At 46.0% G+C, this 461373-nt stretch carries 449 protein-coding genes, 1 tRNA gene, 11 pseudogenes, 1 riboswitch and 1 other annotated feature (1 of these 463 cut by a window edge); of the genes and pseudogenes, 61 read left to right on the top strand and 400 right to left on the bottom strand.

Annotation, left to right across the window (positions count from 1 at the left end; all coding sequences use genetic code 11):
• Positions 1-152 precede the first annotated feature (152 nt).
• The 64 genes from VSQ62_RS14285 to VSQ62_RS13970 all read right to left on the bottom strand — a co-directional run bounded on the left by VSQ62_RS14285 (position 153) and on the right by VSQ62_RS13970 (position 43152).
• Positions 153-1517: a phage tail tip lysozyme gene (locus tag VSQ62_RS14285; RefSeq protein WP_334635502.1), complete on the bottom strand. Its 1365-nt coding sequence runs from the start codon at positions 1515-1517 to the stop codon at positions 153-155.
• 55 nt (positions 1518-1572) lie between these two features.
• A complete protein-coding gene (locus tag VSQ62_RS14280; RefSeq protein WP_016301298.1) occupies positions 1573-1941 on the bottom strand; it encodes a hypothetical protein in 369 nt (122 codons plus the stop codon).
• A 16-nt stretch (positions 1942-1957) separates the two neighbouring features.
• On the bottom strand, positions 1958-2275 hold the full coding sequence (locus tag VSQ62_RS14275) for a hypothetical protein (protein WP_160260732.1): 318 nt from the start codon (positions 2273-2275) through the stop codon (positions 1958-1960).
• 17 nt (positions 2276-2292) lie between these two features.
• On the bottom strand, positions 2293-2559 hold the full coding sequence (locus VSQ62_RS14270) for a hemolysin XhlA family protein (protein ID WP_160260733.1): 267 nt from the start codon (positions 2557-2559) through the stop codon (positions 2293-2295).
• Between the two features lie 54 nt (positions 2560-2613).
• Positions 2614-3738: a reverse transcriptase/maturase family protein gene (locus VSQ62_RS14265; protein ID WP_334635501.1), complete on the bottom strand. Its 1125-nt coding sequence runs from the start codon at positions 3736-3738 to the stop codon at positions 2614-2616.
• Positions 3739-4138: 400 nt separating this feature from the next.
• Positions 4139-4564 carry a diversity-generating retroelement protein Avd gene (avd, locus tag VSQ62_RS14260; protein ID WP_334635500.1) on the bottom strand — a complete coding sequence of 142 codons (426 nt, stop codon included), beginning with the start codon at positions 4562-4564 and terminating at the stop codon, positions 4139-4141.
• A gap of 69 nt (positions 4565-4633) precedes the next feature.
• Positions 4634-5692, bottom strand: a complete 1059-nt coding sequence (locus VSQ62_RS14255; protein ID WP_334635499.1) for a hypothetical protein — start codon at positions 5690-5692, stop codon at positions 4634-4636.
• Between the two features lies 1 nt (position 5693).
• Positions 5694-6068, bottom strand: coding sequence for a hypothetical protein (locus tag VSQ62_RS14250; RefSeq protein ID WP_334635498.1), 375 nt, complete (start codon positions 6066-6068; stop codon positions 5694-5696).
• Positions 6065-6235 (bottom strand): hypothetical protein, encoded by a 171-nt coding sequence (locus VSQ62_RS14245; RefSeq protein ID WP_016301290.1) that lies wholly within the window; start codon positions 6233-6235, stop codon positions 6065-6067. The genes VSQ62_RS14250 and VSQ62_RS14245 overlap by 4 nt, the downstream gene beginning before the upstream one ends.
• Positions 6235-6726 carry a hypothetical protein gene (locus VSQ62_RS14240; RefSeq protein WP_334635497.1) on the bottom strand — a complete coding sequence of 164 codons (492 nt, stop codon included), beginning with the start codon at positions 6724-6726 and terminating at the stop codon, positions 6235-6237. Before VSQ62_RS14240 ends, VSQ62_RS14245 begins: the two co-directional genes overlap by 1 nt.
• Positions 6727-6744: 18 nt before the next feature.
• Positions 6745-7077, bottom strand: a complete 333-nt coding sequence (locus VSQ62_RS14235) for a hypothetical protein (protein WP_016301288.1) — start codon at positions 7075-7077, stop codon at positions 6745-6747.
• 16 nt (positions 7078-7093) lie between these two features.
• Positions 7094-8260 carry a phage tail protein gene (locus VSQ62_RS14230; protein ID WP_334635496.1) on the bottom strand — a complete coding sequence of 389 codons (1167 nt, stop codon included), beginning with the start codon at positions 8258-8260 and terminating at the stop codon, positions 7094-7096.
• Between the two features lie 40 nt (positions 8261-8300).
• Positions 8301-9458, bottom strand: a complete 1158-nt coding sequence (locus tag VSQ62_RS14225) for a baseplate assembly protein (protein WP_334635495.1) — start codon at positions 9456-9458, stop codon at positions 8301-8303.
• Positions 9448-9762, bottom strand: a complete 315-nt coding sequence (locus VSQ62_RS14220) for a hypothetical protein (protein ID WP_016301285.1) — start codon at positions 9760-9762, stop codon at positions 9448-9450. Before VSQ62_RS14220 ends, VSQ62_RS14225 begins: the two co-directional genes overlap by 11 nt.
• Positions 9763-9774: 12 nt before the next feature.
• Complete coding sequence (locus tag VSQ62_RS14215; RefSeq protein WP_031276528.1) at positions 9775-10164, bottom strand: phage tail protein; 390 nt, start codon at positions 10162-10164, stop codon at positions 9775-9777.
• A gap of 17 nt (positions 10165-10181) precedes the next feature.
• Positions 10182-10640 (bottom strand): phage baseplate assembly protein V, encoded by a 459-nt coding sequence (locus VSQ62_RS14210; RefSeq protein ID WP_016301283.1) that lies wholly within the window; start codon positions 10638-10640, stop codon positions 10182-10184.
• Between the two features lie 16 nt (positions 10641-10656).
• Positions 10657-11922: a LysM peptidoglycan-binding domain-containing protein gene (locus VSQ62_RS14205; RefSeq protein WP_016301282.1), complete on the bottom strand. Its 1266-nt coding sequence runs from the start codon at positions 11920-11922 to the stop codon at positions 10657-10659.
• Between the two features lie 3 nt (positions 11923-11925).
• A complete protein-coding gene (locus tag VSQ62_RS14200) occupies positions 11926-12135 on the bottom strand; it encodes a tail protein X (RefSeq protein ID WP_016301281.1) in 210 nt (69 codons plus the stop codon).
• 15 nt (positions 12136-12150) lie between these two features.
• Complete coding sequence (locus VSQ62_RS14195) at positions 12151-15708, bottom strand: phage tail tape measure protein (RefSeq protein WP_334635494.1); 3558 nt, start codon at positions 15706-15708, stop codon at positions 12151-12153.
• 129 nt (positions 15709-15837) lie between these two features.
• Positions 15838-16272 carry a phage tail assembly protein gene (locus VSQ62_RS14190; RefSeq protein ID WP_016301279.1) on the bottom strand — a complete coding sequence of 145 codons (435 nt, stop codon included), beginning with the start codon at positions 16270-16272 and terminating at the stop codon, positions 15838-15840.
• Between the two features lie 74 nt (positions 16273-16346).
• A complete protein-coding gene (locus tag VSQ62_RS14185; protein ID WP_016301278.1) occupies positions 16347-16862 on the bottom strand; it encodes a phage major tail tube protein in 516 nt (171 codons plus the stop codon).
• Positions 16862-18337, bottom strand: coding sequence for a phage tail sheath family protein (locus VSQ62_RS14180; RefSeq protein ID WP_334635493.1), 1476 nt, complete (start codon positions 18335-18337; stop codon positions 16862-16864). Before VSQ62_RS14180 ends, VSQ62_RS14185 begins: the two co-directional genes overlap by 1 nt.
• 6 nt (positions 18338-18343) lie before the next feature.
• Positions 18344-18613, bottom strand: a complete 270-nt coding sequence (locus VSQ62_RS14175; RefSeq protein ID WP_334635492.1) for a hypothetical protein — start codon at positions 18611-18613, stop codon at positions 18344-18346.
• Positions 18606-19076, bottom strand: a complete 471-nt coding sequence (locus VSQ62_RS14170) for a hypothetical protein (RefSeq protein WP_334635491.1) — start codon at positions 19074-19076, stop codon at positions 18606-18608. The genes VSQ62_RS14175 and VSQ62_RS14170 overlap by 8 nt, the downstream gene beginning before the upstream one ends.
• 7 nt (positions 19077-19083) lie before the next feature.
• Positions 19084-19671: a phage tail protein gene (locus tag VSQ62_RS14165; protein WP_016301274.1), complete on the bottom strand. Its 588-nt coding sequence runs from the start codon at positions 19669-19671 to the stop codon at positions 19084-19086.
• Positions 19668-19994 carry a hypothetical protein gene (locus VSQ62_RS14160; protein ID WP_334635490.1) on the bottom strand — a complete coding sequence of 109 codons (327 nt, stop codon included), beginning with the start codon at positions 19992-19994 and terminating at the stop codon, positions 19668-19670. The genes VSQ62_RS14165 and VSQ62_RS14160 overlap by 4 nt, the downstream gene beginning before the upstream one ends.
• Before the next feature lies 1 nt (position 19995).
• Positions 19996-20415 carry a hypothetical protein gene (locus VSQ62_RS14155; RefSeq protein ID WP_334635489.1) on the bottom strand — a complete coding sequence of 140 codons (420 nt, stop codon included), beginning with the start codon at positions 20413-20415 and terminating at the stop codon, positions 19996-19998.
• A gap of 3 nt (positions 20416-20418) precedes the next feature.
• On the bottom strand, positions 20419-21453 hold the full coding sequence (locus VSQ62_RS14150; RefSeq protein WP_016301271.1) for a major capsid protein: 1035 nt from the start codon (positions 21451-21453) through the stop codon (positions 20419-20421).
• A 16-nt stretch (positions 21454-21469) separates the two neighbouring features.
• Positions 21470-21847, bottom strand: a complete 378-nt coding sequence (locus tag VSQ62_RS14145; protein WP_334635488.1) for a hypothetical protein — start codon at positions 21845-21847, stop codon at positions 21470-21472.
• Positions 21844-23070, bottom strand: a complete 1227-nt coding sequence (locus VSQ62_RS14140) for a head maturation protease, ClpP-related (protein ID WP_334635487.1) — start codon at positions 23068-23070, stop codon at positions 21844-21846. Before VSQ62_RS14140 ends, VSQ62_RS14145 begins: the two co-directional genes overlap by 4 nt.
• Entirely contained in the window at positions 23000-24685 is a 1686-nt protein-coding gene (locus tag VSQ62_RS14135; protein WP_334635486.1) for a phage portal protein, read from the bottom strand. Before VSQ62_RS14135 ends, VSQ62_RS14140 begins: the two co-directional genes overlap by 71 nt.
• Before the next feature lie 17 nt (positions 24686-24702).
• Positions 24703-24939 carry a DUF6148 family protein gene (locus tag VSQ62_RS14130; RefSeq protein ID WP_016301267.1) on the bottom strand — a complete coding sequence of 79 codons (237 nt, stop codon included), beginning with the start codon at positions 24937-24939 and terminating at the stop codon, positions 24703-24705.
• A 12-nt stretch (positions 24940-24951) separates the two neighbouring features.
• Entirely contained in the window at positions 24952-26877 is a 1926-nt protein-coding gene (locus VSQ62_RS14125; protein ID WP_016301266.1) for a phage terminase large subunit family protein, read from the bottom strand.
• Positions 26867-27427 (bottom strand): hypothetical protein, encoded by a 561-nt coding sequence (locus VSQ62_RS14120; protein WP_016301265.1) that lies wholly within the window; start codon positions 27425-27427, stop codon positions 26867-26869. Before VSQ62_RS14120 ends, VSQ62_RS14125 begins: the two co-directional genes overlap by 11 nt.
• A 370-nt stretch (positions 27428-27797) precedes the next feature.
• A complete protein-coding gene (locus tag VSQ62_RS14115; RefSeq protein ID WP_022741264.1) occupies positions 27798-28361 on the bottom strand; it encodes a site-specific integrase in 564 nt (187 codons plus the stop codon).
• Complete coding sequence (locus tag VSQ62_RS14110; protein ID WP_155886877.1) at positions 28288-28752, bottom strand: hypothetical protein; 465 nt, start codon at positions 28750-28752, stop codon at positions 28288-28290. The genes VSQ62_RS14115 and VSQ62_RS14110 overlap by 74 nt, the downstream gene beginning before the upstream one ends.
• A 238-nt stretch (positions 28753-28990) precedes the next feature.
• On the bottom strand, positions 28991-29443 hold the full coding sequence (locus VSQ62_RS14105; RefSeq protein WP_016301262.1) for a hypothetical protein: 453 nt from the start codon (positions 29441-29443) through the stop codon (positions 28991-28993).
• A 112-nt stretch (positions 29444-29555) separates the two neighbouring features.
• Positions 29556-29972 carry a hypothetical protein gene (locus tag VSQ62_RS14100; protein ID WP_016301261.1) on the bottom strand — a complete coding sequence of 139 codons (417 nt, stop codon included), beginning with the start codon at positions 29970-29972 and terminating at the stop codon, positions 29556-29558.
• 11 nt (positions 29973-29983) lie between these two features.
• Positions 29984-30292 carry a hypothetical protein gene (locus VSQ62_RS14095; protein WP_016301260.1) on the bottom strand — a complete coding sequence of 103 codons (309 nt, stop codon included), beginning with the start codon at positions 30290-30292 and terminating at the stop codon, positions 29984-29986.
• On the bottom strand, positions 30279-30635 hold the full coding sequence (locus VSQ62_RS14090) for a hypothetical protein (RefSeq protein ID WP_016301259.1): 357 nt from the start codon (positions 30633-30635) through the stop codon (positions 30279-30281). Before VSQ62_RS14090 ends, VSQ62_RS14095 begins: the two co-directional genes overlap by 14 nt.
• Entirely contained in the window at positions 30632-30943 is a 312-nt protein-coding gene (locus VSQ62_RS14085) for a hypothetical protein (protein ID WP_022741262.1), read from the bottom strand. Before VSQ62_RS14085 ends, VSQ62_RS14090 begins: the two co-directional genes overlap by 4 nt.
• Positions 30930-31226 (bottom strand): hypothetical protein, encoded by a 297-nt coding sequence (locus tag VSQ62_RS14080; RefSeq protein ID WP_016301258.1) that lies wholly within the window; start codon positions 31224-31226, stop codon positions 30930-30932. Before VSQ62_RS14080 ends, VSQ62_RS14085 begins: the two co-directional genes overlap by 14 nt.
• Positions 31195-31449 (bottom strand): DNA N-6-adenine-methyltransferase, encoded by a 255-nt coding sequence (locus VSQ62_RS14075; protein WP_334637665.1) that lies wholly within the window; start codon positions 31447-31449, stop codon positions 31195-31197. The genes VSQ62_RS14080 and VSQ62_RS14075 overlap by 32 nt, the downstream gene beginning before the upstream one ends.
• Positions 31433-31654, bottom strand: coding sequence for a DNA N-6-adenine-methyltransferase (locus VSQ62_RS14070; protein WP_334637663.1), 222 nt, complete (start codon positions 31652-31654; stop codon positions 31433-31435). The genes VSQ62_RS14075 and VSQ62_RS14070 overlap by 17 nt, the downstream gene beginning before the upstream one ends.
• A gap of 39 nt (positions 31655-31693) precedes the next feature.
• Positions 31694-31876 (bottom strand): hypothetical protein, encoded by a 183-nt coding sequence (locus tag VSQ62_RS14065; protein WP_334635485.1) that lies wholly within the window; start codon positions 31874-31876, stop codon positions 31694-31696.
• Positions 31869-32690, bottom strand: coding sequence for a hypothetical protein (locus tag VSQ62_RS14060; RefSeq protein ID WP_334635484.1), 822 nt, complete (start codon positions 32688-32690; stop codon positions 31869-31871). The genes VSQ62_RS14065 and VSQ62_RS14060 overlap by 8 nt, the downstream gene beginning before the upstream one ends.
• Positions 32656-32979, bottom strand: a complete 324-nt coding sequence (locus VSQ62_RS14055) for a hypothetical protein (RefSeq protein ID WP_334635483.1) — start codon at positions 32977-32979, stop codon at positions 32656-32658. The genes VSQ62_RS14060 and VSQ62_RS14055 overlap by 35 nt, the downstream gene beginning before the upstream one ends.
• Positions 32980-32989: 10 nt before the next feature.
• Positions 32990-33190, bottom strand: coding sequence for a hypothetical protein (locus tag VSQ62_RS14050; RefSeq protein ID WP_016301252.1), 201 nt, complete (start codon positions 33188-33190; stop codon positions 32990-32992).
• Positions 33191-33201: 11 nt separating this feature from the next.
• Complete coding sequence (locus VSQ62_RS14045; protein ID WP_334635482.1) at positions 33202-33624, bottom strand: single-stranded DNA-binding protein; 423 nt, start codon at positions 33622-33624, stop codon at positions 33202-33204.
• Positions 33569-34099 carry a hypothetical protein gene (locus VSQ62_RS14040; protein WP_334635481.1) on the bottom strand — a complete coding sequence of 177 codons (531 nt, stop codon included), beginning with the start codon at positions 34097-34099 and terminating at the stop codon, positions 33569-33571. The genes VSQ62_RS14045 and VSQ62_RS14040 overlap by 56 nt, the downstream gene beginning before the upstream one ends.
• Positions 34100-34124: 25 nt before the next feature.
• Positions 34125-34289 carry a hypothetical protein gene (locus VSQ62_RS14035; RefSeq protein WP_016301249.1) on the bottom strand — a complete coding sequence of 55 codons (165 nt, stop codon included), beginning with the start codon at positions 34287-34289 and terminating at the stop codon, positions 34125-34127.
• Positions 34290-34308: 19 nt separating this feature from the next.
• The gene (locus VSQ62_RS14030) at positions 34309-35001 is read right to left on the bottom strand and encodes a DUF2786 domain-containing protein (protein WP_016301248.1); all 693 of its coding nucleotides are present in this window, start codon (positions 34999-35001) and stop codon (positions 34309-34311) included.
• Positions 34973-35329, bottom strand: a complete 357-nt coding sequence (locus VSQ62_RS14025) for an HAD family hydrolase (protein WP_051149615.1) — start codon at positions 35327-35329, stop codon at positions 34973-34975. The genes VSQ62_RS14030 and VSQ62_RS14025 overlap by 29 nt, the downstream gene beginning before the upstream one ends.
• Positions 35326-36150: an ATP-binding protein gene (locus VSQ62_RS14020; protein ID WP_334635480.1), complete on the bottom strand. Its 825-nt coding sequence runs from the start codon at positions 36148-36150 to the stop codon at positions 35326-35328. The genes VSQ62_RS14025 and VSQ62_RS14020 overlap by 4 nt, the downstream gene beginning before the upstream one ends.
• A complete protein-coding gene (locus VSQ62_RS14015) occupies positions 36086-37111 on the bottom strand; it encodes a phage replisome organizer N-terminal domain-containing protein (RefSeq protein ID WP_022741258.1) in 1026 nt (341 codons plus the stop codon). The genes VSQ62_RS14020 and VSQ62_RS14015 overlap by 65 nt, the downstream gene beginning before the upstream one ends.
• Before the next feature lie 16 nt (positions 37112-37127).
• The gene (locus tag VSQ62_RS14010; RefSeq protein WP_016301244.1) at positions 37128-38159 is read right to left on the bottom strand and encodes an FtsZ/tubulin family protein; all 1032 of its coding nucleotides are present in this window, start codon (positions 38157-38159) and stop codon (positions 37128-37130) included.
• The gene (locus VSQ62_RS14005; protein WP_016301243.1) at positions 38156-38404 is read right to left on the bottom strand and encodes a LexA family transcriptional regulator; all 249 of its coding nucleotides are present in this window, start codon (positions 38402-38404) and stop codon (positions 38156-38158) included. The genes VSQ62_RS14010 and VSQ62_RS14005 overlap by 4 nt, the downstream gene beginning before the upstream one ends.
• 413 nt (positions 38405-38817) lie before the next feature.
• Entirely contained in the window at positions 38818-38985 is a 168-nt protein-coding gene (locus tag VSQ62_RS14000; protein WP_160260773.1) for a hypothetical protein, read from the bottom strand.
• Positions 38986-39000: 15 nt separating this feature from the next.
• Positions 39001-39507 carry a hypothetical protein gene (locus VSQ62_RS13995; protein WP_016301240.1) on the bottom strand — a complete coding sequence of 169 codons (507 nt, stop codon included), beginning with the start codon at positions 39505-39507 and terminating at the stop codon, positions 39001-39003.
• A 67-nt stretch (positions 39508-39574) separates the two neighbouring features.
• Positions 39575-40531, bottom strand: coding sequence for a hypothetical protein (locus tag VSQ62_RS13990; protein WP_334635479.1), 957 nt, complete (start codon positions 40529-40531; stop codon positions 39575-39577).
• 23 nt (positions 40532-40554) lie between these two features.
• Positions 40555-41538 carry a phosphoadenosine phosphosulfate reductase family protein gene (locus VSQ62_RS13985; protein ID WP_334635478.1) on the bottom strand — a complete coding sequence of 328 codons (984 nt, stop codon included), beginning with the start codon at positions 41536-41538 and terminating at the stop codon, positions 40555-40557.
• A 14-nt stretch (positions 41539-41552) separates the two neighbouring features.
• The gene (locus VSQ62_RS13980; protein WP_334635477.1) at positions 41553-41987 is read right to left on the bottom strand and encodes a hypothetical protein; all 435 of its coding nucleotides are present in this window, start codon (positions 41985-41987) and stop codon (positions 41553-41555) included.
• 3 nt (positions 41988-41990) lie between these two features.
• Positions 41991-42848: a hypothetical protein gene (locus tag VSQ62_RS13975; protein ID WP_016301237.1), complete on the bottom strand. Its 858-nt coding sequence runs from the start codon at positions 42846-42848 to the stop codon at positions 41991-41993.
• Positions 42849-42981: 133 nt separating this feature from the next.
• The gene (locus VSQ62_RS13970; RefSeq protein WP_016301236.1) at positions 42982-43152 is read right to left on the bottom strand and encodes a hypothetical protein; all 171 of its coding nucleotides are present in this window, start codon (positions 43150-43152) and stop codon (positions 42982-42984) included.
• A 167-nt stretch (positions 43153-43319) separates the two neighbouring features.
• Between VSQ62_RS13970 and VSQ62_RS13965 the strand changes: the two genes are divergently transcribed.
• The 4 genes from VSQ62_RS13965 to VSQ62_RS13950 all read left to right on the top strand — a co-directional run bounded on the left by VSQ62_RS13965 (position 43320) and on the right by VSQ62_RS13950 (position 47317).
• The gene (locus VSQ62_RS13965; protein ID WP_016301235.1) at positions 43320-43772 is read left to right on the top strand and encodes a helix-turn-helix domain-containing protein; all 453 of its coding nucleotides are present in this window, start codon (positions 43320-43322) and stop codon (positions 43770-43772) included.
• Between the two features lie 246 nt (positions 43773-44018).
• Positions 44019-44381 (top strand): SWIM zinc finger family protein, encoded by a 363-nt coding sequence (locus VSQ62_RS13960; RefSeq protein ID WP_016301234.1) that lies wholly within the window; start codon positions 44019-44021, stop codon positions 44379-44381.
• Positions 44378-44968: a hypothetical protein gene (locus tag VSQ62_RS13955; RefSeq protein WP_016301233.1), complete on the top strand. Its 591-nt coding sequence runs from the start codon at positions 44378-44380 to the stop codon at positions 44966-44968. The genes VSQ62_RS13960 and VSQ62_RS13955 overlap by 4 nt, the downstream gene beginning before the upstream one ends.
• Positions 44969-45319: 351 nt before the next feature.
• Complete coding sequence (locus VSQ62_RS13950) at positions 45320-47317, top strand: recombinase family protein (RefSeq protein WP_022741254.1); 1998 nt, start codon at positions 45320-45322, stop codon at positions 47315-47317.
• A 30-nt stretch (positions 47318-47347) separates the two neighbouring features.
• Here VSQ62_RS13950 and VSQ62_RS13945 read toward each other — a convergent pair whose 3' ends face one another.
• The 49 genes and pseudogenes from VSQ62_RS13945 to VSQ62_RS32460 form a co-directional block, all read right to left on the bottom strand.
• Positions 47348-47605, bottom strand: coding sequence for a hypothetical protein (locus tag VSQ62_RS13945; RefSeq protein ID WP_016301231.1), 258 nt, complete (start codon positions 47603-47605; stop codon positions 47348-47350).
• Positions 47606-47775: 170 nt separating this feature from the next.
• Complete coding sequence (locus VSQ62_RS13940; RefSeq protein ID WP_334635476.1) at positions 47776-48912, bottom strand: hypothetical protein; 1137 nt, start codon at positions 48910-48912, stop codon at positions 47776-47778.
• The gene (locus VSQ62_RS13935; RefSeq protein ID WP_334635475.1) at positions 48900-49142 is read right to left on the bottom strand and encodes a hypothetical protein; all 243 of its coding nucleotides are present in this window, start codon (positions 49140-49142) and stop codon (positions 48900-48902) included. The genes VSQ62_RS13940 and VSQ62_RS13935 overlap by 13 nt, the downstream gene beginning before the upstream one ends.
• 230 nt (positions 49143-49372) lie before the next feature.
• Positions 49373-49555: a DUF4250 domain-containing protein gene (locus VSQ62_RS13930; protein WP_334637662.1), complete on the bottom strand. Its 183-nt coding sequence runs from the start codon at positions 49553-49555 to the stop codon at positions 49373-49375.
• Between the two features lie 105 nt (positions 49556-49660).
• Positions 49661-50071, bottom strand: a pseudogene (locus tag VSQ62_RS13925) (5-formyltetrahydrofolate cyclo-ligase); the annotation flags it as partial.
• 40 nt (positions 50072-50111) lie between these two features.
• Positions 50112-50333, bottom strand: coding sequence for a DUF896 domain-containing protein (locus tag VSQ62_RS13920; protein WP_334635474.1), 222 nt, complete (start codon positions 50331-50333; stop codon positions 50112-50114).
• Positions 50334-50496: 163 nt separating this feature from the next.
• Entirely contained in the window at positions 50497-50889 is a 393-nt protein-coding gene (locus VSQ62_RS13915; protein ID WP_334635473.1) for a hypothetical protein, read from the bottom strand.
• A 61-nt stretch (positions 50890-50950) separates the two neighbouring features.
• A complete protein-coding gene (locus VSQ62_RS13910; RefSeq protein WP_334635472.1) occupies positions 50951-52612 on the bottom strand; it encodes a putative polysaccharide biosynthesis protein in 1662 nt (553 codons plus the stop codon).
• 41 nt (positions 52613-52653) lie between these two features.
• Positions 52654-53148, bottom strand: a complete 495-nt coding sequence (gene ybeY / locus VSQ62_RS13905; RefSeq protein WP_334635471.1) for an rRNA maturation RNase YbeY — start codon at positions 53146-53148, stop codon at positions 52654-52656.
• A gap of 12 nt (positions 53149-53160) precedes the next feature.
• Positions 53161-54177, bottom strand: coding sequence for a PhoH family protein (locus tag VSQ62_RS13900; protein WP_334635470.1), 1017 nt, complete (start codon positions 54175-54177; stop codon positions 53161-53163).
• Positions 54178-54180: 3 nt separating this feature from the next.
• Complete coding sequence (locus VSQ62_RS13895) at positions 54181-55458, bottom strand: sporulation protein YqfD (RefSeq protein ID WP_334635469.1); 1278 nt, start codon at positions 55456-55458, stop codon at positions 54181-54183.
• Between the two features lie 13 nt (positions 55459-55471).
• Positions 55472-55777 (bottom strand): sporulation protein YqfC, encoded by a 306-nt coding sequence (gene yqfC / locus VSQ62_RS13890; RefSeq protein WP_334635468.1) that lies wholly within the window; start codon positions 55775-55777, stop codon positions 55472-55474.
• Positions 55778-55844: 67 nt separating this feature from the next.
• Entirely contained in the window at positions 55845-56171 is a 327-nt protein-coding gene (locus VSQ62_RS13885; RefSeq protein ID WP_334635467.1) for a hypothetical protein, read from the bottom strand.
• A gap of 206 nt (positions 56172-56377) precedes the next feature.
• A complete protein-coding gene (locus VSQ62_RS13880; RefSeq protein ID WP_334635466.1) occupies positions 56378-56575 on the bottom strand; it encodes a YjfB family protein in 198 nt (65 codons plus the stop codon).
• 38 nt (positions 56576-56613) lie between these two features.
• Positions 56614-56796, bottom strand: coding sequence for a hypothetical protein (locus tag VSQ62_RS13875; RefSeq protein WP_334635465.1), 183 nt, complete (start codon positions 56794-56796; stop codon positions 56614-56616).
• Positions 56797-56963: 167 nt separating this feature from the next.
• A complete protein-coding gene (locus VSQ62_RS13870) occupies positions 56964-58682 on the bottom strand; it encodes an IS66 family transposase (RefSeq protein WP_334632907.1) in 1719 nt (572 codons plus the stop codon).
• 20 nt (positions 58683-58702) lie between these two features.
• On the bottom strand, positions 58703-58930 hold the full coding sequence (locus VSQ62_RS13865; protein ID WP_334632908.1) for a hypothetical protein: 228 nt from the start codon (positions 58928-58930) through the stop codon (positions 58703-58705).
• Positions 58931-59462: 532 nt separating this feature from the next.
• Complete coding sequence (locus VSQ62_RS13860; RefSeq protein ID WP_334635464.1) at positions 59463-61478, bottom strand: bifunctional metallophosphatase/5'-nucleotidase; 2016 nt, start codon at positions 61476-61478, stop codon at positions 59463-59465.
• A 173-nt stretch (positions 61479-61651) separates the two neighbouring features.
• On the bottom strand, positions 61652-62065 hold the full coding sequence (locus VSQ62_RS13855; RefSeq protein WP_334635463.1) for a DUF3788 domain-containing protein: 414 nt from the start codon (positions 62063-62065) through the stop codon (positions 61652-61654).
• 20 nt (positions 62066-62085) lie between these two features.
• On the bottom strand, positions 62086-62406 hold the full coding sequence (locus VSQ62_RS13850) for a PD-(D/E)XK nuclease domain-containing protein (protein ID WP_334635462.1): 321 nt from the start codon (positions 62404-62406) through the stop codon (positions 62086-62088).
• Between the two features lie 32 nt (positions 62407-62438).
• Complete coding sequence (locus VSQ62_RS13845) at positions 62439-63338, bottom strand: P-loop NTPase family protein (protein ID WP_334635461.1); 900 nt, start codon at positions 63336-63338, stop codon at positions 62439-62441.
• A gap of 57 nt (positions 63339-63395) precedes the next feature.
• Positions 63396-63848 (bottom strand): DUF1648 domain-containing protein, encoded by a 453-nt coding sequence (locus tag VSQ62_RS13840; RefSeq protein WP_334635460.1) that lies wholly within the window; start codon positions 63846-63848, stop codon positions 63396-63398.
• 160 nt (positions 63849-64008) lie between these two features.
• Positions 64009-65055: a ketol-acid reductoisomerase gene (gene ilvC / locus VSQ62_RS13835; RefSeq protein WP_334637661.1), complete on the bottom strand. Its 1047-nt coding sequence runs from the start codon at positions 65053-65055 to the stop codon at positions 64009-64011.
• A 64-nt stretch (positions 65056-65119) separates the two neighbouring features.
• Positions 65120-65617 carry an acetolactate synthase small subunit gene (gene ilvN, locus VSQ62_RS13830; RefSeq protein ID WP_502957753.1) on the bottom strand — a complete coding sequence of 166 codons (498 nt, stop codon included), beginning with the start codon at positions 65615-65617 and terminating at the stop codon, positions 65120-65122.
• A gap of 102 nt (positions 65618-65719) precedes the next feature.
• On the bottom strand, positions 65720-66376 hold the full coding sequence (locus VSQ62_RS13825) for an HAD family hydrolase (protein ID WP_334635459.1): 657 nt from the start codon (positions 66374-66376) through the stop codon (positions 65720-65722).
• Positions 66377-66566: 190 nt separating this feature from the next.
• Entirely contained in the window at positions 66567-69197 is a 2631-nt protein-coding gene (locus VSQ62_RS13820; RefSeq protein ID WP_334635458.1) for an ABC transporter permease, read from the bottom strand.
• Positions 69194-69877 (bottom strand): ABC transporter ATP-binding protein, encoded by a 684-nt coding sequence (locus VSQ62_RS13815; RefSeq protein ID WP_334635457.1) that lies wholly within the window; start codon positions 69875-69877, stop codon positions 69194-69196. The genes VSQ62_RS13820 and VSQ62_RS13815 overlap by 4 nt, the downstream gene beginning before the upstream one ends.
• Before the next feature lie 207 nt (positions 69878-70084).
• Positions 70085-71437: a hemerythrin domain-containing protein gene (locus tag VSQ62_RS13810; RefSeq protein WP_334635456.1), complete on the bottom strand. Its 1353-nt coding sequence runs from the start codon at positions 71435-71437 to the stop codon at positions 70085-70087.
• Positions 71438-71567: 130 nt separating this feature from the next.
• Positions 71568-73067, bottom strand: a complete 1500-nt coding sequence (cobA, locus tag VSQ62_RS13805) for a uroporphyrinogen-III C-methyltransferase (protein ID WP_334635455.1) — start codon at positions 73065-73067, stop codon at positions 71568-71570.
• Between the two features lie 15 nt (positions 73068-73082).
• Positions 73083-73976, bottom strand: a complete 894-nt coding sequence (gene hemC, locus VSQ62_RS13800) for a hydroxymethylbilane synthase (RefSeq protein WP_334635454.1) — start codon at positions 73974-73976, stop codon at positions 73083-73085.
• 39 nt (positions 73977-74015) lie between these two features.
• Positions 74016-74576 carry a biotin transporter BioY gene (locus VSQ62_RS13795; protein ID WP_334635453.1) on the bottom strand — a complete coding sequence of 187 codons (561 nt, stop codon included), beginning with the start codon at positions 74574-74576 and terminating at the stop codon, positions 74016-74018.
• A gap of 156 nt (positions 74577-74732) precedes the next feature.
• Positions 74733-76877, bottom strand: a complete 2145-nt coding sequence (locus VSQ62_RS13790; RefSeq protein WP_334635452.1) for an FtsX-like permease family protein — start codon at positions 76875-76877, stop codon at positions 74733-74735.
• Positions 76867-77634, bottom strand: coding sequence for an ABC transporter ATP-binding protein (locus VSQ62_RS13785; protein WP_334635451.1), 768 nt, complete (start codon positions 77632-77634; stop codon positions 76867-76869). Before VSQ62_RS13785 ends, VSQ62_RS13790 begins: the two co-directional genes overlap by 11 nt.
• Positions 77635-77757: 123 nt before the next feature.
• On the bottom strand, positions 77758-78771 hold the full coding sequence (locus VSQ62_RS13780; RefSeq protein ID WP_334635450.1) for a sensor histidine kinase: 1014 nt from the start codon (positions 78769-78771) through the stop codon (positions 77758-77760).
• Positions 78768-79436 (bottom strand): response regulator transcription factor, encoded by a 669-nt coding sequence (locus VSQ62_RS13775; protein WP_334635449.1) that lies wholly within the window; start codon positions 79434-79436, stop codon positions 78768-78770. The genes VSQ62_RS13780 and VSQ62_RS13775 overlap by 4 nt, the downstream gene beginning before the upstream one ends.
• Positions 79437-79458: 22 nt before the next feature.
• On the bottom strand, positions 79459-80997 hold the full coding sequence (gpmI, locus tag VSQ62_RS13770) for a 2,3-bisphosphoglycerate-independent phosphoglycerate mutase (RefSeq protein ID WP_334635448.1): 1539 nt from the start codon (positions 80995-80997) through the stop codon (positions 79459-79461).
• 42 nt (positions 80998-81039) lie between these two features.
• Positions 81040-81864, bottom strand: coding sequence for an alpha/beta hydrolase (locus tag VSQ62_RS13765; RefSeq protein WP_334635447.1), 825 nt, complete (start codon positions 81862-81864; stop codon positions 81040-81042).
• Between the two features lie 77 nt (positions 81865-81941).
• Positions 81942-82790: a 4Fe-4S binding protein gene (locus tag VSQ62_RS13760; protein WP_334635446.1), complete on the bottom strand. Its 849-nt coding sequence runs from the start codon at positions 82788-82790 to the stop codon at positions 81942-81944.
• A 1-nt stretch (position 82791) separates the two neighbouring features.
• Positions 82792-82890: pseudogene (locus VSQ62_RS13755) on the bottom strand (SEC-C metal-binding domain-containing protein); the annotation flags it as partial.
• Positions 82891-84039: 1149 nt separating this feature from the next.
• Positions 84040-84183 (bottom strand): annotated as a pseudogene (locus tag VSQ62_RS13750) (DnaJ domain-containing protein); the annotation flags it as partial.
• 23 nt (positions 84184-84206) lie between these two features.
• Complete coding sequence (locus VSQ62_RS13745; RefSeq protein ID WP_334635445.1) at positions 84207-85907, bottom strand: Hsp70 family protein; 1701 nt, start codon at positions 85905-85907, stop codon at positions 84207-84209.
• A gap of 89 nt (positions 85908-85996) precedes the next feature.
• Positions 85997-86632, bottom strand: coding sequence for a nucleotide exchange factor GrpE (gene grpE / locus VSQ62_RS13740; RefSeq protein WP_334635444.1), 636 nt, complete (start codon positions 86630-86632; stop codon positions 85997-85999).
• 212 nt (positions 86633-86844) lie between these two features.
• Positions 86845-87594, bottom strand: a complete 750-nt coding sequence (tpiA, locus tag VSQ62_RS13735) for a triose-phosphate isomerase (RefSeq protein WP_334635443.1) — start codon at positions 87592-87594, stop codon at positions 86845-86847.
• Positions 87595-87848: 254 nt separating this feature from the next.
• Complete coding sequence (locus VSQ62_RS13730; RefSeq protein ID WP_334635442.1) at positions 87849-89042, bottom strand: phosphoglycerate kinase; 1194 nt, start codon at positions 89040-89042, stop codon at positions 87849-87851.
• 86 nt (positions 89043-89128) lie between these two features.
• Positions 89129-90142 (bottom strand): type I glyceraldehyde-3-phosphate dehydrogenase, encoded by a 1014-nt coding sequence (gene gap / locus VSQ62_RS13725; protein WP_334635441.1) that lies wholly within the window; start codon positions 90140-90142, stop codon positions 89129-89131.
• 268 nt (positions 90143-90410) lie between these two features.
• The gene (locus tag VSQ62_RS13720; protein WP_334635440.1) at positions 90411-92156 is read right to left on the bottom strand and encodes an AAA family ATPase; all 1746 of its coding nucleotides are present in this window, start codon (positions 92154-92156) and stop codon (positions 90411-90413) included.
• 77 nt (positions 92157-92233) lie between these two features.
• Entirely contained in the window at positions 92234-94342 is a 2109-nt protein-coding gene (locus VSQ62_RS13715) for a molybdopterin-containing oxidoreductase family protein (protein ID WP_334635439.1), read from the bottom strand.
• A 141-nt stretch (positions 94343-94483) separates the two neighbouring features.
• Positions 94484-94738, bottom strand: a pseudogene (locus VSQ62_RS13710) (fluoroacetate reductase selenoprotein subunit FarB); the annotation flags it as partial.
• 12 nt (positions 94739-94750) lie between these two features.
• Positions 94751-94837: a glycine/sarcosine/betaine reductase selenoprotein B family protein gene (locus tag VSQ62_RS32460; RefSeq protein WP_350339925.1), complete on the bottom strand. Its 87-nt coding sequence runs from the start codon at positions 94835-94837 to the stop codon at positions 94751-94753.
• A 265-nt stretch (positions 94838-95102) separates the two neighbouring features.
• Here VSQ62_RS32460 and VSQ62_RS13705 point away from each other — a divergent pair, with 265 nt between their 5' ends.
• From VSQ62_RS13705 to VSQ62_RS13695, 3 genes are all read left to right on the top strand, one after another.
• On the top strand, positions 95103-95402 hold the full coding sequence (locus tag VSQ62_RS13705; RefSeq protein ID WP_334635438.1) for a hypothetical protein: 300 nt from the start codon (positions 95103-95105) through the stop codon (positions 95400-95402).
• Positions 95403-95494: 92 nt separating this feature from the next.
• Positions 95495-95665, top strand: coding sequence for a type II toxin-antitoxin system HicA family toxin (locus VSQ62_RS13700; protein WP_334635437.1), 171 nt, complete (start codon positions 95495-95497; stop codon positions 95663-95665).
• A 13-nt stretch (positions 95666-95678) separates the two neighbouring features.
• Entirely contained in the window at positions 95679-96122 is a 444-nt protein-coding gene (locus VSQ62_RS13695; RefSeq protein WP_334635436.1) for a type II toxin-antitoxin system HicB family antitoxin, read from the top strand.
• On the opposite strand, the gene VSQ62_RS13690 is transcribed toward VSQ62_RS13695, so the two are convergent.
• Both VSQ62_RS13690 and VSQ62_RS13685 read right to left on the bottom strand, forming a co-directional pair.
• Entirely contained in the window at positions 96119-96628 is a 510-nt protein-coding gene (locus VSQ62_RS13690) for a helix-turn-helix transcriptional regulator (RefSeq protein ID WP_334635435.1), read from the bottom strand. The genes VSQ62_RS13695 and VSQ62_RS13690 overlap by 4 nt on opposite strands.
• A gap of 272 nt (positions 96629-96900) precedes the next feature.
• On the bottom strand, positions 96901-97638 hold the full coding sequence (locus tag VSQ62_RS13685; RefSeq protein WP_334635434.1) for an AraC family transcriptional regulator: 738 nt from the start codon (positions 97636-97638) through the stop codon (positions 96901-96903).
• A gap of 173 nt (positions 97639-97811) precedes the next feature.
• Here VSQ62_RS13685 and VSQ62_RS13680 point away from each other — a divergent pair, with 173 nt between their 5' ends.
• Positions 97812-100076, top strand: coding sequence for a glycoside hydrolase family 3 C-terminal domain-containing protein (locus VSQ62_RS13680; RefSeq protein WP_334635433.1), 2265 nt, complete (start codon positions 97812-97814; stop codon positions 100074-100076).
• 162 nt (positions 100077-100238) lie between these two features.
• Here the strand turns inward: VSQ62_RS13680 and VSQ62_RS13675 are convergent, their stop codons facing one another.
• The 9 genes from VSQ62_RS13675 to VSQ62_RS13635 form a co-directional block, all read right to left on the bottom strand.
• Positions 100239-101717, bottom strand: a complete 1479-nt coding sequence (locus VSQ62_RS13675; RefSeq protein WP_334635432.1) for an FGGY-family carbohydrate kinase — start codon at positions 101715-101717, stop codon at positions 100239-100241.
• 223 nt (positions 101718-101940) lie between these two features.
• Positions 101941-102873 (bottom strand): transketolase family protein, encoded by a 933-nt coding sequence (locus VSQ62_RS13670; RefSeq protein WP_334635431.1) that lies wholly within the window; start codon positions 102871-102873, stop codon positions 101941-101943.
• Positions 102866-103699 (bottom strand): transketolase, encoded by an 834-nt coding sequence (locus VSQ62_RS13665; RefSeq protein WP_334635430.1) that lies wholly within the window; start codon positions 103697-103699, stop codon positions 102866-102868. Before VSQ62_RS13665 ends, VSQ62_RS13670 begins: the two co-directional genes overlap by 8 nt.
• Complete coding sequence (locus tag VSQ62_RS13660; RefSeq protein WP_334635429.1) at positions 103696-105108, bottom strand: L-fucose/L-arabinose isomerase family protein; 1413 nt, start codon at positions 105106-105108, stop codon at positions 103696-103698. Before VSQ62_RS13660 ends, VSQ62_RS13665 begins: the two co-directional genes overlap by 4 nt.
• Before the next feature lie 45 nt (positions 105109-105153).
• Positions 105154-105849 (bottom strand): YesL family protein, encoded by a 696-nt coding sequence (locus tag VSQ62_RS13655; protein WP_334635428.1) that lies wholly within the window; start codon positions 105847-105849, stop codon positions 105154-105156.
• Positions 105850-105866: 17 nt separating this feature from the next.
• A complete protein-coding gene (locus tag VSQ62_RS13650) occupies positions 105867-107408 on the bottom strand; it encodes a DUF5605 domain-containing protein (protein ID WP_334635427.1) in 1542 nt (513 codons plus the stop codon).
• A 144-nt stretch (positions 107409-107552) separates the two neighbouring features.
• Positions 107553-108389: a carbohydrate ABC transporter permease gene (locus VSQ62_RS13645; RefSeq protein WP_334635426.1), complete on the bottom strand. Its 837-nt coding sequence runs from the start codon at positions 108387-108389 to the stop codon at positions 107553-107555.
• 12 nt (positions 108390-108401) lie between these two features.
• Positions 108402-109262, bottom strand: a complete 861-nt coding sequence (locus VSQ62_RS13640; protein WP_334635425.1) for a carbohydrate ABC transporter permease — start codon at positions 109260-109262, stop codon at positions 108402-108404.
• An 86-nt stretch (positions 109263-109348) separates the two neighbouring features.
• Positions 109349-110719, bottom strand: a complete 1371-nt coding sequence (locus tag VSQ62_RS13635; protein WP_334635424.1) for an ABC transporter substrate-binding protein — start codon at positions 110717-110719, stop codon at positions 109349-109351.
• Between the two features lie 173 nt (positions 110720-110892).
• Here VSQ62_RS13635 and VSQ62_RS13630 point away from each other — a divergent pair, with 173 nt between their 5' ends.
• The gene (locus VSQ62_RS13630) at positions 110893-112365 is read left to right on the top strand and encodes a DDE-type integrase/transposase/recombinase (protein ID WP_334633522.1); all 1473 of its coding nucleotides are present in this window, start codon (positions 110893-110895) and stop codon (positions 112363-112365) included.
• Between the two features lie 316 nt (positions 112366-112681).
• Here VSQ62_RS13630 and VSQ62_RS13625 read toward each other — a convergent pair whose 3' ends face one another.
• Positions 112682-113410 (bottom strand): hypothetical protein, encoded by a 729-nt coding sequence (locus VSQ62_RS13625; RefSeq protein WP_334635423.1) that lies wholly within the window; start codon positions 113408-113410, stop codon positions 112682-112684.
• A gap of 347 nt (positions 113411-113757) precedes the next feature.
• Between VSQ62_RS13625 and VSQ62_RS13620 the strand changes: the two genes are divergently transcribed.
• Positions 113758-115311, top strand: coding sequence for an apiosidase-like domain-containing protein (locus VSQ62_RS13620; RefSeq protein WP_334635422.1), 1554 nt, complete (start codon positions 113758-113760; stop codon positions 115309-115311).
• A 53-nt stretch (positions 115312-115364) separates the two neighbouring features.
• Here VSQ62_RS13620 and VSQ62_RS13615 read toward each other — a convergent pair whose 3' ends face one another.
• The 20 genes from VSQ62_RS13615 to VSQ62_RS13520 all read right to left on the bottom strand — a co-directional run bounded on the left by VSQ62_RS13615 (position 115365) and on the right by VSQ62_RS13520 (position 137436).
• Positions 115365-116393, bottom strand: a complete 1029-nt coding sequence (locus VSQ62_RS13615) for a LacI family DNA-binding transcriptional regulator (protein ID WP_334635421.1) — start codon at positions 116391-116393, stop codon at positions 115365-115367.
• Positions 116394-116594: 201 nt separating this feature from the next.
• Complete coding sequence (locus tag VSQ62_RS13610) at positions 116595-117950, bottom strand: TldD/PmbA family protein (RefSeq protein WP_334635420.1); 1356 nt, start codon at positions 117948-117950, stop codon at positions 116595-116597.
• Positions 117947-119332 (bottom strand): TldD/PmbA family protein, encoded by a 1386-nt coding sequence (locus VSQ62_RS13605; RefSeq protein ID WP_334635419.1) that lies wholly within the window; start codon positions 119330-119332, stop codon positions 117947-117949. The genes VSQ62_RS13610 and VSQ62_RS13605 overlap by 4 nt, the downstream gene beginning before the upstream one ends.
• 79 nt (positions 119333-119411) lie before the next feature.
• Positions 119412-120380: an ABC transporter ATP-binding protein gene (locus VSQ62_RS13600; protein WP_334635418.1), complete on the bottom strand. Its 969-nt coding sequence runs from the start codon at positions 120378-120380 to the stop codon at positions 119412-119414.
• The gene (locus VSQ62_RS13595; protein WP_016217269.1) at positions 120380-121402 is read right to left on the bottom strand and encodes an ABC transporter ATP-binding protein; all 1023 of its coding nucleotides are present in this window, start codon (positions 121400-121402) and stop codon (positions 120380-120382) included. Before VSQ62_RS13595 ends, VSQ62_RS13600 begins: the two co-directional genes overlap by 1 nt.
• 11 nt (positions 121403-121413) lie before the next feature.
• Entirely contained in the window at positions 121414-122361 is a 948-nt protein-coding gene (locus tag VSQ62_RS13590; protein ID WP_334635417.1) for an ABC transporter permease, read from the bottom strand.
• A 12-nt stretch (positions 122362-122373) separates the two neighbouring features.
• A complete protein-coding gene (locus tag VSQ62_RS13585; RefSeq protein WP_334635416.1) occupies positions 122374-123297 on the bottom strand; it encodes an ABC transporter permease in 924 nt (307 codons plus the stop codon).
• A gap of 117 nt (positions 123298-123414) precedes the next feature.
• Positions 123415-125088, bottom strand: coding sequence for a peptide ABC transporter substrate-binding protein (locus tag VSQ62_RS13580; RefSeq protein ID WP_334635415.1), 1674 nt, complete (start codon positions 125086-125088; stop codon positions 123415-123417).
• Positions 125089-125324: 236 nt separating this feature from the next.
• A complete protein-coding gene (locus VSQ62_RS13575) occupies positions 125325-126179 on the bottom strand; it encodes a MurR/RpiR family transcriptional regulator (protein ID WP_334635414.1) in 855 nt (284 codons plus the stop codon).
• Positions 126180-126397: 218 nt separating this feature from the next.
• On the bottom strand, positions 126398-127201 hold the full coding sequence (locus VSQ62_RS13570; RefSeq protein ID WP_334635413.1) for a histidinol-phosphatase HisJ family protein: 804 nt from the start codon (positions 127199-127201) through the stop codon (positions 126398-126400).
• A 105-nt stretch (positions 127202-127306) separates the two neighbouring features.
• On the bottom strand, positions 127307-127660 hold the full coding sequence (locus VSQ62_RS13565; protein WP_334635412.1) for a DUF1667 domain-containing protein: 354 nt from the start codon (positions 127658-127660) through the stop codon (positions 127307-127309).
• Positions 127661-127665: 5 nt separating this feature from the next.
• On the bottom strand, positions 127666-128928 hold the full coding sequence (locus tag VSQ62_RS13560; protein WP_334635411.1) for an NAD(P)/FAD-dependent oxidoreductase: 1263 nt from the start codon (positions 128926-128928) through the stop codon (positions 127666-127668).
• A complete protein-coding gene (locus VSQ62_RS13555) occupies positions 128921-130384 on the bottom strand; it encodes an NAD(P)/FAD-dependent oxidoreductase (RefSeq protein ID WP_334635410.1) in 1464 nt (487 codons plus the stop codon). Before VSQ62_RS13555 ends, VSQ62_RS13560 begins: the two co-directional genes overlap by 8 nt.
• Positions 130385-130449: 65 nt before the next feature.
• The gene (gene glpK / locus VSQ62_RS13550; protein WP_334635409.1) at positions 130450-131946 is read right to left on the bottom strand and encodes a glycerol kinase GlpK; all 1497 of its coding nucleotides are present in this window, start codon (positions 131944-131946) and stop codon (positions 130450-130452) included.
• Positions 131939-133030: an ethanolamine utilization protein EutH gene (locus tag VSQ62_RS13545; RefSeq protein ID WP_334635408.1), complete on the bottom strand. Its 1092-nt coding sequence runs from the start codon at positions 133028-133030 to the stop codon at positions 131939-131941. Before VSQ62_RS13545 ends, glpK begins: the two co-directional genes overlap by 8 nt.
• A gap of 181 nt (positions 133031-133211) precedes the next feature.
• Positions 133212-133970 (bottom strand): DeoR/GlpR family DNA-binding transcription regulator, encoded by a 759-nt coding sequence (locus VSQ62_RS13540; protein WP_334635407.1) that lies wholly within the window; start codon positions 133968-133970, stop codon positions 133212-133214.
• 192 nt (positions 133971-134162) lie between these two features.
• Positions 134163-135254, bottom strand: a complete 1092-nt coding sequence (mnmA, locus tag VSQ62_RS13535; RefSeq protein ID WP_334635406.1) for a tRNA 2-thiouridine(34) synthase MnmA — start codon at positions 135252-135254, stop codon at positions 134163-134165.
• Between the two features lie 5 nt (positions 135255-135259).
• On the bottom strand, positions 135260-135700 hold the full coding sequence (nifU, locus tag VSQ62_RS13530) for a Fe-S cluster assembly scaffold protein NifU (RefSeq protein WP_334635405.1): 441 nt from the start codon (positions 135698-135700) through the stop codon (positions 135260-135262).
• 66 nt (positions 135701-135766) lie between these two features.
• Positions 135767-136951, bottom strand: a complete 1185-nt coding sequence (gene nifS, locus VSQ62_RS13525) for a cysteine desulfurase NifS (RefSeq protein ID WP_334635404.1) — start codon at positions 136949-136951, stop codon at positions 135767-135769.
• Positions 136952-136977: 26 nt separating this feature from the next.
• On the bottom strand, positions 136978-137436 hold the full coding sequence (locus VSQ62_RS13520) for an RrF2 family transcriptional regulator (protein WP_334635403.1): 459 nt from the start codon (positions 137434-137436) through the stop codon (positions 136978-136980).
• Positions 137437-137582: 146 nt separating this feature from the next.
• Between VSQ62_RS13520 and VSQ62_RS13515 the strand changes: the two genes are divergently transcribed.
• Together VSQ62_RS13515 and VSQ62_RS13510 are read left to right on the top strand one after the other, a co-directional pair.
• A complete protein-coding gene (locus VSQ62_RS13515; protein ID WP_334635402.1) occupies positions 137583-138908 on the top strand; it encodes a polysaccharide biosynthesis protein in 1326 nt (441 codons plus the stop codon).
• 133 nt (positions 138909-139041) lie between these two features.
• Positions 139042-139776, top strand: coding sequence for a hypothetical protein (locus VSQ62_RS13510; protein WP_334635401.1), 735 nt, complete (start codon positions 139042-139044; stop codon positions 139774-139776).
• Positions 139777-139800: 24 nt separating this feature from the next.
• Here the strand turns inward: VSQ62_RS13510 and VSQ62_RS13505 are convergent, their stop codons facing one another.
• From VSQ62_RS13505 to glyA, 6 genes are all read right to left on the bottom strand, one after another.
• Positions 139801-140346 (bottom strand): stage II sporulation protein M, encoded by a 546-nt coding sequence (locus VSQ62_RS13505; protein ID WP_334635400.1) that lies wholly within the window; start codon positions 140344-140346, stop codon positions 139801-139803.
• A 58-nt stretch (positions 140347-140404) separates the two neighbouring features.
• Positions 140405-140944 (bottom strand): NUDIX hydrolase, encoded by a 540-nt coding sequence (locus VSQ62_RS13500; RefSeq protein WP_334635399.1) that lies wholly within the window; start codon positions 140942-140944, stop codon positions 140405-140407.
• Positions 140945-140961: 17 nt separating this feature from the next.
• Positions 140962-142347 (bottom strand): alanine/glycine:cation symporter family protein, encoded by a 1386-nt coding sequence (locus VSQ62_RS13495; protein WP_334635398.1) that lies wholly within the window; start codon positions 142345-142347, stop codon positions 140962-140964.
• Between the two features lie 97 nt (positions 142348-142444).
• Positions 142445-143329, bottom strand: a complete 885-nt coding sequence (locus VSQ62_RS13490) for a bifunctional 5,10-methylenetetrahydrofolate dehydrogenase/5,10-methenyltetrahydrofolate cyclohydrolase (RefSeq protein ID WP_334635397.1) — start codon at positions 143327-143329, stop codon at positions 142445-142447.
• Positions 143330-143381: 52 nt separating this feature from the next.
• The gene (locus tag VSQ62_RS13485) at positions 143382-144008 is read right to left on the bottom strand and encodes a cyclodeaminase/cyclohydrolase family protein (RefSeq protein WP_334637658.1); all 627 of its coding nucleotides are present in this window, start codon (positions 144006-144008) and stop codon (positions 143382-143384) included.
• A 41-nt stretch (positions 144009-144049) separates the two neighbouring features.
• A complete protein-coding gene (glyA, locus tag VSQ62_RS13480) occupies positions 144050-145291 on the bottom strand; it encodes a serine hydroxymethyltransferase (protein WP_334637657.1) in 1242 nt (413 codons plus the stop codon).
• 362 nt (positions 145292-145653) lie between these two features.
• On the opposite strand from glyA, the gene VSQ62_RS13475 reads away from it, so the two are divergent.
• The 4 genes from VSQ62_RS13475 (at position 145654) to VSQ62_RS13460 (ending at position 147399) form a co-directional block, all read left to right on the top strand.
• Complete coding sequence (locus VSQ62_RS13475) at positions 145654-145866, top strand: helix-turn-helix transcriptional regulator (RefSeq protein ID WP_334635396.1); 213 nt, start codon at positions 145654-145656, stop codon at positions 145864-145866.
• A complete protein-coding gene (locus VSQ62_RS13470) occupies positions 145863-146660 on the top strand; it encodes a DUF3169 family protein (RefSeq protein ID WP_334635395.1) in 798 nt (265 codons plus the stop codon). The genes VSQ62_RS13475 and VSQ62_RS13470 overlap by 4 nt, the downstream gene beginning before the upstream one ends.
• Before the next feature lie 66 nt (positions 146661-146726).
• A complete protein-coding gene (locus tag VSQ62_RS13465) occupies positions 146727-146918 on the top strand; it encodes a type II toxin-antitoxin system HicA family toxin (protein WP_334635394.1) in 192 nt (63 codons plus the stop codon).
• 43 nt (positions 146919-146961) lie between these two features.
• A complete protein-coding gene (locus VSQ62_RS13460; RefSeq protein WP_334635393.1) occupies positions 146962-147399 on the top strand; it encodes a type II toxin-antitoxin system HicB family antitoxin in 438 nt (145 codons plus the stop codon).
• Positions 147400-147430: 31 nt separating this feature from the next.
• Here VSQ62_RS13460 and VSQ62_RS13455 read toward each other — a convergent pair whose 3' ends face one another.
• The 3 genes from VSQ62_RS13455 to VSQ62_RS13445 all read right to left on the bottom strand — a co-directional run bounded on the left by VSQ62_RS13455 (position 147431) and on the right by VSQ62_RS13445 (position 149348).
• Complete coding sequence (locus tag VSQ62_RS13455) at positions 147431-148255, bottom strand: anti-sigma-I factor RsgI family protein (protein WP_334635392.1); 825 nt, start codon at positions 148253-148255, stop codon at positions 147431-147433.
• On the bottom strand, positions 148245-148730 hold the full coding sequence (locus VSQ62_RS13450) for a sigma-70 family RNA polymerase sigma factor (protein WP_334635391.1): 486 nt from the start codon (positions 148728-148730) through the stop codon (positions 148245-148247). Before VSQ62_RS13450 ends, VSQ62_RS13455 begins: the two co-directional genes overlap by 11 nt.
• A gap of 87 nt (positions 148731-148817) precedes the next feature.
• Positions 148818-149348 (bottom strand): hypothetical protein, encoded by a 531-nt coding sequence (locus tag VSQ62_RS13445; protein WP_334635390.1) that lies wholly within the window; start codon positions 149346-149348, stop codon positions 148818-148820.
• 246 nt (positions 149349-149594) lie between these two features.
• Here VSQ62_RS13445 and VSQ62_RS13440 point away from each other — a divergent pair, with 246 nt between their 5' ends.
• The 4 genes from VSQ62_RS13440 to VSQ62_RS13425 are packed head-to-tail and all read left to right on the top strand — an operon-like array spanning position 149595 to position 152913.
• Positions 149595-150383 (top strand): ABC transporter ATP-binding protein, encoded by a 789-nt coding sequence (locus VSQ62_RS13440; RefSeq protein WP_334635389.1) that lies wholly within the window; start codon positions 149595-149597, stop codon positions 150381-150383.
• A gap of 28 nt (positions 150384-150411) precedes the next feature.
• Positions 150412-151215: an ABC transporter permease gene (locus VSQ62_RS13435; RefSeq protein WP_334635388.1), complete on the top strand. Its 804-nt coding sequence runs from the start codon at positions 150412-150414 to the stop codon at positions 151213-151215.
• 3 nt (positions 151216-151218) lie between these two features.
• Positions 151219-152004 carry an ABC transporter permease gene (locus tag VSQ62_RS13430; protein ID WP_334635387.1) on the top strand — a complete coding sequence of 262 codons (786 nt, stop codon included), beginning with the start codon at positions 151219-151221 and terminating at the stop codon, positions 152002-152004.
• A 21-nt stretch (positions 152005-152025) separates the two neighbouring features.
• Positions 152026-152913 (top strand): AraC family transcriptional regulator, encoded by an 888-nt coding sequence (locus VSQ62_RS13425; protein WP_334635386.1) that lies wholly within the window; start codon positions 152026-152028, stop codon positions 152911-152913.
• A 4-nt stretch (positions 152914-152917) separates the two neighbouring features.
• Here VSQ62_RS13425 and VSQ62_RS13420 read toward each other — a convergent pair whose 3' ends face one another.
• From VSQ62_RS13420 to VSQ62_RS13400, 5 genes are all read right to left on the bottom strand, one after another.
• A complete protein-coding gene (locus tag VSQ62_RS13420) occupies positions 152918-153961 on the bottom strand; it encodes a DUF8462 domain-containing protein (RefSeq protein WP_334635385.1) in 1044 nt (347 codons plus the stop codon).
• 88 nt (positions 153962-154049) lie between these two features.
• Positions 154050-155384, bottom strand: a complete 1335-nt coding sequence (locus tag VSQ62_RS13415; protein WP_334635384.1) for an ATP-binding protein — start codon at positions 155382-155384, stop codon at positions 154050-154052.
• An 84-nt stretch (positions 155385-155468) separates the two neighbouring features.
• Positions 155469-156269 carry an ABC transporter permease gene (locus tag VSQ62_RS13410; protein WP_334635383.1) on the bottom strand — a complete coding sequence of 267 codons (801 nt, stop codon included), beginning with the start codon at positions 156267-156269 and terminating at the stop codon, positions 155469-155471.
• Positions 156270-156272: 3 nt separating this feature from the next.
• Entirely contained in the window at positions 156273-157061 is a 789-nt protein-coding gene (locus VSQ62_RS13405) for an ABC transporter permease (RefSeq protein ID WP_334635382.1), read from the bottom strand.
• Between the two features lie 26 nt (positions 157062-157087).
• On the bottom strand, positions 157088-157936 hold the full coding sequence (locus VSQ62_RS13400; RefSeq protein WP_334635381.1) for an ABC transporter ATP-binding protein: 849 nt from the start codon (positions 157934-157936) through the stop codon (positions 157088-157090).
• Positions 157937-158144: 208 nt separating this feature from the next.
• Here VSQ62_RS13400 and VSQ62_RS13395 point away from each other — a divergent pair, with 208 nt between their 5' ends.
• The 4 genes from VSQ62_RS13395 (at position 158145) to VSQ62_RS13380 (ending at position 161016) form a co-directional block, all read left to right on the top strand.
• Positions 158145-158783, top strand: a complete 639-nt coding sequence (locus tag VSQ62_RS13395) for a hypothetical protein (RefSeq protein ID WP_334635380.1) — start codon at positions 158145-158147, stop codon at positions 158781-158783.
• 143 nt (positions 158784-158926) lie between these two features.
• Positions 158927-159835, top strand: a complete 909-nt coding sequence (locus VSQ62_RS13390; RefSeq protein ID WP_334635379.1) for a helix-turn-helix transcriptional regulator — start codon at positions 158927-158929, stop codon at positions 159833-159835.
• Positions 159836-159902: 67 nt separating this feature from the next.
• Positions 159903-160364, top strand: coding sequence for a GyrI-like domain-containing protein (locus VSQ62_RS13385; RefSeq protein WP_334635378.1), 462 nt, complete (start codon positions 159903-159905; stop codon positions 160362-160364).
• 19 nt (positions 160365-160383) lie between these two features.
• Positions 160384-161016: a GyrI-like domain-containing protein gene (locus tag VSQ62_RS13380; protein WP_334635377.1), complete on the top strand. Its 633-nt coding sequence runs from the start codon at positions 160384-160386 to the stop codon at positions 161014-161016.
• Here the strand turns inward: VSQ62_RS13380 and VSQ62_RS13375 are convergent.
• Entirely contained in the window at positions 160978-161880 is a 903-nt protein-coding gene (locus VSQ62_RS13375) for a LysR family transcriptional regulator (protein WP_334635376.1), read from the bottom strand. The two genes, VSQ62_RS13380 and VSQ62_RS13375, sit on opposite strands and share 39 nt — an antisense overlap.
• Before the next feature lie 154 nt (positions 161881-162034).
• Here VSQ62_RS13375 and VSQ62_RS13370 point away from each other — a divergent pair, with 154 nt between their 5' ends.
• Complete coding sequence (locus VSQ62_RS13370; RefSeq protein ID WP_334635375.1) at positions 162035-163021, top strand: ornithine cyclodeaminase family protein; 987 nt, start codon at positions 162035-162037, stop codon at positions 163019-163021.
• Positions 163022-163088: 67 nt separating this feature from the next.
• Here the strand turns inward: VSQ62_RS13370 and VSQ62_RS13365 are convergent, their stop codons facing one another.
• The 16 genes and pseudogenes from VSQ62_RS13365 to VSQ62_RS13290 all read right to left on the bottom strand — a co-directional run bounded on the left by VSQ62_RS13365 (position 163089) and on the right by VSQ62_RS13290 (position 184321).
• On the bottom strand, positions 163089-164876 hold the full coding sequence (locus VSQ62_RS13365) for an aminopeptidase P family N-terminal domain-containing protein (protein ID WP_334635374.1): 1788 nt from the start codon (positions 164874-164876) through the stop codon (positions 163089-163091).
• Positions 164877-164918: 42 nt separating this feature from the next.
• A complete protein-coding gene (ilvD, locus tag VSQ62_RS13360) occupies positions 164919-166577 on the bottom strand; it encodes a dihydroxy-acid dehydratase (RefSeq protein ID WP_334635373.1) in 1659 nt (552 codons plus the stop codon).
• A gap of 105 nt (positions 166578-166682) precedes the next feature.
• Positions 166683-168047 (bottom strand): MATE family efflux transporter, encoded by a 1365-nt coding sequence (locus tag VSQ62_RS13355; RefSeq protein WP_334635372.1) that lies wholly within the window; start codon positions 168045-168047, stop codon positions 166683-166685.
• A 258-nt stretch (positions 168048-168305) separates the two neighbouring features.
• Positions 168306-169298, bottom strand: a pseudogene (locus VSQ62_RS13350) (M24 family metallopeptidase); the annotation flags it as partial.
• A 135-nt stretch (positions 169299-169433) separates the two neighbouring features.
• On the bottom strand, positions 169434-170834 hold the full coding sequence (locus VSQ62_RS13345; RefSeq protein ID WP_334635371.1) for an aminopeptidase: 1401 nt from the start codon (positions 170832-170834) through the stop codon (positions 169434-169436).
• A gap of 187 nt (positions 170835-171021) precedes the next feature.
• On the bottom strand, positions 171022-172044 hold the full coding sequence (locus VSQ62_RS13340) for an asparaginase (RefSeq protein ID WP_334635370.1): 1023 nt from the start codon (positions 172042-172044) through the stop codon (positions 171022-171024).
• A 23-nt stretch (positions 172045-172067) separates the two neighbouring features.
• Complete coding sequence (locus VSQ62_RS13335; RefSeq protein WP_334635369.1) at positions 172068-172916, bottom strand: YitT family protein; 849 nt, start codon at positions 172914-172916, stop codon at positions 172068-172070.
• 25 nt (positions 172917-172941) lie between these two features.
• Positions 172942-174252, bottom strand: a complete 1311-nt coding sequence (locus VSQ62_RS13330; protein WP_334635368.1) for a M18 family aminopeptidase — start codon at positions 174250-174252, stop codon at positions 172942-172944.
• 136 nt (positions 174253-174388) lie between these two features.
• Positions 174389-175261, bottom strand: a complete 873-nt coding sequence (locus VSQ62_RS13325) for a LysR family transcriptional regulator (protein WP_334635367.1) — start codon at positions 175259-175261, stop codon at positions 174389-174391.
• A gap of 213 nt (positions 175262-175474) precedes the next feature.
• Positions 175475-176788 carry an MFS transporter gene (locus VSQ62_RS13320; protein WP_334635366.1) on the bottom strand — a complete coding sequence of 438 codons (1314 nt, stop codon included), beginning with the start codon at positions 176786-176788 and terminating at the stop codon, positions 175475-175477.
• An 18-nt stretch (positions 176789-176806) separates the two neighbouring features.
• A complete protein-coding gene (locus VSQ62_RS13315; RefSeq protein ID WP_334635365.1) occupies positions 176807-177178 on the bottom strand; it encodes a hypothetical protein in 372 nt (123 codons plus the stop codon).
• 4 nt (positions 177179-177182) lie between these two features.
• Positions 177183-178859: a rhodanese-like domain-containing protein gene (locus VSQ62_RS13310; RefSeq protein ID WP_334635364.1), complete on the bottom strand. Its 1677-nt coding sequence runs from the start codon at positions 178857-178859 to the stop codon at positions 177183-177185.
• A gap of 164 nt (positions 178860-179023) precedes the next feature.
• A complete protein-coding gene (locus VSQ62_RS13305) occupies positions 179024-179509 on the bottom strand; it encodes a peptidylprolyl isomerase (protein WP_334635363.1) in 486 nt (161 codons plus the stop codon).
• A 9-nt stretch (positions 179510-179518) separates the two neighbouring features.
• The gene (locus VSQ62_RS13300; RefSeq protein WP_334635362.1) at positions 179519-180739 is read right to left on the bottom strand and encodes a peptide ABC transporter substrate-binding protein; all 1221 of its coding nucleotides are present in this window, start codon (positions 180737-180739) and stop codon (positions 179519-179521) included.
• A gap of 31 nt (positions 180740-180770) precedes the next feature.
• Positions 180771-182069 (bottom strand): group II intron reverse transcriptase/maturase, encoded by a 1299-nt coding sequence (ltrA, locus tag VSQ62_RS13295; protein ID WP_004070134.1) that lies wholly within the window; start codon positions 182067-182069, stop codon positions 180771-180773.
• A gap of 701 nt (positions 182070-182770) precedes the next feature.
• On the bottom strand, positions 182771-184321 hold the full coding sequence (locus VSQ62_RS13290; protein WP_334634052.1) for an IS1634 family transposase: 1551 nt from the start codon (positions 184319-184321) through the stop codon (positions 182771-182773).
• A 390-nt stretch (positions 184322-184711) separates the two neighbouring features.
• Between VSQ62_RS13290 and VSQ62_RS13285 the strand changes: the two genes are divergently transcribed.
• From VSQ62_RS13285 to VSQ62_RS13265, 5 genes are all read left to right on the top strand, one after another.
• Entirely contained in the window at positions 184712-186049 is a 1338-nt protein-coding gene (locus tag VSQ62_RS13285) for an AI-2E family transporter (protein ID WP_334635361.1), read from the top strand.
• A 20-nt stretch (positions 186050-186069) separates the two neighbouring features.
• A complete protein-coding gene (gene metA / locus VSQ62_RS13280; RefSeq protein ID WP_334635360.1) occupies positions 186070-186990 on the top strand; it encodes a homoserine O-acetyltransferase MetA in 921 nt (306 codons plus the stop codon).
• Between the two features lie 365 nt (positions 186991-187355).
• Positions 187356-187583 (top strand): hypothetical protein, encoded by a 228-nt coding sequence (locus VSQ62_RS13275; protein ID WP_120397181.1) that lies wholly within the window; start codon positions 187356-187358, stop codon positions 187581-187583.
• A 20-nt stretch (positions 187584-187603) separates the two neighbouring features.
• Positions 187604-189322, top strand: coding sequence for an IS66 family transposase (locus tag VSQ62_RS13270; RefSeq protein ID WP_334635359.1), 1719 nt, complete (start codon positions 187604-187606; stop codon positions 189320-189322).
• Positions 189323-189510: 188 nt separating this feature from the next.
• Positions 189511-190317 carry a hypothetical protein gene (locus VSQ62_RS13265; protein WP_334635358.1) on the top strand — a complete coding sequence of 269 codons (807 nt, stop codon included), beginning with the start codon at positions 189511-189513 and terminating at the stop codon, positions 190315-190317.
• 174 nt (positions 190318-190491) lie between these two features.
• Here VSQ62_RS13265 and VSQ62_RS13260 read toward each other — a convergent pair whose 3' ends face one another.
• From VSQ62_RS13260 to VSQ62_RS13245, 4 genes are all read right to left on the bottom strand, one after another.
• Positions 190492-190791, bottom strand: coding sequence for a hypothetical protein (locus tag VSQ62_RS13260; protein ID WP_334635357.1), 300 nt, complete (start codon positions 190789-190791; stop codon positions 190492-190494).
• A 249-nt stretch (positions 190792-191040) separates the two neighbouring features.
• Positions 191041-191547, bottom strand: a complete 507-nt coding sequence (locus tag VSQ62_RS13255) for a hypothetical protein (RefSeq protein ID WP_334635356.1) — start codon at positions 191545-191547, stop codon at positions 191041-191043.
• Positions 191547-191783 (bottom strand): LytR/AlgR family response regulator transcription factor, encoded by a 237-nt coding sequence (locus VSQ62_RS13250; protein ID WP_334637656.1) that lies wholly within the window; start codon positions 191781-191783, stop codon positions 191547-191549. Before VSQ62_RS13250 ends, VSQ62_RS13255 begins: the two co-directional genes overlap by 1 nt.
• A 50-nt stretch (positions 191784-191833) precedes the next feature.
• A complete protein-coding gene (locus VSQ62_RS13245) occupies positions 191834-192154 on the bottom strand; it encodes a LytR/AlgR family response regulator transcription factor (protein ID WP_334635355.1) in 321 nt (106 codons plus the stop codon).
• A gap of 299 nt (positions 192155-192453) precedes the next feature.
• On the opposite strand from VSQ62_RS13245, the gene VSQ62_RS13240 reads away from it, so the two are divergent.
• A complete protein-coding gene (locus VSQ62_RS13240) occupies positions 192454-193926 on the top strand; it encodes a transposase (RefSeq protein ID WP_334635354.1) in 1473 nt (490 codons plus the stop codon).
• A 1156-nt stretch (positions 193927-195082) separates the two neighbouring features.
• On the opposite strand, the gene VSQ62_RS13235 is transcribed toward VSQ62_RS13240, so the two are convergent.
• The 15 genes from VSQ62_RS13235 to VSQ62_RS13165 form a co-directional block, all read right to left on the bottom strand.
• Entirely contained in the window at positions 195083-195850 is a 768-nt protein-coding gene (locus VSQ62_RS13235) for a hypothetical protein (RefSeq protein WP_334635353.1), read from the bottom strand.
• A complete protein-coding gene (locus VSQ62_RS13230; protein ID WP_334635352.1) occupies positions 195847-196299 on the bottom strand; it encodes a hypothetical protein in 453 nt (150 codons plus the stop codon). The genes VSQ62_RS13235 and VSQ62_RS13230 overlap by 4 nt, the downstream gene beginning before the upstream one ends.
• Positions 196300-196470: 171 nt before the next feature.
• Positions 196471-196974, bottom strand: coding sequence for a hypothetical protein (locus VSQ62_RS13225; protein ID WP_334635351.1), 504 nt, complete (start codon positions 196972-196974; stop codon positions 196471-196473).
• A gap of 17 nt (positions 196975-196991) precedes the next feature.
• On the bottom strand, positions 196992-197711 hold the full coding sequence (locus tag VSQ62_RS13220) for a hypothetical protein (protein WP_334635350.1): 720 nt from the start codon (positions 197709-197711) through the stop codon (positions 196992-196994).
• A gap of 273 nt (positions 197712-197984) precedes the next feature.
• Positions 197985-198374, bottom strand: a complete 390-nt coding sequence (locus tag VSQ62_RS13215; protein WP_159757979.1) for a hypothetical protein — start codon at positions 198372-198374, stop codon at positions 197985-197987.
• Positions 198375-198392: 18 nt separating this feature from the next.
• Positions 198393-198878: a DUF4879 domain-containing protein gene (locus VSQ62_RS13210; protein ID WP_334635349.1), complete on the bottom strand. Its 486-nt coding sequence runs from the start codon at positions 198876-198878 to the stop codon at positions 198393-198395.
• Between the two features lie 208 nt (positions 198879-199086).
• On the bottom strand, positions 199087-201867 hold the full coding sequence (locus VSQ62_RS13205; protein WP_334635348.1) for a type 2 lanthipeptide synthetase LanM family protein: 2781 nt from the start codon (positions 201865-201867) through the stop codon (positions 199087-199089).
• 365 nt (positions 201868-202232) lie between these two features.
• Positions 202233-203162 carry a sensor histidine kinase gene (locus VSQ62_RS13200; protein WP_334635347.1) on the bottom strand — a complete coding sequence of 310 codons (930 nt, stop codon included), beginning with the start codon at positions 203160-203162 and terminating at the stop codon, positions 202233-202235.
• A 379-nt stretch (positions 203163-203541) separates the two neighbouring features.
• Positions 203542-204258 carry a LytR/AlgR family response regulator transcription factor gene (locus VSQ62_RS13195; protein WP_334635346.1) on the bottom strand — a complete coding sequence of 239 codons (717 nt, stop codon included), beginning with the start codon at positions 204256-204258 and terminating at the stop codon, positions 203542-203544.
• A 124-nt stretch (positions 204259-204382) separates the two neighbouring features.
• On the bottom strand, positions 204383-204943 hold the full coding sequence (locus VSQ62_RS13190; protein ID WP_334635345.1) for a hypothetical protein: 561 nt from the start codon (positions 204941-204943) through the stop codon (positions 204383-204385).
• A 373-nt stretch (positions 204944-205316) separates the two neighbouring features.
• Positions 205317-205637, bottom strand: coding sequence for a DUF1540 domain-containing protein (locus VSQ62_RS13185; RefSeq protein ID WP_334635344.1), 321 nt, complete (start codon positions 205635-205637; stop codon positions 205317-205319).
• Between the two features lie 78 nt (positions 205638-205715).
• The gene (thrS, locus tag VSQ62_RS13180) at positions 205716-207641 is read right to left on the bottom strand and encodes a threonine--tRNA ligase (RefSeq protein WP_334635343.1); all 1926 of its coding nucleotides are present in this window, start codon (positions 207639-207641) and stop codon (positions 205716-205718) included.
• Positions 207642-207658: 17 nt separating this feature from the next.
• Positions 207659-208093 (bottom strand): acyl-CoA thioesterase, encoded by a 435-nt coding sequence (locus tag VSQ62_RS13175; RefSeq protein ID WP_334635342.1) that lies wholly within the window; start codon positions 208091-208093, stop codon positions 207659-207661.
• A gap of 451 nt (positions 208094-208544) precedes the next feature.
• Positions 208545-209297 (bottom strand): YdcF family protein, encoded by a 753-nt coding sequence (locus VSQ62_RS13170; protein WP_334635341.1) that lies wholly within the window; start codon positions 209295-209297, stop codon positions 208545-208547.
• Entirely contained in the window at positions 209282-209788 is a 507-nt protein-coding gene (locus tag VSQ62_RS13165) for an SEC-C metal-binding domain-containing protein (RefSeq protein ID WP_334635340.1), read from the bottom strand. The genes VSQ62_RS13170 and VSQ62_RS13165 overlap by 16 nt, the downstream gene beginning before the upstream one ends.
• A gap of 106 nt (positions 209789-209894) precedes the next feature.
• Here VSQ62_RS13165 and VSQ62_RS13160 point away from each other — a divergent pair, with 106 nt between their 5' ends.
• Positions 209895-210143 (top strand): hypothetical protein, encoded by a 249-nt coding sequence (locus tag VSQ62_RS13160; protein WP_334635339.1) that lies wholly within the window; start codon positions 209895-209897, stop codon positions 210141-210143.
• A gap of 17 nt (positions 210144-210160) precedes the next feature.
• Here VSQ62_RS13160 and VSQ62_RS13155 read toward each other — a convergent pair whose 3' ends face one another.
• The 7 genes from VSQ62_RS13155 to cls form a co-directional block, all read right to left on the bottom strand.
• A complete protein-coding gene (locus VSQ62_RS13155; RefSeq protein ID WP_334635338.1) occupies positions 210161-210316 on the bottom strand; it encodes a hypothetical protein in 156 nt (51 codons plus the stop codon).
• 288 nt (positions 210317-210604) lie between these two features.
• A complete protein-coding gene (locus tag VSQ62_RS13150; RefSeq protein ID WP_334635337.1) occupies positions 210605-211840 on the bottom strand; it encodes a hypothetical protein in 1236 nt (411 codons plus the stop codon).
• Positions 211841-211943: 103 nt separating this feature from the next.
• Positions 211944-213443, bottom strand: coding sequence for a sensor histidine kinase (locus VSQ62_RS13145; RefSeq protein WP_334637654.1), 1500 nt, complete (start codon positions 213441-213443; stop codon positions 211944-211946).
• Between the two features lie 13 nt (positions 213444-213456).
• On the bottom strand, positions 213457-214152 hold the full coding sequence (locus VSQ62_RS13140) for a response regulator transcription factor (protein ID WP_334635336.1): 696 nt from the start codon (positions 214150-214152) through the stop codon (positions 213457-213459).
• A gap of 48 nt (positions 214153-214200) precedes the next feature.
• Positions 214201-216048 (bottom strand): asparagine synthase (glutamine-hydrolyzing), encoded by a 1848-nt coding sequence (asnB, locus tag VSQ62_RS13135; RefSeq protein ID WP_334635335.1) that lies wholly within the window; start codon positions 216046-216048, stop codon positions 214201-214203.
• Positions 216049-216193: 145 nt separating this feature from the next.
• The gene (locus tag VSQ62_RS13130) at positions 216194-217471 is read right to left on the bottom strand and encodes an adenylosuccinate synthase (RefSeq protein ID WP_334635334.1); all 1278 of its coding nucleotides are present in this window, start codon (positions 217469-217471) and stop codon (positions 216194-216196) included.
• 103 nt (positions 217472-217574) lie between these two features.
• Complete coding sequence (gene cls / locus VSQ62_RS13125) at positions 217575-219137, bottom strand: cardiolipin synthase (RefSeq protein ID WP_334635333.1); 1563 nt, start codon at positions 219135-219137, stop codon at positions 217575-217577.
• Between the two features lie 172 nt (positions 219138-219309).
• Here cls and VSQ62_RS13120 point away from each other — a divergent pair, with 172 nt between their 5' ends.
• The 3 genes from VSQ62_RS13120 (at position 219310) to VSQ62_RS13110 (ending at position 223135) form a co-directional block, all read left to right on the top strand.
• Entirely contained in the window at positions 219310-219603 is a 294-nt protein-coding gene (locus VSQ62_RS13120; protein WP_334635332.1) for a hypothetical protein, read from the top strand.
• Between the two features lie 137 nt (positions 219604-219740).
• Positions 219741-222728 (top strand): response regulator, encoded by a 2988-nt coding sequence (locus tag VSQ62_RS13115; RefSeq protein WP_334635331.1) that lies wholly within the window; start codon positions 219741-219743, stop codon positions 222726-222728.
• 20 nt (positions 222729-222748) lie between these two features.
• On the top strand, positions 222749-223135 hold the full coding sequence (locus VSQ62_RS13110) for an ATP-binding protein (protein WP_334635330.1): 387 nt from the start codon (positions 222749-222751) through the stop codon (positions 223133-223135).
• Positions 223136-223167: 32 nt separating this feature from the next.
• Here VSQ62_RS13110 and VSQ62_RS13105 read toward each other — a convergent pair whose 3' ends face one another.
• From VSQ62_RS13105 to VSQ62_RS13075, 7 genes are read right to left on the bottom strand one after another with little or no spacing between them, the layout of a single operon-like run.
• A complete protein-coding gene (locus tag VSQ62_RS13105; protein WP_334635329.1) occupies positions 223168-224982 on the bottom strand; it encodes an MATE family efflux transporter in 1815 nt (604 codons plus the stop codon).
• 14 nt (positions 224983-224996) lie between these two features.
• Positions 224997-231719, bottom strand: a complete 6723-nt coding sequence (locus tag VSQ62_RS13100) for a non-ribosomal peptide synthetase (protein ID WP_334635328.1) — start codon at positions 231717-231719, stop codon at positions 224997-224999.
• Positions 231716-232036 (bottom strand): STAS domain-containing protein, encoded by a 321-nt coding sequence (locus VSQ62_RS13095; RefSeq protein WP_334635327.1) that lies wholly within the window; start codon positions 232034-232036, stop codon positions 231716-231718. The genes VSQ62_RS13100 and VSQ62_RS13095 overlap by 4 nt, the downstream gene beginning before the upstream one ends.
• A 23-nt stretch (positions 232037-232059) precedes the next feature.
• Entirely contained in the window at positions 232060-233619 is a 1560-nt protein-coding gene (locus tag VSQ62_RS13090) for a PP2C family protein-serine/threonine phosphatase (protein ID WP_334635326.1), read from the bottom strand.
• A gap of 4 nt (positions 233620-233623) precedes the next feature.
• Positions 233624-234880 carry a cation:proton antiporter gene (locus VSQ62_RS13085; protein WP_334635325.1) on the bottom strand — a complete coding sequence of 419 codons (1257 nt, stop codon included), beginning with the start codon at positions 234878-234880 and terminating at the stop codon, positions 233624-233626.
• Between the two features lie 29 nt (positions 234881-234909).
• A complete protein-coding gene (locus VSQ62_RS13080) occupies positions 234910-236244 on the bottom strand; it encodes an ATP-binding protein (protein WP_334635324.1) in 1335 nt (444 codons plus the stop codon).
• Positions 236245-236255: 11 nt separating this feature from the next.
• Complete coding sequence (locus tag VSQ62_RS13075) at positions 236256-236981, bottom strand: LytR/AlgR family response regulator transcription factor (protein ID WP_334635323.1); 726 nt, start codon at positions 236979-236981, stop codon at positions 236256-236258.
• Positions 236982-237154: 173 nt separating this feature from the next.
• Between VSQ62_RS13075 and VSQ62_RS13070 the strand changes: the two genes are divergently transcribed.
• Positions 237155-238375 carry a chloride channel protein gene (locus tag VSQ62_RS13070; RefSeq protein WP_334635322.1) on the top strand — a complete coding sequence of 407 codons (1221 nt, stop codon included), beginning with the start codon at positions 237155-237157 and terminating at the stop codon, positions 238373-238375.
• 36 nt (positions 238376-238411) lie between these two features.
• Here the strand turns inward: VSQ62_RS13070 and VSQ62_RS13065 are convergent, their stop codons facing one another.
• From VSQ62_RS13065 to VSQ62_RS13050, 4 genes are all read right to left on the bottom strand, one after another.
• The gene (locus tag VSQ62_RS13065) at positions 238412-239617 is read right to left on the bottom strand and encodes a molybdopterin molybdotransferase MoeA (protein ID WP_334635321.1); all 1206 of its coding nucleotides are present in this window, start codon (positions 239615-239617) and stop codon (positions 238412-238414) included.
• Between the two features lie 87 nt (positions 239618-239704).
• Positions 239705-240619, bottom strand: a complete 915-nt coding sequence (locus tag VSQ62_RS13060; protein ID WP_334635320.1) for a formate dehydrogenase accessory sulfurtransferase FdhD — start codon at positions 240617-240619, stop codon at positions 239705-239707.
• Positions 240592-243294 carry a formate dehydrogenase subunit alpha gene (gene fdhF, locus VSQ62_RS13055; RefSeq protein WP_334635319.1) on the bottom strand — a complete coding sequence of 901 codons (2703 nt, stop codon included), beginning with the start codon at positions 243292-243294 and terminating at the stop codon, positions 240592-240594. The genes VSQ62_RS13060 and fdhF overlap by 28 nt, the downstream gene beginning before the upstream one ends.
• Positions 243295-243304: 10 nt before the next feature.
• Positions 243305-245143, bottom strand: a complete 1839-nt coding sequence (locus tag VSQ62_RS13050; protein WP_334635318.1) for an NAD(P)-binding protein — start codon at positions 245141-245143, stop codon at positions 243305-243307.
• 389 nt (positions 245144-245532) lie between these two features.
• Here VSQ62_RS13050 and VSQ62_RS13045 point away from each other — a divergent pair, with 389 nt between their 5' ends.
• Positions 245533-246867, top strand: coding sequence for an IS110 family RNA-guided transposase (locus tag VSQ62_RS13045; RefSeq protein WP_334632994.1), 1335 nt, complete (start codon positions 245533-245535; stop codon positions 246865-246867).
• 178 nt (positions 246868-247045) lie between these two features.
• Here the strand turns inward: VSQ62_RS13045 and VSQ62_RS13040 are convergent, their stop codons facing one another.
• Entirely contained in the window at positions 247046-247873 is an 828-nt protein-coding gene (locus VSQ62_RS13040; protein WP_334635317.1) for a formate/nitrite transporter family protein, read from the bottom strand.
• A gap of 232 nt (positions 247874-248105) precedes the next feature.
• Between VSQ62_RS13040 and VSQ62_RS13035 the strand changes: the two genes are divergently transcribed.
• Complete coding sequence (locus VSQ62_RS13035) at positions 248106-249665, top strand: PucR family transcriptional regulator (RefSeq protein ID WP_334635316.1); 1560 nt, start codon at positions 248106-248108, stop codon at positions 249663-249665.
• A gap of 157 nt (positions 249666-249822) precedes the next feature.
• Complete coding sequence (locus VSQ62_RS13030; RefSeq protein ID WP_334635315.1) at positions 249823-252027, top strand: PT domain-containing protein; 2205 nt, start codon at positions 249823-249825, stop codon at positions 252025-252027.
• A gap of 116 nt (positions 252028-252143) precedes the next feature.
• On the opposite strand, the gene VSQ62_RS13025 is transcribed toward VSQ62_RS13030, so the two are convergent.
• The 8 genes from VSQ62_RS13025 to VSQ62_RS12990 form a co-directional block, all read right to left on the bottom strand.
• Positions 252144-253274, bottom strand: a complete 1131-nt coding sequence (locus VSQ62_RS13025; RefSeq protein ID WP_334635314.1) for a glycerate kinase family protein — start codon at positions 253272-253274, stop codon at positions 252144-252146.
• 5 nt (positions 253275-253279) lie between these two features.
• Positions 253280-255295, bottom strand: coding sequence for a TRAP transporter substrate-binding protein DctP (gene dctP, locus VSQ62_RS13020; protein WP_334635313.1), 2016 nt, complete (start codon positions 255293-255295; stop codon positions 253280-253282).
• 75 nt (positions 255296-255370) lie between these two features.
• Complete coding sequence (gene larA / locus VSQ62_RS13015) at positions 255371-256654, bottom strand: nickel-dependent lactate racemase (protein WP_334635312.1); 1284 nt, start codon at positions 256652-256654, stop codon at positions 255371-255373.
• Between the two features lie 18 nt (positions 256655-256672).
• Positions 256673-257425, bottom strand: coding sequence for an alpha/beta hydrolase family protein (locus tag VSQ62_RS13010; RefSeq protein ID WP_334635311.1), 753 nt, complete (start codon positions 257423-257425; stop codon positions 256673-256675).
• Between the two features lie 12 nt (positions 257426-257437).
• Positions 257438-258727 carry a TRAP transporter large permease gene (locus tag VSQ62_RS13005; RefSeq protein WP_334635310.1) on the bottom strand — a complete coding sequence of 430 codons (1290 nt, stop codon included), beginning with the start codon at positions 258725-258727 and terminating at the stop codon, positions 257438-257440.
• Positions 258724-259218, bottom strand: coding sequence for a TRAP transporter small permease (locus tag VSQ62_RS13000; protein WP_334635309.1), 495 nt, complete (start codon positions 259216-259218; stop codon positions 258724-258726). The genes VSQ62_RS13005 and VSQ62_RS13000 overlap by 4 nt, the downstream gene beginning before the upstream one ends.
• A 59-nt stretch (positions 259219-259277) precedes the next feature.
• On the bottom strand, positions 259278-260354 hold the full coding sequence (locus VSQ62_RS12995; RefSeq protein WP_334635308.1) for a DctP family TRAP transporter solute-binding subunit: 1077 nt from the start codon (positions 260352-260354) through the stop codon (positions 259278-259280).
• Positions 260355-260558: 204 nt separating this feature from the next.
• The gene (locus VSQ62_RS12990) at positions 260559-261656 is read right to left on the bottom strand and encodes a PucR family transcriptional regulator (RefSeq protein WP_334635307.1); all 1098 of its coding nucleotides are present in this window, start codon (positions 261654-261656) and stop codon (positions 260559-260561) included.
• Positions 261657-261795: 139 nt separating this feature from the next.
• Between VSQ62_RS12990 and VSQ62_RS12985 the strand changes: the two genes are divergently transcribed.
• Complete coding sequence (locus tag VSQ62_RS12985; RefSeq protein ID WP_334635306.1) at positions 261796-263478, top strand: AAA family ATPase; 1683 nt, start codon at positions 261796-261798, stop codon at positions 263476-263478.
• Positions 263479-263599: 121 nt separating this feature from the next.
• On the opposite strand, the gene VSQ62_RS12980 is transcribed toward VSQ62_RS12985, so the two are convergent.
• The 43 genes and pseudogenes from VSQ62_RS12980 to VSQ62_RS12770 all read right to left on the bottom strand — a co-directional run bounded on the left by VSQ62_RS12980 (position 263600) and on the right by VSQ62_RS12770 (position 317958).
• Entirely contained in the window at positions 263600-264541 is a 942-nt protein-coding gene (locus VSQ62_RS12980) for a sugar phosphate isomerase/epimerase family protein (protein ID WP_334635305.1), read from the bottom strand.
• A 7-nt stretch (positions 264542-264548) separates the two neighbouring features.
• Positions 264549-265826 carry a sugar phosphate isomerase/epimerase family protein gene (locus tag VSQ62_RS12975; protein WP_334637652.1) on the bottom strand — a complete coding sequence of 426 codons (1278 nt, stop codon included), beginning with the start codon at positions 265824-265826 and terminating at the stop codon, positions 264549-264551.
• A 32-nt stretch (positions 265827-265858) separates the two neighbouring features.
• Positions 265859-268111, bottom strand: coding sequence for an adenylyltransferase/cytidyltransferase family protein (locus VSQ62_RS12970; protein WP_334635304.1), 2253 nt, complete (start codon positions 268109-268111; stop codon positions 265859-265861).
• Entirely contained in the window at positions 268086-269036 is a 951-nt protein-coding gene (locus tag VSQ62_RS12965; protein ID WP_334635303.1) for an FkbM family methyltransferase, read from the bottom strand. The genes VSQ62_RS12970 and VSQ62_RS12965 overlap by 26 nt, the downstream gene beginning before the upstream one ends.
• A gap of 3 nt (positions 269037-269039) precedes the next feature.
• Positions 269040-270209, bottom strand: a complete 1170-nt coding sequence (locus tag VSQ62_RS12960) for a capsular polysaccharide synthesis protein (protein WP_334635302.1) — start codon at positions 270207-270209, stop codon at positions 269040-269042.
• The gene (locus VSQ62_RS12955; protein ID WP_334635301.1) at positions 270199-271590 is read right to left on the bottom strand and encodes a glycosyltransferase family 2 protein; all 1392 of its coding nucleotides are present in this window, start codon (positions 271588-271590) and stop codon (positions 270199-270201) included. Before VSQ62_RS12955 ends, VSQ62_RS12960 begins: the two co-directional genes overlap by 11 nt.
• 11 nt (positions 271591-271601) lie before the next feature.
• A complete protein-coding gene (locus VSQ62_RS12950; RefSeq protein ID WP_334635300.1) occupies positions 271602-272903 on the bottom strand; it encodes a DUF4422 domain-containing protein in 1302 nt (433 codons plus the stop codon).
• Positions 272904-272906: 3 nt separating this feature from the next.
• Positions 272907-274298 carry a glycosyltransferase family 2 protein gene (locus VSQ62_RS12945; protein ID WP_334635299.1) on the bottom strand — a complete coding sequence of 464 codons (1392 nt, stop codon included), beginning with the start codon at positions 274296-274298 and terminating at the stop codon, positions 272907-272909.
• 22 nt (positions 274299-274320) lie between these two features.
• Entirely contained in the window at positions 274321-275721 is a 1401-nt protein-coding gene (locus tag VSQ62_RS12940; protein ID WP_334635298.1) for a glycosyltransferase family 2 protein, read from the bottom strand.
• A complete protein-coding gene (locus tag VSQ62_RS12935) occupies positions 275700-276884 on the bottom strand; it encodes a glycosyltransferase (protein ID WP_334635297.1) in 1185 nt (394 codons plus the stop codon). The genes VSQ62_RS12940 and VSQ62_RS12935 overlap by 22 nt, the downstream gene beginning before the upstream one ends.
• Positions 276885-276921: 37 nt before the next feature.
• Positions 276922-278094 carry a glycosyltransferase gene (locus VSQ62_RS12930; RefSeq protein ID WP_334635296.1) on the bottom strand — a complete coding sequence of 391 codons (1173 nt, stop codon included), beginning with the start codon at positions 278092-278094 and terminating at the stop codon, positions 276922-276924.
• A gap of 57 nt (positions 278095-278151) precedes the next feature.
• Positions 278152-279948 (bottom strand): rhamnan synthesis F family protein, encoded by a 1797-nt coding sequence (locus VSQ62_RS12925; protein WP_334635295.1) that lies wholly within the window; start codon positions 279946-279948, stop codon positions 278152-278154.
• 17 nt (positions 279949-279965) lie between these two features.
• Positions 279966-281192 (bottom strand): glycosyltransferase family 2 protein, encoded by a 1227-nt coding sequence (locus VSQ62_RS12920; RefSeq protein ID WP_334635294.1) that lies wholly within the window; start codon positions 281190-281192, stop codon positions 279966-279968.
• A gap of 254 nt (positions 281193-281446) precedes the next feature.
• Positions 281447-282067 (bottom strand): hypothetical protein, encoded by a 621-nt coding sequence (locus VSQ62_RS12915; protein WP_334635293.1) that lies wholly within the window; start codon positions 282065-282067, stop codon positions 281447-281449.
• On the bottom strand, positions 282048-282653 hold the full coding sequence (locus VSQ62_RS12910) for a YdcF family protein (RefSeq protein ID WP_334635292.1): 606 nt from the start codon (positions 282651-282653) through the stop codon (positions 282048-282050). Before VSQ62_RS12910 ends, VSQ62_RS12915 begins: the two co-directional genes overlap by 20 nt.
• A 1-nt stretch (position 282654) precedes the next feature.
• Positions 282655-283716: an N-acetylneuraminate synthase family protein gene (locus tag VSQ62_RS12905; protein WP_334635291.1), complete on the bottom strand. Its 1062-nt coding sequence runs from the start codon at positions 283714-283716 to the stop codon at positions 282655-282657.
• A gap of 20 nt (positions 283717-283736) precedes the next feature.
• Entirely contained in the window at positions 283737-284492 is a 756-nt protein-coding gene (locus VSQ62_RS12900; protein ID WP_334635290.1) for a cytidylyltransferase domain-containing protein, read from the bottom strand.
• A gap of 44 nt (positions 284493-284536) precedes the next feature.
• The gene (locus VSQ62_RS12895) at positions 284537-285724 is read right to left on the bottom strand and encodes a DegT/DnrJ/EryC1/StrS family aminotransferase (RefSeq protein WP_334635289.1); all 1188 of its coding nucleotides are present in this window, start codon (positions 285722-285724) and stop codon (positions 284537-284539) included.
• Between the two features lie 501 nt (positions 285725-286225).
• On the bottom strand, positions 286226-287212 hold the full coding sequence (gene pseB / locus VSQ62_RS12890; protein ID WP_334635288.1) for a UDP-N-acetylglucosamine 4,6-dehydratase (inverting): 987 nt from the start codon (positions 287210-287212) through the stop codon (positions 286226-286228).
• A gap of 30 nt (positions 287213-287242) precedes the next feature.
• Positions 287243-287734, bottom strand: coding sequence for a glycosyltransferase (locus tag VSQ62_RS12885; RefSeq protein WP_334637651.1), 492 nt, complete (start codon positions 287732-287734; stop codon positions 287243-287245).
• The gene (locus VSQ62_RS12880) at positions 287632-288411 is read right to left on the bottom strand and encodes a glycosyltransferase (protein WP_334635287.1); all 780 of its coding nucleotides are present in this window, start codon (positions 288409-288411) and stop codon (positions 287632-287634) included. Before VSQ62_RS12880 ends, VSQ62_RS12885 begins: the two co-directional genes overlap by 103 nt.
• A 490-nt stretch (positions 288412-288901) precedes the next feature.
• Complete coding sequence (locus VSQ62_RS12875) at positions 288902-290218, bottom strand: 6-hydroxymethylpterin diphosphokinase MptE-like protein (protein WP_334635286.1); 1317 nt, start codon at positions 290216-290218, stop codon at positions 288902-288904.
• 206 nt (positions 290219-290424) lie between these two features.
• Positions 290425-291525: a 3-phosphoserine/phosphohydroxythreonine transaminase gene (gene serC, locus VSQ62_RS12870; RefSeq protein ID WP_334637650.1), complete on the bottom strand. Its 1101-nt coding sequence runs from the start codon at positions 291523-291525 to the stop codon at positions 290425-290427.
• Positions 291509-292684 carry a radical SAM protein gene (locus tag VSQ62_RS12865; RefSeq protein ID WP_334635285.1) on the bottom strand — a complete coding sequence of 392 codons (1176 nt, stop codon included), beginning with the start codon at positions 292682-292684 and terminating at the stop codon, positions 291509-291511. The genes serC and VSQ62_RS12865 overlap by 17 nt, the downstream gene beginning before the upstream one ends.
• A gap of 20 nt (positions 292685-292704) precedes the next feature.
• The gene (locus tag VSQ62_RS12860; RefSeq protein WP_334635284.1) at positions 292705-293712 is read right to left on the bottom strand and encodes a class I SAM-dependent methyltransferase; all 1008 of its coding nucleotides are present in this window, start codon (positions 293710-293712) and stop codon (positions 292705-292707) included.
• A 20-nt stretch (positions 293713-293732) separates the two neighbouring features.
• Positions 293733-294692: a TylF/MycF/NovP-related O-methyltransferase gene (locus VSQ62_RS12855; RefSeq protein WP_334635283.1), complete on the bottom strand. Its 960-nt coding sequence runs from the start codon at positions 294690-294692 to the stop codon at positions 293733-293735.
• Between the two features lie 32 nt (positions 294693-294724).
• Entirely contained in the window at positions 294725-295756 is a 1032-nt protein-coding gene (pdxA, locus tag VSQ62_RS12850; protein WP_334635282.1) for a 4-hydroxythreonine-4-phosphate dehydrogenase PdxA, read from the bottom strand.
• A 22-nt stretch (positions 295757-295778) separates the two neighbouring features.
• A complete protein-coding gene (locus VSQ62_RS12845) occupies positions 295779-296213 on the bottom strand; it encodes an FAD synthase family protein (RefSeq protein ID WP_016218106.1) in 435 nt (144 codons plus the stop codon).
• Position 296214: 1 nt separating this feature from the next.
• Positions 296215-297054 carry a LicD family protein gene (locus VSQ62_RS12840; RefSeq protein WP_334635281.1) on the bottom strand — a complete coding sequence of 280 codons (840 nt, stop codon included), beginning with the start codon at positions 297052-297054 and terminating at the stop codon, positions 296215-296217.
• A gap of 18 nt (positions 297055-297072) precedes the next feature.
• Positions 297073-297798: a glycerophosphodiester phosphodiesterase family protein gene (locus VSQ62_RS12835; protein ID WP_334635280.1), complete on the bottom strand. Its 726-nt coding sequence runs from the start codon at positions 297796-297798 to the stop codon at positions 297073-297075.
• A 31-nt stretch (positions 297799-297829) separates the two neighbouring features.
• The gene (locus VSQ62_RS12830) at positions 297830-299188 is read right to left on the bottom strand and encodes a Gfo/Idh/MocA family oxidoreductase (protein WP_334635279.1); all 1359 of its coding nucleotides are present in this window, start codon (positions 299186-299188) and stop codon (positions 297830-297832) included.
• 25 nt (positions 299189-299213) lie between these two features.
• Positions 299214-301775 carry a hypothetical protein gene (locus VSQ62_RS12825; RefSeq protein ID WP_334635278.1) on the bottom strand — a complete coding sequence of 854 codons (2562 nt, stop codon included), beginning with the start codon at positions 301773-301775 and terminating at the stop codon, positions 299214-299216.
• Between the two features lie 587 nt (positions 301776-302362).
• Entirely contained in the window at positions 302363-303688 is a 1326-nt protein-coding gene (locus VSQ62_RS12820; RefSeq protein WP_334635277.1) for a zinc ribbon domain-containing protein, read from the bottom strand.
• A 571-nt stretch (positions 303689-304259) separates the two neighbouring features.
• Complete coding sequence (gene pdxR, locus VSQ62_RS12815; protein ID WP_334635276.1) at positions 304260-305654, bottom strand: MocR-like pyridoxine biosynthesis transcription factor PdxR; 1395 nt, start codon at positions 305652-305654, stop codon at positions 304260-304262.
• Positions 305655-305670: 16 nt separating this feature from the next.
• A complete protein-coding gene (locus VSQ62_RS12810; RefSeq protein ID WP_502957819.1) occupies positions 305671-307464 on the bottom strand; it encodes a glutamine--tRNA ligase/YqeY domain fusion protein in 1794 nt (597 codons plus the stop codon).
• Positions 307465-308517 (bottom strand): annotated as a pseudogene (locus VSQ62_RS12805) (helicase associated domain-containing protein); the annotation flags it as partial. It lies immediately after the preceding gene.
• Positions 308495-309391 carry a DEAD/DEAH box helicase gene (locus VSQ62_RS12800; protein WP_334635275.1) on the bottom strand — a complete coding sequence of 299 codons (897 nt, stop codon included), beginning with the start codon at positions 309389-309391 and terminating at the stop codon, positions 308495-308497. The pseudogene VSQ62_RS12805 and the gene VSQ62_RS12800, both read right to left, overlap by 23 nt.
• A 267-nt stretch (positions 309392-309658) precedes the next feature.
• Positions 309659-310411: a DUF2238 domain-containing protein gene (locus VSQ62_RS12795; RefSeq protein ID WP_334635274.1), complete on the bottom strand. Its 753-nt coding sequence runs from the start codon at positions 310409-310411 to the stop codon at positions 309659-309661.
• A gap of 136 nt (positions 310412-310547) precedes the next feature.
• A complete protein-coding gene (gene pdxR / locus VSQ62_RS12790) occupies positions 310548-311942 on the bottom strand; it encodes a MocR-like pyridoxine biosynthesis transcription factor PdxR (protein WP_334635273.1) in 1395 nt (464 codons plus the stop codon).
• Positions 311943-312019: 77 nt separating this feature from the next.
• Entirely contained in the window at positions 312020-313687 is a 1668-nt protein-coding gene (locus VSQ62_RS12785; RefSeq protein WP_334635272.1) for a glutamine--tRNA ligase/YqeY domain fusion protein, read from the bottom strand.
• A gap of 143 nt (positions 313688-313830) precedes the next feature.
• Positions 313831-315963 (bottom strand): glycogen debranching protein, encoded by a 2133-nt coding sequence (locus VSQ62_RS12780; RefSeq protein ID WP_334635271.1) that lies wholly within the window; start codon positions 315961-315963, stop codon positions 313831-313833.
• Between the two features lie 133 nt (positions 315964-316096).
• Positions 316097-316169, bottom strand: a tRNA-Thr gene (locus VSQ62_RS12775).
• An 82-nt stretch (positions 316170-316251) separates the two neighbouring features.
• Positions 316252-317958 carry a M3 family oligoendopeptidase gene (locus VSQ62_RS12770; protein ID WP_334635270.1) on the bottom strand — a complete coding sequence of 569 codons (1707 nt, stop codon included), beginning with the start codon at positions 317956-317958 and terminating at the stop codon, positions 316252-316254.
• A gap of 238 nt (positions 317959-318196) precedes the next feature.
• On the opposite strand from VSQ62_RS12770, the gene VSQ62_RS12765 reads away from it, so the two are divergent.
• Entirely contained in the window at positions 318197-318403 is a 207-nt protein-coding gene (locus VSQ62_RS12765) for a hypothetical protein (RefSeq protein WP_334635269.1), read from the top strand.
• Positions 318404-318455: 52 nt separating this feature from the next.
• On the opposite strand, the gene VSQ62_RS12760 is transcribed toward VSQ62_RS12765, so the two are convergent.
• The 28 genes from VSQ62_RS12760 to VSQ62_RS12620 all read right to left on the bottom strand — a co-directional run bounded on the left by VSQ62_RS12760 (position 318456) and on the right by VSQ62_RS12620 (position 340377).
• A complete protein-coding gene (locus VSQ62_RS12760; protein WP_334635268.1) occupies positions 318456-318878 on the bottom strand; it encodes a HipA domain-containing protein in 423 nt (140 codons plus the stop codon).
• Complete coding sequence (locus VSQ62_RS12755) at positions 318859-319674, bottom strand: type II toxin-antitoxin system HipA family toxin (RefSeq protein ID WP_334635267.1); 816 nt, start codon at positions 319672-319674, stop codon at positions 318859-318861. The genes VSQ62_RS12760 and VSQ62_RS12755 overlap by 20 nt, the downstream gene beginning before the upstream one ends.
• Complete coding sequence (locus VSQ62_RS12750) at positions 319674-320000, bottom strand: helix-turn-helix domain-containing protein (protein WP_334635266.1); 327 nt, start codon at positions 319998-320000, stop codon at positions 319674-319676. Before VSQ62_RS12750 ends, VSQ62_RS12755 begins: the two co-directional genes overlap by 1 nt.
• 183 nt (positions 320001-320183) lie before the next feature.
• The gene (locus tag VSQ62_RS12745; RefSeq protein ID WP_334635265.1) at positions 320184-320789 is read right to left on the bottom strand and encodes a sigma-70 family RNA polymerase sigma factor; all 606 of its coding nucleotides are present in this window, start codon (positions 320787-320789) and stop codon (positions 320184-320186) included.
• Positions 320790-320806: 17 nt separating this feature from the next.
• Entirely contained in the window at positions 320807-321565 is a 759-nt protein-coding gene (gene rlmB, locus VSQ62_RS12740) for a 23S rRNA (guanosine(2251)-2'-O)-methyltransferase RlmB (RefSeq protein ID WP_502957749.1), read from the bottom strand.
• Between the two features lie 47 nt (positions 321566-321612).
• A complete protein-coding gene (locus VSQ62_RS12735) occupies positions 321613-322029 on the bottom strand; it encodes a Mini-ribonuclease 3 (protein ID WP_334635263.1) in 417 nt (138 codons plus the stop codon).
• Entirely contained in the window at positions 322014-323420 is a 1407-nt protein-coding gene (gene cysS, locus VSQ62_RS12730; RefSeq protein WP_334635262.1) for a cysteine--tRNA ligase, read from the bottom strand. Before cysS ends, VSQ62_RS12735 begins: the two co-directional genes overlap by 16 nt.
• Positions 323421-323451: 31 nt before the next feature.
• Positions 323452-324177, bottom strand: coding sequence for a serine O-acetyltransferase EpsC (gene epsC, locus VSQ62_RS12725; protein WP_334635261.1), 726 nt, complete (start codon positions 324175-324177; stop codon positions 323452-323454).
• Positions 324178-324272: 95 nt separating this feature from the next.
• Positions 324273-324513 (bottom strand) — a binding site (T-box leader).
• A 63-nt stretch (positions 324514-324576) separates the two neighbouring features.
• Complete coding sequence (locus VSQ62_RS12720) at positions 324577-325395, bottom strand: MBL fold metallo-hydrolase (protein WP_334635260.1); 819 nt, start codon at positions 325393-325395, stop codon at positions 324577-324579.
• 139 nt (positions 325396-325534) lie between these two features.
• Positions 325535-326299, bottom strand: coding sequence for a HipA domain-containing protein (locus VSQ62_RS12710; RefSeq protein WP_334635259.1), 765 nt, complete (start codon positions 326297-326299; stop codon positions 325535-325537).
• Positions 326300-326301: 2 nt separating this feature from the next.
• On the bottom strand, positions 326302-326691 hold the full coding sequence (locus VSQ62_RS12705; RefSeq protein ID WP_334635258.1) for a hypothetical protein: 390 nt from the start codon (positions 326689-326691) through the stop codon (positions 326302-326304).
• A gap of 6 nt (positions 326692-326697) precedes the next feature.
• Positions 326698-327036, bottom strand: coding sequence for an STAS-like domain-containing protein (locus tag VSQ62_RS12700; RefSeq protein ID WP_334635257.1), 339 nt, complete (start codon positions 327034-327036; stop codon positions 326698-326700).
• Positions 327037-327067: 31 nt separating this feature from the next.
• Positions 327068-327616, bottom strand: coding sequence for a GNAT family N-acetyltransferase (locus VSQ62_RS12695; RefSeq protein WP_334635256.1), 549 nt, complete (start codon positions 327614-327616; stop codon positions 327068-327070).
• 55 nt (positions 327617-327671) lie between these two features.
• Positions 327672-328112 carry a hypothetical protein gene (locus tag VSQ62_RS12690; RefSeq protein WP_334635255.1) on the bottom strand — a complete coding sequence of 147 codons (441 nt, stop codon included), beginning with the start codon at positions 328110-328112 and terminating at the stop codon, positions 327672-327674.
• A gap of 1 nt (position 328113) precedes the next feature.
• The gene (locus VSQ62_RS12685) at positions 328114-328800 is read right to left on the bottom strand and encodes a DUF3990 domain-containing protein (protein WP_334635254.1); all 687 of its coding nucleotides are present in this window, start codon (positions 328798-328800) and stop codon (positions 328114-328116) included.
• Positions 328801-328839: 39 nt separating this feature from the next.
• The gene (locus VSQ62_RS12680) at positions 328840-329232 is read right to left on the bottom strand and encodes a 4Fe-4S binding protein (RefSeq protein ID WP_334635253.1); all 393 of its coding nucleotides are present in this window, start codon (positions 329230-329232) and stop codon (positions 328840-328842) included.
• 165 nt (positions 329233-329397) lie between these two features.
• Complete coding sequence (locus VSQ62_RS12675; protein ID WP_334635252.1) at positions 329398-330408, bottom strand: ABC transporter permease; 1011 nt, start codon at positions 330406-330408, stop codon at positions 329398-329400.
• Positions 330409-330414: 6 nt separating this feature from the next.
• Positions 330415-331434 (bottom strand): ABC transporter permease, encoded by a 1020-nt coding sequence (locus VSQ62_RS12670; RefSeq protein ID WP_334635251.1) that lies wholly within the window; start codon positions 331432-331434, stop codon positions 330415-330417.
• The gene (locus VSQ62_RS12665) at positions 331431-332171 is read right to left on the bottom strand and encodes an ABC transporter ATP-binding protein (RefSeq protein ID WP_334635250.1); all 741 of its coding nucleotides are present in this window, start codon (positions 332169-332171) and stop codon (positions 331431-331433) included. Before VSQ62_RS12665 ends, VSQ62_RS12670 begins: the two co-directional genes overlap by 4 nt.
• Entirely contained in the window at positions 332168-332320 is a 153-nt protein-coding gene (locus tag VSQ62_RS12660; RefSeq protein ID WP_334635249.1) for a hypothetical protein, read from the bottom strand. The genes VSQ62_RS12665 and VSQ62_RS12660 overlap by 4 nt, the downstream gene beginning before the upstream one ends.
• Before the next feature lie 125 nt (positions 332321-332445).
• A complete protein-coding gene (locus VSQ62_RS12655; RefSeq protein ID WP_334635248.1) occupies positions 332446-333522 on the bottom strand; it encodes a sensor histidine kinase in 1077 nt (358 codons plus the stop codon).
• A 3-nt stretch (positions 333523-333525) separates the two neighbouring features.
• The gene (locus VSQ62_RS12650; RefSeq protein ID WP_334635247.1) at positions 333526-334188 is read right to left on the bottom strand and encodes a response regulator transcription factor; all 663 of its coding nucleotides are present in this window, start codon (positions 334186-334188) and stop codon (positions 333526-333528) included.
• Positions 334189-334192: 4 nt separating this feature from the next.
• Positions 334193-335566 (bottom strand): hemerythrin domain-containing protein, encoded by a 1374-nt coding sequence (locus tag VSQ62_RS12645; RefSeq protein WP_334635246.1) that lies wholly within the window; start codon positions 335564-335566, stop codon positions 334193-334195.
• A gap of 71 nt (positions 335567-335637) precedes the next feature.
• Positions 335638-336993 carry an esterase/lipase family protein gene (locus tag VSQ62_RS12640; RefSeq protein WP_334635245.1) on the bottom strand — a complete coding sequence of 452 codons (1356 nt, stop codon included), beginning with the start codon at positions 336991-336993 and terminating at the stop codon, positions 335638-335640.
• A 34-nt stretch (positions 336994-337027) separates the two neighbouring features.
• Positions 337028-337612, bottom strand: coding sequence for a signal peptidase I (gene lepB, locus VSQ62_RS12635; RefSeq protein WP_334635244.1), 585 nt, complete (start codon positions 337610-337612; stop codon positions 337028-337030).
• 156 nt (positions 337613-337768) lie between these two features.
• A complete protein-coding gene (locus tag VSQ62_RS12630) occupies positions 337769-338257 on the bottom strand; it encodes a deoxycytidylate deaminase (RefSeq protein WP_334635243.1) in 489 nt (162 codons plus the stop codon).
• A 129-nt stretch (positions 338258-338386) separates the two neighbouring features.
• Positions 338387-339316: a sugar kinase gene (locus VSQ62_RS12625; RefSeq protein ID WP_334635242.1), complete on the bottom strand. Its 930-nt coding sequence runs from the start codon at positions 339314-339316 to the stop codon at positions 338387-338389.
• A gap of 26 nt (positions 339317-339342) precedes the next feature.
• Positions 339343-340377, bottom strand: coding sequence for a S66 family peptidase (locus tag VSQ62_RS12620; RefSeq protein ID WP_334635241.1), 1035 nt, complete (start codon positions 340375-340377; stop codon positions 339343-339345).
• A 251-nt stretch (positions 340378-340628) separates the two neighbouring features.
• Between VSQ62_RS12620 and VSQ62_RS12615 the strand changes: the two genes are divergently transcribed.
• Positions 340629-341945, top strand: a complete 1317-nt coding sequence (locus VSQ62_RS12615; protein WP_288091876.1) for an IS4 family transposase — start codon at positions 340629-340631, stop codon at positions 341943-341945.
• A 259-nt stretch (positions 341946-342204) separates the two neighbouring features.
• On the opposite strand, the gene VSQ62_RS12610 is transcribed toward VSQ62_RS12615, so the two are convergent.
• The 26 genes and pseudogenes from VSQ62_RS12610 to VSQ62_RS12485 form a co-directional block, all read right to left on the bottom strand.
• On the bottom strand, positions 342205-342363 hold the full coding sequence (locus VSQ62_RS12610; protein ID WP_334635240.1) for a hypothetical protein: 159 nt from the start codon (positions 342361-342363) through the stop codon (positions 342205-342207).
• Between the two features lie 4 nt (positions 342364-342367).
• The gene (locus VSQ62_RS12605; protein ID WP_334635239.1) at positions 342368-342676 is read right to left on the bottom strand and encodes a hypothetical protein; all 309 of its coding nucleotides are present in this window, start codon (positions 342674-342676) and stop codon (positions 342368-342370) included.
• Between the two features lie 121 nt (positions 342677-342797).
• Positions 342798-342938 (bottom strand): annotated as a pseudogene (locus VSQ62_RS12600) (ATP-binding cassette domain-containing protein); the annotation flags it as partial.
• Between the two features lie 243 nt (positions 342939-343181).
• Positions 343182-344564 (bottom strand): IS1380 family transposase, encoded by a 1383-nt coding sequence (locus VSQ62_RS12595; RefSeq protein WP_334637649.1) that lies wholly within the window; start codon positions 344562-344564, stop codon positions 343182-343184.
• A gap of 472 nt (positions 344565-345036) precedes the next feature.
• On the bottom strand, positions 345037-345273 hold the full coding sequence (locus VSQ62_RS12590) for a cysteine-rich small domain-containing protein (protein ID WP_016281672.1): 237 nt from the start codon (positions 345271-345273) through the stop codon (positions 345037-345039).
• A gap of 24 nt (positions 345274-345297) precedes the next feature.
• Positions 345298-346704, bottom strand: coding sequence for a cobyrinic acid a,c-diamide synthase CobB (locus VSQ62_RS12585; protein ID WP_334635238.1), 1407 nt, complete (start codon positions 346702-346704; stop codon positions 345298-345300).
• A 7-nt stretch (positions 346705-346711) separates the two neighbouring features.
• The gene (gene cobK / locus VSQ62_RS12580; RefSeq protein WP_334635237.1) at positions 346712-348835 is read right to left on the bottom strand and encodes a precorrin-6A reductase; all 2124 of its coding nucleotides are present in this window, start codon (positions 348833-348835) and stop codon (positions 346712-346714) included.
• Complete coding sequence (cobJ, locus tag VSQ62_RS12575) at positions 348801-349562, bottom strand: precorrin-3B C(17)-methyltransferase (protein ID WP_172507825.1); 762 nt, start codon at positions 349560-349562, stop codon at positions 348801-348803. Before cobJ ends, cobK begins: the two co-directional genes overlap by 35 nt.
• On the bottom strand, positions 349552-350616 hold the full coding sequence (locus VSQ62_RS12570) for a cobalt-precorrin 5A hydrolase (RefSeq protein ID WP_334635236.1): 1065 nt from the start codon (positions 350614-350616) through the stop codon (positions 349552-349554). The genes cobJ and VSQ62_RS12570 overlap by 11 nt, the downstream gene beginning before the upstream one ends.
• Positions 350613-351377: a precorrin-4 C(11)-methyltransferase gene (gene cobM / locus VSQ62_RS12565; RefSeq protein ID WP_172508185.1), complete on the bottom strand. Its 765-nt coding sequence runs from the start codon at positions 351375-351377 to the stop codon at positions 350613-350615. Before cobM ends, VSQ62_RS12570 begins: the two co-directional genes overlap by 4 nt.
• A complete protein-coding gene (cbiD, locus tag VSQ62_RS12560) occupies positions 351341-352456 on the bottom strand; it encodes a cobalt-precorrin-5B (C(1))-methyltransferase CbiD (protein WP_334635235.1) in 1116 nt (371 codons plus the stop codon). The genes cobM and cbiD overlap by 37 nt, the downstream gene beginning before the upstream one ends.
• Before the next feature lie 15 nt (positions 352457-352471).
• Entirely contained in the window at positions 352472-353107 is a 636-nt protein-coding gene (locus VSQ62_RS12555) for a precorrin-8X methylmutase (protein WP_334635234.1), read from the bottom strand.
• A gap of 17 nt (positions 353108-353124) precedes the next feature.
• On the bottom strand, positions 353125-354138 hold the full coding sequence (locus tag VSQ62_RS12550) for a pyridoxal phosphate-dependent aminotransferase (RefSeq protein WP_334635233.1): 1014 nt from the start codon (positions 354136-354138) through the stop codon (positions 353125-353127).
• 112 nt (positions 354139-354250) lie between these two features.
• Positions 354251-355267, bottom strand: coding sequence for an adenosylcobinamide-phosphate synthase CbiB (gene cbiB, locus VSQ62_RS12545; protein WP_172508189.1), 1017 nt, complete (start codon positions 355265-355267; stop codon positions 354251-354253).
• On the bottom strand, positions 355264-355953 hold the full coding sequence (locus tag VSQ62_RS12540) for a histidine phosphatase family protein (protein WP_334635232.1): 690 nt from the start codon (positions 355951-355953) through the stop codon (positions 355264-355266). The genes cbiB and VSQ62_RS12540 overlap by 4 nt, the downstream gene beginning before the upstream one ends.
• A complete protein-coding gene (locus VSQ62_RS12535) occupies positions 355926-356309 on the bottom strand; it encodes a bifunctional adenosylcobinamide kinase/adenosylcobinamide-phosphate guanylyltransferase (protein ID WP_172498375.1) in 384 nt (127 codons plus the stop codon). The genes VSQ62_RS12540 and VSQ62_RS12535 overlap by 28 nt, the downstream gene beginning before the upstream one ends.
• A 23-nt stretch (positions 356310-356332) precedes the next feature.
• The gene (locus VSQ62_RS12530; protein ID WP_334635231.1) at positions 356333-357103 is read right to left on the bottom strand and encodes an adenosylcobinamide-GDP ribazoletransferase; all 771 of its coding nucleotides are present in this window, start codon (positions 357101-357103) and stop codon (positions 356333-356335) included.
• Positions 357104-357207: 104 nt separating this feature from the next.
• Positions 357208-357798 (bottom strand): bifunctional adenosylcobinamide kinase/adenosylcobinamide-phosphate guanylyltransferase, encoded by a 591-nt coding sequence (locus tag VSQ62_RS12525; RefSeq protein ID WP_172508192.1) that lies wholly within the window; start codon positions 357796-357798, stop codon positions 357208-357210.
• Entirely contained in the window at positions 357798-358895 is a 1098-nt protein-coding gene (locus tag VSQ62_RS12520) for a nicotinate-nucleotide--dimethylbenzimidazole phosphoribosyltransferase (RefSeq protein WP_172508193.1), read from the bottom strand. Before VSQ62_RS12520 ends, VSQ62_RS12525 begins: the two co-directional genes overlap by 1 nt.
• Positions 358864-360348, bottom strand: coding sequence for a cobyric acid synthase (locus VSQ62_RS12515; RefSeq protein WP_334635230.1), 1485 nt, complete (start codon positions 360346-360348; stop codon positions 358864-358866). The genes VSQ62_RS12520 and VSQ62_RS12515 overlap by 32 nt, the downstream gene beginning before the upstream one ends.
• A 2-nt stretch (positions 360349-360350) precedes the next feature.
• The gene (locus VSQ62_RS12510; protein ID WP_172508195.1) at positions 360351-361145 is read right to left on the bottom strand and encodes an ABC transporter ATP-binding protein; all 795 of its coding nucleotides are present in this window, start codon (positions 361143-361145) and stop codon (positions 360351-360353) included.
• Between the two features lie 44 nt (positions 361146-361189).
• Positions 361190-362209: a FecCD family ABC transporter permease gene (locus VSQ62_RS12505; RefSeq protein ID WP_334637647.1), complete on the bottom strand. Its 1020-nt coding sequence runs from the start codon at positions 362207-362209 to the stop codon at positions 361190-361192.
• A gap of 15 nt (positions 362210-362224) precedes the next feature.
• Complete coding sequence (locus tag VSQ62_RS12500) at positions 362225-363400, bottom strand: ABC transporter substrate-binding protein (protein ID WP_016281654.1); 1176 nt, start codon at positions 363398-363400, stop codon at positions 362225-362227.
• 53 nt (positions 363401-363453) lie between these two features.
• Positions 363454-364395 (bottom strand): iron transporter, encoded by a 942-nt coding sequence (locus VSQ62_RS12495; RefSeq protein WP_162226502.1) that lies wholly within the window; start codon positions 364393-364395, stop codon positions 363454-363456.
• A gap of 16 nt (positions 364396-364411) precedes the next feature.
• Entirely contained in the window at positions 364412-365686 is a 1275-nt protein-coding gene (locus VSQ62_RS12490) for a sirohydrochlorin cobaltochelatase (protein WP_016281652.1), read from the bottom strand.
• 289 nt (positions 365687-365975) lie between these two features.
• A riboswitch (cobalamin riboswitch) is annotated at positions 365976-366188 on the bottom strand.
• A gap of 72 nt (positions 366189-366260) precedes the next feature.
• Positions 366261-366953 (bottom strand): hypothetical protein, encoded by a 693-nt coding sequence (locus tag VSQ62_RS12485; RefSeq protein WP_016281651.1) that lies wholly within the window; start codon positions 366951-366953, stop codon positions 366261-366263.
• Between the two features lie 430 nt (positions 366954-367383).
• Between VSQ62_RS12485 and VSQ62_RS32455 the strand changes: the two genes are divergently transcribed.
• From VSQ62_RS32455 to VSQ62_RS12465, 4 genes are all read left to right on the top strand, one after another.
• Positions 367384-367977 (top strand): DUF6431 domain-containing protein, encoded by a 594-nt coding sequence (locus VSQ62_RS32455; RefSeq protein WP_350339916.1) that lies wholly within the window; start codon positions 367384-367386, stop codon positions 367975-367977.
• An 89-nt stretch (positions 367978-368066) separates the two neighbouring features.
• A complete protein-coding gene (locus VSQ62_RS12475) occupies positions 368067-369335 on the top strand; it encodes a DDE-type integrase/transposase/recombinase (RefSeq protein ID WP_120397163.1) in 1269 nt (422 codons plus the stop codon).
• Positions 369335-370141, top strand: a complete 807-nt coding sequence (locus tag VSQ62_RS12470; RefSeq protein ID WP_120397164.1) for an ExeA family protein — start codon at positions 369335-369337, stop codon at positions 370139-370141. The genes VSQ62_RS12475 and VSQ62_RS12470 overlap by 1 nt, the downstream gene beginning before the upstream one ends.
• 12 nt (positions 370142-370153) lie before the next feature.
• The gene (locus tag VSQ62_RS12465) at positions 370154-370468 is read left to right on the top strand and encodes a DUF6618 family protein (RefSeq protein WP_016217795.1); all 315 of its coding nucleotides are present in this window, start codon (positions 370154-370156) and stop codon (positions 370466-370468) included.
• Positions 370469-370695: 227 nt separating this feature from the next.
• Here the strand turns inward: VSQ62_RS12465 and VSQ62_RS12460 are convergent, their stop codons facing one another.
• The 5 genes from VSQ62_RS12460 to VSQ62_RS12440 form a co-directional block, all read right to left on the bottom strand.
• Positions 370696-372393: a MobA/MobL family protein gene (locus VSQ62_RS12460; RefSeq protein WP_334635228.1), complete on the bottom strand. Its 1698-nt coding sequence runs from the start codon at positions 372391-372393 to the stop codon at positions 370696-370698.
• Between the two features lie 753 nt (positions 372394-373146).
• Positions 373147-373686 carry a hypothetical protein gene (locus VSQ62_RS12455; protein WP_016301066.1) on the bottom strand — a complete coding sequence of 180 codons (540 nt, stop codon included), beginning with the start codon at positions 373684-373686 and terminating at the stop codon, positions 373147-373149.
• A 14-nt stretch (positions 373687-373700) separates the two neighbouring features.
• Entirely contained in the window at positions 373701-374651 is a 951-nt protein-coding gene (locus VSQ62_RS12450) for a ParM/StbA family protein (RefSeq protein ID WP_016301065.1), read from the bottom strand.
• A gap of 39 nt (positions 374652-374690) precedes the next feature.
• On the bottom strand, positions 374691-376664 hold the full coding sequence (locus tag VSQ62_RS12445; protein WP_334635227.1) for a recombinase family protein: 1974 nt from the start codon (positions 376662-376664) through the stop codon (positions 374691-374693).
• Positions 376661-376906, bottom strand: coding sequence for a hypothetical protein (locus VSQ62_RS12440; protein ID WP_016281646.1), 246 nt, complete (start codon positions 376904-376906; stop codon positions 376661-376663). Before VSQ62_RS12440 ends, VSQ62_RS12445 begins: the two co-directional genes overlap by 4 nt.
• Before the next feature lie 256 nt (positions 376907-377162).
• Here VSQ62_RS12440 and VSQ62_RS12435 point away from each other — a divergent pair, with 256 nt between their 5' ends.
• The 3 genes from VSQ62_RS12435 (at position 377163) to VSQ62_RS12425 (ending at position 379311) form a co-directional block, all read left to right on the top strand.
• Positions 377163-377810: a sigma-70 family RNA polymerase sigma factor gene (locus VSQ62_RS12435; protein ID WP_334635226.1), complete on the top strand. Its 648-nt coding sequence runs from the start codon at positions 377163-377165 to the stop codon at positions 377808-377810.
• 75 nt (positions 377811-377885) lie between these two features.
• Positions 377886-378800 carry a hypothetical protein gene (locus VSQ62_RS12430; RefSeq protein ID WP_334635225.1) on the top strand — a complete coding sequence of 305 codons (915 nt, stop codon included), beginning with the start codon at positions 377886-377888 and terminating at the stop codon, positions 378798-378800.
• On the top strand, positions 378793-379311 hold the full coding sequence (locus VSQ62_RS12425) for a hypothetical protein (RefSeq protein ID WP_016301062.1): 519 nt from the start codon (positions 378793-378795) through the stop codon (positions 379309-379311). Before VSQ62_RS12430 ends, VSQ62_RS12425 begins: the two co-directional genes overlap by 8 nt.
• A gap of 68 nt (positions 379312-379379) precedes the next feature.
• Here VSQ62_RS12425 and VSQ62_RS12420 read toward each other — a convergent pair whose 3' ends face one another.
• The 4 genes from VSQ62_RS12420 to VSQ62_RS12405 form a co-directional block, all read right to left on the bottom strand.
• The gene (locus VSQ62_RS12420) at positions 379380-379520 is read right to left on the bottom strand and encodes a hypothetical protein (RefSeq protein WP_157496365.1); all 141 of its coding nucleotides are present in this window, start codon (positions 379518-379520) and stop codon (positions 379380-379382) included.
• A gap of 41 nt (positions 379521-379561) precedes the next feature.
• A complete protein-coding gene (locus VSQ62_RS12415; RefSeq protein WP_016301061.1) occupies positions 379562-379915 on the bottom strand; it encodes a TnpV protein in 354 nt (117 codons plus the stop codon).
• Between the two features lie 198 nt (positions 379916-380113).
• Positions 380114-380875: a hypothetical protein gene (locus VSQ62_RS12410; RefSeq protein ID WP_334635224.1), complete on the bottom strand. Its 762-nt coding sequence runs from the start codon at positions 380873-380875 to the stop codon at positions 380114-380116.
• Positions 380872-381399 carry an RNA polymerase sigma factor gene (locus VSQ62_RS12405; RefSeq protein ID WP_334635223.1) on the bottom strand — a complete coding sequence of 176 codons (528 nt, stop codon included), beginning with the start codon at positions 381397-381399 and terminating at the stop codon, positions 380872-380874. Before VSQ62_RS12405 ends, VSQ62_RS12410 begins: the two co-directional genes overlap by 4 nt.
• Positions 381400-381570: 171 nt before the next feature.
• Between VSQ62_RS12405 and VSQ62_RS12400 the strand changes: the two genes are divergently transcribed.
• Positions 381571-381966: a helix-turn-helix transcriptional regulator gene (locus VSQ62_RS12400; RefSeq protein WP_334635222.1), complete on the top strand. Its 396-nt coding sequence runs from the start codon at positions 381571-381573 to the stop codon at positions 381964-381966.
• Positions 381963-382568, top strand: coding sequence for an ATP-dependent Clp protease proteolytic subunit (locus VSQ62_RS12395; protein ID WP_334635221.1), 606 nt, complete (start codon positions 381963-381965; stop codon positions 382566-382568). Before VSQ62_RS12400 ends, VSQ62_RS12395 begins: the two co-directional genes overlap by 4 nt.
• A 347-nt stretch (positions 382569-382915) precedes the next feature.
• On the opposite strand, the gene VSQ62_RS12390 is transcribed toward VSQ62_RS12395, so the two are convergent.
• Positions 382916-384361 carry an IS5 family transposase gene (locus tag VSQ62_RS12390; protein ID WP_334635220.1) on the bottom strand — a complete coding sequence of 482 codons (1446 nt, stop codon included), beginning with the start codon at positions 384359-384361 and terminating at the stop codon, positions 382916-382918.
• Between the two features lie 276 nt (positions 384362-384637).
• On the opposite strand from VSQ62_RS12390, the gene VSQ62_RS32450 reads away from it, so the two are divergent.
• A complete protein-coding gene (locus tag VSQ62_RS32450; RefSeq protein ID WP_350339915.1) occupies positions 384638-384892 on the top strand; it encodes an AraC family transcriptional regulator in 255 nt (84 codons plus the stop codon).
• On the opposite strand, the gene VSQ62_RS12385 is transcribed toward VSQ62_RS32450, so the two are convergent.
• From VSQ62_RS12385 to VSQ62_RS12375, 3 genes are all read right to left on the bottom strand, one after another.
• Positions 384779-385273, bottom strand: coding sequence for a Rossmann-fold NAD(P)-binding domain-containing protein (locus VSQ62_RS12385; RefSeq protein WP_334635219.1), 495 nt, complete (start codon positions 385271-385273; stop codon positions 384779-384781). The genes VSQ62_RS32450 and VSQ62_RS12385 overlap by 114 nt on opposite strands.
• A 435-nt stretch (positions 385274-385708) precedes the next feature.
• Positions 385709-387427, bottom strand: a complete 1719-nt coding sequence (locus VSQ62_RS12380) for an IS66 family transposase (protein ID WP_334635218.1) — start codon at positions 387425-387427, stop codon at positions 385709-385711.
• Between the two features lie 20 nt (positions 387428-387447).
• Positions 387448-387675 (bottom strand): hypothetical protein, encoded by a 228-nt coding sequence (locus VSQ62_RS12375; protein WP_120397181.1) that lies wholly within the window; start codon positions 387673-387675, stop codon positions 387448-387450.
• Positions 387676-388058: 383 nt separating this feature from the next.
• On the opposite strand from VSQ62_RS12375, the gene VSQ62_RS12370 reads away from it, so the two are divergent.
• Positions 388059-389432 carry an IS4 family transposase gene (locus VSQ62_RS12370; RefSeq protein WP_334635217.1) on the top strand — a complete coding sequence of 458 codons (1374 nt, stop codon included), beginning with the start codon at positions 388059-388061 and terminating at the stop codon, positions 389430-389432.
• A 117-nt stretch (positions 389433-389549) separates the two neighbouring features.
• On the opposite strand, the gene VSQ62_RS12365 is transcribed toward VSQ62_RS12370, so the two are convergent.
• From VSQ62_RS12365 to VSQ62_RS12310, 12 genes are all read right to left on the bottom strand, one after another.
• Positions 389550-390020 carry a hypothetical protein gene (locus VSQ62_RS12365; protein WP_334635216.1) on the bottom strand — a complete coding sequence of 157 codons (471 nt, stop codon included), beginning with the start codon at positions 390018-390020 and terminating at the stop codon, positions 389550-389552.
• A 77-nt stretch (positions 390021-390097) separates the two neighbouring features.
• On the bottom strand, positions 390098-390469 hold the full coding sequence (locus tag VSQ62_RS12360; protein WP_334635215.1) for a hypothetical protein: 372 nt from the start codon (positions 390467-390469) through the stop codon (positions 390098-390100).
• Positions 390470-390540: 71 nt separating this feature from the next.
• A complete protein-coding gene (locus VSQ62_RS12355) occupies positions 390541-390687 on the bottom strand; it encodes a hypothetical protein (RefSeq protein WP_334635214.1) in 147 nt (48 codons plus the stop codon).
• Positions 390688-390713: 26 nt separating this feature from the next.
• Positions 390714-391193 carry a 23S rRNA (pseudouridine(1915)-N(3))-methyltransferase RlmH gene (gene rlmH, locus VSQ62_RS12350; protein ID WP_334637646.1) on the bottom strand — a complete coding sequence of 160 codons (480 nt, stop codon included), beginning with the start codon at positions 391191-391193 and terminating at the stop codon, positions 390714-390716.
• Between the two features lie 34 nt (positions 391194-391227).
• Positions 391228-392004 carry a ZIP family metal transporter gene (locus VSQ62_RS12345; protein ID WP_334635213.1) on the bottom strand — a complete coding sequence of 259 codons (777 nt, stop codon included), beginning with the start codon at positions 392002-392004 and terminating at the stop codon, positions 391228-391230.
• Positions 392001-392477, bottom strand: a complete 477-nt coding sequence (locus VSQ62_RS12340; protein WP_334635212.1) for a hypothetical protein — start codon at positions 392475-392477, stop codon at positions 392001-392003. The genes VSQ62_RS12345 and VSQ62_RS12340 overlap by 4 nt, the downstream gene beginning before the upstream one ends.
• Positions 392474-394003: a Y-family DNA polymerase gene (locus VSQ62_RS12335; RefSeq protein WP_334635211.1), complete on the bottom strand. Its 1530-nt coding sequence runs from the start codon at positions 394001-394003 to the stop codon at positions 392474-392476. The genes VSQ62_RS12340 and VSQ62_RS12335 overlap by 4 nt, the downstream gene beginning before the upstream one ends.
• A 108-nt stretch (positions 394004-394111) precedes the next feature.
• On the bottom strand, positions 394112-395329 hold the full coding sequence (locus VSQ62_RS12330; protein ID WP_334635210.1) for a metallophosphoesterase: 1218 nt from the start codon (positions 395327-395329) through the stop codon (positions 394112-394114).
• On the bottom strand, positions 395317-397206 hold the full coding sequence (locus VSQ62_RS12325) for a DUF975 family protein (RefSeq protein ID WP_334635209.1): 1890 nt from the start codon (positions 397204-397206) through the stop codon (positions 395317-395319). Before VSQ62_RS12325 ends, VSQ62_RS12330 begins: the two co-directional genes overlap by 13 nt.
• Before the next feature lie 130 nt (positions 397207-397336).
• Positions 397337-398485 (bottom strand): M20 family metallopeptidase, encoded by a 1149-nt coding sequence (locus tag VSQ62_RS12320; RefSeq protein WP_334635208.1) that lies wholly within the window; start codon positions 398483-398485, stop codon positions 397337-397339.
• Positions 398486-398514: 29 nt separating this feature from the next.
• Entirely contained in the window at positions 398515-399006 is a 492-nt protein-coding gene (locus VSQ62_RS12315) for a hypothetical protein (RefSeq protein WP_334635207.1), read from the bottom strand.
• A 4-nt stretch (positions 399007-399010) separates the two neighbouring features.
• Complete coding sequence (locus VSQ62_RS12310; RefSeq protein ID WP_334635206.1) at positions 399011-399856, bottom strand: DUF3100 domain-containing protein; 846 nt, start codon at positions 399854-399856, stop codon at positions 399011-399013.
• A 259-nt stretch (positions 399857-400115) separates the two neighbouring features.
• Between VSQ62_RS12310 and VSQ62_RS12305 the strand changes: the two genes are divergently transcribed.
• Complete coding sequence (locus VSQ62_RS12305; RefSeq protein ID WP_334635205.1) at positions 400116-401060, top strand: DUF1177 domain-containing protein; 945 nt, start codon at positions 400116-400118, stop codon at positions 401058-401060.
• A gap of 163 nt (positions 401061-401223) precedes the next feature.
• Here the strand turns inward: VSQ62_RS12305 and VSQ62_RS12300 are convergent, their stop codons facing one another.
• The 11 genes and pseudogenes from VSQ62_RS12300 to pglX all read right to left on the bottom strand — a co-directional run bounded on the left by VSQ62_RS12300 (position 401224) and on the right by pglX (position 411180).
• On the bottom strand, positions 401224-402441 hold the full coding sequence (locus tag VSQ62_RS12300; RefSeq protein WP_334635204.1) for a PucR family transcriptional regulator: 1218 nt from the start codon (positions 402439-402441) through the stop codon (positions 401224-401226).
• Positions 402442-402539: 98 nt separating this feature from the next.
• The gene (locus VSQ62_RS12295; RefSeq protein ID WP_334635203.1) at positions 402540-403727 is read right to left on the bottom strand and encodes an MFS transporter; all 1188 of its coding nucleotides are present in this window, start codon (positions 403725-403727) and stop codon (positions 402540-402542) included.
• Positions 403728-403745: 18 nt separating this feature from the next.
• Complete coding sequence (locus VSQ62_RS12290) at positions 403746-404564, bottom strand: GNAT family N-acetyltransferase (RefSeq protein WP_334635202.1); 819 nt, start codon at positions 404562-404564, stop codon at positions 403746-403748.
• 54 nt (positions 404565-404618) lie between these two features.
• Positions 404619-405091 (bottom strand): annotated as a pseudogene (locus VSQ62_RS12285) (anti-phage BREX system Lon protease BrxL); the annotation flags it as partial.
• Between the two features lie 22 nt (positions 405092-405113).
• A complete protein-coding gene (locus VSQ62_RS12280; protein WP_502957747.1) occupies positions 405114-405608 on the bottom strand; it encodes a PglZ domain-containing protein in 495 nt (164 codons plus the stop codon).
• A gap of 21 nt (positions 405609-405629) precedes the next feature.
• On the bottom strand, positions 405630-407138 hold the full coding sequence (gene pglZ / locus VSQ62_RS12275) for a BREX-1 system phosphatase PglZ type A (RefSeq protein ID WP_334635200.1): 1509 nt from the start codon (positions 407136-407138) through the stop codon (positions 405630-405632).
• A 205-nt stretch (positions 407139-407343) separates the two neighbouring features.
• Positions 407344-407517: pseudogene (locus VSQ62_RS12270) on the bottom strand (ATP-binding protein); the annotation flags it as partial.
• A 219-nt stretch (positions 407518-407736) separates the two neighbouring features.
• Entirely contained in the window at positions 407737-407952 is a 216-nt protein-coding gene (locus tag VSQ62_RS12265; RefSeq protein ID WP_334635199.1) for a DUF3791 domain-containing protein, read from the bottom strand.
• On the bottom strand, positions 407949-408419 hold the full coding sequence (locus tag VSQ62_RS12260; RefSeq protein WP_334635198.1) for a DUF3990 domain-containing protein: 471 nt from the start codon (positions 408417-408419) through the stop codon (positions 407949-407951). Before VSQ62_RS12260 ends, VSQ62_RS12265 begins: the two co-directional genes overlap by 4 nt.
• Positions 408416-408655, bottom strand: a complete 240-nt coding sequence (locus VSQ62_RS12255; RefSeq protein ID WP_125126256.1) for a DUF3791 domain-containing protein — start codon at positions 408653-408655, stop codon at positions 408416-408418. Before VSQ62_RS12255 ends, VSQ62_RS12260 begins: the two co-directional genes overlap by 4 nt.
• 14 nt (positions 408656-408669) lie before the next feature.
• On the bottom strand, positions 408670-411180 hold the full coding sequence (gene pglX, locus VSQ62_RS12250; RefSeq protein ID WP_502957746.1) for a BREX-1 system adenine-specific DNA-methyltransferase PglX: 2511 nt from the start codon (positions 411178-411180) through the stop codon (positions 408670-408672).
• A gap of 439 nt (positions 411181-411619) precedes the next feature.
• Between pglX and VSQ62_RS12245 the strand changes: the two genes are divergently transcribed.
• The gene (locus VSQ62_RS12245) at positions 411620-412936 is read left to right on the top strand and encodes an IS4 family transposase (protein WP_288091876.1); all 1317 of its coding nucleotides are present in this window, start codon (positions 411620-411622) and stop codon (positions 412934-412936) included.
• A gap of 383 nt (positions 412937-413319) precedes the next feature.
• On the opposite strand, the pseudogene VSQ62_RS12240 reads toward VSQ62_RS12245, so the two are convergent.
• From VSQ62_RS12240 to VSQ62_RS12220, 5 genes and pseudogenes are all read right to left on the bottom strand, one after another.
• Positions 413320-413735: pseudogene (locus VSQ62_RS12240) on the bottom strand (YjdF family protein).
• Between the two features lie 164 nt (positions 413736-413899).
• Positions 413900-416290, bottom strand: a complete 2391-nt coding sequence (locus VSQ62_RS12235) for a DUF4357 domain-containing protein (RefSeq protein ID WP_334635197.1) — start codon at positions 416288-416290, stop codon at positions 413900-413902.
• Between the two features lie 12 nt (positions 416291-416302).
• Complete coding sequence (locus VSQ62_RS12230; protein ID WP_334635196.1) at positions 416303-416518, bottom strand: helix-turn-helix domain-containing protein; 216 nt, start codon at positions 416516-416518, stop codon at positions 416303-416305.
• Between the two features lie 128 nt (positions 416519-416646).
• Entirely contained in the window at positions 416647-417636 is a 990-nt protein-coding gene (locus VSQ62_RS12225; RefSeq protein ID WP_334635195.1) for a recombinase family protein, read from the bottom strand.
• Positions 417630-417806, bottom strand: a complete 177-nt coding sequence (locus VSQ62_RS12220) for a hypothetical protein (protein ID WP_334635194.1) — start codon at positions 417804-417806, stop codon at positions 417630-417632. The genes VSQ62_RS12225 and VSQ62_RS12220 overlap by 7 nt, the downstream gene beginning before the upstream one ends.
• Positions 417807-418198: 392 nt before the next feature.
• Between VSQ62_RS12220 and VSQ62_RS12215 the strand changes: the two genes are divergently transcribed.
• The 3 genes from VSQ62_RS12215 (at position 418199) to VSQ62_RS32445 (ending at position 419517) form a co-directional block, all read left to right on the top strand.
• Positions 418199-418639 carry a helix-turn-helix domain-containing protein gene (locus VSQ62_RS12215; RefSeq protein ID WP_334635193.1) on the top strand — a complete coding sequence of 147 codons (441 nt, stop codon included), beginning with the start codon at positions 418199-418201 and terminating at the stop codon, positions 418637-418639.
• A 72-nt stretch (positions 418640-418711) separates the two neighbouring features.
• Positions 418712-419005 (top strand): DUF3239 domain-containing protein, encoded by a 294-nt coding sequence (locus VSQ62_RS12210; protein WP_334635192.1) that lies wholly within the window; start codon positions 418712-418714, stop codon positions 419003-419005.
• Positions 419006-419067: 62 nt separating this feature from the next.
• A complete protein-coding gene (locus VSQ62_RS32445) occupies positions 419068-419517 on the top strand; it encodes a CPBP family intramembrane glutamic endopeptidase (protein ID WP_350339914.1) in 450 nt (149 codons plus the stop codon).
• A gap of 330 nt (positions 419518-419847) precedes the next feature.
• Here VSQ62_RS32445 and VSQ62_RS12205 read toward each other — a convergent pair.
• A pseudogene (locus VSQ62_RS12205) lies at positions 419848-420567 on the bottom strand (IS91 family transposase); the annotation flags it as partial.
• Between the two features lies 1 nt (position 420568).
• Positions 420569-422437, bottom strand: a complete 1869-nt coding sequence (locus VSQ62_RS12200; RefSeq protein ID WP_334635191.1) for a heavy metal translocating P-type ATPase — start codon at positions 422435-422437, stop codon at positions 420569-420571.
• 183 nt (positions 422438-422620) lie between these two features.
• On the opposite strand from VSQ62_RS12200, the gene VSQ62_RS12195 reads away from it, so the two are divergent.
• Positions 422621-423184 carry a TetR/AcrR family transcriptional regulator gene (locus VSQ62_RS12195; RefSeq protein WP_334635190.1) on the top strand — a complete coding sequence of 188 codons (564 nt, stop codon included), beginning with the start codon at positions 422621-422623 and terminating at the stop codon, positions 423182-423184.
• A 405-nt stretch (positions 423185-423589) separates the two neighbouring features.
• Here the strand turns inward: VSQ62_RS12195 and VSQ62_RS12190 are convergent, their stop codons facing one another.
• From VSQ62_RS12190 to VSQ62_RS12130, 13 genes are all read right to left on the bottom strand, one after another.
• Positions 423590-423916, bottom strand: a complete 327-nt coding sequence (locus tag VSQ62_RS12190; protein ID WP_334635189.1) for a TnpV protein — start codon at positions 423914-423916, stop codon at positions 423590-423592.
• A 723-nt stretch (positions 423917-424639) separates the two neighbouring features.
• Positions 424640-424891 (bottom strand): helix-turn-helix domain-containing protein, encoded by a 252-nt coding sequence (locus VSQ62_RS12185; RefSeq protein WP_334635188.1) that lies wholly within the window; start codon positions 424889-424891, stop codon positions 424640-424642.
• Positions 424892-425030: 139 nt separating this feature from the next.
• Positions 425031-427637, bottom strand: a complete 2607-nt coding sequence (locus VSQ62_RS12180) for an ABC transporter permease (RefSeq protein WP_334635187.1) — start codon at positions 427635-427637, stop codon at positions 425031-425033.
• A gap of 3 nt (positions 427638-427640) precedes the next feature.
• Entirely contained in the window at positions 427641-428312 is a 672-nt protein-coding gene (locus VSQ62_RS12175) for an ABC transporter ATP-binding protein (protein ID WP_334635186.1), read from the bottom strand.
• 282 nt (positions 428313-428594) lie between these two features.
• Complete coding sequence (locus VSQ62_RS12170; protein WP_334635185.1) at positions 428595-429893, bottom strand: ATP-binding protein; 1299 nt, start codon at positions 429891-429893, stop codon at positions 428595-428597.
• Entirely contained in the window at positions 429890-430597 is a 708-nt protein-coding gene (locus VSQ62_RS12165; RefSeq protein WP_334635184.1) for a LytR/AlgR family response regulator transcription factor, read from the bottom strand. Before VSQ62_RS12165 ends, VSQ62_RS12170 begins: the two co-directional genes overlap by 4 nt.
• Before the next feature lie 79 nt (positions 430598-430676).
• Positions 430677-431948, bottom strand: coding sequence for an ABC transporter permease (locus VSQ62_RS12160; protein WP_334635183.1), 1272 nt, complete (start codon positions 431946-431948; stop codon positions 430677-430679).
• Position 431949: 1 nt separating this feature from the next.
• Positions 431950-432645, bottom strand: a complete 696-nt coding sequence (locus tag VSQ62_RS12155; protein ID WP_016216846.1) for an ABC transporter ATP-binding protein — start codon at positions 432643-432645, stop codon at positions 431950-431952.
• Positions 432636-433346: a hypothetical protein gene (locus tag VSQ62_RS12150; protein WP_334635182.1), complete on the bottom strand. Its 711-nt coding sequence runs from the start codon at positions 433344-433346 to the stop codon at positions 432636-432638. Before VSQ62_RS12150 ends, VSQ62_RS12155 begins: the two co-directional genes overlap by 10 nt.
• Positions 433343-433795: an RNA polymerase sigma factor gene (locus VSQ62_RS12145; RefSeq protein ID WP_334635181.1), complete on the bottom strand. Its 453-nt coding sequence runs from the start codon at positions 433793-433795 to the stop codon at positions 433343-433345. Before VSQ62_RS12145 ends, VSQ62_RS12150 begins: the two co-directional genes overlap by 4 nt.
• Before the next feature lie 158 nt (positions 433796-433953).
• Complete coding sequence (locus tag VSQ62_RS12140) at positions 433954-434583, bottom strand: DUF3267 domain-containing protein (protein WP_334635180.1); 630 nt, start codon at positions 434581-434583, stop codon at positions 433954-433956.
• 109 nt (positions 434584-434692) lie between these two features.
• A complete protein-coding gene (locus VSQ62_RS12135; RefSeq protein WP_334635179.1) occupies positions 434693-435295 on the bottom strand; it encodes a DNA-binding protein in 603 nt (200 codons plus the stop codon).
• A 501-nt stretch (positions 435296-435796) separates the two neighbouring features.
• Positions 435797-437167: an MATE family efflux transporter gene (locus tag VSQ62_RS12130; RefSeq protein ID WP_334635178.1), complete on the bottom strand. Its 1371-nt coding sequence runs from the start codon at positions 437165-437167 to the stop codon at positions 435797-435799.
• 208 nt (positions 437168-437375) lie between these two features.
• Here VSQ62_RS12130 and VSQ62_RS12125 point away from each other — a divergent pair, with 208 nt between their 5' ends.
• Complete coding sequence (locus tag VSQ62_RS12125) at positions 437376-437915, top strand: PadR family transcriptional regulator (protein ID WP_334635177.1); 540 nt, start codon at positions 437376-437378, stop codon at positions 437913-437915.
• 60 nt (positions 437916-437975) lie between these two features.
• Here VSQ62_RS12125 and VSQ62_RS12120 read toward each other — a convergent pair whose 3' ends face one another.
• The 8 genes from VSQ62_RS12120 to VSQ62_RS12090 form a co-directional block, all read right to left on the bottom strand.
• Positions 437976-438233 (bottom strand): winged helix-turn-helix domain-containing protein, encoded by a 258-nt coding sequence (locus tag VSQ62_RS12120; protein WP_502957818.1) that lies wholly within the window; start codon positions 438231-438233, stop codon positions 437976-437978.
• Between the two features lie 63 nt (positions 438234-438296).
• Positions 438297-438659, bottom strand: a complete 363-nt coding sequence (locus VSQ62_RS12115) for a RidA family protein (protein ID WP_334635176.1) — start codon at positions 438657-438659, stop codon at positions 438297-438299.
• Between the two features lie 4 nt (positions 438660-438663).
• Positions 438664-439071 (bottom strand): DNA glycosylase AlkZ-like family protein, encoded by a 408-nt coding sequence (locus tag VSQ62_RS12110; RefSeq protein WP_334637643.1) that lies wholly within the window; start codon positions 439069-439071, stop codon positions 438664-438666.
• A 77-nt stretch (positions 439072-439148) separates the two neighbouring features.
• Complete coding sequence (locus VSQ62_RS12105; RefSeq protein WP_334635175.1) at positions 439149-439451, bottom strand: DNA glycosylase AlkZ-like family protein; 303 nt, start codon at positions 439449-439451, stop codon at positions 439149-439151.
• Positions 439452-439453: 2 nt separating this feature from the next.
• Positions 439454-440101, bottom strand: coding sequence for a WYL domain-containing protein (locus VSQ62_RS12100; RefSeq protein ID WP_334635174.1), 648 nt, complete (start codon positions 440099-440101; stop codon positions 439454-439456).
• 31 nt (positions 440102-440132) lie between these two features.
• Positions 440133-440240, bottom strand: a complete 108-nt coding sequence (locus VSQ62_RS32440; RefSeq protein ID WP_350339924.1) for an HTH domain-containing protein — start codon at positions 440238-440240, stop codon at positions 440133-440135.
• A 97-nt stretch (positions 440241-440337) separates the two neighbouring features.
• Positions 440338-440583, bottom strand: coding sequence for a hypothetical protein (locus VSQ62_RS12095; RefSeq protein ID WP_334635173.1), 246 nt, complete (start codon positions 440581-440583; stop codon positions 440338-440340).
• Positions 440584-440751: 168 nt separating this feature from the next.
• Positions 440752-442512 (bottom strand): IS1634 family transposase, encoded by a 1761-nt coding sequence (locus VSQ62_RS12090; protein WP_293741083.1) that lies wholly within the window; start codon positions 442510-442512, stop codon positions 440752-440754.
• Positions 442513-442830: 318 nt separating this feature from the next.
• Between VSQ62_RS12090 and VSQ62_RS12085 the strand changes: the two genes are divergently transcribed.
• Entirely contained in the window at positions 442831-443088 is a 258-nt protein-coding gene (locus VSQ62_RS12085; protein WP_334637642.1) for a helix-turn-helix domain-containing protein, read from the top strand.
• A 19-nt stretch (positions 443089-443107) separates the two neighbouring features.
• On the opposite strand, the gene VSQ62_RS12080 is transcribed toward VSQ62_RS12085, so the two are convergent.
• From VSQ62_RS12080 to VSQ62_RS12000, 17 genes are all read right to left on the bottom strand, one after another.
• Positions 443108-443530, bottom strand: coding sequence for a winged helix-turn-helix domain-containing protein (locus VSQ62_RS12080; RefSeq protein ID WP_334635172.1), 423 nt, complete (start codon positions 443528-443530; stop codon positions 443108-443110).
• Between the two features lie 193 nt (positions 443531-443723).
• Positions 443724-444974 carry an MFS transporter gene (locus VSQ62_RS12075; protein WP_334635171.1) on the bottom strand — a complete coding sequence of 417 codons (1251 nt, stop codon included), beginning with the start codon at positions 444972-444974 and terminating at the stop codon, positions 443724-443726.
• 64 nt (positions 444975-445038) lie between these two features.
• Positions 445039-445635 (bottom strand): uracil-DNA glycosylase family protein, encoded by a 597-nt coding sequence (locus VSQ62_RS12070; RefSeq protein ID WP_125128845.1) that lies wholly within the window; start codon positions 445633-445635, stop codon positions 445039-445041.
• Positions 445632-446549 carry a helix-turn-helix transcriptional regulator gene (locus tag VSQ62_RS12065; RefSeq protein ID WP_334635170.1) on the bottom strand — a complete coding sequence of 306 codons (918 nt, stop codon included), beginning with the start codon at positions 446547-446549 and terminating at the stop codon, positions 445632-445634. Before VSQ62_RS12065 ends, VSQ62_RS12070 begins: the two co-directional genes overlap by 4 nt.
• 703 nt (positions 446550-447252) lie before the next feature.
• Positions 447253-447732 (bottom strand): hypothetical protein, encoded by a 480-nt coding sequence (locus VSQ62_RS12060; protein ID WP_334635169.1) that lies wholly within the window; start codon positions 447730-447732, stop codon positions 447253-447255.
• Positions 447650-447949 carry a hypothetical protein gene (locus VSQ62_RS12055; protein WP_334635168.1) on the bottom strand — a complete coding sequence of 100 codons (300 nt, stop codon included), beginning with the start codon at positions 447947-447949 and terminating at the stop codon, positions 447650-447652. Before VSQ62_RS12055 ends, VSQ62_RS12060 begins: the two co-directional genes overlap by 83 nt.
• Positions 447946-448428 carry a helix-turn-helix domain-containing protein gene (locus VSQ62_RS12050; protein ID WP_334635167.1) on the bottom strand — a complete coding sequence of 161 codons (483 nt, stop codon included), beginning with the start codon at positions 448426-448428 and terminating at the stop codon, positions 447946-447948. Before VSQ62_RS12050 ends, VSQ62_RS12055 begins: the two co-directional genes overlap by 4 nt.
• A 178-nt stretch (positions 448429-448606) precedes the next feature.
• Complete coding sequence (locus tag VSQ62_RS12045) at positions 448607-448984, bottom strand: type II toxin-antitoxin system death-on-curing family toxin (protein ID WP_334635166.1); 378 nt, start codon at positions 448982-448984, stop codon at positions 448607-448609.
• Complete coding sequence (locus VSQ62_RS12040) at positions 448981-449223, bottom strand: hypothetical protein (protein ID WP_016215006.1); 243 nt, start codon at positions 449221-449223, stop codon at positions 448981-448983. The genes VSQ62_RS12045 and VSQ62_RS12040 overlap by 4 nt, the downstream gene beginning before the upstream one ends.
• A gap of 133 nt (positions 449224-449356) precedes the next feature.
• Positions 449357-450028 (bottom strand): hypothetical protein, encoded by a 672-nt coding sequence (locus VSQ62_RS12035; protein WP_334635165.1) that lies wholly within the window; start codon positions 450026-450028, stop codon positions 449357-449359.
• Positions 450029-450245: 217 nt separating this feature from the next.
• Positions 450246-451181, bottom strand: a complete 936-nt coding sequence (gene tsf, locus VSQ62_RS12030) for a translation elongation factor Ts (RefSeq protein WP_334081975.1) — start codon at positions 451179-451181, stop codon at positions 450246-450248.
• A gap of 80 nt (positions 451182-451261) precedes the next feature.
• The gene (gene rpsB, locus VSQ62_RS12025) at positions 451262-452014 is read right to left on the bottom strand and encodes a 30S ribosomal protein S2 (protein WP_334635164.1); all 753 of its coding nucleotides are present in this window, start codon (positions 452012-452014) and stop codon (positions 451262-451264) included.
• Between the two features lie 328 nt (positions 452015-452342).
• A complete protein-coding gene (locus tag VSQ62_RS12020) occupies positions 452343-453494 on the bottom strand; it encodes a C40 family peptidase (RefSeq protein WP_334635163.1) in 1152 nt (383 codons plus the stop codon).
• Between the two features lie 87 nt (positions 453495-453581).
• Complete coding sequence (locus VSQ62_RS12015; RefSeq protein ID WP_334635162.1) at positions 453582-454820, bottom strand: C40 family peptidase; 1239 nt, start codon at positions 454818-454820, stop codon at positions 453582-453584.
• A gap of 166 nt (positions 454821-454986) precedes the next feature.
• Positions 454987-456486, bottom strand: a complete 1500-nt coding sequence (locus tag VSQ62_RS12010; RefSeq protein ID WP_334635161.1) for a glutamate synthase subunit beta — start codon at positions 456484-456486, stop codon at positions 454987-454989.
• 12 nt (positions 456487-456498) lie between these two features.
• Positions 456499-461034: a glutamate synthase large subunit gene (gltB, locus tag VSQ62_RS12005; RefSeq protein WP_334635160.1), complete on the bottom strand. Its 4536-nt coding sequence runs from the start codon at positions 461032-461034 to the stop codon at positions 456499-456501.
• Positions 461035-461234: 200 nt separating this feature from the next.
• Positions 461235-461373: the final stretch of a CPBP family intramembrane glutamic endopeptidase gene (locus VSQ62_RS12000; protein ID WP_334635159.1), read on the bottom strand. It continues 812 nt past the right edge of the window; the window shows 139 of its 951 coding nt (coding positions 813-951); its start codon lies beyond the right edge, outside the window; the stop codon is at positions 461235-461237.

Genomic DNA, 461373 nt, shown 5'->3' with positions numbered 1-461373 from the left:
AGACGGCCGGAATTTTGCTTCGCATAGCGACGGCCTGGCGTCCTGGGATTGTACCCCCTTTAAAACCCCCTTCGCCGCCCATTTTATCACACATTATTTAAACGGTCAAGTGTAGTTTTTAAAACATTATTTTACATTTTGAAAACGGCGCTTTACTGTTTAGCAAGATATTTTGTGTTACTACTGCAAAAACCGGTATATGTAACGCCCTTGATCGTCGTCTGCACATAAAGCCACTTTGTACCGTCAACAAGGGTATAATATCCGTAATTTCTCACGGTTGTATTATTCGGCATGACGACAAGTTCCGGCTTTCCTTTCCCGGCTCCGGCCCTTAAATAAAGGCTTCCGATCGTCTTATATGCGCCGGCAAGCGTTTTGTCAAACCCTTTCGCGCTTTCAATCTTCGCCGTAGAAACGGACGGCGCCGGCGCACTGGAAGAACCGGAAGCGGCCTTTCTTGCGTTTCCGCTTACGACAATCACGGTATGACCTTTTGCTTTCGTGACTAACACGTCCCCGTCATATACCGGCGTCGCGCTCTGCGATACATAGGAACGCTTGCTTTCAAAAAGGCCGGTTGCTTCCAGGGACGCCGCTTCGTTTGCCGTGGTAAAGTTTCCGGGATCCTTTCCGGTTGCTTCCTTCACCACTTCACGGACAAGCGAAGAACAATCACATTCAGTTTTAACGGCTGTCATAATGCCGTGTTGCACAACCCCCAGGCGGTTGCCCTGATCGTAGCCGATATTTGCATTGTTACACGCGGCCTTCATCAGATCCGCCATTTTTACCGCGTGCGCCGCGGACTTCGGCCGCAAAATATACCACCCTTTAGAGTGGGAATACATTTTCTGCATACTTACTTCACCGGTCAGATCGTTTGTTGCGGACGTCTGCTTCTGATCTCCGGCGGCGCCGCCGCTGGCGTTTCCTCTTTCGTCAATTCTTGCACTTCCTACCATGATAGACATATTGATTTCCCCTTTCTTTTCTCCGGCTCCTGAAAACCGGTTAAAATATTCCTGGCCGTATTCGGCCCGTTTCCTTTTCACCGCGTCGGACTGATCCTTCGGTGCTTCGTATTTTTTTAGCACAAGATCCGAAGCCGTCTTCACATCGGACGCCGTTTTCAATGCCGAATATACAGACTTGAAATCTTTCTTCATTTCCTTAACCATGAAAAGAAGTTGTGTTTCCAGATCGCCGATCGACTTCCCGACGTCTTTTGCATATTTATAAAACGCTTCTTTCCTTGAAGGGAATGTGAATTGTGGAAGCCCATATCCGGCGCCGTCGTATGCAAAATTTTTATATGTTCCATTATCAACGGCGGTCGTATATTCGGTGTCGGTATAGTTCAGGCGCTTTTCACATGAATTTTGAAGATTCTTCGGATCAAGGCCGCTTTCCGCGAAAAGATTTCCCATAAGCGCGGCGATTCCGTAAATACTGAATCTTTCATCAAGAAAAAAGTTCCAGATTTTTTCCGCGTTGTCTTTTCCTCTTAATGCCATAAAATACCTTCTTTCAGAAAAAGGCGGCCGCCCGTGAAAAGGCGCCGCCCGGTTATTAGCTGTTAATTCTCTTATTCTCTTTACAAGCCGCTTCGATCTTCGATACGATCCACGCTTCAACGTCGTTGAACTCCCTTTCAAGGATCTTCAACGTGCGTTCGTTCATCATGGAAAGCGCGGTCTTGACGGATTTTTCCATCGCTTCACGCTGTTTTTCTTCCGTGAAGGTTCCGTCTTTCCGCAACTGATCCGCGAACGTCTGGTTCGTCTGATCCACGGCGTCCAGGACGATTCCGACGGCTTCTTCAATCTTGCTTCCTTCCGTCTTCGTGCGGACATACTGAACCGCGGCGCCGACGACGATCGGGATCGCCGGAATCAGTACGGTATTGACAATAGTTTCAAGCAAATTCTGTAAATCCATTTTTAAAATCTCCCTTCTAATACGTTTCCTGAATGTCTTCATTCATCGCGCTTTCAAACTGTTCTTCCGCCGGCGCCGCGTCAAGTCCGGCTTTCTGGTATGCCTTGCGAAGTTTGATCGCATTTTCTGCCTTCGCCTTGTTGTAGTAAAACGCCCTGGCGATTGCATAGCCGCCCCAGCATACCGGAATTACATAACAGAAGAACGTCACGTCAAGCCCCTTCCAGGTGAAAAACAGTCCGAAGGCGGTAATGATCCAACATTCGATTTTTGCTTCCGTCAGGATTTTCTTTGAAAACTCCGGCGGCCGCTTCCTTCTGCGTCTTCTTCTCACGTTTCCCGGCTCCTTTCTTAAACTCCGGCGCCCATGCGAATAGCGAAGACGACGGCGCCGACGACGATTGTTATAATAGTGGCGGCAATCGTCCGCGTCAGCCACTTATTCGCGTCTTCCAGATCTGAAATTCTCTTTTCCGCGTCCTGAACGTCGTCTTTTAACTGAATGATGTCTTTTTCGTTTTCATAGGTCTTCGCTTTCGCGTTGTTGTAGCCGTCAAGTTTTCCTTCAATCGCAATCAGACGATCAAGAACTTCCCTTTCAAAAGATAATTCCGACATAGACAAGCCCCCTTTCTTAAAATTTAGACAATAAAAAATAACCGGCCTATCCGGTTACAAATTGTTGAATATTCGGAAGGAAAATTCGTCTATAATTTTTCTTAACAGATTTCCGGCCGTGAAATGCTGTATCAGGCCGAAATAACTTTGCATTGTATTGTTGACCTTTTCAAAGGTTATCTTCCCAGCTTCAAAAAGTCCTTTTATAAACTTCATGCGGCGGAACATACGCTTTCGCGTACTCTTTCGCATAACGATCTTTTTCGCCGTGATCTGCGCCCCGACGAACGTAACCGGAAGCCAGGCCGGGCGAATACAGGTCTTTTTATTTAATTCAAGGTGAAGTTCTTCGTCAAGGAACCGTTCGATCTCTGCCAGTATTTGAAACAATTCGTTTTTATCCGGCCAAAGAATAATAATGTCGTCCATGTACCGGATATAATAACGGATATGTAAATCATGTTTGCAAAACTGATCTAATTCGTTTAAGTAAATATTAGCGAACATTTGAGAAGTCAAGTTCCCGATCGGCATACCCCTATTGTAAATCCAGTCTTCTTGTTTGCATAATTCCGGTTGCACGCCAGCCGGAAGGCCGAAGGCCGTGTCTTCACAATTTATCAGTTTATACAGATCCCGAAGAATAAGTTCGTCTTTTATGTGCCTTGAAAGAATCTTCATCAGGACTTCATGATCCACGCGGTAAAAATATTTTGCTATATCCAATTTAAGCACATACCACTTTTTAGAACTCCTGGAAGCCTTACGAAGCCACGTTTGAAGCTGTTCCCTCGCCTTTGTGGTTCCCTTCCCGACGCGGCAACCGTAACTATGCGTTATGAACTGCCGGTCAAACAACGGGTTTAATTTCTGGTAATACGCCCATTGTACGACGCGATCGGGATATGATAAAGCCATGACGATCCGCGGCTTCGGTTCAAAGATTTTCTTCTTTCGGTACTTCCCTACATGATAGGACGATTCCAGGGGATTTCCCGGAACCCCGTCTTTCGGGAAATAGGTTAATTTGTTATGAAGATCGATCAATTCGTCTTCCCTATGCGCTTCAAAGGCAAGATTTTCGTCGCGGTAATGTTTACTTTGCGAAGCGTTTTTATGCCCTTCCAGCAAGTTTCCGAAGTCGATCACTTCTTCGTGTGTCACATCGAAAGTTTTCAATAGCCTTTTCCCTTTCTATGTTTTACCGTCTGTATGCCAGTACAGACGGGACTTGCGCCCAGGCTTTCGGCCGAAGGCGCGGCGCTATCCGTTACACCCTTCTAGCCCTTCCCTTTCAGCCCTGGCCGGCTTCTAGTTCGGTACTAACTGCATTGATAGCGGCGTCAATTTTTCTGGCTTCGCCAGAACGGGGATAGATCCCTTTCCCTTTCATGCACTGTGAAAAGTCCGTAAACTTTCCCGTCTGGCTCAAAGGGTAAGCGGAAAAGAAGCCGATGTTCGTGTTCACGTTCGACCGGACGTTGTTCAAATTCAACGCGGAAGGCCCAGAGTTCGACGTGTTGTTGAAGCTGGCGCCCACGATCGGCAAGCGTTATTTGACCTATTCCCACCGGGAATATTATTTCCCGTTTGTTGTGTTGGTTTCCTTTTGTGACTTGATCCAGCCGCCCAGAAGCCGTCCTATTTCATTAAGCCTTTCGGAAATCAACTGATAACGCTTTTCATCAATAAATCTCATATCATACGAAAGATCGTTAAAAAGCCGAAGAAGTTCAAGCTGGACGTCGGCGTCTTGAAGCGTAGTCTTTTTGTAATACTTCTTCTGCGCCGTGATAATGTAAATCAGGAATTGAAATAAACATTTCTTATAGTCCGAAACGAACCCTAGCTTTTCACTCCTGGGATATTTCACCCACGAAGTATATAAATATTTCATAGCGTCTTTCGTTTTCTGCAATATAATCAAGCCGCTTCTTTGATCCCGTCCTTCGTCGGTTTCAGGATTGCCGCGCGGCCGATCATCATATCTTCTTTGTTGTCCCACTTGTCAGGTTCCTTTCTGTTTCCAAAAACAAAGGGGCTACTATCGTAGCCCCTAACAGATTTACAGTTTTCAGATTACAGATTCCAACTCCATAAAAGCGGAAAAGAAGCCGAGGTTCGCGTGCACGCGCGACCGGACGTTGTACAAACTCAACGCGGAAGGCCCAGAGTCCGACGTGTCGTGGAAGCCGGCGCCCACGATCGGCAAGCGTTCGCCTTCGGTATTGATCCAGAATCCGCCGCTATGCGTTACGCCAGTTTTTGGTGCAAGCATTAACTCATACAGAATTTCGGGGATCGTCACGCCGGAAGCGGCGGCCAGGCTTCCGAAATTCGACGTGCTGTTTGTTCCGGCGCCGCCCGTTGCGGTTGCGATCTTTAAGTCCTTTGTATATTTCAGCGTTCCGGACGTCCCAGGCTCCACAAGTGCGCCCGTGGGAAGAATAGCCTTCCAGTAAGTGCTTGCGTCCGTGTGTGCGACCTGTTTTGCGGCCAGGTTCCCGACGAAGATCTGAATTTCTCCGTCCTTAATACGCATACCGGAACCCCATTTCCAGACGTTTCCCACCCAGTCGGCGATTCCGTTCCTTGTCCCGTCATGGAACCACGTCGCCGGGCCGGATCCCGTCGCCGTCCTGGTTGTGCGCCGTCCGCCGCTTCCGTCGCTTTCGTCTGCGGTCTGCTCTCCGGCTTCGTATGTGTGGGAATGACTTTTCCCGTACTGCGTATTTCCGCGCGGAACAAAACCGCTTTTATAGATTAAGTGGTTAATGACAGCGCGTTCGGGAATACTCATCAGGTGGAAGCCGGCGCCCTTTGCATTACAAGCCGCGTGTGAAGCGTCATAGTCAATCACCGCCGCCGGATCCATGCCGGGCCAGGAATAAGCGCGGCCGTTGATGATACAGTTTAAAAACTTACTCATAAAGAACCGCTTGTATTCCACATCATCGACAACGAAGGCGGAATGTGTCTTCTGGCTTCCGCCTTCGTACAACTGCGCGTTTGTGCGCTTGTTGATCGGGATCATGAAGGAAGGAAGATTCGCGTTATCCTGGATCACGGTACACCCGAAGCCGGTCAACCCTTCCGTTGCAAATTTTAAGCTGTCAAAATTGTAACTTTTCATTTTAGAATACACCTTCTTTCAGGGCGAACAAAGTCACTGTCACATTCTCCATAGAAAACGGAAGCGGTTCGCGTTTTGTGATTGTTTTGTTGAAATATCCGGCGCCGGTGTCGTCGTCCTCTGCCGGCTCCACATAATCAGGATTCGGAACTTCCGTTTCGTCGTATTTCCTGGCCGGAATGTCTACCTGGGCCACGTAATAAGCGCCGGCGCCGGTATTCAGGCGCCCGAAGGCGTCCGAAGTAATGTCGATATGGACGTCGTGATCCGCTTCACTCTTTTTCAGATTCAGCATGATCTGATCGTCGAAATTGATCCAGGTTCCCGATTCTTCATAGTGAATCTTCGGGCCTTCGTTTGCTTCGATAATTTTCATCGCGTTATACCTACCTCTCTTTTTACTTCGTTCATTCTGGCGTTGATTTCCTCTGCATACTCCCGATTCAGCCGATCGGAATTTTCAGGGGAACCGCCGCCAAACTGCCGTAAAATATTAGCTTCCTGGGCGCGTCGTTCGTCTGATTTAACAATTATGCCAACCATTAGTACAAGCCCCCTATCACATGAAGTTTCAAGGTCACGTTTTTAGCGCTCCCTGAATAGCATACCTTGAAGGCGTTCAAGGCTTTTCCGTACACTTCGACGTTTTCGACCGGGCCGTCAGCTTCGATAATCTCCGTTTCGACCGTATAATCGGAATTATTCGCCGGGCGCGGAAGTGTAACCGTTTTTTCGGCGCTTGTCGCCGGATATTTCATTGTGTTTTTAAGATCGACCGTCAAAATCTGGCCGCGCACATCGTCAAGCGATTCCTGGACTAACCGAAGATTCATTGACACGAACCCAACAATCAGGGCATTTTCCAGAACTCCGAAATCCATGTTTCCGAAGTTCCTTTTGCTCTGTTGTGTGCCTTTTTTCTCGACTTCGCCAGGCGCCGGCGCCCAGTTATACAGACCGTTCCCCAGGCTTTCAACGGATACGCGCCGGGGATACTGGACGATACGATCTTCCCAAAATACCGGGATATACATTTTTCTTCACCTTCCCTTCTAACTCTTTGCCGAAGTCTGGACGATTTTCAGGGTATAGCGGTACTGAATCCCTTCGTCAAATTCCGCCTTGTTTAAATTCTCATTTCCGCCGGCCCACATAAAGCCGTCCCGATGATAAAAGCGGATCCCGTTGATTTCGTCCGGCGCTTCGTGATCGAACATTACATAGATAGCGACGCGGCCGTCCGGTAATGTTTCCACCTTTTCGATCGGGATTTTCGACCAGGTTTCGCCGGATCTGTACTCCGCATAAGCGATAACTTTTTTAATATATTCCTTTATGTCTTCCAGCGCTTCGGCCGTCAAAGGAATATAGCTTGCTTCTGTCATGCTTCCAAACTCCTTTCTATTCTTCCGCGGCGTATTTGTCCGCGTCAGTGTTATAATATAAGTCATAGCCGGTACTTTCCCCAGCCGCGGAAACGCCGCTTTCCGTGCCGGAAAATCCGACCGAAGGATCGGGAATTGTCCCGGTTTCGGTGTAGACGGTTGAACCCGTCCCGGATTCGCCTTCAAGCCCGACTTGAACTTCGTTAAATTGTGCGCCGACGGAAATATCCGGCGTGGTTCCGGTTTCCTGATAAACCGTTGAACCCGTCCCGGATTCGCCTTCAATATCGACTTCGGCTTCGGCAAACTGGCCGCCGACGGAAATATCCGGCGCCGTCCCCGATTCTGCTTCGCTGTCCGAAGAATAGACAGAAAAGCCTTCTTCGGAAGCGGCCTGAATGTCGATCTGGCCGTCGGTAAATGCCGCGCCGACGGAAATATCCGGCGCGGTTCCTGATTCTGTTTCGCTGTCCGAAGAATAGACAGAAAAGCCTTCTTCGGAAGCGGCCTGAAAATCAATCTGGTTTTCTACAAGCGCGGCGCCGACGGAAATATCCGGCGTGGTTCCAGCGTTTGTATATACTGTATTTGCGCTATCGCTGGCACCTTCCAGCGTGATATTCACTTCGGAAGGCAAGAATCCGACTTCTGTATTCGGATAAGTGCCACATTCAAATTCGCCGCAAAACGTATAAACAAAAGATTGAAATTCCGAAATCTGCTTGAATATCAGTTTTATTCCATTTTGAAAAACCATGTAATCGAAGCGCGAACGCGCATTTTTTACCTGGTTTAAATATTTCAAAAATTCCTTGATTGACGTCTGCGTGACTTCGGTTCCGACGGCGATCCGAAAATGAAAAGGTTCGCCGGCATAGGTGAACCATTCTTCGACGGAAGTATTTTCATTTCCGAATACCGTGTCAATCATTTCTTCCATCGCCTGGCGCGTCCCAAGTTTCATATACCAATAAATAGAATTTCGGATCATGTTTCGCTTTACGCTGGGCGCAAGGGAAGGACTGTAAAATAAAACACGGTTTTCGACCGCCAGAAAGTCAAGTTTATCGTCAGACACGGATTCCAGATCCGCCCATATATAAACACGCCGCACGCGGTCAAAATATTTCTTTTTCTGCACGTCGAAGGCATATGAAAGGGCGATTCTTTCAGGCGTCTTCATTTCGGACGGAAGCGCGTTTTCTGTCCGGTAATCTGCAAGTTTAATCATCTTCTATTCCGCCATATGTAAATTCAACCGTTTTTTCCATAGCGATCGACGTTTCGGGAATCGGCGTAAATACCGGCGAAGTTATCACAACGCGCTTTCCGCCGGCGGCGCGAACAAATTCCGTCAATGCGTCCGGGTTTATGTCCCGGCCGATCTTCGTCCTCTGCCAGTTTAAGTATGTTTCTTTTGCGGCTTCAATGGATTCCTGAATCACCTTGATATTGTTCAAGTCGCTTCGTGCGATATAGTAAACCGCTTTCAGGTTATAATTCACCACATCAGGCGCCGCCACAAGATCATTGTCTGTTAGCGGTATGATCGGATTTTCCCGTAAATATTCCAGGCAACCGGAACAAAACGTCTTGCTGGGAAGGGCGCCGCCAACCAGAAGGATCCGAATATCAACGACCGCTTCCGTCGGTTCATATATTTTCACATCTTCAATCGCGGCGCTGTTGTACTGCTTTACCCAGTATTCGTAAGCGTCCGCCGGGCCGGCCACGGAATAAGAAGAAGGCGCTAGGAAGATTCTTTCCCGGAAGCTGTCTTCGGATTCTTCGCCGGTTCCGCCGTCTGATTTTGTAATATTCGATACACTGGAAACATAAGGAACCGGATCGACGATCGTTTCAATCTGTCCAACAATATATTCATTCCCGACTTCCCCGACGGTTTCACACGTACAGTCAACATCGACGAAGGAATCGCCAGCTTTTACTTCCGCGTAATCATCAGTAGCAAAATACACGCCATCGCCGGCCGTGATTCTGGTTCCTTGCGGAATATAGATCACGTCCTTTCTTATCTCCGAAAGTGTGAACCGCGCCGTCACAACTGCCGGTTTCGGCTCCTGAATAAAGGTTTTCTTGAAGGCGCCTAAATGCCGCAAGAAATTCCCCTTTGAGTATTTCAAAAGATTCATTTTCGCCGCATTATCTAATATTTGATACATTTGAAAGTATTGACCGGCTTCTATCCTTAAATGGATATGTTCTTTGTCGCCAGGGCGAAGCGTAACCTTCCGGCCGGTTGCTTCCTGATACTTCTTTTCATAGTCGGCGATCATTTCATTCAAAATTTTTTCGTATGATATATCATCGACAAAGGAAATATCAGGCAAATTATAAAGTTTTGAAATTTCATTCTGCATTGTATGTAAGCACCACCTTCGGAATCATATTTCCGGCGCCGCCGGAAGCTATAAATGATACTTCTTCCACGCTTGCGCGTGGTTCAAATTCTTCTATTAGTTCAATCGCACTTATTGTATAAAGATTCTGCGCGATATAGGCCGGGCTTGAAATAATATCAGGATCCAGCCCGATTTCCCGGTTATTCGGGATTGTGCCTTTTATACAAGTCAAAAGAAAAAGGGCCTTTTCAAGAATTTCTTCCCGAAGTTCCCTTTCATAGACACTATTTATAATAATCTGAACGTCGTCTATTATTAACACAATATCACCGCCTTACAGATATTCTTTCGCCGTGACTGTAATCGCAACGGAAACAAGTTCGCCGTGATTCCAGACTTCTTTATAATCTTCGTCTATTCCGGTTATAACCCATTTTCCGCCGCCGACTTTGTGTCCGCCCAGGACGAAAGAATTTACAACCCCTTGTTCACACATCAAGGTTATTTTGTGAACCATGCTCCAGGGCCGGACGCCGTGACCGGCGATAAATTTCATTTCAAAAGTTACGCCCTGGTTCTGCGGCCCTTCAAACTCCAATTCGGATTTTTTTCTATATCGCTTGTGTTCAGAATATGACGCCGAAATTGTCCTTTTTAAATTGTTAAATGTGCAAATTCTTCTATCGTTTGTTTCAAATATCACTTCGCCGAAATAGCCTATCAAACAGAATCACCCCATTTCTACCCCGGATAACTGCCGTCAACGGTCAAATTTCCGCCCACATGGACGTTTCCGGTTGTTTTTATCGACTTTGCTTCAATAGCGCCGTCAACGGTCAAATCACCGGCTATATTCAGCGATTCCACGTGTACAGAATCGCTTACAATGTCAAGCCGCTTTTCTTCTCGATCGTATCTGATATAGCTTCCGTCGCCGAAGTCTTTCCGCCAGATCCCGGCCACGCCTTCGACGGGCCGGTTTCCGGTTGTGTAAGGCGGAACAAGTATCATTCCGCGCGTTCCGCCGTTCTGTAAGTGAATAACATAAACCATTGTGTCAATCTCTGGCGGATTCCATTCATTAGACCATAAAGGCATGAAGGGTGACAAAGAATTATCCCGATCCTTATAAACGACCTGGGCCGTTCCCTCTGCATGGTTCACGGCCGATATATAGCCGACGCGCACAACGTCAGACATTTTCTTGTCCCCCTCTCTATCCTGGTATGGTTAGTGTCGTCCCCGGATAAATCCAATGTCCGTTACTGGACGAAGATTTCCCGTGTGATTTTGCCGCGGATTCGATAACGCTTGAATTTGCGTTGTAAATCTGCATATACTTTGCGCCGGATCCTAAATGGTTTGTGCTGATTTTCCAAAGGGTATCACCCGATACAATCGTATAGGTTTTAGCCTTCGTCGAAGGATCCGCCGCCTTCTTTGTAGTGCTTCCAGAAGCGACCGTCGCAACCGTAACGCCTTTTACAATAATACACAAGTGCATATCCAGCGAACAAAAATAACCGCCGCCGGCGTTCTTTTCGTGCGTGACGGTATCAATATAATATTTCCCGTCCAGCTTCCCGAAGCCGGTCATTTTTACGCACTTGCTGGATATATATTTCGTGTCCCCCTTGACTTTTACATTCATCGTCTGGCATTGTCTGTTATGTTCAAGCAATTTCGCCTTTGCCTTGACTTCGGCGTCTTGAAGGCTTTCGGCTGTTTCGTTCAGCTTCAGGATCCGGCTTCCGTCTTGCAACATGAATTTATATGTCAAGGTCTGATTCTTCTTTGAATCGGTATAAGAAATCGAAACGCCGTCATAAGCGCGTGTCATTCCTTTTTTTGCCGACCATGATTCGGTTTCCGTCCGGTCAATCGAAAGGGACGTCCCCTTCTTCTCATACTCCACACTATCAAAGACAACTATTTTCCGGTTGTATAATTTCATTGCCAGATTGTAGGAAGAACAAAGATTAAAGGCGAATGAAATATCTTCCTGATTCGATTGTTCCAGTTCATCGACCGGATAATCTTGACCGGAAAAGAAAAGCCCGACGCCGGCTTTTTTTGCGATTTCTGAAAGGATTCCTTTCACCGACGTTTTCTTCCAGGTCTTCGATTTCTTTGTGACGTTGAAGTCTGTATTGATCGGCGTCGTTATGCCGCCGACGGAAGCCGTTGAAGGCGGCCCCGAAAAACTCAAATCATCAATCAGGAAATATCCACAATTAAATTTCCGGTTGTCGCCTTCCTTCTTCCAGTTTGTCAGTTTGATAATTGTTTCGACATAATCCCCCTGAACGGGGATCCAGCTTCCCGACCACTTTCCGCTTCTGTTATTCAGCTTCAAAGTCACCGTGTCGGCCGTTCCACTGGCATGATCCACATACTGAAAACTTTCGATATAGTCAGTAATTGTCTTTGTTATGTCGTTACCGTTATATAATACAGTTACGGAAGATTGACGCGCCTTCATGCTTTACAATCTCCATTCCGGGACGTCTTCTTCGTCTTCTTCCGGCAATTTCGGGATATAAACCTTCGTTCCGGCCGAAAAGACGTAAATTTCCAGCAAATCGGCGTTATTTTGAAGAAGAAGGCCGATATATTTCACGTCCCCGTAAAACTGATAGGCGATTGAATCCCACATATCGCCTTGTACCGTGGTATATATCCGGTTTTCGTCCATATATCAGGCCCCCTTTCATGCCGGCGCGAACGAAGTCCGCTGATTCTGCCGGTTGTATTCCGCCATCATTTGATTAAATTTCTCCTGGGACATATCAAGCGCCGACTGAACGTCTTCTTTGCTCGCGTTCCCCTGGATAATCACTTGCGGCGAATAGACGATCCGTTGTGAATCGTCCGTTGAACTCGTTTCGCTGGTTCTGTTCACGGTGTTATTATTGTTTATTGTGTTATAAAGTTCTTTTGTGACGGATCCGCCTTCCTGGCCTACCGCCTGGCCGCCTTCGACTAACTGTTTGATTCTTCCGAACATATCCGCGGCGCCGCTTGCTTCCGGCTGGCTCCCGACCACGCCGGCGACGACCGATTTCATGTTTGACCATAATTCAGAAAGAGGAAGGACAGCTTCTTTTCCAGCTTCGCCGCCGCCCAAAAGGGAACCGCCGTTCGCGCCAAAGATCGTCGGCCCCGTCAGGATTCCGCCGTCTTTGTACCACTCGACGCCGATTTTCGGAATCGAAGGCGGCGAAAGTGAGAAGGAACCGCTTATTGAAAAATGCGGCAACTTAATTTTCGGAAGCGATAAGTGGCAACCAGAAAAGAAATTCTTGATCGCGTTCAGCCCGTTTTGTACGGTCTGTTTTGCCGCTTCCAGTTTCGACGATATTCCGCTTTTGATTTCTTCAAATTTTGAAGTTGCGGCTTGCTTCGCCGCGTCCAGTTTTGAAGCAAAGGCGGATCTGATAGATTCCAGTTTTCCGCCAGTTAATGTGTTCACGGCCGACATAGCATTTGAAAAAGTTCCTTGTACGCCGGCCATCGTGCCGGCGACAATTCCTTTTATTCCGCCGCCGGCGTTCGTGTATGCTGTTTTCATGCTTTCCAGGTTTGAAGATACGTTTGAAACGACCTGGGACATAAAATTCCCTATTGTAGACTTCACGCTGTTAAAAGCGTTTGAAACGTTCGTTCCCACCGCGGACAATTTTTCACTGAATTTTGACCGCATTTCTTCCAATTTTCCGCCGGTCAAGTTGTTTATAAAGGAATATCCGGCTGTATAATAGCCCTTCACTCCCTCCATAGCGGCCGCGGCTATTCCCTTTATTCCGCCGCCGTGTTGCTCGTATGCCGACTTTATATTTGAAAGTTTTTCCGTGATTGTATCTTTCGCGGCCGAAAGAACGGTTCCGGCCTTCTCCTTGATCGAAGTCCAGGCGGCGGACGCCTTTTCTTTGATCGCCGTCAATTTTCCGCCCGTCGCGGTATCTATCGCATTGAACGCGCCGACAACAACGCCTTTCAGCGCATTAAGCGGCGCCAGCGCCAGCGAAGAAAGAGCCTTGAAGGCGCCAGAAAAGATATTTTTCAGCCCGTCAAGCGCTTTCGACCAATCGCCAGAAAAAACGCCGGTCACAAACTGAATGATCCCCTGGAATACCTGTTTCACGCCGTCGAATACGCCCGTCACGGTCTGCTTCCAACTCTCGAAAATTGAGGATATGAAAGCGAACGCGGCCGGAAATTTGTCGGCGAACGCCTGAATCGCGGCCGTGGCCTTCTCTTTCAGGTTGTTAAATACGCCGACGATCCATTGTCCCAACTGCGACGCTTTTTCTTTCACCGTGTCCCAGTTTTTATAAAGCAAAACGCCAATCGCCACAACCGCGGCAATCGCCAGGATAACAAGGCCGATCGGGCTTGTCAGGAAGGTAAAAGCGGCGCCAAGTGCCGAAGTGACGGCTGTTCCTACCGTACAAATCGCGTTCCATGCTGTCATAGCGGCCGTTTGCGCCCAGGTTGCGGCCGTGCTGGCTCCTTTCAAAATTGCGTCTTTCGCATATAAGGCGTGCAAATACAAAGTTTCCGCCTTATCCTTTACTTTCAGGGCGATATTTGCCAGCATAGCCTTCTTTTCTGCTATAAACACGGTTACAAGGGCCTTGACCGCCTTCGCCGCGTTCATGGTATCTTTTGCCAGCCCGACTATTTTCATGGACGCTATCGCGCCGGCAACGCCTATAATAATAGGTTTCAGCGCCCCCCATTCATTTAACTTCTGGTAGACCGTGGCCGCGGCTCCGATCACTTTCATAATAGCGCCAACAACCGACGGAAGGGCCGTTGTTGCAATAAAAGAAATGACGGGCTTCGCCTTTTCAAACGCTTCAAAAAATTTATCTTTCAGATCCAGGGCGACCGCGATCACCTTATCAATAGCCGGCTTGTTTTCCTCGATTTTTGCCTTGATATTTTCAAAGGCTGTTCTTCCGGTATTTGCCAGGAATTGAAACGCCGCGACGCCTTTATTTTTCACATCTTCCAGAATCGGACGAACCATTCCAAAGAAAGCGACGGCCTTATCCTTGAATGAAGCAATCGCCGGAACGGCCCTTTCTGATAGCGCCTGAATAAATCCGGTCACTTTTTCCGTGATTTTCGGTATATGATCGGCAACTGCGAAAATTGCGTCCTTCGCCATGGGCGCGAAGATTTTACACAATCGGATCTTCGCGTCGTCTACCGCGGAACCGAAAACCGCCATCGCGCCCGGTAAAGTGTCCGTCACTTTTCCGGCCATATCCATCATAGCGCCTTCCGCGTTGTATAGTTCATCGTTTAGGGCTTGCCACTCCGAACGGCCGTCCGCTGTTGTGGTATTCAATCCAGACAGAAGATCGTTCAGCGTGTCGATCTGCGTCTTTCCTCCGATAGCCGCAAGCGCGGCGTTCCGTTCTTCTTCTGTCAGGTCTTTTGTTGCTTCATTGACAAGTTGAAGGGTTTCTTGAAGCCCGATGAACTTCCCTTCGCTGTCAAAGGCGGAAATACCTAACTTCTTCATCATCGCGCCGGCCTGGCCGGTTCCCGATGTTAGGTTAATTAAAACAGTATTTAATTTGTTTCCGGCTTCTGATCCTTTGATTCCGCGGTTCGCCAGCACTCCAAGCGCCGTCGCGCTATCTTCCACGGATACGCCTAAATTGTTCAGGACGCCGCCACAACCGATATATGCTTCCATAAGCTGTTGCGCCGTCTGGTTTGATTTATTATTCGCCTTACACGCCACATCAAGATAGCCTGATAGTTCATCGACGGTAAGGCCCAACGCACTCATTGAATCAGTTACCAAATCGGAACACGTCGCCAGATCCATTCCAGTAGCTTCCGACAATCGAAGAACCGGTTCCAGGGCCGAAATAGAAGTGTTCACGTCCCAGCCGGCAAGGGCCATATATCCCAGGGCTTCGCTTGCTTCCGTTGCTGTTTTGGTTGTCTTTTTCCCCATTTCCAGGGCGGCGGCTTCCAGTTTTGCATATTCTTCGCCCGTTGCGCCGGCCGTGGCGGCCGTGTTCGCCATCGCTTGATCGAAATCTGCATAGACGGAAACGGCGTCTTTTACGAAATCGCCTATCTTTACCGCCGCAAACGCGGCCGTGGCAATTTTCGCGGCCGTTTTCGCGGCTTTTCCGATAGAATCCAGCTTCTTATTGACGCCGCCGACCGACTTTTCAAGGGAACTCTGTATTTTACCGCCGATTTCTAGCGCCAGTTCGTAAGTTGTTTTGTTTGCCAATTTCGCCCACTTCCTTTGCTATGTCGATAAAATCATCGACCGGAAGATCGGTAAAAAAGTCCATTCCGGTATTTGTCGCCATAGACAGATAAACCGAAGTTTTCTGAATGTCGCGGCCGGAATCATGCCTTATTCGTCTTTGTAGAAAAAACCCACGACAGCATTTTTGATCTTTTCCACCTCTCCGACCGGAAGATCCTCGAAGTATTCGGCCGGAAGGCCGGTGACTTTTGTTGCGACGATCTTTGCGTAAGTCGTCGTCGATTCAGGAACAAAGGAAGAAACGCCGGTCTTGTTGAAGGCTTTTTCGATCGCTGTCAAATCGCGGCCGCGAAGGTCTTCCAGGCCGTGAAGATCAAGTTCCGTGAAGGTTTCCCCGTCAAAGACATAGGGCTTTCTGAACTTGATAATAAGTTCGTCGTCGTCACCCTCTTTCGCCGGAAGAAGGGACGCGCCAGACGCGGCCGGGGACTGCGCGACCGGGATTTCCTGATTGTTCATTCCCTGGTTTTCGCCTTCGGCTCCGTTATAGTCTTCTCTGTTCATTTCCTGATAGTTTTCCATTTGCTCATTTCCTCGCTTTCTTTTTTGCATGATGAAGGCGGCGCCATGCCCGAAAGCATTTCGCCGCCTTTTGTTTAAATCTGGCTTCTAACCTTCTGTAAACGGTCAACGCCGTTTAACTTCCAGATCAGATTGAATTTATCCAGTTCAAGGACTGTCGCGCCGCCTATTGTGATTTTGCAATAGGTGATCTCCCGGACGACTTTCGGTTCGCCCTTGCCGCCTTTTTTCAGGGAACCAAGTTCAAACGATTTCACTTTTCCCTTCGTGGTGACGACAATCCCTTCATAGTCGTTTGTCTGCGTCGCCGTGTTCAAAACTTGCATAGATCCGCGATAGGTAATCATTCCGGTCTGGCATACAAAATCAAAGTATTCGCGGCCGATATTCTGGAAGGACGTTTCCGTTTCCAGGGAACCGAAGGAACCTTCGACCGCTTCTTCGATTTCTCCGCCAATGCCGGCGCCGTCGATCGTTTCGGTTAAATACTCGAAGCTGGGAAGCGCCACTTCGGAAGTCAGGCCGACGTATTTGTGACCGGAACCGTAGGCGTTAAAATTGTTTAATACCGTAGGAATTTTATATCCCATTATTCAGCACCCCCTTCAAGCGCGGCTTCGGTAATCGTGGGATCGAACTCGAAGACGTTTTCAATATCTTCCGCCGGCGCATATCCACCGATCCGCGTATGGAATTTGATATGTCCGTTCAGAATTTCATTGATCGGGTTTTCGTCGTGATCGAAGACGATTTCGCCGCCGGCTATATCGTCCGAACCCTGTAATCCGTTCAACTGCATATTGAAGCCAGACACAACTTCGTCGATCAGCCGATAATTTGTCAGGTCATCGACATTCTGGAAGAAGGACAACTTGAAATTATTTTCGATATAATCGAAAATCGTCACAATGTTGATCCACCGGTCAAGCGGATCCGTGGAAGACGGATAAGCCGCCGTATTATTCCCCCAGCACTTCCAGCCGTTGACATTGATCGCCGTCACGACGCCGCAAGCGTTCAGATAGTCGTTTGCTTCGTCCATTTCAAGGACGACTTCTTCCCCGTCTGCCGTATAAAGCCCGGTGATTTTAATATCCTTGTTTGACGGGGAACGGGACGGAACGCCGCCGTTATTTGCGGCCAAATACTCCATATGGGCCGCCATCTGCGCGGAATAGTAATATTTATAGTCCCCTACCCCTACAAGCGGCCACATGGGAATAGTGTCGCGGTCAGAACACGCGCTTTTATCCTTGTATTCCTTCACTTCTTCCATGCTGTCAGCCTTGCCTTCTGCGGTATCAAGATCAACAACGACCTTCGCCGTGAAAAGACTTGATATAAGCTGGGATTTTGCCGCAAGCGCCAGTTTTACGGCCGGAATATGCGACCAGCCAGGCGCAAGAAGAAGCGACGGAACGATCCCGAATTTCGGATATACGCGGCCGATCAGTTCCATTCCGGTTTTCTTCTTCGTTTCCACGTCATAGGAACCGATAATGTCTTCGTATGTTACCAGGGACGGATCAAGCTGGGCGAAGGTTGCTTTCAGGTTTTTTTCTGCCGCCGCGGCGCCCGTGGCTACAATCGCAACCGTGACGGTTCCGTCCGTGTTAAAGGACGCGATATAGTCTTCATCAGGTTTATACACTGTTTCGGACTCTCCGATCGAAGCGATCGAAAGTTTATCAAGCAAAATCCCCGTTTCGGGAATCTTCACTTTTCCGCCCTCGACGGCGTATTCCTTCGATAACTCCGCTTTCACGTGCTTTTCGGGATCCAGCACGTTAATCATAATCAGCGGCGCAACTCCGAACACATCAAAAGTCGCATACATGGACTGGCAAAGGGTATAATTTTTGAAGTCGGTACAATACCCCAGTCCGGCAATCGCGGCCGCTTTATTATGAAAAACAAACGGCTTGTTTACCGTGTCGTAAGGATCCGCGGCCAGGTTGACCGGCGCCGTTCCTATTACGCACTGTAAGCAACCGTCAGACGTAATCGGAACTGCTAATTGGGTGGGCCGGCGGCTCGTGCGGATTCCATGCTTATAATTAGACATACTCTTTTATTCTCCTTCCGTAATTTTTTTGACTTCCGCTTCTGAAAGTGCTTCGATCTTGTCGTAAGCGACCGCTTCGACCGTCCCTTCGGTGTCGATTGCGGTTTTAGCTTTCACAATATCAGAAAGCGGAACGATTAACTGTTTCACAATAGGCTTCTTCCCGGCCAGCTTTTCAAGCCTTTTGGGGATTCTGCCACTAAAAACGGCGCCGTATTTCACGACGCCGCGGATCGTAGGCCCTAAGTACATAACGGGCGATTCACTTTTAGTCATATTCTGTTTCCTCGATTTCTGGTTTTTCTAATGTCCATAATGTAGACATACCGCCGATAAACTTCGGATATGTGTCTTCTTCCTGGAATTTTTTTGTGAGTGGAAAGGCGATTCTGTACCGGCCATCAACAAGGCGTTTTTCCAGGAAGCGCTTTGAAAGACGGTTCAAAACGTTTGCAATATCAAAGTGGCCTTGTTTATTCGGGTTTTTATCATTTATGCCGACAAGGAAATAAATCGAACATATCAGATCATCGTCTTCCCCGTTGATCTGTTCTTCGTCCAGGCATACCAGGACATAGGGGAAATGTTCATCGTCATTTTTCCCTTTCTTCGCCGGTAAGTTCTGCGGATAGACATTGAATTTCATATATTCCCCGTCGTTATTGACCGAAGTATAATTTTTCAATTCTTCCTTCACTTCTTCGACAAGCGCCTTTTGAAGAAGAACGTCCGTCTGCAAGGTTCAATCACCCCTTCCGTAAAATATTATTGATTTCCGCGTCGATTCTCTTTTGAAGCGTTTCAGACGCTTCTTTGTTGATTTTAGACATAATGTCTTCATTCTTCACAATCTGCGGAACCGACGGGCCGTAAAGCTGTTTTATCGGAAGACTTTTTCCGTTTTTCCTGGTAAACACTCCGACGTGTCCCGATTTCATCACGGCGACAAAAGACTTCGGATCTCCGTCAAGCGGTTTTATTCCGCCGTCCTTTTTTACCCCGGCTTTATACACCCTGGGCGAACGTGATTTTCCGCGGTATCTTACCGGCGTTTTCGGTGATACTTTGTACTTTGACAGTTCTATTCCGCCGCCGGCGGAAATTGCCGCGGCTTTCAGGCTCCCTTTCGACGCTTTTGTGATTCTCACGGTTTTTTTTACATCAGAACTTGAAATATAGTATAGCTGGGAAGTTTCCTTCCCCATGTTCTTCTTCACGTTCTGAATCGCCCGATTGATCGCCCTGGATAATACAAGCGGCGTTTTGCTTTTAAAATTCCCCAGCCGCTTTTGTACTTCTTCAACGCTTGTAACTTTGATTTCGGAATAAATCAACTTTCATTCCCCCTCAAAATAATAGTGTAGCCGCCGAAGTCTTCCAGAATGTTTCCGATCGGATATGATTCACCGTCAAAGTCCATGATCTGCCCGATAACTGGTTCGGAATCCAGATACTTTTTCAGGATAAAAAATAGTTTTGCGTCTTCAAATATCCCGTCAGAATCAGCATTTTTCCCCAGGTTCAGCGCTAAAAGCGTGTCGTTATCAACAACAACCGGTACTTCTTTCCCGTCTATGTTGTGTAACTCGGCGAACTCATTCATGTTAAAGAATGTACTGTCAAAATCCTTTTCTAACTGATCTTTGAATGAACGCATTTCAAACGCCCTCGCCTTCTCCGTCTTCCTGGCTTTCCCCGGCTTCCTGGCTGTCTTCTCTCTCTCCGATCTGTTCTTCCTGGTAGTTGATGATTTCTTCCTGAAGGATCTTGACGCTTTTTTCCTTCCATTCTCTCAGGTCATAGCCGATAGACGCGGCATAGGCGACCAGTTCTTTTTTTGTTCGGATCTTCCTGATTTCGTCTTCGCTCTTTACCGCGCCGGGATCCATTTCGTCGAAGCCTTCAAATTCTTCTTCGTCTTCATCGGTAACGACTTCCGGCACGTCTGCCAGTTCGACAAACTTCTTTTCTTTCAGGAACGCCAGATCAACCGAAGAAATATCGGCCGGAAGGATAGAACCCGGCCGATACTCTTTTCCATTTGTCATAACAGTAACTTTTACTTTATATGCCGTCATAAATTAAGCCCCCTTTCTCGCATAAATGACAACCCAGGAAGCCACGTCAAACGGGCGCGGAAGCGGCCGGGAAGTAAGCCGAAGTTTTTCCACTTCGTCGTTTTCGTCCGCCCATTTCTTCGGGACAAGTTTTCCTTCGTAACTCTGCCACTTTTTATCTTCCATCTGCGTAACAAGGCCATATTCGATCTGGCCTTCTCCCGTGGAATGTCCCATAAGAACGGTTCCTTCTGGGATCATCGCTTCTTCTTCGCCTTCATCATTCAGGAACCATTCATCATAACTATAAATATCAAGATCCAGTTCTGCGATTCTCCCGTAAAACGTCAGGGCCGGATCAATGACGCGCGGTTCGATCACAATGTTTTTATACTTCAACATATTCATAGCTTTTTCGATGAACGGATTCGTGGTAAAATCTTCTATAACATCAGAAGAAAAAACCATAATGTCGGGCGCTCTTCCGGTGTCCTTAATGATCCGTTTCCGAAGTTTCCGAAGAAGAATCATAGGATCCACCGTGGCAATCGTCCACTGTTCATCAGCCGCCAGGACGACAATATTATCAAAACCAAAGTCGATCTGAACGTCAACGCCTTCTTCTTCGTCCACGACGTCGATTTTTCCTTCAAAAAGAATCTGCCGGCACATCCACTCTTTTCTTCTGGCGATAGATTCTTCCAAGTCTGTCATATCCTTCGCCAAAAGTTCGTTTTCGCGTTCTTCCGGCGTCCTCTGCGAATAGATATTTTCTCCGATCGCGCGTTTGGTAATATCGTCGATTGTCAGCACTCTTTCCGGCGCGATCTTCGGCGTAGTGAACTGATTCGTCCTGAATCCCTGGCGCGTGATAACCTTTCCGCCTTTTCTGGGACTTACAAAAGGCGCCATGATTCTTTTCCCTTTGCGGACGTCAAATTCCACCTTTTCGGTTATGTGCGTCTGTTCGCCAGGGAAAAAGGTTTTCTGTAAAAAAGTTCTTACGGGCGGCGTCTGATCGATCGCTTCCATCATTTCACGTGTTGTTAAGTCAGGCATTTTAAAACCCCCTTTTTTATTCATATTTCTGGACGTTACGAAGGAACAAAGAAACGGCCTTCATATCGTCTTCGTAAGTGTCAACAGTTGCACTTTCCGCAACGATCACCGCGGCGCGGTTAAAATTCCCCGTCTGATAGCACACGGCCGGGATATTGTCGCCGGCGGCGTCGGCTCCGGTGTCGGTATCGTCCGTAAGGATTCCGAAGATCTTCCCTTCAATATCTGCCGTCCCGGCAAGATAGCCGGCTTTTTCAGACTTGACAATCAGGGATCCGCGCTTCAAAACGCCCTGGCCGGCTTTCAACCCGATCCCCTCTTTCAGAATCGAGAAATCTTCGGAAGTAATTAAGGAATCCGGCGTAAACTCTCCGATCTGCTCAAACATTTTCATTCTCTTTTCCCCCTTCTTTTATCTTTTCCAAGAAACGAAGCGAAATTATTGACTTTTGCTTCGCTCTCCGCTTTTTTGTCTTCTTCTCCGCCGGATCCGGCGTTCGGCGTAGTCCCGACAGAAGAAGCGCCGGAATTTGTCAGATCATCGACTATATTATTTAACGTCTGCTGTCCGGCCTTGTTGTTTGCCTTCATCTGGGCCAGCGCAAGATCAGCGGCGGAAATCGGTTCATCATACTTCGCCCGTGTCAGCACGTCGTCAGGAATCCCGGCCGCGATTTCGTCGATCGCTTTCAGGCGTTCCCGTTCCGCTTTCACCGCGTCCGCCACGATCTGATCGACAAATTCGGGATAAACGCTTTTTAAATGCGCGGCGTCAGTAATAACCGGCGTCGTGTTTTTGGTTGATTCTTCACCCATGTTTTCATTTCCTTTCTGAATTGTTTTATTTGAAAAAGTTCCTTTGTCTTTCGGCGGCGTTATCGAAAGAGCCTGAACCTTTTTCCGAATGTTTTCAGGGACGGCAACTTCCAGATAGTTTTTAAAACTACACGGAACCCCGTTCACCGTGAACCGGTTAGAAAAAATATTGTCCTGGAATCCGGTTTCTATCACTTCATCGCAAAAACCGGCGTCAACTGCTTCCTGGCCCACATACCACGATTCGGCGTCCATTAACTGATTGATTTCTTCTTCCGTCTTATCAAGGCGATCCATATACGCGGTTGCTATGCTTTTCTTTACCTGATCCGTCACGTCTGCCAGTTTCAAAAGGTCTTCCGACGTATAGGAACCCCAAAGGGATATTGACGGATTGTGCGCCATAAGGATCGCATTTTTAGCGATTTTCCGCTTGTCGCAAGCCATTAAAATAATAGTTGCGGCGCTGGCACAAATCCCGATAATCGTTCCGGTGATCGTTGCTTTATTAAGAATCAGCGCGTTATATATCGCATTTGCCGCGAAAACATCACCGCCGCCGGACTGAATCAGTACGTTTATATTCTTCTTTTCCCCTAATGCGTTCAATTCGGCGATAAAGTCGCGGTATGTAACACAATCTTCATTCCACCAACTTTCCTCACTGGATATTTCGCCGAAAAGCTGTAATTCTGCCGTTTCATCGTCTTTATTGATGAAATTCCAGAATTTATTGATCCTCTGATTCTTCGGCGCCGTCGGTGTCGCTGTCTGATTCAGGATCCTTGTCTTCTTCTTCATCGGGTTTTTCACTCTCCTTTTCCCTGTTTTCTTCCGCGCTCCCAGGCGGCGCGGCGGCCGAAACAAGTCCGGCTTCTTTCATTAACTGATTTTCCCTGGCAAGCTGGGCGACGTTCGCGTCAAAATCCGTCCCCGTCATTTCGATAGATTCGCGCTGGCGCGTTGATACTCCGATCGCGATTCTCTTTTCTGCCGCGGTTGCTTCCTTCACCGGATCCAGCATACCTGGCGCCGGCCCGTTCCACTGGGCGCGGCAATACGCTTTCTTAATCGCCGGATCTAAAAAGAATCCCGGCGCCTTAATTCTTCCGTTTGCGATCGCTTCCGTCAGAAATATTTCATAAAGCGGTTGACAGAAATCAGCGGCCAGCCATTTTCTTTTCATTCTGAAAGCCTTCCACGCTTCCAGAAGGGCGGCGCGTGACGCCGAATAACTGGAATTGAACGATTTTATCAGTAATTCGACCGGTATTTCCAGCGCGGCGCCGACATACTTTGCAAGCGCTGTTGTGAAGGCGTCAAAATTGCTTGAAGGCCGCTTTGAATCTGCAATATCAATCTTTTCCCCAGGCTTTAAGACATTAACCATTCCAGGGCCTAATTCATAGTTAAGATCATCATCGGAAACGCGGTCTTCGTCGTCCAGAACCCCGGTAAACCCCATTTCGCCGGTGTTTCCTTCGGAAGTAATGAAGACAGTAAAAAAACCGTTGATAACGGCCGCCATCATTTCGGCTTCACCGTATCTTGTAAGCTGTTTTAATGATTCAATCACCGGCGCCAGATACGGAACCCCTCTGTATTGTTCCGCGCGTTCCGCTTCAAAAATCATTAAAACGTTCGGCGTTCCCGTCTTATCCCCGAAGGCTTTCACCCTCTGCCACTTTTTCGCCGCCCGAAGCTGGCTGTTCGGATATGTAGAACAAATATGATACGCGACCACGCGCCCAGCGTCCGTCACTTCAACGCCGTTAAATATCCGGTTCCCCGTCGTGCTTTCCGTCGCGTACAGATTGACCGCCGTTCCGCTTGTGTGCGGCGTTGATACACGGTCAGCTTCTATCAGGTGGACGCGCAAGCCATAAGGGAACGCCGGCGTCGGCCGTTCATACTCCACAAGGGCGCAAGCGTCGCCGTTCATCAGCCAGGACAGACACGCGACTTGCTGGATCTCATAAAAATTATTAACCCGTGTTGAATCACAAAATTTTGAATCCGCCCATAACTCAAATTCGCGTTCCGTGTTGCGTTGCCACTCTGCCGCCGCTTCCGGTGTCATTCTCAGGAAGGCCGCGTCGATTGTGCTTTTCAGCCGCAACCCTTCACCGACAATATTTGTTCGATTCGTCTTTATTGCCGATACTGCAAGCGGCGCCGACATATAAAGGCTTCTGGATCTCTGCCGAAGGATCGGAATGTTCCGGTCTATGTCTTCTTGTGGGGATTTACTCGACGCCAGCCAGCCGCGCATGGAATTTTTATTCCTGGACGCGCCGCTTTCATCATACCCAGAATTTTTAAATGACCGGATCAGTTCCAGCTTGATTCGGTCATTTTGACGCCGCAAGGCGGCCGAAGGATTGACGGCTTCGACAAACTTGTCTATGATATTCAATTTTCTTCACCGCCTTTCTAAATGTCACGCGGAAGAAATCGCGCCGCCTTGTTTTTTCCGCCGGTACTTTCCAGCGCTTCGATCTGCCCTTCCAGTTCCTTAATTGCCGCCCGTATGGTAGACAAATCGGCCCGTTTCAGGCTCTTTGTTCCGATCGTGTATTCCTGATTCAGAAGGACGGCTTCTTCGGCTTCATAATACATTTCAAGCCGCTTTTTATATCTTTCCAGGCGTTCTTTCTGCAATTTTCCCATATTATCACCGCCTTATAGTTGAACTCCGCGGCTTACTGCCCCGGTTTTTCTTTTCTTCCCGGTCTTCGCCGGCGCTTTTTTCATGTAATTTATCCCGGCTTTTACCTTCTTTTCCAGGATTTCAAAGTTCGGACGAAGGATTTCCGCCGCGGCCGTCGAATAATTCCGAAGATCCAGCGGTTCGTTTCTGGTTCCAGCCTTCTTTTTCCACTTAATCACGGGCCGCCCGTCCTTCAATTCAACGACGCGCTGTTCGCTGTTTAGCCCCTTGATATAAGTTTCGTTATATCCCAATTCGGAATTGCTCGGAAAGTGGCAATATCCAGGGCCTTCTTCTTCGATTTTTAACCGCGTCATAAGAATTTCTTTTCCTGAATCCACGCCCAGGATAAAGATTTTCACTTTGTATTCATTATTCTTTGAAACTTTATGTATTAAAGGAATCCCAGGGCCGCCCATTCCCTTTATACCGTAAATTTTTTTATTCTTCGCTTCCATTTTTTTCAGCCACTTATAACATTCCGTCGTATAGTGGCCGCCGGTATCTATGCAAGTACAAGCAATCAGAAGGCCGGAACCGGACGCAAAGTATAATTCCCGGTCAAGGTATTCTTCTAGTTTGTCCCAGGTTTCGTCTTTTTCCATATCGCCGAAAATCTTATCATACCGGACGCCCCACGATTCATAACCACGGCCCCAGCCGGTTATTTCTATCTCGAAGCGATCGTCCTGAACGTCAACGCCGGCCGTCAGAAGAAGAACGCCGTCGGGGATCTCCGCTTCGTATTTTTCGCGGCGGCCTATCAATGAATCATCGTCCGCGCTGGCTCCGCGTTCTTCCCATGTTTCGCCAAGCGTGGTATTGATCCACGTTTTCATTTTGTTAATATCGCCGTTTACCTTTAGTTCATGCTGGGCTTCCTTAAATTCCCGGATAATTTCTTCCCAGTGTTTCCAGGGCGACGCTAATTCGTTCAGGTGAAAAGAACGCTTCCGGCGGCGCTCCGGGAATTTTGCGATATATTTCCCGGTCTGCTGTTTCCAGTCAATTTCCGGGATATGTTCGCCGCAAAATTTACATTCCATTGTCACATCTGAAAAGTGGATCCGCGGCCATTCATACGGTTGATACTTTCCGCATACCGGACAAGGAACACACCATTCTTCTTGTGAACCTGATTCAAATTCTTTTTCAACCTGGCTTATTCCTTTGATCGTCGGCGTCGATACTTTTATCTTCTTCCGGTTCCAGAAGGCCGTTGTCCTCTTTTCAACAAGTTTTATCGGATTTCCTTCGCTTCCGGCGCTGGCCGGATAGCGGTCTATTTCGTCCATAAGCACGATTCGGACGGGCCTTGACGCAAGGCTTGACGGCGAATTTGCGCCGGCAAGCGTTATATGACCGCCAGGAAATGTCTTGTGAAGAATCGTATTCCCGGAAGTGCGCGACTTTACGTCCCGGACTTTCCCGTTCAATGACGGCGTGTCGCGGATCATCGGCGACAACCTATCTTTTGAAAAATCTTCCGCCATCGGTTTGACTGTCGGTTGAACAACTAACATCGGCGCCGGATCATAGGCTATAAAATAACCGATGATATTCAATATAAGTTCTGTTTTCCCCACCTGGGCCGAAGACATTATCACGATTTCTTCACATTCTGGATCGTTTATCGCGTCCATGATTTCGCGTTGATACGGCGCCCGGTCAGTGTTCCATTGTCCCGGTTCTGCCGAAGATTCAGCGGACAATTTGCGATAACGATCCGCCCATTGACTAACCGTCAGAATCGGCGGCGGCGCAACTACTTTTGCAATATCCCGGAATAGTTTAATTGTTTTGTAGTCTATTCCTAAATCTTTATGACGCTTTTTCACGACGACGGTATCAGGGGAAACAAGCGGCGATTCTTCCACCGTAATTTTTTTATTCCTCATAATCTTCTTCCCCTTCGACGTATTCGTCGGAATAGAACGCCTTCGGATCGTAGTCCTTCAACTCATTCAGCGCTTCGACGACTTCGTTTGTCAGCCGGTCTTTGATATAGCCAGCGTCGCGGTCTTCCAGAATCGGCGCCACCTTCGACGGGATATTCATAACCCTTGTCTTAAAGGCGGACAGCATATCGGACATAACCTTTTCGACGTCTTCCGCCTTGTGAAGTTCCCCTCTCATGGTTTGAAGTTTCAGTTCTGAAATGTGGCGCTTCACTCTTTCGTGAAGGGCCTTTTCTTCGTCAATGTCGATTTCTCCGTCTGGCCCGTCGATTGTCGCGCCTTCGGCGGCCAGCTTTAAAGACAGTATGTAATTCTTTAGTGATTCAACAAGATTATAGCGGCCCTTTGCGGCCCGAACGATGATTCCTTCTTCCGCCATCTGGCGGACGCGGCGATCTGTCACGCCGAAGATTCCCCCCAGGACGGCCGCCGAAACGGTAAGGCTGTCAATGTCAGTAACCTTCGTTGAATCCGTGTCAGCCTTCGCCATGCTCTCACTTCCTTTCTGGCCGGAAAAGCGGAAACGGCAACTTTTATATTTTTTTCTTTGTAGCTAGACAGATTTTGGGCTTCGCTTACCCGCAAGCCTTGTCAGGGCGCCGAAAGAACCTATCCGACCGGCGGCGCTTTTCTTGCGAATGTTCGTTCGCCCTGGCGGCTCTCTCTTTGCCTTCCTTCTCTTGACATATCTTGTAATTGTGTCAAGTCGTGCCGTGACTGTTTTCTTTCAATTAAGTGCGAATGAAAGTGACATATATCATTTGTCATAGGCTCATTGTGTCAAGTACAAGGCATAAGAAAGAAAGCGCTTCCCATTCTTCGGCCCATACATAGGCGCATATACACACATAAAGACAAGGCTATTTGTGGGCCTTCTTCCTGAATGATAGCCCCTTGATAGCCTTGTCTTTATTGTCCTGGTTTATCCCTATATAGCGAAGCGTGACGGATATATCCGAATGATTCAGTATTTCCTTGATAGTCACGGCGTCGTGTGTCTGCTGGTACATATGATAGCCGAACGTCTTCCGTAATGTGTGAGTGCCGATAGAATCCAGCCCAAACGCGGCGGCCGCCTGGCTTAATATGTTATAGGCTTGCTGTCTGGTGATAGGCTTATTCGGGAAATTCGGGGACTTGAACAAATATTCATAGTCCTTTTTCCCACGAATAAATTCCTGGATAATAGGTTTTAATTCGGAATTTATCGGGAAGCGTTTTTCCTTACCCGTTTTTTCTTCCCGTATATAAACGGCGTCTTTTTCCTTCACATCGCGGACACGGAATTTCAGAATGTCCGAAATGCGAAGCCCCGTATATATGCCGAACATGAACATTAAATAATCGCGGTCATTCCTCGCTTTCAGGAAATCCGCGACGTCCATCACAAGATCCATGTCCCGGATCGGCTCGACTGTATTCATCAGGCACACCCCCTTTTTCGTCCCCCTCTGAATCGTCGTCCGCTAAATGTCCCATAAGCGAAGGGAAGCGCTCCGCGATTTCCGTCAAAAATAGCACTCCGAAAAATGCAAGCGGAATCACCGGCCATAATACGGCGCATAAAACCGAAAGAAAAAGCGATACAATTATCACTCTTGCGGTATTCTTCCAGCCTTCCGGGGGATAGTCATAATCGAAATCAGGAAAATTTTCTTTGTCATAATCGGCCCATTTTGCCAATAGGCGCATGAACACAAGCGACAAAATGAAAACAACCGTTCCGCCGATTGCATAAACAAGGGCAAAAATCCGCCAGTTTCTAAAGATAAAATCTGCAATTTTAATCATTTCATCATTCCTTCTTTCTGGCATACAAAAAGCGCCGCCCTTCGGCGACGCCTTTCAAGTCCTTCTTCATACACTTTTCAGCATATCTAGTATAACACATATTGACACGACATTTCCACGACATATTTCACGACAAAAACACGACATAAAACACGACATTCAAATTCGTCTGAAAGCCGCATAAAATCAGGCTTTTTTGAAAAAATGTGTGTTCAAATTTTAGAAAAATTTTAGAATTAAAAAATTTTCATTTTTGAACCCGTCAGATCAGCCCCTTTTCCTTCATATCGCTTTCAATCCTCTGGAATTGCCTTACAGAAATTGACATTTCATCAGCCGCGGCCGCTTGTGTCATTTCCCGAATAATTCTGTAATAGTAAACCTGGGATTCATAGCCGGCCAGGCTTTCATAAATCCTTTTGATCCGCTTTTTGCTTTTCCGAAGGTCTTTTCGTTCTTCTTCCAGTTCCCGGATCCGCCTTTCGTCCAGTTCGATCATTCGCAAGCCGTCAATAAAGGCAATATGAACGCCTTTTGACTGCTCTTTTGAGTAATCGACGCCGCCGACCGCGGAAGGCCCATTCCAGCCACATTCCCGTTTCGCTTTTTCGATTGATCGGCGATGATTTTTGATCTGTTCATTGATTAACATGATTTTCAGGTCAATTTCATCAAAAAGATTCCTTTCCTTGACAGTTTTAACCGGTTTCGCCATATTTCCAGCTTCCCCTTGCAATCATACCGCGAATATGGTATGATTATTAAAGGTTGAAGATTCGGGCCGCTGGAAAAGCGGTTCGTTCTTTTATTTTACAGAATATTTTTTGTCAAGTCAACTGCTTTCTTCCTTTCTTTGCCCGGCGCCTGGCGCGTTCTTCGGCGCGGCGTTGTTTCCGGTTTCCTGAATGTCCCTGAACGGCCGGAAGCCTGTCTTTATTCGTCACCGCGCAACTCACAAACGAAGAACAATCTTTTTCCGCCGTGTCTATAACTTTTATAAATTCAGGCGCCCCGGAACCGCACGACGGGGACGGATTGAAAGAAATAATCAGATCATCAGGGACGCTTTCATTTTCAGCAATCATTTCGTCATACTCTGCCGAACCCCTGAACACTTTTTCTTTTGTCTTCCGGTTCATTGTAAAAAACCGCTGGGCCGCGATCGCTTCTTTAGCCTTCATAATATCGAAAATAATATCAGACGCCGACGTTCCGTTCCATTCTGAATTGAAATCAAAAGACATATTCTCCCCCCCTAATCATTATAATATTTCAGAAAGTCCGCGCCACTCTCCCGTAACTCCTGAAATATTTTTTCAAACATATGTCCCCAGCGTGTATCATTTCCATTTTCCGGCGCTTCGTCCATCAGCATTTGAACAAATTCTTCTGTAAACGCCTGATTCTCTCCCTTTTTCACGCGACAAAATTCATGTTCTCCGTCGTCTGCCACGTTATCAGGCGAATTTCTGAATAGCCAGACCAGATCCGACAATTTGATTTCCATTTTCAATTTATTATTTGTGATTGCAAATTTCAAAAGTTGATCGTCATATTTTTTCATTCTTTTTTATTCCTTTCAGCATGATTTCACATTCTTCTTTCACCTTTGCGGCTTTCTTAAATGCCTTAAACATTTTAGCTTTTATCTGATATTCTTCCGTCTTCCGTCGTTCTGCCAGATCTTCGATTCTGTATTCTGTTATGTATAGCGGCGCGTCTTCGACGGAACAACATTCACTTGTAAGGGATAACCCCGTCGGCGGATCAATAATAAAAATAGTCCCTACTCTGTTCTGATATACATATAGTTTTATTCCGTTTTTCTCAAACTGGAATCCTTCGTGTTTTACGGCTCCCGTCACTTCGCTTTTTTGATACAGCGAATAAAAGGTTTTCTTTTTCATTCTTCTTCTCCCTTCCCGAAGGTTTTCACATATCCGAAGGCGCCGCCGGACAGAAAGAAAGCCCGTGTCGCCACTTCGTCGATATTTCCTTCGTCAATGTGTTTTTGATAGCACTTCCGCGCCATTTCTGCCGCCCTGGCGGCGCCCCAGGCGTTAGAATACCAACCTTCGCCGCATATACTGCAATAACAAACTTCCTTCGACCTGATTGTGTGCGTCTTATAATGACTTTCTATCGCTTTTCTGTCGGAAGAACTTTTTCCGCATACCGGACATTCGTAAAATACGACTTTTTTAATCTTTTTCAAGTTCAATCCCCAGTTCGACAATTCGCTTGTTATTTTTAATTGACATTGTTTCGATCTGTTTCTTCCATACGGCGCCGTAAACCTGATAATCTTTTTTCAATGTCAGAAAATACCGCTTGTGCGGATCCCGTAAGTGCATTTTGATTAAATTATCTAATAAGTGATCCGTAACGCCGGAATCTATAACGGATATTTCGATTCTGCCGGCGTCCCGGTTGAACTCCCGGCATATAACGACGTATTCCGGGCGCTTATTCTTTTTCTTCCCCTTTACTTTTCCCATTGTCAGCACCTTCTTTCTTTTTGTAAATGACAACCATCGAAGGGAACGGCGCACTGTTTTTACTATCGCCGAATTTCAGGCGGCCGCGCACAAAACGGACTTCCGCTTTTTGATAAATAAATTCATGGAACCATTTCGTATCTGTCCGGGCCGGTAATAACATAACAACAAGATTCCCGTGTTCCTGATTCGTGCGATAGGCTTTTTCAACCCACTTTCCTATTTCGCGTCCATAAGGGGGATTGCAAAAAACAGAAGAACCCCCCCCCCCAGTCTTGCGAAAGGCCGTTTTCTTTAACGGTGAAATATCTATCGCATTTATGATTAAATTCATCAGCACACGGATCAAGGTTGAAATGAAATTCTTCGTCCAGTTCCCGGAAAAATGCCTTCGGCGTGGCCCAGGCGTCAGTTTTACTTGAAAACATAACATCGGTATTCATATTTCTTCCTTCTTTCTGAAGCATTTATGTATCTACATTTGACCGGTCAAAAGTTGTGATTGACGTCCGCCCGTCTTTCTTTACAACTTCCGTTCCGACCGTGATTTCCAGTTCAACCGGATCATTGTTCCAAACATCGAAAACGACCATATTCCGGCCAGCTTCCACGGCGTAGGTTATGCCGGTTTTCTCTGTCATTTCAGACATACCCTTCATAAATTCCTTGATTCTTTCTTCCTGGCTTTTCATTCTTTCCCCTTTCCCGAAAATTCTTTTTTGCGCGGCGGCTATAATATATTTCAGGCGTCACAAATTCGCCTTCCGCCTTGTCAAACAAATATTCACTATATGAATTTATCTTATAGAATCCAGCGTGAAGGCCATTCTTTTCAATCCACGCATTGAACACGGCGTCAAGCTGTTCTTCCAACTCCTGATACTGTTCTTTTGTTACGTCCGATAAGTAATCGTCGGCCCATTCTCCGAAGCCTTCGTCGTCTGCCTGGCAAATAACGGATTCCACCGCGTCGAAGGCACACGCCGAAAGGCAAGGCTTGAAAAATTCACAAGTTCCGACATATATTTTCTTTCCGTCTGTCTGATAATAAGGCGCCCAGCTTTTCAGATCCGCGGCGGCGTCTTTCAGCGCTTCGGCCGTGTTTGCATACGTGCAACCGTAAGTTTCATTGTCGAAGCTATATGATACCAGGTTCGCCCGGTAATTCGGAATATAGCACCAACTTTGCGGCGGCCGCGTCTGGCCGGACGTTTCAACGGGAAGCGGATTGTCAAATTCCACCGGCGATCCCTTTTCAATCAGCCAGCCGCAAACCTTACCGCCGCCAGCATATTTTGAAATCTGTTCAGCCGTCAAACAGCTTCTTTCCGCCAGGGAATCATAAAGATTCGTCCGCGTTATTCCTTCACAGTCAAACAGACCGACGATTCCAACCTTCGGAACATAGACGATCGCGCGGAAGGGGAAGTCAATTTCCGCCGGCGCCGTCTTCCTGATCTCCACCGTCTTTTTCCCCGAAATTATTAGTTTCCACCATTTCGCCCTTATGCTTATCAATACAGTTTTCATCATTTACACCTTCTTTCTTTTTCATAAATTCTTTAATTTCAGAAACACATTCCGGGCAATAGTCACGCGATACCGGAAGGGGAAACAAAGCCATTATCATATCAACTATTTTTGATCCGGCATTTTCTTTTTCCGGTAAAGAACTTTCAAAAATAATTCGTTTTGCCTTTTTAGCCGGAAATTCGTTCTTGCAACGATTGCATATACATATTGTTTTCATCATTTTTCAGACCTCACTTGTAAATCATATTTGTTTTCTTACACCTGAACGCAATCCGGCCTTCCACATCATAGCCATAGGCGCCAGAAATCTTTTTAATCACGTCAACAAGTTCCGTTATTTCCGGCGGCGTTCGGTCTGCCTTCCTGATTGCTGTTTCCGCCACTTTGTCACGATAGCCGGAAGCATTGTATTTTATATCATTCTGATTCATAGCCGCGCCCCCTATTGAAACGGTAAGCCGTCGTCATTGTCGGGAATCTCCATAAAGTCGGAACCGTATTTCGGCGGTCTCTCGTCTTTCTTCGCCAGAAGACGCGCTTCTTCTTCAAGTTTCGATTCCGCAAAGGACAAATCTTCAACAAATACCGTCTTCGTGTAAACCTTCCGTCCGTCTTTTGCTGTATAACTGCCGGATTGCAACGGGCCGCATACTTCAATTTTCTTTCCCTTGCGAAGAAAATCCTGGGCCAGCTTCGCGTTCTGTCCGACGCACACACAATCAATAAAATCTACCGGTTGATCGCCTTCTTTTATTCTCCGGTTCCTTTTACACATCATGGTAAACGCAACAAAAGACGCTTTATCGCCGTCATATCTGATAACCGGTTCTTCTGTTATTTTTCCGCTTCCGATCCATTTGTTCACTTTTTCTTTTCCCCTTTCCTTTTCTCCGCATAGGGAAGCCGTGTATTTTCAGCCAGTTATTCGGAACCGGTGCCGGCTCCTGGGCCTTCTCTCTGTATGCCGCGGCAAAATCAGCCAGGGATCCGGCCGCGTCCTGGGCGGCTATTCCGAAAGAACTTAATTGTCCCAGGGCGGCGGCCGCGTCATTTATTGACAAGCCACCTATTCTGAACGGCTTCAAGGTTGCTTCAAAATCCTTAAATTCAATTAAGAAAAACAAATAATCATTCAATGAATACGGTAATTCCTGAACGCGCCCTTTTATCCTCTCTTCCGCTTCTTCCGGTATGTAGAATATAATTGTCCCGAAGTTTTCCGTAAGTGCTATAACGTATATCTGTCCGCGCTCCATGCCTATTTCATAAGCGAACATCAATCCGGCTTCGCCCACTTTATAGGTTTTGCCGCCGAAATTAAAATCCAGGGATTCAAGCATTTTATAAATTTTCTTATCCTGGGATTCAGTTTCTTTCCGTCGCCTTGAAAATAAATATCTTCTTTCCCTGGCTATATTTCGCCAGCTTTTTTCTTTTCTTCTCCGCCGCCGCCAGGGATTCACGGATTGTCGCGCGTTCTTCGCCTTCCACAATGACGAAATACTTTTCCTTGCATTTATCAAAGTTCATTCAACCACCTTCCCGTTTTTTAGTTTGCGATTCTTTCTTTGTCGCCGGCGTTCTGAAAATTCTTTCCGTCAATATAGCCAGTCTTCCGAAGAAGCGCGTGTTCCTTGTTTGATTCATATTTCCGGCCGGCGGATTCTGTAAGCCCCGGAATATTATCAACGTATTCACACACGGCCGGCGGAACAATCAACGCCAGGGCGAAAGATTCACTTTGCGCCTTTTGATCTTCAAAATTTCTTTCCAGGCCATAACAAAATCCCTCGACATAATTCATTTTTTCATTTCTTCCAAATTCGCGGCCGGCGTCTGCATAGATAGCGCGTAACGTGGCGAAGCGGTTCCTGATAACCTTCACGGCATAGTTGAAAATATTGATACATATTTCCGCGTCTTCATCATATCCGAAAAATTTCAGACGGTAAGCGCCGCCGGAACCGCGCCGCGAACTTGAAATCACGCGGCTTCTAAAATTATCCGCAATTACAGAAGCAATCATTTTACACCAATCATCGCGGAACGGCGGCGAAGTATAGTGAACGATCGCCCGTTCTTCCTCCTGGCCTTCGCGAAGCTGTTCGCGCTTGATTTCATACTTTGCCATAAGTTCACGGGCCTTCATCATAGCGGATTTCGCTTCGTTCTCATTATCGGAACCGGCCAGCGCTAACAGTTTTTCGATTTTATCAATAACTTTGTTTTGCGATTCGTTCATTGATTGCTTCAACCCCCTTTTCATGCCTGATACATACGGCGCGATCGTCGATATATACATTCGCGTACACTTTCCGGCTATTTGAACCGAAGTATTCCGTGATTTCTGGAAGATTGTCGTTCACCGCGTCGAAATAAAGTCCGTGTTCTGCACAAAGCGAAACGGCCAGATCCAGCGCTTCGTCAACGCGATTCGTCCACAAAATCAATTTGTTTCCAGCTTCACGAAGTTCTTTCAGCCATTCGATCAACGCCGTGTTCACTTCTCCAACTCCGGGCCAGCACCCGGCCGGGATAATAACCCCGTCAAAATCTACTGCAATAATCATTTACCCAGCAAGCGATCCAGAAGATCGCTATTCTCCTTTCTGGCAAGCGATACCCGGATAGATTCGGCCGGGAACTCTATCGGTAATGCCATTTTTATAATTCGATTGACGATTCTTTCGTCAAGTTTCAAGTCTTCAATCCGGCAATTTGAAGTAAAAATTGTTATGCGTTTCTCTATCATGCGGCCATTCAGGATATTATAAAATCTCTCGTTTACCCAGTCTTTCACATTCTCGGCGCCTATATCATCAATAATCAGGACGGGAACGGAAATAATGTCATTGACAAGCTGTTGTTCCGATCCGCCTTCTTCCGGGCCGGCCTTTTTAATTTCTCCCCAGGTTGCTTTTATCTGATCCAGAATTTGAAGCGTAGTCGCAAACTTCGCGGAAATCATTTTCTGGCGTATTAGATCGTTTGCGATTGAAACGGCAAGCCGCGTCTTTCCTGAACCTTTGACGGAAGAATAAAAATACAACCCTTTTCCGGTTTCCTGGATTTCCTCGAATTGTTCGACATACCTTTTCGCGATAATCTTTGCCATTTGCGCCAGTTCTCTATTTTGCGGCGTAGAATAACAATCCGTCATAAAACTTTCGACTGTCTGATTCTGAAATTCCTTCGGAATAGCCGCAAACTTTAATTTCCGATCCATTTTTTGACGTTGCAACAAGCCACACGAACATTCGCGCATAAAAGTATAATCGTTTTCGCCCTTGACTTCTTCCCAGCCAGTATCACGGCATTTCGGGCATTTATAGACCGGCTCCGCCGTTGTTTCGCCGGAACCGTTCAAGCGCGTCCGACGTAGTGTTTCCAACCTCTGCCGCGTCAGGGCTGTTATATCCAGGTTGTGTAATTCTTGTGTCGTGTCCATCGAAGCCCCCCTTGTTTTTATAATTTCCTTCAAGCACCTTCAAGGCGTTAGATTTATTCATCAGCCAATCAAACGAACAACCGTCCCATTTTTTATTTCTGCCGGACAGAAAATCGCTTTCCTGGGCCATTGTGAAAATCTGGTGTAATTTCTCATACGGCGTGAAGCCAGGGAAAAATTTCAGATTTTCAAGTTCATTCAGAAGCGCCCGGACGCTTCTTTTCCTGGCGTCTGAAATAGCCCGTATTTTAGGCAAATCAGCGCACGTCTTGTTATAATCGTCCATAATCAGGTTATAAACCAGGCGTTCCGCCTTCTGTTCAGGAAGGGCGGCCGGCGGCGCTTCGCCGACAATATCTTCGCTAGAAGATATATTATTTATTTCTTTCTCTATCTCTTTATCTTCTCTCTGTTCCGTGACTTCGCGTGAAGTGTCACGTGACGTTTGTGTGACGTCGCGTGAACCGTCACCGCCAAAATCAGGAAGGGACGGAACCTTCGATTCTTCCAGGCGAAGCGCCTTTTTCCGTTCCCGTTCGCGCTGTTTTCGGATCCGGTTTTGTTCCCGGATCCGATCCATTCCTTCGACGTTCTGGTGTTTCTCAAAATTCGTTATGTAGATTCCCTTTTGCGTAGTTTCTACCATGCGGAATTTTTCAAAGGTTTTTAATGCAAGTCTAACCGTTGATAATGGTTTCCCGAAAATAACGGATAACATTTCGTCGCTATACGGAAATTCGTCTTCAACCAGGACAAGGCCGTTCGCGTTGCATTTGCCGGCCAGGGCGATCAGGCGGATCCAGATAACAAGAAGCGCGTCGCCTTCCGGCATGGACTGAATGATCTTGATTTTTTCATCGTCGAACATATCAATCCGAAGTTTTATCCAGCTAATTTCAGACAATAGAATCACCGCCAATCTACAAATATTTGCTCATAATATCGCGCCTTGTTTTGGGCTTCGGCGCTTCGCTCTTTTTCTTCGGCGGCTCTGATTCCGAAAGGAAATTCACATCGTTTTTCATTCTGGTTTCGTGTGTTGCCGCCAGATTTTTCTTGATCGTGTCCTTGTTTTCAGATACCTTGTTATAGATTTCATCAAGCCGCGTTTGAGGATATGAAAGCCCGGACACACAACAAATCGTTTCTTCATCGTTGAACGTCTGGAAGTTGTCAAGCGGCGTCCCGATTGCCTTTTCAATGTCTGCCATGCTTACATTCCCGGCCATTGACGCGGTAATGTATTTAACGGCCCGATCGGCTTCCAGGGGCGCGAAGGCGTTATCTTTTATAGCCTGAATCACTCCGGCGCTGTCCTGGGCCTTCTGGCGCACGACAACGGCCATTCCATGCGCTTTCAATGTTTCTTCGATTTCTGCCTTGTCGATATTCCCCTTTACGCTCTTATGTTTCGACGGGATTTCAAGAAACGCCGTGAAGGCTTCCACGAAGCCGGAATTTAAGTTCAGCTTTTCCCCGTTCGCATTGTCAAGGATAAAACAAGCGCCCGTCCCGGAAATCTCCGTCAGTTCCGAAAAACATTCGTAAGAATTTATATGTGACTTCGGGCTTTCATCAGGCGCCGGAAGAATCGTAATCATGCCGATCGTTTTTCCTTCGTCGATTAACAGATCCGACAACATCGGCCCAGCGCCCGAACCGGTTCCGCCGCCGCTGGCGAAGATAACAAAAATCATGCCGGCCTTGATCTTTGATTCGATTTCCGCGGCGATATTGTCGAAATCATCGACGACAAGCTGTTTCGCCTTCCTTCTGTCCTTATTGCAACCTTCGCCGCCCGTGATATGGTGTTTGAACTTCGCGTGATCCAGCGTGTCAAGATCTTCCTGGGACGTGTTCACGTAAAGGACGGAAAAGCCCTTCTGTTCAAAAAGTCTTCCAATGTTGCCGCCGGCCTGGCCGACTGCCACAAAAGCAATTTTATTTTTCATTGTTTTTCCCTTTCCAGACATTCGCAACCTTCCGGCGTTATGTAAAATGTGGCGGCGCGGCCCTCTTTCAGACCGCGGCATATATAGCCGGATTGTTCAAAGTCCTTTATTTTTTTAAATATTGTGTTTTCTTTTATTCCAAATTCTTCCGCCGAAGCGATTTCACGAACCGTCATAGACGAAAGTTTGTTCGTGGCTCCTTCCTGGCGAAGAATCGAAAGAATAATAAAACCTAACCGATTCAAGATTCACCGCCTTTCTAACCCTGTTAAACTCTGATTTATTCTGATAAACTCTGATTAACTCTGATATTCTCTGATTTAATCGGATTTAATCGGAAAACCACGTTCGGCCACAACTTGATCGAAGGGAATGTCGCCCAGGCGCCGATCCGCTTCGTTGCTTCCGCATACCGGACAACTGGAAGTCGCCAGGCAAGCAAGAAACACGTGTCCGCATTTCTTACAGACCGACCGCCAGAACGGATCCGTCACTTTTGTTATTCCATCGCTATAAAATGGGTGTCTTTTCTCGTATTCCCCTATTGACATTTTCCTTTCCAGCCCTTAATATTATTAAAGGCTTCGGCGCTTTTCGCGCGTGGCCGTTTAGGCGCAACGTGTCAGGGTTCCAATCTTTCCACGTTGCGCCGCTTTTATTATGCCGAATTTTTCTGAACCGGTCTTTCTGTCATAATGCCGATCGTCATAGCGCCCAGGGCGCCGGACAACGCTTCGTCAAGGTCTTTAGCTGTCTTTATTCCGAAGCCTTTCAGAATATCTTTCAGGCGCTCCGCCTTGCTGGCCGTGTTCTGGCTCTCTTTCATCGCTTCACCGCCTTTCTAGTAATAGCTTAATTCCTTTGAAACGTGGAACCATTCGCGGCCGGTTCCGTACTTCCAATCGACGCGAAGAAATTCCGTTTCGCGCCTGGAATCAACTTTGTTTTCAGTTCCTTCTTCGTAGAAGAATTTTTTCCACTTTTTCGTTTTGCCGTTCGCCTTCACAATCAGATATTCCCGGCCCAGTTCTTCGCGGTAATTTCTTTGATCTTCTTCACACCATGTTTCGGCGCTTAAAAGACTGATTTCCCGTACATAGTGGACGGAATACGGAAACATTGTAATTCTTGTGTTCATGCCGACACTGTTCAAGTGTTTCAGGACATAGGCGACGAAGGTTTCCTTCTGTTCTTCCGTCAAATCTTCATAGCCGGTTGTTTCCAGAATGTCGAAGCCGTGAATGACTTTAATATCATTGACCGTCTGCAAGCGGTAGTCAGTGCGCCCCGTGGCTTCGTATAAGGCGCATACTTCCTTGTAGGAAGTGCGGTTCGTTGCTTTTCTCATGGTTCCACCTTTCCGGCCCTTCCTGGGCCTATTAGCCGCCCTATCGGGCGGATATACAGATTTACAGTTATCGGATCACAGGTTCCCCCAATAAAGCGGAAAAGAAGCCGATGTCCGTGTCCACGTACGACCGGACGTTGAGCAAAGCCAACGCGGAAGGCCCAGAGTTCGACGTGTAGTAGAAGCTGGCGCCCACGTAACAGACACATTCTTCCAGTTCAGGATCCGCGGCCAGCCATTCGCGGCTTTCTTCCATGTTGTCAGTGACGATCCCTAAATCCTTCAAAATCTCCGGCACGTTTACAAGGTCAACTTCGACATTCCGTCTTTCGCCCCAGTCATATTCCGATACTTCGTCTGTGGTAATCTTCAAACCGTCGCCGTCGGATCCGATTCTTACCGGAAGGCCGTCAATCATAATCTGTAAAAATTCCTTGCTATCCGCCGACAAATCAGCGTCAGGCGCCGCGGCGTCATTGTCCTTCATGTATTCCAGGACGCCATTTTTCAAGCGAAGGCCGGAGACAGCCTTCCAGACAAGGCCGACAACATCGGCGATCCCGGTTTCCTTGTCGCCATTATGGAACCAGGACGCCGGGCCGGAACCGGTCAGCGTCAGGCCATAATTCCCCTTGATTCCGCGTTCGCTGGCGTCTTTGTGGGAACTTCCGAAAGAAGTATTCCCGTGAAGCCCTTCGATCGCCCGGTCAATTATGTACCGCCATTCACGGATAGTCAGCAAGTGCCACTTTTCGCCCTTCGCCTTGCAAGCGGCGATCATTTCGTCCATATCCAGGGAAACGGCCGGATTCATAAAGGGAAGGCTTACCGCGTGGCCGTCCATAATGGAATTGACGAAACGGGAAAGATAAACGGAATCGTATTCCTGGCCCTTTACAATGAAAATCGGATCCGCTTCTTCCTTCGACGGCGCCGTGTTTTCAAGTTTCAACATCATAGACGGGAACCCGTCTTTGTCGTAGATAACGACCGGCGTTTCTTTTACAAATTTGTGTTCTTTCATGTGCTTATTTCCTTTCTTTCTCTTTATTCGATCCCAGCGATATAATCTTCCATTTCTATTTGACCTGGGATTGTTGCGTCTTCCATCCACCACGCGAAGACTTCTTCTCCATTCTTCCAGCGCGGCTTTTTATTTCCGCTTGCCCTCATAGCTTCTAACATTTTATCGAAGGCGTGAATATACGCTATTTTGTAAGTCGGGAATACTTCAAATTCAAAATACCGCCCTTTGTCCGCCATAGGGCAACCAATACAACCCACACGGGAAAATCCCATTTTATAAAGGGGATTCGTTTGAATCTTTTCGGATTCCAGGAAATCCCATATTTCGCGTTCGTCCCATTCAATAATGGGATTGCAGACGGTTTTTGCCTTTAATACACAACGTTCAATAAATTTCCGTCTTTTACTGTTATCATTCATCAGCATTATTTCGCCGACTTCTTCTTCCAGGCCAGGGATAGCTATTTGTTGATATTCTTTTTCTTCTTCCTTTCCGGTCATTTCCGCGTCGGTGATTGTAATTCGATCAGCTTTTGTCTTTCCTAAAATCTCATATTCGCCGCGCGAAGCCCTGGCGTTACTTTCCTTCCATCTAACGCCCGTTGCAATCATTCTTTCGCGGCAAGAACCTTCTTTCAAAATTGAACAACAATATCTTTTTAACCGCGTCGGCGGAAATTTCTTCTTTACAATTAAACTCCACATAGTAAAGCGCCGTTTTTGGGGATCCGATTTATTGACCGGTGGAAGTTCGATTTCGCATTTTATCCCCTGATTTTCTAATTTTTTGAATCTATCGCGGATATGGTAAACCGTATGCGGCGCGTCAACTGTCGTGTGGCTGTTATGTACTTCAAAAGGAACGCCGCTTCGCCTGAATAGTTCAAGCATTACGTCAGAATCCTTTCCGCCTGAATAAGTACATACAATCGGTTTTCCGTAATGTGCAAGTGCTATCTCACTAGCCATTTTGATCCGTTCGATTGATCTATGTTCTAAATCCATTTGTCACCCCCCCATTAAATCATTCCCAGCTTAACGCCCAACTGGACGCAACCAAGAACGATCGTTTCCAGATCGCGGCCGGCACAATTCGCCATGATGAAGGACAAGACGCTTTCTCCGTTTTCTTCTTCCTTGATTTCGCAGAAGAAGCCCTTGTCAATGATCCGTTGTGTGCCATCGCTATAATTGACGATGAAGTTTTCAACTTCCGGTTCCTGGCCGTCAGAACCTTCTTTCTTTTCTGCCGGCGGCGCCTGGCCGGTTAATCGTGCATATTCGCGAAATAACCGGTTTACAACGCAATTTTCACAACCGCCTTCGGCTCCGGTAGGATCATTAAAGCAACAACCGCAACCGTCGAAATCATCAGCGCCGCCTTCCCGGTCAATCGTGCATAATTCAGCCGGAACCATTTCGCCCAAAAATTCAACCATTTTTATTTTTTCCATGTTTCACCCTACTTTCACGCCGCGCCGGCGAAGTTCGTTCATAAGTTCCTTTGTCTTCGTGTCTTCGATTGCCTGGCGCCGCTTCTGGTACGCTTCCGGGATCCGCGGCCGGGCCTGGCGCCGCCGGTTGTCTTCCGGCTTCAAGTCGAATAATTCAAACGACGCCACGTTTTTAACCGTGAACCGGTCAACGATAACCCACCACATATTATTGATATTGTGATAGACGCGGCCGCGGTAAATGCGGCCGTTCCAAGCCCTGAAATACTTTATATCGCCATTGTGAAGCGTCAGCCCTTCCCGATCGCGGCCGTTATATTCCGGTTGCGTCTGGCCGTCCAGGTCAGACAGAAGAAAATTTGTGTCCGTCTGTTCGTGATGCCATTCTTCCGCATATCTGGCCTTGATCCATTCTTCCGCAAGCCGCGGACTTTGTTTCGTGTCGTCTTCCAGTTCTTCAACGGATTTCAGAAGGGCGATGATCTTATCCCGGTACTTTATAAACCGAAGGCGGATCATATAGGGCATTTTCTGAAATTTATCGAAATCATACCTTCCGCCGTTCCGGTTCTCTATGACGATATTCTGAAAGAACATGATTTCAAACCCGGCCGGGTAACGGTGCGCGTAAAGTTCCAGATCGCCGCGGCGGCCTATGTAATAATCGTCCCTGATACACTTTGCGACTTCGGCGTCGTTTTCAATCGTGAATCCTTCAGCGCGAAGCATATTGAACAACCGGTGAAGCGTTCCGAAATGTGGATATTTGAACCGCCAGGAATCAGCGTTCTTCGGTGCCTTTACGGTATTGTTCCGATAATAAATAGTAGTGTCGTGGATTCGATAACTATTTTTATTCATTTTCCTTTCTTCCTTTTTTGCTTATTTCCAGTTACATTTTCACTATTCAGTTTTCAATGTGCGCTTATTTCCAAAATCAGCCGCCCGATTGCAGTCGGTTTCCTGGGCTGTATTTTCAACGTCCGGCCCGTGACTATCGGGCCGCGACGGTTGCCGGCTTCTCCTGTAAATCCATTCCGATCAAGATTCCCTTGACAAGAATCTTCTTTTCAGGGGAAAGTGACATCAAGGAACGAATGAATGTTCTGTCCGCTTCATTTACGGTTGTGACATTCGCTTCCTTTATAGCCATTTTGTCAGCCATTCAAAGGCCCCCTTTCTTTTGGTTTGTCAACAAGTCATTGCTAACTTGTAAGCATATAATAGCACTGAAAATATTACTTGTCAACACTTTTTCAAAAATAATCAAAATATTTTTGTTGACAAGTAAGCATTTAGGCGTTATGATAATGTCAGAAAGAAGGTGATCCAATGAACGGAAGAATCAAAGAACTTCGTGAAACATTGAAGTTAAGTCAATCAGACTTTGCGGAAATGTTAAATTTAAAACGAAATTCTATTTCTTTGATCGAAGTCGGAAAGCGAAATCCTTCCGATAGGACAATATTAGATATATGTCAAAAGTTTAGTGTATCGGAAGATTGGCTCCGAACCGGCGCCGGGGAAATGTTTTCAAAAACGCCTTCCGGCACTATGGAACAATTAAAGAAGGAATTTGACCTTGACGATTTTAGTTTCAATCTGGTATATGAATATTTGAAACTTGCCCCAGCACAACGGGAAAAGGTTCGTGATTTCTTCTATCGTGTGATTGATTCAGAAGAAAGCATTGACTACATAGCGGAAGCGCCCAGGACGCCCGGCGACCTGGAAAAGCAATTTCCGCCGGCAAAGAAGCCCGATGAAGGAACGAAAACCGGTTAGGCGTTAAAATACGCCCGACCGCGTGTTTCAATCTACCAGATTAAAAGATATAGTTTGGTTTTTCCTTCAAAATTCAAATTGTAGTATATTTTTCTGTAAGACGCATAACACAACGCGAAGACTTTCCTTCGGTGATAATAAATATAATGTTTTTCCATAGTATCGCCACCTTTCCAGGGCCGGGCGCAAGTTATATTATATAGTCACTGGAAAATCTTACCTGAACTATTCAGAAAGGGGGAAAGAATGAAAATCTTAATTGTGGCCCTGGCGCTTTTCTTCGGCGTGTGGGCCTGGAAAATCAGAATCTATTTGAAATGGGAACGGAAGAAGAAAGAAAACGTCCGGCCGTTTTACCGCTGGGACGAAAGCGTTCATCGGGAACCGGAACAAATAGAGCGCCGGCGCCAGGCGTCCGAAGAATCGTTTTCTATCCAGTATCAGGACGAAGAAAAGGGCCTTGCGCGGATCCGCGGCGCCAGCGATCCGGCCGTGTACTGGTGTAACCTGGGAATGTGCCAGTGTGAAGAATTTAAAAGGACACATAAACCATGTAAACATATTTATAAAATCGCCATCGAAAAAAGGTTGATAGAAAGGACGCTATGAAAAGTAAAAAGGGAAGAAGTATGATCGCCATTATTTTATTGTTAATTATTGCCGTGTGCATTTATTTCATTATGAAGCCGGAAGAAAAGAAGCCGGAAGAATCAGAACAAAAAGTCCAGGAAGAAACGGCGGCGGAATCATCGGAACCGGAAAAGGCGGCGGAAGTGGCGGACGGAACTGAATCAGAAGAAGCGGCGGCGCCAGAAGTTGAACATCGAACCGGTGAAGAAATAATCGGCGTCAGCGACAAGGATATTTCAGATCTTCATATTGTTTTTTATGACAATGTGAATAATGACGTGACGGGAAACTGGCGGCTGGCTGTCATTTCCGAAGACGTGGAAATTCAGGACTATATTTTTTCATACTATCAGGAATATATAAAGTCAGAAGACGAAATTCACGGAATCGTGAACCTGGGCCGGAATATCACGGCGCGGATCAACATGATCGGCGGCTGGCTCATGGTTTCGGAATATGATTATGTGGAAGGTGAAGAACACGACGCGAAGTTGTTATATTCAGGAACGCCGATTCAAAGTTATATCGTTTATACAGATAACGGCGATGTCGAAGCCGGGGAATGAATCATGTGTGAATACTCCGATAAATGCCCGTCAAAGACGGCTGTTTGTTTAACTGAAAAGCCTTCTGGCGAATGTGTCCCGTTTATCCTGGCCGCTTATGAGAAATTAAAGAACGGCGAAACGCACACATTCAGGAAAGAGAATCTTGAAGTAGTGATTCCGCGACGTTGAAAACAAAATAAAAATCCGGCCGACGTCTGCAAACGCCAACCGGATTTAATACCAGGCAACCGACAAGCGGCTTCTGATATTGGAAATAAGCAATCCTATTATATCATTGAAAGCCGTAAAAATCAACGGGCTTTCTTTTTTGCGCCCTTTTTTCTGGTCTGCCTGGAGAAAGGGGACATTTTGAGATCAAAAAGAAATAAGCCCGTCCGGCTATGGACGAAAAAGAAGGCGGCGTTATACGTCCGCGTGTCTACACGTTACCAGGTAGACAAAGACAGTCTTCCATTCCAGCGGAAGAAGCTAAAAGAATATTGTAAACTTATGGGAATAGACGCCTTCCAGATATTCGAGGACGACGGCTATTCGGCGAAGAATACCGATCGGCCGCATTTTCAAGATATGATGAACCGCGTCCGGGCCGGCGAATTTTCACATATCATCGTTTGGAAGGTTGACAGAATTTCAAGGAACCTTCTGGATTTCGCGGCCATGTATGAGGAATTAAAGGATCACCGCGTCACTTTTATTTCTATGAATGAACAATTCGACACTTCAACCGCCATCGGCGAAGCTATGTTGAAGATCATTTTAATTTTCGCAGAACTTGAAAGGAACATGACGTCGGAACGTGTCACCGGGATCATGCTTGACCGGGCGGAAAATGGATTGTGGAACGGCGCCCGTATGCCGATCGGCTTCCGCTGGAATGATGAAACGAAATATCCTGAACCAGATCCCGAAGAAGTGAAAATTGTTCAATTTATTTTCGATGAATACGAAAAGACACGTTCGGCCTTGCAAGTGACGCGGTACTTGAATAACAATCACGTGAAATCGAAGCGCGGCGGAATGTGGTCTTCAAAATTAGTCCATGACATAATCAGGAACCCTTTCTATATAGGGACATACCGCTATAATCTCCGGGAATCCGGCCGCGGCCCCTTGAAGCCTGAAAGCGAATGGATCATCAGGGAAAATAATCACCCGGCAATCATTGACAAGGAACAATTTGACCGGTGTAATAGAATCATGGACGAAAACGGAACTTCGCGCGACGTGTCAGAAATACGGGAAACGGTACACACTCACGTTTTCGCCGGAAAAATAATTTGCGCCGTGTGCGGCTCCGGCATGATAGCGACAAAGGATCGGGCTAGGGAAAACGGATTCCGGCCTTCAAATTATCGGTGCGGCCGCCGGGCGAAAATGCTTGATTGTGAGAATAAAAAGATTGTAAGCGATTTATATATCGGCCCTTTTATTTTTAACTATGTTGCTAACCTGGCGCGTGTTCAGAAGGAATTTAAAAACAAAAAGATTGATTCCCTTGAAAAGCTGGAAGCGGCCCTTCTAAAAGGCGATGAATACAACGGCGCCAGATTGACGGAATCAAGCCTTAAAGCGACTTTTTCGGCCCTGGCATATAGCGGACTGGGGAAGGGCGCCTATTTGCCCGATTTAGGGCTTGCAGAAGGCGAAGACGATATTTCTATCGCAGAACGCCGTTCTATCCTGGAAAAAGAACGTGAGAAGTGCCAGAACGCCATTTCAAGGCTTACTGAACTATATCTTTATGATTCCGAAGCCTTGACAAAAGAAGAATTTTCAAAAAAGAAAAAGGAACTTACAAAGAAGATCCGCGATATTGAAGGCCAGATTTCAGAAATCACGGAATCCGGCGACGGCTCCGACCTGGCGGATCTGTCATTCATCAAGAAAGCGTCCGCCTTCCTTGTTGCCCAGCGGATAGTTTCAAAAAAGCACATTGATTATATTCAAATGTGCCTTGACCTGGATAATGAAATATTAAAAGATTTTGTCGATCAGGTTGTCGATCAGATCGTCGCCCTGGACGGCCGCGTCCAGAAGATCCGGTTCGTGAATGGGCTTGAACATGAATTTGTATATTCGGCGCCGGCGGAACTTCCGAAATGCCGCGCGTGTGGTTATACCATCGGGAAAACGGTAAGCTGTCGGATCCGAACAATCAGCTATAAAGGAAAAAACTATCGCCGTGTGAAAGTCGGTGATCCTGGGGATCCATACGAAGGGAAGAAAGTCGCGGCGTGTGCGGCTTGCGGCGTCAGCTTCGGCCGCTTTCATCATGCCGATTGTGAAAAAGAAGTGTGTCCGATATGCGGCGGCCAGCTTGCCACGTGTGAACATCGGAAGAAATAACCAGGGCGGCCAGCCGGCCGCCCGTTTTAATTATTCAGCTTCAAACATATCTTTTAATTCCGTGTCGCGGCGTGTGCATATCGAACACGGAAACGCCGGCGAATTAAAGAATCTTGATCCTATATTTTTACACCCGGCGCAAGCTGTCCCAGCCGCCATTTCCTGAAAGACAATTTTACTAACTGCCTTTGTTGATATTTTGAGAGAATCGGCAAGATCGAATAAGTCGCTGTCGGTTCTTATTTCTCCGCGCCGGTATGCCGCTATTACACTATCTTTTATTGTCATACTGCACACCCCCCATTAAATCGGACTAATATAAAACATTTTCACTACATTGTCATATCGGAAGACATTTTTCATTCCTTTTCTATATTTTTCAGCGTATTCCATAGCGTCTTTTAAATATTTAAAGTACATTGTACATTCTCCATTCTGTTGTATTTTCGTCTGGCACCTTAATCTTCAAGATACTTTTCGATTCCCGGAAGCGTCGGTTCGTTAAATTTGATTATATGCGTAAATGCGGCGTCAATCTGTTTCTTTGTCGGCCGCCGATCTCCCCTAAAATCGAAGAAGACGGAACCGCGCGGATCTGGATTCCTGATAATAGCCCAGTTTTCAGAATATAATATGTCAAGCGCCTTGTCGAAATCGCCGGGGTATATGTCGGGATTCTTGCCTTCTCTTTTTGCGATAATGTGGAACGCCTTCGCATGATGACCGGCGAACTTGCAACTGTAATAATTCCCGGAAGGATCAATCAAGCCGTATTCGGAAAGAAAATCATCGGGATCCGTCCTTTTGTTCAATTCGTCTTCGGCCAACTCTTTTTCTTCCGGCTTCGGAATCCGGCACCGCTTTTCTTCCTGGGCCGCGGCAAATTTTTTGTTCCGGTGAATGATTTCCAGGGCGGCGGCCTGATTCACTCCTTTTTTATCGACAAGCGCTTGAAGGAAGTCCCCAAGCAATAACATCAATTTGTCAGTGTCCTTTACCGGGCCGCCGATCAGTTCAAAAACCAGACGCGGCCGTTCGATTAAATAAAGCCCCTGATCCAGATACGGGCGATCTTCCGCGCTCCAAAAGCCAGGAAGAAGGCGCCGGCCATAAAAATAACTATCCGAAGAATAGGCCCACAACCTTAAATCTTCATACGGCGTTAAATATTTCCCGTATATCTCCCGGATCTCTTTTCTGTCGTCATAGTTCAAATCATCGCTAATCGGTTCAAAATCTGCCGGATCCTGATCGCATGAATACGGATCCAGATATGCCAGCGGCCGGCGCTGAATGTCTTCTTCAATTTTGCGAATGATTTCATTCTTCCGGTATTCTTCGATTTTATCAGTCAGCGGCCGGATTCTGGCGCCATCGTCCACAAGTGACAAACTGTTCACGCCGACAAGTTTCTTCCGCCCTTCCAGGATTTCGACGACAATCTTCTTCTTTTCTTCCAGGGTAATTTGATCCGTCACAAGGCACGAAAGAAGAAGTTCTTCGCACTTTGAATATTCGCGGCCTTCGTCCCAAAACCAAACACGGGCCAGATCACAAACAAATTCGCCTTCTATCTGAAAATTTACGCTCCCCATTGTGCCACCCCATTTCCCGAACAAGAAAAATCGTTCAATATTCCAGCCAGCTTTTCAAGACAATTCTGGCAAAGAAAATTTGTTGATGATCCAATGTGGATATGATACAAGGTTCCTATCCGAAGATCCGCGCCTTCTACAACTGATTTTTTGTTTGCTACTTTGTGGCAAGCGCTACATTCTGAATACGGATAATTGCGCCCCACAACATCAATTTTTAACCCTTCCATAGAACTTTTCCTTTCCAGGAAAAGCCTTGTATTTATCAATAGATTTCTAATTCCTGTTTACTCACACTTTCGGACAGCCAAATGTGGTGACACAGGCTGTGGGAACGCGCCCTTTTTTTTGTTCAAAGTCTTTTATCCACTCCCGGCATTTTGCTATGAAATAGTATTGCCTGGCCGGTTCCTCTGTGGGCGGCTCCAAATTAATATCTATATTATCTAACCCAAATTCATTATACAAATTGCTTTCTCCCCTCGTCATACTCATATCCAATTTCCCGAAGCGTATCTATGATCTCATCCCTGTCCGCGCCCATATCTTCACACAACGCATCCAATGCCGGATAATAATCCCGAAGCTTCGTATTGACAACACTCAGCAAAAGCATCGGATCCTTTGGCAGTCCTGTCGGCATATCCGATTCCCCCTCTCTTTCACAACAATTCCTTATCATTCTCTTCTCAGTAATCACGATCTCCGGTCGTATATCGTATTCCTCGTACGGCACCGACCGTAAGATCTGGAATTCAAACGCCAGCGCCATCTTACGCAGCCCCGGATGCGACACCAGATACCGGTCATAATATCCGCCCCCGTAACCGACTCTATGACACTTTTCATCAAATGCTACCCCCGGCATCAGCATCAAGCCCGCGCCGCTGCCGTCCATCGGCCCGTCGCCCGCCGGTTCCGGTATTCCACACGTCCCCGGCCTAAGCTTGCTAAGACTCTCAATACGGTAAAAATGCATGGTCCTCCCCGTCACCTTGGGTACCCATACATTCTTGCCCTGTGCGAAAGCCGTCTCAATGATCTTACGCGTCCCTGCCTCCCGGTTGTAATCCACATATGTATAGATCTCCTCTGCCCCAGTAAACCAGGGGTGCGAGACAACCGCGGCCGCAATATCCCCGCTGGCATTGCGCCACACATCCTCTTCAAGCTCCCGCCGCTTTTGGCGAATCCATTGTCTAATTTCCCTTTTTGTTTCCAAATTTCTCACCCAGATTCGTAATGCTTCCGTCCGTCTCCTGAATGGAGATCTGATCCAACTGGCTCCGTAGATTCTGCCGGAAAGAGTCAATATACTCCCTCCTTAAGATCTGCTGCTCCTTTTGCTCTGCCTCTGTCAGCCCTTCTGCCTTTGATTTATGATACAATTCATTGATCCTTGCAATCTTCTGTTCGTTCATTGCCCTCTTCCTTCCTGAAATGCTTATGCCTGTCCGCATAAATCTTATCTTACACTATCTTTGCCGAGAAGTCCACCGCCAAAAAACAAATACCCCTCTGCAAGCTGTCCGGCACCCGGTACCACAAGCAGAGAGGTCTCATCTGGACTTTTGTTTCAACGCATTAACTGGAGTAATTCTCAAGGAATCCATACAGTGCCTTCGCATCCTCCATATACTTCCCATTCCTGATCTCATTTTGCATCTCGGAAGGCAGTCCGTCACACTTGATATCCGTGTACTCATAAGGGGTCTTCTTATCACTCAGATATACGACCACATATCCGTTGACCTCCATCAGATAATAGCAATCCTCCTTCAATGCCTGGCCGTCCGCCGCGATCGTCACAGGCTCCTGTTCCGTCACCGTCAGCTCCTTAGGCTCCGTGTCCCTGGCAATCTCTACTTTAGCCGCACGCTCCTGTGCTTTCTTGAAGCTTAATTGATAAGCTCCCGCCATCAGCGTCATCGCCACGATCATTACTGCAAAAAAACCGATACCATACTTCGTTCTCATAAGAACAACTCCTTTTTTAGTACAGTATCGGTAAATATTTTATATTTTATGCATTCAAAATTCAATTCCTGAACAAGTGCAGCCGATGGCACACAGACAAAATCATCCTTCCCTTTGGCATACTGCGTACCTCATCTTCCGTAACTCCGCCTAAGAGCACCAGCGCCGCTCCATATACGAATACCGCGGCAAATAACGCAACCACCGTCGCAATCTTCTCCCCTGCAAATAATTCAAAAATCAGGTGGACAACCACCGTCACGGCTCCCATGATTCCCGACGCAAGGAGGGGAATGATAAATGTCTGCCTGCGCTCCTGCACATATCCGATCCGCTCGCGGAGTGCATGGGCGTTCAGAATACAGATTGCACCGGAGAAAACGATCTTGCTGATTACCACCGCATAGATGTTCCATTTGAAGACCACCAGCATCAAGAACAATGACAGCGTATGGATCAGAAGCGAGATCCCCGCATTCTTGACCGGCGTCATCATATCATCCAACCCCTGGAGAACAGAATTCGTCACGGTAGAGAGACAGAAGAATATCACGGATACCGCTCCTAACTGCAGCATCAGCGCCGCCATCCGGTTGTCTCCTTCATAGAACAGAAGATCCATAATTGGTTTGGCAAGGATCAGAAAGCCCATGGCACAAGGAATCGCAATCATCATATTGAATCTTGTCACCATGCTGATCTTGTTATGTACCTGCTTCCTGCTTCCGGTCTGCACAGTCGTCACAAGGCTTGGGATCAAAGACGCCGCCAGCGCGCTTGATACGGATAACGGCACGTTAACCAGCGTATTATACTGGCTGTTAAAGATCCCCATGAAACTGGCATACTCGGTCTTCTGATAGCCCTGGGCCGCCATAATATTGTTAAATATCGCCGTATCCAGAAAATCACTGATATTATATACCGTCGCACTCAATATGACCGGCGCGATGGTCAGGAACAGGATCTGATAGATCCTGCTGTAGCTCTCCTTCTTGCGGCTCCTGTCCTTCCACATCTTCCGCTTAAACACCCGCTGATAGACGATAAAAACGAACACTACCGTTATCAGTGCGAATGCTGCCCCGGCAACCGTTCCCACCGTTCCTCCCGCCGCGGCATACGCCGGACCGTAGGACGCGTCTCCCCTTGTCTCGGCAAGGTCTCTTCCTGTATTCAAGAGCAGATAAGCCCCGATAATAGATGCCGCCGCATTGACCACCTGTTCTAAGACCTGGGACAATGCCGTCGGCATCATGGAACCATTTCCCTGAAAGAACCCTCTCAGAACACCAAGGATCGCAACGACCAGGATACAGGGCGCCAGTACCCGCAAGGCATATACGCTCATATCCATCTTCATTACAGACGTCGCTATGAAGTCTGCACCCAGGAAGATCGCCAAAGCAACCAGTCCTCCTGCCGCGAAAGCAAACATCATCGCACAGCGGAACACCTTATAAGCATTCTTGTACTGCCCTACCGCAACCCTTGCAGAGACTAATTTGGACACAGCGAGAGGAAGGCTGTAAGAAGTGAGCATCAACGCGATCGTATAGATCGAAAAAGCCACACTGTAATAGCCCATCCCTTCGTTACCTACAATATTCGTAAGCGGGATCCTGTAGACAACCCCGATAATCTTCGTAATCACTCCTGCGATCGCAAGAATAGAACCCTGTAACAGGAAATTCTTATCTCTCTTTTTTCGTCGTTTCGCCATATATTACTCCATCTTATCGTAAAATATATTATCCGGAAATATCAGCGCAAGATACAAAGGCTCTCCATGATCTTCCTCTGCATTGCCTCCATCTCCTGCCGTTCTTCCTCTTCCATATGGTCATATCCAGTCAGGTGCAGCACGGAATGCACGATCAGAAACGCATACTCTCTCAGCACAGAATGTCCGTATTCCTGCGCCTGCGCGATTACCTTCTCTTTGGATATCACAATATCTCCCAGTGAGAGCTCTCCCGATTCCGGGTCAAAGCAGTCCTCCCTCTCATCAAGGAATCCGAACTCTCCGGGTCCGGGATAGTCGATCATCGGAAATGACAGCACATCCGTAGAGCGTTCTATCCCCCTGAATTCCGTATTCATCTTCTGTATCTGTTCGTCCATGGTAAGCAGAAGGCTCACCTCTGCCTCATAGGGACAGCCTATCACATCAAGCGCCCTCTCAATGACCGCTTCCGCCGTCTTCTGACCTTCAAGCGGAAGCAAAAGAGCCCCTTCCTCCTCATAGTAAAGTGTCATATCCTTCTCCCTCTATATCTGCCGATTCCGCCGTTTCTTATATCTGTCATTCCTGTCATGGCTCTTCGTTTTCTCACGGTTCTCGTAATCTTCATATGCTTTCACGATCTTCTGAACCAGCGGATGACGCACCACGTCCTTGCTGGTCAGATGGCAGATACCGATATCATCAATATTCTTAAGGACGGAAATGGCAATATCCAGACCGGATACCTGCCCCGGCGCAAGATCCTTCTGGGTAATATCACCCGTAACAGCTACTTTAGAACCAAAACCGATTCTTGTCAAGAACATCTTCATCTGAGCCGGCGTCGTATTCTGCGCTTCATCCAGTATGATAAATGCATTGTCAAGCGTCCGTCCTCTCATATATGCCAGCGGCGCCACCTCGATCAGCCCCTTCTCCGAATTCTTAAGAAAGCTCTCCGCACCCATGATCTGGTACAGGGCATCATAAAGCGGCCTCAGATACGGGTCGATCTTGCTCTGCAGATCCCCCGGCAGAAATCCAAGTTTCTCGCCTGCCTCGATGGCAGGACGCGTCAGTATGATACGCCCCACCTCATTATTGCGGAATGCCGTAATCGCCATAGCCATCGCAAGATAGGTCTTCCCGGTCCCGGCAGGGCCAAGGCCGAATACAATCATCTTCTTACGCATCGCATCCACATACTTCTTCTGTCCCAGAGTCTTAGGCTTGATCGGCTTACCCTGCAGGGTATTACAGATAATATCCGAATCGATCTCCAGTACGCTTCCCTCGCTGTCCTCCATCACAAGGGCAAGCGTGTAATCCACATTCTGTTCCTGGATCGTATTGCCTCTCCTGGAAAGCTCCACGAGCTGTTCTAAGACCTTCTTCGCCTTCTCTACGTTCGCGGCCTCTCCCATGATCTTCATATTCTCGCCTCTAGCGATCAGTGTCACATGAAGCGTGCGTTCTATCTTCTTAGCATAAGCATCAAACTGGCCGAACACATTACTCTCATGCTCTGCCGGTATATTCATGACTGCTTCCATTAATCCCATCCGCTATTCTCCTGTCTCGTCTTGTTCTTCGGTTACCGGAATCTCCCGTAACCGGGACTCAGCCTGCCTGCCGATCGGCATCTGTACTGTGAGCCGCCCCTTTGCCTCGGCCTTTTGAGACCCTGTGTATATTTTAACATCATTCTCAATAATTTCTACCCCTTTTTTCTCCAAATCTTTACAATATTGCTGAAATTTTCTGCTCAGCCGCTGTTGAAGCTCCTTTTTCGAATATTTTATCTCCCCGGATTCATAAGGTCTGGCCGTCTTTTTCCCATAAGATATGGGCAGGTAGAAGTTCTCGGCGATGCATAACTGCTTCTCATATCCGTACATTTCCCATGCCCGGTATTGATTCCGGATATTGCCGAATTCCAGTGTATAACGCCCGAGCTTCAAAAAGTATTCATTCTTCTCCAAAGGCAGATGTGTCTTCTTATCATAGTAATATTCCTTTTCTTCATAACCAAGATCCATCTCATCCTGGTATTCTATCACGGTCCTCCCCTGGATATCGGCGTCCGACTCGTGGTACTGGTAGGCGATCACGGTACCTGCGTCATCCATCACCGGAACCTGGCCGGATACCAGCACGTCTCCCGTCTTGACCTCGGCGCCCTCGCTGACCATGGGAATCCCGTTGCGCGGAACGATCCTGGTGATCACGCAATCCCTGTCGGCTACAATGTCTGTCGGTTTCTCCTGATCCGGATTCTCTGACGCCTCGTCCATGGCCGGTATGGTGTCCTCATTCTCCTTCACCTGAATGATCAGGCGGGTTCCCTGAATCGACGCCGAAACCCAGATAATATCGTCATATTCCTTGCGGATATCCTTAACGATCCTTGCACAATCCACCTCCGAGACCCGCATCCCATTTTCCACCTCGCAGGTCTTAAGGAACTTAAGCAGAGTCTCATCCGTATAAGTCAGATTGCCCCTGATATCAATATTCCATATGTATCTGGACATCAGGAAGATCAATGCGGCAAATAACAGCGCTCCTGCGAAGAACATCTTCCGTTTGCGGTATTTGTGTAAAAAAAAAGGAAGACCGAACCGCTCTACAATGCTCACTTTTGTTCCTGTCTTCCTGATGATCGGTTTTAATTTACGGAAGCCCGGGATTGAGATATTCATCTCATAGGCCCGTCCTTTTGGCTCAAGTCCCCACAATATGATCCCCCTATGACTGCATGCATTTAAGAATCTCTCCGTAGAATATCCTGTGATCCGGATCCGGATATATCCTTTGACATATCGGATAATCTTTAACAGCAATATGGTACCCCCTTCAATTCTGGTATTCGATAGATTTTATATGTCCGTTCACCTTCATCTCGTCATTGGTATAATATACGACCTGCAGCCGTTGGCCGATGATGCGGATCTGCCCCGTCTTCGTCTGGATCCGCACCAGAGAATCTGTGTACTCTAAGATCCCTCTGTAGTTCTCCAGGCACAGCTCCATCTGGCCGGTGACGGTAAGTACAGGCATGCCAAGCGCCACGTCCTTGGGAAGCTCTGATAACTCTGCAATTTTATTTCGGAAAGAATGACTTTCTTCATCCTGTCTCTGATTCTGTCTTTTCGCTCTCATAGAAACGCCATTCATGGATTTTATAGTAATCTATGCGGCACGCCGGCTGGTTATGCTTGATTTTTCATTACTGCCCTAACAGGCGCACCGGCACCACCTTGAATACCGCCGAAGACAAGACCAGCCCCCACAGGAAGCCTCGTTTCTTTTCTCTGTTACCCTTCAATTTATCCAGGCTTCTGTAGCTTTCTTCCAGTCTTGATCTTCCGGTTTGCAGATCTGCCAATATCTTAAGCCCTGCCCATGACTGGAATGTTGTAAGCAAGAATATGACGCAACTTCTGAAAAGATTCTGCCTGCCCTTCGCCAGATAATAGATTCCTTCCCATATCCCCAAAAATGTTGCTATATGATGAATCCCTATACAGATAGATAATTCTTTTTCCCGCATCATCCATACCTCCCCTTTTCTTCCTACATACCTATTGTACAAGATTTCACAGTCGGAATATAGTAAAAGAGTTCGCAAGTTTTTACATTTTTCGCGCCCTGATTACTGCTCATACCTACAGTGCTCACAGCATACACATCAAAAAAGGAGCATAACTGAACAATATTCCCTGCTCAGATATACTCCTTTTGCCTAACGTACATATATGCTTATACTAATATATCAATATTCTCTCCAAGTCCCGGTATCGCAGCTCCCCCTGAGATCTGCGCCGCCGCGTCCATCATCTCAGCCATCGCCTCTGTCGACATCTCCATCGTATCCATAACCTTCGACATCATGGCATAGCTTACATTCAAATGCAATTGTTGCATCGACATAGCAGTTGATAATGCAGCAATATCCATACTTTCCACTCCTTCCTTTTATCAGAATAACAAACCGATCATTCGTTGATCATGTCAAGCTCTGTCAGATTGATCCCCGATGCCGCCAGAATGACTTTCAATTCTATATACCGCCTTTTCATCTTCTTGTAGACAATAGAATCCTTCTCGCACTCTACCATGTAATCCTGCAATCTGGAAAATTCTTCGACAGATACCTTTAACATCTCCTGATCTGACATATATTCACCCACTTTCACAAGAATTCTGTTTCTGTGATGCCTTTATTATAACAATAAGTGACCGGAGTGTAAAGTCTTAATTCTGCAAACCATTTTATTTCACCGGCATCTGTTACTTTTCACACCCACGCCATCTGTATAATAAAGAAAAGGTTGCTGCTTTGGCGTTAAGCTTTAGCAACAACCTTTTCCTGTTTTAGTTTGGGCGGGCGTTTCCGTTCATATATTTCTGTTATCTTCTGATATACATCTACATTTTGTGCGCGTAACAAATAGACTATGCTTAAGCCATTACAAATATCGTTTAAACTTTCTTGGCTCCGCAGAGTAATTGCCTGCTTCTGTTTTCGTTTATAGACTCTTGCCAATCTTTCACATAGGGAATTATTGGCTGGAACCCGTTTATCATGCAGGAACAATAATTCACTTTCTTTATATTCCCTTAACCGGAGAAATAGATTATACCCTTCCCTATAATACTCAGTCGGCGGCTCATCCTGATATTCTTTCTCCGCCTTGTTCAGGATTTCGTCATACCTTTTCTCGAATCCCTCAACAATTATCGGATCAAGTTCTTTCTCCCCCAACCCATTTCGGTAATGCAGCATCTCCTGGAACAATCCGTGCATCTCCTTGTTCCATTCCAGCTGCGGCTCATTCTGCTCGCTTCCGATCAGATAGCGGCAGTCATGCTGGGTACACTCCTGATGTTTTGTTCCATAACGGTAAAATGTCTTGTCATGGTCATGCAAGACAATCCCAACATAATTCTCAAGCGGCGTTCCTTCTATTCCTTTATGCCCTTTTTTCTCCCTGCCTATATAAAGTGCCACATCTGCGATCGGGGATGCAAGTATAAGGACCTGCGCACTGTGCCCATTTACAGATGCGTTTGTAAAATCTGCATTCATGACCGGAGACTGCATTAGTTTCTTTATAATCTCTTTTTTCTCTTCCGCTGTTTTCGCTGAAAATTCCCTGGTAAGACCATTGATCATGCCGTCGGACAGTTCGATCTCGCCTTTTGTCAATTCTGAGATTAGCTTTCTTATTTTTCCATGGGATACGTTGCATTCATTGCTCAGGAGAAAGGCAAGTGCCTTCACCGTCCCGTCATAGTTCACTTCATTAATATATCCTTCTGGAAATGGAGCATGTACACGGGCTCCGGTTCTTTTGTCACGGTATTCCTTTGTCGTATATTCCATGACCGCTACAGACATCTGGATGACCACTTTCTGTTTCCGAATGATTTTTCCTGTCTCATAATAATTCTCTTTATCCAGGTATTTTGCAGGCGCAGGGATTTCATGTGTCTCTGTTACGGCATGGAGCTTCCTGCGGTGTCCGGCATGGCCTGGCTGTCCGCCTGGTTTCCGGTCAGTTTTTACCCGGCTGTTCGGGATTTTTTTCCTGCCGGGTTTCTGCTGGGAAGAGGGGATGGATGAATTCTCAAAATCCATATTGACCTGCGCAGTCAGTTTTTGGTTCAGGCCTTTTTCTTCCTCCAGTTCAGCCCCTACCCTGTAGAATTCCTGTCTTATATCACGGCATTTATCTAATGCTTCATCTCTCTGGCGAACAACTTCCAGATTCTCTTTTTTGAGCTTTGCAATGAGACGGTCCTTCCTGTCAAGTTCTTTCTGGCATTCGTGGTAAAGATCATCATTTGCTTCCATCCATTGATTCCGGACAGACCGGATCTCCTTACGTGCCTGTGCTAATTCTTGTTTTAATTCCCGGATATTTTTTTCAAGTTTCCGAATAATGCTCTTATATTCTTCTTCTAATTTCCGGTATCTCTCGCCGGATTTAAATTCGGCGATCTGCTGTGCCAGTGATTTCACTTTGTACTGTAATGCACTTGTATATTCAAATGGATTCATCTGTACTCTCCTTTGATGAATTAGGGGCGGGAATCTAATACCTGTGCCATCGTTCTGCTTAATTCTATTGTCTCTTCCAGTTGTAATGTCAGCATGGAAATATATTCTTCTTTCTGTTCAAGAAGCTCTTCCGAAGTCCGAATGCATTTTTCCTGGATTCGGATTACATTTTCTGCTTCTTTAAGAGCATTCTCCAATTTAGAGATCTGTAATTTATATTTTTTTATAAGTGATGTTTCTTTACTCATTGCTGCCTCCGCACTTGTAATAAAAAAAGTATAGCAGAAATCTGGAAAAAAAGCGAATGAAGGAAATCTGGTATTCGTCATTTTGCCAGGGATAAATCGTTGATTTTTCAAGACAAATGGATATCAAACCACGCAGAAAAAGATGTGAGAAGGGGATTTTAAGACGAAAAACAGAAAGGAGAAAATGTTATCCACAAGAAATACCTGAGGACAAAATATTATTAACATTTTGTCCTCAAACGTATCATTTACTGTGGATAAAAATTTTTTCAATTTCAGCACATTTACCAACACTTTCTAAAAAGCCTATTACTGGCGTGGGTGTGAAAAGTAACCGGCATCTCGATATTGACAAAATACGCTCCCTCACTGGCTGATGCTGTACTCTTCAATCATACAAGTATGCTCCAGTCTACCAATAACACAAGGCGGGCAACGGCTACCCGGCCATCCTCCGCTTCAAAATGTATCCGGGCAGACTGCATAGACTCCTTTGTTTCTCCTGTATCATTCTACCATACTTGCTTCTCTATCACAATTGCTGACTACATTTTTTCCTCAATATGACAAATACCCCACCGGCCCCGGCAAGCGCAAGCAACAGGTACCATTCTATATTTACGTTATCACCGGTCTTTACACTGGTTTTTGCACCCGGATTTTTAGCATCCGTTGATGCAGACTCCGCCGGTTTCGGCTTACTGTCCTCCTGCTTATCATTTTCGCCTTGTCCCGGTTTCCCGTTGTTGTCCGGCTGGCCGTTATGATCCGGTTTCCCGTCATCGTCCGGCTGACTGCCATCATCTGGTTTCTCTCCATTGCCCGGTTTCTCGTCAGTTGCTATCAGACGCGCACGGCTGATTCCCTCAAGCACCACATTCTCAGGCTGCCCTAAGTATGCTGCCAACGCATCCTCACATGCCTGATATTCATGCAGATTGACCTTCCCTTCGAACTGGGGATAGTCACTGATGTCATTGGGAAGGTAATTGTTCATCGCAACCGTATACATTTTATCTTCCTGTATTGCTTTTCCCTGAACGAGCGCATGTAAGATTCTGCTTCCCTTTTTAAGAGACAAGTTATACCTGACCTCTATCCCGCCTGCCTGCAGCATATTTCCACTGTTATCCGGCCAGCCGTCATAGTCTCCTCTTTCATTCGCTTCTATATTCGCTTTCATGATATCCAGCGATGTTTCGAGTATCTCTAAGATCTCTTTGCCGCTCAATTCTTTTGTCACAATATAATTCCCATAAGGTGATACATCTAGCACATTCTGATATGTAACCGTCCCCTTTTCTATGGAAGCACGGATACCGCCCGCATTTTCAAATGCGATGTCTGCTCCGGTCGCCAGAAGATATGCATCTGTAACAGCCCGGCCCATGGTTGTCTCGCCAATCCGGATATGCTCCCATATTCCATCCAGATCTTCCGGGGTATAACCTACCGGCTGAGAAAGTATCGCTTTCTGCTCTTCCGTAATGCCGTCTAAGAGAGCCTGCACATTCGGATCCGCATTCACTGCCTTGCCTGTGTCATAGTCCACCAGATTTTCTGTCATTTGGATGTCTTCTACAAGATTTCCATCTTGATCTAATGTACAGGTCATATCTACATTTCCAAAATTCCACAGATTATATCCCGTCTCAACCACCAGAGCCGTCCCGCCGTCCGGTCTTGTAACCGTCTCATTCACCGTTGTATGTTCGTGTCCTGCGATCCACAGATTCACACTCTCCACAGAAGAAGCCAGGCCTTTCGGGTCAATACCGTGCGCCATACCAACTACGATCTGACATCCCTGTGCTTTCAGTTCCAAAGCTGCTTTCCGGGCATAGACTGTCATATCTGTAAACTTTAGTCCTTCTACATTTCCCGGGGCAGTTGCATGATAAATCGCCGGATCGATCACTCCGAATACCCCTATTTTTAATGTTTTTCCGTCTTTTACAACTTCCTTCGTAAGATAATGCTGATCAAAAAAATTACTTCCGTCTTCCTTGACTACATTTCCGGCGAGAATGAGAAATTGTGGACTTCCATTTTGTCTGACGATCTCTTCCAGCTCTTTCAGACGGTCTTTCCCATAATTCCAGTCATGGTTTCCCGCCGCCATCGCATCATATCCGCAGGCGCCCAGTACCTTCGCTACGGACTCACCCCGCACGAGAGTGGCAATGGACTGCCCGTGGAAGGTATCTCCCCCGTCCAGTACCAGTGATAAATCTTTTCCCTGCGATGCCTGATCAACATAGGTCTTCACTTTCGGAAGTCCGATCACCTGATTCCAGTCATCTTCCAGAATTCTTGCATGGATATCATTCGTATGAACCACATTTATCTGAAATTCTGTGGTATCATTCCCCATTACCGGTTCCGGTTCGGCGGCGTCATTCACCACTGACGCTTCCGGTCCTGTGATGCCATTTTCTGTTACTTCTGTCTGCGGCACTGTACCTGCCGCTAAGGCCGTTCCTGTCATCATGATAAGCGCCATGCACAATGAACTGAAAATGCTTAGTATTCTCTTTTCTAATCTCATATTTTTCCCTCTTTCTATATTACTGCTCGCAGCAGCGAATGATTGTCATTATTATAAGTCACAGCAAATAAAAGACAATGACTCTGACATAAAAAGCACATTTCTGGTGTAAAATGTAACAAAAACCCCCAGCTGAAGGAATGATAACATTCTTCAACCGGGGGTTCTGTCTTTTACTTCCGATTCGGTTTTCTTTTAATCGCCAGTAATTTCATATAGTCATCAAATTCCGTTGTGTCAGTCGGCTCAAACATGACCCATTTCCCATCATGATAGGTTTGGGCTTCATCATATTGCCTGCAGACGGCATCAGAAAGTGTATCCCTTATGGCTTCAAATTTTGCTCTCTCATTCTTCCCAAAAATAATCATGAAACCAACACAGCTGCTTTTCGCATATAGACTGCAAAGGGTTTTCCCGCCTCTGCGATACTTGTACTCGTAAGTCCAATTCTTACCGCCAGTATTCCATAACCGTTCCATATCGTATTTTTCATCAATGGCCGAACACAACGCTTGCCAGACTCCATACAAGGATTGTCCCAGCAATTCTGTCATAATTGACTGAGACGGTTTGTTTTCAAGCATAATATTACCCCCTATATTTTTTATGAAATTCTATCCCGTAAAACTTCTATTTTACAGGCATGTATCTTTGTTCCTTTATCATAACTAATTCCTACACCAAGCACACGCCCCGTATACTTGGGACGTTCTCCCAGCTTACCTTCAAATCTAAGCACATATTTCCTGTCCTTAATCTGCTGCAGCGCCTTCTTTGGCGTATCATTCACCTTCAATTCCAGAATGATCCCATCAGCCGTATGATCGACCTCCGGATAGAATATAAAATCTACGTATCCGATCCCGCCCTTATCTTCCCGCTCCACCCGATAAGTATCTCTTGCCGCAAGATAGATAAGATTCACTACAGCCGTAAGATCGGTCTCGTTACTGTAATTTAACAGCGGAACTTCTGTATTATGTGCAAATTCCAGTATTTCATCAGCATATCCCTGAAACGATCCATCAATTCCTTATTCGGAATCCGCACACATCCCTTCTCAAAGCTCAGGAATCCATAAACTACCATAGCTGAGAGAATCTCATCCCTTGTCGTCAGATCCATAGAGGATGCCGCATATTCACACACATTTGCCTCGACCGGAATATCTGATATCATTTTAACCAAGTCCTCACGTACCTGCGCGGTATTTTGCTCGATATAATAGAATATCTCATCATAAGGTCCTGAACTGGTCCAGTAATTTCCCAGATTATTATTGGTAAGTGCCGCAACTACGGAGCGTGGATTATATACCCGCTCTCCTTGCCTGATATGATACCCGTCATACCAGAGCCTTAACCCCTCTCTGGTGACTCGCGGATTCTTCTGATTCAGAAGAAATCTTTCATACAGTTCATCGACTTCGGCTTCCGTAAACCCAAAATATTCCCCGTACAGTTCTTCCGATACCATCGTATATTCAAGAAACATATTCAATTCAGAACCGCTGGAATACTTGGCGATCGGCAGGATACCCGTCATATACGCTAACGAGACATAAGCCTTCCCCTTTAAGAGATTACTCAAAAAATCGATATACTCTTCCCTGTCTTTCTGTGTTACAAAATCTCTGTGGAAAATAAAATCCCATTCATCTAAAATAAATACAAACCGTTTCGAATCATAGGAATTATACACAGCAGAAAATGCGTCCCATACGGCATCATCTTCCTGAATACCGGCCTTCGGATATGCGTCCTTCAAATCCTTGATCAGCCCGTTCTCGATCCGTTCGATATACTGCCCGTAACTTCTGCACTTCCTCGGCAATTCATTAAGGGATATGAATATCACATCATATCGTCCTATAATTTAAGTGTGATCATTGTTTCCGCTTCATTGCGACATCCCCTATCTGGCTCTCCACAACTGAATCAAGAAAAATAACATCGGCCCAAATGTTAGCAGCATCGCCGCTGTAAAAAACCAGGATGGCATATAGTTTTCATGCCAGACGGTCATAAAAGAAAAGATCAGCACTACAGACAATTTCATGCTGACGATCATGTGATACAGAACCCGATACACTCTTTCTCGATTCTGCGCAGTGATCTCTACGCCGGTATTCCACACCTGCGGGAAGTGCTCCAGTGCGGATATTCCCAGATACATCAGCCAATTCATGACAGGTATAAGGATCAAAGTCCCCTTTCCTGTCATAGAGTCCGCCTCTCCCGCAAAATTATAATGCCCCGGCACCTTTTCCGGTATCTGATTCCATCCGGCTGCTAAGAATAAAGTAGATGCTGTCAGACATAACACACTTAAAATCTGCATCGTCTTTCCGAACTTTGTTTTTATCATCCTTTCTTAAGCCTCCCCTTGGGTTTTTCTTGTATTATTCTATCATACTCATGCACATTTTTCTATTCCTTTCGTTCGATTCAGCAAAGTGTTCGTCAAAGCAGCACGCAAAAAAACACACATCCCCCTTAACACTCGGGATGTGCGTTTCTTATCATGATTAATTATTTACCAGCTTATCCTCATCGCTCCAGCTATACAGCTTACGAAGCTCCTCGCCGATCTTCTCGCACTCATGCTCTGCAGCATTTCTTCTCATAGCGCGGAAATGAGGCGCGCCGACCTTGTTCTCTGTCAGCCATTCCTTCGCGAAGCTTCCGTCCTGGATATCGGAAAGGATCTTCTTCATCGCCTTCTTGGTATCCTCTGTGATGATCTTCGGTCCTGTGATATAATCGCCGTACTCCGCTGTATTGGAGATGGAATATCTCATTCCTGCGAAACCGGACTGATAGATGAGGTCAACGATCAGCTTCATCTCATGGATACACTCGAAGTACGCGTTTCTCGGATCATATCCTGCCTCAACCAACGTCTCGAAGCCTGCCTGCATCAGTGCGCACACGCCGCCGCATAGAACTGCCTGCTCACCGAAGAGGTCTGTCTCCGTCTCTGTCCTGAAATCCGTCTCAAGAACGCCCGCTCTTGCTCCGCCGATCGCCAGAGCATATGCAAGAGCCTTGTCAAGAGCCTTGCCGGAAGCGTCCTGCTCTACCGCTACCAGACAAGGAACGCCCTTGCCGGCCTGATACTCGCTTCTTACGGTATGTCCAGGTCCCTTAGGCGCGATCATCGTAACGTCCACGCCTGCCGGCGGAACGATCTGTCCGAAGTGGATCGCGAAGCCGTGAGCGAACATCAGCATATTGCCTTCCTCAAGGTTCGGAGCGATATCCTTCTGATACATAGCTGCCTGCAGTTCGTCATTGATCAGGATCATGATGATGTCGGCCTTCTTAGCAGCCTCAGCAGCCGTATAAACCTCGAATCCCTGCGCCTCAGCCTTAGCCCAGGACTTGCTGCCCTCATACAGGCCAATGATCACATGGCATCCTGACTCCTTCGCATTCAGGGCATGAGCATGTCCCTGGCTTCCGTATCCGATCACCGCGATCGTCTTTCCTTCCAGTAATGACAGATTACAATCTTCCTGGTAATAAATTTTTGCCATTTTAGCATTCCTCCTACATTTAAATAAATTAAAAATATGTGTAATTAATATTTGTGAAACAGAAAACGGTTACTGCAAAAATCCGTTCTCCGTTTTACAGTCAGTCAATATATGTAACATCCTTGCTTCCGCGGGACAATCCTGTGATTCCCGTTCTTGCAAGCTCTAAGATCTCATAGCCGTCCAACAGGTTCAGAAAAGCCTCCAGCTTCGACTGGTTACCTGTAAGCTCGATCATCAGCGAACCCGTCTCCACGTCTACGATCTTGGCACGGAAAATATCCGCGACCGAGATGATCTCCGCCCTCTCCGCTGCGTTGGCGCGGACCTTGATCATGATCAGTTCACGGTAAACCGATTCCTCTGGCTTTAACACCTTGATCTGTATCACATCCTCCAGCTTCCTGACCTGCTTCTCGATCTGAGATAAGATCAGCTCGTCCCCGGACGCGACGATCGTGATCCTTGTGAATCTGGGATCGGCCGTCACACCGGCGGTAATGCTGTCAATACTGTATCCGCGCCGGCTGAACAAACCGGATATCCGGCTTAACACACCGGTGGTGTTATCAACGATCAATGAATAAACTCTTTGCATAATGCACCTCTTTCTTACCTAATAAAATAATATTATCCAAAAAACAGAGTGCGTTCTGTTTTTTAATCATAACAATATCTTTTGCCTTTGTCAAGTAAAATATCAGGAATACTTAAGAATTCCCTCCGCCGTCTCTTCTATGTAATCGGCCCCGGCTTCAAGAAGCTCCTCCCGGGATCCGAATCCATACAAGATCCCCAGACAGTCGATCCCCGCGGCTTTCGCCCCGATCACATCATGCTCCCGGTCTCCTATCATCAGCACCTTAGACTTATCCGTGATCCTGCAGGCGTCAAGCGCATAGCGGATCACTGCTTCCTTCGTCCCGCGTCCGCCGTCCATCTCCATGCCCGCCACATAGTCAAAATACGAATTCAGTCCGAAATGTTCGATGATCTTCCTGGCAAACGGTTCCGGCTTGGAGGTCGCAACAACCAGCGTCCTTCCTCTTCTCTTCAATTCTTCAAGCACGGGCACAAGTCCGTCGTAGACCCGGTTCTCGAAGAGTCCTTTCTCCCGGTAGTACTCCCTATAGTAACCAACAGCTTCTATAGACTGCTCCTTTGAAAACCCATAATATCTCTCAAAAGACACCGTAAGCGGCGGCCCGATAAAAGGATAGAGCTTCGTGCGGTCCGTCTCCTCGATACCGTATTTCTTCAGAGCGTAGATCACCGAATTCGTGATACCAAGAGATGAGTCCGTCAATGTCCCGTCCAGATCGAAGAAAAATGTATCATAGCTTCTCTTATCATTCATATTCTCTGTACCTGCCTTCACATACTATACTGCAATGCCTAACATGCATTCTATCACAGAGGACTCTCAATAACAAGAATCATGTGAAAAATATAATGAAAGAAAGAATGCACACCGGCGAGCTGTATCTGCCGGGAGACGACGAGATTATGGAGGCACAGGCGTACCGGTTCGTCCTGTCTGATTCGTTTTAATTCATTTTCAATTCATCCACGATATTATTCCTGCGGATCACACGCATCGTATACAGCATCGTCACAAACACAACTCCGAAGACTCCGGCTGCCGCCGCCGCAAGATATCCCCAGGGTATCAGATACTTCACATCCGCTCCCGCACCGAGCACATGGTACAGCGCCGCGCTGATAAGAAGCGTGATCACGAACCCGTAGATCAGGGATCGGATCCCATAGATCAGACACTCATAGTTCATCATCTTCCCAAATCCTTTGGGAGACATACCCATGGAGCGCAGCATGGCAAATTCCTTGCGGCGGAGCATCAGATTCGTGGAGATCGTATGGAATACATTCGCCACCGCAATCAGCGATATCAGTATCACGAATCCATAAGTCAACACCTTGACTGCAACGATCGTATTCCGGTCCGTCTCATATGCTTCCCTCTTATTCTCCAGATAACCGATCTCATCCAACTGACGCTCATTAAACTTCGTTTCCAGCTCTTGAAGCGTCTCCGACGCATCCTCGCACTGTATTCCATAGACCGCGCTTAACCCTTCTTCCCTGAATTCCCCTTCGAATTTATGATACATACTCTCCGGCAGGAACATTACCGGATTATTCCGGTAGCCTGTAAAATCCTCCGGCACATCCTCTGCGGCATCCAGGAATTCTATCTCAAGCGTCTTCTTGAAAAAGACGCTTTCGCCGTCTTCACTGAACTCCATGAACCCGCCTTCTATCATCCCGTTTGCATCACTGGGATAAAGCGGCTTCTTCTCATAACGCTCCGTATCCTCATTATAATGCTTTGCAGAATTCAGATACAGCACCCTGATATGATCGGCGTCCTGGTAATCGGACAGATCCGCCTTCTGCTCCTTCGCATACCGGGCGAAGTCCTCATCCGGCAGAACGATCATCGTACCGTCGATCCATACCTTCCCGTCCGTATCCAAGTCTGTAACCATGTCTATTCCGTCCGCAAAGCTCTCTGCATAGTACCCCAGGACCTCTTCCTGCGCCCACTCCTCGGGAACCAGAAAATCAAAAGATTCCTTATAATAACCGGATACCGACAAGACGCCCTGCGTATTTCCGATGATCTTCTTCACATCCTCATTACGCTCCTTCACCTCTGCATAGAGCGTATATTCCAAATCTGACTTCGGAGCATCCAGAACGAAGGCTCCTGTATCCATCAGATACCGATTGAAAAGCCCCGCCGCCGTAAACAGCCCGATACTCATGGTCAGGGAGACCACTGTTGCACGGTATTTCCTGCGGTCACGTTTATAATTCTTCTGTGCCATCATCCCTTCAAGTCCGAACAAAGAGACGATCCATCCTCCTGTCTTCACCTCGCCCGGTCTGATACGGATCTCATTGCTTGCGCGGATCACCTCCATAGGCGTGATCTTCTTGATCCGTCTTGAAGGAATCCACACCGATATCATGATCGTCACGAACGCCGTCACCGCAGCCGCGGCTGCCGCCCACACCGGCACATACAGCGGGATTCCCATCTTCGTCCCATGGATCCAGTTTGTAAGGTTCTCTCCGATAAAATGAAGCGTCACGCCTATGCCGCCGACACCTGCCAGGATACCCAGCGGGATACCCACTATACTGACGAAGAACGCTTCATACCGCATTACACGGCGAAGCTGCTTCTTCGTCGCCCCGATGGAGGATAACAGTCCGAACTGCACGGTTCTCTCCCGAAGCGAGATGGAGAACGCATTATAGATCAGCGTGATCGAACCTGCCATGATCACAACGACCAGTATCGCCATTAGCCCCGCCAATATAGTAATCAGATTCGAATTATCTGCGATTCCAAGCCACCTTAAGAGGGACTCGTTAAACATGACCTGCGTATCTCCATCCGTAATCTTCTCTTTTGCAAAATCAAACACCTGACGCGGTTTCTTCATCTCTATGAATACATCCTGATACTCGGTCTTCTCTGCCGTCGGTCCGGCCAGCACATCATATCCCGCTCCCGAATAAGAAGTATCCGGCCATCTGTCGTAGATGCCGACCACCGTATATGTCCTGCTTTCCTTTGGGGTAAATGTCTCCATATCGCCGGAGTCCCCGTTCATATAGCAATTGTTCTGTCCCAGTCTCTCGCCGTTCAAAGTCCGTTCCCCAAGTTCCAGAGTAAACGTATCCCCGATCTTCGTCTCCTGCCCCTGCGTTTCATTTGCCAGAAGATAAGACGGGACTGCAATCTCATTATCCTTCTTCGGAAGCCTTCCCTCCTTCATCAAGGCCGGAAGCATCTCCAAAGCCTCTTCCGACAAGGCCCGCACATAGAGATACGGCATACTGGGAGAATTATCAAGCACCGGTTCAAACCGGGCATATCCCATTACCTTAAGCCTGGCTGCTTTGGCAACATCCTGATCTTCTGCAAGCTTATCTGCACTGTCCTTGTCTGTTCCCGAGACAGCCACATGCCAGTTGCCGTACATGGCGATACTGTAATCCAAAAGGAATCTCTGGAAGCTGGTGCCGAAGGTCGCCACTGCCGTGATCATAGAAGTCGACAGAATAACGCCGATGATGGTCACGATCGTCCTGACACGGTTTGCCCGCATCGTCTTTGCCGTAATTCTGGAGAAAATATTCATCGCCTGATCACCTCGTCTTTCACGATCCGCCCGTCCTCCAGCGCAATGATCCGATCCGCCTGCAGAGCGATATTCTCATCATGCGTGATTACGATCACCGTCTGATGATAGACCTCGTTGGAGTAGCGCAGAAGCTTCATAATCTCCCGGCTGTTCTCACTGTCAAGATTCCCGGTAGGCTCGTCGGCAAGAAGGAGCGCCGGCGCATTGAGAAGCGCTCTTCCGATGGAGACCCTCTGCTGCTGACCGCCGGAGAGCTGATTTGGCAGATGTCCCTCTCTGCCCTTAAGCTTAAGAAGCATAATCAGTTCTTCCATTCTCTTCTCATTGACCTCTCTTCCATCCATCAACACCGGAAGCATCATGTTCTCCCGCACATTCAGAACCGGGATCAGATTATAGAACTGATAGATCAGACCCACCTGACGTCTCCGAAATATCGCCAGCTCCTCCTCGTCCTGCGAATAGACATTGATTCCTCCTACCGTCACCTTCCCGGATGTGGGCCTGTCTACTCCGCCGATCATGTGCAGAAGCGTTGATTTGCCCGAACCGGACGAACCGACGATCGATATGAATTCTCCGCGGTTCGCTGTAAAAGATACGTCATCCAGCGCATGTACCGCATTCTCTCCTTCCCCGTATACCTTGCAAAGGTTTTCGACTCTTAATATTTCCATATTGTTCACCCTTTATAACCAGACTCTCAGGAAGAAGTATTCTCCGTCCTGATGTATTTTTAGTATACACCGTGCGCATGACCCTTCCATGACTATTCCATAACAATTCTGTCACATTTCAGTATGCACCGATTTTCCGCGTACATATACCAAAACAGCGTGCAATTCCTACCCGGGAACTACACGCTAAAGAAATCATAACTATATTCAAACTTTCTTTTCGAAATAATCGTCTATCTTCTTCTTAATCTCCGCAGGCTTCAGATATTTCGCCAGATATCCGTCCGGCCTTAAGGCGATCACCCTTCTCACCGTATCAGGATCCGTCCTTCCAGTCAGGAAGATGACTGAAATATCCGACAGAGAATTCTCCGAGCGGATCATCTCCAATACCTGTTTCCCGTCGCAGACCGGCATCTCATAATCAAGCAGAAGAAGATCCGGTTTGTCAAGGATGACACACCGAAGCGCTTCCACCCCGGAGCTTGCCATAGCCACCTCATAATCTTCCTCCAGCAGATTCTTCATACTCTGCCGTATAGTCATAGAGTCGTCTACTATAAGTACCTTCTTCTTCGGAACCGCTTCCTCCTCCCGCCTCGTCAGATATTCTTCAATCTCTGCCATAGCGTTATTCTCCGCCCCGATCGGAGTTCCGATCCCATTCTGGAGCAGATGCGGCGCGATAGCGCAGTATGCAAAATATCCTGCCCCTGTATCTAACAAGAGACTGACCTGCAGTCTTTCCTTTTCATACATCTCACGGAACTGCTCGTATGTAAGAAGATTCTCTTCCTTCACCTCGTACAATTCCGAATCCGGCAGATGTTCCCTGACACGCCCGACAAATTGACGCGCCGTATATCTGGCAGCATTGAGCAGCATCGCATCCAGCTTGTTCGTCTCGATCCCCATGACCTTTCCGACCGTGTTGATGAGCAGCTTCTCCTCAAATACCAGGAAGATCTCACACTCCTCTTCCTGATCCTTCCTGCTGTAAACCAGACGGTAATATACCCCTTTGCCGAATTTCTCACCGCTGTAGGTATCGCTGATCACATGCGATTCCAACTGGAACATATCGAAGATCAACTGTACGATTACTTTTTTCATCGCTTCGAGCTCTTCTTCCGGCAGCAAGTCTACCCACTTGCTCAGGCCTTCTCCGGTGATCGCACGGTCCTCTGTCAGCGTATGTCCGATCAGCCACCCCGCGCAGACGCCGAGGAAATGCCTCACCGCTTCCGGAGAATAATTGTTCTTCTCCAGCTCTTCTTCAAGCGCAGGAAGCGTCTTCTTCCGAAATCCCTGATGAATTTGCCTGTGTGTCTTAAGACCCTCGTAATTAACAGACATCATGTATCTTTCTTCTTCCCCAAAATGCTGCATTGCATGGTCTTTAAAAAATTTGATTCCCTCCTGACATGCCCATTGACTCTTCTTTTCTTCTTCCCCAAATGCGAAAAGTTTGTTAATGATCTTAAAAAGCCTTTTATGCTCTTTATCGATAATGTCTACTCCGATATTGTACTCTTCCTTCCATACTAATTGACTTTCCATACAGATCCTCCTTCTCCACAGCTAATATCATACTCTCTGTGTATTTTTCATAAAAGTCCATCTCCGGATTGCAGACAACATCTGCCAATAAATACTATATCACATACATATAAAAAAAGGAACTACTTCATTAACACTGCAAAACTAACTCTTCTATTGAGGCATTGCGCGCCGCAACCGTCCGCATGCCCGCCGCCTTTGCCGCCTCTTCGGTCTTACCGCCCATGCACACCGCCTGCACCGTTTCATAAGGGTATTCCCCCAACAGCCTGCAGAATCCTTCCACGGCAGAACTGCTGGTAAATATCACCTTCGTAACGCTCCCATCCTTCATAAACAGACGCAGCCGCTCTCTTTGGTTTTCCATGAATACCGTATCGTAGACGGCCAGATCCGTGTAAGAAAGAGCCTGGTTTTTACTGATCTCTTCAAGAATCTCCGGCCCGCCCATAGAAGACCTGGCAAGCAGGATTCCCGTTCCGTCCTTAAGCTCCTTCGCAAGCAGTCTGCCAAGAGACCTCCCGTCATAATGCCCGGGCATATAGTCCGCCCGGATCCCCTTATCCTTCAATGCATTGGCCGTGCCCTCTCCGATCACGGCGAATCTCATATGCGACACATCCCTGACGTCCATCCCCGCATCCGGCAGCATCTCAAAAAAGCACTGTACTCCATAGGGAGAAGTGAACGCCAATACCTGGTATTCCCTGAGCCTTTTTAACTCCTTACGGATTCTTTTCAGACGCTTTTGGCCGTCTGCGGGGACCGTTCGGATAACGGGGACCGTAAGCACCTCCGCCCCCAGCGCTCTCAAATACTCCTGCAGCTTATCTCCCCGCTCTGCCGGACGCGTCACAAGAATCCTCTCTCCCGACAACGGAAGCTGCTCATGCCATGCAAACTCCTCTGCAAGCTTCACGACCTCTCCCACAATAATAACAGAAGGCGGCCCGATCTGCCGCTTTCTTGCCTCCTCTGCCAGGGTAGCGACTGTTGCTGTGACCCTTCTCTGATCCGCGGTCGTCCCCTGCTGCAGGATGGCGGCCGGCATACTGCCCGCTATCCCCGCGAGCATAAGATTCTCCATGATCTCTTCCAACGCCTGCACGCCCATGAGAAATACCAGCGTCCCTTTCGTCCGCACAAGGGCCTCATAGTCTGTCTGCCTGTCTCTTCCTTTTCTGCGGTGTCCTGTAATAATATGCACGCTCGACACATAATCCCTGTGGGTCACCGGAATCCCGTTATAAGCCGGAACCGCGGCGCAGGAAGATACTCCCGGCACCACTTCGAAGGGGATCCCTTCCCGGCGCAAGGCCTCTATCTCTTCGCCTCCCCTTCCAAACAAAAAAGGATCTCCGCCTTTTAACCGTATCACTTTTTTGCCAAGCTTTGCCTCCCGGATCAAGATCTGATTGATCTCCGTCTGCGGGATCGCGTGATGTCCTGAAGATTTACCCACATTGATCAGTTCTGTGTCCGCCGGAATCATGGACAGGATCTCATTACCGACAAGCCTGTCATATACGATACAATCTCCCGCCTTAATAAGCTTCCAGGCCTTCACGGTCAGAAGCTCTACAGAGCCCGGACCGGCCCCGGCCAGCCATACTTTTCCTGTCTGCATCATCTCTTCACCTCTGTATCATCCGAGCGATTCTCTGCCTTCCTTAAGCTGCCTTGCAAGTTCTCTGCCCAGGGCTTCGGGCCGTCTTCGATCTCCCGTTATACACATCCTTCGGGAACGCTTAGACGCCTCGTTATAATATAATCCCTGAACCTTCATCCGTTCTTTGTCGAGAATCCTGGCGTACACGCCGGCGGGTATGGAACAGCCGCCGCTTAAGTACTCCATAAAAGCCCTCTCACAGCGGGCGCATATCTCTGCCTCTCTGTCAAAAAAGCCGTTAAGATAGCTGTAGTCCTCCCCGGCGCGCCCCTGAATCCCCAGGATTCCCTGACCGGCTGCAGGTATCATCTCCTCCGCAGAGAAATACCTGCTGATGCGCTCTGACAGCCCCAGCCTTAAGAGCCCGGCCGCTGCCAGAACCAGGGCGCCGTACTCTCCGTCATCCAGTTTTTGAAGCCTTGTGAGGACATTGCCGCGCACGGTCCTGATCTCGGCATCCGGATACAGCTCCTTAAGCTGCAGGATCCGCCTGTTGCTGGAACAGCCGATCGGCCTTCGGTAATCATATTCCGTACTTCCTCTTGGCAGCACAAGGACATCCCTTGCGTCCTCCCGGCGTGAGAAGCCGATGATCGGAAGTTCTCCCGGAACCTCCATCGGCATATCCTTAAGGGAGTGTACCGACAGATCCGTCGCCCCCTCCTTCAATGCAAGATCCAGCTCTTTGACAAACAGCCCTTTCTGCCCGATCTCATCCAGTTTTTTTGACAGAATCTTATCTCCGGCCGTGACGATCTTTACAAGCTCCGTCTCATACCCCTCGCAATTACGGCGGATGTATCCAGCCACGATCTGTGCCTGGATACACGCAAGCCTGCTTTCTCTTGTACCTATCCTGATCTTCCTCATATCTTCATCCTTCTTCCGTCACTCTTGCCATCCGTACAGCTATCCGTACAGCGAAGCCCTGACCGTTCCCCGAAGCCTTGCTGCTGTGCATACGGCGGCTGCGCAGAGGGCAAAGTCCGCTCCCGCAGTCACCAGAAAACCATTTACCAGCAAGATCTTCCACGTCACCTCCTGGAAGATCAGAAAACGGCATACGGCATAATAATATACCATACCGACGGCATAATATACCAGCAGGCCTGCAGCGGAAACAAAAAGAAGCTTCGAAAACCGCAGTGTTCCAAGCCATTCACACAACCATGCCATAATATATGCAGCCGCGGCAAATCCCAGGAGATAGCCGAAGCCCGGCCGAAGCAGATACGCCGGACCGCCGCCGGAAGCAAATACCGGCACTCCGGCTAACCCGATCAGCAGATACGCCCCCACGCTGAATCCCGCAAGCCTTCTGTCAAGCATAAGCCCTGCAAGCAGCACAAAGAACCACTGCAGGGTAAAATGCATAGGTATCGGCTCTGTCGGCAGCGTGATCTTAATGAATGCCCCGACTGCGATCAACGCCGCAAACAGACCGCCAACCGTCAATTCCCGAATACTCATAAACTGTTTTTCACTCTTTATGATCCCACAGAGTATTTCCTCCTATTGTCCTCTATTCGACTTATATAAAATACGCCATATGACCTGCTGTTGTCAACCCTAAACTGTCAGCCATTCCAGACCGACAGACTGTTTTATGTTGTATGTTAGCAGCGTCTACACCTCCACATTCCTCCTGAAGCTTACATAAGTCGTAATAAAATACAGAGCATAGATTCCGAAGAACAGTAAGAACGATAACCCGAAATAATTGATCACCGCCGTGCGGATCCCCGTATAAAAGATAAATTTCCCGCTCATGAACACCGATACACTCCCGCCGATCACCGCCGCAAGGAATACCGGGCACAGATAATAGCACACAAGCTGTTTGAGGATCACCATCCCGATCTCCTGCCTGTTCATCCCAAGCTTCTTAAGCACCGAATACCGGAACTTATACTTTGCAGAATCACTGAGCTGCTGCACAGACAGCACCGTCAAAGCAACGCATAAAAACACCAGCCCTATATAGAAGCACGGGAAGATCAGGCTGGACAGCATATACTTCGTCTCCGGTATCAGATTGTCCCGCACCATATTCTCCACTGACATAACGACGATCGTATCCGAACCGCAGCAGATATTTCCCTGCAATGCCTTATGCCCTGCAAAGTCCTCATCGACCCCGGTATCGTCCCGGGATTTCGGCCCGCCGATATTATCCAGCTTATTCCCCAGTCCAAGCGGCGCTTCTCCCTCAATATCCACAGCCAGCTCCGAATAATAAGGAGTCAGCAGCGCCTCCTGCGAATCAGGAACAACGATCACATAGTCTCCGCCGTTATGTCCGTCCTGTGAAAATGGTTCCGCATAATATCCTGCGAATTGAAGTTCCCCCTCGTTCCCCCGGATCGTAATATCATCCTTCAGATTCCCGGCTTCTTTCCGTATCCTTTCTTTCAGATGAATGAGATATTCATGCTCTCCAAGAGAAACTGCAGGATATCCAAGCATACTGCGGAGACGGTTATAATCCGACAGCTTCATATAGGTATCATACTTACAATAGAACGCACCTTGCCCGCTGTCTTTCGCGATCTTCTTAAGGTTCGGGCTTCCATCCTCATTCAGATACGTCCTGCCGAAGGTCTTCAAATGGGTGCTGAGCCAGATATTGACCTGGCTTTCCTCCGGGATGCGCCCATCTGCCTGTGCACCGTTTGCACTGCCTTGCTCGCCTTTTGGGAGCCTTGCATAGATATGATATGGATAAGCCTCTGATATCTTCGCCGATTCCTCTATGACCTCCAGCTCATCCGCGAAATCATCCTCCGTGTCCGCACTGTTGATCTGCACGTCAAATGGGAACTTCGTTTCAAGGATCTTATTCTGATAGTCGCTGAACATCATCGCCACCGTACATCCTAAGAATGCTACGGTAAACAGAGCCGTCAGCGTCCCCATGGTAAAGCTCATGGTCTTAAGCTTCGAGGAAAACTGCCGCAGCAGGAAGAGATTCTGTCCGCGGTACACCGCATCCCCCCTTCTTCTCACATAACAGACTAGCCAGGAAGATAAACCTATATAGAAGAAATAAATGACCAGGACGATCCCCACCAGAAAGAACAACACATGCCCCCCGTTCTGAATCCCGCCTAAGAAGATAAACGCCGCAAATAATCCCAGAAACAGGACAGACGCAGGGAACAGCCATCTCTTCAACTGCTCATGCGATTCCCGCACCTCCTCATTCTTCTTCTGAGCCTCCATCAGGTCGCGGATATTCATCTTCTTGAACCGCCTCTTGCACCGAAACAGAGCCAGAAGATAACACCCCCCGTAGCAAGCGGCAGTCATCAAGATACAATCTCTGTTGAATTCCATGTGAAGGTCGTATTTCATCCGAATCATGCTGTACAGGATCGCCATGATCACCTGCTGCAAAAGGACTCCAAACACCATCCCTATAAGGAATGCACATATCCCAAGCAGGATATTCTCCCGCTGATACAGACGGGCGATCTCCTTCTTCTTCATACCGATCAGAAGATAGATCCCGAATTCACGGCTCCGCTTTTCAAGCATGAACCGTACCATGTAATTGATCAGCCACGCCACGATCAATACAATGAAGAAGGTTGCAAGTCCCACAAGCGCCATCATCAGACCGGCCACCTGAAACATCTCTTCAATGTCCCTGGTGAAGATCAGGCTGTTAAATGCGAACATCAGTGCCGTCACGAAGGTCATAGTCAGGAAATACACCAGATAATCCCTGGCAGAACGCCTGACATTCCGAAATGCAAGTTTACCTAGCATCGCTCGCTTCACCTCCCGTCAGGGCCAGAACATCCAGGATCTCATTTAAGAAATCCCGCCTGTTCTTCGAACCGCGTATCAGCTCATGGAATATCTTCCCGTCCTTCAAGAACAAGATCCGGCTGCTGTAGCTTGCCGAAAATGCATCGTGGGTGACCATAAGTATCGTTGCTCGCATCCTCCGGTTCATATCGGTAAACGTCTCAAGAAGCGTCTGGGCGGACCGGGAATCCAACGCCCCCGTAGGTTCGTCCGCAAGAATCAGACGCGGATCATTGACCAAGGCTCTCGCACAGGCACACCGCTGCTTCTGGCCGCCTGATACCTGATAGGGGAATTTGTCCCGGATATCCTTAATCCCAAGGACGCCCAGTATCTCCTCGCATCTGCCGCAGATCTCCTTCTTCCCGCGCCCATGCAGCGTCATGGCAAGGATGATATTCTCCTCGATCGTCAGCGTATCCAGAAGATTGTAATCCTGGAATACAAACCCCAGATTCTCCTTCCTGAATTCGGCAAGCGCATTCTCTTTCATCTCCGCAATGTCCGTATCCCCGTACCATATATGCCCCGCCGTTACTCTGTCGATGGTGGAAAGTATGTTCAGAAGCGTCGTCTTGCCGGAACCGGACGCCCCCATCACTCCCACGAATTCTCCCTGCGCTACGGTAAAACTGACACGGTCAATGGCCTTCGTCACATTCGAGGCACTGCCGTAGTATTTCTCAACATCACACACCCGGATATAATCCTTCATGTACCGTCTCTCCCTTCTAATGCTGAATATTTTCGTCAGTTTTACTTTAGCAGATTTTTATAAAATGTAGTATCGCCCCGTCTTGCAGTAATCTTACAATTTTGAAAGATTAAAAATCAAGCCTTATAACTCCTTTGCAAGATAGCTGCTCACCGGGAATTCTAAGATCATCTCCGTCCCTTCCTGTTCACGGGACTTCACATCTATCACAATCCCCAATTTCTGACACATCCTTTCGCATAGATAGAGTCCCATCCCCGTGGAACGCTCCCTCTTGCGCCCGTTGCTCCCTGTAAATCCCTTCTCGAAGATGCGGTCAAGTTCTTCTTCCCTGATGCCGATACCGTTATCCCTCACAGTCAGACGCACTCCATGCCCGTACTTAGCCGTGCTGATCCAGATCCGGGCGCCTTCCTCTCTCCGGTATTTCATACTGTTCAGTACAAGCTGATTCAGGATAAATGTGATCCACTTCCGGTCCGTATACGCAGAATCCCTGCAGTCTATCTCGGCCTGCACCCGGCTCTGAATCAGACAGAGCTTATTCTTTTTCAGCACCTCTGCAGCAATTTCCTGCAGATCCGTCTTACGGATCACATAATCCTTGTACACCTCATCCGACCTGGCATAGTAGAGCGCCATATCCACGTAATTCTCGATCTTCTGGTTCTCCAGACGGATCCGCCGCGTACTGTCATTCTTATCATTCTCACACATCAGGTCAATGCCCGTGATCGGCGCCTTGATCTCATGCACCCAGCTCTCGATATATTCCCGGTATTCCTTCTGTTCATCTTCGATCTGCCGGATCCGTTCAATGACCGACTTGTTGGAGATCCGAATCAGATCTCTGTACAGCTGATCCTCAAGCCTGTGGGACGCCGGCATCAGTTCTCCCAGAAGATACCGCTGATCCATCTTCGCAAGAACCGTCTCTAATTCCTCAAAATAACATTTTCTGTTATAATACCCATATCCAAGCCACGCAGTCAGAATCAGGAACCAGAAGATGACGATCAGCAGGTAATATTCCGTCTCATATCCCGTAGCAGATAAAAATCCTGCTAAAAGCAGCATACAGGTCATATGCAGCACTATAAGCAGGATTTTATCTCTTAAATATTCTGTAAGCTTCATATCCGATACCCCATTCCCCGCTTCGTCTCAATCAGGCCACAGACTCCGATCTCCCGAAGCTTTCCGCGGATACGCGTAATATTGACGCTCAGTGTATTATCATCAATGAACACCTGGTTATCCCACAGATACTCGATCATATCCGCCCGGGGGACGATCTCACCCTTCTTCCGAAACAAATAATGCAGGATCTTCAACTCGTTCTTAGTAAGCTCCGTCTGATGTGTGCCGCAGCTTACCATTCCTCTTGCAATATCAAGCTCCACACCCTTATACACAAGCTTTTGCTCTTCTTCCCTTGTATCCCGGTGTGTTCTCTTAAGAACTGCCGCGATCCTTGCCAGAAGGATCGGCGCCTGAAAGGGCTTGGTGATATAATCGTCTCCCCCTTTCAGCATTCCGTTCAGCTCATCCATCGAATCCGTCCGGCTGGTCACGAAGATCACCGGGACCTCGGATTCTGCCCGTATCTTCGTACAGATACCGAAGCCGGACTCTCCTGGAAGATTCAGATCCAGCAGCACAAGGTCCGGCTTCTCTGCCAGCACGGCAGAAGCAACGTCCGAGAAGTCTTCAAGGGCAGTCACCTGATACAACGCATTCTCCAGGAGCACTCTAAGCTCCTGACGGATGACAGCATCATCCTCCGCAATCATAATATTCATAAGAATCTATTTCACAAGCAGGCTATTTCACAAGCAGGCTCTTCCCGGTCATCTCTTTCGGCTGTTCCATTCCCATAAGCTCGATCAGAGTCGGCGCAATATCTGCCAGGCAGCCGCCCTCCCGAAGCTTATAAGCAGGATCGGCATTTACCAGGATGAACGGCACCGGATTCGTAGTGTGCGCGGTAAACGGCTCGCCCGTCTCCTCGTCGATCAACTGCTCCGCATTCCCATGATCCGCACAGATAAACATCTGGCCGTCCACATCCTTGATCGCTTCCACTGCCTTCCCAACGCATTCGTCCACAGCCTCGATCGCCTTGACCGCCGCAGCCTCTACGCCGGTATGGCCTACCATATCCGGGTTCGCGAAGTTAATGATGATCACGTCATATTCTTTGGAGCGGATCGCGCCCGTCAGCTTATCGCATACCTCGTACGCGCTCATCTCCGGCTTCAGATCATAGGTTGCTACCTTCGGTGAGTTCACAAGGATCCTGTCCTCGCCTGCATTCGGCTCTTCCACACCGCCGTTGAAGAAGAAGGTCACATGGGCATACTTCTCTGTCTCAGCGATACGCGCCTGCTTCTTCCCGTTGGAGGCAAGGAATTCCCCGAACGTATTGGTGATCTCTTCCTTGACGAATGCCACCTGCTTATTCTCGATGGTCACGTCATACTCCGTGAAGCACACATAACAGGTCTTCACCCTCTCGCCTCTGTCGAAGCCTGTGAATCCGTCGTCGCAGAAGGTCCTGGTGATCTCTCTTGCACGGTCCGGACGGAAGTTGAAGAAGATGATCGAATCGTTATCCTTAATGGTCGCAGCCGGAGCGCCGTCCTTCATCACAACGGTCGGAAGCACGAATTCATCCGTCGTATCCTTATCGTAGGAAGCCTGGATGCCTTCCGGCCCGCTTACCGCCTTCTCGCCCTCGCCGTATACCATGGCGCGGTATGCCTTTTCCACACGGTCCCAGCGGTTGTCGCGGTCCATCGCATAGTAGCGTCCCATTACCGTCGCGATCTCGCCTACACCGATCTCTTCCATCTTCGCCGCAAGCTGTTCTACATATTCCTTCCCGGAAGCCGGAGGCGTATCACGTCCGTCTAAGAAGCAGTGTACATATACCTTCTCGATGCCCTGACGCTTCGCCAGCTCCAGAAGACCATAGATATGTGTATTGTGGCTGTGCACGCCGCCGTCGGACACCAGACCGAACATATGGAGCGCGCTGTTGTTCTTCTTCACATTCTCACATGCAGCAAGAAGCGCCGGATTCTCGAAGAAATCCCCGTCCTGGATCGCCTTCGTGATCTTGGTAAGATCCTGATATACGATGCGTCCCGCGCCCATATTCAGATGCCCTACCTCGGAATTGCCCATCTGTCCGTCAGGAAGCCCTACCGCCATGCCGCTTGCATTGCCCCTGACAAACGGACACTCGGCCATAAGCCCGTCCATAACCGGAGTTCTGCCCTCTAAGACGGCGTTGCCCTCTTTCTTCTCATTCAGTCCGTAGCCATCCAATATCATCAGTACCGTTGGTTTCTTGTTCATAATAACGTAACACTCCTTTGCTCAACATTTTTCATATTCCATCTACCCAAATAACCTCTCAAGCCATGCGTCTGCCAGATCGATCCACCTTGCACACTCTGCCTGCACGCCTTCCCCGTTCTCCCGTTCCACAACAGGGCTTGCAAGGCTTAAGCCGTGCGCTCCCTCAGGGAATATATGCAGCTCTGCCGGAATATTCTCCCTGCGAAGCGCCATGGTAAACAGCAGTGAATTCTCTACCGGCACCGTCTCATCCTCCATCGTATGCCAGAGGAAACAAGGAGGCGTCGACTTTGTCACCTGCTTCTCCAGAGATACCTTCTCTGACGACGATTCGTACTCATCACCCAACAGCATCTCGAAGCTCTCTGTATGCGCATACTTCGGATCCGCAGTAATGACCGGGTAACTCAGCATGATCCCCCTTGGCCTTAACTCCTCTGTCTCTGCCCGAAGCCTTGAAGCAAGAAAGTCCTGATCCCAGAAAACGCCGTAGCTTGCCGCAAGATGTCCTCCCGCCGACGAGCCCTGCACGACGATCCGATCCGCATCTACATTCCACTCTGCGGCATGATCCCGAATGAGCTTCACTGACCGGCCGACTTCTAAGACCTGTGTCGGGAAATGGACCGGAGCCACCGAATAACGCAGCACGCAGGCATGGTAGCCCTTGCTTAAGAAATGCAGCGCCGTCGGCTCGCCCTCTCTGTAACTGGTCCGCATATACGCGCCGCCCGGACAGATCAGGATCAGCGGGCGTCTCTTCACCTTAAGGCTCCCGTCGTAGGGCGTATCCTGGATATAAACCTGAAGTCTCGCATACTCGGCAGAACCTTCCTCCCGTATCGGTATCTCTTCATAAATCATGTCAAAACCCCTTTCGGTCTTATATTATACAATACTTTGTCCTATTTTAAAATAAATTTCGTTAAAAAATTATTGAATTATAAATTATGGAATCTCTGTCCGGCATCCCCCGGTATGCCGCACTCGCAAGGCACTGCCGTCTGACACTTCCCGCATCCCAAACGTGGCGCATGATGCTTCTTTACATGCAGCAGCCAATTGTGGCAGGGCAGATGCTCCTTCCCTTCTGCCGAGATCGCATGAACCGGACAGCGCTCTATACATTGGCCGCACTGGATACAGTAATCATAGAGTCCCTGATACGGCCGCACATCCGCCTCTAATTCAAGGGATGTCACAAGACTGGCGAACCGGCCCGCCATCCCCTTGCGCGTAATGATTCCCTTAGACAGGCCGAACGTACCAAGCCCGCAGATATACGCCGCATGCCTTTCCGACCACATGCTCCCGTATACCTCCGTCTCAGAACCCGTATCCGGCTTCTGATTCATGAAGGCACAGAACCTTTCATCCAGCGCCGGAGCGCAGGCCGAATACCCCTCCTGGCGCAGACTGTCCCGCAGTCCTGCAATAAACGTCCGCAGATATTCATTCCCCTCTATCCTGCAGTAAAGCCATTCAAGCGACGGCTCTTCGGGGCATCCCCGATTGCTCTTCCTCGCTTCTTCACTGATCGGAAAGAACAGAGATATCACCGTCTGCGCTTCTGCAAGCCACTCCTTTGGCGAGCGGTGCCAGGGTCCGACCGCTTCCGGCTTCTTATACTCGTCAAACAGCGGATCAGCGGCAGAGCCGATTCCAACCAGCGGCTCGTCGAACATCCTCAATGGTCTTCCTGCCCCATCCGCTTCTTCTACAATGACCCGATTGCCCTCCATCCCGGCATATAATCTCTGAACCAGAGCTTCAAGCTGTGCGCGTTCCATTTTAATTCCCTTCTTTCTTTTTCATACAGCAGTGTTTGTATTTCTTCCCGCTTCCGCACGGACACGGGGCGTTACGCCCAATCTTCTTTTCTCTTCTCACATACGGCGTGTCATCCTCGTAGACTACTGTTCCCTCAATTCTCGTCCTTTCCTGCGGATACCGTTCAAAATATATACCGCCTCCTATATATGGCTCCAGACGGCAGTATTGCTTCAGCAGGCTGTCTTTCAGATATTCCAGGTTCTTCCCTTCTCTTAACCGCCTTGCGAAGTCTTCGAGCCTCTTAAAATATTCCGGATATTCTGCCTCGACTATATCAAGCTGGGGCAAAATATCCTGCCGTTCTTCGATCATACACAGCTTCATATCCAATTCTTCAAATGTCCGGATGTGCGAAGGCATATCATCCACCATAAAATATATATCCGAACAGATTCGCATGGTCTCGCTGAGTCTGGAATCTTCACGGAAAAGATTATCCCGTCTCCTTCCTTCAAGCTCTTCTACCAGGTTTTTCCCGAATCCCGAACGGCTGGCAGCCGAAAAAAGCTCTATAATCTCCTGGATCATAGGATGGTTCTGTCTATCATTCAATGCCGGATGAAGAATCATCACTGTCACGATCTGAGACAGAATATCCATATTCTCCTCTACATAGATACTGTATTGCTCAAGAAAAGCCTTAAAAGGCTTAAGCACAGCCGACAGATCCCCACCGGTGACCATATACATTGCCATCAGCCCTGAAAATCCTTCCAAGACCTGCGGGATCTCTTCTCTCTTCCATCGCTTGCCGCTGCCGATAAATTCTGTCAGCACATGGATTCCCCTGTCATATTGTTCGTAAGAGTTGCAGGACACGGAGAATTCCAGAACAAAATCATTGTCCCGGCATCCCAGCTCATACGCCTTGTCAAACGCTCCAAACGCCTTTCGCGTATATCCGCGTTCCTGATAGGAAACAGCCAGTTCCCGCCAGAACCACTTATTGTCCGGCTCTTTTGCCACCAACTCTTCACCGCTTTTTACTGCTTTTCCTGTATTACCGGCTCTCCGGCGCGCATATGTCATCAGATACAGAAACTGTATCTCCTCCGGGAAAATCCTGTAGGCCTCTTCACACGCATCCCGAAACCGTTCATCATCTCCGGCTTTTTGATAGATCTGAATCTGTTCTAAGAATTTTGCGGCCCCTGGATCTTTCGGCGGAGCAAATACAGGCCCCTGATCTTCCGGCGCATCCTTCAAGTGTTCATAAGCCTCTCTGATCTCCCGGAATTTCTCCGGGTCCTTCTCCGGCGAATGCTGCCTGACCAGCGAGAAATATGCTTTCTTAATCTCGGCCTGCGCCGCCCCCTGCTTGACTCCTAATATCTCATAATAAGTGCTCATTGCTCTTTTCCTCTTTTCTAATGTTATCCTTCCAGCATATCCAGGAGCTCTTCTTCCAGCTCTTCCGCCGATTCCAGATCCTCTTCGATCAGCGCGCACTTCAGCTCATACAAGGTGTCTTCCAGGTCTATGCGGTACAGGACATCCAGAGTATCTGCATTCTTAAGCCTGCGCTCAGCCCGCCGTATAACCGTTCTGAACTGCTTGGCATAAGAAGAGTCCTTCCATCTGCTTACATCCGTTATCTCATGATCTTTTGCCGTCTGTTCCATCATATTGATCTCAACTGCCGCCTCTTCTCCCGTACTTACGATCTTCGCTTTGACCTCCAGCATTCCGTTCAGATTGTAGGCAAACTCCACTTCCACCTTCTCCTCTCCGGCCTCCTTCCATGGAATGCCGGATACCACAAACTCTCCCAGGAAATGATTCTTGCGCACATCATCTGCTTCTCCCTGGTACACTTCTATCTTAGCCGCCGACTGACCGTCCCAGCTTGTAAAATAGGTATTCTTCCTGGATGTGGGTATCGTTACATTCCTTGGAATGACCACGCTCATATAATTCAGATCAAAACCGGACAGTGCGCGGACTCCCAATGTATATGGATTTACATCCGTCATGATCAGACTGTCTTCCCCGCTTATGGTTCCCTCGATGATACCCGCCTGAATGGCAGACCCTTCCGCAACCGCATAATCCGGATTCAGGGCCTGCGACGGCTTCTTCTTGAGATAACGCTCAAGATCCCTGCTGATCATCGGTATACGTGTAGAACCGCCCACCAGAAGGATCCTGTCAATATCTTCCGGCAGGATCTCGCTGTCAGCTAACACGATATCGATCGGGTTATGCGTCCTCTCCACCAGATCCTTAACCATCTCTTCGAACTCACTGACCGTTATAGTCTCATCCAGTGCAATAGGATTCCCGGCTTTCTGAGCAATGAACGGGATCACGATCCTGCAGGAATCCTGCGTGCTCAATTCCTTCTTACACCATTCTGCCTGCTCCTTTAACTTCACCATTGCCGCCGTGTTCTTCTCAAGGTCGATACCTTCCTTCTTCCGGAACTGTCTGAGCATCCATTGGATCAGACGTTCATCGAAATCCTTGCCGCCAAGCTTATTATCCCCGCTGCTGGCCTTTACCTCCAGCACGCCGCCAAACATCTCCAATAATGTCACATCAAATGTCCCGCCGCCAAGATCATAGACCAGGATATGGCTCTCTTCCTCCATATGCCCGATCCCATAACTAAGCGCCGCCGCCGTGGGCTCATTGATGATTCGCTCAACGGTAAATCCCGCGAGCTTCCCTGCCTCCACTGTCTCTTGCCTCTGCAGGTCATCAAAATACGCCGGAACAGAGATCACAGCACGCGAAACCTCTTCCTTCAGATATTCTGATACATAATCTTTGATATGAGAAAGAAGCATGGCAGAGATCTCCACCGGAGTGAACTCCTTACCGCCCATATGTATCTTCTCTTTCGTGCCGATCTTGCGCTTTACCTCTATTACCGTATCTTCCGGGGCCATAAGATACTGCGCTTTTGCCTTGTCCCCAAATACAAAATTCTTATCCTGATCTATTCCAACTGCAGAAGGTGTGATCACCTCTCCGTCATAATTCAATATCATCTCCGGCTTTCCGTCTCGGATAATGGCTGCCTCCGATGTAGATGTCCCCAGATCTATTCCTATAATCGTATCCGTACTCATATGCCCTGCTCCCGCTTTCTTTTGTATTCTTATTTAGTCGCTGCCTTTTGACAGGCTGCTTTCATACTTCACTCTATGTAATCCTGTCTTTATATACCTCTCTCCAGGCCCGTTCCTTGTTCCTGACCGTCTGTCTGTACATAACGATAGGCGGCCACCTTCGCTTTCTTCTTTACCACTCCCATATATACATATCCTGGATGATAGATCTCTGCGACAACCTGCGCCCTTTCCTCTTCCGCTGTATCTATGATCTCGATCACCTCATGAAGTGCATAGTCCACCCTGACTCCTGTCTCTTCGATCAGGCTGATCCCGCCGGAGATCTGCTTCCCTCTCACAGCATTTCTGATCAGATCTATCTGCACCACCCATGCCGGGTCATGCTCTGCGGCATACCGCATCATATTCCACACCTGCTCCTGGTACGCATCCAATACCTGCAGCAGTTTCTCCTGACCAGACTCTAACTCGGCAATCCTCTTCTGACTCTGTGCCTCTTCCTCGCGCTGCTCTTCTAATGCATCCAGACAATCCTCCAGCGCCATATCATGTTTACGGACATCTGTTCCTATCTGCCGGATCTCCTTAGACAATGTATCCAGAGATTCCTGTCCCTTCGAATTCTTATCCAGGACCTCCCTAAGCATTCCCTCCATTCCGAACCGATACTTCTTCTCTTCTGCCTCTTTTTCATTCTTATTACGAAATGAAAATATTCCCATGTTCCTTCTCCTTTTGCCTGACGGCTCCTGCAAACATCCCGCCAGCGCTTTCTTATCTTATCTCTTTACTAATTGTATCACACGAGCATCTGTATTAAAAGAAATATTTCCAATTGTTCAAGAAACCAAAAAAGGGGTATCAAAGGAAATACATTCCTTCAATATCCCCATTTTCATCGTATTATTAACAATCAGTGTTCACAGACGTGCGCTTATTTATAGTTAACGATCTTACCGAAGTCAGCCTTCAAAGAAGCGCCGCCTACAAGGCCGCCGTCAATATCAGCCTGTGCGAACAGATCTGCCGCTGTAGTTGCATTGACAGATCCGCCGTACTGGATACGGATCTCTGCTGCTGTGGCATCATCATACACTTCTGCGATACATGCACGGATTCCTGCACAAACCTCCTGAGCCTGCTCTGTTGTAGCTGTCTTGCCTGTTCCGATCGCCCAGATCGGCTCATAAGCGATCACTGCTGTCTTAGCCTGATCTGCCGTTACATTCTGGAAGCCAACCTTAACCTGCTGACGGATGAAGTCCATGGTCACGCCCTGCTCTCTCTGCTCCAATGTCTCGCCGCAGCACATGATCGGTGTGATACCATGCTCGAATGCCTTCAGGACCTTCTTATTCACATCCTCATTAGTCTCGCCGAAATACTCTCTTCTCTCGGAATGGCCAAGAACAACGTATTTAACACCTGCATCTACCAGCATGTTAGGAGAAATCTCGCCTGTATAAGCGCCGCTCTCCTCGAAATACATATTCTCTGCTCCAACCTGGATATTAGTGCCTTTTGCAGCCTCTACGACCGGAACGATATCGATTGCCGGCACGCAGAATACTACGTCGACTTCGTCGTTCGCTACTAATGGTTTTAATTCCTCTACTAATGCAACTGCCTCGCTTGGAGTCTTGTTCATCTTCCAGTTGCCTGCTATAATTTTCTTCCTTGCCATGTTTGTTGGTCTCCTGTTCTGTATTATTGTTGAAAGGTAATGTAACTTCACCTTACTAAGTTCATCCTTCACTGGGGGGGATGTTCACTTCTCTAGGCTCGTAAAAAACCTCGCCAAGTGCTTACTTTAAGTAACTTCACCTTACTAAGTTCATCCTTCGCCGGGGGATGTTCACTTCTCTAGGCTCGTAAAAAACCTCGCCAAGTTCAGTGAACTAGGTAAACGCTAGGCTCGATAAAACCTCGCCAAGCTTTTTACCTATCATTAGCAGCCGCTACGCCTGGTAACTCTTTGCCTTCCAGGAATTCGAGGGATGCGCCGCCGCCGGTTGAGATGTGGGTCATCTTATCTCCGTAACCTAACTGGTTTACTGCCGCTGCGGAGTCGCCGCCGCCGATGATGGTCGTAGCTTCTGTATCTGCCAGCGCTTTCGCAACCGCTTCCGTACCGTTTGCGAACTTCGGCATCTCGAAGCAGCCCATCGGTCCGTTCCATACAACCGTCTTGGCATCCTGTACGGCGTCACAGAAGATCTTCACGGTATCCGGCCCGATATCAAGCCCCTGCCATCCGTCCGGAATCTCGCCTGCCTTAACCACCTTGCTGTTTGCGTCATTGGAGAAATCATCCGCGATCACAGTATCAACAGGGAGCAGCAGCTTCACGCCCTTCTCCTCTGCCTTCTTAAGCATATTCAGCGCATATTCGCAATAATCTGCCTCCAGAAGGGATCCGCCTACGCTTCCGCCCTGCGCCTTTGAGAATGTATAAGACATTCCGCCGCCGATGATCAGAGTATCCACCTTGTCAAGAAGATTCTCGATCACAGAGATCTTGCTGGAAACCTTCGCTCCGCCGAGAATCGCTACGAACGGTCTCTCCGGGTTATTGACTGCATTGCCGAGGAAATCAATCTCTTTCTGCATTAAGTAACCTACTGCCGCCGTATCTACGAACTGTGTCACGCCTACGTTAGAGCAGTGTGCGCGGTGCGCGGTTCCGAATGCATCATTCACAAATACATCGCACAGAGAAGCAAGATCCTTGCTGAATGCTTCGCCGTTCTTCGTCTCTTCTATTCTGTAACGGGTATTCTCAAGAAGAACCACTTCGCCGTCCTGCATAGCCTCTACCGCTGCCTTTGCGTTGGCGCCGACAACCTCCGGATCTGCCGCGAATTTTACTTCCTGATCAAGAAGCTCTGACAGACGCTTTGCTACCGGTGCAAGAGATAATTCCGGCTTTGGCTCTCCCTTTGGCTTGCCAAGGTGTGAGCACAGAATAATCTTCCCTCCGTCAGCGATCAGCTTCTTAATAGTCGGAAGCGCTGCCACCAGACGATTCTCATCCGTGATCTTCCCATCGATAAGCGGTACGTTAAAGTCACATCTTACCAACACTTTTTTGCCTTTTACATTAATGTCATCTACTGATTTTTTATTGAGCATGTAAATTGCCTCCTAGATATTAATTGTCATCATGTTGAAAAAGGATCCGGTCCTATATCAGACCGGACCCTTTGGGTATTCCAGAATTATGCTAATTCAGAGAAGTATTTGATTGTTCTTACCATCTGGCTTGTGTAAGAATTCTCATTGTCATACCATGATACAACCTGAACCTCTGTTGTTCCGTTGTCTAACGGGCATACCATTGTCTGTGTAGCATCGAACAATGAACCATATCTCATACCAACGATATCGCTGGATACGATCTCGTCTGTGTTGTATCCGAAGGACTCGTTAGAAGCAGCCTTCATAGCCTCGTTGATCTGATCAACTGTTACATTACCTTCAACAACTGCTGTCAGGATTGTGGTTGATCCTGTAGGTGTAGGAATTCTCTGAGCAGCTCCGATCAGCTTGCCGTTCAGTTCAGGAATAACAAGACCGATAGCCTTAGCTGCACCTGTGCTGTTAGGAACGATATTCACTGCTGCTGCACGTGATCTTCTCAAGTCACCCTTTCTCTGCGGTCCGTCAAGAGTCATCTGATCACCTGTGTAAGCGTGGATCGTGCACATAATACCAGACTTGATCGTTGCAAGATCATTCAGAGCCTTAGCCATTGGCGCCAGACAGTTTGTTGTACAGGAAGCTGCGGAGATAACGGTATCCTCTGCTGTCAATTTGTCATGATTTACATTGTAAACGATAGTAGGAAGGTCATTTCCTGCCGGTGCGGAGATAACAACTTTTCTTGCACCTGCCTTAACATGTGCGGAAGCTTTCTCTTTAGATGTGTAGAAACCTGTACACTCCAGAACAACGTCTACGTTCAGGTCTCCCCATGGAAGCTCTTCAGCGTTAGCCTTTGCATAAATCTTAATCTCTTTGCCGTCAACAATGATAGAATCCTCTGTTGCCTCTACCTTGTCGCATAAAGCGTATCTGCCCTGTGAAGAGTCATACTTTAACAGATGTGCAAGCATCTTAGGTGATGTCAGATCGTTGATCGCTACAACCTCATACCCTTCTGCCCCAAACATCTGTCTGAATGCAAGACGTCCGATACGTCCGAATCCATTGATCGCTACTTTTACTGCCATGATTAATTCCTCCTAAAGTTTTATTAACTGTTTACGCAGTCCTTTGATCGTGAAGCTTTTAACCTGTTACTTTGTTAAATAATCCTCAACTGGTAATAATTGTACTAAATCTGGTAATAAAATTCAAGTGCTTTTCCCATTTTTATGTAACTTGTTCAAAAAGATATCATCTTCCTATATAAACTGCATAATACAGCCACACAGGGCTCTGTAAATTGTTCTTGATTACAAAAAATTACCAGATAAGCCTGAGTAAGAAACACATAGCTTACTCAAGCTTAAATACCGACCCTTTTCCCGCTCCCGGCACTGTAACCTTCCGGATCAGACATTTCTTCTGAAAAAATGCTGCTCCGTAACACTGTACTGCCTTATACCCGTTCAGATACCTGGAAGCGTATTTTTTCAGATCAATCTGCTGCAAAGCTTTCCGGCAATCCTTCTCCATCTCATCTTCCGAATCAGAATGCTTTACCTCAACAATAATTACCTTCCGGGTCTTCCGGTCTTTTACAACTACATCTGCTCTGCCAAGTCCATTTTCATCATTGAAAGTGACCAGATATCCTGCCCCTGAAAATAATCCCGCCACAAACGCATGATAGTAATCTTCTTTATAATCGTAATAACTGATGGCATCATTCAGAATAATGGAAACGGCATCCGCCACCGTTTTGTCGTCACCATCCCACCAGGCAGCAAACATCTCTCTCCGTTCTGCCGCCTTAATCCCAATTGTCTCCTGAAACCATTCCACAATCGTATCTCCAAAGATCGTTTTTATCTCCTTATTGGGAATCTTAAGAATGACTTCACCGCTATCACTTTTTCCTCTACTCCTGTCGATTGTCAGATATCCAGTAAAATAAAGAATACTCCAAAAATCTTCTTCTGCAGCATTTTCAAAACAGTAAGTAGAATCTTCCGTTAGCCTTGATCTGATACTTCCTCCTGACAACAGTTTCTCAAACTTATCATTGACATCCATGCCGTCCTTCCCGACAAATTGCCTGATGATATTGTTATGGCTCGTATCCTTCCAGTAATTCCCCAGTATCTTGTCTGGTTCACGCAATACATCCGACACATAATTCGACACATCCCACGGACAATAGATATCATACTTACCAAAATGATATCCGTCGTACCACTGTTTTATCCTTGAAAGCCGTGTCAACTGCCCCGTATCCTCAAGCATCTGCTCCACTTCCCTCTCCGTGAATCCAAAGCTGTCCAGATAGTGGCTCCCTGCGATAGAATTAGATTTAAAATTATTCGCACCGGTAAAGATGCTCTCCTTCGCAATACGCAGGCACCCGGTAACTACCGCAAACTGCAGAAATCTATTTGTCTTAAAGGAAGTACTCATCATGCTCCGGATCACATTCAGCATCTTCGGATAATAGCCATATTCACTGGCCTTCGCCAGAGGAACGTCATATTCATCGATCAAAAGAATGACCGGCTTGCCATAATGAGCATACATCATCCGCGCAATAATAAAAAGGCTGTTCCGAAGCTCCGCTTCTGTCGCTTTCCCTGCTTTCAATCTTGCAAAACGATCCTTATCGTCTGCATCTGTGTGCACACTCTCAAGCAGATAGGCATGCTCCACGCACAGACCGGCCAGATCAAGCGCCATCTGCTCATAGGAATCCTCAAAATTGTCATTCGCAACATCCTTAAAAGAGATAGAAATCACCGGCCACTGATTCATCCACTCTGCACACAATTCCTCATATCCCATGATCTCAAGGCCTTCAAAAATATCCTTACTATCCTTACGGATATCAAAGAAAGCTTCCAGCATACTCATATTCAGTGTCTTCCCGAAACGGCGCGGACGCGTGATCAGATTGACCTTAAAATCTTCTTCTAATAATTCCACAATAAATCTCGTCTTATCTACATAGTAGCTCTTCTTTTTCCTCAGGAGTTCAAAATTCTCCTCCCCGACAGGAATCCTGGCCTTCTCCATATCACACACTCCTTCCGGAAAAAGCAAATCTTCCATAAAAATGTACCGCTTGGTTTATAAGTAGTATACTTATCTTTCCCAAATCTTTCAACCATAATTTCTTTCTCCCATATTCAAATACTCTTTTCCATAGTCATCTCTGATTTTTCAACCCTGCACGGCACAGATTTCATGGTAACAAACCCGGTGATCGGGTCATTATAGTCAAGGCTCGTCAGCTCATTGACATTACCTATCCTCCACGCCTCCGGCATATACGCGCTTCCGCCGCCATGGGGGATATGGATACAATGCCGAGCCATACCGCATACACGGGTCTTGAAGGTCCCTGTACCAAAGGGAGTCGTCACCTTCGCCCAGTCACCGTCCTTAATCCCAAGTTCTTCGGCATCCTCCGGATCAAGATCCATGTACGGATACGGTTCTGCCTTCGCCACACCGGGAAGATTCGCGCCAAACACTCCCATCCTGTGCATGCTTCTTGCCCCTGTTGTCATGGTAAATGGGAATTCCGGCCTGTTAAGCTCCGGGATCGAGCGGATATCGCGATATTCCGGATAAGGCGTAAACCCATTCTCCTCCAGAAGAACAGAGCAGATCTCGAATTTGCCGGATGGTGTCGGGAAGCCCGGCTGTCCGTCAGCCCTCAGTCCGCCCGTTTTATATTTCTGATAGACTCTCGGTGCCTGTTTTCCTCCTGTTGCAAAGTCTCCCGCATACGGCGGTATCATCTGGCAGAGCCATTCTTTTAGTTCTTCTTCAGATCCGGGATAATCATCTCCAACTCCCAGCTTCTTCGCGATCCCGGAGAGGATCAGCACATCATCCCTGCTCTCTCCTACCGGTTCGATCACCGGCTCGATCAACGTAACCTTCCCGTCTGCCCCCATTACCGGCTTATAGGTCTCGAACACCGTACACGCCGGGAACACCACATCCGCATAACGGCTGTCCTCTGTCGGATAGCGGTCTGACACGATAAAACACTCCAACTTCTCATAGACTTCCCGCCACTTCTTGCTGTCCGGGAAGGTCAGCACCGGAGAACCGCCTGCCAGGATAAGCCCCCGCACCGGATAAGGGTCATCCTCAAGAACTGCTTTGGGGAAACGGCAAAACTGTCCGCCTCCGATGAATTTGTAGAACAACGGGAATTCATCCAGTCCAATCGGTTTATTTTCTGTCGGCAGCTCCTTAAGAGAAAATGTCGGTACATTCTGGCAGTTCAGATAGATCCCGCCCTCTACATCAAGCTTCCCGGTGATCGCCCAGAGTGTAAATATCGCGCGGTTATTCTGTATCGCGCTGAGCTGATATTCAAGTCCTGTATAGGCAACCAGGGAAATCTTCTCTGTGGAACAGAAGATATCCGTCACCTGTGCGATCATCTCTTCCGATACGCCGCACCACTTGGAAAGCTGTTCCATCGAAAGTGTCCCAAGATATGTCTTAAAATCTTCAAACCCTCGTGTATAATCCCGGACAAACTCTTTATCATATCGCTCGCTGTCAATGATCAGCTTCAGCATGGCAAGCGCCAGCGCGCCGTCTGCTCCCGGTATCACAGATACCCACAGGTCGGCCATTTCCCCGATTCCGTTTTTCCTCGGATCGATGACAATCAACTTGGCGCCTCTCTCCTTGGCCGCTTTGATGCTCTTGATCGCCATCTGCGGTCCGTCGTCTGTCACCGGGTTCTTCCCCCACGAGAATATATAATCGCTGTTCGGGATATCCTGCACCATCATACGGGTATTCAGACCCGACGTTGTAACCGGAGTGACTGTACTGGACGCCATATTACAGATGGACGCCGCATTAAAATCATTGGGCGAACCAAGCCTCTTCATCAGACAGGGCTTCTGATTATTAGAAAGAATCCTTCCCACCGGCATCCCTAAGACTCCTCTTCCCTGATAAGATGCCATAGCGCGCTCGCCGTATTGATCCATTGTCTTTCTGATCAGCTCCGCCGCATATTCATAGGCTTCCTCCCAGGTGGCGCGGCGGAACCTGCCTTCGCCTCTCTTCCCCTCCCGGATAAGCGGAGAGGTCAGACGATCCTCGCTGTACAGCAGCTGAGGCGTAAGCGCCCCTCTGATACATAACCTTCCTTTCGGCGAATTCTTATCCGGTTCAACCTTCACGATCTTTCCGTCTTCTACTGTAACATTCACCTGGCATCCGCCCTGACACATGCCGCATACCCTGTTTACAACCATACTGTAATTCCTCCTATCAATTCGATGTACTTTATACCTTTTTACACTTAGATATTTTCTGATATTAAGTGTACCTTCTATATATAAGCAAGTCCAATCGAATTTCCCGATAAACAAGAGCCTTTATGCTATTTTTCTATATCATTCTTCAATAAGGCTATATTCTCCCTGGGCCGGCTCTTTTGCCAACATATCGATTGCATGTGAAAGAAGATTTTTACGGTATGTAAGTTCCTGAGCCTGTGGAAGTGATGGATTCCCGAACACATGGAGCACGCTGTTACCGCGAAGAATACGGCGTGCTCCGATACCTTCGGATATTTTCGTAAGGTTTGTAACATGGACGATCGGAATACCTGCCCGTTCGATTTCTTTGGTCATTACTGCACCGCAGCGCGAAGAAGTACCTCAGGTAGATGTAAGGATAACTGCATCAACACCATTCGCCTTCATATCTTCTGCAATGCCTTTTCCAAATTCTTTTGGATGTGCAATTTACTTGTTCTGCACAACGGGATTTCTGGCAATTAACATGGCGGGATATTCCTTATTTCCGGAAACATATGGTACTGATGTTTCATTGGTAAGTACGGCATTAAGTACACAACTTATGCCACAATGTACTTTGGAATGGCTGGTATTGATCTATCAGTAAGCGCCACGATCGTAAGCATTATGAACTTGGGATCTGCCCTCTTCTCATTATTCAGCGGCAAGGTTCTGGGCGCCTTAAAGACGAAAGGATTTCATACTTTTTGGTATGTATCCTTCATTGTTGATGATCATATTAATTATTTTGGGTTATAGTGTAGGAAATGCGAGCGGAAGCATCAATAATCTGGTCGTTGATAAAATGTTTATGCCTGCGGATATCGGTAACGCAAATTCTAAATTCCTGGGTGTATTGTATGCCGGAAACATCGTATACCTCCCGCTGACAGGAATTATAATCGTTAATCTGGGATATACAGTTTTATGGAGCATAATGGCTGCAATAAATATAATTTCGCTTTTCATGTACCTGATTGCATTAAAATTCGCCAAAAACAGAACGTCATAAATCCTGTCTTAATCTATTTCCTGCTATTTTCAATAAACACATTGATTATTGTGTAATAAGTGTGTATAATATAACTATCAGGAGAAACTATAATGAAACAAAGAGATTTAATAAAAAAACTTGAAGACAGCGGCTTTGTCTTTGAAAGACATGGAGGAAATCATGATATATACAGAAGAGGCCATGATATAGAAAAAGTTCCCCGACATAAGGAAATCAATGAACAATTAGCTAAAATGATACTTAGAAAATGGCAACTATAAGGGAGAGAATTTTATGAAACAGGCATATCCAACTTTTATTGTAAATACAAATGACGAATCAGAACATCCTTTTCTTGTATGTGTTCCTGACATGGATGTTCTTACAGAAGGCAGCAGCTTTACAGATGCTATAGAGATGGCCAGAGATGCTATCGGATTGGCTGGCATTTCAATGGAAGATCACAAACAGGAGATTCCTATGCCTTCTGAACAAACCATAGCGATAGCTAAAGTGCAACAAGATGCAGAATATATCGACTTTTCAAAAGGCATTCTCACATATGTAGATGTGGATTTTTCTGAATACCGAAGAAAAATTGATACAAAAACAGTAAGAAGGAATGTTGCTCTTCCAAGCTGGCTTAATTATGAAGCTGAACACGCCGGTATCAATGTATCACGTGTATTGCAGGAAGCATTGATGAATGTATTGAATGTAAAAGGGCTGCCAAACTAAGCGCAGCCCTCCATCTTCTTATCCGCTCTCCAGATCAGTATCCGTATAGCCCCGACAATCACAAACCCTGTAGCCGTAAACCATACAGGAACCTTCATATCCAGATACAGTAGAAAAATCATTATCACAAGAAATACTGAACCAAAGATATCCAAAACTCTACATAACCTGCTCTTATATTCCTTTAAACTCTGTCTTTCCTTCCACTGCGGTCCCCGCCACAAATACAGGTTCTTCATATCTTCCATGCTCCTGATCTCTTCATCCGAGATCAGCTCATCCAGAGATATCTGAAGTTCCATTGCAAGCTTCTTCGCCGTGATCAGATCCGGACACCTCGTCCCGCTCTCCCAGCGCGAGACCGTCTGCCTGGAAACATACAACCGGTCCGCTAACTGTTGCTGGGTAAGCTGTGCCTCTTCCCGCAGCTTCCGTATATTCTCGCCTAATGCCATCTCATCGTCTCCCTTCTCTAATACAATGCCGTACCAGAAACCCTTACTCACATTTCGGACTTCTGCACACTTAGAGTATAGCATTTTCAATATAATATAGAAAGCACCTCTCCGGTTTCTTCCTGTTTCCAATCTGGTAACCAGTACATCATTGCATTAATTCTCGAGTAATAAGCACTTGCTATCCATGCCATCTGCACGCCTTCGAACCTAGATGTAGCCCGCTACACCGTCGGTTCGTAGACGCACAGCTGACACGAATATCAAGCACTATTACTTCAAGATTAATGCAATGATGTACTAGCTTGATTCTATCTTAACAGTCATCTGTTTCCATAATCTCTCCTGTACTTTCCCGGAGTCATCCCCGTATATTTCCTGAATATCCTGATAAAATAGCTCTGTGTTGAAAAGTATAGATACTGGCTGATTGCCGCCAATGTCTCATCAGAATTCACCAACATATGCTTTGCCGCTTCTATCCTCTCTTTCTGCACATAATCAACCATAGACATACCCACTTCTTTCTTGAAAATCCGGGATAGATGGCAGTCGCTTAAGCCCACCGCCTCTGCCACAGCTTCCAATGTGATCTTCTCATGTATATGAATCGTAATATAGTGCAGAGCCGCCTCGATCTTACCGCTGTAATGTCGTTTTTTTCTTGCCGCAACCGCATAAGTATATTCTCTGAACGCCCGGTCACTTAGCTCGTTCAGTTCCATAGCGGAAGTACACTCTTCTCCCAGCAGAATATAACTGTCACTCATCGCATATGCCAGTTCCTCGGGCAGACCGCCGTCCATAGCGGATCGGGTAAATACTGTAACAGTGGCGATCAGCATATTCTTCCGGTGGCGCAGTGCATCTTTTGATAAGACGCCTTCTGTTCCATCCGGCAGAAGCCGGCTCACAGAATCCAGCAAGTCTACTCGTCCATCCCGGATAACCCGGTATTTTTCTTTTTCAAATGCATATGACATATGAGGCTGCGCCAATTCTCTCCTCTCAAACAGGCTATGTCCTCTATATGCCTCCAGAAAATCCTGTTTCTTTTCCATTAAATCTCTCACACTCTTTCTTCATGGTATTCTCGGATCACAGTTCCTTACAATCAGAAAACTTTCACCATAGCAAGATTTTAACATTTTTCGCAAGAAATTACTATAAATTTTCAACTACAACTGATACATTAATATCATAAAATAATATCTTAGAAAAGGAGACAGCAACCATGAAACGAAATATCAAAGAGCTGATCAGCCAAATGACTCTGGAAGAAAAAGCCGGTATGTGCTCCGGTCTCGATTTCTGGCATCTCAAAGGCGTGGAACGTCTGGTAATCCCAAGCGTGATGGTAAGCGACGGACCTCACGGGCTGCGTAAACAGGAAGAAGGAGGCGATCATCTGGGTATCAATGACAGCATCAAAGCCGTATGTTTTCCTCCCGCCGTATTAAGCGCATGCTCTTTCGACCGTGATCTTATGCATGAATTTGGAGACGCCATCGGAAGGGAAGCTCAGGCCAACGACCTGTCTGTGGTCCTTGGACCGGCAGTTAACATCAAGCGCTCCCCTTTATGCGGACGTAATTTTGAGTATTATTCTGAAGACCCCTACCTTGCCGGAGAAACTGCCGCCGCATTCATAAACGGTGTGCAGGAGCACCACGTCGGAACCTCAATCAAGCATTTTGCTGCAAATAACCAGGAATTCAACCGTATGAGCTGCTCGTCCGACGCGGATGAACGCACCTTGCGTGAGATCTATTTCCCGGCATTCGAGACCGCCGTCAAGAAGGCTCAGCCTTACACCGTCATGTGCTCCTACAACCGCATCAACGGGACCTTCGCCTCCGAGAACCCATGGCTTCTGACAGAGGTTCTGCGCGATGAGTGGGGTTTCAAGGGATACGTGATGTCCGATTGGGGTGCCGTCAACGAACGCGTACCAGGACTGAAAGCCGGACTGGAGCTTGAGATGCCTTCCTCCGGCGGCGTTTACGACAAAGAAATTATCGCCGCAGTCAAAGACGGTTCACTGGATGAAGCGATTCTTGACCAGGCCGTGGAACGCATTCTGAACATTGTATTCGAATACACGGATCACCGGGAGACACAGGAGTTCACACTGGAAGCAGACCATGCGCTTGCCAAGAAAATTGCCACGGAATCCATGGTCCTTCTGAAAAACGATTCCGTACTTCCGCTAAAGGAGACAGAGAAGGTCGCATTTATCGGTGAATTTGCTAAAAAACCGCGTTTTCAGGGCGGCGGAAGTTCCCATATCAACAGCTTTCGCATAAGCAACGTCATCGACAGCATTTCCCCGGATGCAACGGTCCGCTATGCCAAAGGATTTTCGGCTGACGACGACGTTTACGACGAAACGCTTGCCAAAGAAGCGCTGGAAACGGCCAAATGCGCGGATAAGGTGGTTGTCTTTGCGGGGCTGCCCGACAGCTTCGAATCCGAGGGCTACGACCGTTCCCATATGTGCCTGCCAGGGTGTCAGAACCGTCTGATCGAAGAGATCCTCTCCGTGCAGTCCGAGGTAATTATCGTCCTGCATAACGGTTCTCCGGTTGAAATGCCCTGGCTTTCCAAAGTAAAAGGTGTTCTGGAAGCATACTTAGGCGGACAGGCCGTAGGAGAAGCCGTGGCAGACCTCCTCTACGGAAGGGCATGTCCCTGCGGGAAGCTGGCGGAATCCATGCCTTACAAGCTGTCCGACAATCCGTCCCATCTTTCTTTTGGCGACGGGGAAAATGTCAGGTATCAGGAGGGTATTTTCGTGGGATACCGGTACTACGATGCAAAGGAGATGCCGGTAGCATTTCCATTCGGATACGGGCTTTCTTATACAACCTTTGCCTATGATCATCTGCGGATGGATAAGTCTGACATCACGAATTCGGATATGGTCAAGGTTTCCGTGGATGTGACGAATACCGGCGATGTGGAAGGAAAAGAGATTGTACAGTTATATGTCGGCGACCTGACCGACGCGGCGCGACGCCCTGTCCGGGAATTGAAAGGATATGAGAAGGTTTCTCTGCTGCCCGGCGAGACAAAGACAGTGAACTTCACCTTAGATTACAGAAGCTTTGCGTGGTACAACGAGGCAATCCATGACTGGTATGCCGCTTCCGGTGATTATGAGATTCTGATCGGAGCTTCTTCCCGTGACCTGAGACTGTCCGGGAAAATACATCTGACCTCTCAGAGAACGCTTCCGTATAAAGTGCACATGAATACTACCCTCGGAGAGTTACTGACAGACCAACGGACTGCAGGATATGTGGAAGATTTTAAAAAGAAATTAAGTACAATCTTCGCTGCGCCTTCCGCTGACGGGCGTAGGGATGAAGATGTTGCGATCACCGAGGAAATGAATACTGCCATGGTTGCATGTATGCCTCTTCGGAATGTTGTATCCTATGGCTTCTGCAGTAAAGAAGAACTTCTGGAAATGATCGATAAGATGAACGGACGATAAGTTTCCATCCGTGCAATCGGAATATCGTTCAAGAGACAGTTCCTTAGAATGCCCCCTCCTCTAAGGAACTGTAAGAAAATATCCTGCGCAATCTGCACAAATTATCTCTCTACAGTTCCTTAGAGGAGGGGGCATTCCAAATTGCCTTATAATGGATATCAATCAGGCAAGAACTTTCCCTACAGCCTGTTTCCACCCTTCATACTTCTTCTGTCTCAGGCTTTTTTCCATCTGCGGCGTATACTTTCTGCGATCCAGCTTTCCAAAGATTCCCTCGTCCCAGAGCCCCAGGGCCATCCCTGCCGCATACGCGGGACCCATACCTGACAATTCATCCGTATCCGGTACTTGTACGGCGATACCGGCGATATCGCTCTGGAACTGCATCAGATAATCATTCTTCGTAGGACCTCCGTCCACACGCAGTTCACTGATCCCCACACCGGCGTCTTTACTCATGGCTTCCATCACATCCTGAATCTGATAGGCAATGCACTCAAGAGAGGCTCTTACCATCTCCGCCCGGCCGGTTGTTCTGGTCATTCCCGTAAACATTCCTGTCGCACGGCTATCCCAATAAGGCGCTCCCAGGCCTGAAAATGCCGGAACAAGATACAGACAGTCGTCTGATGCAGCCTGTCTGGCCAGTTCTTCTGTCTCCGCCGGACTTCCGATCATCTGCAGATCGTTCTTAAGCCAGGTGATCACGGCTCCCGTATAATTCAGATTACCTTCCAGCACATAATTCACCCTTCCGTCCATACTCCAGGCAAGAGAGGTAACGACTCCATGTGTACTTAAGACCGGATCATCACCGATATTCATCATGATAGAAGAACCCGTGCCGTAAGTCGATTTTATCATACCAGACTTTAAACAGCCCTGTCCGAAAAGGGCTCCATGAGAATCTCCCATCACTGCATGGATCGGAACTTTATGGGGAAGTACTCCTTCAAAATCTGTTTCCCCGAAATCTGCGTTCGAATCACATACTGTCGCAAGATTCGCCGGATCGATCCCAAACACCTTACAGATCTCATCATCCCAGGTAAGATCAAATATATTAAAAAGCTGTGTGCGGGAAGCATTAGAATAGTCGGTCTTATAAGATTTTCCTCCGGTCAGTTTATAGACCAGCCAGCTGTCGATCGTTCCATGGCATAGCTCTCCCGCGTCTGCCAGTTCCTTCGCACCTTCTACATTCTTAAGGATCCAGGCAATCTTCGAAGCAGGGAAATACGGAGACAGCTCCATTCCTGTCTTCTCGCGGATCTTTTCCGCCCAGCCCGCGCAGACCAGCTGATCACAGATATCGGCAGCCCGGGCACACTGCCACACCACAGCTTTGCCCACCGGCTCCCCTGTGACTCGGTTCCATGCAAGCGACGTCTCCCTCTGATTACTGATCCCGACTCCTGCCACTTTACTCTTATCAATCCCGGATTCCTCAAGTAATCTGGCTGTCACCTCGATCACCTTACGATAGATCTCGGCAGGATCATGGGAAACCCATCCCTTCTCATTAATAATCTGTTCATGGGCTTCATCCGTTCTCTTGATCAGACTCCCGGAAGAATCAAATAAGAGTGCTTTCGTTCCCTGGGTACTCTGATCTATACTAATAATATACTGCCTGGGCATTCGTCATTCCTCCTCTGTTCCTATTCTCATGCGCAATCTGTATAAGGAACTGTCTCAAAATAACTTGCAATATTCCTTGCCTTTTTCTCCGATAGCACCAGCCAAAAATCAGTTACATAGCCCGCTATGCGCCTAATTTTTGGCTGGTACTCTCGAAGAAAAATTCTGCGGACTATTTGCAAGTTATTTCGGGACAGTTCCTAAGGACTTGTCCTGCAGTTCCTTAACCCAGCGCTTCCAACGCCGCCTTCGCGATTCCTTCTGCATTCAGTCCATAATGATCGAACACTTCTTTTGACGTCCCTGTAATCACCGGTGCGTCCGGCAACGCCAGATTCACTACTTTCTTCGGGCACTCGCCGGCAACTACCTGACTGACCATGGAACCCAGACCGCCGAAAGGTGAATGCTCTTCTGCCGTGATGACTGCTCTGGCATTTCCCGCAGCCTTTACAATTGCCCCTTTATCCAACGGTTTCACACAGTACATATCCACAACTGACGCGTGTATACCCTTAATCTCCAGAAGCTGCGCCGCCTCCACGGCAGGCTTCACCATCTCGCCGCAGGCAATGATAGCTACGTCCGTTCCTTCCCTTATCACAGTTGCCCTGTCCATCTCAAACGGAACATTCCCTTCTTCATAGACGTCTTCCACGGCATTCCTGCCTACCCGGATATACGCCGCCTTCTCATCACTAAGCAGCGCCTTTATCAGACATTCTGTCTGCAGCCGGTCGCTTGGGATATAAACTCTCATATTAGGAATGGCGCACATTGCCGCAATATCCTGGGCGGAGTGGTGGCTCATGCCAAGAGCGCCGTAGCTGACGCCGCCGCTTATCCCGATCAGTTTTACATTCGTATTCGAATATGCCGCATCAACCTTGCATTGCTCATAACTTCTGGTACTTAAGAAGCTTGCCGGAGACGCTGCATAAGGCTTCTTGCCGCATTTGGCAAGCCCTGCAGAGATACTGACCAGATTCTGCTCTGCAATCCCTACTTCTATGAACTGTTCCGGGAAATTATCTGCGAATTTTGCCAGGGATGCACTTCCTCTGGAATCACTGCACAGCACCACGATATCCTTATCTTCCCTTGCATTCTCCATTAACACATCACAGATCACCTGTCTGTTCGCAATTTTACTCACCTTGAAGCGCCTCCTTTCTCTCCTTCAGATCCCTTCTGATCTGCGCCAGTTCATCCTCACTTGGAACCTTATGATGCCAGTTGGCTTTGTTCTCCATTACAGGGGAACCCTTCCCCTTTACCGTATTGGCGATCAATACGCTTGGCTTTCCTTTTGTCTCCTTCGCTTCCTCAAACGCAGCCTTTAACTGATCGATGTCATTTCCGTCTTTCACATCGATCACATGCCAGTTAAACGCACGGAATCTCTCATACAGGTCATCATGGGCCATGACATCCTCTGTATTCCCGGATATCTGCAGCCGGTTCCTGTCAACCACGGCACATAGATTGTCAAGCTTGTAGTGGGCTGCCGCCATAGCGCCTTCCCATACAGAACCTTCTGCCAGTTCTCCGTCGCCCATAACGGTATAAACCCTGCATTTCTGCCCGTTCATCCTTGATGCCAGAGCCATACCCACACAGACCGGAAGCCCGTGTCCCAGAGAACCGGAGTTCATCTCGATTCCCGGCAGCTTATTATTCGGATGTCCGATGTATTGTGAATCAAATTTACTGAACTTCTCCACAACCTCTTCCTGCGGGAAGAATCCTTTCTTGGCAAGTACCGCATAATAAGCTTCCATGGAATGTCCCTTGCTCATGACAAATTTGTCGCGGTCCGGATCCTCCATGTTCTCCGGACTGATATTCATCTGATCAAAATAAAGTTCTGTAAGGATCTCCATGACACTCATGTCGCCGCCGATGTGTCCGGCCTTTCCGCTCATGATGATATCCATGGTATTTTCACGCAGTTCATAGGCAAGCGCTTTCAGATTACTCATAATATAACATCCTCCCCTCTCAGATATGCTTTTACGTCTTCTTCTACCGGGTCGTACAGATCCGGCGTAATCCCCAGATATTTGCAAGCTTCATACAGCACAGGCACAACATTCCCATGGATTCCCACACAGTGATGGATATATGGACCCTCCACCAGTTTTGCCTCAAGCCGTTTGATATTCTCCACTTCTACCCAGAGATAGGTTCCCATCCCTTTAGGTCCTTCAATTCCTTTGGCGTTGCCAAGTAACATGGAATATTCCCCATGGTCTCCGTCAAATCTTACCAGAGTCACCTCTCCGTGCCGCGCCTCCGCCGTAATACTGCCCGGATGATCGAATGCCAGAGGATAAGTAAGCTTCGGAGTCTCCTTTGCCACGGAAATCGGCCACGGTCCGCAGTGCTGCAACAGCTCTCCGTTGGCAACATCCGGATGACGGATGGTCCAGTCCGCGAAGAAACTCCGTTTCTCTCCCATCCCGGCTGCTTCCGTAAGCAGAGCCGTAATTGCACCATGGATATCCGTCTCGCACACCACGGGAATCCCCTCCTCATTCAGCAGGGCATTCGCCGCACAGGGCATGATCCCAATCTCCGTCTGGAGCTGGTTCCAGCACTGGATTGCCGCAGCCTGGCAGCCATATTTCGTAATCAGCCGCTTCATCGCAACCTTTAAGGCGGCAACATTCTCAAGCTCATCATCCTTAACGCATATCTCCATGTTTTCACGGCAGTATTTTACTACTTCCGCCACTTCTACGCCTTCTTCTTTCGCTTTCTTCATCTCGTCCGTCAGTTCCGGCATAGGAACCGGTGCAAGCTGAATGTTGAATTTCTCCAGAAGCTCCCCTTCGTTGCACATCGTAGACCAGAACTCAAAAGGTCTTGTTGAGATCTGTAAGATCCGGATGTTACGGAATGTCTTTACCACGTTGCAGACGGCAAGGAAATCCCGAATCCCCCTTTCAAAGACAGGGTCGTCCAGACGGCAGTTGGTCATATAGGTAAACGGCACGTTAAACCTGCGCAGAACCTTTCCTGTAGCAAACAGCCCGCACTGGGTATCCCTAAGCCTGGTTCCGTCCGCCTCCGGTCTCTCATCCAGCGGTCCCCACAGCAGTACAGGTACGTTCAGATCCTTCGCAAGCCTTGCGCACTCGAATTCCGTCCCGAAATTACAGTGAGGAAGGAACAGCCCGTCTACCTGTTCTTTCTTGAATTTCTCCGTAATCCGGATTCGATCCCCATCATCATAGAGCAGCCCCTCCTCATTGATATCCGTGATATCCACAAAATCTATATTCAGTTCACCCAAACGCTTTGCCGTCAGTCCGCGGTATTTTACAGCGTCCGGCGCACTGAAGATACTTCTCCTCGTAGGCGCGTAACCAATCTTAATATTCGCCATAGCTTTCTTCCTCCTTTTCCTGTTTTATATCTGTAAAATAATCTCTCATCTGTGTTTTTTCAGCATTTTCTCCTTCCTGTACTGTTCCCGCAGCGTATACATCGCCTCATCCACCGTATCCTCAGACAGATCCTCTTTCCGTGTAAACCTGCGGAACGCACGGTAGAACATGGCGCTGCACAGATGGCCAGTCAACGCAAACCCAATCAGCAGCCAGACGGCCAGAGCCGCCATGATCGACGCATAGGTCTGGATACTGGCAATCACCGCCGCCGTCAGAACCAGAAAGATGACAACCGTATAAGGAAAACTCAGGATACCGATGACAAACGCCTTGATCACTGTATCCAGCCAACTGTTTTCAAATCTTGCCAGAACGGCAAAACTATACAGAACCGTCATCACCATTACCGCCAGTACGGCTCCGAATCCAACCATGATCTGATTCCTGTAAGTTAGGTCTGTTTGGGAAACAATGGCAAGATTCAACCCGCAGGCAAACAGGAACACCAGAAAAATAACCCAGATGATCGTACTGTTCTTGAAATTCGCTTTAAAATCACGGATATACTCTCTCTTTACATCGTCTGCTCTTTTTTCTTTTCTTTTAAAAAGAACAGAATTCAACGCCGTAACCGACGCCCCAATGGTCACGACCGGGAGGCAGGTCACGATGAACAACAGGTTCAGCGCGGCCATATCTCCCACATAGTCGAAAAAGCGCCATAACTTTGAATCCATACTGAAAGAAACTTTCATCAAATCAATCCCTTTTCATATATTCTCACGGCAATATACTGTTTTGCCGGAAGCTGTACCTTGAATTTTCCTCGGAATGTACCGCATTTTGTAACCGTCATTTCCCAGGTATCCAGAACCTCAACCTCATATTCCTTCTCGTCGTCAAAATAATACTCTTTGAAAGCCGGACAGCGGAACCCGTAATAGAACAGATAATACGGTACGGGGATCAGGCTGTCCACAGTCGCCATCAGATCTTCCGTGTATGGATTAAGCTGAGTTTCTTTTAGTCCCAAACCCGGCGTTTCTTTTAGAATCTTAAGAAGAAACTGAAACCGCCTGGGGCTTGTTCCCTTCAATACGCCGCCATGGGACCACCAGAGGATCTGATCCTCGGACAAGTATGTCTCCCCATGTCCCGGATAGCCGCCGCGAACGGCTCCTTCCCAGAATCTTCGGTTCATCTCTTCTCCGGGGATATTGCCCCAGTTCAGTTCAATGTTCCCCTCATATACGATCTCGTCCAACACGACCGGCTTCTGATAACGTTCCCGCCATTTGGTCACCAGTTCTCCAGACAGATAAGGATCTATCCGCTGCACGGAACAGTGTGTCACCCATGGCCTGGTGAAATCGTAGATCTTTTTACAGTTATGTATAGAGCGCAGATGTCCGTACACATCTTTTTCACACAGAATAGAAGCATAGCGTTCCCAGTCCGCGATGGATTTCTGCGGCATAAGATCATACTCATTTGCCAGAGACCACCACACATTCCGGAAAGCCGAACATCTTGCCACCAGATACTTCCAGTACAGGTCATCCTCCTCTTTGGACATCAGTGAGAAGCCCCACCGGTCGTAAGGGTGCATGACGATGATATCCGCCTCAATCCCAAGGTCCATCAAATCCCGGATGCGCTTTTCCAGATGTTCAAAATGCTTCGGATTGAATTTTGTATAATCCCAGTGGTTCCCGTCAGGACATCCGTTGTACTCCATAAAATTATTCCTGGTAAGACCTGAACTGTCCACAGGCGTCCCCTCATACGGATAACTATACGGCTCATTAAAATTGTAATCATAATGTTTGGGAAATACACAGAAACGGATCTTGTTGAAAGCGCTTTCCTTCAAAGTCTGCAAAGTCTGTTCCTGCAGTTCCTCTGACTGTAATGTCCATACGTAACAGGTGGTTCCTATGGAATAATACGGCGTTCCGTCTTCGTAAGCAAAATGACAGGTATTTGCTACTCTTACCGGCCCGTGATTCCCCTCTGAGACCGGTTCCACTTCAAAAGTCCCCTCACATCCGTCCTCCTTTGCATAAGTTCCATATATACGGAACTTATATATTCCCTCAAAAGACGGCATAAACCGGACCTTGTAGATCCCATTACCGTCATAGAATCCATCTACGGTCTTTTTCTCATTCTCGCCGGTAAATTCTGCCTTAATCTCATAATCCGTAAATGGATTGCCATCGCCCTTTCCTTCCAGCGCAATCTCAAAAATTCCCCATTTTTCTACTTTCTGCATACAGTGTATGACTTTACTCATTCTGCCTATCCCTCTCTTCCTGAATGTTACGACGGCATGAACTTCTGCTTCTCAAGCAGACTTGCCTATAGTCCCTGTCTTCTTTACGGACAAAACTTATACCCGCCTGTACTTGCCGCCATATGAATCATTCTTAATTTCCGTCTATTTTACCGCACCGGCCATACCTTCCACAAAGTATCTCTGGAAGATCAGATATACCGCCATAACCGGGATTACCGATATCAGTACCCCCGCGCACAAATAGCCATAATCCGTTCCATGCTCGCCTACGAAAGTCATCAATCCCACCGGCACCGTCTTAAGTTTGTTGTCATTGATAATGACGGAAGCCAGCAGATATTCGTTCCAGGTAGATAAAAAGTCTGTAATAAACAAAGTTGCTATCGCCGGCTTACAGATGGGCAGGATAATGTGGAAAAAGTTCTGCCACTTATTCGCACCGTCAATATAAGCCGCTTCATCAATTGCAAAATCGATTCCCTTCATAAATCCATGCATGATCAGAATCATAAAAGAGACTCCGAAACCTATATAGATATAGAACAGTCCAAAATAAGTATTGATTAGTCCCAGCTTGTTATAGATAATGCTGATAGGAACCAGCGCAATCTGCATAGGAAGCATCATACCAAGGAGCAGAAACACAAACCACGCCGTAGCGTGCTTAAGCTTTGTCCTTGTCAGGGCAAACGCCGCCATAGAAGAAATAAATATTCCAAGAGGCACCTTCAAAAGGCAGATAATCAAGTCATTCTTCATATACAAGAATAATCGTCCCTGAGTCATGGCATTTGTAAAGTTTTCCCATGCAAGCCTCTCTGGCATCTCAAACAGCCCCAGTCCACTGATAAAATCAGACTTGGCTTTAATTGCCGTCAGGAATAGTGTCACAATTGGAACGATCCAGAGAAGAGCCAGGATGATCAATACGAGATAACGCAACGCTGATTTTGCATTTTTCTTTGCTTTTCCTTCCATATTATCGTCCTCCTATTCTTTCTTTGCAGTAAATGACATATACGGGATGATGACGATCAGCATCATCAGCACCATGATAATAGCGATTGCAGTGCCATATCCAACATTGTTATACTGGAATACCTGATTATACATATAGGAAGCCAGTACCTGGGTCGCATTGTTCGGTCCTCCGTCCGTAAGACCTTTCACGATATCATAAACCTTCATTGCAGCAATCAGCAATGTGGAGATTACCATAATAAAGGTATCCTTCATCAACGGGATCGTAATATGGAAAAACGTCTGCACTCCATTGGCTCCGTCAATAGACGCGGCCTCCAGGACATCCGGGGAAATACCGCCAAGACCTGCAAGAAACAGAATCATAGGCTGCCCGATAGCCTGCCACAGCGCGGCGACAAACAGAGCAATCAACGCCGTATTCGGCGTGGAAATCCAGGTCTGCGTAAAATCAAGCCCCAACATCTTCGCAAACTGATTGATAAATCCGATCTGCGGATTATAGATCCACCTCCAGATGATCGCTACCGCAATTGCAGAGATGACGCTTGGGAAATAGAAAAACGCACGAAAAAACGTTCTTCCTCTGAACTTCTGATTCATTAAAACAGCCAGCATCAGGGATACCGTCGTAGTAACGAAAACCGTAAGTACGATCCAGATGATCGTATGCTTGAACGACATCCAGAACACTTCATCATGTATAAGCTTCGTGTAATTCTTCAGACCGACAAATTCCATGCTGCCAATACCCGTACCGCTCTGAAAACTGATCCACAACGAATAGAATACCGGAAAAATAATCACAGACAGGTATATAATTAGTGCTGGAAGCATAAAAAGATATGGCACCGTCTTATTTTCTTTCATTCTTTGTCAACCTCCTCGTTTCTTTATCTCAAAAAAATTTCCACCTGTGTGGTTTGCTGCCCCACAGGTGGAAACCAACTTTTTGTCTATTTCGACTGATATGATTCGATTGCTTTCTGGATTGCCGCCGCTGCTTTTTCCGGCGTTGTCTCGCCGTTCGCGATGGCATCCTGGTTATTAAAGAGAACATCCGCAACCTCTGTCGGGAACGCCTGGTCTGTAATGGTGAACGTACCGTTCTCAGATGACGTATCTAACATATCCTGTACATTCGGATTTACAGCCGGATCTACCGGATCTGCGTCTGTCCTTGGTAACGGAAGATTATAATATGTGGGATATATTTTAGCCGCTTCATTGCTGAACAAGAAATTAGTATAAGCAATAGCCGCTTCAAGTTCCTCATCGGACAGATCTTTATTAAACTGATTCATCTCGGCAAATGCGGACATTCTGCCCGTCTCATTTGGGAACGGGAACCAACTTACATTCTCAAGCGTCACCTCATTATTCTGAAGCGTACTGTCATACCACTGTCCCTGAATATCCATAGCGGCCGACCCCATACCAAACGCCATATAGGTATCATCCGGGCTTGCCGTGATGAATCCATCCGGGAAATAGCCTTCTTTACAATATCTCTCATATCTTTCCAGACCCTTTTTAACAGCGTCACAATCCCAGCTTGTACTTAAGGATTGTAACTCATCATGCATATCCGCGCCCGCTTCATACTCAATAAACTGCTCAATCCAACGCATTACATGCCATCCATTCAACCCTGCCGTATCCATCGGAGTAATACCGTTCTCCTTTAATGTAGCACAGACAGACTCAAACTCTTCTATCGTCTTTGGCACTTCCAGATTATACTGTTTGAAAAGATCCGTACGGTAATAGACGCCGATTACATTGTAAGAAGTAGGAATACCGGAGACCTGACCGCCCAGAGTCACAAGATTCATAGCGCCTGGCGTATAAAGGTCTGCCCATCCATTTGCTTCACCATATTCTGACAGATCATAGGTGACGTCATTGTCGACATAATATTGTCCCAAAGCGCCTCCCCAGTTAAACCACATACTTGGCATAGAACCAGACTGTGCCGCTGTCTTGCAGGCATCCTTAATTCCATCCGTATCATAATAAGATACCGTCACATTGATGTTAGGATTCGCTTTATTGAAGACCTCTGTCAACACATCCGTACCCTCCTGCCTGGTCTGCAGATACCAGAAAGACAGTTCGATCGGATCTCCCTCATAGCCGATATCCGCGATCGCCTCCACCCCGGACAGATCCACTCCGCTGTCACTGGCCGCCTTGTCAGATTCTGAGTCTTTGGAATCCTCCGAACCGCCGCCTCCAGAAGAACCGCCGCAGCCTGCAAGCAGGCTTGCCGTCATTGTTCCAACCAGAACTGCTGACAAAAACTTTTTCACTGATTTTCCTTTCATTTTTTGCTCCTCCTTATTTTTTTTGGTAGTGTCAAATCTACCACTATATTTTTTGTTGCAAACCTTATAATTCCAAGGATTACACCACTTTTTCAAGAAAAAAAGCAATGACCTCCCTTTTTTGTGTCAATACTATTACTAACCCACAAACACTGAAAGGAAAATCATTGCTTATGGATATTATTACCTATTTACTCTCTCTCATTCAATCTCTTTACCAGCAAAACTGCTGGTTGATCAACTTTATCTGCAGATACATCCCTCTGAAACAGTGGGCCTTTGATGATTCCCATTCTCCAAAATACCAGAAGTTCAAGATTGATGAACTCCCTCTTATCACCGACTTCCGCCAGGACTGGACTTATAAAGAATTAATCCCTTACTTTGAAAAACGTTATGGTAAAAAGATCCGCCCTGTCAGCCGCCGGTCAGAATGCGATATCCCGGATGAATGCACCTGCCCCCGCTGTAATGCGCCGAAACCTTTCCTTTACAAAAATAATGGTTCCAAAGGGCAGCTTCTCTGCAAGGTCTGCAGCGCAAGGTTCTCACCCCATGAAAGCCGCTTCTCCTCTGTAAAACTACGCTGCCCGCACTGCGGCAATGCCCTGGTTCCCAAGAAAGAACGCAAACACTTTATCATCCATAAGTGCGTCAATCCCAAATGCCCTTATTATCTCTACAACCTCAAAAAAGTGGATAAAGAAGACCTCCGAGAGGATTACGGCAAAAACAAATATAAACTCCACTATATCTACCGTGAGTTCACGATGGATTTTTTCAGCATGGATCTAAATACCCTTCCTAAAAATGCCTCATCCCTGAAATTTAGCAAACATAATGCCCACGTAATGTCCCTGTGTCTGACCCTCCATGTCAACCTCGGCCTCTCTCTGCGAAAAACCTCGCAGGCCCTGAAAGACCTGTACAACATCAACATTTCCCACCAGCAGATCGCCAACTACTGCAAGACTGCCGCTGTCTGCATTAAGCCCTTTGTTGACCAATACCCTTACGAAAAAGGGGATGTATTTACTGCCGATGAAACTTATATAAAAATCCGTGGTATCAAAACCTATGTCTGGCTTATTATGAACGCTGCGTCCCGATCCATCATCGGCTATCAGGTATCGGATAACCGTGGTGTCGGTCCCTGTATCCTCGCCATGCGTATGGCTTTCCGGGGACTGACAAAGCTGCCGGAAAACTTCAAGTTCATTGCCGACGGTTACAGCGCCTACCCACTCGCCGCAATGGAATTTGTAAAAAAGTTGGGGAAAGATTTTACCTTCAAAATCACCCAGGTGATTGGGCTTACCAACGACGATGCCGTTTCTACAGAACATCGTCCGTTCAAACAGATGATTGAACGCCTCAACCGCACCTATAAGGCCTCTTACCGTCACACAAACGGCTTTGACAACATCGACGGTGCTAATTACGATCTTGCCCTCTGGGTCGCATACTATAACTTTCTCCGTCCGCATAAACACAAGAAATACAAAGTACTCAACGAAGTAGAAATGCTACAGAGTGCCGACAACATGCCGGGTAAATGGCAGCTTCTCATCTTCCTCGGTCAGCAGACTATCCTGAACATGCAGAAAAATGGAAACCCTGCATCGGAGCGGAGCTGTTGTCAATAGAACCGTGGAATACCGGAGCAGACGGTAGCGCCGTCTGTGAGGATATGCCGCGAAAGTCTATTGACATAAGGCTCACGGATTATCCTGTTTAGCAGAAAAGGGGCAACTGCGCCCTTTTCCTGCCTTCCGGCGAGGACGGGTTCGGGCAGAGCCCGAAAATGGGTCAAGGGACTGGTCCCTTGTGGGTTCTTAGGGCAACGCCCTAAGCCTCGGAGAGCTTTTCGGAATCAATATCTGCAGTTTTCAAGGTTCATTTGAGCCTATTTTTTTCAGCTCGTTTTTTCATAGATTACTTGACACTACCTTTTTTTTTATATCAAGGCTCTCTTCGCCCGATATTCCCATTGTTCAGGAAATATTCCATTCCTGCCCGGATATGCTTCCGGTTCGGACAGTTTACCATTACCCCTGCCACATAACCGCCAAATACCTCATCCTGCAGATATACCCCATAACATTTACTGTCCTCTGAGATCTCATGAGGGCGGAAGGGAACGTCTCTGACCGCTCTGGCCTCACTGTAATTTACAGCCTCTGCATAAAACAGTTCTTCTGTTCTGCACTCCTCATAAAGCTCATCTAATCCACATTCCATCAGAGGCGACAGATACCCAGTAGACGCATATCTGTTAAATTCTTCCTCCGGTGCAATGAGTAAGTCAACTCGTCCGGAACGCATACAAGCTGAGACCGTTGCCTCATTCTGCATATTCCTCCCGCTGGAATGTCCGGCCTCAATCCTGCATCTATATATCCTGGTATCTAACCCCAAGCCTTCTGCCAGTCCCTGCTCCAGGTTCTTAAGGACCTCCTCCGTAAGTTCCATATCGAGCGCCATGACAGAAAAGGCATCCCTTGGTTCATCCTTACAGATATCTCTGACCAGAAAAACTACCATAACGATCACAATGATAACAACTGCAATAACTATCCCATAATAAGATACTATGTATTTTCCTTTCTCGGCCAATGACAGTTCCGGCCACCTCTGACAGATAATCTCTCTGTCTTTGTCCCTTTCGGAATACCCCTGTTTTTTCTCCATTTGCTTCATCCTTTAAGACGGATTTAAATTAATTTAAATAATATTTGAATTTTATTCTAATTATCACGCTTATATATGTCAATACTTTTGAATAATTTAAAAAATATTTAGTGATAATTTACAAACCAACGGCTTCCATATTTTTGTTAAATTAATATCAAACCTGTATTAACCCTTTAAATTCCTATAATTTGATTAGTTTCACTAATATCCTCATTTTATATTTCTTTCTTGATTTTTTGTTTAATTTGACAGTTTAATTTTTCTTGACATTTATATATATTCTTTTGTAGAATCTAAAATATATATTTAAACATAATTCAAATCCATACTGAAGGAGGGCCTTTATGATAATTGAAAAATGGGGAATTTTTGAACAGGCATTCCAGGGAAGAAGCGATGGGAATCCTTTTATTGATTATGAAATCCATGGTACATTTTCACATGAGAAGGAATTATTGACCATAGATGGTTTTTATGATGGGGATGGCATCTACAAGATACGTTTTATGCCTTCTTTTGAAGGAGAATATCATTATGAGATTACAGGCACCTTCTCCGACAAAATTCATACCGGTACCTTCACTGCTGCAGCGCCTTCCGGGAATAACCATGGACCTGTGTCAGTCTACGGGCAGCATCAGCTAGCTTATGCCGACGGCACGCCTCACTATTCCCTTGGCACTACCTGCTATACTTTTGATCTGCAGAAAGAGCCGATCATTAATGAAACTTTTGAGGAGCTTAAAAAAGGATATTTTAACAAGCTGCGTTTCTGTATCATGCCTAAGCACTATGACTTCTGTCTCCATGACCCGGAAGCATTCCCCTATGAGGGGACGCCGGTGGACATAAGTGCGCTGACAAGAGAGAATTTCAGCCAGTATAACGGCTGTCCCAAAGGAAATGACTGGGATTTTACCCGATTCAATCCCGCGTTCTTCCGTATCCATGACCGAACGATAGAACGGCTGATGGAACTGGGGTTAGAGGCGGATCTAATCCTCTTTCACGCCTATGACCGCTGGGGATTCTCCCAGATGCCCATGGAAGATAACCTGAGGTATATCCGGTATATTACCGCCAGATACAGCGCCTACCGCAATGTATGGTGGTCGTTGGCGAATGAATATGAGCTTTTGCGCCATTTATCTGTGGATGACTGGGAACAGATGGCCGCTGTCCTGACAGCAGCCGACCGTTATGGTCATCTGCGGTCCATCCATAATTGCGAAATCTTCTACGATTATTCCAAACCATGGATCACGCATTGCAGCTGCCAGCGCTGCGACCACTACAAGACTACCGAGACTACCGCTGAACTCCGGAAACTCTACGGCAAGCCTGTCATCTGGGACGAAGTAGGATATGAAGGAAATTTCCCTCACTGCTGGGGCAATTTTACTGCAGAAGAGCTGACGCGCCGTGCTTGGGAAGCCTTGATACGCGGCGGATACTGCGGACACGGTGAGACTTTCTTAAGTGATGACAACATTATCTGGTGGTGCCACGGCGGCAGATTGAAAGGACTTAGCGGACCGCGTTTTCGGTTTATGATGGATTTTCTAAAGGATGTGCCCGGACACGGATTGAAGGAAGGGGAAGTACGGGATGATATCCATTTTCAATGGGACGACAAGGTAGCCGTTCCCGAAGAAGAAGCATATGAGGGAGAATACTATTTCTTCTATTTCAGTATCTGGCGTCCGCCTTTCAGACAGATCTATATTGATGATGACACCTGGTATGATGCGGAGATTATCGATACCTGGAACATGACCGTCACACCTGCAGGACGGCATAAAGGCAGATATGAACTTAAGCTGCCCGGTACACAGTACATCGGCATCCGTCTCAGAAAATGTGCGGATCAGAGAATAAATGACGAGTATATCGGATAATAAAGACAGGGTTATTAGTAAATATATCATTTCCTAATAACCCTGTCTTTTTCTCAGATACTTTCTTCGCATGTTCTCATATCCAGCACGCTCTCTCTGCAGATCAGAGAAGTCTGCAGTGCAATTTTCAACTTTCCGTGCTTCGTGCCGTTCATTCGAGACAACAGACATTCTACCGCCCAACGGCCTAACTGCCTCTTATCCACACGCATCGTAGAAAGAGGAGGATTCATGATATCGCACAACGGCATATCATCAAATCCGACAATAGAGATATCTTCCGGAACTCTGTATCCATATTCCTGAAACGCTTTCATGGCTGCCGCCGCAATGATGTCATTATCCGCGAAATATGCATCTGCAAGCTCCGGCTTCCCCTCCAGGATCCGAACCATATCCTGATAACCCTGTGCGGACATTGAAGACAGGCAGTGCACATACTTTGGATTCACCGGAATACCATGCGCCTCTAATGCCTTCTGATATCCGGCCGCACGTTCTGCAAAATTACTGATCGAAACCGACGAATGTAAATAACCTATCCTTCTGTGCCCCATCCTGACAAGATAATCCGTGGCACAGTACGCCCCCTGGCTGTTATTGATCACGACGCAGTCATAATCCAGATCATCATAATAGCAATCCAAGACGATCACAGGAATCCCAACTTCCCGTAAAATTCCAAAATCCCCTCTGTTCATCTCTGTTGCCAGCAGAATCATACCTTCACCGGACATCGAACTGATATTCTTAATCTGTTGCTGTACATCCGACGAACCGGTCAGATAACTGATGTTCACCATGCCGTTCTTCTCACTGCATTCCTGGATAACCCCTTCGATCACCTGCAGAAAAAAAGGTGTATCTGACACCACCATTGCGTGCTTCTGGTAAACCACCAATTGAATCGTCCATTTTCCCAAGGCAGAAGACTTTGACGGAACATAGTCATATTTTTTCGCTGCTTCTAACACAAGCCTTTTTGTTGCTTCACTGACGCCGGATCTGTTATTGAACACCATGGAAACCGTCGCTGGCGACAAGTGGATCTTTGCCGCCAACTCCTTTGCTGAAATACTCATATTGCAATCCCTTTTCCGCTTTTCGTTAATTTCTGTCCGTTTACAGACAGAAAATCTGTCTGTATTCTAACAAAATATATACCATGTGTCAATAAACCTGTTAAATTCATTTGAATTCATTTGAAGAAATATCTTAGATTCAATTACCGGTTTCTTTGCCATGATCAAATCCAGGCCTCCTCCCGTTCTCCCAACGCATCTTCATTCCCCGGACACCATAAGGCTTTTCACCCTGACTGTCGGGCTCACGACACACGCCGCGCCTGTCATCCGGTACACCGGATCATCACCGATCATTTCAATATCCTTCCACAATTCACAGATATTTCCCGATATCGTAAATTGACAGACCGCTGTGCACACCTGTCCGTTCTCGATCCGGTTTCCGCTGGCCAGCAGAGAGAAATCTCCGCTCTCCGTATCTGCTCCCGCGAACATCCCCTCAACCTTTGTAATATAGACTCCGCCTTCCGAAGCCCTGATCATCTCTTTTATCGCAAATACATCTTTCTCCGATGAGAGGATGACGTTCGTAACTCCCGTTCCGATATCCGCCGTAGCATCCGGCTTAAATCCATTCCCGGTACTTTTACACCCCGCCTCGGCCGCGCTCTTCTTATTATATAATGAAGCTTCGAATACACCTTCTTTGATCAGGATTTTCTCGGAAACCGGCGTCCCCTCATCATCGATCCTCCGTCTGCGCGTCCCTTTCACGCTGAAAGGATCTTCTTCTATTCTGAGAAACCGGCATCCTGCCTGTTTCTTCTCTTTACCTGTCAGCGCACTGCTGTTCTGCCTGATATTCTCTGCATAGAATATAGGCAGATAGTGTCCGATAAACTCTGCCATCACACAGTTTTCTAACACGATAGGATAACTTCCCGATAGAAGTTTCTCCCCATGAAGACCGAATCTGGCATGCTTAGCCGCCCGTCTCGCCAGATCCTGTACGGTTCTTAAGAATTCTTCCCGTTCCTTTATATCCACTACCGCAAGCTTCGTCGCAGCCGACACAGAGTCGCCGTCTCTTGCCGACACCCGGATCGTAAATGTACAATCCCCGTCGTCGTCCGCCAGATAATTCAGATCCTCATCCAGCAAGGTTATAGTTTCTTCATACTGCTGATATTCACATCGCTCCACAAAATCTGCCTTCTCACAGGAAAGCGCCTCCCGTTCCGCGTACCTTAAGCACTCTGCGATCTCCTCTTTTTCAATCGTGCGCCACCGCTGCCCCCTGTAATCTCTGCTCTCTCTTATCTTATCCGGAAACTCCCGGCTGCCGAAGATTCCCGCCGTCTCCTTAAGTCTGCAGATCATCTCGTCTCCCTCATCCAGGGAATTCGCAGACGCACAGCAGTACTCTCCGTCCCATACCGCTTCCGCAGCATACATCCTGCTGTTTCCACATTCATATGTCTTCACCTTCTGGCACTGTACCGCAAGAAACAGTGTTTTTCTGGAATTAACCGACAGCCTTATATGCTCAAATCCTTCTTCCTTAAGCCGCCTGATGAAATTTCTGACATTCGTCTCTTCCCATACACCTGTCATAATTCTTTTCCTCCCACTGTCATCTCCGTGATCCGCACTGCAGGCTGGCCGGCTCCGATCGGGATCTGACCGCTTCCTGCATAGCAATATCCCTGACCCAGCGCGAAATCATCCGACACCATATCGACCTTCGGCAGGATCTCTCTTCCTGTGCCGATCAGAGTTGCACTCTTAAGCGGCACAGTGATCTCTCCTTTTTCGATCAGATATGTCTCTCCCGTATTAAAGTTAAATTCCCCTGTCAGAGGATCCACTGATCCGGCATTAATATCCTTCACGAACACCCCCTTATCTACCGAATCCAACATATCTGAGAGCTTGTCCGTCCCCGGGGCGATATATGTATTCGTCATACGGGAAACCGGGGCAAACCGGTAATTCTCTCTCCTTGCCGAACCGGTTGGTTTAAGTCCCATCCGCTTTGCTTCCATCCTGTCTAAAAGGTATCCCTTCAAGATACCACTCTCAATCAGCACATTTTTCCGGGTCAGTATCCCTTCGTCATCAATCCCAAGAGACCCCCATTCCCCGGCCATAGAACCGTCATCCACCAGTGTTACTTTCTCTGAAGCGATCCTGGTCCCGATCTTGCCTGCGAATTCAGAGCACCCGTTGGCAACCGAGGTCCCCTCCAACGAATGTCCGCACGCCTCATGGAAGAATAATCCCCCGAACCCATTGGCAATGATCACCGGCATCCGGCCCACCGGACAAGGCCTGGCCCCAAGCATGTTCTTCGCATTCCGGGCAATCTTCCTTGCATGTTCTTCCAGTCTGCCGTCTTCAAGAAACTCTGGTCCGCACATGGCTCCAGGTCCTGTAAAACATGTCTGACGATCTCCTTGTCTGTCGTCTTTTGCCGTCATAAGCAGACGCACTCTTGTCCGTAACCTGCGTTCTTGTGCATATATTCCCTCTGTATTGGCGATCTGTACCCGCTGATCTGTATCCAGATAACCTGCCCGTCCCTGTACGATACAGCTTTCTTCGCTTTTCCCGGTTTTGACGATTCCCTTTAATAACCCGATCTTCTTTTGCAGCGCCATACGGCCCGGAGCCATCCGGTACATCGTGACCTCATGAGGTGTCATTGCGGAAAGAGGCGTTCTCTTACCGAAAACGCCTCCTGTGCCAAGGTACTCCTTCAAAAGCCTGAGCACTTTCTCTTCTCTTGTATCTGCACTATACAGATATTCACATTCTAATCCCCGGAACATACGGATTCCGATCCCGCTCTCCCTTGTGCAGGAACATTTGGAAACTTCCGAATCCACGAGATCAACCCTTGTCCGCTCCGCATCCTCAAAGAACACCTCGGCATAATCCACTTTGCATGAAACCGCATAATCCAGTATCTTCTCTATATATGCCTGTGTCAGCATTCTTATTGCACTCCTTTTCTCTATTCTGAATTCTTCTCTTACAGCAACAATGCCCTTGTATGTCCTTGCCAGGATATCTTCACCAATCTTTCTTTCCGCACATGTGGCAGGCCACATAATGGTTTGGTTCTACCTCTTTTAACTCAGGCATCTCCTGTCCGCAGATTTCCTTCGCGTACTTACATCTTCCCTTGAACCGGCATCCGGCAGGAGGATTGATCGGACTTGGCACCTCGCCTTCCAGATGCACTCTTGACTTTCCTTCTTCTTCATCCGGATCTGCCTCCGGAATAGCCGAGATCAACGCCTGTGTATACGGATGGACCGGATGATCATACAACGCATGATTACCGGCAAGTTCTACCATAACCCCCAGATACATAACGCCCACCCTGTCGGAAATGTGCTTTACCATAGACAGGTCGTGGGAGATAAACAGGTACGTCAGTCCCATCTCTCGCTGCAGCTTGATCAGCAGGTTTACGATCTGTGCCTGGATCGATACGTCAAGAGCAGAGATCGGCTCGTCACAGACAATGAATTTCGGTTCCACGGCAAGCGCCCTCGCGATTCCCACGCGCTGCCGCTGTCCGCCGGAGAGCTCATGGGCAAACCGATTGGCATACTCCGCATTCAGTCCCACCTTGTGAAGCAGATCGTTCACCTTCGCCTCTTTCTCCTTCTCCGACATATGGAAATGCACATTCATTCCCTCGGTAATGATCTCTCCGATAGTCATACGGGGATCCAGAGATGCATACGGATCCTGGAAGATGATCTGGGCATCCTTGCGGAATCCGAGCAGTTCCTTTCCCTTAAGCTTCGATACGTCTTTTCCCTCAAACAGCACCGTACCGCCTGTGGCTTCATATAGCTTCACCAGTGTACGTCCGCAGGTCGTCTTACCGCACCCGGACTCACCAACCAGCCCGAGAGTCTCGCCCTTCTTAAGCTGGATATTTACGCCGTCTACCGCTTTTAACGTCTGGTTCTTGCCTGCCTTGAAATATTTACACAGATTCTTCGCCTCTACGATATATTCACCCATTATTTATCCCTCCTATCATAAAACGACTCTACCTTCGGAGCCTTCTCATGCATCAGCCAGCAGGATACCTTGTGTGTATCGCTAAGAACCGTCTCCTTAGGCTTACATTCTTTACAGATAGGCATACAGTACTCGCATCTGTCTGCAAATGGACAGTGATTCAGCGGAAGCAGCAGATCCGGCGGCGTCCCGCCAAGGGCGTAGAGTTCTTCTTTGGATTCGCTGCCAAGCCTCGGCACAGACCGAAGCAGCGCCCAGGTATATGGATGCTTGCTCTCGTTAAAGATCTCTTTCGTCGTTCCCCGCTCTACTACCTCTCCGGCATACATCACCTGGATACGGTCCGCAAAATTAGCCACAACGCCCAGGTCATGGGTAACCAGGATGATCGCTGTGTTCATCTTGGTCTTTAACTCCATCATCAGATCCATGATCTGCGCCTGGATCGTTACATCCAGCGCCGTCGTAGGTTCATCTGCAATCAACACATTCGGGTTACATGCCAGGGCAATGGCGATCATGACTCTCTGGCGCATACCGCCGGACATCTCATGGGGATAATTATCAATACGTTTCTCCGGGCTTGGGATATTGACCAGCTTGAGCATATTGACGGCTTCTTCCTTTGCCGCCTTCTTATCAAGCTTCTTATGGATCATCAGACTCTCCATGATCTGGTTGCCCACCGTCATCGTCGGATTCAGGGAAGTCATTGGATCCTGGAAGATCATGCCCACTTCATCCCCGCGGAACTCACACAACTCCTTCTCACTCATCTTCAGTACGTCTTTTCCGTTACAGATGATCTTCGACTCCGGCTTGATCACTGCAAAAGGCGGTTTCAAGAGACGGAGGATCGACTTGGCAGTTACTGTCTTCCCGCATCCGGACTCTCCTACGAACGCAAGCGTCTCTCCTTTACTAAGTTCAAAGCTTACGCCGCGCACAGCCTTTACCTCTCCGGCATATGTATTAAAGGAAACATTCAAATTGTCAACTTCTAATATTTTATCTTTTTCCATATCCGTCTCTCCTATTTTCGTAATTTCGGATCCAGTGCATCCCGAAGGCCGTCGCCCAGCAGCGTGAATGACAGCATAGTAAGGGCGATCATCAGCGCCGGGAACAAAAGCTGGTAAGGGTAGAACATGAAGTTCTGCTGTGCTGCCGAAGCGAGCGCGCCCCAGCTTGTTGACGGCGGCTGGATTCCAAGTCCTACATAACTTAAGAATGCTTCTGAGAAAATATATCCCGGAATATCAAAGGTAATGGCAACGATGATCATTCCGATCGTATTCGGTATCATATGCTTTAATATGATCTTAATAGGAGCAACACCCAGCGCATTGGCTGCCAGTACATATTCCTGCGACTTAAGCTGCAGCATCTGGCCGCGTACAAGCCTTGCTATTCCGCACCACCCGGTAAGCGTCAGGGCGACCAGCATGGTTCCAAGGCTCTTGCTGTCTGTTACGACCGAGATCAGGATAACGATGATCAGGTACGGAATACTTAAGAGTACCTCTACGATACGCATCATGATATCGTCCACCGCTCCTCCGAAATATGCGGCGATTCCGCCGTAAATACTCCCCACAACACTGGCGATCACGGCGCCTAAGATACCGATGATGATAGAGACACGTCCCGCCTGCCATACTCTGGCAAAAAGATCTCTGCCCAGATCATCTGTTCCAAACCAGTGCTCCGCGCTTGGCCCCTGATTGATCGCATCTGAATCTATCTGTTCAAATTCATAACCGCTGATCGCAGGGCCGAAGATAATGAAAAAGATCAGTATCAGAAGAATGATCAGCGCCACAAACGCTACTTTATTCTCCCGAAGCCTTCTCCACGCGTCTCTCCAGTAACCGATCCGAGGCCTTGACGGTGCTTCCGCATCTTTATCAATTCCGATGATCTTGAATTTCTCATCAGGTATATTTTCCATCATATTTGTCACATCATGGTTCACCAACATCTGCTCTTCCTCCTACTTCACACGAATTCTCGGGTCCATAAGACTATACGCGATATCCACTGCAAGCTGTACGAATACGAACAGCGCGGCCGCAAAGATCGTTGTACCGATGATCATCGTATAGTCTCTGTCATTGATTGAATTGATATAGTAGAAACCAAGTCCCGGGATACCGAAGATCTTCTCCACTACGAAAGAACCGGTGAAGATACCGGACACCTGTCCCACCAGAAGTGTCATACATGGAAGGAATGCATTCTTAAGGACATGCTTTTTGACCACGTTAAATCTGCTGACGCCCTTTGCCTCTGCCGTGAGGATGTAATCCTGTCCCATGACATCCAGCATGTTGGATTTCACATATCGTGCATATGTCGCTATAGTTCCAAAACTCAGTACAATGATCGGGAGCACGATATTCTTCCAGCTTCCCCATCCCGTTGTCGGAAGCACCATCAGCTTCACGCTGAAGATGTACTGAAGGACGGATGCCAGAACAAAGACAGGCACCGTGATCCCAAGGATCGCAATAAACATGACAATATAGTCCGGCCACTTATTCTTATTAAGGGCAGCGACGATCCCCAGAAGGATACCGATGATAAGACCTACAACCAGCGCCATTCCGCCGGGTTTTGCAGATACCGCCGAATTGGTCATCAGCGTGTCTGTAACCTCGCGCCCCGGATATCTTAAAGACTCCCCCATCTCTCCTTTGGTGAGCAGATTCTTCATGAAGATCACATACTGCTCAGGAGTCGATTTATCCAGTCCATATTTTTCATAATAATTCTCTCTCGTCTGTTCCGGGAGATTCCTGGCCATATGCGCAAGGGGATCTCCGGGGATACTGTGCATCAGAAAGAATGTTGCCGTAATGACGATAAACAGCGTGATCAGCATATATCCGATACGCTTTATGATAAATTTTGCCATCTCTTCTCTCCCTTTTTCGTTCTGATTTCTTCTGTGCCCTTTCGGACGGGCTTTGCCCGGCAAAGTACAAAAAAAGATACCATCGCCTGGAAGCAGGCGACGGTATCTTCATGCTACCTATCTTCCTTCAATATATACATACTTCAATCCAGAAGTAGATGTGAACTTCTCGTCCACATTCTTTACATAGCTGTAGCGGAATATATGCTGCATCTCATTGACAAGCGGACAGATATTGCATCCCTCGTTGAACAGGATCTGCTCTGCCTGGGAATAAAGGTCTACTCTCTTCGCCTCATCCATCTCTTTTCCTGCCTGATCGATCAATGCATCGAACTCCTCGTTCGACCAGCCTGTCGGGATATTACTGGAATTCTCTGTGGTAAACAGGGAGATCATGGACATTGGGTCGTCATAATCCGTACTCCAGGTCATGTTAGCCATCTGGTACTCACCGCTGTTAGTCTTCTGCTGGAAAGTGGACCACTCGTTGAAATCCAGTTCAATATTGACGCCCAGGACGTCTTTGTACTTCTGCTGAACATATTCTCCGTAATTACGCGCCCACTGGGTTGTCGCGCTCAGAGAATATTTTACCGTGATCTTGGAAGGATCGCTTCCCAGTCCCAACTCGTCCATTCCTTTAAGAAGCAGCTCTTTTGCGTCCTCTTCCTTCGCTATCTTCTCAAGCGGAGCCTCTACCTGATCCCGGTAATCGCCAAGCTCTCCTGTGGAAACTGCCTGCGGAACCCACCAGTACGCCGGGATATGCATATCCTGATAGATCGTCTTCGCCATATCCTCTCTGTCAACGGCAAGTACGAATGCCTTGCGCACATTCAGGTTGCTGAACAGTTCGTCATTCACATTGAAGAAATCATAACGCATGGAAGGAATCACTGCATCGATTCTGTCCACACCTTCCTTTTTGTCAAAACGGTTCACCCATTCCTCCGTACCCGTAGAACACCAATCCAACTGACCGCTGTCAAAGGAGTTGAACACAGCCGTCTCATCATTGATGATCGCATAATTAATCTTATCAAGCTTCACATTTTCAGCGTCCCAGTAATTCTCATTCTTCACCAGCTTAATCTCAGAATTATGTGTCCAGCTCTCAATCTTAAAAGGTCCGTTTCCAACGAAATTCTCAGCCTCTGATCCATAAGTCTCTCCGTACTGCTCCGCGAAATCCTGACGTACCGGATAACATGCCCTCGTATCGGTCAGCGACATAAAATACGGGGTTGGAGCTTCCAGTGTGATCTCCAGCGTCTTGTCATCGACTGCTTTCACACCAAGTTCCTCCACAGAAGCTTCTCCGTTCACTACCTTGCTTCCGTTCTTGATGAAGCTGGCTGTAAAGAATGAGTTCGGGGAACCTGCGTCCGGGTTCAATGTCTGTGTAATACCATAAGCATAGTCTGCCGCTGTTACTTCCTGACCGTCAGACCACTTATTGTCACGGATCTTGAATGTCCATACGGTGCCGTCTTCATTAGACTCCCAACTCTCGGCGCCCGCCGCCTCCCTTACCTGCTCTCCGTCCTTTTCAACCAGACGTGTCAGCGGCTCCATGGTGTTGATCAGGATGCCTCGGCTGTAATTGTCATTTCCTTTGATGGAATCGAGTGTGGAAGGCTCTGTCTGAAGATAAGTATTATAATACTGCTCCTCTCCGCCTCCGGATCCTCCGGACCCTCCGGATGATCCTCCGTCGCCTTTTCCACATGCCGCAAGCGATAATGTCATTGTCGCCATAAGCAGTGATGCAATCAATTTCTTTTTCATAAATTGACCTCCTTTATGCTTTTGGTTTATTTAGATATATACATTGTCTATATCTAATATATCTTTTGTCTATTATAGCAAATACTATAGTTTTTGAATATAGATATTCAAAAAAATATGCAATTTTGTACAAATTGCATATTTTAAACTATAGTATTTATTATATTTTACCAAAAAACTAATCCATCACTAATTAGGCAACCCTGTCCGCATATCCGGCGATCCGGGAACAGATATTAAAAAAGTTCGCCAAACTCCTTTCCCACTACACCCTCTTCCATACCGCCCTCGATCTTAACCGCTGACACCAGCATATTGATCATGGCCATAGGCGCAGAAGCCGTATTCAGAAACATCCTGGTCGTACTGCGGACTGTCAGAAGCTTATCCGCATATTTCGCTACTCCCGCTCCCGGACTGTCCGTAATGCCGACTATCTTCGCTCCCTTCATCTTCGCATACTTTGTCATCTGTTCTGTCATAAAGTAATAATCTGGAAATGAAATCGCCACAAACAATGTATCTGCATCCAAAGCGGGGAGGACAGAGTAGACACTTTCATTCAACTCAGTATTAACGATCATAGACGGAATCTGTGATCCTGCAAGATCTGAGGCAAGCCACTGACAGAGGATATGGGATAACCCTCTCCCGCATAATATGATCTTATGGTATTCAATGAAAAGCCTTGCCGTCTCCATAACCTGACGGCAGTCAAAATTCTTAATGTACTCTTCTATAAGGCACCGTTCTTCCATACATATCTCTGTTAGCAGACGCTCTTTATCACTCAGCTCATATTCGGGCAGCGCAGTATTAAAATAGTCGTTCTGTTTATATATATCCATCCGCCGGTTGACATTGATATACTTACGTACTTCATATTTCATTTCATTGAAGCTCTTATATCCCAGAACCTTACAGGTATTTAAGATGGTTATCTCTGTGATTCCCAGTTCCTTATTCAACTCCTTTAACGTGACAAATGCCATTGTGTCAATATTTTTTCTCATATAATCGGCAATCCGTCTTTGTTTCTTTGTCATAGAAGGATATGTTTCTTCTATCCGCATCATAATATCCTTGTTCATTACTTTGTCCCATCCTAATATGCTAAACACTTTAGTTCGTTATCGTGTTATTATACTATCAATTTAAAATTTGCGCAATAGATAAAAACCATATGAACAAACCATGAACAAACCACAGTGATAACTAAGCAAAAAGGCTGCGCATGCTAAGCGCAGCCCCTCATTTTCACCGCCCGTGTCGCGATAAAGCTTGGCGCTCTGTCAGGATGAATCCCACCTTACGGCAGCTTCTTAAACTCTGCCTTGCGCCCAACAAACTCTGTATAATACCGAAATCCGCAGCTCTTCAAGATCTCCGGCACCTTCTGGAAGTCATAGGCGACGTGCTCCGGCTTATGGGCATCTGCCCCGATCGTCAAGATCTCCCCGCCAAGCTCCCGATAACGCCTAAGCACATCCTTATGCGGATGTGCGTAAGGAAGGCCGTATTTTAGCCCCGCGGTATTCAGTTCGATCCCTTTCCCGTGCTCGATCAGATACCGCAGGATCTGATCGATGATATCTCCAAATCTTCTATAAGAATATTCCTCTTCCTTATGCCTTCCATAGCGGGTCACATAGTCCAGGTGTCCCAGCACATCGAAGTCCTCCACCTTCCGGATATTCTCATAGGTCTCCAAGAAAGTCTCTTCATATGCATCCGCATCACTGCGCCCTTCAAAGAACTCCTTATAGTACGGATCCCTGGAACCAATCAGATGGACGGATCCAATCACGAAATCAAACGGATTCTGCCCCACATACTCCAGGTAATAGGCACCAAGATGCGGCTGCAATCCGATCTCCACACCGATCCGCACCGGAATCCTAGTCCGGTATTGCTCCTGCAATACCCTCATCCGGTCAAAATATTCCTTCACGTCGAAGGTCCACTGGTTCCCTTCACTTATATAGTCCTTATCCTCATGGTCCGTAAAACAGACCGCATCTAATCCCTTCGCAAGGGCGCTTTCTATCATATCCTCCGGATTCGCATCAGAATCCAAGGAAAATCCTGTGTGCATGTGGCAATCTGACAGCATAATCTCACCTTCTCAACTCTTTAATATCGTGCCGGATTCAGTATAACATAACCGGATACCAAAGTCTATGCTATTTGACGAAGGAAAGAAGGCTATGGAATACCTCTACGCTTCCCCGGTTGCCACGATATCGACACCGGTGCCGCACACATTCTCAATCAGTACATCATACACCCTAACCGGCGCTTCTGCCGCACTTCCCCGAATCGCCTCCATACAATCCATGATCTTCTCCTTCGGCACCGGTTTGGCGGAGCGCACCGGAATCACCGGATTCTTCCCGCCCTCAAGCCTCATCGTAGTCGTAAGGATCCTGACCGGATGTGCGAATTCAGCGGATGCGTACTGCTCCCCTCTCTTACAGGTATGCCCGGTGATACTTTCGATCTTCTCACCCTCTCCTTCCACGGTGATCCTGCATCCCATCGGGCATACAGTACAGATGATCTCCTTCTTCATAACGGTTATCCCTCCTTTACCACCTCAACGGTCACTTCATTCTCTTCAATATCCTTCGTATGGATCTCTATATGCTCCATCTCACCCGGGTTCACCCGCGCCGCTTTTTTTGACGATAATATCTTATCCCCTGACTTTGCCCGGATGATCACCTTCTCATCGGGATGAAGCACACGGAAGTAGAGGCTCACCGTCTCGTCCTCATCTGCAGCGCTGACCGACTGGGGACACAGATAACGGACATTCCCACCCGGCATATTTTCCACTCTATTTGTTTCCCTGGCAAGACATCCCATCGCATATCTTGCGGCATAAGCTCCGGCCCTTCGGCTCTCCACGCTTACATTGTCCGCTAAATCGTTGACATGCACCACATTGCCGCAGGCAAATATATTCTCTGCGGAGGTCTGCATATACTGGTTCACCTTCGGTCCATTGGTGACCGGGGAGATCTCTATATCAGCCTTCCTGGTAAGTTCATTTTCCGGGATCAGCCCTACAGACAGCAAGAGCGTATCACATTCCAGATATTTCTCGGTTTCTTTTACCGGCTTTTTATCCGCGCCCACCTGCGCGAAATGGACTCCTTCCACCCTCTGATAACCGTCGATCTTCGTGATGGTATGGGACAGATACAACGGTATGCCGAAATCATCCAGACATTGTACCTTATTCCTCGTAAGCCCCGCCAGATAGTCCATCAGCTCGATCACCGCCAGAACCTCCGCGCCCTCAAGTGTCATCCTGCGCGCCATGATCATCCCGATATCCCCGGAACCAAGGATCACGACCCGTTTTCCCACCATCTGGTTCTGGCGGTTTACGAGCCTCTGGGCGGCCCCGGCCGTGTAGACTCCTGCCGGACGACTTCCCGGTATCATAATATTGGCCCTCGTCCGTTCTCTGCATCCCATGGCAAGGATGATGCTTGCCGCATGGACCGTCGTCAGACCATGCTCCCGGTTCACACAGAGAATCTCTCCTTCCTCCTTCCTGATCTCAAGAACCATAGAATTCAGCAGGAATTCTACGCCCCTTTCGGCCGCTTCCTTGGCGAATCTTGCCGCATACTCTGGTCCCGTAAGCTCTTCCTTGAAATATGTAAGTCCGAATCCGGGATGGATACACTGCTGCAGGATCCCTCCGATACTCTCATCCCGTTCGATCACCAGAACTTCCCCGGATCCCTCTTTCTTTGCTGCAACGGCTGCCGATAAACCTGCCGGGCCGCCGCCGATCACCGCTACGTCACATTCTACTCTATACATATCCATTCTCCCTCTGCTTTTTGTTCCTTCCGGTTACCATATAAGATCCTTTCAGATTCTTCTCCACCTGGTCTGCCGGAATCTCCAACTCCCTTGCCAGGATCTCGATCACCTTCGGACCGCAGAAGCCTCCCTGGCACCGTCCCATTCCGGCTCTTACTCGTCTTTTCACCGCATCCACGGTTCTCGCTCCAAGCGGCCGGCGGATCGCATCTACGATCTCGCCTTCCGTAATAGTCTCACAACGGCAGATGATCGTTCCGTACAGAGGATTCTCCCGAATGACGGCCTCCTGTTCTTCCTCCGTCATCTTGTGGAAACACGGAATTCCCTTCCTCGTCTTCTTGAAATCATCCTTTAAAATGAGATTTAGCCCGATCTCTTTTAATTTTTCCGTCACATATTTGCCCATGGCTACGGACAGGGTAAGCCCCGTTGAACGCACGCCCGACAGGTTCACATAGCCTTTCAGGTCGTCATAGACATCCACATGAAGCCCCTCCGGATTCCGGTTAGGGCGAAGTCCGCTGTACTGTGTGATGGTATCCCGGATATTGACACTAGGGATCATCTTCCTTACATCCTCATATATGCTGTCAAGCCCCTCGGCCGTCACGGACACATCCACCTTGTTATCCAAATCCTCAGCCGTAGGTCCCACCAGCATATTGCCGTGGATGGTCGGCGTCATTAATTTCCCCTTTGTGATCTTCGTCGGGATCGGCAGTACGATATTCTTTACCTTACAATTCGTATTCTTATCCAAGATATAGAACTGGCCTCTTCTTGCCACCACCTTATAATCCGCCTTCCCGACCATTGCCGCGATGTCGTCGCAGTGGAGGGCAGCGGCATTTACCACATAAGAAGTCTCGATCTCCCCCTGTGTTGTCACTACCGCAGTCACAGATCCCTCCGCAGTCCTGATATCGGTTACTTCCGTGTTCAGCATAAAGTCTACGCCGTTTTCATTTGCATTTTCCGCAAGGGCCTGCACGAGGATGAACGGGTCGATAATGCTCTCACGCGGGATATATAACCCCCCTTTGACTTCCGGGTTCAGCTCCGGCTCTTTCAGAAGAAGTTCCTCTCTGGACAAATACTCCACGTCATACACATGGTTCTGGAATGCCTTCTCCTTGATCGCCGGAAGCTTCTCGAACTGTTCCCCGGTAAATGCCGGCAGCACCGCGCCGATCCGTTCAAACGGGATGTCCAGATCCTTGGTCAGTTCATCATACATGGGATTGGCAGCCACCACAAGCTGAGACTCCAGCGTACCCGGCGCGGCGTCATACCCAGTATGGATGATGGCGCTGTTGGACTTAGACGCGTCTCCGCCGATATCATCCCTCTTATCTACCACCGTTACATGGACTTGATATTTGGACAATTCCCTTGCGACGGCGCAGCCCACTGCGCCTGCTCCTATCACTACTACATCTGTCTTCTGCATGTTTCTCCCTCCTGTTTTCTGCCTGCGTCCAATCTGCACAGCAAACCGGCCGCAGGCCATCAAGCTTAATTCTCTTCCCAGTCCTTGGCACGCTCCACCGCCTTGTGCCATTTATCCAGAAGCTTCTTCCTGGTCTTCTCATCCATGGACGGCTCATAGCGCTTCCTTAATCTCCATTTGCCCTTGATATCATTCAGGCTCTTGAACTCACCGACACCATAGGCAGCCAAGTACGCCGCCCCAAGCGCCGTCGTCTCCGTGATCTCCGGAACATCCACCGGAATTCCCAGGATATCCGCCTGGAACTGCATCAGGAATTCATTCACGGAGGCTCCGCCGTCCACCCGCATCACTTCGATCTCAATACCGGAATCCCCAATCATCACATCCAGGTTATCCTTCACCTGATACGCCATACTCTCAAGCGTCGCCCTCACAATATGCTCTCTCGTGGTTCCTCCAGTCACACCAACCATCGTTCCTCTCGCATACTGATCCCAATGGGGCGCCGCAAGACCGGAGAATGCCGGCACGAAGAACACTCCGCCCGTATCCTCCACACTTTCTGCCATCGCTTCCGTATCCTTCGCATGCTCGATAATCCGAAGCTTATCCCTAAGCCACTGGACTGCCGCCCCAGCGATATAGATCCCGCCATCCAGAGCGAAGGTCATATGCCCCTGATCCAATCCCCAGCCTACCGTAGTCAGCAGCCCGTTTGCCGAATAAATAGGCTTATCTCCTGTATTCATCAGCATGAAACAGCCGGTTCCATATGTGGTCTTAACCGTTCCCGGTTCAAAACACGCCTGCCCGAATAGCGCTGCCTGCTGATCCACCACAGAGCCGGAGATGGGGATACCCGCGCCGAAGAAATCCAGCGGATCCGTATATCCATATACCTCGGCGCTGTCCCTGATCTCTGGAAGAATGGATCTTGGAATCCCTAGGATATCAAGGATCTCCTGATCCCATTCACCCGTGTGTACGTTAAAGAGCATGGTTCTCGACGCCGTAGACTGATCCGTCACAAATACCTTCCCGTGAGTCATCTTCCAGATCATCCAAGTATCCAGAGTTCCCGCATTGATCCTGCGAGCCTCTATCTTCTTCTTCACACCGGGTACATGGTCGATGATCCATCTGATCTTCGTCGCGCTGAAATACGCATCCACCACAAGCCCTGTCTTCTCGCGTATCATATCTCCGTGCTTCTCGCCGATCACATCGGCTTCCCTTGCCGTCCGCTTATCCTGCCATACGATTGCATTATAGACCGGCACTCCCGTCACATTATCCCACAGCACCACGGTCTCCCCCTGATTGTCAAGGCCGATACAGGTAACCTCTTCCATATTGATATCGGCCTCCTTTGCCGCCATATCTATGGATTCCAGTATCTTCTCCCAGATCTCCATAGGATCATGCTCTACCCATCCCGGCTGCGGGAAATGCTGTGTGTGCTCCTTATATCCCCTTGAGAGGCAGTTCCACTCTTCGTCAAGGACCAATACTGTCGTCCCGGTCGTTCCCTGGTCGATCCCCATATAATATTTACTCATTCTTCTCCTCCTCATTCATATTATTCGTCATCCAATATGCAAACACGATCGCGGCTGCACCCGCCGCAAGCTTTCCAACCACTACCGGTGTGATCATGGACGGCTGTACTCCCGCCGTGAATCCTAGATGGTCCCCAAGCGCCGCTGTTGCCGGAACCAGCCATGCCGTGTTGATAATAATCCCCCGTTTCTTCATATCTTTCATCATAGTATATACCGGTACGGAATTCGCAAGGGTGAATACGATTCCCGCCGCGCTGACCGCGTCCATTCCCATCTTCCTTCCTACAGCGTTCAACGGCTTGTCCAGAAGCTTCACCAGGATGGAAAGCACCGGGAAAGTTCCAAGGAGTATGATGGCGATCCCTGCGATCGCATCCATCCCTTCCATGATCGGCGCCATCCCCGGGATCAGGACAATCCCTGTAATGTGCTCGAATGCCGCTGCCGCCAAGCCGATATAGATGACAATCGTGATAAACTGCCCGAATATCGTACACCCCTTGATCATTTTCTCCGGGATCACCTTAAGCCCCAACGCAAGCAGTACGGAGATGATCAAGATTGGCAGCGTATTCATCAGAATCATCCCTAGAGCAAACCCTGCGATGAATCCGCCGATGATACAGCCGATCGGGATCGTGATCAGTCCAATCAGCAGTCCCTTGGAAAAATACTGCCGGTCGTCCTTCTCAATCAGTCCTAAGCCCACCGGAATCGAGAATACCAGCGTACATCCAAGCATGGACGCCACAATATTTCCTGCAAATAAACCTGCCTCTTGATTCTGCGCCAGCTCCATGGCCAGTGAATAGCCGCCCATATCGTTGGCAAGGATCGAACCAAACAGCGCCGGATCCGCTCCGATCGCCTGACACGCCGGTATGATCACCGGACCAAGCGCCTTAGAGATTACCGGAGCCAGACACACGATCCCTACCATCCCAAGCGCCAGGGAACCCATCGCCTGAAATCCTTCGTCGAACTTCTCGCCCAACCCAAACCGGTTCCCGATGATCTTGTCCGCTGCGCCGATCAGTGCGCCGAACGCCATCACCCATAAAATAATCTGATCAAATGACATCTTGTATCCTCCTTCATTTTTTTCACGGCCGTTTTTCTATTTCACAATCTATCACAATTATTATTTTTGTGCAAATCCACAATAATCAGATTTTTTGTGCATTTTATATTATTTTCAGCAAATAAAAATGTGGGAAAGTTACTTAATCGCAACTTATCCCACATATGTGTTACCTATATATCTATGTGACGATGATCTCAATCCCCCGCTCTCTTAACTCCTTTAAGATCTTCTTATCCGCCTTCTCATCCGTGATCAGACAGTCGATCCGATCCGGTGTGCAGACCTCGTTGAGCGCCTTGATGCCGAACTTGCTGTAATCCGCCATAGCGATCACCTTCTTGCTGTGCGTAATGTAATGCCGCCTCAGATTCGTCTCTTCGATATGATAATCCATGATCCCGCTCCTAGCGTCCAACGCCCCGACGCCCAGAAATAACTTCTCCGCATAGAACCGGTCCACCATATCCTCCGCCCAGAAGCCAGAACTTGTACCTTCCCCGTATCTCACCACGCCGCCAAGGATGATCACCGTAATGTCTGCGTCATCCATCAGCTCCAGAGCTATCTTAAGAGAATTGGTCAATACCGTGATCTTCTTCTTACCCTTAAGGAATCTTGCGAATTCCAGCGCCGTCGTCCCGATATCAATGATGATTGTCTCCCCGTCCTCCACAAGCGATGCAGCCCTTCTGCCGATCAGCAGCTTTTCCTCATAATTCTTAATCTCCCGGTAAGAATAATCCGGCTCGATGCTGTTCGCAACATTTAGGACGGCGCCTCCATGTATCCGCCTGATCACACCGCTTTTTTCCAGATCCGTCAAATCCCTGCGTATGGTTTCCATCGAAACCTGAAAAAGCTCCGACAATTCATTCGCCTTTATCACCCGGTTCTCTGCGGCCAGACGGATGATCTCATCTTTTCTCTGTAATTTCATGGACGGAATTTCCTCCTGATTTATCGTGCCAAACGCCAAAATACCACATCTTATCCACATATATTTTGTAACTTTCTCACAAAAATATATGGCTATAGAAATTTCTCCAACCTGCCGCTAGTACATCATTGCATTAATCTTGAAGTAATAGTGCTTATTACTCGAGAATTAATGCAATGATGTACTAGAAGCTTACGCTGCTCCGGTGATCGTTCCCCCGCCCAGCACGTGTTCTCCATCATACAGCACCACCGCCTGTCCCGGAGTGACCGCACGCTGAGGCTCCTCGAACACACACCGAATCTCGTCCGCACCTGTCTTACACACCCTGCACCAGGCGCCTTTGTGATTATAACGGATCTTAGCCCAGACTCTTCTCTCCTCTGTCAGATCCTCCACCGACATGAAATTCACCCGGTTTGCCCGTACCTCGTAAGCCAGAGATTCCTCATGCGTCCCGATTACGACCTCGTTGGTCTCAGGACGGATCTCAAGGACGAATACCGGATGTCCAAGAGCAAGTCCTAATCCCTTCCTCTGTCCCACCGTGTAGTGAATGATCCCCTTGTGCCGTCCGACGACCGTTCCGTCAGACAAGACAAAATTCCCCGGTTCTATTCTCCTGCTCGTTCCAACACATCTCACAATATAAGACGCATAATCCCCGTCCGGTACGAAGCAGATATCCTGGCTGTCCGGCTTATCCGCTACCCTAAGGCCGATGTCGTTCGCCATCTTGCGGATCTCCTCCTTGGTATACTCTCCCACCGGCATCAGGGTATGCGCAAGCTGCTCCTGCGTCAGATTATAGAGCGCGTAGGTCTGATCCTTGGCGACGTTACTGGAGGTTCTAAGCGCATATCTGCCGCCTGGCAGACGATCGATCCTGCCGTAATGCCCGGTCGCGATATAATCCGCGCCGATCTCCATACTTCTCCTTAGAAGTGACTCCCACTTCACATAACGGTTACAGGCAATACAGGGATTCGGCGTTCTTCCATGAAGATATTCGTCTATAAAGTAATCGGTCACGTTCGCCTTGAATTCCTCCCTGAAGTTCATCACATAATACGGGATCCCAAGGGAAGCCGCCACTCTTCTGGCATCCTCCACCGCGCTGAAACCGCAGCATCCGCCCTGTTCCTCCTGAGCCTCTTCCCCTTCCTTCTCCCAGATCTGCATCGTGACCCCTGTCACGTCATAGCCCTGTTCCTTTAACAGCCAGGCTGCCACAGAGGAATCCACCCCTCCGGACAGCCCGACTACCACTTTCTTCTTATCCATAAAAATTAATATTCCTCTTCTTCCTCCTCATCCTCATGAATATCCGACTTCGGCTTCTCAAGCCCTTCGATCTTGATCCCATGCTTCTCTGCATAATCCCACAGCGCCGCATGGATCGCTTCTTCCGCAAGCAGCGAACAGTGCACCTTCACCGGCGGCAGCCCATCAAGCGCCTCCATCACCGCCTTATTCGTCACCTGAAGCGCATCATAGATAGATTTGCCCTTCACAAGCTCCGTCGCCATGCTGCTCGTCGCCACGGCGGCGCCGCACCCAAAGGTCTTAAATTTCACATCCTGTATGATCTGATCATCATCAATATCCAGATAGATACGCATGATATCACCGCATTTTGCATTGCCTACCGTACCTACCCCGCTGGCATCCTCGATCTCTCCTACATTCCTTGGATGCTGAAAATGATCCATTACCTTCTCTGTATACATTCCTGATTCCTCCTAAAAAATCTTTTTTATCGTAACAATTCGGATACCTTCACTGTTACAGGCATCTTACTTCTTCTCTTTCTTAAGAAAATCCTCATAGAGCGGCGACATATTCCTAAGCGTACCCACGATCTCTTTTAAGCAGTCCACTACATAATCAATCTCTTCCTCCGTCGTCTCGTCGCTAAGCGTCATCCTAAGAGACCCATGGGCGATCTCATGGGGAAGCCCGATGGCAAGAAGCACATGGGACGGATCTAACGACCCGGAAGTACACGCTGAACCGCTGGACGCACAGATCCCCTTGCCGTCAAGCAGGATCAGAAGCGACTCGCCCTCCACGAACCGGAAGCTTACATTCACATTATTCGGAAGCCTGTCCGTCTTATGTCCGTTCAGCCGGCAATACGGGATCTCCTCCAGGATCCGGCTGATCATATGGTCGCGCAGCCCGCTCTCCTTCTCTGCCCTCGCTTCCATCGTCGCCGCAGCCCGCCGTACTGCCGTACCAAGTCCGATGATCCCCGGCACATTCTCCGTACCGGCACGGCGCTTCCGCTCCTGGGCTCCGCCGTGTACGAAAGAACGGATCTTCACACCCTTGCGGATATATAAGAAGCCGATCCCCTTCGGTCCGTTCAGCTTGTGTCCGCTGGCGCTCAGCATATCGATATGGCACTCATCCACATGGATCGGAACTTGGCCAAATGCCTGGACCGCATCGGTGTGGAACAGAATCCCCTTCTCATGGGCGATCTTGCCGATCTCACGAATCGGCTGAATGGTTCCGATCTCGTTATTGGCATACATCACCGAGATCAGGATCGTGGTCGGCCGGATCGCTTTCTTCAGATCATCAAGCCGCACCTTCCCGTCCTCGTCCACATCCAGATAAGTGACCTCATAGCCCCTCTTCTCCAGATATTCTGCCGTATGGAGGATCGCATGGTGCTCGATCTTCGTCGTGATAATGTGATTCCCCTTATCTCCGTAAGCTTCCGCAGCCGCCTTAAGCGCCCAGTTGTCGGATTCTGATCCCCCCGCTGTGAAATAGATCTCGTTGCTCTTCGCGCCAAGCACTTCCGCGATCACGTCCCTCTGCTCGCTGATCGCCTCCTTATTGCCGGAAGCAAATGTGTATACGCTGGACGGATTGCCGTAATTCTCTGTAAAATACGGAAGCATCGCTTCCACTACCTCCGGCGCTGTCTTCGTCGTCGCCGCATTATCCAGGTAAATGAATTTTCCCATCTCTATTCTCCTCTTCTCTATTGAATTTATACATTACACTTCGGATTCTCCAGTTCACCCTCCGGATTCAGCCGTCTGCTCTCCCGGACCAGTTCATCTAACATCATCCGATCCACCGTCTCGTTAATGCTGTCATTGATCTTCTGCCATACATACTTGGTCACACAGCCGTCCGAAGCCATACATCCCTCTTCGGAATAGAACGCCGCGCATTTGACCGGCTCAAGGCTCCCTTCCAGCGCACGCAGCACATCTCCCACGGAGATCTCGCATGCGCCTCTTGCCAGGATATATCCCCCCGCCGCACCGCGGATACTGCACACCAGCCCCGCCTTCTTAAGAAGCCCGACCAACTGCTCCAGATACCGCTCCGAGATATCCTGCCTTGCCGCAATACTGCTGATGGAGACCGGCTCCTTCTCACTGTATCTGGCAAGATCTATCATGGCCCGAAGGCCGTATCTTCCCTTTGTAGAAAGCTTCACTCACTCACCTTCATTCCAGTTAAACATTTTTAATTCCTAGCAAATTGCTAGGATATTTCCATATGTAGAATAGCACTGCTTTTTTGTTCTGTCAAGTCCCCTTTTGGAATATGCTGTAATAATACGATAAATCAAAGGAGCCCGCCATGTCACGAAAACGTGCAATCATCAAAGGGACTTTTATCTTAACACTGACCGGATTCGCTACCCGGTTTATGGGATTCTTCTACCGCATTTTCCTGAGCCACACCTTCGGAGAGGAAGGAGTCGGCCTGTACCAGCTTGTATTTCCTATCTACGCACTCTGCTTTTCCCTAACCTCCGCCGGCATTGAGCTTGCTCTGTCCCGCTGTGTTGCCGCCCGGATCACACAGGGAAAACGCCGGGAAGCAAGGGAGATCCTATATACAAGCCTTCTCCTGTCCGTCTCCCTCTCTGTTATCGTCACTCTTCTTTTACAGAAATACGCCGTTCCCATATCCGAAGTTTTTCTTAAGGAACCGCGGTGCGAAAACCTGCTCATCATCCTCTCCTATGCATTTCCGTTTGCATCTGTTCATAGCTGTATCTGCGGCTACTACTTCGGGCTGAAGCAGACCGGAATCCCCGCCATATCCCAGTTCATAGAGCAGACCGTACGGATCTTCAGCGTCTGCCTGCTCTATCTGTACGGAATCAACCACGGGATCCGTTTTGGCGTCGCTATCGCCGTTACAGGCCTGATCGCGGGAGAGATCGCTTCTTCCGTCTTCTGTCTCAGGGCTTTGACCGGCAAAAAAGTCTTAAAGACCCTAGCGCGGTTCCGCCTGCGCGGTTCCTTAAGGCACAGCCGCGAACTGCTTACGCTCTCCGTCCCCTTAACCGCAAGCCGGGTGCTCTTAAATGTCCTGCAGAGCATCGAGGCCGTATCCATCCCTGTAAGGCTTCAAGCCCACGGAATGCCGCTCTCGGAAGCGCTTGGTACCTACGGGGTACTGACCGGCATGGCCCTGCCCTGCATCCTTTTTCCATCCGCGATCACCAATTCCGTATCCACCATGCTTCTCCCCACGGTGGCAGAGATACAGACACTCAACAACCGCCGGGAACTGTCCAATCTGGTAGGCAAGGTCACCTACTCCTGCATCTTTCTTGGAAGCATCTGCTGTGTAAGTCTTCTTACCTTTGGAGAATGGATCGGAGCCTTTCTGTTCCACAGCTCCATGGCAGGGGATTATATCATTACCCTAGCCTGGATCTGCCCGTTCCTGTACACCAACAACACCCTGATCAGCATGATCAACGGAATCGGAAAGACAACGCTTTCCTTCAGCATTAATTCTGCAAGTCTCGGCATACGGATCGCGAGCGTCTTCCTCCTGATCCCAATCTTCGGGATCGAAGGATATCTGTGGGGGCTTCTGGCAAGCCAGATCCTGATCTTCCTGTTCTGCCTGCTGTACCTGCAATATTATCTGCGGAAATCCAGCTGAAAGATCAGCAGCCTGCTCATTCATCCGCATAATTTTGAAATGTTTGTGAACATTCGGTATTCTCTGGACAGAAACCGCCAAATCCTTTAAAATAATTTCGTATAAGAATTTGGGAGGTTCCATAAAGACATCTATGAAGACACAGGAAAAGAATAAAAACGGACTCATATATTTCCTCCTGCTGCTGATCATCATCCTCACAGCTTTCGTTGCTCTGGGGATCCGGCAGCAGAAGGAAGCGGCCGAAGCTTCCGTCCGCGCCGCGAAGCTTAACCCTAAGCAGGTACAGGACATCGCATTTGGACCGGATCATGTGGACGACCCCCTATCCTCCATCCAATGCCAGAAGGACGGCAATGCAGACGACGGGATCGTAGCGATTGTCAACCAGCAGCTCGCGTTACTGCCGCCGTATCTCCAGGATGCATTTGTAAGAGAGGGCTGGGGTATCTATGTGACGGATAAGAATATCGGACAGACCTACTACAAAGGGAAATACAACCAGGTCATGGCGACCACAAACTACGAAGAGCAGCGTATCCTGATCGAATCACGGTCAGACGCTGCTTCTCAGTCACCCATCCACGAGATTGGGCATTGGTTTGATTTCTATGTAGGCCTTCCTTCCTATACTGACACATTCAAGTCCATCTACCAGTCAGAGAGCGCTTCCTTTATCCGGACATACGGATCGGACTGCGTAAGAGACGAGATGGAATTCTTCGCCGAGGGATTCTGGCAGTATATCATCGATCCCGGCAGGCTTAAGGCCGCAAGCCCCGGGCTGTATCAGATCATCCATGCCGAATACTGCCTGTCCCGGGTATTGCGGACATGGTATGAATACGGACTTCCGTCTGCATTATAGGCCATATATAATGCAGACAATACACTAAAGCGTCTTTAAGAACAATTCCATGATGATCGGGTTCACATAACACTCCAGCAGAATACCGACGATGATAAATAACACCATACTGATCATCTTAGACGGATTCCATTTGGCTTCCGGATAGGTAAACAGATACCACAGCAGAACCATGAACCCCGCCGCATAGAATACAAAATGCGGCGTCAACGCAATCAGGCACAGGATCAGCCCCTTAAGTCCCATCTTAAGGACAGCCGAAGTCATGATCATTCCGCCGCCAAAGCCTGTCCATGCCAGGAATCCGGCCGCAATCCCTTTCCTGAGCCTGGTACATCCAAGCGCCGCCACCAATATAAGAGGTACAGCACGGACTCTCACCACATACCACAGGTATTCTGTCATATCAATCTCCGCCTGACTGTACTGATTCAGGAAAAATTCACTGAAGATACCCATACCCGCGATCGTATCCTCTGACATCAGATTCGCATAGATGATTCCGGCAAAAAACCCCAGCATACAAAAAATGATCAAGAACTTCTTGTTCTCATGTATCCTCACAAGCATTCCTCCCACTGTTACAGATACTTCATTATATGCCGGGGAAATAAATATATTCGTTATACTATCTCAGATATTTCGATTCGTAAGCCAGAATCGCCGCAATGGTCTTGGAATCCTCGATCTTCCCTGTGAAGATCATCTCTTTCAGCTCCTGGACAGAATACGCCTTCACATCCACGAATTCATCCTCATCCAGATTTTGATGGGACGGGATCAGATCCTTCGCCACGAAGATCTCCACCCGTTCATTACAGAATGCAACCGTCGTCCGAAGCGTGATAAGCCATTCCAGATTCTCGGACCGGTATCCGGTCTCCTCCTCCAGCTCCCGGCTTGCACACTCAAGTCCCGGTTCTCCCGGCGCGTCCAGCTTCCCTGCCGGAATCTCCAGAGTATCCCTCTCCAGCGCGTTCCGATACTGCTTCACCATCAGGAGACGTCCATCATCCATTACTGGTACGACAGCCGCCGCACCGTCATGATGAATGTAATCCCACACCGCATGATTGCCGTTCGCAAATTCCATATAATCCCGATACACATTGAGAATCGTCCCCTCATAGGCCAATTCCCGCTTTATACGTCTCACTTCATCACTCATACTATTCTTCCCTTTCTTTATCGCCTGACTACCGGAATCTGCGTGTCATCCTTCGCATCCAGATCCCTGATATATTTCCTTGTATCCCTGACGATCACATTCGACAGCAGCAATACAGCCACCAGATTGGGGATTGCCATCAGCGCGTTCAGCGTATCCGCAATCAGCCACACAAGATCAAGCGCTACCACCGGAGCGATCACTGCCACCGCGATATACAGGATACGGTACGGAAGCAGACCTGCCTTGCCCGAGAAATATTCCACGCACCGCTCGCCGTAATATGCCCATCCAAGAATCGTCGAATATGCAAATGTAATAATACCAAGTGTCAGTATGATCGGCCCGAGATACGGGATCTGTCCGAATGCCAATGTGGTAAGCTGCCCGCCGTTATCGATAGAATCCGCATTGATCCCCGGGTTCTTCATGATCGTCGTCACCAGCACCAGTCCTGTCATCAGACATACCACGACCGTATCCCAGAACGTTCCCGTGGAGGACACCAGCGCCTGGCGCACCGGATTCCTGGTCTGTGCCGCCGCTGCCGCGATCGGTGCAGAACCAAGACCCGACTCATTGGAGAACAGGCCCCTTGCTACTCCATACTGGATCGCCATCCGGATACCGCTTCCCACAAGACCGCCTGCCGCCGCGCCCGGTGCGAATGCAAGCTTGCAGATCACACGGAGTGCCGGGATTATGTAATCATAATTCATACACAGGATAATGATACAGCCAAGGACATAGAATACCGCCATAAACGGAACCAGTCTCTCGCAGACCCGTGCGATGGATTTGATGCCGCCAAAGATCACGATCGCCGTCAGCACGCCGATCGCGACACCGACAATGGTTCTTGGAATATGGAAGTTCGTATCACAAATCTCCGCAATGGCATTGACCTGAGTCGCACATCCGATCCCAAAGGATGCAAACGCTGCAAAGAAGGCAAATAACATTCCAAGCCACTTCATATTAAGCCCGCGCTCTAACGCGTACATGGCTCCTCCCTGCATACGGCCGTCTTCCGTCTTCACCCTGTATTTTACCGCGATGAAGGACTCCGCATACTTCGTCGCGATGCCGAACACACCGGTAAGCCAGCACCATAAGACTGCTCCCGGCCCGCCAAGTGCGATTGCCGTACCGACGCCGACGATATTACCGGTACCTATAGTCGCCGCCAGCGCCGTCGTAAGCGCTCCGAACTGTGATACTTCGCCCTCCGCATCCGGATCCTTCGCAACCGACAGCCTAATACCCTTGCTGACCGTGAATCTCTGGATGAATCCTGTACGGACCGTCATGAATACATGTGTTCCAAGCAGCAGGATGATCATCCCCCAGCCCCACACAACGCTGTTCACACTTTTTACTATTGCATTGATAGTATCATACATACTATTCCCCCTTTATGAATTCTTTATTAATTTAGAAAAACTCCAAGTATTTCCTTCCTTGGAGTTTTCTATCCGAAATTATTGCCAAATATATGCTTTATACTACCACACCTCTGCAGTGCTTGCAAGCATTCTTTGCAAAATAATCTGCGCTCCTTATCACATGCTTCGCCAGCACCGAAGAAGTGACGCTTCCCACCCCGCCCGGAACCGGACTTAAGTAAGCGGCCTTCGTCTCTGCCGCCTCGTAATCCACATCGCCGCAGAGCTTCCCGTTCTCATCCACATTGATACCCACGTCCGCCACGACCGCTCCTTCTCTAATCATCTCTCCCGAGATCATCCTTGCCTTCCCGGCTGCCGCCACCAGAATCTCGGCGTTTTGGCACTCTGCCTCAAGTTCGGCTGTCCGCGTATGGCAGATCGTAACCGTCGCATGCTCCCGAAGCAGCAGCATAGCCAACGGCCTTCCCACCACCATGCTCCTTCCTACCACGGTTACCCGCTTCCCCTCAAGTCCGATACCGTAATACCGAAGTATCTCCACAACAGCCTCCGCCGTACATGGGGCGAATCCGGTCTCATCTCCTGCGAATACCTTCGCGATATTCACAGGGCTCATGCCGTCTACATCCTTTAATGGATCAATCATCACCTTTACAGGATTCGCGTCCAGATGCCCGGGAAGCGGCTGGAATAACAGGATGCCGTGAATATTAGGGTCTGCGTTTACCCGGGAAAATGCCCGTTCAAATTCCTCCTGGCCGATATCCTCCGGCAGTTCCATTACCTTGCAGGTGATCCCCACAAGCTCCATCCGTTTCCTTGCTCCCCGTTCATAAGCCAGGTCTTCCGGACGCGCGCCCACTCTCACGATTGCAAGCGCGGGAATCACTCCTTTCTGCTTCAGCTCCTCCGCTTTCAAGATCAATTCTTCCTTCATAGCCTTCGCTACGTCTGTCCCCTGCATGATCTTACTCATTTTAACCTCTTTTCTGCCGACTGCTCCGTCCGCTTTCCGTCCAAACGGAACATTATCGGATCTGCGACATTACCGTTGAATAAATTCTGTCTTTGTATTCCTGCCCCTGCCGTATCATATCCTCTGCCTTCTTATCGATTCTCTGCGCTGTGATTTGATCCTTCATAAGCTTCGTATTGATAAATACATTCAGGGACGCTCCGTCAAGCGCGGCCTGCGCAAAGAGCACACCCACGCCGGCATCACTGATCACGATCCGGCTGCCCTTCTTACTCAAGATCTCCAGATCCCCCATTGCTTCCAGGATCCTCTCCATGATCTCAATAGGAACCATGCTCGCCTCGTACAGCGCTGCTTCCAGAACACGCTCCTTCTCTTCCCGCTGCTCTGGCGTCTCCCTGGGAAGCCCGTACGCCCTTGAGAGTGGTTCAAAGGCCTCGGCATCCTTATCGATCAGTTCTAACAACTGATCTCTCAATACTCCGAGACGAATCAGGATCTCCTTCATCTCCTCTTCCACTTCCGCATACCGCTTCTTTCCCACCGTCAGATTCGCCACCATCATTCCGAGCGCTGCCGCAAATGCTCCCGCCGCCGCACAGGCTCCGCCGCCGCCCGGAACAGGCTTTGCCGAAGACAGGCCGCCGGCAAATTCCTCTATACTGTTCTTACTCATCATGATATCCGCCGCTCCTTCCGCTTCTGAACCTTTACACCGTATCATATATACAGCGGATATCTCTCGCAGATTCGGTTGACTTCGCCGCGAATCTCCTCCGCCTTCGTATCATAATCCGTCACCGTCATCCTGATCAGCCTTGCGATCGTCTTCATATCCTCTTCCTTAAGTCCTCTTGTGGTAACCGCCGGTGTGCCGACACGGATACCGCTGGTCACGAACGGGCTTGCCGGATCGTTCGGCACCGCATTCTTGTTGACCGTGATATAGACCTCATCCAGGCGGTTCTGCAGTTCCTTGCCGGTAATCCCCATATTCCTAAGGTCAACCAGCATCAGATGATTGTCCGTGCCGCCGCTGACAAGATCGAAGCCTTCTGCTATCATCGCGTCTGCAAGCGCCCCGGCATTTTTCACAACCTGCTCCTGGTACAGCTTAAACTCCGGCTTTAACGCCTCCCCGAAACAGACGGCCTTTGCCGCTATGATATGCATCAGCGGCCCGCCCTGGGTTCCCGGGAAGATCGCCTTATCGATAGCCTTCGCATGCTCGTCCTTACACAGGATGATGCCGCCTCTTGGTCCCCTTAAGGTCTTATGGGTCGTGCTTGACACCACGTCCGCATAGGGAACCGGGCTCTGGTGAAGCCCTGCCGCGACCAGTCCGGCAATATGCGCCATATCTACGAACAAATATGCCCCAACCTCTTTTGCGATATCCGCAAATATATCAAAACGTATCTCCCTTGGGTAGGCAGACGCGCCTGCGACGATCATCTTCGGCTTACATTCCCTGGCAATCCTTCTGATCTCGTCATAATCCAGGAATCCCTCATCATTTACATTATACGGTACAAAATGATACAGAAGCCCCGACATATTAACCGGAGAGCCATGGGTGAGGTGCCCGCCGTGCGCCAGGTTCATCCCCATCACCGTATCTTTCGGCTGCAGCAATGCCTGATAGACCGCATTGTTGGCATTCGCCCCGGAATGAGGCTGTACGCACGCATGGTCGCAGCCAAACAGTTCCTTCACTCTCTTGATCGCCAGCTCTTCCAGGATATCCACATGTTCGCAGCCTCCGTAATAACGCTTCGACGGATATCCTTCCGCATATTTATTCGTCGGAACCGTACCCATCGCCAGCATTACCGCCGGGCTTACGATATTCTCCGAAGCAATCAGCTCCAGGTTCCTTCTCTGCCGGTTCAGTTCCAGATCAAGCGCGTTTCCTATTTCTTCATCATAACCTCTGATGTAATCCATCACATCCTGAATCATGTTCATTCTGTTATCCTCCTCTTTTTCGTATTCCAATCCTAAAACAACACCTCAAATCCATATTTTTCATGCAAGCATGAAACGCATGACCTTGGGACGCTTGTATCATATTATATATCCATCACTGTCATTTATGCAACGTTTTTTGCAGCTAATATGTGTACTGGTACTCCACCCGGCTAGAGCACCAGCCTATCCTCTTGACCTTCCAGATTTCATTTTGACAAAAAAAGTTGTCAAAATTTCATTCAGCTTGTTGACAACTATATTTGTCAATGCTATACTGTATTTGACAAACAAAGTTGTCAAATACAAAAATCACAAAACGGCGTCGAAATACCAAACAGACAGGAGATGATGGATTGGCACTATTGAACTATCTGAAGGAATACCGCTCCCGGATGGGAATCAACCAGACGGAGCTTGGCAAGCTTGCCGGAGTGTCCCGACAGACGATCAGCCTGATCGAAAGAGGCGATTATTCGCCGTCAGTAACCCTGGCATTGAAGCTTGCGAAGATCTGCCAGGTAACAGTAGAAGATATCTTTGAATATAAGGAGGACGAAGAATCATGACAAGAGATAACCAAGAACCAAAGAAGACGAATTCATACAAGAAAACGGGGCTCATCATGCTGGCAGCCGCATTGTTCGGCGCAGTCCTGGGATTGCTGTCGATGCTCCTGTTAGGAGGCAGGACTGATGATATCCAGACAGGAATGACAGATATCCTGTCCTTCATCCAGCGTATTATGCTGCCCGCCCTGCTGATCATCACTATAGCAACCATTATCTTAGGAGAACGCAGCATCCGAAGGCTCCGTGCTATCGGTGAGAAGATCCGTGAGACGGAGGACGAAGAATGCGACCGCTGGGAGTACGAGGAGGAGAAGACCGGGGCCTTTGGAGTTATGTCCAATATCTTGTCCCAGGTATTCTGTGTCCTGATATTATCCGCCGGATATTCCGTCAAATACATTACCGACGGCAACCATAAGAATATGCTGGCAGCCTGTCTGGTATTCCTTGGATGCTATGCCTACAACGGCTTCTACCAGACACGCTACATCAAGACAGTTCAGGCCATCCATCCCGACCAAAAGGGCGACCCGTCATCCAGGAAATTCCGCCAGCAATGGCTCGACAGCTGTGATGAAGCACAAAAGGAGCTGATCTACCAGAGTGCATATAAAACCTATTCCGCTATAAACACCTGGATCCCTATCCTGCTTGTGTTCACCATGCTCGGGCACCTGTTCTTCGATACCGGGATCATGGCGATCGTGGTGGTAGCCGTCATCTGGATCGTGGTGACCGGTTCTTACCTGCATTCCTGCGTGAATATGAAAGGGGCGAAGCTTCGGGAATAAGTTTATAATGCGCATTGACATCATGCGCATTATAAGATAATATATAAATGCAAGGAGGATCACACTATGCCAATGAAACCAAGAGAGATGGAGAAGCTAATCCTTGCGGACGGATGGATTTTTAAGAACCAGGTAGGCTCCCATAAGAATTACATACATCCGATAAAACCTGGCAAGGTCACCATACCCTTTCATAAAGGCAAAGACCTTAACAGGAAGACAGAATATTCAATAAAAAAACAGGCTGGGATATCGTAGGCTCCCATTCCTTGTTCCCGAAGTAATCTAGGAGGTGAATATTATGCTATCCATGTACCCTGCTTGCTTCTTTCATGAAGAAGGCAGCTACTCTGTTGTGTTTCCTGATTTGAATTGGCTGGCCACACAAGGAGATACTTTTGAAGAAGCAATGGAGATGGCGGTGGACTGTCTGGCTGGATATCTCCATACATGCCAGATGGACGGAGATCCCATTCCTACCCCTTCCAGCTTATCTGATATTGATCCCATAGCAGTTGCTAAAGAGATCGATCCGGATACCCCCATGTGTGAAGCATTTGTCAATATAGTTTCCGTTGATGTTGACACATACGCGAAACAACATTTTGAAAAGGCCGTCAGAAAAACTCTTACCATTCCAGCCTGGCTTAATACTGCCGCTTTAGAAATGAACATCAATTTTTCACAGGTTTTGCAAGAAGCTCTGCTTGCAAAAGTAAAAGCCAGACAATCAAATTAGAGGCCTCGAAAGAGGCCTCTGTTATGTTATCTTATTCATGTCCCCCATTCCGGTGATGGTGTCTCCTCTGATGAGACGGCATTCCCCCGCCGTTCCCGTCACAGGAATCCAGATTACATCCGCCCGTATTCTCATCATACCCAGATTCATTGTCCGTATTCCCGGCATCTTCTTCATCATCCGTCTGCTCATACTCGCTGATCCTTGCATTGATCTCGGCCATGCTCATTTCCCTGCAGTCATCTACAGTCACAGAACTGTCATACTGGGATAACTGGAGATACGCATAATATTTGCCGACCGACAGGTCACTGTGATGCGCCTGAGACGCCATGTCAAGATCCACGCTGACATTCTGACAATGATGCCTCATATGCCCCGAACAGCGCCTTACTCCCTGCTCCAATTCCTGCCCACGCGTCTGATCCGCAGCCACCGCAAGGACCGGTTCCTCACCGTCCGCCAGATACGCGCGCATACCCTCACACTCTATCACCGCATGCAGCGCATCCGTATACCTTTTCCATTTCAGAGACAATTCATCTAAGATCGCCTCTCCTTCCGCATTATACGCTTTGGCCGACACAACTCGGTCAAAACGGTTCAGCCCCAGCTCAATGGACGGATTGACATCGATACTTACATAAGAAACCGGCATCCGCACCCAGGAATACCCTGCCGCGCCTGCTGCGAGAATCAATACCGCACAGATCATTGAGACCGCATACCGCATCGCCGGACGGCGCCGCGGATATCTGTTGCCAGTCCGTTTGTCATACAAGAACTGCTTTGTCGATTCCTTAAGACTTGCATCTGCCCTGATATGATCAAATGCATCCTGTATTCTATTGGTCAAATCCATCACCTCCCAGCTTATCTCTTAACATCATCCGCCCCCTGGAAAGCAGAGAATATACCGTATTCTCCTTTTTCCCGATTATGTTCCCAATCTCAGCCGCCGAGTATCCCTCATAATAATGCAGGTATATTGCGTCCTTATATTTCACCGGAAGAGACAGCACCGCCTCTAAAACCTCGTGGTCATCCCCGCTCTCCTTTGCCTCCGTCTCACTAAGCAGCTCCAGCGGAACCACATTGCGTCTGAAGAAATTCTTCAGATAATCTTTGCAGGCGTTGATGGATACGCGGAGCAGCCATGCCTTTTCATGTTCGCTGTCGTAAAAGGATTCATTAGACAGCATGTATTTTAAGAAAACATTCTGGAACACGTCTTCCGTATCCGATTGATTCTTCAGATGATAGAAGCAGACCCGCCGGATCATATCGGCATACGTCTCCACGGCATGGTTGATCTCTGCCTCACTCCGCATGACGCATCACCTCCTCATTTCTATAGAACGGCAAACAAGGCAGCGGCCATCACTGCCGCTGCCCCTTCCTTCACTCTGTACCATTGACTAACGGCGGCATCCGTGTCCGCCCCCATGATGGCCTCCGCCATAGCCTCCGCCATAGCCCTGACCGTTATAGCCTCCGCCGCAGTAACCCTGGTTCCCATAATTGCCCGTATCATTGTAGACCGGCTCATTGTATACTGGTTCCGTATATACCGGTTCTGTGTATACCGGCTCCGTATAATTATTCGCCGCACCAGAGCCTCCGCCGTAACCAGCACCAGAACCCGCGCCGTTGCCCTGACCTGTGTAATTATCACATACGCCGTTCTGGTCTTCATCTACATAATTGCCGCAAGATCCAACCCAGTTGCCGTCTATGAAATTACAGTTCCCGAAATCACACCTGTCCGCCAAGCAGATCCCCGATGCCGGGCGCATATAATTCCTCGATACATCCACATATGGGCATGCCCTGAAATTGTGCAGCGGCATCCTACCCATGTACCCAGTCGAGAAATCTGACGCGAACACTGTCGTTCCCATTACCAACGATAATACTCCTGCTACTCCTAATATGGCCTTTTTCTTCATTTGCTTTATAACCCTCCTGGCAATTGCTTATTACTTTGTTCTACTTATAATACGATTGTCTTACGCAAATCCTTGCATGATCTGTAAATTATTTTCTAAATTTTCCATAACTATTCTACAATGCCTCCGACTAAAAAAGCAAGGCAAATTATATACTTTACCAGACAGCGCCTGTGTGATATAATCAGAATGCAACCAAACCGACTTGGCAAGATATGCGAATATAACTACCAGGAGGAAGCAAGAATGATTACGATGGAACATGTATGCAAATCGTACAAGATTGCAAAAAGAAACGCCGGCTTCGGCGAAGCTTTGAAAGCTCTTTTCCACCGGGAATATGAAGTGATCCGTGCACTGGATAATGTGACCTTTACCATCGGCGACGGCGAGATGGTCGGCTACATCGGACCCAACGGAGCCGGTAAGAGCTCTACTATCAAGATTCTAAGCGGAATATTAACCCCCGATCACGGAACAGTCCTTGTAGACGGCAGAGTTCCGTATAAGGACCGGATCAGGCACGTACAGGAGATCGGCGTCGTGTTTGGTCAGCGTTCCCAACTGTGGTGGGATGTTCCGGTCATAGATTCCTTTGAATTATTAAAGGACATCTATTCTATTACTGAACCCCTGTACAGACAGAGCCTTGAAGAATTAACCGAATTACTGAATCTGACGGAGTTACTGCGCTCTCCTGCAAGACAGCTTTCCCTTGGTCAACGGATGCGCTGTGAGATCGCTGCTTCTCTTCTGCACCGCCCGCGGATCCTGTTCCTTGACGAACCCACGATCGGACTGGACGCCGTGTCGAAGCTTGCCGTCCGCGACTTCATATTAAAGCAGAATCAGACCCACGGCACCACCGTGATACTCACTACCCACGACATGCAGGACATCGAAGCACTGGCAAGCCGTATCATCCTGATCGGAAAGGGACGGATCCTTATGGACGGTACACTTAATGATATCAAAAGAGGCGGTGAGAATATTGACGAGACGGTAGCCGAGCTGTACCGTACATACGATATCTGATATATTGGTATCATAGAGGACTACGAACATGAAAAAATATTTATCTTTCTTTCGATTGAGATTCACCATGGGCCTGCAATACAGAGCGGCCGCCCTTGGCGGAATCACAACCCAGTTTGCGTGGGGATTCATGGAGATCATGATATTCGCCGCCTTCTACCGGGCGGACGCAGGCGCCTTCCCCATGAGCTTTTCCGCTACTGCATCATACTTGTGGCTGCAGCAGGCATTTCTCGCCCTGTTCGCGGTATGGATGATGGAGAATGAGATCTTTGATGCCATCGTAAACGGAGATATCGCCTACGAGATGTGCCGGCCGGTCAGCGTCTACCGCATGTGGTTTGCAAGAAGTATCGCAACACGTCTGTCAAGAGCCGTATTAAGGAGCTTTCCCATCCTGATCGTGGCCGCCTTCCTGCCGCACCCTTACGGTCTTGCGGCGCCGGCAAGCCTTAAGCACTTTATCCTGTTTCTGATCACACTGGTTCTCGGACTGCTGATGACCGTATCGCTCTGTATGCTGGTCTATATCCTGGCATTTTTTACCATATCACCTGCAGGACTCCGGCTGATATTCGATTCCGCTTCAGATTTCTTTGCAGGGGCATTGATCCCGCTGCCGTTCTTTCCGGAGAAAATGCAGCGGATCATGGAACTTCTGCCGTTCGCATCCATGCAGAATGTTCCTCTTAGAATCTACGGAGGAAGCATGAGCAGCTATGAGATGAAAAGGGCTGTATTCCTGCAGGTATTCTGGCTTACAGCTATCACATTTGCCGGGAACGCACTCTGCCGTCTGGCACAGAAGCGGGTTACCGTTCAAGGAGGTTAATATATGAGATCCATCCGCCTTTATCTTCATTATGTGTCCATCAATATCCGGTGTGTAATGCAGTACAAGACTTCCTTTTTCCTGACTGCCGCAGGGCAGTTCCTGGTCTCTTTCACCGCATTTCTGGGCGTGTTCTTCATGTTCCAGAGATTCTCCAAGGTGGAAGGCTTCACCTACAGCGAAGTGCTTCTGTGCTTCTCCGTCATGTTGATGGAATTCTCCCTTGCGGAAATGTTCGCCAGAGGGTTCGATCAATTCTCCGGTATGGTAAGAAGCGGAGAATTCGACAGAGTTCTGGTGCGCCCTCAGAATGAGATCATCCAGGTATTGGGGAGCAAATTCGAACTCACCCGGTTCGGCAGAATGCTGCAGGCTGTTGTGATGTTCATATACGGAATTATTCAGAGTGACATTGCCTGGAGCTTTTCCAAAGCGCTTACCGTAATCTTTATGCTGATCGGAGGCACGGCTGTCTTTACCGCACTGTTCCTGATCTATGCCGCATTCTGCTTCTTCACATTAGAGAGCCTGGAATTCATGAATATATTCACGGACGGCGCCAGAGAATTCGGCAAGTATCCCGTTGGCGTATATGGGGAGAAGATGCTTCTGTTCGCCACATTCATCGTACCTTATGCGTTGATACAGTATTATCCCCTGCTCTATATACTGGGGCGGAGGAAGGAACTGATCTTCATGTTCCTTCCCCTTCTGGCATGCTGGTTCCTGATTCCGGCTATACTATTCTGGAAGTTCGGCGTGCGGCACTACAAATCAAGCGGATCCTAATCATTCAGAAAGGAGACAGCCATGATCGGCAACAGAGACATTTTCCTGGATAGAACAGACGTGAGCAGATTCTCACTTCAATTGAACCACTGCGGAATACAGGAGTGCGCACCCGGCTATTCTTATCATATCGACTCGCGTCCCTATCATCTGATCCATTTCATATTGGGCGGAAATGGTTTCTTCGAGACAGGACATAAGCTCTCCAACCTGCATGCAGGACAGGCATTCTATATCCCGGCAGGCGTATCCGCCAGATACTACGCCTCCCTGACGGATCCATGGACATACGGATGGGTCGGATTCTATACCAATACCGCCAATCCCTTTCTCTCCCTTTTATTCGGCGATGAGAACGTAATTGAATTCAAGATGCCTCTCAATGAGGTCGAGCAGAATCTCTTATCCATTATCTCCGTAACAGACAGGAGGGTCGCCGGCTACTCCCAATATGACAAAGACGTCTTCCCGGGCGAACAATTCACCGCGATTCTCGGACTCTCTGATTCCCTGAAAGCAAACAGCCGGATGCTGAACTTCTTCTCTGATCTGTTGAGATCCCAGATTCCGGAGGATACGATCAACCCTAAGAAGAATTCCCCGGCACTCCTGGCAAAAGCATTCATGGATACCCATTACACCGAACCGATCAAGATGCAGGATGTTGCCGCATCCTTGAATATTCATCCCAATTACCTGTGCGCCGTATTCAAGAAAACATACGGACAGACGCCCAGTGATTATCTGCGCTCTATCCGTATGTCTCAGGCTTCTATGCTGTTGGATCTGACGGATTATTCTGTATCCATGATCGCCGGATCACTGGGATATGCCAATCCATTTCAGTTCTCGGCCGCTTTTAAGTCCTATTATGGGATGCCGCCTTCTGCTTACAGGAAGAAGATGTAAGCATCTATATCTGCTGCAGCTTTACGAATTCTGCAAATCGCGGCAGCAACAGACGGATCTTCCCATATTCCCGGGTATCTATTACCCCCTTTCTCTTCAGCCGCTCACGGTATACCGCGAACAATTCTGACTTCATCTGCAATCGTTCTCTGATACAGAGTACCCTGCTCTCCTGATTTACCGAAATCTCAAGAAGCACCTTCTTATCCAGTTCAGAGAGTTCCGACCATATTTTCCCATAAACATATTCTTCCAGGTATTGGTCATATTCCGGCAGTATATCATCAATGTCTTTTTCACGGTTTTCCCAATAAAGATACCCTAATACCTGAAATGCAAAAGGATACCCCTTTGTCAAAACTGTCATCTTCTCTGCCGTCTCCATATCCAGACCGAATATATCCATGTAATGCTTTCGTACAGCCGTGTAATTCAAAGGCTCCAGCATAAGCTTGGGAGCCCGGTATAAGAATGTGAGAGACTTATCATTCTGCAGATCATATAGATTCTCATACAACCCTGTCATCAGCAGATATATGGGATAATCACGCCTAATGAAAATCTGGAAAGAACTTGCAAAAATCCTTATATTCTCTGAGTTAGCTGCTTCATCAATGGTGATCAGCAATCGTTTCCCATCCTGTTGGATCTGCTCCAGCATCCGTTCGATGACACTCTCTATATCTGTAACCGGAACAGCATCTTCAATGGACACTCCAAGCCCAAACGCCGAAAAATCCAATCTGGCCTTTAAAAATCTCGCATGCATCTCGGGAATGCCGTATATCTTTGCTGCCAGACTTTGCAGCAAATCCCGCATAGGATTAAGTTCAACCACTATCCAGCTTTCATCTGCCCGTATTTCATCTGCTATATTCGTCATCATAACGGTCTTTCCAGATCCCCTGACGCCTGTGATCATAAAGATCTGATTAGAAGGAATCTCCGCATTAAAACTCTCTATAATCTGATTCGTCTGCATGATACGGGAAATGTACTGTAATGGCTTTTTCCCAAATGACAATGTAAAAGGATTATTCACCGGCATCACCTCTTATATAACTCTATATAACCCTATATAACTTTTCATTTATTATATAACTTTATATAACTTTTTTCAACCGCATTCAATCGAATTACCTTTGTTTCAAATACCGCTTCAACAAAAAAGCGCAGAAATACGGGAAAGAATAGATCTTATCGCTATACCCTATATTTCCCGATGTAAATTTTATCCCACAAGAGATATCTGGATATTTCTCGCTCTCGATCAGCGTGCGGAGTGATTTTGACCTTCCGTTCGTTGATTTCACTTCAACCGGAATCAACCCGGACATTGTCCGTACAAAAAAATCTTCTTCCAAAGTGGAATCTTCGCGTTTATAATAATAAAGTTCATACCCGCTTTTGACAAGCGCTTCACCGACCACATTTTCATAAAGAGCGCCTTTATAAACCCCCATATTCTTATTCGCCCGCAGATCATCCTGTGATTCGTCGTCCAACATAGAGACTAGCAGACCACTGTCTGCAAAATACAGCTTATATTTCATTTCGTCATAATTCCCTCTCAGCGGTAATTCCGGGAAATGAAGGCAATAACAGAGATTGATAATTCCTGAATCATGCAGCCACTCGATACATCCTCTGTAATCCTTGAATCTCGCTTCCTTTGCAACCTTCGATATCTGGAACTTCTTGTTCTCTCTCGCAAGCTGAACCGGAATCTGGTTAAACACATTCAATATCCGTGTCTGATCCATTCCCTCCGCGTATTTGCGGATATCCTCCTTGTAATCTTCAATAAGCTGCCGCTGCGTAACCAGTGATCCCTCGAACGTATTCTTCAAAATGTAATCTCTCACGACTGCCGGCATTCCCCCCAATATACAGTAATCAAGAAACGCCCCGCTGCAAACCGACATCATTAGCTCACTTAAGGCTTTTTGCTCAGTCATATATTCTAAAAGTTCATCTATAAAAGAATCCTTATACCCCTTTGCCCATAAGAACTCTTCAAAATCCATCGAATACATCTGATAGTCCGTCTTGTAACCAACACTGTTACTTTCAATTCTTTTGTATTGTATCCCAAGCATAGAACCGCTGCATATCACATCAAATCTTCCGTCAATACTAAAAAACTTAAGCGACGTGACGATCTCAGGAAATTCTTGCAGCTCATCAAAAAAAATCAATGTATTTCCCTCTGCGAATTCCTTTGACGGATCTATCCTGGATATATTCTTGATAATATCTTCTGCTTTGAATCCATCTTCAATGATCATCTTGTACTTCGGCTCTTCAACAAAATTAATCTCAATAAGATGTTCATAACTCCTTTCCCCAAAATGCCTGATGGATTCCGTCTTCCCTACCTGGCGCGCCCCTTTCAGTATCAACGGCTTCCTGGACTCATCTGCTTTCCATTCTTCCAGAAAATAATCTACCTTTCTTCGTAAATATGCCATTCCCCCACCTCATTTCTATCTTCTCTCTATTATAGTATATGCATTTGATAATAAAGACAAGTAGAAATGCAAAAATCCCACAGCTTAATAGCTGCTGCTCTCATAATTCGCAAGCCCGCGTTTCAGCACCATGCAGGACACTGCAAGCATAAGCACGCAGAAGAACGAGATCCCAAGCGCCCCCGCCCTGGTTCCTTCTTTGCCCAACAGATAACCGACCGGATAGAAGCTGACGAACGCATAGGGAATCAGATATCCGAAGATTCCCTGGAAAATGGGCGGATAGATCACCATCGGATACTTCGCCATCTCTCCCAATGAGATCACGAAATAATTCAGGCTGTTCTTCTTCCCTTCCATCCAGAAGGATATACAGCTCGCAATCCAGATCATGCACACTCTTATCACACACGCCTCCGCCAGGAAGATACAGAATACTGTAGCCTTAAGCACATTCCACTCCATCCCGCATCGCCCAAATCCAACCGCCATTACCGCTATGGCAATGATCATCTTATTCAGTCCGTCAAAATCAATCTTCGCCGTCAGAAGTTGCAGCCCTACCGGCACCGGCCTTACCAGGAACCGGTCTAGTTCTGCCATATGTATCATATTCGTGATCTTCCACGCCCCCTGGAAGAAGAAATTAATAAACCCTTCCGAGAACAGCAGGAATCCGTAGAGAAGAAAGATCTCCCACATCGTCCATCCACCTACCTGCGGGATATTACTGTATATGATACAGATCAGCCCCAGATTACACCCCTGGGAAAACAGCGTAAAGAAGACCATCATCAGAAAGTCTGTCCGATACTGCGCCAGAGACTTGATATTCTGTACCTGAAACATAATATATAATTGTATATAAGCTCCGAACTTTTTCATCACCTAACCTCCATACATAGAGATCACACCAAATGCTTTCTTCCCGAATAAGGTTCCCAGAAGACCTAATACAGCAATCCACACAATCTGCAGAAGTATACTCATCATACTCTCTCCGGCCGAGAACGTCCCGATAAAAATGCAGCAAGGCGTATAGATGATCCCCTGGAAAGGCAAAACATTCACAACGTCTCTTAAGACGCCCGGAAACATCGCCAACGGAATCAACGCTCCCGAGAAGAAATTGGTAAGGATCTCCCTTGCCTTCGTCACTCCATAAGAATTATCCGTATAAAAGCACAGCAGCGAGAAGAGATACTGGATACAGAATTTCACCCCCATGCCAAGAAAAAGCGAGATCAGAAAAAGCGCCGTCCGCATCCCGCTCAGATATTGCAGGCCATTCACCGCCAGATAGACACTCCCGATCAGCACAAAAGTCGCCGCAAATTCCAGTCCCGCCGTTCCAAGCATCCGAAAGAAAAGCATTCCCCGATAAGACAAGGGCTTCAAGAGGTCTAATATAATATCACCCTTCACGATACGCTCCGCTATGCTCATCTCAAACCCCATAGAGAAGACGCTGTTGCACAGAAACGCGACGAATACATACTGCTTCATAATCTCCCATGTATAGCCATTTACTACATCCTGATATGTGAAAATACTTTTCCAGACATAGTACAATACCACCGCCTGGATGAAATTCGCCAGCATACCGGTGATAAATGTGCTCCGGTATGCACATCCCTCCAAAAATCCGCACCTTATGTAAGCCAAATATTTCTTCATATATTCATCTCCATCCCATTCCCTTATCAATTACAGACAGTTTCCTCTGAATAATCAGATACATGGCCAACGTTCTCTGTATCATGCCCAAACAGCCGAATGATGATCTCTTCCAAAGTCACACCGCCGCCGTATCGAAGAAGCAATTGGTCAATCGGATCATCAAACAGGATCTTCCCCTTCTCCAGTATGATCAACCTCTGGCAAATAGATTCCAGATCCTTCATATCATGGCTGGTGAGCAGAATCGTAGTCTTCTTCTCTCTATTCGTCTCTCTCAAGAATTCATAGATCTTCTGCTTCGCCGCCACATCCACTCCGATCGTAGGCTCATCCAGGAACAATATGGGAGGCTCATGCAGAAGCGAAGCCGCCAGATCCGCCCTCACCCGCTGTCCCAGAGATAATTTCCTTGCCGGCTGTGACAGGAACTCATGAAGCCCCAGGATCTCGCCGAACTTCTCCATGTTCCGGGTATAATGCTCCTCTGGTATACCGTAGATATTCTTGAGAAGGCGGAAGGACTCGATGACCGGAATATCCCACCAGAGCTGTGACTTCTGACCAAACACAACGCCGATTCTCCTGGCATTCTCGATCCGGTTTAAGAAGGGATCCTTCCCCATGATCCTGACCGTTCCGTCACTTGGCTTCATGATCCCGGTCAGCATCTTAATGGTCGTCGATTTCCCCGCGCCGTTTAGCCCCAGGAATGCCACGCTCTCCCCCTCGTTGATCCGAAAGGAAATCCCTTTCACAGCTTCCAAGGTCTCATATTGGGGCATGATCAGATGCTTTAGACTGCCCATCATCCCTGTACTCTTCTTTGCGATCCTGTATCCCTTCTTCAGATTCCGAACCTCTATCATCTCCATATGCGCCCACCTTTCCTATCGCAGAGTCTCTCATTAAAATGAGAATATCACATAGAAACTCAATAAAACATATCAATTTCAAATATTTTTCTCAGCAAAATTAATATCGGCAAAATTAATATCAACAAATTCAATAGACAGTCTTCCTAAAGCGTGATATAATACAAACTGTCAAAACAATCCGTATAATCGTGAAAGAGGTGATAATATGGCATTAACAAATGATGATCTGCAAGCAATTGCTAATTTATTCAAACCTATTCAAGACGATATACAGATGATAAAAGAAGAGATTCATACTCTGAAAAAAGATACTACAGAACTCAAGGGTGACATCCAGAATCTTAAACAAGATGTTCAGATTCTCAAGCAAGAGACTCAGGAACTCAAACAGGATGTTCAGATTCTCAAGCAAGAGACTCAGGAGCTCAAACAGGATGTTCAGATTCTCAAGCAAGAGACTCAGGAACTCAAACAGGATGTTCAGATTCTCAAGCAAGAGACTCAAGAACTCAAACAGGATGTTCAGATTCTCAAGCAAGAGACTCAAGAACTCAAACAGGATGTTCAATTTCTCAAGCAAGAGACTCAGGAACTCAAACAGGATGTTCAATTTCTCAAGCAGAATGTTCAAGATCTTAAGAATCGGGTAACAAGCATTGAAATCACTTTAGAAAATGAGACGAACCGTGGTATTAAGGTCATTGCCGAAGGACACCTTAACTTGGACCGCAAGTTAAGCGAGGCTTTAAAAGTTGAGAATGAAAAGGAACTTCTACTCCTCAGGGTCAGCCATCTCGAGAATGAGATGCGCAAAGTCAAGGACCGGCTCAATCAGATTGCATAATTACATAAGAAAATCGCTGTATACTCCACGAATTCGAGAATTCTACAGCGATTTTTGTTTTATAGTAATTTCCAAAACTATCGTAGCCAATTCCCCGCTGATCTGATACAATAACAATATCTTAACCAGAGAGGTGATTCCATATGAAGCTTGACCGAATGATCGGCATACTGTCCATTCTGTTGCAGAAAGAGAAGGTAACAGCCCCCTACCTTGCGGAGAAGTTCGAAGTCTCCCGCCGCACCATCAACCGGGATATCGAAGCCCTGTGCATGGCAGGAATCCCGCTGGTGACAGAACCTGGACAGAACGGCGGAGTCTCTATCATGGAAGGATATAAGATCGACCGTACCCTGCTTACCACTTCGGATATGCAGGCGATCCTGTCCGGGCTTCGAAGCCTGGACAGTGTAAGCGGATCCAGCCAATACTCGCAATTGATGGAGAAGCTGTCCGCAGGTTCCTCCAATCTCCTTGCGGGGGATACCCATATCCTGATCGACCTCTCCTCCTGGTACAAGGAATCCCTCTCCCCCAAGATCGAATTACTGCACAGTGCTATCCTCTCCGGACGGAAGGTGTCTTTTCTCTATTTTGCGCCGAAGGGCGAATCTGCACGGACGATCGAACCCTATGACCTGATCTTCCAGTGGGCAGGCTGGTATGTCTGGGGCTGGTGCGAATCCAGAGAAGACTTCCGGCTGTTCAAGCTCAGGCGAATGACCGATCTTATCATGGGCGATCCCTTTGAAAAGCGTCCTGTCCCGCCACTTGATTTCTCCCCGGAACATATATTCCCCTATGCCTATCAGGTAACGGCTATTATACAGCCCGAATATAAATGGCGGCTGATCGAAGAATTCGGACCCGAGAGCTTCACCGTCCGGCCGGACGGCACGCTGCTCTTTCGCTTTGGCTTCACGGATAAGACCAGTATCATCGGCTGGATCGTTTCTTTCGGCGGCAGTGCGAATCTCTTAGAGCCCGCCGAACTTCGCCAGGAGATTCTTGCATTCGCAGAAGGAATCTGCAAAAATTATCTGCAAACATGACATACAGTTGTCCTGTTTCATCTGATAGAATAAGCCCATCATTTAACCAGAAAGGATGGTCTAAACTATGAAGTATGAAATCGTAACACTAGAAGAGAAAATCGCAGTGGGGATATCTGCACGCACGAACAACCTGTCTCCCGATATGGGCGCCGTGATCGGCGGGCTTTGGAACCGTTTTTATAATGAAGGCATCTACGCCTCCATTCCGAAGAAGACGAACGAGAAGGCTCTCGGAATCTATACGGATTTTACTGCGGATGAGAAAGCCGACTATACCACGGTCGTTGCATGTGAGACATCAGAGGAACCGCCGCAGGAGATGCGCGGACAATATACCGTCTGCCGGATCCCGGCCGGACGGTACGCCAGATTCATAGTGCACGGAGATATGGTCCAGGCGGTTGCAGCGGCATGGCAGGAGATCTGGCAGATGGATCTTCCAAGGACTTTCCGGTGTGATTTTGAAGAATATCAAAATGACTGTATGGATCAGGCGGAGATCCATATCTATGTGGGACTAAAATAATACGGGAAGGAGCTCAAAGATGGCTTTTGATTACAAGAAAGAATATAAGGAATTCTATCTTCCGAAGAATAAACCGGGGATCGTCACGATCCCCCCTATGAACTTCATCGCAGTACGAGGAACCGGCGATCCAAACATAGAAGGCGGAGCATACAAGCAGTCCATTGGCCTGCTCTACGGTATCGCATTCACGATTAAGATGAGCAAACGGGGCAGCCGTCAGATTGAAGGATATTTCGATTATGTCGTCCCTCCGCTGGAAGGGCTCTGGCGGCAGTCCGGCACGGAATCCATTGACTACTCCAGGAAAGAAGATTTCCAATGGATCTCCATGATCCGTCTTCCGGAATTCGTGACAAAGAAGGATTTTGAATGGGCAGTGTCCGAAGCCGGTGCGAAGAAGAACACCGATTATTCCAAAGTAGAATTTTTTACCTATGATGAAGGCTTATGCGTACAATGCATGCATATCGGTCCTTATGACGATGAACCGGCAACGATTGCTTCCATGGATGCATTTGCCGGGGAACAGGGATATGCGTTGGACATAAACGAAACCCGCCGCCACCACGAGATCTATCTGAGCGACGCGCGCAGGTGTAAGCCGGAAAACTTAAAAACCGTGATCCGGCATCCCATTAGAATTGGATAAATTCTGTATGTTCCACTCTCTCACAAAGGCTAAGAACCTTATTACTGCCGGCGACAACTGCTTACCCGGCAGATGTGCAGCGCCTAACACACGGGAATAATGTTCGCCAAAAGACCGCACACAGACGTCAAACGGCGCGTCACTTAGGAGCAGCCGGGGCAGGATCGTAATCCCAAATCCCTGCTCTACCATTTTAAGAGCGGCAAAATCTTCCATCACCTGATACCGGATCTTCGGACGTATGCCATTCATTCTGAATATCTCCCCGGTCTCATAATCCAGGCGGTCACAGGTCAGTATAAAGTCTCTTTTGTCTACATCCGCCAACGAAACCTCTGGCTTTCTGGCCAGGGGATGTTCTTTGGGCGTTACCAGCATAAGCTCATCCTCCCCCAGCGGAATGAAGGGATGATCCGGAACTGAATAACGTGACACAAAGATACAGTCAAGCTTGTCATTCTCCAGATTATCGATCAAAGGACGAAACCCTTCGATACACAGCTCGAACGTAATCTTGGGATATACTTCCGAAAATCTCCGCAATATACCCGGAAGCCAGTGATATGAAATACTCTGGATCGATCCGATACGGATAACTCCGCTGTCAAGACTATTCAGATCATCAACAATCTGCCGGATCTTCTTCTCTTCGCTGCTGATGTTCTCCAGACAATGGACGATCTCCCGGGCATCCGGCAGAAGCTGTACGCCCTGCTTAGTGCGCCTGAACAGCGCAACTCCCAGCTCCTTTTCATAATTTTTGATCAACTGGCTGACGGCAGACTGTGTATAGTTGAACTTCACCGCAGTCTTAGATATGCTGCCTGTCCTGCACACGTCTAATATGATCTCATACTTACTCACTTCGTTTACCCCTGTATTTATCGAAGGTATAAGCAAAACTTATACGTCCGATAAAGAATTTTAAGTTTATTTATCTGTCCGTTTTATTTATTATTAACATAGACGATGAAGTGTTGTCAAGAATTACCAGTGAAAAACAAGTAGGAGGAAAACTATGTTACTTTTATCAAGACAAGATATCAAGAAGGTATTTTCCATTCTGGATGCTGTGGAAGCAGATAAGGAGGCGTTCACGCTCGTTGCAGACGGGAAATGTGACATGCCTCTTCGGACGAATATCCCGGCGCCCAAATATGACGGCTGTTTCCTGTTCATGCCTGCTTATGCAGAAGAACTTAACACAGCAGCGCTAAAGACCGTCAATATCTTCCCGCACAATATTGATAACGGACTGCCGTCATCACCGGCTCAAGTCCTGTTGATCGACGGAAAGACCGGGATCGTCACCGCAATCTTAGACGGAACCTACGTGACGCAGCTTCGTACCGGTGCATCCTCCGGCGCAGCGTTCGATGTACTTGCCAAAAAGAACTGCCGGATCGGCGCGCTGATCGGAACCGGAGGACAGGCTGCCACGCAGTTAGAGGCAATGATCGCTGTCCGCAAATTAGAAGAAGTACGTGTATATGACCTGAATTACGAACGGACTGCCATCTTTGCCAAACAAATGCAGGAAGAATTACAATCCTACGGTACCAGGATCATCCCCGTATCCTCTTCCGATGAAGCGATCGGCGACGCCGATCTTCTGATCACGGTCACGCCGTCCTCCAAACCGGTATTTGACGGAACGAAGATCAAAAAGGGCTGCACGATCAGTTGTGTGGGTGCCTATCAGCACCATATGCAGGAGATGGATCCGGCGATCCTTCCACGGGCGTCGAAGATCTATTTTGACTCCCGGGAGGCTGTTCTCTCTGAATCCGGCGATATCTTGATCCCATTAGAGAAAGGTATCATCACCGAAGATGATTTTACCGGCGATATCGGCAATGTGATCAAGGGAGAACTGACCGGCAGGGAAAATGACGACGAGATTATCGTCTATGAGACGGTGGGCGTCGGCGCACAGGATCTCGTGACCGCCAAAATCATCTATGAGAAGGCAGTCAAAGCAGGCGTCGGTACACAGTGGAATTAGGAAGTTTCATAAAGGGGCTAAAGTTGGTGTGAACCAACCGCCCCTTTTACTTTACTGCAAATACTGTCTATACTGCCCTGGTATATTTCTTAAGCCATTCTTTCTCTTCATCATTCAGATAAGGAGAGATCTTCTCATATACGGTTCTGTGATAATCATTCAGCTGAATTCTGGTTTCCTCTGGCAGCATCTCTGTCTTTACCGCATCCAGATCCATAGGGATATATGTGATCGTCTCAAAATACATGAATTGTCCGTATTCATTCTGTTCGCCTTTGCGCACAAGGATCTCATTTTCCAGGCGTATTCCGTGGGACCCTTCTATATAGATCCCCGGTTCGTCGGTAAGGACCATCCCCTCTTCCAGAACGGCCGTCTCGCCAGCGCGGTAACGCCAGCGGAAACCTGCCGGCGACTCATGGATACTCAGCAGATATCCCATACCGTGCCCGGTTCCGCATTTGAAATCAAGCCCTCTGTCCCAGAGCGGCTTTCTCGCCATCAGATCAAGATTCATTCCGGTACATCCATATAAGAACCTTGCGTTCGCCAACCCCATATGCCCCATGAGAGTCAGTGTGAAATGCTCCTTCATAATGTCCGGAATCTCCCCTAACGCATACGTTCTGGTGATATCTGTAGAGCCTTCATAGAATCCGGCGCCCGTATCGGTCAGGAACACATTGCCCTCTTTCAATTCTACATCCGTCTCCTGCGAAGAGGTATAATGCATCAGCGCACAATGCTCGCCGTAGGATGAGATCGGCTCAAAACTCGGACGGATGAAATTCCCCATCTCCATACGGAACTCATCCAGCTTCTCAGAAGCGCTCATCTCCGTGATCCTGATCTTGCCTACGTTCTCTTTCAGCCATTTCATGAATCTTACATGCGCCACACTGTCCTTGAGCTGTGCTTTGCGGATATTTTCGATCTCCACCGGATTCTTGACTGCCTTGAACAGAACCTCCGGATTGCGCTGTTCTATTTTCTTCACCCCATCCGGGATATTACTGTAAAGTGCATAATTAAGCCTTGCCGGATCTATTAACACCGACTCTTCTTCTGCGATCATCTTCACATCCTCATAGATGTCATTATACGGGTGCAGTAATATATTATCCTTTGCAAACTGCGCCTTCATCTCTTCGCTTAACTTGGCCTCATTGATATAGAGATGCATCTGGCTCATCGTGATGATCCCATAAGAGAGCACCAGCGGGAAGAATTCAATATCATTTCCCCGCATATTAAGCGTCCAGCAGATATCATCAAGCGTAGTCAGAACGTGTACCGACGCTCCGTTTTCCTTCATGTATTCCCGGATTCTGGACAGCTTGCCTGCCGCCGTCTCTCCGGCATACTTCTCTTCCAGTATCCACGCCGGTTCTGCAGAAAGAGCTGGTCTCTCTTCCCATATCTCATCGATCAGATCGCAGGCATAGATGACCCTTCCGTTCTTCTCCTTTGCGATCTCTTCATAGGCAAGACCTTCGCTCATAGCCACCGCGCGTCCGTCAAATCCGATATTGCCGCCCGCTTTCAGCGTATCGGCCAGATACTCCTTAATCGTCGGAACTCCCGGCTCACCCATCTTCATCAACTCTACCGTCGTTCCCGCGATCTGCTCGGCCGCCTGTATGAAATATCTTCCGTCTGTCCACAGTCTCGCCTCATCTGCCGTAATGACCGCCGTTCCCGCCGAACCGGAGAAATTGGTGATATATTTCCTTGCCTTAAAATACTCGCCCACATACTCCGTCTGATGGAAATCCGCAGTCGGAACAATGTAGATATCGATCTTCTTTTCCTTCATCTGCTCACGCAGAGCCTTAAGTCTTTCCTGTATACTCATATCAATGATCTCCTCTTATCCTTTCCAGTTCTTTCTATCTGCCTATGCATCCAGACTCCAGGGCTGCATCGCACCGCCTTCCTCCGCCGGGCGGCACATCCTTGCGTATATGTTAAGACACCCTTTCGTCTCTTTTAGCGGCGGGCATACCCACGCCTCTCTTCTCCTTGCGATCTCTTCTTCCGGCACCAGAAGAGAGATCTCGCCGCCGTTAATATCCATCACGATCTCATCTCCGTTCTCTACCAGGGCGATCACTCCTCCGTCATAAGCCTCCGGAGATACATGCCCCACGATCGCGCCGTAATTGAACCCTGAGAATCTGGCGTCTGAGATCAGTCCCACGCTCTTGTGCAGCCCCTTGCCGATCAGCGCGTCTATGCTGAGCATCAGCTCCTTCATGCCGGGCGCCCCCTTACATCCCTCATAGCGGATCACGATGATATCCCCGGGCACGATCTCTCCTGCCTGAATCGCCTCAAATGCAGGCCTGTCTCCATCGAACACCTTCGCCTTCCCTCTCAGATATTTCACCTCTTCATACACCGCCGTTGGCCGGACGATGGCGCCGTTCGGCGACAGGTTCCCTCTTAAGATCTTAAGTCCCGGCTCGTTAAATAACGGCTTCTCAAGGGAATGAATCACCTTGTTCTCCCTGGCCGTCACCTTCGAGAGCATCTCCTTCCAAGTAGTTCCATACATCCCCGGTACATCGGTATAAAGCCTGCTCTCCAACTGCTTCATCACATTCATTACACCGCCCGCATAGTGGAAATCAACCACCGTATAAGGGCCGCTTGGAACTACTGCATTGATACACGGGATCTGCTCTGCATATTTCTCGAAATCCGCAAGCGTCATCTTGATCCCAAGCTCATAGGCATAAGACAATAAGTGCAGCACTGCGTTGGTCGACCCGGCCACCGCCATATCGAACATAACCGCGTTCATCAGCACTTCCCTGGTGATCAGCTCAGACGGCTTCCGTCCCGCCTTCACAAGCTCCACCGCATATGCTCCTGCCTCCCTCGCCTTCCTAAGCTTCGCATTATCAGACGCAGGGATCGTTGATGTCCCCGGTAGTACCAGATTCAGTACCTCTCCCAGCATCTGCATGGTGTTGGCCGTTCCCATGGACGGGCAGGCCCCGAAAGAAGGGCATACACTGTCCTCAAGTCCGAACAATTCCTCCTCTGCCGCACCTGAGAACCGCGCCGTATCCAGATCCGCCTCCACGACCGTCTTCCCGCAGTACTGCCCGGGCTGCATGGAACCGCCCGTCACCACCATGGACGGAATATCAAGCCGCATGGCCGCCAGATAACAGCCGGCGATAATATTATCACAGGACGCCACCATAACAAGTCCGTCGAAATTATGTACCCTCGTGACGAATTCAACGGACATGGCAACAATATCCCTTCCCACCTGTTCGTACTTGAGTTCTTCCGCCCCGTTGGCGATATTCCCGCAGGTCGCCGGAATCCCGAATTCCACCGGGACGCCGCCTGCCGCCCAGATTCCTTCCTTTACGGCTTCTGTGATCTGGCGCAGATGCGCCGACCCCGGCGAACCGGCCATATATGAATCAGGCACGCCGATATGCGGCTTCCTCCTGATATCCTTATCCGAATATCCTGCCGCTTTCATCATCACACGTCTGTGGGCTGCTTCCGCCCCATTCCAATATTCTGTACTCATAGTTCTCCTCCTGGTAAAATTTCTCTATCTCTATAATAAATAAAAACGGCAGATAAATAAACTTAAAATTATTTATCTGCCATATAAGTTTTGCTTATAAGACTGTTATTTTGTCGGCTGTCTGGATGCCGTCACCCGGTTAAATGCTATCACGAATAGAACACCCTTGACCATCGACGACAGCGTCAATGCCCACCAGATCCCGTTTAAGGCCAGAGGCGTCGCACATAGAGCGACCGCAAGCGGTATCCTGGCTCCGGTGAACACAATACTGATCATACTGCAAAGCTTCGTCCTTCCAAGCCCGGACAGCGCGCCCACTGTCATCAGCTCCACACTCATGAAAGCTTCGCTGAGCCCAACGATCCTCATGTAGTCCACCGATATCCCGATCACATCCGCCTCGTGGAAGAAGATCCGTGAGATCGGCCCCGGAAGCAGGACGAAAGCCAACGTGATCAGTGTTCCCCATATAGCGATCGAAAAGAACGAGATCCGGTATCCCTTCCGTACCCGATCCATCTGCCCGGCTCCGTAATTCTGCGCGGCAAACGCGTTGATCGCCGCGGCGAATCCATCCGCCGTATTCCAGGAAACCGCCTCTACCTGACCGCCCACACGCTGCACTGCTACGGCCCCCGGCCCAAAGACCGCCACCATCCTTGTCAGCACCATGGAGATCATACAGTACACCGTCCCCTGTACCGCCGTTGGAAAGCCGATCCGGAAGACTCCCCTGTAGAACCTGCCTTCTGTCCGACTATGCAGTCTGATACCATGCAGCACATTATCCGTATTATGCTTCTTAACGGCGCCCAAGATCATCACGAGCATCACGATAAACTGAGCCGACACCGTTGCGAGCGCAGCCCCGGTCACCTCCAGCTTCGGAAACGGACCGATCCCAAGGATCAATACCGGATCCATGATCATATTGATGACAAGCCCGATCAGATTGGCATAAAGAGGCGTCTTAGAATCCCCCTGCGCCGTATAGATCCCCGTCAGCACGACCGTCATATAGGAAAATATCACGCAGCCGCAGGTAATCCTCATATAGTTCTCGGCATAGCGGACCGTCTCTGCATCTCCCAGATGGAACGCCGCCACCAGCTCTTCCGTAAATACCACGCTGACCAGCGCAAATAATGCTCCGAACAGCAATGTAAGATGGAGAGCTGCACGGGCATATTCTCCGGCCTCATCCTTCCTGCCGCGCCCGAAAGACTGCGCCACATTCACCTGTGCCCCCATCCGCGCAAGCGACGATAGTCCCTGGGAAAGCCACACATACATACCGCCCACACCTACTCCGGCCACTGCTTTAGAACCAAGCAGCCCAATCCACGCCATATCCGTAATACTGTAAACGGTGTTTAAAAAAGACGACGCCATGATCGGCACCGCCAGTGTAACCAGAGACTTAAGGATCGGTCCCTCCGTTAAACACACCTGTCTGTTTCTGCTCATCTCATCACTCTCTCTAAAAATATTGTCTGACCGTAAATCACACTTCCTCTATTCTAACATATGTTTTCGTTGAATTCTACTTGTATTTTCCCCATTTTAAATCCATAATGATATCCATTGAACGAAAAAAAGATTCTGGAAGTTGTTGTGTGACAGACAAACTCCTCCTGTGAGCGTTCAGGAGGAGTTTGTCTAATCTGGGGGGTAATGAACTGAAAAGAATAATTTCTTTTCAGTTCTCAAATCGAAACAGAGATCTTAACCAATCTCTCTGGTATACGTCTTAAGCCATTCCTTCTCTTCTTCATTCAGATAAGGAGAAACCTTCTCATAAACGGTCTTATGATAGGTATTCAATAACTTTTTGTCTTCCTCGGACATAATATCCGGATTCACAGCATCTAAGTCCATCGGAATGTATGTGATCGGCTCAAAATACATGAACTGTCCGTATTCATTCTGTTCGCCCTTGCACACAAGAAGCTCATTTTCAAGCCTCACTCCGTGAGAGCCTTCGATATAGATTCCCGGCTCGTCGGTCACGATCATGCCTTCCTCGAAAGCATGTGAATCATCGGCACGGTACCGCCACCGGATTCCTGCAGGACCTTCGTGTATGTTCAGAAGGTAGCCTACTCCATGCCCCGTACCATGGTTGAAATTCAGCCCTCTGTCCCAGAACGGTTTTCTTGCCAGGATATCCAGGTTCATTCCGATACAGCCTTCAAGGAATCTCGCGCTTGCAAGCTGAAGGTTGCTGATCGCAACCAGGGTAAAATGATCCTTCATCACCTGCGGGATCTCTCCTAACGCATAGGTTCTGGTAATATCCGTAGAACCTTCATAGAATCCTGCCCCCGTATCCGTAAGGAATAAGCTTCCCTCACAGAGTTCCACGTCCGTCTCAGGGGATGAGGAATAATGACACATGGCGCTATGCTCCCCGAATGATGATATCGGCTCGAAACTGGGACGGATGAAGTTCCCCATTTCTTTACGGAATTCATCGAGCTTATCTGACGCGCTCATCTCCGTGATCTTGATCTTTCCTATGTTTTCCTTCAGCCATTTCATGAACCTGACATGTGCAACACTGTCTTTGATCTCTGCTTTGCGGATATTCTCGATCTCTGCCGGATTCTTCATCGCCTTGAACAAAATCTCCGGATTCGCACGCTCCGCCTTCTTCACATTCTCTGGAATGTTGCTGTAGAGCGCATAATTCAGTTTCGCAGGATCGATCAGTACCGTCTCTTCTTTGCCAAACGTCCCAGATAATAGGACAGACGTTCAAAAATCTCTGTACATGCACATGCCCAAAATGCCTTGGGATATCCTTTTCTCTTTGCTGTTGCATCCATGTTTCTCTTTCCTCCTTTCCCCTTCTTATTCCATTTCCTTTAAGAATGCCTTATAGCCTTTGTATACTTCATAGATGTCTGACTTGCTCGTCACTTCATGCGGTGCGTGCATAGATAATACGGCTACACCGCTGTCGATCACGTTCATTCCGTAGTTGGCCATGATATATGCGATTGTTCCGCCGCCGCCAAGGTCAACCTTCCCCATCTCGGCCGTCTGGAATCCGATCTCATTGTCGTCAAATACCTTCCGAAGCTTTGCAACATACTCCGCGTTCGCGTCGCTGGTGCCGTTCTTTCCTCTGCTTCCCGTGTATTTGTTCAGCACAAGCCCTTTCCCAAAGTACGCCGTATTCTTCTTCTCGAATGCATCTGCATAGAGCGGATCGTACGCGGCGCTCACATCGGAAGACAGCATATAAGAATTATGTAAGGTACGTCTTACCTTCACCAGTTCGCCTTCGCCGGTAAGCGCACACAGCTCCGCCACCGCGTCCTCGAAGAATCTGGACTGCATACCAGTCGCTCCCATGCTGCCGATCTCCTCCTTGTCCACAAGGATACAGCAGCTTGTCCTCTTAAGGTTCTCGGCTTCTAGCATAGCAAAAAGAGAAGTAAATGCACATACTCTGTCATCCTGTCCATAGCCGATGACCATGCTTCTGTCCAGACCGCAGTCCCTTGCTTTTCCGGCCGGAACCACCTCAAGCTCTGCAGACAAGAAGTCTTCTTCTTCCATATCACAGTTTTCTTTCAGATACTCAAGGATCGCTGCCTTCACCTTCTCTTTCTCATCTTCCTGTCCTTCTTCTGACTTACCGGCCGGCCTTGTACCAACGAGAAGATCTAAGCCCTCTCCCTCGATCACCACATTGGCCTTCTTCTCGATCTGCTTCTGTGACAGATGAACCAGCAGATCTGAGATCACAAGCACCGGATCCTCTTCCTTCTCACCGATCACGATCTCCTTCACTGTCCCGTCCTTCTTCACTACGCTTCCGTGGATCGCCATAGGAAGCGTTACCCACTGATACTTCTTGATTCCGCCGTAATAGTGAGTATCCAGATATGCCATACCCGTATCCTCATACAATGGATTCTGCTTGATATCCAGTCTTGGGGAATCCACATGCGCGCCCAGGATATTCATTCCTTCCTCTAACGGCTTCTCACCGATCTGGAAGAGAACAAGCGCCTTCCCCATACAGTTGGCATAGATCTTGTCGCCGGTCTTAAGCGCAGTATTCTCGGCGATACATTCGCTGAGATCTCTGTAACCATGCTCCTTCGCCATCCGAATTCCTAAGGTCACGCACTCCCTCTCTGTCTTCGCAGCATCAAGGCACTCTTTGTACCTGTTACAGAGGGATTCTAATTCCGCGTGCTGTTCCTCCGTGTACTGCTCCCACATGTTTTTCCTTTCCATCGTTCATCCTCCTAGTTTTCTGATGTATTCGCTATATGCAATTGTACATCTGTATTCTCAGAATTTCCAACAAGAAAAACGAATGGCCTATAAGAAAAACTTATACCCTATTCAGACGCAAAAAAGGTGCAAAGTCTTGCTTATAAACCTAAGACTTTACACCTTCCAAGCGCTGTTTTACTCAACTCTATCCTTCGCTCTCCAACCGCTTCGTAAACAGTATATCATGATTCACTTCCGTATAGAATTCCTGCTTCATCTCCTCATATTCTGCCGTTCCTCTTCCCATCAGCCACATCATCTTCGTGATCACGGCCTCCAGCGTCATGTCATACGCCTCGAACAGCTTGAAATCCTGCTTCACACGCTTGCCGACCTCATAGACAGTCATATTGCTTCCCTCATTCGCAACTTGAGTCGTCATCACGACATACTTACCCTTGCCTTCCCATTTCTTCATCTCTGTGTAGAATTCCTGCACCAGCGTATTGGGAATTCCTCCTACCCCGAAGCTCTCGATCACAAGGCAGTCGTAATGCTCGAACAGATACGGCAGGATGCTGGCATGCATCCCCGGGATCAGCTTCAGCACATATACGCTGTCCTTCATATCATAGCTGAAATGCACCGGCGTATTGCACTGCGGCTCTCTGATATAGCGCACGATCATTCCCTCCTGGATCACCGCCAGATAGGGGAAGTTAATACTGGAAAATGCATCGTAGCTCTTCGCACGTTCCTTTTTCGCACGTGTACCGGCAATCACCTTCCCGTCGAACACAATATTGACGTTCTGCGATTCGTCATCCGCAGCATAGATGAAGCTGTCCAGAAGGTTCGTCCTTGCATCGGTAACATCCATCTGGATGGGCTTCTGCGCCCCTGTGATCACAATCGGTTTGGAAGAATTCCGAATCATATAAGAAAGCGCTGCCGCTGTGTATGCCAAGGTGTCTGTCCCGTGACAGATCACAAATCCGTCATACTCTTCGTAATGTTCCTCAACAGTTCCCGCAAGCAGCTTCCAGTGCTTGGGCGTCACATTGGTACTGTCCAGATTGCAGACCTGTATACTGTCCACCTCACAGACCCGACGCACCGCCGGGATATAAGACAGGATATCAGCCGGTGTAAGCCCCGGCGCCAGTCCGTATTCTGTCGGTGTGGAAGCGATCGTGCCTCCGGTTCCTATCATCAATATTTTTTTCATATGTTGTCTCCTTTTTAATAACTCTACCGTCTCCGATTCCACTCGCCGATCACCTCGTTGACCGTGCTGACCGTCACGAACGCGGCCGGATCCGCCTGATGGATATAAGCAAGCAATTTCCCATATTCGCTCTTTTCAAGAATGGTCACTACCTCCATACGCTCCGTAAGTCCCATTCCTCCGTATGCGTGATAGAGCGTCGCCCCGCGGTGAAGCTCCCTTACGATATACTCCTGGATCTCCTGATATTTCACGGACAGGATACACACCTTCTTGCGGATTCTGAACCCGTCACAATAGCGGTCTAACACAAGTCCGTAGATATACGTCCCGATCAAGCTGACCACCATAGTCTCGCGGTCATAGACGAAGATCGACGTACAAGCTATGATGAATCCCGCGATCGTAAGGCTCTCCCCGATCTTGAAGCCCAGATATTTGTTGAGCAGCTTCGCAACCACATCCAGCCCTCCTGAAGATGCATTCATGTTAAACAGTAAAGCCTGTCCCATACTGATCACAACCATAAAACACGCAAGGTCTATCACGGTATTGCCGGATAAGGAACTTACGTCAGGCGTAACGATCTCAAAAATCCAGAGATAGACCGGAAGCAGCAGAGAAGTCACTACCGTCTTCGCTCCGAATTCCTTTCCGATAAATATGTACCCGCACACCAGCAGAACAGCGTTCAGAATGAACGTCAGAGTCGATACCTTCAAAGGTATAAAATTCACAAGCACAAGCACAAGACCGGACAGACTCCCAAGCACAAGATTCGCAGGCATCATAATATAATATACTGCCGCAGATATCAGGAACATACCCGCCAGCATTGTCAAAAAAGATTTTAAATTAAACTCCTTTTTCATAGCGTACTCCTATATCAGAATAAATCTATTGCTGCGGCCGGACCGATATAGCCTCTATAGGGCTGTCAAAGAATTTCCCGACTGCTCGGACCATATAATAGCTGTCCTTCACTCCGGCAGTCTCGAAGGAGGAATGCATCGCAAGCTGCGGCAGGCCTATGTCAATGCTGTTCATAGACACCTGCGACATCGCGATATTGCCAAGCGTACTCCCGCCTGCCATATCCGAACGGTTCGCAAAAAACTGCAGAGGCACGTCCGCCTCTTCACAGATTCCTCTGAACACAGCAATGCTTACGGCGTCACTGGTATATTTCTGTCCGGCGTGTGATTTCACTACGATCCCCTCGTTGATATACACACAGTTGCCCTCGTCTGTCTTCTCCGGATGATTCGGATGCACCGCATGGGCATTATCACAGCTGAGCATGAAGCTCTTCGAAGCCGCGCGGTAGAACTCCTCTTCTCCTTTTCCGAGACAGAGATTCGTGCGGTAAAGAGTATCATGAAGAAATGTAGACGCCGCGCCCTGTTTGGTCCCTGACCCTACTTCTTCATTATCAAAGCATGCAAATACATTGACGGCGTGATCATCCGCTCCCGCGAGGAAACCAGTCAGAGAAGTATACGCACATTGAAGATCGTCTAACTGCGGACAAGAGATAAACTCCTTGTCTGCCCCCCACACCGACGGCTTCATACGGTTATAGAGGTACAGATCCATCCCGCAGACGGCGTCTTCCTCTACACCGAGTTCTTCTGCAATCAGCCGCTTAAAGTCGCCCTTCCTGCATCCGCTCCCGCCGAACAAAGGAAGCATATCAACCTGATTGTTATAAGAATAGCCCTTGTTGACTTCCCGGTTCATATGGATCGCCATATTCGGGATCAACAGAAGGTCTCTGTCCGCATTCACAAGCTTCGCGGCATACTCCTTCCCTTCTCTTACTACGACACGGCCGGCAACCGACAACGGACGGTCAAACCATGTCGCGCACAGCATCCCTCCGTAGCCTTCCGTATTCAGCTTCATATACTTATCCCTCACCTGGATCTCGGCATTCTCCTTGATCTTAAAGGTAGGGGAATCACTGTGGGAAGCCGCGATCTTAAAACAATAATCTTCAAGCTGTTCTCCCACGTTCATTGCAATGATACTGGAATCATTGCGGGTCACATAGTATCTTCCCCCCGGCTTGATCTCCCACTTCTCTCCTTCGTCCAATTTCTGATAACCATTCTCATAAAGAATAGCTCCAAGATTCGCCGCCGCGTGAAATGCCGTTGGACTCTTCCCTATAAATGATGTGAGCCCGGATACAATCTCCTCATACATCCCAATTTACCTCATACTTTTCAAATATTTTCCAACCGTACAGTTGCAATGTTCTCACGTTATACTGAGCGGTTTTATCTGACGCTCAGTATAACACTAAACTTTCGATCCTTCAAGCCCTCTCAGGTAACTTCTCTCACAGCTCTTCTGCAATCTGCCTAAGCCTCGCCAGTACGCCGCACAGCTTCTTTTTCTCTCTGTTTCTTCTATAATATACCTTCATCTGCTGCGAACATCTCCAGTTTGAAATCGGATACACATTTCCCGAATATTTAGAGAAATAATAACTGTCCACGAACGCATAACCATCATTAAACTCTACCTTGATCTTCATAGTCTCTGCATTGTCCACATGACAGATCTTCCCGCACGAATTGCGGAACTTGTCGCTGATATCTTCCACAATGCTGCATGGATACATGACCGTTCCATACCTGGTATATCCCTTCAAATCCTCAAAGCTGACCATTCCGGCTGTTTGAAGCGTTGTCTTCTCGCCCACATAGACTCCGATCGGATGCTCGCTCAGTGCAAATTCCCCAAGATCTTCTGTTCTATGCTCCTCGTCCACTCCATATCCAATATAGATATCAAGGGCATGCTCCGCCAACATCTGATTCCCGACAGCGCCGTCAATCCTGCTGAACTGAAAATCCTCCTCAGAATAATATGTATCGATCAATTCCTGCATCTTACCCCATACCAACTTATTGATGGTAATATCAATCCCTATCCGGATAACATCTTTCCTCTGGATCTGCTCAATCTCTTTCTCCATCTGCTTATAGATCTTAAGCATCTCCCTCGCCTTGTCATACACAACCTTTCCAAGCTCCGTGACCTCCAGAGACCCGGACTCTCTGCTGATCAGCTTCCCGCCTACTTCTTTCTCAAGCTTCGCGATCTGCTGACTGATTGCCGTCTGCGTTACATAATTCTTCTTCCCGGCTTTCGTGAAGCTCTTCATATCTACCACATCAACAAAATATTTGTATTTCCAAAGACTCATCTCTCCATCTTCTTTCATAGATTGTAGACAATCAACCAGTATATTGCCAAATATATTAAACCACATTTTACCTTAAAAAACAATGGATATACCCCTCTGCCATCTACAGAAATACTTATAACAGTTATAACAAATTATTATATCTTTCATTTATCAGCAAAAAAGAAGATACCACAGGACTTTAGCATCCCATGATATCTTCTCTCATATTATTTATACATACTGTTTCAAATCTTCCATAGCTTTCTCGTCGAACTTGGACTTATCAATCTTCGCATGCTTCAGATATGCCCTCCACACCAGGATCAGCACAAGCCCTGCCGCGATCACTGCCGTCAGGAAATAGAAGAAATATCTGAATCCCGGTACTCCCGGATTATTATCGATAATATTTCCTGCAAGGATCGACACGAATGTCTCCGGGATTGCTCCCGCCGTACAGATCAGCCCTGCGGCAGTACCGGAATATTCAACCGGTACTGCTCCCTCGCTCATCATCGTCCACGCCATCGCATAATTCATATGGAAGAAGACCAGAATCGTAACGAATAATACCGCCACGATAATAACGCTGGACTCCTTTGCCGGTGTCAAAAGCATCAGAATCTGTCCTCCAAGCATCACTACGAATGCCAGCATCATCAGGCGCGCCGTACCGAACTTATCTGCCATATAACCGCCTGCAATATTACCGCCGATGGAACCGAATTTCCTGGCCACACCGAGCATCGCGCCGAATGCAACCGTCGCTCCCAGTATATCCGTCACATACGGAATATAATAATAGATCGACAGACAGAATACATGATTACAGAAAGATACCAGGCAAATGATCCACACAGCCGGGTTCTTGATCACCTTCGCAAGTCCCTTGAAGGATACCCGGTCTGCGCTCAGCCGCATCTTCTCATCCTTTACCGCAAACAGGGCAAACAGGCCCATCGCAATATTTACAAAGGAATAGAATAAGATCACGTACTTCATCGCCAGGACCTCGTTTGTCATACTGGAGGCTCCCCAGTTGAAGAGCGCGACGGCAACCAGCGCCACCAGCGCACCGCCGATACTCTGCGTTCCCTCAAAGAATCCATAGGCTTTCCCCTGGCTCTCTTCATCCGACATCACACGCACAGCCTTGACGCAGGCGGGCCAGAATGCAAATGTGGTTGACACGCCCCACAGAGCATAGACGCACAACAGCCCCTTGAAACTCAGCGGCAGAAGATGCAGCAAGCCTCCTATCCCTGTTCCGAACAGGGAGATCACGATAATCTTCCTGACAGACATGCCGTCCGCGACTACTCCGCCAAACAGGTAGGACACGATCCCAAATACTCCGATCACCGTTCCGAATACCCCCATCTGTGTATTCGTGAGATTATATGTGGTGATATAGGCGTCATAATAATCGAATCGGAAGAACGGAAGCGCGAAGATGACCGAACCGCTGAACGCCAGTATCACGATCGCCCCGAAATTCTCTCTAAGCCTGCCCTTGATTCCAAGCATCTTTAATAAACTATTCATCCTTACCGTCTCCCTCAATCACTCATTTACAGACATAATATGGAATGTCTCGCCTTTGTCATAAGTTCTGGAATAGATTGTAAAGTCCCCATAGTAGAACTTGCCGGCATAGACGCCGCGCTCGCATCCATTGCCGTCCATCTCGAATCTGTCCCACTCTCCGACGTTCTCTTTAACCTCGTCCCTTGAGACGGTCTTATCGATCAGCGTTTCCGCCGCTTCTTTCCCGCCGCCCTCTGATGTCTGACCGCTCTTTTCCGTATCCTCGGATGCATCCGCCTTGGCCTGGGTATTCGTCTCGGAATTCGTGATCGTTACGGCGATCACGCCAAAGATTCCGACAAGCAGAAGCATAGATACCACAAGGATTACTAATTTCTTTTTTTCCATATGTCTACTCTTCCTCTGTGGCATCGTCAAGGATGTTCACGCCATCTCTCATATCGTTGCCGTCCTTATCCACAACGGTATCCAGATACTTGTCGTAGTGAACCTTATCGCCGTTATGGTCGATAAACTCGTTGCCTTCATTGGACCATGGAATCCAGCCATTGCCCCATTCCTTCACGTTGTTAAGATCAACAGACTGGCACCAGTAAGAGATCTTTGCAGCGCCCCAGCTGTCTCCGCAGAAGAACGCGATCGTCTTCGTGGTATCAAGGTCACTGCTCTCAAGATAGGCCTTAAGCTCTGCCTGAGTCCTTGGCGTCTCATCCACATTATTGAAGAATTCTCCTTCTTCCTCATTCCCCTGCTCACACCATACAGAGCCTTCAATCATTCCTGCCAGATCATGATAACCATATCCGGAATACTCGCCCTTCCATTCGTCTTCGCCGCGATTATCCGCAACCTGTCCTTCCTTCTCACCCTTCAGGATCGCCTTAATATCGTCCATCCAGAGGATCTCATCCGGATTGGCGATAGTATCGGAACCAAAGCTCTTGACTGACTCCGGAATCACCAGGGTATCCGCATCCGTATCCAGTTCATACCCGTTGTAGGTCCATGCCGTCAGCGCTCCGCTCATGGCATATACTTTCACTCCCAGTGATCTGAGCATGAACGCAAGACGTCCCTGCGGGGATGTAGATGTTCCTGTCAGGATAACTGTAGAATCCTTCGTGATCCCGTACTGTGTACACACGCTGTCGCGGAACTCTTCCAGCGAGATCAGACGCCACTCCTTCGCGTAATCAGATCTCTTCTCCGGTACATACACACGCGGTCTCTCATAGGAATCCGTATTGATATGAACTGCACCCGGAACATGGCCCGGTGAGAAATAAGAAGAGCTTCTCGCATTGCCCCAGCTTACGTCTACCAGCACAACCTTGCTTAAATCACCGCCGATCACCGCTTTTGCTTCCTCGCTCAGTTCCTTCTCCTTACCGGATTTTACATCGGAAATACTTTTTACGATCTCTGTTGGAAGGAATCTGTCATAATTCTTATAAGACTCCAGGTCTTTGCCTGCATCGATCAATTCATCTGCCTGAAATACCAGCACATCCTCAATCCCCTGCTCGATAAAATATCCTGCCACATCGGAAGCCTGTTCTCCCGTATAATCATAGACGATAACTTCCTTGCCTTCCGTAATGCCCTGATCCTCCATCGCTCTCTCGAGATAGGCTTCACGGGGAGCTGCCGCTGCATACTCACAGTCTAACCACCGCGCGGAGAAGAGCGCCGCATTCTTCAAGTGTCCTCCGTTTGCCGCACCTTCCAGCGCCCATCCAGAATAGCTCTCCTGCGGACGGGCGTCAACCAGTACCGTATTCTCGTCGGAATCCTTCATGAATTCCTGTACCTGTTCGGCAGTCGCAGATTCTACCTCTGCTTTCTCTGCCGGCTTCACCGTATCCTTGGACTCTTCCGTACCGTCGGACTCTTCTTCTGATTCCTTCTCTTCTTCTGCTCCTTCACCAGACTCTTCTTCGTCCCCGGACTCTTGCGCGCTCCCGGATTCGGATGCACTGTCCGCCTGCTGCGACGTGTTGCCGCAGGCGGATGCCAGTGAAGCCGCCATTGCAGCACATAATAAGGAAACTACTAATCTTTTCTTCATATGTATACCTCATTTCTTTAGATTCGAAATTAGGATATCACGCCCTTCTTTTAAGCGTCAAATTCATTATTACAATAAAAAAGTTCTCTTATTGATATTTCCAATAAACCGCAGCCAAAAACACCGCAGACCCTCCTCAGATCTGCGGTGTTCCCTTATATGCCCTATTCTTCAATTACAATCCGTGTGATTACCGGCATCTCTACAGGCTTGTTCCAGGTCTCGGCCCCGTAGGTCGGAAGCTTCGCAATAGCATCCAGTACCTCGAACCCGGCGCTCATCTCCCCGAAAGCCGCATACCGGCCGTCCAGCTTATGAGCATCCTTATGAACGACAAAAAACTGCGTTCCCGCCGTATCAGGATCGTCGTCCCTCGCCATGGACAGCGCGCCTCTCTTGTGCTGGATCGGATTGGGAATTCCGTTCTCCTCAAATTCCCCTTTGATATGCCATTCACTGTCCGTCATGATATCATTATCCGGGGAGCCTGACTGGATCACATAATCCTCCACGATCCGGCACCACGCAAGTCCGTCATAGAACCCGCTTTTAGCCGTATCCACAAAATTCTTGACCGTGATCGGCGCAAGGTCCGGGAACAGGTCAAAGACCATATCCCCGAAGCCTTCCGTCGTAATAACGCACCTCAATGTCCTCTCCTACTTTTCAAGAACCTTCGCGTTCTTGAAGTAGATGTTAGAGGATGACGTCATATATACGCCCTCTACATAATCCTTAAGCAGGATGTTGTTGGACTTATAGTACAGGGCAAGTACCGGATAGTCTGCTGATACCAGCTCGTCAGCCTGTTTTACCAGTTCGCCGAACTTCGCCGGATCCTTCTCTACCTTCGCCTGGTCTACGATCGCATCGTAATCCGGGTTGCTGTAGAAGCTGTTGTTCGTCACATCATCTGTGTAAAGCAGAGGAAGGAAGCTCATCGGATTCACATAGTCCGCGCTCCATCCCATAGCTGCTACTTCATAGTTGCCGTTCTGTACATCATCATAGAATACAGCCCAGTCAGCGGAGCTAACTTCTACCTTGATTCCAAGGTTCTGCTCCCACATCTCCTTGATCGCCTCTGCGATCTTCTTCACATTGTCATCAGAATAGAAAGATAACTGTACGGTCGGGAATCCCTCTCCGTCTGGGTATCCGGCGTCCGCAAGCGCTTTCTTAGCGCCCTCCACGTCTGCTGTAGAGGACAGGCCGAAGTCAGGACGTCCCTCTGTCAGATCCTTGCCGTCTACCACATAACCAGGTGCATAGAAGCTGTATGCCGGCTTTCCGTCAACCTGATCCACATTATTGATCAGGGCCTCACGGTCGATCGCCAGATTCAGCGCCTTTCTTACCAACGGATCATCATACGGCTCTACAGAGCAGTTGATATCATAATATACAGTACCGTAGCTTGGAGCTGTGTATACGCCCGCGTTATCTGCCTTCAGCCGTGCGATATCGCTGGACGGGATCGTTCTTACACCGTCAACCTCGCCGTTCTCATAAGCTGTCAGTGCGGTTGCAACATCCAGGATGTAACGGTAGGTAAGCTTCTCCAGCGTTACATTCTCTGCATCCCAGTAGTTTTCATTCTTCTCAAGGGTGAAGCTCTCTTTCTCCTTCATCTCCGTTACCTTGAACGGACCGTTGCCGATATATGATTCAGCAGATGTTGTCCACTTATCTCCGTTCGCCTCAATCGTTGCCTCCTGTACAGGGAAATATACCCACATACTTACCAGGTCAACAAAGAACGGGCAGGACTCCTTCAGCGTGAATTCCAACGTCTGATCATCCACTGCCTTGATTGGTAAGTAGGTAAGTCCCTTACGGGGCTTACCCCTCTCAGAACCGGACGTGCAGCTTTCCCGCATCCGGCTCCCTGCAAAGCTAATACATCTACAACTATCCGTATATACTTACATAGATACGTGGTCGGACGAGTGGGAATTGTCTCATCAATTCCTTATATCCTTCCTTTGTATAGCTTCTTCTCTGGCTTCTTCTATTCAGCCAGTAGAATAACCTGAACCATACTACATTATAGAATGAGTTCAGGCTTCTTGAATTGTCAGTAATTCCGTAGTAATGATAGTAACCAGTTAAGATTTCATTCAGCTTCTTTACTATCTGGTTTATACGTAGAAATCTCATATCTCTTATCGTAGCATTTATTTCCTTGCTTTTCTTTGCTAGTTTTTTCTTACTGGTCTTCCTCTTCACTCTGAACTTTCCCGTTCTTCCATGCGAACAGTAATGCGTGAATCCGAGGAATGTAAAGGTCTCCGGTTTCCCGTCTCCACGTTCTTTCCGGTTCCTTTCTGCAAATCGGCCGAATTCTATCAGCCTCGTCTTTTTCTCCTCCATTTCCAGTCCAAAGTGCATCATTCTGCGCTTTAAATATTCATAGAACATCTCTGCGTCTGTTTTGTATTGAAAGCAGACTACAAAATCATCCGCATATACCACCAGCCCTGCGTACCCTTTCATGATCGGCTGCATTTTCTCCTTGAACCACCACACCAGTACATAATGCATATATATGTTTGCGATTACTGGTGAGCAGACCGAACCCTGTCCGGCTCCTTCCTCTGTCTCTTCATATCTGTAATCTTCCATGATTCCGGCTTTTAACATCCGGCGTACCAGCCTGATGATATTTGGGTCTTTTATTCTTGATTCTATGAACTTTATTATCCATTCATGGTCCAAGTGGTCGAAAAATCCTTTTACATCCGCATCCAGTACCCAGTTTGTCTTTTCTTTTTCCAGCATTCCGTTCAGCTTTCTTAATGCCTTATGACAACTTCTCCCTGGTCGGAATCCCATCATTTCATCATAGAAATGCGGTTCGAACACTGCTTCCAGTACTCGTCTCAATGCTTCCTGCACCAGTTTGTCTTCATAGCAATAGATACTGAGCGGCCGTGTCTTTCCGTTTTCTTTCGGTATCTCCACTCTTTTTGCTGGCTTGGGCTTGTACGCTTTCTTCTTAAGCTTTTCCTCTAATTCTTCCAGATTTTCCTCCAGCCTTGCCCCGTATTCCTCTTTGGTTATCCCATCGGTTCCTACTGCTTTCTTTCCATCCATTTCCTTGTGGCACTCTTTTAATAATTCCTTATTTATCAAATGCCCTATGGACGTAAATACCATGTCTGGATGTTCGCCTGATAGTTGTGATATTCTCGCCAATTTCGTTTCCATAGCTCCTCCTGTCTCTGCGTACAGTCTATGTTTCCTCTTTGATATGACTTTGCATGGCTAGCCTGCGAGGACAGGCATTTCTCGACTTCCACTGTATGTTTTACCGTGTACTATTCGGCCATCCGACTTCTGCTGGCCATTTGCGGTTCTCCCTTCGACAGTTGTTCCGCATACCTGATGTACGCAACTCATCTGGAACCAGACAGACCTCCTCCAGTTGACTTGAAATCCTTGATTGCATGACCAACCTCAAAACTCCGGGGAAGCAACTGTATTCTCGCTCTTAGTGACTACAGTTGTGTTGCTTTCAGTGTATAGGAGCACCTCTGCCTTCCCACTTTCATTTTCATATCGAAGCTATGTGCAGTTATGCCCTGCAATCTCGCTGTCTACGCTTAGCAGACAGCATCTCTGCTGTCCACCCAAGACTCGCTTGGTGCGGTATAGCTTGTACCTTACACCGTAGGACTTTCACCCACCGAATTCCAAGCCCTTAGCTGGGCGCACCCTATAAATAGAAAAGTGTAAAGCCCCTACAACCGGATAAAGACTTTACACCTTTTTGACTAATCGTTTTTTTCACTTGGCTCCGTAACTTCTAAAAGAATACAATCAAATTCATTTTCAAGCTCGTCTCTTTTGTCCTGGGGAACCATCTTTAACAGTTTCCTCCTAAAATCCCGTTCAAATTATACACATGTTTAAGGTGTCAGCCCATATAACTCATATATGTCTTTTTGAAATGGCGTAAGTTCCGTTGTGTATTTTTTTCGTGTTCCATTTATACTGACACTACGGACAGTTTTCATTTCACTTATTACTTTTTGAAGATCATGATTTTTATACCATCCGGCTTCATTCATCACCTGCTTTAGACGAGTTGTGATCAGAAGTGCAATAAACTGTATGAAGATTCTGCCTTCCATAGCTGCCGCTGAATGGATACGCAAACGTTTCATATCAAGATCATTTTTGAGATCATCGAAACATTTCTCAACAGCATCCTTGCTCCGGTACACCTCAAGAGCTTTTGTCGTATCCTTAATGTGATTACTTACAAGCACGAACCAGCCGATATGGTTCCTTTTATGCTTGCTAATGGCTTCCTCATTGTAATCCACCCTGATGCCTCTTATAGGAGTTTTATGGATCAAGAAGAACTTATCATAATAAGAGGCATGCTCCTTTACATGCCTGCCGGCCATAAGTTCTTCATAACAGCAGTGCAGGGTATGGTCAAAATTCCGTTCGTCTGACGCCGCCTTGAAAATATCGTGGTAGATGTGGATATAGAACCGATGCCCTTTCCAATTGGAAGATTCCGTGACCGCATACAGTCCATCCCCAAAGACTGTACAGTAATTATGATGGGAACGGATGCTGTCTCTGTGGTGTTCCACTGCCTTGCAGGCAAAACCGACAGTAAAAGGTACTCCAATCAGGAACTTTTTATGGCTGGCATACATTGCGTCAAGGTTCGGTTCACTATAAAAGCCTTTGTCCATGACAAAATGGCATGTTGGGCTCTCCAGAACGGATATATTAGCTATGCTGTCTTCCAGAGCGTTCACATCTTTAATGCTGCCGGGAATGATCCTGTAATACAGCGGCATATGGGAAGTGACACCAGTGAGCATAAGGAGGTTGATCTGTGGCAGTTTTTCCCCGTCACGGTTGTATCCCCAGCGGACAAAGTCGATCAGTTCGCTATAGGAAGATACACTGGTGATATCCATTGCATAGACATCCTTCTGGCTGTTTACATCAATCCACCTGCTGAAAAAGTCCTGTTGCAGTGTGGGCGTAATCCTTACAAGGAGTTCGCTCACCCGCTGGCTTGCAAGCAGGGAACGGCACGGTGATGGATACATCCGCTGCCACTGGTCAACGTGGCGCAATGCCCCGCCTTCGCTGACAAGGTAATACGCACATGTCAGTATGCATCTCCAGTCATCCGGAAAGACTGTACTGAGCGGTTCCATCAGCCCTATGTCTGAAACAGCTTTATCCAAAAGGGACTGTATGCCGGTATTTTTCACAACACAGCGGCCAGCAGGTTCTTCCGTTTGAGCCCTTTTACGGGCAGCATCGCCTTTCCTGCGGTTGGGAACCACTTCACCTGTTACTGGATCCAGATGCCCAATGCTCTTGCGGATGTGTTTGACTTTTTTAGTTTCCTTATCATAAATTGAAGTGTTGCTGTAAACATAGGTTTTACCATTTGGATTTTTGACGTAAACAAGTGATGACATGCCGTTGCTCCTTTAAATATGTGTATAATATTTCTACTTATATTATAAAACTTATACACATATTTGTAAAGAGGGAGCGCCTAAAAACCCCGTATTTTCAATGGATTCATACTATCATACAGTCAATCTGTGTATAATTTTTTCGGGAGATTAGGTTTCCTTACAAAAACAGTTAAGCTGTTAATATACCGCAATTGCTTATCTGTCATATAATTAATCACCTGCTTTCTAAAAAGAAAGATTGTTTCGAGTATCTGCTTTAATTATAACAATCAATCTAAAATGTGTCAAAGCCTTTGTTTCATAAAAACTCTTTCAAACTCAGATTGACGCTGGTTTATCCAGATAGTATAATAATTATATCTGTGTTATAAAGAAAGGTTGGATACAATGAGTAGAGAAGAACCCACGTTGGAGAATCCAGACGAGATAAAGGAGCCGGATAAGGAACATTATTTTAATCAGCCTAAGCTTGGGAAAGGCGGTCCCTCGAAGCTTCGGCAGCAATTCAGCAGAGGTATGACCTATTTCCTGGTGATTGCGGCCAGCCTTCTGTTTTATTTCGCATTGCTGCGCCTTACGAACCTGTCAGAAGTATTTCAGAAGGTTTTCGGAGTGTTAAAACCGGTTGTCTACGGCTGTGTTGTCGCATATCTGCTGAATCCGATCGTGAAGCAGGTGGACAGATATCTGGTTCCTGTTTTAAAGCAGAAGCTTAAGAAGCCGGGACAAGCGGAGAGTGTCTCGCGCGGTATTGGGATCTTAGCAGCAATCGTCTTATTGATCGTATTGATCGTCACTTTGTGCAATCTCCTGATTCCAGAACTGTATTCTAGTATCCGCAATCTGGTAATGACTCTGCCTAAACAGTTGAACGACCTGGTTTCCGAATTGAGCGAGGTACAATTAGACGACTCGACCACCAGTACATTGATCAAGACCGGCATGAAGGAAGGAACAGACATGCTGCTTGACTGGCTTCGGACAGACCTTATGGCACAGGCCAATGAACTGATGTCCAATCTGACGGTCGGCGTGCTGAATATCTTAAGCGAATTATTCAATGCAATCATCGGGCTGATCGTCTCCGTCTATATCCTGTTCAGCAAAGAGACCTTTGTACGCCAGTCAAAGAAATGTGTCTATGCACTGTTATCTGCAAGGCACGCGAACATGGTGCTCCACCTGACAACGAAGAGCAACGAGATCTTCGGCGGATTTATTATCGGCAAGATCATTGATTCCATCATTATCGGGGTTCTGTGCTTCGTTGGACTAACGCTGTTGAAGATGCCTTATGTTATGCTGGTCAGTGTGATCGTAGGCGTTACCAACGTCATTCCGTTCTTCGGACCATATATCGGAGCGGTTCCAAGCACAATACTCATCATGCTGGCGAATCCGATCCAGGGCGTGTATTTTGTTATATTTGTGCTGCTTCTGCAGCAGTTTGACGGTAATATACTTGGGCCAAAGATCCTGGGGAACTCCACGGGGCTGTCGGCTTTCTGGGTCATCGTCGCGATCCTCCTTGGAGGAGGGCTGTTTGGATTCGCAGGAATGGTCATGGGAGTTCCGACATTTGCGGTACTGTATTATATTGTCCAGATGGTGATCAACAACCGTCTGGAGCGCAAGAAGCTGCCGGCGCCTTCCGAATACTATGATACGATGAGTTATGTGAATGATGAAGGCGTGTACTATCATTCGCATGAATCAGATGAATAAGAGAAAGGAAACTATCTATTATGCCAATCAGAGTTCAGAATAATCTTCCGGTAAAAGAGATACTGGAACAAGAGAATATATTTGTTATGGATGAGCACCGGGCGACTCATCAGGATATCCGTCCCATCAAGATCGGCCTTCTTAACCTGATGCCGCTCAAAGAGGACACGGAGCTTCAGATCTTAAGGTCGCTGTCGAATACGCCTCTGCAGGTAGACGTGTCTTTCGTGACGGTGTCTACTCACGAATCGAAGAACACACCTACCAGCCATCTGAATCAGTTTTACCAGAAGTTCAGCGAGATCAGGAAGGAGAAGTTCGACGGATTCATCATCACCGGAGCTCCGGTAGAGCAGATGCCTTTTGATGAAGTTGATTATTGGGAAGAATTGAAGGAGATCATGGAGTGGAGCAAGACCCATGTAACTTCCACCCTGCATTTGTGCTGGGGCGCCCAGGCAGGAATCTACTATCATTACGGGATCGATAAGGTTCCGGTAGATCAGAAGGTATTCGGCGTATTCTGGCATAAGGTGATGAACCGCAAGATCCCTCTTGTCCGCGGGTTTGACGATGTATTCCTTGCTCCCCATTCCCGGCATACAGAAGTTCCGATGGAACGTATCCGTGCGGAGAAAAAGCTGATGGTACTTGCCGAATCCGATGAAGCGGGGCTCTTCCTTGCTATGGCAGAAGACGGCCGGCAGATCTTCGTTATGGGACACCCTGAGTATGACCGGGTGACATTGGACGGTGAGTATAAGCGGGATCTGTCAAAGGGACTGCCTATAGAACTGCCGAAGAATTACTATACTGGTGATAACCCGGCGAACAAACCACTGCTCACCTGGAGGGCTACGGCAAATAATCTGTATACGAATTGGCTCAATTATTATGTGTACCAGGCAACGCCGTATGATATGGTGGGGACGCCGTTTTAATCCAGTATTTTCAAGGGGTTCGGCGTTTTCGTTACTTTTCACACCCACGCCAGTAATAGGCTTTTTAGAAAGTGTTGGTAAATGTGCTGAAATTGAAAAAATTTTTATCCACAGTAAATGATACGTTTGAGGACAAAATGTTAATAATATTTTGTCCTCAGGTATTTCTTGTGGATAACATTTTCTCTTTTCTGTTTTTCGTCTTAAAATCCCCTTCTCACATCTTTTTCTGCGTGGTTTGATATCCATTTGTCTTGAAAAATCAACGATTTATCCCTGGCAAAATGACGAATACCAGATTTCCTTCATTCGCTTTTTTTCCAGATTTCTGCTATACTTTTTTTATTACAAGTGCGGAGGCAGCAATGAGTAAAGAAACATCACTTATAAAAAAATATGAATTACAGATCTCTAAATTGGAGAATGCTCTTAAAGAAGCAGAAAATGTAATCCGAATCCAGGAAAAATGCATTCGGACTTCGGAAGAGCTTCTTGAACAGAAAGAAGAATATATTTCCATGCTGACATTACAACTGGAAGAGACAATAGAATTAAGCAGAACGATGGCACAGGTATTAGATTCCCGCCCCTAATTCATCAAAGGAGAGTACAGATGAATCCATTTGAATATACAAGTGCATTACAGTACAAAGTGAAATCACTGGCACAGCAGATCGCCGAATTTAAATCCGGCGAGAGATACCGGAAATTAGAAGAAGAATATAAGAGTATTATTCGGAAACTTGAAAAAAATATCCGGGAATTAAAACAAGAATTAGCACAGGCACGTAAGGAGATCCGGTCTGTCCGGAAGCAATGGATGGAAGCAAATGATGATCTTTACCACGAATGTCAGAAAGAACTTGACAGGAAAGACCGTCTCATTGCAAAGCTCAAAAAAGAGAATCTGGAAGTTGTTCGCCAGAGAGATGAAGCATTAGATAAATACCGTGATATGAGACGGGAATTCTACCGGGTAGGGGCGGAACTAGAAGAAGAAAAAGGCCTGAACCAAAAACTGACTGCGCAGGTCAATATGGATTTTGAGAATTCATCCATCCCCTCTTCCCAGCAGAAACCCGGCAGGAAAAAAATCCCGAACAGCCGGGTAAAAACTGACCGGAAACCAGGCGGACAGCCAGGCCATGCCGGACACCGCAGGAAGCTCCATGCCGTAACAGAGACACATGAAATCCCTGCGCCTGCAAAATACCTGGATAAAGAGAATTATTATGAGACAGGAAAAATCATTCGGAAACAGAAAGTGGTCATCCAGATGTCTGTAGCGGTCATGGAATATACGACAAAGGAATACCGTGACAAAAGAACCGGAGCCCGTGTACATGCTCCATTTCCAGAAGGATATATTAATGAAGTGAACTATGACGGGACGGTGAAGGCACTTGCCTTTCTCCTGAGCAATGAATGCAACGTATCCCATGGAAAAATAAGAAAGCTAATCTCAGAATTGACAAAAGGCGAGATCGAACTGTCCGACGGCATGATCAATGGTCTTACCAGGGAATTTTCAGCGAAAACAGCGGAAGAGAAAAAAGAGATTATAAAGAAACTAATGCAGTCTCCGGTCATGAATGCAGATTTTACAAACGCATCTGTAAATGGGCACAGTGCGCAGGTCCTTATACTTGCATCCCCGATCGCAGATGTGGCACTTTATATAGGCAGGGAGAAAAAAGGGCATAAAGGAATAGAAGGAACGCCGCTTGAGAATTATGTTGGGATTGTCTTGCATGACCATGACAAGACATTTTACCGTTATGGAACAAAACATCAGGAGTGTACCCAGCATGACTGCCGCTATCTGATCGGAAGCGAGCAGAATGAGCCGCAGCTGGAATGGAACAAGGAGATGCACGGATTGTTCCAGGAGATGCTGCATTACCGAAATGGGTTGGGGGAGAAAGAACTTGATCCGATAATTGTTGAGGGATTCGAGAAAAGGTATGACGAAATCCTGAACAAGGCGGAGAAAGAATATCAGGATGAGCCGCCGACTGAGTATTATAGGGAAGGGTATAATCTATTTCTCCGGTTAAGGGAATATAAAGAAAGTGAATTATTGTTCCTGCATGATAAACGGGTTCCAGCCAATAATTCCCTATGTGAAAGATTGGCAAGAGTCTATAAACGAAAACAGAAGCAGGCAATTACTCTGCGGAGCCAAGAAAGTTTAAACGATATTTGTAATGGCTTAAGCATAGTCTATTTGTTACGCGCACAAAATGTAGATGTATATCAGAAGATAACAGAAATATATGAACGGAAACGCCCGCCCAAACTAAAACAGGAAAAGGTTGTTGCTAAAGCTTAACGCCAAAGCAGCAACCTTTTCTTTATTATACAGATGGCGTGGGTGTGAAAAGTAACGACTAAACGGAGGAAGGAAGAAACTTAACGGGAATCTTATTGTAAAGATAGGCATTTTTTTGTATAATTAAAGTGTAGCAGAATAATTTTATGTATTGGTTTCTACTGCAAAAGAGATTGTGAGGTGATATTTTGGATATAAAGGAGCAGGAACATCAACAAGATTTAGAAAAAATAAGATCATTTAGATATATGGACGATGATTTTATGACAGTCTGTCTTGAAGATAACTATGAGGGTGTGGAATTGATACTTCAAATTGTTTTACAGCGTTCGGATATAAAAGTTACATCAATCAGAACACAGGAAGTAATGAAAAATTTGAAGGGACGTTCTGCAATATTGGACGTTCGCGCGGTTGATAGTACCACTAAAGAATATGATATAGAAATTCAGAGAAAAGACGCAGGAGCAGGTGCAAAGAGGGCAAGACATAACAGCAGTCTTTTGGATGCACATATATTAAGAGCAGGAGAAGATACCAATATAATGCCTGACAGCTATGTTATTTTTATTACAGAAAATGACGTTATGGGAAAAAATAAAGCTATATATCACATACAAAGGTATGTGGAAATCGACGTGGAAAAGGAATTATTTGGTGACGGATCACATATCGTATATGTAAATGGTAAATATAGGGGCAATGATGAAATCGGAAAGTTAATGCACGATTTTTCATGTACCAATCCGAACGATATGAATTATGAGGCACTTGCAAAAAGAGCAAGATATTTCAAAGAAAATGAGAAAGGAATTGCGGCTATGTGTAAAATCATGGAAGATATGAGAAATGAAGCTGAGTTAAAAGGTGTAAAAAAGACGGCTATGCGTATGATTCGAGCAGGAAAGATGCCGCTGGAAGATATAGCTGATTACACAGAACTACCCCTTGATATAATTGAAGAATTAAAAAAACAAATAATGCAAATGGCATAATCAAAAATTTAAAGCATTAAAAAAGTAGCGTGAAAAGACGCATGGAACAATAAGTTGTAAACCATGCGTCTTTTTTTCGCCTAAAAGGAGGAAGATGAGTGAAAACATTCAGGCCACACCACATTTTAGCTATTGACATTTCTTAGCTGGACTTTCATACATGCCGTAATCGCATTATCCATTTGCCAGGATCACACACAAATCCATATCCTCCACAGGACAATCAACTGAGAACTGGATGTCATATCTGACCCCAATGCCATTTGACTTCGCATAATTCATCTTTTCATTCAAAAAAATATCTATGACCGGATTTCCAGTTTCAACCCCAATCAGCAGATGATCCGAAGCTTTGTGCAGATTCTCAAAATATATCTCTGCCTCTTCATATTTCTTTTCATGGATCAAACCAGACAAAACCAAAAGATGGTTATCAATATCATGCTGAAATCTACGGTATTTTTCATTTCTCATTTTGGCTTCCTCTAAATAGACTGATTGCTCTTTCATCTGGTCTTCAAGTCTTTTTTGATCTGCCTCCTACATAGATAATATCACAATCCTGCCCGCCAGTCTTAATATGATGAAAAAAATAGCACATGCGCCCAAAATCCAGATCAGCGCCCATAGATTCGACCGTTTTGCCAAGAACAAATCATTTACATCAGAAATCATCCACATATCCAGACTCAGACCGCTACGAATGGCCCATACGATAAATACTCATGGAAAAAGCAATACATACAGATAATGAGAAATCCTTTGCCGTCCTGTATACGAATAGGTTGTAGATACGTAATTCAATGTCATAACCAGCAGCACAGTCAATATGCCTGACACCAGCACCTGAATGGCAATCGCCATGCAGGAATCTGCCTTCCATCCTGAAAGAAAGCGCATGAAAACGGTCTGAAAACCTTCCATAAAAGTGAAAAGTGTCAAAATGATCATCGCCGGAGCAATCGTATCTGACCATTTCCTTTTTAAGCAAAAAACGGAAAAACCAACTATAATCCCTGCATGCAGCAACAATCTCAAAACACCGGGACTTTGATGAAACATTACAAAAAATGTAAGAAAATCACTGAACAGCACATAACGAATCAAAAACCTTTTTACACGGATTCCCGTAAAATTTTGTATAAAATGGAATTCTGCAAAATAAAGGCAGCCATTGATTCCTAACCACCACAGATAGAACCCAATAGAAAGAATTTTTGCAGACTCCATTATATCACCTCATTTTTAAAGAAATTCAGCAATCTCTGCATGAATTCTGTCTGTTTCCGCCTTGATATGAATATCCTCCCTCCATTTGTCAAAATTGCCACTCCTTTTTCCTGCCCGGCAACGAGGCTCATATTCACTACATAGCTTCTGTGACACCGGAAAAAGCGTTCATCCAACATGTTTTCCAACGTATCAAGAGTGCCCAGATAATCATATGTGCCATGCACCGTATGGATTCGGACCTGATGGTTAAATACTTCGCAATAATAAATATCACGGATAAAAATTACCTGTGTTTTTCATTTTTTATGATTGTCAATGCCTGAATATCCACCTTCTCTGTCTGGTTAACCGCTCTGTCCAGTGCCTGGAAAAGACGCTCCTCCGTAACAGGCTTCACTAAATAATGTACCGCATTGACATCAAACGCCTCCACCGCATGTTCCCTGTAAGATGTGATAAAAATAACCCGGCTTCTGTCTGAAATCTGTCTTGCCACTTCAAGCCCGTGAATTCCCGGAAGCATCAGATCTAATAGAACAATATCAAACTTTTTTTCTTTTAATAATTTCTCACCCGATGTAAAAGTCTTTATACTTACAGGCAATGATTTACTGTTTATATATTTTCTACTTTTTTTCGCAGGTCCTCCAAAATATAGCCTGAGCGGTCTCGGAAACTCTTTGAGCCCGAATTTCCGCTCTTTTTTCATGTTCTTCTTTTTTGCTTTCCTCCATATCCCGGAAAACATTTTTGTTAAATTTTCAAAAAAGTATTGACATATAAGTCAAAATGTGCGGCGCGTTTGGTGACCATATACGCCAGTCACCAAACGCGCCCCTTGTAGTTAAGAAGCGTCTGTGCCACACGCACAGCATTAAACTAAACTACTAGGAGGTGCACTTTATGATCAAGTACTGGCAGTCCATGCAAGATTACAAGTACTTTCTCAACGAATCCAAAGTCCATTTCGATTCCTCTGAAAGAGTCCGGCTCCATACGGAGCTTTGGAAACCATGGCAGAAACTCCGCCTTTTCGATACCGATAAGGCCATGGAGTTCCTTCTGCCCTTTTACTCCAACACTGGCAGGCCCGCTAAGAACCAGCCACAAATCTTAAGGTCTTTTATCCTTTTCTTTCTTCTATTTTCAGAAGGTTTGGCCAAGCTATCCCTTACCCTTTGGGTCGACAGGCTCAAACATGACCGCCTCCTTGCCGCTCTCATCGGCTGCACTACGGATTCCCTGCCGCCCCTCGGTTCTTATTTTGACTTCATGGACAGGCTCTGGACTGCACCGCCAACGGACTTATATACGCGGGACAAACTGCTTCCGGCTTCCTGGAACAGCAAAAGGCCAGATAAGCCCAAAGGCAAAAAACAGAAAGCACAGGAGGCAAAGCCCAAAATCACAGAATCTATCGAAAAACGGCTCATGAGCGGGAAGGATATCCCTTTTAACTTTGAAGGGCGGCTGCAGCGCTTCTTCTATCACGTGGCTGTCCTGCCTTCCATGGAATCCGGTCTCATACCAAGGGAACACCTTACGGTTTCCGGAGACGGCACCGCCGTGCATACCCATGCCTGCCCACGCGGGCACCACAGGGTTGGCGCACCGGAAAACCTGCGGCATTTCCCCGACCCCGATGCTTCCTGGGGCTGGGACAGCGACCTGGAAAAATATTACTTCGGCTACACTTTGTTCCAATTATCCTGCTATAACAGTGAACTCAGGACAGATCTCCCCCTGCTTCTGCGTTTTACCAGCGCAAAGCGTCATGATTCGGTCAATTTCCTTGTCGCTTTCCATGAACTGGAAAAACATATGCCGGCTGTTTCCACCTCGAATATGTGCCTGGATTCTGCAATGGACAATTACCCCACCTACCGGATCCTTAAAAGCAGGGGAATACGGGCCTTCATCGACCTGAACGACAAATGCGGCCGGCCAAAAACAATTCCTGATACCATCACCATTGACAAAGATGGAACGCCCTTATGTCAGGAAAAACTGCGCATGAAGCCTAACGGTTATGACAGATCCAGCGGTTACCTCATGTGGCGCTGCCCCTATGGGAAAGATCACTGTTCCAAATGTAAAAACTCCTGCACCGATTCCAAATATGGGAGAGTCGTCAAAACCCGGCCCGAATGGGATATCCGGCTTTACACCGACGTCCCCCGCGGCACAGATGCTTATAAGAAGATTTATAATCAACGCACCGCCACGGAACGTATCAACAACCGCATCCTCAATGATTACGGACTGCACCGTATGTTCATACACACAAAGGAGCATTATTCTTTCATGACAACCATGATTGGAATCTGCATCCATCTGGATGCCCGCTATAAACAGCAGGTGCAGGCAGTGGCATAAACCAAGTTTCCTGCTTCTGGATTCTTTCAGGCCTGTTTTCCGACAGGTTTTAAAGTCATGCACATTTTTATTCTTTATGCTCTCTGGACTGCTCAAGCCCCATAATCATCCATCCCTTATCCCTCTCATTTCTGAAACTCAACCCTTTCCTGCTTATTCTCTATTGAGTTTCCGAGAGTGCTCAGCCTTCATCCTCGCATATAGCGACTGCCATCATTTCACATCTCTCCCTTGTAATTCTATTAATATATCGGTAAACACCCTAAAATATTTACAAATGCTACGCAAAAGGTTCCTCTTACTGCGTAAAAGGTAAACTGCCACAATTTTAAGGAATATTTCTTGTTTACAATTGATAATTTTGACAGCAAAAAATGCATTTTTACGGACAATGGGTAAAAATCCTAATAAAAAATAATATGATTTATGTGTCAAAAGGTACGTCCTTTTTGAACGATAACTATTCTTTGAAAAATGGGAAATATATGGCTTATCTCCACATATCTTCCGTTTCATCAGTTCCCCTAATTTAATTGTCCTTCAAAAATCCGCATTCTTTGATTCAGTTGTAATAATCTTTATTCCCCCTTTTTTCCCATAAAAAAACATCTGGTAGAAACCAGACGCATTTTACCTATGTCATCTATATAACCCCACTTCTAGGAATTTTCTCCTGCATACCAAACATATGTTGTATATCATAAAATAATCTTAATAAATGTAGATTATAATAAATATCATTCCATATGTCTATACCCCTTTTTAATCATTATGCTATCTTTTCTCATCCTAAATACTAAATCAGATTATAAAAACACCAACAAATACTATCTACAAGTTTTCTCCCCACATAAGATTAAGAGATTTAGAGAAAACTCTCAAATCTCTTAATCTTGATTTATCGGGAAATACACAGATTATCACTCCACGTTCTTAGCTTGGATTTTTGTTAGCAAAAAAACTCTTTCTCTGTACACAAATGCTTGCGTAGCATTACGCCTGCCTTGCTATATAGCTTACGAATGTCGTTTCCCATGAGCATTAACTCCTGAAATCCGTTATACGCGATTGTTCTGCTACCATAATCAACTGATTTCGTATCTGTTACCTAGAATAATTCTGTGTTATTCCCCAATATATTTCTGTTTACCCGCTGCTATAAAAGGTCTAAAAGATCTTCCGAACATTTCTTTGCCATACTTGTAACCAGTCGCTCTCTTGCAGCATTGCAGTATAATTCCATATTTTTCTTGGATTCCTCAGAAATACTCTCAAAAAAAGAAACATTTAACGGATATTTGTTTTCAATACTACCTGTGCTAACAGTATTCTCCGTATAACTGAGCAAGAAATTAAGCTCATCACTCCATTGGGCAGCCTGCCCTGCATGACCGATCCTCTTCCATGCATTGATCAATGTCTGAGTTCCAGAAACAAAATTAAATCTCTCCCGAAGTCCTTTTTCCTGCCCTTGCATACAATCGTAAGGATTTCCTATGGTTCTGTCTCCTGGTTTGAAATGCGCCAATGCTTGCAATTCAAGGGTACTTGTATTATATGGATTAATTTGTTTCACATTGATCTTTTCTTCAAAATACTTACCATGTTCATCCACACCTTTTGCAACCAAAACAGGAGCATCATCCGTAGACTCGGCAGCATGAAAAAACTTATACCCACAATTGCCTATACTATGATAAACAGAAATTGAGTTACCATCTTTTAAAGCGTATTTACCTGGTATTTTATTCACATCGTCCCAACTGATTCCTATTTCAACGGGGGTTTGCTCAATATAAACCGCATTACCAGATATGCTAGTTTTGAATACATCACTCGAACTATTTTTCCTGTTTCTATTCGATGCTTGGTATTTTGATTGATCCATTACCGAGGAATAATTTCTAAAAGAAGTATTTATCATTTAAAATGTTCCTCCGTAAGATTAAACGTATAATCCAAGTTCCATATTTTGGGCGTTCCATTCGTCGAATTAAAAATAGCTTTCAATTTGTAAACTCCAGGATTGTATATTGTCTGAGATTTATAATACATCTTCCAGCCTATAGCATAAGTGTTAGAAGAATTCATTATTCCATCTGTCTTATACGCAATCAATTTTGTTCCATTCAAAGTTACACTTCCTGGTCCGGTTCCCATTTCTTCAATAACAAATTTTATGCATCTTTCTGTTTTATCATAATACCAACCTGGCAATACCCTAAGACTTGTAATTGGCGGTGCCGCAACCCTAAGCTCAGATCGAGGTTCTGCACTATTAGGAGTCTCTGCAGCAACCGACGTTACAGACATTCCCATTAACATAGTTAACATTAATAACAAGCTTATTATTCTTTTCATTTTGATTACCATAGATATAGCCTTCCTTTCTGCGAAATCTAATAAAACTTTTCATTCTTTGTAATTTCATAATATTAATTTCTTGAGACTAATGAATTAATGTCTGTATTGGTGTTACCAATAAAATAACAGAGCAAAATGCAAACATATTGTTTTTCTATCTGCTACCTTTCTGTTTCAAACTTAACTTCTAATCTGTCCTAAGATTCTCAAGTAATTTGAATAATCCTTAAGATACAATGACTCTTTTTGATCTACTGTAGTAACATTCTTAACCTGCTCAAATAATGCTTCATAATAATCATATCCACGTGATGATGAAGACCATCCTGTAGCGGGTTTCATCTTCGTATCACCTGAATCTTTCTGTAGTAATCCCTGCGGGTTTCCTATATTCTCAGATCTGATATCTATCGGTGCGAACCCATAATATATGTCTCGTGCTGTAGCTTTAGAGAGTACGCCTAGCTTCACTAACTCACCTAAGAAGTCAATATTCTTCTCATTTGACATATCTGATGAATTGTATTTCTCTTTCAATCGATCAATCTCTGTCTCTGAGATTGTTCCTCCCTTCTCTCCTTCCACCCAGGACTGACTCTTCTCTACAAAATATGATGGTTTGCACTTCACATCATTTGCAGTGACCATGTAAATATTGATTCCATTAATGCTCTCAATTGTCAATTTAATTCCCCCTAATGTTAATTCGGTGTATTAAAGGCTAACATCGCACTAAAGTTTTCATCTGCATATTTATGCGTGGATTTACCATAATATCTCACGCTTCCTTTAAAAGAAGTATTATAATATTTTAGCGGATCTGTTCTAAAAAATGAGTTATATGTGTATGTATATCTTTGATACGGATTATGTGGTTCTGGTACATTAGCAGTTGTCTCTTCACCACCATCTATTGATAACTTCCATGTAAGCGGTCTATAAAAATCAAATCGGAAATTAACTTTTATTTGCCATCCCAGAATATCAAATCCACTTGCAACTATCTCTCTGTACATTTTTTGTGTTTGTTCTACATTATAAGCAGCAAATAAATTGCTAGCTGTTTGTGAAGTTACTCCTCTTATATAATCCGTCAAAATTCCCTCTTCTTTTGTTGCGACCTTTCGGACTATGGGGTATGCATACATATAATAAAATTCTATCCTTTCAAAAGGATCTCCTGCCTGTTTTGTATTTATTGCTTCCTCTGCAATCATTTGTTCAACAGAGGTATTGATATCTTCCACAGGGATAAAGCCGAGATTCTCTTTGTTCACATTTACCGGCTCAATTTCTTCAAAATCTGCTGCTGAGATTTCATAAACTGCACTTTCTTCCATCTCTTTTGCCTCAACATTTAGCCCAAAGCTTAATAACGCCACTGCTGATAATAACATAGATGTAAATCTTCTTATTTTCATATTAACCTATTCCTCCTCCTACTACTTTTGGTACTGTAAACTTTATATGCTCAAAATCGACTCCCCCAGTAAATTCAATGGTTACAGAGGTTATTAGCCTATCCCCCCCTTCTTTGGCTTAGGCGATCAAAAAAAATTGGAAAGCCGGTGAAGGCTGAAAGTCCATCTAATTCAGCCTTCACCGGGTTCCTGTAAGTAAAATATAATTGGTCAACACCAAGGAAAGAGGTTCGATTTTTTCATAAATCGTTTTACACTATCCTAATTTTTATCTTAGTTTAAATAACGCAAAAATGATTCGTAAAAAAACTTCTCCTTTTTTTCTTTACTATCCTGAGGTATTCCTAACCTGTCAAGTGCCTTTTGAACCGCTGTTTTTGCTGAATGTACAGTAGTCCCCAGAATATCACGTCCGCCGCCATTATAAGCGCTCTCCAATGACATGGCAAACAGACTCGTAAGGCATGTAAGCTTGCCTCCTGAATTCACCCCATACCCATACCCATTTATACCACATTCTTTCTCCGCTTTATTCCAGGCTTCTTTCACTTCATTTGGTGCTTCCGGTCCCAGAATGTCCAGTCCATCAAATGACTTTTTGTTTTTGACACTCTTATTATTATAGGTATTCACATAATTATTTGTATAAAAACCTATTTCCATGAAAATCCATCTCCCAACTTATAAAACATTAATCCATGTACTGAACTCTTTAGACGTTTGAACAGACCACGCACTATATTCAAATTTACCACTTGTATAACTCGTATTAATCGTCCATAATCTTAATATTCCGTCCATGATATTATCACCATTTAGATCAACATATTCCGTATCGGTGGACTCCATTTCCATATGTTTAAACTTTGCCCAACGCACAGAACTAAATCCAACCTCAAGTGTTATGACCTGAAACCAATCTCCACCATGATCCAACTTTGTTGCATACTGGCCTGCAGATATATGTTCTTCTCCTGCATCTTGTGAATTCACCCACATAACCTGCATGCTCGTCAATGGTGCCATTGCCGGACGTGACAAATTCTCATCTGAAAGAATAAGATCCTGCATAGACTCATTTTCTTCTAATACTTCCTGAATGCTATTATACTGTTTAACATTACTTTCATCCTTTGCATATGCAGTAGTACACATTCCTAACATCATAGCTCCTACCAACATCAATGATACTAATTTGTTGAATTTTTCATTTCCTAGTCTCCTTTGTGTCAAATTAATTTATAAGATATCTTATACATCCAGTATATTATTTTTTCTTAGGATTTCTACCCATTGTCCGTAAAAATGCATTTTTGGCTGTCAAAATTTTCTTTTCACACTAACAAAACTAGAAAATTGTATAGTCACCTACTATTTATCTTCGTATTAAATACAATAAAATTCCTCCATATCCATTTAAGAGTCCTGGGTTTTCCCTCTCCTGCGGTAACAGTTTAACCTCATCGCACGCCAGATAACTATCAAATATATCCTCTTTATCCCCCAAAAACTTTGATGCCTTTTCTAATATCCAAAGATTCCCACATATCCCATGGCACAAACACCAGCTATCCCGTCTCCAATATTCCTCCATTTTTTTATATGCTCTGCACATATCTTTTCTAAGGCGTTTCTTCCATTTCTGATCTTTTACATATTTATAGCACTTCATCCTTGAATACAATATCCCCGGAGCGCCATGACACCATGCCATAGCCCCCATATCATCTATATTTTGTCTTCCCGTCCGCACATCCATCCAGTTGTTTATCTCCGGATTATATAAGGATTCTTCATATGCCCAGACCTTCTCCGCCAATTGTTCATATTTGTCTTTCGATGTCAGATACCACAAGTGTAGAAAAGCCATCAATACCCCGCTATTCCCGTGTGCCGCTCCCGCCATTGGCAGCATTCCTTCCTCTGTTATCCAGCCAATTCCATATTCTTGTTTTTCTGCTGACTTCTCCAACATATCCGCTGCACTTTCTGCCATCTCAAGATAAGTTTTATCTTGATTTATTTCATATAACAGCAACAATGCCTGAACTGCCCCGGCATTTCCATTAAGCAGATCATATTTCGCATCTCCCTCAATTAATTGCTCAATGATTCCGACGTGTCTTTGCGCATAATCCAGGTATTCCTCTCCCGCCCCCTCTTGATACAGCAACAAATATGTATATATAACAGAACTTTCTCCTTCATAGATTCCTGTATTCCGGGTTTGAAGATGCTCTAATGACTGTATCCCTGAATCCGTATATTGGAACAGCCTTTTTTTCAGATTTTTATAAATATCAGCAATCTCATCTCTCTTGTCCTTCCTCTTCAAGCTATACATTAACAACAACATTCCCGCTAAGCCGTCATACAGATACATATTCATCGGACAAATTGACCATCTCCTACTACCCCCGTCAAAAAAATGTACCGTATACCAACTCACCTCATTATGCTCACGGTTCCATACTGCATTTTGCAGTACACGTTCCGTCAATAACTCTATGTTCATCTTCAATCGTACTGACTTTACACCTTTATCCATTTTTAAATTATTGTATTCCTTTGAACGGTATACCCCGTTCATAAACTGTTCGGTTCTATCGGTTGTCATCTCCAATGCAAGTTCTATATATTCACACTGTTTTCCCATGTCTTTTTCACACAGTTCTTCTACTTTTTGATACAGCAGATCTATCGGCCTATACGCAAAATAATCTTTGATTCTCCCACCCTGGCTATCTTTCAGATCCTTTTCATCCATATTATAGTAAAAATAAGGAATATCACCGCCTGACAATGCCTTTACTTCCCTATTCACGATTTCTTTCTCATCCTTTTTTCTTCCTTTTTCCATAGAATAGAGAAAACGTTCCCGTTCTGCCTGATTTCTCAGCAACTCCGGATGATAGGAGCCCGACAAAACCATACTATAACGCTGTGTATCTGCTAACAGATACCGGCACTTCAAGCCGTTCAATCTTCTTAATAATATACGGAATCCCTCTTTTTTCTTCATAACCGCAAAATAAGCCGCCTGAAATCCTTTTTGCAGATTCTCCATATACAGCAGCGGCTCCCTGAACTCTCCCCTTATCGTTGCAAGGTTCTGGTTCTTCACAGATTTCGCATATCGGTATGCAATCCTCATATCAGAAGTTCCGCCATGAATAATTACCGGAACTTTAAAAGGATATTGCTGTCCTGCCGTACCACTTATCACACTGCTGTTGACACCTTTTCCTTCCTGATTCCAGTGATAAAACGGTAGAATTCCGGTATATAATACGGATTCTGACAATTGATAAAAGATCTCATCATTTGCAGTTGGCCTATCGCGGTTATACTGGATATTCGTCAATGTCTCCAGATCGATCAATACTGGATAACTACCAAATGCAATGATATTCTCGCAATGCAAATCTTTCGTTCCCAACAGATAGGCCAGAAACAGATTTACGCCCAGCCGTTGATAATAGTCTTCTAATTCCTTCTGCGAATCACAAGACGCACAACCGACAATAGAACACCAGCTATGATCTGAATATGACAAGATTGTATAGTCATATTGGCTAATCCCCGTTTCTCTGGCCAACCATTTCAGCATATCTGCATATCTCATTTCATTATCCATTGATCGGGGTTTGTATAAAATCTCTACTCCGTTATCCAGCAAAACCCTTACCACACAACGCCCTTTATTATGTACATCCGAAAAACCGCCCTTTATCCCGTGGATACTTCGCACTTCTTTCCCCTGGCAAAACATCTGTTGTATCGCTTGACTATCTTTTTGAAAGCATTCTATGATGTCTGCATAAAATGCTGCCATATTCTTCACTGCTTCTTCTGTACACTGGCATAGAACCGGATAACGTGCAAATGTTCTTTGCAGAAATTCCTCTTTTTTAATTATCTCTTTGCAGAAATATTCGTATTTCTCTTTTGAATCTTTTTCCTTTAAATCTCCACGGTTTTCATAGTCATGCATTTCTACAATTAATGTTCGGATACAAAGCTTCTGCAAACGATGTGCCAACTGCTCTTTAAAATCCGGAAATATACTTTTCAAAGTATTCGTATCTCTAACTCTCTGTTGCAGCAAATCAAGTCCAGATTCGATCAATGCTTCATAAAATCCTTCAAAAAACATTCCATTTACCCTCTTCCCTTTATTACTTCTAGCATATTTTAAATAATGCCTGAAATTATTTTTATATGGATCAAACTAAAAAAGGCTGTTGCTAAAATAGTAATCATACAATATACAGCTACGAAATTTACATCGCCGTACATTGTATGAATCTATCGTTTTACAACAGCCTTTTTATGTTCTTATCATTAACAACATATTAATGTATAAAATGCCCCACACATTAAAGTATTTGTAGATGCACCTTCTACTTGTTCTTCCTTCGGGATTAACTTCTCTATTTCCTCAAGCTCCATAGTTAAATCCCCCGCGTAATCTAAATTTGAATTTCGCTGCATACTACGTTCCTTAATATTTTATTTGTTTTATAAGAACAAAAGCTTAATTTGAAAAGCTTTGTCTCTACTTAAATATGCAATCGTACCGTCATATTTATTCAAAATTCGTTCCACATTTTTTAATCCGTATCCATGTCTCATTTTATCCTTTTTCACAGATACTGGCCTTCCCTTCTCCATAACAGGAGCTTCGTTGACAGAGTTTTCTATTTTTATAAATAATAACTGTTTTTGATTCTCTATCTTTACAGATATCCATTTATCCGCATTGTCGTCCATTCTCATACATGCCTCAATCGCATTGTCAAGAAGATTTCCTAACAGGGAACATGTTTCACTGTCATCAAACATCCATTCTGCTATTGGTACTGCCTGTATTGTAAATGTTATACCTTCTTGTTCTGCCATGGTTCGCTTCTGCTCCAGAAGCATATCTGCTATCTGGTTTCCTGTCCAGACACTTCTCTTTATATCAAAAAAACTCTGTTCTATTTCTTCTATATATCTATCTATCCCTTCATAATTCTCTTCCATCTTAAAATGCTTTAAAACTAATATATGGTTTTTCAGATCATGGGATAACTGCCGGTTCTTTTCCATGGCTTTTTCTAATTCTGTATACTTTTGTGTCACCATAGTGTCACGCATAATCAGCAATTCCTTCTCCTTTTCAAGCGTCTTGTTCTTCAAGAACACGATTCCGGTAAAAAGTGTAATCAACAAAACGCCTATGAGAGACAGCCCCGTTGTTCCTGCTTCCTGTTCTCTGCCCTCAAGCATCATATTTACAATTGCTATCTGATAGTACCTTAGCATGAAACACATAATAATCGTAATCGTCAGCAACAGACTCTGGAATTCACGTATGTATGCTTTATCATATTTCTGTTTGGCAATCTGATATACACAACACGCAACGATAAGCCTGACACAAAAAAAGAGGATACATTCCATCATTGAATTCGCATATAAATAGACCACATTTTTAAATTCATGCCTTAATACTATCATACTCACAAAAGCAGCGAAAAAATCCAGCAATGCCACTAAGACATAATATAAGATAACTATGATAATTCTTAAAAATTTATACTGCCCACTTATCAATAACACACATATACATGTGACAGCGATACATATAATAAATGCATACTGCGAAAAAAATATCAGACTGCGATTTCCTCCTACATCTATACCTGCCCCGACAATATTCGCACATAAAATTACCCAATCTTTTTTTTGAAATATTCTTTCTCTAATACCGTTCCACATAACAGCCAGTACAACATCCCCACTTCAAAAAGAGAAATTCCCATAAGAAGAGCCTTAATACCCATTACAGATTCCCCCTATACAGACTAATCTGCTCTTTTATTTTTTTGAAGCTGATTCTATTAACAAAAATCCTTGCCCCATTATCCATATGAACCATACCGTCCTTCATACTTGCGATATGAGAAACATTTATAATATATCCACGTTCAACTAAGATAAATTCATCACTTGCAAGTTCCTGACTCAATTGATTTAACGAAATCCTTTCTTTATAAATACCATGTTCCGTTATGTAACAGATGTACTTTGATCCCTTTTCCTTCTCCATATATAGCATGTCTCTATAATACACTATTACCTTGCTTGTAGGTGTTCCAACCATCCTGAACTGCTTTTTTTCCTTCTTCACGCGGTCTATCAATTGCCTCAAGATAGGCGGCAGCCTCTTTTCCATATCTTCCTTAAGAATGTATTGATACGCTTCTATGATATAACTCTCTGCCGCATACTCAAGATATGCCGTCAGGAATACCAAATATGGACCGCCGCCCTTTTCATGCAATCGTTTCCCTAGTTCCAGTCCACCCATGTCTAGCATATCAATATCCGAAACCAGGATGTCAAACTCCTGTCCCAGTTCAGTTTCCTGAAGAAAGTCCTTCGCCCGCGTATAAGTAAAGAGGTTCACTTCATCCTGCGGCACAATCTCATTCTCAACACACTTTCTGACATCTTCTAGAATTGCTGTCTCATCATCTATAAGTGCAATATTCATCATTTGCCCTCTTTTCTAGTCGATTCCCTCCAGCCTTACACTGATAAGAATACCATAAATTAATTTTTTTCATCCCTTTGTCCTTAAAAATTCATTTTTGACCGCGAAAAATCTTAAATCCGCACTTTCATTCCGCAAGAATATAATATTTGCCCCTATTTACATTATGGAACACAACTTCCTCATCCCGGACATAGAGCTTACAGGTATTCTCCCATAAAGTATTTTCCCCATCCTGCTTTATCACCTTTCCGCAATGATATGTATATTCCCCTATCTGCCTGTTCCGGGCTTTTTCTATGATGTCCTCCACCGCATCAGATATTTTCATCGAATGCAAGCCAGGATTCCATTTTCCCAACAATTGATTAATCCGCATCTTCTTCAAGGGGACCTTCTTGCTTCCCCAGCTTCGTTTTGGGAACACGTCTTCCTCTTTCTCTCCAAGAGCATCCAATACAGCCTGAAATTTCTCCTTCCCGCTTTCATACGGATACCCCATTTCCAGATAAGCATAGATATGCCATACTGCTTTGTCCAGATACCTTGCATCGCCTGTCGTCTCATACTTCTCCCTGAGCCAGACAACGCTTTGCTCCAGCACCTCTTTGCTTGACAATCCAAGAGCTTCTATGTTATAAAGCCCCAGTTTAATCACCTCTACCTCCATACTATTGTATCTCGTCATATTCTACTCCTTTCTATAACCCACCTATTGTATACGATGCATTATAACAGTCACTATAGTTTACCGCATCATATTGTCCGTGAAAACCATATTTTGACTCTGAAAAATACCATATCTCACTTTCTACGAGCCACATCTGTTCAAGCAAAATATAAAAACGAGTTTTCTCAATACTCATTCGGAGATATTATTCCCCATTCCCTATCCGTTCAAGCAGCTCCATATACTTCTGCTGGTAACCATCCACCCGGCTCTGGGCATCAATGCGTAACTGCTCCATTTTATCCGCATACTGCTGCTGCATTTCAAGCAGTTTTGCAAGAAGTTATATGCCCGGGAACGAATCACTCCCGGGCATCTTCCTCTCTCTTCACTATTGACAGCCGCACTTGAAAGTCGCACATTCTGTCTGCTCACAGTGGCAGGCATCGCCGCCCTCTACACTGATCTTTCCTGCATGACATTTACATTCGTCATTGTACATACAATCCGTAGCTTTGCAGTCGATCTTGCTTGTAGGAGAGGCCTCTCCCGTTACATTGCTGTAAGAATCTCCTTTTCTTTCCTCGAAGCTGTCACAGCAAGTCTCCTCCGCACGCTTTGCAGAATTACCGCCTACTACGATCCCGTCAAGGTCACAGTAGAAATTCTTGTTGTGGGTGCATGTCTGTACCGTACATCTTAAATCTGGCATAATCTTACCTCCTAATATTGAAAATATCAAGAATTATTATGCCCCGTTTCTTACCGTTTTAATCTGTATTACGGCAAATTAGTCTTCCTTCACCACTTCACGCTGGATCTTCCCGGCGATCTCTTCCTTCACTGCAGCGATAAAGTCTCCGATACCCTTCTGCCCTTCGTCACCTGCAAAACGGCTTCGAACCGCGACTAAGTTCTGTTCCTCTTCCTTCGCCCCGACAACCAGCATATATGGAATCTTATTCATCTGGGCCTCTCGGATCTTATAGCCGATCTTCTCCGCCCTCTCATCGATCTCGGCACGGATTCCGGCCTCTTCTAATTCCTTCAGTACCTTCTTGCCATAATCCAGATGCTTCTCTGAGATTGGAAGCACCTTGACCTGTACCGGCGCAAGCCAGGTCGGGAACGCACCTGCGAAGTGCTCGATCAGGATTCCTATAAACCGTTCGATCGAGCCAAATGCAACCCTGTGGATCATGATCGGACGATGCTTCTCCCCGTCTGCTCCCGTGTATTCCAGATCAAATCTCTGCGGCATCTGCATATCAAGCTGAATTGTTCCGCACTGCCATGTTCTGCCGATAGAATCCTCCAGATGGAAATCGATCTTCGGTCCATAGAATGCGCCGTCGCCTTCATTGATCACATAGTCAAGCCCCAGATCATCAAGCGCACCCCTAAGACCGCTGGTCGCCATCTCCCAGTCCTCATCGCTTCCCATGCTGTCCTCCGGACGAGTGGAAAGTTCCACATGATACTTGAACCCAAACAGGCTGTAGACCTCATCGATCAGTCTTGCTACTCCCTTAATCTCATCCCTGATCTGCTCCGGCATCATGAAGATATGGGCATCATCCTGGTTGAAGCAGCGGACACGGAACAGGCCGTGGAGTGCTCCTGATTTTTCATGCCTGTGCACCAGTCCGATCTCTCCTGCACGGAGCGGCAGATCCTTATAAGAACGAGGCTCTGACTTATAGACAAGCATTCCTCCCGGACAGTTCATTGGCTTAACCGCAAAGTCTTCATCATCAATAACAGTCGTATACATGTTATCCTTATAGTGATCCCAATGCCCTGAATTCTCCCACAGATGCCGGCTTAAGATGATCGGTGTTGCGATCTCCACATATCCGTTTCTCTTATGCAGCTCTCTCCAGTATTCCATCAGCGTATTCTTAAGCACCATTCCCTTCGGAAGGAAGAACGGGAAACCAGGACCTTCATCACACATCATAAATAATCCCAACTCACGTCCAAGCTTTCTGTGGTCACGCTTCTTCGCTTCCTCTAACCTGTGGAGATACTCTTCCAGTTCCGCTTTCTTCGGATAAGAGATTCCGTAGATTCTGGTCAGCATCTTGTTCTTCTCGCTGCCGCGCCAATATGCGCCTGCCAGGCTCAGAAGCTTCACCGCCTTGACATTCTTCGTAGACATCAGATGCGGACCGGCACAGAGATCTACGAATTCTCCCTGCTGATAGAAGCTGATCTCCTCACCCTCCGGCAGATCTTCAACCAACTCTACCTTATATGGTTCGTCGCTTTCCTTAAAATATGCGACCGCCTCTTCCCTTGACTTCGTAAATCTCTTGATCGACAGATTCTCTTTCACGATCTTCTTCATCTCTGCCTCGATCTTCTCCAGATCTTCCGTTACAAACGGAGTCTCCCTGTCCAGATCATAATAGAAACCGTTGTCGATAGACGGTCCGATAGCAAGCTTGGTATCCGGGTACAGACGCTTAACCGCCTGCGCCATGATATGAGACGTAGTATGCCAGAACGCTCCCTTTCCATCCTCGGAATCAAACGTCAGCAATTCCAGCTCACAATCCTTATTGATCTGCGTCCTCAAGTCTACGATATCACCGTCCACCTTCGCGCTCGTTGCGACCCTTGCAAGACCCTCGCTGATATCCTTCGCAATGTCAAGAACCGACCTGCTCCCCTCGTATTCCTTCACAGAACCATCTTTTAATGTGATCTTCATATCTTTCCTCTCCTTCTCTATTCGCTCTTATGATCTTCCAGACCCCGCGTTAACATCTGATGGCCTTCTATGCAGGCCTGCTTTAATGACAGGAACTTCCCTTCCCTGTCAAGGAAACAATGCTTCGTCGTTCCCCTGCAGCAGATCCGCTGCGTCTTGTCATCGATCACCTCGTACCCCACGGTCAGCTTGATACCATTATATTCTCTGATAAATACCTCTATGGTCACCGTCCCGCCGAAATGCACCATCTGAAGATATTCCGCATCTACAGACAGCACCGGGCTTAAGATGCCCTTCTCCTCCATCTGGTCATAGCCCATGCCCATCTTCTCCATATAGTCCGTCCGCGCTTCTTCAAACCAGCGGATATAATTGGAATGATGAACGATTCCCATCTGATCAGTCTCGTAATACTGTACCTTATGCTGATAAGGCTTCCATTCGCTCATTTACCTTCCCTTCTTTCCCAAATTAATCTTATCATTGCCAGCTATGCATGCAGACATGCATGTCCGGCGCGCTGCTCAAGACCTAAAAAAATACCCCTTACAGATCTACTGTAAGGGGCGAGTTACTCTCGCGGTTCCACCCTGATTGCCCTGTATATCATCCATCCATACCAAAGCCGCTTCATTCATGATGATAACGGAATCACCGGGCTGTTTTGCAGCCACTCAGAGGTAGTTTTCAGAAGGTTCCGGAATAAGAAGCTTGCAGCCTGCGGCTTCTCTCTCTGCGATTCCTTTCCCAGCCTACTCGTCTCGTCAGCGTGTTCATACATTTTATATCAAACATTATAACACTGTAAATCCTTTTGTCAACCGGAAATTTTACTTCGGACATTCACTCCCGCGCCATTCGTCAGTCAATCTCAAGATAAGCCCTTGTGCAAGCACAAACTTATCTTGAGATTGACTGACGAGTGAACTGTAATATCATCTTCCACACCGCAAAAAACTCCCTGACAACATAATTCAAAAATAACAGCGGATGACAGTCCGCCGCCACCGGACAGGGCCGAAGATACCCCTCCCTCTTCGCATAACAGACCGCACGGTAGAGATGAAAATTATTCGATACGATCCCGACCGGGATGCTCAAGTCTTCTATGTAAGCCTTGGAATATTCCAGATTCTCCTTCGTAGTCCGCGAACGGTCCTCCCTTAAGATCCTCTCTTCTTCGATCCCATGCCTCAGAAGATACTCTCCCATAACCTCTGCCTCTGCAGCCTCCTCGCCTCTTCCCATACCGCCGGATACAATGGCGCAAGTCCCCGGATGTTCCTTCAGATACCCGACAGCCCGGTCAAGCCTTCTTCGCAGCGAATCCGTGATCCGCTTCCCGTCCACCTGTGCGCCCAACACGATCAGATACCTGTAATCCTCCTGCCGTCCTGCCAATCTCCTGTCCGGAAACATCCCCCGGATAATCTTCACCTCTGTTAATAAGAAGATTCCCGTCAGAATGAGGAGCAGCGCCGGAAGCATATCGGAGCCGTCTATGTACAGATACCGGAACATCAGCCCCGCACACCCGCATATCAGCCAGAATCTTGAGAATGTAGAATCCCATTTCCGAAGGCGGATGCACAGCAGCGCATAATACACAAGGCACAGTATACTAAAAACAGAAATAATTATTTGCCACAGCATTTCTTATACTTCTTACCTGAACCGCAAGGACACGGATCGTTACGTCCGATCTTCTTCTCCTTGCGGATCGTGCCGGATTCCTTCTGCTCCTTATAGAGCCGCTTCAATTCCTCCTCCGGATAGATCTCCTTCCACTGCGGAAGATCGTACAGCCAGTCAGCCTTGGCCGCTACCATGTTCTTATACAGCTTCTCCTTGTCAAAAGCAAGGCTCACAACCGTATCCTCATCCATCGTCTCAATCGGATTCGCTTCCTTAAGGCTCTCATCGATGCCGTCCAGGAAACCAACCATAGTGAGGACTTCCTGGCCGTACTTCTCTGCCAGCTCCTTCACGGTCCCCTTCACTTCCTCGTCCGGATTCGTCAGAAGCTGCTCATAGATCTCCTTCTCGATCTGGAAATAATTCTTCCAGAATCTCTGAAGCTGCCCCCTGTCCGCCTTCTCGTCATACGCAATCTCTTTCCACTGATCCAATAATGTCTCGCTCATAATATATTTTGCTCCTTTGTATTTGTTTTTATATTTGTGTTTGCAATTTTTTCCTGCCACTTATATAATATACTAAAGTCTCGTTAAGATGTAAAGGAGGATTCGCATGAAAAATACAAAAACAAGCAAAACAAAACGAATCCTGGCGGCAATCGGCGCCTTTCTGCTCTTTGCCATGTACACCGGCACCCTTGCCTTCGCACTGATCGACCACCCCGCCGCACAGGATCTTCTCATGGCTTCCATTGCCTGTACGATTATTCTTCCGGTCCTTCTCTATGCCTATACGCTGGTATACCGGCTTACCAGAACCAATGAAGAAGACAGCGATCCCATCAAAAAAACAGACCCGTAAAGGGTCTGTTCATTCTTCTATATACATAATCCTGCCAGGACCAATGCCTGATTTTCCTCTGGGATTCCTCCCCGCACCTGGCTTGGATCCATGTCTCTGACTCTTTTTCTTTTCGTAAGGTATTCCTCAATAGAGAGAACTTCTGTATGATTCGTTTTCTTTTTCCGCTGCATGTAATACCTCCTTCTTTGATATCCTGAAATTCCCTGCCCGCAGGCCGAGGTTTCAGGAATACGCCATATTTATACTCACGGGAGCTGACACTATGTATCGTCTTCTTTCCCCTCATTACGATCCGCCAATGAATATAGCGAAGTCCCCGTATTATTATTATATGGGCATACCCCAATAGATATGCCTCTATAATAACTATAAACAGAATACCAGCTAAATGTGTCTATGCTATGGCAATTTTCTAAAAGAAAGATTAGGGATTTCTTAAAATTATCTAATGAAATCCTTCAATATTCCAGCACCGTCACCTGCGCTAAGCTGTTCCCATTCTCCAGATATCCGATCGTCTGAACGATCAGTTCTCCGTCATCCGCCCCCACTTCCACTCCGGAGCAATATCCGTTGATTCCCTTATATAACACCTGACGCCCCACAATCTCCCCATCCTGGACCTTGATTCCCATGATCTGCATCGTATCCGTCCCACTCTCGCGGTCAAGCAAGAAGATATGATCGCCCTTCCCGCATACACAGACCTTTTCACAATCTGTCATCAGGATCCTCTCTTTTGGGAATTCACTCAGAGGCTCTGCCATCATCCACACTTCTTCCCCGTTTCTTCCAATTACTCCCTGATCTGTATATCTGATCAAATTCGGAATATCTCCATTCTCCCCGTCAATCTCCCGAATTGCAGCCGTATCCATTTCTAACACCCAGCTTCTTCCCGGAAGAGACGGTTCATACCCGTCTGCATACGCTGCACCTGTCTTCAACTCCGTATTCTCAACTCCATACAGTTCCAGCCATTCTTCGGAAGATATCGGCACGTTCCCCTCCTGATCGGGATACTCCTCCCGCACATACACCTTCGACCCATCTTCATTGGGAATCGCCTGCCTCCATGCATTCTCGGTTCCTTCCATCATAATCTCCGTCTTCTCCCCGCTCAAGGCATCATACCGGCAGATGGGATACATCTGCACTGCATTCTGCCCGCTGTAATTTCCGTCCGGCCACACAAAGAACCTCGTACCGTCACCGCTCCACCTAAAACAACATGTATCCATCGAACCGTCCCTTTCATGGATCACCAACTTTTCCCCTGTCTGCACCCGATACAGGATAAGCTGGATCATGTTGTTATCAAAAGTCTCGTACAAGACATACTGTCCTCCGGGAGCAAGCTGCGATACGCTGACCGGACGCTCCTCAAAGACCGCAATGTCCGATTCCGTCCCCTGATAAATATTCATAGTCTGATAACCTAAGCCTTCCCCCTGATCCCGGAGTACACAGATCTCTTCCCTGGATTCTTTCTTCCAGGTCATGGAATATACACTGCCTTCAAAGCTATACTCCTTGATATCCCTGACATCGATTCCCGCATTATTCTCCGCATCTTCCGTCTCCTTTGGCAGGACAATGGTCTTCGACGTCTCCTGCCCGGCACATCCGCACAACAGGAGCCCTGCCACAATCAACGCCATCACTTGTTTTGTCCCTTTTCTGTCACTTCTCATACCGATATCTCTTTTCCATGACTATGCATCATCCAAAATATAAAGCACACCCATGCGGGTATACTCCGATTACATGCCCCTAAGGGGCATGTATTGCAAACTATTATGCCGGAAAACTGACCATAAATATAGTATACCCGTCCGGCTCGCTCTTCACCTGGATCGTTCCTCCGTGCTCCTCCATAATCTTCCTGGAGATGGCCAGTCCAAGCCCGGAGCTTCCCATCTCCCTTGACCGCTCCTTATCCACCCGGTAGAACGGCTCGAAGATATGTGCTGCCTCGTCCGCCTCTATGCCCTTCCCCTGATTCGCAACTGCGATCTGGATCTGATTCTTCCGCCTCGTGAGCCGGATCCAGATCTCCTTTCCCGGCTTCCCATACTTGATGGCATTATCGATCAAGTTGATCAATACTTGCCGGATCCGGTCTTCTCTTCCGCGAACAAGACAAGGTATAGCATCCCCCTCCAGAACCAGCGTATTCTCATACCGCCGCGCTTTCATCCGCATGGCATCCACCACATTTCTCAAGGTATCGGCGATATCCAGAGGCTCCATCCGAAGATACCTGTCCTTATCCTGCATTTCCAGGAGCTGGACCACCATACGGTGCAGCCTGGTACTCTCCTGCAGGATATGCTCCATCCCGTTATAGAACAATTCCTCGTCTCCAAGCCCGTTCTCCTCCATGAGCTGGGCATAACCCGAGATCGTCGTAAGCGGCGTCTTAAGCTCATGGGTCACATTATTATAGAACTCCTGCCGGCTGTTCCAAAGCGCTAAGATATGGTCCCTGTCCTCCTGGATCTTCTCGAACTGCTCCTTTGTAACCTTAAGCATCTGTGTATAATTCCGCGACAGCTCCCCAATCTCATCCTTTCTCTCGTTGACCTTGAGTTTCCCTAATACCTCGCTGTCAAACTGCCCGTCCTTAAGATGGCTTGAGATATCACTGGAGGTGCGGCCGAGAAGACGGATCGGAGAGACCATGCGCCGGATCATCACCCACACCACCAGGTAAATGACTGCAAAGGCCAGCACCGTGATCCTGACGATCTCCTTTAGGATTGTCCATTCTCTCTCGCACATCTCGTGATAGTCCAGGAAATAGCTGACGATCCCGATCTTTTGCCCCATCCCTTCTATCATCGGCATGGTAAAATACACCTCACACCGATTTTGCCCGCCATAATATATGGTAAACGCGCTCTGCCCGCCCTTCGCAAGCCGGAAATCCTCCCGTTCTTCGGCCCCTTCAAACCTTTGCCTTACACCCCGGCTTAAAAGACGCCCGCCGCTGTCATAGAGCGCCGCCTCCTGATATCCCGCATTCTTAAGCTGCTGCTCGATCTCACGGGTACATTCCTGGAACCCGGCCTCGTCTATCTGGCGGTTATTGATCAGCAGGACCTGGCGGATGTAGAGCTCCGTATTGCTCTCTATACTCTGAAGCTCCTTCATGATCTGTCTCTCCAGATTATACTGCATACGCATCCTTACAAAATACGTGACAGCCAGGACACTTAATAGCCCTAACAGCAGCACCCACACACTCATCCGAAACAAGATCCCATGAAAGAATCTGTTCTTTCGATCATCCATCTTCCACACCAGCCTATTCCTCCGGTACGTACTTATACCCCACGCCGAACACCGTCACGATAGCTTCTCCCATACACAGCTTCTTCCTGAGCCTCTGTATATGAATATCTACCGTCCTTGTATCTCCCATGAAATCATAGCCCCATATCTCGTCAAGCAGATGTGAGCGGGTGAACACCCGCCTTGGGTTCTTCACCAGAAAGACCAGCAGATCGAATTCCTTTGGCGTCAGCTCCACATATTCTCCGTCCTGGCACACTGTCCGTTCCCGCTCGGAGATCACCGCATTCTTCACGCGGATCTCCCGTTCTTCCTCCTGCCCCTTCAAAGACTTTCCAAACCGCCTCAGGATGGTCTTCACACGGACGATCACCTCCCGCAGGTCGAAAGGCTTCGTGATATAATCGTCCGCCCCGGATTCAAGCCCGTATACCTTATCATCGATACTCCCCCGCGCTGTCAGCATGATGATCGGGATATTATATTGTTCCGTCAGCATCTTACAGACATCCACTCCGCTGAGATCCGGAAGCATCCAATCCAGAAGCGCCAGATGCGCTCCAAACTCCTTTGCCTCCCTAAGCCCGTCGGCGCCGGTATAAGCGCTTTTCACCTTGAAGCCTTCCTTCTTAAATCCATATTCCAGAATATCCGCAATCGGCTTCTCATCCTCTATCACCAGTATTCTGATCTCCTCCGTCACCGTCATCCTTACCACCCTCTTTGCTAACCGTCACGCTTCAAAATACGTAACAATTCAGATACCTTCATTGTTACCAAAATACACCTTGTGCCATACGAGGAACGCATAGACCGTCCAGATCTTCCTGCTGTTGTCCTCCTTCCCGTCCCTGTGCTCCTTAAGAAGCTTCACAAGCTTCTCCGTATGAAAATATTCCGCTGCCGCCTTCCCTGTAAATACTTCCGCTATCTCCTGATACCAGTCCTGTTCCTTCATCCAGTTCCTGATCGGAATCGGGAAGCCCAGTTTCTTCCTGCGCGCGACCTTCTCCGGAAGATAAGCGTCTGCCGCTCTCCTCAGCAGATACTTGGTTGTGCAGCGCCTTGTCTTCATCTCATGGGGAATCGCTCTTGCGATCTGAAACACATCCCTGTCAAGGAACGGAACCCTGAGTTCCAGCGAATGCGCCATGCTCATCTTATCCGCTTTCTGTAAGATATCCCCCGGAAGCCAGTATTTCAGATCTATGTACTGCATCTGGTCAGAATCCTCAAGCGGCGCCGCCCTCTCATAGGCGCCCTCCAGGAAATCTGCCGGCTTCCCGGCGCTCCCGGGCCGTTTCAGGATCTCTCTTCGCTCTCCGGTACGGAAGATATATGCATTCCCGATATAACGCTCCCTAAGAGACTGGGACGCCCGGATCAGATAATTCCTGCCCTTCATATGCCTTGGCAGGTATTCCGCCAGAGAAGCAAGACATCTCCTTGCTCCCGCCGGCAGCCACCCAAGAAGCTTAAGCGCCTTAGGTTCCAGATAGATATTATAACCTCCGAATATCTCGTCCGCTCCCTCTCCGGACAGCACTACCTTCACCTCCTTAGACGCCTCCTGCGCGAGGAAATAAAGCGCCACCGCTGATGCGTCGCCAAGGGGCTCGTCCAGATGATACATCACCTTCGGAACCGCTTCCCTGAATTCCTCCTTCGTAATATACCTGCAATGATGATCTGTCCCAAGCATACCCGCAAGCTCCCCCGCATATACCGTCTCATCATACAAGGCTCCTTCATTCTCGAAGCCTACCGTAAATGTCCTGCCGCAGCCGGACGCTGCCGCAACCATGCTTGAATCTACCCCGCCGGACAAGAAGCTGCCCACCTCTACATCACTGATCAGATGACGCTTCACCGACTGGCCGATCACATTCTTCACATCCTCCAGAAGGCTCTCCTCCCCCAGACCCTTACCGGGCTTAAGAAACGGTTCGAAATAGCGTGTCGTCCGAAGCTCCCCTGACAGTGTATATGTCAGATAATGCCCCGGCAGCAATTGGTAGATCCCTTTAAAAAATGTCTCCGGCAGCACCGAATACTGGAAAGACAGATACTGTTCCAGCGCCTCCTCGTTCATTTCTCTGTGATATCCCGGGTATTCCAGAATACTCTTGATCTCCGATGCAAATACGAGAGTATCTCCTGCCACCGTGTAATAAAAAGGTTTGATCCCAAAATAATCTCTTGCCACGAACAAAGTCTTCTCCTTATCATCCCAGACAGCGAAGCTGAACATCCCTCTTAATTTATCCAGGAATACCTTGCCATATTCCTCATATCCGTGAAGGATCACCTCTGAATCCGAATCTGTCTCGAACCGGTGTCCCTTTTGCCTTAACATGTCCCTTAAGATCCGGTAATTATAGATCTCCCCGTTGAAAACCAGCGTCTTACTCTTATCTTCATTCTGGATCGGCTGCATTCCTGTCTCCAGATCTATGATACCAAGCCTTTGAAATCCCAGCATTGCATCTCTTGTGATATAACTGTCCCTTCCGTCCGGCCCGCGGTGCTTAAGCGCCTTCATCATCCGTGAAAGCACCTGCTCCTTACCTTCTGTCTCTCCGATTATCCCACAGATCCCGCACATATCTACCGCTCCTCTTCTGTCTTTTTCTATATGCGGTATTATATCCAGGAGAAATCTCGAAAATCCTATGGAAATGTATCTAAAATGTAAAAAGAGCCGCCAGGGGAAGCCCAAACTCTCATCCCCTGACAGGCCCTCTATATACTTATCCGCGATAGATGATATCGTCTCTTCCCGGTCCGTTGGAAACCATCGTGATCGGATACCCAATCTGCTCTTCTACGAACTCGATATACTTCCGGCAGTTCTCGGGCAGTTCCTCATAAGTCTTGATCCCCCTGATGTCACATTTCCATCCTGCAAGCTTCTTATAGACAGGCTTCGCCTTCTCAAGCAGATGTGTCACAGGGAAATCTGTCGTCACCTCCCCGTTGATCTCATAGCCCACGCATACCGGTATCTCATCCAGATACCCAAGTACGTCAAGCACTGTAAACGCCACATCCGTCGCGCCCTGCATCCTGCATCCATACTTAGAAGCAACACAGTCGAACCATCCCATCCTCCTTGGACGTCCGGTAGTCGCTCCGAACTCGCCGCCGTCGCCTCCGCGGCGTCTCAGTTCATCCGCTTCCTCTCCGAAGATCTCACTTACGAACGCGCCGGCTCCTACCGCGCTGGAATAAGCCTTGCATACTGTGATCACCTTCTTGATCTCATACGGCGGGATTCCTGCCCCGATTGCCCCGTAGGCTGCCAATGTAGAGGAAGAGGTCACCATAGGATAGATCCCGTGATCCGGATCCTTAAGCGTTCCAAGCTGTCCCTCAAGAAGAATCTCCTTCCCCTCTTTCAACGCATTGTAGAGATAGAGCGACGTATCGCATACATACGGTTCTATCATCCTCTTATATTCCTGAAGCTCATTATAAAGCTCATCCGGATCAATCGCCGGCTTATGATACAGATGCTCAAGCAACACGTTCTTCTGTGCCGTGATCCTTACTACCTTCTCCCTTAGCAGCTCATCATCAAACAGCTCGCTTACCTGGAATCCGACCTTCGCATACTTGTCTGAATAGAACGGAGCGATCCCTGACTTCGTAGAGCCAAAGGACTTTCCGCCCAGCCGTTCCTCCTCATACGCATCAAAATTCTTGTGATATGACATTACCATCTGCGCACGGTCTGATACCAGGATCTTCGGCGCCGGAACTCCCCTGTCGACAACAGACTGTATCTCCTTGCAGAGAACCGGAATATCCAGTGCGACACCATTTCCGATGATGCTCGTGGTATGGCTATAGAATACACCGGATGGCAGGGTGTGCAGCGCAAACTTACCGTAATCATTGATGATCGTATGCCCCGCGTTCGCTCCTCCCTGGAATCTTACGATAATATCCGCCCTCTCGGCTAACATATCCGTAATCTTCCCTTTTCCTTCGTCTCCCCAATTGGCGCCAACTACTGCTCTTACCATATCAATTCCTCCTGCGTTATCATTTAACTATAATCCACTCAAAACCAGATAACATTATACTATATTTTCCGGCTTCTGTAAAATGCATTTTAAAACTTTTGCTTTACATAAGCGGCGCCACCATCCGCAGCACGTGTCCGCACAGCTTGGTGAGCAGGCTTCTCTCCTTGGCCTCCACCAGCGTTACCTTGTGACACTTCTTGAGCGTCTTCTTGAAATCCTTCTCGATCCTGTCGATCTCTGGATTATTATAGATGAATACGCCGCATTCAAAATGCAGGTAGAGACTCCTGTAATCCAGATTGATGGTTCCCACCGTAGCCGTGTCGTCATCCGATACAAAAACCTTGGCATGGACGAATCCGGGCGTATACTCATAGATCTGGACGCCGCTCTCTATCAGCTCCTTATAGTATGTCTTCGCCACCGCAAACGCATACCACTTATCCGGGATATGGGGCATGATGATGATGACCTCGATCCCGCTTTTTGCCACCCTTGTAAGCGTGGTGATCATCTCATTGTCCAGTATCAGATAAGGCGTCATGATATGTACATACTTCTTCGCATGGTTCAGTATGTGGAAATACACCTCTTCACCTACATTCTCATTGTCAAAGGGACTGTCCGCATAGGGGATCACATAGCCTAAGCCTCTGTGAAGCTCCGTCTTCTTGGGCGTCAGGTATTTCTTATATCTCTCGGGCCGCCTCTCTTCTACGTTCCACATCTGCAGAAATATCATGGTCAGGCTCTGCACTGCGTCCCCCTTAAGCATGACCGCCGTGTCCTTCCAGTGTCCGAACCGCTCTTTCCTGTTAATGTACTCATCTCCTAAGTTGATCCCTCCGGTAAATGCAACCTTGCCGTCGATCACACAGATCTTGCGGTGGTCCCGGTTGTTCTGTGTCGTTGACAGAAACGGTTTGATGGGATTCGACATCTTGCACTGGATCCCGAATCTCTCAAGCTGTTTTGGATAATTATAAGGCAGCATGGATATGGCGCACATGCCGTCATACATGAATCGGACCTCCACGCCGTCCTTCGCCTTCTCCTTGAGGACCTCAAGGATCGTTCCCCACATATATCCCTTTTCCACGATAAAATATTCCATGAATATGTATCTTTTGGCCTTCTTAAGCTCCGACAGCATCGCTCCAAGCTTATACTCCCCCAGCGGGAAATACTGGACCGACGTATTGCGGTAGGTGGGGAACCCTAATTGTCTGGACAGATAATAGGACAGATGGGCATTGGCAGACTTGCTCGCCCACAGGTTCTCCACGATCTCCGGATCCTGCTGCATATACGGAGCCGTCTCGATCCTTAAAGTCGACAGCCTGTTCTGCAGGAATCTGGTGCCCACCTGCATCTGCACAAAGATATAGAATATCACTCCAAACACCGGAAATACCAGGACGCACAGCATCCATGTCATCTTGAACGCCGGATTGCCCTTCGTATTGATGATGTATATCAGTATCACTGCTTCTAACACGATCAGCGTTCCATAAATATATGGAAGATATGCCTGCAGATAATGGATCGATCCCGCTATAGACCCTAATTGAATCAGCAGCATCAGCAGAATAATTCCGGTTCTGCTGAAAATGATACGGAATAATCCCTTCTTTGCCGTTCCGGACGCCTGGTTTTTGTTCATAATACACACTCCTTTTTGTAACCACAGACAACAGTTTAACACAGTTTCCTCCAATAATCTAACAGATTACTTATTTTTTACACACATTTTATTATTATTTTAGAGGAAAAATAATGCAATGTGTGATATGATAGATATTAGAATATAATTTTTGAAAGGAGATATAATTATCATGAAGAAATTGGGCAAAGGCTTAATGGGGCTGGCAGCAGCAGGCGGCGCGATCGCAGGCCTTATCTATTATTTAAAGAAAAAAGATTCCTGTGAGGATGATGATTTTGATGATGATTTTGAAGACGACGACTTCGATCTTGACAGTGACTTAAAGCCTGTATCAGACCGTGAATATGTTTCTCTGAATCCATCCGCCAAGAGCGAGGAAGCTGACGAAGAAGCTTCCGGGGAGGCCGCTGCTGAGGATGCTGAACCAGAAGAGACAGACAGCGCGGATGCTGACGAAGATTAGTATATGCATGCGGAACGGACACAACACCAGAGAAGGTTGCTGTGTCCGTTTTCGTCTCAAGAACTATTGATTTTCATTCCAATAAAGCGTAAAATATATCTTAAATATGGCAGACAGGAATGAAGAGGGCTTAAGCTATGATGAGTAAAAAGAAGAAAAAACAGTTACTTAGGAAGATGCGGAACAACATGATCGTGCTTGTGATGTTTATCCTGGTGATCATGCTGTGTACGAACATCCTGCGCAATTCATTGATGGACAACACCAACAAGATGGGACTTTCACTCGTGGAGAATTATTCCACATCCGAAGAGAGCAATATGCGCGCCTGTGAGTCCATTCTGACTCTCAGCGTGAACTATATCGAAGAACGTGAACAGGACGGCGTTTCACTCAAGGAGCTCAAGGAAGGCCTCTACCCTTTCATGAACGGCCTGACCGAGCTTTACGGCCCAGAGAATATTCAGGTCTATGGCAAGGCTCTTGACGACGATCATTTCATATCTAACATTCCGGAGATCGAAGATATGGAAGACTATGATGTCACCGATACGGACTACTATCAGGGCGCCGCAGCGGCAGACGGCGGGATCTATATCTCCCCGGCATATGTTGATGTGGTAACCGGGCAGAACGTGATCACCATGTGCAAGACCGTCCCGTCTACCGGAAGCTTTCTCGCCATTGATATGATGTTCTCTTATTTCGAGCTGAATAATGAGAACCTCACTCTTCCGGCGAATGCCTCTTACTACCTGATCGACAAAGAAGGAACCCTGCTTTATTTCAAGGCCGCTACCGACCACACCTACGATGAATTCCAGGTGCTGGTAGACGGATTTATGGAGCAGTCTAACCTGGCTAAGGGAAGTCAGGTATTGGAGAATGTCATAGCCATGGACGGGCATGCCCGTAACGTTTATTTTCACCAAATGACGAACGGATGGACGGCTATACTGACCATACCGGAATCCGAGATTTTTACAGGTCTTGACACCTTTAACTACATAAGTATCATGGTAGCCCTCCTTGGCCTGGCGCTGATCATCTTCCAGGCTGTCAGGGAATACAGGCAGGAGAAACAAAACCAGCTCCTTGTAGAAGAGCGCAATCGGATGGCAGACCGCAACCGGATCTATCAGAATGCCATGAACAGCACGGCACGGGCCTATCGGGCTATCTATTACGTTGATATGCTCACCGGCAGATATGATATGCTCTATCCCCACCGCGGCAGGAATACAGAATCCGGAGATTATAACACAGAATTCGTATCCAAGCGTTTTGAAGCCGGTATCATTGCAGAAGAGCACCGGGAACAGGTACAGCAATTCCTTGATCTGTCTAACATCGTAAAGCTTCTGGAGACCGAGGACCACATTGAACTTCAGTATAAACGTATCGATGAAAACGGCAAATACGAATGGTGCTCCACCGTCGCCACCATAGCTGAGATGGACGGGGAACAAGCAACCGCCATTACGCTGACCATCCGAAGTATAGACGAGATCATCCACCGTGAAGAGAAACAGAAAGAGATGCTCGCTCTGGCAGCAGAACGAGCAGAAGCCGCCAACCTGGCAAAGAGCGATTTCCTGTCCCGGATGAGCCACGATATCCGCACACCGATGAACGCCATCCTTGGTATGACCGCTGTCGCCGGCATGCATATAGACGATAAGGAACGCGTCCTCGATGCTCTTGGCAAGATCACCGTCTCCAGCAAGCACCTTCTGGGACTGATCAATGAAGTCCTGGATATGAGCCGGATCGAGAGCGGGAAAGTCAGCCTTACAGAGGGTATCTTTAACCTGTCCGATACCTTCGAGAATCTGCTGACCATCTTCCATTCCCAGATGGAAGCCAGGAATCTGGAACTCTGCGTGAACGTGGTCAATGTGGAACACGAGAGCGTGATCGGCGACGAACAGCGGCTGCAGCAGATATTCATGAATATCATGGGCAACGCGGTCAAGTTCACACCAGAGGGCGGAAAGATCAGCCTTTATATTGAAGAGAAGCCTTCACATATTGCAGGCAGCGGATTCTTTGAATTTACTTTTGAGGATACCGGTATCGGAATGGAGAAGGATTATATCCAGAAGATCTTCGAACCATTCTCCCGCGCTGCAGATTCGCGCATCGGCAAGATCGAAGGAACCGGTCTTGGCATGAGTATCGCCGTCAACATCGCCCGTATGATGAACGGCGACATCAAGGTAGCGAGTACTCTTGGAGAAGGCTCCAGATTCACCGTTCAGGTATACTTGAAACTCAACGACATTACACAGGCGGATATTGAAGCCTTCTCTTCTCTTCCGGTGCTTGTAGCAGATGATGAGGAAGCTGCCTGCGAGAGCGCCTGCGAGATTCTGAACAGCCTAAACATGGATGCAGAATATGTGCTTGACGGTGATTCTGCCATCAAGCGCATCATCGAAGCCCGTAAGGCCGCAAGAGACTTCGCCGTTGTAATCCTTGACTGGAAGATGCCGCGAAAGGATGGCCTGACTACGGCCAAGGAGATCCGCAGCCTGACCGGCAATGATATTCCTCTCATTATCCTGTCGGCCTATGACTGGTCAGATATTGAGGCGCAGGCAATGGATGCGGGTATCGACGCATTTATCGAGAAGCCTTTGTTCAAGTCCAGACTGATGAAAGTGTTGAAGGATGTTCTGGGTCTTGGTAACAACGAGAGACCTGCCACTGCGCTTGATTCCTTCAAGGAGCAGGATTTCTCAGGCAAGAGAGTCCTTCTGGTGGAGGACAATGAGCTGAATATCGAGGTGGCATCAGAACTTCTTGATATCGTAGGCATCCAGGCAGACCAGGCTCTGAACGGCCAGCTCGCAGTTGACTGTGTGCTTGAGCACGAACCTGGCTACTATGACCTGATCTTCATGGATATCCAGATGCCGGTGATGAACGGATATGAATCCACCAGGGCGATCCGGTCGTCCGGCAGAGAGGATCTTAAGACGATCCCTATCGTCGCCATGACGGCGGACGCTTTCGCAGACGATATCAGGAAATCCGAGGAAGCCGGTATGAACGGACATATTTCCAAACCGGTGGATATCGAGAAGTTAGAAGAAGCCCTGCGGACATTTTTATTTCATTAGATTTACAGAGGTTGATTGCAATGACCATAACAGCCCGGCTTGATAATCTTAGGCTCGTACAGACGCTTATCATGGAACATCCCGATATCCCGGATGCCTCGAAGAAGAAATTATGCCTCGCCGCCGAGGAAGTATTCGTCAACATCTGTTCCTATGCCTATGAAGGGGAGGCCGGGCTTGTCGAAATTACCCTTGAGGCTACAGGACCGATCGTCATGACTTTCCGTGATGAGGGAAGACCCTTCAACCCTCTCGATAACCCTGCAGATCCCGACGATTATGACCTGGATACACAGATCGGGGGACTTGGGAGACTGATCGCATTTGGATTCGTGGACGATGTCAGCTATGCGTATGAGGACTCCAGGAATGTCTTGGCACTCAAGTTCAAGATATCTCATCCTTGAATTGCCGTAACCATTCAGAGGATGCAGGGAAATCAACTTTCCCTGCATCCTCTTTTCATCTCTATTACTGTATGATTCAGATCCAGCACCCGCATGTACTGCATCCGGTCCGTGATATTCTTCACCACCTCGATCCCATGGATCTCATACTCTCCGGTATCCGCCGAATAATCCGTAGGATCGAACGGGACTCCGTTGTCTCTTAACCGGAACAGCAGAATATCTTCCGTAATACACAGATTGATATCTATCGTATCCGCCTTCTTCCCGCCGTACCGGATAATATTCACCAGCATCTCCTCCGCCGCCACCGCAAGGAGGTTCGCCCTCCCCGCATCTACCTGATGCGCCTGGCAGAACTCCATTATCTCTCTTGGAACACGCTCCGCCTCTTCTAAGTCCGCGACCACCGAGATATCATAGACTGCCTCCTCTTCTCTCTTAGGAAGAAGCAGGAATCCCTGTCCCTTATACTTCATCTTCCGGTAGATGCATACGGTCACAGCCGTAAGGATCTCGCTGAACACGAATGCCGCCATCAGCGCGTTCAGAAGATCAAGCCCAGCCGCCCTTGCCGCAAAGAGAAATACAACGGCAAGCGGGAGGATCGCCACACAAGTCTGCAGCGATGTCACGATCCCCGATAACTTCGTTTTCTCCGTACTCTGATAGTAGGTTGTCATAAATTTATTCAGCAGATAGAAGGGCAGAGAACACACGAAGATCCGAAGGGCCGCCGCTGCCATCTCCAAAAGAGCGCCGCCTGTGATACCGAATAATGCAACCACAGCTTCCGGAAATACCAGCAGGATAACCAGTAACACGGCAAGTACGGCATAGCTGTACAGCAGCACATGCTTCACAAGGCTTCGGATTCCGAAGTAATCCTTCTCCCCGTAGATCACCCCGCCGATCGAGGCGATGGTACCGATGATCCCGCCCACCAGAAGTTCTACCAGAAGTACCACATTGGTACACACGGTATAGACCGCCATCGCGTCATTCCCGATCAGACGCACGATCATGGTATTCAGTCCCAGATCCTTAAGGGTCAGGAAGATCATATACAGAAGCGTAGGCACTCCCGTTGAGAAAGCCAGTACAAAAGCGCCCGCTGCCTGGCCTTCCCTTCGCCCCTGCTTCGCGTCTTCCCCCGGATGCTTCCTGTCCTTCCCGCCCCCAAAGGGCATCACATACCGAAGCATCCGCTTGGGAGATCGAAGATAGCGGATCAGCACCAGCATCGCGATCCCGTACCCCAGCACCGTCGACAATGCGGCTCCCGCCGTCCCAAGCGCCGTGAACTTAAGAATCAGATAATCCAGCGCCAGGTTGATCACATTGGATACGATCACGTAGGCAGACGCTACCGACGGGTTATTGTCCACTGCCACATAGCTCATAAACTGCAGCGCAAGGCTGATAACCGGCGCTCCAAGCAGAGTCACGAATACGAATCTCTCCACATCCCTCAAGAGGGAGCCGCCCCCGGTGAGTGCCTTTGCCAGCATCGGCGATGTGACCGAAAGCAGCGCGAATAATATCCCGCACAGCATACTCACCGTCAGCGTCACGGAGAATACACGGTTCGCCTCATCCCTCTTCCGTTTCCCAAGCAGGATTCCCGCCGCGACGCTTCCGCCCACCCCAAGGACATATCCCGGGATTTCCATGATATGGTCTATGGTCATTCCCACCTTGACAGCCGACATGGCATCCGCCCCCAGGATATTGCCCACAAGCATGGTATCCACGATATTCCCCAGCTGAAGCGCGGCAGTCATCATAATACTCGGCAAGAGATACTGCCAAAGCTTGGTCTTGATCAATTTTTCATTTCTCTCCATAGAATCCTCTTTCTTTATCCAAAAAACTCCAGCCCATCCAACGCACCGATCGCATTCTCAAGATACCGGTCGTCCGTGATCGGCCATTTGTATCCAAGACGATAGAGGGCTTCTGCTGTAAACAAGTTATCCGACTTCAGTTCATAGCGCCGCTCCTCGTCATCCGATGCATAGGCGATCAGGCCGAGAACCGCATCGCTCTTCTCTCCTTCCTTCGCCGTCTCATGAAGAACCCTCTCGAACTCGTCATCCGGTACGATACGGATGGCAAACCCATAGGAGCGCATGGCATAGATCACATCCGACATATAGATCCGGTGGCTGTTATAAGCATGGAAAACAGTAAAACCACCATCGCTTGCCGCAAGCTTCAGCACTGCCAGAGCCGTGGAATCAATGGGCGAGAACTCCGCCGGCGCATGCATCATTCCCATTGGGAAGCATCCCAGAGTCTTGTATGCCGCCAGGGCACGCATGAACCCATTGGTTACGAAATTAATCTGGAACTCTCCGTCTGATCTCCTGCTCATGAGATTCCCCACACGGATGATCTTCGCCTCTACTTCGCCCTTTGCACATGCCTCCAGTATCACACGTTCTGCCAGGAACTTCGTCCGTATATAATCATTTTCCAAGATCTGGCCGAAGTACAGTTCGTCTTCCCGCATGAGCTTCGTAGACGGCACCGTATGCGCATTGCCCTCTCCAGCCACGGACGTGGTTGAAATCTGTACCAGACGCCTGCCCGCCCGCCTGCAGAGCTCTGTGATATTCCTGACGCCCTCCACATTGATCCGATCCAACAGATCGTCCTTCACAAAATGCTTCACACAGGCCGCGCAGTTGATCACCGTGGCAAATGGAAGCGCCTCAAGGCTTAGCACCATATCCCGGTCCGTAATATCGCCGTCGATACACACGATCCGTTCCTCAAACGCATCCAGAAACGGCGTATCAAAGTAATACATCAGCATATTCATCAGCCTTTTTTCGCTGGATGGATAATTCCCTTTCCGCACCAGACAGTATGCCCTGCCCTTATAGCCTAACAGGAATTCCCGCAGCACATGGATGCCTAAGAATCCGGTCGCGCCCGTAAGCAGGATATTGCTAAGGCTTCCTTCTTTGATCTGCTCCACATTCTCGCTGCAGTTCCTTGAGAGCAGCCTGCAGATTGCAGAATAATCATACTCCTTGATATCCGACGCCGCATCCTTACACTCTGTCTTCTGAACCCCTTTCCCTTCAATGAATTCAGCAAGTTTCTTCGGCGTTGGGTTGGCGAAGACATCCTTATAAACCACCGGATACCCCTCTGTGATCGCATACATGACAATCTTCGTCGCACTTAAGGATGTGCCCCCGATCTCGAAAAAGTTATCCGTAATCCCTACCCTGTCAAGAGTCAGGATCTCGGCAAATTTGCCGCACAGTTCCCTTTGAAGTTCGGTAACAGGCTCCACATATTCTCTTTCTGCCGCCTGGTAAGTGATCTTGGGAAGCTGCTTCTTGTCAATCTTTCCGTTGACGGTAAGGGGCATCTTCTCAAGCTGCATCAGGGCATTCGGCACCATATAATGGGTGAGTTTCGATCTTAAATGCTCTGTGAGCATGGCAAGGTCAATCTCCTTCTCCGCCGTAAAATATCCTGCAAGATACTCTTCGCTTCCGTTACTCCTTACGATCACCTTGCTTGTCTTCACTCCGTCAAATGTGTTGATCGCACCCTCAACCTCGTCTAACTCCACCCTAAGTCCTCGAAGCTTCACCTGATTATCAAGCCTCCCCTGGAACACGATCTCGCCCTTTCGGTTCCATTTGACAAGATCCCCGCTGTGATAGGCAGGAAGCCCGCGAAGCCTAAAGAAGGACTTCCTGTTCTTATCCGGAAGCTTCACATAACCTCTCCCCACACCGGCTCCGCATATGATCAGCTCGCCGCTTACTCCCACCGGGAGAAGCTTATTCTTCCGATTAACCACATAGAGCTTCATATTCGTGAGCGGACCGCCGATCGTGATCTCGCCGTCATTCTCCAATATCTTCGTGGTACAGCTCACGGTACACTCCGTCGGCCCGTAGCTGTTGCCGATGACAGCCGTCGGATTGACCCTTCGCATCTTACCGTAGAGTGTCTGCGGATAGGGCTCCGCCCCTATGACAAATGCCTTCACTCCGGCAAGAGCCTCCCGCATCTGGGGAACCTCTATGATATTCGTCATATATGACGGCGTACACTTCATGATGTCCACTTTATTCTTGATCAGAAGTTCGGCAAGGGCAAGCGGATTGTGGATCTCCTCCTCGTTGGCCATACAGATGGTCATACCGTTGCACAGGGGTATGAACTCTTCCATGACCGACACATCAAAAGAGATAGAAGCCAGCGCAAGGGATACGGTTCCATTGGCCGTATAACTGGTGCTCTCCGGATTCTTTGGATTGGAGTTGACGAAGTTACAGAGATTGCCGTGTTCGATCAGCACACCCTTGGGCCGTCCCGTGGATCCCGAGGTGTAGAGGCAGTATGCCAGAGAAGAGGTCTGAATCGCAAGTCCGGGATCAGACTCCCATTCCTCCTCCCTTCCCTCTTCTGCCTTCAATAATTCCTCCACCGTCAATACCCGGTAAGGCTTGCCTGCCCACAAGGCGCTTCTCTCATCCCTGATCTGCTCCGTGGTGATCACATAAGGACACTCGGCATCCGTCAGGCAGAAATCAATCCTGTCATCCGGGTACTCCGGCACCAGCGGAAGGAATGCGCCGCCTGCCTTCAGGATTCCCTGCCTGGTGATATAGACGTTGACGCTTCTCTCTAAGATCAGGCCCACGATGGTATCTTCTTTCACTCCAAGCCCGATCAGGGAATGGGCAAGCCGGTTGGCCAGATGATTCAGTTCTTCATAGGTCAGTTTCTCTCCGTTTGCGATCACCGCCGTCCTTTGAGGTGCCTTTTTCACCCACGCTTCAAATAACCGATTCACACTGACCGGCTCCACCGGATAGTCCGTCTCGTTGAAGCTCTCGATCAGCCTCTCCTGCCTTGCCGACAGGATGTTCACGTCTCCAAGGGTCAGCGCCCCAAGGAAGCTTACTGCCGCCTCCGTCAAGACCTCGTACAGATCTTCTATGAACGCTTCGCTGAACATATTCTTCCGGTATTCGAACTCATACCGGTACTTCCCGTTCTCCAGGAAGATATTCACAGAGATCGCCGCCTTCGCCCGATCGGACACCGCCTCGCGAAAGACGGTCTTCTGCCCGCCGATCTCAAACTCCACGAAATCATCCCCCTGGTAGACGAACATGATCTCCGGACGGATCCCATATGCCCTGCTGATCTCTGCAAAGGAGTAGATATCATTAGCCATGGAAGACAAGAGCTGTTCCTGCACACGGCTTACATAATCCGGGATCTCCGTCTGTTCCTCAAGCATACACAGCACCGGCAGCGTCTTCACCAGCATCCCGGCCGTACCCGCAGTCCGGCCGTCGCCTCTTCCGTTATAGATCGTCGTAAAGCAGGCCTCCTCGCTCCCGGCGTATTTCCCCAGCACATATCCCATCACAGAGAGGAAGAACACATTCGGCGTGATCTTATGCTTCCGGCAGTAACTCTCCACCCGCTTGGGGGACAGTCTGCTGCTGTAGCGGCGGCAGAAGCCGCAGCTCTCCTCCTCGTCATAGACGTCACGGTCCACAACCGTACATTCGGACACCCCGGCAAATACGGAATCATAGTATGCCCTGGCCTTCTGATACGCCTCGCTCTCTCTTGCCTTCTCCTCGCTTACGGCTATGTCAAACTGCGAATAGTCCTCTCCTGCCGGCTCCTCCCCGGTGAGGACACGGTCAAGCTCTTCGGCAAAGATTGCGATCGATGTCCCGTCGCTGACGATATGGTGGAAATCCGTCACCAGATACAGATGTTCCCTGGTCAGAAATGTGGCAATCCGATACAACGGCCCCTCTGCCAAGTCAAAGGGCTTCGCAAAGTTCTGAAAGAACGTCTCATACTCTTCTTCCGTCCCGGCAAACTGCTCGATCACAACCTCCCTGTCCTCATTCGGATACATGAAGGTATCTCCGTTCTCATCCGTCCGGATACTGCACTTCATGGCAGGATGGGCGTCTATCACCTTCCTTATGCTTCTGCCAAGACTCTCTATACTGAACGGAACCTCCCTTGAGAATGTGAAGCTCCCCGGCAGATTATAGAAGACTGACCCCGGATTCATCATACATTCCACATAGATTCCAAGCTGCGTCTGTGTCAGCGGATATTTCTCCCGGATCTCCCTTGCGCCTTCCCTCTCTGCATTCTCTATATATGCCCCCAATTTCTCTATGGTAGAATACTCTGTCAGATCCCTGATATTGACCGTAACCCCGAATTCCCTGGACAGCATCACGATAAAACGAAGCGCGCCGATGGATGTAAGCCCCGCCTCATGAATATCCTCCGTGATCCCGAACTCCTCATACCCCAGAATCTCCGCCAGACAGTCATAGATCCTCTGCTGAACCTCATCCTTCGGCCTTACGATCTCTTCCGCCTCTTTCTTAGGTACCGGAAGGGCGCGCTTATTGACCTTATGGTTCTGGGTGAGCGGGATCTGATCAATCTGCATGGTGACCGCCGGAACCAGATAAGGCGGCTTCCTCTCCCGGATAAATGCATGCAGCGCGCCGATATCCACCGGATCGTCAGAGACAACGTAAGCCGCAATGAACTTGCCGCCGCCCGCCTCGTCAAAGGCTGCAACCGTAACATCCCTGATCCCGCCGAATTCGCGGATAACTCCTTCCACCTCCGTAAGCTCGATGCGGAATCCCCGGATCTTCACCTGGGCGTCATTCCTTCCGATGAACTCTATATTTCCATCCGGAAGGAAACGAACGATGTCACCGGAACGGTAGACTCTCCGGTAACCCTCATCCTGAGAGAACGGATTCCTGATAAAGACCTCTTCCGTCTTCTCCGGACGGTTCAGATATCCTCTTCCCACCTGAGGCCCGGCAATCCACAGCTCGCCCGGAACACCGACCGGAAGCCGCTTCCCGTGACGGTCGGTCACATACAGCCGGATATTCTGATTGGCGCTGCCGATCGGAACGTTCTGATACATCCGGTCCATCGGAAATGCCGTCGTAAGGATGGTGCACTCCGTCGGCCCATAGACATTATAGAATCTGTATTCCGGCAGAGCGACAGGGACAAGCGTCTCCCCGCCCACAGACAGGTATTTCGGATACCTGGCATCCGGGAACAGGCTGGCGTACTGTCTTCCCACCTGGGTCGTCATGAAGCTGTGGGTGATCTGATTCTTCTCGAAGTAATTCCGAAGCGCGAGAAGCTCAAGCCGGATCTCTTCCTCAATAATATGTACCTGCCCGCCGCTTGCCAGGGCCGGATACGTATCCATCATGTTGGCGTCAAAACCAAAGGAAGCATACGCCGCCGCCCTGCTGTCTTCCGTCATATGATAATAATTCCGATACCAGTGGATGAAGGCCGCAAGGTTGCCGTGCTCCAGCATCACACCCTTGGGAAGCCCCGTCGTTCCCGAGGTGTAGAGCAGAATAAACAGATCCTCCTTAGACGGATACCATGGCTTAAGCTCCTCTGCCGCCGCAGCGTCCGGCAGTCCGGCAAGCTCCTCTATCGTCAGCACCTCCCCCTCATAATCCGGCACCAAAGGAAGCAGCGCTTCCTCCGCGATCAGAAGCCTTACCTTCGCATCCTCCATCATGAATTTCAGCCGCTCCGGCGGATAGCTTGGATCCAACGGCTGATAAGCCGCTCCTGCTTTCACCACGCCGTAAGCCGCAGCCGGCATATACTCACATCTGGGTATCAGGATCGCCACCACATCCTCCCTTCCGATTCCTCTGGAATGGATGTAAGATGCGATCCGGTCCGTCATCTCCCCGAACTGCCGATAGGTCATCTTATGGTCCCGATAGACTACCGCCGTCCGGTCACCATAGCGCCCGATTGCCTCCTGGATCAGATCTACCACCGTGCGATTCTCATCATAAGGGCATTCCGTCCGGTTCAATGCATCCAATTCTGCCGACAAGTTATCCGTAAGCAGAGACAACTCCGCGATCCGGGCTTCTCCCTTTGCAACCTGCATAAGGACCGCATCAAAGGATTCAAGGAATCGCTCTATCGTCTTCTGATCGTATATTTCTCTGTTATATTTTACCTTCACTACAAGCTTGCGCCCTGCAATTACAGTGCAGATCCCAAGCTTCGCCTTGCTGTCCTGATAATCCCCCAGCGAGAAGGAATCATAGAATCCGGCTTCACTCGTAAGATAAGGAAAAGAACTCCATCCGAATTCCGCCCGAAGCTCTTCAAAGGGAATCTCATCATGCATCCTGCTATCTTCCGCCTGCCTGATATAGCCGCCATAATACTCCCGGAAATCCGGCGTCTTCTCGCTGTCAAGGAATACCGGGAACAACCGCCCCTTTGCCGCAACTGCCGCCAGCGCCGCCGTATGGCCGGTATACTTCGATAATACAAGCATCAGGACTGATTTTGCCAACTCTATCATATCCCATTCCCGTTCCATACAAAAAGAAGCCGCCGCCAGCGCCGCTTCCTTCTTCACACTGTGTATATATTCCGCTTCCGTCATTCCCGTCCCGTCATGATCGGCAAGCAGGCAGGAATCCAGCTCCGGCTCCCTGACTATATCGCCGTAATATGCAAAATCATCTCTCATCTTATCACCTCTCCTGCGCTTCTGATATCCAGTTTCTTGTCAAACCCGGTAAGACGGAACACATCCATGACCTCGTTCCCTACATGGATCACAGAGAATGTGCCGTTTTTATCCTTCATCTTCTTATATGCCGCTACTACTTCCCGAAGGCCGGAGGATGAGATATACTCCAGCTTCTTAAAATCCAGTATCAGGGCGGCCGTCTCCTCCGGGAGCGCTTTGACCGCCTTCCCAAGATCAGGGGAAGACTGGGTATCAAGCCAGCCCTCTACGTGGAGCGTGGCAGCGGTGCCTTCTGTTTTCATTGTGATTGTCATGGTGAATCCTCCTTGTGTTCTTTTCAATTATATTTCAGGCAGAGCATGGTGATATCGTCGGCCTGCTCTGCATCGCCTGCGAACTCGGCTACAGCATGGTCAATCATATGGAGCAGTTCGGCGCATGTTTTATCTTGATGCAGATTCAATGCCTCCTTAAGCCGTACTTCTCCCCATAGTTCTTTCCCCCGGTTCATGGCTTCGGTTATGCCGTCTGTGTATAGGAACAGGCTGTCGCCGGAATTCAGTTCCAGGTCGGCGCTTACATATTCTTCGTCTTCAAACAGTCCTAACGGGACTCCTGATTCAAGGCGAATGGCTTCAAAATTACCGCGGCACAGGTAAGGCGGATTGTGACCGGCGCTGGCGAAGCTATATCTTCCGGTGTTCAGGTTCAGAATCCCGATGAATACTGTGACGAACATTCCCGATGGATTTCTGACGCATAGCTCCTGATTGGCCTGCTCCAGTATCCGGGAGGGAGCGCTTCCTTCCAGTGTCCGCTCTCTTATCAATGTCATGGCACGCATCATGAACAGCGCCGCCGTGATCCCCTTGCCGGAGACATCCCCGATCACGGTGGCAAGCCGGTCATCGGATATCTTGAAATGATCATAGAAGTCACCCCCGACCTGTCTCGCCGCCTTCATACCGGCATAGAGGCTGAAGCGGGGATCGTCCTTATATGGGTCATCTCCATCCGGCAGGCTTGCCTCCTGGATGCGCTTTGCGGCTTCCATCTCGGCCCTCTTGCGCTCCGCCGCAGCCGCCATATCTGCCGTCTGCTTTATATAGTATGCAAGCTCTTCCGCCATCTGGTTAAATGTCTCGGTCATCTGCCCGATCTCATCCCGGCTCTTGACCGCGAGCCGTGCAAATTCTCTCCCTTCCTCCCTGTCTCTTACGAAGTGTCCCATATGCTCCGACAATTCTACGACAGGACGGATCACACAGCGCCGGCTTAAGTACCGAAGCAGGAAGAACAGTACCCCGCAGCCTGCAAGAATCCATGCGGATACCCATCTGACCTCCCTGAAATACGCAGACACAACCTCCAGGCGTTCCAGATCCGCGCCCGTTACTGCCTGGATCCTTCCGTCCGGCCCATAGACCGGACAGTACGCGGTCGCCACATAGCCATATTGATTCCTGACGATCCGAAAGCCGCTCTCTTCCCTTCCCTCATATACATGAAGCGCCTCCGAAGGTACCTCTTCTTCCACGATCTGTCCCGGCTTCCACCCGGTATCCTCTGTCATTCCCGAGATCATTGCGACCGTCAGCGACCTCCCATCCTCAGAGGGGACATAGGTATAGACATACTTTAATCCCATTTCCTTCTGAATCTGGTCCATCTCTCTCTTACAGTCCTGATAATAAATGCTGTCACCGTCTGACGCAAGCTCTGCCACGTCTGACTGCCGAAATATCTTCGCCGCAAGATGCGCACACCGAAGCAGATAAGCCTGGTTGCGCTCCTGCTCCCGGCGGTAATTCGCTTTGAAACCCGCCGCACATGCCAGTATTCCGAAGCTTAAGATACACACGGCAAATATCACCGTAAGCTTCTTGTATAATTTCATTCGATTAGCTCCTCTGAATATTCTCGTACACCCTGCGCATCGTCATGCCCTGAACGATCGTCGTGAAGAATACCACCGCATATGTCCCGCCCAGGATCACATGATAGATCTCATCGGGGACGATTCCTTGGGTACTCATAGCGAGCGCTACCGACAGGCCTCCCCTAAGGCCTCCCCAGGTCAGCAGCCTGATAAACTGCCCTTTCCGATACCCGTCCGGCAGCGGGCCGATGAACAGCGACGCCGCGCCAAGGCTGCCCGTCCGCCCGATCAGGTTGGCGGCAACCGCCAGTACCGACAAGAACAATACATGCGGCATCTGCAGGATATGTATAAATGACAGGCCAAGCATGACATACAGGATCGAATTCAGCAGCGTATCCAGAATCCCCCAGAAGATATCGAACTGCTTAAGCATAAGGGGCGCTCCCTTCTGCTCCGACCGGTTGCGAAGCGCAGAGAACAAAACGCCGCAGACAACAGAGGCGATCGCCCCGGAGAATCCGAAGGCCTCACACAGTACATACGCCAGCGACACCGCCAGCAGACTGGTGAAGATCTGCCTTGACTCATCCTTCGTATGGCTGAATATGGGGAAACAGACCGCCGTCACAAGTATCCCCACAACTACAGCTCCGAGAAGCTCCTTCGCCATGACGGCAAAGAAACCGCCGCTTCCTTCGGCCGTGACCATCCCTGAGAAGAAGATAAAAAGAGCCACTCCCATCCCGTCGTTCAGAAGAGACTCTCCCTCGATGATGAAGCTGATCCCAGGCGGCAGATGGAACTTCTTCAGGATACTGGTCGCGGCGATCGGATCCGTAGGCGCAACGATACTCCCGAACATCAGACAGACCGGAAGCGTAAGAGTAAGCCCCAGAAGCTTCCCGGCGCCATAGAAGATCACTCCGTAGAACACGGCGCCAAGAAATGTAGCCCCCACCGCTAGAAGCGAGATCGCCCTCGCATGCTTCTTAAAATCCAGAAGCTTCATATGACAGGAGCCCGCGAACAGCATAAAGCATAAGACACCTTCGATCAGGAATCCCTCCAGATTAAAGAACTGAACCTCTTCAAGTATCTGCGATACGGCCCCCGTCCCCTTAGAGACGGCGCCAAATACCGCCAACGCCCCGCCAAGTATCACTGCAAACAACATTAATGCGATCTCATGGGTGAACCGCGTCACCTTCTCGTTCAAATAACCGAACACCACCACCAGTGCCAGGAAAATAACCGTATTCACTAGAAATGTATCCATCTCTTCTCTCCTCTCCAAAAACCAGAACCTTAGGAACTGCCTGCACTCCTGCCCGGTATCTGCAGCAGCACCTTAACGGTGAATAGCTTCCCATCCGCCAGGATCTCCATCACGCCTTGATATTTCTCTGCAATCAGGTTCACAGATTCCAATCCCTGTCCGTATCCATCCCTCTTGGTGGAACGATAATGCCCGTTCTCCCTGACCAGCTCTCCCTGACACGGATTCATTACCTTGACCGCCAGCATATTCGACGATGTCTGCCCGATTTTCAGGCAGATATACGGATCTTCCAGCTCCCCGCTCCCGTCTATTGCATTCTCAAGCAGATTCCCCAGCATCACGCAGAAGTCCTGATCCGACACAGGCAGCCGGTTCGGCAGAGACACCGCGAATTCCGTCCGGATCCCCCTCCTCATGCAGACAGACTCATAATACGAGATCAGCGCATTCACCGCAGCCGAATAAGAATACAGCTTCACCTCGGCCTGCCCGTCGTTGATATATTTGCGGACATATTCTTCCAGCTTCTCATACTCTTTCTGCCCTACCAGCTCTGCGATCACAATGAGCTGATGCCGGAAATCATGCCGGATCCGGCTGTTCTCCTCCACCGTCCGCAGTAGTTGCTGATATTGCTTCCCCTGCATGGCAAGCATCCGGTTGGCAATCTCCGTCCTCTGCTTCTCCACATAGGTATATGCGACCACATAGAACAGGAAATAGACCAGAATACCCAAAAATACAAAGAGACACAAGGCTACCGGATAGAGCTCTCTGACTTTCCACACATACATGGTACTGTACTCCCGCGGAAACATACAGAAGGTCGCCGCGAAAAACAGCGCCGGGAAGATCCACACCCTCTTCCATATCGCCTCTTCATGCAGATTCGAGATTACCCATCCAAGGTATTTGGATAACGGCCAGCACAGGACTACATCTGCCGCGGCAAGGATGAGAATCTGCACGGTCAGCGCTTCTGTTGAAAAATTCAGATAATTACTGGTCGGATGTATCGTATAGTCAGCCACCGTGGCAAATAAAAACGAATATCCGCCTACCACACAGGCTGTCAGAAACACGAATAATTTCTTGGTAAATAAGATCTTCACTTCCCTGTTATATAGATAGAAACAATAGATACCAACAGGAACCAACACATAATCCGTCTGACTGGGCAGGGGAATTATGAAGCTTCCGATCAGCGCAAGCAACACTGCCGCCGCTGAAAGCGCCAGAATGATCTTCACGATCAGGACAGGCATACGGCTCTTAATATATCCCTGCACAGGATAGAAACACAGCGGAATCAAAGGAATTATTATTGAACAATATAATAAATAGCTTAATATATCTTCCATACCGTTCTTCCTCACATTTCCTCTAATTTGGCAAACTGATACTGATGATACCGGTCCTTGATCAGCGCACGGTCCAATCTTCGGATCGGGAAACGCTGCCCGCTCTTCATCACATACACATCCGCCTCTTCCTTCACGATATCATTCATATTCAGCAGCACACCGCGGTTGCAATTCAGGAAATTCTCTGCCGGTTCCATCAGCTCTAAGATATTGCCAAAGGGAATCCTGTATCGGTACTCCTTCCCGTCCTCCATCACGAATACCGTGTAATTATTGTCTGAAAGCACGTGCTGGATCTTATTCATCGGAAGGCGTACAGACCGGTTCCCGCTGACAAATTCCAGATACCGGTTCAGGGAAGGAAGCTTCCTTCTAAGGTCTTCCATCACCTCGAAGATCCGCTCACATGTGAAATCCTTCTTATCTATATAATCAAAACAATGTACCTGGAATGCCTGCCGGATATGCTCTCTGCTCGATGTCAGAAATATGATCTGGCACTGCGGATTATATTCCCACAGCCGCCCGGCAGCCTCCATTCCGCTCATCTTCCCCAGGAAAATATCTAAGAATACCGCTGTATAATCATTTTTCCCAAGGGACGCAAGAAAATCCTCCCCATTCATATAATATGAAATTCTCAGATCACAGCCATGCTTCTTGCCAAATTGTTCCAGAAACCGGATCAACTCTTCTGCCTCCCGCCTGCTGTCTTCTACTACTGCTATGTTCATGGAATGATCCCCACATCCTTTCCTCTATAAATTCTAACAAATCATACTGTATTTATATCATTCTTTTACCCCAAAAATCTACTTTTTACCCCAGATTTGCGGATTATTTCCTCACTGCATTTATAATTAGAGTGCGCATCTCATAATCAAAACACCCAAGTTGAGGAATCACTATGAACAAAATAAAGCTTAAAAATCAATGGAATCTAACTCTGTTCTGCATGATCGTAGGCGCCTTTATAAGCGCTGTTATCTGGCTGTTCTTAAAGGCAGTCTCAGTCGGTACGTCCTTTCTCTGGGAATGGATTCCAGGAAAGATTACTTGGCCTTTCTATCCGATACTCGTCTGCACCGCGGGCGGCGCCCTGATCGGGATCTTCCGGAAGAAATGCGGAGATTACCCGGAAGAACTGACTGCCGTTCTGGGCAAAATCAAGCAGGAGAAGCGTTATGAATACCGAAACATGCCGGTAATGCTCATCGCCGCTTTCCTTCCGCTGGTAATCGGAAGCAGCGTCGGCCCGGAGGCCGGACTGACCGGAATCATCGTCGGATTATGTTACTGGGCGGGAGATAATCTGAAATTCGCCAAGGGCAATGCAAGGGAATACTCCAAAGTCGGCATGGCCGTCACCTTAAGCCTTCTCTTCCACTCTCCCCTGTTCGGAATCTTCGCTGTAGAAGAAGAGAACAAAGAAAAAGAGATCCCTGATCTTACCAGGACCTCTAAGACCTTCGTCTATGGAATTACGATCGCATCCGGGTTCGGAGCCTATCTGCTCCTGTCCCATCTGTTCGGGGCCGGGATGAGCGGATTCCCGTCATTTCCGCCGCAGGAATTGGTACGGACAGACTATCTGATGATGATCGTCTACATCCTATGCGGCTGCATCCTTGCCAGGTTCTATCAACTGACCCATCACGGATGCGCACACCTCGCCGGGAAGCTTCCTTCTATATTAAGAGAAACCATGGGAGGTCTCTGCCTTGGAATCGCCGGTTCTGCCGTACCGGCAGCCCTGTTCTCCGGCGAAGAGCAGATGGGCGTGCTGATGGGAACCTATCTGGATTACCTGCCGCTATGGCTGATCGCTATGGCTTTCTTCAAGATACTATTGACCAATCTCTGTATTCAGAGCGGACTTGCGGGAGGGCACTTCTTCCCTGTCATCTTCGCAGGAGTCTGCTTAGGATACGGGATTGCAGGCCTTGTATTCCCGGAGAGCGCAGGGCATGTGGTGTTCGCCGCCGCAGTCGTGACATCCGCCCTCTTAGGCGGGATCATGAAGAAGCCTCTCGCCGTGACCATGGTACTATCTCTATGCTTCCCCGTCAAGATGTTCGTGTGGATCTTCCTCTCCGCTGCGATCGGAAGCAAAGTTGTACAGGCGTAACCGTTCAGACAAACTCCCTTGCACAACAGATTCAAACTATAACCGTACGATCACTGCCTCATCTCCCGGCTCAAGCCGCTGTGTCCCTGCCGGGATCTCGATCAGGCAGTTGCACCCGCACATGGAACTTAAGATTCCCGACGCATTCGACCCGTCGGGGATCCGTACATTACCATCTTCACAGTATCCCCGGACGTATCTGGTCACCCGGCTCATCTTGGGGAATGTACTCTCCATCACGGCACGCTCCCTTTTGATCTTAAGATCCGGCCTCCCCGACATCTTCTCCAGCACCGGGCGCACCAGAAGCTCCAGGTTCACGGTTGCCCCGTAGGGATTCCCTGACAGACAGACCAGAAGCTTCCCCTGATACTGTGCGCACAGAGTCGGCATCCCCGGCTTCACCGCAATCTTCCAGAAGATGGTCTCACATCCGAGAAGCTTCACCACCTCATGCATGATATCCTTCTTCCCCACGGACACTCCGCCGGTCGTAACCACAAGATCCGCCTCCTTCGCAGCATCCCTGATCATCTCTGCCGCAGCCTTAGGGTCGTCTCCCACCCGTTTTCCGGCAGTCACTTCCATTCCCCACATGCGAAGCCTTGTCACCAGCGTATAGAGATTCGAATCATAGATCTTCCCGCCTGTAAGCTCCTCCCCCGGCAGTATGATCTCATCCCCGGTGGTGATCACTGCAGCCTTAGGACTTCTGTACACGGAAACACTCTCTAAGCCAAGGCTCGCCAGAATCCCGATCTCCACGGCGCCAAGCGTCATCCCCTCTCCTAAGATCTTCGTGCCCGCCTTGTAATCCTCACCCGTAAAACAGTAGTTCTCATAAGAACCAACCGGCTCATAGACCTCCACCGTCTCTTCTCCGTAGTTCGTATCCTCCTGCCCGACGATACAGTCCGCACCGTCCGGTATGGGCGCTCCCGTCATGATCCGCACGGCAGTCCCCGGCTCCACGCACTTGCTGCCCACATGCCCGGCATCCACTTCCTCCAACACCTTAAGACGCACAGGCTGATCCTTCGCGGCCGTGCGGATGTCCCCGCTTCTTACCGCATACCCGTCAAGAGGCGACCTTGGGAACGGGGGCTGGTCATGCCTGGCGTACACGTCCTCTGCAAGCACCCGCCGCGCCGCATCCCACAGCGTGACTTCCTCCACATCCTTAATCCTGTTCACTCTCTCAAGCAGTAGCTTCTGTGCCTGCTCTAATATTAATCCGCTCACTGTTCCTCCTCCAACCATTCAACCCGTTTATTAACTACAAATCTATCATATCATATTGGAAATAAAGTTGGAAATATTTTTGTCTCTTCAAAGAGCGCACACCCTCATCATATCCCGCCTGGCCGAACACACCAGCGTAAGCCCATACTCCTTTGCCAGCCGCACCGCCTCATAAGTCGGCACCGCCTTGGCAGCCAGAATCGGAACCCCCGCCCGGATCGCCTTCACCGCCATATCCACCGGGATCCGTCCGCTGGAATACACGATACACTGTCCAAGATCAACCTGATTACGGAGGGCATACCCGATCACCTTGTCAAATGCGTTATGCCGCCCGATATCCTCACACGTAAACAAGATCTCTCCCCGCATAGACAGAAAACAGCTATGCACCGCGAAAGTCTCCTGATGGAGCGGCATCCCTTCTGCCAACCGGTCCGCAAGGGCGAAGACCCATTCCTTCTCCCACTTCATCGGTTCTACCGGAGACAGCCTTAATCCTTCTCCCATAACTCCCCGCGGTCCGGACCTCTCTTCTGGCACTCTGCAACTCTTTACCCCGTTTTCCAGCTCTGCCAAAGATACAGCAGAATGCCGCAGCCCGCCCGGCTCTCTTAAGTTCACTTCTCCGGCTTCCCCGGATTCACTGATGCAAATAGACTCCACCTCATCCGCACTCTCAATGATTCCCGCCGTGAGAAGCCTCCCAAGCACCAGCTCCGCAAGATACTGACCGGTACAGGAAATCTCCATAACCTCTCTTCCGTTTACATGGACCATTATAGAATGTTCAACCGGAATCGCAAATTCATTCTCACGAACACTTCCGTCCCTCAGAACCTCCCGAGCTTTTTCGTATCTGACCGGTTCCAGTTTCTTACACATTGCAGAAGAAAGACCTGTCCCTTCGTCAAACCAATTCGGGCATGCACTAAGGCATGCCCTTTTCATATATTTCTCTTCTATATACATGATCATAACTTCTCCACTTTTACCGCGCACACCTTGTACTCCGGCGTACTGGAGATACCATCCAGCGCGTCGTTGGTCAGCCAGTTTGCGCCGCCCTCGATATAGTGGAACGGCATCCAGCATTCCCCTGCCCTGGTCTTCTCAGATACATGCGCCGTCGTCTGGATCGCTCCGCGGCGTGAGGATACCGAGATCTTCTCCCCGTCCTCAATACCAAGCGCCTTCGCATCCAGCGTATTCAGCTCGATAAATGACTCTCCGGCGATCTCGTTGATGCCCGCCGTCTTATCCGTCATAGCGCAGGCATTGTAGTGATACAGGATACGTCCGGTCATCATGGTAAGCGGATACTCCTCATCCGGCAGCTCCGTAGCCGGAATATACTGAGCAGGACGGAAATACCCGACTCCTCTTGCGAACTTGCCCACATGCATGATCGGAGTTCCCGGATGGTCTGCCGCAGGACACGGCCACTGCAGCCCCCGTCCGCCGACCTCTTCGCTGTCAAGACGCGCATGGCTGATTCCGCCGTAGGAAGGCGTCACCGAAGCGATCTCGTCCATGATCTCGGCAGGCGTAAGATGCGGCTGAGGATATCCCATACGGTTCATGATCTCCGTGAATATCCAGGTATCCGGCTTCGCCTCTCCCGCGATCGCAGCAGCCTTGCGGATCCTCTGAACACGGCGCTCCGTATTGGTAAACGTCCCCTCCTTCTCCGCATAGGAGATTCCCGGAAGAACTACATCTGCAAGCTTCGCGGTCTCCGTCATGAATAATTCATCCACGACAAAGAAGTCAAGCGACTGAAGCGCCTTGATCACATGATTTGTATTCGGGTCCGTTCTCACCGGATCCTCCCCGAAGATGAATAATCCCCGGATCTCCTTGCTGATCATCTTCGGGAAGCAGTCCGTCGCCTTCGTGCCTTCCTTATGGTTAAGCGCAACGCCCCATGCCTTCTCGAACTTTTCGACAATTCCCTCTTTGGAAATGTTCTGGTAGCCCGGGAACTGGTTCGGGGAAGCGCCCATATCACAGGCTCCCTGTACGTTGTTCTGTCCGCGGATCGGATTCACACCGCATCCCGGGCGACCAATCTTGCCGACCATCAGCGCCATATTGGACAGGGACATTACCCCTTCCGTACCCGTATGGTGCTCCGTAACTCCAAGACAGTACATCACCGGCGCCCTATCCGCCGCAGCGTAGATCCTTGCCGCCTCACGCAGCTTATCCGGGTCGATACCGCAGATCTCTCCTACCTTTTCAGGAGTATACTCCCGCACGGCTTCCTTCATAGCCTCATAATTTTCCGTTCTCTCGCTGATGAATTTCTCATCTGCCAGTCCTTCTTCGATAAAAATATGCATCATACCGTTGGCAAATGCAACGTTAGTACCCGGACGCAGCTTCAGATGGATGTCCGCCTGTTTTGCAAGGTCGATATCCCGGGGATCCACAACGATCAGCTTCGCCCCTCTTGCCACGGCCTGCCGGATCTGCATACCGATGACCGGATGTGCACATTCCGGATTCGTCCCCACCATCAGAATGGCGTCGGACTCATGTGTAATATCATAAATGGTGTTCGTCATTGCTCCCGAACCTAATGTGGTTGCCAACCCGGCAACAGTAGGAGCATGTCAAACGCGCGCGCAGTTATCGGTATTGTTGCTCCCAAATACCGTCCGAACCATTTTCTGAAGCATGTAAATGTCTTCATTGGCTGAACGTGAGCAGGCAAAACCGGCTAGCGCCTCACCTCCGTATTGATTTTTGATCTCGGTAAACTTAGAAGCCGTAAGGCTTAAAGCTTCCTCCCAGGTAGCCCTCTCGAACTCACCCGTCGCCTTATTCTTAATGAGCGGATAACGGATCCTCTCCGGAGAATCCACGAAATCAAAGGACCCGCTCCGTCCCTTGACACAGAGAAGTCCATGGTTCGACGGACCGTCTGCGCCGACCGCATCCACGATCTTCCCGTTCTTGACCACCAGATCCATCTGGCAGCCCGTAGCACAATGCGGACAGGTGGTCCGTACCTTCTCAACCTCCCACGCACGGTAAGCCTTTCTGCGCTTCACCGTCAGAGCGCCCGTCGGGCACGCCTGGGCACAGTTTCCGCAGGACTCGCAGAGCGTATTCTTCCAGTCTTCTCCAAACGGAGCGTCGATGATAGAGAACATTCCCGTCTTACCAAGCCAGATCGCTCCCCGGCCGGTCACATGAGAACAAGTCTTCACACATCTCTGGCATTCGATACAGCGGTCAGGATCATAACTTAAGAACGGATGAGCGTCTTTCTTCTTGAAGTTCTTCTCCTTTCTTGCGCCGGTAAATTCCGTCGTCTCCACGCCATATTCAATACAGTATTTCTGCAGCTCGCAGTCCCCGTTCTTCTCACAGCTGAAACAGTCCCCGTAGTGCTCGGACAACAGAAGGTTCAGTACCATCCGTCTCGCTGCCTTTACACGTTCACTGTGGGTCAGGATCACCATGCCTTCCTTCACCTTCGTATTGCAGGCGGGAACCAGTTCTTCCGATCCGCTAAGCTCTACCACACACAGACGGCAGGAGCCGATATCATTGACACCCTCGAGATAACAGAGTGTCGGGATCTCAATTCCCTCCCTGCGGGCCGTCTGAAGGATCGTGCTGCCCTCGGCGGCCTCTATATTTCTTCCATTTATTGTTATCTGCATCTTCTTCCTCCTATTTGTCTACCGCACCGTCAAGCTTTCCGCATCCAAATACATCGCACCGCAGGCATCTGCCGCACTCCTGCTGAATCTCCTCATAGGTCATCGGACATTCCACATGCTCGAAATCATGCTTCCTTAAGTAAGCCGGACGCTCCTGGATATTGACGCGCCCCGTCGGGATCCGGTTGTTAGACCTTGCATCCGGCGCTTTTACGCCGCAGTCAAGCTTGTGATGATATCCCAGATACTCGTCAATATTATGCGCCGCGACCTTGCCCGCCGCGATCGCACGGATCGCCGTAGCCGGTCCTGTCGCACAGTCGCCGCCCACGAAGATTCCCGGCATATTGGCGATCGCCGTATCAAGCCCCGCCTGGAACACATTTCTCTGGGCAGGCATTCCGAATTCTTCAAACGGCGCGCTGACAATATCCTGTCCCACAGCGATCAATATCACATCACAGGGGATACGCAAAGGCTCCTTGGATGCTGCGTCCACAGGCGCCGGCCTGCCGCTTCTGTACGGCCCGATCATCTGAGGCTGGGTCCACAGGGCACAGCAATTCCCTTCCTCGTCCTTCTCGATACTCTTCGGCGCCTGCAGAAGCATCAGCTCAATACCTTCCATCACGGCAGACTCGATCTCCGTATCCAGCGCAGTCATATCCTCCTGCCGTCTCCGGTACACGATCCGCACATCCGCAGCTCCGCAGCGAAGCGCGCTTCTTGCCGCATCCATGGCAACATTGCCGCCGCCGATGACCGCCACCGTCTTGCCGGTGTAATCAGGCTTCCTGTCATGCCCGATCTCGTCTAACATCTCTACCGCCGAGAACACATTCTTCGCGTCAATTCCTTCAAGCCTCAGCTTCTTGCCTGCCTGAGCGCCGATCGCCACATACATGGCGTCATAACTCTTATGTATCTCTTCGACCGGAACATCCACACCCACATTGACGCCGTATTTTACCTCAATATTTCCAGTTGACAGGATGGCGTTCATATCCTCGTCAAGCCTGTCCTTGGGGAAACGGTAGTTCGGGATCCCGTACATCAGCATACCGCCGAGCCTCTCCTTCGCCTCATACACGGTCACCTTATGACCCATCAGAGACAGATAATATGCCGCCGTCATTCCGCTTGGGCCTCCGCCTATGACGGCAACCTTCTTCCCTGTTGCCGGATTCGCCCGGGGAACCTCCACCTTATCCGCAGCGATCTGATCTACCGCGTATTTCTTAACGCCCCGGATATTAAGAGAAGTATCGATCAGGTTCCTTCTGCAGCGCTCCTCGCATGGGTGCTCACAGATCATGGCGCACGCCGTCGGAAGCGGGTTATCCCTTCGTATCAGGTTGATGGCTTTGTCATAATTGCCCTCCTGTACATGGGCTATATATCCCGGTATATCCACATGCGCCGGACATAAGGTCACGCACGGAATCTTCTGCCCGGTAATGCCTGTACATTCCTGCCTGCGGATGTGGCTGATATAATCCTCCTTGAACGTCTCTAAGCCCTCCAGAACCTCGATGGCCGACTGATAGCCGATCGCGCAGTCCGCACTGTCGCGGATCATTGCCGCCAGTTCCTTCATCTCGATCAGAGTGTCCATATCCGCCCGCCCGCGGAGGATCCTGATCAGCATCTTCTCCAATTGCCTAAGGCCGTCCCGGCAGGGTACACATTTGCCGCAGGTCTGGTTCCTTGACGCCTGTAAGAGCGACAGCTGAACCGTAAGCGGACAGGTTCCCGGCGGGTACACATTGACCTTGTTCGAGAACTTCTTAAGCAGCGGCCCGATCTTCGCGTCACTGAGCCTGCTGTTTGCAAGATAAATCTTACTCATTCTTGTTTCTCCCTAGTATAATAATGGTGTAGTCAAGAATGACTACTGGTTAATAGTTACAAAGTCCAATCTAATAAATCTATATAGATATAACGGAAGGAGGAATTCCCCCTCCATCAGAAGTTATAAGGCAACATTATTTACCTTGTCTGAGGTTTCCTTAATGCGCCAGACAAAATATAGAGGTATAATCACTGAAGGCAGGATCATTGACGTATTCTCCTTGGGAACCAGCCTTGTAGCTGGTGAAACCTCTTAGAAAGTCTGTCAGTCCATTCGGTGGTGATTTATGTTTTGGCTGGTTGGGAAGCCCCAGGCTATACCTGTATAAGCCGCTAGGTTGTGTAGCCATCTTCTGGAAATGGATGCCTGCCGGAAAGGATAAAACGATGCACTCTCAAAAAGTACTCAAGATGCTCGAAAGCATCCCCTACCTCTCAGTCGGGCTTGATGTCGGCGCTGATTTCACATGGATGTCCATCATGCTCCCCAATGGCATTCTCACAGGAAAACCTTTTAAGATCCTTCACTCGGATCCTGAGTCCCGTGAGCTTGCCGTCACAAAAATTAAGGAAGCACAAGAGACGTATTCTCTCGAAAGCCGATGCTTCCTTGAGTCCACCGGGATCTATCACATCCCGCTCCTGTGCTTCCTTCGTGATAAAGGGTTTGACTGCTCCGTCATTAATCCTATCATTACTAAGAATAGCACAAATATGAACATTAGGAAACTGCATAATGATAAATTTGATTCAAAAAAAGCTGCTAAAGTCGGCCTGGATGCCTCTCTTAAGACTTCCATTGTCCCGGATGACACAATCATTGACCTGCGCAATCTCGTGCGTGACTACTATTATTTCAAGGATCTGCAATCCGCCATCGTGTTGAAGCTTCATGCGGAACTCAAAGTGTCCTTCCCCGCATACCTAAAGGTGTTCAGCAAGATCACGACGCAGACTTCCTTAAAGCTTCTGGAAGCTTACCCCCTTGCGGCGGACATGCTTGCCGCTCCAAAAGACGAGCTTGTGAAAACCATCCGCAGCACGGCACGCTTTGGGGAAAAGTATGCCCTTGCCAAATATGATGCTATATGCGCCGCCGCAAAGGATGCCGCTGTTTTCGGACGTTCACTTCCAAGCAGCGCGCTCCGGATCCGGCTGTATATCAAAACCTATCGGGAATACCAGGAGTATCTGGACAGCATACTGAAAGAACTGCATAAGGCTGTTGATAAGCTGGAAGGGACACCGGCCTATGATCGCATCGTCCTTCTCCAGTCCCTACGGGGTGTCGGTTTCCTCAGCGCGGTTGTCCTGATTGCGGAAATGGGATCTTTTGACCTGTTTTCTTCCCCGAAGAAGCTTTATGCCTACTTCGGCCTGGATCCCGCCGTAAAGCAGTCCGGTAAGTTCAATGGTGACAAGGTCCACATGTCCAAGAGGGGGTCCAGTCTTGCCAGACGTATCCTGCATATGGTGGCTCTTAATAACCTAAAGGTGGACAAAGGGACGAAAACACCAGTAAATCCGGTGATCCACAGCTACTATGCCGACAAATGCAAAAGCAAGAAGAAAAACGTGGCTGTCGGGGCTGTCATGCATAAAATCTGCAACATCATTTTTGCCATGCTCCGAGATAATAAACCGTTTAAGATCATCACTCCTCAGGAACACTGCGAGCAATATTTTGCAGCGCATCCTGGCAAGGCACAGAACGCAGCTTAAGAGGTTCTCATCAATTTTTTAAATTTCCACATAAGTAGGTTTATTAAAGTTACCCTTTTTTACATCAACTGTTTGAAAAAAACTTTTTTAACATTTTTCATTTTAACTATTGACATTTCTTAGCTGGACTTCTAGAAATATGTAAAATAATTACTTCTCTTTCCTCATAATATCCACTCTACTTCGCCTGTCCCTTGCGCAGATAGACGAACCAGTACGCGCATCCGACACAGATCGCACCGCCGATGATGTTGCCGATGGTCACCGGAAGCAGATTGCCCCCGAAGAATCCGCCCCAGGTGACCGCGTCAAGATTCACCCCGGCTTCTGCCGCCGCTTCGGCATACTCTGGAATCCCTTTTGCAAAAAGCCCCGCGCTGATGTAGTACATATTGGCCACGCTATGCTCGAATCCGCACAGCACGAACATCATGATCGGGAAAAATAACCCCGCGATCTTTCCCGCAACATCCTTCGCCGCAAAAGAGATCCACACCGCTATACATACCAGGAAATTACATAAGATTCCCTTGATCAGTGCGTCGCCAAACGGCATCGTACATTTCCCCGCCGCCGTAGACAGAACCGAGACCGCCATCTGATTGCCGAATAAGCTGACCTGGTGTGAATACACGATGCCAGCCGCGATCAGGAATCCGCCGACGATATTACCCAGGTATACGACGACCCAGTTCTTCAGCATTCCCGCCGGGCTGATCTCCTTTTCCAGAAGCGGGATCACAAGCAGCGTATTGCCGGTAAATAACTCGCTTCCGGCAAGAAGCACCATGCTAAGCCCTCCCGGGAACACACACGCCCCGACAAATTTCCCGACTGACGCAAGCGGGACTGACACTGCCGCCGTCGTAGCTCCCACACCTCCTACTGCAATGAACGCACCTGCAAGAATCGCCAGAACAAACATCTTACTGACCGGTGTATTCACTTTCGCTTTTCCTGTTGCAATATAATTTTTTGCCACCTCGGCCGGTGTAAATAAATTCATAATTGCATCCCTCCCTTTTCATTTCTTTTTCAACCTATACAATCATAAAATTATTTACCAGATTTTTGTATGTGAAAAAAAACATTTTTTTGTCGATTATCTATGCATAATGCACATTTATTATGCTATTCTATAATAAAATGGTGATTTTTTACGATCACACAGTAGTTTGACAAAAGAACGTCAATCCTGCTAATATTTTAACACAATTTTAATTTTAGGGGAATAAGTTATGCAATTACCATTGAATGTAATACTGTACCAACTCTCGGCAAACAGTTTGTACGAATCACAGAACATCAACCTGACCACCGACTATGACGGCGTCAAATTCTTCGATATTAACTTCACTTTGGAAGACAGCAAGCGGTATCTCTATCTCCTGTCAGAAGAGATGCTTCGTACATATTCAGATCAGATCACGAATTCAGACACCTTCCTGTGCGTCTGCCAGAACAGAGAAACACACTTAAACGAATTCAACCATGAACTGTCCCTTGTACTGCTGTACTCCAACGACAGCTTCCCCACCGTATTCAACAAGGTGCTGACCATCTTCCATGATTTTGAAGTGTGGGATACGAATTTTCATCTGGCGCTGCTTAAAGACCGGCCGCTTAAGGAGCTTCTCGAACTGACGAATGTCTATATCGTACACCCCATGGTGATACTGGACCGGAATTTCTCCCTGCTTGGATACGTGAAGACCCCGGGAACCGACGACCCTATCATGGACGATATCTTAGACGCCGGATACGTCACGCCAGATACCATGACAAGGCTTCGCCAGGACGGGCTGATCTCCGCCTCAGAACAGGCGGCTAATCCTCTGATCAACTACTACTGTCTCACCACCCACGAATGCTACTACAGCATGATGTACCGTTTTACCGCGAACGGACACACCGTGGGTTACGCCCTTGTATTCCGGTGCAGCATTCATCCCAAGACCAATTATCTGGATCTGATGAATATCATCTCTGAGAACCTTATGCTTTATTTCCAGCAGGAACGCTTCAAGAGCCGCTCCTCCTCAGAGATCTATGAATCCCTCTTCACAGAGATCCTGGATCATCCTGACGCCCCGAGCAAACAGTATGAAGACCAGATCAGTTTCATACCGGGGCTTTCCATGGAAGGATATTTCCGTCTTGCACGTGTCAGCTATGAGAATATTTCCGAGATGCCCTACTCCTTCGTGAGCTGGAATCTCAGGAACGCTGCGTCTGGCTGGAAGCCCTTCGTCCATCAGAATGCATTGTATGTACTTCGTTTTACCAGCGATTCCGACAAGCTTGGCAGCTTCCTCTCCCCCGACCAGGAGACGCTGTTCCGCAACTGTATGGGCGGCATCACTTACACCTGCGGCATCTCCAATACATTCTTCTCGCTGATGGAATTGCCGACCGCAGTGCTGCAGTGCAACGAAGCCATCCGCTTAGGACGGCTCAAGGATGAAAAACCACGGGAATTCTACCAGTTTAAAGATGTATTTGTACCATATATATTACAGGAATTAAAAAGATCTGTCCCGTCTCCGATGCTGACATCGCCGTGCTATGAAGTGCTTAAGAGATACGACCGGAAGAACCATACCGACCTGTGCGAGATCTTTATGCACTATCTGGAGAACGGACGCAGCATCGGACAGACCTCCAACGCCATCTTCCTTCACCGGAACACGGTTCAGAACAAGGTGAAAAAGGCGGTCTCCGTAATGGGAAATGAATGCGACGGGTCGCAGGCTATGGTGGCTTTTGTGCTGGCCTATGCGGGGGATCACGAAGTGTAGCCCGCCGTCCCCATTCATACTGATAGTGTAACAGTGAAGGTATCTGAACTGTTACTACCTGATAGTACATTGCCGAAATTTTAAAACATATATCTTGTATATACTCTCGAAATGATATATACTGATAATACATTTTATATTATAGAAAGGTAAAATCATGAGAGGTAAAAGAAAATTGTTTTTTATGTTTCTGGCACTCTGCCTTATGTTGGCCATACGGCCGGAAACAGCATCCGCAGCCGGCGGATCGATATCCGTAAACGGAACCGATATCCTGTCGGCACCGGATCACCAGGTCTCCTGCGGGAGCGGTGCTGCAGCCTACGATCCCGACACGAAGGTCTTAAGACTTGACAATGCCGTGATCGGAAGCACTGCTGGAAGCGCTGTGCAATATGGGGTAGAGATTACGGAACCCGGCGTAACTGTTGAATTAATTGGGGAGAATACAATCAACGCGCACTTTGGAATCTACAGCGAACAGCCGTTAACCATTAAGGGAACCGGCGGCGGACTCTTGATCAATATCGTTCAGGATCCTTCTATTCCAGGTAATCCATGCAGGGGCATTTATGCTAAAAAAGGCGGGCTTACTATCAGAGACACAGATATCCGCTTAACAACGGGTACAATAACAGCTAACAGCGCATACGCCGTCGATTCCTGGGGCGGCGACAATCAGATCATTAATTCTACGATAAGGATTGCCATGCAGCCGCTCAAAGATCCTGATGAAAGTTGTACAGGAATCAATATACCGGCAGACGGGGCAAATGTACTTACGGTAACCGGCAATTCAAGCATCATTATGGAATCATTAGACAGAGGAATCTCTTCTTCTGGAGATATCACCATCTCCGGCAGCAGCCTTTCCATAAAGGACTCTGCCAGTTTTGCTGTCGTTGCAGGAAATACAATGATTTCTAACGGTTCCAGGCTGGATATCTCTGCACAAGACGGACAAGCCCTGCAAGCGGCCGGGAAAAAGATAACCATTTCCCATTCTTCCGCCGCACTGGTATCAACCGGAACGAACGGTATCTTCTGCAATGATCTTGAGATCATAGATTCTTCGAAGGTGGATGTCAAAGGCTACTGGCCAGCCTTGTTTGTGGATAACAATACTGTTATCAGAGATTCTTCCGTAAATGCGGTTACATCAAATGACGTAGGAATCTTCTGCAAAGGCCCTACGGAAATTACGGATTCTGAGGTCAAAGCTGTCTCCGACCAGAATAAGAGCGGTCTTCGCATCTTAGGGGATCTGGCCATAAAGGATTCGGATATCACTTCCTCCGGCGATGCCAATAACAACAGCATTTCCGCGGCAGGCAGTATCTCCATTACCGGAGGTACGACAGAGATCGGGGAGGGAGGAATCGCTTCCGAAAAGAATATACATATAGGCGGTGTCATCCTTTCAAACGGGAAGCCTTCTTATGATAATATACAGAACGGTTCCGATGACGTCACATTCTCAGAGGCAGATTACAGCGCCGTAGACGCCGCGGTCAAGAAGGCCGAAGCGCTTAAGAAGGAAGATTACACTAATTTTGAGATCGTAGAAGAAGCTGTACAGGCTGTAGTCAGAGGAAAGCTTTTCTGGGACCAGGACGTTGTGGACGGATACGCCGCCGCAATCGAAGCGGCTCTGGCAGCCCTGAATCCTGTTCTTCCTACTGAACAGATCAGCTATGAGATCACCGAGGGAGCAGATCAGACAGTAATCAAGAACGGCGATAGTAGCGTTACTATAAGAGTCAACGGGGATTTTGATAAATTTGTCAGTGTATCGATAGACGACAGCGAAGTAGCTGAGGAACACTATACCGCGGTATCCGGTTCCACGATCATTACGTTTAAACCGGAGTATATCCAGACACTTACGGCAGGAACCCACAGGGTCAAGATCCATTATACCGACGGTCTGGCTCAGACCAGTCTGACATTGCAGGCAGACGAAGACACCGAAGAACCGCCGGTTGATCCCGACGGCGACCCGTCGGATAAGCCTGATGAAGATCCGTCGGATCAACCGGACAACGATCCATCGGATCAACCGGACAACGATCCGTCGGATAAGCCTGATAATAAGCCATCGGGCACCCCCGATGATAAACCGTCAGATAAACCGGATGATAATCCATCGGTCGATCCCGGTGATCAGCCGTCAAGTAACCCGTCAGACAAGCCGACGAACGCACCTGACAAGAAGCCTTCGTCACAGACGCCGAATACGAACGCTGCGAACCAAAAAGCTCCTAAAACAGGTGATGATCTGCCGACCATATGGTTGCTTGCCTTAGCTTTCTCCTATGTCATGATACGGAGATCCAGAAGATCCGGGGAAGTGGAAAACTAAATCAATGACAATTGAGGAATGTGACGAATCACTTTTGTTTCTCTTCTCGTTATTTAAATGGCGGCCTTGATTTCATCAAAGCCGCCGTTTTACAATAATCTGGAGGGATGCTTCTTTTATACAAACGCCCTAAACACCTGCTCCACGCATAATACCATATTTTCTTTTGCATTTTCCGGATCCATGGCCTCCTCCAGCGTAGTGACGCCCCGTACGATCGGGAAAAAAGCGTCAATCCCCGCCGAATTGCACTCCGCAGCGTCTTTTGTCACACTTCCGGCGAATGCGAGCACCTTTATTCCATATCTTTTTGCCAGACGAGCGACACCCACTGGAACCTTTCCCATGGCTGTCTGGAAATCCAGACGACCTTCTCCGGTGATTACAAGATCTGCATCCTTTAGCTCCTGTTCAAGCCCGGTCGCTTCTATGACGATATCAATTCCAGGTCGCAGTTCCACGTTCGGAAGATAGCTTAAGAAAGCGAATCCCAATCCGCCCGCCGCTCCTGCTCCTTCAGTCAGCCTATGGTCCGTTCCGGTATATTCTGCCGTCTTTTCCGCGAAATGCTGCAGCTTCCTGTCGAATATGCGCTTATCCTCTTCCCTGACTCCCTTCTGAGGACCGTACACCCAGACTGCTCCTGTCTCCCCGCACAGCGGATTTTTCACATCACAGGCAATCTGAAACTGGCATTCCTTTAATACTTCCGGTACATTTTCCATAGAAATATGTGCGATCTGGTCAAGATCTCGGATTCCATGCCTGATGGGCTTACCGTCTCCATCTGTAATTCCATAGCCCAGAGCCTGGAGCATTCCGGCTCCCCCCTCCGTCGTCGCGCTTCCGCCGATACCGATGATGAACCTGCGACAGCCTCGCTTTACAGCATCCAGTATCATCTCCCCCACGCCGTACGTCGTCGCTCTATACGGGTCTAATTCTTCCCGGTCAACCAGTGTGATTCCGGCGGCCTCCGCCATCTCAAGCACCGCCGTCTGCCCGTCCCTTAAGATTCCGTATCTTGCATTCGTCTTCTCTCCCAACGGACCTGTGACCTCTGCGGACACATACCGGCCTCCAAGACCTTCCACCAACGCTTCCGTAGTTCCCTCTCCGCCGTCTGCCAGCGGCTTCACGATAATCTCCGCGCTGCAGGCTCTTCTGATCCCGGCTTTCGCAGCGTTTCCCGCCTCCATAGAACTTAAACTCCCCTTAAACGAATCAATTGCAATCACAACCTTCAAACCTGTTACCTCCTGTGATAATGGGATTTCATAGCTTCTATCTTGCTTAAGAAATCCTGGTATTTTGTTTTCTCATATATGGCCTGGCTTTTATATTTCCACATCATGATCTCCTCTTCCGTAGGAACGACGATCTCAAGCCCTTCCTTCAGCAGGCTGCTTCTGGCAAGCTGATTGACCTCTTTCTGCTGTTTCAAGACCCATCTGCTGTTTTCACGGATCGCTTCCTTGAGCATGCTCTGTTTTGACTGGTCTAATTCACTCCATGACTGCCGTGCGACACAGCACGCCTCCATACTGTAGAACATCTTCATCTCCGTAATATATCTCTGGTACTCATATATCCTCATGTTCCAGATATTGTTGTAAGGATTCTCCTGACACTCGATCATATCCGACGCCAGCGCTTCACGGATATTGTTATAATAGATCTGAACCGGTACAGCGCCCATCTCTTCAAAATACTCCTTGATATCGTCAGAAGCCAGAATACGGATCTTTCGTCCCTTCATATCCTCCGGCACTATGATCGGCGCATTCTTCGAGGTCAGGTAACGCCAGCCCATGGACCAGATGTCGAAACACAGCACATCTCCCTCGCTTAAACTGCTCTGAACCTCCGGAAGAACAAGATTCTGCAGCACAAATCTTGCCTCTTCCTCCGACTCAAATAAAAACGGATACTGCAGTACGGATATCTTCATATCTGCCAGTTGGCGCAGCCCGATCGTAGAGCCCACCGCCATATCCAGATCTCTCTCCCGCAACAGGCCGAACAATCGGAAATTATCGCCTGATGTGGCTACCGTATGGATATTCAGTTGAAATATCCCCTTACTCTTCTTATCTAATATCTCTGACAGATGACTAAGCCCTTGAAACAGAATGCTGTCCGGCTGAACGATCACACCTGCATTCCAGATGATCTTCTTCTGATCCTGCAGCGCATATATATGGATCAGCGCACGGTTCCTGATATCATGGAGCGGATCAATACCAAGCCTGTCCTTCATCTTCTTGAGCCGCTGCTGCATCGTATTAATATGGATTCCTAATACGTCCGCGCATATCTTCGGACTCATATTGTGGATCGCCATAGGCATCATAAGTGAACGGATGATCTCAGACTGCTCGGTCCGGATCTTAAAATCCCGAATCATATTCTCCTGTTCACCGATATCCAACCTTGAATACAAATACTCAAAAATATAATCATTAATATAATAACACATTCTCTTATACTGTCCATAATAATCAAAATTAAGGAACAGATACCTTGCCTCTTCAAAGCTTTTGTACAGTTGGTCCGCACGCGAATATGCGCTGCCTGCAAATGCATTCGCAACCGCCTGATCATCCAGAACATTTGCAATATGCGTGATCATCTCATCACACATACGGTCAACCTCTTCTCTGTACTCCCGATAATCAAGACTGCCGACAGACTTAAATATCACAATACTGTTATTGACGAAACCGCATATATCTTCTTTGGTTAATATCCCCCTATCTTCTCCCCATTTTTCCAGTATGTCTACAATCTCACCGGTCGTTGTCCCATCTTCCGCGAAACTGGTGCTTAACAGAACCGCACATCTTGGAATGTCTTTCAGATCAATCTCGAAATCCAGCCGCCCGCCTCCCAATAATTGACTGGCAAGAAGCCTTCTTTTGGATATCTCCGCCAGATCTTCCTTCTTCTTATAGAAGGAATCAGAAGCCGCATGAAGCATCGCACAGATATATGACCGGTATCTCTGGTGTTCCCGGTCTGTCAATACAATGCACACGGTCCGGTCCATCATGGTACATTCAAACATACAGACTTTGCTCTTTCCAGATTCACACTCGGCCGGATGCTGCTTTTGAAGCTGCAATATCTCTTCTTTCCAAGCTTCCAGAAGATCTCTGCTGCTGCATTCCAAGATATCTTGGCCGACAACCATAACACATACAGGTATATCCGTACCTTTTGCAATCGCTCTTACAGCCTGCCTGATCATAACCCCGATCTCTTTCATCACACCCCTCCCTCGCACCCATATAACAAAAAGTATACCACAAAACACATGATGTTCTGCGATATACTTTCCGTATCAAAGTCCGTCATTAAACTTATTCTCGATCACTATCGAAACACCATCCGGTATCACCGTAACAGAAGCGTCTTCTCCCTTTATCTCTCTCGCACGCGCGAATGCATGCTCCAACGAATCCGCATATTCAAGCTTCATTGCCGTAATCCTTGCTTCAAGTTCCCGCCTGGTCACAAAGATGATCGGATGTCTTTCCATGATCTTGGCAAGGATCTGGTACTGCCATTGATCCGGCACAGTTTCTTCCATAGGTGTTCTTCGTATTTCTTCAAGCAGCAACGATACACTCCCGCACTCAGACAAAGCACGATAGAATACATCTCCGCCGATACCGTCCGCACACTCTGCACACATGATGATCACCGCATGATCTCCTGCCGCCAGGTCTGCAGCCGTGATGCCTTTAACCGCCTGGTACACATTCTGATCCAGCGGTGCGCCGCCATTAGATGTGATCACGATATCTCCCGGCCGGTCCGGCTCAACCGTACAGTATTTTGCAAGAAATCTGCAGCCTGCATGATGAGCCTCGATCGGTTCTCCTGCGAATGCCGAAACGATCTGCTTCTCTTCATTGATGACAACATTCACGATATATGCAAGATCTGCCATGACTGCTGCCGCCTCCATATCGCGGTTGATCGGATTCTCTTCCAGTATACCCATACACGCATGCTCATCATCAATAAATTCCGCACAATGATTGCCTAAAACCGTAGTTCTGCTGCACACTCCCGGCAGAATACTTTTGCGTCCTCCCGAAAACCCGGCGAAAAAATGCGGCTCGATAAATCCCTCTGACACAACCAGGTCGGCATCCTTTACCAACGCATTCACCACAAGCCTCGCACCTGACGGCAGCTCCCCCATATCAGCTAACGGAGACGCCTCGCAATCATGGACCACGATCCTTTCATGTTCTACGATATCCTTCCCTAACTTCGTTTCCAGTTCCTCAACGGTCGTTCCTCTGTGACATCCGGTCGCAACCAACAGAGTAATATCCAGATCCGGATTCCCCTCCCTCATCTCCGAGAGCATATGCGGAACGATATATTTGCTTGGCACTGGCCTTGTATGGTCACTGACGATCAGCACCGCCCGGCTCTTGCCTTCTGCCATCTCCCTTAATGTCTTTCCTCCATATGGATGCAGCATTGCCTCTTTTACCGTCTTATGCCCGCCTGCGCCGGCCTTAAGCGTCCGTAGCTTAGATTCTATCACCTGGCACTCTTCTATCTGAAGACATTGAGTTGTCTTACCATAAGGAATTCTTATCTCCATATACTATACTGCCCTCCATTAACCCAAATGATTCCTGATAAATGCAAGAGTTTTCTCATACACCTCCTGTTTCCACTTAAGGGACAGGAAACGATGGTTCGCCCCCTCTATAACCGCAAGCTCACAGCAATCTCCATAGATATTTCTCAGCATATAAGAGCTTTCCACCGGAATATCCGTGTCATTCGTTCCATGGATCAAAAGCACCGGCCTGTCATAGCCTTTTGCCATCTCTTGAAAATCCATGCCGCAGATCTCCTCCATAAATTCCCTGGAAAGTTCCAGCCCGTCAATATCCCATCCACGCTTCGTCGGACCGTTCATATTCCTTGTCCTCTGCCCGGCCTGAAAAGCCATCGTAAGCGCCGTAGCCCATCCAAATATACCTGCCGGCTGGAGCCTTGGCGCCTCCAGAACCGCAATCAACGCTCCCATACTGTGTCCGCCCAGGAACAGCTTCCCGCTGTCAACATAATCTTGCCCGGCCGCCCACCGATAGATCGCTTCCGTCTCATTCATCTCGCTTCCAAGAGTCATCTCATGGAAATCCCCGTCACTCTCCCCGGTTCCATAAAAATCATACCGGATCACACAGAATCCTGCCTTTACCGCCTCTCTTGCAAATTCTTCATATAACCTCTGCGGCCCTGTCTTCCATACCGTGAACCCATGTAAAAATATGATCGTAGGAAATCTTCCTTCCTTGTCCGGCATCCTGACATTTCCTCTCAAAAGCCGTCCGTTTACATCTAATTCAGTTGCAATATACATAATAGAATCCTCCTATATCATCCCCAACAACCTTGGAAGGCACAGTACAAGCTCCGGAAATATGATCATAACCGCCAGCACAATGTACAGGATCACAATTGTTGCCAGGGCGCTCGGCAGCGTCTTCTCAAGCGATACCCCGCCGATCCTCATAGTGATGAAGAGATTCGGGCCAAGGGGCGGCGTCAGCATGCCTATGCAGAGATTGACAACCATCATGACACCGATAAAAATCTCATGATAGCCAAGCTGTGTCAGCAGCGGAACAACAATCGGTGCAAATAAGATCACGCTGGAATTGGTATCAATAAACATACCTACCACTAAGAGAATCAGATTGATCAATATCATAATAACGATCTTGCTGCTCGTAACAGATAGAATCCCGCCTGCGATCGTAGCCGGAATATCCCCCAGCGTGAGAATCCTTCCGAAGGTATTCGCACCGCCGAATAATATCATGATGGTAGCAGATGTGATCGCGGCGTCAACCAGAGATTCCTTAAGTCCCTGCCAGGTAAGCGTCTTATAGATGAACTTGCTCACTGCCAGAGAATAGACGACACCTACTACCGCCGATTCTGTCGGTGTAAAGATACCGGAATAGATACCTCCCAGCACGATCACCGGCATGAGCAGCGCCCAGATACCCTCTTTGATGGTCTTCGCCTTAGAGCCTTTCTCTTCGGACAGGCTTTCGCCCCTGTAGTCCTTCCTCTTCGAAATCCATTTGTTATAGACGATCAGTCCCACTCCCATCAGAAGCCCCGGAATGACCCCCGCCATAAACAGCGTAGTCGTCGAACACCCGATCGTCACCGCAAACATGATCATTGGAATGCTGGGCGGAATAACCGGGCCGATCGTAGAACCGGCCGCAAGCAGCGACGCCGAATATTCTTTCCCGTATCCCTGCTTGGCCATGGCCGGAATCATGATCCCGCCGATCGCCGCCGCAGTTGCCGGTCCGGAACCTGAGATCGCGGCAAACAGCATACTTGCAACGATCGCCGCCGTTCCAAGTCCTCCCGCCGAATTCCCTGTGAACGCCTCTGCAATGTCAACCAACTTCTTTGCCAGTCCCCCTTTGGACATCAAAGTACCGACCAGCATGAAGAACGGGATCGCCATCAGCGGAAATGAATCACAGCTTTTCACCATCGACTGGGCAAGCATCAGATCCATCCCCTGTCCCGGAAAATAGATCGCGAACACAACCAACGCCGAGAGCGCCAGCGCCGCGAAGATCGGAACCGTCAGAAACAATAGAATCAATAATGTAAGAATCAGTACACCGATCAAGCTTCCTCCACCTCCTTCTTAGCTCCGCGGATACTGCGGACTTCTCTTTCGATAATACGGACTGAGAATCCCAGCGTTCCAAGCACTCCCGCCAGATACAATACCCATGTAGGAAGCCAGGGAATCGCCGGAAACGTCTGATTCGTAAGCATCGTATTACGCATCACGGCAAATATCTTATAGCTTAAGAACAGGCCGAATATCACGCAGATGATATCCCCGGCGATAAACGCCAGTTTCCCCCTTTTCTCTCCAAGTATCATGGTTATGACCGTAACCTGGAGATGTGCTCCCTCGAGTCCTGCCAGACTTACTCCGCAAAATGTCATCCAGGTGAACAGGATGCGGGCCGCCTGCTCCGTCCAGGAAGCAGTATAACCAAACCCGAACCTGGTTACCACATTCACAAACAATATAACCGTCATTATTATAAACAGTACGATAATGACCGCTTTCTCGATATTATCATACCAGGGAGCTTTCTTCCCCATATCTATCCTCCTTCCATATAGAACAGGGGAGTACATACCTCCCCTATTCTTTTCATCTATTATTTCTCGTCGTTAACCGCCTCGATCTGCTCGATCAGCTCCTTATTGCCGGAAGCCGCCGCTTCAAAAGAATCATACACCTCCTGCGCCGCCTCGCGGAACGCCGCTCTCTGATCATCCGTAAGCTCGATGATCTTCGTGCCGGAATCAAGGATCGTCTGCTTGTCCTTATCAACATCCTTCAGCACTTCTTCACGTTCCCACGCGGTTGCTTCTTTTGCCGCCTCTTCTAAGATAGATTTCTGGTCGTCCGAAAGCTTACCCCAGGTAATGGTTGAAACCATCAGCGGATCGGCGTCATAGATGTGCTGTGTCTCCACCACATAATCCTGAACCTCATAAAAGCGGGAATTTACTATGTTCGTATACGGGTTCTCCTGTGCGTCGATCGTCCCCTGCTGAAGCGCCGTATACACCTCTGACATCGCCATCGGCGTCGCAGATGCGCCAAACGCATTAAAATGCTGCATATGATACTGGCTGTCCATGGTACGGATCTTGATTCCCTTCATATCCTCCGGAGCAGTCACCTCTTTCTTACATGTAAGATTCCTCCACCCCTGGGTCATATACGACAGCACATGGAACCCCGACTCTTCCAGCGCGGACGCCACATCCTGGCCGATCTCCCCGTCCAGTATCTCTTCTGCCGCCGCCTCGTTCTTGAACAGATACGGAACATCGAATACCGACATTGCAGATGTGAAACCGCTGAGCGCAGCCGTGGACGGAGCCATCATATCGAGTGTCCCCATTTGGAGCTGTTCTGCCATCGCCGTATTATCTCCCAGCTCAGAATTGGGATAAACTTCGATCGTAAGCGAACCTTCCGACTTCTCCTCCACAAGCTCGGCAAACTTATCAAGCCCCTTGTCCAGAGAATTCCCGTCCGCAACTACATGTCCCAGGCGAAGGACCATCCCGTTATCCGATCCTTCGGAGGCGCTTTTGCCGCCCTCGTCCTTTGAAGCTGTACTGCTGCCGGTAGATGCGTCCGATCCTTTGCATCCAACAAGCACCGTACCTGCCGCCAACATAATCGCTGTAATCATTGCCAGTCTTTTCTTCATCATCATTTTCCCTCCTATGATATTTGTTTTTGTTCGTCTGCTCGATTAATTGTTTGAATTATTTGTATCTTTTCAACAATTATTCAAGAAAACTCCCGCTGTTTCTGTATATATTTTACACAAAAACAACGGGAGTTATAAATATCATAGCCCAACAATATCATATCATAAAATTGTGCACACAACACATATCCTGCTTGCACGAGAATATCAGCACGGAGCAATCTGCGTATCATAAGCCGCGAAATACTCACAGATCAACATCAGTAAGAATTTATCCCCGTCATAATTCATAGGATCAATTTTTAAAAGACCGCACAATTTTCTCACATGCAGCATCATCGTATTTCGATGGACATAACCGTACTTTGACGCATGACTGATATTCATTCCGTTCTCCAGCAGTATCTTTGCCGTCTTCACCAATTCCGGCTCTTTCCGAAGCTTCTCTGCATATGCGCCAAGAAAATGTTCCAGTGTCTCCTGATCGGTATTATAAAAGGTATATTCAACAAGATAATCTTCGGCATAGAAGATATTGTGCGCCCTTCTGCCTCCGCTGCGGATCTCCCCCACTGCCCGTTTCGTTGTCAGCGCAGCATTTAGGCTGAATCTGTATTCTTCCGCCTGCCTCACCATGGCGCCGATATAGATCTGCGGAACATACCCGAACTTTTCAGATATCAGCATTTGGACCCCCTGAAAATATTCATTACACTGATCCTTTATCGTCTCCCTGGCATCCGGAATATATTTACACAGGATGATCCTCCCCTCTTCCACAGATTCGCAGATATCCTGCGGCGACGTCTTCCTATACCGTTTGATCAGATTCTTCATATCATCCGTCTCGCCATACCTGCATTCGATCACACAGACCACCCGTTCAAGCGCCATCTCTTTTTTTAATTTTTCTGCCAGAAGAACCGCGTAGATGTGCATCTCCATTGAATCCGCATAGAGAAGTGTCCTCAATAACCTTTTCTCTTCATTATCTTCAAGCTCTCTTTTTCTGGCGCCTTTGTAATTTGAACCTGCCATACTGATTATGCCGTCCAGCATCCTGCCTACCTCGTCCTCATCCTTATACCTGTCCGCCCGGACTGACAGGGTAAGCTGCCGGTTCAAAGTAAGAGGCCTTGCGATGCTGTAGAAATCATTTATATGATTCTTTATGTCTGAGAAATACTCCTGCTTTATGATCGTGCTGCCGTTCACACCTGTGATCTGGATATTACTTTGGGGAAATGCTTCACAAAGAATTGAAAAAAACGTATCCTGGTGTCCGATCGCTGCTGTTCCTGCCATAGCTTTTTGCATCCTTTCTGGTAAGAGTTCGTTCCATATAACAACTATTATAAACGATTTCTATATTTTTGAACATTGAATTCCTTGCAAAACAATGATAAGATACAAGAAAAGCATGGGAGACATGGGAGGCATGGCTATGGCAAGAACAGTCGGTATCGGACATCAAGATTTCGCTCAAGTAATTACCAAAAACAATTTTTACATTGACAAAACAGACTTTATCAAAGAATGGTGGGAGAACGATGATGTTGTTACCCTGATCACCCGCCCCAGACGCTTTGGCAAGACGCTGAATATGAGTATGTTAGAATATTTCTTTTCCGTTGACCATGCCGGCAGAAATGATCTTTTTGAGCATCTTTCTATCTGGAAAGAAGAAAAATACCAGAAATTGCAGGGTGCTTATCCCGTAATCTTCTTAAGCTTCGCCAATGTAAAAGAATCTTCTTTTCCCAACACAAGACAAAAGCTCTGCCAGATCATTACAAATCTATATAACCGGTATGATTTTCTGTTAGACGGCGACCTGTTGAATGACAAGGAAAAAAGACTTTATCAGATGGTTTCTGCCGACATGGAAGACTATCTGGCATCTGACTCCCTGGACATGCTGTCTGGCTATCTGATGCGATATTACGGGAAAAAGGTCATCATTCTCTTAGACGAGTATGATACTCCCATGCAGGAGGCTTATGTGCATGGATACTGGGATGAGACTGTCTCTTTCATCAGGAATCTCTTCAATGCGACCTTCAAGACGAATCCTTTTCTTGAGCGTGCTGTCATGACCGGGATCACAAGGATCAGCAAGGAGTCTGTCTTCTCTGACCTGAATAACCTGTCTGTGATCACAACTGCATCTGATCTGTACGCAGACTGTTTTGGATTCACACAGCAAGAAGTATGGAATGCCTTGGAAGAATTCGGCTTATCTGAAAGCAAAGATAAGGTAAGAGACTGGTATGACGGATTTACATTCGGTCAAAAATCAGATATTTATAACCCCTGGTCAATCATAAACTATCTGAAATTCAGAAAATTCTCGCCTTATTGGGTGAATACCAGCAGTAACAGCCTAATCGACAAGCTGATCCGTGAAGGAAGCGCAGATTTAAAGATCATCATGGAAGAGCTCTTATCCGGCAAATCTCTCTGTACGCAGATTGACGAACAGATTATCTTCAATCAGTTGGAGTACAGCGAAAATGCCGTATGGAGCCTATTGCTTACGACTGGCTATCTGCGCATGGCGCAACTATATATAGACAAAAGAGGCCGTGAAACCTATAAGCTTGTGCTCACGAATTATGAAGTAACGTTGATGTTTGAACGGATGATCAAGGGTTGGTTCATGGATTTCACACCGGCATATAATAACTTTATCAAAGCACTTTTGATGGATGATAAAAAAGCTATGAATGCCTATATGAATCAGGTTGCACTTGCAACCTTCAGTTATTTTGATACCGGGAAGCACCCCTCCAAAAAGGCAGAACCGGAACGTTTTTACCATGGTTTTGTCCTTGGGCTGACGGTAGATCTTGCCGGTCGGTATTCTATAAATTCTAACAGGGAAAGCGGCTTCGGCAGATATGACGTGATACTGGAACCATTGCACGATACAGCTCATGCAATCATTCTGGAATTCAAAGTTCATGATCCTGATGACGAGGAGACCCTTATAGACACAGCGCAGGAAGCGCTGAAGCAGATTGACCGGATGCGATATTCTGCTTCTCTGGAGGCAAAAGGTATCGCACCCGAACGGATTCGGAAGTATGGATTTGCATTTGAAGGGAAGACGGTGCTGATTCGATAAAAAGCTTCCATAATCAGAAACTAAATAAGTAACCTAACCCAAAGGTGTAAAGTCTTTATTAAATTATCAAGGTCTTTACACCTTTTTTGATTTACAAGTTATAAATGACACCGTGCTTATCCTATTCGAAAAAGCTTTCCTCTGCCAGATACCGTCCGATATTAGCAATAAATCCCAGCACATCCTGTTTCATCGGCTTGGGAAACGCAGTCAGCACCGGAGCCGTCTCAAAGCTCAGCACTCCGTCAAATCTGATCTTCTTTAACCCCCTGACAAACCCGTCCCAATCGGTAGAAGCCAGATTCTCCCGGGTCTTTGTAAAGGTAAAGGGAATCTGGTGCAGGTCGGATACGCCGTCGTTGTCATGTATATGCAAGACCTTTAGACGGCTGCCAAGCGCCGTGATAAATCTCTCAAAATCTATCCCCGCGATGTTGGCATGGCCTGTGTCAAAACAGAATCCCAAAACCTCCGCCCCGTATCTGTCATTGAACTGATCTATGCGCTCTGCTGCCTTCCCGGCATTGCAGCACGGTCCCTCCACAAGATGCCCGCCTATGCTGTCATACAGATTTTCAATACATATGGTGATCCCCATTTCCTTTGCAAGCGGGGCAATGGAATCTATGAACCTTGCCGTTTCCCGCCATTCCTGTTCCTCTGAGCCAAGGAAACGGGCAAGCTTAAACCCATGGATCACGATATAGGGGCATCCAAAGAAAGCACATACAGCCATACTCTTTTGCGCCACCTGGTTCCATAGATAGTCGTTCAATTCCCTGTCAGCCTTCGGCACATACACAGGATACGGCATATGCATCTGATTGATCGTGATCCCGGACGCTTCCGCCCCCTGTTTATGCGGTGCGAAGTAATGCTCCAGCTCCCGGACCGACCGGTCAAAAAATTCATTCCGCTCTGACTGATAGAGAGAAGTGTTGGAAAGATAACTGTTCAAACTGAAATCCGCACAGGAAAAACCTGCTCGCTTCAGCATGGCGAAGCCTTCTTCCGGATGCGTGTTATTGACGACGTTTTTGGTCTGGACTCCTATGTTCAACATTTTATTATCATACTCCTTCCTGCCATTCCCGCTCGATCCTGTCAAAATAGAACGCGGGCATATACTCGTCATTGAAAAATTCTATCGGATTCAGGATCCCCATGCCGCGAAGCTGCCGTTCGATCTCCCGGTAATAGATATTACAGATCAATATCACGCAGTCCTTCGGCAGATCCTTAAGACTCTCGGGCGGTCTTACTTCTAAACCGCAAAACAAAGTTCCCCAAAGGGTCTGGTTATTGTCGCAGGTAAACAACGGCGGATACTTATCTCCATAGCATTTCATATAGTTCCGGCACATATTGCCCGCGCCGAAAAGAACGATGGACGGATACTTTTTCAACAGATTCTCAAGCCCGATCTGCCAGCCGAAATATTCCACCGTCGATCTGGCAAGCTTCACAAGCCCCGGGCGCAGGATCGGTGAAAAGGCTCCGGCGGTATCCGAAAAATCCAGGATCAGCCGTCCGTCAAATCCGGTCTCCCGCAATCCCCGGATCAGCCCAAGCCAGTCCGTCAAGGACTGTCCCCCGGCGGCGCAGGTAAACGGCAGCCTGCTGCATTCTGTGTGTCCGTCACATTCACGCAGGATCACAGCCTTGGCGCGCTTCCCCAGCGAAAGAGCAAACTCCTGCATATCCTGCCCGCACAGGCTGCACGCCCCTGTGTCTATGCAGAATCCAAACCGCTCCTCTCCTGCCTCTTCGTTCAGCCGGTCAACCCAATTAGCCGCTTCCCTGCCGTCTGCACAGACGCCCTGTACCAGATGGCCGTTCATGTCCCTGCACTGATTTTCCAACAAAATTGTCACCTGGTTCTCTCTGGCAAGTTCCAGAAAATGAAGGTAATACTTTCTGTTTACCTCCCACTCATCCCCCGGCTTTACACCGGAAAACAGCGGCCTGACGATCAGCGCAGTACAGCCGATCCTCCCGCAGATCCGGATACATTCCTCCGTCAGCCCTGCCATCAGCTCTCTTAGATCTTCCCGCTTTGTGTCCCTGCACAGATAAGGCGCGCGAGCCGCGGGCAGAGACAGCCCTTCCCGGACACACCGCTCAAGTACCGGCCTTGCCTTGTCATATAAATTTTCCGGATGTTCGGAAACCCACAGCCGCTTTGGGGAAGTTCCTTTCTTCTTTTGCTTCCCCACACACTCTAACTCTTGATCCGAACAAAACATTGCAAAGTCAAGCAGCGCCTGACCAAATCCCGCCTGGGACAGATCCAGGACTCCCTGCCCCGGACGTTCGATGTCTACAATCCCACGAGGGGAAACTATCATATCCAATCACTTATCCTCCGCCATTTTAATTCTTATAATAACTTTTTCTCAATCATCGTCTTCAGCTTCGTAGAACTTGTCCCCTCCGTATAGGGAAAGAACACCATCTCCGCTCCGTGCTTCTCCAGAAACTCTTTTTCTGCCAGCCAATCGGGATGAGCCGCGTAGTCACTGCCGGAAAACTGGCAGTCGAAATGGTGCAGCCGCCACGCATCGCTTGTACCGCCGAAATTCAACGGAATTTCTGCCACCTCATCTACATACCTGCAAGATCGTACCATCTCCACACGCTCCTCATACGGAACAAAGGGCTCTGTCTCTTTGAACTTCCGTACTCCTTCATCCGTCACGACACCGACGATCAGGTAGTCGCATTGTTCTTTTGCACGCTTGAACATATTCAGATGCCCAACATGGAACAGATCGAATACGCCTGCGATATAGCCGATGTGATATTTCTTTTTTTCAACAGATGCACCATCAGACCCAACTTCTACAGATCGCGGTACAAGGGGCTTGCGCTTTCTCGGATAATCCTTGCCTGACTCAAAAATACTGTATTCCGTCACTCCCATACTATCTAGCTGTTTCATGACTGACAGATAATTTTTGATGCAAATCAGGACTTTATATTCCCCCGAGGCAAGATCACGCAGGATATCAGGGGACTGGATCGTAATTCCTTCTAGCTCCTGTCCCCATTTCTCCCGATTGTTGTCTATGATCGCATATACCGAATAATCCTGGCTGTACAGGGCAAGGAACCTTTGGGTAAAAACTCCGGAACCGAATAAGATCAGCTTGCGGGTATCTGCATTTCGGAAAATATCGATAAATAACCGCTGATAATCCTCCTGCGAATAATTCATCCGCTGGCGGTTGGAATTGATTACGTCCCCGTTGCGGCGGCAGGCATTATGATACTTACGAAGCTCTCTTTCATTTCGCAGATCCGCCAGGAAATCCCATTCCATTCTCTGGAAATGATTCAGTTTCTTCGTCAGATTGTACCGCTCAAAGAGCGTTTCTATCGGAAGCTTTTTCAAAAGCTCAACACTTCCGGCATATAATGTCGCAATCATACGCGTAATGATAGCATTTGCCGGATAATTCTCCTCACAGAACTCTTGATCGTAAAACACGAAGGTGCCGTCCAGATAAAAGCTGTTCAGCGGAACCATATCAACATATCCCCTGCGCAGAACCGCGCCCTCTCCGTCCCCGCTGTCCGCTTTCACAATTTCGGATGACTGCAAAATCAGATCACGAAACTGATCAAATTTCTGCAAAAACATATCCACATCTTCCAGCAATAATCTCTTCAAATAAGCGTGTCCTGTCTCGCCCTCAATATATGGCATGACATAAGCGCCCTTTTCCATTTTGGCGTCCACTGTCGGAACACCATGGGCCTTCAAATCTTCCCCATATTCAACCATCTTTTCCAGACGTGCCCGCCCCTCTGGATATGCCGCACGCTTTTCTACGATTCCAGATTTATGTATTACTGTGAAAATCGCGCGCTTCCTGCCTCGTTCCATAGAACCTGTCACATGGCTGACATCTGAGAAACAGCCGTCTAATGCACACTCTATGAGATACGCATTTGCCATCTGATGAAACATTCCGTTTGCAATCAGATCTGTATACAGACACTCCTCCTCCAAGAAAACGGAATTTGGATAATGATATGTCGGAAACAGCCTGCCTGATAGATCCTCATTCGGCAGAAAATCCTGAGCATAAATCAGAGTCGGATTCTCTAAATCTGAAAGAACAGCATAAAAACGGCACTCCTCCCAGCCTGCAGCCTGAAGCATTGCCTTTAATTCAGCCTGACTGTACATCCGTCCCTGAAAGGTATCCTCTTTCTTCGCGTACGCCCTGCGATAGCCCTCTACACCGTCAAAGTTCCGCCCCGTATACGGATCTCTGTCCCCGCAGAAATACTTTGTGCCAAGGCGGTTATTCATGCCAAGAAGCAGCTTACCGTCTGCCTTTAATAATTTCCGAAGACCTGCAAGTATCCGCTCTGGGTGAAGCTGTCTCTCCAACGCGACCACTGATATAATGTAGTCGAATCTTTCTCTATACGTCTGCCGCCATCTCTCCTCGCCGGCCGTCTCGCAGGATACACATATCAGCACTTCTGCACGCTCCCTTAGCATCTCCGCTATAGCATCCTCTTCTCCTCCTATATAGAGTATCATACTGTCCGGCTTAAAATCGTACCACTGTAATAATCCGCTCTGTATTCCCTTAACAATCTCCTGTGCCTGTTCCATATGCTCCACCTTTGCAAATCCTTTTACTGATATAGGTCTGCTCCTGCCTGCCATTGCTTACCAGCAGATAACCATGATCATTCAAAAGCTTCTTTACCCCTCTCATTTTCTCCACACTGTCAGGGAAAATACGGGTATGCGTCTCTATACAGAGCTGATCGAATTCAAGCCCGCTCTCCAAGATATCCGGCAACGCCATAAACTCCGAACCCTCCACATCCATTTTCAGCAGATCAAGCCTGCTGTGCCCGAATCGCTCCATCAATGTCGAAAGCCTGTGAACCTGCATCTGTATCTTTTCGCTGCTTGTCCATGGAGCAAAATGCTCGGAATAATCCAGGCCGGAACTGGGAAGATAAAACGTCTTTAATGCATCCTCATCGGAAAGACCGTAAGGATAATATCTCAGATTCTCCGGAAGCTTTTTGCTTTCCATCTCTTTTACTACCTCAGGGCTTGGGTCAAATGCATAGACCTCCATGCCGTATTTTTCCGCCAGCTCCAGTTCAAAAGAATAATCAAAGCCGATCCCGAACGAGTATGCCGTCAGATGCTCCCTGCCCTCTAAAAGCGACGGCACAACCTGAAAGCCCACTGCCTTGCCGCAATACACATGTTCTATCTCATAATCATTTGACCCCTGGAAAAATTCCTCAAAGCTTTCATAGACTTCTATGCCCAGGGTCCGCAGATCCTCTGCAATCTGCCTTCGCGCCTCTTCGTCATCCACAGACAGAAGAAAGGGAAGCGACGGATACTTTTCTACCGCCTCATCACGCGTCAGGACATTACATCCATAATATAAAGGGATATGCTCTGCATCCCTGTCGCAAAATGCCTCAACATGTACATTTTCCTCTGCAAGCGCTATAAAATTCCTCCCGCCGCGAAATCCCGCTCCGTATATGATCACCGGTCTATTCATCTTCTATTCCCTCCTCGTATGCATGAGATACCCACAAATTGTACCATCCGTTTCCCAGCCTTCCCTGTCTTCAAATTTATATGTTAACTTTTGAACGGAAGTGTTCTTTATATACTCCTTAATCTGCCCTTCATCATACGGTTCCCAGAGGTGCTTTACCAGTTCCTGGGCTCCTTCATTGTTATAAGGAACTGCCTTCAGCTGCTTCTCCACCTCCGGAAACGTATTACATGCTATGGCGATGATATAATCTACCATAAAATAATACCTGATCCTGTCATGTACGGAAAAATAATAGAAAAAGCTTTCCATCAAAAAAGCAAACAGCTTGTTTCCCGGTTTGGCATAAAGAAACCACCCGCTCCACATTGCATCTGCACAATACTGTGTCTCCGGCAGATTCCGCGTATAGATCGGATGATCCAGGATCTCCTCTCCCAACTTTTTGCAGACATACAGCGTGGAATCCATCCAGAAGCCCCCATACTTGTACAGCAATGCCGCCCTTATGATATCCGACAGGGTTGTCAGGGAGATCCGTCCGTCTTTCACCTTCTCTGTGATGTGCTCCGGTAGGCTTAGGTACTCCTTGCAGTTATCTTCCGTGATAATGATCTGCCGTACACCCTCCGGCAGATTTCTCCTCTGGCTTGCAAGACAGGCGCGGACCATCGCCGGAGCCTGTTCCTCGCCTTGCCACCAGCTTGTCCATGCCAGAATCTCTTTCTGCGGAAGCGGCGTATTTAAGCCTGAAAGCTTTTTCGGGAATGTATCAATAAAAGGTTTTATACTTTTTTCCACATCACAATAGGCTTCCTTTTGAAACATATTAAAATCAATTTCAGCAATACCTGCGCCTGTCCCTTGCAGAAGATGATAAATTTTCTCCGTATAACGCCGACCCAAAGTCAGAAGTACACCAGCATCTGGTTTTAGCAGATCTGGATGATATGTCAGGATGGGAATGTTTGGTATTTTTTTATTATTTCCAAATGCTTTTGATACGAAAATACTCTTTATTTTTTGAAAATACACTTTATTCAGATTCCTCATTTCCTGCAAAAAAACATCTAAATAATATCCGGCTCCATATAAATAAATACTTTCATATGTATCCATGAAACTTGTCAACGCTGTGATGGAGTCCAAAGTAAAAAGAGGTTTAACTTCCATGGCAGAACCTCTTGAGACGCATGATCATATTGGTGCAATCCATCGGGAATGTACTCAGGTTATATTCTGTAACCCGCTGTTCATCCACTCCATAGTCCTGTAACTGCTTTTGTATTGCATCCGAGTGTGCTGCATTTGTGATAATAAAATATGCATCAGCAAATTGCTTAAGCGCAGACTCTAACGACATCACCGGGCATCCCATATGCGAACTGTCCCATTTACTTTTATCGTTATCACAAAATGCCGCTAGATTTTGTATTCCATTGCATCGCATCAGACAGTATGCACAGGAACCGACATATCCACTGCCAAAAAGAATTACATGCTTTTCCATTGCGGTTTTTTTCAAAAACGACTTAACCGTTTCAAAAGCTATTTCTGCCTTTAAATGAGAATAATAATCATAGAACTCCGGCTTATCCATAAATATCCTTATCTCCATCCATAAATCCCTGGTTACAGAAGTTTGTTTTAAAATCCCATGATCTTTAAAGTCTTTGAGAATATTCCTAAATTCATCCAATGCTTCTTCCGTACCTTCCGCAGGCTGTCCCCAAGTCAGTAATTCTATATAAGGCCTATGTGCAATTACTGCAATTTCTCTTGCAAGAAATTCCATCTGTTTTTGGTCAACTCTGCTTTCCTCTGCAATACGAATTAAATTTTTACATTCAGAAAGATTGAATAATACACATTTACTGTTATAGGTAGATGAATTTATATTGTCCCTGCGGTAACGGTAAAAAGAACGATTTAAGAAAAAACCTCTCTTCACATTCAGCGCCACCTGATATCGGAAACTACAATCCTGGAACGCCGCTCCTGGCGTCTCCTGAAATGAAATATGATTCCTCTTCAAAAACGATCTCTTATATATTCCATTCCATATAAAGACATCTATGGTATTTTTATTATTAATATAATCCTCCGCTGTAAATATTGTATTGTATTTTACAGAACTATATTTTCCTAAAGAATATTTTAGGAATAGCCTCTTCCCATCCGAAAGTGTTGTAAAAACATCAAAATCTGATTTTACAAATTCAGCGTCATTCTCCTTTGCATAAGCATACATTTCCTCATACATTTCCGGCAAAATGAAATCATCGGTTTCTACAATTCCTATATACTCTCCGGAGGCATTTTCTATTCCAAGATTCATTTGATGACCATAGCTTTTTTGAGCAGATGCGATTACCTGAATCCGTGCATCTTTCTCTGCATATTCATATAAAATATCCTGTGTACCATCCGTGGATCCGGCATCAACACATAAGATCTCGATATCCTGCAGTGTCTGGCTAATGACACTTTCCAGGCATTCCCTGATATATGGAACAACATTCAAAGACGGCATAATAATTGATATTTTTGGCATATTTCCTCCGCTTATGAATAAAACAGCATATCTGTATATGCAATTTTTAACTGTTCTCTATTCTTCATCAAAAAGATTCCCAACAAGCATTCTATAATAAATCCTATGTACCGATCTTTTCTATAAAATCTGATCTTCTTATAATAGTTTTCTATTTCGAAAGTTACAGAAAACACAAAACTACAGTAATCCCAAAAAAGATTGTATCTCATAATGAAAAGATTACAAGGCGGATAAAATCTGGAAGCAAGAAAGGCTTTTGCAAAAGATAAGTAAACCGGACAAACTTTTTTTATAGCCTCCAACATAATCTTTATATCTGACTCTGGGATTAATGTTGAAAAAAACGTACCTACCGTCTCCTGCACAAACGTCGGCGTCGTAACTAAGATATCTATATTGGCATCTGTCATTCTTCTTATTTCATTTTCATCTATTGAAAAATGCCTCCGGTAATGACATAATCCAATATAATCTGCTCTGGGTGCATTTTTCCACATCCAATAAAGCGCCGTACATTCTGAATAGTTCTCATTTCGTTCAGATATATTAAGACCATCCTGATCTTTTATTTTGCAAATGTCTTGATCTGTAAGCGCCGCGCCGACCTGTATGGGGATCACCCATGAAGGCAGCTTATTTTGTAACACTTTCTGATCCTTATGGCTGCGTGCCATATAGACTGCAAATGACTTTTCTTCCCCTATTTGTTCCGGATTCTCATTACAAAATATATGGTATGTTCCATACTGCTCTTCAAACTCTTGAAGCGCAGATTTATCAGGAAAAATATCGTAAACCGTATCTAAATTACACTCCCCTACCACTTTTTGCGGAAAACGCCAATGGTATTCCTGTCCATGTACATCCTTCATGATCAGAATATCATAATCCTTCTCCACAGGTATATGTTCTCCCAAGCGATATTCATTGATATGAAAGATCTCTCGCTTCTTTTGCATAAAAATATGCTCTTTTATCATCTGCAGCAAACTTGACGGCAGAAAATATACATTACAAATTTGTTTACACACCAAGCAATCGCATATCTCTCTATAAGCTCTGGTATTTCGGAACATGGGTACCAGAATTATATATCGGGAATCGTCAGAGAACTCATCTATATCCATTACAGGATGACCAAATAAAACCTGAGGATTACCATATATACTTGAAACAAGAAACCCTGCTATTGGGATCTTATATTCCTGGAAAAAGCAATAGGTATCACCTGCGTTTTTCCCTGCACCGTAAATATAAACATTCTCGCTATGTTTACATGCCGCAATCAATTCCTCAATCTCTGCCATCATATTCTAGCCCTCTTTTCTTATCTTGTTGATCGTCTCAACAACAGAATCATGATATAATCCATAAAAAAATTCATAACTTTTCTCGTAGTTCCGGAAATAAATATAGTCCTGCTCATCTGCGATCATATTTCCATAAATATCTATATAAATGTCTGGCAGTATATTCTCTGTGATATCTTTTACATGCCTGCAAAAATGGACAGCTTTGTCAAATGAGTTTCCGCTGCTTTCTTCTGCCAGTGTAATGCTAAAACTACACTCCTTAAACTCGCCCCTTAATTGCTCTAAACATAACTCCGACTTTTTCTTCATTCCAAAAGAAGTGCTTAGCATTATTTCAATACCCGGATTTATTGCCCATAGCCTGCTGCATAACTTGACAACACTATGTTCCGGCACTTCATCTGCCGGATAAATGAGCATGCGTTTACAGCCAGATAATTCGTTTTCGATCAGATGGTATCCATCTTTCTGAAGCTCATTTATCCTTCTCTCTCCTGCTTTCCCTCGGCGGTCACGTATAAAATCCTCCAGAATATATTTTTCCGTATCAAAGATGTCCATACGCCCCTTATAATAAGAGCCATACATATAAGAAAAGGCACGTGATAATATGTACTCCGTAAATCTTTCCATATCCTCCCGGGGCAGATATTTTGCAAAAAAGCGGTAACGGTTGCGTGTCAGGTAGTACCTTGCGAAAGTGTTCGTCGTTTTCTTTGTCATCCCGCTCTTATGCCATGCTTTTGAACTCCCAAGCGACACTACTTTATAACCGGATCGTTTGATCCGGTATCCCAGCTCTATGTCATCATAATAGATAAAATGCGCCTCATCCATCCCGCCGCATTTTAACAGAACTTCCCGCCGTACCATCGCGGCAGTTGCAGCTGCAAAATCACATTCTCTCGGCTCCTTTGCCTCCTCACTGTCCAGTTTCCCGCACCATTTTGATCCGTCCATAAATGTTTCAAAGTCGATCGTCTTCGCATAATCCATGATCCGCTTTGGATCATCTGACATCATGATCTTTGCTCCGACAATCCCCACATCTGGATTCTCCTCAAGATACCTATGCAGCTTTTTTATGGTGTCTGTATCCACATATGCATCATTGTCAAGCATCATAATATAAGGATATCCCTCTTCCACCGCCATGCGCAGTCCTCTCCCGAATCCTCCGGATCCGCCGAGATTTTCTGCATTCTGCACGATGGCAACACGTTCTCCAAACTGCCTGCCGATCCGCTCCACCGAGCCATCCGTCGAAGCATTATCGACTACATAGATGTCACACTTGATATCCTTTGACTTTATCACAGCATCAATACATTTCACCGTATCTTCGCCGCCATTATAATTACATATGATCACTGCTATTTCGTTTCTGTTCATCTCTTCATATCTCCTGTTACACCTACGGAAAAACTAAACCTAGCATTTCTTCAAAAGATAGCATGTTACTTACCGCAAAGATTTTATCACTGCTTATACCCATATTTTCCAACTGTTTCTGGATCTTATCTGAATGCTTTCTATTCGCAATGATAAATGTATCACTTTTGTATTTCTGCACAGCTTCTGGAACACTGATTATGGAATATCCATTCCATATTTTCCCCTGAAGCATAGGATTGTTATCCGCTACCGCTTTCATGCATTTGATTCCTGACATCTCCTGTAATAACAGCATCCGTTCGCCATAGCGTCCTGCACTGACAAGGACAAACTTTTCGCCCTGCTCTATTTTGGCGAATAATTTACCCAAACGTCTGCTCTGCTCCTGCTTTTCGTTCAGATAACCCCTTAACACAGTCCTGTTTCTTAATAGTTTCACCGATTCCTTTTGGCTATCTGTCAAATCGGCATATAAAGATCCCTCCTCAGAAAAGTCCTTCAATTCCGGCTGCACCGCCAAGAGAAACTCCTCTCGCTCCTTTTCTGACAGCCGCACGGCATTCCACTGATAGGATACGAGTTTTTGCAGACACACCAGCTTTCGTATATCAGAAGTATACATTTCCCGTTGTGTCAATTCTTTTGTTATGTATTCATACTCATCCATGACACACCGCCACTTGGAACTTGATTTTACAGAAGAATTCTCATTATCTATACGATAAAAATAATAATGTTCATTTACATATATTCCGGTATCCGCTAATAAGCCAACCAAGATCGAAAAACTGATATCCTGATAAGACGCCCCCGTAGTTTCATTAAGCCGTATGTTTTTCTTGATTAAAAAATCTCTCCTGTAAATCCCAGCCCATATATGATTGATCTCCAGGATGCCCATTTCCCTTGCATCGCCAAAAAAGATCAGCTGATCAAATACGTCTGCCAGATGACTGCGGCTAACCTCTGCACATACTCTCCTGCCTTTTATGCTTGCGAATTCTATGTATCCGCCCTTAATAAAATCAGGAAAATAATTATTTGTATGGGAATAAAGGCTCTGATACATTGTTTTATCAATATAATCGTCCGGCTCTACAATCCCGATATACTTCCCTCTCGCTTCCCGGATCCCAAGATTCACCTGATAACCGTAGCTTTTTTTATCTGATCCTATAAGCCGGATCCGAGGATCTCCTGACGCATACTTTTCTATAACCCGCAGTGTGCCGTCTGTTGAACCGGCATCAATACATAATATCTCTATTTCCTTTAATGTCTGACGTGTTACGCTCTCCAGACATTCCTCCATGTACTCTGCAACATTTAAGGAAGGAATAACGACAGACACATATATAGTTAAATCATTCTTAAGCTCATTGCACATCATTTTCCTCATCAATATATATCGAGTTCCCATTCCCGCCAATCTGTCTCCGCATCTATACACATAACTCGATCTTCTCCAAAATCTTTTTCTAAATTCTTCTTAATCACTGCAGCAATCTCCTGATTTTTCACAGCAATGATTATTCTGTCAAAATCAATATCCTTTAACGCTTCTGGAAAATCAATCTCATAATCATATATTTTTTGTCCCCCTAGTTTCCGATCTACCCACGCTGCAAGCCTCATATCCTGTATACTTGTCAACTGTCTGTAATAAGACTTCCCAACCACACCGGCGCCGTACAATACGATTCTTCTGTTTATACAATCTGCCAATATACAAAATGGTATGCGATATAAACTGTGTATTTCCAACGAAAACAGGTCTGATATGCCTTTTCTTATAAAAGGTACTATATACCTCTTTAACTGCCTATCTAATTCATATGATTTGCTATACTCCGAAAAAACACCTTGCATATACTGCTGAAAATGATATACTTTTATCACCATATCATTTTCCTTTTTCCGGCACATAGACTTCTCATGTATTCTATAAAAGTAAAATACCTTATGGGTAACTGCAATTTTCTTTGCCATCAGCATCGCTTTATATACCACGGCAGCATCTTCACCCATTGTGATCCTGGGATCCTCGCTTTCAATACTTGACCATAAAAGTTCTCTTCTCATGAACTTAGTACATAATGACTGAATAATGCCGGGACATTCATTTTCAAAATCAAACATCATCTTTTTGTAGATGTCCTCTAATTCTACATGTTCATATATGCCTTCCGGAACCGTATATGTCCAATCCGAGCACCCGTTTCCCACACTTCTCATATTATAATTTACAATATCAACACTTCCACGATCCGTTAATGTAAGAACTGTTTCCAACAAATCCTCCGCAATCCAATCGTCGCTGTCCACAAATATACAGTATTCCCCTTTTGATGTTTTTACTCCAGATTTTCTTGCCTCAACCAATCCTCCATGCTCTTGCTGCACAACAATAATTCTTGAATCTGTTTTGGCATAATCCATACAAATCTCCAGACTTCCGTCTGTCGAACCGTCATCCACAAGAACTACTTCGATATTTTTATATGTCTGATTCAATATGCTGTCCAGACATGCAGATAGATATTGTCTCGTATTGTATACCGGAACGATTACTGATATTAACATCTTTGATCTAATTCTCCCGTTTCATCTATTCACTTGGCTATCCCATAAAATCTAACTTCATCATTTCCAAAAAAACTTCCTCAATGGACATGACTGGTTTATCACATATTTTTTTTAAATCATTTAAAATATTTTGATAAGAGGATATTACCGTAACAACAACCGCATCTACATGTGTTAGTTTCTCCGCCATCTCTATACTGTCCATTCTGTATATTGGTATATCATATTCAATACCATCTGCACCAATGTCTATACCAAATACGACCTCAACTGAACTTCTATACAAATCGTCATATAGACGATTCCCCAGATAGCTCATACCATATATTGCGATTTTTTTATAGTTACAATCTCTTAAATAATGATGGACTCTTTTATCTCTGATATTTAAATACATCCAATAATCATACACTTTTACCATCCTTATATAACGGCATGCTTCATCACCAATCTCACCACTTTTTCGCAGATTTTCTATTTCTTCACTTTCCAGAATATGGTTTTTATCTAAAATAGAAATCATTTCCCAAAAAGAGTTCTTCATCCCCTCATTCTGACTTGATGTATTACTTCCATACTCTCTATGTATATAAAGCCTCTGACGATTAACTTCAAAAACACGTCCTTCTTTTCTCATTAATATCCATAATAAATAATCATCGGCTCCATTCTTGTTCATAATCTGTGTTAGCCACAAATCAGGAATAGAATTCTTCTTTATCAATACCTGTCCTGGTGAACATATTTCATTTCCTTCTATAAAAAAATTATCCCCATTTTTTACACTTTGCAATTGCTTATCTTGGGTATATATTGCCCTTCTGCCCTGCATCCATAATCGTTCCTTATAGCCATTACACACGACTGCATCTGACAACCCGACGCTGTTTCTTTGACTTACAAGGTATTCTTCTGAAATTTTATCATCTTGATCCAAAAAAACCACATAGGCACCCTTCGCTCTATGATATCCATAAACACGTGCTCCATGTATTCCTCTATTTTCTTTTAGATTATAAATTGTTACATCGAATTTGCAATCCGGCAGCTCCAATTTTTCTTCCGGGTAGTCATTTACAAAAATTGCTTCGCAATGTGATTTGTACTCTCTTTGATATTTTTTCAAATTCTCGGATAAAATTTCCACCCAATAGGTAAGATACTTTCTCCCTTTATAAAGAGGAATTATTATAGAAACATCAACCATAATCACATTTACTCCTTTTCGTAATTAATCACCCGCTTTGTTCAGACTCTTTTCTATTTAAGTGACTGCCAGCATTTTCTTACATCCCTTTTCCTGCAGTTTTTTTCTTATCTCTTTTCTCAACTTTACTGCAATAACAACTCCTACTTCTGAAGTTATTTCAATCTCCGACAAATAATAAACTGGATAAATATACAAACAATCCTTTTTGGGCTTCCCATCTGAAACAATTATTCCCTTAATGGCAATTCCTCTAAAAAATAATTCTTCAACAATATGTCTTGCATAAGTACCGGCTCCATATACATAAACCAAATCATTTAACTCACAAAATTTTATCACTTCATTTAATTTATATTCTCTCGCCATCAATCCTTCTGCACTGTTGAATCCAAATCTCCTGCATATACAATTCACTTCATAAGCCTGCTTATTCATCTCAATTGCAGCACTTTCTGCACACATTACGGTTCCCCATAAACCTCCAATTTTCTCCGTATATGTAGCCGCACATTCACCTATATCGTTCATCCAATTTTGACAGGTTTTGACTGTTACTAAAACATCGCATAGCAATTTAGATCCGATCCAAAACATGCTTTTTCCCTGTCTCCAAAAAAGTGCCTTCAGATACTTTTTCCGTTCCAAAATCTCAATAATTTTATTCATATAGGTATTATTATTTATTAGGTTCGCAAATATATAATCTATCTCCATCTGTGGTATAAACATAGACATATCCGAACGATATATCTTGTCCTGCACACAACAAATATATTTATACTTTTTGCTGATATTATCCATTAGTTCTATACAAGAATTCGTGCTTTTAAATGTATAAACATTCATAGCATCTAGATGCAACTGAACATCATTATGTATCAGAAAATAACAGTTAAAATCAATTGAACCCTCGGATAACTTTTTCTCTATATAAAAGATATTCTCCTCGTGCACAATGAAAATAACCGCTGCATCTTTTTCATGTCCGCTCATATTTCCCCTGGCATCTAATACATAATCGAAATTCAAGCTTGATTTCCTGCCATATCTCTTCCGGATATCATGTAAAACGTAATCAATATTATAGTTTGTTTCATAATATATATAATCTAAAGCTCTCGCTGCCTCATTAAAAATATACTTTCTTGTTTCACTCCATTCAAAAGCCTTCCTCTTCAAAACGGGTAACTGAATCTTCTGTAATACACTGTAAGGATTTTTATAAATATCTAATGCTTCGCCTTTTCGTCTTTCATCTGTTTTGTCCGTATAAATATTCCAACAATACCCCATATCTTCAAAATACCAGGTAAATCTCCATTCAAAATTATGGATTGTTTCGGCTATTACCTCAACATCTGATTCTAACTCAACCCAGAAATTCCAAAAATTTAAACTATGCAGCATTTCTCTTTCAATAACTAGAAAATAACTCTCAATAAATGGACGAATCCCTTCACAAAAATATGAATTTATACCCCAAAAATCTAATTTTTGCATTTCCATCTTACCAAAAATTTTTACCATTGGTACAAACGGACCATAAAAACTATTATTAACTAATACAACTTGTGAATATTCACATAATTTTTCCTGTCCAAGAACTTCACAAATTACATACTGGTATGCTCCACCGTCAAATCCCCTATTTTCTCTTCTATATATATTAGATGTATATTTTCCCAGTAGCTGTAGATCAACTTCTGCAATTTTTCCATTTACAACAATAATCAATTCATTAACTACTGTTTTAATTTCTTTTAATATATATATAACATAATTTTCTATTCCCGGCAGTTCATCATAATATATGAAAATGCCCAGACGATTTGTCAAATCAGACGTTCCCATGCTCATCCTTTCGAAATTTAATCAAATAGCTCTTTACTTCCCACCTTATTCTCCTGAACAAAAAATTCAGCAATACTACTCGGATACTCCCATACTATTTTTTCTCTGTCAATCTGATATTGTTTCAAATCCTCTATAATCTCCTGGGCAACGCTCTTATTTTTAACAGCAATTACAATATAATCAAAATCCACAAATGGAATACTTTCTACGGATTCTACACCACGAATACCTTTGTCCTCGTCGGAAACAGATTTATCTACCCATTTAACCACTTTGTAAAATCCTGTCCAATCAGCCCATGTTTTATATCCTTTCCCTACAACTCCTGCTCCATAAATTATTACTTTAGAGCCTGTCGGAATTAAATTCATAGGAAATACATATTTGGATACAATATATTTATCTCCTAAAAATGTCTGTAAGCATTCAAAATTACTGCAAATAATATATTCATCTAATTGTTTTTGCCATATTTTTTTATAATTGCTTTCGTTGATAATCTTTTGAAAATAGAAATAAGCTTTTGTCATATATTCAAAACTATGCATGTCTGAGCGATATGTTATAGAATCAGTTCTCTCACGATGATGATAATATACATTATGCTGTATATAAATACGTTTCGCCTTTGCAACGGCGCCGATATTCAGCACATTATCTTCAAAAAAAGTAAAATTATCTTCCATAACATTAATAACTTCATTAATAATATTTTTTTCATACAATTTATTCCAAATCGCACCATTCAAATAATATTTCTTTGCAAAACCCGTCGGGAATATATTCTTGATCAACAAATTATCTGCATCTGTCATATCATACAATCCTTGAGGCAAGCCGTCTCTTAAAATATTTTTTCCCCTTCCGCCCGGATATTCACGATATCCAGCAGACGTAACCATCTGTGCATCATTCTCTACTGCAAAATTATAAAGACTTTCATACATATTCGGTTCAATCCAGTCGTCCCCATCCACGAATCCGATATATTTTCCTTTTGCAGTATTTACCCCATCTCTTCTGGCAGTCGCATTTCCTCCATGTTTCTTATGAATAACCTTGATCCTTTGATCTCGTTCCGCTAGGTTATCGCAAATATTGCCACTTCCATCTGTTGATCCATCATCTATAAGTATAATTTCTATATTCTTGTATGTCTGACCGCAAATACTTAATACACATTGTTCTATATAGCGTTCAATATTATAAACTGGAACTACAATACTAATTAATTCTTTCATTTCTCACCCTCCCAAAAATTAATGATCTATTTTCTTTTGCTCCTTTATCTAGCGTTCCATCCAGTCAGAAATCAAACTACCGAATTGTCTAATTCGTACCATTACATCATTAAAAGTTCTAATTGATGTGCCCACATCGCTGTCGAACTTTTGTCTATCACTAGAACGACCTGACAATTTATTAGTTTAATTTCTAACCGGATGGAACATTAGCTGTAATGTATAATAATGATAAGAGAATACAAAGCCACGAGTCAATCAATGCAAGCATAGCATGACCTTAACGCTAAGTGTCGATGTATACTAAAACCATTTTTATTTATTCCATCTATGTCATGATATTTGCCAACATATATACGATCACCATTATGATCCGTGTCAATGCACCATACAAAATCATGAAACCACAGTTTCATGCCAAGAGTTAACCAAACCGTATAAAAAGAATACACACAACGAATTGCCAAAGGAAATTCGAACCTTTTGCTTAGTTCTGATGGTTGTATTCCTCTGCTCTCTTCGTATACATTCTTTCGAATGAGATACCATCCATCATCCATAGGCACATCAATAAATGTTTCTTTCTCATACCAATCCTGATTATAGAAACAGGGTTCTTTTTCATCAGGATTCCTACCAAAAATCTCCTTTAAAGCACGAATTGTTACGGATGAACCATCCGTAAACTTACTTACGCCAAGAATAAGAATATAATCATCCTTTTTTGAATTCAGTTCCTCAACTGAATATGGAATCTTCGGAACATTATTACCAATGGCAAGCTTCATAATGCCAATCATACGTAATTCCCTTGATCCAACAACACTTGATCCCATAATATCTCTTGCTGTTTTTTCATCTATATCTGCTTTCATTTAATAAGGATTCCTTCCATTTTTGATACTCAATTACCTCCTGCACATTCGCCAGATGTCCCATGGCAGAATACTTTTCCATTCTATCAAATTCAGCTGAGAGACGTTCAAATCGTGTTCCCCATCCATCGTCTATAAACCAGTTCAGATTGCGGGCAGGAGCATTATAGAGGATAAGTCCACTTTTAGTATCCAAAACTTCACGCAGAAATGTCAGATATGCTCTATATTGGTGCTCATGAGATGCAACGAGTGCGAGCTTTCTCCATTCATTTTTTATAGCCATTTTAATAATCTCGACAGCCTGCTGCCTAGTATTCAATGATTTGTCCTCATGAATCAAGTCTTTCTCTGGGACACCACCTTTTACCAAAAAAGGTTTTACTTCCTCAAAAGGGAAGCTGCCATAGTCCTTGTCGATAATATTGCCGCTAAAAACAATCTTATCCACAGCGCCTTTATTATAGAGATCCACAGCTTTCTGAAAACGAAAAAAACCATCTCCTTCTAACAAAATAGCTGCAGCAGATTTTGTCAGGCAATCATTATCGACAATAGCCATGATAATCTCTCTGTCAGTAATCAAATCACAAATCCTCCCAGTAAATAGGATCTCTTGCCGGAATATCCTTATTGACCATCTTGCCGATAAGCGTATCCTTAAACTTTGGTGGAATTCCAAGCGCGGGGCGTAATACGTCCAAGTCATCTAATGTAATTACCTGTCCCTTTTTTAGGCTTCTTTTTGCATAGAGACAGCGTCGCTGCACAAATACAGTTTCACTCTCTTCTGCAACTACTTCCTTACAGGTACTTCCCATTGCACGCTCTGCTTCCCGAATAGAATCAACCATAAATTTAAATTCTTTTGGTTCCATTGAGTGTGGATGATCCGGTCCCTTATCCGTTTTATCAAGAGTAAAATGCTTTTCAATCACCCGACCACCAAGAACCACTGATGCAAGAGCCACGACATGTCCTGGCGAATGATCCGAATATCCGGTAAGGCATCCAAACGCATTCTGATATGTTTTCAACACATTCACATTTGCACTTTCAATTTGGGAAGGATAGTTTGTAATACACTGCATCAAAACTAAGTCCTTATTTCCTGCCCTTTCAATGGTACGAACAGCTTCATCTATTTCAGACATGGTTGCATCGCCAGTCGCCAACATAACAGGAATGCCTTTACTGGCAATATAATCAATCATTTCCAACCATGTAATTTCACCTGATCCTATCTTGATGAATGGGAGATTCATCTCCGCACACAGGTCAACAGCCTCCTTAAAGTATGGCGCTGTTGAAAAATCAATACCTGTATTTTTACAATAATCAGCAATTTCCTGATGCCACTCCATAGGGAACTCAACATCTCTGAAAACTTCTGAAACTGTTCTCCCCCACGAACCATGTATACCATGAAGTTTCATCTTGGAAAAACCGCCTTCTGAAACAATGGTTTCTGCCGTAAATGTCTGAAACTTCGCACAATCAGCCCCAGCTTTTTTTGCAGCATCGATGAGACGTTTTGCTTTGTCTATATCCCCATCGAAATTACCACCTATTTCAGCAATAAAATAAGTAGGGTAATCCGAACCTACCATATGATTTCCTAATTTAATTTCCCTGTTGAACTTTAACATGATTTCAACCTCCCTTTTCTTTACTCAATAACCTTATCTTCTGCAAGGGATATCAGAAGCCCCTCGTTTCTGATATGTATTTGATTCAATTCCCGAATCTCAGGATGTTTCTGCAGGAAACTATAAATCTCTTCCATTGAAAAATCTGTTCGCGGCGCAAAATGGCTATAGACTGCCCGAATCACCTCTAAATCTTCTGGTTCATCAAGCGTCCACCGTTCATCTTTTAAATTTCCAAGTTTGCATTCATAATTCTGAAGTTTATAATTCTCAGGATGATTTTTCACATAAAGCGTAACATGCTCTCGTTCTGACGCGAGATGTGCATTCTTCCACATCTCCTCCAAAACACTAAAGCGGAAAATCTCTAGATCCTCCCCATCCGGGAAAGTCTCTGTGTAGGAACATAGATCATCGGATTCTTCATTCAGTTCATCAATCGCTTCATCAAGAAGCCGCCAGTCAAACAGCGGGCAATCTGCGGTAAGTCTAATGACATACTCGGGTCGGATCAGTTTCGCTGCCTGATAATATCTATCAAGCACATCTCCACTGTCTCCAGCGAACACTCGATAGCCAAGTCTAGAAACCAGATTTACAATTGGAAGATCTTCTGGATTTATAGTTGTTGCTACCATAATCTCATCTACTTTTGTAGACCGTGATACGCGATTCAGCATCTGCTCAAGGACAGTCTTCCCTTCCACATTTTTCAAAACCTTCGACGGCAAACGGGTCGAACCACACCTTGCCTGAATAATCACTAAATACTTCATCCCTACTCCTTTTCTTATAGTTGTTAGAATCGCTATTCCCCATATCAATTAAAGTAATCTGCTGTCTTGCAAAGAATTTCTGCTTGTTTTACAGCCTCTGCTTCATCCCAGTAATTCGTCTTAAATTGTAAAAGCCTGGGCTGTATTTCTTCCGCTACAGGACAAAGACCATGCTCATACTTATAATTACCGTATCGGGCAATCATCTTTTCTCTCCCCATGAAATTCTGTGTTCTGTACATAGGCTCAAGATAACCTAGCATCCATGCGCCATATATTCCGTCGCCGCCAAATTCCCTGAATTTATTGCGAAATTCCTGCCATGTTATTTTATCGTTGTCTAATTTAAGTACCATAGCCCAATATGAATTCGTATAACCCTCGGGAATTGCCTGTGGAATAAGCCACTCATACCTAGCTACAGCGTTCATGAAATGCTTTGCCGCCTTTTTCCTTGCATCAACCAATTCGTCCAGTCTTTGCAATTGTGCAAGTGCCACAGCTCCGCACAAATCCGACGGACGATAATTCCATCCCATCATAATGTGCCGTTCGTATGTCGGACTTTGAATATCATCTTTATTGATCCTCCCTTTATCAAGTCCTATACTCCCGTACCCAAGCCCGGAAAATCTCCGAAGCATCACAGCCAATTCAGGGTCGTTGGTGGTAACCATGCCGCCTTCCCCGGATGTCATGTGCTTACCAGCCTGAAAACTGAATGACGACATGTGTGCCGTGGAACCTACAATTCTCCCTTTGTAATATCCAAGGAAACACTGTGCATCATCTTCAATTACCGTTATATCATGCTCATTCGCAATTTCCATAATAGCGTCAATATCCGGAGAGAGACCATAAAGAGATACTGGAATAATTGCTTTTGTTCTCGGCGTAATCTTCCTTTGAATATCTTCGACAGAAATGGTCCAGGTATCTGGATTTATATCCGCAAATACCGGGATTGCATTAGAAAATAGTACACACATATTTGTACTGCTCATCGTCAATGCCGGAACAATCACCTCATCTCCCTCGCCGACTCCGGCAACCTCTAGTGCAGCGTGCAATGTTACTGTGCCATTGACCATTGCAACAGCATATTTTGTATGAAACTTCTCTGCAAATTCCTTTTCCAAACGTGTTACAAAGCTGTAATTTTTTTTACTTGAGAAACCATGATCCAACACTTCATTTACATATGCTCTTTCAAGATTACTAATTCTATCCATTCTTATCTCCTTCCCAGAAAAAAGAACTCAATGCATCGGATCACTTTATGCCAACCTAATTCAATTTTTGAAAACAAACTAAGCAAATCGATCCTGTCAGGTAACTTTTTATATCATCATCTTTGACCCGTATTGATTGAATCTTCAAAAGCACATTTCGAAGCACTTTTAAATACGCGTCAATAACTTCCTCAGAATGGACAAAAGAAGCATAAAAATCAATTTCACCAATTCCGACAGACAGCTCATATTAATCAACTATTCTCTTCCATCCAATTTTATGCTCTGTCCATATAGTTTCTATATATTCTCCATCTCAAATTCTATTGGTGATCTCCTAAGTCCTTGAAAATTAATCCTTAATATCCTCGAATTTCATTCTTTGTTCGTGCGCGAACTATGTATGAATCTTTTCTTCTTTCAACGTTCTTAACACTTCTATAAATCTTTAGTTGATAAATATATTCCAATAAATGCAATAAATAACCCTACATTGTCTCATCACATCTTATTAAGTAATGACGAAATCTCCTTAGCACTCAGCCACACCAAATTATTTCCTGAATTATACTCAAACCCTTCTTCCACTTTCTTTCCGCCCAGGATTAGTTTTTCTTCGCCCCACCAATTATAATGAGGATAGATAATATAATGCTTCTCATATTCATATGTCGTTGCAGAATCTTCCCGCGTCACCATAACCTCATGCAGCTTTTCCCCCTCACGAATCCCAACTTCCGGCATTTCACAACCCGGTAGCATTGCCTGTGCCAAATCTGTAATCTTGAAGGATGGTATCTTTGAAATAAACGTTTCACCGCCTCTTGCTTCTTCCAGTGCTTTAATAACCAGCTCTACTCCCTGTTCCAAGCTGATCCAGAATCTGGTCATGCGATAATCCGTAATCGGTAATTTTTTTCCACCGCATTCGATAATCTGCTTAAAAAACGGAATCACAGACCCCCTGCTTCCTGCGACATTTCCGTAACGGACAACTGCGAATCGGACATCCTTTGTACCCGAATACGCATTTGCCGCAATAAAAAGCTTGTCCGATACCAGTTTTGTGCCACCGTACAGATTGATCGGATTAACTGACTTATCGGTAGATAACGCAACTACTCTCTTTACACTTGGTGTATCTAGAACAGCATTCACTACATTAATAGCACCGTCTATATTTGTCCTTACTGCCTCAATCGGGTTATATTCACAGGCAGTAACCTGTTTTAACGCCGCCGCATGAATGACATAATCTACACCGTTCAGAGCCCGAAGCAGACGCTCCTTATCGCGAACATCTCCGATAAAAAAACGCATAATGTCTTCATACTGTTTAAATTTATTTTCCATATTGAACTGCTTAAATTCATCCCTGGAATAAATAATGATCTTCTTTGGTTTATAATGTTTCAGCACATATTCCGTAAAATAATTTCCAAAAGAACCTGTACCTCCCGTGATCAACACTGCTTTACCATTCAGCATAATATCCTCCCTGCTATAAAAACCGGCATTCTACACTTCTAATAATATTTTTTCATAGAATTTCAAATAATTTTCCGCCATTTCATCCATCGTAAAACGTTTTGAATATCTTTTTATATATTCACTATCCCACGTTTTTTCATACCACTCATGGATTGCTTTCCCCATAGATGCATCACTGTGAGAATCCGCAAAACAAGTTACTCTTGGGTCATTTAGATCATCAGCACATTCAGAGTCTGCATACATAATGACCGGCAAACCATAGGCAATCGCCTCTAACGCAGCTATGCTAAAACCTTCCGCATAGCTTGGCATAATCAACGCATCGGCTATTGAATAAAAATCTTTCATCTCCTCATTCTGCAACGCACCTGCATATAACATACAAGACATTAAATCTGCTTTTTCAATTTCATTTATAATATTGTATGTAGAACGCACCGCCTGTTTTCCGCAAAATATGACACATACCTTTTCTCTAAGGATGGTATCCTGTTTAAAAACCCGTAATAACTGGATCTGATTTTTCTGTTTCCTATGCTTCCGACACATAATAAGACCTTTTTATTACCAATACCAATACCAAGTTCCTTCTTTAAAGTATCACTGCGGCGGTCCGCCTTAAAATCTGTGCCATTTAATATCGGAACCAACCGCTTTTCATCATAATCCCTATAATCTTCCAATATTTTTCTTTTCATTCCATTACTTACTGTAATGATTTTTATATCTGACAATTCTAACAACTTTTTTGAAACTTCCTGTGCATCTTTATACCCGCCATATTCCACACTCTTTGCTTCATATAAATGACACGTGATAACATAAGGAATTTGCATCTTGGAACATACATGCCTGACAATTGATTCCGCTAAATCTCCATAATCGTGAAAATTAATGATATCTGGCTGAATTTTTTTTACAGACATCTCAAATATATCTGTCATATAAGCAATATATTCTTTATTATCACCTTTCACATTTTTTTGCGTGATATCGTAATCTGTTTTCACAATGTTTATATTGTCAACCATAAGCTCCGGTTCAATCACTTGCCCCAAAAACAAATAGGATTTGTGATGCTTCCCTATATAATTACATAAATTTCTTACAACCAATCCTCCTCCTGTATAATTCTTATTGAATGGTTCTAAGCTTGGAGCATAAATATACCATGCATACGATAAAACTCTCATCCTCTTCCTCCAAATAATAAAGATCTTTACTCCAAAACTCTTCTTGTACTTTTGTCAAAAACGTATTTTTGCCAAATTACTCTGGATATATTAAGCTGGGATTAAAAATGTATTTTTCCGTCATTACGTAATATTCTGGTCTCCATCCTGTATCTTCATAAATCTTTGCTATGTCATTTACACTAAATGAAATTATATAATTCTGATGTAACAAAGGTAAGTCATCTGCCTTTAAACTTGGTTCCAAACCGATAGTAAATCATGTATTCCCTTCATGGATATTTTTAATTATAAATCTGGAGTAAAGATTTATTTTTATCCTTTGCCAAATTAAATGCATTTATTATCCCATCAAAGTCTGTCCATCCCCAATGGAATAATTATATTAGCACATCTCCCTTTTACCACTTTATCTATTGACTTAATATTACAGAATATAAACTTTTTCCATATATAACAACAGACTTTTCGTTTCAAAAAAAGAATCTATTTATAATTTGTTAAATAAGTTTACAAAATTTACTCTTTCAAAAACTTCTAATTTTCCCCCACGGGTAGCATTATATATTTTAATACCATGTTTTTTTGTGTATACTTCTGCCGCTTTATATGCTGATCCATCGTATTGAGCAAAACCTGTTGCCTCTAACTCTTTTTCCTCATGAAAATGGGCATATTTTTTTCCTGATTTGTTTCCACCATACGAAAAATCAACTCCTAATAGATAAATCTCTGTAAATCCCATATAAACTGCTAATTGCATACATGTATAGGTTACTGTTCCTCCCATGTAGCTTCTTAGAGAAAAATTATCCGAAAATTTAGGCAACCTATTAAAAGAAAATTCATAATGCTGATGAAAACGAAGTAAATTTTCTCTATGCGGAACTTTCCAGAATGTTTCTGAACCATCACCCAAAAATTGATATCTCACTGGCAGGTTATCCAATAATCTACTATATTCATCAATTCCTCTATAATCAGACACTACATAATAATCTGGTCTCCAGTCTGTCTTATCAAATGCATAAAAAATAGTATTCATACTAAAACATACTTCATTATTATTTTTTAATAAATCTAAATCTTCTATTTTTAGACTTGGTCCTGTCGCAACAATAAAACATCGTTGTCCTTTATGTAGATTATGAAATTTCTCAATTGCAGGATTATAATAACTATCTATCTTATCAGAACAATCATAAATATCAGATACATAATATCCCGAAAAAATATTTGATGATTTCAACTCACTATACTCATTAGTAGAAATACAAACTTCATCAATATCATCTAATTCCTTAATATTAGTTACTAGCTTTAACCCCTTATATTGTTGCTTTATTCTATCAACATATTCTTTCGTAATATAATCTTGTATCAAAATATATGGATGATGCCCATACTTTTTATAAATCCAGTCTTGCACTATAATACTATATATATTTAGTCCGTATAAAATATAATTAGTTCTACTATTTAAATAATTAATAATATACTTTTTGAAATCATCACGAATATACGGTTCTTTAAACTCTCCTGGCAAATCACAATGAGTAAAAAAATTTATTATGTTATTATCTTTCAAAGTTTTTATGCTCTCGTGTTCACATAAATGTGCTATCAGTACAAACTCATCAGAATGCTTTGCTAAATATTCAGCAATATCAATAATTTTTTTTCCACATCTATACGACTCCGATAATTGCGTATTTGAATCAACAAACATAATTTCCCACGTATCATCCAAATGATTGTAAACACGCGTCCCAATCTCCCCAGCACCCCAAATATACAATTTTTTCATATTCCTTCCTCCCGTAATAATAGCGTAGTCAAGATTATCTACTAATTAATAGTTATAAAATCTAATCTCATTATATTTGTATAAATACCGAAGGATATTCCATCTTTCATCAGAGGATCTATAAATAATAAACTTTCATCTTTCCTACAGCTTCCACGATACATCAGGCTTAGTTTTGTGGCTCTGGATTTCTAATGTCCAAATCACTATTTTTTTAGAGTTCTCCTCATATATTCAACTTCATACCCTTTCATGTATTTTACCAACTTCTCTACATTTTCGTACGGTATTGCATTATACAAAGATGCCCTCAAACCACCTACAAATCGATGACCTTTCAACCCAACAAATCCTACTTTTTTTGAAGCCTCTACAAACTCCATATCTAATTCATTTTTACCTGTAGTAAAAGTAATATTTGTTCTTGAACGAAACTCTCTATCAACAGTTCCATGGAACAATTTACTTTCATCAAGATAATTATAAATAAGCTCCGCCTTTTTTTTATTAATTTCTTTCATAGCAGAAAGTCCGCCTATTCTTTTTAACCACTTAAATACTTTCCCACACATATAGATACCATAACAAGGAGGCGTATTAAATCTACTATTATTATCAAACTGATTTTTATATTTCATTACAGACGGCGTACATGGCATAATATCATCTCTTATCAGATCTTCTCGTATGATTACTATTGTTACTCCTGCTGGTCCCATATTCTTCTGTGCGCCAGCAAATATTAAGCCATATCTTGCTACATCAATGGGCTCTGACAAAATACAGGATGACATATCAGAAACAATATCTTTTCCTAAAGTATTCGGCAGCTGCATGAATCTAGTTCCATAGATTGTATTATTTTCACAGATATGAATATAGTCCAAATCGTCAGAAATTAGGAGATTACTGCAATTCGGAATATATGTATAATTTTTGTCTGCACTCGAAGCAAGCTCATTAACTTCACCATACTTCTGTGCTTCTTCATAAGCTCTCTTCGCCCAATGCCCAGTCATAATAAAACCTGCTTTACGATTTTTCATAAGGTTCATTGGAATTGCTGCAAATTGTAATGAAGCCCCTCCTTGAAGAAACAAAACCTTATAATTATCTGGTATTTCCAATAACTCTTTTAAATCGGCCTTTGCCTCATCAACGATTTTATTAAACAATATAGACCTATGGTTCAATTCCATAACCGACATTCCACTTCCTGAAAAATCAAGAAATTCTTGGTTCGCTTCTTTCATTACCTCACTTGGCATCATTGCCGGTCCTGAAGAAAAATTATAAGTCATGGATATATACCTCTCTTTCTACTTGTTCTCCAGCTAAAACTATCATATTATTATCGTTTCCTACTCCTGCACATTTTTCACATAAACTCATATAACCTCTTACATTCACATCTCCTAAAAGATACTTCATAATATTTAATGTTGCCTCATACTTTGAATAATTTCTTTTATTAGCTACCATATCAAAAGAATCATCTTCTTTCGATACAAATCCCATAAAACATTCTGCTGCAAAAGCAGGATCACACCAATAAAGTCGTCCGTCCGCAACAGAATGTGTGCTATGTCCACATAAGAGCATATGACGTCTTGGATTATCGCTCTGATATCCTTTTCTCGGATATACCACATCTTTCCATGTATTATTGGGTATTACATAATATTCAATACCGTTCACCAAAAACTTCTTTTGTAGTTTTACCAAAATTTTTTTATAATCAACAGAACAAGTATAATCACTGATATGTATCGTAACATGATATTTCTTCAATATATCAATTACTTCATTACCTGGTATTACAGTACCATTTGAAATCAAATTAATCCGACCAATTTTCTCTCCATAGCAATTACCTAAATATGAAATGATTTCAGCAATGTTTTTATGTAAAAAAGGCTCTCCGCCTAAAAGAGTATACTCATAAACATAATCTACACTTTCAAAAAAAATATCAAAATTATTTTTTAATCTGTTTAAATCAATATCACACTGCTCAGGCGCATAACTAATAAACAAATTACAATTCTTACATCTCAAAGTACATCTGGATGTTATTACAGTATCTATTTTTGACAAAACGCATTTATTTCTCCAACGCAAATTCCATTCTTCTGCAAAACGTTCTAATATACAGAAATCTATGTTTTCTATAAATCCAAATGATTCCATTTCCTGCTTAATTTCTTTATAAGAATAGAAAACTGTTGTAACTACAACCTTCATATCTTTTTCTCTTAAATGTGTAACAGCCTGTTTTAAGTTCAAAACATTCAAACCATATACATTCTCTTTATAATATCCATTATCAATTAAGAATGGAATATCAAACTCTTCCATCAAAGATGGAATTACTCTTCGTCCTATCCTTCCAACTCCAAAAGGGACAATTGTGCCATGTTCAGTCAAATCACCCCAATCGTCTGATAATTTAAAAATTTCTTCCACTTCTTCCCCCTCTTTAACCGTTACTCTTTTGTTATATAAATATTTACAACCTTCTGTCGTGTAGCAGCACAAAATTGATTTATCATAACAAAAATCTCACATTTCTCAATTACATCATGGTAACGTGGATTAATAGAAATAAGATTTAATTTTCGTGGTTTTCTCAAATAACTATCATATATGTTTGATATAACCGGTTCAAATATTTGCCTTTCAAATGGGTCAAAAAAATAAAACCAATTATAAATATCTAATTCGTGTGTAACCTTAGATGCATCATTATGATAAAGTTCCACTTGCTTTTCTTTACAAGAATCCAGACCAAGTTTTTTCAAATTATCTTTTGCCTCATTATACAACTGCTCGCTAAATTCAACTCCTCCAACTTTTGAAAAGCCATAGTCCATAAAAGTAATCATGGCTCCACCTTTTCCACAACCAAAGTCAAAAATAGCATCATCCTTTGATAAAATTATATGACATTTATCTAATATTGGAAAAATCTCTCTTTGTGTAGAAATAGCATAATTATGCGCACCTTTCGTCAAATATTCTTTACTGACAGAGGTAAGAAAATTACATCCATAAAAACATTCTAAATATTCCATAAATTGTACATCATGTATACCCGTCTTTTTCTTCGTAAAAATATTTTCCGAATCGTTTTCTTCGGCAATTAATCTTTCCCCATAAATAACATCTGCAAAATCATAATATTCAAATTTATACTTTTCACATTTTTCCTTTGCTTCTTCATCCCCCGGAAGGGCCAACCACACAATAGCGTCCTTAACGTCTGCATAATTAAACTCAAATAAGCTATCTCTAAAATACGGCAATGAGTATGGCATTGCATTAGACCAATCGCTCGTAATAATGAAATCCGGTTTTACACTGTGATAATAATCTGCATACCACTCAAGAAAACGTCCTGTTCTTCCGTAACCATATAATATGATTCGATGCCCGAATGCATTTATCATAATTTCATCCAATGCTTTTCTAAACTTATAAAAACATTCCAACATAAATTAATATCTCCTTCATATTATCTATTTTTAATCAACACGGCTGTTCCACGCCCTTCTGGAAGAAAACATACTCCAACACCGTTTGCAGCGCAAAATTCATCAACAGCTTTTTTTACTCCTGGGCAATGATCGTTATGGTAATCATCCAACATGATAACTCCCTGTTCTACCATTTTGGACCAGAAAAAATGTAATCCATCCATAGTAGATTGGTAGATATCCATATCTAAATGAACAAAACAAAAAGTATCTTCTATATCTACCGCTGTATCCGGAAAAAAACCTTTTTTAATGATGATATTCTCTGGATTAGGCATAGGCAATATGCCACCCACCCCTAATTCATGATAGTATTCCCCATAATCCATATTAACTTCAAACACTTTTTCCTCTAATATCATATTGCTCTTTACCTGTTCATTATAAAACCCTTCAAATGTATCAAACAAATAAAGTTTTTTAGACGAAAAATATTTATTTATATACCGAGCAAAGGCTCCTTCACGTACACCCGCTTCAGCTACGGAACCTGGAAGCTTTATAGAAGTAAAATGATTTGCTAACAAACGTACTGCCTCTACTTTCCTATCATTATCTTCATTGACCATCGGGAATAAATCTACCACAATTCCTTTCGTTATATATCTATTGATTTCCTCGCGAATCACATCATATATATCATTTCTATCACTGGAAACAAAAATTATCAAATTTTCATTATCTATCTTTTTTAATTCTTCTAATGAAATAATATCCGGATTAAACTTGACCCATTTATTATCAATTATATATTGGGGTTTGATTCCAAATTTATGTTGCAATAATCTGTCAGCAATTTCTCCTTGATATCCATACGGGAAAATTCCATACTCTATATTTCTTCTTATTTCCTTATTCACTCCTATAGTTTCTGCCATCACCTGACAGAATCGTTGGCTTAATACTCTTTCATCTTCATATTTCGCTTCCATATACATCGTAATTCTCCTTTTATCTTGTTCATTATTTTCTAAAGAACAGTATTTTCCACCATAATGAGCCCTACCTCAATTGCCTCTATCATACTGTCTTCATTCGCCCTGCCCTCCCCGGCTTTTCCAAACGCTGTCCCATGATCCACAGAAACCCGTATAACCGGCAATCCTATCGTACAATTGATACCGCGGACTGATCCATACTGTTTGTTTTCTTCATCCCATCTAAATGCGTTCAATTTCAAAGGGATATGCCCCTGATCATGGTACATGGCAACTACAATATCATAGAAACCCGCTTTGCACTTTACAAAGACAGTATCTGGCGGTACTGGTCCCTCCACATTTATTCCGAGCTGTTTCGCCTCTTGAACCGCCGGAATAATTTCGCTTATTTCTTCTGTACCGAACAACCCGTCTTCGGAGCAATGCGGATTTAATCCTGCCACACCGATCCGCGGATTATCAATCCCTAACATCCTGCATCCTAACTCTGCAAGCTTTATGACCGTAAGCACTCTTTCTTTTCGGATCAGCCTGCACGCTTCTATTAACGCGCAATGTGTTGTGACATGTATCACCCGGAGATTCTCGCTTGCCAAAAGCATCGCATAATCCTTTGTCCCCGTATACTCTGCAAATATTTCCGTGTGCCCGCTATAATGGTGTCCCGCCATATTGATAGAATCTTTGCTGATCGGTGCGGTAATCACAGCCTCAACCTTCCCCTCCATCGCCAGACGAATTGCATAAATCACATACTGAAAAGCCGCTTCTCCGCAAAGGGCTGAATTTTCTTTATATACCCAGCTGCCTGCTTTCAAATATTTTAAATTGATAAATTCTACTACGCCGTATGTACCTTCTGCATCCGCAGGTGAATGAATCTCCGATAGTGTCAACTCCAATCCTGAAAAACGGATAGCATCCTGCAACGCCTCATAATCACCGATCACAACAGGAATACATTTTTCATATATTTCTTTGTTTGCCAATGCTTTTACTACTACTTCCGGACCTATTCCTGCCGGATCTCCCATCGTTATTGCAATTCTTTTTTGTTTCAAAATTTCCCTCTCCTAAATACATTTAATTTCTTAATATCCGCTTCTTTATATCCGTTGTTGATATGCCTTGCGTATACGGCACATATACGACATCTACATTAATCTCAGCTAATACTTTTTCAAAATTATTCCAGCGCTCTGTACCCTTCCAGTCATCCCCAATGAAAATCACATCAAAGTGATATAGCTCCCACAATTTTAATTTGTCACGGAACCTGTTAATTTCCGCCCTGTCAACACCCTTGACGGACTCGATAATTCGTTTTCTGTCGTTCTCGTTGATAATGGGTTTATGGTTTTTATATCCTTCCACCACGTCATCCCCATGTACCCCTACGATCAGATACTCGCAATGTCCCTTTGCCGTTTGAATCATATTCAGATGTCCGATATGGAACAGATCATATACCCCATCCGTATATCCAATCTTATATTTCTTCTCTGTGTCCAAGCCCATATCACTCCTCAGGTAATTTTAATTTAGAGACCGGATGCGTCTTACGTTTCTCGGCAGGCGGTAATTCCATATAGTTTCCGTATTTCACCCGGAGATAACCGTCATAATCCCTTGCGCCGGGAAGCAGCATATTTCCAAACTGATACTTTGACAAATGTGTATACCATTTCCTCTCATAACCATATACACCTTTTGGTGTAGGAAATGTAAGGATCCGAACCAATCGTGTCTTTTTTCTTTGTCCGGCATCAATGAAACGCTGGTAACTCTTTATTACAAACTTCATTGGTATCCGTCTCATTAATTTATAAGCAGTCCGTTTCCACGGATTTTTTTCTGTCTTACTTCCTACTTCTGACCAGAAAAACTTACGGTACAAAAAGCATTGAATAAAATGTACTCTTCTTGACAGCCATCCGTCAGGCACGTTATCAAATGGCATCAAATCAATAAAAATCCCCTGTTCATATGGCATGAATTCCTGATTAAGCCTAATAAACTCAGTGCCTTTTTTCCTAAGTTTCCCGTATCCCCAACGATACCCCTTGGTATCTCTTAAATCCTGCATATAATATTTCTCGTGATTTAAGTCTGTCTTACATGCCTTTCTGAATTTCTCATACTCCGTTCTAAGAAATCCAATATCCGCATCATCATCCCATGGAATATATCCGCCATGCCGGATCGCCCCTAACATAGTTCCACCAACCATATTGAAATGGATATTATTTTTGAGGCAGATCCTTTTTACCTCGCTTATTAATTCTTTTTGAACATCTTGAAGTCTCTTTAACTCTTCACAGGACAAATTATATCCTTCATTTGTTTCCCTATTATTCAAAATGAACCCCTCTCCTATTTACAAATACACTTCTGGCTCGTTCAAAATAATATCTGTAATCCCTTGCCGCTCTAACTCATCCATATCCAATCTCGTTCCAGTAGGTTTCTCTGGATAGAGATGCCCGCTCATCCACACTCGCACAGCATAATTCTTCATTTCTTCCAACGGCAAATCTAATGCCTGCCAATATGGATGTAACGCATCTGCCCCGCAGCCGCCTTTTAATTTATATAAGCAATCTGACACCTTTCTGTCTAAAATCCCCAGTTCTGCATCCGGATCAAGTTTCCGCATCTTCTGCAGAGACATTGCATAAAAGGTGGAGTACACGATCTGCTTTTCAAGATCTCTTCGATGTATCAAATCTACGATCTTCTCTTCCATCCCTTCATACCGAAATACACTATTTTTCAACTCTATATTAAGTCTCAGCCCGCTTTTCAATTTATCTCCAAGCAGATCCAACACTTCTTCCATCGTAGGTATCTGCTCATATTTCCCATTCCCAGTATTAATTCTTAACTTCTTAAGTTCAGCTAAAGTATACTGTCTTACTTCCCCAATACCGTCTGTCGTTCTGTCCACTCTCTCGTCATGGATGACAACCATATGTCCATCCTTAGTAAGCTGAATATCCAGTTCAATCCCTTCAAGACCTTTAATCTCTGCCGCTCTTTCAAACGCCAGTAGTGTATTTTCCGGATACCTCTGGCTGCATCCCCGATGCGCCCATATTTTCATCGCCCTCATTTCCTTTCTGTGGCATCCACGATCAGTCGCAGATCCGCCGTCCCTCCGCCTTCAAAAATTCCTCCATTATACCCGCCAACGCCGCCGACTCTCCCCGGGTCAGCTTAAATCCATTATCGCCGCCCCCGCTTAGCATGGAGAGAAAATCGCTGATCTCATAACGCAGCCCGTCCCCAAGGAACCCCTCGGAGTATTTATCCACCCGCCCGGGATCTTCGTAATGCACCTCAAAGTAGGTGGTCTTCCACCATGGCGCCTCCGCCACGATATACCCTTTCGTTCCGGCAACCAGGAGCCTGCCTTCCGATTTTACTCCAAGCCCGCAGGTGGCTGTGGCTACGCCTGTAGGATAACGCAGGGAAGCCTTCGTAAACAGGTCAATCCCGTTCTCTCCCCGGATGGTGTCAAACTGCAGACTTTCATAATCCTTTCCCAAAAGCTTCAATATCGGCAGTATGCAATAGCTTCCTAACTCTGTGAAGCTGCCGCCGTATACCTGGTCTGTCAGTTCCCTTGCTTTCGGATCCTCCAGCTTCGTAAAGCACGCCTCCACATTGCGTATGCTTCCGATGATCCCGCTGCAGGCAATTCCCAGAAACTTTGTGAATCCCGGACAGTATGCAGTCTTGATCCCTTCAAGCAGTACCAGCCCCCGCTCTTTTGCATACCCAAACAGCTCCTCTGCCTGTGCCTTTTTCAGAACCATAGGCTTTTCACAGATGACATGCTTTCCATGCTCCAGGGCCGCCTTGATATAGCCATAATGTGTCTCATGGGGCGAGGCGATATAGACCACATCCACCGCCAGAAAGAAATTTTCCATATCCAGATATGCGTCTATTTTCCATTTGTCCGCAAATTTTGCCGCACTCTCCGTATGCGGGTTATACACCCCCTGCACACTGACGCCGCTGACAAGCTTTGCCTCCATGATAAACCTGCCGGCAATCCTGCCTGATCCTATGATCCCAATTCTCTGGATCTGCTGTTTCTGTTCTCTAAGCATGGTACTGGAGATATTCTTCGTCCGTTCCAGGTAGACAACTTCACAATAATCTTTCAGATAATCAAAACATCCTGTCCAGTCGGATCCGACTGTAAAAATATCTATATCGTATTTTTTGATATCATTAAACTTCTGTCCCTGCGTCTCTTCCACGATGATCTCATCGGCAAAACCCGTTTTCTTCACATTTTCAATACGCGTCATCAGGGAATCCACTACACTCAGCTTCCCTCTCGCTTTGTCATATGACTCTGTTGTCACGCCCACAATCAGATGATCCCCAAGCGCCTTCGCTCTCTGGAGCAACCGGTAATGCCCTTCATGAAAAAGGTCGAATGTTCCGTATGTAATTACTCTGGTAATCTTCTTTTCCATATAACCCTCTTTTTTTTGATGCTTTTCATGCCAGATTTCCGGTTTTTTCTCTCACAAACTGATATACATTTTCCCCGCACACACCTTCCGTGTTTGCATTGATCTTTGAAAATGCTTTTATCTGCCTGTCCCGGTCAAACTGGTTACCGGTCACGCTGCCATCCAGAAAGTCCCCCAGAGAATTAAACGCACCTTCGTTCAAACAGTACTGCATCCATTCTGATTCCTCCATGAACCCAGGCTCATGTGACTTAAGCTCATCAAGGTCAAACTCTATAGGAATCTCTCTGTATTCCTTTGTGTTAATGTTTACATCATATAGCTTTCGCTCCGGCGCATACCAGATCCGGTAATTTGCCTTCCCGCATTCGGAATATCCTACAACGAATCCGCCCATGCCTCCTGCTGTAAAGTATCCGTTCCTGCCGCGGCTTTGGAAAGGCAGCGGTGTCTCCCATTCCTCCATCTTCCCTGTTTCTCTGTCAAGCGTGAGATACATATTGCCCCAGGACGGCGAGATTACAATGTTTTCCGTTCCATTTTCTTCGGAAAATACCATCGCCCCAAAGGGTCTCTCTTCACACTCTAGGTTGTGAGGCCACTGAACAGATCTGAACCCTTCCGGTAGATCGCCGTATTCTCTTGCCTCTCCCGTCTTGGGATTCCAACAGGTAAGGACCGTCCCGTTCAGGGGCAGCAGCCACAAGTTATCCCCCTCCGGCACGATCCCCTGGGTTCCCAGACCACACTTGGAGCCGTTGGTAAGCCCCCTTCCCTCCAGAGTATCCATATCGAGGAAAAGAAAATGATCATCTTCCGGTGAGGCAAATACCAGTTCATTTCCATAAGGGCATACGCCGCCCACGCGCCGTTCCCCTTCCACATTCCTCACATTGAACTGGTTTATGCCATCCACATAGCTGATCTTTTCCGTTATGGTATCGATCCGGACCAGCCATGGATACTGGTTGGGGAGCAGAAAGATATATTTCTCATTGTACCAGTAACTCCAGAAAGCTCCCGCCTGTGTCGTCTTATACGGCAGATTGATCTTCCTGATCTTCTTATCCTGGATGATCAGGAAATCCTGGGCATTGCCCGGGAGAACATAGATCTTATCTCTGATCTCCACTGCCTTTATGTAATAACCGCCGGAAGAATAACCGGTCCCCAGATCCATATAAAACTTATAATGATAATCATTATTTTCAGAAAACCATAACTGGTTGTTCTTCGTGATCTGATACCTGTCGTCTCCCCATATATCAAACACAGGGTTCACTGCTTCGCCCCGCCAGTCTTCCTCCCCCGGCGGTGTATTGATATAATTATTCAGGATAAAAAGAGGCTTCCCGGCGACACCGAAAAGCGAAGTAACGCTTGTTCCCGCATCTCCGATATAAGCATCCGAATGCGCGATCGCCGTCTCTATATCCGGCGTATCATCGTAGATCCCTGCACCTTCATTGACAAATTCATCTCTCAGGGCATCATAGATCGGCTTATACATGGGTCTCATTGAACGGAAAGTGGATTCCAGAAGCGGATGCGGCCGCCAAAGCAGACATGCCTCATCCCTTCCTCTGAAACACCGGAACACATATTCCATCTTTTTAAGGAAAGCCTCTGTATCCCCCAGCATCCCCTGGAGACTCGTATTATAGAAATACACTTTCTTCCCCGCCGACTTTTCTTCCCATTCCTCAGGCGGCTTCGGCGGATCCTCGCACATACGGATCACCCGGTCAAACTTGGGAGACCCAAGCGGTATCAGCTTCTCCCTGGGCACTGACTGGTCAAAAAAATTACAGTATTTCGGCGCCTGGATGATGATATAATCTGCATTATAATAAGCCGGACACTGTGCCTGTGCTTCCGACATCCCTCCTGCCGTAGCATAGTAAGGAATATAGACCAGACATTCCGTGTGCTTCTTCAACTGCCCCGAATAGAACCTGGGGTCTATGCTTGTGACATAATTGGCATTGTCATAAGGCGTGTGTATGAACACGGCATCCGGCTTTCTATCTTCAAATGAATACTTGTCATAATGCACTGTTGGTACATAAGAAGGCAGATCGTTCCCTTCATAGTGGTATGTACCAAGCGACCCGTCCGGATTCCTGTCATAATAAGGGATCGGGACCACATAGGCGTCACATGACGGGTCTGCATCCGCAGCCTGCCATACACTTTCCAGGGAATCCCACATGGAAGCCTTATAGGGAAGGAACACCATCTCAAAACGTACTTTTATGTCATTCCTGATACTGTTCTCGACCTGGATCAACATCCTGTGCAGCCTTTTATGCACATTGTTTGCCTTCCCATCCTCTCCCCGATTAAGCTCCTCGTAGATCTGGTAGACCAGTTCGCAATAATTTTCTACCAAACGGATCGCGGGACAGTCCTCCCCTTCCGTCTTCTCTATCAGTTCCCCTGTACGGACGGCACCTTCCTGGCATTGCGCCAATAGATCCATGGCTGCCGCAGTATTGTGGGTTTCTATACATCTTTTTATTTCCTTATGCGCCTGTTTAAGCAGCGTTGTAAATTCTTCGATTTGTCTTTTCTGCGCTTTTCTCATTTTCCCTGTTCCTTTATACGGCTCTGCCACTTTTTTTGCCATAAGGCAGATATTTTTAGATTTCTATATTTCACCTGCTTCCCCTAGATCCACTTATCGCTCCCCTTCACAGGAAGACTTACGTCCTCTTTCCCATACGTTTTTCAGACATATCTCTGTCTCAGGCGCTTTGGATCTACGGTTCAGGATCATTCCTGTCTTTGTTATCTGATTTAAAATAAGGCACATTGGTCATCCGCTTACCTGCTATGCCGTTTCCGGCACAACATACTTTTCATGCGGATGATGCGGATCGATATCATCTCTCCGCTTCGCTCCCTGCTACGTCATGCAGCTACCGCCTTAAGGCTGATGCCCCGCATGCGCCAGAGCATATCCTCTGGCCCGCCGCTTCTTCATGTTCACAAGGTCCTGGCATACCCAATACCCGGATCTTACGCTCCCTGCATATTCCCTCTGAATACACCTAAAGCGATCCGGCTTCTAATGCCGTTCGTCTTTTTTATATCATGAACGCCTTCCTAGTCCTTGCGGTAAAATCCCGGCTCATCGCCGGCATTTATCTAAAACGGCTGTTCTTATGATCTTTAAGAATATGTTCCCCCTCGGTTCAGCGCCCCGTCTCCCTGCCCGCGTTTCTTCACGTTACGGGCAGTATTGGTCTTCTCCTCACTCTGATATCCGCATTGGGGGCATATGAATTCTCCCTTTTCTTTCTTCCCGATTGCTCCGCAGCTGCTGCATTCATTACTGATATCCTTCCCAAGCACTTCCACAACCTCCACGGCCTGCTCCATACACTTTTGCAGCATCCGTTTTCGGATATAGCCTCTCTGCCACTGCGCCATAGAATGATTAATCTTCTTATTCACCCCGCCTGCCTGCGGTTTTGGCAGCTTTACAATATAGATAGTCTTCGGCTTCTCTTCTCTTAAGAAACGATTCAATTCCTTATTGATATAACTATGCAGCTGCTCTTCCATACGTTTCTTCTTCGCTCTATACTTCTTCCTGCCGGGATTCTCACTCCTGTTGCAGTTATAGATCCTTGTCTGTTCACGGATCCAGTCTGCGTATTCGATCTGATATCTGCCCAGTTCACTGCCGTACCGATGCCCTTTATCTGTCGTCAGCATCGTATAAACCCCTGTAGAAACCCCTACCTGATTCCGATAATCAGCATGATCACGGACCGTTACATTTACCGGCGCTTTGATCCTGATACTGTGTTCCTTCGGATACAGCTTGATATAGAGCTGGCTCTTATACCGGTTATTATCCGTCAGCAGCACAAAGACCCGCTTCCGCTTCTCTTTTATCGAAATGTAGATTCCATGATCCGCATAACGATATGCCCGCTCCGCTATGGCAAAACCATCCGCTCTGTCCGTGTGAAGCTTCACATGATGCTTCCTCACCTGCCTGCACAGATATTTATTCAGCTTTTCTGTATCAACTTTTGCCGCTACTTTGCCATACTGCTTCTGCACTGTATCGGGCAATTCAACCGGCTTCTGATTCAGCACCTCTTCAAACGCATTGCTGACCTTAAGCAAAAAACGCAGATAATGCTTATCCGCTTCTGTAAAACCCTCGTTCTGATTGATCAGCTTCGAGATCTTCGTCTTCGTTCTGGTCCACTGGCTCTTAATATCGCCCAACGCATCAAAAATCGCCAGATAGAAATATACTGACGGCATTCCCAATATTTCCCGGTAACCGCTGTCCGTCATCTCATTCTGCACGGTGTAACCCGGATAAATCTTTGATAAACTGGCGATTCCGCCGTAACGGGAATATACATAATTCTTCACTTTCCTGTAGTCCCCTGCAATCTCCAGAAGCTTCTGCATATCAGCCTCTTTGATCGGTTCCTTATTATACTGATGAATGGTCTTGCATACTCTCTCCATTGGCACTCTTTCAAGGTACTATCCTATTCTTCTTTTATTACTCTTTTCATCTCAAAATCTTCCATACACAATTTCCACAATTCCCGTAAATACAAGATTTTTCTGGATTCAAAAACCCTTACGAAATACTGTACTTTTTTGTAATGGTTTTTCTGGAAAAATTTTTTGACAAATATCACAAAAAAGGGGATTAAGTTTATTGACTTTTTGTCGATAATATATTAGAATGGACAAATTTTTCATCAAAAAAACCATTACAAAAAAGTACATTTTTTCGTAATGGTTTTTCATTGTTATATTCTGATTTATTGCAAATTGCTTATTTATTTTCAGACAAAATATTATTTATTCCTGCTTTTCAGCATCACAGATGCCTCCTTATATATCCAAACCCAGTATTTCTGCCCTTTATCTTATCATAAAACATCTGCCTCCGCCACGAGGACTTCATTCTTCTCATAATCCATGACCGCCCGCACCTTCCGGATACACAATCCTGATAATGCAACTACCAAAGCAAACGGTACTTTTTAGGGGCAAAGCAAGATTTCCCTGTCCCCGAAGAGCATTCTCACCGAAAACATCTATTCAATATCTCCACCGCTTCCCTGATCTGCTCCTCCGTAAGATTCGCATAACCAAGTAAAATGGTCGCTTCCGCTTCCTCCCGCTTCCCGATCCAGTAATCTGACATCCCATACACCCGGATATCCTTAGCCCCGGCTCTGCGGATCAGTTCTTCCTCCGTCATCCCGTTGTGAAATGTCAGCAGGAGATGAACGCCCGCATGCTCCCCGGATATAGTCAGGATATCCGACATACTCTTAAGCCCTTCGATCAGCACATCGTGCCGGCTCTTATACAGCGCCCTGGTCTTGTTGAGATGCCGTTCGTAATACCCCTCTTCGATAAATCTCTGCTCGATCATCTGGTCCACCTTCGAGACGGTAGAATGCACGAAATCAGCCTTCCTCTCGTATTCTGCCAGAAGCGGCCCCGGCAGCACCATATAGCTTAAGCGGATCGCCGGTGCAATAGACCTGGAAAATGTACCCAGATAGATCACCTTCTCATGGACGTCATACCCCTTAAGGGCAGGGATCGGCTTCCCCTTATAGCGGTACTCGCTGTCATAATCATCCTCCACGATATACCGCCTCTCATCCTTCGCCGCCCACCGAAGCAATTCCATTCTCCGGTTGATGGGCATCACGATTCCGGTAGGATACTGATGGGACGGAGTCACATATGCAACGTCCGCCCCTGATTCTTCCAATTCCGATACCTTCATCCCATTTCTGTCCAAAGACACCGGCACCGTCTCATAGGACAATACATCCGCCATGCGGTACGCCTGCTTATACGCCGGATTTTCAAATGCGATCCGATGCTCCCTCCCTAATACCATGCTTAGGAGCATCAGGACATAATCGCTTCCCGCGCCGACGATAATCTGCTCCGGGATGCAATTCACCCCTCTGGCCTGATGCAGATAGCTGCAGATGGCGCTGCGAAATCCATACTCGCCCTTGGAATCTCCAGAGCGGAACAGTTCTATCCTGTCGTCGATCAGGATATCCTTCGACAGCTTCCTCCAGGCATTATAGGGAAAGCTTCTAAGATCCACGCCATTGGGCGAAAAATCATACCGATACTTCTTCTCTTCCTTCCTGACGGCAGGAATCTGCTTATTCTCTCTTTCCAGATGATACAATTCCTCCGTCTGCGCCACGAAGAATCCCTTATACGGCTTTGACTCAATATACCCTTCCGATAAAAGCTGCTCATAGGCAAGCTCCACCGTACTCCTGCTGACCTCCAGATGCTTTGACAATGCCCGCGTGGACGGCAGCTTCTCACCGTACGCGAACCGCCCCTGCTGGATGTCTGTCTTAATGTAGCCGTAGATCTGCTCATAGAGAGGAATCTTAGAACAGCTCTTAAGATTCATCGTCAACTCATTCATATCATCACACTGCCATTTACTTCGGCAACTTAAAAGAACTCTTAAGCGACACGATCCGGTTAAATACCAACGCCTCCGGCGCGGAATCCTTAGAATCGATACAGAAGTATCCGTTCCGCACAAACTGGAAGCTGTCGCAGCCCTTCGCATCCGCAAAGCTGTCCTCCACATAGCAGTCCTTGCGGACGATCAGAGAATTCGGGTTCAGATTCAGAGAACCGTCCTCCTTATTATAGACGCCCTTCTCCTCGTCCACCAGATTCTCATAGAGGCGCACCTCAGCCTGCTTCGCATAAGGCGCCGCTACCCAGTGGATCGTTCCCTTGACCTTCCGCCCGGTGAATCCTGTCCCGCACTTCGTCTCCGGGTCGTAGGTTGCGTGTACAACCGTCACATTGCCGTTCTCATCCGTCTCATAGCTTATACATTTGACAAAATATGCGTGCATCAGGCGCACTTCATTGCCCGGGAACAGACGGAAATACTTCTTCGGAGGCTCGATCATGAAGTCCTCCCGCTCAATATACAACTCCCGGCCAAACGGAAGCTTGCGCATCCCAAGTTCAGGATTCTCCAGATTATTCTCCACTTCCAGATACTCCGTCTCACCTTCAGGATAATTGTCGATCACCAGCCTGATCGGATCTAAGACTGCCATCATACGCGGACGCTTTAACTTCAGATCTTCTCTGATACAATATTCAAGCATGGCATAGTCTACGGAACTCTGGCTCTTAGACACCCCGCACATCTCGATAAACATCTGCAGGGATTCCGGGGTGAATCCTCTTCTTCTAAGCGCCGCAATGGACACAAGCCTCGGATCATCCCAGCCGTCCACGATACCGTCCATTACCAGCTTCTTGATGTATCTCTTGCCGGTTACCACATTGGTCAGATACAGCTTGGCAAACTCGATCTGACGCGGCGCCGGGTCGAATTCACATTCCTTCACCACCCAGTCATAGAGCGGTCTGTGATCCTCGAATTCCAACGTACAGATAGAATGGGTGATCTTCTCCACCGCATCCTCGATCGGGTGCGCGAAATCATACATCGGGTAGATACACCACCGATCCCCCGTATTGTGATGCGCCATGTGCGCCACACGGTAGATCACCGGATCACGCATGTTGATATTCGGGGACGCCATATCGATCTTGGCACGCAAGACCTTCTCGCCGTCCTTGTATTTCCCGTCCTTCATCTCTTCAAAGAGCCGCAGATTCTCCTCCACAGGACGGTCGCGGTATGGGCTGTTCTTCCCGGGTTCCTTAAGAGTACCACGGTATTCCCGGATCTCGTCGGCCGTCAGGTCGCAGACGAATGCCTTCCCCTTCCTGATCAGCTTGACCGCACATTCATACATCACTTCAAAATAATCCGACGCAAAATACAGGTGCTCCTTCCAGTCTGCGCCGAGCCACTTCACATCCTCCTTGATAGATTCCACAAACTCCATATCCTCCTTGGTCGGATTGGTGTCGTCGAACCTCAGATGAAAGGTTCCGTTATATTTCTTCGCCAGACCAGAATTCAGAAGGATTGATTTGGCGTGTCCGATATGAAGATATCCGTTCGGCTCCGGCTTCACCCAGACCATTCTAAGCGCATCTAACTGCTCCTGCCGTTCTGCCGAATGCTTCGCTTTCCCTTTCTCCCGCCTGTCCACGATCCAGTGTCCTAATTTATACCCGGACGGACTTACATAAGATACCGGCACATTGAGATTCCCATACGCCTCATAATAAGCCTTCGCCTCCGTATAGCCCTTGTCCCACTGCTGCTCCGGCTTCGTCTTCCAGGCCATCCCGATCTCATCCAACCGGGCGATCTGCTCCTGCGTAAGCTTCGCTCCGCTGGTCTTCCCTTTCCGCAGTAACCGCTGCCTCCGGATCCAACCGCCGATCTTCAATCCTTTGGGTGAAATGTATGCATTAAGAATATCCAGATTCCCATGCTCCCGGTAATACTGCAGACATTCTATGAAGTTCTCTTCCCACAGATAATCCGGCACATCCCAGACCATCCCGATCTCGTTAAGCACCCGGATCCGTTCCTCTGTCAAATAACCTTTCTGGATCCCGCTCTTCCGGTAAGTCCGAAGCTGACAGATCCATGCACCAAGCCGGATCCCCGAATCCGCCACATCATTTACACTGGTATTCAGGTTCCCATGCTCTTCATAATACTTTCTCGCCTCTGCGAAATACCGCTCCCAGGAAAGATCCCGGTAGCTTCCCCAGACCATCCCGATCCGGTCAAGCTTCTGGATCCGGTCTGCCGAAAGCACACCATACTTCTCCCCGGCACGGACCTTCCTCTGCGTCAGCAGCCACCGGCCAAGTCCATATCCTTCCTCCGTCTGATACCGCACCGGCACCTCCAGATTCCCATGCTCCTGGTAATACTGCTTCGCATACGCATACATCAAGTCCCAGGAAGCTGTCAGCGTCTCCTCTAACTTCTCAAAAAGTGCAATACAGTCCTGCACCTCATCTATCACCCTGAAATGCTCATTGACAATCTCATCCTCGCGGTTAAGGAAATGATAATAGGACACAGCAACCTGCATCTCTTCCTCAATCGTCCCGATACTGTACAGATTCTCTATATTCAGCACAATATCGAAGATAACTGCATCTTTCTTCTTTCCCGCTGACAACGCCCGTCCGATCTGCTGTTTGTAAATGATCGGCGACACCGTGGGCCGAAGCAGAACCACTCCGTCCACATCCTCCACATGGACTCCTTCATTTAACATGTCAATGCAGTACAGTAGTTTCAGATGCCTGCTCCCATCCGCCTTAAAATCCGCAAATGCCTGACTTGTCTCCGGATCATCGGAATAGGCCCTTCCCAAACCATTCCGGCGCCTTCCCGATCATTTCCGTCATGTGCTCATAATTGGCACAGAAGACAATATATTTCCCTGAACGGTTCTTCATATGTTTACGGAAGATCTCATCCAGCCCGTCTGCCTGCTCCAACGCATGACGAAGAGCTTCTAACTGCTTCTCTCCCTCATCCCGGATGACCCTGCTTTTCGCCATCCGCACCCGTCTTTCATATTTTGCCAGATCCTTCTGATAAGAGAATACGGACAGCACATACTTGGGCGGACTTAAGATGCCCCGCACGATCGCCTCGCCAAGGGTCATCTCCGAAGCCACATTCCCATCGAATAGCTCGTCTGACATATCCCGCTGGTTATCCAGGTAGCGGATCGCCGTTGCCGAAAGCCCCAGCACCCTGGCCTTTGGGTACATGGATAACAATTTCTGCACTCCCTGCCCCCACATGGCCGCGCCGCAGCGGTGGAATTCATCTAATATAATGTAGTCGGGATGAATCTTCCCTAATTCCGTCTCCGACATTGACATCAACTTTGCATAGGTGTAAAATCTGACATTTTCAAGCACATCCTTGAAACCGTTCCCGCTATTCGTTTCTGCCGACATCCGCGCATTACGGTTTTCATTTCTCCCTGTGTCGCCAGATAACGTCCCATTCTTCTCTAAGCTCGCCGCCAGATTCTCTACCTGAGTCCGGAAGATGTATTCTGACGGCGACAGCCAGCATATGGTCTGATCCGGGTAATCTTCACACAGCTTGAACCCAATAAAGGATTTTCCCGTACCCGTAGGATGCACAATTGCCGCTTTGCCCGTTGTCTTAAGCATATCCAGAGCCGCCTGATACACTGTCTGATTATGTTCAAATAATTCAATTTTCATATTTGCGGCTCCTTTCCTAATTATAAACAGTGTCTGACGGCTATGATGTCCATACGACAAGCTGCAGCCCCGTCAGAATCCATAAATTCCCCGTCAAAATGTAATGAAGTATGTTAATTCATTACATTTTTTCTATAATTCCTCTATTTACGGCTTTTTGATCTTCACTCAAAGACATTTTCCGTCTTATCAACAAAAAACCGATATCTTTTTAGGAATATCGGTTTTGGCCTTGAATATAGACTTTACATTGCTATTATAGCCTTTTTACTCTTCTTCCTCCCTCACCTGCGGAATCAGCGAAGCCGCCAGCTTCCCTCTCCCTCTCTGCTTCAGATACAGCACCCCCACGACAGAGAACACCACCGCTCCGATAAAGTTCACCATCAGGTCCTTCATCGTATCCACGATCCCCACATCCAGATAACCGCCGAGATTCCACTCCTGCCCGTTGACCACCAGGGAATCAACGGCCACCTTCACCGGCACATTCGCGCCGTCCGGATTCAGCTTGACTGAACTGATCGCAGGCAGGATCCAATCCTTCTGCATATCTGTCTGGAAGAACCAGTCCATCCCGAATTCGAAGAACTCCCACAGCACCCCTACCGTCATGGAGAAGCAGAATGCCACAAACGCCACAAAATACGGCGACATCTTAATAGAAAACCGTTCGCTCCGGTTAAATATATCGATCATGGCAAACCCGATCGCCGCCATCAAGAATCCGTTGGTCGTATGTAACATGGTATCCCAGATGGATATCTTCACATAGAACGCATGGATCTCCCCTAAGATCTCCGCGGAAAATATGAAAATCAGGATCACCGCCTGCAATCCTGCAGGAATACTCACCCCAAGCTTCTTCTCGATAAGCTTCGGCACCATAAAAAGGATCAGCGTCAGTACCCCCAGGAACATATTGTGATAATTCCCCAGGAAGAATTGACGCACGATCGATGCCGTCACCAATATCATCAACACTAATTCTACCTTCGTTCTCTTCTTTGCTGCTCCCATATCCTTTCCTCCGTATCGCCTCTTAAATATACAGATTGAACGCAGCGTTCTGCAGTCCAAACTTTCTCAATTATTATAAAGTTTTTACTGCATAGAATCTGTTTTTTGTGGCAAACGGTACTTTTTAGGGGCAAACTCAACGAAAACATCGATTCAATATCTCCGCCGCTTCCCTGATCTGCTCCTCTGTAAGATTCGCATAACCAAGCAGAATGGTCGCTTCCGTTTCCTCTCTCTTCCCGATCCAGTAATCCGACATCCCATACACCCGGATATCCTCCGCCTTAGCTCTTTGGATCAGCTCTTCCTCCGTCATCCCATTGCGAAATGTCAGCAGCAGATGGACTCCCGCGTGCTCCCCGGATATGGTCAGGATGTCCGACATACTCTTAAGCCCTTCGATCAGCACATCGTGCCGGCTCTTATACAGCGCTCTCGTCTTGTTGAGATGCCGTTCATAATACCCCTCTTCGATAAACCTCTGCACGATCATCTGGTCCACCTTGGAGACGGTAGAGTGTACGAAATCATTCCTTCTCTCGTATTCCTCCAGAAGCGGTCCCGGCAGCACTATATAGCTTAAGCGGATCGCCGGGGCGATCGATTTGGAAAATGTACCCAGATAGATCACCTTCTCATGGGCATCATACCCCTTAAGCGCGGGAATCGGCTTCCCTTTATAGCGGTACTCGCTGTCATAATCATCCTCCACGATATACCGCCCTTCCTCCTTCGCCGCCCACCGAAGCAGCTCCATTCTCCGGTTGATGGGCATCACGATCCCGGTGGGATACTGGTGAGACGGGGTCACGTATGCAATATCCGCCCCCGTCTCCTCCAACTCCGACACCTTCATTCCATTCCTGTCAAGGGACACCGGCACCGTCTCGTAATCCAGCGCATTTGCCATGCGATACGCCTGCTTATACGCCGGATTCTCGAATGCGATCCGGTGCTCCCGCCCTAATACCATACTCAGGAGCATCAGGATATAATCGCTCCCTGCACCGACAATTATCTGCTCCGGGGAACAGTTCACCCCCCTGGCCTGATGGAGATAGCTGCAGATCGCATTACGGAATCCATACTCGCCCTTGGAATCACCGGAACGGAACAGCTCTGTCCTGTCATCGACCAGGATGTCTTTGGACAGCTTCCTCCAGGCATTGTAGGGGAAGCTTCGAAGATCGACTCCATTGGGTGAGAAATCATACCGGTACTTCTTCTCTTCCCGCTTAACGGCAGAAGCCTGCTTGCGCTCCCTCACCAGATGGTACAATTCCTCCGTCTGCGCTACGAAGAACCCCTTATACGGCTCCGACTCAATGTAACCTTCCGACAGAAGCTGCTCATAGGCAAGCTCCACCGTACTCCTGCTGACTTCCAGATGCTTCGACAATGCCCGTGTGGACGGCAACTTCTCACCATAAGCGATCCGTCCTTGTTGGATATCCGTCTTAATATAGCTGTAAATCTGTTCATAGAGAGGCAGCCTGGAACGGCTCTTAAGACTCATCGTCAACTCATTCACCGCAATTCTCCTCCACGAAAAAGGCTGCCGCAGAATGAAATGGAACATATCTGATCTGCGGCAGCCACATCAAACTTCTACTTCGGCAGCTTGAAAGAACTCTTAAGCGACACGATTCGGTTGAATACCAGCGCCTCCGGCACAGAATCCTTAGAATCAATGCAGAAATACCCATTCCGCACAAACTGGAAGCTGTCATGACCCTTCGCATCCGCAAAGCTGTCCTCCACGTAGCAATCCTTACGGACGGTCAGAGAATTCGGATTCAGGTTCAGGGACCCGTCTTCCTTATTATAGACGCCCTTCTCCTCGTCCACCAGATTCTCATACAGCCGCACCTCTGCCTGCTTCGCGTAAGGCGCCGCCACCCAATGGATCGTTCCCTTGACCTTCCGTCCGGTGAAGCCTGTCCCGCACTTCGTCTCCGGGTCATAGGTTGCATGTACCACCGTCACATTGCCGTTCTCATCCGTCTCATAGCTTACACATTTGACGAAGTAAGCGTGCATCAGGCGCACTTCGTTGCCCGGGAACAGACGGAAATACTTCTTCGGCGGCTCGATCATGAAATCCTCCCGCTCAATGTACAATTCCCGGCCAAACGGAATCTTACGCATTCCAAGCTCCGGATTCTCCAGATTATTCTCCACCTCCAGATACTCTGTCGCGCCTTCCGGATAATTGTCGATCACCAGCCTGATCGGGTCTAAGACCGCCATCATGCGGGGACGCTTTAACTTCAGATCCTCTCTGATGCAATACTCAAGCATGGCATAATCCACGGAACTCTGGCTCTTCGATACCCCGCACATCTCGATAAACATCTGCAGAGACTCCGGCGTGAAGCCTCTTCTTCTGAGCGCTGCGATAGAGACAAGCCTTGGGTCGTCCCATCCGTCCACGATACCGTCCGTTACCAGCTTCTTGATATATCTCTTTCCAGTCACCACATTGGTCAGATACAGCTTGGCGAACTCGATCTGACGCGGCGCCGGGTCGAATTCACATTCCTTCACCACCCAGTCGTAGAGCGGTCTGTGATCCTCGAATTCCAAGGTACAGATGGAATGAGTGATCTTCTCCACCGCATCCTCAATCGGATGTGCGAAATCATACATCGGGTAAACGCACCATCTGTCTCCCGTATTGTGGTGCGCCATATGCGCCACACGGTAAATCACCGGATCACGCATGTTGATGTTCGGAGATGCCATATCGATCTTGGCGCGCAATACCTTCTCTCCGTCCTTGTATTTCCCGTCCTTCATCTCTTCAAAGAGCCGAAGATTCTCCTCCACAGGACGGTCGCGGTACGGACTGTTCTTCCCTGGTTCCTTAAGCGTGCCCCGGTATTCACGGATCTCGTCGGCAGTCAGGTCACAGACGAACGCCTTCCCCTTCTTGATCAATTTGACCGCACACTCATACATCACTTCAAAATAATCCGATGCAAAATACAGGTGTTCCTTCCAGTCGGCGCCAAGCCACTTCACATCCTCCTTGATCGACTCTACAAATTCCATATCCTCCTTGGTCGGATTGGTGTCGTCGAACCTCAGATGGAAGGTTCCGTTATATTTCTTCGCCAGCCCGGAATTCAGAAGGATCGACTTGGCGTGTCCGATATGAAGATACCCGTTGGGCTCTGGCGGGAACCTGGTACACACCTCAGAATATACTCCTTCTGCAAGATCCTTATCTATCTCCTGTTCTATAAAATTCTTAGAAACAATCTCTTCTCCCATTATACTCCTGCTGCCCGCATCACTCCTGTCGGCAAACGAATCTGTCAGGCAGCCTCTCCTTTCCTAAATATATTAACCAGTGCCATTTTATCACAAATAATACCGTGAAACAAGGCAGTTTTAAGCTTCCGGGCGCTTTATCCTCAAAATGCCCGTCCGGTAAATACAGCCACAGACCGGGGACGCATGACAAATTCACCGTCAATGCGCACCTCGCTGCCTTCTTCATAGCAGTACCGGCCTTCCCAATCTCCATACGTGTTGACGCTTAGATGCCATGCAGCCATATTCTCAAGATGCGGCAGTGTAATCTTCACATCCTCCCAGTGGGTATTCACGGATACATACACTAAATCGTCCTTCCCTTTTTCCTTGTCATATCCCGCAAAACCGATAGAAAAAGTCCGTGCATCTCTGGGCACGTTCAACACATCTGCCAAAGCACTATGAGCATGGATCGGTCCCATTCCGCAGACTGCATCCGGTAGTTTCCGGCGGATGATCGGATGTTTCTTTCGATAATCAATCATGAATCTGAAGAATTCGAACAATTCCCGGTTCTTCTCAAGATATCCCCAATCAAGCCAGGACACCTCATTGTCCTGACAATAACAGTTATTGTTGCCATACTGCGTATTCCCGAATTCATCCCCGGCAAAAAACATGGGCGTCCCCCTGCTGCACATAAGCACGGCACATGCATTGCGGATCATACGGTAACGAAGCTTAAGCACCTCCGGTTTGTCTGTCTCTCCCTCCGCACCGCAGTTCCAACTCCTGTTGTCATCCGACCCGTCTTTGTTGTTCCATCCATTCTTCTCATTATGCTTTACATTGTAGGAATATAGGTCATACAAGGTAAATCCGTCATGACAGGTCAGGAAATTCACACAGGAATTATATCCTGCATAACTCTTCGAATCATCGGAAAATTCTTTGCCGTAGATATCTCCTGAACCGGCTATGCTCCACGCCGCATTCCAGGCTTCCCAATTCTCCCCTTTCAGAAACCCTCTGACCGAATCTCTGTATCTTCCGTTCCATTCCGCCCAACGCCTGCTTGCCGGGAAGCTGCCCACCTGGTACATACCGCCCGCATCCCACGCCTCGGCAATCAGTTTGACATTGCTTAATACCGGATCATAAGAGAGGCTTCGAAGAAGGGGCGGATTGTTCATCGGCGAACCGTCCTCATTTCTCCCCAGGATGCTCGCAAGATCGAACCGGAATCCATCCACCCGGTAGCTGACCGTCCAGTATCTTAAGCATTCCAGGATCAACAGTTTCACAATGGGATGATTGCAGTTCAGCGTATTCCCGCATCCGCTGAAATTATAATAATTGCCGTCCGGCGTCAGCATATAGTATACCTTGTTATCCAAGCCCTTAAAACAGAATGACGGTCCGTTCTCATTGCCTTCCGCCGTATGGTTGAAGACCACATCCAGGATCACCTCGATCCCATTGTCATGAAGCGCTTTGATCAGCTCTTTCAACTCTCTTCCTTCGTGATTGTATTCCTCCGTCGCCGCATAACTGGTGTTGGGCGCGAAGAACCCGACCGGATTATAACCCCAGTAATCCAGAAGCCTCTGTCCGTCCACCTCACGCACATCCCGCATCTCGTCGAATTCAAAGATCGGCATCAGTTCCACCGCATTGACCCCCAGCTCTTTCAAATACGGTATCTTCTCCATCAACCCTGCAAATGTCCCCCGGTGCTCCACGCCTGAGGACGGATGCCTGGTAAATCCCCTGACATGCAGTTCGTAGATGACCAGGTCGCACATCTCCCTGTTGGACTGCGGCATATCTCCCCAGTCGAACTTATCCTCTACCACTCTCGCATGGTAAGCGCCCACCTTCCGGTCGCCCCATCCGCGCCATCCCGCGATCGCCCTCGCGTAAGGATCCAGGATCACATTCTCCCGCTTGAACAGCAACCCCTTCTCCGGCTGATAAGGCCCGTCGATCCGGTATGCATACTCGAATTCATGGATATCCAGACCGAATACGATCATCGAGTACACATCCCCAATCTTGTACTCATCCGGAAACGGAAGCACTGCATACGGCTCCGCCTCTCCTCTGTGAAACAGGAGAAGCTCACAATAATTCCCATAATGTGTGTGAATTGTGAAATTCACCCCTCTTGGAAGCACTGTCACCCCATTGATATCGAACATTCCCGGCCGAACCGGGTATCCTGCGATCTCTCCCATTGGTTTAATGGCTATCGGATAATCCTTCGGCAGCTTGCTGCTGTATGCCTTCATACAGTTCCTCCTCTCTGACATAAAACGCCTTCACGTTCCTGTTTCTCGTCCACAAAGGACTAGTACAGCATTGCTGTACTAACATTTCAAGGTTCAAAAAAAGGGGCTATCTCCTATCTGATAGTCCCTTATAAGCTGCCTAGCGGAATCGAACCGCCGACCTCCGCCTTACCAAGGCGACGCTCTACCGACTGAGCCAAGGCAGCGCACATACGATATGCAACATTGATACTATACAATAACTTGGCCAGTCTTGTCAATAACTTTTTCCATTTTTTATGACAAAAGTTAACGTTTCTCTCCCGGAAGCAATACTCCTTCTATATATTCCACCGCCCGTCTCACACTTCCATCCTCGAAAGGAACCGACAGGCCCGCATACTTCAATGTTTCCAGATAGCTCATACTGCCGCCGCATTTACACAATTTCAGATAATCCTCCCATGCCTTCTCATGGTCTTTGGCATTCTTCGCTGCGAACTCCATCGCCCCCACCGTCGTGAGGATATAGTTAATATAATAGAACGGATACAAGAATATATGCAGCTTATGATACCAGAATCCGCCCCGGTCAAAGAAATCATCGGCATCATACTTGCGCCACGGCATGTATATTTCCTCAAGCTTCTTCCACTCCAATGTCCTCTCTCTTGGCGTGAGCTCCGGATTCCCATAACAGATATGCTGGAATTCGTCTACCGCCGTCCCAAAAGGTACCAGCATCAGCGCATCCTGCAGATGTGCGAACCGATACTTATCCGCCTGCTCCCCAAAGAACATCTCCGCATATTTATATGCAAACTGTTCCATACTCATGGAGTGGATCTCAGAGATATCAGTGGCAGAAAAATAATAAGCAGAAAACGGCTGTTCCCGCATCGCCATATATCCTGCAAACGCATGGCCCATCTCATGTGTCAGAACCTGTGCGTCAAAGGTCGTATGATTCAGACACGCGAACACAAAAGGAGCCAGATAATCCGGCAGAATCGTCATATATCCGGTAGATGCCTTTCCCGGCTTGTTCTTAAGATCCAGCAACTCATGCCCGATCATGAAATCCACGAACTCCCCTGTCTCCGGACTGATATCATGATACATCTTCTGCGCCTGGGATATCATGAAGTCCTCATCCCCCGCCGGAACCGCATTGCCGTCAGGGAAGACACGCTTCTCATCATATGCCATCAGGGTATCCACTCCCAGACGATTCCGCTGCATCTCATACAGCTTCGCACACAAAGGCACCGCATATTCCCGCACCTGCCTGCGGAAATATGCCACTTCCTCCTGTCCGTAATCTGTTCGCCCCTGCTGCATGTAGCCTACCGGGATAAAGTTCTCGTATCCCAGATTCTTCGCCATCTGCGTGCGGATCTTGATCAGCTCATCCCAGATCTCTTCCAGACGTTCCTCATGGCTGTGATAGAATGCAGCATATTCCCTGTAAGCAGCCGAACGCACTTCTCTGTCCTCATGCTCAAAGAACTTCTGAATCCCATACAGATTCCTTGTTTCTCCCTCAAAGGGAATCTCCGCCGCCGCCATGATCTTCTCATACTCACTGGTAAGAAGAGCTTCTTTCTGCATCAACGGAATATTCTCTTCGCAAAATGTCTTCTTCTCAAGCTCCATGGACACAAACATCTGACTGCCGTATTCCTCTTCAAGCTCTGCCCGAAACGCCGAATTCATGAATGACTCCTTAAGCGCAAGAAGCCCCGGCGTCACTTCCGGCATCTTCGCCCTCAGGAACGCATCTTCCTTCTCATAGAACTCATCCCTCGTATCTATGGTATGCCTGATCGATACGATAGTAATCGCCGTCTCCATGTGCTTCGTGATCTCTTCCATCTCCATAAGACAAGCTTTCACCGCTTCATAGGACCTGGCTGTCTTCACCCGGTCTGTAAGCTCCTCTGCCTGTCCGCTGATCTTCTCAAAATCCGGTCTTCTATATTCCATCCCGGGAAATGTAAATTGCTTCTGTTCCATAATTCTTTCTACTCCTTCCCCTTTCTTCCATAAGTATAACAGATATCTGACCGCACGGCAGTAATTATTCCTGATTCCCAGAACTTCTTTTCTTGATCTCTTCCCTTACCTCATCCATTGTCTTCCCGGATCCACATGGAAGGACTTAACCAAATCAGATATAAATGCGCGCCGCCTGCAGCTTCACATTTATCCCGGCAGCCTGAAAGGCTGCTTTCCCGTCCGCACGGACGCTGTCATGGCAGAAAGCGGTTTTATCTCTTACTCAAATACTGCCCCTGATATGGCGGACCAGATCATCTTGGAGATATCAGAACAGAAACTTAATGCCTGTCACCTATGCACACATAAGCTATTTCATACATTGGGTGACAGCCTTACATTGATCGGTACGGACCCAGCAGGGAAAAAGACCATTCTTATCGAAAACGGGGAGGTATTATGACACTTGTCATAATACCTCCCCGCATCAAGTCAAATTATACAACAGCATAAACTCATTTTTTGCAGCAACCCTTGATTGCCATTTCGAATGCGGTCTCCATGTATCTACAGGCGTTTCGTGATAATCTATTTTTTTCTGCAATCCGTTCCCAATTTTTACTCACTATCTCCATTATCTTCCTACTTTCTTTTTCTGCCTCTTCTGTATTTATGCCAAAATATTGTGCCACACTTCTTACAAGATCTATAGAAATTCTATTATCATCCAAATCTACATTCAGTGATAATGACTCTCCGTATGGAACCGGATTCACATCATAAATGGGTGATAATTTCCACCCTTTTTCTGTTAAAATGAATCCGTGGTTTCTTAAATGATCATCCGTATTCGATACTGACATACCAAATACAATTCTTCTCCATAACTCCTTTAAATCTTTCTCTGGCTCCGCTCCACTAGACTTGATTTTTCCCAAGCAAAGTCATCGCTGATGAAAAATGAATTCTCCTTTCACCATCTCTATCGAATCTTTTCACCAAAAAAGTAGAACCGTTTTTTGAAAAGGTTTCTAGCCTTGATTCCGGTACATCCAATTCACACAATTTTGCCAGATCATGTACTACCTTTTCCCATGCTCCCGAATTATATTCATCGTACTTTGACGGAAATTTTGCAATCCAAAGATTCCCTTTCTCATCCTGTACAGTCGCTTTTGGTCTGGCACCGCCCAGAGAGGATCCTGGTGCCAGAATCTGCCTCAGCCACTTTGTTTCCGTACCGCTCTCATCATGTTCAAATCCCCAGCAGGCAGATTCCAATGTTCGCAAAGTTGTCCACGGAGGTGTTGCTAATTCCTGATCATCTGACAAATACAAGCCATTTCTTTCGGTTTTAAACCTTAATGCTCCCATACGAGCTTTGTCGTACACGCCTAACAAATAGTCGCTTTCTCCTAGCTTTCTCGGTTTTCGCTCTTCCCTTTTCGCCAGTACAGCTTCCCTTCTTCTCATCAAAAGTCTCCCCCATCTATCTGGGCAAGAATCAGCAAAGATACCAAACATTCTTTTATCCATAGGCACAAAATGTCTCCCGCTATATAAATCCAGATCTGGATCAAGAAAAAATTTAGATGTCTCAGCGGTTAACCATTGAGTATCATACTCGAATGAGAACTGTTCTTTTCCTCTAATATGTGAGACATATAATCTACCAAGTAGCGCTGGTACGTCAGTACTCCAATTCTCATATACATAGATTACTTTTTCTTCCATTACGACCTTCTTCTTTCCTTTGGCGCACGTTTCCTGGTTATTAATTCTAAATCCTGCAATTTTCTCCCCAATTCATCATCCTTTGCAATCAACAGCAGATCTTGATCCATATTATTTAACGCATGCAATACTGCCGCATACATTCCGATTGCCACAGTAGGGGAACCTTTCTCGATTGACCATAATGTTGCCCGGCTGATTCCTGCACGTTCTGCAACCAATTCTGTGGATAATTTTCTACGGAGTCTGGCCAATTTAATCTGTTCACCCATCTGTTCAAGGATATCCTGCGTTTTTGGCAATATAACTGCCGTTCTTTTTCCCATCCATCTTACCTCCCAATAATATATAATAGTAAACATTATTTATTATTCTGTCAATTATTTTATACATTATCATCAAATTGTTTCAAATCCAGTAAGGCAAAAAACTGTTCTTAACGAAAACGGGGATGTTTTTTGACATCTGTCATAAAACATCCCCGCATCAAGCCAAATTGATCCAACTTCTTACTTCTCCGCCTTCAATATCTTCTCCGTCTTCCCTTTAATGCGCTGCAGTGCATTATCGACCGTCTTCGGGCTCTTATCCAGCAGACGGGCGATCGTCTTATAATCCGTCCCCAGAAGATGCAGATAGAGAACCCTGTTCTCCAGATCGCTCAGGCTCTCCCCAAGCTTGATCTCCAGCAATTCTGCATATTCCCGGCTGACCAGCAGTTCCTCCGGATTGCTCTCATGCCCTGCCGCCATCGTCTCCATAAGCGGCTCCTGCTCTTCACTCGTCTCATAGAGCGATATATAGAAATTCAACGGACTGTGCTTCTTCCTTTTGGACGCCTCGATGGCTGAATACATCTGCCTTGTAATGCAGAGTCTCGCAAAACTGTAAAAGGACGTCTCCTGCCGCACATCATAATCCTGGACTGCCTTAAAAAGGCCGATCATACCCTCCTGGATCAGGTCGTCATTCTCCCCTCCAAGCAGATACATGGCATTGGCCTCTTTGCGCACCAGATTCTTATATTTTTCCATGATGTAATCAATGATATTCTTATCACCCTGACGCAGCTTCCCGATCAACTGCTCGTCCGTCATCTGCTCATAATCCGCCATATATTGCTCCTGCCTGCTCATTTCGACAATCTCTGTCTCACGATCTCATATGCCAGCACTCCCGCCGCCACCGACGCATTCAGGGAGTCTATGTCTCCCCTCATCGGTATACCGGCTATAAAGTCACAGTTCTCCTTCACCAGACGGCTCACGCCTTCGCCTTCACTGCCAATGACCAATCCCATCGGCCCGGTCAGATTCAGGCGGTACATCTGCTCTCCGTCCATATCGGCGCACACGAACCACATTCCCTTCTTCTTAAGTTCTTCCATGGTCTTGGTAAGGTTCGTCACCTTCGCCACCGGCGTATAGTTAATCGCTCCGGCGGATGCCTTCGCCACCGTCGCCGTAAGCCCTGCCGCCCGTCTCTTGGGGATGATCACACCGTGGGCGCCCGCCAGATTGGCAGTACGGATGATCGCTCCCAGATTATGCGGATCTTCGATATTATCCAGAAGGATCAGGAACGGATCCTCCCCCTTAGCGCCGGCGGCCTGGAGCATATCCTCCACCTCGGCATAGGCATACGCCGCCGCATAGGCGATCACCCCCTGATGCTTTCCTGTCTCGGAAATCTGTGACAAACGCTCCTTCGCCACAAATTGTATCAGGGTATCCTGCTTCTTTGCTTCCCGCACAATACTCCTGACAGGTCCATCCTGACATCCGTCCAGCACCAGCAATTTATCAATCGTTTTTCCGGCGCGGAATGCCTCTAACACCGCATTCCGCCCTTCTATGAGATTTTCATTTCTTTCCCGCTCTTTATCCTGCATTCTGTTTCTCTCCATTTTCTCTGACAAACATCGACCGAAACTGCAGCTTATAACGCTTCCAGCCCCGTCTTGATCAGTTCCATCATCCTCTTCCAATCATTTTTCAGATACAGATATCCCAATAATGCTTCGAATCCGGTCGCCTTATGATAATCGGAAATCGACTGGTTCTTGGCCGGAGACGCGCTCTTTGCGTTCCTTCCCCGCTTGTACACCGCATGCTCTTCTTCTGACAATTGGTCGTTCAGAGCAGTGATCATACGTGCCTGGGCAGAAGCCTGTACCATGGTGATCGTCTCCTTATGGAGCTTCTGCACCTGCTGATTCCCTTTATTCACCACCAGTGTACGGATGATCAGGTCATAGACGGCATCTCCGATATACGCCAGAGTAAGAGGCGAATACTCCTTGATATTCACCTTCCGCATCTCGAATATCTCCTCCATGCTTACGCTCTCTTCCATTGCACCCCTTCTCTCGTGTCCTTGAGAACGATCCCCTTCTCAAGCAATTCATCACGGATCGCGTCCGCCCTGGCGAAATCCTTCGCCTTACGCGCCGCCTGACGCTCTTCGATCAGTTTCTCGATCTCGGCATCCAGCATCTCCTCCTTGCGCTCTACCGTCAGTCCAAGGACATCCGTAAGCTTCGTAAGAAGAGCCAGTAACTTCTCAAGGTATTCCTTAGAACTGCCTTCATTTGACGTGGTATTGCTGTATTTTACCAAGTCAAATACAGCCGCAACGGCATCCGCCGTATTAAAATCATCCTCCATGGCAGTCTCGAACGCCTTCACATACTCTTCCGTCTTCGCATATGCAGCCGCTTCTTCATCACTCATCTTCTCCGCCTTTGCATTTCCCATCAAAAATCTAAGGTGGTCCGCTGCATTGACGATACGCTCTAACCCGCTCTTAGATGCCTCCATCAGATCCGCGCTGAAATTCAGCGGGCTTCTGTAATGTGCGCTCAGCATGAAGAAACGGAGCACCTGCAGATCAAACTGCTCGCTGATCTCACGAACAGTACGGAAGTTGCCGAGAGACTTGCTCATCTTGCGGTTATCAATATTCAGAAATGCATTGTGCATCCAGTATTTTGCAAATTCCTTGCCGTTTGACGCCTCGCTCTGGGCGATCTCATTCTCATGATGCGGGAACACCAGATCCTCGCCGCCGGCATGGATATCGATCTGCTCACCCAGATACTTTTTCGACATCTCGGAACACTCGATATGCCAGCCCGGACGTCCGTCGCTCCACGGAGACTCCCAGGACGGCTCTCCCTCCTTCTTCGGCTTCCACAATACGAAGTCCAGCGGATCCTCCTTCTCATCCTCCCCTGTCACCAGAAGAGAACGCTCGCCGGAACGCAGGTCATCTAAGTTCTTGTGAGACAATTTCCCATAATCCGAGAACTTGCGGGTACGGAAATACACTGTGCCGTTCTTCTCATAGGCATAGCCCTTCTCGATCAGGGCGCTAATCATCTCGATCATCCCGCTGATCTCCTCCGTGGCAAGGGGATGCGTGGTGGCAGGCTTCACATTCATCCCTTCCATATCTTTCTTGCACTCCGCGATATACCGCTTGGAGATCTCGTCTGAGGTAACTCCTTCCTCAATGGCCTTCTTGATGATCTTGTCATCCACATCCGTAAAATTCGACACATAATTCACGTCATAGCCCTTGTACTCGAAATACCTTCTCACCGTATCGAATACGATCATCGGCCTTGCATTCCCGATATGGATGAAATTATACACGGTAGGTCCGCATACATACATCCTGACCTTACCTTCCTCCAACGGGGTAAATTCTTCTTTTCTCTTAGATAATGTGTTATACAGTTTCATGACTTGTTTCTTCTCCTTTTTCTCTTTTCTATTATAAACCGCGCGAATCAGGATTATCTGTGCCCTTAGTCTCTGTATCAAGTATCTTGATCTCCTGCGATCTCATACAGCGCATACGCTTCTCCATCTCCCGGATCCGTCTGTGCAGACGGATATTGTCTGCCTGAAGCTCCCGGATATCGTTACTGATAGGGTCGGGCAAATGTACCTGATCCAGATCCATCCGCGGGATCTTCTGATCTCCCATCTTCACGACCCGCCCCGGCACTCCGACCACCGTACAGTTCGGCGGCACCTCCTTGAGCACCACGCTTCCGGCGCCGATCTTAGAATTCTCCCCTATCTTAAAGGAACCTAAGACCTTCGCCCCCGCACTCACCATAACGTTATCGCCAAGGGTCGGATGCCGCTTGCCCTTCTCCTTGCCGGTACCTCCCAGAGTCACCCCCTGATACAGAGTCACATTATCGCCAATCTCTGCAGTCTCACCGATGATCACGCCGCTTCCGTGGTCGATGAACAGCCCCTTCCCTATCTTTGCTCCGGGATGGATCTCTATCCCCGTCTTCCTGGCCGCCCGCTGCGACACCCATCTGGCAAGGAAATAATGCTTCTTACGATACAGCTTATGCGCCACACGATAATGCAGGATCACCTTGAAGCTTGGGTATAAGAGGACCTCCATATTCGACTTGATCGCCGGGTCACGCTCCCGGACTACCCGGATCTCCTGCTTGATATAAGATAATATTCCCATATAGGACCACTCCTTATTCGACATTATAATACTGCTCTTTCTCAGATACATAAAACAATTTATGGTATAAAAAAACCCCGTCTCTTTCTAAAACATCAAGAGACGAAGCATCACTCCGCGGTTCCACTCTTATAGAAGACTGATCCATAATACGGCCGTCCTCCACCTTAATACACGTAACGTGTGTAAACCCGTATCCGGCTACGAATCCCAATTTTCACCGAATCAACTCCCGGATGCACTTCACAGACATTCTCCCCGAAGCTGCTTTCAGCCGATGACAGCTTCTCTCTGTTGGTCTCCCCGCCTGTTACTCTTTCCGTTCCTTGTCTTTCCCATGTATGGTATATCATATGCGAAAATGCAGGATTTGTCAATCAGAAAATCCGCGCAAGTCCATTACAGAATTGTCATACCGCTGTGCAGTACCCTAAGCTTCTCACCCATGATCTCCTCCATGATACCGCAGGCTTCTTCTCCCGTACAATGCCCGGTATAGAACACTGTGTCCATCTCTGCCAGCTCACGGGCAATATTCCGGATATTCAAGATCTCATCCTGAGTATACTCTCCCTCTTTCATCAGATGAAACCCGCTGATCACCATATCCGGTTCCGAATGAAATATCTCCTTATACCGATCCAGTATATTCAATATTCCAGTATGTGCACACCCCGACAGTAAGATCCTCTTCCCATCCTGTGAGATCACAAGGCACTGTTCATGGTCAAAAGTATCCTGAACGAATTCTCCCGCTTCCCTCCGCTTGAGCAGCCGGTTCCCCCTCGCAGGATATCTCGTTCCCGGCACGTCCGTATACAGGAACAATTCATCATCAATCTCCAGATCTCCCTGTACAAACACACACTGCCCAAGCTTCAGAATCTCCTTTTCAATGCCGATATATTTCTCCCCATCCGCCTTCAGATGATAATACTCCCCGCCTGCAGAAGCCCTCAGATATATCTTTGCATCCGGATTCATCCCTGAAAACGCCCGGATCCCGCCTGCATGGTCGTAATGTCCATGGCTTAAGATCATGGTATCAACTGTGCTTAGATCAATACCAAGTACCCCTGCATTGTGCAGAAATTGATCCGTTGCACCGCTGTCTGCCAGAAGTCTGTGCTTCTTTGTCTCTATGTAGAAACTCAGACCATGCTCATAGCTGCATCCCGGAACTCCCGGTGTATTCTCTATCAGATTCACAATTCTCATAACTCCGTCACCTTAATCAAATAATATAACCCAGTGCTCCGCGACTTCCTTGACTGTATTCTCCCCAACCGATACATTGACGTCTACCCATCCGCCCTGCAACGACCACGTGCCGTTCCTCTCCCTGACCAGAAGAATCTTATATTGATTCCGTTGCCAAAAAAGAATATCTCTGCAGTTGATACTTCAAGACCTTTTTTTCATTTGTATCTTCTTCCTCTTCAATCCATTGCTGTACCGCAGCAAAATCCACACAAAAACCCTGTCCAAAATAGTGAAACATCTTCTCATGTGATCCGCAAAATGGTCTTGCAACTACCCTTTTTACATTCTCTTCTGCAGGGAAATGCCAATTAACACTCTGATTCGCCGTCAACAAGGACATTCCATTATCGAATATTGGTGCCGATACAAACCGATTCCCCCGAAGTACAACTGCCAGATTATTCAAATGCCGGTCTTCGTTAAGAATAAGCATATCCAACGTAAATACTTTTTTTAAATATTCTGTTATATCTAATCCACAACTCTGCCAGACAAATTTTATAACATATTCTATCCGTTCCTCCATTGTCTCCATAAGTGCCAATATCTGAGATAAATCTTTTCCGAATTCATTATAATACAGACGGTAAAAAGTTATCAGTTCTTCTCCTGCCTCTAAAAAATTCTTACTGCGGCACCCTCTTGCTTCATTAATGTATCCATACTCATATACTACATATTCTGCTAAATCCAAAGTCGAATATTTAAGCATCTCAGAAACCAAATATTCCACAAGTCCTTCCTTACCACGGCAGTCTTTCTTATACCAATAATCTCCTTTTCGGTATTTCATCTGAGTTCCTTCACTCGTCCCCTCTTGTATCACAATATACTCATTTTCAATTGTCTCCCGAAACATTCCTAATCCCTCACCAACACGTCCCTACTAGTCAGCTTCTCGCCTGGAAATCGGAACCAAATATAATCATTCCACGACACTCCATGTGTCTTCCTAACAATCTCATAGGGATTATACTCCTTAAGTCCCAGATGCACCAAGATCTCATCAATATCTTCTCTTCTTCTATCCCAGCAGCGCATCTCCAGAATACGGTTCAACTGATATCTCGTCATTACATCTTCTGCAAAAAGCTGTTTGAGAGGATGTCTTACATACCGCGTAACCCTAACCTTATCCCCGTGTACATTTACACTCGCAGTAATATCATCCTTCCAAAATACTTCGAAAGAATAATCCTCAATGATTCTATCTTTCTCAAAATCCTGGCATATATATTCATTCGCATCCACCGCACATCACCTCATTCCCGCAGTCACATGATGAACCATACCAAGTACCGACTCATTCGCATTCACCGGAATCAACTCAATATCCGGATGCTTATTCTGAAATACCCGGAACACCTCATCTGCGAATCCCTGTCCCATAAAATCAACCCCGCCAAAGTCCAGTTCTACCTTCCGAAACTCTTCCAAGCGATATAATATCCTTCGGGCCTGAGACCTGGCGATCGGTTCCCCATACGGACATACCTCCTTGACAGGTATTACCGTGTGTATGAATCCTTCCTCTATCGGAGCATACATATCAAACACCTCCTTTAATTTGCGGTTTGTCTGATTCTCAAGCTTCATGACCACGAACTCTGCTCATCGGCTATATAAACTATAATCCCTGCCCCCTGAGCACACACCTCATCTCATGCCACTGACTGCCGCCCCACGTAGAATCCGCAATCCCCATATCCTCAAATCCCATCTTCTGATACATCTCCACCTTGGAATCAAGACACGTCAGCAAAACCATACGCCTGCCTTTCTTGCGTTCCCTCTTAAGGTAGCAATCCATAATCTCCCGCGCCAATCCCTGCATCCGATACTCTGGAAGCACGTCCAGTCCCAACAGCATAATATTCTCCCCTGACGGATCATGTAACTCGGCATCTGTAAAAAATTCATCCCTGAACGAATCCTCCTTCGTAGCAAGTCCATTTAAGAATCCGGCTATTCTACCCGTGTTCCTATCGACTGCTACCAGGAACAAATCCGGTGCCTTAGCAACACGCTTAAGCATCATATCCCTGGAGCATGCCTCGTTAGGCGGAAAACAGAGCCTTTCAATCTTTGCAGCCTGCTCACCCTCATCGGAATGAATATTCCGGAACTCGAACCTCTCTTGTAATTCACTCACCGCTTTTTCCTGTCTCTTCTCCATATCGTCATATCCTTTATCTAAAAATTAATATTCGTCTTTTTCCGGACTACACAGATCACAAAGCATTCCTTTCATGAGATTTCAGTTCATAAATCTCTTTCAAATCATCAATGGCCATTTCAACATCAAGAGTATGGAAACCAAGCCAGCATTCGCTCATCATTTTAGCATCTGCTGTTTTATATATTTCATGACTATACTCACCCGTGTAGTAATGCCAGTAGCGGTAGGTATACCCTATCCAATACATTGCTTCCGAGGAAAAAACCGTGCCGGCTTTTTTGAGTCCGTTCATTTCATCATTCAGTTCCTCAAGAATGTATTCCTCGCCCGCCCATTGTAAACGATCATAGACATCATCAAGTGCGGCTGCGGTTTTACTGTTCATGAAAGATTCGATAAATAATGGACAATCTAATCTATCTTTTAGAGCAAGTTCAAATAGTCTTCCTTGTATATCGCAAAGTTGACGTTTTTCAAGGGTAAGTTTTTCCATTTTATTCACCTGCCTTTAATATTTCATCAAAAAACCGACCTTCACGTCGATATTTCCGGCAAATTTCATCTGCCAGTGCAATACCCTTAGAACGGTTATCTATACTTTCTTGTTTTTGTTTATCCCGATCATCTCCGGTAAGATCGTGCTCATTAAGGATTTTTATTTTTTTGCAGGCTTTTTCTGTCAAAGCTACATATTGCTTACCGAGCTTCAACGCCGAAAGACTTTTAATAAGTGCCATATCAGTAATTTCCCCATTGAAAAAACGATCCAGAACTACGAACATTCTATCATTAGCAATATAACCAATAATCATGTCGCAGCCAATGCTTAAATTAGCAAAACGATTATAAATAGACGAATGTTTCACGGATTCCATTTTTCCGCGATTATATGCAACTAATAATGCCCAATCTAAACCCACTTCTATATCAAGAATTTTGAGATCTGATAGATCAACACTTAACGTATATATTTTTGCATTAGGATAATTACAAATTAAAGTAAGCGGCTGAGTCTGGTCAGTTCCCATATAAAACCCTTTTCCAAAATCGCAACGTTCCCTGCTTTTAGGGACAATAGTTCCGCGTATTCCCGATTTCGAACCATGATAAAGCGTTACGATTTCATTAGTTCTAATAATATATTTCTCCTCAATCTCTTTTATAATTTCGGAGTTTTTCATAATGACCTCCTTAAATCGCAAAAATAGTAGTACTCCAATCTATTGTGTACAATGTTTCTGAGCATACACACACATAGCAAAACATTTCCCACACAGATCCTTCTCAATACCGGTATGTTCATACATGATTTCATTCTGCTTTTTATAGCATTCCTCTACATTTACAATATCTTCTCTCTGAACACCTGTATTCCACAGAGTTCCTTTCAGCGCCCGCGCAGGACAATGCTCCACGCAAACTCTGCACTCCCCGCAGCGGGAAACATCAATCGCTTTATTGCATTCTAATGGAGCATTGGTCAGCAGAGATGAAATCCGTACTGCAGGGCCATACTGCGAAGTTACCAACAAACAATTCTTGCCGATCCACCCAAGTCCTGCCCTGGTAGCAACGGTCTTATGAGGGCAAGTAATTTTCTCCGGCTGTGACAATATCGTTTAATTTGCTGTTCAAAGAATAATACAGATCATAATACTCACTTCACCTTTCTTAATCAGACACTCTATCATCCCGGTTCTCCCCAAAAATTTTTCTATGTAACATTTATCCTCTTCTAACATTATATCGCTAAAGCGATATGCTATCAACCTCCCTTTTCAATTGCCTGACTTGATTTTCCCCATCAATATATATACCGCCAGCCACACTCCCCCGTGTCCCGCCAGCACTGCCGCCTCCCTGACCACATCCGTCTGGCCTTCCATCAGCCCCATCAGTCCATAGAAGGTTGCACTGGACGGGAACAGATAGCTTAACCCGTACCATATACTGTCCGGCGAGACCAGCATGTAGAACAGAATCGGCGGCGCCAGGAACAGAATCATTATAATCTTAATATACACGATCCCCACCATCAAACCGCCGGCAAACCGCGCAATGAACAAGCCCGCCAAAGCCGCGGTAAACGCAGACAGAACAACCAGAAGAAGGAGCGGCAAGACCTGTGCGGCCGTAACCCTCATACAGATCAGCGCCGTGATCACAGTGGAAAATACCCCTCCGACGAACCCGATCGCGATCTTCTGCTTCACGTACTGACCTCTGGTCATAGGAAGGATCTCATTGATATACTTGATCCCGTCCTCCTTCTCACTTAAGATATTCATAGCATTGAAGGTGCATCCCATGAACATGGCCGCAGCCATGATGATCACGATCAGCAGCGATTTCATGACATCATTCCCGCCTCCCGCCGGAAGTACCTTCAAGTCATACTGTGAGGTCCAGTCCCTCTGTTCATACAGCGCCGGCAGCCTGTCTGCAATGACTGCATACATGTGAAACTCATCTCCTGATCGTACCGTCCTCATTCCTTCACCGTCAGACAGCACACCTATCGTCTGCGTGGAAGGCTCCTTCACCGCCTCTTCCAGTTCTTCCCTGCTGCCATATATCTGCACGGTCCCATTGGTCTGAAGCCAGTCCTCCATCTCTTCTGTCAGGCCGCCCCGGACGATTCCGAAGGAAGGCTCCGCCGCCGAAGAGAAGTCCATATCTCCCATCAGATTAACGGCGATCCCGGCAAAGATCGGCAGCAAAAAAGTAAGAATACACAATTTATCACGCCGCAGCGCCTTAAGCTGATATTTTAATCCGGTCCAATTCATCCTGCATCACCCCTCCTTTTTCATCTCTCGGCCAAGCCCCCATCCAGCAGCCAAAAACAGCAGAATTATCGCCGCGGCACAAGCCCCATAGTAAAGGCCTCCTGCTGAAAGCACCTGAAAATACGCATTTTTCATCGCCGTAAAGAGATGGTACATCGGATGAAACCGCATCCATCCCATCTCTACGCCCGCCTGCACCGAAAGAAAGACCGGTGTGGTGATAAATACCGCAATCACCAGATAGATGAGAGAAAACTGCTTAAAGTCAGGCAGCAGCTCTGCACACAGGAAACCAACCAACGCCATCACAAGAGATAATATCCCTGCCTGCAAAAGAACGCCCGGCAGCGCTTTTAACCCCTCCGGCATACCCAGATTGATCACCGTTAAAACCGCGGCAAACAGAAGATCCGACGATAGGATCAGTGTTAATTTTGATAAGATAAACTGGATCCGGGATACCGGAAGGATTGCATGGACACGGATCACCCCCATCTGCTTCTCTTTAAAAAGCATCGAAGCCACCCCCAGGAACCCTACCGCAACCAATTCAAAGAATAAGACTTCTGCAGTCATATCCCTTCGGTTCTTCATCTCTCTGGTATTCACTCCGATAATCTCCGCCTGTCCCAGCGCATCCGTCTTATCCTCCTGAAAGAGCAGGGATCTTGCGTATGCCTCCCGGATATGGTCGAGCCTTTCTATGCCGCAGGACACCATCATGATCTCCGTCTTCCCGCCGGGAACCGAATCACCGTTGATATGAAGCCCTACAGAATAACCATCCGAACAGGCCTCCTCCAGTTCGTTAAGACTGCCGACATCCGTAACGCCTGCGATCCGCTCTCCACCTGCCTTCCCGGGGTCATACCGGTAGACGGGGAACATCTCCTGGTCAAGCTTCGCATAGACCAGATTAATATAACAGGAATACAAGATCAGCGACCCCATCGCCAGCAGGAAAAACCCGCCGGATACGCAGAGCCGGAAGTCCTTTTTAAGAAGTGCAACAAAACTGCCTCTCACTCTTCAAGCCCCCTTCCTGTATACCGGATAAATACCTCCTCCAGGGTCGGCTCTTTTTGCGCCGTTCGGTTCTGCTCTTTTAAATTCTGCGGCGTATCAAGGGCAGCGATATTGCCGTTTAAGATAAATGCAACCCTGTCGCATAGCAGATCCGCATCCACCATGTTATGCGTCGTCAGGAACACCGTCGTACCGTTTCCCCGTTCTTCCTCGATGATCTTGCGGAACAGGACCGCGCCTGACGGGTCAAGACCGCTGGTCGGCTCGTCCAGGAACAGAAGCTTCGGGCTGTTCAATAAGGCGCGCGCCATACTGACCCTCTGGCGCATTCCCTTGGAGTAAGAAGAGACCGGCTTCTTCAGATAATCCTTCTTGAACTCCAGCTTATCCAATAATTCCATCACGTCCCGCACCCGCTCCTGCGGATAGAAGGAAGCAAAATATCTCAGGTTGTCTACGGCGCTTAAGTTCGTGTACAGATACGGGAACTCGAACAAGACCCCGATCTGCTTCAATAACTCCTGTGTATCCGCCGCGGCAATATCCTGCCCAAGCAGAGATACCCTTCCGCCATAGCCTTTTAAGATTCCCGTGAGTATCTTCTGAGTCGTTGATTTCCCGGAGCCGTTCGGCCCCAGGAATCCGAATATCTCCCCTTCCCCCACTGTAAAATCCAGGCCATGCAGCGCTTCTTTGTCTTTGCCGTATGAGAAGGTCAGATTATTTACTCCGATCATTCCTCCTCACCCCATTTCCCGCGCTGATGATTCCTCTTCTCCTGTCCGCGTCTGCCCCACCATTTCATGAATTTGATCTTCAGCGGAAGCATAACCGCGAATACGATCACGATAACCAGCCACCAATACCATTCCATACCTAAAAACATAACAACTCTCCTTTCATTCAACTGTTTTTTTGATGGTATCAGCTTATATCAGCGAAATGAAATCAAAGTGCGGTTCATGTGAAATTGATGTGAAATCTGGTGAACTCCAGTGAAACCTGCCATTCTTATAACAGGATCGGAAACCGGAAGAAAAACTCAACCCCCTTATCCACATTGCGCACGCCATAATCGACCTGGTACTTGGACAAGATCCAGTCAACGATCGCAAGCCCAAGCCCGGACCCTTCACATTTATTGTCAGGACAGCGGTAGAACTTCCTCCATATTTTCGAAATATCCTGGTCACTAATAGACGCACAGTCATTATAAACCGAAAATCTCAGTTCATCCCTGTCAAGGTTCACCGCCAGCCTGATCTCTCCTCCTCTCAGGACGTATTTCTTCGCATTTCCGATCAGATTGGTCAATACCTGCTCCATCCTCTGTCTGTCCGCCGTCACAAATACCTTCTCGTCCGGAAGCTCATAGTAAAATCTGTAATCCGATTCGGGCGCGTCAAGAATCAGACGCCCTGCTGCCGTCTCCACAAGTTCTATGAATTCAAACCGTTCCTCAGAAAGCTTTGAAGCCCCGGATTCCAATGCCGACAGATCCAGAAGCGAGACAATGATGTGATCCATGCGTTCCGTCGCATTTAAGATTGAGTCTATATACCGTTGTCTCTTCTCCTGGTCCGTTTCCTCATTCAGCCCTTCCGCGTAAGCCCGGATGAGCCCCAGCGGAGTCTTCATCTCATGGGAAAGGCTGTCTGTCAGTTCCTTTCGCTGTTCAAGCAGAATTCTCTCCTGCTCCACATCATTTTCAAGCCTGGCATTGGCCTCTTCAAGCTTTTGCAGCGCATTCTGAAGGTTCGAAAACATAGTATTCAGGCTCCTCGACAGTTCGCCGAACTCGTCTCTCGTATTGACATCGCAATGCGCCGTATGATCCAGCCTCGCCATCTGTCCCGCCGTGTCGTTGATCCTGCCAAGCGGCTTTGATATCAGCTTTCCCAACAGGTAATCCACAGTCATGACCACGGCGATCAACAGTACGAACCATATCCAAAAGCTAAGTTCCCGGCCGACAGGCAGCTCCTCCGTTACAAGATAAAACAGCACGATGGCGCCGCCCGCCAATTTGGACAGCACCATCGTCTTACTGCGTATCGTTCCAAAATCATATAATTTTCTTCTCTTCATACCTTATTCCTCGAATTTATAACCAGAGCGGATCAGCGTTACGATATGATGCCCCTCGCTCCCCAGCTTCTGCCGCAGCGTCTTAATATGGGTATCAACCGTGCGCGTATTCCCCTCATAGTCGTAGCCCCAGACACGGTTCAATAGCTGTTCGCGGGAAAATACCTGATTTTTATTCTGCATAAACAGCCGCAGCATCTCAAATTCCTTGTGGGTAAGCTCCGCTTCCATACCATTTACCGTAACCTGACGCGAAGAAGGGTATAAGATAAGAGTCCCTGCCTGCAAAGCATCCTGCGGGATGTTCCCCGCTCGCCGAAGCAGCGCGTTCACCTTTGCAAGCAATATCTTAGGGCTGAAAGGCTTCGTCATATAATCATCTGCACCATATTCATACCCTTTCAGCTTATCGTTCTCATCACTTTTCGCAGTCAGAAACAGAATCGGTACGGAATTCATCTCCCTTGCGATCCTGCATACGGAGAAACCGTCCAAATGCGGCATCATAATATCCAGGATCGCCAGATCCACCGCATGATTCTTAAGCGCCATGACCGCCTCTATCCCGTCTTCTGCGGTGACACAGGCATGACCGCCTCGTCTCATGCAATCCGCTAGAATCTCCCTCATCTCTTTCTCATCTTCCGCTATCAGTATTGTCGCCATACTATCACCTCATCGGGCTTCTGTCCCTTTCAAAATAATCGTCTATCTTCTGTTTGATCTGCGAAGGCTTCAAACATTTGACCAGATACCCGTCCGGTTTCAAAGCCACCAATCTCCTGACAGTCTCAGGATCCGTCTTGCCGGTCAGAAATATGATCGGGATATCCGCCAGCGCCTCTTCCGAGCGGAGCATTTCCAATACCTGCTGCCCGTCGCAGACCGGCATCTCATAATCCAGCAGAACCAGGTCCGGCCTATCCAGGATCACACACCGGATCGCGGCCGTGCCGGACGGGGCAAGAGCCACGTCATAATCGTCCGCCAGAAGCTTCCTGATCCCCTGCCTTATCGTAATAGAATCATCCACCACAAGCACCTTCTTCTTCAGACGGCTTTCCTTCTTCAGATGATCCTCTCTCTTCATCAGGTATTTCTCAACCTCGGCGAGCGCGTTATCCGAACCGATCGGTGCGGCGCCTGCTTTTTTCATCGAACGCCTTGCGAGCACGCAGTACGCGAAATACCCCTCTCCCGTATCGAACAAAAGGCTCACCTGCAGCTTTTCATGCTCGAATACATCCTGAAATTCCTCATAAGTAAGAAGATTCTCTTCTTTTAACTCATATCCCTCCATATCCGGCAGATGCTCCTTAACGCACCCCGCAAACTGGCGCGCCGTATACCTGGCCGCATTCATTAAGATCGTGTTAAGCTTATTCGTCTTGATTCCCATAGCTTTTCCAACCGTATTAAGCAAAAGCTTTTCTTCAAATACCAAAAATATCTCCCACTTCTCTTCCTCCTGATCCGTACCGTAAACCAGACGGTGGTATATCCCCTTACCGAATCTCTCTCCGCCGTACGTCTCGCTGATCACGGATGCCTCCAGACGGAACAGATCATACATCAACTGAAGAATAACTTCCTTCATCTCCTCCTGTTCCTTCTCAGATAGAAGCTCCATCCACCTGCTCCTGCTCTTTCCCGCGATCGCCCGGTCCTCCATCAGCGTATGCCCGATCAGCCATCCGGCGCAGACTCCAAGGAAATGACCTACCGCATCCGCGCTGTAGTCCGTCTGTTCCAATTCCGCTTCAAGAGCCGGAAGCGTCCTCTCACGGAATTCTTGATGAATGTGCCTGTGTGCCGCAAGCCTCTCATAACCGACGGCTTCCATATATCCTTCTTCCTCGGTAAAATGCTTCGCCGCGTGATCCTTGAAGAATTTGATCCCCTCCTGGCACGCCCATTGGCTCTTACTTTTTTCGTCGGTGAATCTGAATAATTTGTTGATGATCTTAAATAACCTCTCGTGCTCCTTATCTATGATGTCAATACCAATGTTGTATTCGTCTTTCCATACTAACTGGCCTTCCATCCATAATCCTCCTTAACAAAAATACCTTACATTAAATAATATGATAACAGAGCTAAAAAGGTTATGTACGATCAAACTCCTCTCTCCTTCAGACCGTTCACCAGGCCCACATAATATTCTCTCACATCAAAATCCTTAATATTCTCCCTGTTCAGATCGATCATATCACCGTGAGAGATCCCCCGCCTTCCGCTGGTTGTAAGGAATGTATAATCCTCTCCCCATGGAAATGAACTCTCCGCCACCAGGCCGTCATTCGGCCCGTCAAAATATTTCACAAGCTGATGAGAAAAATTAAGCGGAAAACGTCCGCCCGACGCCGTATTGAGCTTCGATCCCACACTCTGATAATAGATTCCGGGGCAGTCCGGCACCTTCCGGTTAAATTCCTGACAGGCAGAAGCCGTAAGATCTGTCACCGCCGCCGTAAAATCCGGCGTCTCGTCTCCCAATACCTTAAGCGCCGAGTTATATCCCTCCGCCACCTTATCCTTCGCCGCCGCGGGAATCTTATTCAGAAGATAATCCGCGAAGATACATCCTCTGTGCGGCGTATTGACGGTAGTAAGAGACGCGACATACTGATCCATTCCAAGGCAGCTTACCGCGTATCGTGAATCAAGCCCGCCCTTCGAGTGCGCGATAATATTGACCTTCTCACAGCCGGTCTCATCGACGATCTGCCTGATACGGCCGGCAAGTTCCTTCCCGCTGTCCGCAACAGAGGCCGCCGACTGATGGTTTCCATAATAGATCACGGCGCCGTGCTTCTCCAATTCCTGCGGAATCCGCCCCCAGTAGTTAAAATATTTAAAATCCCGGAAGAACACTCCATGCACCATCAGAATCGGATATCTGGTCCGGCATAGCTGTTCGTCCTTCCGCTCCTGAGCCTGCATGATCTTCCCGCTCTCGAATTCCCACTCGTCCGACGCCATGCGGATGATCTTCACAAGGACGGCCAGATGCACGGCCGGAATCCAGCCGCATATAATTCCGATCGCCCGCCATTTAACCCCGATCTGAGCAGACGTAAGATAGACACGGATGATCCCGCTCCAGAAGACAAGCGCTTCCACAAGAACCATACAAGCCAGATTCCCAAACCATGTCATCTTATTTCCCTGAAACAATAGCGGCAGCGCGGCTAACAGACACAGCACGGATGCGCTTATCGATATCAGGAAATAAATCAGAAGCTCGCACCCGTCCGCGCAGATCTTAAGTCTCTTCCCCGGAATCCTCCGGTTAGAAAGCGCCGGAACAATATTGATCACAATTACTCCCACAACCAAAAGGAGCATTAAAATAATGCCCCCAAACTTCGGAATTATAATATCCTTCGATATCAGCAAATACTTGAGCAATGGTATATTAGCTGCAAGAAATATAAGAAAACCGCAGCATATTCTCCGAATATATTTCACTTCCTTCTTCCTCTCTGCATATTGTTCAATTGTACTAATCTACCAGCCCGATCTTCGGAAAATACTGGAACCAGGCCTTCGCCAGAATCTCATCCCTTGCCACAAAATGATTCTTCCAAAACCTGGAGTCATGGGAATTATTCCGATTATCGCCCATCACAAAATAAGAATCCTCCGGAACCACATAGGGACCAAAACTCCCCTGAGGGATCTCCTTGAGATACTCCTCCTTAAGGGGCACCTGCGCTCCGTCTATATAGACCGCTCCGGCCACGATCTGGATCTCCTCGCCCGGAAGTCCGATAATCCGCTTGATGAATACCTGCGATTCATCATCGGGAAACTTGAATATAATGATATCCGACCGCTGCGGATCCTGACTCAGATAAGCCAGACGTGACCCGATCACCCGGTCCCCGGGATGGATCGTATTCTCCATAGAACCGGACGGGATATTCGCATTGACGATCAGCACCTTGCCGCAGAATAACGCGAGCGCAACCGGGATCACGACCATATGAAAGCATTCTTTTAATACCCGCTTTAACCTGCCCGTCTCCTGCACATTCTCATTCTTACATTGTGGTTCCTCTTCTGACCCTTTCGTAAATATACTCATATTAAGCTTGGTCTCCACCTTTCTTCACAGCCGGCTGCATGACAGCTTCGGCCTTATTCTCATCCTTTTCAGATAGCTTTACTCCCAAAAAGCCTGACAAAACTGCCTGGACATCAACCCCTGTTGAAACATATCCGTTCTCCTTACTTACAGGAATTAATACCCGAATACTCCTTCGATCGATTCATCATTCTCTACCCAGTCGCTTACAAGGATCACATGGTAGTCCTCTTTGGTATCACGGATATACACCTTCTTAATACCGGCGTTGATGATCAGCCTCTTACACATAGAGCAGCTATTGGCATTCTCAATATAATTCCCGGTATCCACCTCTATCCCTGTCAGATACATGGAACTCCCGATCATCTTGTCTCTGGAAGCGCTGATGATCGCATTCGCCTCGGCATGTACGCTCCGGCACAGCTCATAGCGCTCTCCTCTCGGCACCCCCATCTTCTTGCGGACACATTCTCCGATATCCGTACAATTCTTCCGTCCGCGGGGCGCTCCTACATACCCTGTGGATATGACCTCGTCATTCTTCACGATCACCGCCCCGTAATGACGCCTTAAGCAGGTACATCTCTGAGAAACCATCTCCGCAAGATCCAGATAATAATTGGTTTTGTCTCTGCGTTCCATTTGAACCTCCTGTCACAACACTCTGCGAAATATCAATATCTTTCTATCTCTATTATCCTCTAACTTCGGGAAAATATCAAGCAAAAATACCAGTCCTGCATAAAAGGCAAGACCGGTATCCGATCATCGTTATTTAATCATTGCCCTCACACTGTCTGCGCTGATCCGGCCTTCCATCGGCCCGAAAGCCGCCGCATTCAGCGCGCCTGCCGCCGCGCCCATCCGCGCCGCCTCCTTAAGACCCTTCCCCTGTACCAGCCCGGCAATAAACGCTCCGTCAAAACAATCCCCGGCGCCTGTCGCATCTACCTGCTCAACCGGATAGGCACCTATCTCTGCCGCTTCATCCCTCGTATAGATCCTGCTGCCCTTCGAGCCGTTCTTCAAGGCAATAACCTCCATGGCTTCATACGCAAAACACTTCTCAACCGCTTCATCAACCGATACGGCGCCGGTAATCTTAAGAAGTTCACTTACGCCAGGCATGAATACGCTGGTGTTCTCCATCACCTCTCGGATCACGTCATTCACGCTCTGATCGGTAAGCAGCTCTTCCCTTATATTCGGATCAAAGGAGATCTTCGTCCCCTTTCTCCTCATCATACGCATAGTTTTTAAGATCTCCTGCGCAAACATGCTGTCGGCCATCAGCGAACATCCCATAATATGCATATATTTTACATTGTCAAAATCATCTTCAAGAGGCGCTTTCGCCTCCACCGCCGGCGTATTCCCCATATGGAATATGAATTTTCTGGAGCCGTCCGAATAATATGTGACGAACGCAACTCCCGTCGACCTCTCCGTGCTCTCTAACACATGGCTGCAGTCAACTCCATCCTTCCTAAGCCGGTCCAGGATATTCTTCCCGAAGTCATCCTTCCCAACGCCTCCGATAATCGCTGTACTGCACCCTAATCTCGCCGCCGTGTCAATAAATATTGCCGGGGCGCCGCTTGGAAACGGTCCCCTAAATACTCCCGGTTCATATAGCTCCTCGTTCTCCTGTTCGCGCATGATCTCAACAAGCATCTCTCCCATTACGATAATCTCCGCCATCTTCCGTCTCCTTTCAAAATAAAAACTCAAACCGTAGGTGATTCTAAAAAACGGATACGCTTGTTATCACAATCCAACTCTGTCTCGATTCCATAAGGAAGGATTCCGATCGGCTTCGCGTGTCCGATATTGACATTATAGATAACAGGCAGACCGTCCAGATGTTCTTCCAAAAGAACCACCCTAAGGATTGCCTCCTTGTACTCTTCATAATAGGCTTCATCCTTAGGCTTCCCTACTATGATCCCGTTGATCACATTAAGGATTCCCTGTGCGGCCAGATTTCTCAGCATATACACGATGTACTCTGGAGAAGGCTTCTCTTCGCTCGTCTCAAAGAACAGGATCGCATCCTTCCATTCGTCCAAAGCAGGCCACACAGAGGTCCCCACCGCCATCATAAATACATCGATACAGCCGCCCAGCAGACGGCCTCTCGCCGTACCGCTCCCATTCAGTACTTCGTATCCATGCGTGTCCTTTTTCATCTTATGGGAAACATGGATATTGCTTTCCTGCCATGTGATATAGTCGTCCGTCCATTCCGGGCTGGGAAGCAGATCATATTCTTCCCACGTCCCGAATAAAATGTCCTCCACCGCTCTCCTGGTGTAATCGAACATCTTGACATACTCCCCGAATTCACACATGACCGACGGTCCATAGAAGGAGCACAAACCGGCTTTGTGCATGATAAGATGGCTGATGGTCGTGTCGGAATACCCCATAAAAATCTTAGGATTATCTCTGATCACATCCAGATCCACATACGGCAGGATCCGGATAGAATCATCCCCTCCAATCGCACTGAACACAGCGGATATAGACGGATCCCTGAATGCATCCATCAAATCCTGCGCCCGAAGCCCTGGGTTCTCCGCTACAAACTCACTCCCGCTTAACGCATGGGGCATACAGGTCACTTCCAATCCAAAGTCATGTTCCAGCCGTCCTTTCGCAATGCGGTACTTATGGATTGTAGCCGGATCGCCCAGACCTCCCCAGGATAAGCTGACAATGGCGATTCTGTCTCCCTTATTTAATTTTCTCGGTTTGATCATAGCAATCCTCCTCGTATTCGATTGACCTTTATAATGCAATGTTAACAACCTAACTCAAGCAACTACAACATATAGTGTTTCTTTTAATTGGCACGGGATTCCCTGTGCCTTTCTTTATTTATAACCACTAATACGATTAAAATATTGCACAAAATTCGCCCATAAAAATCAGCATATTTACTATTGACATAAGCTCCAAAAAATGCGGCGCAGCCCTTGTTTATATTACTTTTTTAAGGGGGCTGCATCGTATGAATTTAATTCAAATCTTAGTCGATATTATCTGTAACACATTACTTGATCCACATGTCCTTGAACGGGCCAGAAACAGAAAAGGGGCTTTTACACGCAATTGCGGGAAACTTCCCTATTGGACATTGATCAAACTGTTATTAAGAAATTCCAAGAAAACTATTTCTTCATCACTGGATGAATTCTTTACCGAATTGCGGCATATATCAGGAATTCCAATCTCTGATACTGTGAAATGTTCCCAACAGGCTTTCAGCAAGGCCCGTTCCGGCATTGATCACTCTATTTTCAAAGAATGCTTCGAACGTGTACTTGACTTCCTTTGCAGCAGGGATTCCCTGGATTTCCATTCACGTTTCATGGGTGTATGGGGACGGCAGATCATTGCTGTTGACGGCTCTAAAATACCTCTTCCTAACCGTAAGACTCTTCTTGATAAATACGGCAGCATAGGGAGAGGCCAAAACTCTCCCACTGCCATTGCCAGTGTTGCTTTTGATGTACTGAATCACCGCATCCTTGATGCACAGCTCGAACCCATGAGCGTCGGTGAACGTACCCTTGCCATAAGGCATATGCAAAATATAAAAAGCAAAGCACGGACGAATCTATTATACACCATATTTGTCTTCGATAGGGGATATGCTTCAAAAAATTTATTTTCTTTTATCGAAGACACCTTACATGCCGGATATCTCTTCCGGTTAAGGACTAAATTTAACACGGATATTGATGCACTCCCTGTACCGGCGGATCGAAATGGAATCAGTGACTATATCTTTTTCCTTGATGGCAGGAAAGTACGCATCCTTAAATTTTACCTCCCAAGTGGGACGGTGGAAACGCTGATCACAAATGATTTTGACCTTGCCAAAGAACTGTTCCGCCAGTGTTACTTCCTTAGATGGCCGGTGGAGGAGAATTATAAGCTTGTCAAAGAAAAGATCGGGCTCACTAATTTCCGGGGCTATTCCGAGAACTCCGTTCTCCAGGAATTCTGGATATCGGTATTGCTTGCAAACCTGGCTCTTGCCATAAAGCGGGAGACGGACGGCATTGTTGACAGCACCATAAACCAGAAAGGGAATCAGAACAAATATATGACAAACATGAATGAGCTTGTCGGATACCTGAGCCGTCATATAGGAGAATATATGGATGCTGATACAGACACAGAAAAGTATGGCATCATCCGCTGTATATTTGATTTTGCCGTATCTCACCGGGTGTGTGACAAAAAGGGCAGCGGGGAATCAAATCTACGTACAACTCCAAGAAAAGTCAAACATCATTACAATAACAAGACTACACACTAATACCATTTAAGAAAGGTGGTGGTGCCAGTTTCTTTATATTCTACAATACAAACGCCATATCTAAAAAAACAGCTGATAGCAACCAAGGGGAAAGTCTGCCCTTTTTTCAGTGTATTTTAATCATTTCTATCATCTGCTATTATTGGTTTAATAGCTTAATCCTATTGTGATATCATGCCACTACTAAGTTGTTAACATTGCTTTATAATGTACTTATTTTATCATGTTTCCCGCATCTGCTCAATGCAAATTCTCTCGATCATCCTATTTGCATACGCCGGTATGTTTGATACTGGACAGGCAGGATCACGATCGTCAGAATCGTATATAAAATGAGTATGACCGGCAGTTCTCCGGTGATCCTTCCTCCCACCGAATACAGATTAAAATAATTAAGCGCTTCCCCTGCCTGCAGCAATTGATCAGGCAGCTATGATAAAAAGATACTTCTGCAGATTCGTGATATTATAAAAACATTTCCACGAAATCCAGCTTGACTGAATCGGAAGGTTCCATCCGTCCGCACCCAGATACAGAAGCACAATTCCTGTATATATTATGAAAACCGCCGAATACACCGCAGTCACAACACAAAATCCAGCCTTGATCTTGGATGTTACCACCTTATTCCTGCCATAGAAACTTGAAAATAAGACGGCGTCCGATCTCCATGCAAATTCATTGGAAAAAATTCCAGCCACAAGATAGCCCAGGATCAACATGGTAAGCATTACTATTCTTTTTCTTCATCGGTAAATTGATCCTTCGCTTCTCCTTCCAGCCATTCCCGCAGAAGCCTTGTTCTGTTTCTGTAAAAATCCGCGGCGTCTTCTTCGGTCAAAGAATCTGCCCCGACGGCTTCAATAAGGTGCACAGCATACGCATAAGCGTGGTCTTCCCCGCCCCGTTGACTCCTAACAGTCCATAGACACCCGTGCTCATCGTATAAGATATATTCCTCACGGCAGTTATATCTTTAAATTCTTTTGTCAAATTAGTTAACTTCAACCTGAATCCGTGAACCTAACCTAAAAATAAAATGAAATCGGTAAATTAAGAAATATGAGGCACTCTTTGTACCAATTTCATGCCAATAAAATATTGTTTTCGATAATCATACACTTTGAATCAAACTACTATCCAGCCACTTAGGTAAAATTTCTCTAAAATTGCCATACCTTAACTAAGGCTCATTGAACCATTCCAATGGCAAGGAAAATGTAGGATATCTTTCGTTTATTTTGCAGCTTGGAATATCCTGCTTATTTGTGAAGCTGCGTTCCTCCAGGGATTACTCCGCCCCAGATCAAGTCTCACCTGCCTTGCATGCTTTGTCACAACCCCGGGGGTCATGATGATCCGTTCAACTACCGTGCGTAGCCTCCGGCGGTTTACGGGTCTTTTCATGGGGATATCGCTGATCCTAAGTGATGCCTGTCCAATCATCCGCAGGAGATTGTAGGCCAGCTGGATCAGTTCCAGGACAAGTTCGTTTGTTTCGAACTTTCCAGATGGAAACTGCTCTGCACATAAGTCCGTCTTGATTTCGCTGTGGTACTGTTCCATTTCTCCATGTTTATGGTAAAGCTCTATGATGTCTTCGTCCGAAAAGTCTACATTGACGGAGTATATATCACAGTCAATTTTAGGGCTGATATAGTACTGCCCATCATGGTCACAGGCACGCTCTGTTATATCGTAAATGGTTCGGATTCCAACGGTCTTCCTGCTATGGCCGGATTTTGAACTGGCATCAGGTACATTATAAGATACGTCCCGGAATGTCTGCCCAATGTATTCCTTTTTCCCTTCCCGTGAAGACTTTACATTTGTGCATACACCGCCTACTTTGTCCAGCCACTCCTGCGGATTCTCCTTGCGGATGTTGCGCTTAATGATGAAATGCACCCTGTCCCCCCGGAAACACTCTTCCATGAAAATGCCGATATTATCCGCAGAATCGTTTCCGGAGTCGAGACGAATCAAGAGTGGTTTGTCCGTAATCTGACGGGCAAGTTTTAATACTTCGACCAGAAAGTTTGGTGTCCCTTTCTGGCAGTGCTGTTTTCCCTCCCGTAGTTCGCATGCAATAAGGTATCCTTCTGTCCCAATGTAGGCGAAGATAGGCGCATAGCCATCCTTCTTTTTATAAGTTCTCGAAATGCCTTCCTTATTGCATTTCTCATCAAGGAAAGGGCTCACGTCGATGTCGATTGGTATATAGCCATTTTCCAATGCAGACGGTTCCACGCCAAACTTTTTGAACAGATCCACATTGATCTGACGCAGCGCACCCTGCATACTGGCGCCGATTTCGTCCATACGCTGCCGCATGGTTGGCTCCGATGGGATATGGCGCATATGGAAAGCATTGCAGAAAAACTCAGGGTCATCATCGGTTTCATGGATGGATTCGAAGTCAGCGTTCCCACAGAGTATACCGATAAGCATGGCCTTTAGTACATCACTGTTCTTATATTCCTTGGATGGCGAAGAATATTTGTCAATTTTCGTGTCAAAATCAACAGCTTTTAACATCTGTCCTGGAATCAGCAGACCGCCATAGGGTGTAATCCTGGAATTGCTGAATGTATACTTTATGGTGTTATATGCAAACATAACATGTTCTTTCATGCTCATTTTAGTTGGCCTCCGTGTGTATAAGATGATGATATCATTATACACCGACAGCGGAAAAAAGGCAATAATTATCCACCTATTCGGTGAGCACCATATCTTAGCCGATATATATCAAGATATTGAATTTTAGAAGCATGCCAAAGTATTACTTTAAACGAAGTTCACGGATTCAGGTTCAATTCAGAGAGATATTGTCAAGTGTGTTTGTAAATTTTTAGCAAAATCCTGTTACCTTCACTCCAAATACCAAACACAATCATAAATCCGTATTGCCGTCCTTCCCTGAAATCTGGACAACCAAGTATACACTCCCTCAGAATTGAATCTAAAAAGGTGCATCGTTTAAAAGCTCTCACTTCATCACGATACACCTTCGATTGTCTGACAATCTACTATTACTTTTCTTTACGCGCTTTCGTACATTCCCATACTCTGTTATCATAATGCGCTCTTACCTTTTCAATATCTGAATTACCGCATCATAATTTTCAGGATGATGGGGAAAGGTACAGTTTGTGCAGACTTTTATCTTTCTCCCATCCTTTTCTATATATGCAGGATTCCCCGGACAATTATCCCTTAAATATAGCGGGCAATAGCAAAACAGGCAATTTAAGTTTTCCAATCCCTTATGACAGGGAAAATACTTACAGTTCCTGTTCTCAAAAAATCGATATGAATTTTCCATACTCACTTTTCCAAACTTCCTTTCCTATATCATTACTTGATATACCCTTGCCTTATCAATAAATGCCCTTGCAAATGCAGGATTTGACGGATAATATAAATGCGGAAATCCTATCCACTGCGTTTTATTTTCTATAATGCAGGCATATTCTTTTCCGGTCACCGGCTTAACTGCTATTACGTCCGCCCCATTACAGGTGCTGTCGTAATAATGAAATTCATGTCCTTTTATTCCCCCGCCGTTTAACAGGAAGTGCTTTTGCTTTTCCCGAAGTTCTATGTAACCGAAACGAACCAGTTTCCCGGTATGATAGCAGGCTGCTGGAATAACTCCCGCCATATCATAAGAAAACCCTTCTTTATCTTTCAAAGAAGAATGTAAATACATAAAACCGCCGCATTCTGCCACGACTGGCATTTCATTTTCAACCGCACTCCTGACTGCCTCACGCATTCTCGTATTTGCGCTAAGCTGTTCCGCATACAATTCCGGATATCCGCCGCCAATTAACAGGGCATGGCATCCTTCCGGCAGTTTTTCATCCCGCAGCGGAGAAAAATATGTTATATTTGCCCCATATTCCTCCAGCAAGTGGATATTATCAGCATAATAGAAGCAGAAGGCTTCATCTTTTGCCACTGCTATCGTTGGACGGCTGTCACTAACTGCTTTCACATGACCAATATCCCCATAGCTTTCGATTCTGGTTTCTTTTATCGCTATTTCTTCAGATTCCAGTTCTTCCGCGCTTTCTGCTATTTCTTTGATACGCTCTACGGAAACTGTCTGTAAAAATAATTCAGAAACCGCCTGTAATTTCTCTTTTATATGATTCACTTCATCTGGCAGAAAAAGTCCCAAGTGCCTACTCTCAATATGCAGTTCCTCCTTTTCCGGCAAAAATCCAAGTAACCTTATTTGCAGTTCTTCCTCAATCAATGCCTTTAATGTTTCATAATATCCTTTTGACATCCTGTTCAGTATGATACCTTGTATTAGATGTTTTTTATCATAATTAAGAAACCCTGCTATTAATGGTATAATGGAGCGTCCCATCCCCTTCACATCAACAACAAGCACAATCGGTGTTTTTGTCACTTCTGCAAGATGATAAGAAGAACCTTCTTTCTTAACTCCGCCTCCCCCGTCATATAGTCCCATAGCACCCTCAAAAACTGCAAAGTCCATTTTCATTGCACTTTTTTGAAAAAGTTTCCTTGTCTTTTCTTCATCTGTAAAAAATGTATCCAGATTTTTTGCCGGAACATCTATTATCTTCTCATGAAACATCGGATCAATATAATCCGGTCCGCATTTATACGCAGCCACATTCAAGCCGTAATCCTTTAATACCTGAAGCAAGGCGCAGGTGACTACTGTTTTTCCGCTTCCACTTTTAGGAGCTGCAATCATAACTCTTTTTATTTTCATGCAAATATCACGCCTTTCTTTCAAGCTCTTTGCCACAGAAATCAAATGCACAAATCCAAACCGGATTCTCAGACTGCATCAAATGATAATTTCCTGCTTTTTTTGCCCTGCTTACTTGTAATTGCACAATATCTTCTTTTATAATATCATCCATAGATAAAATCTCTCTTATTTCACAAATTGTTTCCATACTGACAGCATTTACCACAACCCTCATATTTGGATTAATTTGTCGGAGCGACACCAGTATTTCCTTTAATCTGCCACCGCTTCCTCCTATGAATGCGTGTGTCGCCATTGGCAGCCGGGAAAGTCCTTCCGTCGCCTCCCCCTCTACCACGGTTACATTCTGCAGCTCAAACTTTTCCTTATTCTTTTCTATCAAGGATACAGCTTCATGCTTCTGCTCCACCGCGTACACCTGTATATCGTCAGAAATGCCCGCTATTTCTATTGCGACAGAACCCGTGCCGCTGCCAATATCATAGACAACCGCCCCGTCCCTTAATCGCAGCTTACAAATACTGATCTCCCGGATTTCTTCTTTTGTCATGGGAACCTTGTCTCTGATAAACTGTCCATCTGCGATACCATGTGTCAGCCTTCTTTGCATCGCATATGGATTTCTGACAAAACATGTATATAAGCCCTCATCCTTCAATTCCATACATTCTACTGGCGTATGCTTCTCCACCCGCTGTTCTTCATAGGATAACTGATATCCTGTAATGATTTCGCATTTCTGCATCCCGGCATTTGTCAGTCGTTCTCCCAACTCGTTTATATCTTTTACTCCGGACATAATCAGAAATGTTTTCGGACTGCTTTTAATCCGCCGTACAAGGTTGCATAATTTTTTCCCATGTGTGCTGTAGACAGCCGCGTCCTGATAGCTCTCTCCAATGCATGAAGCCAGATAAGCTACGGACGAAATACCCGGAAGAATACGCAGGGATGCATTCAGGCGTCCTTCTGTGATTTCCTTTTTCAGCGCCTCATTTAGAAGCTGGCATCCGCTGTAAAATCCGCTGTCCCCCGAAAAAAGAACCACAACTTTTTTATTTCCCGTAAATGTATTTCCGCTCTGCATGTCATGCAGATAAGGGATAATCTGTTCTGCCTGATAAAAGGGATATTTTTCTGCTTTAGAGCAGACCGTCATAATCATTCTCTCCGCCCCTAATAAAATGTCTGCTTCCTCGATTGCCCTCGCTGCTTCCCCCGTCAGACCGTTTCTATGTCCCATGCCAATGCCTGCCAGGATAATCTCAAAAGATATGTCCTGTTTTTGGGACATAGAGGGATACCCACAGGGTATTTCCATATTTCCTTTTTTTGGGTTTTTCGTCTGGAAGTTCTTTCCTCCCATATCTTTAAGTTTCTGGCATATTTCAGGGAAAGAATATCCTTCGCCCTGTTCAGGACAGCCTATTACAAATACCTTTGTCCCTGTTTTTTTTGCAGCGCTCACTTTTTCCTGATAACCTCCGGGCACACCGCTTTCCTTCGTTACAAGATAAGATATTTCATATTGGCGAATGATAGCCTCATTCATCTCTGTAGTAAAAGGTCCCTGCATTGCAATAACCTGTTTTCCGCAAATACCCTGCTCCGTACAAAGAGAAAGACTTTCCACACTTGGAAGTACCCTTACATACAATCTATGCTTTATTCCTTCTGAAATACAATATTTGTACAATTCCTTACTTCCGGTAGTCAAAAGAATATTACCCTCCGTATCTTCCAGCGCTTTTACACATTCTTCGTTTGTTTCAAAATAAGTAACGTCGTTTTCCTTTTCCTCAATGCCGTTTCTTTTCAATCTTAAATAAGGAATTATTGTTCCTCCCTGTCCCATTTCTTTCAATGCTGCCTTTATATTACAGGTAATTTCTTTGGCGAAAGGATGTGTTGCATCTACCACAACACCATATTTTCCATCGTCCAAAAATCTTTCTATCTGTTCTTGATTCATTCTTCCCTGATGTACTTTTACAAGGGGATGCTGTCTTAAAACAATTGCGCCATACTCCGTTGCCACACAGATTGTATGATTTATTTCAGCCTCTGCAAGATATTCCGATAATTTTCTTCCTTCAGTTGTCCCCGCAAATATCAATATTTTTTTCAATCTTATAGCCTCTCCTTGTGACAAATTTCCCATTTATGTTCTCCGAGCCGGAACTTCCAATAAATACCGTCGTAAACATATTGACCTCCCTGTCCCTTAACTCCTTTAAGGTACAGATTTCCACTTTCGTTCCGTCTCTTCCTATATTTTCAACATATCCGCAAACTCGTTCTCCCTCCATGCTGCACAGTAAAATTTCACATGCCCTCATCAGATAATTCTTTCTTTTATGGCTGGACGGATTATACAGTACAATGACAAAATCACCTTCTGCGGCTGCATGTAACCTTTTTTCAATCGCATCCCACGGTGTCAGCAGATCACTCAGACTTATAACGCAGAAATCATGGTTCAGTGGTGCTCCCAGAACTGCCGCACCGCTGCTCGCCGCAGTAATCCCTGCGATAACGTAAAGTTCTATTTCCGGATAGCCTTTCCCAATCTCATACATCAAAGACGCCATCCCATAAATTCCTGCATCACCGCTGCATACAAGGGCTACTTTTTTCCCTTTTTCAGCTTCCTCAAAACACTGCCTGCACCGTTCCTCCTCCTGACGCATCGGTGTGGATAACATTTCTTTCCCCTGAAAACGCCCGCCAAGCAGCTTTAGATATAATGTGTAACCAACGATCACATCTGACTGATCTAACACATTCAATGCTTCTCCTGTCATCATTTCTTCCCTTCCCGGTCCCATTCCTACAATATAAATTCTATTTGCCATCAAAACATACCTTCCATTCTCTCCTTGCAATCGCGATTGTCATCCCATTTTCCGCAACTTTTGGACATATTAGTTTTCCACCTTCTCCACAGGCTTTCACTGCTGCCCTTTCACAAACATTATCAACGCCAACCTGATTCTTGACAAACACAGACTTTGTAAAAGTTCCAGTTACTTCCTGCAATTCTTCTGCTGTATATGTAAAAAATGGAATCCCTTCTGTTCGACACCATTCAATAATTCCCTGTTCATTTTGCTTTTGCGAAATCGAAGACAGCGCGAAAATCTGCATTATAGAAATTCCCTTTTTCTTTATTGCTTTTAAGATAAAATCATCAATTTCATCTGCTTTTTTCCCCTTTTTACAGCCAATTCCTATGACATACTCCCGCTGTTTCAACAAAAGAGAAGTATCAAACATATCATCTTTTGAAGTTACGACAACATCAACAACTCCCGCAGGCGGATATGGAACGAACCGTATACCCGACTCTCCCCCGATGATTTCGTGCCCCGCTTCTATGGACATCGTAATTTCTTTTCCGGCTAATATCTTTGATGATACTTTGACAATCCCATCTTTATTTGTAATATACAGGCTATTTCTTTTTGCAAACAAATCCACAGCAAATTTTTTATTCAGATCTGTTGCCGTAGTGATCACCGGTACTGCCCCTGTTTTCTTTGCTATATGGTTTGCAAGATCATTTGCACCGCCCATATGTCCTGATAAAATCGGAATGACATATTTCCCTTTTTCATCCATTACAAGCACTGGTGCATCATGCAGTTTATCCGTAAGATGCGGTGCTACTGCCCTGACTGCAATTCCGCAGGCGCCTATAAACAACAAGGCGTTTTGCTCCTGAATCTGTTCCTTTGCCCAATCTCCAACAGATGTTTTTACAAATAAGATATCTGAATAAAGATCATCCTTTATACCTGCCTCACATTTTGTATATAACCTGATTTCTAACTCCCTCTCCAACAATTTTACAATACTTTCCGAAAGTTGTTTTCCATTTTCTGTAAAGCTAATTATACTTAATCTCATTCTTTTCGTTTTGCCTCCCGGTATTCGGTCGAAAAATCCGGCGCATATAACCTTGATTTTCTGTAATACTGACGCGCGATTGCATCTCCGACCAATATCAAGGCTGTTTTCGTAATCCTATGCTCTACGGATACATCATATAATGTCTCAATCGTACACAGGTAAGCCTCCTCCTCAGCCCAGGTTGCCTTATAAATAAGCGCTGCCGGTGTTGTCCCCTTATACCCGCCATTCATTAGCCGTCTGCTTAATTCCCGAATCATTCCGGCACTTAAATAAATTGCCATAGATGCCTTATGTGCTGCAAAGCTCTCAATACTTTCCCTGTCCGGCACCTTCGTTCTGCCTTCCATTCTTGTAATAATCAGGGATTGTGAGATTCCCGGCAGCGTATATTCAAGATTCAAGGACGCCGCTGCGCCAAAACAGGCGCTTACCCCCGGACAGCTCTCATAAGAAATGCCCAGTGTATCCAACTCATCCATCTGCTCCCTGACCGCTCCATAGATACTCGGCTCTCCCGTATGCAAACGGACAGTTGTTTTCCCCTCTTTTTCTGCACCAACGATAATTTGTATTACTTCTTCTAATGTTAGTTTCGCACTGTTATGTATCTCGCAGTCTTTTCTTGCATAAATAAGCAGTTCTGGATTCACCAAAGAACCTGCATATATAATCACATCTGCCTGTTCTAATAAGCGCATTCCCCTGACTGTTATCAAATCTACCGCGCCTGTTCCCGCCCCAACAAAATAAACCATTCCTCTGCTCCCTTACTTTTTGCCAGTTCTCCATATTCACTGGAAAACAGAATACAATCTGTTTTCATTTTTCCTCCGGCGCGGTTTTCCATATAATAGCAGATACGCTTTGCAATCTGCTCCATGACCTGCTGTAATTTCCCGCTTTCCTCTATAATAGAAACTGCTTCTTCCGTTGTCACGCATTCCAATATTCTTCTTACCTGTAAAGGTTCTATCTGCTCCTTTACGGAAAATGCCGCAAGAAGCTCCATCCTGCAATCTGCTTCTTTGGAATGGGTATTCATAATTCCACCTGCAACCTTAATCAGTTTGCCTATATGACCTGTCAGAAGCATTTTCTGAAATCCCATTTCCACTGCCATATCAATGGTTGCACCGATAAAATTGCTGCATTTCACACTTTTGTCCAAATCATATCCATATGTTTTCCTAATAAACTCCAAACCATAATTTCCCGGCGAAACGGCAACATAATCATATCCTAAAACCCTTCTTTGACGCAATTCTATCCGAATGGTATCAATAAGTGCCTGACTGCTCATAGGCTCCACAATGCCACTCGTCCCTAATATGGAAATACCGTCAACAATGCCAAGTCTTGGATTAAAAGTACGTTCGCACAGCTTTTCACCTTCCGGCACTGAAATCTCAATCCGAAGGCTGCCTTTATAATCTGCCAGTCTGCAAACTTCTAATACTTCTTTTTTTATCATCTCCCTCGGAACACGATTGATTGCCGCGTTGCCTACAGGCTGGTCAAGTCCCGGTTTTGTCACTCTCCCCACACCTATTCCGCCTTCAATGATAATTTGTTCCTTCACACTTTCTTCTGCATACGAAACTTTCGCACAAATCCATGTACCTGTTGTAATATCCGGATCATCCCCGCCGTCCTTTTCTACAGCGCATCGCACCTCGTTTTCGCTACGCATGATGTCCAAAATATTTGCCCTATACGGAATCCCTTTTGGCGTTTCTATTGTAATTTCCGTCTTTTTTAATCCTGTCAGCAGCATATAAGCTGCGGCTTTTGAAGCCGCAGCCGCACAGCTTCCGGTCGTAAAACCATATCGCACTTCTATCTTCCCTTCTTAAAGTTGATACAATGCGGCATTACAAATTGCCGCAGCGATATTACTTCCACCTTTTCGTCCTCTGTTAATGATGTATGGAATATTTGTTTTTAATATAAGTTCTTTTGCCGCTTCCACATTGACAAATCCCACCGGAACGCCAATAATAAAGGCTGGCTTCCAATCCATTTTTTCCATCATTTCATACAGCTTTATCAGAGCAGTTGGTGCATTGCCGATTGTAAAAATAACTGGTTTTTCAATCGTTGCCGCTTTTTCCATGCTGACCGCTGCCCGTGTCATATTTCTTTGCTTTGCCAAAAGCGCTATATGTTCATTTGCCATAAAGCAATGCGCCTCCCCACCAAACTTTGCAAGCACCTTTTTATTGATTCCTGCCAATGCCATATTGGTATCTGTTACGATATCAGCTCCGTTTTTTATCAACTCTTTCAAGATTTCCACTGCTCCTTGGGAATAACAAAGCGTTTCGGCATAATCAAAGTCCGCGCTGGTATGTATTACCCGCTTTGTAATTAACTCCTCTTCTTTGGGGAGACTGATATTTCTCTTTAAAAGTTCTTCTGTAATGATCTCAAAGCTCCGCTTTTCAATTTCCTCCGGCGGCAGATATTCTATTTTAGAATGTTCCATGTTCCATCTCCCATTTGCTATAAGTTTTCCAGTAAAATCTTATTTTGGTTTCTGTTCTTTACTGCAATACGGTAAAATCCTTTTCCTAATCCCCTAAAATTACTGCAATCCCTGATTAAAATTCCCCTTTTCAGCAACTTCTCATATAAGGGTTTATCACTGTATATCGTGATAAAATTCGACACAGACGGAAATGTCCTCAATCCTATTTGCATAAGTTCTTTTTCCATAAACTGTCGTTCTTCTTCAATATAAATTTTTGTTTTCTCAATAAACTCTGCCTGCTTAGCACAGATACATCCCGCTTCCTGCGCAAAACAGGAAAGATTCCATTCAGGAAGTTGTCCGGCTATTTTTGTATGTACCACATTATTTTTACACACCAGATACCCTAAACGCACTCCCGGAATTGTAAAGATTTTTGTGAAAGTCCTTACAATAATCAGATGATCATATTCCTCTATCTCAGACAATAAAGAAAGCTGATTTCCACAAAATTCAATAAAGCATTCGTCTACTACCACATAAATCCCTTTATTCTCACAATACAAGAGCAACTCTTTCACCAGCTCTCTGTCTAAAAGATTTCCAATCGGATTATTTGGATTGGCAAGGAAAAGAAGATCCACATCTTCTGTCAAGATACGCTTCATCTTCTCTTCCAAACAAAAGTTATTTTCCTGATTCATCTCATAATAAATAATTTCGCCATCCACTGACTTTGCCGCATATTCATATCCATAAAAGGAAGGCACTGGTATCACGACCTTCCCCGGTTTTATCCCATGAACAATCGCCATAAAAAGTTCTGATGCCCCATTTCCGAATATCAAATATTCCTTTGGCACTCCAAGAAATGTACTGATCGCCTCTCTTAATCTTTCCGCTTCCATATCAGGATATTCCCCACACATCTCAACCGCCTTATGAAGTGCTGTTTTTACACATTCCGGTGTACCAAGCGGATTTACATTAATTGAAAAATCAATATCCACATGATTCCTGTAAATATCTCCTCCATGAATGCTCATCCTTGCTCCTTTCATCATCTATTCCACATATTCCGCAGTACACAGTTCGCAGGCATTCGCCCTATGCATCCGCATTCTGAAAAAATTGTCAGCAAGCTGCCATTTTTTCAGATTACGGATGCGCACTGCTCATTACTATTGCGTACATTACCAGTAGACATAACACCTCACACAGCCATGCAGTAATGTACATTAAATGATTCGCCCGTTTTATATCCTCATATTCTACCCCTCGTACCGCATCGCCTATATGCGGTTTCTTTACTGTCTTTCCAAAATAACTGGCATCTCCTGCAAGCTGTATAGAAAGCGCACCGGCGCATATCGCCTCAGTCTGACCTGAATTTGGACTTGTATGTTTTTTGCGATCCCTTTTATAAATCGTCCATGCACCTTTTCCCGAAAATTGTCTGCCTGCCAAAAAAGATGCAGTAATCATAAGACAGGCACTGATTCTTGCCGGAAAAAAATTCACAAAATCATCCAGCTTTGCTGCTGATCTTCCGAAATACAGGTACTTTTCATTTTTATATCCAATCATGGAATCCATTGTATTTACCGCTTTATATAAAAATCCAAGTACCGGACCGCCAACTGCCAGATACAGCATTGGTGCAATCACTCCGTCAGAGGTGTTCTCTGCCACCGTTTCTATCGCTGCTTTTGCAACACCCTCTTCGTCCAGATGTTTCGTATCTCTGCCTACAATCATGGAAACAGCTTTCCTTGCCTGCTCCAGATTGCCATTTTTCAGACATTGATAGACTTTCATACTCTCTACCTTCAGACATTTTACTGCAAGTATCTGATAAGTCATAATACACTCCACCACCACTCCCAGAACCGGATGAAGCCAATTTGCCATAAACAGCAGAAAAAAAGTAACTGCTACCACGCTGATAATCACAATAAGCACAAGTCCTATTCCCTGTCGAAACGCTCTCCCATTACTATCTTCCTTACTATCTTTCCCTCTTATCCCCATTCCACGAAGTACTTTTTCGGCTCCTTCTATCAGTTTTCCAATCAAACGGATTGGATGCGGCAAATAATAAGGATCACCTAAAACCAAATCCAAAAGAAATCCCATGAAAAAGGCTATCATGTGATAATTTATCCAATGCCTCATATTTCCGCTACCACCTTTATCTGTAGATCATCTTCCTGTGTTGTCCTGCCATTCACTCCCGTCAGTCTGCATACATAACCCCTGCCATTTGACACCTGACAGTCAAAATAATCTTTTCCGCCATACAAACTCAGCAATGACATAATCGTTCCCCCATGAACAATCATTCCTGCCAAAGCGGGCTTCTTAACCCTATTCCTGCCGAATAGCATAGAGGTATCCCCGCAGGGGGCTGCCTTTTGTGCTAAAACATGACTCAATTCATGACACATTCTTATAAAGCCGCCTTTACAACGCAGGATAAAATCTTTTCTGCTTTCTCCCTCTGGAAAATCCAGTGTGCCTCCGCTGCGAAGCCACTCCTGATATTCTGCATTATCCTTTAATTCTTCATAATTTCTATATTCAAACCGTCCGAAATTTATTTCTTCCCATTCTGGAATAATAATCGGGCATAATGTGGGATAAATAATTTTAGCAGTTTCCGTACATCTTTTCATGGGACTGGTAAACAGGTACTCCACATCAGGATAAAGTTTCCGCATTTTAAAAGATTCCAATATTTCTATCCCTTCTTCTGAAAGGGATTCGTCTGTTTTTCCCAGATATCTTCGTTCTTTGTTTGCCTGCGTTACACCATGCCGGATGAATGCCAGCATTATTTGATTTTCTGTCCAATCCCGCATATGATGCGCTCTACCTCCTCTGCTCTCATTGCAAGCTGCACAAGAATCCTTCCTGTACGTTCCCTGTATTCTCTCTCAAACGGATCTATTGGAACAATCCCGTTTCCAATCTCATCACATATAATAATACAATCCTCATTGCAGTCCAAAAATGACATAATTTCATCTTCCGGACATCCCCCGCTCACCATACGGCTCTTAACCCACTGATGAAAGTGGTTGATAATCACAATGTTCTTATTTAATTTCCTATCATTTGGCAAAACACCATCCCACACCATATTTTTTTGCACATCATATTTCAGAAGTACATATTCCAATTTTCCCTGCGCAGTTCCGCCTATTACTAATTTCATATTTACTCCTGTCTACATATAAACTACTTTAAGACAAAAACATCAATAAATGCTGCAACTACTACAATACATCCTTCACAAAAAAGTACAAAAAACCCAGCCGTATCGCCGGTCACTCCCCCAAATTCCTTCCTGCTGCGATAATAATAATAAACCAGCGTTAAGACAGCCGCCGCTGCTACAATCAAGCCTGCGGGAAAAGACTGGAAACACATCAAGCCAACACATAGCGCGCTCTGCAAAGATAATGAGCCTTTCACAACCTTTTTATGGGAACTGTCTGCGAAAGTATAAAGCATACCATCTTTTTTTGCGAGTGGAAAGGAAACGGCACTAATACCGCACAAACAGCGCGACAGGAAAAAGCCACAGCATACAATCTTTAACAGTGCATCACTTTCTACTTCCGAAAATGTACCAAAAAGAACCAATCCATAAGCAGCGAGCATAATGACTGCAAAAGCGCCAATATGGGAATCCTTTAATATTTCCAGCTTTCTCTCCTTTGGGCTATAAGAATGTATCGCATCCATCGTGTCCATAAATCCATCTACATGAAATCCACCCGTAATAAAAATCGGAATAGCCATCCCTATCACTGTCCTGCACCCAACCCCTATATGGTAAACGCCGCATGAATAATTCCAGAAATAAATGCTACCGCCAATCAGTGCCCCTATCCATGGGAAAAAACAAAAAACATATTTCATGTCATCTTCTTTCCATTCAAATTGGGGAACAGGAATTTTAGAATAAATGGATACTGCTATAAAAAAGGATTTTATCACTTGCATACCTGTTTCCTTTCGCCGCTATTATTTTATATGCACAGCTCACGGAGCGGAAATCACTGCTTTCGCAGTCCGTTCGCGCGCGGAAAATCCTACAAAGCGGGATTTTATTTTAAAGTTACCGGAATCCCTGCTACCACTTCCACTACCCGGTCAGCCAATGCCGCAAGTTTTTGATTAATCTTTCCCATTGCCCGAATATACTTCGTTGTTATTTCGTCATAAGTAGTTCCATCTTCAAATATGTTATTGCTTACCACAACTAAATGATTTGTTTGCTCTTTCAGCATCTTTATATCTCGTATGACATTTTCCGTAACCTGTATTTCCGTCATAGTTTTTTTCTCTGAAAACATCTCATTTGCCGTCAAATTAGAGATACATTCCAGCAAAACAGTCCTATCTCCATCTTCCATTTTTTCCAGTGCGCCGGAAATCCGTGTGGGCTGCTCAATCGTGAAGAAGCCTTTACCACTTCTTAGATTCCTATGTCTTTCAACCTTTTTCCTTCCCTCGTCATCAAAAACCTGCATCGTTGCAAGATAATATTTTTTTGGAATGTTAAGCTTGAAATCACTTAGCGAAGTATTTTCGGACTTAGTGATTTCCTTCACACTTTCCTGTGCAAGCGAAACAGTCACTTTCTCCGCATAAGAAGATTTGCCGCTTCCACTTCCTCCAACAACCAAAACCATCATTATGATAAATACCTTTCATATTGTTCCACTTTAATGTCCGAAAACAAAGTTCTTTTACGATAAACACACAATGTCATTTCCAATAGCGACAGCATCATCACAGCTCCCGTTCCTTCGCCCAATGCCATTCTGCCGTCTATCACAGGCTCTAACCCTAATTCCTTCATAAGTTTCTCCACTGCTGGTTCCTTGCCTTTATGCGACGGAATCAGATACCCTATTGTTCCCTGTACAATTCTTTCTGAAAGCAGTGCCGCTACTATGCTAATCACGCCATCAAGCACAATTGGTATATGAAAAACGCCGCCGCCAATGCAAATTCCAACAAGCCCGGCAATATCCAATCCTCCGACTGTTTGGAGCACAATAAGAGGTTCCGCTTCATAAAGTTTATACTTTTTGACTGCCTCAGTGATCATCTGCTTTTTACGCTGTAATTTTTCATCGCAAAGTCCGGCACCCCTTCCAGTCACTTCATCTGCCCCACATCTTAACAATGCCGCTGCAACCGCACTGCTCGTTGTCGTATTTCCAATCCCCATTTCCCCGGTTGCGAGAATTTGATATCCTTTCCTTTTACATTCGTCCACAATTTCTATACCAGTAAAAATTGCCCTGACAGTTTCTTCTCTCGTCATAGCCGGCTCCTTACGAAAGTTTCTGGTTCCGCAGCGGACTTTTTTGTTACGCACTCCTGCAATCTGTTCTTTTCCATTGATTCCAATATCTACAGGAATCGTGCCCGCCCCTATCTTCGCTGCCATTTTTCCTACGGATGATGCACCCCTTCCCATCTGCGCTGCTACTGCCGCTGTGACTTCCTGACCGGACTGGCTAATGTCTTCCTCTACAATTCCATTATCTGCGCACATGATGATGACAGCTTTTTTTGAAATATCAATTTCATCCGTACCTAAAATCGCGCCAATCTGTGCGGTGATCGTTTCAAATCTTCCCATCCCATCAAGAGGCTTGGCTATGGAATCCCAATTTTTCAATACCTTTTTGTATATTTTACAGTCCGGTTCCTGCAAATTAAGTTTCTTCAATGTTTCCTCTGTACGGTTATCTAATATGTGCCTCCCTGAGTATTCCATATATTTCCTCCATATTTAGATATCCCGATAAGATATCTGCCAGCTTATCATACTGTTTCTCTTTAAAATCCTTATAATCAATGCAGGATTCAATGGATAATCCCTTATTTTCAGCCAATGCAGTCACAAGAGCGGTTGCAATCGCAGCCCTGTCAAATATCCCGTGAATATACGTTCCACATACATTTTTATTTCTTCCGGTCACAAACGCTTCTTCCGCGCCAGATATCTCAAATTCATTTGGAGAATACCCGCTATCCCCCATATGTATCTCATATCCATTAAACTCCAATCCTGAAAGCATGGAAAAAAAACCTTCCATTTTATTCACTGTACCATATACCTGACGGCGCACTTTTTCATGTTTCAGCCTTGTTGTAACAGGTAATAATCCCATTCCTTTCATGGTTCCGCCATTTTCCATTCCTTCCGGATCAGAAATATGCTCCCCCATCATCTGATACCCACCACATATACCACAAACCGGTATATTTTCCGCCATTTTTATAACTGCTGCCTCCAATCCGCTCCCACGCATCCAGTCAAGGTCACTCATTGTATTCTTGCTGCCCGGTAAAAAGACCATATCCGGACATCCTAATTCTGCTGCTGATGCAACATAGCGAACAGACACCTCCGGTATCTGTTCAAACACATTAAAATCCGTAAAATTAGAAATTCTGGGATACCTGATGACTGCTATATCTATCTTTCTTTTTTCTTTTTTTCTAAAGCGCTCTGTCAGACTGTCCTCATCCTCTAATTGTATATCCATATAGGGTACTACCCCTGTTACCGGAATACCTCCCTTTTCTTCCAGTATCTCAATGCCGGAATCAAGCAGTGAGCGGTCTCCCCTGAATTTATTAATAATCAGTCCTCTCACACGTTTCTTTTCCTCTTCCGTAAGCAGCAGCAGCGTTCCTAAAAGCTGTGCGAATACACCGCCCCTGTCAATATCGCCTGCCAGCAATACCGGAGCATCCACAATCTCTGCCAGTCCCATGTTGACAATATCATTCTCGCGTAAGTTTACCTCTGCCGGACTTCCAGCACCTTCTATCACAATGATATCTGCCATTTCCTCTAACTTTCGGAAAGCTCTCTTAATATCCGGAATCAGCCCTCGTTTATAAGAAAAATATTCCCTCGCGCTCATGTTGCCAAGAACCTGTCCATTTACAATTACCTGTGAACCTGTATGGTCTGTTGGCTTTAATAAAATCGGGTTCATGCAGACCAACGGAGTAATCCCTGCTGCTTCTGCCTGCATGACCTGAGCCCTTCCCATTTCAAGTCCTTCCTCTGTAACAAAAGAATTAAGCGCCATATTCTGGGACTTAAAAGGAACTACTCTGTATCCATCCCGTTTCATTATCCTGCATAGTCCCGCTACCAAAAGACTCTTTCCCGCACCGGACATGGTTCCCTGAATCATAATAACCTTTGCCATAATTACCTCTCTGAATTACTAATCTGTTTCATATACGCAAGAAGCTTTTCATTTCCAATAAAGTCTTTTTCATTCATATCATATAATCGTTCGATAAAATCCGATTCAAAAATCTCTTCCGGCGTCCCATATCGTTCCACATACTCTCCTTTCAGGCAGAGTATTTTATCGGAAACAATCTTTGCCAGTTCCAATTCATGTAAGGACATAATAACCGTCAGTCCTTTTTTCTCCCTCATTTCCTGTAATAATAGCAAAAATTCAAGCTTATATTTGATATCCAGATAAGACGTTGGTTCATCTAATATCACAATTTCAGGCTCCTGACAGATTGCCCTCGCCAACATCACCCGTTGTTTTTGCCCATCGCTTATCTTGCCAAAGTCTTTTTCACTGATGTCTGTTATATGGGTAAGCCGCATCACTTCATCTACAATCCGCTCATCTTCTTCTGATAATATGCCAAACCATCCGGTATATGGATAACGCCCTGTTGCAACCATGTCTCTGCAGCTTTTCAGTTCTACCCTTACCCTCTCAGTAAACACTACGGACATTCTCTTTGCCAGTTCCTCTGCCTTCATTTCAGACAAATCATCTTCCCCAAGATATACCGCTCCGCCAAGCAGCCCAAGCTGCCCTGCAATACTTTTTAAAACGGTAGATTTACCCGCACCATTTGGTCCGATCAGGCATAGGATTTCCCCTTCCCGCAGTTTAATTTCCATATCCTTTATCAGTGGTTTGTTATCATACCCCACACACATCTTTTTCGTAGAAAAATAGTAGTTCTTCATGCTTTTCTCCCAAACGAAACATAGAAAATTTTAGGCGGTGTTCTTTAGCGCCTTAGATTTTCTTTTCGTTTTATTATCCAAAGCACCACCGGCGCACCGAAAATCGCCGTCACGGTGCTAATACTCAGTTCTGTTGGCGCAAGTATTGTTTTCGCAAGCAAATCACAAAACAAGCAAAAAGCACTTCCCCCAACAAAGCAGGCAGGTATCATCCAAATTGGCTCTGTTGTATTCAGCAATTTCTTGACCAAATGCGGCACTGCAATTCCAACAAAAGAAATCGGTCCCGCAAATGCCACAATACACGCAGATAAAATACTGGAGAAAATTACAATACACACACGCAAAAGGCGTAAATTAACACCCACATTCCGCGCATAAACATCTCCCAACTGGTAAGCGCCAAGTGGCTTTGACATCAGAAAAACTGTCAAAGACGCGGCGGCAACCACAACGGTCATAACTTTTACGTTTTCCCATGTCATTCCCGAAAAACTTCCCTGTGACCAGTTGTGAAGATTTACAATATCCGCATCATTGGCAAAGGTAACTACTAATTCCGTGACCGCCGAGCAAATGTAACCTATCATAACTCCGCTGACTACCAGCATTGACATATTATGGATTCTATGGGACATCAAAAGTACAAAGCCCATAGATAGCATAGCTCCAATAAACGCAGCCAAAATCATAGTTGCCGATGTCACCCTGACTCCCCTTCCCATGAGAAAAACCATTACAAGCGCCACCACCATTTTAGCCCCGGAAGAAATTCCTAAAACAAACGGTCCTGCAATCGGATTATTGAAGAATGTTTGCAAAAGATATCCGGCAAGAGAAAGCGCACCCCCGAGAAGCAACACGGCTATCGCCCTCGGAAGCCTGATATCCCACAGAATTCTTGTTACCGTTCCATTACTTTCCTGCCCGCTAAATATTCTTGCCACATCCGGCAATGCAATTCTGACACTTCCAATACAAATATTTAATATGAAAAAAATCAAAACGCAGGCTCCAAGCAAAAAGAAAGCCGCAATTTTTCTATGTTTTCTGTTTTTATGCATCATAATCGCAGCCTTTCACTCTAAATGATAAAGATAGTTCATATCATCATTTTCTCCCTGTATCATCGAATGGATATCCTCAATGAAATATCCGATTGCAAGGGATTGCTGGTACATATCGTTTGTTGTACACCACACATTTCCATTCTCCACAGCCTTAAAATCCGCAAGCAGCTCACATTTATCAAGCAACTCCTCTACACTGGAAACACCTCCATCAATAGAGCTGTTATAAATCAGGAAATCTGCATCTTTTGCACTGGCATAAAATTCTTCGACCTGTATATTCATGGTAGAACGCTTTGTTTCAGAATCGCCTAAATTTTGAAAGATATAGTTTCCACCTGCAAGTTCTATCATCTTCGGAACATAATCAGAAGATTGGCGTACCTGTACCATACCATTGGAAGTAATGAAAAAGAAGGCTACTGTTTTATCTGTTCTCTCAGATGCACTTACTCTCTCAAGAATTGCTGCCTGATCCGTAAATATCCTTTCTGCCTCCTCTTCCTTTCCAAGCAGCGCCCCATAAAATTTCACCCATTCTACCCTGCCAAGCGGATGTGACTCATAACTGGAATAGTCTATCATAACAGGGATTCCAAAGTTTTCCAGATTTTCCACTACTTCAGGCGAATGCGAAATCATCATATTTTCTATGGCAAGCGCACAATGATTTGAAACAAGCAGTTCATAATCCGGCTTGCTGTATTTACCCGCATAAAGGATATTACCCTTTTGCATTTCCTCTCTGGCTGCTTCAATAAACCAGCCATCTTCCTTTTGCCCTGAAAAAGTAATAGAATTTAATCCATCCAATTCACTGAAAATATCCATCGCCGAAGATGCCACAAGATAGATGTCTTTTATCGGACGCCTAAGCACCACAATTTCTTTATCTAAAGTTTGCGGTACATCCCCATTTTCCGGTACAATTAAAAACTGCGTGCCATCCATTGTTATCGTAAGCAGGGTATAACCGCCCTCATAATAATCAACTTTAAAATTTTCCGCATACTGTAACTCTAAGCTTCTCTCATAAACCAGTTCTTCTCCTGAATCCAAATCTGATTCTTCCTCTATATCTGCCATTACTTCAGAATCGGGAGAAGGACTGCCACAGCCATACAGCCATAGCAGCCCCACAAGAAACAAAAGAAACAAAACAGATGCCTTTTTTCTTCCTCTCATCTTATTCCCCACTTTTGGAGGCAAAAAGATTTTCTTAGAAAATTTTTTGCCTTTTATTCTTTGACTGCTGTATCTAAATGGAAAGTGAGTGTATATTCTATTTCATGAGGTTTACTCATCGCTACAGTGTCGCCGATAATATCCATTGGTTCATCAAATATAAGAACAGGAATCTCAAATATAGAATCGCCTTCCGTATTTACTGGCAGATATTTTTCTCCATTCACTATCATATAATCATAATTAGGGCTGTTCCATTGTACGGTTGCCATCGCTTTTCCACCTGCCACAGTTACTGATACGGGAGACAAAATTTCCGCCTTTCCGCTTCCGCCTGCAAAGGTAATTCCCATACTATATGTACCATCTTCCAAAGATACTTCATCATTTACCTGTTCATCATTCTCAAGCGGCACCGGATTGGAGACGCTGACCTTATGGTCGTACCATTTTCCCTTTGTCCCAATAAGCGCCAGATCAAATTCGCTCTCCAGCAAGGGAACAGGCACATCAAAACCATAAACTTCTTCCGTCATACCGTCACTGTATGTGACTGTATCTTCTGTCGGTAAAAGCAGCTCTGCTCCTTCTTCCGACGCATCTTCAGCCAGTCCGGGATAAAGATTTAAAATCTTTTTTGAACCAAGGGTAATATGTATTGTCATTTCCCCGTTCTCTACTGTCAGCGTTCCCTTGCCCTCGCAGGTTTCATTGACACGAAACATACTGCTGTCTGTCGTAAACTCTGCTGTATAAATCCCATCTGCCAGCTCTGCTGTATCCTGATTCTGCTTATCTGTTTCATCACTTTCAGGTTCTTTTTCCATTGGTTCTTCAGGCAATGTTTCCGTTACAGTTTCTGATGATTGCTCTGTATCCTCTTCTACAGTAACATCTACCGCAGAATCTGATTCCTGCGCATTATTGTTATTTCCACAACCCCCAGACAACGTGACAGAGAGAAGCGCAATAGCAATTATTATATTCTTCTTCATGATTCTTACCCGCCTGTTAATCTTTCATTACATCTGCCGTATGCTCTACATAAAGCTGCTGAATTGCTTGAATAGAACCAAGACCTTCAATCTGCGCATCCACGCTTTCAAAATTTCCAGAAGCCTTGAACATGCTAATCCATGAATCCTCATCTTCTCCTGCCATGTCATTATTGGCATGGTCTCCTGCAACAACCATCAACGGACGAAGGATTACCTTTGTATAACCCGCCTGTTTCACAGCATCTATCACCGCTTCGCAAGATGTTTCTTCCGGTTCCCCTTCCACTGTTCCGATAAATGCATTGACACAGCCAATGTCTGTCATTTGTGTCTGCATCTGACTGTAACTTACCTTTGCTGCATGGGAAGTGCCATGTCCCAGAAATACGAACGCTGTCCCATCCTCCTGCGCTTCTGCCAAACTCCCAAAACCTGCGTCCGCCACAGCTTCCGCAAGGATTGCTTCCGCTACCGCTGCTTTGTCCTCATTGACAACAGATGCATCCGCACCGACCTCGCCAAGAAGCGGCTCTGCAATCTTTACTGTTTCAAACTGATCTCTATATACTTCAACTGTCTCCATCAGTTCATCATACTCTGCCCCATGCATCAGATGAGTAGGCTGTACCACTAAATTCTTTACTCCGTTTCCTACTGCACGTTCCAATGCCTGATCCATATTGTCAATGAACTCTCCGTCTCTCGCCTGCACATGGTTGATAATAATCTGCGCCGTAAAAGCCCTTCTTACAGACCAGTCAGGATTTGCTGTCTGTATTGCATCCTCTATTCCTTTGATATCTGCAACACGGCTGTCATTAAAAGAAGTCCCGAAACTGACTACCAGAATTTCATTTTCTCCGATATCGTCCTGATTTCTCGGATTGTCTTTGGAAGCGTCGCCTGTATCCCTGCCAAAATAATCAGGATCGGCTTCTTCCCCTTCCACCAGTTCTTTCTGGGCATCCGTCAGCGCATCCCATGCCGCTTTTGCCTGAGCGCACTGCGCATCAGTGTCTTCTGTTCTCTTTTGTACATAGATTGCATCAATCAATGCTGCAACTTCATCTGCTGCTGCCTGATCAGAAACAACGTCATCCCCTGTCTCCGATTCATCCGCCTGATTTTGGCTGTCATTCTCTTCTGCCGATTCTGCACTCTTTGTATCTCCCTCCTCTGACTGTACGGTATTTTCCGCCGATGCCGGGGCATCTTTTGAACAACCTGCCAGCACCAGTGAGCAGGTCATAACACCAGTTAATAAAACAGCTACTAATTTCTTTTTCATTTTCTCCTCGCTTCCTTCCCTGTCCTGTCGCTCTACAGGGATATTATGTTAAATTTTAATCGAGTAGGGAAGATTCATCTTCCCCTACTCGCCGCGTGGGGCGCACGTTGCGCAAGCAACAATTTCATCTGTGCGCCCCTGCGCATAAAAAAATCCTCCACCATAATAACTACGGTAAAGGATTCATACACAAAATAAGCCTGCCAAATGCACTAAAATAAACAATCTTCCATCGTGCTTTCTGCAAGTTCAAAACGTACAACCAGTTACTCGTGGTTTGAAACAAATGTTTCTGTACAGCATTCAGGCAGGTCTCCCGGCTTATAGATCATCACATCAGCCGTCTTCCCAGGAAAGGATTTATTTAATTCCCAGTGACATATCGGCTTCTACTCCCTAATTACGGTGACGAGTTCGTACAGGATTTGCACCTGTTTCCCTTTTCACCAAAACCAATGCTCATTTCCCGCATTGTTCTGACACCTGTATACTATTTATTCAATTGTACAAGGTATAACACATTTTTTCCCTAATGTCAATAACTGCAAATCAAATTTTTGTTACCTAAAACTTGTTAGAACAATCCGAAAATTTGTCCATATCCATAAGTCAACTGCATATCGGTCATGACTGGCACTCGTTTCCATGCCAAGCTGCCTTCTGCCATTCTGCCTGAACAATTAAGATTGCTACAGTCAACGCAAATGCCTCTACACCTGACCTTATCATCCCGCGTAAGTTCTGCAATAAATGCAACACTCTTTTTCGGCAGCATACAAAAAGCTGAATTACAGGTAATCAGCGGCGTAAGCGTTTTTAACAGCTCTGGCAGCATCTCCAAAGGAAAATCTTCCTCACTTCCAAGAAAATGATATTTCGCAACATGCCAGTCCGTATTTTTCTGAATATAGCAGTTATAAGCGGCATATCCCTGCAATAGAAATTCGCCTGCCAGTACCTCAATCATATAGCTATGTGACAACATTTTTCTTTCACTATATCTTTCCTGTAAACAATCTATACCGTTACCTAAAGACATAACAACTTGCTCATATATCACGCTGTACGATTCACTTTGATGCTTATTTTTCCCAGAATATACGCTTTTCTCCCAAAAGGCTTCTTCACGCATCAATGGCAGCATTTCTTCAGCCACTGCTTGAAATTCATGTATTTGTGTTTCATCGTAATGGAATTTTTTGCGTACTTCCTCTAAAAAAGTAGGTGACAAAAATTTATCCAATACATTCGGAAAAAACGCTGCCATTTGATTTCCTCCTAATTTTTTCGTATTTATTTTAAATCTAAATGAAACCCTACGGACACAATAAACATAATATTTGAATTATATCATAACCGAACAAATTTTGTATGCCTTTTAAGAAATATCCCCTTCTAATTATTTTTCTGTATTTTATGGTCTTTACCTGTCGCCCAGCAAACTAAAGTTCCTATCTCCCGCACAAAAACATCGAATTAAAATCTCATCTTCTTAATACTGTCTATCAGAGCGCGCTGTAGGAAACGGCGCATTTTCCTCTTGACCATTCCTGCCTGTTCCGATATAGTTTTTTTGGAACAAAAAAAAGAGAAAGAACACCAACCTCCTACAGTTTGTTCTTTCTCTCACACCAGCGTGCCTGCCATATACGGGATCATGTCCCACTCGTGAGGCTTTGGCACTACCGACATATACTATGATAAGAGAAAACTCCCTATTTTGCAAGCTGATCCATATAAAAACTTCATCAAAAGCACTATTTGAGTCTTTCATGGTTGGATTCCGTCCCCATCTGCAGACCTGTCCCTTCTGTGGGGCAGCAGGCAGCTGCAAGATCCATGCCTATTATGACCGTTCCCTGGTGGATTTCATAGATGGCGCCCCTGTCCGACACAGCCTCTGCATCCTTCGCCTCATCTGCACCTGCGGCCATACCCATGCCATCCTCCCGGATTTCATCATCCCCTATTCCGGCTACGGCCTGTTCTTCATCCTCCGTGTCCTGGCAGAGTATTTCCTGCACCTCTCTACTATAGAGGGCCTCTGCAGGCGTTTCTCCATCACCCTTTCCCAACTGCACCGTTTTCTGGAACTCTTCCTGGTGCAGAAGGAAGAATGGCTCGGGGCACTTTCCTCTATGGAAGTCTCTTCCCTCTCCTTCCTGAAGACACTGTTCTCCCAGCCCTCCTATTCTGATTTTGCTTCCGCCTTTGTCCGCCGTTTTGCAAAATCCTTCCTCCAGTCCCATAAAAATCCGGCGTCTTACTGCCAACAAGTGTTCGGTCCCTGAACTGCTTTTCCACGACCACACGACCAGGCATGGTCTCCCTGAGGAAACTCCTTTATAATGGCAGAAAACCATTTAAGGAGGATATTTTTATGGACAACAAACAAAAGAACCTTTCGGACGCTGCCGCCATGGCACAGTTCCGGCTTGCCCTCATCGCACCGGTCATCCATGGCCTTTATCCTGATGCGTCCAGAAATGCCTATTACCAACGCATCACCGAGAACCCGCTCACCCTGCCTGATGGTTCCGCCTTCCGCTACAGCCCCAAGACTATCAGCAAGTGGGTGTCTCTCTACCAGAACGGCGGCATCGATGCACTTATGCCCCGGGAACGCTCCGACAAGGGCGGCACACGGGTCCTGACGGATACAGCCATCGAGGAGATCTACCGGCTTAAGGAAGCTTTCCCAAGGCTTAACTCCACGCAGATCCACCGCCACCTTGTGGAAGAGGCGTTCATCCCTGCCTCTGTCAGCGTGTGTGCTGTCCAGCGTTTTGTAAAGAAACATGACCTGAAATCGGCACGTAACCCGAACATGCGGGACAGGAAGGCTTTTGAAGAGGACGCCTTTGGGAAAATGTGGCAGGCTGATACCTGTTACCTTCCATATATCACAGAAGACGGCCTGCGCAGGCGGGTCTACTGCATCATGATCATCGATGACCATTCCCGGTTCCTGGTGGGCGGCGGGCTCTTCTATAACGACTCAGCTTATAACTTCCAGAAAGTGCTTAAGGATGCTGTGGCTGCACATGGAATCCCTTCTAAGCTCTATGTCGATAACGGTTCCAGCTACTCGAACGGGCAGCTTTCCCTCATCTGCGGCTCCATCGGAACGGTCCTTTTACATACAAAAATCCGGGATGGCGCATCCAAGGCTAAGATAGAACGCCAGTTCCGGACACTCAAGGAAACCTGGCTCTATACCCTGGATCTGGATTCCTTAAGCTCCCTGGCACAGTTCAATGGACTCCTTAAGGATTACATGCGCTCCTATAATACTTCCCTCCATTCCGGCATCGGCACTACACCCCTTTCCCGTTACCAGCAGACCCGCGCTTCCATACGGACACCTGCGTCCAGGGAATGGCTGGAGGAATGTTTCCTGAACCGCATTACAAGGAAAGTGAATAAGGATTCTACCGTCTCCATCGACAAGGTATCCTATGACGTCCCTATGCAGTTTATCTCATCAAAAGTGGAGATCCGCTTCCTCCCGGATGACATGTCCTCCGCCTTCATCCTTTACGAAGGGGTGCATTATCCCATCCGCCCTACGGATAAGAATGAGAACTGCAGGACGAAGCGCAACAATACACCTGGCATCGACTACTCAAAGTTAGGGGGTGGCTGTTGATGTTCCGTTCTTACTATGGATTGTCTTTCAATCCTTTTGACAAACAGATGGCCCGGGAAAAAGACCGTTTCCTTTCCAGGGACATCTCTGAGATGCTCTCCCGGCTGGATTACCTCAAGGATACCAGGGGCATTGGTCTGTTCACGGCACGCCCGGGCATGGGGAAGTCTTTTGGACTCCGCTGTTTTGCAAAGGGGCTCAACCCGAACCTTTACCATATGGAGTACATCTGTCTTTCCACCGTAAGCGTCATGGAGTTCTACCGCCAGCTCTGCTCTGTACTGGGAGTAGAGCCTAGAGGCGGCAAACCCGGGATGTTCCGGGCCATACAGGAGCAGATCCTCTACCTTTACCGGGAAAAGAAGCAGCCCCTTCTTCTGGCCGTTGACGAGGCCCAGTACCTCTCCACAGGCATCCTGGAGGACATTAAGATGCTCATGAACTACGGCTATGACTCCCTGAACTGCTTTACGCTCATCCTGTGCGGGGAACCGCACCTGAACAATACCCTGCGCAAGCCTGTCCACGAAGCCCTGCGCCAGAGGATCACCGTGCATTACAACTTTACCGGGCTCACAGATTCAGAAGTGGCGCAGTATGTACTCCACAAGATCTCCTGTGCGGGAGGCTCTGCCTCCATCATAGAGCAGGCCGCCCTTTCCGCTGTCCACAGCCATTCCCAGGGGAATCCGCGTCTGGTGGATAACCTGATGACAAATGCCCTTACCCTTGGCGCACAGATGGAGAAGAAAGCAATTGACACGGAAGTCATACTTGCCTCCGTCAGCAGCCAGAATCTTGGATAGGGGGTGTTGTTTTTGGAATACAGATGTTTTTTCAGGGATGGTTCCCGCATAGAAACCTGGACAGGGGAGATTATCCTGCTGCGATGGCGGCCTGGATGGTATGAAGCTGAGATGAATGGACGGGGGACATACTTCCACATCCTGGCCGGAGTGCATAAATACGGAAACTACCTGTGCATCCCGAACCATGATGTGGGATGTGAACTATCCGATTTTTCTGATATTTTCTGGAATGAGGGGCGGATCAGCAATCTAATGCGGAAGGTAGATGCCGTAACTGTTGCTGCCGGTTTGGCTTATCTGCCGACTCTGGCTGACAAACAATAAAAAATCCAACTACATCATGTGGCTATGGATCTCATAATGGGATTCATGGCCTTTCGATTTCGAAAGAAAAGCTATACCAACAGCGTGCTGCATTTTCGGCGGTATTATGCATTTGTAGACAGCACTGCGCAGTCAATGCGAAAAAGGTTGGAAAAATAATTTGCCGTTTATGTCTCCCTCAATTCGCCGTCCAACATTTACCCTGACTAAAAACAAGTTTTTCTTTGCTACCTCGCCCCTTTATCCTTTTGCCTTGCCTGATGCTCTCGTCTGCTTTCCCTTTCTTTTACCTCATGCTGTTTCTGTCTAAGCCGTTCTTTTATGCTCATGATATCGTTTGCTTTTTCTCCGTGAATTTTCTCATACTCCGCACGAGCTGCCTGATACTCAAGATTCTCTCTCTTTGATGCATCAAATTCCCTATAGAATGCCTGAACAGAGTCAAAGTTATATTCTTTCACGATGGATGAAAGCCGCTTTTTCATATTGGCAATCTGGTTGTCGATACTGTCAATCTCCTGCTGTAATTCCTTCCGTCTTCCACCCTTAAAGATACCCATACATTCGGATAATTCCTTTTTCAGCTTATCGCGCTTTTTCTCACGCTCAAAAATTGCTTTATTCTGCTCTTTGAGCTTACTGTCAATCTCTTTCAGAAGGGGATATTTACTTGCGAGTACGGAAGGTTTTGGTTGCGGCGGTCTTTCTGTTTCCAACCTATTTGTTTCGGCAGGAACAGATTTTTGTTCTGCTTTTATCTGTTCGATTATAGATTTTTTGACTGTGACAGTATTTTTCTGCTGTGACTGTTCTGCTTTATTCTGCATATCCGTTTCTTGGCGCAGATTAACAGAAAATGGTATCTTTTTCTTTTCCTGCTGAGTCGCCGAACCAGCTTTTACATGGGCATGACTTTCCATTTCTTTTGGTATTTCCTTTATGGCATCAGCAGCTTTATCAATAACTTTTTCCGCTATATCCATTACCTTTTGCATAGCTTTTATAATCAGACACTTTAATAATAAAATCGCCGCCCTGACAATCTCCCCGAACAGCTCCGGCTTGTTACCGTTCTGCTCCACAGATTCCTTTACCTTTTCCGTGATTTCTGTCTTTTTCAGTTCCACAACCTCCGTCTCGGATACGCCGCTTATAATAGCACGGTCAACAGCCCTGTTCCATTCCATGCGGATTTCATTGTCTGCTTTTATCGCCTCCGCTTTGGGATTATTTTTACCGACTTTCTTTGTGGCAAGGTACGGACCGTTTTTATCAAATATGCCGAGCCTGTCCTTATCGTCAATCACCATCTGGTTAATCAGATCCGTATATAATACTTTTATCTCATCCAGAAAAGATTCCTGCTTGAAGCGTCCGTCTTTTACAGTAAAAATCCTGCGTTCATACGCTTCGCCTTTTTTGATGATTTTACAGCCCTTGCGGATATTTCCGTCCCCGCCAAGTATCTCTTTCTTTGTCCGCACATGACGCCCCTGCTCGTCATAGAACATATTCCGGGTGGCAGTCTTTTCTTCCGGCTGGTCTAACCGTTTCCTCTCCGCAAATATCATATGGATATGCAGGTTTGTTTTCCGTTTGTTATGATGAAGTGCAGCAAAACACTCCACGCCGTACCTATCCTTAAATCCGTCAACCATCCTTTTCAGCAGCTCATCATGGTCATGGTTGATGAAACTTTCCGGCAGGGCGATCATCAGCTCCCTTGCTTCGATGCACTTTCCATTCGTCCCGCTTTTTTCAAATTCTTCCTGATTACACTTGGCAAGTTCCCGCCAGAACGCCCTGTCCGGCTCCGTTGCATAGACTTCATACAGATGCTCCTGTTTGGCATGGCTTGAAATATAAGTGATGCGCCCCGATAAATCATGCAGTTTTGCCATTTCTATAAATGAATTTCTCCTCATATGCGATTTTCCTTTCTTTTTATAGATAATCTGCCGCCGCAGATTTTTGTGAGCAGTCATTATCAGACGTCTGTCTGCGAACCGATGTCCGAATACGGGCAATTTACGGCTGTCGCTTTCTGACAGCCGCATAAGGGCTTCGTTTTATGAAGTCCCTATGACGATGCTGCACATCTGCCCTGAAATGTAGCCGTAAGCAGCATCGCCATTCATGCGCCCGTCCTCTGGGCGGTATGGATAAATACAGTCCGGCTCTTTCGGACTGTAAATTTGCGCAGGCGCAAATTTGCCCCCTGCAAGGGCGAAATCCCCGGAGTACAAAACGAAGTTTTGTGCGTAGGGTGTATTTCGCTCTCAAACGCCGAGAGCTTAGGGAAGGGCTTGCGCCCTCCCTAGAAATTACTGCCAGTCACTCCTTGAGCTACTCCGAAACAGTTCGTGGAGCAGATTCTTTACGGGCATAAAAAAGCCGCCTGTCTGAAAACTGGTATTCCAGCTTCAAAACAGACGGCTACATTTGCGCCCTTATTTGCAGCCTTCCGGCTGCTCTTTGCCCTTATTTTGCGGGCTTAAATGCCCGCCCTTTATTATGCAGCCTTATATGGCTGCTCTTTGTCCTTATTTTGTAGCCTTTCGGCTACCCTTTGTCGGTCTTTTATGAAAATATGGATGCATTTATGCTCTGATGTGAAAAAATCCACAAAAATAAGGCTACAGTAAACCTGATTACCATAGCCCTACTCTGCAAATATATTAAAATGCATCAAAATCAATCAAGTCATTGTCCGGCGGCTCTGTGGGATTCTCCGATACAGCTTCTTCCTGCACATCCCCTGCATTTTGCATCGCTGCTTCCATATCTGCCGGATTGGAAACACTTGGAGAAACTGCCCCGCCCATTACTGCATTTCCGTTATTCATACCGTTTGCTGATGCCTGACCGTACACCATGCCGCCTTGCGCCGCTGGGTATGCACCCATAGGAACGGATAAGGGAAAAAACTGCATCTGTGCCATATACATCCCAAAAAGCGCCGGGAGATTGGACATCACTTTCTTTTCCACCATTTCCACGATGCGCTCCGCAAAAGCGTCCTCTTTCTCCCTTGTTTCCAGATAAGGATCACGCTTTACCGCCACACAGCGGTCATAATAATTATTGACTGCTTCTATCACAAATCTGTTCTGTGACTTGAACATCTGCCGTATCTGCGGGGAGTGCAGGAGTTCCCATGCCCTGCACTCATCCCCTCTCTCCATGTTGAAACGGATATTGTGGTTTTTATTCTTCATTCAGACACATCTCCTTATCCGGCGGAAGCCATCAATTTCTGCCTGCGGAGTTTCATATAGCAGAAATATTCATAGCCTTTGGCGTTTGCTCGTATATCATGGTTAAAGGCAACATTGTCACTGTCATAATCCCCGACAAGCTCCACAATCTTTGCGCCGCCGCCCATGATATACAGTTTCATAAGGTTCGGATTATAACCGTGTGCTTTCAGTTCCGCAAATATCTTATCCACATAGCTCTTTGCCGCTTTTTCCATAAGCTGCTGGTATTCCCCGCCCACTTTTATATCACCATAACGCAGATAATTCTCGATAATCTCTGCCGGAAGTTCCTCCGCTTTCCTGTCCAGTATAAGATTGCGGATCGCCATATAACATTCATTCGCCCCCAGCTTTACCGTCCACGACTTGCTTTCGCTCGCCTTGCCGTTGTTGAGTATCATCACATTCATCGTCCCGTTGCCGATATCCGCTATCATGTGCATCCCCTTAAAATCCGGCAGGCTCTCCGCTACCGCCGCATAACACTGCGGCATGACCGTACAGTCCGCGATGTCAACCGTATATCGTTTACCTGCATATTTGTAATCTACATGGCGGTTCTGCATCATATATTCACGGAAGGAATCCCTCTGTGCCTGCACCCATTTTAACGGAAGCCCTACCGCAAGATGTATCTTTGCAGCCGATAATCCTCTCGCTTTCAGCTCCTTTGCAATGGCGGCAAGAGTAAGAATATAATTATCGTCATCCAGGCTTTTCTCCGCAACAAAATCCTTGTGTCCCTCGCCTATGGTGTAATAGCTGCCTTCATATTCCAGATAGTCTCTTGTAAAGACAGGCGGCTGACTGCTCCTGCTCACGGAAGTCGGGAAACAGCACCTTGCCGTCTTATAATTCCCATAGCCTGCATCCACTCCTAAAATAATTGTCCCGTTCATGTTGTAATCTCTAAGTTTTGCCATATCAAAATCCTCACTTTCATGCTTGTTGTTATTATCAAACTATCTGCCATATTTTGCTTTCACTTCCTCTTTGGTCGGAAGGCTGCTCTCTACAATAATCTTGTTTTCCCCTGCTACCATAGCTGCAACCTGTTCCGTACCGTCCGTATGCAGGAGTCCGTCCGCTGATGCTTCCGCCTCCGCCATCTGTTTCTGTTTGTCCGCCTCCCTTGCTCCTTCAATCACACGCCGGATTTCCGGTCTGTGCTTTTTACGGTATTCTTTCAGGTAGGCACGGCTGTATGCACGGCGTTTCCGCTTCTTTTCCTCCGCCGCCATTTCTTCCTCAGAAAGCTCCTGCACCGGAAGCTCCACCTTCCCGATATAATTTAAGAAAATCTCGATCTCCTGCACACGTTCTCCGTCGATTTCCTCTATTTTATGCACCATGACCTTATCAACAAATTCATTCACAATGGCGGGCGTGAGTTCCTGAATGTCGGTGTACTTGCGGACAAGGGAAAGAAATTCCTCCGTCCTGTCCGTGTCATCCTCAAACTGTGCAAGTTTTTCACGGATTTCCTGCATGGAGATTTCAAGCTCCTGCTGTTCCTTCTCATAATCGGAAGAAAGCATTTCATACCGTCTGTCCGGCAGCTTCCCCATTGCGTTGTCCTCATACACCTTTTTGATCAGCAGGTCAAGGTCTGCAAAACGTTTCTCTTTTTTAGAAAAGTCTGCTTTCAATTTTTTGACCTCGCTTTTATCCCTGACCTCGGATGCACTCCGCATATTTTTTATAAACGCCGCCTCGTCCATGCGGACGCTTTTTAAGGCATACCGTATCGTTTCGAGGATAAGCTGTTTTACCGTATCCTCTTTTATGGAATGTGAAAAGCACACCTGCTTATACTGCTTCCTGCTGCTGTTGTAAGTGCTGCAGTTAAAGCCTGCGGATGTGCGCTCTGTCCCGCCGTTCGGGATACCCCTCCAGTCTCTTGCCGTCCTTGTCGTGCTTCTGCGGTAGTGCATTTTTCCGCCGCAGTCCGCACAGTAGAGCTTTCCGGTCAGCAGGCTTCCTTTTCCGCCGGTATCCACTCTCCGCACTGTCTTTCTTAATTCCTGCACCATATACCACGTCCTGCGGTCTACGATTGGTTCATGGGTATCCTGAAAAACAAGTATCTCATCACTGTTATTCTTAACAGCTTTCTTATCCTTATAGGATTCCTTGTGGCTACGGAAATTTACGGTATCGCCCATATATTCCGGTCTTTCCAGTATCCGCACCACCGATCCGCCCGTCCAGTTGTAGGGAGTTTCAAAATCGCACATGGTTTTGAAATTCCCCCTCTGTCTTGTCGCCTGATAATAGGACGGTTTCCCAATCTTTTCCTCTGTAAGCCGTTTTGCAATCTGGTACGGTCCCATGCCCTCCACGGTCAGACGGAAAATCTTTTTCACAACCTCCGCCGCTTCTTCATCCACAAGCCAGAGGTTTTTATCATCAGGGCTTTTCACATATCCGTATGGCGGATTGCTTGTGATTGGTTTTCCCTCTTTCCCTTTTGCCCGCAAAACAGCGGTAATCTTCCTGCTGCAATCGCGCAGATACCATTCGTTCATGATATTCAAAAAAGGGGCGAATTCACTGCTGGTGTTGTTGCTGCTGTCAACACCATTGGAAACAGCAATAAAACGGACACCCTTTTCCCGGAAGAATACCTCCGTGTAGAATCCTACCTGAAGGTAATCCCTCCCGACACGGCTCATGTCCTTTACTATGACTGTGCCGATGTCGCCGTTTTCAATCCGGCTTAACATCTGCTTCCATCCCGGTCTTTCAAAACTGCCGCCGGAAAATCCGTCATCCGTAAAATGCACCGTGTTCGTGTACCCGTTGTTTTTTGCATAATCCTCCAGCATCTTTTTCTGGTTGACTATGCTGTTGCTGTCCCCCGCAAGATCATCGTCCCTTGAGAGCCGCTCATAAAGAGCTGTTATTCTGTTGTCACCAGCCGTCCTGTTGTTCATTCCGAACTCCTTTCCGGCGGCTGGCTCATCTGTGGTGAATCCATCTTAACATAACTTTCTGCGCCTGTCACCATTTCATTCAAAATTAACCGGGGAATTTTTTCATCCAGCGTGTCGGCATATCCCGAACCCGTATATACCCTGACCCTGAAAAGTGTCCCGCCGATTCTTCTGTAAAAAAATCCAGCCGGAACAGGGCTGGATTCTGCTACATCATTATTCACTTTTAATGTTTCTGCCATACAATCCTTTCTTGCGCACCGAGCGCATATCCCTTATAATTGTTCGGGGAACTGTTAAGCTCCCTGACTTCCGTACTTAGTAACCGAATTTTTATTTTATCCGTACTCCACAAGCCGCCCTCCCTTCTATTTGTAACTGATTTTATTTTGAAAAAGATTACTCTTTCACTAATAGGAGAAAAACAGCTATAAAAACGGAAGTGTTTTTGAAAAAACTGCTACACTTTTTTATATTTTTGAAAAGGACTGATTATAAATGCCAAAATACACCGAACTCCCAACATTCAGGGAGCAAAGTTTTATAACAGAAGCGGACGGGGATATGCTCCACCGTGAAGCCCGTGCCCTTGCAATCCGGCGCATTGAGGAAAGCGCAAGGACAGTGGAGGACTTTGAAAACGTACTGTACTGGTGGGATAAACTGGACGAAAACAGGGAACGGAGAGAAAGAGACCATGAGATAGGACGCTCCACTGTTCCTCTGGAATGGGGCGCAGATGAACTGCATTTATTCGATAGACCGTCTTATGATATGGTTTTAAGAAGGCTCCTGCTTGCAGGTGATTTTCTTGATTTCATATTTGACAGCCCGGAAACGATACATGAACTTGTCACAGATGCAGATTTATCGGAAATATTAAAGGAACTAAAGCCGCACCTCAAAAATATGCTCTATTACCTGTTCCTGCGTGATGATTCCGCTACAGAGTATGCAGAGAGCATCGGGCAGACAGACCGGAACATCCAGGGCATCCGTGAAACAGCATTGAAAAAGATACGAAAACTCTATGGTGCTGTGCTTGCATACCGGAAGGAAAACAGTCTGCCGCTGACGCTTGATGAGAAACATTTTTTAGAAAACGGAGTGCGGAAGAAAAAGGAAAGTAAACGGCTTGACCGATAACAAGTAACTGTTTATAATATAGGAAATATTACATCAGATAATTCGATATGATTGATGGATTGGAGCAGATTTTCTATGAAGAATTTATTTGCGCATACCAGCGCACCGTGGATTCGGTACAGCGGCTATGAATATAAGACCGCTGATGATGGCACTCTCTACATAACGGTTTCAGAAGGCGCAGAACCGGAAATGTACCGCCCCATGCAGGAAGCGGAGCAGCTTATCACTGATGCGGTAAATGTCGGGCTTGCCGCCATGCACAAAGCCTCGGAAGAAGAACTAAAAGAGTCCGTGCTTGACTTTGTAAAAAAATATGGTTTCCTCGGCTTTATGACCGCCCTGCCGACAACAGCAGATTTTATAACCTATGAATCCGTGTATCTTCCAAAAAACCACTTTATAAAGGAAGAATCCCTTCCTACAGAGAAGTATCTTTCCTATTTCTACCCTTTTGATAAACTGGATTTCAGAAAGAAAAGTGTGGAATCGGGATGGTCTGTGACTGACCGTGAAGGCATTGCGATCACAATGGCTATGGGGAATGCGCCGCAGGCTGTGGCGATGGAATTACAGAAGGAATATGCGGAAAAGTACGACTGGATTTTGAAAGAATTTACTGACTTAGCATTTACCTTTATGACAAGTTTCCTTTATTACCTCGATTATGATACGATTGACGAGCAGACACGCAGCCTGTACCGTCAGGGCATTTCCGCTTTCGGCGGCATATCCCCCACTTACCGGATTGCACTGGAAAAGGATTCGCCCGTTATCGTATGGGATTTCCATTCGCTGCTTGTCATGGTGCAGATGTGCTTTTCCTTCATGCTCACGGACAAGGACAGTGATATGCGTATGTGCAAGCACTGTAAAAAAGCCTTTGTCGCAAGCCGGAAGGGGAATGAATTTTGCAGTCAGAGGTGCAAGAACCAGTTTAATGTCTACAAATCAAGAGAAAAGAAGAAAGGGAACAAAAGAGATGATTGAAAACAGGAACGTAAATATCATAACCGATGCGGACGGTAAAAAGCTGGTCTTGATTAACGATATCCGTTTCAAAGGGAAACGCCAAATTGACTGGGATAATGTAAAGCGGTATCTCGAAGGATATGTCGGAGACTATTACGAGATTGAAGAAAATGCCGAGCGTATTTATATTGGAAATGAACTTCCCGAAGAATACACGGAATCAGAGAGCCGGAAAAGCCTTATGGGTGCAAATGCAAAAGCGAAGGCAAACGCCGCTACTGCGATACCTGAACTGATACAGATAGCATCAAACCCGGCTTATGAAGAAAACCGCAAGGAAAAACACAACAAAAACGCCAGATACGGCTGGTACAGGTATGATGTCCGTTTTGCCCTCCCGGTTTATGATGAGAATGTGCTTGTCAGATACAATATATTCCATGCCCGTCTTTTAATTAACCATGCTGAAAATGGCAAAAAATATCTGTATGATATTTTGGCAGTAAAAAAAGAAACGAGCAAGCCGTAACAAGATGTACGGTGAAAACCCATTTCTTATTGTCAATAATAAGCCATTTTTTCCGTCCTGTCAATCCCCTATTTTAATTTTTCACAAAATCCCGCCATTGGCATTTTTAATGCAATGGGGGAACTTTGTTTCCCCTTGACCACTCCATAGCATGAGGCGCAGAAGATGTCAAGACCGCCGCAGGCGAGGCGGAGCCGGTGTCTTGACATCTTCTGCGCCTCATGCTACAAAACTTAAAGCCAGAATAAAACTAAAGGGAATATATCAGATCATGCAGCACTACTTCCTCCGCTCTGCTCCTAATGCTGTTCATCTTCTGAAGCCAGCAGAGCCAGTCATCAGATTTAAGCTGTTCGGTTACTCCCTCTTTTTTTGCCATCTGCCTTACAAGCCTGTCCATCATCTCATTACATTCTTCATCAATCTCCGCAAGATGCTTCCATAAGGTTTCCGACAAGATCATATACGAATAAATGCCCCTATGGTTTTCTTCCAAAAAACGCTTCCTCATGCGTCCATACTTCCCGATCTGATACTCCGTTGTATCCGAAAGTTTGAGGTCTGGAATCAGATAATCTCCTTCCCAATGGTAAGTAATCTCCATATACAACCGCCTTTCTTTGTGCTAAACTGTTTACAGATACGAATAAAAGGATTATCACCTTCTTCCTTGTATTACAACATCTGCAAGTTTCCATTCACCACAAATGAGCCAGCCGCATATGTTGTATTTTTGCAGATGCGCATTTCCGCTAAAATAAAGCGTTTATTGGAAATGTTTACATCTACAGTTCACAACATATCACATCCATAACGTGTTCACCTCCCACATTGCTGTGCAGTTATTCTGCCCTCTATATACGCAATACGCCAGATAAAACACGGCGGCGGCCGTCATTGCGAACCATACAGGCATAGAAACCGCTCCATATATTTCTTCATTTGATACTATCTGCGTCCATATCAGGCACCAGACAACACATAAGAAGAGAGCAAATACCTCCGAACCGATCCTTCTGCTGGATAATACCCGAAAACAGATACAGCACGTCACAATATAAGGAAGAAAAAACTGAATCAGCATTTCCTCGGCAAATACTTCCCCGGTCAGCATTACCATCAGAGTAAAGACGCTCAGCAGCAGCAAATCTACCAAGGCAAATGCGAAGATCCTGGCCGAATAAATCTGCCTCAAAGAATAGTACGATACGCTCTCGATCTCTAAAGCATTCGCATTTCGGTTTTTCCAGAGTTCCGGTAATAATAAGACCGCGAATAGAGAAGCCGCGATCCCCATATACCTCTGTATACAGACATTGCTCCCCGTAAGCCAGAGTGTGAGCCAGAGCAGGAACAGGAGCGCTCCCTGCAGGATCCACCATCGTTTATGGATATATCTGCTCTGCTGATAGAGAAATTCGGCATGTGAAATAAGTTCTTCCGCTTCGCTTTCCTCGAATGCTGCTCTTGACTTCCGTATGGTTTCCTGTAACTCTTTCTCTATATAAATAACTTTATCTTTTGCACCAAGATGCTTCTTAAGCTGATGATCTGACAGACTCATATATTCTCCTTTCCCAAATACTCAGACAATAATTCTCTCGCTCTTTGTATCCTGTATTTGACAAGCGAAACACCGATTCCCAGAATAGCGGCGATATCTTTTTGTCTGCGTTCCTGTATAAAAAACAAAACTGCCGTTTCCCTCAATTCCTCAGAAAGAGTATCCAAAGCTTCCGTTATCATTATGGTATTTTCTATACCATCTATCTTCTCATCCGGGATCTTAGGCAGATCTTCAAGCAGGAGCTCTTTTCTCTTCCTGTGATAATCTTTGCAGGCATTGGCTGCAATGACATACAGATAGTTCACTGCCTTTCCATAATGCTTATATTGCCTGAAAGTTCGGAAAAAACGCGTGAAGGTTTCCTGCGTCATATCCTCTGCGTATCCGTAATCCCTAATATGTATGCGGCAGTATTTCAATATTTCCGCATAGTATTTTCTGACAAAACGCTCAAAGGCTTCTTCATCTCCCATACGCATTTTCTGCACAAGCAGAAAATCCTCATCCAAGTCTATAATCACGATCCCCTCCTTTCCCGGCGTACCGGCTCATTTATATCTCGAAAGCACTTTCTATATACTATAACGTCGTTTAACTGCAAAAAGATAGTTTAATATAAAAAACAGCACTTTTTATTAAGACATATACATCTGAACTTGCTATAATGATCACGGATGCAAGGAGGATATCTAATGAAAGACCAGAAAGAAGCTGTTAAAAAAGTCATAGATTACATTGAAAGAAATTTAGAAGAAGAAATCAACTTAGATAATATATCGAAGAACATCGGCTATTCCAAGTTCTATCTTAACCGCATGTTTACAGAACATACGGGGATCACCATCTATAAATATTTACAAAACCGCAGGCTTACGGCTGCTGCCGAAAAACTGGTTAAGACAGATAAACCGATAATTGAAATCGCATATGAAGCCGGATATGATTCGCCGCAATCATTTTCATATGCCTTTAAACAAGTTTATATGTATCCGCCCAAGATCTACAGGGATATCGGGATCTTTACGCCAAAACAGAGCAGGATTTCTATGTGCTATTCATTTGCAGAGATTAAGGAGATTGCAGCATGAGTACGATTCCTTACGTCATTGAACAAACCGGTCACGGAGAGAGAAGCTATGATATATTTTCACGTCTATTGTCAGACAGAATTATTTTTCTGGGCGAGGAGGTCTGTGATACTTCCGCAAGCTTAATCATAGCGCAGTTACTCTTCTTAGAAGCACAAGACCCTGATAAAGATATCCAGCTATATATTAACAGCCCCGGAGGTTCTATAACTTCTGGATTTGCGATTTATGACACTATGCAATATATCAAATGTGACGTTTCTACGATATGCATAGGGCGAGCGGCAAGCTTCGGCGCTTTTTTATTAGCGGGCGGCGCTCATGGAAAACGTATGGCATTACCCAATTCTGAGATCATGATCCACCAGCCTTCTATCCATGGCAGCGGTATTCAGGGACAAGCCAGTGATGTGCGGATAATGTCAGACCTTATACAAAAAAACAAGCAGAGGTTAAATCGCATTTTGGCGGAAAATACAGGGCGGACTGTGGAAGAAATCGAAAGAGATACGGACAGAGATAATTATATGAGTGCAGATGAAGCTCTGGCATATGGTCTGATAGATTCCGTTATCCCTTCGGCTGTCCCCCCTTTTAAATGATCGGCAAGCATTTTAATATTTTCTTCCGTTTTCCATGAATTTGTGCGCACTAGTACATCATTGCGTTAAGATTGACGGTGCTATGTGCCAGCGGCACATGTTCAGCACGGACCGTAACGGAGTGTAGACCAACGACGCAGATGGAAAATCAGGCAAGTTATATGGCTGGTTACTTATTATTCGGTGTACTAGTACAGCATTGCATAATTAGCAGTGGATAATGTGCTTGATATCTGCGTCAGATGTGCGTCTACAAGCCGACGGCGTAGCGGGCACGTCTAGGATTGGAGGCGTGCAGCTGGCACAGATAGCGAGTGCAGAATTCACTGCTAATTAGTGCCTGCTGATTAAGCCACTATTATTAACTTCCCCGAAATCTCTTCGGAGAAGCCTCTTAAGCGACTCAACAGGGCGCAGAGAATCCTTCTCTGCATTTTGAAGAGATTCGCTGTAAGTACCGATAACGCTATTGATGTGAGTTGTGTTTCCTCCAGTTTGGTTACGATTAATCCTAATCCATAACTATGTTTTTCAACACTGAATTCCCGTTCCACTTCAATTCGGTCCGTATTATCTTGATATTCCTGTTTCTTCTCTATCTTTGTCTGTTTTTTCTTCCCTGGCCGTCCCAGTTTAGGACCAGACATCCGAATCCCTTTGCTTTTACAAAACTTTCGGTTTTCTCTGGTCCGGTAGATCTGATCTACCAGTATCCGTTCTGGATAATGCCCTGTCCGGTTATAGTATCTCATGACCGCTTCCTGAAGGTAAACACTTTCATTGTATGCTTCAAATGAGATCTGTTCAATCCGACTATAACCTTTTTCATCTATGCTTAAGTCCAGTTTCGCCCCAAACTCTACCGGTGCTTTCGCTTTCCCCCTTACGATCGGACGCAGCCACGGCTGACTAATACTTACAATGCGGTGTTCGACCGTATGCGTTTTGTTCTCATACATGTACAACTGTTGCTCATACAGTTTCATAATCGTCACCAAAAACGGAATCTCCTTTTTTACTGGCGCATAGCCCTCTTCCATGTATTTCTCCAGATATCCAAGATCCCTCCGGACATAGGACAGCTGTTTCTTTACCGCCTTTCGCACCTGCTTTTTGGAATGTTTCTTCCCTTTCGCAAAAGACAGATATTCTTTCCGGGCTTTTTTACGGTAACGTCTCGGTAACGGCAGTCCATAGGATTTACAAAACCGATAAATGATCGTCTCCAGTTTTTCTCTTGCTTCATTTAAAAGGGATACGTCCTGGGGATATCGGATGTTAGCCGGTGCACAGGTGGCATCTATAATCAATGTCCCTTGATTCACTGCATCTTCCTGACCCTTTTCACAATCCCTCTTTTCAGAAGAGTCTTTTGACGGAGGATCCTTCTTATCATCATGATTCAAAATATAGTCATTTGCTTCCATGATGATCTCAGAAGACAAACGTTTCCGGAAAAGGACAAGGGTACTTGCATCAAACGGTGGTTCTTCCTGATAACCTGGAAGCCCTATGAAGTATTGCAGATATGGATTCTCTGTAATCTGTTCCACAAGTTCGCGGTCTGAGAAACAGAGTTTCTTTTGGATAATTAATGAACCAAGAGCCGTACGCAAAGGCTTTGCAACGTTTCCTGTATCATTTGGAAACAGATCAGCATATTTTGATTCAAAAACATCCCATGGAATTTGTTCTGCCAAACGCACCCATCTGTTTTCAGGATTCATATGCATTCCTAATGGCTGGTTAAAATCGAGGAATGAATGTTGTAACTTATCAAGATATTTATACATATATTGGACTCCCTGCTTGTATATTTTTAAGGTTATCTGCACGAAAAATGAACGATTAATTTCTATTATCTTGCAAGTATTATATACCAAACAGCCAGAAAAGTCAGTAAAATCAAGCATTTTAAGTTTAATCAGCAGGCACTAATTACGCAATGCTGTACTAGGATATCAATGAGATGATTTTTCCTTCGCCAACTTGGTTAGGCCCTTCCATAATTGTAAACGATTGTCCCTGCATAACATCCTGATAATGAGAATAATCCTTCGTTTCGTTAAATGAAGAATCCTATCGCTCTGAAATACGGATTTTCAGATATATACTACTTTTCCAACTGCTTCAAGCAACAATTCGGCATATCTCCTACAGGGTTTCGCGAAAGAGAAACCCAATTGCTATCTCCGTGCTGCGTTCACTCTTTACAAACAGCTTTCGGTAAAGATATTATTATCTTTCGCACATTTGAGCAAGCCGTCTATAACAGTGCTGAATTTTACACCATACTTTTTAGCTTTACCACAGTTCATCCATAAGTTATGCCTTGGAGAACTATCTTCTAATCTCACTTTTTTACCCAATAATTCAATAAATTCCTGAGTAATATCATACATCGATTTTGTTGTTTCACTTCCAAAATTATATATGCCGCCCGGTAAAGCAATTACTTTTTCCATGTTTTCCGCTACTTCCTTCAAATATGTAATGCCCCTGAACTGACTGGAACTAAATGAAACCGTTACTTCTGCATTGATAATATTCATAAAATAGTTTGATTTTTTCAAATAGTAATCATACATCCATATTTCTATCTTATGTTCTGCATATATATTTCCTGGTTTTACCGTATCCTCACAATATGGGCCTTTTTCATTACATCCGCTGTAAACCTGATCGGAACTAAAGCAGATTAACAAGTATCATTAAATCCTCCAAATTCACTATTGTTCGTTGCGCTAATCATATGACGCGCCAGTATGCTTATAAATCTTAGCTTTTCTGCACTTTCCGGCCTTCCTTAAAACTTCGCCTTTACATATGATACGGTGCTCCATATCATGCCTAAGTGCAAAAATCTCATAGTATTACTCATACTTCGCAACCTGAATTTGTGCTGTGTTAGTTGAAAATACAGAGAAAATCAAAAATAAAAAGGTATAAGCACTCTGTTTTTGTTATAATGGAATTAGCCGAAAACCATTTAAAAACGGAGGCTTATACCATGAATAGCATAGCAGAAATCTTTGATAATAGCAAACAACTCTTAGATAGTATTGAAAATTTTTTTGATAAGTAGTTACTTTTCACACCCACGCCATCTGTATAATAAAGAAAAGGTTGCTGCTTTGGCGTTAAGCTTTAGCAACAACCTTTTCCTGTTTTAGTTTGGGCGGGCGTTTCCGTTCATATATTTCTGATATCTTCTGATATACATCTACATTTTGTGAGCGTAACAAATAGACTATGCTTAAGCCATTACAAATATCGTTTAAACTTTCTTGGCTCCGCAGAGTAATTGCCTGCTTCTGTTTTCGTTTGTAGACTCTTGCCAATCTTTCACATAGGGAATTATTGGCTGGAACCCGTTTGTCATGCAGGAACAATAATTCACTTTCTTTATATTCCCTTAACCGGAGAAATAGATTATACCCTTCCCTATAATACTCAGTCGGCGGCTCATCCTGATATTCTTTCTCCGCCTTGTTCAGGATTTCGTCATACCTTTTCTCGAATCCCTCAACAATTATCGGATCAAGTTCTTTCTCCCCCAACCCATTTCGGTAATGCAGCATCTCCTGGAACAATCCGTGCATCTCCTTGTTCCATTCCAGCTGCGGCTCATTCTGCTCGCTTCCGATCAGATAGCGGCAGTCATGCTGGGTACACTCCTGATGTTTTGTTCCATAACGGTAAAATGTCTTGTCATGGTCATGCAAGACAATCCCAACATAATTCTCAAGCGGCGTTCCTTCTATTCCTTTATGCCCTTTTTTCTCCCTGCCTATATAAAGTGCCACATCTGCGATCGGGGATGCAAGTATAAGGACCTGCGCACTGTGCCCATTTACAGATGCGTTTGTAAAATCTGCATTCATGACCGGAGACTGCATTAGTTTCTTTATAATCTCTTTTTTCTCTTCCGCTGTTTTCTCTGAAAATTCCCTGGTAAGACCATTGATCATGCCGTCGGACAGTTCGATCTCGCCTTTTGTCAATTCTGAGATTAGCTTTCTTATTTTTCCATGGGATACGTTGCATTCATTGCTCAGGAGAAAGGCAAGTGCCTTCACCGTCCCGTCATAGTTCACTTCATTGATATATCCTTCTGGAAATGGAGCATGTACACGGGCTCCGGTTCTTTTGTCACGGTATTCCTTTGTCGTATATTCCATGACCGCTACAGACATCTGGATGACCACTTTCTGTTTCCGAATGATTTTTCCTGTCTCATAATAATTCTCTTTATCCAGGTATTTTGCAGGCGCAGGGATTTCATGTGTCTCTGTTACGGCATGGAGCTTCCTGCGGTGTCCGGCATGGCCTGGCTGTCCGCCTGGTTTCCGGTCAGTTTTTACCCGGCTGTTCGGGATTTTTTTCCTGCCGGGTTTCTGCTGGGAAGAGGGGATGGATGAATTCTCAAAATCCATATTGACCTGCGCAGTCAGTTTTTGGTTCAGGCCTTTTTCTTCCTCCAGTTCAGCCCCTACCCTGTAGAATTCCTGTCTTATATCACGGCATTTATCTAATGCTTCATCTCTCTGGCGAACAACTTCCAGATTCTCTTTTTTGAGCTTTGCAATGAGACGGTCCTTCCTGTCAAGTTCTTTCTGACATTCGTGGTAAAGATCATCATTTGCTTCCATCCATTGCTTCCGGACAGACCGGATCTCCTTACGTGCCTGTGCTAATTCTTGTTTTAATTCCCGGATATTTTTTTCAAGTTTCCGAATAATACTCTTATATTCTTCTTCTAATTTCCGGTATCTCTCGCCGGATTTAAATTCGGCGATCTGCTGTGCCAGTGATTTCACTTTGTACTGTAATGCACTTGTATATTCAAATGGATTCATCTGTACTCTCCTTTGATGAATTAGGGGCGGGAATCTAATACCTGTGCCATCGTTCTGCTTAATTCTATTGTCTCTTCCAGTTGTAATGTCAGCATGGAAATATATTCTTCTTTCTGTTCAAGAAGCTCTTCCGAAGTCCGAATGCATTTTTCCTGGATTCGGATTACATTTTCTGCTTCTTTAAGAGCATTCTCCAATTTAGAGATCTGTAATTCATATTTTTTTATAAGTGATGTTTCTTTACTCATTGCTGCCTCCGCACTTGTAATAAAAAAAGTATAGCAGAAATCTGGAAAAAAAGCGAATGAAGGAAATCTGGTATTCGTCATTTTGCCAGGGATAAATCGTTGATTTTTCAAGACAAATGGATATCAAACCACGCAGAAAAAGATGTGAGAAGGGGATTTTAAGACGAAAAACAGAAAGGAGAAAATGTTATCCACAAGAAATACCTGAGGACAAAATATTATTAACATTTTGTCCTCAAACGTATCATTTACTGTGGATAAAAATTTTTTCAATTTCAGCACATTTACCAACACTTTCTAAAAAGCCTATTACTGGCGTGGGTGTGAAAAGTAACGATAAGTACATTGGTCGTCCCCTTCTTAGGAAATGTGGTGTCATAAAAATGGTCGATGACATTTTTGTCAACAGCGGGATGACATACTTTGATAACCCGATTTCCCGTCTGCTGGGTGATCTGAAACAATCACCCGTCCTTGAGAAAGTTGTGAGTGCCAAGGATCTGCTTATCGACAAACTTCTCGTGTGTTTTGCCCCTGCAAGTGCGTATCTGATGTTTAAGACGGACACATTCTTCCGGGATTATAAGCAAGACACATTTTACCGTTTTGATAAGCTTCCCGGAGCTAACTGGGAAAGGCTGCAATTGGAAACAGCAAAAAATGTCATTTTAGATATAGAGTCACAGACCACAGACAAACATATCAATGCTCTGATTTTTGATGATTCTTTATATGCGCGGACCGGCGGAAAGGGAACCGAATTATGTGCCAGGGTTTTTGACCATAATGATCATAAGACCCGTCTTGGATACCGCATGATGACTGGTGGATGGACAAATGGAGAGACATTCATTCCTTTTGCACAGTCCCTTTTGTCAACGCGCGATGAGAAACAAATGGTTGGACCCAATGTCCGAATCGATTGCCGTACACTACGCGGAAAGCGCCGGGCAATGGCAAAAACAAAGGGAACCCTTGTTGTCCAACATATGGTAAAGCAGGCACACAAAGCAGGGATACCATTCGATTATGTCCTGTTTGACACATGGTTTTCCAGTCCATCCCAGCTGGCTGCGCTCAAGGGGATAGGAACAGATGTCATAGCGATGATCAAAAAGAACAGCACGAAATATATCTGGAGAGATCCCGCAACAGGCGAGGAGAAAAAACTGAATGTAAAAGAAATCTACAGCAGGAACAAAAAGCGCAGGGGGCGTTCCAGATACCTCCTGTCTGTAGATATTATCATTCCTGACAGTACCGGGAATGCCATGAAGGCAAAACTGGTCTACGTACGGAATCACAGCAACCGCAAGGACTGGGTATGCTTTGTATGCACTGACATGACCTTAGATGAAGAGAAAATCCTCCGTGCGTACACGATGCGCTGGAAAATTGAAACCTATTTTAAAATGTCAAAGAGCTATTTAAAACTTCGTACGGAATGCCACAGTACAAGCTATGATGCCATTACTTCACATATGGTAATCGTTGCAATACGGTACATGATACTGGCAATTGAGCGTTTCCAAAATACAGATAACAGAAGTCTGGAAGAACTGTTTTATGAGGTACAGCGGGATATCATAAATGAAATGATGGACTGTGCAATCATTCTCATTTTGGACATCATGCTGCAGAGTGTGAAACAGCATTTCAAAGCTTCGGATGAACAGATCAACGGACTGCTCTGTACATTTATCGGCAATCTCCCCACACCGTGGAGAGAACGCTTTACTATGCCCAATGCGGCATAAAGCTATTTTATTTTTACTATTGCAAGGCTTATAAAATCGTAATGATAAGCAGTTTTAGGTTGCGAAGTATGAGGTATTATTTCAGACAGAACACAAAAAATGCTCTGCCTGAAATATTTAACTTATTTCTTTCAAGTACATTTCTGCAGTTTCTTCTGTCAGGCCAAACTTTTCACAGATTTGTTTCAGAATAACGTCACTTGATATCTGCAGCTCTTTCAGTGTTAAAATCATTGCTGTGATTCCTTTATCAATTCCCTTCTGAATTCCCTTCTGAATTCCTTTCTCCTCCACACCCTTACTTAAATTACACATAAGCGACACCTCACTTTCCAATGTCTGAGTCATTCTGATATGAAAATCTTCCTCCAATATCTGGCACTTGTTCTGTGAACCTGTCTCCGTGGACAGAAGCACATTCAACAATTTCAATAAATCCGTACCCGAATCCGTCTCTTTCCCAAGACAAATCATAACAGCCGCCATCAAATCATAATCCGCTTTTTGTTCCTTTACACTACCCACCAGATTTTCTTCCGCAATGTAATAACGAGTAATGCTGTTTTCACGGCTCTTTGGCGGATTCATACAAATCCATATGCTGTATACTTTTTTGATATTCTCATAGTGGGAATTTATAAACTCTGTTCCATATTGGGCGGAAATCATCCGGCTGCAGTAATAGTATTGATAATTAAACGAATCAATTCCCCGGATATAGGAGCTGTCGCAAGAAAGCGGATATCATAGGTCACAGTCCCCTCCGTCAGAGAAGTATCTTCATTTCCAACTCCCTGTATCATAGAAACACGGTTGGATTCATCCAAAGCGACTGCCGCTTCACCCACCTGCGGCGTGCCCTCAATATATTTTTCCGCAATCTCTTCCACATCACAGCCACGATATTCTTCCAGGCAGTTCTTCATAATCCATGCTAAAATAATCTTTTCCGAAAGCAGCCGCTTGCAGGCCGCGTCATAGCTGGCTTTTTCATCAGCCACACGGATATTTTTTGCTATGGTAGTATCTGTATTCACGGCCTCACCTCCTGCTTTTATTTGTATTTTATCATATTTTTTAAGAATAGGCCAATATATTTATCCGTCTTTCAAATACTGTTAGGGTTGCCTAAAATCCATTTTAGCGCAATCGAAAAATCTTCTGTTATCTCAACCATCACGTCGATTACAAATTCTCTGCCTTTTCGAGTATCTACCGCCATATAATCAAGGAACGCTCTTAATTCATCACTCACATCATAACCTCTGCAAAACTTCACCCTTATTTGTGATATGGTTCTTTCTGAATGATCCGATAGCTTCTGTATATCTGCTCCAACAGAATCACTCTCATCAACTGGTGAGGGAATGTCATCCTCGAAAAACTCAGCGCAAGATCCGACTTCGCCAATACGTCCCTCCCAAGTCCGATCGAACCGCCGATAATGAAGATGATATGGCTCTTCCCCTGCACGCCAAGCGTCTCGATCTTCTCCGCCAGTTCTTCTGACGATAACTGCTTTCCCTGGATCTCAAGGGTAATCACAAAAGCATCCTCCCGAATATACTTCAATATCCGCTCCGCCTCCTTAGCCCGTATCGCTTCCTCCATGGTTTCACTGACATGATCCGGCGTCTTCTCATCCGCGGTCTCTATGATCTCCAGCTTACAGTATTTGCCCAGCCTCTTCACATACTCCGCAGCAGCGTCCCTCAGATACCTTTCCTTAATCTTTCCCACTGTTATCAGCGTAATCTTCATAACTTCCGAATTCCCTTTCCATATATCCCATACACTATCCAAGCGCCACATCCAGTATCATCATCAACACGAACCCGGCTGCAAATCCGATGGTTCCAATATTACTGTGCTCTCCCTGCGCCGACTCCGGCACCAGTTCTTCTACCACTACATAGATCATCGCTCCGGCCGCAAACGCAAGAAGATATGGGAGGACCGGAGTGATATATGCCGCAAGCAGCACCGTGATCCCTCCAGCTATCGGCTCCACGATGCCTGATAATGTTCCGTACAAAAATGCCTTCCCTCTGCTTCCTCCATCGCTTCTGACCGGAAGCGATACGATAAATCCTTCTGGAAGGTTCTGAATGGCAATTCCGATCGACAGAGCAAATGCCCCTGCAAGCGTCACATCGGCATTATGAGTCAAAAGCCCCGCAAACACGGCGCCGCTTGAAATTCCCTCCGGTATATTATGGATGGTGACTGCCAGAATAAGCTTCGTAGATTTGTTCAGCGAACTTCTGGGACCCTCAGACTTCTCACTTCCAACATGAAGATGGGGAACGATATGGTCAAGCAGCAGCAGAAAACCAATTCCCAGAAGGAATCCGACTGCTGCCGGAACAAATGCAAATCTTCCCATATACTCTGACATATCCATTGCCGGGATCAGCAATGACCACACAGAAGCCGCAACCATCACCCCGGCTGCAAATCCAAGCAGTGACTTCTGAAGCAGCGGTTTTAATTCATGCCTCATAAACAGGACGCACGCCGCGCCCGCAGCCGTCCCTATAAACGGAATAAGTATCCCAAGCAAAATCATCATATACGCTGTCCTCCCTCTGTATCTGCAACCTCATCTATAGGATCTTCCTTCCCCTCTACAATATCGGTAATCTCATCGATCGGTATCTCCGTTCCGTCCGTCAGCACCACCGTCCGCTCATGTTCCCTGATCTTCCTGACGCATCCGCTGACCGTCACATAAGCCCCTCCCGGCTTCTTTGGATCCGGCACAAAATAGGTAATGGATACGGAAGGCTCCAGGTCCAGATGCTCATAGATATTCTGTAATTTACCGTCCAGAACCGCCTTGCAGTTCTCATCGATCTCTATCCGCTCCTCCGTCAGCCGTGCAGTCTCCCTGACTGCCTCGTGATGTCCCGTCAAAGCCGCAAACGGGGCAAACTGCGCCGCCCGGTCCTCAACGGGCATATGCGGATGCGTCCCGGATACATGGTGCGCCAGATCGATCATATCATCATACTTATGAATTTCCTTATATCTTCTTAGCTTCATGCCCTATGTCCGCCGATCTGCTGATTCCGCTCCATTGCTGTCGCACCCTCCAGCAGATTCGTTCCTTTCAGTATCGCATTCTTCCCATATTTCTTCTTAATATCCAGCATAGCCTGCTGCAGGCTTCTCTCCCGTCTTCTCTCTTCCTCCTCCGCCTCCTGCTCTCTTCGCAGAGCAGCATAGTCCGTAAACAGATCCATCTGTTCGAAAACGGGTTCCTTCACAACCGACTCCTCGTCCACCACATGATTGGCTCCCAATGTGATCCTTCGAACTAAAAACTTGGGATTGACGATCCTGTCATATAATTCCAGCACAGCCTTCACGATCATCTTCGTAGAGGAAGTCTGTCCTGCAAGATTCGCCGTCCCATGAGCATGCTTGGGAACCGAACGGCCATAGCGGTCCATTGTGATCTCACCTCCGTAAGAGCGCTTCACATCCGGGTCTGACAGTGTCTCTCTGTCATAGCCTACTGTCAGAACGATCTGATCTGTAACCAGACGCTTGTCCACCAGATTCAGTACAAGCATCTCCGTCATCTCCCTGACAATAATCCGCGCTTTTTTTGCAGTATACGGTTCATGTAGTACCTGCCCGGAGCTTAAGCAATTCACACTGGGCTTATACGCCTTGATATCCTTCATCGTGCAGGGTTCCCATCCCCATGCATGGTCGATCAGAAGCTCCGCATTGATCCCGAATAATTTGTAGAGCAGATCCTCATTGTAAAACTCATCCGCTCTCCCGATGGAACATCTCGCCACATCCCCCATGGTAAACATGCCGTGCTCTGCCAGCTTCTTCGCATACCCTCTCCCGATACGCCAGAAATCCGTGATCGGCTGATGCGCCCACAGGATCCGCCGGTAGCTTTTTTCATTCAGGCTGGCGACCCGCACGCCGTTCTTATCCGGCGGAATGTGCTTTGCCACAATATCCATGGCCACCTTGCACAGATACAGATTCGTTCCGATTCCTGCCGTAGCCGTAATCCCCGTCTCAGCATGGATATCCTGAATGATCCTGCCTGCCAGTTCGCGCGCCGTCATCTGATACGTGTTCAGATAATGGGTGACGTCCATCATGATCTCATCGATAGAATATACATGACAATCCTCCGGCGCGACATATCTCAGATAAACTTCATATATCCTCGTACTATAGTCCACATAATGCGCCATCCTCGGCGGCGCAACGATATAATCCAGCGCTTTTTCCGGCGACGCCTTTAACTCTGTGTCATCGTACGAAGCGCCGTCAAATCTGCGCTGCGGCGCCTGGCTCTGCCTCTTCGCGTTGACCTCCCTCACCCTTTGCACTACCTCAAACAGTCTCGCACGGCCTGAGATCCCGTAAGCTTTCAGAGAGGGCGATACCGCCAGACAGATCGTCTTCTCTGTACGGCTTAAGTCCGCGACAACCAGATTGGTAGTCATAGGATCCAAACCTCTCTCTACACATTCCACAGAAGCATAAAATGATTTCAAATCTATTGCAATATACGTGTGGTTATGCTCTGACATATCATCACCCCGCCCTTTGTCAGCACATATAGTTCTCTGTTCACAATAACAGTATGTCCACATCTGTTTTTTATTATCATACCAGAACTTATGTTTGTTTTCAACAGCTTATAAAACCTTCTGCCCCTCAAATTTCACAGTGACCGAACAGATCTCAGCGATCGTACCGACCCTCATATCAGGTCCGAAGATCCCCACCCCTGAGGTCACAATATTGTGCATATCGTCCTTCTTCAGATACCCGCAGGCATTCTCCCACATCAGGCGGACCGTCAGAGTCCCCGGAAACATCTGCCCGTCATGGGTATGTCCGCACAGATCCAGGTCCACTCCTGCGTCAGCCAACTCCTGAAGCTCCTTTGGCTGATGATCGATCACAAAAACAGGCTTCGACAGATCCATACCTTCCGTGATCTCTTCCGGCGTCTTTCTTTTATCTATCCCCCGTCCCGGGCGCTGCCTGTCCGGCCGGCCGTACAGATAGATACTGTCCGCGATCAGCACCGACTCGTCGCGAAGCAGTGTAACTCCTGCCTTATCAAGGAATTCATCCATCCTGATATCACTCTGCTTCTCTTGGCCGTTTCCCCCAAAAGTAAATCCTGCTAGTATCTTCTCGCTGATATCATGATTCCCATAACAGGCATAGACGCCGTATCTGCTCTTAATCCCCTTAAAGATATCGATCAGCTCCTCTGGATCCTCTAAAGCCTCATACTCATTGTCGAAGATGTCCCCGGCTATCACCACCAGATCCGGCTCCTCCGCATTGATTCGCTCCGCCATCCTGCGAATGTGACTGCATCCGATATTATAACCCATATGCAGGTCGGCCACCAAGACCACCTTCATCTGATCTATAGATCCGGCATCCTTGTGTATTACCGTCTCATATCTCGTCGTATGGATGATCCTTGCATTGACCACTCCCCACACGCCCAATGCCGTGACGGCAGCGGCGCAGAAGATTCCCGCCGCTGCAAATACCCTGCGGCTTGCCAGCTTCTCCTGATCGATCCGTCTGCACCTCTTAAGAATCAGACGGATGGCATCCGCCGCCGCAACGACCAGGATCACATGCAGCAATATTCCAAGCCAGTAATTCCCCGACCTCACGAAGAAGCGTTTAACCGCACCTGTCGGGAGAAGGAAGCCTACACCCATAGCCGTGGCAAAAAGAAGGTACACGATAACCACCGCGAACCAAAACCATTTAAAATATTGATGAGAATCTATTCTCAGACATTTCTTCACCCACCGGTACATCCATCTCGCAATATAAATATGAACCAATACATATAATGGGGATAAAATTACTGCCAGCATATATAACCCTCCTGTGTTCCGTAATGTCCCTGCTGATCCACCCATACCGCAGGCTCATGCAGGTCAGGAAAGCGGCTCTGGACTTCATAGTCCGTAATCCCGTCCCCTTCATTGGGATGCCCGGCAGAATAAACCGTATCCGCAGCATACATCCCCAAAAGGAGCAGACAGCTCCATACTAAGACCTGCTTCCTGATTACCCGGATCCGGTTATCCAGAAGCGGCGCCGCGATGTAGACGAACACCATTCCCCCGATCCCGAAGACCAACAGCCCTTCCGCACATATCCTGCCGTTCAGGTTCAGGAAATATCCGCTGTAGTCCCACCATTTCATCCCGTCATAAACCACTTCCAGATAATAAGATGTCCAGTATTCGACCATTCCGCATACGAATATGATGCAGAAGAATTCCTTAACCGGACTGCTTCTCACCCGGTTAAGCAGCGTAAGGAGCAGAACTCCGCCCGAACCATAGATCGGAAGCCACGGCCCGTGAAGAGCGCCGCGGTTCACAAACACTCCGTCCAGCACCAGATGAAGGCTCACCTCCCAGCACCATCCGATAAAGGAAAATATAAAAAACAACAGCACCAGCGACCAGACCGAATAACGCCGCATATAATGAAAAGTCTCCACCCTCTTCTGCTTCGCCGCCTCCGGGAACCGGGACAGTCTGCCGGGATACATTCTTCCCTCCGCCGCATCCTTAAGCATGCCGAGCCGAACCTCTCGTTCCCTTCTCTCTTCGTAGGCACGCTCTTCCTGTGAACTGCCAAGCAATATACCGAACCAGTCAGCAAGGACTCTTCGACTCCCTCCCGGCCTCTCTTCCTGAAGTTCAGTGTCTTCTTCCCACTCCAGCACATCCATGTATGCTTCCCACAGTACGTCATCCGCTGCCCTCTCATACAGATATCTGTCATTCAGCAGCTCTGTCCCCAGGATCCCCGACTCTTTCGCCTTCCCGCGCAGTCTCACATAATATTCACAGAAGGACGCCGACTGATAGGGAAGCGAATAGAACACCTCCGACAGCCCAAAGGTGCACGCGCCCAGGATACTCCATCCGATAAAAGAACAATCCAGCAAAAAGCGCTCCCACTTATGCCCCCGCATCATCCTCCTTGACAGCGTAATAGCCTCCCGTCCGGTAAGGTCCGGATTCTCTGCCAGGATATAGGGAACCTGGGAATAAGAATAGTATTTGATCACACCGCCTATGACCGTCAGCATCCACAAGGCCTGATAGATAGTGTACTTAAGCATCGCCAGTGATACTTTCATCCACCTCTTCACACGCAGCAGAAATACAAAACGCTGAGCCGGCAGCTTATCGTAGATCCTTCCTTCCAAAAACATCCTCGCCGAGATCACCGTATATGTGTTGACGATCAGGAAATTGAATCCCAGCACACCTGCGAAAGCCAGCATAATAAGAATCAGGCTTCCCAGATTCTTTGAGCCGGATAAGGAATTGATTCCTGATACAAACATAACGAACAAAGAGCCGGACGTTATCCCATTAACGATCTTAGATAACGCGCCCCGGCTTCTTCCCAATATTCTGTTCTCCTCCCCCGACCGCTCTATTTCCTCCTTCTTAAGAGCCTCCGAGAGCTGTCTTCCCTCCTCCGTGTTCCCGGACATGGTCTGGTTAAGCACGTCAATAAGCCCTGTATTTCCCACTGCTACTCTTGTGTCCGTCTTACCTTCCGCAGCTGTCCCAACACTTTCGGAAGAATACATCCTCACAAAATTATCAAAACTCGAACTCTGCAATCCCAAAAATACTGCTATCAGGCTCACCATCACCAACATCATGTAATGCTTCTTAACTGTCTGCCTCGCCCTGGTCTTTATCTCTTTTCTAGTCATGGCTCTCCTCTTCCGTATAAATCACTAAAAAGGTATAAAACCCTCTGCGGCCTTATACCTTAAATATAGATTTGTTATTATCTTTTATCCCGACATTATTATATCAGCAGGCAGATACAGTGTAAAGCTTTTATTTATTTTCCTCCATCAATACGTCACATGCGCTGAGCGCTAAGAGCTGCACGGAAGTGTGAAGGTTCTTCTTTCCTTCCTCCCCGCCTGACGCAAGAGCAAATTCTCTGGTATGCGTACCCACATTCTCCTTAAGCTTCACATAGAACTGGATCGACGGAATCTCATGAGTCACATTTCCCACATCCGTAGAACCGATTCCCTGTGTCAGATCACGCTCGATGTAATCCTCTCCGATCAGTTCCATATTGCTGCGCACATACTGAACCAGTTTTTTATCATTCCGTATGTCCTTAAGAATCTCTCCAAGCTGTTTCTCCTCCACCTCGGTTCCCGTGGCGATCGCCGCACCCTTTGCACAATTACGGACGATCTCCACAAGCTCCATCATATATTCATAATCCAGAGCACGGATATTGAACACCGCTTTCGCCTCGTCCGAAACCGTATTATGCGCTGTACCGCCCTCGGTAATGATTCCGTGTACTCTACTGTAATCCTTGAAATGCAGGCGCATCATATCTACCGCATGGAACATCAGCTGTACGCCGCTTAACGCATTGGCCCCGTTCCACGGACAGGCAGCCGCATGAGCAGGTTTCCCTCTGAAGGCAAATTCCATCGTCACACAGGCAAATGATATGTCATCCGGCACGGACGTCTCCATAGGATGCATCAAAAGAGCCGCATCTACTCCCTTAAACACTCCCTCCCGAACCATGATCGCCTTGCCGCTTCCGTTCTCCTCCGCAGGAGTTCCAAGCACCTTCAGAATTCCGCCAATTCCATACTTCTCCATAGCTTCCTTAAGTACGATTCCCGCACCTGCCGCAGAAGTGCCGATCAGATTATGTCCGCATCCGTGTCCGATCTCCGGGAGACAGTCGTATTCTCCCATAAGAACCACCGTCTTCCCCGGTTTCCCGGAATCATAGACCGCTTCAAAGGCTGTCGGCAGGCTTCCGACCCCTTTCGTCACGTCAAACCCATGCTTTAAAAGGAGCTCACAGAGCGCCGCCTGTGACTTGTATTCCTCAAACGCAAGCTCCGGGTGATTGAAGATGTAGCTGCTCGTTTCCTCAAATTCTGTCCTTTTCTCATCTGCTGATGCAATGATATCCTGCTTGATCCTCTCGATAGATTCCATCTCTTTTACCGCCTTTCTGCTAAATTATATTAAATCATTCCGTTCAACGCCAGTACAATATTGGAAATAAGTGCCGAACCGAAATATGTCGACGCCATAACGACAAATGAGATAATGACGATCTTCCAGCTCAATTTCTTGAAGACTTCCAACTGCTCTCCCACCGCGATTCCGGCGAAGGCCAGAAGCGGAAGGCCTACCAGCCCGAATGTATACGCCCCCAGAGTTGTTACGATAAAATCACCGACCGGAGACACAGGGATCGTCAGCACGAACGATACCAGCGTCGCCCATGCGAATCCCGGAAGATTCGGCCTCTTCACTACATTTTTCAGTACAATGGAGACCACCACCATCGCAAAGCTGACAAGCGTTGCCTTGCCAAGATCCGTAAGGCTGTTCCCCACCGAGACTATATGGATTACCGCAATGATACCGTAGATCACGATAACGATCTTAATCTGCTCCAGTATATTCTCAAATGTCGTCATTTCTTTTTCTGTCTGTACCGTATTCGCCATCTTTCTAAACCTCCTCCGGTGCTGCTTTGAATAATTTCATGCGGAGTCTGCTGACTGCCGGATTGACATGCCGGTAATACCAGTTCGCAAGCGGAAGCGACAGGAACATTTCCACATATACCCCGGTTACTGCCGTCAGAAGCCCGCTCGTTGCGGAATATGCAAGGATCTGTTCTGTATACATCGCCGGCGCTGCGTCCGCCAGCGCTGCCGTTGCGGCGTTCATCATAGACGCGCTTCCCATTCCTGACGCCATCGCCAGCGCATAAGGATGGAAGCCTATGATCAGCCCGACCGGAGCCAGGAAGGAATAGAATAATGTTCCAAACACGCTTCCGCTGATATAAGTTCCGAGCGTCCCCATACCTTCTCTGGATTCCAGACCATACTTATCACCGATGATACCAAGCGCCGTATCACGGCACAGAGAGAAGGTTCCTCCTACCGCGCTTCGTCCAAGCCCGATCAAAAGTCCGAGAGGCAGGGCGATCAGCATCGTCATCATATTGCCGGCTTCCTGAAGGATCAGCGCCGGTCCCGCCTTCAGTACGATTCCGATCTGCGGCCCCGCGTTGATTCCGAACATAATTCCCAGCGGATAGAGTGCAAGCGACAGCAAAAACGGCGCCCTCTTGATCTCCGCGCTGCTGATGATCTTTTTCAACGGCGGTATCACCTTCCCCAACAGCATTGGTGATAACAGTATTCCCATAATAATGACCCAGATCATCGTCAGGATCGTAACACCGATTCCCGCCACCTCGAATTTCAACGGTCCGATCAATTCCGCAAGTACGCATAGCACAACCGCTGCTATCATACAATTTACTGTACCCGTTTTTTGTTTCATTTTTGATTTCCCTCCATTCTTTCACTTCTTGCACAAGTATAGCATTGCCATTTTTTAAGCTCAACGCTTTCCATGCACCAGAAAAAAACCATTTTTTGTGCACCGTGCATAATATCCTTTGCCTATATATTCTTTTATGTGCATAACGCCCAATATCTCATTCTCTTTTTTAGGCATGAACCGCATCGACTTTCAAAATGCCCGGTGTTAGACTAGCGTATAGAAAACATCACAGAAAACAGAAAAGAGGGAACGCAACATGTTATTCAAACAATTGATCGATGCATACGAAATTATAGACAGCAGCCGCGCAGACGGCGAACGAGTCGCAGATTATCTGAAAATGATCCGTCCCAGCGCTCAAATCAAAGTATATCCCCTGGTCGGACCAAAGGGTTCCACCGATATGCTTAAGGTCATGATCCCGGGAGTGATCGGCAAATCAAAGGGCGGCAGCGCTCCGACGATCGGCCTTCTCGGAAGGCTTGGAGGCCTTGGCGCCAGACCGGAACGGATCGGGTATGTATCCGACGGCGACGGCGCGCTGGTCGCCATCGCGCTTGCAGCCAAGCTCCTCAGTATGCAGAACAAAGGCGACTTTCTGGACGGAGACGTGATGATCTCCACCCACATTTGCCCGGACGCTCCTACCGCTCCGCACAAACCCGTACCGTTTATGGGTTCGCCTGTGGAAATGTCCCAGGTCAACACAGAAGAGCTCTCACCGGAGCTGGACGCGGTACTGTCCGTTGATACTACCAAAGGAAACCGTATTATGAATGCAAGAGGATTCGCTATATCCCCTACGGTAAAGGAAGGCTATATTCTGCGCACTTCCGAAGACCTGCTGGATATCATGCAGATCACCACAGGCAAGCTGCCCCGCGTATTCGCACTGACACAGCAGGACATCACTCCTTACGGCAATGACCTCTTTCATATCAACAGTATCCTTCAGCCGGCAACCGCCACAAAAGCTCCTGTCGTAGGCGTTGCCGTCACCACTGAGACGGTCGTACCCGGCTGCGCGACCGGAGCAAGCCATATGGAGGATCTCGACGAGGCAGCAAGGTTCATGTTAGAGACAGCCAAAGCCTTCGGAAAGGGCACGTTAAAATTCTACGACGAAGATGAATTCTCACGGATCCAAAGCCTCTACGGCTCTATGAATCATTTTCAGACTCTCGGCGCCTCACAGAAGTAAGCATACCCGCCGGACGGACAGACTCCGTTCGGCAAGGTATAGATGAATGGATGGAAGTCCATCCGCCCCGAAAGGGGCATGAATTACAGGATGCCCGATAGGGTACAAAAAAAGAGTCCGGCAGTTATACTCCTTCTGCCGGGCTCTTTTGATTGCCCATTATTCACATAAATCTTCTTAAATGAAGCGCAAGGGATAATTCCAGTATACTGTTCGGATCCGACAGATTATATCCGGTCAGATGCTCGATCTTCTTGATCCGGTACATCAGCGTGTTCCTGTGCAGATACAGGCTCGTCGCGGTCATATTTCTTGCTCCCAGATGATTCACAAATATCTCCAGCGTCTCCAGAAGATTGCTCTCGTTCTCCTCGTCATATCTGATCAGCGCATCCAGCTTGCTTGCCGCATAATCCCGGCAGACCTGCTGCTTGCTGATATCCTTAAGCATCCTCCAATAGCCGGCCTTCTCGATACACACGACCTGCTGCCCGCTTTGACTTCTGGCGATCTCCACCGCATCCCGTGCCTCCCGGTAGACATCCTGGAACGCCTGATAGGAGACGCCCTGTCCTGATACGCCGACGGTCATATCACAGCCGCTTCTCTGTGAAATATACTCCTGGATCCGCTCAAAGCATCCCTGATCGAACTCCTCTTCCGCCTTCAAGATACACGGAAAGCTTCCGTTGTTAGATAAGACTACTCCTGTGCATTTCTCGGCGGACAGCCCTTCTCTGATGTTGCCTTCTATTTTTTCCAGCTGCTCTTCCACTTCCTCTTCTGGAAGCCCCTTAAGCCTGTCTCCTAACTCTTCCGCCTCTATGAGCATGACCCGGTACGGCGGCTTAGGCCATCTCTGTTCACTGATCCGAAGATTGCTCTCCTCTTCGTATGTGACGTTACCGGTCAGGAGGTCTATAAAAAGCCTCTTGTCTGCCTCACGCCTGTTATACCTTGCAAGCCGGGACTTCATCTTGTCTATCAGGTTATTTTGTGATTTTACCAGTGCTTCCATCACTGCATAATTCAGCTCAATAAACGGAAGCTCTTCCGGCATCAGGATGATCGGGAAACGGAACTCCTCAGCCAGCTCTAATGCGTCCTTTAGATACTGTCCGATAAACCGCGACTTAATCGCAAGCGCGGCAGCCTTAGCCTTGTTCAGGTTACGGATCAGCGCGAGTATCTCTTCCCTTGTCCCGCTGCACGCGTAGCCGGTCGTAATATAGATCACGTTCGGGCGCATCCATGCCGTCATATCGGGAATCTCTATACAATCCACATAGCGCACGACTCTGTTGAGCCTCTCTTTGCCCACTGCAAGGGTACATCCCTTTGCCTGTGCGATCTCCAATACATCCTTCACTGTAATTGCCAATCTTACCACCCTCCTGCCGAATCGGCTCAATGGTTTCCTCCTTGACTGCACTGTTTCCATCATAACAGACCCTTACAGCAAAATCAAGAGACGATGTATTATGCCGCTTCAGACTCTATCTTTCTGCAGAGGATAATTCCGATCAATAATATCAAGGGAAACAAAACCGCTGCCAGAATCCCCTTCTTCAAGTCGTCACCCAATACACCGGACACCATTCCGACCACCGTCGGCCCGCCGGAGCAGCCCACGTCTCCGCCCAGGGCCAAAAACGCAAACATAGCCGTCCCTCCTCTCGGCAATGCCGCTGACGCCTTGCTGAAGGTTCCCGGCCACATAATCCCAACCGACATCCCGCAGACCGCACAGGCTGCCAGGCTAAGCAGCGGAACCGGTATAAGGGAAATCCCCAGATAAGACAGAATACACAGGCAGCTGCTGTAGATCATGAACTTCTCCAGATGGATACGGTCACCGTATTTCCCGTAGAATAACCTGGACGTCCCCATCAGAACCGCAAATGCCATCGGCCCGGCCAGATCACCCGCCGTCTTAGAGATCCCAAGCCCCTTCTCCGCAAATGTGGATGCCCATTGGCTGACCGCCTGTTCGCTTGCCCCTGCGCATATCATCATGATAAGCAAGACCCAAAATACTTTGATCTTAAACAATTTCTTCAGCCGTAACCCCGTCTCTCCCTCTTCCATCAGCGGTGCGATCGGGACCTTGGTAAATGCAAAGGCATTCGCGATCGGGATGAGCGCCCATATCACCGCCAGTATTTTCCAATTCTCAATGCCTGCCGTATAAAAAAATAATGTTGAGATCAATACAACTCCCGCATGGCCCCAACAATAAAAAGAATGCAGCATACTCATCGCCTTCTCTTTATTATCCGAGGGACACGCCTCCACGACCGGACTGACAAGAACTTCTAAGAGCCCTCCGCCGACAGCATAGATCATGACCGCGATTAAAATCCCGGCAAAAGGAGACGGCAGCATCTCCGGCAGGACCGTAAGCAGTATCAATCCGGCCGCCGCTAACACATGGGCTGCCACCATCGAAATACGATACCCTATCTTATCCACAAATCCGACCGAAAGAAGGTCGACCAATAACTGTATTCCGAAGTTAAAAGTCACCAGAAGCGTAATCTGGGACAATAAGATATCATAGTTTCTCTGGAAAAATAAGAACAGCAGCGGGGTAAAATTGTTAACTGCTGCCTGCACGATATAACCTGTGAAACAGGCTGTGATCGTTTTATTATATTGATTGTCCATCTTCATTGCCTCTTAAATCTATCTCTTTATTCTGGTATAAATCTCCCGTTCATCTTCATGATGAATATACGCACCATTTTTCATCTGTACTCTAAGCGATGCAGGATTATCCTTGTGAACAGACATATAAATCTCATCCTCACGAATCATCTGCCACGCCTTTTCTACCGTCAGTTTCAAGCCTATGGAGGCGTACCCCTTTCCTCTGAATTCCTTCTTGATCCCATATCCTATATGTCCTGCACCTTTTGCCAGTTCCTCCGTAAGCCAATGCCGTATTCTGAACCATCCGACAATAATATTATCTTCCCACAGGAAAAATTCTGTCTCCGGCACCCATCCTTCCTGAAGTCCGACACCCTTCGCCGCATCGATATAACCCGGCAAAATCTTGTATGTAAATTCATCTTTGGTGCATCCGGCTTCAGGATTTGTAAACCCAGTCTCGTTCTCGGGAGTGCTTGTTACAAACTCATATTCTTGCTCTAAATCTTCCATATTTGCTTCTTTTAGATATAGCATATTGTTTCCTCCATAGTTTAAGTCTGCATTTCCCTTTACAGGGAAAATTACGCATGTGACAGTTGCCTCGTCCGTCGTAACGGTTCCAAGCTGTATGTAATACTTAGGGACTCCGTTTTGAATAAAATGCATTCTGTTTGCTGATACATTTGCCAGGATTTTTCCATCCTGCATAAATGAATACGGAATATAGTCGCCCTCAAAATATCCTCCGGCCATCCAATCTTCAAAATCAAATCCATAGGTCTTCTGTGTTAGTGCATTTAGTTTATGCCGCAGCATATCATTTTCCATATAATCAAAAATGAGTTCCATAATTCAGCCTTTCTTTTTATATCAATTTCTCAATCTGATCAAGGTCCGCTTCCGAAGTCCGACAAGTCCAACCGTCTTGCGTCCCATATTATAAAACAGGTTTGCCACCGTCGTTTGCCCACCGGAAATCAAAATACTGTTTGGAGAAATTTCTTTGTAGAGGTGGGACTTACCAGTGCTTTATTGTCGCCTTCCACTTCATAGTCCAGCTGAACAATACACCAGATACCACCGCAGAGCAACCGGTCAAACTTTTCTGGATATTCATCTGCAATCGGCACATTGCCAACTCCCAGATTAGAAAACTCTGCAAAGAAGCAGTCCTTTTTCATATCCAGGCGGACTGTCACCATATTAATGATTGTGTGGCTGCCTTTTTTTCGCAGCTGAGAAAGAATTTTCTGCGATTCGTCTGGGCGTACAAAGTTATCCGCAAGAATATGCTTTACATTCTGTACGCCTTTCTCGATGACCGATTCATCATCCGAACTACAATACTGACCTAACAGAAACTCAAGCACATAGACCGTTTCCATCCTCCTACGGTACTTAACTAAAGAAATCAAACTCATCCACCGCAAAAGCGATGTCAATCTGGAATGGCTCACGCTGCGGCATCTGCAATCCCTGTTCGTCTGCAATGACCAGATAATAAGCAGCAGTATTGCTGTATTTCAGAGATTTCAGATTAAACTGACAACAGAAAGTACGCTCTGCACCATTATCGCTTGTCTTATCTGCAATAATCTTCTGAACATCACTAATCTGCCTGCCATTTTCATCCGTAAAGTAAACCTGATAGGTAACTGCTTCACGGTTGGCGCCAACAGCATCCTTCTGATAGAAATTCAGAGAAAAAATCATATTACTGATTTTACGGTTTGCTGACAGCAGATTAACCGTTACCGGTTTCGTATCATATTTCTGCTTATTACGTTTATACTCCATAGAATCGTTGCGGAGATAGTGATACTCGATGACCGGAACAACCATTTCCTGCAAGCTGATACCGCCATGCACAAAGTTCATGCCGCCGCCATTCATCTTAATACGAATGAAGATACTCTACATACTGCCAAGAGAAACCTTACTCTGTGTTTCTCTGCGAAGCTGATCTGCCATCGCTGCCGCCACTTCATAACGCATAGCGTCCGAAATAATCACAAATACCCTGGTATCTGAGGTTTTGATGCGAGAACAATAAAATTCTTCCTGTTGCGGTACTTCCAGAACCTTGCCATAGGCTGCCAGTTCGTCTGCACACACATCCGACCAGTTGTTACCCAGTTCACCTAAGAACCAGTGCGTATAAAGTCCTTCCACTTTATCAACAACGTGCTTGAACAGATCGTCCAGCAGAATATTGGAAGTCTCCAGGCTCTTTTGGAAACTCAAGTGGAACAAACGGTAGTAAGTGTCCATCTGATAATAGCTTTCGGTGTATTCCTTCCAGATGCCCTTTGCTTCTGCGGTATGGAATCCGGCAGAGTGTTCCTTGAAGAAGTTCTGCATATTTGCAACCTGCAAAATACCGTCATAAAAATTCTCAAACGGCTCATACCATGCACAGGTTCTACGTTTCTCCACCGCTCCCGTAATGGTATCCACATCAATGATATGGTCGCTGATTTCGGTCATCAGCTTTGTCAAAATCACTTCATTGATGCACGGGAAGCACTCTGTACCAACCAGATCTTCAACCGTCAGTTTTTCAAACCGCTGACGCAAACGTGCCTCATCTTCCACATATCTTGCCACATCATAAAGCTGCCCAATATCGTTACTATGAAGCCATTCCGAAATGAAATCGTAGCAATACGCCTGGTGCGGCATGGAAATAAATCCGTCCAGTCCGGCAAGATATTCCTGCCGCATGGTACGGGTAGCAGCAGTCAGCAGTAAATGAATTGCCAGCCGTCCAAGATCAGGTTCTTCCTCACAAAATCCGCATCCCTGGCGAACCATTGCCCAGAATGTACCGTCTGCATGATACTTTACGAAATCCTGATAAACTGCATTGTGATTCAAATCAAGTCCTGCACGGAACACACTGCGTAAAATCTGGTTGGGCTGTGCGTCCTTCAATCCGCAGATTGCCGCCATAACAGCCATATGCAGCTGTGCCGGAGTTGCCGGAACTTTATTCTGAGCGCTGATTTTCAAACGACGGTCTTTCGCATTGAAATAGGCACGATAATGTTTCACCTGCTTTCTCATGGCCGGATTCGATGCAAGTCCCATCTCATCCATCCAAATAGAAATCAAATCCGCCCGGAACTCCTCGCTGTAAAGCTCTATATCTAAAAGCCAGTTATCATCCGGGCGGTTGTACGCCAGCGGACTGTAAACCAGATAGTTTGTGGTCAAATCGTCTACTGAAAGCAGCTTCTTCACAGAAAATGCGTTGTTTCCAGTCAGTGCAACCACCTTTGCATTTTCAAGCACCACCTCGTCCAACTTGTCCTCAAATTCTTTATCTTCGTCATACCAGAAGATGATACGACGCTGATAAAATTCCGGTAATGGAGCAGCAAACCGTCGGTTCAAGTCTTGTATTACTTTGTCGGTATCCATGCCGCGCCTCCTATCTTTTCTTTATAATAAGCCATTTTGCTTTTCTTCTGTTTCCTTGCTGTTCGAGTATGCCTTGTTCTTTTAACTCTGCAAAAACGTCATTTTTAATGTCATTAGCGCCAATTTCAACGCCATCAATGCCGTTAGTATCTGCATTAACGCCATTTTTGATATTATTGTCGTAAGCAAATGCATGAGCAAGAGCTGTAGCCCCCAAGTGAATGTTTCGCAAGACAAACTGAAATGCTTCATCTATTTGCTCCCAAAGCGGGCCGGGATATTCTCTACGGTCAACAAATACCGCTTTTGTTGTACCTTTGAACACACCACATTGTGTTGTGGCATGAAGTCCTCCGTTGCCAGTGAAAATGGCATAGGCAACCACATACTTCATATATTTGATACTTTTCTCCGGCAGTGTTTCTTTGAACTCCACATTCTTTGATTCACCTGCAAGATTTTTTTCTATGGTCATGATAACACCTCGCTCTCTTAGGTAGTATTGCTACCTAATCACTTTAAGTAACTTTCTGTTTCTGAAGAATCCGATTGCCGATAAATTTTGGACTCACTGAATCCAAAATCTACTAACAGGCAATTATTCCATATTCCGAATATATTCCTGTTCCAGTTCATCTGCCAAATATACGTCACTCATACAGTGCATATCCGATATGCCATCTCGAATCAACTGATAAACCTCAGAATGATAGAAAAAACTCAATGCCGCATCCAGTGAAAGTCCCTGCTGTTTTGCAAAGCACTCAATGACACGACAATATTTTTTTTGAAGCAAAATTGGATTTGCCGTCATAATCTTTCACTCCCTTCAAAATGCAACAAAGACAGTGCTTTTTCTGTGCAGAAACAAATTTGCAGATTCGGCCTTTCATAACTCAGACGATTGATGGCTTCTGCTTTATCAATCAGTCCGTCAAAAAACAGTTCCACTGTATTGAATACCTTATCATTGGCAACACCACCAAATACAAGGTCATAGTTGGTCATATCTTTTCCGCTACGGCAGTTCAGAATAAAATCAAGCCATTCCTCGGAATAAGAATCGAATTTCAAAACATTCAGTTCAGTTTCCCGGCTCTCATCATACTCATATTTTGAAATAATACCATCTTTTCCTCGACGTTTAAACTTTCCACACCACTTTGCAGCCTGCTCATACAGCGGTGTGACATAAAAGCCACGTCCGAAGTCTAAATTGGGGCGGGAATGAACCAAATCCGGCTGTGAAATTTCTAAAAAAGAACCATGATAGAGAATCATACTTCCACCCCCTTTTCCTTCATTACATCAAGGAGATCATTCACGATATATTCCCGGCTCTGGGTATGCAATACTTCGTATTCCGGCACGATATAACCGTTCAGAATATCGCTCTTTTCGGCAAACGCCTGATAAACGCGCTCTGCATCCACAGCCAGCTTTGCCGCAACATTTTCAATACAGAAAACGGCAAACTCAAGCTCGTTGGAATTTTTAATGTTCTCATCCGTCATCATACGCAAGCCCTCCTTTACTTTATTTTAGCCAAAACATCCTGGAAAATTGCATAATTTTTCTTCACGCCATCATCCAGGTCAATAGAAATCATCTGGTCGGCAAGATGGTGAATCTTTTCCTCATAGGTACGAATCTCGGTATCCTGCGCCTGCAAAGCAGTCAGCTTTTTATTTAGTTTCACACGCTCGCCGGTGGAAGCATTGCCTATACGCTGTTCCAGATCGGCAATAGCGGTACGATAACGAGCCTGCTGTTCATGCACATAATCGGTACGGATACGGGCAATGGTGTCCGGCTGATAGCGGTGCATATAAATCAGCGCCTTAAAGCCATTCTTCTTGCCGCTGTCAAACAACCAGTAAATCGGGCGTTTCTGATAAATTTTGCAATGGTCGGCATAGAAATTGTTGAGGAAGTAATTTCTGATTATCTCCTTCGGCTGACCTTTGCAGCCCAGTGCGTCGGCAATGAATTTCAGGTTTTCATCCAGTGTTTCTTCACCATAGACCGTTTTCACGAATTTTACGAACAGACCCACAATATCATCCTCAAAATATTCATCGTCACAAATCGGGATAATGTTATCCTTATCGGCAGGGAAAGACGCATACTTGCTGGCACACCCCAGGGTGCCTTCTCTTCCTCCTTCGGAGGAATTCACCTTGTCCCATTCACCGCCTGCATAGGCAAGCCCGTCCACATCAAGAGAGTAACGACCGAACATACAGCCAACAGCGTAGGATATAAAGGAGCGAATATCCCGTCCTAAATCTGCCTTACGAACGGTTACATCTTTATCCTCAATCTCCTGTGTCAGCTCGTCCTGCAAACCATAAATGTTGATGAAGATACGGTTTAGTTCTTCCTCGTTGGCTTTTAATTGGTTAAAACGGCTATCGCACTCATTTTGCCACTGGTCAAAGGCTTTGGAAATGGTAGAAACCTTACAGAGTAACGGGTGGTGCTGGAAATCCCATGAGGTTTCAAAAGAATCCCAATCACTTCGCGATAACTCTAAATTTGTTAACACTACAGTATTTACACCATTTTCGTTATTTAATATAAACGGAATATTGGGTATATGTCCCGTACTGTAATGCAGGCCTTGACATATAACATTCAAAAAAGCCTGAGCCACACTGGAATTTAAAAAACCAAGCAAGTACATTTCATCGCCAGTGTAAAAGCAGGTCGGACCAGCAGCATCAAACACAAAGCCTTTATCTACGTATCTCGCACAATACAAAGCAGTTGATAAATCATTCCATGTGATTCCGCTATGGAAGTAATATTGTCTTGAAGGTAGATGATTTCCCATTGTCAAAAGTAGACTATAATTATTATAGTCCATTTTTATAACATATTCCTTATTTCCAAACCACCTTCTAAATGAACCGCCTTTATTATACGGTGCATATAATTTTTTACTATCGAAGAACTCCTTTTGGCTTAACAAGCCAAACCCGATTTTTCTAAAATCAACCTCATGCCAAAAGCGCAAAAACAAATCATTGTTTCCAGTTGCAATTCCCTGACAACAATCAGCAGCACTTCCAAGCAAATGAGTATTGGAGAAATGATACCCAATCCTTTCACTTATCCAATATGCAATGATATTATCTACCATATGCAAGTAATTATTTTGATGGCAATAATAAGTCAGAGTTTCATTGTTAAAATTACTGTTCTTCTCTTGCGAATCATCTAATTCAGTTAATTTTTCAAACTTTCCAACAAAGTCCGAAAAGTGTGTTTTTCTAATCACAAATGAAGCCGTTTGTACAACTTCTCCACCGATATCCTCAAACGCTCTTGCTCCCAAATGTAAAATATTTTCTATAGTATAATTTAACAGCTGAAGTCGTAAGGATTGATAACGTGAAAGAAACATCCAGGAATGCATTGTTATCATTCCAATAAATCCATTCCTTTTCGCCATAATCATGCTTCTCTGCATAAATACAGAAAACAAATCATTTTTGCTTTCTGCGTATTCCTTTTTGACATACTTCAATAAAATATTTCCCATATTAGAACTGCTCATATACGGCGGATTCGTCACAACTACATCATACTTCTGTGCCAGTGCTTCTGTTACCTGCACCAACGGCAACAGCTCTGCCAGTGCCACATCACGAGACATATGTATATCTTCTATAATCTCTGCAAAGCGGTCATACAAAGCAGTCCAATCTTGCGGTGTAACCGTCAGAATCGAACCGTATTCCTTTGCATCATGCAGTTCGCTGATAATGGTGTCCATTGCCGTTTTCAGTTTGGCATCACCATTGCAGAAATACTCCACAGAAAACTTGTCTATATGATTGCTCTCCACAATAGCATACACATGGGGCTGAATACCACGGCTGAAGAAACGGCGATCATACTGGCGTGCTTTCATCATCACCGCAAAGTAAGCAAGCTGTGCCGCACGGTCGTCAATGTCCAAACCATAGATATTATGCTCCACAATACTTGCCACCGCTTCACGAGTGGTATAGCCGTAGGATTCATAAATCTTCATCAGTACATCGAACATATACGCAAGGATATGACCGGAACCGGAGCAAGGGTCCGTTGCCCGAACAAAAATGATACAATGTAAACTTTTGAAATTTTATACTCTTAAAACGATGAACACGCATGGTGCATTTTGCACCCGGTATTTACAGAAAAGGGTTCATCGTTTTGATGGTATATTCATATTATCGCTTTCCACCTTTCCAATAATGTTTCCTATTTAGAAACCAATGTTAACAACCTAACTCAAGCAACTACAACATATAGTGTTTCTTTTAATTGGCACGGGATTCCCTGTGCCTTTCTTTATTTATAACCACTAATACGATTAAAATATTGCACAAAATTCGCCCATAAAAACCAGCATATTTACTATTGACATAAGCTCCAAAAAATGCGGCGCAGCCCTTGTTTATATTACTTTTTTAAGGGGGCTGCATCGTATGAATTTAATTCAAATCTTAGTCGATATTATCTGTAACACATTACTTGATCCACATGTCCTTGAACGGGCCAGAAACAGAAAAGGGGCTTTTACACGCAATTGCGGGAAACTTCCCTATTGGACATTGATCAAACTGTTATTAAGAAATTCCAAGAAAACTATTTCTTCATCACTGGATGAATTCTTTACCGAATTGCGGCATATATCAGGAATTCCAATCTCTGATACTGTGAAATGTTCCCAACAGGCTTTCAGCAAGGCCCGTTCCGGCATTGATCACTCTATTTTCAAAGAATGCTTCGAACGTGTACTTGACTTCCTTTGCAGCAGGGATTCCCTGGATTTCCATTCACGTTTCATGGGTGTATGGGGACGGCAGATCATTGCTGTTGACGGCTCTAAAATACCTCTTCCTAACCGTAAGACTCTTCTTGATAAATACGGCAGCATAGGGAGAGGCCAAAACTCTCCCACTGCCATTGCCAGTGTTGCTTTTGATGTACTGAATCACCGCATCCTTGATGCACAGCTCGAACCCATGAGCGTCGGTGAACGTACCCTTGCCATAAGGCATATGCAAAATATAAAAAGCAAAGCACGGACGAATCTATTATACACCATATTTGTCTTCGATAGGGGATATGCTTCAAAAAATTTATTTTCTTTTATCGAAGACACCTTACATGCCGGATATCTCTTCCGGTTAAGGACTAAATTTAACACGGATATTGATGCACTCCCTGTACCGGCGGATCGAAATGGAATCAGTGACTATATCTTTTTCCTTGATGGCAGGAAAGTACGCATCCTTAAATTTTACCTCCCAAGTGGGACGGTGGAAACGCTGATCACAAATGATTTTGACCTTGCCAAAGAACTGTTCCGCCAGTGTTACTTCCTTAGATGGCCGGTGGAGGAGAATTATAAGCTTGTCAAAGAAAAGATCGGGCTCACTAATTTCCGGGGCTATTCCGAGAACTCCGTTCTCCAGGAATTCTGGATATCGGTATTGCTTGCAAACCTGGCTCTTGCCATAAAGCGGGAGACGGACGGCATTGTTGACAGCACCATAAACCAGAAAGGGAATCAGAACAAATATATGACAAACATGAATGAGCTTGTCGGATACCTGAGCCGTCATATAGGAGAATATATGGATGCTGATACAGACACAGAAAAGTATGGCATCATCCGCTGTATATTTGATTTTGCCGTATCTCACCGGGTGTGTGACAAAAAGGGCAGCGGGGAATCAAATCTACGTACAACTCCAAGAAAAGTCAAACATCATTACAATAACAAGACTACACACTAATACCATTTAAGAAAGGTGGTGGTGCCAGTTTCTTTATATTCTACAATACAAACGCCATATCTAAAAAAACAGCTGATAGCAACCAAGGGGAAAGTCTGCCCTTTTTTCAGTGTATTTTAATCATTTCTATCATCTGCTATTATTGGTTTAATAGCTTAATCCTATTGTGATATCATGCCACTACTAAGTTGTTAACATTGATTTAGAAACTGCCGCAACCCATCGGGCAAAACACCAAAAGGAATATTGGAATTATTCTTTTTCCCAGACCACATGAAACGCCGCATCCAATATTTTATTTTCAGGCCAATGGTTTAGCATCCAATTATTAATCCGACTGCTTTTCATCACATTACCTCCCAGTCCGAAATAGCGCAAGAGTATTATCTGCCCCGGTGCTTATCCTTTTTCTTCTGCTGTTTCAGTTCAAACTGCCGCTGGACATCAGCTTTTTTCTGCTTACGGCTTCTGCTCTTTCGTTCCGTTTTTATCTGCTCCTGCTGCAGTTTTAATGCCTACTGGGATTTTATTCCAATCCCGACATTTTTCATCTGTTTTTTACATCCCGCTGTACACGCTTTGGATTTTTCTTTGTCGTTTTCATAACGGCATCCACAGCCGAACTAAACTGCAGATCATAATAATGGTTTAAAACAAAATCATAAATCTCATAATCTTTTGGTTCTGCACCAAAAGTCACCTTTGCAGCCGATAGCCTGCTGCCCTCAGTCCTCTCAAATACATCAATCCAAAACGGGTCTTCAAAAAATACTGTCAGCCTTCCTGTTGCTTTGTCCATGACAATCCCTCCTAAAATGAATGTTATGAACAAAGAACGGACAACCCAGGAGGGCAGGTTACTTACCCTGCAGACGGCAGGACGGCCAGGCTACCGGCTCTGGCACATCCAACGGATGCACGTTGCGTTTTTATCTTTGTTATTTTTACTGGTCAGTTCAAAAATCACAAATGCTTGCGATACCAGGCAATCACGTCGTTTCTGTTGCCTGCAAACCACTGTGTGGTAAAATAGATATTCTTCCCTTTGTAAAGGATTGGCTCTTTCCTGTATCTGATAACATTACTTTTTCCACGGTTATCTTCCCTGTTATCTGCCAGAATAGGATAATCTGTTTTGCTGAACAATTGTTTGGAATATTCTTTTTCCTTTAACTTTTCTATCTCCTCATCCGTGATACTGCCTGTCTCAAATATCTTTTTGAACAATTCAAATGCCAATGTTCCCACTTTCAGCACGCCATATGTACTTTCATCATTAATATTGAATTCCCCAGTATTTCCATCTGCCTCTGCTGTTTCATCATATGGGATTCCAGCACTGTCAACCCATTCCTTTTGCCCTCTGGCATTCCTTCCGAGGATAAGTGAAGCCGCCAGGGAAATACTGTCAAACTCATAATCGGATTGAAAAATGCCGCCAACAATGATGCCGTCCCTGCAAAGGTTCCCACGGAGCTTATATGCATTGGGATAATTTATCTCAAATTTTTCGACAACCGCATCAGACATCTTGCTGCCTGCCTTTACGACGAAACCACCCTCTGTCGGATAGCCGGTTGAATCCGCTCCCCTTTTATTTGAAATATAAAACAGTGCCGTATCATCTTCCAAAGCATCTTTCTTTTCTGTATCTGCTGCATATTGAAGTCTCCAGCATTCTATAAACTTATTCATAAGTTCTTCCTGCCTTGACTCTACGATTTCGGGAGTCCATGTTTTTTCACTCAGCACCTGCGTTGCCAAAGGATAGGTGGTAGTTCCGTTCTTCCCTTTAAAATAAATCTCCTTCTTTTTATCAAAATCATAATTCTGTGCCTCTGAGTTTTTCTTCCTGGTCAAAGGTATAAGGTTGGCAATCCGGTTGAGCCACTGCTCACGCACTGCCGTGTCTGGCCACAGTTTCTCCCATTCAGACCCTAGCCTGACAGTTTGCGGAAGGACATGCTCAATCGTAAGGATGTTCGGCTCAAGATCAAATTTAGCAGCCCCGTCGCTCACAAACGCATTCAGCCTTAATATAACATAATTCCGCCGTATTCCTGTAAGCCTGTATATTTCCCCATTCAGTGCATCTGCAAACTCTTTCCTTTCCCCATTTGACAGTTCTATTGACGATAACGGGTCATCCATGCTATGGTCAGGATTGATTTCCATCTCCTCCAGCAGCAGTTTGTATCTTTCAATACGGCGGTTTATATCTTTTGCCGTAATGTGGAGGAACGATGCCAGCCTTTCAAGCCTTTCCATAAACCAAAGCACATAATCCGGGTCATTTTTATGTTCAGCCATAAACCTGATGGCCGAAGGCATCCAGTCTGAATTGCCGACTTTATTCAGCCAAAACAAATATTGGTTTACCTGTTCCGCATTTTTTACAGCGACATATTTCTTATTGGTCAGTATTGTATATGCCTCTGCGTATGGTTCCAAGATATCGTTAATCAATTCTTTTGGGGTGACTTTTGTCAGTACAGTTTCCCGAAATTCTTCCAAAAGATTCTGTTTTGCTTTCGCCTTTGCAAAAATCATGCTTGTATGAGTGAATACTTCATTGAATCCGGAACGGGAGGTCTGCACCTCCAGGTCTTCCCACTTATCCGTATAATACTGCTGTTCCTTTTCCGGTATCTGCCCAATGATATCTGATTTTATGATATCTACCGGCATCAAATTTAATCCCCTGCTGTTCATAACAGAAAACACCCGGAATGCCGACTGCTGGCTTGGCGAATAGACTGCCACAAGATAACATCTTGTCACCAGAAATCTGCAGAATTCAGTAACCTTTTTCTCATCCCTCCCGAAAACCGCATCCATCTTTTTTATGAACAGCGCACAATTCGTCTTTATATGTTGCTGCGATTCATTTGGCAAGCTTTCCGCATCCAATGCCGCAAGCTCAGCCAGCTTTACATTCTGTATATATTTATGAAAGAAATCCTGATCCTTTTGCCGGAGATGGAGCCTTGGCAAAGGCGCAAGGCCTTCCAGTTCATTTCCCGGCTCCCGGAGATATTTATAACAGTTGCTCCTGTTATCCCCCGTCAGATAAGAGGCGACAACCGCAAATAAAATCGTCAGCGTTGTAAGCCTCTGCTGCCCGTCTATTACATCTGCATGAGGCTTATCATCATCTTTAATCAAAACGATGCTCCCCAGAAAATAATTATCTGCCTGTTCTGTCTGAAAAAAGTCCAATAGATCGTCAAATAATGTTTCCGTCTCTTCTTCCGTCCATGCATAGGGTCTTTGGTATGCCGGAATATAATAATCAAATTCTTCGCTGAATATCTTACTTAAAGGATACTCTTTTCCTGTAATCTTGCTACCCATAATAATGTCCCCTTAACATTTTTCTCTTTTTACATAGGTGAGCTCTATGTCATATCCCAATGCCTCCATCATCTGCACAAAGGTCTTGTTGACTACACCTTCCTGCTTTTTAATGATACGGTTGACATAGGATTTTGTAGTCCCAATATCCCCGGCAAGCTGTGCCTGGGTAGTTTCATTCTTAATGCATTTTACTTTTACATCCACTTCTATATTGTTTTTCACCATAGTATCTGCCTCTGCCTGTTTACTTGTTTCACAAATCAGATAACTTATTATAACCTTTTCTGAACTATTTGTCACTACTTCTGCACAGCAAAAAGGCTCCCCAACCGGAAAGCCTTCAAGCACTCTTTTTATATGGTTACCTCCACACCATTCTTGAATGTGAAAACCATCTTCTTTTTGCAGTCTACCGTGACATGTTCCACCATATCACCCCAGAGGACTTCATCGAATTCCTCCACCACACCATTCTTTTTCAGCGTTTCCAAGAACCTTGCCAGTACCTGCGACCGTGCCGTCCGTGCAGCAATCTCCTCGGAAACCTTATCATGCTTTTCCTTCAGCGTTTCATAACGCCCTGCCAGCCCGCTGTAACGTTCCTGGTATTTTCCCTGGTCCATGGCAGTCCGGGCATTTTCAGCCACACAGTTCTGCACCATCTCCGCCAGCACCGCCATCTCCTGTTCCAGCTTTTCCCGTTCCGTTTCCAAACCGCTACTGTCGGAAAGCTGGCCGATCACTGTCTCCGTATTCCGGATGATTTCATCCTGCCCTGCAAGAAACCTGTTATAGGCTGCAGCAAACGCCGCTTTGATCTCATCCTCTGTCAGGTGCGGCGTTGAGCATTTCTTCTCTCCGTCAAACTTATGGTTGCACTGGTAGATGACCCGGCGGTACTTATCGTTGGAATGCCACACCTTGGAGCCGTACCATGAGCCGCATTCCGCACATTTTATCCTGCTGGAGAAAATGCCCACGCCGCTGTACCTACTTTTCCCCCTGGCCCGCCTTGCGATCTCTGCCTGCACCAGATCAAACGTTTCCGGCTTTATGATTGCCGGGTGGCTGTTCTCCACATAATACTGCGGGACTTCCCCCTCATTCGGCTTTGTCTTTTTCGTCAGGAAATCCACCGTAAAGCTCTTCTGCAGGAGCGCGTCCCCTTTATATTTCTCATTCGTGAGGATGCTGCGCACCGTGGACTGGTTCCACCTATATTTGCCTCCCGGTGTCCGCAGGTGTTGCCGGGTCAGCTCCGCCGCAATGGAATGAAAGGAAAGCCCGTTCAGGAACAGCCTGTATATCTTCCGGACGGTTTCCGCTTCCGCCTCATTTACCACAATGCTCCCATCCGTGCCTTTGTCATAGCCCAGGAATCGGCTGTAGGCAAAGCTGACCTTTCCATCCGCAAACCATAGCTGACATCACTGCAATACAGTTGAATTGTCCGTTCTCTAAGGTTGCGTTTTTCCGCAGCATGGCGGATGGATTCAAAAATATCTTCATACATAAAAAACCTCCATGATAAGTAGTATTGAGTGTTTAAAGTGACGTCTACTTACCAGGGAGGTGCATTGGCATCATAATTCCGTTTGCGGAAGACACCAAAAAATGTTATTATATTCATAGGCAGTGGAGGTCTCCATATTTGATTGTTTTGTGTGGTAACTTAACAATACCGTATTGCGGAAGATTTTTCCACTGCTTTTATTTAGAGGAACGTAAAAACTGCGCCACAGCCCTGGCAGGAAGAATAAATAACATACGTGCTTGTGCAAGGGGGATTGTAGAAGGGGAAGTTATTTTTGCATAAATCCAATGCAGCGTTTAACATTTCAACGGAGCGTTTCTTGAATATGGTGTTTCTTGTGATATTATGAAATCGGAAAGAAGGTGAAAATATTGAACGCTCAAAAAACAGGCAGTCTGATTGCTGCTATCAGGAAAGGACAAAATCGCACGCAGCAGGATTTAGCGAATGAATTGGGAGTATCAAGTGCAGCTATTTCAAAATGGGAACGAGGTATCGGATTTCCAGATGTATCTCTTATTGAACCATTAGCTGCATCCCTGGGGATTACCATAGCAGAATTATTCAAGGGCGAAAGAACAAAAAACAACGTTGATAACGAATATGAAAGTCTGTTGTCAGATGTTGTAAAAGTATCAGCGAATGAAATAACCAGGAAGAAAAAAATAACGAATTGGATGATTGCTATTACTGTTGCTGTTCTTTATTTGATGATTTCTGTAATATCACACAAGTGGGAAATAACCTGGGTGGTCTGGATTGTATATTGTTTTTATCGGATTTTTACTGAATATATCTATAAAAAATATTAGCAATCTACAGAAATAAAAGCCGTCGTCAAAAAGCGGAGAAGCTCCGCGATAACCTGTGTGTGCCTCCTGTGCATGGCAGGAATTTCTTCCGCCGTTATCTGTCTTCTTGCATTGTTTTTCCTATGGCAGGCTGTCGGAAAATTTTCTGACGAATATTTACGGGAAATGTACGAGGAGGGGCTTTTGGTTCCCGGCATGATCGTGAAAACAGAACCCCTTACTAGCATGGCAATCGCAAACATGACCGCGCGGGATGGTGCGGCAACCGTAAATGGGTTCTACTGTCTGGAGGTGAAAGAGCTTGACGGGGCGCAAAAGATTCTATTTGAAAAAATCCCCTGCTCCCAAGTAATATGTTCCATTTAGGGAAACGCTGATGAAAGTGCTTCGCTCGTCGCAAATGCGGGATTTATAAGTGAGAAAAGCTGTTGATTTGTGCTGTATACCAAGGTGTTATTATCCTTGTCTTTGGTTTAGGGGAATTTTATTTTAATATAACGAATATTCTCCAAATATTAATAAAACTTCCAGTATTTTTTTGCCTGATGATACTTACAGCAGCGTTTACGGAAGAAGTTTTCTTCAGGGGCATTCTGCAAAGAACTATGATGGATTCACTGAAAAAGCCGTACCTTGCCATACTGCTCACCGGTATTCTGTTTGGACTATACCATTTCCCGTTTGCATATTATCTGTGGGACAATACTGCCGGAAACATAATGTATTCACTCAGAATGGTTATGACGGAACATGTCCTTACTGGCTGCGCGTTTGGATTTATCTACTATAAATCCAATAAAAACCTCTGGAGCTGTATCATTTTACATGCTTTCACCAATGCGGCTATTATGGCTCTCGGCACTGTATTTTCGACATAAACAGTGTATCCAGAACTTATGACAGGGCTTTTAACAACGCAGACAAATCAAAATTCTTTAGGTTAGAATCGATGATGGGGTAAACGAAAAAGCAGTTTTGGCATTCCAGTGAACTGCCCCTTCGTTTACACCATTTTCGATTTGACCTAATTGAACAAAGTAAGCGTCCGGGTAGCCACTACCTATGGACTTTCAATCTTTTGTTCTTACCCATAATTATACAGGATTTTCTGTGCAGAAGCTATAGAAATCAAATGATTCCAGATAAATGGGCATGACAACAAAACCTCAAATTTTGAGGTTTCAGAAAACTATTGGGAAATGAAATATTTAGCATCTTTGTGGTATCCGAAGCTGAGGCTTTCCAAGTTTACCGCCGCAGGCTTTACACATGCAGACGTTTACGCCATAGAGATGTTTCAATATTTCAGGCATTCCCTTACCGTGCAGTTCTGAAATATATTTTCTGCATCCGAGAAGATTCCGGCATAAAGTAAGCTTTTTTCTTTTGCTGCGGGAACAAAGAAGTCCGTAATGCCGAATTCGTACAAAACGCTTTGGTGGGACATGCATCAAAAAACGCCGTATGAACTCAATGCCAGAAAGAGTCAGCTCTTTCCACTGCCCTTTATTCCGGTAATCTTTCACAGAAAAAGTGACGGTTTCCTCATCCATACAGATGATACGATGATTACTAATTGCAATCCGATGAGTGTATTTTCCAAGATAATCAATCACAGACTGTGCGCCATTAAAGGCTTTCTTACAATAAGGAATCCACTCTGTAGAATAACAGGCATTAAGCAGTTCTTTGAATGCGTAATGGTTACGGTATTTTTCGGCTGTCCCGTGAAACTTGAGCTGGCCGGTCTCCCAAAGGTTTTTCAATTCTTCCATGTATTTTCCACGGAATACTTTGGAAATGATCTGGATTGGAAGGAAAAATTCAGTGCCGTTATCCTTCCATTCATTTTTTTGTGTCAATCCTCCTCCGAGCAGTATTGTGTGGATATGGGGATGAAAGTTCATTTCAGGCCCCCATGTATGCAGTTTACTCAAATTTTCTGTCATATAAAAGTGCTGCAATCAATACCACAAGGCAAGAGCCACAGTTATGTACCAATGCTCCTGTTGTCGGCGTAAGCAGTCCTAAAAGCGACAGTGTAATCGCAACAAAGTTGATAAAAAGAGATAGTGAAATACTAAACTTAATTGTTTTTACACAGGCATTTGACAATCGTTTCAAATAAGGTATCTTTGCTATGTCATCGCTCATCAGAGCAATGACTGCTGCTTCTACAGCTATATCGCTCCCCATTGCTCCCATAGCAACACTGACATCTGCGGTTTTAAGTGCCGGTGCGTCATTTACTCCATCACCAATCATACAAACCGTTTTTCTCTCTTCTTGTAATGCTACAATTTCAGATACTTTCTGTTCAGGTAAAAGTCCTGCATGAACATCTGTAATGCCAACCTGTTTTGCAAAATATTCAGCGGTCTGCTTGTGATCACCTGTAAGCAATACAGCGTGTGTTCCAATTTTACGCAATCTTTCAATCATATTTGCTGATGTATCACGCAGCGTATCAGAGAGAGTCACTGCACCGAGAAGTTTTTCTGTATCAGCTACAAGAATAACCGCTTTTCCCTCGTTTCTGAATTTCTCAAGTATCTGTTCTACAATACTTTCAATCTCTATTCCCTGTTCTTTTAGATAAACTGTATTACCACAAAATAATTTTTTGTCACGAATTACCGCTGAAATTCCCTTGCCAGGTAGCATATGGAAATCTTCAACCTTGAGCAATTCGATGTTTTGTTCTTTTGCATAAACAGTAATGGCTTTTGCAAGAGGATGTTCCGAGTAACTTTCGGCAGAAGCGGTAAGATGCAGAAGTAGGGTTTTATCTATATCATTATCAAATGGATAAATGTCTTTTACTACAAGATTTCCATTTGTAAGTGTACCCGTCTTATCAAAGGCAATGGTATCAACCTTACCCATTCGCTCTAAGGCTTCACCTGACTTAATAATAACTCCGTGTTTTGTCGCTTGCCCGATTGCTGCCATAATCGCTGTAGGCGTAGCAAGCACCAACGCACAGGGGCAAAATACAACGAGAACAGTAACCGCTCGGACGATGTCTTTGGTTACGATAAATGCAATAATTGCAATTAATAATGCAACAGGCACAAGCCAGCTTGCTGCTTTATCTGCAATACGAGCCATCGGTGCTTTTTTGTTTTCTGCTTCCTCTACCATACGAATTAGTTTTTGCAAAGAACTATCCTCACCCAGTTTTGAAGCACGAATATCTATTGTTCCAAAGCGATTGATTGTACCGCAGAAAACGCTATCTCCAACGGTCTTATCAACTGGTAAAGATTCTCCCGTCATAATAGACTGGTCAACTGAGGTCACCCCATCCATAATATCTCCGTCAACAGGGATACTTTCACCAGGAAGAACACGCAGAATATCATTCATTTTAATATCTTCAGCGGCAATCATTTCTTCTTTTCCATTTGAAATCTTGCGTCCTTGTTGTGGTGTAAGGCTGATAAGTTTTTTCAATCCTTTTTTCGCTCTTTCAGTGGTTTTCTCTTCTAAAATTGCTCCGATTGCCATAATAAAAGCGACTTCGCCTGCGGCAAATAAATCTCCAATGGCTATTGCCGCAATCATAGCGATAGAAATTAACAATGCGGATGAGATCTTGCTGATACCGTGATTGTAGATAATCCTCCAAATAGAAAGGTATAGCAAGGGAATACCGCAGATAAATACTGATACCCAAGCAGGATCAATGGGAAGTTTGTTTCCTGTTAGTGATAGCACAAGACTGATAACAAGAAATATACCGCCTACAATCGTCATAGGGATACCTGCAAGAAAATCATTGATTTTTTTAATCATAGTTTCAATCCTCCTAAATTTATATCATTGACTCTCACGGTGAGCTATGATACACTATGTTCGATACAAAACACTTTGTTCTGTATTTAGTTTATTGAATTTTGCTTTTCATATCAATAATCAAATCAATTACTTTGTATGTTATCGAACAAAACATAAAAATTGTTTGGAAAGGAAGTTATTATGGACAGACGACAAATAAAGACAAGACAAGCTATCTTTTCGGCTTTTGTCAAGTTGCTTGAAACCAAACGCTACGAGAAAATAACCGTACAGGAAATACTTGACGAAGCGAATATCGGAAGAAGTACTTTTTATGCTCATTTTGAAACGAAAGACGAATTGTTAAAAGCTGTCTGCAAGGAATTATTCGGACATATTATTGATAGTGCTGTGGATAAAACCCATACACACGGTCTTTATTCAAATAAAGAAGTGCCGCAGTCTGTTTTTTGTCACCTTTTACAACATTTGCAGGAAAATGACAATAATATTTTAGGATTACTCTCTTGTGAAAGCAGCGAGATTTTCCTTCGTTATTTCAAGGACAGCTTAAATGAATTGATACAAACACAATTCACAAACCACAACCGCAAGCAAAATCAAGATTTACCCCAAGAATTTCTTGTCAACCATATTTCAGGTAGCTTTGTAGAAATGGTTTTATGGTGGTTGAAAGATAAGAAAACCCATACTCCAGAAGAATTAGATTACTATTTTCGTGCTGTTATTGAGCCGATTTTATAAAGAAATAAGCGGGCAACAAATATCACCAGGATATCGTTGCCCGCTATTCTTAATTATAAATTATTTCTTTGTTTATTATCTCCATTGCTCGATTGCGGATATTATTCATCTTTTGTAAAATCCCAACTTTTGAGAAATCCAAACTTTCTTCTGTAAATCCTTTATTTAAGGCGTTTTCTGACAAAAAAGTTTGGATTTTGTTTTGGCTTTCTTTTGTCAAAAATGGAAATAAATTAGTTGGAACAGAGCTAAATAACAGTGTTTTTCTCATTTTGTCATAATTGGAGCATTGCATTTGGCGAAATGAAATCCAAACTTTTTTCTACAAGAATCCCCTATTATCAAGCCATTTTCAGAAAAGTTTGGATTTCTCCTAAGTTTGGATTTTAGGAAAAATCCAAAAGTTTAGATTTTCTGAACCCACAACATTTGATTTTCCAATTTGAGTTTTTCCGTTATATTTTCTTTCTCGGCAAATTGTTTTATCAGCCGAAAAAACATATTCTCTGCCTGTTCGTCAATATCGGTAAGGTAGCGGTTCAATTTTCCGCTTGTGAGTAGCGTAGTGTAAATCGACCTTTTATGTTTCTGTAAGTAGCGTTTGTGTCGCTGCCCCCATAAGCCGATAGGTTTGTTTTCTTTTTCGGCTGGTAAGATAAGGCAAGGAATATAATAATCTCCTTGAAGTTCATACCAAAAACTGTTGCTTTCATCATAAATGTACTTGTCCATGAAAAAATCCTCCGTTATAATATATTCGCACATACATCACATTTCCCCGATTGCCACACTTTGTTATATCTTGTTATGAGATTTTCTTGCCCTTGATTTTGCCCTTATAAGCAGTCAGGGAAAGAGTAAACTTGTGTGAAATCATATAAAGGGATAAGGTGCAAATTTCGGACGAACGGCGTAGCCATTTCGCTAAGGGCGGTGTGACGAATTTCGGACTGACGGCGTATTTATTTTGCACAAACGGCGCATTTTCTCTATACTGTTGAATGTTACTACTCAACATGTTACAGAGAAAGGAGCTGCATATGCAGAAATACTCTACCATTATTGGCGTTATTACCCTCCGGCTAGATTCTGGGAGTTATAACACTGTCCAGAAGCGTTATTCTATTGGTTCCAGTACAGTAACGCTTATCATGAACCGCTTTAAGGAATCAGGACTTTCGCTTGATGACCTGAAACGGATGGAACCAAAGAATGTTTTAAGCTCATTTTGTTTTCTTGCGCCATACTGCAAATTTATCTGTTGTTTTTTAAGAAACTTTGGATTTAAGATGATATTTCCAGCGGTAACCGGTCTACATCCTAACTTCCTAAGCATAAGTCAGACGGATTTTTCAACAAATGGATAGATCAGACTTTATTGCATCAAAAGCCGTGCTAAAATCCAAAGATTCCACACGGCTTTTCGTAACATTTTCTTCAATGAACCTTCCCATACTATTTGTTTTTCTTAGCTATAATAGTAATAATACTCAACGTATTACAAACGACAGTCAGAATCTCATTAATACTGATCTGATATAGATCGCTCAAAAGCTTCAAATGCTCAATCGGCGGCATATACTTTCCCGTTTCCCATCTTGAAACAGTCTTATTTGTTACACCGATCCTTTCGCCTAATTGCTCTTGTGTCATGTTATTTTGCTTTCGGAGTTCCTTTAAGAACCCGCCTATTTTTTGAACATCCATCCTCAGTACCTCCTACTCGTTTATTACATAACATTATATAAAAATTCTATTTCAAAAAGCCACCCCATAAACAGCGAATTCCCAGAAACTCAGCACACTATGCCCCCTGTCATTTCGTCTGAGGACTCCAAACCGCAGATCAATCCTGCCCTTTGCGCAGTCTTTCCACCACACTTTCTCTTAAAATATAATGATAGACCAACACCGGTACGCTTCCCGAGATGAGGAGCATCAGGACAAACACGATGCACAGGCTTGCAACCGGTATCCCAAATTTGGCAAAATATACGAACGCCGTCCTAAAAAGCCATGACGCACCATACGACACGGCAACACCTATGGTACATAAGAAAAGCATCGTAATCCCGCTGTAATAGATCCCCTCCAGCATCAATACTTTTTTCATCTGATTCCTTGTCATGCCGATACTCTCCAATGCGGCCAATTCTTTTTGTCTGGCATAAATATTTGTAAAAATGACATTTACAAAATTGAGCGTGCCCATGAAGATCAAGAATACGGCGAACAGATTTCCGATCGTTCTGATCGTGTCAAATGCGGCGTCTGCCCGATCCTTCGCTTCTACCTGTGAGCTGATCTGGACGACGGTCGTTGTGGCAAACATTGCCTCCAATTCCTCCAATATTTCTTCGTCTCTGCTTTTGTCCGTCTGAATACGAAGCGTCTGGACCAGCATTTCCCCCGATACTCTCTCCAAGGCTTCTGCCGTCATATAAAGAGGGACGTCATCGTCTCTTACTTCTCCGTAATATTGAGGCGTATTGACATATTTATTCCCTTTATCCCCTATCACACCAAGCACGGTAAACTCCGCAGTCTTCCCGCCTTCGCGCCTGCCGGAAAGTGTGATCTTCTTTCCGCAGATCTGCCGGATATCCGCCTCTGCATATTCGTCAAAAAATACACCCGTTCCATCTTCCAGATACGTCTGGATTTCCGCTTCCGAAAATGTGCTCTCATAAGAAAAATCCTCAAATTTCTCCAACGGAAGTCCGATACTTCTTGCCCGCAGATGTCCCCTGATCTGTTCTTCTGACAAGCCTGTGTACTGTGCCTGAAGTTTTATAAATGGCTCTAAAAAAAGCTCTTCATTTTGAAAATAAACAGGCTCTACATAGTCAGCGGTTATCTTCTCTACGCCCTCAAAACCGCATATCGTATCTGTCACCGATTCGTTCAGGATATTTTCAATGCCGCCTGCGTCTGCCATCTGAAATGTAAGATTTTGCAGGGTAAAGCTGTCCGGCTGTTCCCTATCGTATTTTTCTTCATAATCTGCGCCATAGGTACAGACTTCTACGATCAGAAAAATCAAAAATCCAAAGAAAAGAGAAGCAAACGTTACCCTTGCTTTCTTTTTACTGCGAAATACATTCCGATATGCCATGCGGTATAATTTCCCGCCGCTGCCTCCTCTATGGGCTTTTATCGTCTCTGTCTGTTCCACATATTTGAGCGCCTCTATCGGAGACACCTGCGCCGCCATTTTCGACGGTTTCTGATTGCTAAGTGCCGCGGTAAGATATGCGAAGGCTGCTGCAAACACATAGATCCACGGTGAGATTATGATCCCGGTTTCAAAGGTCGTTCCAAATCCATTTCCTTCCGTCATCCTTCTTAACAGTCCCGGTACTACGGATTCTGCCAATACCGTGCCAGCCAGAAGCCCTGCGGGGATCCCGATCACAGATACCAGATTGCTCTGTCTTTTTACAATGGATCTCAACTGCTTTGAAGTGGCACCCAGCGTCTTTAACTGCCCAAACATATGCATTTCCCGAAGAACAGAAATATTGATCACATTGAAGATCAAAAGATATCCCGCAATCATGATCAGAATAACGGATAATACAGGCATCACCGCCAAGGCGAAAGACTGCGCCAGGGTTTTCGATAATCCCGTCACAATAATATCCTGCCGGTCCGTCACTTCCGAGATCAATGCAAAGGCTTCCTCTGTACTCAGGCTGTCGTCGATCTTAGCCGTGCCATAAAGCCCCTCCGCTGTTCCATACCGTTTTGCAAACTCCTGAGAGACTGCCATATTACCGATGGCTTTTTTCGTACTTCCCTGCTCTGTATAATACAGATTTGCGGAAATTGTATTCGCGCTGTTTGGCGTTATGTTCGGAGCATAATTGATATAATCCACATAATATCCGCTTAGAATAAACGTCTGCTCTTTTTCCTCCCCGGCTAAATCCACAAAGGAAACAGGGATCTTCATACCAATCTTTGGTTCATCAATTTCTAACTGCCCCAGCATCCACCGGGACATCATAATCTCATTCTCAGCCTGCGGATAGGTTCCTTGTATGTCAGAAAGCGTAGGCACAATATGCGTCTCCCATTCTATTTTGTCATAAGCGGTCATGGCAAATACCTGACTGCCAGACATCCCCTCCTGCATAGCTGCCGCCGCCACAAACTGCTGCCGCCCTATGCTTGATATTTCTTCAATCCTGCCAAACCGCTCCATCTCCGCTTCTTCCATATGCGGAATGATCACATTCGCTTCCGTCCCTTTCATTCTCAGATTCGCCAGTTCCAGATTATGAAAAAGACTGATGCCCGCTCCGAACATAACCGTCATTAAGACCGTCACTAACAAGATCGAAAGAATCAGCACCATGTTCTCCATCCGTTTTTTCTTAAAATTCCGCTGTACGATGCGCCTGATCGCTTGCTTTTCTATCTGTTTTTCTATCTGCTTTTTGCCTCCCATGATTTATGCCTCCTTTACCACCCGTCCGTCTCCGATCCGTATCATACGGTCCGCCTGCCGTGCAATTTCCGGATTGTGGGTGATCATCACGATCGTCTGATGGAATCTTTCCGAAGTCACCTTCAACAGCTCCAACACCTCCCGGCTCGTCTCAGAATCCAGATTTCCGGTCGGTTCGTCGGCAAGTATCATAGACGGTTTGCTTGCAAGCGCTCTGGCGATCGCCACCCTCTGCTGCTGTCCGCCCGATAACTGCGAGGGCATCTTATACACCTTTTCTGTCAGTCCCAGAAGCTCTATGATCTGCTCTATGAAACTTTCATCCGGCTTTTTGCCGTCCATCTCAATCGGAAGTGTGATATTCTCCAGTACGTTCAATACCGGTATTAAATTATAGTTCTGGAAAATGAAACCAATATTCTTTCTGCGGAATACGGTCAACTCATCCGGCTTCATCTTCCCGATCTCTTTCCCGCCAATACATACCTGTCCAGAGGTCGGCACGTCCAGACCGCCAATCATATTGAGCAGTGTAGATTTCCCGCTGGCGGATGCGCCGATAATCGCCACAAATTCTCCCTGCTCAACATCCAGGTCGACACCATCCAGCGCCTTCGTTAAATTGTCTTCTGCTCCATAATATTTTTTTAAATTTCTTGCACTCAATATACGCATGTCCTCTCGCCCTCCTGCGGTTCTTTCTGATAATCTTTAGTATATTGTTGCAAAAGATTATTTCAATATCTCCCGCTTACTTTGACTTCCACAACGCTTACTTTGACCTCCTGCAACGCCTATCCGAGATCAGTTCCCCGTCTGTCCTCTTGGTAAAAACAAAGACTATTTTCAAATAAACAAGAGCCCGACGCATAAACGCAGAGCCGGCAGACTTGTGAAAAATCACAGTCCGCCGGCTCTCTTTATATCCAAAAATATTAAACCGTTTCTATAATATATTTATTTTTCCTCCGTCATGGGTATGAGAATGGACAGCGAATAAATCCCTTCCGTATAATCCCACTGACAACTGCCCTGATACTTTTCTACAGCTTTCTGGATATTTTTCTTTCCAAATCCGTGCATAAATGTGTCTGCTTTTGTTGTCGGAATTTCCAGATCTCCTTCTTTGGCAGAATTTTCAAACTTCACGATCAAAAACTGATTCCTGACGCCCGCCCTGACCGTAATAAACCTCTGTTCTTCCGGCAATTTCATACAGGCTTCCATGGCATTATCCCACGCATTTCCAAAGATCGTACTAATATCCAGCCCGTCTATAAACTTCCCTTTTGAAAACTCCACCTCTGCCTGGACATCGATCCTGGATTCCTTTGCCAGCCTCATCTTGTCCCGCAAAATAATGTCAAGATACGCATTGCCCGTCTGGATATAGTTCTCATAATCTTCTACCTTTTCCTGTAATCTCTGTATCATCTCCTGCGTCTCCTCCTGATGCCCTGTGCGGGCTTCAAGCAGCAATAGATGATTCTTCATATCGTGGTAAACTGCCCGGACACGTTCCTCTTCTTTCAGACGTTCATCATAAAACTTCTGGAGCATTTCCATCTCTTTTGCATGATGCACCACTTCCATCGTTCTGCAAATGTAAGATACAAGATAGATATATCCGAAACTGGAGGCGATCACAGTTATGCAGATCGGATAGATCACCGCAACATCCGTCGCAGTAAAGCAAAGAATCCCAAAAGTCGCCGCGAACGGAACTAAGAGCAAAATATCTAGTACGATCCACATACGGGCCGTCAGAACTTCTTTGATCCGGCAAATATATTTCTTTAAAAACGGATATACCGCGAATGTAAGCAGCAGGCGGAGCACATCGATCAGCAGAGCGATCAGGCTGGCCGCCGTCAATTCCTGTACAGACCATTCAAGACCGCCCGGATCACCTGTAACCCGGTAATAAATGCTGTCCGACAGGTTGAAGGTGATGAAATTTACCGCAACCATCAACGGACAGAACACGAGTACCGCAAATATCTTTTTCGTCCAATTTCCGCGAAAGAACACGGCAACGAACAGAACCATTCCCGCCAGCGCATACACAAACTGAATACTGCTGTAATTGTAGATCGGCAGCGTCCATAAAAACACAAATGCGATATATGCGGTCACTTTTATCAAGATATTTTTACGAATCTCTAGCAACTCCAAAAATATCCGAAAAAACAAATAACTGTACAGTACATTTACCCCGATAGAAAGAATATGTACCACAAAGTGAATCTGCATCATAGCATCTTCCCCCAGTATCCGGCTAACGCTTTCATGAAGTCTTTCTTCTTCGGCTTACTGACATAGACTGTCTCACCGGAAGATAAGGTAATCTCCAGTTTTTCCACCTTCCGGACCAGTCCCATATTCACCAGATATCCGGCATGACAGCGGTAAAACCCAAAAGGGCTCAGCCTTTGTTCCAGCGCTTTCATGCTCTCATAACTGATCACTTCCCCTTCGTCCGTATGCAGCAGAAGATTCCGCTTATAGGTTTCGATATAGTGAATCTTATTTACAGCCGCCTTAAATGTTCCCTGATCGTTGGCAATCACGATACAAGGGTTCTTCTTCCTGCATTTCTCAATCCAGCGGTCAAGCTCCGTTTTCAATCTGATATACTTCATCGGCTTAATAAGATAATTGACCGCCTGATACTGATATCCCTCTAATGCGTACTGTTTCAACGAAGTCAGGAAGATGATGCCCGCCTCTTCGTCTTTCTCCCGGATACGCTTTGCCGTCTCTAAGCCGTCCATCTGATCCATCTGGATATCCAGGAAGATTAAGTCCGTGGATGGATCATAATTTTCAATCAGCTCCAGACCATTTCTGAATACCATCACACGGATCTTCTCACCGCTTTCTTCCTGATACCGCTGTATGTATTGCTTCATTTCATCAGCAAAATCCTGTTCATCATCACAGAGTGCAATGTTGTACATGATGCTCACCTCATCAAGATTTCTTCTGTTTTTCAAAAACAATTATAGCGCAATCATTCCTATTTGTCATTGGGTAGTTTTATCTTGCGGCTATTTGATATCTTTGATATTTTCTCTTTCCGATCCAGAATAATATTATGACAGCAATTCCATATATAAGCGGAGAAATCTGAAAATTTGTCAAATATCGTCCGAAAATGGACACTAACCTGTCATCCCACAACTGAAATTTTATCAATAAATTTGTTGGCAGCAAATCATATATTTGAGACGGTATTCTCCATTGATATGGTATGTCGATCATCATAGTCAGGATCATAATTCCAACCGGAACAGCCATAACCGCTGCGCTGTTCTTTATCATTTCCGACAGTACCATTACAGCAACACTATACAATACAGAAATGATCAACAATACACCAAACAAGATAATTATGGACTCTCCAATACTAACCTTCCATGAAGACAACGGATATATAAGCTGTAAAGCCGCATCATATCCATCCGCACCGTAGACAAAAATACTTGAGATCACTGTTACCCCTAAAATAAGGCTTGCTGTAATTACACCAAAGGTTGCTCCTGCTAATATCTTTGCCAGATATAAATGTTTTTTTCCATATTGACTGCATAAAATAATCGCATCTGTTTTACGCAAATGTTCTATAGAAAACATATTGGAAAGGCATATTGCGATCATCAAAAATATCATATAATTAACCGTATATATATACGTCCATATATTCCCCCAGCCTTCTGCGTATTCATAAGTAAATGGTGTTTTAATCTGTGCAGATTTTTCTTCCCAAAAATTCAGTTCCTCTTCCGTAAGCATCTGATCCGTGCGGTTCTGCGAGATCACCATTGCTCTTTCGTCGTACAGCTCTTCCTCACTTGTACCTAAAATCTCGTTTTCTACAACATTACACATAAACGAATAAATCGGTTCATATTCATTAATAAAACTTTGAGGATCTAACTGTTCTGCATATACTTTCCTTTCTCCGTTTTCTTCTGTACTCTCTGTTATAGCTCCCACCGTACCGTTCGTCCTGTCATTAATAATAGCTCTCCCTTCATTCTCGATTCCCTCAGGATAGGAATCTGCCATTTCCTGAAGCAACGTATCGTCGATCACTCTTCCTTTGAGATTTCTTGCATATTCTCTGTTTATTTTCATAGCTTCGTAACCACTGATCGAGACGTCGCCGACATAGACCGACGAAGACAGCAGATCAGCAAAACTCAAAAATATGCATAGCAAAATTATAACTCCCCCGATCATCCACGTGATCTTTCGATCCACAATTTTCTTTAATTCAAAGAAATATAATGTTCTTATCTGTTTCATCTTACTCCTCCTCAAATTGTTTCAAATAAAATTCTTCCAGATCGCCCAACTGTTCCTGCCATCTCCCCTGATAGATCATTTTTCCGTCTTTCATCATTAATATGTTATCTGCAATATGTTCGACGTCTGAAACGATGTGTGTTGACAAAATAACAATACTGTCTTTCGCAATTTCTGCAATAATATTTCTAAAACGAACACGCTCTTTGGGATCGAGTCCCGCGGTCGGCTCATCCAAAATAAGAAGCTTCGGATCATTTAATAACATCTGAGCGATCCCTAATCTCTGTTTCATTCCTCCTGAATATGTCTTGATTTTTTTATGTGCGTCTCCTTGTAAAGATACCAATTCCAAAAGTTCATTTGCCCTACGCTTAGCCTGCGTTTTTATCAAGCCCTTCAAAGCTGCCATGTACATTAAAAAATCCATTCCTGAAAAATCCGGATAATATCCAAAATCCTGCGGTAAATATCCCAGTTTAGACCGGTATAGTTCTGTAGAAACATCTATGCCGTCAAACGTTACCGTCCCACTATCTGGTTTTAATACTCCACAGATCATCCTCATCAACGTCGTTTTCCCCGCGCCGTTTGCCCCTAGCAAACCATGCACTCCTTCTCCTAATTTGAGAGATACCCGATCTACCGCTATCTTGTTACGGTACTGCTTTGTCAAACGATCTAAGCTCAATTCCATGCCAATTCCTCCACTTGTTTTAGATTTCTTTTCGCTTCTTTTATGATGATTGCAACAGATATGATTAACACGACCAACCAAATCACAGAATATTTCATTTCATATACGATCGGAAAAATGTTCTGGATAAAGAGATTCATTCCGCTAATCCCGATTGCTGTTCCCATACACCAATACATAGATTCTTTGCCCTGTATCTTCCTGGTCCCCCACATGCCGATTGCCGATGTAAGCACATAAGGTACTAATAAATATAATCCAGTCTGAAACACTGACACCGCATTATAAATAGTGCAGATGGGAATTAATAACATCATTAAGATCAAATGAACCATACCCAATATCATCATCCGTGCCAGTAAAACACTCTTCAGTGAAAAACGAGCGCTCATCTCCAGCTCAGCCATCAAATAAACTTCTGAACGCACATACTCTGTGATCGCCGTCAATGCTATGAACGGAATCAACGCTGATATTACCCATAATATATCTTGTTCTAAAAAACATCCGCCAAGAATTGCAATCCCCAGTATGATCCCAAAAGTTCCCCAGACATATTTGGGGATATAGGTAATCTGTACTCTTAAAAATGCCAGATTACTGATCTTTGATTGCGGGATTCTATTTAAAAATTCTCTTTTTCGTGTTGGCGAAGGTGCTGCAAAAGCCTCGCACAACTCTTTTTTTAAATCCTGTTTCACCTGAAATCCTCCCTTCTAAGCATATCTTGAAGTTGTTTTAACGCTTTTGTCGTTTTACGGTACAATGAAAATCTTGATACCTTCAATATCCCGCAAATAACCGATACAGGTACTTCATCCACATACCGCAAAAGCAGTATTTCCTGCTCTTCTCTCGTCAGTCTATGCAATGCGTCTCTTATAACAATACTTGTAAGTATTTCATTCTCTTTATCTTCTGACCGTAATTCTTCTGTTAAAGGATCCTCCGTTTTACTGCGATATATGTCAACACACAAATTATGCGCTATCGTATAAAGATACCGTAATTTCTTTCCCTTTTCATAATAAGTATTGCTCTCTAAAAAGCGAAGAAAAGTTTCTTGCGTAATATCCTCCGCCAACTGCTGATTACTTAGCTTAAAATAACAATAACGGTATATTTTGTCATACTGTTCTTCTATGTCCATGGATCAAGAGACCTCCTTCACTCTGATTAACGCATTATATCACCAAAATGTGCGGTATGATCTAAATATTTTGAAATAAATATCACAAAAGGCAGGAACCTTTTTCTTGATTCCTGCCTTGGTACGCCGTTCTTTGTATACAACGGTTATTCAAAATTCTATTTCTCAAAAACAACAAAGCCACATTCATAAGGATGATCGCAATACACACTTTCTTTCTTATCCGTGCGGTATAACAAGATTTTCAGTATGATCAGAAAATCTCCGCCGCCTGACAGAAGCATGATTTCCGCCAGGAAAAGCAGCAATAATTGATCTGTTATCACTGCAGCTACCGCAGCTGCGAATCCTAAAATTAGTGTAGGCATAGCCGCTCCGAACAGATATTGCCACTTTTTCAACGGTTCTGAGCACGTGCAGTATGGAGTAAAACTGCTCCGAATGAATCCAAAATCAATCGAATGAAAATGATCTTTTGCAAAAATCCCCCAAGTGATTCCATGTATTAACTCATGCAGTACAATCAGAACAAGAATAAGCAGATATGCTGCTGCGACAATTCCGATAGAGATTCCGTCTATATCCAAACCATTCACATAATAGTATACCCCAAATGCTAAAACCATAAATGGCAGCATACTCAAAGGCCCCTGAAAATTCGCCTGTTGTATATCAATAATCATATTCTTTATTTGATATCCTTTTTGATGCATTTCAGCGTTTAATTTTTCAAAGTGATCTTTACGCTTCAATTCTTTATCTGTTAGTTTTCTTTTATCTTTTTCCATCCCCAATTTCCTCCAAAATCCGATTCTGTATCATACTCCGTACATTCTATACCCACAATGCCGTTCTTATTATATCGCAATTAAGCCTATTTGACATTGTACAGTTTCATTATTTCATCAGTCCTTTTTTCTTAGCGTAATCACAAATAAAGGATACAAATGCCAATATCAGCAGCATAAAGACAGACAGCACATCCCATACATCAAGAACAGGCTCTTCTATCATCTTTGATAGTATTACATTGACAATAATCATTAATGGAATAGCAGATAAAAAAGTTGTTCCTAAAGCGGCTAACTTCCTTTCAATACACTTAAACACTGCAACTATTATCCACAAGAATATGATTGAAACCATCGCCATCACTGCACCAACTGAAAATACTTCTTTCGCTTTTAATAAACCGCCTAATAAGAACAGATAGGGGACGATAAAAACACTTAATGATATTAAACTTACGGTAAACCCTCTTTTCCCCAAAAAAATACTTGGAAAAGAAATTATCCATGCGAATACAATAGAACTGACCGGAATTAATGACCATGTTAAATTACCGGATATTGCAATATCGCAAATAAGGCATACCATAATCCCTATCAATAGTGTTGCTGAAAAAAGAATTGAAATAATGACATGCTTTGTCATGTTATTTTTGTCTTTCTTTTTTAATGCAATCAAATTTTCATCTGCCTTTTTTTCATAACTTTCCATGTTTATTTCCTCCCCGCTTAACAACTCGTTTACTGTAATTCCCAGTATTTCGCAAAGTTCTAACATTATAGATGAATCGGGCATACTTTCTATTTTTCTCGATTAACCTTTTTGATATATTCAGTACATCTTCACTTGATGCAACAATATCATTATATACTTTGCTAAAGTCTATGACAAGATGACAAAAAGGAACGGACGATGATATTAGCCTCCCATTTATATGAAAAAGTTAGAGAATAAGTATTTGATATATTTATCTTGGGTGTACCGGTAGTAAAAGTCGTGCAGGTCGATGATAGTCATTGTATATACCTCCATATCGTTTTTGCGGTCAGGTTGCGGGAAACGATATGGAGGGCGACGGGGAGCGACACCCGTGTGAATAATCACCTTGCTAAAACAGCAGTCTCTTACATTGCCAGTTTCAGCGAAGAAATAAATTAGCTATATCAATTTTTAGAAATCTCTTTTTTTATGTTTCATATATTCACTTAAATCTTACTCTTGTTTTTCAATATGAAGCTGTGCTTCTGCCAGTTCCCCATGAAACTGTAATGCCATAAAAATTGTGATAATGCCTGAAATCACATCTGCAATCGGCTGTGCATAAAGTATTCCATTGATTCCCCAAACATTCGGGAGAAGCAAAATCACTGGGACAAAACAAATTCCCTGCCTGCAAGCCCCAAGTATAAAGCCTTTTACCCCTCTACCAAGTGCAAGGAACAAAGAAGAATATACCGTATAAAAGCCAAACAGAAAGAATGAAAATCCATTTGCCAAAAGGGATTTCTGCCCTACTGCAATCATTTCCATATTTCCATTTGCAAACTTAGAAATTATCTGTACAGAAAACAGAGCCATTAGCAAACCCACTATTACACAGAAAACCGTTGACCACAAAATAGAGGTTCTAATTGCCTCCCTCAAACGCTGGAACTTCTTTGCCCCATAGCTGAATCCTGCAATCGGCTGAAATCCTTTCAGGAAGCCAAATACCACTAAAGTTCCCATAGATGTAACCCTTGTGACTGCCCCCATCCCGGCAATGGCAGCATCTCCATATCCATTTGCCGCCCGGTTAATGAGCGCTATGGAAAAACTGGTAAGAAGCTGGAAGGTAAGTGTTGGAACTCCAATTTTCAAAACTTCCATATATATCTGCCTGGAAGGTTTAAAATCTTTTATACTGAATGAAAATGCACTCTTTTTACGAAGTGCATAAGTTAAGTACACAAGCGTAGAAACAAATTGAGAAATGGCAGTGGCAATCGCAGCTCCCGCTACCCCCATATCAAACACATAAATAAAAACCGGATCTAAGCCAATATTTAATACAGCTCCTAACAATAAGGCGCACATGGTTGTTTTCGCTGCCCCTTCACTTGCCACAATATTATTCATTGTCACATTAAATACATTAAAGATACAGGAAACTACATATATCCTTGCATAAGACAAAGCATACGGCATAATGGTATTCGTTGCCCCAAGCATGGTTAAAATCGGTTTCATAAAAACAGCAGCCAAAATAATAATAACTGCACCAATCATAACGCTGCTGTATACTGCCGTACTCGCCACCTTATTCGCAGTACCTCTGTCTCCACGGCCTAACAGCCTTGAAAGATAAGATGCCGCACCATTGCCAAACATCAACCCCAGTCCTACTACTACCTGTCCTAGCGGAAACACAATCGAAATCGCACCCATAGGGCTTTCTCCCAGACCTCCCACGAAATACGCATCTACCAGATTATAAAGGGCATTGATCAGCATACCAATCATAATCGGTACACCAAGAGCCACAAGAGCTGTGGGGACTGGCGCACTCCCTAATAGTTCCATTTTGTTGTTACGTTCATTCATTTCTAAATGCTCCTTTCTCTTGACAATCAATATTATTTACAGTAGTATAATTTATACTATTTCCTTCGAAAGAAAATATACTCTAATTTATAGTAGTTGTCAAGAGATTAATGATATTTTCTTTTCTATTTCTTGACAGCAGCTATAAAATCCATTACTATAAATTACAGTGTAATACATATAAATTCAGAGAGAAAGGCTGGTCACAATGGCTACGATTGATTTAATTGTATTGGGAATGTTAAAAAAAGAGCCTATGGGCGCTTATGATATTCAAAAGCTGGTGGAATACCGCAATATATCCAAATGGGTAAAAATAAGCACCCCGTCTATCTACAAAAAGGCACTCCAGTTAGAAGAAAAGGGATTTATCAAAGGAACGATTGTAAAGGAAGGGAAAATGCCAGAAAAGGCAGTTTATTCCCTTACCGATGCCGGAAGTAAGGAATTTGAAAGACTCATGCAGGAAATCGCTGCTAAACCTATCCATATTTTTTTAGACTTTAATGCTGTGATTGTCAACTTAGACAGTTTACCTCCAGCAATCCAGCAATCTTGTGTAAATAACATTGAAAAGAACATCAAAACACTGAAAACTTATTTAGAGGAAAACATCCTTGAAAAAGAAAATATTCCGGAAATTCCCGAAACAGGCATTGCAGTTTTACAGCAACAATATGTTTTAGTGGAAGCAATCGAAAAATGGATTGCTTCTCTGAAAAAACACTTTCCATCAAATAATGAATAGATAATTTCCAATAATAATCCACTGCTTTATTTAAAAGAAAGGCAGCAATCTGTTTTCACATCACAGACTGCTGCTTAAATTTTTGTTGAACCGATAGCCAATACCCCATACGGTCTGTATGTAAAGCGGCTTGCCCGGATTGTCCTCTATTTTCTCTCTAATGTGGCGGATATGGCTCATGACAATATTGTAATCGCCGGAATACGGCTCCTGCCAGACAATATCATAAATCTGCTCTTTGCTGAATATTCTGCCCGGATTCTTTGCCAATAGACACAATATATCAAACTCTCTATTAGTAAGTCTCTGAACATACAGCCTTCCTTATTCCCGCCGACAAAAAGCAAGTTACTAGGTAGACAAAAATCTACCTTGGAGTTACTATTTTCCCAAATAGGCTATAGCATCAACTTGAAATAGCAATCTATTATTTTGATCTGCAAATTCGGTTTGAATCGACTTGCGTACAGGGTATTTTCCGTTAAATCTTTCTTTAATAACCTTTTCCATTATCGGAATATCATAGATATTTTTAAATAAACAATTCATCTGTACTACATTTTCAAGAGTCATACCCACCAATGCCAACCTTTCTTCCATTTCATCAAAAGCTCCATTAATCTGCTGCTCAATAGCACCATCCACATTACGGACACAATAATTCAAAAAGCAAAAGTCTCCAGCTTTAATAATACCTGAATGTGCCCAAGCTTCATTAATATCGTATCTTTCTATTTCTTTCATTTTACTACACTCCTAACTTTACAATATTATTTTTTGAATTGTTGACCTGAAGAAATTCTGCAAAACGTATCATCTCTTTTATAATTATTTCTATCATATCATTATCCGGTTCAACTTCTGATTCCCACCACCAGTTTTTGATAGCAAACTCCCCTGCCTGACGAACGGATTCCGCCTCAAACCTTGCAATAAATCGACCATTATATAGTACCGGTAACACATAATATCCAAATTTTCTTTTAGCAATAGGAGTATACACTTCCCACCGATATATAAAACCAAATAGTTTTTCTATCATCTGTCTATCCCACATAATATTATCTAATGGCGCAATAAATCTTGCATAGTTATTTGCAGTTTGATTTTTCATATATTTTTGAATATCCTTTGAAACATAAAAAGTTTCTTTAATTCCTTCAACCTGTATTTCATCAATTTTATTTTTCTCAATCAGTGTTTGAAGTGTGGAACCGCGTATTTCATTTTCACTTAAAACCTAAAGCAGTTAAAATCTTTAGTGTTATAAATACACATTTCTTTATCAAATCCATCAATCAATTTATGTTCTTTGTATAATAGATTGTAAAGATCCTGCTCTTTGTAATCCGTCACTCTTGCCTGTAATACTAAATCAGCATTCCTTGCTACAACATTCAAGGGATCATATTGAATACTGTGTATTCGCTGCATTATCTTTTCTACGCCTATTTTTCCACACAACATTTCCGCACCGTCTAAATTGTGATAACGGCATAACATATGTCTTACTTCTTCCTTTGAATATAATTTCATCTTCATTCCTCATATACCGTTTGAATTTCTTTACAAATTTTTATAATGCGTTCTTTTATCTCCTGTGGTTCGATTACCTTAACCTTATTTCCAAAGGAAAGAATCATCCCATACCAAAACATCTCATGCTCCGGTGCAGAAAAACAAAACTCAAAATCACCATTTTCAAATTCCTTTGTAATTCGTCCATTTAAGTATTCTCTACATTTTGACTTTATGGCTGCTTTTCCATGTAGTTTGATGTTAACAATATTATTGACAGAACCCTTCTGCTTAATATCCGAAAGATCATGGATTTTTGTATTTCTTATATCTGTTACTTTTAAACGTTCCATACGAACTAATTTGAACATACAATAATCCTGATATTTTTCATAATATCCAATCAAATACCAGCTATACCATTTGTATTGCAGCCGAACTGGTTCAACTTGAAATTCTTTTATTTCGTCATGACTGTTTGTATAGGCAAATCGAACAATATTTTTTTTCTTAATTGCATCTTCTAATAGCATTAACTGTTCATTTATTTCATCATCCTCACTTGCTACACTAAAATCCACAGAAACAGCATTATCTTCTGTACAATTTATGCTTTTTATTTTAGATAAAGCCTGCTCTAAACTTTTACTCGCATATGCACTCGCCATCCCTTTCAGTGCAGTAACAATCCAATTATATTCATGATTTAATATCTCTCATAATTGTTCTGGATGAAACTTCAAATTTTTCAGCGAGCTTCTGTGCAGATGTACGACCATTATTCAACAAATAAACAACAATGCCCATAAGCCGATCAATCTTCATTTTTCTCCTTTCTGCATCAGTTTAGCAAACGAACTATGACACCATTATGTCTCAGTTCGTTTAAATAATCAATTTTTTATCAAAAAGTCAGAACTGTCCACAAGTCCCTGATAATACGCCCTCTGCTCCTCCTTGTAATAGGCCTCACCGCATCCATATAGTCCTCCAAAAACTCCCTGTCCTCTTTCGGCAGTTTGGAAAGATATGCTTCAAATGCCTTCCGTTTCTTTTTCAGTTCCCGGCTGGCTGCTTTTGCCTCTTCCGTCTGGACGAAATATTCCCTGTCCTCTGATTCGCTGCGCAGTTCCTTAAAGTCATCTGACAATGTTACAAAACTTCATTCATGCTTATTTCCACCTTTCTCCCTGAAAGTCGAGCAATAGACACTAAAAATTTTCCACTTGTATGGTTGAACTGTTGTTCGAGAAACGGAAGTCGGGGATACCCTTCCTACGCACTGGAATAATTTTTAACCATACAGGCGGAAAATTTCCTATAACTCCACTCCAAGCCTATTTAAAAATAACTGGTCTCTTGCTATCGCTTCTGTCGTCCATATCTGTTTTGCATATGGCGTGGTTACATCTATCTTCTCCACAGCATCAAACCAATCAAATATTTCCTGGATAGAATTATTCTCTAACCATGTTTTTAACTGCTTTTCTTTATCCAGATTCACTTTCAAATCATGGTCATGTTCGCCGTTCGGTACCCCCAGAGTATTTTTCATCCGGGTAATCTCACCCGAAAAATGTTCATAGTAACATAGCGCGACAAATTGGACTAATTTCTTACCATCTACTGTCAGGTCATCCCATACACGGTGTTTCCTGCCTCCAACCCGCTGCTTATATTCTTCAAAAAAATCTTCAATCCATTCCCTCTTGCGAAACTTCCTTAACGACTCGAACGGATCTTTTTCCTTGTTTGCTACAAGTACAAATACTCCGTTGTACTTTTTTGCCTCTCTTACCGCTTTCGTTTTGAATGTAATTACGGGCTTTCCATTCCGCTTTTCTTTGATATCCAAAAACTGGTCGATCATTCTCCGAGCTGCAGGTTTAAAGTCTCTTTCTCCCTCCAGATAAGCATTCCTAAGTTTATTGAGCGTTTCATCAAATGCCCTGTTCTTCTTTATGCGGTTGACATCATTGAAATAAATATGCAGATATACCCTACGGTTGAATAATTCTGTATCTCCGGCCTCCAGCCCTTTCTTTTTGCTGGCATACTTCCTTGTCCTGGTAAATTCATGCATGATACAGGTGCTGACACCATACGTCCCGGCTTCATCCGGGCACATGTTCCCCGTATCCTCCAGCTTCCTGAGAACTTTGTCAATTTCAGGCCGTATCCATTTCACATCGTACTGTGCACGAGTGATAAAATCAAAGGATGATTGTAACAATAGTGACAGGTTATCTTCGGAATAAAACCCACAATCGGAAATCACCTCGGATTGTTCAAGCCCCAATGCTTTTAACTGCTTTGTGGCATTCTCCACTGCAATCACATCCGGTATATTTCCCGGGACTGACATGTAACACACTGGCTGCCTGGTAGATATGGAGTAAAACGTAAAGAGTTTATCCGTTTCCAACCCGTCCCTATCCTTATTATATCCTTGCCTGGCCCTGCCATGGTTCAATCCATAGGTCGAAACCGTAGAAGAATCATACGCCAGAACCCGTGCGTTTTCCAAACGGGCGGCCCTGTTAAAGAAAATGCTCTGCGAGATCGTCTCATCTGCCCCGACACGTTCAAACAAGTCATGAGCCGTGTCTTCAGAAATGGGATAACCATAGGGTTCCATAATATGTGTCAACTGCCACTTTTCAATGTGCGAAGTAGCCTCGCCGTCACTCTGCAGATAATATCTCGCCAAGGCAATAATCTTTTTGGCTACCGCCGTGTCACAGCTTTTATACACATCGTCATCTATTCCGCTGGCTGCACCGATATGGCCGATGATTGCTGATGCGCCAATCCGAATACGTGCGGCTGTGACGCCGACTTCGCTCATTGTACTTTCTGCCGCACATTTTTTCCGGGATCCATTGGATGCCTTGGCCCGCGTGGGTACGATCTCATCGGATCCATTCACTTTCTTCCCCAACAGTTTTTGTTCTTTTGAGACATAATATCCTTTTTCTTTATTGTAGATGCTAACCCGCCTATAGACATATACGGTTCCATTCCCCTGATCCTTTTCGATCAGATCCACACGTTCTTTTCCAGAAGCTATACGGCCCATATTTCCCTCCAAATACTTAGTATCTATCTTTCTCTTATATTATAACAGATACTAAGTATTTTTTCAAAGGAAAAGGGCCGTATTTTCAAGGTTTTTATCGCTTTTTTAATTCGGTAGAATCAGTATTTAGTGACTATTATTCGACTTTCAGGTTTCTCTGCTAAACATAATATTGTATTTTACAGTCCATATTGTCAATCTCCAATTTTCCAATAGCAAGATAATTCCCTGTCACTTCATCTTTAGAAGTATATTATCAACAATATTTCGTAAAATCAATAATATAAGACTTCATCTTTAGAAAGTTGGTGGTAGGATATTAAAATCTATTGGAATAAGGAAAGCAACTCTAAAAACCTAATCGGTCAAAGGGTTATGGAATTGCGGACGGAGCGAAAGTTATCGCAGAAAGCCCTTGCAGAGCAGCTCCAGCTTGCCGGATATGAATTTAGCGACCTGACTGTTTTACGGATTGAAAAGGGAACAAGGTTCGTCCCGGATTATGAAGTAGTAGCTCTGGCAGAGTTCTTCCATGTATCCTGTGAATACCTTTTAGGCATACAGGACAAAAAATGAGCAGCGATCTGTTTCCATATCACAGACTGCTGCTTATATTTTTGTTGAGCCGATAGCCAATGCCCCATACGGTCTGTATGTATAGCGGCTTGCCCGGATTATCTTCTATTTTTTTCCTTATATGGCGGATATGACTCATAACAATATTATAATCGCCGGAATACGGTTCCTGCCATACAATATCATATATCTGCTCTTTACTGAATATCCTGCCTGGACTCTTTGCTAATAAATATAATATATCAAATTCCCTGTTCGTAAGCATAATTTCTTGTTGTCCTATAATTACACATCTATCACATAAATTTATTCTTAATCCGCCTAGCTGAATATTTCCTGCTTCCTGTACCTTGTTACACCACTCAAGATTTTTATTATTACTTACTACCTGCAACATCCTCCGATATATACCCTCTTCTTCGTCAGAAAATGATAAAACCATTATTCTCCCCTTTACACTACCTCTCTTAACATTATTTATAGAAATTATTATCTAAGTAAAAGAATATACGCCGAAGCAACGACACTAAGAATAATGATACACCAACCAAGTTTTTTCTTATCCATTTTCAATCACCTCCTCTAGCAAATTTCATCTATATTTACCTCACAATTACTATTTCCCAATCAAAAAATTAATTATATTCTTGTTGCAGAATCCAATAAATCTTCTTTCCCTTTATACTTCCAAATATAATAAAAACGGCAGTAATGATCAGAACCCCAAATAACTGTTTATCAAATTTTTCATAGATAATCCCATACAACCACACACCAATGGGAAGGGCACAATTATTAATAGTCGCAAAAATAGCCATTACCCGCCCCAGCATATTCTGTGGACTGACTTTTTGAATTCCTGAAACAATATATGTTCCTGCTATACTCGCCAGAAAAATAATCGCTCCTGCTGATAGACTTAATATAAAATAAGTTTTCTTAGCAGAATTATGTTTTAAAATCATTAGTGAAACTGGAATCATTGCTAAGCCCATACCAATAAATAATTTATATATATTCTTAATTTGAAATTTTCCTGTAATAGCTGTCGCTACAAATCCCCCAGCTATACCCAATATTCCAAGAAACACCTGCACACCTCCGTTCCAAACAGAATCAAGTTCCAATTTCACACTTATAATATATGGGACTCCTATGGACAAAAAAGGCTGAATCAAGAACATGAAAAATGCATTTAACAGCATAACTGCCCCTATATGTTGCTTTTCTTTCAAAATCAACCTTAAAATATCCTTAAAATCATATTTAAAAACATCTACCATGCTATCATAACAATGTTGAATCTGTAATGGTATAGTTAAGTGCAATTCAACACTAGCAGCTAATAAAAAACATACCGTACACAGGAACATGATATAATGAAAATATTCTTTTCCAAATATGCTATAAAAAAGCCCTGCCAAAAATGGTGCTAAAAGCCCTGATAATGAAGTTATTTGATTCACTATTGCATTTGCCTTTGTAAGATTCTCATTGGTTTGAATCAATGGTACACTAGATTGAACAACTGGTGCCTCGAAAGCCGATACTATAGATAACAGTATTAGAAGTCCTGCTACAATTCCAAATTCCTCCCGCCTTTGAAATGCAATTCCCATCAACAAAGTAATCATTCCATAAATACCATCAAGAGCAACCATAAGATTCTTTTTGTTTTTTCTGTCCGCTAAAATACCACCGAAGGGAGATAATATAATTGGTGAAATATAACTTGCAGCCGTTATCCATCCAAATATAGCTGCGGAAGCAGTTACCTCCAATATGTATAATGATATAGCAAATTTGATAATATTAGTTCCAAACATGGATAATGTCTGCCCTGCCAAAAAAAAGATAAAATTTTTTGAAAATATTTTTTTAATCATATTGACCACCTCACACAGGGCATTATATAATAACAAGCCTGACATCTTGTGTCAGGCTTGGAAATTATTTCATTATCAAATTGTACATTGAAGCAATATCCTCAGCAGCCATTTCAAATTTAGATTTTTCAATCAACAAATTCTGCCCTGTCATGATATAGGACGGTATGATACGGATACCCTTATAAAAAATCTCACTGCTCCGTAATTTGTAGGTAGAAATGCTCGGAACTGCATTTTTTCTTGTTTCTTTCTTGCTAATCATATTAAAAGCTTTTTTTGCCACATCTCCCATCAACATGATAACTTTTACATTAGGAAACAGTGCCAGTTCCCGCTCCAGATATGGCAAACTTTTTTCTATGCTTTCCTTCGCCACTGTATATTCTGTTTTTGGCATTTTTACAGCATTTGTAATATAAATTCCTCTATCCAAAATATTCTGAATGGTTTTTACCTGTATCCCAGCTTTTTGAAACAATGGAATCGTTGTTGATAAATAAGCAGCTTCTGTTCCCCCATAAAAATCATCTTCTGGATCTGCAGGCACAATCTCATTTATCATAACTGCCTGTATCATTTTCGGATTTACTTCTACATGATTAAATTGAAATTTTTCTCCCTCTACATTTAACTTTTGTAATTCTTCTCTTACATTCATCTTGTATCCTCCTCGAAATGTTTTAATGCAATTTTATATCTTTCTATTATCTTTTCCTTTAATGATATTGGATACAATATTGATATTTGATTACCAAAGGACATAATAAAACTATATAGCCATTCTGTTTCCGGCAAAGTGACATTTACCCTAATCTCCTGCCCATTCCACTTTATTACATCATCCTCAAATGTATCGTATACCCGATAGCTAACCTCCTTCGGAAAACTCAATTCTATTGTTATAGGCTTTCCCATTTCTTCCATCAAAGAAAATACTGACTCCTTCATTTCTGAATGGCTTTTAAAGTATTGATCTGTCACCAGAAGTTCTTTAATCCGTGAAATACGAAACAGGCGATAATCATTTCTTTTTAAACAATACGCATACAGATACCACGCTTTATCCTTGTATACCAGCTTTAAAGGCTGACACCTTCTCTGGCTACCTTCTCCCAATGAATTATAATACAGAAACTGAATTTCCTGTCTGCCTAAAATTGAACGTTTCAACATTTCAAAATATTGTTTTTCTTTTTCAACAATACTACCCCATCGAGAAAAATCAATTTCTATCCAGTCAGATTCCGCTATCTGGAATGTTGCCTTCAATTTTGACATTACTCCATCTGTATCTGGATATTGAACAGCAGACAAGCTCTGTACACCGATTAAAATATCCTGCATTTCCTGTTCTGATAATAGAGATTTCTTCAAAACAAAATTATCAAACAAATGGATTCCGCCCCCATGACCTGTCGTTGTATAAACGGGTATACCTGCACCGCTTAACATATCAATATCACGATAAATTGTCCTTACTGATACTTCAAATTTCTTTGCCAGTTCAGGAGCTGTTACTGTTCCCTTATCTAATAAGTAATACAAAATTTTAAACAACCTGCTTTCTGACACTCACATCCCTCCTTATATTATAGTTATAAACTAAGTAACCTGACAAAGTATGGCAAGTTCCCAAAATACTCTCCTAAATTCCCTCACCATATTTTCTGCTCAATCTTTTTCCACAGCTATATTGATATGTTAGCATCTGAATCATATAAAATCAATTGCAAATCACTTCATCTTTAGAAGTTTTCTTTAAAACCATATAGACACTGACACCCCTCCGGGAGTGTCGAAAGACAAGAATAACAAGCACTGCCTATGTACGGACACATAGCGAAATTTCCCATACTTCCCTACCGTCCGTATGATGAAATTTCCATAGGGAAGTATCCTGTTAGACGGCATTTTAAAAGGAGCGGCGACTGCATAGTCGCCGCAAATTAAAATCTCCACATTGAAGCAATAACTCTTACAGCTTCCAGAAAGGACTTGAAATCTGTACAAGATAAACTCCGGAAAGTTAATGAACAGCTCCATTACACAGGCCATTACCTGGCTAATAAATCTGTCTACCAGCAATTTTGTAAAGCAAAGAATAAAGGCTTCTTTCCATGAAACTCCTGAAAGCGGAAAAAGATAATCTTCTGCTACAGAAAAAAAAAGCACAGAAAACTTACCGCTACTACCGGGATTACCAGAAAGAAGTGGCAACCGCAAGGTTCATTCACTCAGAAATGTCCTTGCGGCTGTCATTTATGGTCTGCTGTTATCAGAAACATCTGCCCCCTAGCTTAATCCCCTGCTTTGTCAGATATTTCCGTTTTACCAGAAGATATGGTTTGTTCCTGTTTTTCTTTTTTAGCTGCTCCGTCCGACCCGAATCCACATAATGCGTTGCATAGGCTTTTTCAATTTCCGTGTTTCCGCTTTTGCTGAAACGGAGGGGAATCACAGGCTTATGCCCATGCTTTTTCTTCACGCCCCAACGCTTATAACAGCAGAATGACGGCTTTAAACCCATTTTCTTTGCATAGATGCCGATCTGCTTCATAATAAAAGAAAGTTTTTTCAGATTGCATGTGCATGCTGCTTCCAGATACTGCACTTTCCCAAATCTCCAGTCCTCATATTTCTGTTTTGGCAGAACCCCTATGTCAACCAGCACGTCAGCCGAGGCAGCATAGCCTCTCTGCCTGCATTGATGATAAACGGCTGAATGCACTTTGCCTGTAAGCTCTGATTCTTTCATGATCTCCTCCATAGAAATACCCCCGGCTCCTTCCATACTGCCTTACCTGTTCATTATATACTTTTGTAAAGGCAACATACTGGCTGATAATGTCATTTCCTTTGCCGTCATAGATTACTTTCACTTTTACTTCAATGGCACATTCCTTCCCACCGAAAAATTCTTCGGAAAATGAAACAGCCTCTGGCCTGCCCACACGCTTCCCTGTATAGATCATGTATAATTCCGGCTCCGGCACATGGACTTTCCGGCTCCCGTATAGATCGGCATCCTATTCTTCAAAATAATCATGGTAAGTTTGCACCAAGTACATAAGCGCATGTACAGTGCATCCTGTATTCCCCTGAGGCCGTTATGCTTGATATAACGTTGGACAGTGGAAACGGATACCGTTGCCGGAAGTGTGCCGTCCTGCACCAGTTTCTCACAGACCTTGGTTGCGTTCAGCCTGGGATATTCTTTCCTGAGCCTGTGTATCTCCCTTTCCGCCTCATCCGAGATCACCCGGGTGCCGCCCTTATCGCATCGTGTCCGGGGGATCAGGGCCTCCATACCACCTTTTTCATAGAGCTGATACCATTTTTCTACGGTTTTGGGTTTGTACTGGAAGACCCTCCCATCCGGCAGACGCTGCGGGGTAAGCGCCACCCGGAGGCTGTATTCGGCCATGGAGGCGTCTGTATAAAAACCCTGCAAACTTCGCCCCTTAAAAGTTGGTTACGCAAAAAACGCTGGAACCATGCGGATTTCCAGCGTTTTCCATTTGGGGGATATTGGGGGATAAAATTCTTCCCCCAAATTTAAACCCTCAACACATACTTATTCACTATTTTTGTTTTATGCTCTTATCTGAAGATATTACAAATCATCTGACTTACATCTGATGCGCTAACAACCAATGTAAAATATCTTCATATTGTTTCCTGTCCGCTGCTACATCTAAAATTAAATCTGATAATTCTTTCTGCGTGTATTCCATCTCATAACCATTTAATTCCAAAAAGACTAACATGGCATGGCACCCTATTCTTTTATTGCCATCGATCATTGCATGATTTTTAACTAGTCCATAGCAAAGTCTTGCTGCCTTTGCCTGTATGCTTGGATATAATTCTTCTCCACTATAGGATTGAAATGGACTTTCTAATGCAGATTCAAGCAGACCTAAATCTCTAATTCCATCACTTCCTCCAGTAGTCTCAATTAACTGCGTATGAAGTAATAGAATCTGTTCTTTTGTCAGCTTTATCATTTTGCGAGCACCTCATAAGATTCCTTATTCTTCTCAATCAATCGTTTAGATATACTCAGCACATCTTCATTTGATGCAACAGCATCCTCATCTGCTTTGCTAAAATCTATCACAAGATATCTTGGTACATTATTTTTTAGAATAATGGCTGTTCCATGTTCATCCACTAGTCTTGCTACTTTTGAAAAATTCTGATTTGCTTCTGTAATAGAAACCATTGTATTTGTATTTATTGTCATCATCCATACCTCCTTGTATAATGCTTATATTATATCCAATTTATAGGATGAATTCAACCTATTCCCCCCCCCCCTCAAATACTTTTTTACATAGCTTGCTATCAATATAATAATTAACCTGGATTATTCATTTTCAAAAATATATAGCAAAATGAAATTTATCTTTTTCTTCTCCAATAAACATACATCTGTATATCCCTTTATATTTAGAAGATATTAAGTCAAGTGGTAACTCCATATAAGCTTTTTTATAACAATACTTTAAATCTTTCGTATACACTGGTACTTTATTTGCTTCTAAAAATGGAAAATATCTTCTCTTTCGTTCATCTGCTAATGGGTATGCTCCATTCCCAGTCCCTAATTGAATTAATTGTGAAAATGAATCCACACAATTAAACCATCCAATCACAAATGCAACCTTTCCCGGCTTATCACTATCTATCTCATCCATTAACCAATCAAAATCTTGTTGAAATACTGACCAGTTTTTGCTTGCTGCTCTTGTATTAGCTGAACTAATCCAATTTTTCAAATATTTAACTTCAATTTTAAAATCTCTTTGTGCTATATACAAATCATGGTTTATTTTCTGTGCTTTTTTTATCCGGGCACTTTCTCCTGCTGTATAATGAGCATTTTGTTTAAAAGGATAGCCTATTCTTACTGTTATATCCATTTCATTAAACTTTTCATCGGCTTCAATTTTTAATTCAGGCTTATCCCATCCCCTATACAAGATATTGAATTCATCTATTGTATATAAACAGTTTGCAACTATGTATTGGTCAATTGTTGGTCCCATTATATAATATCCCTTTCTGTTTCTTGAATTACATATTTCATGATCTATAAAATTATATTTACTAACTCCAAATAATATTCTTAGAATATTGAGATATCACATAAGTAATCCGTTCTAACTTTGAATGATGACATATAAATGCAAAAACCCCTGCAAATGGCATTCCCACACCATTCACAAGGGTTTCTTCATTCAAAATAATCAGGCAAACTTCACCTTATGCATTCATCTGCGCTGCAACCTCAGCCGCGAAATCTTCATTCTTCTTTTCAAGACCTTCGCCTGTCTCAAAACGAATGAATCTCTTAAGTGCAACAGTCGATCCAACTTCCTTAGATACCATCTCCAGATACTTCGCAACCGTCTCCTTATTCTCAGCCTTTACATACTCCTGCTCTAACAGGCATACTTCCTTCAGCTCCTTATTAAGACGTCCGCTGATCATCTTCTCAATGATATTCTCCGGCTTGTTCGCATTCTTAGGATCATTCTTAGCCTGAGCCATCAGAATCTCTTTCTCATGCTCCTTGTAATCCTCTGGAACTTCATCTGTAGACACATACTTCGGATTCAGAGCCGCAATCTGCATAGCCACATTCTTCAGAGCCTCTTTTACAGTATCGGAATTGTTATCAGTCTGAGCCTCAACCAATACTCCGATCTTACCTCCTGCATGGATATAAGATACTACAATGCCATCCTCAGACACAATCTTCTCGAATCTTCTGATGTTCATGTTCTCGCCGATCTTAGCAATCATTGCCGCCAGCTTGTCCTGAACAGTCATAGATGTATCAAGCGCCCATGGCTCCGCCTTAAACGCCTCGATATCTGCAGCAGCTGTATCAGCAGCCTGTTCAACTACTTCCTTAACATAAGTCTGGAATACTTCATTCTTTGCAACAAAGTCTGTCTCAGCATTCACTTCCACGATCGCAGCCACCTTATTGTCTCCCTTGATGGTTGTAGCCACAATACCCTCTGCTGCAATTCTTCCCGCCTTCTTCTGGGCAGTTGCAAGTCCCTTCTCACGAAGGAACTCAACAGCCTTGTCAAAATCACCGTCTGTCTCAGTTAATGCCTTCTTGCAGTCCATCATGCCTGCTCCGGTCATCTCTCTTAACTCTTTTACCATACCAGCCGTAATTGCCATGTCTATCTCCTCCTAATCAATCCGCTCAGTCATGCCCCCTCTTTATACTATATAAAGGGGTATTATGAGCGGTATTGTCTTTACTCGTCTGCTTCGTTCTCGTAAACTTCCTCGGCAGCATCCTCTTCGTAAACGCCGTCTTCACCGGTCATTCCCTGATTCGCCTCTACAACGGCATCAGCCATCTTAGATACGATCAGCTTCACAGCGCGGATTGCGTCGTCGTTACCCGGGATCACATAATCCAGTTCCTCTGGATCACAGTTTGTATCAGCAATTCCGATCAACGGAATTCCAAGTGTATGTGCTTCCTGTACACAGATTCTTTCCTTCTTAGGATCTACAACGAAGATTGCATCCGGAAGCTGCTTCATCTCTTTGATTCCGCCTAAGTTTCTCTCAAGCTTCTCCCATTCCTTCTTAAGCTGGATAACTTCCTTCTTAGGCAATACATCGAAAGTGCCGTCCTCTGACATTCTCTCGATCTCTTTCAAACGTGCAACTCTGCTCTTGATCGTCTTGAAGTTCGTCAGCATTCCTCCAAGCCATCTCTCATTCACATAGAACATTCCGCAGCGCTCAGCCTCTGTTCTGATCGCATCCTGCGCCTGCTTCTTTGTCCCTACGAACAGGATCGTACCGCCGTCTGCCGCGATATCAGATACCGCCTGATATGCCTCGTCCACTTTGCCTACAGACTTCTGCAGGTCGATAATATAGATACCGTTCCTCTCCGTGTAAATGTAAGGAGCCATCTTAGGGTTCCATCTTCTTGTCTGATGTCCGAAATGAACACCTGCTTCTAAAAGCTGCTTCATTGAAATAACGCTCATCTTTTCTTCCTCCGTCTTGGTTTTTTGCTTCCGCATATGTGTAAGCCCTTGAAACCGGCTTATATTCAAGCTTTGGCACCATCTTAGGCAAACAAATGCGTGATTTTTGCGACCCGTTTATAATAGCACAAAAGCCTTGCAAATGCAAGGCTTTTTCTATGCTAAGTATGTAATAACTGCCAATAACTGTAACAGTTCAGATACCTTCACTGTTACAAGCCTCCGGCCATTAACAATCGCTTCGCGATGAGCCGGATGCTTTCATGCTCTACTCTATGGCTCGGTCGGCGCAGTGAATGCGCAGACCTGTCTGAACTGTTGCCAATAGCTACCAATACCTGACAAATCCCTGGGCACGCACCGGGCTGATCATAATGTTCGTTCCGGTCTGCTGAGCCTCGATCATCTGGCCGTTACCGATGTAAATTCCCACATGGCCCGGCTTCCAACAGATATCTCCCGGTTCCGGACTAGATACCTTCGTGCCGCCGGCATACTGTGACTCAGAATAGTGCGGCAGGGAAATCCCCGCTACAGAATGACAATACTGCACCAGTCCTGAACAGTCAAGCCCTACTCCCGGTGTGGAGCCGCCCCACACATACGGAACTCCTAACTGGCTGTATGCGGCATTCACGATCGCCTGAGCCGTAGCTGTGTTCCCTTTGCTTACAGAACCGCCGGATGTACCGGATGTTGTACCGCCGGAACTTGGTGTGCTGGACGGTGCCGGAGACGCTCCCGGATTGTTGGCGCTCTCCGGATTGGATGCAGGACGGTTCGTACTTGGTGCCGACTCATTCTGTCTTGCTGCCGCCTGACGTTCCTCTTCCTCTCTGCGCCTGCGCTCTGCCTCTTCCCTGCGTCTCTGTTCTTCCGCGGCTTTTTGTACCGCGATCTGAAGCTGTTCATCCAGGTTAGAGATCTCGGACTTCTTCGTCTCGATGGTATAGTCTAATTTATCCTTCTGTGCCTCGAACTCTGTCTGCAGCGCCTCAAGATTACTCAGCTCCGTCTCTAACGTTGTCTTCAAGTCCTGAACCTGCTGCTTGATCTTCACATACTCTTCCAACATCTTCCTGTCGTAAGAGTGCACATTCTGAACATATTCCGCCTTATTGACCAAGTCCGAGAAATTCTCTGCCGAAAACAGCGTCTCGATCACACTCGCGTCGCCCTCTTCATACATGAACTTGATCCTAAGCTTCATCGCATGATACTGTTCTTCTTCCTGCTCCTGGGCCTCGCCAAGATCGATCTCGGCCTGTGTGATCTCCTGCCCTTTATTGATCAGGTCTCCTTCTAACTCACTGATCTTCGATATCAGCTCTGTCAATTCCTGTTGGAGAGAATTTACCTCACTTTGAGCTTCCGCTTTATCCTTCTGTAACTCGTCCACGGTTGGGTCCGCGTAAACCGGTGTCGCAACCAGTCCGCACGTCAGCGCTGTCACTAACATAGCACTTTTCCATCTTCTCATATACATTCCTGCCAATCTCTTAATATTCTACCCCTTGAATACCGCCCGAAACTCATTCCGCAATCTGCCGTCCCTGTAACAGACCTTCTACCAATAACGTCTGTACCATGGAGAACCATATACGTTCGCAACCTTTACCACATCTCCTGTGTGCGGTGCATGGATCATCTGGCCTCCGCCGATATAGATCCCGATATGGCTTCCGTAGCATACCAGATCTCCGGGCTGCGGATTGCTGACCGCCTTGCCGCCTCCGCCCTGAACCTGTGACGTACGTCCGATACTGATACCTGCTACTCTGTGGCAATACTGGGTGAGTCCTGAACAGTCAAGACCGCTTCCCGGTGTGGTGCCTCCCCATACATATGGAACTCCCAATTGTCCATATGCAGCATTTACAATTGTCTGCGCAACGGAACTGTCTCCGGCTCCCGCATAATCCAGGCTGCTCCCTGAACTGCTGCCGGTACTGGTTCCCGTGCTGCCGGCGGTATTTCCCGTACTGCCGCTGTTACCGGTGCTGCCGGTATTCCCTGCCGTACTGCTGCTTCCTGTGCTGCCGGTGCTTCCTGCGGATGCACTGTCATTAGAAGCATTCCCGCCGTTATTATCTTCGTTGTTCTGGTTCTGATTACCGGAAGTGTTGTTATTGCTCTGTGCCGCTTCCTCCTGACGTCTGCGTTCTTCCTCTTCACGGCGTCTCTGCTCTTCCGCAGCCGCTCTTGCCGCAGCTTCCGCAGCCGCCTGGATCTGCGCATCCAGATCGGCAACCTCTTCGCGCTTCGATTCTATCGTTGAACTTAACTGAGTCTCCTTCGCTTCATATTCGTCCTGCAGTCCTTCCATCGTCTTCTGGTCTTCCTCAAGAGTCGTCTTCAGATCAGCAATCTCCTGCTTGGTCTCTGCATACTCCTGTAACTGCTGACGGTCATACTTATGTACATTCTGGACATATTCGGCCTTATTCACCAGATCTGTGAAGTCCTCCGCCGACACCAATGACTCGATCGCCATCGAACTGCCCTCTTCATACATATATTTAATACGAAGCTTCATCGCTTCATACTGTTCCTTCTCCTTCTCCTCTGCAACCGTCAGATCCGCCTCTGCCTGTGTGATCTCTTCACCCTTCTTGATCAGGTCCTCTTCCAGATCTCCAAGCTTCGTCATAATATCTGTCAGTTCCTTCTGCAGAGAATTCACCTCGCTCTGCTTCTCAGCCTTATCCTCCTTCAGATCGTTAATCGATGGTGCTGCCATAACTGGTGTCACAATAAGTGAGCCGGCAACTGCTGCTGCCAGTAATCTTGCTCCAAATTTCTTCATAATCAAACCATCCTTTATAATTTTTTATACCCTTTATCCCTCATTCGACATAGCTACCCCTACATCTGGAAACAATTATAACTCAACCCACAAAATTTTGCAATATTTTTTAACAACTTTGTAACAAATAAGTTGGCAAGAGTTGGCAAGATAGCAACTTTTTCTCCTATTGTATATTCATATTGGTATATCCCATCAGGCTGATATCGACTTCCCGCGCCGCTTCCCGGCCTTCCCTGATTGCCCACACGACCAGTGACTGCCCCCTGTGCATATCCCCGGCAGTAAATATATCCTGCACATTTGTGGCATATCCGCCGGACGCCGTCGCCACATTCGTCCGTCCGTCCACGCCGACTCCAAACGCTTTCGTCACATAACTCTCGCTCCCCAGGAATCCCGCGGCGATCAGCACCAGGTCTACATCTACCGTATACTCGCTTCCGGCGATCTCCGCCATCACCATGCGGCCCGTCTTCTCATCCTTCTTCGGCTCTAATTTCACAAGCACTGCCTTACAGACATTGCCGGCCTTATCCTTCTTGAATTCCCTGACCGTCGTCTGATAGACTCTTGGATCCTTCCCAAATACCGCCGCCGCTTCCTCCTGCCCGTAGTCTGTCTTGCACACCTTGGGCCACTCCGGCCAGGGATTCGAATCCAGCCTCTCATCCGGCGCCTTAGGCATCATCTCAAGCTGCAGGATCGATCTCGCGCCATGGCGCATGGCAGTACCGACACAATCATTCCCCGTATCGCCGCCTCCGATCACCATCACACGTTTTCCCTTCGCAGAGATATAAGTCCCTTCCTTAAGCTCCATCTGATTGGCCCACAGCGCCTTCGTCGTTGACTTCAGGAAATCTACCGCGAAATGAATCCCCTTCGCATCCCTTCCCGGCGCCTTGATATCCCTTGGATTCGACGCTCCGCAGCAGAGCACGATACGGTCGAACTCCTTCTTAAGCTCCGCTGCCTTCTTATCCTTACCTATGTTGCAGCCCGTGACAAAGGTAACTCCCTCTTCCTCCATCACCGCAAGCTTACGGTCAATGATCTGTTTCTCAAGCTTCATATTGGGGATTCCGTACCGCAGAAGCCCGCCGGCTTTGTCTTCCCGCTCGAATACGGTCACGCTGTGCCCTCTTCGGTTCAGCATATCCGCAGCCGCAAGTCCGGACGGTCCGGAACCGATCACCGCTACCTTCTTCCCGGTACGTACCTTCACCGGACGCGCCGCCGCATAACCCTTTTCGTATGCATACTCAATGATTCCATATTCATTTGCCTTAGAAGCGACTGCATCCCCGTTCAGATTACAGGTACATGCCGCCTCACAAAGCGCCGGGCACACCCTTGAGGTGAACTCCGGGAAATTATTGGTCTTCTTAAGCCTGTAGTAGGCTTCCTCCCAATTTCCCTGATAGATCAGGTCGTTCCACTCCGGAACCAGATTGTGGAGCGGGCATCCGCTCGCCATTCCCATGATCATCTGTCCCGCCTGGCAGAAGGGAACCCCGCACGCCATGCATCTGGCGCCCTGGCGTTCCTGCTCCTCTCTTGGCAAGGCTGTGTGGAATTCATTAAAATGCCTGATCCGATCCTTCGGCGCTTCCGCCGCCTTATCCTGCCTTACATATTCCATAAATCCTGTTGCCTTTCCCATCTTCCACACCTCCTATCGTCCGCCCTTAATGGCATAGAATGCTTCTGTCTTCGCCTGCTCGCTGCTCATCCCCTGTTCCTCCATCTGAAGGATCGTCTTAAGCATCCGCTCATAATCTACCGGAATGATCTTCTTGAACTTCGGCAGATACTCCGTATAAGCATTAAGGATCTCCTTGCCGATCTCGGAATTCGTGCAGGCCACATGCTCCTCGATCATATGCTTCAGCTCATTGACGTCGAATTTGGATGTGACGCGTTCGATATTGACCATCTGCTTATTCACATTCATATACAGGTCACTGTTTATGTCTAAGACATACGCCACCCCGCCGCTCATACCGGCGGCAAAGTTCTTGCCAATCTTCCCAAGGACAGCCACGCGGCCTCCGGTCATATATTCGCATCCGTGATCTCCCACGCCCTCTACCACCGCGGTAACACCGGAATTACGCACCGCGAACCGCTCGCCTGCAACGCCGTTAATGAAAGCCTTGCCGCCGGTGGCTCCATAGAGCGCCACATTTCCTATTATAATATTCTCATCATGCCGGTACTTCACTCCCCGGGGCGGATAGACGATCAACTTGCCGCCTGACAAACCCTTTCCGAAATAATCGTTGCTGTCTCCTGTAAGCTCCAGGGTCAGTCCCTTCGGGATAAATGCTCCGAAGGACTGTCCTCCCGCGCCGCTGCATTTCACCACATAACTGTCTTCCGCAAGTCCTTCCGGATAACGTTTCGTGATCTCCGACCCAAAGATCGTACCAAAGGTACGGTCGGTATTGGTTACATCCACCTCGATGCTCCTCTTCTGTCCGTTCTTAAGCGACGGAAGCAGTTCCTTTAACAGCACCCTCTCGTCCAGCGTCTTTTCAAGCTCGAAATCATACACCTTCTTAGGGTCAAATGTAACCCCCGCCCTGGTTCCCTCATAGGGATTATACAGGATCCGGCTAAGATCCAGCATGGCCGCCCGCTTAGACGCCGCATGTTCCTTCACTCTCAGAAGGTCCGTGCGCCCAACCAACTCATCTATAGAACGCACTCCAAGCCTCGCCATATATTCCCGAAGATTCTCGGCCATAAACCGCATGAAGTTCATCACATATTCCGGCTTGCCTGTGAACCGCTTCCGAAGCTCTGGATTCTGAGTGGCAACCCCCACGGGACAGGTATCCAGGTTGCACACCCGCATCATAACACAGCCCATAGTTACCAGCGGCGCTGTCGCAAAGCCGAATTCCTCCGCACCCAGGATCGCCGCGATCGCCACGTCGCGGCCGCTCATCAGCTTACCGTCTGTCTCGATCCTGACCCGCTCTCTCAGGCCATTCTGGATCAAGGTCTGATGAGTCTCCGCAAGCCCCAGCTCCCACGGAAGTCCTGCATTATGGATGGAGCTTCTGGGCGCCGCGCCGGTCCCACCGTCATAACCAGAGATCAATATCAATCCGGCTCCGGCTTTTGCCACACCGGCGGCAACCGTTCCGACTCCGGCCTCCGACACAAGCTTCACCGAGATCCTTGCATCCTTGTTGGCATTCTTACAGTCATAGATCAGCTGCGCCAGATCCTCGATCGAATAGATATCATGGTGCGGCGGCGGTGAGATCAGGCTGACTCCCGGCGTAGAATGACGGGTATTGGCAATCCACGGATATACTTTCCCTCCCGGAAGATGCCCGCCTTCTCCCGGCTTCGCTCCCTGCGCCATCTTGATCTGTATCTCCCTGGCGCTCACCAGATATCTGCTGGTCACGCCGAACCGCCCAGAGGCAACCTGCTTGATAGCCGAACACCGTTCGCCGTCAAGCCGGTCGATCTCTTCTCCGCCTTCCCCGCTGTTCGATTTGCCGTGCAGACGGTTCATAGCGATCGCCAATGTCTCGTGGGCTTCCTTGGAAATCGACCCATAAGACATAGCCCCTGTCTTGAAGCGTGTAACAATAGAATCCACACTCTCTACTTCTTCGATCGGGACGCCCTTCTTAGGATAGTTGAACTCAAGCTGTCCGCGCAGATTGATGGATTCCCCCTCTGCATTTACCATCTCCGTATATTTCCTGAACATCTCATAATCTCCCCGTCTGGTGGACTGCTGGAGCATATGGATCGTCTGCGGGTTATAGAGATGTCTCTCCCCTCCGCTCTTTGATTTGTGCTGACCGATACTGTCAAGAGTCATATCTACCTCAAGCCCCAGCGGATCAAAGGCCTGAGAATGCCGTGCGACATAGTCCTCAGACAATTCTTCGATGCCGATCCCGCCTACACGGCTGACCGTGTCGGTGAAATATTTCCGGATAAATTCTTCTTTCAGTCCAATGGCTTCAAAAATCTTCGCGCCCTGATATGACTGGATCGTTGATATCCCCATCTTCGACGCGATCTTCACGATCCCGCTGATCACCGCATGGTTGTAATCGTCCACCGCCGCATAGTAATCCTTCTTAAGCATATCGGTATCGATCAGCAGGCGGATGGACTCATGGGCAAGGTAAGGGTTGACCGCGCAGGCTCCGTATCCAAGCAGCGTAGCAAAATGATGTACCTCCCGCGGTTCTCCCGTCTCCAGGATGATCGCCACGGAAGTCCTCTTCTTCGTCCGCACCAGATGCTGCTGCAGTCCGGACAGCGCCAGAAGCGACGGCATGGCGACATGGTATTCGTCCACGCCGCGGTCGGAGAGGATCAAGATATTGGCGCCCTCCCTGATGACCCGGTCCACCTCTATGAACAGATAATCAATCGCCTTCTCAAGCCCGGAATTCTTGTAGTACACGATCGGGATCTCTGCCGCCTTGAATCCTTCCCGCTTCATATTCTTAATCTTCAGAAGATCTGTATTCGTGAGGATCGGATTATCCACCTTGAGCATCCTGCAGTTCTCTTCCCTCTCCTCCAGAAGATTCCCGTCTGATCCGATATAGACCGTAGAGGATGTGACGACCTCTTCGCGGATCGCGTCGATAGGCGGATTGGTCACCTGAGCAAAGAGCTGTTTGAAATATCCGAAGAGATCATGGTGCTTATCCGACAGCACTGCCAGCGGAGCATCTATTCCCATAGCCGCCGTCCCTTCCGAACCGTTCAGCGCCATGGCAAGGATGGACGTCTTCACTTCCTCGTAGGAATACCCGAAGGCTTTCTGAAGCCTTCTGCACTCCTTGGCCGTATAGGACTGGACCTTCTGGTTGGGTATCTTCAAGTCTCGAAGCTCGATCAGATTACTGTCAAGCCACTCCCCATAGGGCTGCCTTCCGGCATAGATCTCCTTCAGCTCTTCATCGTCGATCACCTTACCCTTTACAGTGTCCACCAGAAGCATTTTCCCCGGATGCAGGCGCTCCTTCACCAGGATCTTAGCCGGATCGATATCAAGAACCCCAACCTCGGAGGAGAGGATCAGCGTATCATCGTCCGTGATGTAATACCTGGAAGGACGAAGCCCGTTCCTGTCGAGAACCGCTCCCATACAGTCGCCGTCGCTGAACAGAATAGATGCCGGTCCGTCCCACGGCTCCATCATGGTCGCATAATACTGGTAGAAATCCTTCTTCTTCTGGGACATCTTCTTCGTATTGGCCCATGGCTCCGGGATTGCGATCATCACCGCAAGAGGCAGCTCCATTCCGCTCATAACCATGAACTCGATGGCATTGTCAAGCATCGCCGAATCAGAACCGGAGCTGTTGATGGCAGGCAGCACCTTGTGAAGCTCACCCTTGAGATGCTCAGACTCCATATTCTCCTCCCTTGCACGCATCTTATCCGCGTTGCCCCGGATGGTATTGATCTCTCCGTTATGTACGATAAAACGATTCGGATGGGCGCGTTCCCAGCTTGGATTGGTGTTGGTACTGAACCGGGAATGCACCAGCGCGATTGCCGACTCATAATCCTCATTCTGCAGATCTGTGAAAAATGACCGAAGCTGACCTACCAGGAACATTCCCTTGTAGGCGATCGTCCGGCTTGAGAGCGACGCCACATAGGTATCGTCGCTGCTCTGCTCGAAGATACGGCGCACCACATAGAGCCGCCTGTCAAAATCAATTCCCTGATCCACCTTATCCGGACGCTCGATAAATCCCTGCATAATGCACGGCATACACTCCCGCGCACGGCTCCCTAAGACCTCCGGCTTCACCGGAACCTCGCGCCATCCCAGGAAATTCATACCCTCCTTCCGAACGATCACCTCGAAGATCTTCTTCGCCTGATTCTTCTTAAGCTCATCCTGCGGGAAGAAGAACATCCCGACTCCATAATCTCTCTCAGAACGTAAAAAGATGCCGAGCGGTCTGCAGACTTTGGAGAAAAACCTGTGTGAAATCTGCAATAAGATTCCAACTCCATCGCCTGTCTTACCCTCGGCATCCTTGCCAGCTCTATGTTCTAAATTCTCTACAATCTTCAACGCGTCCGCCACTGTGCTATGGCTTCTTCGCCCCTTAATATTCACAATCGCACCAATCCCGCAATTATCATGTTCAAACTGCGGATGATACAGCCCGGTGCGGCTGCTCCCAACCTGTCTGTTCATATATTCAGTCCTTTCTTCAGTTTTTCTAACTATACTACTTTTTCTGCTATTTGTAAATAACGAATTTTATTTATATTGTCAGATAATTCAATATTAATAAAATTTCAAGAAAAAAGTCTGGCAATTATTTCCGATGCCAGACTCCTTGTGTCTATCTATTCCTCGTACTCTATATTTGGAAATATCCGTGTACTAGCTCCCTACATATCCCGTGCAGACGCCAGGTTCTCATTCTCCTTGGATGTTCCGGGCACATCCGGCCTCTCATCAATCCTCTGGACCAAGACGAACATGGTCGAAGCCACAAACGCACATGCCACCGTTACAATCCCGATCCGC

The sequence above is a fragment of the Sporofaciens sp. JLR.KK001 genome (genome assembly GCF_036941055.1).
Taxonomy (GTDB): domain Bacteria; phylum Bacillota; class Clostridia; order Lachnospirales; family Lachnospiraceae; genus Sporofaciens.
Note: the sequence above shows the minus strand (reverse complement) of the source record. Positions and strands in the feature narration are given on the sequence as shown.

What these genes read in the sequence shown, in the direction of transcription:
- VSQ62_RS14285 (WP_334635502.1), bottom strand. Translation starts at nt 1,517, where the DNA reads ATGGCATTAAGAGGAAAAGACAACGCGGAAAAAATCTGGAACTTTTTT.
- VSQ62_RS14280 (WP_016301298.1), bottom strand. Translation starts at nt 1,941, where the DNA reads ATGGATTTACAGAATTTGCTTGAAACTATTGTCAATACCGTACTGATT.
- VSQ62_RS14270 (WP_160260733.1), bottom strand. Translation starts at nt 2,559, where the DNA reads ATGTCGGAATTATCTTTTGAAAGGGAAGTTCTTGATCGTCTGATTGCG.
- VSQ62_RS14255 (WP_334635499.1), bottom strand. Translation starts at nt 5,692, where the DNA reads ATGAAAAGTTACAATTTTGACAGCTTAAAATTTGCAACGGAAGGGTTG.
- VSQ62_RS14250 (WP_334635498.1), bottom strand. Translation starts at nt 6,068, where the DNA reads ATGAAAATTATCGAAGCAAACGAAGGCCCGAAGATTCACTATGAAGAA.
- VSQ62_RS14245 (WP_016301290.1), bottom strand. Translation starts at nt 6,235, where the DNA reads ATGGTTGGCATAATTGTTAAATCAGACGAACGACGCGCCCAGGAAGCT.
- VSQ62_RS14240 (WP_334635497.1), bottom strand. Translation starts at nt 6,726, where the DNA reads ATGTATATCCCGGTATTTTGGGAAGATCGTATCGTCCAGTATCCCCGG.
- VSQ62_RS14235 (WP_016301288.1), bottom strand. Translation starts at nt 7,077, where the DNA reads ATGACAGAAGCAAGCTATATTCCTTTGACGGCCGAAGCGCTGGAAGAC.
- VSQ62_RS14230 (WP_334635496.1), bottom strand. Translation starts at nt 8,260, where the DNA reads ATGAAGACGCCTGAAAGAATCGCCCTTTCATATGCCTTCGACGTGCAG.
- VSQ62_RS14225 (WP_334635495.1), bottom strand. Translation starts at nt 9,458, where the DNA reads ATGCAGAATGAAATTTCAAAACTTTATAATTTGCCTGATATTTCCTTT.
- VSQ62_RS14210 (WP_016301283.1), bottom strand. Translation starts at nt 10,640, where the DNA reads ATGTCTGACGTTGTGCGCGTCGGCTATATATCGGCCGTGAACCATGCA.
- VSQ62_RS14205 (WP_016301282.1), bottom strand. Translation starts at nt 11,922, where the DNA reads ATGAAGGCGCGTCAATCTTCCGTAACTGTATTATATAACGGTAACGAC.
- VSQ62_RS14200 (WP_016301281.1), bottom strand. Translation starts at nt 12,135, where the DNA reads ATGGACGAAAACCGGATATATACCACGGTACAAGGCGATATGTGGGAT.
- VSQ62_RS14190 (WP_016301279.1), bottom strand. Translation starts at nt 16,272, where the DNA reads ATGGAAAACTATCAGGAAATGAACAGAGAAGACTATAACGGAGCCGAA.
- VSQ62_RS14185 (WP_016301278.1), bottom strand. Translation starts at nt 16,862, where the DNA reads ATGGGATATAAAATTCCTACGGTATTAAACAATTTTAACGCCTACGGT.
- VSQ62_RS14180 (WP_334635493.1), bottom strand. Translation starts at nt 18,337, where the DNA reads ATGTCTAATTATAAGCATGGAATCCGCACGAGCCGCCGGCCCACCCAA.
- VSQ62_RS14175 (WP_334635492.1), bottom strand. Translation starts at nt 18,613, where the DNA reads ATGACTAAAAGTGAATCGCCCGTTATGTACTTAGGGCCTACGATCCGC.
- VSQ62_RS14160 (WP_334635490.1), bottom strand. Translation starts at nt 19,994, where the DNA reads ATGCGTTCATTCAAAGATCAGTTAGAAAAGGATTTTGACAGTACATTC.
- VSQ62_RS14155 (WP_334635489.1), bottom strand. Translation starts at nt 20,415, where the DNA reads ATGACGGCATATAAAGTAAAAGTTACTGTTATGACAAATGGAAAAGAG.
- VSQ62_RS14150 (WP_016301271.1), bottom strand. Translation starts at nt 21,453, where the DNA reads ATGCCTGACTTAACAACACGTGAAATGATGGAAGCGATCGATCAGACG.
- VSQ62_RS14145 (WP_334635488.1), bottom strand. Translation starts at nt 21,847, where the DNA reads ATGAAAATGTTTGAGCAGATCGGAGAGTTTACGCCGGATTCCTTAATT.
- VSQ62_RS14140 (WP_334635487.1), bottom strand. Translation starts at nt 23,070, where the DNA reads ATGAAGAAGAAGACAAGGATCCTGAATCAGACAGCGACACCGACGGCG.
- VSQ62_RS14130 (WP_016301267.1), bottom strand. Translation starts at nt 24,939, where the DNA reads ATGGGAAAATTGCAGAAAGAACGCCTGGAAAGATATAAAAAGCGGCTT.
- VSQ62_RS14125 (WP_016301266.1), bottom strand. Translation starts at nt 26,877, where the DNA reads ATGAGGAATAAAAAAATTACGGTGGAAGAATCGCCGCTTGTTTCCCCT.
- VSQ62_RS14120 (WP_016301265.1), bottom strand. Translation starts at nt 27,427, where the DNA reads ATGGCGAAGGCTGACACGGATTCAACGAAGGTTACTGACATTGACAGC.
- VSQ62_RS14115 (WP_022741264.1), bottom strand. Translation starts at nt 28,361, where the DNA reads ATGAATACAGTCGAGCCGATCCGGGACATGGATCTTGTGATGGACGTC.
- VSQ62_RS14110 (WP_155886877.1), bottom strand. Translation starts at nt 28,752, where the DNA reads ATGCCAGAAAGAAGGAATGATGAAATGATTAAAATTGCAGATTTTATC.
- VSQ62_RS14105 (WP_016301262.1), bottom strand. Translation starts at nt 29,443, where the DNA reads ATGGCGAAACCGGTTAAAACTGTCAAGGAAAGGAATCTTTTTGATGAA.
- VSQ62_RS14100 (WP_016301261.1), bottom strand. Translation starts at nt 29,972, where the DNA reads ATGTCTTTTGATTTCAATTCAGAATGGAACGGAACGTCGGCGTCTGAT.
- VSQ62_RS14095 (WP_016301260.1), bottom strand. Translation starts at nt 30,292, where the DNA reads ATGAAAAAATATGACGATCAACTTTTGAAATTTGCAATCACAAATAAT.
- VSQ62_RS14090 (WP_016301259.1), bottom strand. Translation starts at nt 30,635, where the DNA reads ATGAAAAAGAAAACCTTTTATTCGCTGTATCAAAAAAGCGAAGTGACG.
- VSQ62_RS14080 (WP_016301258.1), bottom strand. Translation starts at nt 31,226, where the DNA reads ATGGGAAAAGTAAAGGGGAAGAAAAAGAATAAGCGCCCGGAATACGTC.
- VSQ62_RS14070 (WP_334637663.1), bottom strand. Translation starts at nt 31,654, where the DNA reads ATGTTTTCAAGTAAAACTGACGCCTGGGCCACGCCGAAGGCATTTTTC.
- VSQ62_RS14065 (WP_334635485.1), bottom strand. Translation starts at nt 31,876, where the DNA reads ATGTCTGAAATGACAGAGAAAACCGGCATAACCTACGCCGTGGAAGCT.
- VSQ62_RS14055 (WP_334635483.1), bottom strand. Translation starts at nt 32,979, where the DNA reads ATGATGAAAACAATATGTATATGCAATCGTTGCAAGAACGAATTTCCG.
- VSQ62_RS14050 (WP_016301252.1), bottom strand. Translation starts at nt 33,190, where the DNA reads ATGAATCAGAATGATATAAAATACAATGCTTCCGGCTATCGTGACAAA.
- VSQ62_RS14040 (WP_334635481.1), bottom strand. Translation starts at nt 34,099, where the DNA reads ATGCTTGAATCCCTGGATTTTAATTTCGGCGGCAAAACCTATAAAGTG.
- VSQ62_RS14035 (WP_016301249.1), bottom strand. Translation starts at nt 34,289, where the DNA reads ATGAACTTTGATAAATGCAAGGAAAAGTATTTCGTCATTGTGGAAGGC.
- VSQ62_RS14030 (WP_016301248.1), bottom strand. Translation starts at nt 35,001, where the DNA reads ATGAACGAATCGCAAAACAAAGTTATTGATAAAATCGAAAAACTGTTA.
- VSQ62_RS14025 (WP_051149615.1), bottom strand. Translation starts at nt 35,329, where the DNA reads ATGATTATTGCAGTAGATTTTGACGGGGTTATTATCCCGGCCGGGTGC.
- VSQ62_RS14010 (WP_016301244.1), bottom strand. Translation starts at nt 38,159, where the DNA reads ATGAAAAATAAAATTGCTTTTGTGGCAGTCGGCCAGGCCGGCGGCAAC.
- VSQ62_RS14000 (WP_160260773.1), bottom strand. Translation starts at nt 38,985, where the DNA reads ATGAAAGAGAGCCAGAACACGGCCAGCAAGGCGGAGCGCCTGAAAGAT.
- VSQ62_RS13995 (WP_016301240.1), bottom strand. Translation starts at nt 39,507, where the DNA reads ATGAGAAAAGCAACGAACCGCACTTCCTACAAGGAAGTATGCGCCTTA.
- VSQ62_RS13990 (WP_334635479.1), bottom strand. Translation starts at nt 40,531, where the DNA reads ATGAAAGAACACAAATTTGTAAAAGAAACGCCGGTCGTTATCTACGAC.
- VSQ62_RS13985 (WP_334635478.1), bottom strand. Translation starts at nt 41,538, where the DNA reads ATGGATTTAGAACATAGATCAATCGAACGGATCAAAATGGCTAGTGAG.
- VSQ62_RS13980 (WP_334635477.1), bottom strand. Translation starts at nt 41,987, where the DNA reads ATGGAAAAAATAAAAATGGTTGAATTTTTGGGCGAAATGGTTCCGGCT.
- VSQ62_RS13975 (WP_016301237.1), bottom strand. Translation starts at nt 42,848, where the DNA reads ATGAATAAAAATAGTTATCGAATCCACGACACTACTATTTATTATCGG.
- VSQ62_RS13970 (WP_016301236.1), bottom strand. Translation starts at nt 43,152, where the DNA reads ATGGCTGACAAAATGGCTATAAAGGAAGCGAATGTCACAACCGTAAAT.
- VSQ62_RS13965 (WP_016301235.1), top strand. Translation starts at nt 43,320, where the DNA reads ATGAACGGAAGAATCAAAGAACTTCGTGAAACATTGAAGTTAAGTCAA.
- VSQ62_RS13960 (WP_016301234.1), top strand. Translation starts at nt 44,019, where the DNA reads ATGAAAATCTTAATTGTGGCCCTGGCGCTTTTCTTCGGCGTGTGGGCC.
- VSQ62_RS13955 (WP_016301233.1), top strand. Translation starts at nt 44,378, where the DNA reads ATGAAAAGTAAAAAGGGAAGAAGTATGATCGCCATTATTTTATTGTTA.
- VSQ62_RS13945 (WP_016301231.1), bottom strand. Translation starts at nt 47,605, where the DNA reads ATGACAATAAAAGATAGTGTAATAGCGGCATACCGGCGCGGAGAAATA.
- VSQ62_RS13940 (WP_334635476.1), bottom strand. Translation starts at nt 48,912, where the DNA reads ATGGGGAGCGTAAATTTTCAGATAGAAGGCGAATTTGTTTGTGATCTG.
- VSQ62_RS13935 (WP_334635475.1), bottom strand. Translation starts at nt 49,142, where the DNA reads ATGGAAGGGTTAAAAATTGATGTTGTGGGGCGCAATTATCCGTATTCA.
- VSQ62_RS13930 (WP_334637662.1), bottom strand. Translation starts at nt 49,555, where the DNA reads ATGCCGACAGGACTGCCAAAGGATCCGATGCTTTTGCTGAGTGTTGTC.
- VSQ62_RS13920 (WP_334635474.1), bottom strand. Translation starts at nt 50,333, where the DNA reads ATGAACGAACAGAAGATTGCAAGGATCAATGAATTGTATCATAAATCA.
- VSQ62_RS13915 (WP_334635473.1), bottom strand. Translation starts at nt 50,889, where the DNA reads ATGAGAACGAAGTATGGTATCGGTTTTTTTGCAGTAATGATCGTGGCG.
- VSQ62_RS13910 (WP_334635472.1), bottom strand. Translation starts at nt 52,612, where the DNA reads ATGGCGAAACGACGAAAAAAGAGAGATAAGAATTTCCTGTTACAGGGT.
- ybeY (WP_334635471.1), bottom strand. Translation starts at nt 53,148, where the DNA reads ATGACACTTTACTATGAGGAGGAAGGGGCTCTTTTGCTTCCGCTTGAA.
- VSQ62_RS13900 (WP_334635470.1), bottom strand. Translation starts at nt 54,177, where the DNA reads ATGGGATTAATGGAAGCAGTCATGAATATACCGGCAGAGCATGAGAGT.
- yqfC (WP_334635468.1), bottom strand. Translation starts at nt 55,777, where the DNA reads ATGAGAGCGAAAAGACAGAATCAGAGACAGGATGAAGAAAGTCATTCT.
- VSQ62_RS13885 (WP_334635467.1), bottom strand. Translation starts at nt 56,171, where the DNA reads ATGATGCGGGAAAAAGAATTATCTATCTGTATAGGGATTCATCATATA.
- VSQ62_RS13880 (WP_334635466.1), bottom strand. Translation starts at nt 56,575, where the DNA reads ATGGATATTGCTGCATTATCAACTGCTATGTCGATGCAACAATTGCAT.
- VSQ62_RS13875 (WP_334635465.1), bottom strand. Translation starts at nt 56,796, where the DNA reads ATGTCAGATCAGGAGATGTTAAAGGTATCTGTCGAAGAATTTTCCAGA.
- VSQ62_RS13870 (WP_334632907.1), bottom strand. Translation starts at nt 58,682, where the DNA reads ATGAATCCATTTGAATATACAAGTGCATTACAGTACAAAGTGAAATCA.
- VSQ62_RS13865 (WP_334632908.1), bottom strand. Translation starts at nt 58,930, where the DNA reads ATGAGTAAAGAAACATCACTTATAAAAAAATATAAATTACAGATCTCT.
- VSQ62_RS13860 (WP_334635464.1), bottom strand. Translation starts at nt 61,478, where the DNA reads ATGAGATTAGAAAAGAGAATACTAAGCATTTTCAGTTCATTGTGCATG.
- VSQ62_RS13855 (WP_334635463.1), bottom strand. Translation starts at nt 62,065, where the DNA reads ATGCTTGAAAACAAACCGTCTCAGTCAATTATGACAGAATTGCTGGGA.
- VSQ62_RS13840 (WP_334635460.1), bottom strand. Translation starts at nt 63,848, where the DNA reads ATGATAAAAACAAAGTTCGGAAAGACGATGCAGATTTTAAGTGTGTTA.
- ilvN (WP_502957753.1), bottom strand. Translation starts at nt 65,617, where the DNA reads ATGCAAAGAGTTTATTCATTGATCGTTGATAACACCACCGGTGTGTTA.
- VSQ62_RS13825 (WP_334635459.1), bottom strand. Translation starts at nt 66,376, where the DNA reads ATGAATGATAAGAGAAGCTATGATACATTTTTCTTCGATCTGGACGGG.
- VSQ62_RS13820 (WP_334635458.1), bottom strand. Translation starts at nt 69,197, where the DNA reads ATGAATATTTTCTCCAGAATTACGGCAAAGACGATGCGGGCAAACCGT.
- VSQ62_RS13815 (WP_334635457.1), bottom strand. Translation starts at nt 69,877, where the DNA reads ATGGAAATATTAAGAGTCGAAAACCTTTGCAAGGTATACGGGGAAGGA.
- VSQ62_RS13810 (WP_334635456.1), bottom strand. Translation starts at nt 71,437, where the DNA reads ATGGAAAGTCAATTAGTATGGAAGGAAGAGTACAATATCGGAGTAGAC.
- cobA (WP_334635455.1), bottom strand. Translation starts at nt 73,067, where the DNA reads ATGATGCAGACAGGAAAAGTATGGCTGGCCGGGGCCGGTCCGGGCTCT.
- hemC (WP_334635454.1), bottom strand. Translation starts at nt 73,976, where the DNA reads ATGAGGAAGATCAGGATAGGTACAAGAGAAAGCAGGCTTGCGTGTATC.
- VSQ62_RS13795 (WP_334635453.1), bottom strand. Translation starts at nt 74,576, where the DNA reads ATGAGTATTCGGGAATTGACGGTTGGCGGTCTGTTTGCGGCGTTGATC.
- VSQ62_RS13790 (WP_334635452.1), bottom strand. Translation starts at nt 76,877, where the DNA reads ATGCTAGGTAAACTTGCATTTCGGAATGTCAGGCGTTCTGCCAGGGAT.
- VSQ62_RS13785 (WP_334635451.1), bottom strand. Translation starts at nt 77,634, where the DNA reads ATGAAGGATTATATCCGGGTGTGTGATGTTGAGAAATACTACGGCAGT.
- VSQ62_RS13780 (WP_334635450.1), bottom strand. Translation starts at nt 78,771, where the DNA reads ATGAAGCTTACAGAATATTTAAGAGATAAAATCCTGCTTATAGTGCTG.
- VSQ62_RS13775 (WP_334635449.1), bottom strand. Translation starts at nt 79,436, where the DNA reads ATGAATATTATGATTGCGGAGGATGATGCTGTCATCCGTCAGGAGCTT.
- gpmI (WP_334635448.1), bottom strand. Translation starts at nt 80,997, where the DNA reads ATGAACAAGAAACCAACGGTACTGATGATATTGGATGGCTACGGACTG.
- VSQ62_RS13765 (WP_334635447.1), bottom strand. Translation starts at nt 81,864, where the DNA reads ATGATTTATGAAGAGATACCGATACGGGAGGAAGGTTCTGCCGAGTAT.
- VSQ62_RS13760 (WP_334635446.1), bottom strand. Translation starts at nt 82,790, where the DNA reads ATGGAACGCGCACAGCTTGAAGCTCTGGTTCAGAGATTATATGCCGGG.
- VSQ62_RS13745 (WP_334635445.1), bottom strand. Translation starts at nt 85,907, where the DNA reads ATGAGTACGGATACGATTATAGGAATAGATCTGGGGACATCTACATCG.
- grpE (WP_334635444.1), bottom strand. Translation starts at nt 86,632, where the DNA reads ATGGGAATATTTTCATTTCGTAATAAGAATGAAAAAGAGGCAGAAGAG.
- tpiA (WP_334635443.1), bottom strand. Translation starts at nt 87,594, where the DNA reads ATGGCAAGGAAGAAAATTATAGCAGGCAACTGGAAGATGAACAAGACT.
- VSQ62_RS13730 (WP_334635442.1), bottom strand. Translation starts at nt 89,042, where the DNA reads ATGCTCAATAAAAAATCAGTAGATGACATTAATGTAAAAGGCAAAAAA.
- gap (WP_334635441.1), bottom strand. Translation starts at nt 90,142, where the DNA reads ATGGCAGTAAAAGTAGCGATCAATGGATTCGGACGTATCGGACGTCTT.
- VSQ62_RS13720 (WP_334635440.1), bottom strand. Translation starts at nt 92,156, where the DNA reads ATGGAAGATTTGCTTTTTCCGGAAGGAGTGTGTGATATGGAGAAGGCC.
- VSQ62_RS13715 (WP_334635439.1), bottom strand. Translation starts at nt 94,342, where the DNA reads ATGGTTGTAAACAGGGTATGCGGCATGTGTCAGGGCGGATGCCAGGTG.
- VSQ62_RS13705 (WP_334635438.1), top strand. Translation starts at nt 95,103, where the DNA reads ATGTATCCTTCATTGTTGATGATCATATTAATTATTTTGGGTTATAGT.
- VSQ62_RS13700 (WP_334635437.1), top strand. Translation starts at nt 95,495, where the DNA reads ATGAAACAAAGAGATTTAATAAAAAAACTTGAAGACAGCGGCTTTGTC.
- VSQ62_RS13695 (WP_334635436.1), top strand. Translation starts at nt 95,679, where the DNA reads ATGAAACAGGCATATCCAACTTTTATTGTAAATACAAATGACGAATCA.
- VSQ62_RS13685 (WP_334635434.1), bottom strand. Translation starts at nt 97,638, where the DNA reads ATGGAAAAGAAACAGGATTTTCTGGAGGCATATAGAGGACATAGCCTG.
- VSQ62_RS13680 (WP_334635433.1), top strand. Translation starts at nt 97,812, where the DNA reads ATGAAACGAAATATCAAAGAGCTGATCAGCCAAATGACTCTGGAAGAA.
- VSQ62_RS13675 (WP_334635432.1), bottom strand. Translation starts at nt 101,717, where the DNA reads ATGCCCAGGCAGTATATTATTAGTATAGATCAGAGTACCCAGGGAACG.
- VSQ62_RS13665 (WP_334635430.1), bottom strand. Translation starts at nt 103,699, where the DNA reads ATGAGTAATCTGAAAGCGCTTGCCTATGAACTGCGTGAAAATACCATG.
- VSQ62_RS13660 (WP_334635429.1), bottom strand. Translation starts at nt 105,108, where the DNA reads ATGGCGAATATTAAGATTGGTTACGCGCCTACGAGGAGAAGTATCTTC.
- VSQ62_RS13655 (WP_334635428.1), bottom strand. Translation starts at nt 105,849, where the DNA reads ATGGATTCAAAGTTATGGCGCTTTTTCGACTATGTGGGAGATATGGCC.
- VSQ62_RS13650 (WP_334635427.1), bottom strand. Translation starts at nt 107,408, where the DNA reads ATGAGTAAAGTCATACACTGTATGCAGAAAGTAGAAAAATGGGGAATT.
- VSQ62_RS13645 (WP_334635426.1), bottom strand. Translation starts at nt 108,389, where the DNA reads ATGGAAGGAAAAGCAAAGAAAAATGCAAAATCAGCGTTGCGTTATCTC.
- VSQ62_RS13640 (WP_334635425.1), bottom strand. Translation starts at nt 109,262, where the DNA reads ATGAAAGAAAATAAGACGGTGCCATATCTTTTTATGCTTCCAGCACTA.
- VSQ62_RS13635 (WP_334635424.1), bottom strand. Translation starts at nt 110,719, where the DNA reads ATGAAAGGAAAATCAGTGAAAAAGTTTTTGTCAGCAGTTCTGGTTGGA.
- VSQ62_RS13630 (WP_334633522.1), top strand. Translation starts at nt 110,893, where the DNA reads ATGGATATTATTACCTATTTACTCTCTCTCATTCAATCTCTTTACCAG.
- VSQ62_RS13625 (WP_334635423.1), bottom strand. Translation starts at nt 113,410, where the DNA reads ATGGAGAAAAAACAGGGGTATTCCGAAAGGGACAAAGACAGAGAGATT.
- VSQ62_RS13620 (WP_334635422.1), top strand. Translation starts at nt 113,758, where the DNA reads ATGATAATTGAAAAATGGGGAATTTTTGAACAGGCATTCCAGGGAAGA.
- VSQ62_RS13615 (WP_334635421.1), bottom strand. Translation starts at nt 116,393, where the DNA reads ATGAGTATTTCAGCAAAGGAGTTGGCGGCAAAGATCCACTTGTCGCCA.
- VSQ62_RS13610 (WP_334635420.1), bottom strand. Translation starts at nt 117,950, where the DNA reads ATGACAGGTGTATGGGAAGAGACGAATGTCAGAAATTTCATCAGGCGG.
- VSQ62_RS13605 (WP_334635419.1), bottom strand. Translation starts at nt 119,332, where the DNA reads ATGCTGACACAGGCATATATAGAGAAGATACTGGATTATGCGGTTTCA.
- VSQ62_RS13600 (WP_334635418.1), bottom strand. Translation starts at nt 120,380, where the DNA reads ATGGGTGAATATATCGTAGAGGCGAAGAATCTGTGTAAATATTTCAAG.
- VSQ62_RS13595 (WP_016217269.1), bottom strand. Translation starts at nt 121,402, where the DNA reads ATGGAAAAAGATAAAATATTAGAAGTTGACAATTTGAATGTTTCCTTT.
- VSQ62_RS13590 (WP_334635417.1), bottom strand. Translation starts at nt 122,361, where the DNA reads ATGTTGGTGAACCATGATGTGACAAATATGATGGAAAATATACCTGAT.
- VSQ62_RS13585 (WP_334635416.1), bottom strand. Translation starts at nt 123,297, where the DNA reads ATGGCAAAATTTATCATAAAGCGTATCGGATATATGCTGATCACGCTG.
- VSQ62_RS13580 (WP_334635415.1), bottom strand. Translation starts at nt 125,088, where the DNA reads ATGAAAAAGAAATTGATTGCATCACTGCTTATGGCGACAATGACATTA.
- VSQ62_RS13575 (WP_334635414.1), bottom strand. Translation starts at nt 126,179, where the DNA reads ATGAACAAGGATATTATGATGCGGATAGAAGAAACATATCCTTCTATG.
- VSQ62_RS13570 (WP_334635413.1), bottom strand. Translation starts at nt 127,201, where the DNA reads ATGCTGTCAGATTGCCACATGCACACAGGATTTTCCTTGGATTCTGAT.
- VSQ62_RS13565 (WP_334635412.1), bottom strand. Translation starts at nt 127,660, where the DNA reads ATGAAGAAGGAGATCATCTGTACTGTATGCCCGATGGGATGCAGGATC.
- VSQ62_RS13560 (WP_334635411.1), bottom strand. Translation starts at nt 128,928, where the DNA reads ATGTATAGAGTAGAATGTGACGTAGCGGTGATCGGCGGCGGCCCGGCA.
- VSQ62_RS13555 (WP_334635410.1), bottom strand. Translation starts at nt 130,384, where the DNA reads ATGCAGAAGACAGATGTAGTAGTGATAGGAGCAGGCGCAGTGGGCTGC.
- glpK (WP_334635409.1), bottom strand. Translation starts at nt 131,946, where the DNA reads ATGAGTAAATATTATATGGGGATCGACCAGGGAACGACCGGGACGACA.
- VSQ62_RS13545 (WP_334635408.1), bottom strand. Translation starts at nt 133,030, where the DNA reads ATGTCATTTGATCAGATTATTTTATGGGTGATGGCGTTCGGCGCACTG.
- VSQ62_RS13540 (WP_334635407.1), bottom strand. Translation starts at nt 133,970, where the DNA reads ATGAAATTACAGAGAAAAGATGAGATCATCCGTCTGGCCGCAGAGAAC.
- mnmA (WP_334635406.1), bottom strand. Translation starts at nt 135,254, where the DNA reads ATGGATAAGAAGAAAGTGGTAGTCGGGCTGTCCGGAGGGGTGGATTCC.
- nifU (WP_334635405.1), bottom strand. Translation starts at nt 135,700, where the DNA reads ATGTATACAGAGAAGGTAATGGATCATTTTCAGCATCCAAGGAATGTA.
- nifS (WP_334635404.1), bottom strand. Translation starts at nt 136,951, where the DNA reads ATGGGAAAATTCATTTACCTGGATAATGCGGCGACGACGAAGACAGCG.
- VSQ62_RS13515 (WP_334635402.1), top strand. Translation starts at nt 137,583, where the DNA reads ATGTCACGAAAACGTGCAATCATCAAAGGGACTTTTATCTTAACACTG.
- VSQ62_RS13510 (WP_334635401.1), top strand. Translation starts at nt 139,042, where the DNA reads ATGAAGACACAGGAAAAGAATAAAAACGGACTCATATATTTCCTCCTG.
- VSQ62_RS13505 (WP_334635400.1), bottom strand. Translation starts at nt 140,346, where the DNA reads ATGCTTGTGAGGATACATGAGAACAAGAAGTTCTTGATCATTTTTTGT.
- VSQ62_RS13500 (WP_334635399.1), bottom strand. Translation starts at nt 140,944, where the DNA reads ATGAGTGATGAAGTGAGACGTATAAAGCGGGAATTGGCCTATGAGGGG.
- VSQ62_RS13495 (WP_334635398.1), bottom strand. Translation starts at nt 142,347, where the DNA reads ATGTATGATACTATCAATGCAATAGTAAAAAGTGTGAACAGCGTTGTG.
- VSQ62_RS13490 (WP_334635397.1), bottom strand. Translation starts at nt 143,329, where the DNA reads ATGAGTAAGATCATGCAGGGGACAGACGTAGCGAAGGCTATGAAGGAA.
- VSQ62_RS13485 (WP_334637658.1), bottom strand. Translation starts at nt 144,008, where the DNA reads ATGATGAGTAAGAACAGTATAGAGGAATTTGCCGGCGGCCTGTCTTCG.
- glyA (WP_334637657.1), bottom strand. Translation starts at nt 145,291, where the DNA reads ATGATTCAGGATGTGATGGATTACATCAGAGGTTATGATGAAGAAATA.
- VSQ62_RS13470 (WP_334635395.1), top strand. Translation starts at nt 145,863, where the DNA reads ATGACAAGAGATAACCAAGAACCAAAGAAGACGAATTCATACAAGAAA.
- VSQ62_RS13465 (WP_334635394.1), top strand. Translation starts at nt 146,727, where the DNA reads ATGCCAATGAAACCAAGAGAGATGGAGAAGCTAATCCTTGCGGACGGA.
- VSQ62_RS13460 (WP_334635393.1), top strand. Translation starts at nt 146,962, where the DNA reads ATGCTATCCATGTACCCTGCTTGCTTCTTTCATGAAGAAGGCAGCTAC.
- VSQ62_RS13450 (WP_334635391.1), bottom strand. Translation starts at nt 148,730, where the DNA reads ATGCGGAGTGAGGCAGAGATCAACCATGCCGTGGAGACGTATGCCGAT.
- VSQ62_RS13445 (WP_334635390.1), bottom strand. Translation starts at nt 149,348, where the DNA reads ATGAAGAAAAAGGCCATATTAGGAGTAGCAGGAGTATTATCGTTGGTA.
- VSQ62_RS13440 (WP_334635389.1), top strand. Translation starts at nt 149,595, where the DNA reads ATGATTACGATGGAACATGTATGCAAATCGTACAAGATTGCAAAAAGA.
- VSQ62_RS13435 (WP_334635388.1), top strand. Translation starts at nt 150,412, where the DNA reads ATGAAAAAATATTTATCTTTCTTTCGATTGAGATTCACCATGGGCCTG.
- VSQ62_RS13430 (WP_334635387.1), top strand. Translation starts at nt 151,219, where the DNA reads ATGAGATCCATCCGCCTTTATCTTCATTATGTGTCCATCAATATCCGG.
- VSQ62_RS13425 (WP_334635386.1), top strand. Translation starts at nt 152,026, where the DNA reads ATGATCGGCAACAGAGACATTTTCCTGGATAGAACAGACGTGAGCAGA.
- VSQ62_RS13420 (WP_334635385.1), bottom strand. Translation starts at nt 153,961, where the DNA reads ATGCCGGTGAATAATCCTTTTACATTGTCATTTGGGAAAAAGCCATTA.
- VSQ62_RS13415 (WP_334635384.1), bottom strand. Translation starts at nt 155,384, where the DNA reads ATGGCATATTTACGAAGAAAGGTAGATTATTTTCTGGAAGAATGGAAA.
- VSQ62_RS13410 (WP_334635383.1), bottom strand. Translation starts at nt 156,269, where the DNA reads ATGAAAAAGTTCGGAGCTTATATACAATTATATATTATGTTTCAGGTA.
- VSQ62_RS13405 (WP_334635382.1), bottom strand. Translation starts at nt 157,061, where the DNA reads ATGAAGAAATATTTGGCTTACATAAGGTGCGGATTTTTGGAGGGATGT.
- VSQ62_RS13400 (WP_334635381.1), bottom strand. Translation starts at nt 157,936, where the DNA reads ATGGAGATGATAGAGGTTCGGAATCTGAAGAAGGGATACAGGATCGCA.
- VSQ62_RS13395 (WP_334635380.1), top strand. Translation starts at nt 158,145, where the DNA reads ATGGCATTAACAAATGATGATCTGCAAGCAATTGCTAATTTATTCAAA.
- VSQ62_RS13390 (WP_334635379.1), top strand. Translation starts at nt 158,927, where the DNA reads ATGAAGCTTGACCGAATGATCGGCATACTGTCCATTCTGTTGCAGAAA.
- VSQ62_RS13385 (WP_334635378.1), top strand. Translation starts at nt 159,903, where the DNA reads ATGAAGTATGAAATCGTAACACTAGAAGAGAAAATCGCAGTGGGGATA.
- VSQ62_RS13380 (WP_334635377.1), top strand. Translation starts at nt 160,384, where the DNA reads ATGGCTTTTGATTACAAGAAAGAATATAAGGAATTCTATCTTCCGAAG.
- VSQ62_RS13370 (WP_334635375.1), top strand. Translation starts at nt 162,035, where the DNA reads ATGTTACTTTTATCAAGACAAGATATCAAGAAGGTATTTTCCATTCTG.
- VSQ62_RS13365 (WP_334635374.1), bottom strand. Translation starts at nt 164,876, where the DNA reads ATGAGTATACAGGAAAGACTTAAGGCTCTGCGTGAGCAGATGAAGGAA.
- ilvD (WP_334635373.1), bottom strand. Translation starts at nt 166,577, where the DNA reads ATGAGTACAGAATATTGGAATGGGGCGGAAGCAGCCCACAGACGTGTG.
- VSQ62_RS13355 (WP_334635372.1), bottom strand. Translation starts at nt 168,047, where the DNA reads ATGAGCAGAAACAGACAGGTGTGTTTAACGGAGGGACCGATCCTTAAG.
- VSQ62_RS13345 (WP_334635371.1), bottom strand. Translation starts at nt 170,834, where the DNA reads ATGGAAAGGAAAAACATGTGGGAGCAGTACACGGAGGAACAGCACGCG.
- VSQ62_RS13340 (WP_334635370.1), bottom strand. Translation starts at nt 172,044, where the DNA reads ATGAAAAAAATATTGATGATAGGAACCGGAGGCACGATCGCTTCCACA.
- VSQ62_RS13335 (WP_334635369.1), bottom strand. Translation starts at nt 172,916, where the DNA reads ATGAAAAAGGAGTTTAATTTAAAATCTTTTTTGACAATGCTGGCGGGT.
- VSQ62_RS13330 (WP_334635368.1), bottom strand. Translation starts at nt 174,252, where the DNA reads ATGTATGAGGAGATTGTATCCGGGCTCACATCATTTATAGGGAAGAGT.
- VSQ62_RS13325 (WP_334635367.1), bottom strand. Translation starts at nt 175,261, where the DNA reads ATGAGTCTTTGGAAATACAAATATTTTGTTGATGTGGTAGATATGAAG.
- VSQ62_RS13320 (WP_334635366.1), bottom strand. Translation starts at nt 176,788, where the DNA reads ATGAATAGTTTATTAAAGATGCTTGGAATCAAGGGCAGGCTTAGAGAG.
- VSQ62_RS13315 (WP_334635365.1), bottom strand. Translation starts at nt 177,178, where the DNA reads ATGGAAAAAAAGAAATTAGTAATCCTTGTGGTATCTATGCTTCTGCTT.
- VSQ62_RS13310 (WP_334635364.1), bottom strand. Translation starts at nt 178,859, where the DNA reads ATGAAGAAAAGATTAGTAGTTTCCTTATTATGTGCTGCAATGGCGGCT.
- VSQ62_RS13300 (WP_334635362.1), bottom strand. Translation starts at nt 180,739, where the DNA reads ATGCGGGAAAGCTGCACGTCCGGTTCTGAGAGGGGTAAGCCCCGTAAG.
- ltrA (WP_004070134.1), bottom strand. Translation starts at nt 182,069, where the DNA reads ATGGAAACGAAATTGGCGAGAATATCACAACTATCAGGCGAACATCCA.
- VSQ62_RS13290 (WP_334634052.1), bottom strand. Translation starts at nt 184,321, where the DNA reads ATGTCATCACTTGTTTACGTCAAAAATCCAAATGGTAAAACCTATGTT.
- VSQ62_RS13285 (WP_334635361.1), top strand. Translation starts at nt 184,712, where the DNA reads ATGAGTAGAGAAGAACCCACGTTGGAGAATCCAGACGAGATAAAGGAG.
- metA (WP_334635360.1), top strand. Translation starts at nt 186,070, where the DNA reads ATGCCAATCAGAGTTCAGAATAATCTTCCGGTAAAAGAGATACTGGAA.
- VSQ62_RS13275 (WP_120397181.1), top strand. Translation starts at nt 187,356, where the DNA reads ATGAGTAAAGAAACATCACTTATAAAAAAATATGAATTACAGATCTCT.
- VSQ62_RS13270 (WP_334635359.1), top strand. Translation starts at nt 187,604, where the DNA reads ATGAATCCATTTGAATATACAAGTGCATTACAGTACAAAGTGAAATCA.
- VSQ62_RS13260 (WP_334635357.1), bottom strand. Translation starts at nt 190,791, where the DNA reads ATGAGAAATGAAAAATACCGTAGATTTCAGCATGATATTGATAACCAT.
- VSQ62_RS13255 (WP_334635356.1), bottom strand. Translation starts at nt 191,547, where the DNA reads ATGGAGTCTGCAAAAATTCTTTCTATTGGGTTCTATCTGTGGTGGTTA.
- VSQ62_RS13240 (WP_334635354.1), top strand. Translation starts at nt 192,454, where the DNA reads ATGATCAAGTACTGGCAGTCCATGCAAGATTACAAGTACTTTCTCAAC.
- VSQ62_RS13235 (WP_334635353.1), bottom strand. Translation starts at nt 195,850, where the DNA reads ATGATAAATACTTCTTTTAGAAATTATTCCTCGGTAATGGATCAATCA.
- VSQ62_RS13230 (WP_334635352.1), bottom strand. Translation starts at nt 196,299, where the DNA reads ATGGTAATCAAAATGAAAAGAATAATAAGCTTGTTATTAATGTTAACT.
- VSQ62_RS13220 (WP_334635350.1), bottom strand. Translation starts at nt 197,711, where the DNA reads ATGAAAATAAGAAGATTTACATCTATGTTATTATCAGCAGTGGCGTTA.
- VSQ62_RS13215 (WP_159757979.1), bottom strand. Translation starts at nt 198,374, where the DNA reads ATGGAAATAGGTTTTTATACAAATAATTATGTGAATACCTATAATAAT.
- VSQ62_RS13210 (WP_334635349.1), bottom strand. Translation starts at nt 198,878, where the DNA reads ATGATGTTAGGAATGTGTACTACTGCATATGCAAAGGATGAAAGTAAT.
- VSQ62_RS13205 (WP_334635348.1), bottom strand. Translation starts at nt 201,867, where the DNA reads ATGTTTTTTGAAGGATTTTATGAAGCATTGATCGAATCTGGACTTGAT.
- VSQ62_RS13200 (WP_334635347.1), bottom strand. Translation starts at nt 203,162, where the DNA reads ATGATGGAATGTATCCTCTTTTTTTGTGTCAGGCTTATCGTTGCGTGT.
- VSQ62_RS13195 (WP_334635346.1), bottom strand. Translation starts at nt 204,258, where the DNA reads ATGATGAATATTGCACTTATAGATGATGAGACAGCAATTCTAGAAGAT.
- VSQ62_RS13190 (WP_334635345.1), bottom strand. Translation starts at nt 204,943, where the DNA reads ATGACGAGATACAATAGTATGGAGGTAGAGGTGATTAAACTGGGGCTT.
- VSQ62_RS13185 (WP_334635344.1), bottom strand. Translation starts at nt 205,637, where the DNA reads ATGCCAGATTTAAGATGTACGGTACAGACATGCACCCACAACAAGAAT.
- thrS (WP_334635343.1), bottom strand. Translation starts at nt 207,641, where the DNA reads ATGAAGATCACATTAAAAGATGGTTCTGTGAAGGAATACGAGGGGAGC.
- VSQ62_RS13175 (WP_334635342.1), bottom strand. Translation starts at nt 208,093, where the DNA reads ATGAGCGAATGGAAGCCTTATCAGCATAAGGTACAGTATTACGAGACT.
- VSQ62_RS13170 (WP_334635341.1), bottom strand. Translation starts at nt 209,297, where the DNA reads ATGCTGTGGCAAATAATTATTTCTGTTTTTAGTATACTGTGCCTTGTG.
- VSQ62_RS13165 (WP_334635340.1), bottom strand. Translation starts at nt 209,788, where the DNA reads ATGAGCGAGACATTATTGGATCAGTGGAAAGAGATTGCGTATGACGAG.
- VSQ62_RS13160 (WP_334635339.1), top strand. Translation starts at nt 209,895, where the DNA reads ATGAAAAATACAAAAACAAGCAAAACAAAACGAATCCTGGCGGCAATC.
- VSQ62_RS13155 (WP_334635338.1), bottom strand. Translation starts at nt 210,316, where the DNA reads ATGCAGCGGAAAAAGAAAACGAATCATACAGAAGTTCTCTCTATTGAG.
- VSQ62_RS13150 (WP_334635337.1), bottom strand. Translation starts at nt 211,840, where the DNA reads ATGAGAAGTGACAGAAAAGGGACAAAACAAGTGATGGCGTTGATTGTG.
- VSQ62_RS13145 (WP_334637654.1), bottom strand. Translation starts at nt 213,443, where the DNA reads ATGGATGATCGAAAGAACAGATTCTTTCATGGGATCTTGTTTCGGATG.
- VSQ62_RS13140 (WP_334635336.1), bottom strand. Translation starts at nt 214,152, where the DNA reads ATGACGGTGACGGAGGAGATCAGAATACTGGTGATAGAGGATGAGAAG.
- asnB (WP_334635335.1), bottom strand. Translation starts at nt 216,048, where the DNA reads ATGTGCGGGATCTGTGGGATAATCGGAGAGACAGAAGGTAAGGAGCAG.
- VSQ62_RS13130 (WP_334635334.1), bottom strand. Translation starts at nt 217,471, where the DNA reads ATGGTAAGAGCAGTAGTTGGCGCCAATTGGGGAGACGAAGGAAAAGGG.
- cls (WP_334635333.1), bottom strand. Translation starts at nt 219,137, where the DNA reads ATGAACAAAAACCAGGCGTCCGGAACGGCAAAGAAGGGATTATTCCGT.
- VSQ62_RS13120 (WP_334635332.1), top strand. Translation starts at nt 219,310, where the DNA reads ATGAAGAAATTGGGCAAAGGCTTAATGGGGCTGGCAGCAGCAGGCGGC.
- VSQ62_RS13115 (WP_334635331.1), top strand. Translation starts at nt 219,741, where the DNA reads ATGATGAGTAAAAAGAAGAAAAAACAGTTACTTAGGAAGATGCGGAAC.
- VSQ62_RS13110 (WP_334635330.1), top strand. Translation starts at nt 222,749, where the DNA reads ATGACCATAACAGCCCGGCTTGATAATCTTAGGCTCGTACAGACGCTT.
- VSQ62_RS13105 (WP_334635329.1), bottom strand. Translation starts at nt 224,982, where the DNA reads ATGGAGAGAAATGAAAAATTGATCAAGACCAAGCTTTGGCAGTATCTC.
- VSQ62_RS13100 (WP_334635328.1), bottom strand. Translation starts at nt 231,719, where the DNA reads ATGAGAGATGATTTTGCATATTACGGCGATATAGTCAGGGAGCCGGAG.
- VSQ62_RS13095 (WP_334635327.1), bottom strand. Translation starts at nt 232,036, where the DNA reads ATGACAATCACAATGAAAACAGAAGGCACCGCTGCCACGCTCCACGTA.
- VSQ62_RS13090 (WP_334635326.1), bottom strand. Translation starts at nt 233,619, where the DNA reads ATGAAATTATACAAGAAGCTTACGGTGATATTTGCCGTGTGTATCTTA.
- VSQ62_RS13085 (WP_334635325.1), bottom strand. Translation starts at nt 234,880, where the DNA reads ATGGATACATTTCTAGTGAATACGGTTATTTTCCTGGCACTGGTGGTG.
- VSQ62_RS13080 (WP_334635324.1), bottom strand. Translation starts at nt 236,244, where the DNA reads ATGGAAGATATATTAAGCTATTTATTATATTGTTCAATAATAATTCCT.
- VSQ62_RS13075 (WP_334635323.1), bottom strand. Translation starts at nt 236,981, where the DNA reads ATGAACATAGCAGTAGTAGAAGACAGCAGGCGGGAGGCAGAAGAGTTG.
- VSQ62_RS13070 (WP_334635322.1), top strand. Translation starts at nt 237,155, where the DNA reads ATGAACAAAATAAAGCTTAAAAATCAATGGAATCTAACTCTGTTCTGC.
- VSQ62_RS13050 (WP_334635318.1), bottom strand. Translation starts at nt 245,143, where the DNA reads ATGAGTAAGATTTATCTTGCAAACAGCAGGCTCAGTGACGCGAAGATC.
- VSQ62_RS13045 (WP_334632994.1), top strand. Translation starts at nt 245,533, where the DNA reads ATGCACTCTCAAAAAGTACTCAAGATGCTCGAAAGCATCCCCTACCTC.
- VSQ62_RS13040 (WP_334635317.1), bottom strand. Translation starts at nt 247,873, where the DNA reads ATGAATTTATTTACACCGGCCGAGGTGGCAAAAAATTATATTGCAACA.
- VSQ62_RS13035 (WP_334635316.1), top strand. Translation starts at nt 248,106, where the DNA reads ATGCAATTACCATTGAATGTAATACTGTACCAACTCTCGGCAAACAGT.
- VSQ62_RS13030 (WP_334635315.1), top strand. Translation starts at nt 249,823, where the DNA reads ATGAGAGGTAAAAGAAAATTGTTTTTTATGTTTCTGGCACTCTGCCTT.
- dctP (WP_334635313.1), bottom strand. Translation starts at nt 255,295, where the DNA reads ATGAAAGAGATCGGGGTTATGATCAGGCAGGCTGTAAGAGCGATTGCA.
- larA (WP_334635312.1), bottom strand. Translation starts at nt 256,654, where the DNA reads ATGGAGATAAGAATTCCTTATGGTAAGACAACTCAATGTCTTCAGATA.
- VSQ62_RS13010 (WP_334635311.1), bottom strand. Translation starts at nt 257,425, where the DNA reads ATGTATATTGCAACTGAATTAGATGTAAACGGACGGCTTTTGAGAGGA.
- VSQ62_RS13000 (WP_334635309.1), bottom strand. Translation starts at nt 259,218, where the DNA reads ATGGGGAAGAAAGCTCCCTGGTATGATAATATCGAGAAAGCGGTCATT.
- VSQ62_RS12995 (WP_334635308.1), bottom strand. Translation starts at nt 260,354, where the DNA reads ATGATGATGAAGAAAAGACTGGCAATGATTACAGCGATTATGTTGGCG.
- VSQ62_RS12990 (WP_334635307.1), bottom strand. Translation starts at nt 261,656, where the DNA reads ATGGCAGGAACAGCAGCGATCGGACACCAGGATACGTTTTTTTCAATT.
- VSQ62_RS12985 (WP_334635306.1), top strand. Translation starts at nt 261,796, where the DNA reads ATGGCAAGAACAGTCGGTATCGGACATCAAGATTTCGCTCAAGTAATT.
- VSQ62_RS12980 (WP_334635305.1), bottom strand. Translation starts at nt 264,541, where the DNA reads ATGTTGAACATAGGAGTCCAGACCAAAAACGTCGTCAATAACACGCAT.
- VSQ62_RS12975 (WP_334637652.1), bottom strand. Translation starts at nt 265,826, where the DNA reads ATGATAGTTTCCCCTCGTGGGATTGTAGACATCGAACGTCCGGGGCAG.
- VSQ62_RS12970 (WP_334635304.1), bottom strand. Translation starts at nt 268,111, where the DNA reads ATGGAACAGGCACAGGAGATTGTTAAGGGAATACAGAGCGGATTATTA.
- VSQ62_RS12965 (WP_334635303.1), bottom strand. Translation starts at nt 269,036, where the DNA reads ATGAATAGACCGGTGATCATATACGGAGCGGGATTTCGCGGCGGGAGG.
- VSQ62_RS12960 (WP_334635302.1), bottom strand. Translation starts at nt 270,209, where the DNA reads ATGGAAGTTAAACCTCTTTTTACTTTGGACTCCATCACAGCGTTGACA.
- VSQ62_RS12955 (WP_334635301.1), bottom strand. Translation starts at nt 271,590, where the DNA reads ATGCCAAAAATATCAATTATTATGCCGTCTTTGAATGTTGTTCCATAT.
- VSQ62_RS12950 (WP_334635300.1), bottom strand. Translation starts at nt 272,903, where the DNA reads ATGATGGCAGAGATTGAGGAATTGATTGCGGCATGTAAACATAGCGAG.
- VSQ62_RS12945 (WP_334635299.1), bottom strand. Translation starts at nt 274,298, where the DNA reads ATGAACAGAAACGAAATAGCAGTGATCATATGTAATTATAATGGCGGC.
- VSQ62_RS12940 (WP_334635298.1), bottom strand. Translation starts at nt 275,721, where the DNA reads ATGGGAACTCGATATATATTGATGAGGAAAATGATGTGCAATGAGCTT.
- VSQ62_RS12935 (WP_334635297.1), bottom strand. Translation starts at nt 276,884, where the DNA reads ATGTTAATATCAGTAATCGTTCCGGTATACAATACGAGACAATATCTA.
- VSQ62_RS12930 (WP_334635296.1), bottom strand. Translation starts at nt 278,094, where the DNA reads ATGGTTGATGTTTCTATAATAATTCCTCTTTATAAAGGGAGAAAGTAT.
- VSQ62_RS12925 (WP_334635295.1), bottom strand. Translation starts at nt 279,948, where the DNA reads ATGGGAACGTCTGATTTGACAAATCGTCTGGGCATTTTCATATATTAT.
- VSQ62_RS12920 (WP_334635294.1), bottom strand. Translation starts at nt 281,192, where the DNA reads ATGAAAGAATTAATTAGTATTGTAGTTCCAGTTTATAATATTGAACGC.
- VSQ62_RS12915 (WP_334635293.1), bottom strand. Translation starts at nt 282,067, where the DNA reads ATGAAAGCAGATATAGATGAAAAAACAGCAAGAGATATTATGGGATCA.
- VSQ62_RS12905 (WP_334635291.1), bottom strand. Translation starts at nt 283,716, where the DNA reads ATGTTAAAGTTCAACAGGGAAATTAAATTAGGAAATCATATGGTAGGT.
- VSQ62_RS12900 (WP_334635290.1), bottom strand. Translation starts at nt 284,492, where the DNA reads ATGAAGTATTTAGTGATTATTCAGGCAAGGTGTGGTTCGACCCGTTTG.
- VSQ62_RS12895 (WP_334635289.1), bottom strand. Translation starts at nt 285,724, where the DNA reads ATGGATAGAATTAGTAATCTTGAAAGAGCATATGTAAATGAAGTGTTG.
- pseB (WP_334635288.1), bottom strand. Translation starts at nt 287,212, where the DNA reads ATGCTGAATGGTAAAGCAGTGTTGATCACGGGAGGTACAGGTTCTTTT.
- VSQ62_RS12880 (WP_334635287.1), bottom strand. Translation starts at nt 288,411, where the DNA reads ATGAGAGTTTTATCGTATGCATGGTATATTTATGCTCCAAGCTTAGAA.
- VSQ62_RS12875 (WP_334635286.1), bottom strand. Translation starts at nt 290,218, where the DNA reads ATGAAAAAATTGTATATTTGGGGTGCTGGGGAGATTGGGACGCGTGTT.
- VSQ62_RS12860 (WP_334635284.1), bottom strand. Translation starts at nt 293,712, where the DNA reads ATGTTGGAATGTTTTTATAAGTTTAGAAAAGCATTGGATGAAATTATG.
- VSQ62_RS12855 (WP_334635283.1), bottom strand. Translation starts at nt 294,692, where the DNA reads ATGTATATGGAAGCGAAATATGAAGATGAAAGAGTATTAAGCCAACGA.
- VSQ62_RS12845 (WP_016218106.1), bottom strand. Translation starts at nt 296,213, where the DNA reads ATGGGCTTGGACACAGAGAAGAAATATAAGATTGGATATACGGATGGG.
- VSQ62_RS12835 (WP_334635280.1), bottom strand. Translation starts at nt 297,798, where the DNA reads ATGAAAATATGGGCGCATCGGGGATGCAGCCAGAGGTATCCGGAAAAT.
- VSQ62_RS12830 (WP_334635279.1), bottom strand. Translation starts at nt 299,188, where the DNA reads ATGGAAAAGAAGATTACCAGAGTAATTACATACGGAACATTCGACCTT.
- VSQ62_RS12825 (WP_334635278.1), bottom strand. Translation starts at nt 301,775, where the DNA reads ATGAGAAAAGCGCAGAAAAGACAAATCGAAGAATTTACAACGCTGCTT.
- VSQ62_RS12820 (WP_334635277.1), bottom strand. Translation starts at nt 303,688, where the DNA reads ATGGAGAGAGTATGCAAGACCATTCATCAGTATAATAAGGAACCGATC.
- pdxR (WP_334635276.1), bottom strand. Translation starts at nt 305,654, where the DNA reads ATGAATGAGTTGACGATGAATCTTAAGAGCTGTTCTAAGATTCCTCTC.
- VSQ62_RS12810 (WP_502957819.1), bottom strand. Translation starts at nt 307,464, where the DNA reads ATGGCCTGGAAGACGAAGCCGGAGCAGCAGTGGGACAAGGGCTATACG.
- VSQ62_RS12800 (WP_334635275.1), bottom strand. Translation starts at nt 309,391, where the DNA reads ATGAAAATTGAATTATTTGAACATAATCAGACAGTGTATCAGGCGGCT.
- VSQ62_RS12795 (WP_334635274.1), bottom strand. Translation starts at nt 310,411, where the DNA reads ATGGGAGCAGCAAAGAAGAGAACGAAGGTAGAATTAGTGTTGATGATA.
- VSQ62_RS12785 (WP_334635272.1), bottom strand. Translation starts at nt 313,687, where the DNA reads ATGGGAGAAGAGATTGTTTCTAAGAATTTTATAGAACAGGAGATAGAT.
- VSQ62_RS12780 (WP_334635271.1), bottom strand. Translation starts at nt 315,963, where the DNA reads ATGAAGGCATACAGCAGCAAGCTGCCGAAGGATTATCCGATAGCCATT.
- VSQ62_RS12770 (WP_334635270.1), bottom strand. Translation starts at nt 317,958, where the DNA reads ATGGAACAGAAGCAATTTACATTTCCCGGGATGGAATATAGAAGACCG.
- VSQ62_RS12765 (WP_334635269.1), top strand. Translation starts at nt 318,197, where the DNA reads ATGGCAGAAAGCGGTTTTATCTCTTACTCAAATACTGCCCCTGATATG.
- VSQ62_RS12755 (WP_334635267.1), bottom strand. Translation starts at nt 319,674, where the DNA reads ATGGAAGAAAAAGTAATCTATGTATATGAGAATTGGAGTACTGACGTA.
- VSQ62_RS12750 (WP_334635266.1), bottom strand. Translation starts at nt 320,000, where the DNA reads ATGGGAAAAAGAACGGCAGTTATATTGCCAAAAACGCAGGATATCCTT.
- VSQ62_RS12745 (WP_334635265.1), bottom strand. Translation starts at nt 320,789, where the DNA reads ATGGCGGATTATGAGCAGATGACGGACGAGCAGTTGATCGGGAAGCTG.
- rlmB (WP_502957749.1), bottom strand. Translation starts at nt 321,565, where the DNA reads ATGCAGGATAAAGAGCGGGAAAGAAATGAAAATCTCATAGAAGGGCGG.
- VSQ62_RS12735 (WP_334635263.1), bottom strand. Translation starts at nt 322,029, where the DNA reads ATGGAAGAGAGCGTAAGCATGGAGGAGATATTCGAGATGCGGAAGGTG.
- cysS (WP_334635262.1), bottom strand. Translation starts at nt 323,420, where the DNA reads ATGAAACTGTATAACACATTATCTAAGAGAAAAGAAGAATTTACCCCG.
- epsC (WP_334635261.1), bottom strand. Translation starts at nt 324,177, where the DNA reads ATGGGAATATTATCTTATATCAAGCAGGAGATCCGGGTAGTCCGGGAG.
- VSQ62_RS12720 (WP_334635260.1), bottom strand. Translation starts at nt 325,395, where the DNA reads ATGAGAATTGTGAATCTGATAGAGAATACACCGGGAGTTCCGGGATGC.
- VSQ62_RS12710 (WP_334635259.1), bottom strand. Translation starts at nt 326,299, where the DNA reads ATGTTTCGGGAGACAATTGAAAATGAGTATATTGTGATACAAGAGGGG.
- VSQ62_RS12700 (WP_334635257.1), bottom strand. Translation starts at nt 327,036, where the DNA reads ATGAAGCTTGAGAATCAGACAAACCGCAAATTAAAGGAGGTGTTTGAT.
- VSQ62_RS12695 (WP_334635256.1), bottom strand. Translation starts at nt 327,616, where the DNA reads ATGGAGAAGAGACAGGAAAAAGCGGTGAGTGAATTACAAGAGAGGTTC.
- VSQ62_RS12690 (WP_334635255.1), bottom strand. Translation starts at nt 328,112, where the DNA reads ATGGAAAAACTTACCCTTGAAAAACGTCAACTTTGCGATATACAAGGA.
- VSQ62_RS12685 (WP_334635254.1), bottom strand. Translation starts at nt 328,800, where the DNA reads ATGAAAAACTCCGAAATTATAAAAGAGATTGAGGAGAAATATATTATT.
- VSQ62_RS12675 (WP_334635252.1), bottom strand. Translation starts at nt 330,408, where the DNA reads ATGAATTGGACCGGATTAAAATATCAGCTTAAGGCGCTGCGGCGTGAT.
- VSQ62_RS12665 (WP_334635250.1), bottom strand. Translation starts at nt 332,171, where the DNA reads ATGATCGGAGTAAATAATCTGACCTTCTCATACGGCAAAGACAAAGAA.
- VSQ62_RS12660 (WP_334635249.1), bottom strand. Translation starts at nt 332,320, where the DNA reads ATGTTTTTAGGTATGGAATGGTATTGGTGGCTGGTTATCGTGATCGTA.
- VSQ62_RS12655 (WP_334635248.1), bottom strand. Translation starts at nt 333,522, where the DNA reads ATGAAGAGAAGAAAATTATATGATTTTGGAACGATACGCAGTAAGACG.
- VSQ62_RS12650 (WP_334635247.1), bottom strand. Translation starts at nt 334,188, where the DNA reads ATGGCGACAATACTGATAGCGGAAGATGAGAAAGAGATGAGGGAGATT.
- VSQ62_RS12645 (WP_334635246.1), bottom strand. Translation starts at nt 335,566, where the DNA reads ATGGAAGGCCAGTTAGTATGGAAAGACGAATACAACATTGGTATTGAC.
- lepB (WP_334635244.1), bottom strand. Translation starts at nt 337,612, where the DNA reads ATGAGTATATTTACGAAAGGGTCAGAAGAGGAACCACAATGTAAGAAT.
- VSQ62_RS12630 (WP_334635243.1), bottom strand. Translation starts at nt 338,257, where the DNA reads ATGGAACGCAGAGACAAAACCAATTATTATCTGGATCTTGCGGAGATG.
- VSQ62_RS12625 (WP_334635242.1), bottom strand. Translation starts at nt 339,316, where the DNA reads ATGGCGGAGATTATCGTAATGGGAGAGATGCTTGTTGAGATCATGCGC.
- VSQ62_RS12620 (WP_334635241.1), bottom strand. Translation starts at nt 340,377, where the DNA reads ATGATCAAACCGAGAAAATTAAATAAGGGAGACAGAATCGCCATTGTC.
- VSQ62_RS12615 (WP_288091876.1), top strand. Translation starts at nt 340,629, where the DNA reads ATGAATTTAATTCAAATCTTAGTCGATATTATCTGTAACACATTACTT.
- VSQ62_RS12605 (WP_334635239.1), bottom strand. Translation starts at nt 342,676, where the DNA reads ATGCTTACCATGTTGATCCTGGGCTATCTTGTGGCTGGAATTTTTTCC.
- VSQ62_RS12595 (WP_334637649.1), bottom strand. Translation starts at nt 344,564, where the DNA reads ATGTTTGCATATAACACCATAAAGTATACATTCAGCAATTCCAGGATT.
- VSQ62_RS12590 (WP_016281672.1), bottom strand. Translation starts at nt 345,273, where the DNA reads ATGGAAAATTCATATCGATTTTTTGAGAACAGGAACTGTAAGTATTTT.
- VSQ62_RS12585 (WP_334635238.1), bottom strand. Translation starts at nt 346,704, where the DNA reads ATGAAAATAAAAAGAGTTATGATTGCAGCTCCTAAAAGTGGAAGCGGA.
- cobJ (WP_172507825.1), bottom strand. Translation starts at nt 349,562, where the DNA reads ATGGCAAATAGAATTTATATTGTAGGAATGGGACCGGGAAGGGAAGAA.
- VSQ62_RS12570 (WP_334635236.1), bottom strand. Translation starts at nt 350,616, where the DNA reads ATGAGATTAAGTATAATTAGCTTTACAGAAAATGGAAAACAACTTTCG.
- cobM (WP_172508185.1), bottom strand. Translation starts at nt 351,377, where the DNA reads ATGGTTTATTTTGTTGGGGCGGGAACAGGCGCGGTAGATTTGATAACA.
- VSQ62_RS12555 (WP_334635234.1), bottom strand. Translation starts at nt 353,107, where the DNA reads ATGGAACATTCTAAAATAGAATATCTGCCGCCGGAGGAAATTGAAAAG.
- VSQ62_RS12550 (WP_334635233.1), bottom strand. Translation starts at nt 354,138, where the DNA reads ATGAGCATTCATGGAGGAGATATTTACAGGAATCATGTGGATATTGAT.
- cbiB (WP_172508189.1), bottom strand. Translation starts at nt 355,267, where the DNA reads ATGAGGCATTGGATAAATTATCACATGATAGCCTTTTTCATGGGATTT.
- VSQ62_RS12540 (WP_334635232.1), bottom strand. Translation starts at nt 355,953, where the DNA reads ATGCGGGATTGGACAGAAAATCAAATAATGCTGGCATTCATCCGGCAT.
- VSQ62_RS12535 (WP_172498375.1), bottom strand. Translation starts at nt 356,309, where the DNA reads ATGAAATTAGTAATAGGCGGAACTGCGCAGGGAAAATTGGAATATGTA.
- VSQ62_RS12530 (WP_334635231.1), bottom strand. Translation starts at nt 357,103, where the DNA reads ATGCAAGTGATAAAATCCTTTTTTATAGCAGTATCCATTTATTCTAAA.
- VSQ62_RS12525 (WP_172508192.1), bottom strand. Translation starts at nt 357,798, where the DNA reads ATGATGGTTTTGGTTGTTGGAGGAAGTGGAAGCGGCAAATCTTCTTAT.
- VSQ62_RS12520 (WP_172508193.1), bottom strand. Translation starts at nt 358,895, where the DNA reads ATGGAATACTCAGGGAGGCACATATTAGATAACCGTACAGAGGAAACA.
- VSQ62_RS12515 (WP_334635230.1), bottom strand. Translation starts at nt 360,348, where the DNA reads ATGGCAAAGGTTATTATGATTCAGGGAACCATGTCCGGTGCGGGAAAG.
- VSQ62_RS12510 (WP_172508195.1), bottom strand. Translation starts at nt 361,145, where the DNA reads ATGAAGAACTACTATTTTTCTACGAAAAAGATGTGTGTGGGGTATGAT.
- VSQ62_RS12505 (WP_334637647.1), bottom strand. Translation starts at nt 362,209, where the DNA reads ATGCATAAAAACAGAAAACATAGAAAAATTGCGGCTTTCTTTTTGCTT.
- VSQ62_RS12500 (WP_016281654.1), bottom strand. Translation starts at nt 363,400, where the DNA reads ATGAGAGGAAGAAAAAAGGCATCTGTTTTGTTTCTTTTGTTTCTTGTG.
- VSQ62_RS12495 (WP_162226502.1), bottom strand. Translation starts at nt 364,395, where the DNA reads ATGAAGAAGAATATAATAATTGCTATTGCGCTTCTCTCTGTCACGTTG.
- VSQ62_RS12490 (WP_016281652.1), bottom strand. Translation starts at nt 365,686, where the DNA reads ATGAAAAAGAAATTAGTAGCTGTTTTATTAACTGGTGTTATGACCTGC.
- VSQ62_RS12485 (WP_016281651.1), bottom strand. Translation starts at nt 366,953, where the DNA reads ATGGCAGCGTTTTTTCCGAATGTATTGGATAAATTTTTGTCACCTACT.
- VSQ62_RS32455 (WP_350339916.1), top strand. Translation starts at nt 367,384, where the DNA reads ATGATAAGAGAAAACTCCCTATTTTGCAAGCTGATCCATATAAAAACT.
- VSQ62_RS12475 (WP_120397163.1), top strand. Translation starts at nt 368,067, where the DNA reads ATGGACAACAAACAAAAGAACCTTTCGGACGCTGCCGCCATGGCACAG.
- VSQ62_RS12470 (WP_120397164.1), top strand. Translation starts at nt 369,335, where the DNA reads ATGTTCCGTTCTTACTATGGATTGTCTTTCAATCCTTTTGACAAACAG.
- VSQ62_RS12460 (WP_334635228.1), bottom strand. Translation starts at nt 372,393, where the DNA reads ATGAGGAGAAATTCATTTATAGAAATGGCAAAACTGCATGATTTATCG.
- VSQ62_RS12455 (WP_016301066.1), bottom strand. Translation starts at nt 373,686, where the DNA reads ATGAAGAATAAAAACCACAATATCCGTTTCAACATGGAGAGAGGGGAT.
- VSQ62_RS12450 (WP_016301065.1), bottom strand. Translation starts at nt 374,651, where the DNA reads ATGGCAAAACTTAGAGATTACAACATGAACGGGACAATTATTTTAGGA.
- VSQ62_RS12445 (WP_334635227.1), bottom strand. Translation starts at nt 376,664, where the DNA reads ATGAACAACAGGACGGCTGGTGACAACAGAATAACAGCTCTTTATGAG.
- VSQ62_RS12440 (WP_016281646.1), bottom strand. Translation starts at nt 376,906, where the DNA reads ATGGCAGAAACATTAAAAGTGAATAATGATGTAGCAGAATCCAGCCCT.
- VSQ62_RS12435 (WP_334635226.1), top strand. Translation starts at nt 377,163, where the DNA reads ATGCCAAAATACACCGAACTCCCAACATTCAGGGAGCAAAGTTTTATA.
- VSQ62_RS12430 (WP_334635225.1), top strand. Translation starts at nt 377,886, where the DNA reads ATGAAGAATTTATTTGCGCATACCAGCGCACCGTGGATTCGGTACAGC.
- VSQ62_RS12425 (WP_016301062.1), top strand. Translation starts at nt 378,793, where the DNA reads ATGATTGAAAACAGGAACGTAAATATCATAACCGATGCGGACGGTAAA.
- VSQ62_RS12420 (WP_157496365.1), bottom strand. Translation starts at nt 379,520, where the DNA reads ATGTCAAGACACCGGCTCCGCCTCGCCTGCGGCGGTCTTGACATCTTC.
- VSQ62_RS12415 (WP_016301061.1), bottom strand. Translation starts at nt 379,915, where the DNA reads ATGGAGATTACTTACCATTGGGAAGGAGATTATCTGATTCCAGACCTC.
- VSQ62_RS12410 (WP_334635224.1), bottom strand. Translation starts at nt 380,875, where the DNA reads ATGAGTCTGTCAGATCATCAGCTTAAGAAGCATCTTGGTGCAAAAGAT.
- VSQ62_RS12400 (WP_334635222.1), top strand. Translation starts at nt 381,571, where the DNA reads ATGAAAGACCAGAAAGAAGCTGTTAAAAAAGTCATAGATTACATTGAA.
- VSQ62_RS12395 (WP_334635221.1), top strand. Translation starts at nt 381,963, where the DNA reads ATGAGTACGATTCCTTACGTCATTGAACAAACCGGTCACGGAGAGAGA.
- VSQ62_RS12390 (WP_334635220.1), bottom strand. Translation starts at nt 384,361, where the DNA reads ATGTATAAATATCTTGATAAGTTACAACATTCATTCCTCGATTTTAAC.
- VSQ62_RS32450 (WP_350339915.1), top strand. Translation starts at nt 384,638, where the DNA reads ATGAAGAATCCTATCGCTCTGAAATACGGATTTTCAGATATATACTAC.
- VSQ62_RS12380 (WP_334635218.1), bottom strand. Translation starts at nt 387,427, where the DNA reads ATGAATCCATTTGAATATACAAGTGCATTACAGTACAAAGTGAAATCA.
- VSQ62_RS12375 (WP_120397181.1), bottom strand. Translation starts at nt 387,675, where the DNA reads ATGAGTAAAGAAACATCACTTATAAAAAAATATGAATTACAGATCTCT.
- VSQ62_RS12370 (WP_334635217.1), top strand. Translation starts at nt 388,059, where the DNA reads ATGGTCGATGACATTTTTGTCAACAGCGGGATGACATACTTTGATAAC.
- VSQ62_RS12365 (WP_334635216.1), bottom strand. Translation starts at nt 390,020, where the DNA reads ATGAATCCGCCAAAGAGCCGTGAAAACAGCATTACTCGTTATTACATT.
- rlmH (WP_334637646.1), bottom strand. Translation starts at nt 391,193, where the DNA reads ATGAAGATTACGCTGATAACAGTGGGAAAGATTAAGGAAAGGTATCTG.
- VSQ62_RS12345 (WP_334635213.1), bottom strand. Translation starts at nt 392,004, where the DNA reads ATGATGATTTTGCTTGGGATACTTATTCCGTTTATAGGGACGGCTGCG.
- VSQ62_RS12340 (WP_334635212.1), bottom strand. Translation starts at nt 392,477, where the DNA reads ATGAAGCTAAGAAGATATAAGGAAATTCATAAGTATGATGATATGATC.
- VSQ62_RS12335 (WP_334635211.1), bottom strand. Translation starts at nt 394,003, where the DNA reads ATGTCAGAGCATAACCACACGTATATTGCAATAGATTTGAAATCATTT.
- VSQ62_RS12330 (WP_334635210.1), bottom strand. Translation starts at nt 395,329, where the DNA reads ATGCTGGCAGTAATTTTATCCCCATTATATGTATTGGTTCATATTTAT.
- VSQ62_RS12325 (WP_334635209.1), bottom strand. Translation starts at nt 397,206, where the DNA reads ATGACTAGAAAAGAGATAAAGACCAGGGCGAGGCAGACAGTTAAGAAG.
- VSQ62_RS12320 (WP_334635208.1), bottom strand. Translation starts at nt 398,485, where the DNA reads ATGGAATCTATCGAGAGGATCAAGCAGGATATCATTGCATCAGCAGAT.
- VSQ62_RS12315 (WP_334635207.1), bottom strand. Translation starts at nt 399,006, where the DNA reads ATGGCGAATACGGTACAGACAGAAAAAGAAATGACGACATTTGAGAAT.
- VSQ62_RS12310 (WP_334635206.1), bottom strand. Translation starts at nt 399,856, where the DNA reads ATGAAACAAAAAACGGGTACAGTAAATTGTATGATAGCAGCGGTTGTG.
- VSQ62_RS12305 (WP_334635205.1), top strand. Translation starts at nt 400,116, where the DNA reads ATGTTATTCAAACAATTGATCGATGCATACGAAATTATAGACAGCAGC.
- VSQ62_RS12295 (WP_334635203.1), bottom strand. Translation starts at nt 403,727, where the DNA reads ATGGACAATCAATATAATAAAACGATCACAGCCTGTTTCACAGGTTAT.
- VSQ62_RS12290 (WP_334635202.1), bottom strand. Translation starts at nt 404,564, where the DNA reads ATGGAACTCATTTTTGATTATATGGAAAATGATATGCTGCGGCATAAA.
- VSQ62_RS12280 (WP_502957747.1), bottom strand. Translation starts at nt 405,608, where the DNA reads ATGAATGGCGGCGGCATGAACTTTGTGCATGGCGGTATCAGCTTGCAG.
- pglZ (WP_334635200.1), bottom strand. Translation starts at nt 407,138, where the DNA reads ATGGATACCGACAAAGTAATACAAGACTTGAACCGACGGTTTGCTGCT.
- VSQ62_RS12265 (WP_334635199.1), bottom strand. Translation starts at nt 407,952, where the DNA reads ATGACGGCAAATCCAATTTTGCTTCAAAAAAAATATTGTCGTGTCATT.
- VSQ62_RS12260 (WP_334635198.1), bottom strand. Translation starts at nt 408,419, where the DNA reads ATGATTCTCTATCATGGTTCTTTTTTAGAAATTTCACAGCCGGATTTG.
- VSQ62_RS12255 (WP_125126256.1), bottom strand. Translation starts at nt 408,655, where the DNA reads ATGATGACGGATGAGAACATTAAAAATTCCAACGAGCTTGAGTTTGCC.
- pglX (WP_502957746.1), bottom strand. Translation starts at nt 411,180, where the DNA reads ATGAAGATTTATGAATCCTACGGCTATACCACTCGTGAAGCGGTGGCA.
- VSQ62_RS12245 (WP_288091876.1), top strand. Translation starts at nt 411,620, where the DNA reads ATGAATTTAATTCAAATCTTAGTCGATATTATCTGTAACACATTACTT.
- VSQ62_RS12235 (WP_334635197.1), bottom strand. Translation starts at nt 416,290, where the DNA reads ATGGGTAGCAAGATTACAGGAAAAGAGTATCCTTTAAGTAAGATATTC.
- VSQ62_RS12230 (WP_334635196.1), bottom strand. Translation starts at nt 416,518, where the DNA reads ATGGTGAAAAACAATATAGAAGTGGATGTAAAAGTAAAATGCATTAAG.
- VSQ62_RS12220 (WP_334635194.1), bottom strand. Translation starts at nt 417,806, where the DNA reads ATGTATGAAGATATTTTTGAATCCATCCGCCATGCTGCGGAAAAACGC.
- VSQ62_RS12210 (WP_334635192.1), top strand. Translation starts at nt 418,712, where the DNA reads ATGGCAGGAATTTCTTCCGCCGTTATCTGTCTTCTTGCATTGTTTTTC.
- VSQ62_RS12200 (WP_334635191.1), bottom strand. Translation starts at nt 422,437, where the DNA reads ATGATTAAAAAAATCAATGATTTTCTTGCAGGTATCCCTATGACGATT.
- VSQ62_RS12195 (WP_334635190.1), top strand. Translation starts at nt 422,621, where the DNA reads ATGGACAGACGACAAATAAAGACAAGACAAGCTATCTTTTCGGCTTTT.
- VSQ62_RS12190 (WP_334635189.1), bottom strand. Translation starts at nt 423,916, where the DNA reads ATGGACAAGTACATTTATGATGAAAGCAACAGTTTTTGGTATGAACTT.
- VSQ62_RS12185 (WP_334635188.1), bottom strand. Translation starts at nt 424,891, where the DNA reads ATGGATGTTCAAAAAATAGGCGGGTTCTTAAAGGAACTCCGAAAGCAA.
- VSQ62_RS12180 (WP_334635187.1), bottom strand. Translation starts at nt 427,637, where the DNA reads ATGGGAGGCAAAAAGCAGATAGAAAAACAGATAGAAAAGCAAGCGATC.
- VSQ62_RS12175 (WP_334635186.1), bottom strand. Translation starts at nt 428,312, where the DNA reads ATGCGTATATTGAGTGCAAGAAATTTAAAAAAATATTATGGAGCAGAA.
- VSQ62_RS12170 (WP_334635185.1), bottom strand. Translation starts at nt 429,893, where the DNA reads ATGATGCAGATTCACTTTGTGGTACATATTCTTTCTATCGGGGTAAAT.
- VSQ62_RS12165 (WP_334635184.1), bottom strand. Translation starts at nt 430,597, where the DNA reads ATGTACAACATTGCACTCTGTGATGATGAACAGGATTTTGCTGATGAA.
- VSQ62_RS12160 (WP_334635183.1), bottom strand. Translation starts at nt 431,948, where the DNA reads ATGAAACAGATAAGAACATTATATTTCTTTGAATTAAAGAAAATTGTG.
- VSQ62_RS12155 (WP_016216846.1), bottom strand. Translation starts at nt 432,645, where the DNA reads ATGGAATTGAGCTTAGATCGTTTGACAAAGCAGTACCGTAACAAGATA.
- VSQ62_RS12145 (WP_334635181.1), bottom strand. Translation starts at nt 433,795, where the DNA reads ATGGACATAGAAGAACAGTATGACAAAATATACCGTTATTGTTATTTT.
- VSQ62_RS12140 (WP_334635180.1), bottom strand. Translation starts at nt 434,583, where the DNA reads ATGGAAAAAGATAAAAGAAAACTAACAGATAAAGAATTGAAGCGTAAA.
- VSQ62_RS12135 (WP_334635179.1), bottom strand. Translation starts at nt 435,295, where the DNA reads ATGGAAAGTTATGAAAAAAAGGCAGATGAAAATTTGATTGCATTAAAA.
- VSQ62_RS12130 (WP_334635178.1), bottom strand. Translation starts at nt 437,167, where the DNA reads ATGAATGAACGTAACAACAAAATGGAACTATTAGGGAGTGCGCCAGTC.
- VSQ62_RS12125 (WP_334635177.1), top strand. Translation starts at nt 437,376, where the DNA reads ATGGCTACGATTGATTTAATTGTATTGGGAATGTTAAAAAAAGAGCCT.
- VSQ62_RS12115 (WP_334635176.1), bottom strand. Translation starts at nt 438,659, where the DNA reads ATGAAAGAAATAGAAAGATACGATATTAATGAAGCTTGGGCACATTCA.
- VSQ62_RS12105 (WP_334635175.1), bottom strand. Translation starts at nt 439,451, where the DNA reads ATGAAATTATATTCAAAGGAAGAAGTAAGACATATGTTATGCCGTTAT.
- VSQ62_RS12100 (WP_334635174.1), bottom strand. Translation starts at nt 440,101, where the DNA reads ATGGCGAGTGCATATGCGAGTAAAAGTTTAGAGCAGGCTTTATCTAAA.
- VSQ62_RS32440 (WP_350339924.1), bottom strand. Translation starts at nt 440,240, where the DNA reads ATGGGCATTGTTGTTTATTTGTTGAATAATGGTCGTACATCTGCACAG.
- VSQ62_RS12090 (WP_293741083.1), bottom strand. Translation starts at nt 442,512, where the DNA reads ATGGGCCGTATAGCTTCTGGAAAAGAACGTGTGGATCTGATCGAAAAG.
- VSQ62_RS12080 (WP_334635172.1), bottom strand. Translation starts at nt 443,530, where the DNA reads ATGGTTTTATCATTTTCTGACGAAGAAGAGGGTATATATCGGAGGATG.
- VSQ62_RS12075 (WP_334635171.1), bottom strand. Translation starts at nt 444,974, where the DNA reads ATGATTAAAAAAATATTTTCAAAAAATTTTATCTTTTTTTTGGCAGGG.
- VSQ62_RS12070 (WP_125128845.1), bottom strand. Translation starts at nt 445,635, where the DNA reads ATGAATGTAAGAGAAGAATTACAAAAGTTAAATGTAGAGGGAGAAAAA.
- VSQ62_RS12060 (WP_334635169.1), bottom strand. Translation starts at nt 447,732, where the DNA reads ATGAAAGAATCAGAGCTTACAGGCAAAGTGCATTCAGCCGTTTATCAT.
- VSQ62_RS12055 (WP_334635168.1), bottom strand. Translation starts at nt 447,949, where the DNA reads ATGATCTATACAGGGAAGCGTGTGGGCAGGCCAGAGGCTGTTTCATTT.
- VSQ62_RS12045 (WP_334635166.1), bottom strand. Translation starts at nt 448,984, where the DNA reads ATGATAAAGCTGACAAAAGAACAGATTCTATTACTTCATACGCAGTTA.
- VSQ62_RS12040 (WP_016215006.1), bottom strand. Translation starts at nt 449,223, where the DNA reads ATGACAATAAATACAAATACAATGGTTTCTATTACAGAAGCAAATCAG.
- VSQ62_RS12035 (WP_334635165.1), bottom strand. Translation starts at nt 450,028, where the DNA reads ATGGGACCAACAATTGACCAATACATAGTTGCAAACTGTTTATATACA.
- tsf (WP_334081975.1), bottom strand. Translation starts at nt 451,181, where the DNA reads ATGGCAATTACGGCTGGTATGGTAAAAGAGTTAAGAGAGATGACCGGA.
- rpsB (WP_334635164.1), bottom strand. Translation starts at nt 452,014, where the DNA reads ATGAGCGTTATTTCAATGAAGCAGCTTTTAGAAGCAGGTGTTCATTTC.
- VSQ62_RS12020 (WP_334635163.1), bottom strand. Translation starts at nt 453,494, where the DNA reads ATGAGAAGATGGAAAAGTGCTATGTTAGTGACAGCGCTGACGTGCGGA.
- VSQ62_RS12015 (WP_334635162.1), bottom strand. Translation starts at nt 454,820, where the DNA reads ATGAAGAAATTTGGAGCAAGATTACTGGCAGCAGCAGTTGCCGGCTCA.
- VSQ62_RS12010 (WP_334635161.1), bottom strand. Translation starts at nt 456,486, where the DNA reads ATGGGAAAGGCAACAGGATTTATGGAATATGTAAGGCAGGATAAGGCG.
- gltB (WP_334635160.1), bottom strand. Translation starts at nt 461,034, where the DNA reads ATGAACAGACAGGTTGGGAGCAGCCGCACCGGGCTGTATCATCCGCAG.